The following is a 461,373-nucleotide window of genomic DNA, read 5'->3' as shown; positions in this document are numbered from 1 at the left end:
CGGGCACCCGGTCGGGCATCCTCGCGGCGAACTCGGCGACGCCGTCGAGAAAACTCGCCTGGTTGTAGCCGGAATTGAACAGCAGCTGATCTGCAGCCAGTGCGCCGTATAGCTGCACAACAGCCGGTTCGATGGTCCTGAACTGACGGTCGCTGACCGGGTAGGCAAACTGGTTTTCGTGGAAGTAGTAGGCCGCAGGTACACCGACCAGCTGCGGCTGCAGTCCCCTGAGCGTTGCAAGGTCGACCATGGACGAGGCCAGCACCAGGTCCGGCGGCTCGGCGGGAATGGCGTCAAGCCAGCTCAGCGGATTGCCGCGAATGCGCCACGCGAAGTGCCTGCCCGGCAGTTCGCGCACCGTCCACTCGACATTCTCGATATGGCCCAACAACCAGTCCGTCCAGGCAGCGTGACTGTCGGAGCGGTAGGCGGAGAGGAGAAGAATGCGGGTCATGCGCTCGTGGGGTGCCGTCTTGCGGCTACTACGTATTTTGATCGCAGCGGGCCAGTCGCAGATTGGAGATGCAAGCCGGGCCAGCCGCAGCATAGCGCGTCAGCTCGTGGCATGCCCGTTCACTTTCATTCCGGACACAGGAGAGAACCGATGAGCCATAGCGTACACGACAAGTCCACGGCGCCATCCGAGGCCCGTCCGCTGCTTGAAAAGGCCGAAGCCGCATACGGCTTTGTGCCCAACCTGCTCGGCGTCATGGCCGAGTCGCCGGCCTTGCTGGAGGCCTACATGACGATCGGCCAGATCTTCGAGAAAACCGATTTCAGCGCGACCGAAAAGCAGGTGGTGCTGCTGGCGGTCAGCGCCTACAACGAGTGTGGCTACTGTACCCGGGCGCATACCACCATTGCCTCGATGCAGGGCGTGCCGGACGATGTGGCCAAAGCCGCGGCCGAAGGCCGCAGGATCGACGATCCCAAACTCGAGGCGCTGCGTACCTTCACGACGACAGTTGTGGCCAGCCGCGGCAACCCGGACGCGGACGATCTCTCTGCCTTTCTGGATGCCGGCTACCAGCGCCGTCATGTGTTCGATGTTTTGACGGGTGTGGGCATGAAGACCCTTTCGAACTACACCAACCACGTTGCCCGGACACCGCTTGACGAGCAGTTTGGCGGATGATCGCGATCAGTCCTCGAAGGTGATCCGGTCGTCCGCCCGGGCGACCAGATCCGCATATTTCTTCTCAATGACGTCGCGCTTGAGCTTGAGCGTGGGCGTGAGCAGGCCGTTGTCGACCTCCCAGGTCTCGCTGACGACGATCAGCCTGGCCAGGCGCTCATGCGGCTCGAGTTCGCGATTGAGTTGCTCCAGGTCGGACTCGAGCTGCCGGGCCAGATGAGCCCGGCCATCGGGTGCATGCCCGGCCAGCTGGACCAGTGCGACAGGCTGCGTCATGCCGCTGCCGAGCACGCAGGCCATCTCGATCCAGGCGTTGCGTGCCAGCAGGCTTTCGATCGGCACCGGGGCGACATACTTGCCCTTGGCGGTCTTGAACAACTCCTTGACGCGGCCGGTAATGGTCACCCAGCCGTTCTGGATAAAGGCGCGGTCACCGGTTCGAAAGAAGCCGTCTTCGGTCATGCTCTCGGCGGTCAGCCCGTCTGCCAAGTAGTAGCCTTCCATCAGACAGGGGCAGCGAATCAGCAACTCCTGCTCGTCGCTGAGCTTGAGTTCCGCCCCGGGCAGGGCGCGGCTGATGGTGCCGAACCGGGGTTCGATGTCGATCCCGATCTGGGTGCCATAGGCGAAGGTCTCGGTCATGCCCCAGCCTTCACGAATGGTTACACCCGCCCGATCCCACCATTCCAGCAGGGAGACGGCCATTGGGGCGCTGCCGCTGGCAAACCAGCGTACCCGGTCCAGGCCCAGCCCCTGTTTGATCCTGCGCTGAATCAGTCCGGCCACGAGGGGAATCTTCAGCAGCCGGTCGAGTTTCCCGGGCGGCAGTTTTTCGAGCACGCCCAGCTGGAAGCGCTTCCACAGCCGCGGCACCGAGCCGAACAGGGTCGGCCGGACATAACGCAGATCCTCGGCAAAGGTATCGATCGACTCGGCAAAGTACAGTGAGGTTTCGGCGTAAAAGCTTACTGCTTCGACGTAAGCGCGCTCGGTGCAGTGCGACAGCGGCAGGTAAGAAAAGACCTTGTCGCCTGCTTCCACGCCGAGCGCCGACTGGATCGACTGCCCGACAAAGGCGAAATTCGAAAAGCTGTGCATTGCGCCCTTGGGTGTGCCGGTGCTGCCGGAGGTGTAGAGCAGGGTGGCCAGGTCGTCTTCGCGCCGCTGGCGGGTCTGGAACTCACCGGCAGGCGGCTGGGCCAGTTCGTCCCAGTCGTGATCACCGCGAGCCTCAGGATAGGGCATCGCGATCATGGTCACGTGCCCGGGAACGCCCGCGAGTCGCTGTTCCGCCTCGTCAATCTTGCCAACGAAGCAGGCCCGACATTGGCTGTGTTCGAGGATCTGGCGGATGGTGTCGGCCCTGGCGGTCGGATAGACCGGCACGCTGACCAGGCCAGCGAGAATGATGGCCATATCGGCCAGCACCCAGTGGGCGCAGTTACGCGAGATCAGTCCGACGCGATCGCCGGGGTCGAGGCCCATTCGCTCAAGGGCGGCGGCCATTCGACGGGCCTCGTCGAAGGCTTCTGACCAGCTCCAGGTGTGCCATTGCCGGTCAATCGGCTGTGACAGGTAGAGCTGGCCGGGCGTAGTCCTGGCCCGGTGCGCCAATTGGTCCTGAATGCCGCGCATGCGAGCGTCCTCCCCTCGCGTAAGGTTTTCCTGGGGAGTATAGCAACGCGAATGGTGAAAGCCGCCATCGACCTTTTCGAAGCGTAAAATGGGGGCATGAGCGATCTGTTCGCATCCGGGACAACCGATCAGGTGCCTGCCGGGCCACTGGCCGATCGGCTGCGTCCGACGTCGTTCGACGATGTGGTCGGCCAGGATCACCTGCTTGGCGAGAACGGACCGCTGCGGCGCATGATCGAATCCGGGCGGGTTGCTTCCCTCGTGTTCTGGGGTCCGCCAGGCACCGGGAAGACCACGCTGGCTCGCCTGCTGGCACAGGTCGGCGACCTCGCCTTCGTTCAGATCTCCGCCATCTTTTCCGGCGTCGGTGATCTCAAGAAGATCTTCGAAGCCGCCCGGATACGCCGTCACAACGGCCAGGGGACGCTGCTGTTCGTCGACGAGATTCACCGCTTCAACCGCGCGCAGCAGGACAGCTTTTTGCCTTGCGTCGAGAACGGCACGATCACGCTCGTGGGCGCCAGCACGGAAAACCCCTCTTTCGAGCTCAACGGAGCGCTGCTGTCACGTATGCAGGTGCTGGTGCTGCACCGGCTCGATGCGGGCGCGCTCGGACGGCTGCTCGAGCGGGCCGAAAACCATGTCGGGCGTTCGATACCGGTCGATCCGGAAGCCCGGGAGATGCTGCTGGCCATGGCCGACGGCGATGGCCGCTACCTGCTCAACATGGTCGAGTCGGTCTACGAACTGGCCGGGGAAAACCGGTGCCTGGATCGTGAACGTGTGGCCGGGCTCGTGCAGCGACGGGCGCCGGCCTACGACAAGGACCGCGAGGAACACTACAACCTGATTTCGGCGCTGCACAAGTCACTCAGAGGTTCGGATGTCGATGCCGCCTTGTACTGGCTGGCCCGTATGCTGATCGGGGGCGAGGACCCGCTCTATGTCGCTCGGCGCCTGATCCGTTTCGCTTCCGAGGATGTCGGTCTGGCCGATCCCCAGGCTCTGACACAGACGCTGGCCGCCCGCGAGGCCTATGAGGTGCTCGGTTCGCCCGAAGGCGAGCTTGCCATCGTCCAGGCCGTCGTGTACCTGGCGACCGCACCGAAGTCGAATGCTCTTTACAAGGCTGCGGGTACCGCCTGGCGGTCGGCAAAACAGACCGGCTCGCTGATGCCGCCGGCGCATCTGCTCAACGCCCCCACCGGACTGATGAAGTCACTCGGCTACGGCAGGGACTACGTCTACGATCACGATACCGAGCACGGGTTTTCCGGCCAAGGCCATTTTCCCGATGCCATGGGTCGACAGAAGTTCTACAAGCCGGCCGAGCGCGGTTTCGAGCGCGAAATTGCGCGCCGGCTCGCGTACTGGGAGCGTCTCAGGGCAGCCGGTCAACCGCATGAGCCTGAGTGATCGGGCGCTTTTACAGCCCAAAGTTTTGAGGTATATTACAAACATATTGGTGTAACAGCGTGACCGGCAACAAATTTTTAATGAGTACAGGCATGAGACGCGATAAAGACGACGATATCTACGATTTCATGAGCAGCGACACGCTCAAGCGGGCCGAGGAGCTGTGCGCATCGATGTCAAGCAACCTCGGGCTCGAGCGGCGCGGGCAGCTGGTTCACTGTCAGGGGGCAGTGTCGGACATGGCGCAGTCAGGCGATCGTTTTATCGAGGTCACGGTGGCCGATCCGGATCAGGGCGATACGCTGACGCTCATCTCGTCAAAGCCGCTGCCGGCATCCAACAACGCGCTGCTGGTCTATCGGCCCGCGCCGGGTAGCGACCGCAAGTATCTGGGCGCGCACCCTGAAAGCTGGCTCGGTAAACGCCAGGAAGACAAAGACAATCCACACTACATTACCCGCTACACGATTCTGCGCGACATTCGAACCCAGCGCTGAAGCACCTCACTCGCCGGTAGCGACACGCCCGGACTCCACAGACAGCGCGACGAACCGTTTCAGGCGTCGTGCTTTGCGCGCAGAATTTTCATGGCCGGAGTCTGCAGAACAGAGCGGTTGCCCAGCCAGCCGCTGCCCACCACCAGCGCAAAGGCGGCCAGGGCGCCGGCGGCCAGCAGCTGCGGTGAGGGTCGGTAGCTGAAATCAAACATCTGGCTGGCCAGCAGCCAGCCGGTCAGCGTCGCACCGCCGGTGGCCAGAATGGCGGCGATGACCGCCATTGCGCTGTACTCGATCAATATGCCCCGGCGGATCATTGAATCATCGGCGCCCAGCGCGCGAATCAGCGCCGCTTCGCTGCGGCGCTCGTCACGAGTCGCTTCAAGGGCTGCCAGCAGCACCACCAGACCGGCCAGCAGGGTAAAGAAGAACACCACCTGAGCGGCCGACGAGACTCGAGCAATGATCTCGCCAATGCGGTCGAGCAGCGCGCCGATATCGATGATGGAGACGTTCGGCCAGCGCTGTTGCAGCGCGCGCAGCTCGCCGCCGTCACCCGCGCTCCGGAAGCTGGCAATGAGCTGATGCGGCAGCGAGTCGGCGGCCGACGGGCTGAGCAGGATGAAAAAGTTGACGTTGAACGACTCCCACTCGACTTCGCGCATGCTGGTAACCGTTCCGGCCAGGCGCTGACCGCCGGACTCGAAGACCATGGTGTCACCGACCCCGATCCCGGTGCGCTCCGACCATCTCAGCGCCAGCGAAATCTCACCTTCGGAGTCGGGCTCGAAGAACCCGCCTTGGACGATGCGATTGGCCGGGGGCAGCCTGTCGATCCAGGAAACATTGACCTGGCCGGCCCAGCGGTGATCGGGCGGCGGTTCGCCGTTGACTTCGACCAAATTGACTGTGGCCATCGGTCGGATCTGCAGGTTGTCCGCTCCGATCGAGCGGAGCGATTCCTCGACCGCCTCGCGCTGATCGGGCTGAATATTGACCACGAAGTGATCGGCCGTATCCGGCGGCAGGCTGGCGCGCCACTGATCGAGCAGTTCGGTGCGCACGATCATCAGCAACAGCAGCGCCATCAGACCCAGGCCCAGCGCCGTGACCTGGATGATGCCCTGGCCACGCCGGCGCTGCAGCCCGGCCAGGCCGAATCGCCAGTCAGCGCGTGCGTGGCGTGAGGCCAGCCGGGCCAGGCGCATGGCCAGCCATCCGGCCGCCGCAAGCAGCCCCGCCAGGCCGGCCGATCCCCCGAGCACGATCAGCGCCAGTCTGACTTCACCAAGCTGGATAACCGGAATGGACAGCGCACCGAGCACCGGCAGCAGCCACAACCATCCGGTCAGGCGCGGACGGCTGTCGAGCGAGCGGTTGAGTATGCGCATGGGGGCGACGGTACGCAGCTCAACCAGCGGCGGCAGCGCGAAGCCGGCGGTCAGCAGCAGCGTGAACGCAGCGCTGCCGAGAAGTGGCGACAGGCGTGCTGCGGGCAATGGACCGGCCGGCCCTTCGGACAGGATGATGGCGAGCGCCGTTTGCGCAAACCAGCCGAATAGTCCCCCCAGCGCGCTGGCAGCCAGCGCAAGCCAGAACAGCAGCAGGCCCATGGCGGCGAGAATCTGGCGGCTCTCGGCACCAAAGGCCTTGAGTAACGCAACCAGATCGCGCTGGGATCGGGCAAAGCGCAGGGCCGCCAGCAACACCGCCACGGCCGCCAGGATCACCGCCGTCAGTGCAGCGACGCTGAGAAAACGCCGGGCCTGGGCCAGCGCCCGGCCGGTTTCGGCCTCGGCCTCGGCGACCGTCTCGATTCCCTGGCGCCCGGTAAGTCGAGGCTCAATCCAGCGCCGGAATTCGGCAACCGCCGGCTCGCTGCCGGCGACCAGCAGGCGCCAGCGCACGCGTGAGCCGGGGCCGAGCAGTTCACTTTCCAGCAGGTCGTCCATGTGAATGATCAGGCGCGGGGCGAGCATGAAGCGGCTGCCGCCGCGGTCCGGTTCCCAGGTCAGAACGCGGTCGACCGTGACGGGACGGCGACCGATATCGACTTCCACGCCAGTGTCGGTCTCGAACAGGCGCAGGCCCCGTGCTGCCATCCAGCCCCGACCGGGTTCCGCCGCCCCGGCGCTTGTCGCCGTCTCGTCGCCGCCGAGCCGCTCGGCCAACTTGAGCTGGCCGCGCAGCGGATAGCCGTCGGTGACGGCCTTGAGGTCGATCAGATGGCTTTCCTCACCGATGAAAATCACGGTGGACAGCAGCGCGATCTCGGCGGTCTCCAGGCCCATCCCGGCGGCCTTGTCCCGATACTCGTCCGGGAGCCGCTCGCGGCCGGTGACCACCAGGTCGGCGGCCAGCACTTCGCCGGCCTGCCGCTCCAGCGCTCGCCCGACCCGGTCGGTAAACAGACTCACCGCTGCCAGTGCCGCCGTGGCCACCACCAGCCCGGCAAAAAGCATCACGAGGGCACTGGAGCGCGCCTGGCGGGTGAGGAGTTTTAGCGCGAGCGTGGTGGCGTTCATCGAATCAGGCTGGCTTGAAAAACAACGAAACCACGGAATACACGGGAATCACGGAATGAGTGGCGAGTCGTATTCAACTTCCGTGTGCTTCCCTGCTTTCCGTGGTTTCATCGGGGGTTTTACTGGGCCGCCTTCCGTTGATGTCCAGCAGGATTCCGTCCTCGATTTCTTCCACACGCCCGCATCGCCGCGCGAGCCGCATGTCGTGGGTGACCAGCACCAGTGCCGTGCCGTGGTGTTCGTTGAGGTCGAACAGCAGGTCGGCCACGGACTCGCCGGTGCGCTGGTCGAGGTTGCCGGTGGGTTCGTCGGCGAACAGGATGTCGGGCTCGCCGGCAAAGGCCCGCGCGATCGCCACGCGCTGCTGTTCGCCGCCGGAGAGCTGGCGCGGATAGTGAGCCAGGCGGTGGCTCAGACCCACCTGCTCAAGCGCGTGGCGGGCGCGTGCATCGACCCGGTTCCCGCCGCCGATCTCCAGCGCCAGCTGGACGTTTTCCAGCGCGGTCAGACTGGGCAGCAGGTGAAACGACTGGAAGACGAAACCCACATGCCGCCTTCGCAGCCTGGCGCGGGCGTTCTCGTCGAGGTGCGTCAACTCATGGTTGACCAGGCGCACTTCACCGCGGGTCGGCAGGTCCAGTCCGGCGAGCAGACCGAGCAGCGTGGTCTTGCCCGACCCGGAAGCGCCGATGATGGCCAGCGTTTCTCCGCCGTTGAGTTCAATGCTGATACCCTTGAGGATATCGAGTCGCCCGCCGGGTGCGTCGACGCTGAAACCGATCTGCCTGGCGGACAGAATCCTGAGTGCGGAGTCATTCATGTTCAATCGCTGCCTGCAAAAGGTGATTGCCGCGGTGCTGCTGTCGACGATGCTGTGGGGCAATCCGTCTGGCGCTGCTACCGTTGTCGTTATCGGCGACAGTCTCTCCGATGCCTACTCGATACCCCGTGAATCCGGATGGGTCGCCCTGCTTGCCGGGCGGGTCGACGGCAAACACGAGGTGATCAACGCAAGCATATCGGGCGAGACCACGGCTGGCGCGCTCACGCGCATGGATGCTGTGCTCGCAAGCTATGAGCCCGACCTGGCCCTGATTGTCCTGGGGGGCAACGATGGCCTGCGAGGCCTGTCGCCGCGGCAGACCGAATCCAATCTGGCGGCGCTGATCGAAAAAGGCAAGGCAGCCGGAGCGGAAGTCGCCCTGATGCAGATGCGCCTGCCGCCCAACCTGGGTCCGGTCTACATTGAACGCTTCGAGGCCGTTTACCCGCGGCTGGCAGAGCGTTTCGGGGTTGAGCTGCTGCCCTTCTTACTTGACGAGATCTTCGATCAGCCCGGCATGCTGATGGACGATGGCATCCACCCGACAGCCGAGGCCCAGCCGCTGATGCTCGAGGCGCTGTGGCCCGAGCTCGAACGTCTGCTCGATTCAGCGGCTGGCAATTGAGACGCCGGCCTTTGGGCTGACACCGCCAGTGCCTTGCCTGTATCCTTGCAGGTCTGGCCCGAATTCTCAGCGAACCCATGTCCGAACGCGAAATCATGGAATACGACGTGGTGATCGTCGGCGCCGGGCCGGCCGGTCTGGCCTGCGCGATTCGGCTCAAGCAGCTCTCCGACGATCTCAACGTCTGCGTGATCGAGAAGGCCGCCGAAATCGGCGGACACATCCTCTCCGGCGCGGTCATCGAGCCCGGGCCGCTGGATGCGCTGATCGAGGGCTGGCGCGACGATCCGCCGCCGATCTGCGTGGCGGCCGGCAAGGACCAGTTCCTGCACCTGGGCAAGACCGGCAGCCGCAAGCTGCCCACCCCGCCCCAGCAGAACAACCACGGCAACTTCATCGTCTCGCTCGGGGCGCTGTGCGCCTGGCTGGCGCCGAAGGCCGAGGCGCTGGGTGTGGACCTGTTCCCTGGTTTCGCCGCCGCCGACCTGAGCTACAACGACGCCGATGAAGTCCAGGGCGTGATCATCGGCGACATGGGCGTCGATATCGAGGGCAATCCCAAGGATACCTACGTCCAGGGCATCGAGATCCACGCGCCGGTGACCGTGCTGGGCGAGGGCTGCCGCGGCCACCTGTCCAAGCGCGCCGTCAGGAAGTACAAGCTGGATGCCGACTGCGACCCGCAGACCTACGGCACCGGCCTGAAGGAACTGTGGCGCCTGCCCGAGGGCCGCGTACAGCCGGGCCTGATCCGGCACACGGTCGGCTGGCCGCTGCCCAACGAGATCTACGGCGGCAGCTTCGTCTACCACCTCGACAAGGACCGCGTGGCGGTGGGCTTCGTCTGCGGCCTGGACTACCAGGACCCGCGCTTCATGCCCTTCGAGGCCTTCCAGCAGTTCAAGCACCACCCGATGATGCGCGAGCTGCTCGACGGCGGCGAGATCCTTTCGGCCGGCGCCCGCGCCCTGGTCGAGGGCGGCTACCAGTCGCTGCCGAAGGTCGAGATGCCCGGCGCGATGCTGATCGGCGACTCGGCCGGCCTGCTCAACGTGCCCAAGATCAAGGGCACCCACCAGGCGATGAAGTCGGGCATGCTGGCCGCCGAGCATCTTTCCGAAAAACTCAGCAGCGAAGGCTTCGACGCGCGCCTGCGCGCATCCGACATCGTGGCCGAGCTCAAGAAGGTCCGCAACATCCGCCCGGGTTTCAACAAGGGCCTGTGGCGCGGCATGTTCACCGCCGCGGTCGAGACCGTCACCGCCGGCAAGCTGCCGCGCACCCTGCCAAACCACGCCGACCACGAGCAGTACCGCAAGCTCGACGAGCCGGGCTTCGACTACGACTACGTCGAGCGCGACCTGCCGCCGCGCGATCGCCTGGCCTCGGTGTATTTCTCCCAGACCGAGCACGACGAAGACCAGCCGGTGCATCTCAAAATCACCGACCCGGACGTGTGTTTCACACGCTGCGAGCCCGAGTACGGCAACCCCTGCACCAAATTCTGCCCGGCCAACGTCTACGAAGTGGTCGAGGACGAAGGCGGCAAGCGCCTGCAGATCAACGCCGCCAACTGCGTCCACTGCAAGACCTGCGACATCGCCGATCCCTTCCAGGTCATCGAGTGGGTCACGCCCGAGGGCGGGGCGGGGCCGAATTACACCAATCTTTGATGGGGCTCTGAACATGAGTCTTCGCTTTGTGCCTCCATCCCCGGATTCCGGTTTCCGGTGTTTAAGCGTTCGCGCAAACGGGAATCCGAAGCCGGACCGTCTAACGCCGTTACGCCATCACGGCAGTCAAAGCGATCCCGAAGCCTTCCTGAACCCGGAACCCGGAACCCGGAACCCGTAACAATGCCTTCCAACTCCTTCGGCCGCGTCCTGACCCTGACGACCTTCGGCGAAAGCCACGGGCCGGCGATCGGGTGTGTCATCGACGGATTTCCGCCGGGCATGGCGATCACTCCGCAGGAGATTCGCGACGAGCTGATGCGCCGGGCGACCGGGCAGAGTCGGTGGACTTCGCAGCGCAAGGAGGCCGAGGACGTCCAGATTCTTTCCGGCACGTTCGAGGGCAAGACCACCGGCACGCCGATCGCGCTGCTGATCTACAACACCGATGCGAAGTCGAAGGATTACTCGAAGATCGCGAATCAGTTCCGGCCCGGGCACGCCGACTACACCTACCACCACAAGTACGGCATTCGCGATTATCGCGGCGGCGGGCGGTCCTCGGCGCGGGAGACGGCCATGCGGGTGGCGGCCGGTGCGCTGGCGAAGAAATGGCTGCGCGAGAAGCTCGGGGTCGAGATCACCGGCTGGCTCGGCCAGATCGGCGAGGAAGTCTGCGACGAGAACTTCGACCCCGAAGTGATCGAGACCAATCCGTTTTTCTGCCCCGACGCCTCGCGGATCGAGGCGCTCGAGGACTACATGAAAAAGCTGTGGAAGTCCGGCGATTCCGTTGGCGCACTGGTCAAGGCCCGCGCCACCGGGGTGCCGGTGGGCCTGGGCGCGCCGGTCTACGCCAAGCTCGACGGCGATCTGGCGGCGGCGATGATGAGCATCAACGCCACCAAGGGCGTGGAAATCGGCGCTGGATTCGCGTCGGTGGCCCAAAAAGGCACCGTGCATCGCGACGAGATCGCGCCGGAGGGATTCGAGTCCAACCACGCCGGCGGCGTACTGGGCGGCATTTCGACCGGCCAGCCGCTGGAGGTGGCGGTGGCGTTCAAGCCGACCTCCTCGCTGAGACTGCCCGGAAAAACCGTGGATATCCGGGGTGAGGCGGTTGAAATCGTCACCACCGGCCGCCACGACCCCTGTGTCGGGATTCGCGCCGTGCCCATTGTCGAGGCCATGCTGGCGTTGGTAATCATGGACCACTGGCTGCTGCATCGGGCGCAATGCGCGGAGGTGCCGCCCCAGACGCCGCGAATTCCCGGAACGCGCGCAACCTCGACCGATGACGGCGGGTAGCGCCTGAAGCCGGCGCTCCGGCCCTGGCCTGGTGCGATGGTTGAGTTGGCGGCTGGCGGGCTGAATGGCATTGAACGCATCGACAGACAGGAACAGCATGCACGAATCGAAGCAGGGTTATCGGGTCGCCGTCGTCGGGGTGACGGGTGCGGTCGGCGAGGTGATGCTCGACGTGCTGGCGACGCGGCGCTTTCCGGTGCGAGAGGTGGTCGCTCTGGCCAGTCCGGATTCGGCCGGCCGCCAGGTGCAGTTCGGTGATCGTTCAATCCGGGTCACTGACCTGGCCGGTTTCGATTTTTCGGGCTGGGACCTGGCGCTTTTTTCCGCCGGGGGCCGTGTGTCGGCTGAACACGCGCCGAGAGCGGCAGCGGCCGGCTGCACCGTCATCGACAATACCTCCCATTTCCGCATGGATCCGGCGGTGCCGCTGGTCGTACCCGAGGTCAACGGCCACGTGCTCGACGACTTTCGCGGTGGCATCATTGCCAACCCCAACTGCTCGACCATCCAGATGCTGCTGGCCGTCGCGCCCATTCACCGCGCGGTGGGCGTGGCGCGAATCAATGTCTCCACCTATCAGTCGGTTTCCGGCGCCGGGCGTGCCGCCATGGATGAGCTGGCGCGCCAGAGCGCCGATCGTTTCAATTTCCGTGAGCCCGAGCCGAAGGCGTTTGCCCAGCCGATTGCGTTCAATGTGATCCCGCTGATTGACCGGCTCGAGGACAACGGCTACTCGCGCGAGGAGATGAAGATGCACCGGGAAACCCGCCGCATCCTCGGCAGCGAGACGATCAGCGTCAATGCCACGGCGGTTCGCGTGCCGGTTTTCATCGGGCATGGTGAGGCGGTTCATCTCGAAACCGAAGCCCCCATCGACCTGTCGCAGGTCCGGCGCCTGCTGACTGCGGCGCCGGGCGTGGTGCTGCTCGAGGGCGAGCGCCAGGCCACCCCGCTGGTTGATGGCAGCGGCAGCGACGCGGTCATTGTGAGCCGATTGCGCGTCGATCACAGCCACCCCAGGGGGCTGGATTTCTGGGTCGTGGCCGACAACTTGCGCAAGGGCGCGGCCCTCAATGCGATCCAGATTGCCGAAAGACTGATTTCACGAAACTGAAATCGGTGCTTTATTGTTGTGTGAGGTCGTTGGTATACTCGGTTGATATACCGCCATTTTGTTTGCATAGAGGGTGCTGGCGCTCATGTCTACGAGCAATGTACGATGGGTTGTCCCGGTTCTGCTGGGAACGCTGATTCTGCTGTTTCCGGCAGGGACACTGCGTGCCCTGGGGCTCGGCGAGGCGCGGGTCGACTCCTGGCTTGGCCAGCGACTGGACGTATCGATCCGGCTGATCGAGGCGGAAGGCGAAGCCGGGGATTCGCTGACCGTCGGCGTGGCCTCGCTGGAGGATTTCGAGCGTCTGGGCGTACCCAGCGAGTCGCTGGCACTGGGGCTCGGGGTCAGCGTGGATCGAAATGTAGACCCGCCACGGGTCAGGATTCGCTCACAACAGGTCGTCAGCGACCCCATCGTGCAGGTCTTGATCGACGCGCGCTGGTCGAACGGGCGGGTACTGCGCGAGTACACGCTGTTTCTGGATCCGCCAACGATCGATTCACCGCCGCCGGTGCAGCGCCGCCCTGCGGTCGAGCCTGAAGCCGCCACGCCGCCCCCGCCACGCCCGGCCCGCACCGAGCCGGCTGACCGTCGTCCGGCCGCGACCCCGACCCCGGCCGAGCCGGCGTCAGCCCCGGCCCCCTCGGCCAGGCAGGGTGCCGGCAGCGTCACCGTGGCGCGCGGTGACACGCTGTGGAGAATCGCCAACGACTGGCGACCGGATCGCTCGCTGAGCATGGACCAGGTCATGCTGGCCATCTTCAACCGCAATCGCCAGGCGTTCATCGACGACAACATCAACCGCCTGCGCAGTGAAGTCCGGCTGGACATGCCCGATGTTGCGGATGTCCGCGCCATCAGCGACAGCCGCGCTGAGCAGACCATCCGGGAGCACATGCGCGCCTGGCAGCAGGGCACCGCCGAACCGGTGCCGGTGATCAGCGAGGCCGGTCTGCCGGAGGCGCCGGCCGATCAGGTCGCGGATCCGGCGCCCGCGGCTGTCGAACCCGAGTCGGTACCAGAGCCGGAGCCGGAGTCTGAAGTGGTCCACCGGCTGGATGTGGTGCCTCCGGAAGAGGATGATTTTGCCGATGGATCGGCGGTCTCGGACGGCGATATTGAACGCGTTGAGCAAGCCATCACGCAGATCGAGGACGAGCTGCTGCTCGAGGATCTCGGTGGCGAGGAGTTCGATCAGCGCATTGCCGAGATTCGTGACGCCCTGAGGGCCCGGGACATGGCCGGTCTGGCCGTTGCCGAGGAATCCCTGGCCGAGCTGGAGCAGCGTTTGCGCGAAGAGCGTGAGCGCCGGGAAGCCCAGGCGGCGCGCGAAGAGGTTGTGGAATCGACCGATTCGGTGTCCGATTATCTGCGCGAACTCGAACAGGAGCTGGCCGCCGAAGAAGCGGCGACGGACGTTGGTTCGGATTCGTCCGAAGCGCCGGTTTCCGACGCCGAGATGGCCGATAGCCAGACCGGCGGTGAACAATCCGCGGACGCTTCGGAGGGAAGCGATCAGACCAGCCCGACGCAGGCCACCGAGCCGATGCCGGTGACCCGCTCTCCGGGTGGCGGTTTCGGCTGGCTGTGGCCGGCAGTCGGTGTGCTTGTGGTGGTGGTTGCAATCGCGCTGCTCGTCCTGTGGCTGCGTCGTCGGGGCGGTGGTGCCGGCGATACGGCCGAAGATAACCGTCAGTGGCTCGAGGAAATCCGGGCCGAGGTAGCCAGCAACCCGTCCGATCTGACCGCTCATCTGATGCTGCTGCGCGCGCTGGCCGATCATGGTGACGAGGCCGCTTTTGCAGATGCCTTTGATCGAATGTACCAGCAGGTCGACGACGAGTCGGCCGGGGAATGGCAGGAGGCGCTCAGTCTGGCCGCGGCACACGCTCCGGATCATCCGCTGTTGACGCCGCGCGAGGAACGGCCGGTCGAGGCTGGCGATGAGCTTGAACGGCGTGCCGATGAGCTGATGGGCATGTTCGATGAAGAGGAGGCCGGTACCGCGACAGGAGCCGACGATTTCGAGCTGGACGAAGGCAGCGAGCCGGATGAGTCCGTGTTCGACGAGATCGAGGTCGACGAAGCGTCTGAGGATCAGGCGGTAACCTTGCCGGGCGAGGACGATGAGGCTGACGAGAACAAGTCGGCGCTTGGAGAGGATATGGACCTGGCCGTTCTTGCCGAACGTCTGGATGATCCGTCCCAGGAACCGGGTCAGGACACGTCCTTCGACGAGGCGGGTACCGAGGCCGATTTCGATGAGTTTGACGAGATCGAGGAGCTGCCCAGCACGCGATCCGACGATGACCAGGGTGGGCCGGACGAAGCGGTCAGCGAGGGCGTGGAGTCCACCGGGGAATCGGCGGGAATGGATCTGGATTTCGAGTTTTCTTCGCAGGTCGAGGCGGACGATAACAGCACTGACAAGACCGTCATCGACGAAACCGAAACCCCGTCCCCCGAGGTCTACGAGGATCTGGATCTGCCGGAAGAGGACGCCGGTGATGCGGACTCGGAAGTACCGCCCGGGCACGGCGAAGAGCCGGTGCCTGGGGCTGAGGCGGCCGGCGATGAGCCGCCAGACGACCAGCGCGAAGGCGCGACGCTCAGCGACGAGGACGCCGACGTGAAGCTGGATCTGGCGCGGGCGTATATTTCGGTTGACCTGGCCGATTCCGCGCGCACAGTGCTTGAAGAAGTGGCCAGCGGCGGCAGCTCTGAAAAACAGGCCCAGGCCCGCAAACTGCTCGACGAGCTCTGATCGCCTGGCGCTCACATGCGCCTGGCGGCAGGTGTCGAATACGACGGCAGCGGATTCTTCGGCTGGCAGCGGCAGCGCCAGACGCCGACCGTGCAGCAGTGCCTGGAAGAGGCGCTGGCGCGGGTTGCCGATCAGCCGGTAAGGGTCCATTGTGCCGGCCGAACCGATAGCGGGGTGCATGCCTGCTGCCAGGTCGTTCATTTCGATGTCGAGTGCGAGCGCAGCGAGCGTGCCTGGGTGCTCGGCACCAATACTCATTTGCCCGGTGGCATCAGCCTGCTGTGGGTGCGCGCGGTCGATGACCGGTTTCACGCGCGCTTTTCGGCCACGCGGCGACACTATCGATATCGCATTCTCAACCGCTGGGTGCGTCCGGCCATTGAGCTTGGCCGGGTCAGCTGGGTGCGCCGGCCGCTTGATGTCGGGCGCATGCAGCGCGCGGCCCGGCCACTGATCGGCGAGCATGACTTCTCCAGCTTTCGGGCAGTTGGTTGCCAGTCCCGCTCACCGGTGCGCACGGTCCACGCCATCGATGTGGCGCGTGAGGGCGCAGAGATCATGATTGAGGTGGAAGCCAATGCCTTCGTCTATCACATGGTGCGCAACATGGTCGGAACCCTGATTCCCGTCGGGACCGGCGAGCGCCCGGTCGACTGGCCGCGTCAGGTGCTTGAGGCGCGCGACCGGACCCGCGCCGGCGTCACCGCTGCGGCCGAAGGCCTGTATTTCGTGGCGCCAACCTATCCGGGCTACCCGGGACTGCCGCTATTTGAAACGGTCGGCTTTCCGGACGATGCCGGGGGTGAGACGCCGTGACCCGGGTCAAGATCTGCGGCATTACCCGCCTCGACGATGCGATGGCCGCGGCCGCTTTGGGCGCGGATGCGATCGGTCTGGTGTTTGTCGGAAGCAGCCCGCGCTGCGTTGACCCGGAAACGGCGCGGGCCATTTGCCGCGCGCTGCCGCCATTCGTCAGCCGCGTCGGTCTGTTCATGGATCCCCGGCCTGGCGATGTAACCGGGGTGCTTGATAAGGTGCCGCTGGACTGGCTGCAGTTTCACGGCAGCGAAAACCAGGCCTTCTGTCGCCAATTCGGGCGGCCCTGGATCAAGGCGCTGGCGATGGGCGATGAAGCGGTCGCTGTCGATGGGTTCGAGCAGGCCGACGCGCTGTTGCTGGATGCGCACCGGTCCGGCCAGCGTGGCGGTCGCGGTGACACCTTTGACTGGAACCGAGTCCCGGCGCTCAAGCAGCCCTGGATTCTTGCCGGTGGACTGCATCCCGGAAACGTGGCTGCGGCCTGTCGTCGGCTCTCACCGATGGCCGTCGATGTCTCCAGTGGCGTGGAGCGCAGTCCGGGCGTCAAGAGTGATAAGCTGATGCATGAGTTTATTGAGGCGGCAAGACATGGCTGAACCAGCACCCGACATGACGATCGAACAGCGACTGCCGGATGCCGGCGGCCACTTCGGTATGTTCGGTGGTCGCTTCGTTTCCGAGACGCTGATGCCGGCACTCGAGGAACTCGAGGTCGCCTGGCGCAGATATCTGGCGGATGATGAATTCGTGGCGCGGCTGGATGCGGACCTGGCGCATTTCGTTGGCCGGCCCTCACCGCTGTATTTTGCAGAGAATCTCACGCGCAAGCTTGGCGGCGCGAAGATCGTGCTCAAGCGCGAGGATCTCAATCACACGGGCGCGCACAAGATCAACAACACGGTTGGTCAGGCGCTGCTGGCCCGGGCGATGGGAAAACAGCGCGTGATTGCCGAAACCGGTGCCGGTCAGCACGGGGTTGCCACCGCGACCGTTGCGGCACGGTTGGGCATGCGCTGCATTGTGTACATGGGCTCGGAGGATATCCGGCGTCAGTCGGTCAATGTCTATCGCATGAAGTTGCTTGGCGCCGAAGTGGTCAGCGTCGAGGCCGGTTCGAAGACGCTCAAGGACGCGCTCAACGAGGCCATGCGCGACTGGGTGACCCACGTCGACGACACCTTCTACGTGCTGGGCACGGTGGCCGGCCCCCATCCCTATCCGGCCATGGTGCGCGACTTCAACGCCGTTGTTGGCCGCGAGGCGAGGCGGCAGATGCTCGAGTTGTACGGGTGCCTGCCCGATGCGCTGGTGGCCTGTGTTGGCGGTGGCTCCAATGCCATCGGTCTGTTTCACCCGTTTATCGCTGATGCCGGCGTGGCCATGGTCGGTGTCGAGGCGGCCGGTCACGGACTGTCCGGTCACGAGCATGCGGCCAGCCTGTGCGCCGGCCGTGTTGGCGTGCTGCACGGCAGCCGGACTTATCTACTCGATGACGATGCCGGCCAGATCCGCAACACCCATTCAATATCGGCCGGGCTGGACTATCCGGGTGTCGGCCCAGAACACGCCTGGCTGAAGGATTCGGGTCGGGCCAGCTACGTCGGAATTGACGATGAGGAAGCGCTGGCGGCCTTTCACGAGCTCACGCGCGGCGAAGGCATCATGCCGGCGCTTGAAAGTGCCCACGCCATCGCTCACGGCATGAAGATGGCCGCCGGCATGAAGCCTGATCAGATCGTGCTGGTCAACCTCTCAGGGCGGGGTGACAAGGATATCAATACCGTGGCTGAACTGGAAAGGATCTCGATTTGAACCGCATTGACCAGCGTTTTCGTCAACTGAAGGCGCAGGGGCGCTGTGCCCTGATTCCGTATGTGACCGCCGGGCATCCCCACCCGGATGCCACGGTTGCAGTCATGCAGGCGGCCGTCGAGGCCGGCGCGGACCTGCTGGAGCTCGGAATGCCGTTCTCTGATGTCATGGCCGACGGGCCGGTCATCCAGAATGCCTGTGCACGTGCACTTGAGCACGGTGTCGGTCTGGATGAGGTGCTTGCCATGGTCGCTGAATTCAGGCGCTGCGACAGCGCAACCCCGGTGGTCCTGATGGGCTATGCCAACCCGATTGAGCGGCGTGGCATCGAGCGGTTCTGTGTTGAAGCGAAATCGGCCGGGGTTGACGGGGTGCTGGTGGTCGACTGCCCGGCCGATGAAGCCGAGCAGTGGCGCAGCGAGCTCGTCGACAGCGGGCTGCACCAGATTTTCCTGGTTGCGCCCACGACGACGCCCGGGCGTCTGCAGCGCACGGCTGAACTGGCCGGCGGTTTCATCTACTGCGTTTCGATCAAGGGCGTGACGGGCGCGGCTTCGCTGGACATCGCGACACTGGCGCCGGCGGTGGCCGAGGTGAAGGCGGCATCGGAAGTCCCGGTGGCGGTCGGTTTCGGTATTCGCACACCCCAACAGGCGGCCGCGGTGGCCGGCCATGCCGATGGCGTGGTCATCGGTTCGGCCCTGGTGGCACAGCTTGACCGGGCCGATACGCCAGCAGCGGCCGTGGCCATTGCGCGGGACTATCTTGCCTCGGTCCGCCGTGCCATGGACAATACCGCCTCTGCCCGCCTGAATTCCGACACCGTGCGCGCCTGACCATGAGCTGGTTTCAGAAACTGATGCCGTCGCGCATCCGCACCGAAGGCGGCAAGAGCCGCAAGGTGCCTGACGGTCTGTGGACCAAGTGCAAGTCCTGTGATGCGGTGCTCTACCGCCCCGAACTCGAGCGCAATCTGCACGTATGTCCGAAGTGCGACTTCCATATGGCGCTGACCGGACGGGCTCGCCTCGCTGCGTTTCTGGACGAGGGCAAACACGAGGAAATCGGGGCCGAGCTGATGCCGGTCGACGTGCTGAAGTTCCGCGATACCAAGAAATACCGTGACCGCATCAACGCCAGCCAGAAGGCAACCGGCGAAAATGACGCACTGGTTGCCTTGCGCGGACAGCTGCTGGGACTGGATCTGGTCGCCTGCGCCTTCGATTTCCGGTTCATGGGCGGTTCGATGGGTTCGGTGGTCGGCGAACGCTTTGCCCGGGCCGCCGGTCAGTGCCTGGAACATCGTCTGCCGCTGGTGTGCTTTTCGGCATCCGGCGGTGCACGCATGCAGGAAGGGCTGTTTTCCCTGATGCAGATGGCCAAGACCTCGGCCGCGCTGGCGCTGCTGGCCGAGTCCGGACTGCCCTATGTTTCGATTCTGACCCACCCCACGACCGGCGGCGTGTCGGCCAGTCTCGGCATGCTGGGTGACATCAACCTGGCCGAACCCAACGCGCTGATCGGGTTTGCCGGCCCGCGCGTGATCGAGCAGACCGTGCGCGAGAAACTGCCCGAAGGGTTTCAGCGTTCGGAGTTTCTGCTCGACAAGGGCGCGATCGACCAGATCGTTGACCGGCGCGAGCTGCGCCAGCGTGTCCATGTGCTGCTGACCCTGTTGTCGGGCAACGACCGGCAGGCGGTGCGTGAAGGCGAGTTGGTTGACCCGCAGGACGATGCGGGTGTGAGTGACCGGTCGGACTGATTCTTCCCGCTGCCCGTCCTTGAACCCCACCACCCTGAGTGCCTGGCTCGACGCGCTGGAGCGACGAAGCCCGCAGTCGCGCATCGTGCCGGGTCTGGAGCGTGTCGCTACGGTTGCCGAACGCCTGGCCATCGGGCCCGGTCGGCGGCCAGTCATCACCATTGGCGGAACCAACGGCAAGGGTTCGGTCGTGGCCATGTGCGAGTCGATGCTGGTGGCGGCCGGTCATCGTCCGCTGGCCTATACCTCGCCACACGTTCACGCCTTCGCCGAGCGCATGCGTATCGGCGGGGTCATGGCGTCGGAATCGGCCATTGTGGAATCCCTGGAGGCGGTGGAGGCGGCTCGCGCCGGCGTCGATCTGACCTATTTCGAGCACATCACGCTCGCCGCGATGGTGTTGGGCATGGACAGCGATGTCGATGCCTGGCTGCTTGAGGTCGGACTCGGCGGGCGTCTGGATGCGGTCAACGTCGTTGATGCTGATATCGCGATCATCACCAGTATTGGCCTGGATCACGCTGACTGGCTCGGGTCCACGCGCTCGGCGATCGGCCGCGAGAAGGCCGGTATCGCCCGCGCCGGACGCCCGGTCATTGTGGGTGAGCCGCGGCCGCCGTCGGGGCTGCTTGAAGCCCTGCATGAGCGCGGGGCGCGTATTTTCCGTCCCGGACGCCATTGGGCAGCGCGGCGCCGCGGCAGCTGCAGTCTGCGGCCCGCGGCGCTCCCGGGCGACTGGCAGTTGCGCAATGCCGCCTGTGCAGCGGCCGCACTGGCGCTGCTCGAGGAGCGACTGCCGGTTGATGCTTCAGCAATGGCCAGGGGATTGCGGGGCGTCTGCTTGCCTGGCCGGTTCGAGCGGTTTGACTGCGGCACCGAGGTCATCGTCGATGTTGCCCACAATCCGCACGCGGCCCGTGGTCTGGCGCGGATGCTGGAGCCGAGCGAGGGCCGCAGCGTCGCGGTGTTCAGTGCCCTGGCCGACAAGGATGTGACCGGAATTGCGCGACCGCTCCAGCACTGCTTTGATGCCTGGTTCGTGGCCAGCAGCGCCGGTGATCGCGGACAGTCGGGCCAAGTGCTGGCGAGCCGTGTCCGGCGGGCGTCTGTCACTGGCCGCGTGGAAACGGTAGAATCGGTAGCCGCGGCTCTTCAGCGCGCGCTCGCCGAATGCGGACAGGGCGACCGTATCGTCGTGTTCGGGTCATTTCGCACCGTGGCTGAAGCGTGGCCCCTGATCAAACAGCATTTGTGACCATCATGGACAATGTTTTGAAGCAGCGGTTGGTCGGCGCGACCATCCTGATTGCACTGGCGGTGATCTTTCTGCCCATGCTGTTTGAGGATGACGGGATCGATCCCGGGCCGCGACAGCTGGCGGTCGATCTGCCCCAGCGCGCGGAGGGCGAACGTCGCGAAATGCGCCGTCTCGCGCTCGACCCGGAACGGGCACGCGTGCCCGACTCGTCGCCTGAACAGACGGGGTCGGCGGATCCTGCGCCGGTCGTTGTCGATCCGCCCGAAATCCCGTCCGTGCGTACCGAGGAGCAGCCGGAGGCCAACTCTCCGGACATGGTCGCGGAATCGGCGCCGCCGGCCGGGCCGGGTCCGGCCAGCGAGGGGTCGCGCGATAAACCGGAAGTGTCCGACAGCAGCGCTGATCGGCAGATCCGGACAGAGGTGTCCCAATCCGATGCGATCGGCGGGTGGATGGTTCAAGTGGCTGTTTTTGGCAGCGCCGAAACGGCCTCAATCGTGCGATCTAGGCTGGAGGACCTCGGTCATTCGGTGGTCACTGACACGCTCGTGCGCGACCAGTCCGAGCTTTATCGTTTACGCACCGGTCCCTACCAGAGCGAGAGCCTGGCCGGCCGTGCACGAGACCAGATCGCCGCAACCGTGGCCGGGGTGGAGCCGGTGGTGCGGGAGTTCGATACAGTCACCGCCGAGGCAACAAGCGACCCCGCCGACCCGCCGCGTGCGGCCACAGGAGCGGGGTTTGCTGTCCAGGTCGGCTCTTTTGCCAGCCGCAACAACGCCGATCGCCTGGTGGCGCAGCTGCGCGAGCAGAATCATGACGCTTTCATGCACGGCGAGGACAGCGGTGGACGAATGATCTGGCGGGTCCGCGTTGGCAATTTCAACAATCGGGAACGGGCCGACGCGCTGCTTGAGGAACTGCGCAGCGAGGCCGGGCTGGAAGGGATCGTGGTATCCCATCCATGAATGGCGCCGATTATGCGATTCTGGCCATCTGTCTGGTATCGATGATCGTCAGCCTGTTTCGCGGATTCGTGCGCGAGGTTTTTTCGCTGCTGGTCTGGGTTGCGGCCGGCTATGCCGCGCTGCAGGCCGCCGGCCCGCTGTCACTGCGGCTGGAGCATGTCATCGAGGTGCCCTCGGTGCGCGTGATCGTGGCGTTTGCCGGCGTTTTCGTGGTTGTGCTGGCGGTTGGTGGGTTGTGCAATTATCTGCTCGGCAAGCTGGTTGTCGGCACCGGCCTGAGCGGGACGGATCGGATGTTCGGCGCACTGTTCGGCGCGCTTCGCGGCGTGGCGATTGTCCTGGTGGGTGTCGTGATCGCCGGGTTCACGCCATTTGTGGAAGATCCGTGGTGGCAGCAGTCAATGCTGCTGCCTGAATTCGAGCGTCTGGGCCGCTGGCTGGTGGAGCGCTTCCCCGAGTCGATCCAGAACTATCTGCCAGAAGAAGTGGTTGCGGAGGCGGAGGCCTGAGATGTGCGGAATCGTCGGAATTGTTGGTCGCACGCCGGTCGCCGCTCGTCTCTACGATGCCATGACCGTGCTGCAGCATCGCGGTCAGGATGCGGCCGGCATGACCACCCTGGATCAGGGCCGAATGCGCTCGGCGCGCGGCATGGGACTGGTGCGCGACGTGTTTTCCGAAAGCGCGGTGGCCGGGCTGACCGGTGAGGTTGGAATCGGCCATGTTCGCTATCCAACTGCCGGCTGCGATCGGCCGGACGAGGCCCAGCCGATGTACGTCAACTCGCCGTGCGGAATCGCGCTCGGGCACAACGGCAATCTGATCAATAGCGAACGGCTCAGCCATGAACTGTTCGAAGAGGATCGGCGCCATATCAACACGGAGTCGGACTCGGAGGTGCTGCTTAACTGTCTGGCGCATGAACTCAGTCAGCGTACCCGTGACGGCATCCGGCCCGAAGATGTGTTTGCCGCGGTTGACGGCGCCTATCGCCGCTGTCGCGGCGGTTACGCAGCGGTGGCCCTGATCGCCGGCGTTGGCCTGCTCGGTTTTCGTGATCCGCACGGTATTCGCCCGGCGGTCCTGGGGCAGCGCGAATCCGGGGACGGACCGGAGTACATCATCGCCTCGGAGTCGGTCGTGCTCGATATTCTCGGCTTCGAGCTGGTCAGCGACCTGGCTCCCGGCGAGGCCGTTCTGGTTTCACTTGACGGCACTGTGCACCGACACCACAGTAGCCATGCCGAGTCGCATACGCCGTGCATCTTCGAGTACGTGTATTTTGCCCGGCCTGATTCGATGATGGACGACATTTCGGTCTACAAGGCGCGCCTGCGCATGGGAGAGGCACTGGCCGAGAGAATCCTTCAGGACTGGCCTGATCACGATATCGATGTCGTCATCCCCGTTCCCGACACCAGCCGCACGGCCTGCCTGCCGCTGGCGCATCAGCTCGACGTCAAGTATCGCGAGGGACTGATCAAGAACCGCTATATCGGCCGGACCTTTATCATGCCGGGCCAGGAGGAGCGGGTTCGTTCCGTGCGTCGCAAGCTCAACACCATTGCGCTCGAGTTCAAGGGCAAGAACGTGCTGCTGGTCGATGACTCAATCGTTCGCGGCACAACCTCAAAGCAGATCATCCAGATGGCGCGGGAGGCCGGCGCGCGGCGGGTCTACCTGGCATCAGCTTCGCCGCCCGTGCGGTATCCCAACGTGTACGGCATTGATATGCCGGCTGCCAGTGAGCTGGTGGCCGCCGGCCGCAGCGAGGAGGAGGTTCGGCAGGCCATTGGCGCTGATCGCCTGATCTACCAGGATCTCGACGCGCTGGAGCGGGCCTGCCGCGGCAAGAACGACCGCATTGACGGGTTTGACAGCTCCTGCTTCAGCGGTCGGTACGTGACCGGCCTGGAGCCGGGCTACCTGGAGGCGCTCGAGGCTCGCCGTTCCGATGCCATGCGCATGCAGCGGCGCGCCGGCTGACCGTTAGTAAGCCTGATCCCGTTCGCGGTTCATGCCGTCTTGAGAACGGTGGTGGCATGATGGGCCAATGGCAGGAACTGCAATCGTCTGGTTTCGAAACGATCTCCGGCTGGCAGACAACCCCGCTCTGCACCACGCTCGGTCTGCGCATGACCGCGTGGTGCCGGTCTTCATTGAAGATTCGGCGGCCGAACCCGAATGGGCGCGTGGCGCCGCCAGTCGCTGGTGGCTCCATCATTCACTGACCGCACTCGACCAGCGCCTGCGCCAGCGTGGCGTCCGGCTGGTGGTCGCTCGCGGTGACGCCGAAGCCGAGCTGATACGCATCAGGAACGCCAGTGGCGCCTGTGCCGTGTACTGGAATCGTCGCTATGAGGCGCCCGGTGTGGCCCGTGATCGCCAGCTCAAGAAGCGTCTTCAAGAGCGCGGCCTGACGGTGCACAGCCATGCTGCCTCGCTGTTGTTCGAGCCCTGGTGCTTGCGCAAGGACGACGACACGCCTTATCGGGTCTTCACACCCTACTGGCGACGGATGCAGCGCGAGTGGCGCCTGCCGGATCCGCACCCCGAGCCGCGCCGTCTGAACGGTCCGAGCCGCTGGCCGGCCAGTCTGGACATCGATGCGCTGGGTCTGCTGCCGGCGATCGACTGGACCGACGGCCTGCGGCAGGCCTGGAATCCGGGGGAGCCCGGTGCCAGGCGCAGCCTGGAGCGGTTTCTGGGACTGGCCGTGGCGGACTATCACCACTGCCGCGACCGTCCGGATCGGGCCGGCACTTCTCGCTTGTCTCCGCATCTTCGTTTCGGGGAGATTTCTTCTGCGCAGGTCGCTCGCGCACTGCAGCCGTCCGGCGAACTGCCCGACGGCAAGGGCCGGCTCGTTTTCCTGAGCGAAATCGCCTGGCGGGAGTTCTCCTACCATCTGCTCTGGCATTTTCCCGACATGCCCGAGCGGGCGCTGGACCATCGCTTCAGGTCCTTTCCCTGGCGCAGGGCAGACGATTACCGGGGAGATTTGGAAGCCTGGCAGGCCGGTATGACCGGTGTGCCGATGGTCGATGCCGGCATGCGCGAGCTGTGGGCGACAGGCTGGATGCACAATCGGTTACGCATGATCGTGGCCTCATTCCTGACCAAGAACCTGCTCATACCCTGGCAGGAAGGGGCGCGCTGGTTCTGGGACACCCTGGTGGATGCCGATCTGGCCAACAACAGCCAGGGCTGGCAGTGGACGGCGGGTTGCGGTGTTGACGCAGCGCCCTACTTTCGGGTGTTCAACCCGGTCCTTCAGGGGCAGCGCTTTGATCCCGACGGTGACTACGTCAGGTGCTGGTGCCCGGAGCTGAAGGAGCGGGGCAGCGAGCGAATTCACCGGCCACTGAGCGCTCGGGAGTCCAGCCAACTGGGCTACCCGACCGCCTGCGTCGATCTGGCTGCAAGCCGCAAGCGCGCGCTGGCGGCCTGGCAGGGGATTTGCTGACGCCTGCGCCAGCGTGCGACTGGTTCAGGGACGATGGTAGTACCAGTGCCAGGGTTCCCAGTTGATGCCGTGGCGATTGTTGCGCGGGTAGGATTCGCTGAATCCGAAGTAGCGGGCGTTGGACAGCAGCCACTGGTAGGCTTTGGTCTGGGCGAACTCCGGCTGCAGGGGTTTGCAGCTGTGCGTGGTCAGATCGACCGCCCGGCCGCTGTGGTGTTCGCTGAATCCCGGCGCGGCCGACGACTGCAGCACCTGGCTGATTCGCTGCCCGGCTTCCAGCTTGCGGCGCACCAGGTTGGCCTGGTAGACGACCGGCCGGAACCCCGAAACCAGCTTGAGCTGGATGCCGGCGCCATCGGCTGCGGCGGTCATTTTTTGAAAGGCTTCGGCGGCCGGAGGGGAGAGTTTCTGCTGGCGGCCAAAAATATCGATCCCGGCCGCAACCAGCTCGTTGGCCTCCGGGACGATAGCCATGCGGTGGCGGACCCCGTAGTCCTCCGGGACACCCAGCTCGTCGCAGGTTTTGAGTATTCCGACGATTGATGGATCGGCGCCGCGAAGAAGATCCTTATCGGTTTCGATGGATTCATCATCGTCAGTCGCAGGCCGACAGCTGTATCCGAGAGAGCGCATAAAGCCCGAAACCCTGCGGCGCGCACGTCCACCGAGTGTGCGGATACCGAAGCCAAGCGCGCGTGTCTCCAGCTCGGCAAACAGACGTCGAGGTGTATCTGGTGTTGCGGTCTCGGGATCGAGAAAGCAGGCCAGGATCCGGCCGCGGTCGACGTCGAGTGCGGCCAGCCCGGCCAGGCGTGTCTGATGCGTTGCAATGACCAGCGCCTGGTCCGGAATCAGCCGGGCCAGATGAGACTCGACCGTTCCGTCGCGACGCAGGCTTGACATCATATCGGGCAACCGGGACTTGATCAGTTCGGCCAGTGTTGACAGTTCCGTGGCACGTGCTGGACGCACTTGGATCGCGTCTTTCATGGCGGCCTCGGCAGTTTGAGTCATCAAGCCCTCCTGTTTGCTTGGTTCCTGCCCCCTGAGAGATGATCGGTTGACGGATTCCAATCGGCTCCATGCTATATTTTGGCACATGATGCGCGGGGTGATGTCCATGGTCCTGGTTCGCGTGTCGGCCGGGATGGGCCTGCTTGCCGTTATCGTCGCCTTGATGATCTGGCCGGCACGCGGGTTGCTCACGGCAATCTGGCCCGCGCCGCTTGCCGAAACACTGATTCTAGCCAGCGATACTGGCGTGCAGCGTTTTTTTCATCCGGCTGGCAGTGAACCGCCGACGACCGGTACCCTGGTTGCCCGCAGCCATCCGCTGAGCCTGGTCTGGCTGAAGCCGCAATCCGGCTCGCCCGTGGCTGGTTACCTGCTTGGCGTCCGCTTTGCAGCGCCGGACGGACCGCTGCTGTCGGTGCCGCCCTGGCTGGACCAGCCGGTGGTATCGCAACCGTTCCCCGAGTCGCTGATCCTGGTGCTGCAGACCGCCGCAGGGCACACCGTCGAGGTCGCCGGCGACGAGCTGCAGCGGCTGGTTCAACCCAACCGACTGAGCCTGGTTGAACGAATTCGGCTGTGCGCCCGGCGTTTCGCGGAGCGCTGGCGCTGGCCGGCTACGGGTCGGGCAGGACAGGCGGGGTAAAGGCAAGGACATCGCTGATCTCGTCGATTGCCAGTGCCAGCATTGCCAGGCGGTCGAACCCCAGGGCAATCCCTGCGCATTCGGGCAGGCCGCTATCCAGCGCGGCCAGCAGCGCTTCATCGATCGGCATCGGTCGGCGCCCGATCTGGTGACGGCGGTGGTTGTCCGACTCGAAGCGCGCTCGCTGCTGCCCGGCATCGACCAGTTCTCGATAGCCGTTGCCCAGCTCAAGTGAACCCGCAAAGATCTCGAACCGCTCAGCCAGGCAAGGCTTGTCTGGCCTCAGGCGCGCCAGCGCGGCCTGCGAAGCCGGGTAATCGTAGACAACGGTAAGCTGTCGCGGCGGCAGTTGCGGCTGGGCCCGGGTGGCAAACAGGAAGTCGAGCAGCGTGTCGCGGTCACTGTTGTCCGGCGCGTCGCCGCCGGCTGCACGGGCCAGGTCGCGGTCATCGGCACGTAGCGGGTCAACGCCGATGGCCTGGCCCAGGCACTGACGCCAGGTTACGTAGTCGACCGCCCACTCCGGGCCGGTTTCGCCAAGACAGGCGACGACGAGATCGACCGCTTCTGCGGCCAGTTCTCGCCAGGTCCAGCCGATTCGATACCATTCCAGAAGGGTGAACTCGGGTCGGTGGTGGCGCCCCGATTCGCCGGCGCGGAATACGGGTCCGATCTCGTAGAGATCGCCGCAACCCGCCGCCAGCAGCCGCTTGTGGTAGTACTCCGGCGAGGTCCTAAGCCAGCCGCGCTGCCCGGACAGCGACATGCTTTCGATATGGACATCGCTGACTCCGGCGGCAGTGAGCACCGGCGTGGTGACTTCAACGACATCGCGCTTGGCGAAAAACCGGCGAATCTGCGCCAGCAGCTCGGCACGCCGGCGCAGCGTGGGCACTGCGGCGGTCGGACGCCACTGGCTCACAGCAGGTGTTTGACCGGCGCCAGCTCGCCGAGAGTCAGATGGATATCAATGTGCCGAAGCTGGCGCTGCTGAAAACCCAGGCTCCGGCGCGTCAGCGGATGCACCTGCAGCCAGCCGCGCGGCAGGTCGAGGCGAAGCCGGTTGTCGTCGCCGAACAGGGCAAAATCAGGCATGTCGCTGTCGCGCCGGCTGCGTGCAAAGGCCACCGCCAGGCGCATGATGGCGACCAGCCGGCACAGCGGATGCTGCAGCCTGCCGGGCAGCTGCCGAATCACGCTCGGTTCGATCCGGCCACGCTGCAGGCAGACCAGGGCGGCCATGAACTGCTGCTCCTGGCGAGTGAAGCCGGCCATGTCGGCGTGTTCGATCACATAGGCGCCGTGACGGGCATGTCGATCGTGGGCAATGCTCAGGCCAAGCTCGTGCAGCTGGCAGGCCCATTCGAGCATTTCGGTGTGGGCGAGGCTCAAACGCCAGGCTTCGGCCACTTGCTCGGCCGCCGTCAGCGTCCAGTCACGCACCCGTGCCGCCTGGTGGGCGTCGCACTGATAACGCTCGGCCATTGCAGTCACGGTGCGGGCGCGTGGGTCGCGATGCGTCAGGCGGCCGATCAGGTCGTGCAGCAGCCCTTCGCGCAGCGCAAAGGGCGACACCTGGATCCGCTCGATGTCCAGGGTGTCCATCACGGCCTCCAGAACAGCAAGGCCACCGACGATGACCGGCCGGCGGCGGTTCGACAGGCCCGGCAGCTCGATTCGGTCGATATGTCCGGCACGCAGGATGCGTTGCCTGAGGTCGTCCAGATCGCTGCGCTCGATGCAGGCATCGTCCACGCCGCGACGACCCGCGGCCATCGTCTCGATGGCCCGAAGCGTCCCCGACGAGCCAACGGCCTGCTGCCACCCGAGCCGGCGGCAGTCGGCTCGGATATCGAGCAGCGCCTCGCCGACGGCTTCGACTGCGCGCTGCCATCGTTTGGCGGTGATGCGGCCGTCCGGAAAACCGCGGCGCGTGACCGAAACACAGCCGGTCGGAATGCTCTCGGCCAGGTCAGGCTGCTCACCTTCGCCAATCACAAGCTCGGTGGAGCCGCCGCCAATGTCGACGATCAGGCGTCGTCCGCCGGCCGGTGCTGTGCCCTGGCTGACGCCCAGATAGACCAGCCGCGCCTCCTCCCGACCACCGATGATATCGATCGGGCAGCTGAGTGCGGTTTCAGCCACGACCAGAAACGAGGCCGGATTGGCGAGCTGGCGAAACGCCTGGGTGCCCACTGTCCTGATCTGGTGCTGGGGAATGCCGGCGATTCGCTGACCGAAGCGGGCCAGGCTGGCCAGGGCGCGCTGGCGGGTTTCGCTGTCGAGTCGCCCGTCATCATCGAGACCGCCGACCAGGCGCACCATGTCCTTGATTCGGTCGATCACGCGTAGCTCGTCGTGTTCGCGTCGGGCGACGAGCATGTGAAAACTGTTGCTGCCGAGGTCGATGGCGGCGTAGAGCTGTCGTTCAGGCATGCGGACGGGCGTGCATGAGAATATCCTGTGGATTGTGCAGCGGCTTGCCCGCGGCCGAATCAATCAGGTGCCAAGTGCCGTTGCCGTCCAGCTCCCAGGCCTGAACATCATCGCGGAAGGCCAGATCAATGCTGTCGTGGCGAACTCGTTCGGCGGAGGCCGGATCGACAATCGGAAAACAGGTCTCGACGCGCTGGAACAGGTTGCGTTCCATCCAGTCGGCGCTGGCGGCCCAGGTTTCGGGCTGACCGTCGTTTTCGAAGTGGTACACGCGGCTGTGTTCCAGGAAACGACCCAGGATCGATCGCACCTGAATGGTCTCCGACAGTCCCGGTACCCGGGGTCTCAGGCAGCAGATACCGCGCACCACCAGCCGGATGCGGACGCCGGCGCGTGAGGCACGGTAGAGGGCGTGAATGATCGTCGGCTCGGTCAGTGCATTCATCTTGGCGCAGATCGCGGCAGGCCGGTCGGCCCGGGCGTTGTCGGTTTCCCGCGCGATGCGCTCGAGCAGGAACTCGTGCAGACCGAAAGGCGACTGAATCAGGCGTTCGAGTCGTTGCACGCGCCCTGGGCCGGAGAGCTGCTGGAATACCCGGTGAACGTCGCGGGCAAGCTCGCGATCCGTGCTCATCAGACTCCAGTCGGTGTAGGCCCGAGCCGTGCCCTGGTGGTAATTGCCCGTTCCCAGGTGCACGTAGCGTTTGAGCTGCCCGCGCTCGCGCCTGACGATCAGCATCATCTTGGCATGTGCCTTGTGCCCCACCACGCCGTAGACGACCTGGACCCCGGCTTCCTGGAGCCGTGTGGCCAGGTTGATGTTGGCCTCTTCATCGAAACGTGCGCGCAGCTCGACGACCACCGTCACGTCCTTGCCCGAGCGCGCTGCCTCGATGAGCAGCGCGACCAGCGGCGAATCGGCGCCAGTGCGATAGAGAGTCTGTTTGATTGCAAGCACCTGCGGGTCCCAGGCGGCTTCGCGCAACAGATCGAGCACTGGCTGGAAGCTGTCGTAGGGATGATGCAGGACATGGTCCTGCCGCGCGATGGCGCCGAACAGTTTCCCACTGCTGCCGAGCGCTTCCGGTGTGTGCGGCTGGAACGGCGGATACTTCAGGTCAGGCCGATCAGCCAGGTCGCAGACCGCGCTCATCCGGTTGAGGTTAACCGGACCGTCACATCGGTAGATGTCGTCGTCGTCCAGGCCGAACTTCGTCGCCAGGTAACGCACTACGTTCTCCGGGCACTGATCGGCAACCTCCAGCCGCACGGCCTCGGCAAATCCGCGTTCCATCAGTTCGCCCTCCAGCGCTCGAGCCAGATCCTCGACTTCTTCTTCGTCGACAAACAGCTCGCTATTGCGGGTCACCCGGAACTGGTAGCAGCCGCGGACGTCCATGCCAGGAAACAGCTCACTGATGAACGCGTGCATGATCGACGACAGAAAGACGAAGTCATCCGGCCCGCGTGAGTAGCTCTTGGGTATGCGGATGATGCGCGGCAGGGATCGTGGCGCCCGCACCAGTGCCATGCCGCTGTCGCGTCCGAAGGCATCCCGGCCTTCCAGGGCGACGGCGAAGTTGAGGCTCTTGTTGAGTATTCGCGGGAACGGGTGCGCCGGATCGAGTCCCAGCGGACTGAGCACCGGCATGATCTGTCGCTGGAAGTGACGGTGTAGCCAGCGCCGCTGGCGCTGACTCCACTCGCTGCGCCTGACGATGTGAATGCCCTGCCGCTGCAGGTCCGGCATGAGTTCCTGATTGAGGACGCGGTATTGTGTCTGGACCATCTCGAGCACGGTCTCGCGGATGGCCGCCAGGGTTGCGCCGGGAGTCAGCCCGTCGGGGCCCGGCTGGTTCGCGCCATGCTGCATGCGCTGGCGGATCGCGGCTACACGTACTTCGAAGAACTCGTCCAGATTGGTGCAGGAAATGCACAGGAAACGCAGGCGCTCGAGCAGCGGCAGGGTGTCGTCCCGCGCCATTTCAAGCACCCGCCGGGTAAACGTAAGCAGACTGATTTCGCGGTTGATCAAGACGGCCGGATCGTCAACCGAATCGTCTGTCCAGCGCTCAAGCGGACTGACGCGTTGCGAGATCCGAATGGGACTGCCGTTCGTTTTCATCGATGGCGCAGCGAAATGGCGGTGATCGGGCGACGCGCGCTCAACACGTCGGTAACCGTCTACCATAGCCTGATCCGGGTGACAGTTTGTTGACAACCGGCCCTCCCTGTGCCTGGCCTTCAGCGGCCCGCTTGCTCGGCCAGTCGCAGCCGCTCCGCGCGGAGCTGCTCCATTCGGGCGTTGACGCGTGCGCGCTGGTAGTAGTCGAGGTCGTCTCGCTTGCTGACCCGTTCAAGCTGGATGATGGCTTCTTTGACGGCGCCACGCATTGCGTAGCTTTCGGCCAGGGCCTCGGCTGCCCGCACGCTCTGTCCTGCTCGATCGGCGGCACGCGCGTACAGCTCAGTCATTTCGACATCGTTTTCGTGGTGGCGCAGGTACTGACGCAGGATGCCGCCTGCGCGCGCCGCCCTGGCCGGATCCGGATCGTGCATCAGCGCCTGTGCAAACTGACGGGCGACCAGGCCATTGCCAGGATACTGCCAGTAAAGCGACTCGAGAATGTCCAGGGTTTCGCTTTGGCGGCCTACAGCGAGCAGCCACTTGGCCTCGAGCAGTTGGTAGAGTCGTTCGTCTGGCGCGGACGCCAGCAGTGCATCGAGCTCCTTGCGGGCCTGGTCAAGCCGGCCTTCACGCAGCAGACTGAAGGCCAGACCATAGCGCATCGAGTTTTCCGGCCGGCTGCCTTCGGCAATTCGTGCGCGAAACCAGTCTTCGGCCTGTCCGGGCTTGCTGCTGACCAGTGCCCGCAGCCGCGCCTGGACGGTGTGGAACATGCCACCGTCGAGTGGTTCGCGCACCGGCAGCTGCTCGGCGCGTGTGCGTGCCTCGGCAATCCGGTTCACGGTCAGGGGGTGGGTGCGGAGATACTCCGGCGGCCCTTCGCCCATCGGGCGGGAGATCACGCTGAGTCGCTCGAAAAAGCGCGTCATGCCCTGAGGGTCATAGCCGGCGCCGGCCATCAGCGCAATGCCGATTCGGTCGGCCTCGGCCTCGTTTTGGCGCGTGTGATTGATCTGGAATTGCTGGGCCAGGCTCAGGCCACTCATCATGATCGCCTGGCTGGCCTCGCCACCGGCACCGGCCGCGCCGGCCGCCAGCGCCAGGCCGATCGTGGCCAGAAGGGTCGGCAGCGAAACCTGCTGGCTGTTTTCGAGGCCGCGTGCCAGGTGGTCCTGGGTGACGTGCGCAATCTCGTGCGCGATGACGCCGGCAATTTCGCTGTGGTCTTCGGCGGCCAGAATCAGGCCGGTATGCAGGCCGATGACCGAGGCCGGTGCGGCGAAGGCGTTGATGTTGGGGTCGTCGATGACAAAGAAGTGAAAGGTGTTGCCCGGCCGGCTGGAATACGACACCAGACGATAGCCCATGTCCCTGAAGTATTCGCTGACCAGCGGATCTTCGATGAGCAGATGGTTGGCGCGCAGGAATCGCTCGAAGTCGGATGGGAAGGTGCGCTGTTCCTCGGGCGACAGAACCTGCGTCGAGGTGCGTCCGATGTCGGGCAACTGAACGCCACTTTGTGCCCGGACCTGCAGCGCGAGCAGCATCGCTACAATGATGAGCAGGTAAAGCGTATGCCGTGCAGACTGGATCATGTTGAAATCAGACCGGGCCGGAGTCGTGGGGTTCCGATCGACTGCCTTTTCACAGACGCACATTATGGCAGCTGTCAGGGCGGCGAGGGGGGCATTGGCCGATGAGCAGCGCTGAAACCCGGCGGACCGACCGTTGCGCTGAGCACATCGTGCTTGTTCGGGCGCCAGCCGGTCATGACCGGGCCATTGATGCGCTGCGACTGGCTCAGGCCTGGTTGGAGGGTGGCCGCTGCGTTCTGGCGTTTTTTCATGGTGACGGCGTCGACCATGCGGCCATGGACATCCGGTGCCAATGGCAGGCGCTGGCGGCCGCCCATCATTCACTTGATTTGGCGATCTGTTCCGCGGCCTGGCAGCGTCGCCTGATCGATAAGCAGCCGCCGGCGCCGTTCGAGCTGTCGTCGCTGGTTCAGTTCTGGTACCGTGCCAGCCTGGGGCGCGCGCTCTGCTGCATCGGAGGGCCATGATGGGCGATTGCTGGGTCGTGATCGTGCAGTTGCCGCCAAGTGAGCCGGCCAGCACGGAAATGCTGGAGCTGGTGCTGGCCGGTGCCAGTCTGGATCTGGACCTGACCGTGGTGTTTCGGGGTGCAGGTGTGGCGCATGTGGCGGAAGATCCGTTTCGACCCTGGCGACAGCTGATTGACCACAGCCTTGCAACCGTGTTGGTCGAATCCGGTGCTGCCCGACTGCCGGAAGGAGCGCTGTCGTGCAGCGCTGCCGAGATCGACGCGCTAGTCCGTGGGGCGCGGGCCGTGCTAGTGCTGTGAGTCTGTCGTTGCCGGCAATCATCTATCTCGACGGCAAGGCGATCGCGCTCGACGGCGCGGGCTTCCTGCGTGATCCGGAGCAGTGGCGCCCGGAGTTGGCCGAGGCCCTGGCCGAGCGCGACGGCATCCGCCTCGGCTCCGACCACTGGTGGCTGATCGAGTTCGTGCGTGACTATCACGCGCAGTACGGCACGCCGCCGCTGATGCGCGTGGTCGTGACCGAATTGCGGCGCCAGCTCGACCCGTCGGCCGGTAGCCGTGAGCTCTACCGCCTGTTTCCCGATGGGCCGGTGCGCATGGCCTGCAAGTATGGCGGTCTGCCCAAGCCGGAATGGTGCATTTGATCGGGTATCATGGCGCTTCATTGATTGCACAGTGAGCAGCCCGTGAGCCACAAGCCGGTTTTGATGTATGCCACGTCGATTTGTCCGTATTGCGCGGCCGCGCGCAAACTGCTGCGTGACCGGGGCGTGACATGGCAGGAGATTGCTGTTGGCGGGGATCGTCAAAAACGCCAGGAAATGATGACTCGGAGTGGTCGTCGCACGGTGCCGCAGATCTTCATCGGCGATCAGCACGTGGGCGGATTCGATGATCTCAGCGCACTCGACCAGGAAGGTGCCCTTGAGCGGCTGCTGCAGTCGTGATCGGGTAGTGGGCTGCGCCGCAATCGCAGCAGCAGTATAATGGCCGGCTTTTCGTCTGCCTTTATTACCGACTGGACTCAAGGAGATTGGGCGTGACTCAGCAAATCACCGTCATTCGCGGCGACGGCATCGGCCCCGAGATCATGGACGCAACGCTCAAGGTGCTCGATGCAGTTGATGCAGGTCTGGACTATGATTTCCAGCTGGCCGGCATGGCGGCCCGTGAGGCCAGCGGGGAACTGCTTCCGCAGGCGACCCTGGATTCGATCGAGCGCAATGGAGTCGCCCTCAAGGCGCCGTTGACCACGCCGGTGGGCGGCGGGTTCAAGTCACTCAACGTCACCTTGCGCAAGCACTTCGATCTGTACGCCAACGTTCGGCCGGCAATCAGCTTCAAGGGGTCAAATTCCCGCTACGAAAACATAGACCTGATTACGGTGCGTGAAAACACCGAAGGCGCGTATCTCGGCGAGGGCGCCTACACGGCACCGGACGGCAGCCGGGCAGAGTCCAAGATGGTGGTCACGCGCAAGGGCTGCGAGCGCGTGGTGCGTTTTGCCTTCGAGCTGGCCCGTCGCGCCGGGCGCAAGAAGGTGACGGTGGTCCACAAGGCCAATATTCTCAAGGACGTGACCGGCATGTTCTTGCGCGTTGCGCACGAAGTGGCTGCAGAATACGAAGACATCGAAGCCAATGACCTGATCGTCGACAATGCCTGCATGCAGCTGGTCATCAGGCCAGAGCAGTTCGACGTGATCGTGACCACCAATCTGTTTGGCGACATCATTTCCGATTTGTGCGCCGGGCTGGTTGGCGGCCTTGGCCTGGCGCCTGGCGCCAACATCGGTGACCGGGCGGCGATGTTCGAGGCGGTGCATGGTTCTGCACCCGATATTGCGGGGCAGGGGATTGCCAACCCGTGCGCGCTGATTCTGGCATCGGCACAGATGCTGGAACATCTCGGCGCGCAGCAGCGTGCAACCCGCGTGCGGCAGGCGGTTGCCGCCGTCATTGAGGCCGGGGACCACACCACGCCGGACCTGGGCGGCAGCGGCACGACCGACGGCTTTGCCCGGGCGATCTGTGACCGGCTGGAAGCATCGTCGACCAGCGGCTGAGCGGGGCCGGCAGCGGCACGAGACAGGCAGGCGTCGCGCGGGCGGAGTCGCCGGCGCGGGATCGACGCAGGCGATGGGGCTGCCGGGCGGTGCGTCGACCCGGTATTGGCCTGGGAGACTTCACAAATGTTGCATGCGCACAACAAAGGCGTCGGGCCAGTGAATCCTGCGGCAACAGGGTGTTACGCGAGCTGCTGAAGTTTTTTGCCCAAAACGTTGTATTTTTGCCAAGAGTGTGGGTACACTATCGACCAGTAAACCAGTTAGCGGTAAGGTAGGCGTGCTCAAGCGAATTGCTTCCATCGCCATGGTGACAGCGGTTATTGGGCTGACGATGCCGGCGGCATCGCTTGCCCGCGTAACCGGCAGCCTGCATTCCGGGCCCTATGCCGGCATGGCGTGGTATCTGGTCGGATTCGAGCTGGGGCCGTGGGAACAGTACCTGGTCCATGAGCTGACTCCCGACCTGGAACGCCTGGCTTCGCGGGAGCTGCCGCGGGTGACCTGGCTTCATCTCGACGAAATGGCTATCGTGCCGGAGTTTGCGCATGCGCTTATGAGCGAGCGCCGCGGCCTGGCCTTTTCGCTCTACCGTTCGCAATCGGTCTTGTTGCTCAAGGACGATCTGGCCAGTCGGCTCAGCGCCGGTCATCGATTCGAGCAGTCCATCGTCATGCCGGGTGTGCGCCACCAGGTTTCCGACTCGGGCGCTCTGACGGTGACCGCGGTGCTCGCCAGCCAGCGTTTTGGAGCGTCGGGCATGAACCTCCAGTTCAGTGATGAGCCGGTCAGCGGCGGTGGCGAACGCCCCCTCGCGCTGGAGCCGCTGCACCAGGAGGTGTCGCATGGCGCCGGGCTGCGCTTTGCGCTGAGCAGCGAGCTGAGCGAGCGTCTGCGCCTTGAGGCCGCATTCCAGTCGCGTATCGACATGGATGAATTCGCGTCGGTGCGCGGTGTGCATGGTGTCCAGGCGGAGCTCGACATACCGCCGCGAATTCATCTCGGCTTCCAGCTGGATGCAACCGATCGATCACGCCTGAACTTCGGCGTATCACAGGTGTTCTACAGCGAGATTGGCGCTTTCCCAAGCCGGGCCCTGCCGGCCCGTTTCACGGCCCTGCTGGGTGACCGCAACAGTCCCGAGTTTGCCTGGTCCGACCTGGTCGTCTACAACCTGGGCTGGCACTGGCAGCACGATAATGATGTCGAGGTATTCGTCGACTATCAGAGCCGCAGCCAACCGCGACCGACAGCCCCGGCCCTGGCTGCAGCACTCGATTCTGAACTTGCCCAGAACGCGATCCTGGCTGGTTTCTCCAAGGGAATAGGACGCAGCAGGCTGCACCTCAATGCGGCCTACGCCCCGCCGGAGTTTGCCTTCGGCGGCAATATCCTGGGCATCGTAACCGACAAGCTCGACCAGGAGCTGGAGGTTCAGGCGATGCTGACGTTCGATTTCTGATTCGGTCTGTCCACTTTACCCCGCTGATACAACACTCCTCGGAACGGACGGTGCCCGGTGGCCTTCGCGGGGAAGGCCCACCGGGCGGGGCGCAGCCGATATAATTGGCCGATGATCGAACGCTTCAACCGCTGGTTCCAGCGGCACTTCTCGGATCCCCAGGTCGTGATCCTGGCAGCCTTCTTGTTGCTCGGCGTGGTCGTCGTGGTGCTGTTCGGGCGCATGCTGACGCCGGTGCTGGCCAGCCTGGTGATCGCCTATCTGCTTGAAGGCGGGGTCCAGCGGCTGGAGCGCTTCGGCCTGCCGCGGCTGATCAGCGTAATCGGCGTTTTCACGACCTTCATTGCCGCCCTGTTCTACCTGATCTTCGGGCTCGTACCCATGCTGACGCGCCAGATTGCCGCGATCGTGCGCGAGCTGCCCGGATACGTTGCCACGGCGCAGGACTGGCTGGCCACCCTGCCTGAGCGCTATCCGCAGATCGTTGCACCGGCCGGGGAAGTTTCACCGGTGCCGGATCCTGCAGCGCAGGACGGTAGCGCGCTGGTTGCCGAACAGGCCGAGCGTGAACTGGCCTTGATCTCGCAGGAGCAGCTCTCGCGCATGCTCGACAATCTGGGCAGTGAGGTCGTCAACTACGGAGCGACTCTGGTGTCGTTCTCCGGCGTGATGAGTGCGGTCAACCTGCTGATATTCCTGGTGCTGATGCCGGTGCTGGTGTTTTTCTTCCTCAACGACAAGCATACATTGCTGGCCTGGATCCGTCAGTACCTGCCCAGGGATCGCGCCCTGGTGGCCAGCGTCTGGCAGGAGGTGGACGCGCAGATCGGCAACTATGTCCGTGGCAAGGTGCTCGAGATCCTGATCGTCTGGATCGTGACCTACGTCGTCTTCGCCCTGCTTGACATGCCGTTTGTCATGCTGCTGTCGATGATGGTCGGTTTTTCCGTGATCATTCCGTATATCGGCGCTGCGGTTGTGACCCTGCCGGTCGCCGTCGTGGCCCTGATTGCTTTTGGCGTCAGCGCGAACTTCTGGTACGTGCTGATTGCCTATGTCATCATTCAGGCGCTCGACGGGAACGTGCTGGTGCCGGTGCTGTTTTCTGAAGTCGTCAGCCTGCACCCTGTGGCCATTATCATTGCGGTGCTTTTCTTCGGCGGCATCTGGGGCTTCTGGGGAATCTTCTTTGCCATCCCGCTGGCAACCCTTGTCAACGCGGTCCTGCGCGCGTGGCCGCGGCCGCTGGCCGACAGTCAGCCCGATGCTGCGGTCGACCGTGCCGAATCCTGACTCCGGAACCGCGAACCCGGTCGAGTCCTGGCGCCCTTTCAGCAGCGCGAGTTTCAGCTGCGAGTCGCGGTACCTGGACCCGGAGCGCGGGGAAGTCAGGCTCGCCTATCGGCTCGACGGCATGGCCCTGGTCGAAGTGTTCCGTCTGCCGTGGTCTGGCCGGGTTTCCCCGGCCCGGGCCCAGGCTGTCGAGGCGGCGCTGGATCTACTGCACTGGACCGCCGCAATCAGCTACTGGAAGGCCGGCTGCCCGGCGCACTTCCACTTTGGACAGCGCAGCCCTGATCGCTGGCAGGCCGACTGGCTGCGTCGGCTCTATCTTGAAGGGCTGGGCGAGTTCGCCTGGCGCAATGGACTGGATCTGGAAGCGCGGGTCTCGATTGTTGGCGCCGGGCCGGCTGCCCCCTCTGCCCCGCGGCTCGGTTTGAGCCAGCAGCGTGCGCTGGTGCCGCTGGGCGGCGGCAAGGACTCGCTGGTCGCGCTGGAGCGAGCCCGACGGTTGGACGGCATGGAGGTCGAGACGGTGCAGGTTGGCCAGGCTGCATTGATTTGCCAGGTCGCGACGGCGACCGGCTGTCGCCACTGGATTGTCGAACGAAAGCTCGACCGGCGACTGAATCTGCTCAACCGTGCCGGTGCTTGGAATGGTCATGTGCCGGTGACGGCGATCAACGCCGCGGCCCTGGTGGTTGCCGCCCTGGTCGGTGATTTCGCCTACGTTGTTTTTGCCAACGAGCGCTCGGCTGACGAAGCAACGCTGATTGATCCGGCCGGCCACCCGGTCAATCACCAGTTTTCCAAGTCCTTTGCCTTCGAGTGCATGCTCGATGACTGGGTCCGGCGCTATATCGCGACCGACCTGCGGGTCTTTTCGCTGCTGCGCCGGGACCGTGAACTCGGCGTGTGCCGGGCCTTTGCCGCTCTGGATCGCTATCACGGGGTGTTTTCTTCGTGCAACCGAAATTTCCACCTTGACGGCGCAGCCACGCCGCGCTGGTGCGGGCAATGTCCAAAGTGTCATTTCGTCGCTCTGGCGATGGCGCCTTTCCTTGCGCCTGAAGCGCTGGCGCAGATGTTCGGCTGTAATCTGCTCGATGCGCCGGACCAGGTCAGCGGCTTTCGCGCCCTGCTTGCGCTTGACGGGGTCAAGCCATTCGAATGTGTCGGCGAGGCGCAGGAAGCCCGTGCGGCCCTGATGCGACTGTCTCGGGACCCACGCTGGTCGCAAATGACGGTGGTCCGGGCCCTAGCGCCGCTGGTGGACGATGACGCCACGCCCCCGCTCGAGGTCCTGTGCCAGCCCGGCGGGCCCGACCGGATTCCCGAGGCCTTCCGTGCCAGCGCTGCCGACACTTGAGTCCATCGCGGGATGTCGAATCGGCATCCTCGGCTTCGGGCGAGAGGGCCGTAGCGCCCTGAAGGCGCTGCGCGCGTGCAATCGCGAGCTCGATGTCACCATTCTCACCGAGAGCGGACCGGTTGAGGTTGATGATGCAGCGCTGCGGGTTGGCCCGTTCGACGAACGCCTGGCCGAGTTTCCCGTGCTGCTGCGTTCGCCGGGTATTCCGGTCAGTCACCCCGCACTCGAGCGCGCCCGCAGCGCGGGCAGCCTCATCGTCAACCCGGCCACGCTTTGGCTGTCAGAGCGCGGCGCTCACCTGCCGGTTATCGGTGTCACCGGCTCGAAAGGCAAGAGCACGACCGCATCGCTGCTGGCCCACCTGCTGCGCGCACGGGGCCAGCGCGTGATACTGGCCGGCAATATCGGTGTGCCGCTGCTCGATCACCTCAGCACACCGGCCGACATCGCCGTCGTTGAGCTGTCGAGCTATCAGCTGGCCGACCTGGCCGGTCGGCTGGATATTGGCATCGTAACTCGGCTGTTTCCGGAGCATATCGACTGGCACGGCAGTCAGGCGGCCTACTTTGCCAGCAAACTGCGGATCGTCGAGCTGCTGGAGGGTCGGCCACTGATCGTCAACGCCAGCGACGATTGTCTGATGCGGGAAACGGCGGGGGTGGCGGGGCGGCTTGCCGGAAACCGGCCTCCGGCGCCGTACCGTCGGGGCGATGTGCTGATAGTCGGCCAGGAGTGTACCGTTGCGCCCGGGTCACTGGCGCTGAGGGGTCGGCACAATCTCGACAACTCGGCACTGGCCTTGCAGGCTGCGATGCTGCTCGGTCATCCGGCAGAGGCCCTGGTCGATGCACTGCGTGATTTCTGCCCGCTCCCGCATCGGCTCGAGCGAATCGCTGATCAATGTGGAGTTTCCTGGGTCAATGACTCGATTGCGACTAGTCCATATGCCACCCTGGCGGCACTGGAGGCCATCGCAGATGGTCCGGTCGTGCTGATCGTCGGCGGCAAGGACCGGCCGGCTGACTGGTCACCGGTCATGGACTGGATCCGGCATCACGGTCTGTCCGGGTTGATCGGTATCCCGGACAACGGCCCGGCAGTCGTTGAGTGCTGCCGACAGCAGGCCGGGGATCGCTGTGCCCGGCTGGCCCGCGCAGACAGTCTGGAGTCGGCCGTTCGGCTGGCGGCTGAATGGAGCCGTCCGGGTGATACCGTGGTGCTGTCGCCCGGTGCGCCGAGTTTTCCCCGCTTTCGAGACTTCGAGCATCGCGGCGAGGTGTTTCGTCTGGCGGTCGCTGGCTTGCGCTAGCCCGCATTATTTTCATGAATCGCCGCGATGATTGCGCAGGGGATTGTTCGCACAGCGGATTTTCCGACCGAGCGGAATACCAGGCTGTATTTCCGAGGGAGGAACATCCGCTGTGCGAACAAGGCGCAAGCAAGGGCGCGAGTGAATTCATGAATAATGCGGGCTAGGCCCGGCGGACTTGCCGGACCTGCGCTCAGAGGGTGCGATCGACCGCGTATCGGGCAAGGAATTGCAGCGCGCCGCGCTCTTGCGAATGGGGCAGGAACGTGAGTGCGTCCATGGCCTGGCCGGCCAGCGCGCGGGCCTGAAGCAGGGCCTGTTCGAGGGCCCCGGTCTGATGCAAAATGCGCCGTGCCTCGTCGATGCGGTCGCTGCCGCCGTTTTCGATCATGCCCCGGATCGTGTTCCGGTCCCGTTCGCTGGCGCCTGACAGCGCCAGAATCAGCGGCAGGGTGACCTTGCCTTCGGCCAGGTCGTCACCGATGTCCTTGCCGATATCCCGGCTGCTGGCGCGATAGTCAAGAACATCGTCAGTAATCTGAAACGCCTGTCCCAGACGCAGTCCGTAGTCGGCCAGGCGATCACAGTCGAGGCGCGTCATGCCAGCCAGTATGCCGCCCAGACGTGCGCTGGCGGCAAACAGGCAGGCGGTCTTGTCGGAGATGACCTGGTAGTAGTCGTCGACCGTGAGGTCGGCATTACCCATCTGCATCAGCTGCAGCACTTCACCCTCGGCAATGGTATTGGTCGTATCGGCCAGGATGTTCATGATCGTCATCTGGCCGAGTTCGACCATCAGCTGGAAACTGCGCGAGTAGAGAAAGTCGCCAACCAGGACCGAGGCCGCGTTGCCCCAGACCCGGTGCGCGGTCACGCGGCCACGGCGATGGGCCGACTCATCGACGACATCGTCATGCAACAGTGTTGAGGTATGAATGAACTCGATGATGGCCGCCAGCTTGATGTGATCGCGACCCCGGTAGCCGGCGGCGCGGGCGCTGAGCAGGTGGACCAGCGGCCGCAGGCGTTTGCCGCCGCCGCTGATGATGTGCTGGCTGATCTGGTTGACCAGCACCACATCGGACCGGAGCCGTTCGACGATCAGCCGATCGACGGCCTTGCGGTCTTCGCGGGCGGTCTCGAGGACGTCTTCCAGGGTCAGGGAGGCGCGGCGGGTCGAAGCATCATTCATGGCCGACAATTATACGGGTCGATTTCTCTCAAGGTAACGGGCACATCCGGAAGGGTCCCGCTGCCGCGCTGTGCTAGACTTTGCGCGTCTTTCAACTCAACCCGAGGAGGGGCCGGCAGTCATGGCCCGTGGAATCAACAAGGCGATTCTGATCGGCAATCTGGGTGCCGATCCTGAAACCCGGCATACGGCCGGGGGCAATGCGGTGACCAATATTCGCATTGCGACGTCGGAGACCTGGCGTGACCGCCAGAGTGGTGAGCAGCAGGAGCGGACTGAATGGCATCGCGTGGTCCTGTTCGGCAAACTGGGCGAGATTGCCGGCGAGTATCTGCGCAAGGGTTCCAAGGTATATATCGAGGGGCGTATTCAGACCCGCAAGTGGCAGGGCCAGGATGGCCAGGATCGCTGGACCACGGAAATCGTGGCCAACGACATGCAGATGCTCGACAGCCGTGGAGGTGCCGAACCCTTCGATCGCGGCGAGCCGTCGCCGAGAGATGACGCTCCGCCCAGCGACAGTGGCGGCGGCCTCGAAGATGATATCCCGTTCTGAGATCCGGGCCGACTGCAACCACCCAACACGCGCGAACAGACCGGACTGCCTGCCGGGGAAGCGATTGCGGTGAACCGACGCTACTGGTCTGCAATGGTCTGGCAAGCTTCGGTTCACGCGTTTTTTTGCGCTCCACGCAGTCATGCGGTTGGTGATTGACGGGCAATGGACTCCACATGAAGACGATTCTTGTCACCGGCGGCGCCGGCTTCATCGGTTCCAATTTCGTGCGGCAGGTGTTGTGCGAGTCTGACGCGCGCGTGGTCAATCTGGACCTGCTGACCTATGCCGGCAACCGCGAGTCGCTTGAGGGTCTGCAGGCTGACCGGCACCTGTTTGTCGAAGGCGATATCTGTGACGGAATGCTGGTCAGGCGCCTGCTCGCGGAGCATCGGCCCGTGGCGATCGTGCACTTTGCGGCCGAAAGTCATGTTGACCGTTCGATCGATGAACCGGGGGCGTTTATCCGCACCAACGTGAATGGCACTCAAGCCCTGCTCGATGCCGCGCTCGAGTTCTGGCAGGGGGGAGTGGATCAGTTCCGGTTTGTGCACGTGTCCACCGACGAGGTCTACGGGACGCTTTCGCCCGACGAGCCGGCCTTTACAGAAACGCACCGCTATGCGCCCAACTCGCCGTATGCGGCCTCCAAAGCGGGAGCAGACCATCTCGCCCGGGTCTGGCATCGCACCTACGGTCTGCCGGTCATCATCACCAACTGCTCGAACAATTACGGACCGTACCAGTTTCCCGAAAAACTCATTCCGCTGATGCTGATCAATGCGCTTGAAGGCGAAGGTCTGCCGGTATACGGAGATGGCCAGCAGCGCCGCGACTGGCTGTATGTCGGTGACCATTGCCGTGCCATTCGCCGGGTGCTCGAAGCCGGTGAGCCGGGCCGGGTCTACAACATCGGCGGCAACGCGGAGATGGCCAACCTCGACGTGGTCCATCTCCTGTGCGACCTGCTTGATGAGCGGGTTCCGGTCGAGCGACCGCGGCGCGAACTGGTCGAGTACGTTACCGACCGGCCAGGTCACGACCGGCGTTACGCCATCGACGCGACCAGAATCCGTGACGAACTTGGCTGGGCCCCGTCGGTGAGCTTCGCCGAGGGCCTGGCCAGGACCGTCGACTGGTACCTGGACAACCGCGACTGGTGGCAGCGCATCAGAGACGGCCGTTACCGCTCCGAGCGGCTGGGCACCTCGCGAATCGCTGGGGAACAGAGGATTACCCGAATCCTGAAACATGAAACCTGAAACCTGAAACCTGAAACCTGAAACCTTCATGCAACGAAAAGGCATCATCCTGGCCGGTGGCTCCGGCACTCGCCTGTATCCGCTGACCCAGGTGATTTCAAAACAGCTGTTGCCGGTCTACGACAAGCCGATGATCTACTATCCCCTGTCGACTCTGATGCAGGCCGGCATCCGCGAAATACTGGTGATCACCACACCGCACGAGCAGGGGCTGTTCAAGGGCCTGCTCGGAGACGGCAGTCAGTGGGGTATCGATCTTTCCTATGCCGTTCAGGACGAGCCGCGGGGCCTGGCCGATGCCTTCATCATCGGGCGGGCATTCATCAACGGTCGGCCGTCCTGCCTGATCCTGGGTGACAATATCTTCCATGGGGGCGGGATGCGTGCACTGCTTGAGCGGGCCAACGGTCGCGAGCACGGCGCCACGGTATTCGGCTACTGGGTCAGCGACCCCGAACGCTACGGTGTCGTGGAGATGGATGCCGGCGGGCGAGTCCTGTCCCTGGAGGAAAAGCCCGCCCAGCCGAAATCCAATTATGCGGTTACCGGCCTGTATTTCTACGACCCGGATGCCTGCGGTTTTGCTGCTGAACTGGAGCCGTCGGCGCGCGGGGAGCTGGAGATCACCGATCTCAACCGCTGCTACCTGCAGGCCGGCAATCTGACCGTCGAACGGATGGGTCGCGGTTACGCCTGGCTTGATACGGGCACGCATGCCTCGTTACAGCAGGCCGCCAGCTATATCGAGACTCTGGAGTCGCGCCAGGGTCTGCGCGTGGCCTGTCCCGAAGAGATCGCGTTCCGCCAGGGCTGGATCAGCACCGAAGAGCTGTTGAAGCTGGCCGAGCCGCTGGTCAAGAGCGGATACGGCGACTACCTGCGCATGGTCGCGCGAACGGCCGGGCAGGCATGAAGATCGAGGAGACCGCGCTGCCGGGCGTCAAAATCATCGAACCCCGGGTATTCGGCGATGCGCGCGGCTGGTTCCTCGAGACCTGGCGCCAGGAGCGCTACCGGGAACTCGGCATTGGTCCGGATTTTGTCCAGGCCAACTGTTCCAGTTCGGTGCGCGGCGTACTGCGCGGGATCCATTTCCAGTGGCCCGAGCCCCAGGGCAAGCTGGTGTGGGTCAGTGCCGGGCGGGTTTTCGACGTGGCTGTCGATATTCGCCCCGACTCCGCCACTTTCCGGCACTGGTACGCCACCGAGCTGGATGCCGAGCATCATCGCCAGCTGTGGATTCCGGAAGGCTTTGGTCACGGCTTTCAGGTGCTGTCTGATTCGGCCACGTTCAACTACCTGTGTACGCGTCCCTACCGGGCCGAGCATGACACATCGATTGCCTGGGACGATCCCGATATCGGAATCGATTGGCCGCTGGAGCCGGCCGGCCTGTCCAACAAGGATTGCAGCGCGCCGCGCCTGAGCGAGCTTGCGCGCCAACAGCTGCCGTCATGAGCACCCTGCTGCTTGGCGCCAGCGGCCAGCTGGGCCGCCATCTCCAGCACGTGCTGCCGGGGTTGGTCACCTGCGCCCGCCACGACGCCGACCATATCGCCGACCTGACCGATATGGGCGCCCTGCGTGCGGTGCTGGCGTCGGTGCGCCCGCAAGTCATTGTCAATGCCGCCGCATGGACGGCGGTCGACGATGCCGAGGATCATCCGGCCGAGGCGTTTCATCTCAATCATGATGTGCCGGCGGCCCTGGCCGAGTGGGTGCGCGAGCGTGACGCGCTGCTTGTGCATTATTCTACTGACTACGTGTTCAGCGGCCAGCCGGGTCGGGCCTGGCGCGAGGATGATGCGGTCGCGCCTGAATCGGTATATGGCCGCACCAAGCTGGCCGGTGAGCAGGTTGTTGTTTCCAGCGGCTGTCGCGCGCTGGTTCTTCGAACGGCCTGGCTGTATTCCGCCCTGCCGGGCAACTTCCTGAGTGCGATACTGGCGCGCGCCGCGCGCGGCGAATCGCTCCGGGTCGTGGCCGACCAGACCGGCTCGCCCACCTGGGCGGGGACCCTGGCGGAGGCAACCGCACAGCTGCTCAGCCGGGCCGACACGGTGGATCGTCCGATTCTGCTGCATGTCGCCGGGCAGGGTGCCTTGACCTGGCACGCGCTGGCCGAAGAGGCCGTGCAGATGGCGGCCGTGCGTGGCATTATCCCGCAAGCGGTTGAGGTGACACCGATTAGCAGCGATCAATGGCCGCAAAAGGCGCGTCGTCCAAGCTGGTCGGTGCTTGACTGTGACCGCTTCGAACAGCTCAGTGGCTGGCATTTGCCCGATTGTCGAGTCGCGCTGTCCGAGTGTCTGGATCAATGGAGCGCTGCGCAATGCTGATACCCGTGATTCTGTCCGGCGGCGCCGGAACCCGGCTGTGGCCGGTTTCGCGCAAGGCCCACCCGAAGCCGTTCATGCGTCTGGCAGATGGCCAGACCCTGGCTGCCAGCACGATTCGACGCGCGCTGACGGTGGCCGATCAGCCGCTGACGCTGACCGTTACCGGACGCGACTACTACTTCCTGACCCGCGATGAGTACCTGGCAGTCAATGATCAGGCCGATTACCGCTTTTTGCTGGAACCGGAAGGGCGCAATACCGCGCCGGCCATCGCTGCGGCCGCGCTGTGGGCTGAACAGAACCACGGGCCCGATACGCGCCTGCTGGTCATGCCTGCCGACCATCTGATCCGTCAGCCTGACGCGTTCATCGAGGCCGTACGGCATGCTGATGCTTTGGCTTCCGAGGGATGGCTGACCTGCCTGGGCGTCACCCCGACCCATGCCGAGACCGGCTACGGGTACATTCGATCCGGTGCAGCCATCGGTGAGCATGGCCGGGAGATCCGCGCGTTTGTCGAAAAGCCGGACCAGGACACCGCCCGGCGCTACTTCAGTTCGGGCGAGTATCTGTGGAACGCGGGCATGTTCTGTTTTCGGGCCGATGCCGTGCTGGCCGCACTCGATAGCCATGCAGGCGATATCGTCGAGCAGGTGAGGGCAGCCTGGGCGCATACCCATACAGCCGAGTCACCGATCGAGCTTGACGGCGAACGGTTCGCCGACGTGCGAGCGGACTCGATCGACTTTGCGGTCATGGAAAAGGCGAAGCGGCGGGCGGTCGTGCCCGTCGATTGTGGCTGGAGCGATATCGGCTCATGGCAGGCGATCAGCGAACTCTACGAGACCGATGCGTTGGGTAATCGGGTTCAGGGTGAGGCCGTGCTGGTCGATGCGCGCAACACCTTTGTGCAGGGTGATCAGCGGCTGGTGGCGGCGGTGGGTGTCGAGAATCTGGTCATCGTGGACACGGGTGATGCGGTACTGGTGGCCAGTCGCGATCGCGCCCAGGAAGTCAAGGCGGTTGTCGACGAACTGACCCGCAAGCAGCATGACCTGGCGGTGTTTCACCGTACGGTTCATCGTCCGTGGGGCAGCTATACGGTGTTCGAGGATGCCCGTGACTGCAAGGTCAAGCGCCTGGTTGTCCGACCGGGAGGCATCCTGTCGCTGCAGCGCCACCAGCATCGCAGCGAACACTGGACCGTTGTTTCCGGCACCGCCAAGGTGCGCGTTGGCGATGAGGAGCAGCTGCTGGGTCCGAACGAGACGGTTCAGATTCCGGCCGGCTCGCTGCATCGGCTGGAAAACCCGGGCGCTGAGGATGTCCATATTATTGAAGTGCAGACCGGGAGTTATTTTGGTGAAGATGATATTGAGCGCCTGGAAGATGTCTACGGGCGAGTCTGATCGGCAGACCGATTGCGCCCGATCACGGGGGCTGGTCGTGGCTGGACTGGTCGTGGGACTGGTCCTGGCCGGCTGCACCGCATCCAACAAGGCGGTGATTTCCGGCCCGGACGGTACCGGTGACGACAGGTGGTCAAGCAGCGATCAGTGGCGCGCCGGGGTCATGGCCTGGCGCGAGCGCCGACTCGGCAGACTGACCGAACCCTACGGCTGGCTGAGCCTGGTTGGGCTCGATTTCGTTGACGACGGCCAGTGGCGGGTGGGGCATTCGGATCAGGTCGATATCGCCATGCCGGCCGGGCCGGCGCTGTGGGGCGTGCTCACGGTTGACGGTCTTCAGGCCCGATTCAAGCCGGCCGACGACTCGGTCAGCGTGGATGGCCTGGCCGGGCACAGCGCCGATCTTCTGCCGCCCGACCGGGATGAACCGGTCTGGGTGCAGGCCGAGGATGTGCGTTTTCAGGTCATCGAGCGCAACGGCCGGTTGGCGGTTCGAACGCGCTGGCCGCGGGCCGCAACGCGTACCGGGTTCACTGGCCTGGACTACTTCGAATTCGATCCTGACTGGCGTATCGATGCGCAGTTCGAGGCGCATCCAGCGGGCACCACCATGCCGGTTGGCAGCGTGCTTGGCGACCTGACCGACGAGCCCAATCCGGGGGCGGCGGTGTTCACGGTCGACGGTCGAGAGTTTCGTCTGGAAGCCGTTGCCGATAGCGATGACGAGCAGCTGTTTTTCATTTTCGCCGATCGGACAAGCGGTCGCGAAACGTACGGAGCCGGCCGGTTTCTGTATGCTGACCGGCCGGATGCCGATGGCCGACTGGTGCTCGACTTCAATCGCGCCTACAATCCGCCATGCGTTTTTACCGAGTACTCCACCTGCCCGCTGCCGCCGCCGGAAAACCGCCTCGATGTGCGTGTGACGGCCGGGGAGAAGGATTACGCCGGCCAGTCGGGTGATTCGAAATAGAGTTCACCTGCCCTTGAATTCCGGCGCGCGCTTTTCGAGGAAAGCAAGAGTTCCTTCCTTCATGTCCTCGGTGGCACAGCACAGGCCAAAGCGCGCGGCCTCCAGCGCCAGGCCCGAAAGCAGATTGGTGTCAGCGCCCTGATTGATGACCTGAATGATGCCACGCACTGCTTCGGGTGCGGCATCGGCCAGTCGATCGGCCAGCTCCCGGACCGCCGCCTCAAGCTGCCCGGGTTCAACCACCCGATTGACGATGCCGAGCTGTTCGGCGCGCTCGGCGCTGACCGGCTCGCCGGTCAGCGTCATTTCCAGTGCCCGGGCGGTTCCGACCAGGCGCAGCAGTCGCTGGGTGCCGCCAAAGCCCGGCATGATTCCCAGCTTGATCTCCGGCAGGCCAAGGCGCGCGTTGCTTGACGCGATGCGCAGATGACAGCCCAGCGCCAGTTCCAGGCCGCCGCCGAGGGCGAATCCGTTGACCGCGGCAATGACGGGCTTGTCGAAGCTCTGGATCATGGTCATGAGGTGCTGCCCCAGCACCGCAAACCGGCGTGCGTCAACCGGGCTCTGCTGGCGGATCTCACCAATATCGGCGCCGGCCACGAAGGCCTTGTCGCCGGCGCCGGTCAGTACGATGACGCGCACGGTGTCTTCGGCGTGTGCTGCAATCAGGGCCTGCTCGAGCTCCGCAATCGTCTGTCGGTTCAGGGCATTGAGCTTGTCTGGACGGTTGATCGTGATTGTTCGGACGGCCTTGCGGTCGTCGATCAGGAGGTTTTCGTGGGCCATGAGTATCGGGCTCCCGGTTCAATTTGGTTCAAGCCCGCTAGTGTACCCCGCCATTGACGGTGCGAACGATCATCCATCCGGCGACGACCAGCGTCGCCACAGCCGCCAGAAGGAGCATCAGTGCAGGCGCCATTGGGGCCATCTCGGCCAGCATGGCGTTGGCGTGCACCAGGGTGCGGGTCAGCGAATCGAGGCGGGCAAGCAAGTCGCGCAGGGCGCTGCTGAATCCGGCCAGTGCGGCCGGAATCATGAGCACCAGGGCCAGCAGGGTCAGGAGGCTATGCATGTCGTCCCTGTCTCGATGCACCGACGGCGTAATCAGTCTCTGAGTTCTCGGTCGATGCGGTACTCGCTGGAGGTCAGCCAGGCCTCCATGCGCTGCAACCGCCGGTCAAGCTCCCTGAAGCGCTGATGCAGTCGATTGACGCCGTCTCTGGGGCCGCGACGAACCTGCTGCCAGAACGCCTCATCGCAGGGGTCGCGATAGAGATTGATCGGACGTTTCGGAACCAGGACCCACAGCACGACATAGCCGATGACGATTACCGCGGTAAACGGAATGGCCAGCAGGACCGTGATGATGCGCAGCGCCGTCAGGTTGAAACCGGTCCAGTCGGAGATCCCGGCACATACCCCGGCCAGGATGCTGCGGTCCTTGTTGCGGTAAAGACGGTTGCGGTCAGGTTGCTCGTCGTATCGACGGTTCATGTTCGGTTTCTCCAGTTGGGGCTGTCATCGTCAAGGATGCGCTCGAGCGTGTTCATGCGCTCTTCCATCCTGCGGGCACTCTCATGCAGATCTTCCAGCAGTGCCTCATCCTTGCTGTTGAGGCGCCGGCTGGCCGAGTTGCGCGTGGCGTAGTGCAGGATCAGCCAGATCGGCGCCACGATCACCATGAAGATGATCAGCGGCACAAAGAGCAGTTCCAGCATTCCGATCATCTCCGCTTACTCCCGGTTGCGGCGTGATTTGAGCTCAGTCAGGGCCTCCTCGACCCGCTCGTCGCGCTCGAGCTGTTCGAATTCCGAGCTGAGCGTCTGGCCCTTGCGCCCCATATCGAGCGCCTCGGACTCCGATTCGATGCGCTCGATGCGTTCCTCGGCCGCGTCGAAGCGATGCAGCATCTCGTCGATCTTGTCGTTGTAGACGTGCTTTCGGGTCTGGAGGTGGTGATTGGCCGAGCGGTGCCGCATGACCAGGGCCCGCTGCCGGCTGCGCGCGTCGGTCAGCTTGGCCTGCAGCTTGCCGATATCTTCGTCGTACTTGGCCAGCTGCTCCTCGTAGTGCTGCAGCTCTTCGTTGAGGTAGGCAATGCGGTCGCTGAGCGCCGTTTTTTCGGCCAGCGCGGCGCGGGCCAGGTCCTCGCGATCCTTTTCCAGCGCCAGCTCCGCCTTGCGCTCCCACTCGATCTGCTGCTGCTCGAGGCGTTTGAGCAGTCTCGTGCGCTCCTTTTTCTCGGCGATGCACTTGGCGGTGGCCGAGCGAATCTCGACCAGGGTGTCTTCCATTTCCTGGATCATCAGACGAATCATCTTTTCCGGGTCTTCCGCCTTTTCCAGCGCAGCGTTGAGATTGGCGTTGATGATGTCGCCCATGCGGGAAAAAATGCCCATGGTTTTACTCCTGTTGTGGATCTGTGGGTTTGCTGGCTATGAGGCAATTGCTGTGCCAATTCCCGCCTTCACCAATAATCAATGAGTTAGCTCAGCAGCCGTTTGGCCTAAAGGTTAGCGTTACCTCTTCATAGGTAATTTTTACCGTTTGATTGAAAAGCGAGCCGTCCTGGCTGAGCGCTGACTTGACCGCCGGATGCGCATACCGGAAACTTTCGCCGGCAAAGGCGGGTCTACTCGGCGGGTGCGGCCCGAATGTCGGTCGCGTCAGGTACAATACAGGACTGGATTGCCATCACAGATTCCTTTCCCAACGGAGGCAGCATGCAAAAGTCATTCGTGGCTGCGGTTTTTGCCGTGGCACTTGTCGCGCCGGCAGCGGCGCAGGACCTTGAAAGCGAAGCCGGCAAGCTCGGTTACTCAATCGGCTATGAGTTCGGCGCGGAACTCAAGAGCTACGATATCGATATTGACATCGAGGCCGTTTTCCAGGCTGCCCGTGATGCCTATAACGAGCAGGAGCCGCGGGTCGAGATCGAGGAAATGCGTGAGCGTATGCTGGCGCTGCAGGAAAAGATTCGCGAAGAGCGGATGGAAGCATTTCGCGCGCTGGCCGAGGAAAACCAGCAGAAGGCCGAGACCTTCCTGGCCGAGAACCGCGACAAGACCGGCATCCAGACGCTGCCCAGCGGCGTGCAGTACCGGGTCATCGAGGAAGGAGAGGGTGAGCGTCCCGGTATCGAAGACACCGTGACCGTGCATTACCGCGGCTCAAAGATCAGCGGGCGAGAGTTCGACAGTTCGTTCCGACGCGGCATACCTGCGGTTTTCCAGGTCAATTCGGTGATCGAGGGCTGGCAGGAGATTCTGCCTTTGATGCGTGAAGGCGCCATGTGGCAGGTTTTTCTGCCGCCGGAGCTGGCTTTCGGGGTGCGCGGCGATCCGCCGATGATCGGGCCGAATGAGGCACTGCAGTTCGATATCAAGCTGGTCCAGATCGGCGCTCCGGAAGACTACGAGGAAAACGCTCAGGCCCCCGGTCAGTAAGTGTCGGGTGCGGCCGTCTCCCGCGCCGTCGCCCAGGCCGACTCCGCATCGGCCCTGCGGGATGCAGGCCGGTTGCGATGCTTTCCAGGGCGTCTGGTGTGATTCCCGATGTCTGGCTGCCAGACGGCTGGCTGGCGCGACTCCATCCGCTTGATGCCGTGCCCGATGAACTGCCTGTGCGTGGCTACCGGCCACGCGCTGGCGTCTGGAATACGCGCCCGGCAGCGGTCCTGATTCCACTGCTGCTCGAGCCCAGCGCGCGGGTGGTGCTTACCGTGCGCAGTCAGCGTCTGGCGCATCATGCCGGTCAGGTGGCGTTGCCCGGGGGCGGCCGTCAGCATGGCGAGGCATTCCCGCTGGCCACCGCCTTGCGCGAGGCGCACGAGGAAATCGGCGTCGATCCGGCTGTGGTTCGGCCTTGCGGACTGCTCGATTGCTTCGACACCATTACCGGCTACCGGATTGTGCCGGTGGTTGCGACGATCGAAGGCCGGCAGTCGCTGCGGCCCTGTCCCGACGAAGTGGCGCGAATCTTCACGCTGCCCTGGGCGACGGTACGGAACCCGGCAAGCTATCGGCACCACCGGGTCTGCCGGGCGGGCCACAGCTATGACATGGTGTCCATGAGCCATAGCCGCTGGCCAATCTGGGGTGCCACGGCCGCCATCCTCGAGCAGTTTGCTCTGTCCGGCGGCTGATCGCGTCGGGTGCCGGTCTCGTAGGACCCTGATTACCCGACCTGAGCTGAACAGCGGCACCAGCGAGCACTGGTCCCCGGCTCGTGCCATCACATGCGCACGGTCTTCCGGCTTCAGGGCCTTGGCCAACTTGACCGGCAGGACGCGGCCTCGCGGGCCATCAGTCCGATATTGGCGCAGTCCGGCAGCAGCAGTTCCCCGACCGGTTGTGGGCGCAGACGGCGAAAAAGCCGGAACGGGGATGTGACGAAAACAGCGGCTGGACGCCGTCGCCGACGACACCATTCAACCGGGTCAGTCAAAGCCTCGCGGTCGCACTTCGCTCATGAATTCGTAGGTGCGGCCGGTTTCATCGGTCAGCTCGATCGGCAGTAGATCGCCGGCTGTTACCGGCGCGCCGGGGCCGATCAGCATCAGATGATGTCCGCCCTGCTGCAGTGTCTTGTGGCCATTGGCCGGGATCGTCAGGGTCTCAAGGCGGCGCATGCGCATGACGCCGTCTGTCATGGTCATGGTGTGTATCTCGACCCGCTCGAACCGGGGGCTTCTGGCGGCTGTCAGGACAATATCCCGGTCGGTGGGATTACGGATTTCGACGTAGCCGGCCATCATTCGGCCCGGTGGCGCCTCCGGTGACCAGGCATCGATGAACTCAAGTGGCGGTGCCGAGAAGATCGGCCCGGCGGCCGTGATCAACAGCAGAAGGGCGGCAAGACGCATCATGTCGGTGATGACTCCTTAGAATGGGCTGTCGACCGGATTATCGCAGATGCCGGCATTCGACAATCAGGCATAATGGCCGCTGGTCAATCTTTGCGGGGAATGACGCGACATGCTTCAGACCCAACATCATGAACAGGCAGTCATCGAACTGCAGCTTGACCGACCGCCGGTCAATGCCCTCAACCCGGAACTGGTTGCGCGACTGAGAGAGGCCATGGTCGAGGCCATTGACGACGGTGCGCAGGCGCTCGTACTGTCCGGGCAGCCGGGTCTGTTTTCGGCTGGCCTGGATGTGCCCCATTTGCTCGGGCTCGATCGTGGCGGTATGCGTGAATTCTGGCAGGAGTTCTTTGCCCTGCTCGAGCAGGCTGCCCGTTCGCCGGTCCCGGTTGCCGCGGCGCTGACCGGTCACAGTCCGGCAGGTGGTACGGTCATTGCCCTGTTTGCCGACTACCGGGTCCAGGCCGAAGGCGATTTCAGGCTTGGCCTTAACGAAGTACAGGTCGGACTGATCGTTCCGCCGATCATTCATCAGGCGCTGGTGCGGCTGATCGGGCCCTATCCGGCCGAGCGTCACCTGGTTGCCGGTGAAATGATTCCCGCATCCGATGCCCATGCGCTGGGCCTGGTCGACGAACTGGCCGCACCCGAGCAGACGGTTGCCCGGGCTGTCGGCTGGTGTCAGGAGCTGCTGGCCTTGCCGCGGCACTCCATGCTGGGCACGCGCCAGCTTTGCCGAGCACCGCTTGGCGCGCTGTTTGACAGTCGGGAGGCCCTGGACGTGGATGGTTTTGTCGACGCCTGGTTTGCCGATCAGACCCAGGTCACCCTGCGCCAGCTCGTCGAACGCCTGCAGCAGAAGAAATAATTTGCCAGCAGCCTGCGCAGCGCCTATGCTGGAGTCGCTGCGTTCGTCCATTCTCCAAGCAGGAGGTGTTTCATGGGCCAGGCACAAACCGACAACCGGCGACGCTACCTGCGTTACCCGCCGGATGAAACCGAAATCGTTCTGCTGCAGTTTTCCAACACCCTACCGAGCGAGGACGTGTTCGAGCCGGAAACGGCCGGCTTGGTGTGTGAGGAATCCCGCGGCGGCTTGCGCGTGGTTGCTCTCAAGCGCGGCCCGATCCGTAACGTTGAGGCGGGCAGCCGGTGCGTTGTTCAGGTTGCCAATCTGGGTTTGCAGGCGGCCGAGATTCGGTGGCTGGAGCCGGTTGACGACGACGTCATGAAGATCGGGCTGGAGTTCGGTTAGGAACCTCTGACAGAGCTTCCCTAACCGGCCAGGTCGCGCATGACGCCGGGCAGCGGGACGGGCTCGCCGTTGCGTTTGTCGATCCAGACCAGCGTGCATATCGCGTCGGCATAAATCGTTTTCTGACCATTCTCGTCGGGCTCTGCGGCACGCACCTCCTGGCTGAGCTTGATGCTCGATCGCCCCGGGGATTGCGGCAGCAGGGTGACGCACAGCTGCTCCGGCCAGTGCAGCGGTTGACGGTAGTTGATGTTGATGTTGGCCACGACCGGACCGGCTTCCTCGCCCTGCCAGTAGCTGGGCACCGAACTCATCCACTGGGCACGAACCTCTTCAAGATAGCGCAGGAACACGGCGTTGCTGACATGATCGAACGCATCCATGTCTCCCCATCGCACGGGCATGATCACGGTAAACTCAGACATCACTAGCCTCCTTGGTCAGGCGGTTTTCTTTCGTTTGGGCCGGGTTTCCAGTATGGACTTGAGATATTGGCCCGTCCACGATTCCGGTGCGGCAGCCACCGTTTCCGGGCTGCCGCTGGCGATGACCCGACCGCCGCCTTCGCCACCCTCGGGCCCCAGGTCGACAATCCAGTCGGCCGTCTTGATCACATCGAGGTTGTGCTCGATGACCACCACCGTGTTACCGGCATCGCGCAGGCGATGGAGCACTTCAAGCAGCTGCTTGATATCGTGGAAGTGCAGACCTGTCGTCGGTTCATCGAGGATGTAGAGTGTCTGACCGGTGTCACGCTTGGACAGCTCGCGTGCCAGCTTGATGCGCTGTGCCTCGCCGCCGGACAGAGTGGTTGCGCTCTGGCCAAGCTGCACGTAGCTCAGGCCGACATCCATCAGGGTCTGAAGCTTGCGGGCGACACCCGGGACCGGCTCGAAGAATTCCAGCGCATCTTCCACCGTCATCTCCAGCACCTCGTGGATGTTCTTGCCCTTGTAGGTGACCGTCAGGGTCTCCCGGTTGTAGCGGCGGCCCTGGCAGACATCGCAGGGGACGAAAATATCGGGCAGGAAGTGCATCTCGACGCGGATCAGTCCGTCGCCCTGACAGGCCTCGCAGCGCCCGCCCTTGACGTTGAACGAGAAACGTCCCGGTTTATAGCCGCGTGCCCGCGCCTCCTGAGTGCCGGCAAACAGTTCCCGAATCGGCGTGAACAGTCCAGTATAGGTGGCCGGGTTGGAGCGCGGCGTGCGCCCGATCGGGCTCTGATCGATATCGACGACCTTGTCGAACAACTCCAGCCCGTCGAAGCCTGAAAACGGGGCCGGGGCATCCGAGGCCCGGTTGAGCTCCCGGGCCAGCAGGCGGTACAGGGTATCGTTGATCAGAGTCGATTTGCCGGAACCGGACACGCCGGTCACGCACACAAACAGACCGGCCGGCAGTTCGAGATCCACGTTCTGCAGATTGTTGCCGTGCGCACCCAGCAAGCGGAACATGCGGTCGGGGTCGGGCTTGTGGCGACGATCGGGAACGGAGATTTCGCGTCGACCGGCCAGATAGTCACCGGTCAGCGATTCGGCACAGTCGAGCAGCCCTTTGCAGTTGCCGCTGTAGACGATCTGACCGCCGTGCACACCGGGGCCGGGACCGATATCGACCACGTGGTCGGCCGAGCGAATGGCTTCTTCGTCGTGCTCGACCACAATCACCGTATTGCCCAGATCGCGCAGGCGGATCAGGGTGCGCAGCAGGCGCTCGTTGTCGCGCTGATGCAGGCCGATCGACGGCTCGTCGAGCACGTACATCACGCCGACCAGGCCGGCGCCGATCTGGCTGGCCAGGCGAATCCGCTGGGCCTCTCCACCCGAGAGGGTGTCGGCCTGGCGGTCCAGCGTCAGGTAGTTGAGTCCAACATTGACCAGAAAATGGAGCCGTTCGCGCACTTCCCTGAGAATTCTCCCGGCGATCTCGCCGCGCCAGCCGGTGAGCTCAACACCGTCGAAAAACGCCAGGCAGCGCTCCACCGACCAGCTGGAGATCTCCGGCAGTGATCGGCCGGCGATGAACACATGCCGGGCCGCCCGTCCCAGCCGCTGGCCGCCGCACTCGGGACATTTCTGTGTGGAGATATAGCGCGCCAGTTCTTCACGGACAATGCGCGAGTCGGTTTCGCGATAGCGCTTTTCAAGGTTCGGGATGATGCCGACGAACGGGTGCTTGCGCGTCTGTGTGCCGCGGTCGGTCAGGTAGCGAAACGCGATTTTCTCCTCGCCGCTGCCGTAGAGGATGACCTGTTGCAGGGTATCCGGCAGCTCGTTGAACGGCGTCTCGATGTCAAACTGGTAGTGTCTGGCCAGCGACTGAATCAGCTGGAAGTAGTAGGCATTGCGTCGATCCCAGCCGCGAATCGCGCCGCCGGCCAGCGACAGTTCACGATTGGCAACCACCCGGTCGGGATCGAAGTACTGCTTGACGCCGAGACCGTCGCAGGTCTTGCACGCCCCGTTGGGGTTGTTGAACGAGAACATCCTTGGCTCGAGCTCGGGCAGACTGTACTCGCACACCGGGCAGGCGTAACGAGCCGAAAACAGCATTTCCCCAGTGTCGTCTTCGCCCTCCATCGGCGCCACGATGGCCAGTCCGTCGGCCAGCGCCAGCGCGGTTTCGAAACTCTCCGCGAGACGCTGGACCAGGTCATCGCGCACCCTGAACCGGTCGACGACCGCCTCGATGGTATGCTTGTGCCGGAGCCCCAGGGTTGGCAGTTCGTCATCAAGATCAATGACCTGGCCGTCAATCCGGGCGCGCACGAACCCCTGGGCGCGCAGCTGCTGCAGGGTGTGCACATGTTCGCCCTTGCGGTTGCGGACTACCGGAGCGAGCAACATCAATCGCGTACCGGCGGGCTGATTGAGTACGGTATCGACCATCTGCGAGACCGTCTGGGCATCCAGTTCCTCGTCGTGATCCGGGCAGCGCGGAGTGCCGACACGTGCGTACATCAGGCGCAGGTAGTCGTGAATCTCGGTGACCGTGCCGACGGTCGAGCGCGGATTGTGGCTGGCGGCCTTCTGCTCGATGGAAATGGCCGGCGACAGGCCCTCGATGTGATCGACGTCCGGTTTCTGCATCATCGACAGGAACTGCCTGGCATAGGACGACAGGGACTCGACGTAGCGGCGCTGGCCTTCCGCATAGATCGTGTCGAAGGCCAGCGATGATTTGCCCGAACCCGAAAGCCCGGTAAACACGATCAACCGGTCGCGCGGAAGCTCAAGATCGATATTGGCCAGATTGTGGGTGCGCGCGCCGCGGATGGAAATGGTCTTCATGCCGTCGCCGGGTAGTCGGGTCAAGCCTGCTAATATATCGCGCCGGTCGTGATCGAGGCAAAACTCCGTGCAATTTTGGCGCCTGCGTCGTCTGTTCGGTGCCTTGTCTGCATCTCGGGTTGTCGGCCGCACATCGACCGGGCCCAATTCCGTCCGGCTCACCTGGTGTGCGCTCACCCCGATGCCGCCGAATTCCGGGAGATCTTCCGGGATCCGTGCGCGCAGGCCCGGCTCGGGCCAATGGAGCACCCGACAGTGCCCCCGCCGGTCGTGATTCCTGGAGGGGCGGAGCCGGCCTGCGGCTTCCGTCTGAGAAGGCCGCCGTGAGGCGAGTCGCAGGGGACACTGATCTGGTTGACTTGGGCGGCTGCAGTCAGTAAAATTCCCGCTCTTTACTGGCGAGTTCTCCCGGAGTAGCATCATGTACGCGGTTTTTTCTACCGGCGGCAAGCAGTACAAGGCGTCTGAGGGCGATGTGCTGCGGGTCGAGAAGCTCGATGCCGAGCAGGGGGCGACGGTTGAGATCGACCGGGTGCTCATGGTTGGCGAGGGTGACGATGTGCGCATCGGCACGCCGACCGTCGACGGCGGCAAGGTGACTGCTGAGGTGGTCGGGCACGGCCGCGGCAAGAAAATCCGCATCATCAAGTTCCGTCGCCGCAAGCATCACATGAAGCAAATGGGACATCGGCAGTACTACACCGAAATCAGGATCACGGGCATCGAAGGCTGAATCATGGCTCACAAGAAAGCAGGCGGCTCCACTCGCAACGGCCGCGATTCCAATCCGAAGTACCTGGGCGTCAAGCGTTACGGCGGTGAGAACGTCCTGGCCGGAAACATTCTCGTGCGCCAGCGCGGTACACGCTTTCATGCCGGCGCCAATGTCGGAGTCGGGCGCGACCACACGCTGTTTGCACTGTCCGACGGCAGGGTCAAGTTCGAGCGCCGCGGCAAGCCCGTGCGCAAGTTTGTGTCGGTCGAGCCGACCGAATAACAATCGCATCCTGCCCCAAGCCGGATGCTGCACATCAGCCCCGCCCCGTGCGGGGTTTTTTTTGCCGATGTCGTGGGGATTCCGGATCGCGAACGTAGTACCCTGTCGAATCGGTAATGCCACTGGCCCGAAGTTTTCTCGTACAAGGTGGATACGATCATGACAACCTCTCCGACTCGAAACCTCGCCCTGTTTTGTGATTTCGAGAATATCGCCCTCGGCGTGCGAGATGCCAGGTATGACGCCTTTGACATCCAGAAGGTGCTGGAGCGGCTGCTGCTCAAAGGCAATATCGTGGTCAAGAAAGCCTACTGTGACTGGGGCCGTTACCGGGAGTTCAAGACCGCCATGCACGAGGCGGCGTTCGAGATGATCGATATCCCGCACGTGCGGCAATCCGGCAAGAATTCTGCCGATATTCGCATGGTCGTCGATGCACTCGACCTGTGCTATACCAAGGCGCATGTCGATACCTTTGTGGTGATCAGCGGCGATTCGGATTTCTCGCCGCTGGTCTCGAAGCTGCGCGAGAACAACAAGATGGTGATCGGTGTTGGAGTCAAGAGCTCCACATCGGATCTGTTGATGGCCAACTGTGATGAGTTCATCTTCTACGACGACCTGGTCCGAAGCAAGCCGAAGCAGACAGGAAAGAAAAAGACGTCCCGGAAAAAGAAAAAGACCACCGGCAAGCCGGTCGACAGCAAGAAGCAGGAGGCCTTCGAGCTCGTGCTTGAGACTGCCGAGGCGCTGTTCGCTGATCGTGACGCCGAGGAAAAGGTGTGGGGCTCAATGGTCAAGCAGGCCTTGAAGCGGCGCAAGCCGGGATTCAGCGAGTCCTACCACGGTTTTCGCAATTTCTCGGAACTGCTGCTGGAAGCCGAGAAGCAGGGCCTGCTCGATCTCAAGCCGGACGAAAAGTCCGGTGGCTACATCATCCAGGCGATCAAGGCCGAGGATTGACAGGCGGTTCTCGTCTGCTATGGGCGCCGTAGGTCGGGGCCGCGTCCCCGACGGACGACGGTGAAGGTCTGTGCACACATGAGCTGCATGTGAACAGGTTCTCTACGTCGTCCGTCGGGGATGCGACCCCGACCTACAACGTGTACAGTCCGTCGGGGATGCGACCCCGACCTACAACGTGTAAAGTCCGTCGGGGATGCGACCCCGACCCGTGCGGATTTCGGTCCGATCTCGGGTGGATGGGGCGTCGCCACACTCTCAATCCGTTGCGCCCGAACCCTCGTTGATGTGGTGCACGGTGCGCTGGGGGAACGGGATGGAGCAGCCGGCCGCTTCCAGTTCGGTCTTGATCCGCTCGAGCAGCTCGCCCCGCACGCCCCAGTAGTCCTCGGACCTGACCCAGGGACGCACGGCGAAATTGACGCTCGAGTCGGCCAGGTCCATGACCAGGATGGCCGGTTCTGGGTCAGCCAGTACTTTCTCGTGACCGGTGATCACTTTCCAGATGGTGTCGCGGGCGAGTTTGAGATCGTCGCCGTAGTCGACGCCGATGAGCAGGTCGACGCGCCGCGTGTCGTAGGCGGAATAGTTGGTGATCGGGCTGGAAGTGATCTGGCTGTTGGGGACAATGACGCTGCGATTGTCGGGCGTAATGAGCTCGGAGTTGAACAGCCCAACGCGCTCGACCGTTCCGGATACCCCGCCGGCTTCCACGAAGTGACCCTTGGTAAAGGGCCGAAAACCGACCAGCATCACGCCCGCCGCAAAGTTCGACAGACTGCTCTGCAGGGCCAGGCCGACAGCCAGCGCGGCACCACCGAGAACGGCGATCAGTGGCGTGATGGCGATGCCGAGGTAGCTGATGGCGGCAAGCACGACGCACAACAGCAGAAAGGTGTAGACAATAGTGCCGACGAAAGACACCAGCATGGCGTCCATCTCGCGCTTCGTCAGCTGCTTGCCGATGATCGAAACGATGAGTTTTGATACCCAGCGCCCGATGATAAAAATCAGGACTGCGCCGATGACCTTCCATGCGATGGCCAGAATCTGCGCCGTTTCGAGGCTGGCGAACCACTGCTGCAAGCTTTCCATGCGGGTCTCCCTTCCTGTCGTTCGGGTTATTAGGGGATCATGATGCGCCGCACAGGCTGCGTCAAGGTTGGTCGATGGCTGCGTAGGTCGGGGCCGCGTCCCCGACCTACGCGGGCCTCGATCGCCGTCGTCCGTCGGGGATGCGACCCCGACCTACGCGGGCCTCGATCGCCGTCGTCCGTCGGGGATGCGACCCCGACCTACGCGGGCCTCGATCGCCGTCGTCCGTCGGGGATGCGACCCCGACCTACGCAGGCCTCGATCGCCGTCGTCCGTCGGGGATGCGACCCCGACCTACGCGGGCCTCGATCGCCGTCGTCCGTCGGGGATGCGACCCCGACCTACGCAGGCCTCGATCGCCGTCGTCCGTCGGGGATGCGACCCCGGCGTGCTCGGGCCTCGACCGCCGGGTTACTTGGGCTCCAGCCGCACGGCGCCGTCGAGCCGCAGGGTGGTGCCGTTGAAGTAGGCGTTTTCGACGATGTGTGCCGCCAGGCGCGCGAATTCCTCCGGCTTGCCCAGGCGTTTGGGAAAAGGAATGGCATCGGCCAGCGCCTGGCGCACGTGTTCCGGCATGACGTCGGCCATCGGCGTGTGAAAGACACCTGGCGCGATGGTCATGACGCGAATGCCAAAGCGAGTCAGCTCGCGGGCGATCGGCAGGGTCATGGCCACAATGCCGCCCTTGGAGGCCGAGTAGGCAGCCTGGCCGATCTGGCCCTCATAGGCGGCCACGGACGCGGTGTTGATAATCACGCCGCGTTCACCGTCGTCGTTGGGTTCATTGTGCTGCATCAGATTGGCTGCAGCCTTGGCTACATTGAAACTGCCGATCAGATTGACCCTGACGGCTCCCGAGAACGTCTCCAGCGGCATTGGTGCCTCGCGACCGAGAACGCGACCGGCGCCCAGAATGCCGGCGCAGTTGACCGCGACGTTGATTTCGCCCAGCCAGTCCTCTGCCTCGGACAGCACCTGCTCGACCTGTGATTCGCTGGTGACGTCGGTCCTGAAGAACTTCGCATTGCCTTCGCCGAGGCCGGATACGGCCTCACCGGCCTTGTCATCGTTGACGTCGAGCAGGGCGACCTTGCCGCCAAGCGAAACGAAGTGCTCGGCGACGGCAAGACCCAGCCCCGATACACCACCGGTAATGACGGCCTTGATGTTGTTGGTGTTCATGTCAGTTCTCCTTCGTTTGGATTCAGAAACACGTGATCGCCGTGCGGGGGGAGCGGTTCTTGCGTCGCCCGTCGCGGACGCGGCCGCGACCTACGCGGGCAATCAGAGAACGAGTGGCACCGTAGGTCGGGGTCGCATCCCCGACGGACGACATTTCGGACGCCTCCGCTCGGTCAACTCCGTTTCAGGATCGCCTGGCCCGTGCGAGACCTTGGCCGGTCGAGTTCGCCGGCGATCCAGTCGCCTACGCGGGCGAGTTGCATGAGGTCAATGCCGGTTTCCATTCCCAGACCCTGGAGCATGTAGACGACGTCTTCGGTGGCGACGTTGCCGGTCGCGCCGCGGGCATACGGGCAGCCGCCCAGGCCGGCGACGGAGGAGTCGACCACGCGCACGCCCGCCTCCAGGCAGGTGTGGATATTGGCCAGGGCCTGGCCGTAGGTGTCGTGGAAGTGCACGGCCAGCTGGCCCATCGGCACGGATTGCGCCACCGTCTCGAGCATGGCTCGCGCCTTGGCCGGCGTGCCTACGCCGATGGTATCGCCGAGCGAGATTTCGGCGCAGCCGGCTTCGAACAGCGCCTCGGCCACGCGCACCACGTCGGAGACCGGGACCTTGCCCTGGTAGGGGCACCCGAGCACGGTCGAGACATAGCCGCGCACCCGCACGCCGTCTTCTCTGGCCCGGGCCAGTACCGGGTCAAAGCGCTGCAGCGATTCGGCGATGGAGCAGTTGATGTTCTTCCGGTTGAAGGCCTCGGAGGCGGCCGTGAACACGGCGATTTCTTCAGCGCCCACCTTGCGGGCACGCTCGTAGCCCTTCTCGTTGGGTACCAGCACCGGATAGCGGACACCGTCCTTTCGCTCGATCCGCCCGAACACTACCTCAGCATCGGCCAGCTGCGGAATCACCGGTGCTGCCACGAAGCTGGTTGCCTCGACGACCGGCAAGCCGGTATCGGCCAGTCGCTCGATCAGCTCGATCTTGACCTGGGTCGGAATCGTGTAGGGCTCGTTCTGCAGTCCGTCGCGCGGCCCGACCTCGACGATGGTGACGCTCTCGGACATCGGTTCAGACGAGCTCGACCGCGATCGCCGTGGCCTCGCCGCCGCCAATGCACAGGCTGGCAACGCCACGTCGACCGCCGCGATGCTTCAGCGCGTGGATCAGCGTGACCAGGATGCGTGCGCCGCTGGCGCCAATCGGATGACCCAGCGCGCAGGCGCCGCCGTTGACGTTGACCTTCTCGTGCGGCAGGTTCAGCTCCTTCATCGCCGCCATGGTGACGGCCGCGAATGCTTCATTGATCTCGAACAGGTCGACATCGGCAGCCTGCCAGCCGGCCTTGTCGAGCACGCTGGAAATGGCGCCGACCGGGGCGGTCGTAAACCATTCGGGTTCCTGCGAGTGGGTGGCGTGAGCCACGATCCGCGCCAGAGGCACTCTGCCGCGGGACTCGGCTTCGCCTGAACGCATCAGCATCAGCGCGGCGGCGCCGTCGGAAATCTTTGACGAGCTGGCGGCAGTGATCGTGCCATCGCGGTCGAAGGCCGGGCGCAGCTGCGGCAGCTTGTCGGTATTGCAGCGCGGGGGTTCTTCATCGCTGCTGATTTCACGCTCGACCTTGCGCGTCGCCACCGTCACGGGAGTGATTTCGCCGGCAAAGGCGCCACCGTCCATCGCGGCCATCGCGCGCTCGATCGAGACGCGGGCGAATGCATCCTGCTCGTCCCGGGTAAAGCCGTAGCGCGCCACGCATTTCTCGCCGAACTGGCCCATCATCTGGCCGTCGTAGGGATTCTGCAGGCCGTCGAAGAACATATGATCGAGGAATTTGGCGTGGCCCATGCGCAACCCGCGTTCGGACATGTAGGGCGCGTTGGTCATCGACTCCATGCCGCCGGCAATGACAATGTTCGCCGAGCCGGCCAGCAGGGCATCGTGTCCCTGCATGACGGCCTTCATGCCCGAGCCGCAGACCTTGTTGATGGTGGTGCAGCCGGTTGACACGGGCAGGCCTGCGCCCAGCGCGGCCTGGCGGGCCGGGGCTTGGCCAACGCCGGCCGGGAGCACGCAGCCCATCAGGACTTCTGAAACGTCTTCAGCTTCAACCCCCGCGTCCGTCACGGCGGCCCGTATGGCGGCCGCGCCGAGCTGAGGTGACTTGACCGGGGCGAACTGACCCTGAAAGGAGCCGATGGCGGTCCGTCGGGCGGCAATGATGACAATGGAATCGGTCATGGATCAAATCCGTGGGTTGGGAAATCGAGCCAGCTATTATCGCAGGTTGGGCCGGCCGGTTGCGAGGACAAGCCGGAGCCGGCAGTCATCGAGGCAAACGCGCTGACGGCAAGATTCACCGCCCGAGCGGTCTGGTCTTGCCGGGTGTCAGCGGCTAGGATTGGTTCGAATGCTCAAGGGGCAACGCGCTGTACGAGGGAGAACCGGCCCCGTGAACAAGATTTGGATTGCTGCGCTGTCTGGCGTGCTGGCCCTGTCGCTGTGGCGCGCCGGCGTGGCGCAAGTGCCGCCGGTCGAGCCCGGGTTTCCGACCGACCATGCCTGTACGCCGGGCCAGCTTCTGTACCGGCAGGTCGGGCTGGGGCGGGTGGCCAACATCGTCTACCACAATGGCGTCATCCTGAGCAGCAATGTCGGCGGCGGATCGCCGCGCTGGTGGCGCTTCACCGACGTGGACGACCCGACCTCGCTGGCCGTCTACGACGAGTCCAGCGCCAGCGTGCCGACCGACCACGGAACCCACGCCCACACCAAGCTGGGGGACTATGTCTGCGGAGCCTGGGGTTGCCGGGTGCGTCGCGATGGCCCCGGGAACCTGGCCAACGAGCTGATGTCGCCATCGGCACCGGGCGAAATCACGGCTGGTTTCACGCCTCAGAACCAGCCTGGCCCGGCGGGCGGGGAACTGCACCGGCTCTATTATCCATGGGCCATGCCGTTCAACTGGATCCAGTACGGCGAGAACCCCGGGCAGGGCCGCCTCTGGCGTGGTGACGAGCTGCTGGCCGAGTGGGAGCCGCTGGCCGATCACGGCGTGGCCGGCAACGCCATCCTGATCGGCAACTATCTGTTCATGGTCTCCGATGCCTCGATGCTGGGGGTGGTCGCCTACGACATCGGCCCGGTATTCGACTCGCCGCCGGGACCGCCGCAGTTTCTCGACAAACTCTCGGGCACTTTTGGTGCCTACATCGGCACGGTCTGGGAAAACTACCTGCTGCTCGCCGGCGGCAACCCGCGCAATCTGTTCTACGTGGTCGACTACGCCGATCCGACCAACCTGGAGCTGGTGGCCACCATGAACCTCGACGGCAACCCGGCGCTCGATGCCGGCACCAACGTGCCCTACGTGCAGGTTCAGGACGAGTTCGCATTCACGCGCCGGCACAAGATCAACATGGAGACGCTGACTCCGGTGCTCGAGCTCGACGAGGTCGGCGACAATCGCCCTCCGGGCAGCGTGAGCGGCCCGCTCGACGTCAGTCAGTACGCCAAGCCCCTGGGCAATCTGCTGGTCACGGGGGCCTACAGCTTCGCCGGGCGGGACGGGGTCGGCGTGTGGTGTCACCAGGCGGCTCCGGACACGCGCGGGCCCTATGTCGGTTATCACGTTCCGCGCCCGGGGCAGACCCATTATCCCCTGGGCGCGCCGGTCAGCCTGGTGATCGCCGAGACGCTCGAGTCGTTCACCATCATCAACGGCGAGACAATCATCCTGCGGCCGGTCGGCGGTGCGCAGGTGGATGCCTGGGTGTCGTTTTCGCACGACAGCATTCTGACCCTGACGCCGTATGCCTACCTGGAGCCCGATACCACCTACGAGGTCGTGCTGACCGAAGACGGCATCAAGGACGCGGCCGGCAACGGCATGTCGGCCTATTCGTTTACCTTTTCGACCGGCAGCAGCGTCGGCGGCGGCAACCAGGCCCCCGCGATCGACAGCTTGAACGTCTCGCCGTCGCCGATCGAGCCGGGTCAGAGCGTCACCATCGATGCGGTCGCCAGCGATGCCGATAGTGATCCGCTGGAATACCGCTTCGGCTTCGGAGACGGCACGCCGACGACCGCCTGGTCTTCTTCGACCAGCGTCGCCCATACGTATCAGGAAGCCGGCCATTTCGAGGCCAAGGTGCAGGTGCGCGATCTGCGCCCCGACGGCTCGGTTTCAGTGGTGACCGAGACGCGCACGGTCACCGTGGCGCCGCTGCCCGCCGGACCGCTGCCGACGCATTCATCGACCCTGGCCGTGGACGAGAGCCGACGGGTGGTCTGGGTCGCCAACCCCGATCACGCGACGGTGGCCCGGATGGACGCCGACAGCGGTGAGCGCCTGGCCGAAATCAACCTGGCCGACGGTGCCGAGCCCGCCGAGGTGGTGCCCTGGAACGTGGCGGTCGCCGCCGATGGCGAGGTCTGGGTCACGCTTCGCGATGCCGATGCGATCGTCGTTCTCGATGCCAATGGCAGCGTGCTCGAGCGCATCGAGCTCGATTACGGCAGCGCCCCCCACGGTGTCGCCCTCTCACCCGATGACAGCAGCGTGTTCGTGGCCACGCATGCCGGCGGAACGTCCGATCCGGGCAACGGCCAACTGTTGCGTTACGAGCGGGCCAGCCGCAACCTGACCGGCCAGCTCGAGCTCGGCCCCACGGCCGGGGCGCTCGCGGTCAGCGGCGACGGATCGCGGGTCTACGTGGCCCGCTTCCTGTCCGGAACTCATTACGGCGAGATCTGGCAGGTGGATGCCGCCGCCATGAGCCTGGAACGGACGCTGCCCCTGTGGCGCGATCGCGGCCGCGGCGGTCTGAGCGGGGGCGGGTCGCTCGGCCCCGGGGTGCCGAACTACATCGCCGGGCTGACGATCGATCCGCACGGGGACTGGCTTTGGTACACGGGCATCAAGACCGATACCAACCGCGGCGAGTTTTTCGATCAGGACACCGGCCTGAATCTGCCGCTGGCGCACGATTCGACCGTGCGTCCGATGCTGGGGCGCGTCGAGCTGGCCCCGGATTCGGGACCACCGGCGGAGCCGGGCGTGTCGGGTTTCTCCAACGGCCGCATCGACGCCGACAACGCCGATTCTCCCTCGGCACTGGTGTTCAGCCCGCGCGGCGACTATGTCTTTGGCGCCATGCAGGGCAATGACTTCGTGATGATTTTCGACGACCTCGCCATCCAGGCCGGCGGCGGCCGGTCGTCCCGGGCGCGCCTGGGCAGCGGTTCGGCGCCGCGAGGCCTGGCCTTCGATTCCGTGGCCGAAACGCTTTGGGTGCAGAACTTCCTCAGTCGCGATGTCTCGCGCATCGACGTGAGCGCCTTCCTGGCCGACGGCAGTCGTCAGTTCCCGTCGGATCGCCACGCCACGGCAGCCAGCGAAACGCTGCCAGCCGATGTGCGCGCCGGCAAGGCGGTCTTCTTCTTCGCCGGCAATCATCCCGAGGGCGACAACGAGATGAGCTTCGAGGGCTATATGTCCTGCGCCAGCTGCCACATCGACGGTCGCCACGACGGTCGGGTGTGGGACTTCACCCAGCGCGGGGAGGGACTTCGCAACACCACCGACCTGCGCGGGCGCGCGGGCACCGGGCAGGGCAACGTGCACTGGACCGGCAATTTCGACGAAATCCAGGATTTCGTTCTGGATATCGTCAACGAGTTCGACGGCAATGGCTTCCTGCCCGACGGCCAGTCGCCCCATCCCTCGCTGGGCACCCCCAACGGCGGGCGCAGCGCGGCGCTCGACGAGCTGGCCGCCTACGTGACTTCGCTGCGCTACCAGTCGCTGCCGCGCAGCCCTTATCGTCAGGCCAACGGTCAACTGACGGCGCAGGCACAGGCCGGGCGGGATGTATTCGATTCGCTTGCATGCAGCAGCTGCCATGATCCCGTCGCCGGCTTCACCGACAGCTCCCTGGGCGCGGTCACGCTGCATGACGTTGGCACTTTGAGGACCTCGTCGGGTATGCGCCTGGGTCAGCCGCTGACCGGCATCGACACGCCGACCCTGCTGGGGGTGTGGAACGGGGCGCCGTATTTTCATGACGGCTCGGCGCCGACGCTTGAGGACGTTTTCATGATTGCCGGCGGCACCACCTACCAGGCCGAGGACGCCTCGCTTGCCGCAGGCGCGAGCATTCCCGACTGGATCGACATCAACTGGGACAGCTCCTCGCACGGCGCGCTGGTGGCGTTTGGCAGCGACGGAGCGAGCGCGACCTTCAACTCGGTCGATGGCGGCAGCGGGGGAATCGGCGCAATCGAGCTGCGTCACCTGCCAGGCAGCGGCGGCACCTGGCGGCTGCGAGTCAACGGATCAACGGTCGCGGAGCAGTCGTTTGTGCAGCAGGCCACGCACTTTGAGTGGCAGCCGCTCAGGTTCGAGGATGTGCCCCTCGATCCCGGGGCGTCCAACACGGTGGTGGTCGAGCGAGTGAGCGCCTCAAGCTGGCAATCGCTGGCTCTCGACGAGATCGTTGTCTCGACCCCTGACGATCTTGTATTGGCTCAGCCCCATCGGGCCGTGCAGTCGCTCGATGCCGGCGACCGCGCCGACCTGCTGGCCTGGTTGCGCCAGCTCGACGGGCGCAACGAGCAGGGTGAAATCGTCGATCCCGACCTGATTTTTCGGGATGCGTTTCGCTAGAAGCCCGGGAGAGCCCCGGGGTGGGGCGTGGCGGGTTGGGGGCTGGGTTTCAGGTTACAGGTTTCAGGAAAACAATGCCAAGACGGGTTCGGTGTTCGGTGTTCCGGCGGCGCGTCGGATGGTTGCGGGGCGGCTTCGCCGCGATAACGGACCATGAACCACGGACCACGGACCACGGACCACGGACCACGGACCACGGACCACGGCATGCGCCCGGGTCCCTTACATCCACATCTGGTAGATGGTCGCGCTGGTAACGACCATCAGCACCAGGTTCAGCGGTGCGCCGACCTTGGCGAAATCCGTGAACCGGTACAGGCCGGTGCCGTAGATCATGGTGTTGGTCTGGTAGCCGACCGGTGACAGGAAGCTGGTCGAGGCGGCGAACATCACGGTCAGAACGACCGGAAAGACCGGCAGGCCAAGCTGCTCGGCGATGCTGATGCCGACCGGCACCAGGATCACCACCGAGGCGTTGTTGCTCACCATCTCGGTCAGCACTGTGGTGAGCAGGTACAGCGCCATGAGCACCAGCAGGGGGTGCCAGTCGCTGGCGCCACCGGCGATGCCCGTGGCCAGCCACTCGGCCGCGCCCGACTTGGTCATGGCGATACCCAGCGGAATCACGCCGGCGAGCAGGAAGATGACGTTCCATGAAACGCCGGAATAGAGATCCTCGCGCGCCAGGCAGCCGCAGAAGAACATGGCGACCACGCCGATCAGCGCGGTCAGGACGATCGGCAGCGGCGTAAGTGCCGCGGCCAGAACGACACCGGCGACGACCAGTCCGGCCGACCACATGCGCCGGACGTCGAATTCGTCCTCGAAGCTGTCGAGCACGACCACGTCGGGATGGCGGCGCAGGCGGTCCAGTGCGGTGGATGAAAGCTGGACCAGCACGATCTCGCCGACCATCAGCGGCTCGTCGGCCAGGCGCCGGGACTGGACCGTCTCGACTTCCGGGCCGACCAGGCGGGCCTGGTAGCGGCGCCAGAAATCGACTTGCGCTGCCGGCGTGTCCTTGAACACGCGATCATTGCGCAGCAGTAGTCGCGCCAGATGGCCGTCGGCGCGCACGCGTCGCGACTGCCCGAACTCTGATAGCACTTCGACCTCCCCGGACTTGATCAGATCGGCCACCTGGCGGCGGTTCCCGCGCAGCTGCAGGATATCGCCGACCTTCAGGCGCGTGGTCGCGGCCCGCTTGATATGTGATTGGTCGCCGCGCACCAGGCGGACGGCTTCGGTGCCGGTCTGCTCGTCGAAGTCCGCCTCGCTGATGCTCTTGCCGAGCAGCGAGCTGCCGGACTGGATCTGTACTTCGAAGACGAACTTTTCTTCTTCACTGTCGTGGACCTGGACGAGATCCCGGGCTGGCATGAGCCAGCGGCCGACGAGCAGGAAATAGATCAGCCCGGTGGCGAGCACGACCAGGCCCAGATGGGTGAACTCGAACAGGCCGATCTCGCGGCCGAAGGCTTCCGAGTCGGCCAGCAGCGAGGAGGCGAGCAGGTTGGTCGAGGTCCCGATCAGCGTCAGCGTGCCGCCCATCATGGCCAGGAAACTCAGCGGCAGCAGCAGGCGGGCGGCTTGCGAGTTCGAGCGCTTGGCCATGTCGAGCACCAGCGGGATGGCCACCGCGACCGCCGCGGTGTTGTTGATCAGGCCCGAGACCGGGCCGACGAGCAGAGCGATGATGGTGATCTGGCGCCATTCGGGGCCATTCATCCACGGTGCCAACAGCATGCCCAGGCGGTGGATCAGCCCCGAGCGCTGCACGCCGGCCGACAGGATGAACATCGCCAGCACCGTGACGGTGGCCGGGGAGGACAGGCCGGACAGGCCCTCGCGCACGGTCGGAAACGCCGACTGCAGGTCAATACCGCGATCGAGCAGCCATTCGGAGTGAAACAGCAGCGGAATCGCGGTGACGGATACCAGGATCAGGAAGGCGGTGACGTCGAGCGGAAACTTCTCGCTGGCGAACAGATACAGCGCGATGCCGATGATGATGAAGACCAGCGCGATTTCGACGGTCATGATTCAGGTCCGCAAGCGTGACTGAGATGACAGGTTAACCGAGGATCCAGGGTGGAGGGGTCACAGTCGCCACCGGAAAAGAGTTGTGTCCGCGCAGGTCGGGGCCGTGTCCCCGACGGACGAATGAGATGACAGGTTAACCGAGGATCCAGGGTGGAGGGGTCACAGTCGCCACCGGAAAAGAGTTGTGTCCGCGCAGGTCGGGGCCGCGTCCCCGACGGACGAATGAGATGACAGGTTAACCGAGGATCCAGGGTGGAGGGGTCACAGTCGCCACCGGAAAAGAGTTGTGTCCGCGCAGGTCGGGGCCGCGTCCCCGACGGACGAATGAGATGACAGGTTAACCGAGGATCCAGGGTGGAGGGGTCACAGTCGCCACCGGAAAAGAGTTGTGTCCGCGTAGGTCGGGGCCGCGTCCCCGACGGACGACGTAGAGGATCTGATCACATATAGTCGTCCGTCGGGGATGCGACCCCGACCTACGGTGCCGTCGATCAGGTGCGTCCTGCCGCCAATTCTCTTCCAATGAGCATGCGCCGGATTTCGTTGGTGCCGGCGCCGATGTCGTAGAGTTTGGCGTCCCGGAGCAAACGGCCGGTTGGGTACTCGTTGATGTAGCCGTTGCCGCCCAGGGCCTGAATGGCCTCGAGCGCGACTTTCACGGCGCTGGTCGAGGCATGCAGGAGGCAGGCAGCGGCGTCGATGCGCGATTTGTCGCCGTGATCATAGTCGGAGGCCACCTGGTAGGCAAAGCCCCGTGAAGACTGCAGCGCGGTGTACATGTCCCCGATCTTGGCCTGCATCAGCCCGAAGTCCGACAGGGTGCGGCCGAACTGCTTGCGCTCGCGGATGTAGGGCAGCACGTTGTCCATGGCCGCCTGCATGATGCCGATGGGGCCGCCGGAGAGCACCAGGCGCTCGGAGTTCAGGCCCGACATCAGGATCTTCACGCCTTCGTTGACCTCTCCGAGCACGTTTTCGTCGGGGATCTCGCAGTTGTCGAAGACCAGCTCGCAGGTGTTGGAGCCGCGCATACCGAACTTGTCGAGCTTCTGGGCCTTGGTGAAACCGCCGAAATCCTTCTCGACCAGGAAGGCGGTCATGCACTTGCTGCCGGCGTCCCGGCCGGCGGTGCGCATGTAGACCAGCGCTACGTCGCATTCCGGTCCATTGGTGATCCACATCTTCGAGCCATTGGCGACCCAGACATCGCCCTGCTTTTCCGCCCGACAGCTCATTGAGCCGACGACGTCGGAGCCGGCGCCCGGCTCGGACATGGCCAGTGCTCCGACCCACTCTCCGGCAACGAGCCTTGGTACGTATTTCTGGCGCTGGGTCTCGCTGCCGTTGCGGCAGAGGTTGTCGAGGCACAGGTTGGAATGTGCACCGTAGGACAGACCGATCGAGCCGGAAGCGCGCGAGATCTCCTCCATCGCCACCAGGTGGGCCAGGTAGCCCATGTCCGAACCGCCGTATTGCTCGGGAACGGTGATGCCCAGCAGGCCCATCTGTCCCAGCGCCGTCCAGAGTTCCTGTGGAAACTCGTTGGACCGGTCAATTTCCTCCGCGCGCGGAGCGATCGCTTCCTCGGCGAAGCGGCGAACGCTGTCTCTGAGCAGCTCGATGTCTTGGGAAAGTTTCATATCAGGGTTTCCGGTTTACGGTTTACGGGGAGGCTTCGGTGGTTTTGGAAGCAGCTCGAAAGCCTTGGGACGCCGGCGGGGCATGCTGCCGCGACTGCGCTGATCGACGCCCGCCCGGAAACCGGAACCCGTAAACCGTCAACCGTTTTCGTCAGTGGTTTCCGCGCTCGCGGCCCGGGAAACGGTGAGCGCGTCCCATGAAGGGCAGCTTGAGCTTGCCGACCATGGCGATGCGTTCCTCGGCCATGCGATCGGCCGCCTTCCAGGTCGGAATACCGTCGCGCTCGGCGATCTGGAAGATCTTCGAGACATTGTAGTAGATCGCGCGGGTCATGCGCTTGGCGCGCTCGCGATTATAGCCCTCGAACTCGATCGACACGTTCATCAGGCCGCCAGCGTTGACGGCGTAGTCCGGTGCATAAATGATGCCGCGGCGTTCAAGCTCATCGCCGCATTCCTCGGTGGCGAGCTGATTGTTGGCGGCGCCGCAGACGATCTTGAACTTGAAGCGCGGAATCGTCTGCTCATTGACGGTTGCGCCCAGGGCGGTCGGGGAATAGACGTCTGCGTCGACGTCGTAGATTTCATCGGTGCCGACGGCCTCGCAGCCCAGATCAACGGCTGCCTGCACGGCGTCTTCATTGATGTCGGTCACAAAGACCCTGGAACCTTCGTTTCTAAGCAGTTTGACCAGTTCCATGCCGACATGGCCAACGCCCTGCACAGCGTAGCTGTAGCTGCCGATCTCCTCGTCGCCGAACTTGCGCTGAAGGCTGGCGCGAATGCCCTGCAGGGTGCCGAAGGCAGTGAATGGCGAAGGGTCGCCGGAACCGCCGTGAACCTGGTGGACACCAACGACATTGTCGGTTTCCTGGAAGACGTATTCCATGTCGTTGACGTCGATGCCGACGTCCTCGGCAGTGATGTAGCGGCCGTGCAGCGAGTCGATGAATCGGCCTACCGCCCGAAACAGCGCCTCGGACTTGTCCTTGCGCGGGTCGCCGATGATGACCGATTTGCCGCCGCCGAGGTTGAGGCCGGCGACGGACGCCTTGTAGGTCATGCCGCGCGACAGACGCAGCACATCGTCGAGCGCTTCCTGCTCGGTTGCGTAAGGCCACATGCGCATGCCACCCAGTGCCGGGCCGAGCGTGGTGTTGTGAATGGCGATGATGGCCTTGAGGCCGGCGTCCTTGTTGTGGCAGAAAATGACCTGCTCGTGCTCGGTCGTGTGGATGGTTTCAAACAAATTCATTGACAGTCCTCCAGGGCCCGCGCCGGTGCGGTCGCAGGCATGTGCGCCGATCCCCCGAAGAATCGGCGGGGTTTGACTTGTTGGTTGACACGCCCGGCAGTCGTCGTGGATCCGGGCCGCGGTCGCTCCCGCCAGCCAACTCCGGAAGGCTGGCGAGGCAGCCGCCTATTTTAGCCTGAACGGGAAGGGCGTGCCAGCTGATGTCAGGGCGCGGGCCGAGCGGGATGTCAGCCGGCTGGTTGCGCGACCGCGTACTGCGGGTTCTGGCTGGCGGCGCGGGCGGCCCAGTCGATGGCAAACCCGGTTCTGCCGAGTGCCGCGGCCAGCTCGGCGGCGGCATGCATCAGGGCCGCGTCGTCTGGCGTGTCCGTGGTCATGGTTGACGAGATCTCGTTCCAGATGCTTTCAAGCTGATCGCCGGTGCCGGTGGACTCGGTCATGACCAGGGCCAGCCTGGCTCGCGCGGCGAGGCATTCAAGCCGCATCCAGTCGATGTTGTCTCCGACCCGGCTGAGTCTTTCGGCCTCGGCCAGCATGGTCAGTCGCTGGCCGGGTGGCCGTCGAGCTGCCCGGGCGGTCAACACTTCTGCAATCAGGCAGCCGAATTCGCGCTGTTCGGCGTCGGGTCGCTCGAGCCGACGGTAGATCGACAGTGCCTCGTCGGCAGCGGCCTCCAGACCGTCGGATTGGGCGGGGGTGTTGAACGAGTAGCGGTGGCGAAGTACGCCGGCCAGGTTGATCTGTCCGCTCTCGTGGTCGGGTTCCAGTGCGAGCAGGCGCCGCAAGGCATTCTCGGCCCGGTTGAGGGCGGGGTTCGGGTTTTCTCCGGCTCGCTGCTGGAACTCGGCCAGCCCCCACCACAGCAGTGCCAGTGTGTTGTATGGCGTGGCGTAGTCGGGATAGCGCTCGATCAGCGACTCCAGGCCCGCGTCCAGCCGGTGGTGATCTGCCATTTCATGGCGCCCGCGTTTCTGCCGATCGTAGAGCAGGAATGTTTCCATGGCCATTGCGTTGTGGACCAGGCGGCGGTCATCCGGCCGGAGTTCGGCGGCACGTTGCATCCAGCGGATGGCTTCTTCGTTCGCCGCCTCGCCGCCGTCGAAGTCGCCGTTGGCGTGGCGCGATGTGGCGGTGTGGCTCCAGGCCAGCGCCAGGTTGTTGATGATGTTCACGCTGCCGGGAAAGCGCTCGTGCGCCTGCCGCAGAATTTTGCGCGCTCGCTGGAGGTAGCCGGATTCCGGCTGTCCATTGCTCATGGCCCAGCGGCCCTTGAGCTGTAGCGCGGTGCCCAGGGACAGGCGGGCCGCGTGGTTGTCGGGCGCTTGCTCGAGTGCTCGTCCCGCCAGGTCGATGGCCTCGTCGAGTAGATCCACGTAGCCCTTGCGCGCTCTGAGGTTGCGCTTGGCTGTCTGCCAGAGCCAGTAAGCCCTGGCGGCCAGCAGATCGGGGTCGTCGCGGCGGATTTCGAGCCCGATGCGACAGTGCTCGATACGATCGATGCCGCTCTCAGCCTCCGGGTCATATGCCGTGTTGAGCGGGTTGGCCTCGACGGCGGCCAGTTGGCAGCGTGCCAGGTGAACGCCGGCGCTGGAACGTGCGGTTTCGCCAAGCGAAGCCAGCGCCTGGTCGATGCGGTCGATGCGCGCAGTGGCCCGATCCTGATCGCGCATCAGATCCAGGGCCGCCTCGGCGGTCTGATGCTGGGCCAGGATCAGCAGCGTGTCCCAGTCATCGGGGGTAACCGGCTCGATTGCCGCCATCCACGTCAGGGTTTCATCAGTGTCTTCGCCCAGGCTGGCGGAGACCAGGCGCTCGGTTTCCGCAGGCAGATGACCCCGGTAGGGTGCCAGCTGCTTCAGCAGCTCGGCTTTCGCCTGCTCGTGCAGCTCGGGCAGCAGCTCCGGGTCAACCGACAGGCTGCGCTGGATTCGCTGCTCGCTGTGCTGTCGAAGCAGTGCACGGGCTGCCCGGCTGGCCACGGTACTATCACGCAGGCCCGCCTGCCAGGCGCCCCGGGCCAGTTCCAGGGCGGCCGCGTGGTTACCGAGTGCGTAGTGCAGATCGGCCATCGCTGCATGAACCTCGGCGCTTGCTTGTCGTCCGATCCGGCGCGTTTCCTCGTCCAGGTGTTGCAGCGTTTCCAGTGCCGCTTCGCGAGCCCCGGACTGGTCGTGTGGCGGACGCATCTGGTCGATGTGCCAGTCGCCTCTGACGCGCTCGGCGCTGGCGATCAGGGTGCGGGCGGTGGCAAGTTCGGTGGCGCTGCGTTGCCAGTTCCAGACCACGGCGGCCGTACTGATCGCGACCAGCAGTGCGACCGCCATGCCGGCTGTTGCCAGCATCGGGTTGCGCCTGGTCCATCGCCTGAGGCCGTAGAGCCGCCCGACGCGCCGGGCACGCAGGGCCTGGCCGTTGCGGAACGCACGCACATCGGCCAGCAGCTCGCCGGCATCGGCATAACGGTCGCTCGGGCGATACTCCAGGCAGCGCGCGACGATGCGCACCAGGCCCTCGGGCAGCTGGCGTCTCAGGCCCGAGATCGGGACGATGTCGCCGGATGCGGCCTGCAGCATCATGGCCATCGGCGTGTCGCCTTCGAACGGCAGTTTGCCGGTCAGCAGGCGATAGAGAATGACCCCCAGGGCGAAGACGTCGGCGCGAGCGTCGACGTGCTTTTCTCCGCGCGCCTGTTCCGGCGCCATGTAGCCGGGCGTGCCGACGGCGTGGCCTGTCACCGTCAGGGTGGCGTCTTCGGCCTGCCGGGCCAACCCGAAGTCCATCACCCAGGCATGCAGGCCGTGGTCGGTGCGCTCGACCAGGATGTTGGCCGGCTTGAGATCGCGGTGGGTCACCCCGACCCGGTGCGCCAGCGCCACGGCGTCGAGCACCTGCTCGAACAGGTCCAGGCGGGTGTCCTGGTCGGCGGGTTCGAGGGCCCGGTCGATGGGCTGGCCCTCGACCAGGTCCATGGCGATGTAGTGCCGGCCCAGATGCACGCCGGTCTGGTGCACGCGCAGAATGTGCGGATGCTCGAGGCCCTTCTGGGTTTCGGCCTCGCGAACCAGCCGGGCGATGGCGCCGGGCTCCTCGGCCCTGAGGTACTTGACTGCAATGTCGCAGCCCAGCGTCGGGCACCAGGCACGAACCACCTCGGCCGAGCCGCCGCTGGCCAGCGGGATGCCGGTTTCCCAGTCGAGCAGGTCTGATCGACTGTCAGTCGACATCGATATCCAGTTCCCGGATGCGCCGATACAGGGTCGAGCGGCCGACGTCGAGCTGCTTTGCCGCCCGGCTGATATTGCCGCCCTGACTGTCGATCGCCTGCCGGATGGCCAGGCGCTCCGCGCGTTCCAGCGCGGTCTTGAGGGTCGCCTCCGAGTCGAATCCGGTCTGTGCTTGCGCCAATCGGATGCGATCCTGAAGATGGTCCGAGCGCAGCGCCTCGCCGTCCTCGATGAACAGGGCACAGCGCTTCATTTCGCGTTCGAGTTCGCGCACGTTGCCGGGCCAGGGATAGGCCTGCAGGCGTTCCAGCGCAGCCCTGGAGATGCCGCCGAAGCCGATACCCCGCGACTGGCAGGCGCGCTTGAGGAAATGGGCGGCGAGATTGGCGATGTCCATGCGGCGTTCGGCCAGCGTGGGCAGCCGGAGCTGCCAGTCGGCGACGCGGTGATAGAGGTCGAGCCGGAAGCGGCCCTGTTCGACCAGCTCGTTCATGTCGTGGTTGGTCGCCGAAACGACCCGCACGTCGGCCGGACGAGGCTGACTGCCGCCGATGCGATAGACCACGCGCTCCTGCAATACCCGCAGGATGCGTGCTTGCGTGGCCGGCGCCATGTCGCCGATCTCGTCGAGAAACAGCACCCCGCCGTGCGCCTGCTCGAACTTGCCGGGGCGCTCGTCCACCCCGGTGGCCACGCCTTTCTCGATGCCGAACAGTTCGGCGTCGAGCAGGTCGGCGGGCAGGCTGGCGCAGTTGAGCGTGACCAGCGGTCGCTCCGACCCGCCGGCAGCATGCAGATAACGGGCGAACAGTTCCTTGCCGGTGCCCGAGGCGCCTTCGATGAGCACGTTGATGTCGCCGTCGGCCACGCGAGCGGCCTGCTCGTAGAGTGATTTCAGCCCGGCGTGACCGGTCGGCGGCGCCGGCGGGGAAGGGGGCGAGGGCCTGTTGCCCGCACCCGGTCTGCCGAGCGCACGGCGCCCACTCTGGGCGGTCAGCTGCACCAGGTTCAGTGCGAAGTCGGCCACCGCGTCGAAGGCGGATTGTGCCACCTTGCCCGTACTGGCCAGCTCGAGACACCAGGGGCCATCGCAGTGCCGCTGGCGGGCCTGCGGGTCGGCAGCGGCCAGTCCGGACTCGGCGATGATCGAGTCCTCGCGCGACAGGCGCCAGCGTCCGGTGATCACTTTCGGCAGACAGTCGACGATACAGGCAGCATGCGTATCGACCGGCAGGGCGCGCAGCCTGGCGATCAGCTCGGGCAGCTGGGCAATGAAGAACTGTGCCAGCCGGTCGCTGGCCAGCGTCGGAGGAACCTCGTCCAGGCGACGAACGGGCCCGGCGGCGGGGGCATCCGGCTGACCGGCGGCCACCTCGAATTCGGCGGCGTCTTCGAGCCGGAGTTCGGCACGAACGTTGCCGAACTGCAGCCGGTCACCGGGTTCGAATGATGCGGACTTCTCGATTCGGCAGTCGTTGATCCGGGTGCCGTTGGTGGAGTCGAGGTCCTCCAGAAGCCAACCCTGATTCTCGCGTTTGATTCGGGCATGTCGGCGAGACACCGAGATTTCCTCGATGACGATATCGCAGTCGCTCCCGGTGCCGATCGTGCACTCGTCTCCCTCGATGACGAAGCGGCGGGTTCCCGGCTCGAGCGTCATGCACAAGACCGCTTGCTGCATGAAGTGATTTTTCAGATTGTCCCGGTCGAAAGCATACTCCAGGCCCGCGGCTTTCGCACCCTCGCTGTCCTGCCTTCGGGAATCCTGTCTCTGCAATGGCACAGCCAGTTTCTCAGGCTGGTCTGCCAGGCCCCGAATTTACGCAATCTCCCCGCTTGGCACGGAACGTGCTTCCCAGGGCGGCCTGAGTATCCACGACGGGGAGTCCATCGATGAACAGAAACGCTGTCCGCAAGACCAGCCTGCCGGCGATCGTGCTTTTCGCTTGCCTTGCCTCACCGGTTCGGGCCGGAGAAGTCCAGTCCTTTTCCATCGACTGGTACAGCATCGATGCCGGCGGCGTCATGCATTCGTCCGGCGGTAGCTTCGAGCTGTCCGGCACGATCGGCCAGGCCGATGCCAGCCCTGCCCGCGAGATGAGCGGCGGGCAGTGGAAGCTCACCGGCGGCTTCTGGGCGTTCAGCCTCGAAGACCTGGCCGACCGCCTGTTCGGCGATCGCTTTGAACAGCAACAGGGGGGCTGACATGCCACGTGCCATCACGTCCATCATTCTCGCCGTGTTCGTGCTCCATCCGGGCGTATCCACCTTGGCCAGCACCGCCCTCACCTATCAGGGCCGGCTCGATGCCGGCGGGCAGGCCTTCGACGGCAGCGTGGACATGGTCTTCGAGCTGTTCGATGCCGAAGCCGGCGGCACGGCGGTCGGCGCGCCGATCACCATCAATGGTGTTTCCGTGCAGCAGGGCCTGTTCCAGGTCGAGCTGGATTTCGGCGAGCAGCCCTATGCGGACGGCCTGTGGTTGCAGGTGAGCGTGGACGGGCAGGTTTTGACACCGCGACAGCGGCTCGCCGCCGCACCGCTGTCCGTCCAGTCCCTGACCGATGCCACCGTGGCGGGCGCGGGCCTGGTGCTTGCCGGCACGACGCTTTCCATCGACAGTCCGTTTCGCCTGCCGCAGGGCTGCGCCGACGGCGAGATCGCCAAGCGTGCCGGGAGCGGCGAATGGGTGTGCGGCGCCCTCGAGGTGTCTGCCTATACGGGAACGCCGCCGATCGATGTGACCGAAAGCGTGATCTCCCTGATGCCTCGCGGCGTCGATGCATCCTTCATCGCCCGCGGCGCCATCCACGACTACGAGGTCGCCAACGACGCACAGATCAACCCGGCCAAGATCGACGGCACGGCAGCCACTCTCTCCGGGGACCAGGTCTTCGACGGCGGGACGCTGACCATCGATGCCGCCAACGATCGAGTCGGTGTCGGCACATCCCTGCCCGAGGCCGCGCTGGACGTGCGCGGCAACATCGCACTGGCCGGCGAAATCCGCCTGCGTTCGGCTCGCACGTACTGGGTGAATGTCGCGGGCTCGGCCTTCTTTCAGACCGATACCGTGACCGATGACGACCATCTGGGCACGAGCGAAGCCGGGGGCTATCTGTACATGGGCGGCAATCTGAGCAATCCAGGTGATACGGCCTATGGCGCCGACGCCGTCGCTTCGATCAACCTGCCCGCAGGGGCGACCGTTACGCGCATGAGCTGCGAGTACTACGACAGCACGACCGTCGAAGATCTCTCAGGCATCGCCTATTTGATGCGTCGCGCAGCCCAGAGCACATCAGGACAGGTCATGGCCTCAGTGAGCCTGTCGACATCCGGTCTTTCCGGCGGCATGTACAGCAATTTCGACGACACGATCGCTGCGCCGGCCACCATCGAGCCATCGGATCATCTGTGGTTGCGCGTTCGCATCGATACGGGCGGCTACTCGGGAGGAACCCTGCTGCGTTTCTACGGCTGCAGCGTGGAATACACGGTGGACCGCCTACCTTGAAATTGCGTCTGCAGCTCGTCCCGTTGCACGACGCATCAATGGAAGTTCTAAACACTGAGAGATCGATCATGCAATACGCGAAACGATGCCTTTTTCGTTGTGCCATTGCCCTGGCGTTGCTTGGAGGCGCGTCGCCCTTGGTGGCCACTGCCACTGCGCAACCGATTCACTCCAACCTGATTCTTAACGGCGATTTCGAGGCATCCTCCAGCTGGACATTGCTCGATGTGCCTCTCTGGGGGAGTTCTTCATTCGACTCTTCCTGCAACACGCCCAACCCCACAGGTTGCTTGAAGGCATTCGTCACGCCGATAGCATCGGGAGATCGCCAGGTTTCCAGTGCATGGCAGTGTGTGGATGTGGAGGCAAACCGGGCATATGCGATGGCGCTCGACATCCATGGCAATCTAGGCAACCCCGCTAACTCGTCGGCTCGCATGCTGCTGCTGGATGTAACCGGCAAATCCTGCCCAGAAGGTGATGCGCCGCCGACAATCGGTGACTCGTTCGCCAGTGCGTTGTTGTTCGAGCCTTTTGGCTGGGGCGCCGCTTACGGCACTGCGATAGTTCCCTCGGACGTAACCAGGATTGCAGTCGCCTTGCATTCAAAAACAGGGTCATCCAGTCAAGACGCAAACTTCTTCTTTGATAACGCCGTACTGGGTAAGCTCCGCCCCGATGTGAGTGTCCAGATGAGCGTCAGTGCGACTGAACTCGATCCACTGCAGCAGTTCACTATCGACGTGGGCTACGACTCTCAGTACAACGGGACACCGCTGGATCTTCGTATCTTTCATGGAGGCCGGATTTCCCTCGTTGACTACGAGTGCGACGCGGGGGCAATCGTCGACGCCTCACAGGGTGGTGAGCACTTCTTCAGGTGGTTCAACATTCCGGAGGATCCGCAGCCGCACGCGCGCAACTGCACCATCACCGCACGCACCGATTCCGGTTTTGCTGGCGTGATCAGTCTGCATGCTGTTGGAGATTGTGCCGATTGTGATACTGACCTCAACCCCGGCAACAACGAGGTATCCATTCCCGTGGAGATCCTGGAAGCGCCGGATATGTCGGTTTCGGTGGCTGCATCCGAGTTGCCGGAAAGTGGTGAAGAATTCAACGTGTTCCTCGATGTCGAGAATCTTGGAACCAGTAGCGAGCCACTTCTCACCATGGTATCGGTAGAGATCAGCGAACCAATGTTGCTTCATTCAGTAACGGGTGGCCATTGTTCGTTGACGGAAACGATGCCTGGCCTGGTTGAGGGGGTAGTGTGGGTGAGTCATACCACTCCGAGTGAGTGCCAGATCGCTTTCGGCATTCCGCAGGACCAAGTGGGAACTGCCATTGATGTCGCGGCCTTCAGCGTGACCGCCCGAGACTACAATTCCAGCAACGATACCGCAGTAGCAAGTGCCAGGGTCGTCAATCTTACGGTCAACCGAAGCATCGATGGCTGGGATGGATTGCCCGGCGACGGCAGGTGTGAAAGCTCCTCCGGCAGCGATGACTGCTCCCTTCGCGCCGCGGTGATGGAAGCGAACGCCCTGGCTGCGGCGACCGGTCGGACGTTCACTGTCAAGGTCCCGTATTCGCCGATCTCCTACACGCTTACCCGGACGAGCGGCGACGACGCTGAGCTTTACGGAAGCATCAAGATCAGCCGCGGCATGAACCTGGTCGGTCTTCCCGGTGATAACGGGGAGCTGCCTGTGGTGCTTGCATCATTTGCCAGTGCCGATGCCGACCGTTTGATGCGCATTGGCAATCCCGCGAGCTTCGTTCGCATAGAGAACATGCATTTGCTTGGCCAGAACCTGGTGCCGACCGATACCGACGGCCTCGGCACCGACGGCGGTTTGCTCCTGCATCAATCCGGTGTGCTGCACCTCGAGAATGTGGCGCTGAGCAACGGCGCGACCGACGGACGGGGCGGCGCCATTTACAGCGCCAGCGACGATACCAACGGCGACCTGGTGCTCGAGGGTGTGCGGGTTCACGACAACACGGCCGGGCAGGGCGGGGCCGTCGCCTTCGTGCCCGAAAGTGGGCTGACGACGCTGAAGCTGGAAGGAAGCGAAGTGTTCGGCAATCAGGCGCAGACCGGGGGCGGCATCTTCGCGGCCGGTGTTCATGCCACTGCATTGCCCGCGCTGAGCATCCGACAGTCCAGCCTGTATGACAATCATGCCCTGGGCGGGGGCGGTGCGGCCTGGCTCAACAACGTGTTGCTGGCCAGTATCGGCAACAGCACGATTTCCGGTAACGTGGCCGAAATCTCGGGCGGCGGCATCGGCCTGGTGCAGCAGACGGCGCTGGCGATCAACAACAGCACCATTGCATTCAACCAGGCCCGCCCGGGTGATTCGAACGACGGTCTGGGCGGTGGGCTCTACCTCGACAGCAATGCATCGGCAACCCTGTATAACAGCATCGTCAGCTCCAATACGGCGCAGGAATCCTGCAGCCAGCCGCAGCCGCCCCTACCCGCGATTTGTGTACCCAAGTCGGCCAATTGTCATGGGTCTGTGGATTCGGCGGGTTACAACGCGATGGCGGGTGATTCCGAGTGTGGCTTTGCCCCGGAGGCCAGCGACGACAATACGAATGTCCAGCTGGCCACTCTCACCGACAATGGAGGGCCGACGCCGACCCATGCGCCGGCTTCGTTCAACTGGATCGTGGACGCCGGTGACCCGGCCTGTCTGGATCGGCCGGGTGGTGAGCCCTTGCTGATCGATCAGCGGGGTGCTGTCAGGCCGGCTGATGGCGATGAGGATACAAGCGCGCAATGCGATCGCGGTGCCTACGAGCTGTCGGACAATGCTCGCATTACCGTGTCCGTTGACGATGCCGCACTCGGTCGGGTTCAGTCCAGTCCCGGCGGCATCTGGTGCGGTGCGGGCACCAACGACACTTGTTCTGCCTTGTTCACTCTGGACGCGGAGGTCGTGCTTACCGCTACGGTCGCATCCGGGTCGGGTGGCGAGTTCATCGGCTGGGAGGGTGCCTGTGCCGGCCAGGGGGCAGTCTGCACCCTGAACGCGGCGGGCGATGTCGACGCGACGGCGCTTTTCGTGCTGGCCGACCAACCCGATTTCCTGCTTGGCTGTGGCGGCGGGAACGACGTCGAGGTTCCGGAAGGCGGCACGGCCCAGGTCAATTGCAGCGTTGAGTCGGTCAATGGCTACAGCCAACCCGTGTCCCTGCTGTGCTTCGAGAGCGCGGCATCGATCGAATGCCAGCTTTCAGCGGCGAGCGTAACCCCGCCGGCCGGCGGCGTTCAGGGCTTTACGGTCAGTATCGATGCCGGCCAGACTCCACCAGGAGACTACCTGCTGTTGATCGAGGGCAACGACGGGGAGCGGGTCCGGCAGGCCGGGCTCGGGATGACTGTCGTTCAACCCGCTTCCGACGGCCTGTTCTCGGATCGGTTCGAGCAATAGTTGCGCGCAATCGCCTGTTGGCGGCGCATTGCCTTCAGGCCGAAACTCCGGCTGCCGGGGACGTTTCCGGCAGCCTGTTTCAGTAGATTGTCAGTCGAGGTTCACTTCGACGCTGAAGGCGCCGCGCAAGTTGCCCACCTCGTAGCCGCGGGCCTGATCTGCGGGGTAAGCCGCGTCGATGGCCTCGGCGACTTCGGGGGCAATGTCGGTGCCGTGGCAGGCAGTGCACAGGCCCTGCGTCGGGATGGCCTTCATCCAGTGACCGTAGCGGCGCTCGCCGTCGTCGCGGATGACGAAGGTCTCGATCTCGCCGGGGGATTCCCCTTCGGCCAGGCGGCGTTCGAAGTCCTTGAGGGTGCGAGCTTCCCATGCATCGGGCGCGTTATCGGGGTTGCGTACCTTCAGCGAGGTGCGGCCAACGTCCATGCGTGGTCCAGAAACACTCCTGGCGATTTCAGGCGCCTGGATCTTGCAGACCTCGATGCCGGTGACGGGGCCGCCTTCCCGGATGGCAGCACGCAGCGCCTGTTGGAGTTGGCTGCCCAAGGCACCGGCGCCAGTGCGGGCTTCGCCAACCCACTCCGGAGCCGGTTCTGCCACGGCAATGCTGCCGCTCAGCAGGACAGTTGTCAGTAGTCGTCCCGCTGCGGTGCGCATCACTTGAAGGCCTGGCCTGGTTGCTTGCCCAGCGACTTCAGAAGTTTCGCCATCGGGCAGAACCCGGTGAAGGCTGCCTGGAACATGTTGAGTCCGATAAAGGCGGTCAGGATCAGCCAGTACGAGCTGTGCAGCTGCGAGAGCGTGAGGCTGAGCAGGATCATGAATCCGGCGAAGGCAAACATGATGCGATCGATGTTCATGGCAGGAGTCCTTGTCTTCTGGTGGATAGGTAAAATATAAGAGACCGCTAATATAAAGTCAAGTCGGTCCGGGTCGGGATGTATGGTGGCAGTAGCGCTGGTGAAGCGGGGCGATCAGATCAAGGACCACCGGTTCGATGGCTGTCAATCCACAGCACGCGACGGAATGATTCCTGCATGAATAGGGCATGAGGTCCGTACCGGCAGGTTCAGCACCTGGGCGAAAATGACCACGTGACTCTGGCGTAGCCGGATGCGCCGGGATCGAGCGAAAGAGTCGTGACGCGGATTGTCGGGTATCCACCTGACAATTTGCGTCACATTGTGCGCGCTGGTGTCACTTGCTGCAGCGCGCCGGGCCGGGACAGGAGACCATTTCATTGGCGAATTGGCGAAAGTGAACATGGCGATCGAGCAGCAATCAGCGGCCGAATCGATCTGGTCCCGGGAGATGATCGTCCATCCGGCCGACCTCGAAATCGGCAATTTCGTCGTTCGCCTGGATATTCCCTGGATCGAGACACCATTCCCCTTGCAGGGCGTGAGAATCGACAGCGAGGAGACTCGAGACTGGTTCGAGGATCACTGCGAGTGGGTGGTGATCGACAGCGAGCAGGATGACGAGCGGTTGCGACAGCAGCGAGCGCCTTCGCCTGAAGGCGCACCGTCCGGTGGCCGTGCGCGACAGCCCGGAGCCCCCAGTCTTCCAATCAACGCGCTGAAAGGACAGCGGCTCGATCAGGACAGCATTGGTACGGCTCTGAAGGCCTACGGGCTGCTCGACCGGCAGGCGCGCAAGCTGTTCAGGCAGATCCGGGAGCATGGAGGCCTGGAAATCAAGACGGCCGAGCGGGTGGTCAACGAGTTGTCGGGATATCTCCACCAGAACCTGGCGGCCATGGTTTGGCTGACCCGGATCAAGGATAGAGACGACTACACCGCCCAGCACTCCGTGAACTGCGCCATCCTGGCGCTGGGGCTGGCGCATGCGCTGGAGTGGTCACCGGACCGCATCGAGCAGGCCGGTATGGCCGCGCTGCTGCATGATGTCGGCAATGTCGAAGTCGATCCGGCAATACTGGCAAAGCCGGACCTGCTGACGGCGGACGAGTACCGGAATATCAAGGCCCACACGCGCCGCGGCTACAGTCTGCTGCGAGAACATCATGACATGGACCCGGTCGTCGCGCTGGCCGCGCTTGAACACCATGAGCGCAGCGACGGACGCGGTTATCCGGACGGCAAGAGGCAGGAGGAAATCGACGAGGTCTCGCGGCTGGTCACCATTGTCGACGTTTATGACGCGGTGACCTCTGAGCGCCCGTATCGACCGGCACGTTCGCACCATGACGCCCTGGGCGTGCTATGGCGCGGACGGGTCGAGAAGTTCGACCAGCGCATGGTCGAAACCTTTATCCAGTTCATGGGCTGGGTTGCGCCCGGTACCCTTGTGCGGTTGTCGGACGGCGAACTGGCCGTGGTCGAGGAAACCAACATCGTGCACGGTTTTTATCCTGTTGTCCGCAAGCTCTATCCAGGCCCGGCCGGATATCGCACCGGCGAGCGGATTGATATGGCGGCGCTGCGCGATGCATCAGGCAATCCCGTTTTGCACGTCGAGTCGGTGCTGCCCGACGGTTATGACGGTGTTAACGTCAAGACGCTGCTGGTCGCGGCGCTGGATTGATCGCCGTGACTGGACCTGAGCCAGCCTGAGGTACTACTATGCTTCGAGCAGCATAAAGGGTGCCGGGGGCTTTTTGATGGAACATGGCTACTCGCGATGGAGTTTCGAGAGCCGAATTGATCCGAGCGACCTGCAGGTCGGGCATTTCGTGATTCGCCTCGATGTGCCGTGGAGCGAAACCCGCTTTCCGCTCCAGGGCGTTCTGATCGACAATCTGGAAAAGCGCCAGTGGATGATCGACAACTGCGCCTGGGTCGTCATTTCGCATGTGCGCAGCCCGAACAAATTCATTCCCGAAAAGCGCCTTCCACCCATCAATGATGGTGCCCGCCGCCGTTCCGACATCCTGCCTTCATTCAAGCCCCTGTCCCAGGGCGAAATCAATCGCGAAACGCTGTCGGTCAGTATCGGAGTGTACGACACGCTGGACCAGCACGTGCACCGCCTGGCCGAGCAGTTCCGGCAACAGGGTGCGCTGGACCTGGATTCGGCCAGCCGTGTCGTCGGTGAGCTCGCCGAGGTGCTGGAGAGCCATATGGCCGCGCTGGTCTGGCTGACCCGGATCAAGCGGCGCGACGATTACACCGCGCAGCACTGCGTCAATGTCTCCATACTCAGCATCGGTCTGGCTCACGCGCTGGACTGGGATCGCCGCAAGGTCGAACAGGCCGGACTGGCCGGTCTGCTGCACGATCTCGGCAAGATGCAGGTCAGTCAGGAGGTGCTCAACAAGCCGGGACAACTGACCGAGCAGGAATTCGAGCACATCAAGCTGCATGCCGAATTCGGTTTCCGGATGCTGCGCGAAGAAGGCGGGTTGCCGGATGAGGTCAGCGAAGCCGTGCTCTGCCACCATGAACGACCGGACGGCAAGGGTTATCCCAAGGGCCTGGATCGCCGCCAGATCCCGCCTCTGGCGCGTGTGGTATCAATTGTCGATGCCTACGATGCGATCACATCGCATCGCGTCTACGATCCGGCGCGCTCGCACCACGAGGCGCTGGGCATCCTGTGGAAGGAGCGTGACCGCCAGTTCGATGGCCCGTTCGTCGAGGCTTTTACACAGTTTCTTGGCTGGGTCACGCCGGGCACTCTGGTGCAGCTTACCTCCGGTGATCTGGCGGTCGTCCTGCAGGCGCGGGAGGGCCGCGGACTGCTTCCCCTCGTCCGCCTGATCGAGTTTGATGGCAAGGACTATCGGCTGGGCGCGGAGATGGATCTGGCGCGCCTGCGCCCGGAGGTCGGCGACGCGCCGATTCGCGTCGCCGAGGTGCTGCCTGACGGCTCGCAAGGCGTGGATATCCGCTCCCTGTCGCTGGATTTCGGCCTCCCGGGATGTGCTTGATCGGCTTCCGACCTTTGCCAAACAGGGCAGAATGCGAAATAATGCGGGTTCTACTGCACCTGTTCGTCTGAGAGGGACTGATGAGCCAGCTGGATCGATTCCGCCGACTGCTCGGAATGAGACAGCCAAGCGATCGCCGTCGGCGCCGGCGCATGCACGCCCGGGAGGGGCTCAAGGTGATGATCGTCGATGACTCAAGGACAGTTGTGGCCGCGCTCAGTCATATGCTGGTACAAAACGGCTATGAGGCCATCGGCGCGGAGAGCGCTGAAAAGGCGCTCGAGATGATCGGCGAGCGTCGTCCCGACCTGATTTTCCTGGATATCGTTCTGCCCGGCATGAGCGGTTTCACCGCATTGCGCAAGTTCCGGCGCAACCCGGTCACGGAAAAAGTGCCGGTCATCATGATCAGCGGCAACCCGCAGGCGGTCGAGGAGTTTTACCTGAAGCGTATTGGCGCCGATGACTTCATGAAAAAGCCGTTCGGGCGTGCCGAGGTATTCTCCCGCATCGCGCGCCTGGTGCGTGAGGGGGAACTGCCCTCGCGTGCGTCGCTGGCCAGGGATTCCGAGCGGGATGAGGAGGTCGAGGACGACAACGACGACATCCGGGTGCTTCCCGATTCCACCACCAACTGACTCCCGCCGCTTAGGTCATACGCGCGGACAGGCAGACTGGGCGTGAGCAAAAATCGCGGCCTCGATGATGTGGGTCAACCCGCCCGGTGTCATCTTGCTGTAATATTTCTTTCACGCTGACTTCCAATGGAAAAAATGTCATGTGCACGCGGGATACCGTGAGCGGCCGCAGGTCGTCATTGTCTGCATGTGCCGGATGCAGTGGGATCGCCGGCCAGCGTTGCAAGATCTGCAACGGGGTGGGGTCGTGATGCCGAAGTGTTTCGGAAACCGCTGGTGCGGGTCGCTGGTGCTGGCGGCACTGTTGCTGCCGGGACTGGCGCCGGCCCAGGGCAGTGGTGGTGACTGGCGCTACGGGGCCGATCTGAGAGCCGGCTTTTTTGCCAGCGAACGGGATCGCCGCGATGGTGGTGAGCAGTCCGATGAGAGCCTGCGCGCCCGGCTGCGATTTTACCTTCAGCGTGAGCTGTCGCCGAGCTGGCTGTTTCGAACGCGTCTGGCCGGCAGCTTCAGCAGCGAAGACAATGACTTCGCCCTGCGCCTGGATCGCTACCGCGCCACGCCCACCGGGACGCGTGCCGGTGAGGTTCACTTCGACGAGTTCTACGCGCGCTGGCAGGATGCAAACAATCGCCACCAGCTGCGGATCGGTCGTTTTCAGACCGCCTTCAACCTGCCGGTCGTGCCGGGCAAGAGCCTGGATCGAAACGATGCCTCGAACGTCGGGATCGGCTGGACCGACGGCCTGTACTGGCAGTCGCAGCTGGAATCGGGTTGGGAGTGGCATGCCATTGCCCAGGCCAATCATCCGCTGGGCGCGAGCAATACCGCCCGCCGGCCGCTGGATTTCAGTGACGATGGCAGCCGGCTTGGCGCCTATCTGGCGCTGCGGTCGACCGAACCCTTCGGTCCGCTGTCACTGCGCATGCTGTCTTTGAACTGGGTCCCGGATTCGCTGGCGGTAAACGGCCTATCGGATCCGCGCCGGGAGGACTACCTGACAGTAACGGCAAAGGCCGCGGCCGGCTGGCCCATGAGCGAAGACGGTCGTCGATTCGTGCTGGCCGGCGAGTACGGACGCGCGCTTGAAACCCCGCAGCGCCCGGCACTTGGTCTGGTCGGCTCGGGCAGGACTGCAGGCGATGCCTACCAGATCAGCGCCAACATCTTCGATCTGGCACCGGGTCACCATGTGGGCCTGGTCGTGGGTCGAGCGCATGCCGGCTGGCTGACGTCCAACGATTACCGCAACAACGACGATCTCTACGAGATCCGCTATCAGCGGCGTTTCACGCCCGATCTGTCGATCGAAGTCCGGTTCCGGATCCGCCAGGAAATCGAGCGTCGGATCGGTGCCGAGCGCCTCCAGCACGACCGCGATCTTTATGCAAGGGTAACCTGGCGCATCCGGTAGACTGGCAGCCATGGTTGCTGTCACGCTGATTGTCTATCTGGTGGCGCTGCTGGCCATCGGCCTATGGGCTCAGCGCCGGACCGGGGATACGGCCGATTTCCATCTGGCCGGTCGCCGCATGGGGCCGGTCATCGCCGCACTGAGTGCATCGGCCAGCTCGTCGTCGGCCTGGACGCTGCTTGGTGTCAGCGGTGCCGCCTATGCCTGGGGGCTGCAGGCCGTCTGGCTGGTGCCCGCCATCGTGTCCGGGTTCTTCATCAACTGGGTCTTCATTGCGCCGAAGCTGCAGCCGGCGAGCCGCCAGACCGGGTCTCTGACCCTGGTCGAGTTTCTGGCCCACGGCAGCGATGCCGCCTACCAGCGCCGGCTGCGCACCCTGGGCGCGCTGATCATCCTGTTCTGCTTCACGTTCTACGTAGCCTCGCAGTTCCAGGCGGCCGGCGCCGCCATTGGCACCGCGCTGCCGGTTGAACCAAGCCAGGCCATGCTGGCCGGTGCGGCGATTGTAATCGCCTATGTGTTTCTGGGTGGGTTCTGGGCCGCGAGCGTGACCGACGCACTTCAGGGCCTCATGATGCTGTTTGTGGCCCTGGTGCTGCCGGTCGTGGCGCTGACGGCCGCCGGGGGACCGGCGGGCGTCGCCGCTGGTCTGCGCGCGCTCGACGATCCGTCGCTGATGATGTGGGTCGATCAGCCCGGCTGGCTGCTGGGGCTGATCTTCGTGGCCGGGCTGTTCGGCATCGGGCTGGGCTACCCCGGGCAGCCGCACGTGGTCAACCGCTTCATGGCGCTGTCGTCGCCAGCTCAAATCCGGCTGGCACGCAATCTCGCCCTGGTATGGGCCACCATCATTTATATCGGAATGGTGGTGCTGGGCTGGTCTGGGCGCGTCCTGCTGCCGGAACTGGCCGATGCCGAGTCGGTTCTCCTGGAGCTGGCCGTTTGGCTGATGCCACCGCTGCTCGGCGGCCTGGTCACCGGCGGGGTGCTGGCCGCCATCATGTCGACCTCGGACAGTCAGCTCCTGGTGGCCGGATCGGCGGTCAGCCACGATCTGCGCCGCGGCCGCATGTCGCTGCTGGCAGACCGGATCGTGATCGTAGTGCTGGGCCTGGCGGCGGTGGCGCTGGCGCTGTGGTTTCCGGCCACGATCTTCGATCGGGTGCTGTTTGCCTGGCAGGCATTGGGCAACGCCTTCGGGCCGCTGCTGATCGTGCTGCTGTTCGCCGGAAACGTGCGTCCAGGTTTTCGTCTGGCAGCCATGGCTGCCGGCTTCTTTCTGACCGTGCTGATCAGTTTCTTTCCGCAGGCGCCGGGCAACGCGGTCGAGCGCCTGCTGCCGTTCGCGACTGCCCTGCAGATTGCCTGGATCGGCCGCGGCCAATCGCGCTGACCCCTCAGCGATGCCTTGTCGGGGGGCGGCGTGGGCAAGCGGATAACCCGGCTCGTTTACGGCCGGCAGAACTGCTCATAGAGCACGGCCATCACCGCGCGGACTTGCTGACTGGCCAGCGAGTAGTAGATCGTCTGCTGTTCGCGCCGGGTCCGGACCAGCCCGGCATTGCGCAAAACGGCCAGATGCTGGGACAGGGCCGACTGGCTCAGCGGCAGATGATCGTTGAGTTCGCCGACCGACATCTCCTCCTCGAGCAGGTGGCACAGGACCATTAAACGATGCGGATTGGCCATCAGCTTGAGAAACCCTGCCGCGTTTTCGGCCTGAGTGGCCATTTCCTCGGGAGACGGGCGCGGCAAGCGACTCTTGGCGGAAGCAACCTGATTCATGGGGGCGTATTATTGCCGATCTTTTCCGTCCCGCGCAAAGTTATCGTTACGCGCATCCGGGTGACAGCGTGCCCGGGCGCCTTCAGTCGCCGGTTTTGCTGCCTTCGGTCATGGGCGCTAAAATGAGACGTTTACCTGTTACCCGTTCCTGACCATGAACCAGATCGCCGAACGCTTTTCACGCTCGCCGGGCACCGACGGTGATGTGCCCCTGCGCTGTGTTACCGCCGCCAGCCTGTTTGACGGCCATGATGCGGCAATCAATCTGATGCGGCGACTGATCCAGGCCGAGGGCTGCGAGGTCATTCATCTCGGCCATAACCGGTCGGTCGCCGAAATCGTGCGTGCGGCCGTCTGCGAGGACGCCGACGCGATTGCCGTGAGCTCCTACCAGGGCGGACACATGGAGTACTTCCGTTATATGGTCGACATGCTCAGGGAGCAGGGTGCGGATCACATCCAGGTCTTTGGTGGCGGTGGCGGAACCATCACCCCTGATGAGATTCGTCAGCTGCAGGATTATGGCGTCAACCGGATCTACCATCCGGATGATGGCATGAGGATGGGGTTGAAGGAGATGATTGGGGATCTGGTGGCCAGAACGCGGCAGGCGCGGGAGACGCGGACAGTTTCCGATTTCCGCTTGCCGCTTTCCGGAGATGTCGACTCCAGCCTGATTGCAGCAGGGCTTTCTGTCATTGAAAACGGCGGTCTGTCCGAGCATGAGCTGGCTCAGTTGCGCAAGGCGGCTGAATCGTCGACGGGTGCCCCGGTCATTGGCCTGACCGGGACCGGCGGGGCAGGCAAATCGTCGGTGACCGATGAACTCGTCAACCGTTTCCTGCAGTACTTTCCGGAAATGCGCATCGCCGTGCTCGCGGTCGACCCGACACGGCGGCGCACCGGCGGCGCGCTGCTCGGCGATCGCATCCGCATGAACTCGCTGCGCTCCGAGCGGGTGTTCATGCGCTCGATGGCGACCCGACGGCAACACCTGGCGACCTCGGAGGTCGTGGGCGACTCGCTGGCCTTGCTCAGGACGTCCGGGTTCGACCTGGTGATCCTGGAAACCGCTGGTATCGGTCAATCTGACTCCGAGGTCGTCGACCTGGTCGATTTCCCGATGTATGTCATGACCTCTGACTTCGGCGCGGCCAGCCAGCTCGAGAAGATCGACATGCTCGACTTCGCCGAACTGGTGGTGCTCAACAAATTCGACCGCCAGGGCTCGCAGGACGCGCTCCGGGACGTGCGCAAGCAGTGGAAGCGCAACCGCCTGGCCTTCGACCTGGCCGACGAGGGCGTGCCGGTCTACCCGACCATCGCCAGCCAGTTCAACGATCCCGGGGTCACCTGGATGTTCGTCAACCTGTGCCGGTTGTTGAGGAGTCAGGAGTCAGGGGTCAGGGGTCAGGGCGGCGTTGCGTGGGGGACTGATCGCTGCGACTTCGATCCGGAGGTTGAGCTGGGTGAGAAGGAGCCGAGGCCTTCCGTCCTGATTCCGGGCAAGCGGGTTCGCTACCTGGCCGAGATTGCCGAGCAGGGCAGGACGCTCAACGAGCGGATTCTCGAATGGGCCGAGGAGGCCCGCCGCGCCCAGCATTACTGCGAGGTGCTGCGCGAACTCGAAGTCGATGAGCTTCCGGCCCCCCTGGAGCTACCGAACGCCGACCGGAAACCGGACACCGGAAACCGGAAACCCGAGGGCGAAGATGGTCGTCTCGCCGACCATCTTCTCCAGCGCTATACCGAAGCTGTCAAGGCTCTGCCCGAACAAGCCCGAGAGCTGCTGCGCGAGTGGCCGGAAACGAAGGCCGCCGTCGAGGCCGAGGAGTTCAGCTACGAGGTGCGCGGCAAGACGATTTCCGGCTCCAACTACCGCGAGTCGCTGTCGAAGCTGCAGATTCCCAAGATCGCGCCGCCGCAAACGCGCGACTGGGGCGATCAGCTGGTGTTCCTGATGAAGGAAAACCTGCCTGGCCACTATCCCTATACTGGTGGCGTCTATCCTTATCGGCGCGCCAACGAGGATCCGATCCGGATGTTCGCCGGCGAGGGCACGCCAGAGCGAACCAACCGGCGCTTCCACTATGTTTCCGAAGGACAGCCGGCCAAGCGCCTGTCGACCGCTTTCGATTCGGTCACGCTCTACGGCGAGGATCCGGCCGAGCGGCCCGACATCTACGGCAAGGTGGGCAACTCGGGCGTGTCGATCGCCACGCTCGACGACATGAAGAAGCTTTATTCGGGCTTCGACCTGTCCGACCCGACGACTTCGGTGTCGATGACCATCAATGGCCCGGCGCCGATGCTCATGGCGATGTTCATGAATACCGCCGTCGATCAGCAGGTCGAGAAGCATCTCAAAGAGAACGGGCAATGGGACGCGGCGAAGAAAAAGCGCGCCGAGCTGCTCGGCGACGACGCGCCCGACTACACCGGCGAGCTGCCCGAAAGCAACGACGGGCTGGGCCTGGGAACGCTGGGCATCACGGGCGATCATCTCGTCGATGCCGAGACCTACGAGAAAATCAAGGCCGACACGCTCAAGGTCGTGCGCGGCACGGTGCAGGCCGATATCCTGAAAGAAGACCAGGCTCAAAACACCTGCATTTTCTCGACCGAGTTCGCCTTGCACATGATGGGCGATATCCAGCAGTATTTTATCGACAAGGGAGTGCGGAACTTCTATTCCGTGTCGATCTCCGGCTACCACATTGCCGAAGCGGGCGCCAACCCGATCAGCCAGCTGGCCTTCACGCTTTCCAACGGTTTCACCATCGTCGAGTACTACTTGGCGCGCGGAATGGATATCAACGACTTCGCGCCCAACCTGAGCTTCTTTTTCTCCAACGGCATGGACCCGGAATACTCGGTCATCGGACGGGTGGCGCGCCGCATCTGGGCGCGGGCCATGCGCGAGCGCTACGGCGCCAACAAGCGCTCGCAGATGCTCAAATACCACATCCAGACCTCGGGCCGCTCGCTGCACGCGCAGGAAATCCAGTTCAACGACATCCGCACGACGCTGCAGGCACTCTACGCCATTTTCGACAACTGCAACAGCCTGCACACCAACGCCTACGACGAGGCGATCACCACGCCAACCCAGGAGTCGGTGCGCCGCGCCGTGGCCATCCAGATGATCATCAACAAGGAACTGGGGCTTAACTTCAACGAGAACCCGTTCCAGGGCAGCTACATCATCGATCGGCTCACCGACCTGGTCGAAGATGCCGTGTATGCCGAGTTCGATCGCATCTCCGAGCGCGGCGGCGTGCTCGGCGCCATGGACACCATGTACCAGCGCGGCAAGATCCAGGAAGAATCGCTCTACTACGAGCACAAGAAGCACAGCGGTGAGTTGCCGCTGATCGGCGTCAACACCTTCCGGCCACCGGAGGGTGCAGAGCAGGAAGGCGGAGAGATCGAGCTGGCCCGATCCAGCGAGGAGGAGAAACAGCAGCAGGTGGCGAACGTGCGTGCTTTCCAGCAGCGCAATGCAGCATCCTCACCCGCAGCACTCAAGGCCCTGCAGGACGTCGCCCGCAAACGTGGCAACACGTTCGAGGCGCTGATGGAAGCGGTCAAGTGTTGTTCGCTCGGTCAGATCAGCCACGCGCTCTATGAGGTCGGAGGCGAGTACCGGCGCAACATGTGACCGCTGAATGAATATTCACCCAAGGCCCGCCCTCGTCGTGCTGCTTCTGGGCATGGCGCTGATGTTGCCGTTTCTGGCGCCCATTGGCATGTTCCTCGATGGCATTGTCTATGCCGCACTGAGCATGAACCTGGCCAACGGCATTGGCGACTTCTGGCACCTGCGAATCAACGACAGCTATTTTGGGCGTTTTGTCGAGCACCCGCCGCTTGGTATCATGATCCAGTCGTTGTGGTTTCTCGGCCTCGGAGATCACTATCTGGTCGAGAAGCTGTATGGCCTGGTGGCGCTGCTTATCGCATTTGTCCTGATCCATCGCCTGTGGATGACGTCGCTTGGTGCCCGGCAAACACAGCCAGATGTAAGCGCTTACTGGTGGTTGCCGATTGCCCTGTTGCTGGTTGTTCCCAAATGGTCCTGGGCGTATCGCAACAATCTGCTGGAAATCACCCTGATACCGTTTTGCCTGATCACTGTGCTGCTTCATGCGAGCGGGATGCAGGGGGGTGGCGTCGGCCGCAGAGTGCTGGTTGGAGTTATTGCGGCCGTGACCACGGTGTCGGCTTTTCTGGTCAAGGGGCCGGTTGCCCTGTTCGTTTTGACGGCGCCGCTTTTTGTTGCGCTCATCCGGCCACCACCAACGGCCAGGGCGCTCGCCGGGTATCTCTCTGTCTATCTCGTGGCCGTAGCCCTGGGTGGGGCCGCGCTGTGGCTGCATCCGCCGACCGCAGAAATGCTGGACGCCTATTTCCATCGTCATGTTTATTCGAGCGTGGACTATTCACAGGGATTCTGCAGTGATGGCAAGTGCCTGTATATTCTGGGCGAGCTGTTCACCATGCTCAGCGTGCCGCTGGTGGCTGGAATGGTGTTGTTGCTGTTCTTGCGATGCAGGCCCAGTCGCGGCTGGTGGCGTCCGGTGCTGCCGGCAGCGACAGGCCATATGCTTATAGGCATCTCCGCGAGTTTTCCCATTGTGCTCTCCACCAAGCAGTCGTCGCACTATCTGCTGCCCTCGCTGCCGTTCTATATGCTGGGCCTCGGGCTGCTGCTGGCTGCTGCGCTGAGCGCCAGTGACCGGGTGGACCGGGTGCTGAAACGGCGTCCGTCGCCATCTTTTCTGCTCGGCGTTGCGATCCTGGCGGTGGCCGTTGTTGTCTGGTCCTGGAGCCGGGTCGGCACAGTACGCAAATCCGGGGAGCATCACCACGACCTCGATCGGATTGCCGAGGTCACGGGCCAGGGCCGGGCAATCGGGATTCACCCGCGCTTGTACACCGACTGGTACCTGCACAACATCGCCTGGCGCCATTATCGGATCGAGCTGGACCCGGAGCCTGAAGGGCAATGCTGGCTGCTGCTGGATCCGCCTGTGGACCAGGCAATCCGAGATGACTGGACACGGGTTCCCCTCGACACCAGGCGCTGGCAGCTATACCGGCGGTGCTGATGCTGTTTCTTGTCGCATGGTCGGTCAGTTGCCGGCGAGTGCTGCAGATTCGGGGCGGACATACTCGCTGAATACCGATCGGATCGCCTGATCGGCAACGGGTTGGCCGGGCTTGTGGTTCTCGGCCAGTTCGAACAGACCCTCGATGATGGGCATGCCGTCGATGCCGGTGGCCAGATGGACGCCGCCGGCCTCGAAGTGCTCGCGCCAGACTGCGCGCACCCGGGCCCAATAGTCGGCGGTTCGATCCCAGTACTCGTAGGCTGGAGTGAAGTCGACCTCATTCTGGTGCCGGTAGTCGTTGAAGCCGAACTCGCGCACGATGACTGCACGGGTCTTGCCGTTTTCGCGCACCACCTTGCTGTTGTCCTGCTCGTGGGTCCAGCCGTAGGGCGTTATCGTGTGGCGATTTTCAACGTTGAGCGCGTTGTAGTCGTTGCGCGTGGTGTATTCACGACGCGGTAGCGGCCGCCAGCTCCGGTCCGAGGTCCAGGTGGCGTGGCCGTAGCGGTGATTCCACGGGCCGGTGCCGCAGTAGCGCGGCGTGTCGGCGACACCGTAGACGCACTGTGTCCATGCGCGCCGGGTCAGTTCGTCATCGAGTTCGACCCGTACCCAGGTCTGATCATCCGTGAATTCGAGGCGATGGTCAGCCTGCCAGGTCCAGTCCTGACGCCAGTGCTTGATGACCGAGCCGTCGCCCACGACCAGCAGGTGCTGGAGCACGATATGGTTGCCGCTGTCCTCGATGACAATCACGACCTCGTCGGCACCGCTGCGCTTGGGTTCGCTGCGGCGGTAGTCGGGCACCAGCGCCACGGTTTCATCGAAACTGAAGTCGACTGAGAATTCTCCGGCCATGGCCAGAATGGCCTGGCGATCGGCCGAGGGCGGCAAACGATGGTCTGTGGCGGCCCACTGGTTGCCGCTCGCGGTGTCGTCGGCCAGGTTGTCTGCGCCGGGCGTCACTGACATGGTGGCGCAGCCGGCGGTGAGCAGCAGCGACACGCCGAGCATCAGTGCAGCGGGTCTGGAAACGGGATTCATCGGCGGTTTCCTCCTTACAATGGCGGGTTTACTTGGTCAGGATGAGTTTGCCGGCGCGGGTGCGCCGCAGCTGGTAGCGTTTGCCCTCGTGTTCGATGATGGCGGCACCTCTCTTGCCGAGCAGTTGACAACTGTCGAACACCGGCACGGCGGCGTCCGGACCGACCGGGTCGCTTGCCGCTGCTGACGGCGAGAACCTGGTGGGGCGGGAGTCATGGCTTCGGCTCGGCATCTGCCCGGCCTCAGTTGAGCCACTGGAAATCGCGGGCCAGGCTCAGTCGCACGCTGCGCCCGGGCTGATTGATGCCGTTGGGGTGAATCCGGTAGTCCTTGTCGAACAGGTTGTCGAACGACAGTCGGAATTCGAATCCTTCCAGCGCGCCGGTTCGGGGAAAGTAGTTGATGAAGGCGTCGACCTTGCCGTACCCGGCGGTCTCGATCGCGCCCTCGGGCACGTTCCGGCGCGATCCGGCGGCGGTGAATTCGGCGCCAACGACCAGCTGGCGGTCGAGCAGACGAAGACCGCCGGTCAGGCTGAAGCGATCGGGCTGAATGCCTGCAAGGTTCTGGCCGGTGTCAGTGCGCTCGCCGTCAAGGGTGGTCAGGCTCGCTTTCAGGTAGGCGCGCGGCGCGTTCAGTCGGGCGCTGGCCTCAATGCCCCTGATCCTGGCGTCCACGTTGCGATTGGTCGTGATGCCGGGAAAGACCAGGGTCTGGGTGATCGGGTCGAAAGTCGGTTCACCGGAGATGAAAACCACGATCTGGTCGACGAAGTCGTCGACGTCGCTTTCGAACCAGGTGACGTCGAATTCCAGGTCAAGACCCGTGCCGCCGAGATCCCGGCTCTGCCAGCGCAGCCCCGCCTGCACCTGGCTGGCGTCTTCCGCGCGCAGGTTCGGTGTCGGCACGAACTCATTGATGACGACCTGCCCGGGCTGTAGGGGCACGATGAAGTGCACGCCGTCGGCAAACAATTCAGTCAGACTGGGGGCCCGGAAGGCCTCGGCGAACTCGGCCCACAGGTAGACCGAAGGGTGGGGCGCCCAGCCGAGCGCCACGCGCGCCGAGGTTTCACTGTCATCGCGGTTCGGGAATCCGTTGGCGGTGTAGTCGAAGCCGTCGTAGCGCAGGCCGGGGATCAGTGAAATCTGGCCGGGTAGGGGAATTTCGGCCTGGACAAAGGTGGCTTCGTAGTCGACTTCTGCGTCGGGAAACTGGGTACGGTCGGCGCCGTTGCGCAGGCCGCCTTGGTCGTCGGAGAAGAACTCGACGCCATAGGTCAGCCGGATCGGTTGACCGGCGATTGCTCCGAAGCGGGAGGTGTTGGCGATCTCCAAGCCCGTGGTCTCGAATTCGGTGAGATCGAGACGGTCATCGTCGAGCCGGCGCTCGCGGGTGTCGACCTCGTTCCTGTAGGCGCTGGCCTCCAGGTCGAGCCAGTCGCCTCCGGAGGGGTCGAAGCGATAGCGCGCGCGCAGGCCGCCGCGCTCGGTGTTGCGTTCGACCAGGTTGGTTGCCGTGGCGGGGCTGTTGGCGTTGGTGGGGTTGAGTCCTTCGTTTTCAAATCGGTCGAAGGCCAGCTCAATGCGATGATCGGCGCCGGGCTCGAAACCCAGCTTGATCAGTCCGTTGGTGATTTCGTCCCGGCTGGCGAGGATGTCGTTGCCATTGCCGTCCTCGAGGTCCTCGCCGGCATCGCGATAGACGAAGCTGCCGAGCCAGTCGAAGCGGCCAGACTGGCCATAGCCTGTCGCGAAACCGGAGCGCTCGTCAGCGTTTTGCTGGTAGGCGCCGCGCAGCCGCACGCCGATACCGTCCCTGCCGTTGGTGAGATCGCGGCCGTTGACCGTCTCCAGCGCGAACACGCCGCCCAGCGCGCCGCTGCCGTAGACGGCTGAACTGGCGCCGCGCAGGATCTCGACCGATCGCAACAGGTCCGGGTCGAGCAAAAACCGGCCACCGTGAGCCTTGTTGAAGTTCTGGCGGCTGCCGTCGAGACGGATCACGACCTGCTCATCGGAGAATCCGCGAATTGCCGGTTCCTCTGCAATGCGGCGAGGGCCGCCCTGAACGGTCACCCCGGCAGCGGACTCGAAGACATCCTGGAATGCGTAAGGCAGAATGACCTGAATCTCCTCACGTCGCAGCACGCTAACCGCTGCCGGTGTGGAAAAACGCGGTCGGTCGGTGCGCGTTGCCGAAACAACCAGGACGTCGAGGTCCAGGCTCTCGGCCAGTGTGGCAGCGGTTGGGCCATCGCCCATCTCGTCGGCAGAGGGGTTCTGGGCGGGCAGCGGCAGGCTCAGTGCGGCCAGCAGCGAAACGAGGGGCAGTTTGTGGTTCACGAATGGACTCCAGGCCTGGACCTAATCAGAGACATTGCTCTACCTGGCTTGCGGTCGTTCCGCTGGCTGGGTGTTGACGGGAATTGATTCAGCTCAATGAATCATAACGGAAATGCGTCTGATTCGCAATCACGTTGATTGGATCGCGATGACCCAGACGAATGCGGCTTGAATAAAGCGGGGATTTCTGGTCAACTCCCCGGGTTGCATCAGAACCATACCTACAAGAGGAGACAACATGTCCCATACAAACGAGGGAAGCTCGGTGGTTCCGGGCCAGAAGCAGTTCTTCGGTCATCCGGCCGGTCTTGGAACGCTGTTCTTCACCGAACTGTGGGAGCGCTTCAGCTACTACGGCATGCGCGCGCTGCTGGTGCTGTTCATGACCGCTGCGGTGGTCGAGGGCGGACTGGGCTTCGATGATCCGACCGCCACGGCCATCTACGGCCTGTACACGGCCGGCGTCTACCTGGCCGCGCTGCCAGGCGGCTGGCTGGCAGACCGCATCTTTGGCCAGCAGAATGCCATCTGGTACGGCGGCATCATCATCGCCGCCGGTCATATCGTTCTTTCTCTACCCGGTTTCGGCCTGGTGCCCGAACTCTACGGTTTCTACTTCGGGCTGATCCTGATCGTGGTCGGCACTGGCCTGCTCAAGCCCAACATCTCCAGCTGCGTCGGCGAACTTTATCCCGATGGCGGCTCGCGCCGCGATGCCGGCTACGTGATCTACTACATGGGCATCAATATCGGGGCCGCGCTGGGGCCGTTCATCTGCGGTCTGCTGCGCGTGAATATGGGCTGGCACTGGGGCTTTGCCGCAGCCGCGATCGGTATGATCGCCGGGCTGATCGTGTATCGCGCGACTCAGCGCCATCTGGGTGAATTCGGCAAGCAGCCGCATCCCACGCCGTCGGAAAAGCAGGGCCAGACGCGCTTCATGGCCTGGGCCATCTATGCAGCCACTGCCGGCATTTTTCTGCTTGCGTTTCTCGGCCTCGGTGGCGTGGTCGTGTTCGATGCGCAGGTCCTGGCGGAAGCCAGCGTGTATGTGATCGTGATCGTGGCGGTGCTGTTCTTTGCCCGGGTGCTGCTCGACTCCCGGCTGACCAGCCTGGAGCGCCGGCGCACCGTGGTGCTGGTGGCACTGTTCATCGGCGCTGCGCTGTTCTGGTCGGGCTTCGAGCAGGCCGGATCGTCGCTCAACCTGTTTGCCGAGCGCTACACGGCACGCGAGATGCTGGGCATCGTGATTCCGGCCGAGGTCTTTCAGTCGCTCAATCCGGTCTACATATTGATCTTTGCGCCATTCTTCTCGGCCTTGTGGATCAACCTGGGGCGACGCAACCTCGATCCGTCGATTCCGATGAAGTTCGCGCTGGGCTTCCTGCAGCTCGGCATCGGGTTCGGCTTCATGTGGATCGCCGCCTCGCTGATTCAGGATGGCGGACAGGTACTGCCGACCTGGCTGCTGCTGACTTACCTGTTTCACACCACCGGTGAACTCTGCCTGAGTCCGATCGGCCTGTCGGCGACCTCCAAGCTGGCGCCGAGAAGCTACTATAGCCAGATGATGGGTATGTGGTTCTTTGGCGCCGCCCTGGGGAACCTGCTGGCCGGCCTGCTGGCCGGTGAGTTCAGCGGGGATCGCGTCTCCGAATTCCCCGAGGTCTATCGCCAGATCGTCATCTTCTGCGGCGTGGTGACCGTCGGATTCCTGATTGCCACGCCGTTTCTCAAGAAGATGGCGGCGCTTGATGAGGACCGGCCAAAGGACTACACGCGCGAGGACGAGCCCGGTGCGTTCGATGCCGATGTGCCGGCCGGCAAGGATCGCGACTGACCATCGCCCAGGGCGCCGCTGCAGCTCGACCCCTGACCGGCGGTACAGCCGTAGCAGTGGTCGGCCACGCCGATAGCACGGGGCAGCTTGCGTCCGTCCAGCAGGTCATCCAGATGGGTGGCCTGCTGCCTGCCCTGCAGCGGCAGGCCGAGCATCTGGTTGAAGTCGCAGTCGTAGACAAAACCCTGATGGTCTACGCTGAGCAGGCTGCGGCACATTACGGCCTGCAGGTTGTCGCGTCGATAGGCATTTTTGAGCAGCATCATGTAGTCGTCGAATTCGCCCCTGGCCAGCAGGATGGCGCCGAATCGCTTGATCGGCATGTTGGTCAAGGTAAACAGCTGGTTGAACTCGATGCCGAATTCGCTTCTCAAAAGCGTTTTGTAGTCCCGCTCCAGCGCGTCCTGTGGCGGCGGCAGTGCAGGGCCCAGGGGGTTGTAGACCAGGTTCAGCACGCGCCGTGATCCTGGCCGGCCGTAGCCGAGCACATTGAGCCGTTTGAGCGCGCTGATCGACGATTCGAACACGCCACGGCCGCGCTGGGCATCGACGTTTTCCTTCGAATAGCAGGGCAGGGAGGCGATGACCTCGACTTCGTGTCCGGCCAGGAAATCGCCGACCCATTCGTAGCCGGGCTCGTTCATGATCGTCGGGTTGAGCCGATCCATGACGTGCAGGCCTTCTGCCCGGGCACCGTCAACCAGCCAGCGAAAGTGCGGGTTCATTTCCGGCGAACCGCCGGTCAGATCGAGAGTCCTTGCGCCGAAACGATCGGCTACTGCCAGCGCCGAGACCATCGTGTCCCGGTCCATGAGTTCCTTTCGATTGGGTCCGGCATTGACGTGGCAGTGAAGGCAGGCGAGATTGCACAGGTAGCCCAGGTTCATCTGCAGCGTATCCAGTCGCTCTCGGGCGATGGCCGGGAAGCCGGTCTTTTGCAGCAGCGGCCAGGCGTCACGCATCGTCTTTCCCCGTGTTTGTTTCCGAGTGTCTGTCCGTGTCGGTTCGGGAACGGAATGGATTGATCAGCAGTTGCAGCAGGGATTGTTCCCGCCTGGAGCGGAAGCGATCGAGGCCGATCGGCATGCTGCGCTCGTCTTGCCGTGGCGCGGGAGTGTAGCTGCCGAAGATGCGGTCCCAGACCGACAGGTGGAAGCCGTAATTGCTGTCGGTTTCCGGCCGCCAGGTCGAGTGATGAACGCGATGCATCGATGGCGTGACGATCAACCAGCGCAGGCGCCGGTCCAGCGCCGGGGGAAAACGGAAGTCGGCGTGGGTGAACAGCGAGCCGGCCGACAGCAGGATCTCGAAGATCAGCACGGCCAACGGATGCGGCGCCAGCAGCCAGACCAGCCCGAGCTTGATGCCCATCGACAGCGTCGTCTCGAAGGGATGGAAGCGCACGCCGGTGGTCACGTCGAAGGCGGTGTCGGCGTGATGCACGCGGTGCATGCGCCAGAAAAAGGGAATGATATGGAAGAGTCGGTGCTGCCAGTAGATGGCGACGTCGAAGATCAGCACCGCCACCAGGATCTCCAGCCAGGCCGGCCAGGCCAGAGCGCCGAACAGGCCACAGCCGTGCACCTGCATTGCAAGGACCACGGTCAGCACGGGAAAGGCCAGGCGCAGCACCAGGGTGTCGATCACGACCAGCAAGGCATTGGTCAGTTGCCGCATTGACCAGCGGCCGTCGCCGCGTGCTGGCCACAGGCGCTGGATGATCAGCAGCAGGGCGAGGGTGGCGAGGAAGATGGTAACGCGGATGAGGGGTTCGTGTTGCACGGCAGGACTCAGGGGTCAGTGCGGCTGCGCCACGCGTGGATCGGAGTCTGCGTAGGCCGGGGTCGCATCCCCGACGGACGACGTAGTGGATCTGTGCACGTGTAGCGACGTGTGTTCAAGGTTGAAATGTCGTCCGTCGGGGATGCGACCCCGACCTACGCGTGCTTCGATTCTACGAGCATATCCAGTAGTTGGTTCTGTCGGGGCAGGCGTTGGGGGAGCTGTGCCAGTTCCGCAGCCACCCGTGCTGTGTCGTCTTGCGTGTCGAGATCGGTGAGTATCGGAAGCTCCAGGCATTCGATGTCGGCTCCAATGGACTGCCGGAATTGCCATAGGGTATCAGGGTGGCTGTAAGAGACTCGTGTCCAGCAGGACAGGTCCGGAACATGGTTGGCGCCGAAGGTCCAGAAACCACCGTCGCTTGCCGGGCCAAGGACGCTCGCGGGGTGATTCCTCTGCAGCCATGCAGCCGCACGACGCAGCACTTCGGGTTGGAGCTGCGGGGCGTCGGCGCCGAGCAGCAGGCCGGCGCCATGGTGCTCCACAAGCGTGGACAGCACGCGGTGCATGCGTTCGCCCAGACCGCCAGCTCCCTGGTCGATATGGGCGAAGTCCGGCCAATGTTCGGCAGCCTGATCCGCTGGCTCCGCGATCGCCCAGTAGACATGCTTGCCTGCATCGCAAGCGACCTCCGCGACCGCGGCGGCGCACTGCCGGTAGAGCGCCTCGGCGCGCTCTGTGCCAAGAGTCGCTGCCAGACGGGTCTTGACCGGCGACAGGCCCGGCGTCTTGACGAAGATCGCGATGGCCGTCACGGCGCCCCCGGCGGTTGTGAGCGGCGCGCGGCCCGAATCAGGCGCCAGGCAGCCAGCTGGTGGCTGAGGGTGGTGCGCAGCCAACCCTGTTGGCGGTAACGGCGCGCGCTGGTGGCAAGAGTCGTAGCGATGGCGCGTATCGGCAGCCCGGCCCGACGCGCGCGAACCACCAGGTCCAGGTCTTCACCACGTGCCAGGTCCTCGCGAAACCCGCCCAGCCGCTCGAACCAGCTGCGGGGCAGGCACAGGCCCTGATCGCCGTAAGGCAGGCCCAGCAGGCAGGAACGGAGATTGGCGCCCCATGCATTGAGTCGGACCAGGCCGGGGCCATCGGGCAGAAAGCGCAGCCGGCAATAGCCCAGCGCATCCTGGCTTTGCCCGATAAACCGCTCCACCACCGTCAAAGCGTCCGGCTCCGGCTGACTGTCGGCGTGGACCAACCATAGCCAGTGGCCGCATGCGGCCCGTCCGCCCCGGTTGAGCTGCCGGCCGCGACCGGCCGGGCCGGAAATCCGCAGTGCCCGAGCGGGCAGCTTTGATGAGCAGGTTACTGTCGTCGAGACGATGACCTGGTGATGTGCGCAGGCTTTGTCCAGCAGGTTCAGTAGCTCGCGGCCAAGGGTATCGTCGCCGCCCAGCGGCACGATGATGCTCAGCGCCATCACAACCGGCTGATCAGCGATGGAATTGCCCCTCGCGTTCAGGCTGGTAAATGATCTGATCGATGTTGACGTTCATGCTGCCGCCGCCGTGGCGTGGCCAGTCGATACTGCTGCCTTCGCGCATACCCAGCAGTGCGCTGCCGACCGGCGCCATCACCGAGATCTGTTGATCGGTGTCGTTCAGGGCAGCCGGGTAGACGAGGGTGCGGACATATTCCTGTCCATCAACCGAGAAGCGGACGCTCGAGTTCATGCTGACCACATCCGCCGGTATCGCGGCCGGTTCGACCAGCTGGGCGCGCACCAATTCGGCCTCCAGTTCGGCCATCCCGGCAAAACTGTTGGCCGGCTGATCCTCAAACAGCTTCTCCAGGCGGTGGAGATCCATTGTGGAGATAATGATTGGTGGTCGGGCGCTCATGTCTGTACCTGCAGGTCATTGATGTATGAACAAAAGGCCGGCACCGTCAACGCAGACGGCCACCAGCCCAACCATCAGTGTACCTGCAAACAACCGCGGAGCAAGCGGCAAGATCAACTGCCGCGTCGCCAGCGAAAAAAGCGCTCCGCCCAGCGCAGCGCGGTCTCTGGCTGGTGCGCCTTCTTCCATTCGCCCGCGGCAAACTTGTTGGCCTCGCTGAAGGTCGGATAGACGTGGATCGTGCCCAGCAGTTTGTTCAGCCCCAGGCCATGCTTCATGGCCAGCACGAATTCGGGCAGCATCTCCCCGGCATGCGCACCGATGATGGTGGCGCCAAGAATGCGGTCCTTGCCGGGTGCCGTCAGCACCTTGATACAGCCGTAGTCGGCGCTGTCGGCGATGGCCCGGTCGAGATCGTCGAGGCCGTAGGTGGTCAGCTCGTAGTCGATTCCCCGCTCGCGCGCCTCGTCCTCGCTCAGGCCCACGCGGGCCACTTCCGGGTCGGTGAAAGTCACCCAGGGAATGACCCGGTCATCGGTGCGGAAGGACCACAGCGGGCTGATCAGCGCGTTGACCGCTGCCGACCAGGCTTGGTGAGCGGCGACATGCGTGAACTGATAGGGGCCGGCAGCGTCGCCGCAGACGTAGACATTGGGGAAGTTGGTGCGCTGGAAACCATCGGTCTCGATGGTGCCGCGCTCATCGAGCCGCACACCCAGCGTTTCCAGGCCGTAGCCACGAACGCGGGCGCGCCGCCCCAGCGCGACCAGCAGACGGTCGAAGTCGAAGGCGACCTCCCGACCCGCGTGTTCGCAAAACAGGCGCTGACCTCCTTGTGTCGTTTCGACCCGCAGCGCCTTGTGGCCGACAGCCACCCGCACACCGTCCCGCTCAAGATGCTCGGCGAGCAGCTCCCCGGCCTCGGCATCTTCGCGCGGCAGCAGGCGGTCGGCCATCTCGACGACAGTGGTTTCTGACCCCAGTCGGGCGAACGCCTGGGTCAGCTCGGAGCCGATTGGTCCGCCGCCGAGGACGACCAGGCGTTCGGGCAGCACATCCAGATCCCACAGCGTGTCGCTGGTCAGGTAATCGACCTGTTCAAGCCCCTCGATGGGCGGCACCAGCGGCTCGGCTCCAGCGGCTAGCACGATGGCGCGGGCGCTCAAGCGCCGGCCGCCGGCCTCGACCTCCCACGGCGAGACCAGCTTTGCCTCGGCCTGGATCACGTCCACGCCCATCGCCTCGTAGCGCTCGCGCGAGTCGTGTGGCTCGATGCGGCGAATGATTTCGTGAACGCGCTCCATGACCTCGCGAAAGTCGATCCGGGCGCTTGCCTCGGCCACGCCATAGCGCTTGCTGTCGCGCACCTCGGCCAGGGTTCGCGCGGTGCGAATCAGGGCCTTCGACGGCACGCAGCCGGTGTTGAGACAGTCACCCCCCATTTGATTCTTTTCGATCAGGGCGACCCTGGCCCGCACCGTGGCGCCGATATAGGCCGATACCAGCCCGGCCGAGCCGGCACCGATCACGATCAGGTTGTAGTCAAAGCGTTTCGGTCGATTGTGCCCGGCGTAGACCTTGCGTCGCTGAAGGAAGCGCAACAGCCAGCGCAGGATCAGCGGCAGCAGTCCGAGCAGGGCAAATGCACCGATCAGCTCGAGCGAAAGAATATCGCCCATGCGGTCGATTTGCGCCAGCTGGGTCCCGGCGTTGACGTAAACCAGGGTGGCCGGCAGCATACCCAGCTGGCTGACCCAAAAAAACGTCCAGGTTCGAATCGGCGTCAGCGCCATGATCAGGTTGATCACCCAGAAGGGAAACACCGGCACGAGCCTGAGCGCCAGCAGGTAAAACGGGCCGTCCTTTTCCACGCCCCGATTGATCCTGGCCAGGCGTTTGCTGAAACGCTTCTGGATCCAGTCCCGAAACAGGAAGCGTGCGGCCAGAAAGACCAGAGTGGCGCCAATGGTGCTGGCAAACGACACGGCGACAGTCCCGACAAGCAGACCGAACAGGGCGCCACCGGCGAGCGTCAGTACGGCGGCGCCGGGAACCGAGAGTGCAGCCATCACGATATAGACGGCCATATAGACCGCAACGACCAACATCAGGTTCTGTTCGGTAAAGGCAAGCAGCGCGTCGCGCTGCTCGCGCAGCGCTTCCAGGCTCAGGTACTGCGTCAGATCGAATACGAAAAAGGCCGCGATCGCGACGGCAAACACAGCAATGATGGCCAGTCGAAGCAGGACGGCAGGTGACATGAAAGTATCTCGCGATAGGCTGACTGGCCTGCAGCTTAGCCTGCTTTTTCAGCCGGCGCGATACGTGAATGTTCGTAGTGCGCGCCCGCGTGCGATATGCCGCTGTCAGCGCTGGCCCGGCCTGAGCCCGAGCGCAACCCGGGCAATGCCGGCCAGATCATCCACCGACCTTACCCGTTCAAATCCGCTTCGGTGCAGCAGCTCGATGACGAAGGCGGCCTGGTCATGGCCGTGTTCGACCAGCAGCCAGCCGCCGGGCAGCAGATGCTCATGCGCGCCGTCTGCCAGGCGCCGGAGAATCGCTGTGCCGCGATCCGGACAGCTCAGCGCCAGGCGGGGTTCGCTGGGCAGATCGCCCTGTTCGAGATGGGGATCGCCATCGGCCACGTAGGGTGGATTGGAAACGACCAGGTCAAACTGTTGACTGCGCAGCGGCTGGTACAGGTCGCCTTCGAGCAGGCGAACCGACTCAAGGCGCAGTGCCTGGCGATTGCGTTCGGCCACCGCCAGCGCTTCCAGACAGATGTCTGTCGCCGTAACCTGCCAGTTCGGGCGCTCGGCGGCGAGCGTCAGCGCGATGCAGCCCGAGCCGGTGCCGATATCGACAACTCGTGCGTTATCGGGCAGGGGGAGATCAAGGATCAGTTCAATCAGTAACTCGGTTTCGGGCCGCGGTATCAGGACAGCGTCGTCGACCTGAAACTGGCGACCGTAAAACTCGCGCTGCCCGAGTAGATAGGCAATCGGGCGGCCGGCTGACCGCTTGTCGACCAGTTCAGCGAAGCGCCGGGCCTGATCGGCACTGAGCGCAGCATCGCCGTGGGCATAGAGCCAGGCCCGGCTGCGGCCGAGCACGAAAGCCAGCAAGAGTTCCGCCTCCAGGCGGCTCTTGAGGTCACATGCCGCTTCATCCAGGGCACGGTGCGCCACCCAGGCACGCGCGTTGGCAAAAAAGGGCTTGTTGGCATCAGGACCGGAAAAGCGGTTCGGCATGCACTGGCGCGCAGGTCAGAGTCGGGAAATGGTGGCCAGGGACGGAATCGAACCGCCGACACGGGGATTTTCAGTCCCCTGCTCTACCAACTGAGCTACCTGGCCTTGAAATCCGGCAGATCGCAGTCATTTCCGGGCCTGCCCGGAAAGCCGGTCATTAAACCGTTTTTGGTCGCGAAAGTCAACCAGCCGCACGGTTCTTGGGAGCCTCTGAACAACTCTGCGCAGAGTTGTTCAGAGGCTCCCTTGACAAGCTGGTTCGACTTACTCGAATTGCCTTAGGGAAGGGGTTGCGTGTTCAACTATTTGATAAATAAGAGAAAGATAATGGCTGTAGACAGACGTTTCTGGCCCTGTGCGCTCTTGTTGATGGTTGTTCTCGGCCTTTCATGGCAACGAGTGGCGGCTGCCAGTCAGGTACTGGCCACCTGTGATGACTGTCCACCATCTCAGCACAACAGCTGTGCCACTCAGATGGGGCATCAGTTCTGGCTGGCGCACGGCTCCCATGTGTGGATCGTCGATTTCGTTCAGCAGTACGCGACGAAATTCAAGCTCGAAGTCTACCCGCCCGACACCATCATCTACGGTGCGCAAGAAGCTCCTGTGGGGCGGTGCAGACTGCTGTCCGACTATTGACCCGATTGCTGCGGGCAGGCCTCCGCCACTCTGGCGGGGGCCTTGGTTGTTCCTGATGGCGCAAGAACTTCAGGCAGACTGAGCGCCCGGTTTCCTGATTTGCATCCGCATCAAGACCCATACTGCCCGTGGGTCGGCGGGTGCGCGGGCATTTCTCTCGCGCCGGCTTCGCGGGCCTGGCGCTCCGCCCCCGGCAAGCCGGTGTGAACCGCGCACGATGCGGAACCATTTGGAGCCGATCCTGCCAAACAAAAACAAGGAGGTAAACGAATGAAAGCACTGTCTGTTTTTGTTGTTTTGATGCTCGTTATTGGCTGCGCGGCGTCCGGCGATCGGCTTTCCACCGATGCGGTCAGCGCGGTCTACCAGCGCCATGCCGGCGCCCATGAGCAACCGGTGCGTTATTCCAGCATTCGCAGCTGGCACAGCGCCGGCTATCACGGTGTTGTCCTGGAGCTGGACGGGCGCCGTCACTACCTGCTCGAAGTCACCGGCCCGTGCAGCTTCGAACTTCCCTCTGCGATGACGCTGCGACTGGAAACGGCGCAGCCGCGACGGCTGTCGCGCTTTGACAGCGTTGCGGTCGACAGCCGGGTGTGTCAGGTGCAGGCCGTTCGCCGCGTGGATATGGAAGCCGTCGAGGAAGAGCTGGCTGCAAGGCGCGAGCAAGTCGTCGAGCCGCGCGAGGATGTCGTGGTCGAATCGGCCGATCAGGACGAAGATTCTTCGGGCGGAGTGTAGCCCTCGGCGCGGTCGACTTCACCGCCGAACAGAAACGCCTCGGCCTGCTGCTCCAGATAGCGGCGATGTTCCGGGTCGAGGGGACTGAGCCGCTTTTCATTGATCAGCATGGTCTGGTGTGCCAGCCAGCGCTGCCAGGCGGGTTTCGAGATGTGCTCATAGATGCGTTGGCCGAGCGGGCCAGGCAGGGGCGGGCGTGGCAGGCCCTCGGCTTCGCGGTCAAGATAGCTGCAATGGACGGTACGCGACATCGGCAAACCCGATCAGGTGGTCACAGTCTGCAAGTCTAATCGACCCGGGAGCGCTGCTGGCGTTGTTTAGCGGCGATTGCACAGCCCCTCCCCGGAGGGTTCGATCTCAGAGAGACTCCAGAATCGAGCGCACCGGACGAGGCAGACCCAGATCCAGGGCCTGCATTGGGCTGAACCACGCCCGTTGGGGCCGGTCCGCGATTGTCTTCGGGAGGGTGGTTTTCCGGTGCAGATGAATCGTCAGCTCGAAATGGGTGAACTGATGGCGAATGATCTCGGCTTGCGTGGCGGGTGGCTGCTGCGCCAGCGGTTGATCGGGCAGACACCATAGCCCGCCCCACACGCCGCTCGGTGGCCGCCGCTCAAGCAGTACCCGACCGCGCCGATCCCGCACCAGGAACATCAGCGTGTGTTTGACCGGCCGTTGGCGCGTGGGACGCGGTGCGGGTAGTGCCCGGACGCGATCCTGGGCCAGCGCAACACAGTCCCCGGCGACGGGGCAGTGCGCGCAACTGGCGCCGCGCGGCGTACACACGGTCGCTCCAAGATCCATGATGGCCTGGGTGTATGCGCCGGCCTGCCCCTTGGGTGTTCGTCTGTCGGCCTCCCGCCAGAGGCGCTTCAGCACCGCCGAGCGACCCGGCCAGCCCTCGATGCCGGCGTGGCGCGCGAGCACGCGCTTGACGTTGCCGTCGAGGATTGGGGCGCGGCGGCCGAAAGCCTGGGCGATGATGGCATTGGCCGTTGACGGGCCGATGCCCGGCAGAGCCCGAAGCCGGTCCGCGTCTTCCGGCAGCGCGCCATCGTGAGTTTCCATGCACCGTCTGGCCGCAGCGTGCAGGTTGCGTGCCCGGGCGTAGTAACCCAGACCTGACCATTGGGCGAGGACGTCATCGATATCCGCGCCGGCCAGCGATTCAAGGTCTGGAAAGACGGCCATGAACCGCTCGAAGTACGGTATGGCCGTGGCGACCTGGGTCTGTTGCAGCATGATCTCCGCGACCCAGACCCGGTAGGGCGACTGGTCTTGCTGCCACGGCAGGCCGCGGCGACCATGGGTGTGCCACCAGTCGAGCAGGCGTTTGGCAAACGGCGCATTCGGCTCGGCGGCTGACATGATCCTCAGGGGCTGCGGCCTCCGGCCCGATTCACCTATTCGACCGGCAGGATGGCGTGCACGAAGGTGCCGGCGTCGAAGGGCCTGAGATCAGCCACGGATTCGCCAACGCCGATAAAGCGGATCGGGATGTTCAGCTCCTGGGCAATGGCGAACAGCACGCCGCCTCGTGCCGTGCCGTCAAGCTTGGTGACGGTGATGCCGGTGAGATTGGCTGCTTCGTTGAACTGGCGCGCCTGGGCCAGTGCATTCTGCCCGGTGCCAGCGTCAACGACCAGCATGGTTTCATGCGGTGCCTCGGGGTCGATCTTCTTCATCACGCGAACGATCTTCGACAGCTCGGCCATCAGATTGGCCTGAGTGTGCAGGCGCCCGGCGGTGTCGGCGATCAGTACATCGATGCCCCGGGCCTTTGCCGAATGCAGGGCGTCATAGATGACGGCGGCCGTATCAGCGCCCGAGGCTTGTGCTGCCACCGGGACGCCGTTGCGTTCGCCCCAGACCTGAAGCTGCTTGACCGCTGCGGCGCGGAAGGTGTCCCCTGCTGCGAGCATCACCGACTTGCCTTCATCCAGGTATCGCCGCGCCAGCTTCCCGATGGTGGTGGTCTTGCCCACCCCGTTGACGCCGACCATCAGAATGACAAATGGTTGTTTGTCCGGATCAACGGCAAGGAACTGCTCGCAGGGCTCGATCAGGTCGTAGAGCTCGGCCTGTACCGCCGGCAGAATCTGTGACGGTCCACTGATGATGCCCTGGTCGATGGCCTGGCGCAGGCGCTCGATGATGCGGGTGGTCGCAGCTACCCCGGTATCGGAGGTCAGCAGGGTGGTCTCGATCTCTTCGATCAGTGCCTCGTCGATTCTCTCGGCAGAGCCGATCAGTCCGAACAGCCCGCCCAGGCTCGATCGCGTGCGCGCAAGGCGCTGTTCGAGTGGGTCGACCCCCGATGATTCAGCCGGACGAACCTGGGTGCTCTCAACGCCCTGACCGGTTTTCTTGCGTTTGAAGATGGAAAACATGTGAAGTGGCGTTCGGGGTTGGGTCCAGGAATTACCAAATGGCTGCCGGCAGCCTGTCGAGTCGGTATGCTATCACCGTCATGAGCGGAAAGATCCGGATAATTGGCGGGCAGTGGCGGGGGCGAAGGCTAACGGTTCCGGATCGGGCCGGGTTGCGTCCCAGCGGGGACCGGGTGCGTGAAACCCTGTTCAACTGGCTACAGCCGGTCATCCGTGGCTCGCGCTGCCTTGATTTGTTTGCGGGAACTGGCGCGCTGGGGCTGGAAGCGCTGTCTCGCGGCGCCGCCGAAGCGGTCTTTGTCGAGCGTGACCGCGAGCTGGCCGCATCGCTCGAAACGCGACTTGCTCAATGGCCCGGGGGCGAGCGAGGCGAAGTGGCACAGGCCGACGCGCTGCGCTGGCTGGGCATTGATCACCGCAGCTTTGACCTCGTATTTGTCGATCCCCCGTTCGATCGATCGCTCCAGTTGCGCGTGCTGGATCTGCTCTCGGCAGGGCCTCGGCTCTCGCCCGGCGCACGTGTTTATCTCGAACTGCCCTCACGCGATGTCGAGCCGGACCCTGGCACCCCATTCGTAGTTCTGCGCAACAAGTGTTTGGGCGGGGTACGCTTGATGCTGCTCGGGTACGGTGAAGCAGCGGCGTTATAATACGCCTCCGTTCAGCTCGAGCAGCCTGTGATGCCCAAGCCTGACTATGGTCTTGCCGTCTATCCCGGCACGTTTGATCCCATGACCAACGGCCACACCGATCTGATCGCGCGCGCCGCGCGGCTGTACCGGAAAATCATTGTGGCCATCGCCGAAAGCCCGCACAAGCAGCCGGCTTTCAGTCTCGATATGCGCATTGAACTGGCCTGGAAGGTCCTCGGGGAAGAGGGCCTGAACAATGTCGAGGTCGTCGGCTTCGATAATCTTCTGGCGCATTTCGTGTGCGAGCGCAATGCCGGCGTCTTGTTGCGCGGTCTGCGAGCGGTCTCGGACTTCGAGTACGAATTCCAGCTTGCGTCGATGAATCGGCATCTGATCCGCGAGGTCGAGACGGTCTTTCTGACGCCGGCCGAGCAGTTCAGCTTCATTTCCTCGACGCTGGTCAAGGAGGTTGCGCGTCTGCAGGGTGATGTTGGCCAGTTCGTGCACCCGCGCGTTGCCCGGGCACTGCGCGACCGCTACACCCAAATGAGCTGAGGATCACGCCCTCCGGTCCGGCCATGATTCTGTCTGGAGAATTGCTGATGCGTCATCTCGGGTTCACGCTGTTTGCCGTGTGGTCACTGACGGCCGCGCTGGCCTTTGCCGGGGATCGGCCCGGCCGCGCCGCCATTGCCACGGCCCACGAACTGGCAACCGGGGTCGGCGCGGATATCCTCGAGAAGGGCGGCAATGCGTTCGATGCAGCAGTTGCGGTGTCGGCAGCGCTGGCCGTGGTCGAACCCGAATCCTCCGGGATTGGCGGCGGCGGCTTCTGGCTGCTCTATCGCGCCGCAGACGAACACGCGGTGATGGTCGACGGTCGCGAAACCGCGCCCGGCCAGGCGCATGCAGACATGTACCTCGATGACGCTGGCGCGGTCGACCGCGACCTGGCAATCAATGGGCCGCTGGCGGCAGGTATTCCCGGGGCACCCGCTGCCTGGGAGCACATCGCCGCAAACTGGGGCAGTCTGCCGCTCGACGAACTGCTGGCTCCGGCCATCCGACTGGCCGAAGACGGGTTTCCGGTCGACGCCAAGTATCAGACGCTGATCAATTTTCGTGCTCCGGTTCTGCAGCGCTGGCCGGAAACGGCCGCCATCTTCATGCCGTCGGGCAAGGTGCCGGCGCTCGGCGATATCATTCGCCAGCCCGACCTGGCCCGGACCCTGCGCAGCATTGCCGAGCATGGCGCTGAGGTTTTCTACCGCGGCAAGCTCACCGACCAAATGATCAGGGGGGTTCGCGCAGCCGGCGGGATCTGGACCCGCGAGGACTTTGACGCTTATCGCGTTGTCGAGCGCGCCCCGATTCGGGCCCGGTACCGTGGCTATGAGCTACTGACCGCCTCGCCGCCGTCCTCTGGTGGCATCGCCATCGCGCAGATGCTCAATATCATCGCGGCATTCGATGTTGCAGCAATGGACGATGTGACCCGAGTTCACCTGCTGGCCGAAGCCATGCGACGCGCCTACCGTGACCGCGCCCTGTACCTGGGCGACCCCGACTTTTTTGATGTGCCGGTCGACATGCTGCTCAGCCCGCACTACGCCGCTGGACTGCGCGCCTCGCTGCGCCTGGACAGGGCCACTCCGTCGTCGCTGCTGGCCGCGGATCCGACCCGCATGAATACCGAAAGCAACAACACGACGCACTTCTCGCTGATGGACGCCGAGGGCAACCTGGTATCGGCGACTCTGACGGTCAACCTGCCGTTCGGGGCCGCCTTCGTGGCGCCCGGGACTGGCGTGTTGCTCAACAATGAAATGGACGATTTTGCCGCCGCGCCGGGTGAGCCGAATGCTTATGGTTTGATCGGCTTTGCCGCCAACAGGATCGAGCCGGGCAAGCGCATGCTTTCGTCGATGAGCCCAACCATCGTTCGCGGCGGGGACCGGGTGGCGGTTCTGGGCACTCCGGGTGGATCCCGCATCATCACCATGGTGCTGCTTGGCATTCTCGATTTTGTTTCCGGCAACGGTCCGGACAGCTGGGTTTCGCTGCCGCGTTTTCACCATCAGTACCTGCCCGACGAGATTTCGGTCGAGCAGGGGGCGCTTGCACCCGAACAGATCGCCGCACTCGAGGCGCTCGGCCATAAGGTGACCAGGCGCGCGCGGCCCTGGGGCAACATGCACGCAGTCATGTGGGACCGCGCCAGCAACCGCGTCGAAGCGGCCCACGATCCGCGCTGGAGTTCAGGCGGCGCCCGGGTCATCGATATCGATTAGGGAAGTTCTGAACAACCCTGCGCTGAGCGCCCGCGCAGGGTTGTTCAGGGGCTCCCTAACTCAATAGGAACTACCGGAAACGGTGCAGCGAATCGTATCACCTTGTACCTCACATTCCATGGTGTCCCCCCCATCACCACCGCCTGCACCAGTAACCGGAATACCGTACCGACGAGCCAGATTTATCAAATCCTGAACCGTAACTGGACTCCCGTTATAGGAAAAGTCGCTGAATTGCCCTTCCGATAGTGGCACAGATGGCAATCCTGGCCCTTGCGCGGTTGCCTGAAGAACATCCAGGTCCATCAACATTGGACCGCCGTCAAGTCCTTCTGCCACACCATTAAGCTTTACGTGGATAATTGTGCCATCCTCAAACGTAATAGTTATTACGGCACCATTGAGCAGTTGGCTTTTAGCTAGTATCTTGTCTACGAAGCGCTTTCCTAAGTCAGACAAAGCAAATACTTGTTCTGCCCATGCAGCGTTATAGTAGTTATTCAGAGCATTTGAGAGCGCATTGCGATTCAAGCCGGCAGCCGAATCTCTAGGCCCGATCAGATCTATGGCGGAATTAATGGCTCTTCCCGGTTTTGTGTGGGTTGACCGGTTCGGATAGGCTACCGGCTGGCCCCGATTCGAGTCCAGTTTCATGCACGACCGCGAGCTTTACCGCCAGATTCTCGGCGTTCAGGCGCCCTGGGAGGTGTCCGAGGTGGAAGTCGACCTGCCCGGCACCGGCGTGACGGTCCATATTCGGCACTCCGGCTCGGATCTGGCGTGCCCGCAGTGCGGTGCGGCCTGTTCGGGCTACGACACCCGCGAGCGCAAGTGGCGGCATCTCGACACCTGCCAGTACAAGACCTGGCTGGTCGCGCAGGTGCCGAGGCTTCGGTGTCCCGAGCACGGCGTTCATCAGCTGCCGGTGCCGTGGGCGGAGAACAACTCTCGACTGACGGCGCTTTTCGAGGCGCTGGTGATCGATTGGCTCAAGATCGGCACGATCTCGGAGGTTGCCGAGCGACTCGGTTTGAGCTGGTCGGCGGTCAGCGGCGTGCAGGAGCGCGCGGTGGCGCGGGGTCTGGCGCGGCGGACGCAGGACTTTCCGGACGCGATCGGCATCGACGAGACGGCGTTTCAGCGCCGGCACCAGTATGTGACGGTGATCAGCAGCGGCGATCGGGTGCTGCACATCGCCGACGACCGCAAGCGTGCGAGCCTGGACGCCTGGTACGCGGCGCAGCCGGCCGAGGCGCTGGCAGGCTTGCGAACGGTAGCGATGGACATGTGGCGCCCTTTCATCGATTCGACGCTGGCCCATGTTCCGGGGGCGGTGCACAAGATCGCCTTCGACAAGTTCCACGTCGCCATGCATCTCGGCGATGCCGTCGACAAGGTTCGCCGGGCCGAGCACAAGGCCTTGCTGGCCGAAGGCGAGTCGGTCCTGATCAAAAGCCGCTATCTCTGGCTGCAGCATCCCGACAACATGACCGACAACAACTGGGGCCGTCTCCAGGCGCTCAAATCCGCCAACCTCAAAACCGCCCGGGCCTGGGCAATCAAGACCCACGCGATGTGCCTGTGGGACTACCAGGTCAGAGGCTGGGCGCGTCGGGCCTGGATGGACTGGTACAACTGGGCGATCCGCTCGCGCCTGGAGCCGGTCAAGAAGGTCGCGCGAACGATCAAGGCTCATCTCGAAGGCGTCCTGACGGCCGTGGTCACAGGCGCGACCAATGCCCGCGCCGAAGGCTTCAACACCATGATCCAGAAGATCAAGCGCGACGCCCGAGGGTTCAGAAACAAGGAGCGCTTCAAGGCTGCGATCTACTTCCACCTCGGTGGCCTCGATCTCTACCCGGAGGCGGTGCGAAAATGAATGCTACCCACACGATTCAGTGAAGAGCCGAATTAATATTGGATCCTGGATCGATATCCCCCATATCGACGCTGCCGAGCATATTTTGCGCGAAAGACTTTGCGGCAAGAAGTCCCTCAAGAAGCGCTGCCTCGACGTTCGGATCTCCAGGTGCGGCAACGGCGTCAGCGTGATAGTAGCCATAAGCTGCTCCACGGATCTGCCCAGCCTTCTTCGGCGTTGACAGCGGGTCTATTCCTCCCGGCTCGTACCATCTGTAGACGTCAAAAAAGCGAATGTCCTCCGTATCGGGATTAAGAACATAGACCTTGTCTACTCCTTCCATCGCAGGTGAATAGTTAAATGAACTTTGTTCAGCAGCACTCTCGTAGGATTGGTCCGAATAGCAGTAGCCGCACATAGTCAAGCGCGCTTGGTCACCCGCGTGTAATGGACCTGCAACGAGCATGGCTGCACACAAAGCTCTTAGCGCAGCTACTCCCAAATGCGACAGGCGGACAGGTGCTCGTCTCACTTTCTCCATACTATTTCTCCTGCTGCGTTTGTATCCAATGCGAGGCGTGCGAACGCTAACTGCACTCGCCCCCTTACTAAGGAGCCTCTGAACAACTCTGCGCGGGCGCGACGGGTCTTTGCGGGATGACCCGGTGTGGCTTCGGCGAGCGTGGTTTGGTCATTCCAAATGAGTGAGCCGAAACGCAGCGGGTTGCCCGCAAAGACCCGTCGCGCAGGGTTTCGTCGCAAATGCCGCATCTCGCGCGTTGCGCCCCTCGGCCGTAGCTACGGCTACTGTCACTCGAGTCGCACCACACGATCTGCGGCATTTGCGACAGAAACGCGCTCCGCGCAGAGTTGTTCGGAGGCTCCCTAATCAATTCGATTGTCAATGCACGGCACGCCTGAGGTTGCTCCCCTGCCTATCTTGAGGAGCGACGTAAGCTTAGCCATGCGGACCTCGAACAGTCAACCGATGAGGTGCAACTGGTCCGGTCGATCGCCAGCCCGTCTTTGAGTTCCTTGATCCGGTTTCCCACATCGCCCCGGGCACAGTAGATTTGCTCGTAGATCCGTCGGGCAGCGCCGTTGATGTTGGTCACCAGGAAGCGCGGGTTGTCTTTGGGCTTGCGCCCCGCATGCAGCGTGATGTCGGCTTTGAAGATGACCCGCCGTGTATGCTTCCAGCTGTGTGCCGATACGCGCACTCGCTGAGCGTTGCCTGCGGCAACTCACCGGCGGCCACCGCCTCGCGCAACGGGCCGGGCAACGGCTCTGCCTGCGTCTGCAGCACCGGATTTTTGGCCATGCAGACTACGTACTCGAGATAGTGCGCCTCGAAGTATTCATCTAGTTGGGGCCCGTACAGGGTCAGCCGCCGGCGCCGGACTCGATCACGTCGAGCAGATAAGCGGGGTCCGGGCTGCGGCCGCGAAAGGCCTGCCAGGACTCGGCCGGGGGACGGGCATTGCCGCGGGCGAGTATCTCCTGGCGCAAACGTTCGGCCAGATTGCGGTCAATCAGGGAACCGGACTTGAAGGCGGCAAAGGCGTCGTGCGCCAGCATGCGTGCCACCAGCGTTTGAAAGTCGCCGCTGCGCTGGCGTTCTGCGAACAGATCGGCGACACCGCCGGCATAGTGTCGGTGCGAGAGCACTTCGGGTAGGCCCAGCCGCTCACGCACGGCGGCTTCGGCTGCGGCAAGATCAGGGACGGAGCCGCTGTCGGTGTCGTGGAGCATCAGATCGAGCTCGATGGCCGCAAGAAATTCCAGCATTTCAATGCCGCTGGTGAGGCGCTCACTGGCTCGCAACGCCTCGACGACGTCGTCACCGATGACCGAGCCGGTCTCGTGGTGGTAGGCATAGCCACGCAGGATCTCCGGTGCCAGTGCCCACTGCTCGAAAAGCAGGGCCGGGAACTCAACGAAGTCTGCCGGTACGCTGGTGCCCGCCAGCGAAGCGTGACGAACGTCGGAAAGCAGCACATGCAGGGCGTGGCCCATCTCGTGGAACAGCATCCGGGCTTCGTCGGGCGTGAGCAGTGACGGCAGACCCGGCGGGGCGGGCGTGAAGTTGCCGACGATTGCCGCGACCGGGCCGACACGCTCGTTGTCGTCGTAGTGCTGCGGGCGGTAGGTCGAAGTCCAGGCGCCGGCCTGCTTGCCGGGGCGATGCAGAGCATCGACATAAAGGACGCCAAGATGATTGCCGCGCTCGTCTTCAACCTCGAAGGCTTCCGTATCGAGGTGCCAGACCGGGAGATTGCTGCGCGGGTGAAAGCTCAGCCCCCACAGGCGATTGGCCACTGAGAAAGCGCCTTCACGAACATTGTCGTAGACAAACCAGGATCGGAGGTCTGCCTCCCGGAACGACAGCTCACGCTCGCGCAGTCGTTCCGCGTAGTACCAGCGGTCCCAGGGCTCAAGCGGCGCCTCGATGCCGTCAGCGCGGGCCAGTTGGCGCAGCTCGAGAAGCTCATCCCGCGCACGTTTGCGGGCGGCTTCGGCCAGGCGATCGAGCAGTGACCGCAGCATTCGGCGGTCGCTGGTCATGCTGCCGTCGAGTTCATAATCGATGTGGCTGGAATAGCCGAGCAGCTCGGCCCGACGAGCGCGCTTTTCTGCGATGCGCCGGCTCAGCTCGGCCAGCCTGCTGTTCTGACTTTCGGCGTTAAAACGCTCCAGCCAGGCCTGGTATATCTGCCGACGATCGCTGCGCTCTGGATAATGGCGCAGGAAGGGATACAGGCTATGGGCATGCAGGGTGAACACCCAGCCCTTGGTGTGTCCGCGGTCGCGGGCGCTGCGCTGGGCCAGCTGCACCAGCGCGTTCGGCAGAGTTTCCAGCAGTTCGGGATTCTCGACTATGAACTCATGATCGTGTGTTGCCTGGCGGCGTTGGCGCTCGAACCGTTCGATCAGCTCGGCCAGTTCTTCTTCGATGCGGCGCAGTCTTGCCTGATCTTCGGTCGGCAACCGGGCGCCGGAGCGCAGGAACTGGCGGTGAGTCCGCTCGGTCAGGCGTCGCTGTTCGGGAGTCAGGTCCCGCGACTGTAACTGATCATGGACCGTGGCCACGCGGTCAAACAGCGGTTTGTGCTGCAACACGGCGTTGCGAAAGGCAGCCAATCGTGCCGCTACCGGCTCGGCCATGCTGTGCAGTTGCGGGTCGGGGCTGACCGCAGCCAGCCCGTAGAAAGTTCGGGCGATGCGGTTGACATCGTCGCTGGCGCGTTCGAGTGCCGCGATCGTGTTATCGAAGGTTGCCTTCGAAGGAGCGGACGCGATGGACTTGCTGGCTTCGGTTGCTGCGCTGATGGCCTCGTCGAGCGCAGGCAGGAAATGTTCAGGATGAATCTCGTGGAAAGGCGGCGTTTCGAAAGGGGTCAGATAGCGGCTGTCCAGCGGGTTTTGCGGAGTCGCTACGGTATCGTTCGGTTTCCGCACCGGGCCCGGCGTCTCGCTCGGCGGCGACTGCTCGCAGGCGGTGAGGATGAGGCTGGCGGTGACCACCAGCCGGATGAAACTGCAGTTGACCGGCATCGGGTTTGGTGAGCTGTGTCGGGCTTGGCCCCGATGGTACTACAGGGTCATGGTCAGGGCCCCGAGCCCTCCTTCAGGAAGGCCTCATAGTCGGGCAAGCCCTGCTCACCGTCGCTGATCTGATGGCTGCGACGCTGCAGGTAGCTGTCGCGGACGAACAGGTAAGGATCCAGTGCCTGTTCGATCTCGCGATCAAGCGGCAGCAGCGTGGCGCGCACATGCAGGATATTCGTGGCTGTAACAATGTCGCCGGTGGTATCGCCAAACAGCTCCCGACGAATCACCAGCCGCTCCAGGTCGGCCGCGCTGCCGAACCCGTCACGTACGGTCGACGGGCCGAGGAAGGGCAGGACCAGGTAGCGGCTGTCGCTCCAGCCCCAGACGGCAAAGGTCTGGCCGAAGTCTTCTTCAAAATGCTCCAGGCCGGCGCGTCCGGTCAGGTCGATCAGGCCGCCGAGACCGAACACCGTGTTGACGAACAAGCGGTGGAACTGGCGGCCGGCATCGCCGGCGCGGCCCTGCAGCAGCAAATTGATGATTGTCGTCGGTGAACGCAGGTTGGTGAAGAAGTTGCCGAGGCCCGTTTCGACCGGATCAGGGGTAATCGTTGTGTAGGCGCGCGATAGTGGCCGCAGGATCAACCGATCGGCGCCGCTGTTGAACTGGTAGACCGATCGATTGAGCGGCTCCCAGGGGTCGGCCTCGTGGCGTGCCTCCGGCGGCGTCGAGGTCGTGGCGCAGCTCGACAGGACGAGCGCGGCGGCAACAATCAAAATGGGCCTTGCAATCATGTGCGTTGGTTTCCTTCAGTGTTTGCTTCAGGCTGTTGATCGTACCAGCCGAGCAGGGGCGCGACGCCGGTCAGTCGGGCGATGACGCTTAGATTGGCTGGCGGGTTCTCGAACTGCAGCGGCTGGCCGCGTCGGGTGGCGACCGACTGCCATTCCAGCAGCAATGCCAGTGCCGCCGAGTCGGCCGATTCGACCTCGGACAGATCCACTGTATTCGGCAGACTGCCGGTGTGAAAGCGAGTCCGATGCTGGCGGTGCAGTGCACCGATCCCCCTCATCGTCAGGTCGCCGGACAATCTCATTGACGGGTTGTCAGTCATCGGTTTCCAGCGCCAGTTCACCGCTTTGCAGCCGGTCCAGCAGTCGATCAAACCCATGACGGGAGAGCTCCGGGTCGATCTGGCTGCGAAATGTTGATACATACGAGATGCCCTCGACGATGACATCGAAGACGAGCCATTGGTCATCATTGTTTCGAAAAACGTAGTCGATCGGCGCGCGGCTGCTGCCGTTGAGTCGGACGCGCGTTCGAACACGTGTCATGCGCTCAGTGTTGTCGCCGGTCAGCGGCAGGATCTCGATTCGGTCGCGCAGCCGATAATCGAGCAGAGCAGTGGCGTAGCGCTGCAGCAGCTGGTCGGCCAGTGCCTTGGCAAAGGCTTCGATCTGCTCAGTTTCCAGGCCGCGTCCGTGGCGCCCAAGCACCAGTCGGGCCGAGTAGACGGTATCGATACGCGGCAGCAGGATTGCCCTGAGTTCGGAGCGCAGCGCATCGGGATGTTCGCGATAGTAGTCGCGCCGGCCGTCGAGCAACTCGATAATATCAGCAGTGGTCTGCTCGATGATGGCTACCGGATCGTCATCGGCCAGCGCTGCCAGCGGCACGCACAGCAGACCAATCAGGAACGCGGTCCGCATCAGCTTTCTCCCTCCGAATTCAGTAGATAGCGCCCGATGAGCTGCTCGAGAATCATGGCGGAGTTGGTCAGCAGCAGGCGATCGCCGTCAGCCAGCGTTTCCGGGGAGCCACCCGGCTCCAGCCCAACGTACTGGTCGCCGAGAATGCCGCTGGTCAGAATGGATGCCGATGTATCCTCGGGCAGGTGATCGAAACGGGTACTGATGCGCAGGGTGACCCGGGCCTCGAAGGTCTCGGAGTCGAGTTCAATCGCGTCAACCATGCCAATAGTGACGCCGCTCATGCTGACCGGGGCTCTGGGCTTGAGTCCGCCCACGTTGGTGAAGTGTGCCGTCAGCGTGTAGCTGTCGCCGGTGGCGACGCCGCGATCAGTGGCGTGCAGTGCGAGAAAGACGAGCGCGGCGATGGCCAGCAGCAGGAATACGCCGGCGGTCAGTTCGATCTGGTGCGATGATTTCATGGCTTGCTGTGTCCTGGTTGGTTGCACCCGGTTAAAGCATCAGGGCCGAAAGCACGAAGTCGAGTACCAGCACGCCGATTGCTGTGGCGATGACTGTCTGCGTGGTGGCCAGCGCGACGCCTTCGCTTGTGGGTCGGGCGGACCAGCCGAACCATACGGCGATCCAGGCGCCCAGCAACCCGAAGGCCACTGCCTTGGCCATGCCACCACCAAAGTCCCGAATCAGCTCAACCGAGGACTGCATGTTGGCCCAGAATGTCACGGCATCCTCGCCCATCAGGAACACTGCGAAGAAGATGCCGCCGGCAATCGCGGTCACGTTGAAAACCAGTACCAGCGCCGGCAGCGCGACGATTCCGGCCAGCAACCGCGGCTGTATGATCCGCTCCATGGGGTCGATGGCCATCAGCTCGAGCGCGTCGAGCTGATCGGTCGCGCGCATCAGTCCGATTTCGGCGGTGATCGAGGTGCCGGCGCGCCCGGCGAACAGCAGGGCGGTCAGCACCGGCCCCAGCTCCCGAAACAGCGACAGCGATAACACCGTGCTGATGGCGTCGGTTGCGCCAAAGCGGCTGAGCGTATCGTAGGTCTGCAGCGTCAACACCAGGCCAACGAAAAAGCCGGCGATGACGATAATAACCAGCGAACGCACACCGGCAAAATAGATCTGCCTGAGCGTTTCGGTCCACTGTGTCCGGCCCCAGCGCATGCGCGTGAGCAGCGTCAACAGAAACAGTCCGGCGCGGCCGAGCTCGCGCAACGGCTGCAGGGCGCCGAGACGGGTAGCCGGTGCAGTCACATCTGGCCTCCGGAATGGAGCAGCTCGTCGGCCAGCGCGGCGGCCGGAAAGTGAAACGGCACCGGACCGTCGGGCAGACCGTCCATAAACTGGCGCACCAGGGCATCGTCACTGGCGGCAAGCTCGTCCGGGCTGCCGGCAGCGATCAGTCGCCGGTCGGCGACTATGCAGGCGAAGTCGGCCATCCGGGCGACCTCCCGCACGTCATGCGTGATGACCACGCTGGTGGTCTCGAGCGCGCGATTGATATCGCGGATCAGGCGCAGCGAAACGCCCAGCGAAATTGGATCAAGCCCGGCGAACGGCTCGTCGTAGAGCATGATGTCCGGGTCGAGCGCCATCGCGCGGGCCGTTGCCACGCGTCGATTCATGCCGCCGGACAACTCACGCGGATACATCCCGGCCGCACCACGCAGCCCGACCATCTCGAGCTTCATCAACACGATACGGCGAACTAGGGTCTCGGGCAGGTCTGTATGCTCGCGCAGCGGCAACGCGACGTTGTCGAAGCAGGTCAGGTCGGTGAATAACGCGCCGTTTTGCAGCAGCACACCCATGTTTCGCCGCAGCCGGGCCAGCGCGCTTCCAGACAGCTCATCGACGCGAACCGACCCGATCCAGACCTGGCCGGTATCGGGTTTGAGCTGGCCGGTAATCAGCCGCAGAATCGTGGTCTTGCCGGCACCGCTGGGTCCCATGACTGCGGTCAGTCGACCCGGAGGCAGCTGCAGATCAAGTGCCTCGAGCACCGTTCGGCCGCCGAGGCGGACCGTCACGTCCTGCAATACAATGGCACTGTTTGACAACGCGGACATAGACGATGGGGTTATTGGTGTTTGGGTAGTCAGACTGCCTGGATCGCCAAGAGTTTAGGTCGCCCTGCCGCCTATCTTGTAGAGCAATACGTAAAACGACCCATTCGATTGCCAAGTGTCGCTCAGTCGCGCAGAACATAGCGTGAACGCGCCTTGTCCGCCCGGCATCGGGGTACCTGCGGTGCCTGAGACGCGGCTCCTGCGCCGCGTGGACAGCAAATGCCCTGACACGGCTGTTCTGCAGGCCAAGATGTCAGGGGCTGCCGGTCGCACAGGAACCGGCCATCATGCTCGCTGCTAGTGTACCCCGTCACTCATCTTGTAACTTATAGAGCACCGTACAAGCCCGAGCGCAAGGCGGCGCTCGCCGGGAAGGGTGGTGCCCTTTGCAAGAGCGTCAACGCCGCGATCGGGCTTGTACGGCGCTCCCGGTCGGGCGAGCGCCTCAGGGGCCATCTGCGGCGTTGCGATTGCTTGACGTAGCCCCACTACGCCGGCGCAATCGCGCCTTGCATCTGGCCCCTGAGGCACTCGCTATAAGTCACAAGATGAGTGACGGGGTACACTAGAGGATGTAGCGACTCAGATCTTCGTTTCCTGCCAGATCCTCAAGATAGCGGTCGACGTAGGCAGCGTCGACCGTGACTTTCTGACCGGAACGATCGGGTGCTGCGTAGGAAATGTCTTCGAGCAGGCGCTCCATGACCGTGTGCAGCCGTCGGGCACCGATGTTTTCGGTCGATTCGTTGACCGCGAAACTGATTTCGGCCAGGCGCTTGATGGCTTCTGGCGCAAATTCGAGCTCAACGCCCTCGGTGGCCAGCAGCGCGCTGTACTGCTCGGTCAGTGACGCGTCAGGCTCGGTCAGGATGCGCTCGAAATCGTCGGCCGAAAGTGCCCGCAGCTCGACCCGGATCGGCAGCCGGCCCTGCAGTTCGGGCACCAGGTCGGACGGCTTGCTGACGTGGAAGGCGCCGGAGGCAATAAACAGCACATGATCGGTATTGACCGGTCCGTAGCGGGTGTTGACCGTGCAGCCCTCGACCAGCGGCAGCAGATCGCGCTGCACACCCTCCCGGGATACCTCGCCGGCCGATCCGCCCTCGGCGCGGCGCGCGACCTTGTCGATTTCGTCGATGAACACGATGCCGTTTTCCTCGGCCACCCTGGCAGCGCGCTGCTTGACCTCCTCGTCATTGATCATGTGCGAGGCCTCTTCCTCGATCAGCAGCGGAATGGCATCCTTGACCTTCATGCGACGCTTCTGCTTGCGCTGCCCGGACAGGTTGGAAAACATCTGCTGCAGCTGACTGGTCATTTCCTCCATGCCCGGTGGTGCCATGATTTCAACGCCGATGTTCATGTCCACATCGACCTCGATTTCGCGCTCATTGAGCTGGCCGTCCAGCAGCTTCCGCATCATCTTGCGCCGCGTTTCCGTATCGCGCTCGGCTGCTTCGGCCGGAGCATTGGCAAACCCCGAGCGCTGCTGGCCCGGAAGCATGATATCGAGAACGCGTTCTATGGCCGCGTCTTCGGCCTGCGAGCGAACCCGGGCCATGGCCTCGTCGCGTGCCATCTTGTAGGCCACCTCGACCAGATCCCGAATGATCGATTCGACATCCTTGCCGACATATCCGACCTCGGTAAACTTGGTGGCCTCGACCTTGACGAACGGTGCCTTGGCCAGCGTTGCCAGGCGCCGCGCAATTTCGGTCTTGCCGACGCCGGTCGGGCCGATCATGAGGATGTTTTTCGGCGTGATCTCGGCGCGAAGGCCCTCCTCGACCTGCATGCGGCGCCAGCGGTTGCGCAGGGCAATGGCAACGGCGCGCTTGGCGGCTGACTGCCCGATGATATGGCGATCCAGTTCCTGGACGATCTCGCGCGGGGTCATTTGCGACATGATTCAGCTCGTTTCCAGTGTTTCGATGGTGAGATTCTGGTTGGTGTAGATACAGATTTCGCCGGCGATGGTCAGCGCCTCCCGACAGATTCGCTCGGCATCGAGCTCGGTATGCCGCAGCAGCGCACGCGCTGCCGACTGGGCGAAAGGACCGCCGGAACCGATCGCGATCAGTCCTTCCTCGGGCTCGATGACGTCACCGTTACCGGAGATGATCAGCGAGGCGTCCCGGTCGGCGACCGCCAGCAGCGCTTCGAGCCGCCTGAGCAGGCGATCCGTACGCCAGTCCTTGGCCAGTTCAACGGCCGCCCGGGTCAGGTGTCCGGAGTGCATTTCGAGCTTGCCTTCGAAGCGCTCGAACAAGGTGAAGGCGTCGGCGGTGGCGCCGGCGAATCCGGCCAGCACCTGGCCCTTGTAAAGGCGTCGGACCTTGCGGGCGTTGGATTTCATGATCGTGTTGCCCAGCGACACCTGGCCGTCGCCGGCGATCACGACCTGGTCGCCACGTCGAACCGAAATAATGGTCGTGCCGCGATACTGTTCCATGCGTGGACTCGCTGCCGTAGGGTGAGGGAAGAACATGGGGTCACCGCTCGGTGAGGACAATCCGGCAGGACGGTGCACTGGTTCTGGATTCCGGGTTCCCGGCGGGCTTCGATTCCCGATTACCCGGAGGCCGGGAATCGTCGGCCGCTACCCCATCACCCCTTCTTCTTCGCCCGCGGGTGGGTCTGGTCGTAGACTTTGGCCAGGTGCTGGTAGTCCAGGTGAGTGTAGATCTGCGTCGTGGTGAGGTTGGCGTGACCCAGCAGTTCCTGCACCGCGCGCAGGTCGCCGGAAGATTCGAGAATATGAGAGGCGAAGGAATGCCGCAGCTGGTGCGGATGCACATGCCGGTCCAGCCCCTGCCGCTTTGCCCAGTAGGCGACGCGTTTCTGAATTGCTCGCACGCCCAGCGGACGACCTTTCAGGCTGGTAAAGATCCGTTCCTGGTTGGCACCGGCGATCGTTCCGTGGACGGATCGCCAGCGCTTCAGCGCACTGACGCAGTGGCGGCCCATCGGTACCAGCCGTTCCCGGCGCCCCTTGCCGACGACCCGCACCAGCGCTTCGCGCATATCGACGCGGTCCCAGGTGAGTGCCGCCAGCTCGCTGACGCGCAGGCCCGACGCGTAGAACAGCTCGAGCATGGCACGATCACGGGTTGCCAGCTCGTCCTTGTCCGGGATATTGATCAGTGCCAGAACCTGTTCGATATCGAGGACCTCGGGCAGGCGCCGGCGCATTTTCGGGGCGCGTACTCCGCGTGCCGGGTCCTGGCTGATCGCCTGTTCGCGCCGCAGATAGCGAAAGAATCGCCGCAGGGCAGACAGCCGTCGCTGCACCGAGCGTGGGTTGAGCCCGCGGCGATGCTCACTGGCGGCGAACGCCCGAATGTCCGACTGGGTGAGCGCGTCCGTCGCCGCGATGTCATGCTGGTCGCACCACATTTGTAGTCGTTGCAGGTCGCGCCGATAGGCATCCACCGTGGCCGGGCTGAGTCCTGCCTCTTCGGTGGCGTGGTCGATGAATGCGGAAACGGCCTCCGCCAGGCGCATGCTCAGGCTCGCTTGCGCTGACCCGCCGGGCCCTGCTCGAGCCGATGACGGATGGTCGTGCCGAGCAGCTCCAGGAACAGAGTCCCCATGCCGGGATGAAAGCGGCCGTCGGACGGGGCGCCAATGGCCAGCAGGCCGGTGGCGCTGATCGGCACCAGGGCAGCCGAACCGATGGACTCATGGCGATTCGGGAAGAGAGCCGACAGCTTGGCGCGGGTCAGGCGGCCGAACTCGATGCGGCCAGATTCAATCACCTTTTCGAACCACTCTGGCGGCGCATCCTCATGCACCGTCACCGCATCAACGGTTTCCAGGGCAGGGTGCGGACGCAGCAGGTGCAAACGCACGCTCAGCGCTTCGAAGTCGCTGGCCAGGCGCTCGATCAAGCGCTCGATGAATTCGCGGGTGCTGCGGGTTGTCATGATCTCGAGCGTGAGCTGATGCAGGCGCTGCATCAAACGCTCGTTTTCACCGGCGATCCCGGCCAGGGTTTCGAGCTGCGCGCGCAGCTTTCGATTCTCCTTGCGCAGCCTTTCGACCTGGATTTCGATCAGCGATTGGGCGCTGATGCCATGCGGGATCTCGAGCGTGTCCAGAAGGTCCGGATGGCGCTGCAACAGGTCGCTGTGCGACCGCAGCCAGGTAACGACCAGGTCCTCGTTCACGGTGGGGTTATCGGCCATTCGATCTCTCCTTCAAACACCCATCGGGCCGGGCCGGTCAACGCGACCGGGTGCCCCTTGCCGGCCCAATGTACCACAAGCGCCCCCCCTCGCTGCCTTATCGTGACAGGGCTGTTGACCTGACCCAGGCTGATCAGCACCACCGCTGCGGCGCAAGCGCCGCTGCCGCAAGCCGGTGTCGGGCCGGCGCCGCGTTCATCCACCTGCAGGTCGACCCGATCGCTCCCCGTCGGGCGGGCCAGTCCGATGTTGGCGTCGAAATCCGGTCCGAGGTGTGTTCTGACGATCCCGGCAATCCGGCGCAGCCGGTTTTCGCTGACCGGATGCGAGGTCAAAGCCACAACATGTGGATTGCCAAGCTCTACCGGATAGGCAGCAAGGGTTTCCTGGTCGAGAGTCAGCTGTAGCGGCCAGTCGGTCACTGCGCCGGGTAAAGCGCCGAAACCCGGTATGCCGATGGTGGCGGTGATCCGGTCGGGGTCCCTGCAGCTCAGTTCGACCCCGCCGGCAGGCGTGTTCACTCGGGCGTGATCGACCTTCTCGCCGCGCTGTGAGAGCCACAGTGCCAGTGCGCGCATGCCATTGCCGCATTGTTCGGCAACGCTGCCGTCACTGTTGTAGATCGCAACCCGGCACGATTCGCCGGGATCGCTGGCGGGGTGAACGACCAGCAGCTGGTCGAACCCGACACCGCGTCTCCGGTCGCCGAGCCAGCGCACGCGTTCGGCGTTGAGCTTGGGATCGGCCCTTCGCGCGTCGATCAGCATGAAGTCGTTACCCAGCGCTTCAAGCTTGGTAAAGGCCAGCCGCGGGGGTGTTTTCATTCCTGCCCGGCCAGGTATCCGGAGACCATCCAGTGGCGTTCAGTCGGCCGGGACAGCTGCAGGTCCGCAAGGCCGGCGCGATCGAGCTGTGCGTGTATCTCTTCAGCGGTCCAGGCCGCGCACAGGCTGTTGTAGAAGTCTTCCCTGAGTATCCGCGGCTCGTCGCCTGAACTGGCTTCGACCATTGCGCGCGCGGCAGCGGGTGATGCGGGCCGGTGCAGATCCATGACCTGAACGTAGGCACGGGCGGTGGCCAGGTCACAAAGGGCATGCCACAGGACCATCGGGTCGGGCAGGTGGTGCAGCAGGCTGTTTGAGACGACCGCATCAAATGGGTGGTTCTGACCGTGATCCGGCAGGCGAGCCTGTATCAGCTCGATGCGATCGGCCAATCCGGCCTGTTCTGCGGCCTGACTGGCCAGTGCAATCATGTTCGGGCCGGCATCGAGACCGACGATTTGCCAGCCCGGCAGCGCGCGGGCCAGGCGCAGACAGATGTCGCCGGGACCGCAGCCCAGGTCGATCAGGCGGCCGCTGCCGCTGCCGAGATGCGATAATGCCGTTTCGACAAACAACGCGTTCGGGATGCTGAAGTCAGCTCCGGCGTACGCGGCCGCCTGAGCCGGGTCATCCATCAGTTCAGGTTCGGGAATTCTCTGCATCGTCGTCGTTTTCGACAGGTGGCTCATCCCGCGTCGCCGGGTCGTCGGGCAGGTACAGTTCGCCCTTGAGACCGCACGCGGCAAGCGACAGGCAGGCCGAGACCAGTGCACAACGAACGATAGTAGGTAAACTTGCAGCCATGAATGATTCCAGCTCGGAAATGCCTGATCGAATCGTGCACGAAACTGGTCCGGATCCGCGTCACGCCGTAGTCTGGCTGCACGGCCTGGGCGCAGACGGACACGATTTCGAGCCGATTGTACCCCACCTCGGTAGTGCCGCCCGGCGGCCGGTCCGCTTTGTCTTTCCACACGCTCCGGTTCGTCCAGTCACCATCAATGGCGGCATGCCGATGCGGGCGTGGTACGACATTGCCGGCATGGATATCGGTCAGAAGCAGGATCTCGAAGGGATTGTCGCTTCGGTGCGGCTGACTGCCCGGCTGCTTGACGAACAGATCGCTCTCGGCGTGCCGGCTGAACAGCTCGTTCTGGCCGGATTCTCGCAGGGTGGCGCCATTGCCCTGCGCTGCGGCCTGGCCTGGTCGCAGGCGCTGGCTGGCGTGGTGGGATTATCGACCTACCTGCCCGAGGCCGACACCCTGTCGCGGTGGGCTCATCAGGCTTCCGCGTCGGTCCCGGTCTTCATGGCACACGGCAGCCAGGATCCGGTTGTGCCGGTGGCGCTGGGCGAGGCCGGCGCCCGGCAGCTCGAAGCGGCCGGCTATCTTGTGCAGTGGCAGACCTGGCCAATGGCGCACGCCGTCTGCGCCGAGGAGATTGCCGCTCTGGATCACTGGCTGGAGGAGCGTTGGGCGTGAGCGGCCGGCTGCGTGTAGTGATCATTGACGACGAACTGCCCGCTCTGGGACGGCTGGCGCGGCTGGTCGAGGCCGACGCGCAGGCGGAACTGTGTGGACAGTGCAGCGATCCGGCCGACGCCGTTGATCTTTGCCGGCGGGTCGAGCCGGACGTAGTGCTGCTCGACGTCGAGATGCCGTCGGTCGATGGTATTGGCGTCGCGCGACGGCTGCGTCGCCTGAACCACGCGCCGGCAATCATCTTCGTTACGGCTTTCGAGCGCTATGCCGTCGAGGCCTTCGAGGTGGCGGCCGTCGATTACCTGGTCAAGCCGGTACGCCCGGAGCGGCTGAACAAAGCGCTGGCGCGTGCCGCCAGTCAGCCTGGCGGTCGCGAACCCTGTCTGAAGACACGCCTGGGCGATCGTGTCCTGACCATACCGGTTGGCGATATCCGCGCACTGATCGCCGAGGACAAATACACAGTTGTGCATTTCGATCAGGGTCAGGCGCTGGTCGAGGATTCGCTGGTCCTGCTTGAGCAGCGTTTCCCGCAGCATTTTTTACGCACACACCGCAAGGCACTGGTCGCGCGCCGCTACCTGCGCGGCCTGTTTCGCGACCAGGATGGTCAGGAGCGGGCAGTGCTCGACGGCAGCGACTGTCATCCGCCGATCAGCCGGCGCAGCCTGGCCGCGGTGCGGCGCTGTCTGGAGGGTGAGGCGTGAACAGGCTGCGTATCGCCACTCGCAAGTCTCGCCTGGCAATGTGGCAGAGTCAGCATGTTGCCGAGCTGTTGCGTCGCCATCACCCGGAGCTGGCAGTCGAGCTCGTTCCGCTGAGCACCCGCGGTGACGAGGTGCTTGATCGCTCGCTCGCCGAGATCGGAGGCAAGGGCCTGTTTCTCAAGGAGCTCGAGCACGCCATGCTCGCGGGGCAGGCCGACGCTGCAGTTCATTCGCTCAAGGACGTGCCGGCTGAATGTCCGTCCGGGTTCGAGCTGGCCGTCTTTCTCGAGCGCGCTGACTGGCACGACTGGTGGGTGAATGCCAGCGGTCTGTCGCCGGGGGAAATGCCGGCCGGGGCGAGCGTTGGCACCTCCAGCCTCCGACGCCAGAGCCAGCTGCTGGCCCTCTACCCGGAGCTCAAGCCGGTTGCCGTTCGCGGTAATGTGCACACTCGCCTGGCGCTGCTCGAGCGCGGCGACGTCGATGCCCTGATTCTGGCTGCCGCCGGCCTGGATCGGCTCGGCATCCGTCCGCCCGGCACGCTGCCGCTGTCGCCACCGGCGTTTCTGCCGGCACCCGGCCAGGGCGTGATTACGGTTCAGATCCCGGCGGACAGCGATGAACTGAAGGCGGTTCTGGAGCCGCTGGGCTGTGCGCAGACGACGCTGGCTGTGCGTGCCGAGCGGGCCGTCGTTGCCGCCCTGGGCGGCGATTGCCGCATGCCGCTGGCCGCGTTGGCCGAGGTCACGGGCGATCGTCTCAGTTTGCGCGCGCGGCTGGCGAGCCCGGACGGGCGGCAGGTGGTTGACGCGAGCGGGGAAGGGGCGACAGCTGATCCCGAGCGGCTTGGCAGGCAGGTGGCTGAGCGCATGCTAGACGGCGGTGGAATGTGCATTCTGTCACAGATTTAAAATATTTCTCCGAACTCGCGGGCCGACTTTGTGGACATTTGATTCGGGTTGTGTCAAAGTACCCGTCAAGACTCGCGCTAGGGGAAGAAACCGATCAGCTTTCCGGGCGTCATCCACGGTTCAATTTGTTGAGGTGCGTCCCCCTACTGCCAACGCCAACACGCAAGCCCCCAGCACTTTGGCAAGTTGTGCCCGGCGCCCGGATTTTTCACCAGAAGGCCTGCCCGATCGGCGGGCTTTCTTTTTTTGGGCGTCCTGACCCCTGATGAACGCGCACTCACTGGTTCTGGTCACCCGCACCGCACCAGCCGGCATTGCGCTGGCCGCACGGGTTGCCGAAGCGGGCTTTGAAAGTGTGCATTGCGCCCCGTTTCGTCTGGAAGGGCCGGCCAACCCTGCGGCGAAGGCGAACGAGCTGAGAGTCTGCCTGCCGGCTGACCGGGTCATCCTGACCAGTCAGGAGGCGGTGCGGCGTGCGGTCGAGCTCGTCGGCGTCGAACCCTTCAACCGGTCACTGGTCATCGTGCCGGGCCGGGGAACCGCCGAGGTGGCGCAGCAGGCCGGTCTCAAAAACGTGATTTACCCGGATCGTCACGGCACCAGTGAAGCCATGCTCGGTATGGAGGAGCTGCGCGAGGTAGACGGGCTGGACGTCGTGATCCTGGCCGCTGCCGGTGGTCGGGGCCTGATCGGCCAGGTGGTCGAGCGACGGGGTGGAACGGTCGAACGGGTGCATGTCTATCGGCGCGTACCGTGCGCCCTGCCTGATGATCTGGAGACGCGAATCGGGCGGGCGTGTGCGCTGGTCACCCTGGCTGCCAGCCGCGAGGCGGTCGACGGGCTGTGCAGGTCACTGTCGCCACCGGCACGGGGCCGAGTGCTGGGCGGCACGGTAATTGCGCCGTCCGAGCGGGTGCTTGCCCATGCGCGCGGGCTTGGTTTTGCCCACTGCCTGACGGCTGCCGGAGCCAGTGATGAGTCGATGCTGCGGGCACTGGCGCGCCACGCGTGACGATCCGGCAGGTGATCAGGTGCCCTGGCTACATGTTAGCTGCGTTTTGCGTTAATCTCACTCCAGGCTTTCAACGGCGGCCGGACCGGTTTTACCGATGAGCGACAACAACGGGCAGACTGCTGCTGAACAATCCGAATCAGCCGCCGCGGATCCGCATGCCGTCAACGAGCCGGAGGCGAACGGCCCGGAGCAGCGGCCGGCTGCGGCTAATCGGCGAACGGTCAGTGCCGGCATCGCCCGGCTGGCGCTGGTCCTGGCGCTGGCCGCGGCGGTCATGTCCGGCTGGCACTGGTATGCCGGCCAGCAAGACAGTGCGCCACCCGTTGGCGAAACCGATGAGTTTCGATCCCTGCAGACCGAGCTGAACGGAATCATCGAGCGTGTCGAACGGCTCGGCGTGCAGATCAATGATCTATCACGCCAGTCCGCGAGCCTGGCCGCTGCAGCCGACGATACCGAGATTACCCTAGCCGGGATGCGTGACCGGCTGGCTGCGCTGGAGGAGTCTGAAAGCCGGCGCAGTGATCGTATAGCGCAGCTGGAACGCCGTGTCGAGGAAGCTGTGGAACGGCTGGACGAGGCAGCGGGCGATCGACGTCAGGCCGACCGCGAGGTTGCGCGCCGAATCGAGCTGCATGAGGTCTCCGGGCTGCTGCGCCTGGGCCAGGCCCGGGCTGAGCTGGCCGGCGACTTTGCCTCGGCCCGTCGCGCCTATGCGCGGGCTGCGGATCAACTTCGGCAGATTGAAGATCCAAGACTGGAACGGGCGCGCGGCCTGCTGGCGCGTGAGGCCGAAGCCCTTGCGGTCATCCGCGAGCCTGGCTGGGCCGAGCTCGCTGCACGCCTGTCCCAGTTGGCAGCCGAGTCTGATCGCTGGGATGCGGCCGGGGCAACCAGGACTGATCCGGCCGCTGAGCCGGCCGAAAGCGGGAGCGACGGATGGCTGGCACGTGCCGGTCACTCTCTGGGCAAGTTGGTGCGAGTCGAGCGGCGTGATGGCCTGCCCCCGAGCAAAGAGATTCTTGACGGTCTGCGCGAGCGCGTGCGGCTGCGCCTTCTGGCGGCGGAGTTGGCCATTTCCCGGCGCAGCATGTCCGAGTTTAGGCACCATGCCGCTCGGGCCATAGCCGTTATGGAGGCGTCATTCGATACCGATTCCGAGTCCGTCCGACGCGTGATCGAGGTGCTCGGTGAAGTGGCGGACCTGCAGCCGCCAGAGCCACCTGAGCTTGGGCAAGCACTGGCTGAAATCAATCGCTACCTGGCCTCGTCGTGAAGCGTCTGCTGCTGATCGTGCTGGTCATTGCCGGCCTTCTTGCGGCCGGATTTCTGGCGCCGGCCCTGGTGCGCGATCCCGGCCTGGTCCTGATTGAATTCGGATCATGGCGCGTTGAAATGTCGCTGCTGGTCCTGGTGCTGGGCGTGCTCGTGGCGTGGCTGTTGATGTCCCTGTTCACCGCGTTGCTGAGGTTGCCGGGCAGAACGCTGCGACGAGCGCGCGACCGGCGCAGCCGGCGACAGCTCGAAAACGGTTTTCTTGCTCTGGCCGAAGGCGACTGGCGCGGGGCCGAACGTGCCCTGAGGAAGTCACTGCAGCACCAGGATTCGCCGGCTGGCTATCTGGCGGCAGCGCGGGCGGCCCAGGGGCAGGGCGACAGTGATCGCCGGGATCGCTGGCTGGCGTTAGCCGGTGGTCGTTTCGGGCGCCGATCGTTTATTGCCGGCCTGGCCCGGGCCCGATTGCTGATTGGCGAAGGGCGAACCACTGAAGCGGTGCCGGTCCTCGAAGAGCTGCACCTGAAAAAGCCGCGGCACAATGGCGTGCTGCGCCTGCTGTTGGAAGCCTATCAGGATGCCGCTCGCTGGCGCGACCTTCGCTTGCTGACCCCGGCACTGCGACGCGCCGGTGTGGTCGACCGACAGCGCGCCGACGATCTGGCGGTGCTGGCGGCGGAGCGAGAGCTCGATGCCTGTGTTGATGTCGCTGAACTCGAGACTGTCTGGAAGGAACTGGGCCGACGCCTGCACCGGCGGCGCGAGCTGGTCGCCGCCTTCGCTCGCCGCAGCGCGGAACTGGGCCGACCGGAATTGGCCGCAAAACCGCTCCGGCTGGAGTTGTCCGAATCGCTCGATGACGAGCTGCTGGGTTTGTACGCCAAGGCGGATGAAAGCGAACGGTCGGCGCGCATTGCCGAGTGCGAGCAATGGCTGGAAAAGACGCCCGACCACGCCGGCTTGCAGCAGACGCTCGGGATGTTGTACCTGGCCGAGCGGCGTTACGACGAGGCCCGCGGCTGTCTGGAGCAGGCAGTCAGGCAGCGGCCGAGCAGCGAGGCTTACGAGGCCCTTGGGCGAGTGCTGGACCGGGCCGGAAAGCTCGAAGCGGCGGCTCAATGCTACCGTAATGCGCTGCGGCTCAGGAGCGGGCGTGGCGTCGAGCCGCTGCCGCCGCCGGAATGAGCCAGTGCATGCTGAACAGGCCTTCGGGATCCTTCCAGACCTGGCCGGATTCCAGTCCCGCGCGCGCTGCCAGTCGCTGAAAGGACTCGACGGAGTACTTGTGGCTGCTTTCGGTATGAATGCTGTCGCCGGGCGCGAACCTGAATTCCCGTTCGTCGATGGCGATGCAGGTAGCACGCCGGGCGACAAGATGCATTTCGATCCGTTCGAGCGGCTCGTTGAAGCGGGCCTCATGCGCAAACGCGTCGACATCCAGGTCTGCGTCAAGGTCGCGGCGCAGGCGGTGCAGCAGGTTGAGGTTGAATGCCGCGGTCACGCCTTGCCTGTCGTCGTAGGCAGCGCGCAAGCGCTGCGGTGACTTGATCAGGTCGACCCCGATCAGGATCGCGCCACGTTCGCCAGCGATGCGGGCCATACGGGTCAGAAATGCGACCGCTTCGTCGTGCTCGAAATTGCTGATCGTCGAACCTGGGTAGTACACAACCCGTTTGCGTGGCGGGGGATCGAGGCGAACGGCATCCTCGGGAATCGGGCGGGTATAGTCGGCCTGAACCGGGTGAATCGGGATATCGGGAAATCCGGCCTCCAGTTCCCGCGACGAGGCGGCCAGAGCGGCGGCCGAGATTTCGATTGGCGTATAGGCGCGCACTGTCTCGAGGCTGGCCAGCAGCTTGCGCGTCTTTAGGCCGGCGCCCGAACCGAATTCGATGATATGCGCGCACGGGCCGATCAACTGCGCCATGGCCGGAAGATGCCGTTCATGCAGCGCCAGGTCGGCGCGCGTGACGTAGTAATCGTCGGTACGGCAGATGACCTCGAACAGCTCCGAGCCGCGCGCGTCGTAGAGATACTTGCAGGGGATGGTCCTGGGCGTCGCCGACAGCCCCTCAATGACGTCGGCACGAAAGGCCTCATGCTGTTTCGATGGGGTCATGCCGGGCACTCAGTCGATGTCGTATTTCTTGAGCTTGTAGCGCAGCGACCGAAACGAGATTCCGAGCTGGCGCGCGGCTTCGGTCTTGTTGTACTTGGCCTCGATCAATGCCTTTTCCAGAATGCGCTTTTCGATGTCTTCCATGTAGTCATCCAGGCTGCGATCCTGGGGCGGGGAGACGTCGATGCGGTTGTCGGCCAGCGCCGACTGCTCGAGGTTGAGGTCTTCGACGCTGATTTCGTCACCTTCGCACAAGGTCACCGCACGCTGGAGAATGTTGACCAGTTCGCGCACGTTGCCCGAGAAATGGTGATTCTGCAGTACATCCATGGCCGCCGTACTGAGCTTGCGGGCTGGCTCGCCCCATTGTTCACCGATCACGCCAAGAAAGTGTTCGGCAAGCAGTCGGATGTCGCCGCGCCGCTCGCGCAGCGCCGGCATCGGCAGTTCGATGACATTGAGCCGATAGTACAGGTCGTTGCGGAAATCGCCCGTCTCAACCAGCGGCTTGAGTGTCTTGTGCGTGGCCGAGAGAATGCGCACGTCGATCCGGGTCTCGGCACGCCCGCCAATTGGACGAACCGTTTTTTCCTGGATGACCCGCAACAGCTTGACCTGCATGTTGAGTGGCAAGTCGGCGACTTCGTCGAGAAACAGCGTGCCGCCATTGGCTGCCTGAAACAGGCCCTCCTTGTCGGCATCGGCGCCGGTGAAACTGCCTTTGACATGCCCGAAGAACTCGCTTTCCATCAGCTCGGAAGGAATCGCGCCGCAGTTCACGGCCACGAACGGTTCCTCGGCGCGCGGACCCAGGTCGTGAATCAGACGGGCTGCAAGCTCCTTGCCGGTGCCCGATTCGCCGCTGATCAGCACCGGCGCCTGGCTGCGTGACAGCTTGGATATGGTCTGGCGAACACGATCCATGGTGGTCGAGCGTCCGACCAGACGCTGCAGCAGCAGCGTGTTGCCCGCGCTGACAGGCTGGTCCGGGCGCGCTTGGGGCGCCGGCTCTGCCTGCCGCTTTGCTTTGGTCTCCTCAGGCTCGGCTTCGGTTTCGGCTTCGGCGTCCGACTTCTCGGCATCGTCCTGGCGCAGCTTCAGCGCCGTGCGCACCATGTTACGCAGCACTTCGAGGTCGACCGGCTTGGATACGAAATCGAATGCGCCGTATTTGAGCGCCGTGACTGCGTCTTCGACCTTGCCGTAGGCGGTGATCATGGCCACCGGCAGGTAGGGAAAATCGCGGCTGATCTCCTTGATCAGGGTCAGGCCGTTGCCGTCAGGCAAGCGCATGTCGGTCAGGCAGAATGCGTAGCTGACGCCACTGGACAGCAGCCGCCTCGCGGCGGCGAGATCCTCGGCGGTATCAACGTCCAGCCCCATGCGGCTGAGCGTCATATCGAGCAGTTCACGCAGATCAGGCTCGTCGTCGACTACCAGTGCGCGCATTTCAGCCATTCTTTCCTCTCTGATCCGGTTCAGGACTCGGTCTCGGCGCTGGTCTCGGACGACTTGCCGGACCGGGCTGCCTGGTCGTCCGAGTCTGGGCGCCGCAGCAGGATGCGAAAGCAGGCGCCGGCTTTGGGGATCTGAACATACTCAAGCGGTGCCTGGTTTGCGTCGCACAACTGGCGGGCCAGGTAGAGTCCGAGCCCCGAAGCCCTGCTTGTGGGTGGTGAAGAACGGTTCGAATACCTGCGTGCGCTTTTCCAAGGGTATTCCGGGCCCATTATCGATGATATCGAGCGCGATTTCACGGTGTCCGCGAATCGGACTGACCCGCAGGGTGATAACAACGGGCCCGCCGTCAGTGGAGGCGTGCTTGAGCGCGTTTTCCATCAGGTTCCATACCGCCTGGGTGAGCTGACCGGAATCGATCAGAACCATGATCCCGGCCGAGGGTATTTCGAGCCGCACGCGATCGGCGTCGAGCTTATGATACCGCCTGAAGTCGGCAGCGAGCTTGCGGATCCAGCTGATCAGATTGACCGACTCGATGCGCGCCCGCTCGCGTCGCGACAGCTTGAGGACGTTCTCGACGATATCGTTCATTCGTGCGGTGTGATTGAGCATCATCTTGACCAGCTTGCGGTCAGCGTTGCTCAGCTCGTCCGATTCCTGAAGCAGCTGGGCTGCATGGCTCAATGCGCCGAGCGGGTTTCGGATTTCGTGGGCGATGCTGGCCGAGAGTCGCGCGAGCGATGCCTGCGCAAGATCGCGAGCGCGCCGGTTGACCACAGAGGTGTCCTCCAGAAAGATCAGCGTGGTCTTGCTGTCGTTGTCGCCTGGCATGGCCATCATGCGTGGGACCACCGCTGACTGAGTAGCCTGCAGCAGCAGCCCCTCTTCGGCGGCCTTGCCGGTTTTTCGCCAGATCCTGAGGCGCTCTGCCAAAGTCGGCGATATGACTCGCAGATTGCGCTCTCGCACCGGCGGATTGCCCAGCAGATACCAGGCTGTTTCATTGATCAGGCGGATACGATAGTCGGCATCGACGACGAGCACTCCCGAGCGCAGGCGGTGAATGATCAGTTCGTTGATATGACCGAGGTTGGCGAGGTCCAGACCCCGGCGCTCGGCCAGCAGCTTGTATTCCCGGCCCCATTTGCCAATCAGCGAGGCACCGACAGCAACCGCGAAGGCCGCGACGCCATACAGTGCAGCCTGAAAAAGCACAGGGGTTTCCGGTGAGCCGCGACTGGTCAGCCAGGCGTCGGCCAGCAGCCCGATGCTTGCAAGGGAGGCGAACAGCAGCGTGGTGCGCAGATCCAGGATCAGTCCCGCGATGCAAACGGTAAACAGCAGCAGTACCACGACAGCACTGGCAAAGGCACCAAAGGCATGCAGCAACAGACCGACCAAAATCAGGTCGGTGGCCAGGGAGAACGAAGCCAGCTCGGCGACCGCGATCATCCGGCGCAGGTGCAGCACAAAAAAGGCAACAGTCGCCCCGGCATAGGTCAGGGAGGCGGTCTGTGACAGGAAGGCCCTGTAGGCCGGAGTGATCTGATCGGGCAATGCGCTGAACACGGTATACAGCGCAATGGCGGCGATGAGCACGCGGAAACCGTTGAGGTAGTAAAGTGCCCGGTGTACGATCTCCTCGTCGGCGACCAGTGTACCAAATACCTTCAAATCGCCCTCCAGTGTGCCCGGGTGTTCGGTGCCTGCCTGAATAATGCCTGCAAATAGCCGCGCGGCGCAAATGACTCACCGTGCGGGGACTCGGCTGCTTGAGACACCCGCGCCACTCGACCCCACACGCCCGGCTCAGCATGCATCGGAAGTATAGGCGATTCCGAAACAAGGCCCTTTCTGGTCTTGTTCGGGCACCGAACCGTCGAGCGTGGCATTCCTGGCGTGCAGCGCCGGGTACTGCAACAATGCACGGGTTTGTCCTGCTGGCGGTGATAGAATCCCCCGTCTGGCACGATGCCATTCGAAAACCAACCAAACGGATTGTTGACGCATGAACTTTCATGAGTATCAGGCCAAGAGCCTGTTCGAGGAGTACGGTATACCGGTGCCGCGGGGATTCCTTGCGACGAGCGCCGACGAGGCGGTGGCAGCAGCCGAGCGACTGGGCGGCTCGCAGTGGGTTGTCAAGGCCCAGGTGCATGCAGGGGGACGTGGCAAGGCCGGGGGAGTCAAGCTGGTATCCGGTCTGGATGAAGTGCATAGCGCTGCCGACAGAATGCTGGGCATGCGTATCGAGACTTACCAGACCGGCGGCCGCGCGTTGCCGGTCAACTCGGTGCTGGTGGCCGAAGCCACCGAGATCAAGCAGGAGCTCTATCTCGGCGCGCTTGTCGATCGAGCGCAGAAGGCCGTCGTATTCATGGGGTCGGCTGCCGGCGGCGTCGACATTGAGCAGGTCGCTGCCGACAGTCCTGAGAAAATCGTGACTGCCGCGGTTGATACCGCCGCCGGTTACATGCCCTACCAGGCCAGGCAGATCGGTTTCCGCATGGGGCTCAATGCCAAGCAGGTGCGCCAGCTGGTCAAGATCATGGATGGGCTGTACCGTCTGTTCATTGAAAAGGATATCAGCCTGATCGAGGTCAACCCGCTGATCATTGACGGCCGGGGCGACCTGAGCGCTCTGGACGTCAAGCTCAATGCAGACGACAACGCGCTGTTTCGGCATCCGGAGCTGGCCGAAATGCGCGACGAGTCGCAGGAGGATCCGACCGAGCTCGAGGCCAGCAAACACGAGCTCAATTACGTCACGCTCGACGGCAATATCGCCTGCATGGTCAACGGGGCCGGCCTGGCAATGGCCACCATGGACGTCATCAAGCTTGCCGGCGGCGAGCCGGCCAACTTCCTGGACGTCGGCGGCGGCACCAATGCCGAGCGCGTCAAGGAAGCCTTCAAGCTGATTCTGTCCGGCGACAACGTCAAGGCCATCCTGGTCAATATCTTCGGCGGCATCGTGCGTTGCGACGCCATCGCCGAGGGCATCATCAGCGCGGTCAAGGATGTTCACCTGGACGTGCCGCTGGTTGTCCGCCTTGAGGGCACTAACGTGGAAAAAGGCAAAGAAATGCTCGCCACCAGCGGCTTCGACATCATCCCCGCCGACGATCTCAATGACGGTGCGCGCAAGGCCGTGGAAGCGGCCGGCGCCTGAAGGAATCAGCAATGAGTGTATTGATCGACAGCAAGACCAAGGTCATCTGCCAGGGTTTCACCGGAAGCCAGGGTACCTTCCATTCGGAGCAGGCCATTGCCTACGGCACTCGCATGGTCGGCGGCGTAACACCGGGCAAGGGTGGCCAGGAGCACCTCGGCCTGCCGGTGTTCGACACCGTCGACGAGGCGGTCGAGGAGACCGGCGCCGACGCCTCGATGATTTTCGTGCCGCCGCCGTTCGCCGCCGACGCCATCCTCGAGGCCGCCGATGCCGGCGTGCGCGTGATCGTTTGCATCACCGAAGGCATTCCGGTGCTCGACATGATGCGCGTGAAGGCCGCGCTCAACGGTTACGACGACGTCACCCTGATCGGCCCCAACTGCCCAGGCATCATCACGCCCGACGAGTGCAAGATCGGCATCATGCCGGGTCAGATCCACAAGAAGGGCAAGATCGGCGTGGTCTCGCGCTCGGGCACGCTGACCTACGAGGCGGTCTACCAGACCACCCAGGTGGGCCTGGGCCAGTCGACCTGCATCGGCATCGGCGGCGACCCGATCCAGGGCATGAACTTCGTCGACTGCCTGTCGCTGTTCGAGGAAGACCCGGAAACCGAGGGCATCATCATGGTCGGCGAGATCGGCGGATCGGCCGAGGAAGACGCGGCCGAGTTCATCGCCGATTACGTCAGCAAGCCGGTGGCCGCCTACATCGCCGGCGTGACCGCGCCGCCCGGCAAGCGCATGGGCCATGCCGGCGCCATCATCGCCGGTGGCAAGGGCACGGCCGAAGCCAAGTACGAAGCCCTGGAAGAGGCCGGGGTGACGACGGTGCGCTCGCCGACCGAGCTTGGCGACGCGATTGCAGGTCGCCTGAAGTAAAAGGTGGACGGTTTCCGGTTTACGGTTTACGGGTTCAGAATTCGGGCGTTCGTGCCTGTCAGCACCCGAAAACCGGAAACCGTAAACCGGAAACCGTAATGCTCCGAATTGCACTCGCCCAGGACGACTTCCGGGTCGGCCATATCACCGGTAACCGGGACCGGATTCTCGCGCGCGTTGCTCGCGCTCGCGACGAACTCAGGGCTGATCTGGTGGTGTTTCCCGAGCTGGCGCTGACCGGCTACCCGCCCGAAGACCTGGTGCTGCGCCCCGGTTTCATGAAGGCCAGCGACGCCGCTCTGGCCGAGATCGCCGCAGCGGTCCGTGGCATTGATGTGATCGTCGGCCACCCCCGTGCTGATGCCGAAAAACGCTTCAACTCGGTCTCATGGTTGCGTGACGGCAGGATCCTGGACAGCTATGACAAGTGGGATCTGCCCAACTATGCGGTATTTGACGAGCGACGTTATTTCGTTCCGGGTGACAGTCCCCTCGTAATCGAGGTCGGCGGCGTCAAGGCCGGCGTGATCATCTGCGAGGACACCTGGACGCCGGAGGCCGCGGCGGCGGCGTGCGAGGCTGGCGCGCAGATCATCATATCGGCCAATGCCTCGCCGTTCTATGATGGCAAGCACCGGGATCGCGCCCGCATTCTGGCCCAACGCCACGACGAGACGGGACTGCCGCTGATTTATCTCAACTGCGTTGGCGGGCAGGATGACCTGGTCTTTGACGGGCATTCCCTGGCCGTTGACGGCCACGGCAAGCTCTCCGAACCGGCGCCCTTGTGCGACGAGGCGCTGCTCTGCCTGGATTTCAACGCCGCTACCGGGCGCCTGGACTACCGTCACTGGCCGACAGGTGAAACCGCGCGTCTGCCGGTGATCTGGGAAGTGCTCAAGCGCGGTCTTCGCGATTACGCCCTCAAGAACGGCTTCGAATCGGTGGTGCTGGGCCTGTCTGGCGGGGTCGATTCGGCTTTGACCGCGGCACTGGCCGCTGATGCCCTGGGCCCTGGACAGGTGCTGGCCGTGATGATGCCCTCCAGACATACCTCCGAGCTGTCACTAATTCTGGCCAGCGAGCAGATCGAGCTTATGGGTCTGCGCTTTGAGAATATTTCCATCGAGCCGATCTACCAGGCCCAGCTCAAGCAGCTGGCCGAAGTGTTCGCCGACACCCGGGAGAACTTTACCGAGGAAAATCTCCAGGCTCGCGCCCGCGGCAATATCATCATGGCGCTGTCGAACAAGTTCGGGCACCTGCCGCTTGCGACCGGTAACAAGAGTGAACTGGCGACGGGCTATTCCACCATCTACGGAGACATGTGCGGCGGCTACAGCCCGCTCAAGGATGTCCTCAAGACCGTGGTCTACGAACTGGCCGGGTGGCGCAACACCGTCTCCGAGGCCATACCGCGGGGCGTGATCGATCGCCCGCCCTCGGCCGAACTGGCGCCGGGCCAGACCGACCAGGACAAGCTGCCGCCCTATGACGTGCTCGACGACATCATTACGCGCTACGTCGAGCAGGACCAGTCGATCGCCGAGATCGCCGCGGCCGACGCCGACGAGGCGGTGGTGCGGCGGGTCGCCGGGATGGTGCTAGCGGCCGAGTTCAAGCGCCGCCAGGGCGCCCCTGGGCCGCGCATCACACGCAAGGCTTTCGGACGCGACCGGCGTTACCCCATTACCTCGGGCTGGCGCGACAGCGGTTGATGCAGCCGGCCCTTCCACCGCAGAGCCCTGTCGGGCTTGCCGGCTACAGGCATCAGCCAGATCTGCTCCACCCCTGACGCTGGTTGCCATAAGCAGCGCCGGGGCCACAGATGTCGGATCCCGGGTGCTGGCTATAGCGAATGAGCCGGCAGTTTCTGGTGGTTTCGCGATCGCGGGCCATGTGCTGTGACGCTGTAAAAGTTGAGGTCAATCAAGTATTCTGTGAATTCGGCCACAGCCTGGTTCGGGCTGTTTCGCTGATCTGCGGACAGCGCGAAAGGGAAACACAATCTGATGGCGAATTCTCGGTACCTCTCGGGGAATACCGGCGCAGCGCGTAACGCGTCCATGTGGGGCCGCGCAATCCGCAGATCGGCGGGATGCTCAGCGGTTTCTCCGAGTGTTTCGTGGTGAGTTTCTGGGAGGAGCTCAAGCGCCGCAACGTGCTGCGCGCCGGCCTGGCCTGGCTGGCGCTGTCGTGGCTGCTGATCGCGATCGCCGATCTTCTGTTCCCCTACCTCGGCTTTCCCGACGAAGCGATTCGCGCGCTGATTGTCGGGCTGTTGATCGCGCTTGTGCCGGTGCTGGCGCTGGCCTGGATGCTGGAATTGACGCCGCGGGGGCTGCGCTTCGATCAGGGCCCGGATGGCGACAATCCGGAGAACAAGCGCACGGGTCGTCGTCTTGACCAGTTGACCCTGGCGCTGATTCTGCTGGCGCTGGGCATGTCGGCCATACGCGAGTTCGTGCTGCCCGAAGGCGTCCAGCCGGAGCTGCCCGTGGAAGTGCCCTCGACGGCCGAGCCGAACGCATCGCCCGCGCCTGCTCCACTGCCGCCAGCCCCGCCTGGGCCGGTCGATCCGCACTCGGTCGCCGTGCTGCCGTTTGCCAACATGAGCCCGGAAGCCGAAAACGCGTTCCTGGCCGAGGGCATGGCCGAGGAAATCCTCAATGTCCTGTCTCGCGTTGAGGGGCTGAAGGTGGCCTCTCGAACCTCGTCGTTTTCGTTCAGGGACGAAGCTGTCGGTGTGCGCGAGATTGGCCGTCGCCTGGGCATTGCCCACGTCGTCGACGGCTCGGTGCGCCGCCAGGGTGACCAGGTGCGAATTACCGGCCAGCTGGTCGAGGCGGCCAGCGATCGCCAGCTCTGGTCGGGCAGCTTCGACCGCGAGCTGACCGACATCTTCGAGCTGCAGGAGCAGATCGCCCAGGCGATCGCCGACGCCCTCGCCGATACCCTGGGCATCCGCACGGTGCGCGTTCGCCGGGCCACCGACAACCTGCAGGCCTACGAGTTCTATCTGAGGGGGCGGCAGCTGTTCGCCCAGCGCGGCGCCAGCCTGATGCCGGCGCGCGAGCTGCTGCGCCGCGCCGTCGAGCTCGACCCGGGGTTTGCCGAAGCCTGGGCGGTGCTGGCGGGCACTGAATACGTCCTGCCGTCATATTCGGCCGAGGTTGCAACGGAGGCCGCCAGCGCCCGCGCCCTGGAAGCTGCGGACCAGGCTTTGAGCCGGATAGCCGATGAGCCCAACGCGCTGGCGGTCAGCGCCCGGCTGGCCGCCGACGCGGGGCGGCGCATCGATGCGCTGGGTTTTGCCGAGCGCTCGCTGCAGGAGGATCCAAACAACGCCAACACCTGGATGTGGAAAGGCCTGACTCTGCTCGAGGCCGGGCATGTCGAGGCGGCCCGCGACTGTTTCGAGCGCGCCCGCGAGCTCGATCCGCTCAGCGGCATTCACTACGGCTGGCTGGGCGCCATCGACGTCATCGCCGGTCGGTTCGAGGCGGCTGACCAACGCCTTCGGCGGGCCCGTCAGCTGGGCTGGCGCGGCCCGGCCAGCGCGTGGCTGCTCAAACTGGCGCTCAATGAGAACGGCTTCGGGGAAGTGGCGAAAAGCGCCTTCGACGATTGGGTACACGACGACGAGCGCATCGACGAGCAAGCGCGCGCGATTTACCGCGAAATAGCCCCGACGATGGCCAACCCGGAAACGCGATCAGCCTTGCGCGGCCGACTCGATGCGGCAATGGCCGATATGCCGGACAAGGACTGGACCAACCTGCTGCTGTTTCTGGGGCTGCACGATGCGGCAATCGAGGAGGCGCTCCGGCCCAGGCCGCCGTCGGGGCAGATCGTGCTGATGATGATCTGGTCGCCGTTCGACGAATCCTTCCGCGAACACCCGGACTTCATGCGCCTGGCCAAAGCAAAAGGCCTGGTCGAGTTCTGGCGTCAGCGAGGCTGGCCCGATTATTGTCGGCCGTCCGGAGAGCCGCTGCGACAACTGGAGTGCACCCGATGAGCCTATGGGCCGAGCTTAAACGCCGTAACGTGTTTCGTGTTGCCGCGGCCTATGTCGTGATCGGCTGGCTGATGCTGCAAGTGGCCGACATCGTGCTCGGTTTTACCGGCGCCCCGGACTGGGTCGGCAAGGCGCTGATCGCGTTCCTGGTCATGGGCTTTATTCCGGTGCTGGCTATGGCCTGGGTATTTGAAGTCGGCCCACAGGGCATTCGCGTCGATGACGGCAGCACGCAGCGCAACGTGGGCCCTCAGGCTCGTCGACTGGACGTGATTACCCTGTGCGCAGTGGTGCTGCTGGTGGTGCTGATGATCGTCCAGCACCTCGGCCCGGCGCTGCTGGCGCCCGAATCGGACGCCGGTTCACGGGCTCAGTCAAATCCTGAACCACGTTCGGCGCAGCCATCGCCGCGGCCAGCCGAGCAAAGTCCGGCTGCCGAACTCGATCCCTGGATTCCGTCACCCGGCTCGATCGCCGCGCTGCCGTTCACTAACCGCAGCGCCATGAAGGAGAACAAGTTCTTTGTCGACGGCATCCATGATGAACTGCTGACCGAACTGGCCCGCAACCGGACACTGACCGTGATCTCGCGCACCTCGGTGATGGAATACGCCGAGACGACCAAGAATCTGCGCGAAATCGGCACCGAGCTGGGCGTGGCCAATATCCTCGAGGGCGCGGTGCAGCGCTCCGGCGAGCAGGTGCGCATCACCGTGCAGCTGATCGATGCCTCTACTGATGCCCACATCTGGGCCGAGACCTACGACCGGCAGCTGACGCCTGAAAACCTGTTCGCGGTCCAGACCGACATCGCCGCCGACATCGCGCTGGCGCTGGGAAAACAGATCGCCCCTGGAGCCGAACTCGCCGCCCGCCGGGCCCCGACCGAAAATGCCGAAGCCTACGATTTGTTCCTGCGGGCACGCGGCCAGTTCGTCGATACCAGCGAGCCGGGCATCAACGCCCGCATCGAGCTGTACCGCCGGGCCGTCGACCTCGACCCCGGTTTTGCCGCGGCGATGGGCGAGCTGGGCCGCGAATACACCAACCTGTATTGGTACATCTCGCGCCGCGACAGCCACCGGAAACAGGGCGGCGAGTGGATCGACAAGGCACTCGCGCTTGCGCCCGACGACCCGCGCCTGCGCCTGGCAAAAGCCGAGCACTTCTATCGCGCCGACCTCGATTACGAGGCCGCGCTGGCCGAGCTCGACCGGGCCGTCGGCGGATTGCCCGGCAGCGCCGAGATCCCGATGCTGCGTGCCTGGATCAAGCGCCGCCAGGGGCTGCCGTTCGAGTCCCTGGAATTGCTGCAGGACGCCGCACTGCTGGATCCGCGCTCGGTCGAAGTGCTCAACGCGCTGATCGAGACGCACTGGCTGACCGGCGACCTCGAGCAGGCCCGGCGCTGGCAGCGTCGACTGACCGCCCTGCCGGAGGGCACGGATGCGCTCTGGCGCATCGGCTACACCTGGGCTCGCTTCCGCTATTGGGGCGAGCAGCCGCAAGAGTTGCTCACGATGGAACCTGAAGCGCTTGCCGCTCCGAACAACAGCCTTGTCGGTAGCGATCCGTTTCGCTGGTTTCTGTTCCGCCGCGAATTCGAAAAGTCCGACCGTTATCTGGATGCGCTACAGGGAAGACCGATTTACGATCAATTCGAATGGCAGCCGGTCGAACTCTTTCGTGCCCGCCTGGCCCACGCGCAAGCCAACGCCGATCAGGTCCGGTTGATGTCCGAAGCTGCGCTTGCACGAATCGCGGACCAACTCGAAGTCCAGCCGGACGATTACCGTCTCTACATGGCCCGGGCCCGGGCATTGGCGCTGCTCGGCCGTGCCGACGACGCGCGGCAAGCGATGGACACCGCGTTGGCCCAACCCGTGCCGCAGCGCGATGCGCTGATCGAAGGCGAACTGCGCGCCAAGCAGTTTTTCATCCTCGCCCTGATCGCCGACAGCGAGGAAGTGGCCGAAGCCGTGGAGACCTACCTGCAGCGCGATATGCGCTACTGGGGCTTTGATGGCCTGATCCTCGACCCCGCCTTCGACCGCCACCGCGACCACCCGGCGTTCCGGGCGCTCCAGGCAAGATACTCGCGCAAGGGGCAGGGAGCATCAGTCGATGGCTGACTTGCTCGGCGAACTCAAGCGCCGCAACGTCTTCCGCGTTGGGGGGCTGTACGTGGTCGGAGCCTGGCTGATCGTGCAGGTGGCCGAGACCGTGTTGCCCGCCTTCGATGTGCCGGGCTGGGTGCTCAGGGCGATCATTGTCCTGCTGGCCATCGGGTTTGTTCCGGCGCTGGTTTTTGCCTGGCTGTTCGAGCTGACGCCAGACGGCCTCAAGCGCGATACCGAGGTCAGCCCCGAGCAGTCCATGGCCCCGGTTAGCGGTCGGCGCATGGACCGGCTGATGCTGGTCGGTGTCCTGGCATTGCTTGGACTGCTGCTGGTCGAGTGGTTCTGGCCCTCCGAGGGTGCCGCGCCTGCACTGGCGCCGGCCGTGGCGACCAGCGATGCCTCGATTGCCGTGCTGCCATTTGTCAACATGAGCCCCGATGCCGACAACGTGTTTTTTGCCGATGGCATTGCCGAAGAGCTACTCAATGTTCTGGTCGGGATCGAAGGCTTGAAGGTGGCTTCACGGACCTCGGCGTTTTCGTTCAGGGATTCGGCCACGCCGATCCCCGAGATTGCTCGTCTGCTCGATGTCCGCCACGTGCTGGAAGGCTCGGTGCGCAAGCAGGGCCAGCGGGTGCGGATCACCGCCCAGCTGATCCACGCCGACAGTGACACCCACCTGTGGTCGCAGACCTTCGAGCGTGATCTGACCGACATTTTCCGCGTCCAGGAAGAGATCGCGCGCGCCATCACCACCGCGCTGGAGGACGTGCTGGGCGTGCGCCGGGTTTCGGTAACCCAGCCGACCGCCGATCTGGTGGCCTACGAGCGGTTCCTGCGCGGGCGCTCGGGTTTCTACCAGCGCGTTGGCCTGGACGCCGCGATCGATGATCTGGAGTTCGCGGTCGAGCGCGATCCCGGTTTTGCCGAAGCCTGGGCCTTTCTCGCTGCCGCCAGCCACGTGGCCAGTGCCGGCTGGCCGACCGAGCGTGATCGCGATGTGCTGCGCGCCCAGGCGCCGCTGGCCGCCGACCGCGCGCTGGCCCTGAATCCGGGTCTGGTGGTGGCCCTGGCGGTCAAGGGGGACTGGCTGTTCCGCGAGGGGGATCCGGTCCAGATGGCCGAAGGCCTGCGCCTGCTGGAACAGGCTGCCGACCGGGCCGCCGCGGACACCTCGGCGCGCCTGTGGCTCGGCCTGTCCTGGCTCGACCTTGGTTTCGCACAGCGTGCGCTGCCGCACCTGGTCCAGGCGCAGGCCCGGGATCCTCTGGTGCCGATCAACAACGGCTATCTCGGGCTGGCCCATGCGACGCTGGGGCGCGTGGAAGAGGGCAGGCGACTGGTCCTGCGCGCGGTCGAAGCCAGCGCCCAGGCGTTCTGGGCCTGCGTCATCGCCCTGGAACTGGCCAACGGCGGTGACCCGGCCGCGGCGGCCGATCTTCTCGGCGCCGCGCGGCCGCTGGTCGCAGCGGACGATCGCGAGTTCCTCGACCGGTTGATCGCGGCGCTCGATGACGCCTCTAAGCAGACCGTGTTTCTGGCCGCCAACGCACCCGGCGCGCGCCAGGGCCGGGCGCTGCCGATGCTGGCCGCGCTGATGTTCAGGGATTCCGGGACGGTTTTCGGCCTGGCCGGGCCGCAGGCCTCCTACCAGTTCATGACCAGCAGCAGCTGGCTGCCCTCGCTGCGCTGGGTGCGCGAAGATCCGCGGTTCCTTGCCTTGATGCGCGAGCGTGGCATCGTGGGCTTCTGGGACATGCACGGCTTTCCGCCGGGCTGCCGGCCGGTCGATGACCCGGCCGGCCGCCGGCTCGATTGCAGCGGGCAGGTGCGATGAAGCTGTTGGAAGAACTGAGCCGGCGCAATGTCATTCGCATGGCCGGTCTGTACCTGGTCGTTGCCTGGTTGATCATCCAGATGGCCGAGACTTTGCTGCCGATCTTTGGCGTGCCGGACCGGGTCGTGATCGGGGTTGGTGTGCTGTTGGCCGGCGGATTCATTCCGGCGCTGGTCTTTTCCTGGCTCTACGAGCTCACGCCCGAGGGCGTCAAGCGCGAGAGCGAGATCGCGCCCGAGCACTCGATTGCCTCGACGACCGGGCGGCGCATGGACCGGCTCATTCTGATCGCGACCCTGGCGCTGGTTGCGCTGCTGCTGACAGAGCGGTTCCGGCTCGTCGACGAGGCCGGATCCACGCGCCTGCCGGCGGCAGCCTCGGGCGAGGCCTCGATTGCCGTACTGCCGTTTGTCAACATGAGCCCCGATGCCGACAACGAGTACTTTGCTGACGGCATTTCCGAAGAGCTGCTCAATGTTCTGGCCGGGATCGAGGGCCTCAAGGTCGCTTCGCGAACCTCGGCGTTTTCGTTCAAGGACAGGGACACCCCGATGGCCGAAATCGCCCGCCTGCTCGGCGTTGGTCACGTGCTGGCCGGCTCGGTCAGAAAACAGGGCCAGCGGGTGCGCATCGCCGCCCAGCTGGTCCATGCCGACAGTGATAGGCAACTGTGGGCACAGACCTACGAGCGCGATCTGGTCGATATCTTCGGCGTGCAGCAGGAAATCGCCCAGGCGATCGCGACCGGGCTGGAGGGGCTGCTCGGCAAGCGTCAGGTCGAGGTGACGGTACCGACCGCCAATCTCGAGGCCTACGAGCGTTTCCTGAGCGGTCGTGCGCGCTTTCATCGCCGCGCCGAGCTGGCCGAGGCACTTGCCGATCTGAGCTTCGCGGTGGAGCTGGATCCCGAGTTCGTCGAGGCCTGGATCTACCTGGCCGCGACGCATTCGGTCTCGCCGTACTACATCCGCACGCTGCGGCCGATTGCCACCAACGCGGCCGCTGCGGCCGCCCTGCAGCAGGCTTTCCGGCTGGCTCCCGACCATCCTCTGGGGCTGGCCGTCGAGGGGCAGCTGCTGACCGAGTCTCGCGATCTGATTGGTGCTCTGGATCGCTTGCGCGAGGCGGCTGAACGCAGCAGGCTGGATCCCACGCCGGTGATGTGGCTGGGCTACCTGCTGCTGCGCAGCGGTTACATCGATGAGGCCATTGGCGTGCTCGAACAGGCCAAGCGCATGGACCCGCTGGCCGGAATCAACCATGGGCAACTGGCCATTGCCTATCTGTCGGCGGGCGATCGGGCACGCGCCGAGGCGGAAGCCGCACTGTCGCTGGAGCGCGGATGGGCGCCGGCCCAATACATCATCGCCATGGATTTGCTGGGCAGCGGTGAGCGCGAACGGGGCATTCAGGCCCTGACCCGGTTCCTGCGGCCGCGGTGGCCAGCAGGCCTGGATTCTGAACAGTGGTTGCCGTTCAAGGCGGCGCTGGAAGAGCCGGGCCGGGTTGATGCCTTCTGGCAGACCACCCCGAAACCCTACATGCTCGAAGAGGCCATCGGCCTGGGGCGCCTGGATCTGCTTGTTGACCATCTGGACCAATCGGATTATTCGGATCTGAACAACCAGGACTTCTGGTTCTGGCTGCGCTCGGCCTGGTTGCCGTCAACGGCCGCGCTGCGCGAGGACCCGCGCTTTTTTGCCGCAGCGCTCGATCTCGGTCTGGTGTCGCTGTGGGAAGCGCGCGGCTACCCGCCCGGCTGCCGGCCCGTCGACGGCCCCGAAGGCCGCCGCCTGGATTGTTCGGAGTTTCCGCAATGAACCTGTTCACCGAACTCAAGCGAAGAAACGTCTTCCGCGTCGCGGTGTTCTATATCCTCGCGGCCTGGGTCGTCGTCCAGGTGGCCGAAACGCTGTTGCCGGTGTTCGACGTGCCGGATACCGCGATCCGAATCATCGTGCTGATCCTGGCGCTGGGTTTTCCATTAGCCATCGTGTTTTCGTGGGTGTTCGAGCTGACGCCCGAGGGACTCAAGCGCGACAAGGACGCGCGGGTGGGTCCCGAGATCAAGCAGCAGACCGCGCGCAAGCTCAACTGGGCGACTCTGATCGCCGCGGTGCTGGCGATCGGGTTGCTGACCACGGACCGGCTGATGCCGGAGCGGGTCCTCGAGGCAACAGCGAGCGGCTCGACAACGCACGAGTCGGCAAGTACGGCAGGCGCAAATCCGGCCACCGAATCCTACGCCACGTCGATCGCCGTCCTGCCGTTCGTCAACATGAGCGGCGATGCGCAGAACGCGTATTTCGCCGACGGCATTTCCGAGGAACTGCTCAACGTGCTGGTCCGCGTGGACAAGCTCGGCGTGGCGTCACGGACCTCGTCGTTCGCCTACAAGGGGCGCGGGATGCCGGCCACCGAGATCGCGAGCGAACTGCGAGTCAACCACATCCTCGAAGGCAGCGTGCGCAAGGCCGGCAATCGCGTGCGTATCACCGCGCAGTTGATCGATGCCCTCAACGACCGCCACCTGTGGTCGGAGACCTACGACCGCGAACTGACCGATATCTTCGCGATCCAGGACGAGATTGCCAATGCGATCGTCGACGCGCTGCGCGGCACGCTCGGTAGCGACGAGGAACTCAACGCCGTCGAGGTCCTCGCCGATACCGACGACATCGGCGCCTACGAGCTCTACCTGCAGGCACGCGAGATGTTCCGCGATCGCACCGATCTGCCGGAGGCTTTTCGTCTGTTCGAGCGTGCGGTCGAGCTCGATCCCGAGTTTGCGCGGGCCTGGGAGGGCATGGCGGCCGTGGGCGCGGTCATCGAGGACTGGGGTTTCGTCGATCGGCCTTACAGCGAGATGGCGGCGACCGCCGCCGATCGTGCGCTAGCGCTGGATCCGACGCTGTCGATGCCCTGGTCGGTCCAATCGATACTGGAGAACCAGAACCGGCCGATCGACTTTACCGAGGCGCTGCGGCTGGCCGACCGCGGGATCGAGGCCGACCCGAACAATGCCACGGCCCGGCTGTGGCGCAGCATTCACTGGATGAACCTGGGTTTCTTCGACCGTGCCCTGGCCGACCAGGACCGCTGCCTGGACATAGACCCCGTCTACGAGAACTGCCGGCGCTTCAAGGCGCTGAGCCTGCAATTCATGGGCAAACCCGACGATGCGCTGGCCGTGTTCCTCACCGGCGTCGAGAACGGCTTCGTCCGAAACCGCGGGCTCAGCTTCATTCGCCCTCTGCTCGATCGAGGGCAGCCAGCGATGGCCGTGATGTTGATGATGATCGACCAGAAGTCCCCGAAATGGCAGCAGGCCATGTTCGAGTTCCATCGGACCGGCCGCGCTCCGGCCAATGTTCGCGAGGTCGTCGAAGGATCGGGCGACCTGAGCAAGTACCACGCCATGAATTACCTGACGCTCGGGGCCTACGACCTGGCCGCCGATGTCCCGGAAATGAGTGAATCGACCCTGGTGTACTGGGATCCGTCGCTGCCCGGACTTCGAAATTCAGACGCGTTCAAGCGCATCCTGGATCGCTTCGGCGTTCCGGCGCACTGGCGCGTAAACGGCTTCCCGCCGCAGTGCCGGCCGCTCGGCGTGGATGACTTCGAATGCGACTGACGCCATGAACCTGTTCGCGGCACTCAAGCACGCGCCACGGCATTCGCATGGCGCTTCTTTCGCTCCGCGAAAACCGCACCATGCTCATTGCCTGCACGCGCCACGGCATTCACATGGCGCTTCTTTCGCTCCGCGAAAACCGCACCATGCTCATTGCCTGCACGCGCCACGGCATTCGCATGGCGCTTCTTTCGCTCCGCGAAAACCGCACCATGCTCATTGCCTGCACGCGCCACGGCATTCGCATGGCGCTTCTTTCGCTCCGCGAAAACCGCACCATGCTCATTGCCTGCACGCGCCACGGCATTCGCATGGCGCTTCTTTCGCTCCGCGAAAACCGCACCATGCTCATTGCCTGCACGCGCGACGGCATTCGCATGGCGCTTCTTTCGCTCCGCGAAAACCGCACCATGCTCATTGCCTGCGCTGCACGGTGTTTCGGGGCGGGGCGGCAAACAACGCGTCGGCAGAGCGCCCCTTGACCTTATCCGCTCTGCGCCGCCCGCAGCGGATCGACCACCTGCAGAAATCCGAAGCGGTGGAAATCGCTGTCGCGGGTCACGATGCGGGCGATGCCGTGCTCGCGCATCAGGACGGCAATATGCAGGTCATGCATGAAGTTGCCACGCGCTTCCGGCAACTCGTCCAGGCATTGCCCGAGCACGGCCGCGTGCCGCCGCGTCGCGGTGAGCATGCTCAGTCCGGGGCAGGCCAGCAGGGTTCGGATGAAGCCCCAGGCCGCCTGACTGGTCCAGGGATTGCGATAAACCCGCCGGTGGGTGGCCACACGCAGGAATTCGTAGCAGATGCCCCAGGTCAGAAACCACGGCGCTGCCTGTCCGCGCGCCTGTTCGATCAGTTCCCGGCACGGCCCATGAAATTCACTGTCGGCATCGACCGCATACAGCAACACATTGGTGTCGATGACGAACATACGAGCGGCTCAGCTGCCCTTGTTCATCCGTTCATCCAGCGCATCGCGGTCGGCTACGTCGACAAACGCGCCGCCGCTGTGCCACTGCGGCAGCGGCTCTCGTACCTGATCGATATCTTGCTCGGGCTCGTCAAGCACCCGTCTCAAGCCGGCCTCGACCAGCTCCGACATGGTGCGACCCTGGCGCGCAGCTTCCTCGCGCAGGCGTTGCATGACGCTGTCGTCGATATTCAGGGTAGTCTTCATATGGAAAAGCATATCACTGATATGGCGATATTCCAAGGGGCGCCGAGATGAGTCTCTGGGCCGAACTTAAACGCCGGAATGTGTTCCGGGTTGCGCTGTTCTACATCGTCTCGGCGTGGGTCGTCGTCCAGGTGGCCGAAACGCTGCTGCCGGTATTCGACGTGCCGGATACCGCGATCCGCATCATCGTGCTGATCCTGGCGCTGGGTTTTCCATTGGCCATCGTGTTTTCGTGGGTCTTCGAACTGACGCCCGAAGGCATCAAGCGCGACAAGGACGCGCGCGTCGATCCGGAAACCAAACAACAAACCGCCCAGAAACTCAACTGGGCGACGCTGGTCGCCGCCCTGCTGGCAATCGGTCTGCTGGTGGTCGACCGGATGATGCCTGAACCGGTTGCTCGTCCCGTCGTCCAATCCTCGGTCCCGGAAGGGGGCGCACCGACCGCCTCCGATATGCCGCAGTCCGACGAACCGGACCAGGCCTCGATCGCGGTCCTGCCGTTCGCTGATCTGTCGCCCGAGGGCAATCAGCAGTACTTCTCCGACGGCATCGCCGAGGAAATTCTCAACGTGCTGTCGAGGATCGAGTCGCTCAACGTCACCTCGCGCACCTCGGCCTTCGCGTTCAAGAGCCAGAGCGAGCTGAGCATCCGCGATATTGCCGAGGAACTGCAGGTCCGTCACGTGCTCGAGGGATCGGTGCGCAAGGCCGCCGACACCATCCGGATCACCGCCCAGCTGATCGACGCGCGGACTGATCAGCACCTGTGGTCGGAAACCTACGATCGCCGGCTGAGCGCCGAGAACGTATTCGCCATCCAGGACGAGATCGCCCAGGCCATCACGGATGCACTGGCCGAGCGCCTGGACGTCGCGATCGAGGGCGGCGGGGCATCGGGAGGCACCGATGACATCGATGCCTACGAAGCGTTCCTGGCCGGGCGCGAACTGTTCATCAATCGCAACTACGAGAACCTGCCGCGTGCAATCGAACTGCTCGAGCGTGCCGTCGAAGCCGACCCCGGCTTCGCCCGAGCGCACGGCTGGCTGGCCATGGCCTACGTCGTCTCGCCGTCCTGGGGGTTTCTCGATCGCGACTACAAGGATCTTGGGCGTCGATCAGCCGAACGCGCGCTGGAGCTCGACTCGGACAACGTCGCCGCGCTGACTGCCTCGGCGTTTTTCGTGCGCGAGCATCCGGTCGAAGACTACGCGCGGGCGATTGAGCTCTACGAACACGCCATCGCAATCGACCCACAATTTACGACAGCGCACGTCTGGCTCGCCCAGACCTGGCGCAACCTTGGTTTCTTCGACAAGGCCGACCGGGCCGTGGAACGCTGCCTGGAGGTCGATCCCGAATACCCGATCTGTATCTACACTTACGCCGAGATCGCGTCATTGCAAGGGCGCTACGGCGTCTCCATCGAACGTCTCAAGAAGATCTTCGAAACCAGCCACCAGGAAGCCTACCCCCAGTTCCTCGGCGCCGTGGCTGCCGAGGGCGACGAGATGCTGTTGCTGCTGATGCTGCGCGAACTGGCCGACATGGTCGGCCCCGGGTCGCGCTGGATGGTGGCCGACCTGAAGCGGGCGCTCGGCGACGAAGATTATGACCGGACGGAAGCGCTGGATCGACTCGAAGCCCGAATCCGCTCCGAACTCGCGCCCGGCGAGACACCGCCCGACCCCTATATCGCGACCGCCTACACCCTGGCCTTCGGTGCGTTCGACCGCGTGCCGGCGGAAGAAGAAAGCGAGGCGACCGGCTGGTGGTGGTTCCGGGGCTATCCGGGAATGAAAGACTCGCCACACCGCAAGCGCGCGATGATCGCTCGCGGCTTGCCCGACTACTGGCACGAACACGGCTTCCCGGATGTCTGCCGCCCGATCGTCACCGCAAGCGGCGCGGACGACTTCGAATGCGAGTGACGCCATGAACCTGCTGAACGAACTCAAGCGCCGCAACGTCTTCCGGGTGGCCATTGCCTATGGCGTAATCGCCTGGTTCATCATCCAGGCCGCCGACATCATGCTGGACAACTTCGGCGCGCCGGCGTGGGTGTTCAAGACCGTCACCGGGCTGTTGGTGCTGGGCTTTCCGCTGGCGCTGTTTCTGTCCTGGGCCTATGAGCTCACGCCCGATGGCGTGAAGAAAGCGGAGGATCTGGTAACGGAAGATGCGGCTGAGGCGGCTGCACCCCGCCGCCGTAACGGCTCGTTCGCATTGATCCTGCTGCTTACTGCCGCCGCCGCAGCGGGTCTGACCTGGCTGGCGCAAAGCAATCCGGAGCCCTCCGCACAACAGGCCAGCGTTTCTGTCGATGTGCAGGCACAGGCGGAATCACTGACCAACACCGGAGTCCTGTTTGCCAGCATCCAGGCGCCGGCGGGCACGCGCATCGATTTTCTGGGCGATCTGGCCGGCCCGCCGGTGGTCTCACCGGATGGCCGCATGATCGCGTTTGTCGCCTCCGGCGCGGATCAGGTGCGCCGCCTGTGGGTGCGCGCGCTGGACCAGCCCGATCCGCGCGAGCTGGCCGGAACCGATGGCGCGATGTTCCCCTTCTGGAATCCGGATAGTCGAGAGCTGGCCTTCTTCGATGGCCGACAGCTGCGTCGCTACGACCTCGCCAGCGACACCATCATCAACGTGGCCGCAGTCGGCGCCGCGCGCGGTGGTGCCTGGACCGAAGACGGCCGCATCGTCTACACCCATGACTTTCGCAGCGGCCTGTCGATCATTGGCGCCAATGGCGGCGAACCCGCGCCGCTTACAACGCTCGATGAGAGCCCGCATACCAGCCACCGCTGGCCGTTTGTGATCGCCGGAACCAATCAGTATCTGTTCACCGCCGTGACCGCTGTGCTCGACGATATGGACAACAACGGCATCTATCTGGGTACGCTGGATTCCGATGCGCCACCCAGACGCCTGATGGCATCCAACTACAGCGCGGCCTGGATCGACGGCTGGCTGCTGCATGTGAGCGACGGCGTGCTGCTCGCCACCCCGATGGATCTGGAGTCGGCCACGGGCAGCGGTCGCCCCGTTGCCATCGCCGGCGGCATCGCAGCCGATCTGTCCATATGGCACGGGCAGTTTTCGGCCAGCGCCTCTGGCGTTCTGGCGCTGTACCGCCCGTCCGGTTCGGAGACAGCCGGCGTTCAGCTTGGCTATGGACAGGCCTGGCAAGGAGGTCGCGTGTCCCTGTTTGCCTACAACGGCCGGCGCGTGACCGGCTACACCGCCGGCGCGCAGGTCCTCAGTACATCGTTGAGCCGGGATGGCCGCATTCTGGCGATGGCGATGGTCTCGCCCAACGAATCGAGCGATCTTTGGACCCGGCCGACCGGATGGCAGCAGGATCTGGAAGAGACGGTGTCGGGGTTTTCCCTGCCCCCGCAGCGCCTGACTTTTCTACCGGGCAGCGAAGAGCGACCCGTCTGGTCGCCGGACGGGACTGAACTGGTGTTCCGATGGGATGGGGACGCCGGAAATCCACGCGGCCTCTATCGCATGCGCATCGGTGGCGGCGCGCACACGCTGGTCCGTGACAACCAGGGCGCCGACGATCACCCCACGGACTGGACGGCGGATGGACGTTTCCTGATTATCAGCACCGACTCCATACTGGCCTCAGACCGCAACGACATCATGGCCGTGCCGCTGGACGGCGGGACGGAGATTCCGCTGATCACCGAGCCCGGCCCGCAATTCAATGGCAGGGTCTCGCCGGATGGGCGTTGGTTGGCTTATCAGGACACGAGCGGCACTTCGAGGATTTATGTCGTCCCGTTCGTGCCGGCCTGGCCGGAAGGCCAGCGCCAGCGCAAATGGCTGGTGGCTGATAACAAAAGCTATGTGCCGCGGTGGAGCCTCGAGGGCGATGAGCTGTTCTTTGTCACCGAGACCGGTACGCTGATGGCAGTGGACATCGAGGCGACGGCGGACGAGTTTTCTTTTTCAGCGCCACGGGTATTGTTCCAGACACCGTGGCAGCGGGGCGGCACGTACGACCCGACGCCGAATGCGGCAGAAAACCCGAACTCGTTTGTCTTCATCGACAGCGACCCGGGTCCTGAAGCGCCGATCTCGCTGATTGTGAACTGGCAATCGCTGCTCAAGGAGGCGGAATGATTCTGCGTATCGCAAGCGCATTGCGGCGCCGGGTGGTGGTGCTGTTCGAAGACGTCTACCCGACGCTCGAGTTGTACAACCAGTTCGAACGATCCACGGTCCTCGACCTGATGCGACCGGTGTACTTGACTCGGCGGCAAGGCCGAGGCTGTTCCCGGCGGAGCTGAAGCATGAATATTGTTGCCGAACTCAAGCACGCGCGACGGCATTCGCATGGTGCTTCTTTCGCTTCGCGAAAACCGCACCACGCTCATTGCCTGCACGCGCGACGGCATTCGCATGGTGCTTCTTTCGCTTCGCGAAAACCGCACCATGCTCATTGCCTGCACGCGCGACGGCATTCGCATGGTGCTTCTTTCGCTTCGCGAAAACCGCACCATGCTCATTGCCTGCGCTGCAGGGCGTTTCGGGTGCTGGTCAAGGAGAGCATTCGATGAATCTATGGGATGAACTGCAACGCCGCAATGTGTTCCGGATCGCCCTGTTCTACATCGTCTCGGCCTGGGTGGTCGTTCAGGTGGCCGAGACCGTGCTGCCGATGTTCGACGTGGCCGACAGTGCATTGCGCGCCATTGTGATCATCCTCGCGCTGGGCTTTCCGCTGGCAATGGTCTTTGCCTGGGTTTTCGAGCTGACTCCTGAGGGCCTGAAGCGCGACAAGGATGTCGAGGTCGATCACGAGACCAAGCAGCATACGGCGCACAAGCTGAACTGGGCGACGCTGATCGCTGCCGTGCTGGCGATCGGACTGCTGGTCGCCGACCGGTTGATGCCGGAACCCTCTGTAGCAACGGCCGAACCGGCGCTGGCCAACCTGGATTCTCCGGCTGACCGGGTGTCTGCCGAGGCCGACGACGCCGTAGATCCCGCCTCGATCGCCGTGCTGCCGTTCGAGGACCTGTCGCCGAACGCCGACCAGGGCTACTTCTCCGACGGTATCGCCGAGGAGATCCTGAACGTGCTGGTGCGCATCGACGGGCTTGAAGTCGCGAGCCGGACTTCGGCGTTCCGCTTCCGCGACCGCGACGACATCGGCATTCCCGGCATCGCGCGCGAGCTCGAGGTCCGCCACGTGCTGGAGGGCAGCGTGCGCAAGGCAGGCGACGCGATCCGCGTCACCGCCCAGCTGATCGACGGCGATAGCGACAAGCACCTGTGGTCGGACACCTACGACCGGTCGCTGACCGCCGAGAACGTGTTCGCCATCCAGGACGAGATCGCGACCGCGATCGTCGAAGCCCTGCGCGGATCGATTGCGCTGCCGGGCGCCGAAGCGCTCGAGGTCGGCGCGCGTACCGACAGCCTCGACGCCTACGAACTTTACCTGGAGGCGCGTGCGCTCTACAACGCGCGGAACCGGATGGACCGCGCCGATGAACTGCTGGCCCGCGCCGTGGAACTCGATCCCGATTTCGCCGCGGCCTGGGCGATCCGGGCCGCGATCCACGTGCTGGACGACGAGTACGGCGACCTGGGCCTCTCCCGGGACCTGTCCGTTGCACGCTTCGAAGAGTACGCGGCAGCCGCGTTGGCCAACGATCCGGACAACGCGCTGGCGATCGCGGTGCTGGCGTTAGGCCGCCTGACCGAAGCGCGTTTCGGCAGGGCCAGGCACGGCATCTCGCAGATCATCGACGACCTGGAGCGGGCGATCGCCCTCGACCCGAAGAATGCCTCGGCGCGCAACTGGCTGGGTGTCAGCTATGGCGAAACCGGCGAACTGGAAGCCGCGCTGGCGCAGTTCCAGGCATGCAACGAAGACGATCCGTACTACGCGCCCTGCGCCGAGAACGTTTACGACACGCTGACCAGCCTGGGACGCATGGACGAGGCGTTGGCGGCCTATCTGCGGGCGCTGGATGCCGGGGCGACCACCGATGAGTGGCTCAGTCTCCCGCTGCTGGCCCGTTTCGACCTGAAAGCACACTTCATGTTCGTGACCAACCAGTCCCTGTACCTGCCGGGCTGGCGCCGGCACGCCGAACTCTGGGCGGCCTGGAAAAGCCTGGAGGGCGACCACGAGGCGCTCGCGCGCGAGATCCGGGCCTACGCCGACGAGCACCTGGACCTGGCAGACAACAGCAGCCACGTGGTCAACCTGCTTGTACCGCTGGGCGGTTCGTTCGACCTGACCCCGTTCAGCATCCTGATCTGGGGCGAGGCCTACGGCAAGTACCGGCAGTCGTCGGAATTCAGAAAGCGCGTCCAAGACCTCGACATCCATGCCTACTGGCGCGAGAACGGCTTTCCACCACAGTGCCAAGCAGTCGGAGAGGATGACTTCGAATGCGAGTGACGCCGTGAGCCTGTTTTCCGAACTCAAACGCCGGAAGGCGTGTTGATCCGCGCGGCGGAGACGAACGCCCAACGAGAGCTCAAATCAAATTGTAGTATTATATCTACAAATCCCCGCGGAGGACCGAATATGAGCATCAAGAACGTTTCCAGTCGCGAATTCAATCAAGCCGTCAGCAGGGTCAAGAAGTCGGCCGGTGATGGGCCGGTATTTATTACCGAGCGCGGCCGGCCATCGCACGTGTTAATGACCATCGAGCACTACCGGCGACTGTCCGGTGCCCCGGCATCGCTCGCCGATGCGCTGGCCATGACGCCCGAGGCGGCCGAAGTCGCATTGGACATCCCGCGGCTCGATGAGCCGGCGCGACCGGCCGAGCTGTGAAAACGTCATGGCCCTTCTGCTCGATACCAACGTGATCTCCGAACTACGCAAGGTCGCGGCCGGCAAGGCCGATGAGCGGTTCGCCGCCTGGTCGCGCCGGACCGAGATCACCGACTGCTGGCTGTCGGTGATCAACATCCAGGAACTGGAGATCGGCGTCTGCCTGGCCGAACGGCGGGATGACAACAGCGGCGCTGTATTGCGCGAATGGCTGGAGCAGCAGGTTCTTGTCACCTTTCGGGACCGGATCCTGGCGGTGGATCTGGCCGTGGTGCGCCTGAGCGCGCGCTATCACGTGCCCGATCCGGCGCCGGTGCGCGACGCCCTGATCGCGGCGACGGCCATCGTTCACGGACTTGCTGTTGCCACGCGCAACGTCGGTGACTTCCAGCGTAGCGGGGTCGAATTGATCAATCCCTGGGAGCCGCATTGATGAACCTGTTCACCGAACTCAAACGCCGCAATGTGTTCCGGGTCGCGCTGTTCTATATCGTCGCGGCCTGGGTCGTGATCCAGGTGGCCGAGACGCTGCTGCCGGTGTTCGACGTGCCGGACACCGCGATCCGCATCATCGTGCTGATTCTGGCGCTGGGCTTTCCATTGGCCCTGGTGTTTTCGTGGGTGTTCGAAATGACGCCCGAGGGCATCCGGCGCGAAAAGGATGCCGAGGTCGATCCCGAAACCAAACAACAAACCGCCCAGAAACTCAACTGGGCGACGCTGATTGCTGCTGTGCTGGCGATCGGGCTGCTGGTGGCCGACCGGTTGCTTCCCGGGCCGACGGCGCCGGCGACGCCGTCGCCCGCGTTGGCGAACGATGCTGTCACCGACGCTGCATCGACGGCTACCAGGCCCGATCCGGTCTCGATCGCGGTGCTGCCGTTCATCGACCTTTCGCGCGAAGGCGATCAGGCCTACTTCTCCGAAGGCATTGCCGAGGAAATCCTCAACGTACTGGCCGGGATCGACGGCCTGCGCGTGGCGTCGCGGACCTCATCATTCCTTTTCAAGAACGAGAACAAGTCGATCCCGGTCATTGCCGAAACGCTGGGCGTGGCCTATGTGCTTGAAGGCTCGGTGCGCAAGGCCGGCGATCGGGTGCGGGTCATGGCCCAGTTGATAGGCGCCGGCAGCGACGCGCACCTGTAGTCGGATACCTGGGACCGCGAGCTTTCGGCCGAGAACCTGTTCGCCATCCAGGACGAAATCGCCAATGCGATTGTTGCCGCGCTCGGCGAGACGATGGGGCTGGCGCGCGGCACCGCGGTTCAGGTGACGGCCACTACCGCAAATCTGGACGCCTACGATCTGTACCTGCAGGCGCGTCAGTCGCGTTCCGTGCTGTCGCCGGAAAGCGCAAGCTTGCGTGTCGAATTGCTGCAACAGGCCGTCGAACTCGATCCGGAATACGCCGACGCGTGGGGCGAGCTCGCATTTTCACTCGCCGTCTTGCCCAGTTGGGACCACTCGCTGGCACTGCCCCCTTATCAGCACCGCGCCCTGGCAGCAGCCGAACGGGCTCTGGCGCTGGATCCAGACAATACCGAAGCCTGGTCCGCGACGCTGACGGCCTACGGCTATCTCAACCGGTGGGAGGATTTTTCCGAAGCGCTCGAGTCGATCAAGAAGCGGATACCCGACTTCGACGCAACGCCGCAAACCTGGCTGGCGCAGGGTTATCTGGAAAAGGCCCGGATCGCGGCTCTAAGGAAACAAGACGAGGATCCGGAGCAGCGGCAATTCTGGGTGCTGATCGAGGGGTTGGCGCTGGAGGCCATGGGCGAGGCTGAACGGGCGTTGGACAAGCTGGAGTCGGCCGTTTTGTATGGCTACCAGGGCAGTGCCGAGGGCAACATGGCCGATATCTACCGGCGGCTCGGTGAGACGCCGGCGGCCAACGCGCTGTTGTCACGGGATCTGGCCAGTCGTGATCCCGACCTGATTCCTCTGCTGCCCTACCTGCACGATCTGCTGGAAGGCGATCTGTCACCCGGATCGCCCGACGCCCGCCGATTCATCGCCGTGGCCCGCGAACTCGGCTTCGATGCCGACGCGCTGGCGCAGCCGAGTTCGACCTACGGGCTGCGCGTCCCGCGTGAGATTGCGGTCGCGCTGGGCCATGCCGATGCGGTCGCGCGCACCTACTTTGCCGACCCGGAATCGAATGAACCCGGCGGAAATTCTCCGCGCTTCTGGATGTGGACGCCGAAGCTCAAGCACTTCCGCCAGTCCGAGGCCTTCCGACAGCGCATTCGCGACAGCGGCATGCTGGATTATTGGCGCGAGCACGGCTGGCCGGACCTTTGCCGACCGATTGTCGCCACAAGCGTCAGCGATGAGCGGGAAGACGACTTCGAATGCGATTGATTGCGCGCCCAGGTCCGATTCGAAGCCGGGACAGAACTACGTGCTACACTGATGCTGTGCTCAACAGGCACTTCGGAGGATACTGACATGGCCAATCTCACCCTCAGTCTCGATGATGAACTGCTGCAAAAGGCGCGCGAGGCGGCGGTGCGCGAGCACACCTCGGTTAATGCGCTGGTGCGTGAGTATTTGACCCAATACGTGAATGCCCGCGAGCGCCGCTTGCGCGCGCTGGATGCGCTGGACGCGGTGGCCGAGCGGACCGATTCGGCCAGCGACCAGCGCTGGTCGCGCGAGTCCTTGCACGAACGCCAGACCGGCTGACGAGTGGGTCGCGAGTGCGGGTCTTCATCGACACCAATCTTTGGGTCTACCGGCTGGATCGTCGCGAGCCCGAAAGAATGGCGTTCATCCGCGGCTGGTTGCGAGAGCTGGCGTGCGAGCACCAGATCATCATCAGCACCCAGGTGTTGATCGAACTGCGCTCGGTGTTGACGCGCAAGCTCAAGCCCGCGCTGTCGTGGCACGACGCCGGCGCCGCGCTCGAAGCGCTGGCCGAATTCGAGGTCGTGCCCGCCAATGCCAGCCTGATCCTCGACGCGCACGAGCTCTCTCGCACCTGGAAGCTTTCGTGGTTCGATGCGCTGATCGTCGAGGCGGCGATTCGCTCCGGTTGCCAGCGGCTGTATTCCGAAGACCTCGATCATCGACAGGTGATTGAAAGATTGAAGGTGGAAAACCCTTTCGTCTCCGCGGAGTAGTGGGCACGGCACGCTGATCGACGACTACACCGAGCGCGCGCCTGAAACCCCGGACTCGGCCGACCCGCCGAGCAGTTGAGCGCCGGACTGCGCCGCTACGAGTATCGCTCTCACATCATTCTCTATCAGGCCGTTGACTCCGAGGTCCTGATCGTGCGCGTCCTTCACTATCGCATGGATGTCAGACGGCACCTCTAATGCGCGCGCCTTACGGCACTGGATTTGGTGCCGGTGAGCAACTACGATCGAATTCATGATCGATTTCATTTTCGAGCATTATGTCGGTGTGGCGCAGGTCACGATTGCCAGCGTGCTGCCGCTGATGCTCGTAGCGATCCTGGTCACAAGAAAGACCGGCAGGCTTCAGGCGGCCGGGCTGGCGTTGGTCGCCTATCTCGCGATTGTCGCATTGGGGATGTCGGGCAACATCAAGCACCTGAACCTTGTCGGCGTTGTCCACGCGCTGATCGCCTTCGCGATTGCGGCGCTGGTGGCAAGGCATCTGGACGTCCGTGCAGCCTGGCTGCTTGCGGTCCCCTGTGTCTTCATCGTGGTCGTCGTGCTCTTCAACATGGCAAACGAGGACTTGGGGCTTGAATTGATGGGGCGCTGGAACAGTTCCGGGTAGCAGGGCAGCCCGGGCCGCCGAGTTGGACGACGCTATGTGCGGCTTCGAGCCGCTGCGTCGGAGATTGTTCCTGCCATCGAAAATGTGATATATATCAAGTTTTAGGGGTTTTCGACGCCGTATGCGGACCCTGAGGTGGCGACGCGGCCCATGAAACGACTCTTTCAGCCCGGGCTTGCCCGCGTAGCGCGCGCTGCGGCACTGCGATGAACTACGTGATGAAATCACAGGCCAGGGTCGTCGCAAGCACCACGCTGCATGTGACCCTGTTCGGTGGTTTTCGGCTGCATGCCCCGGACGGCGCCGAGATCATGGTCAAGGGCAAGCGCTGTCAGGCACTGCTGGCTGTGCTTTGCCTGCGGCCTGGCCGGCCCATGGACCGGGACCGCGTCAGCGCGCTGTTGTGGCCGGGTAAATTCCGCGCGCATGCCCGAGCCAGCCTGCGTCAGACCCTGCTGGAGCTCAAAAAGCAGCTCAGCCCGTTTGGCGACGATGTGCTCGACAGCGAACGCAATCGAGTGGCTATCCAGGACCAGTACGTGCAGTCGGACTTGAGCGGACTGGAAGACGCGCTGGCCCGGGGGCAAGCCGAGCAGGTCGTCGGTCAGGTCATTGCCATTGGCCGAAAGCCATTGCTCAACGGCATCGAGCTGGGCGAGCCGTTCGCTCGCTGGCTGGCCGATCAGCGAGCGCAGGTCGAGCAGCGCCTGCAGCGGGCGGTCGAGCAGGCGCTGGCGCAGTGGCCGGGGCAGGGCCGGGTTGCCGAATCCGCCCGTTTGCGCGATGCCTGGCGATTGCGCGACGCCGGTCTGGCGCTCAGTGATGGCGATCCGCGTATCCGGATGGCCGTGCTGCCGTTCCAGTGGCCGGAGGCCGACGAAAGGGTCGGACCCATCGCGCTGGGCTTGTTCAACGAACTGGTCACCGCCCTGGGACAGGTGCCGCAGCTGCTGGTCGCCGGGCGTGCTTCTTGCCTGATGGCGACTCGCATGGATCAGCCGCTGCCCGAGATTGCGGGCGCTTTGCGCGTGGCCTATCTGCTCGAGGGCTCGGTTCATCGGCAGGACGAGCGGCTGCGGGTGCACATCAACCTGATTGATGGACAGACCGGCTTCGAATCCTGGGCCAAGGTCTATCATGGCAATGCCCGGGATGCGTTCGCCTTGCAGGCCGAAATTGCCCGCGAGGTCACGGGCGAGCTGGGTCGGGTGTTGAAGATCGACGTTCAAGTGCCCGGGCGGCGCCAAACCACTCCCAGCGACGAGGCCTACACGCTTTACCTACAGGGCAGGGCCCTGACTGCACGCGCAATCGGCGATGGCGTGCTGGCCAAGGCCGTGGAACTGCTTGAGGCGTCGCTGGCGATTGATCCGGAGTTCGCCGCCTGCTGGACGGCGCTGGCCGAGGCGCAGGTCTACACCGCCGTCTACACCCCCTGCCTGGATCGGCTCGAAAAGTCGGCGCGTATGGCCGAGTGTGCGCTGAAGGCGATCGAGCTGGATCCCGGCCAGGGTCACGCGCGCGCCATGCTGGGAATCCATCGCTGGACCCAGAACGATCCGGTCGGCGCGCTGGACCTGGCTTTTGAGGCCTACCGGCTCGAGCCCGACAACCCGGATGTCGCGCTGCGCCTGGGCTCGTTCCTGCTCTACATCGGCCAAACGCGCGAGGCGCTGCCCTACATCGAGGCCGCCATCGACCAGGATCCGGTCAACGGCCGCAACTTCGCGATGCTTTGTGTCGCCCGGCTCAACCTCGGCAACATCGATGAAGCGGTCGCTGCCGGCCAGCGAATGGTCGATCTTGGCCTGCCCTCGATGTGGCTGGCGGTGGCCACGGCGGCATCGGGAGATCGCAAGCTCGCCGTGGAGCAGTACTGGCAGACGCGATTTTTGATGAACAGCGTGATCTTTCCGCCGGCCGGCACCAGGCCGCTCTCGGGTCCGGCCCTGGATACCTTCTGGCGGATCGCCGCCCGGGGGGTTTGCAGCGGGCGCGCGGTTCATCGGAAGCTGTATTGCGCCATGCTCGACTATCTCCACGCCACCCTGCCGGATGCCAGCGACACCAGCATCGTCGCCCCGGCCATCTGGATGGGCTACAGCAAGATGGTCTTCAAGACGCTCGGTGCGCAGATTACCCCGGCCAACATGTATTGCCTGATGTCGCTGTGGGCCGATATCGAGCCCATCCGCCAGGTCCGCCTGCATCCCGAATTTCTCGCATTCGCCGAACGCATCGGCCTGGTTGCGGCCTGGAACAAGTACGGCTGGCCGGATCTGCTGCCGGCGCCGAATCTCACGGAAAATTCCTGCTTGGTCAACGCCGATTGACGCAGAAATGACGCAACTCTGACGCTGGCGGCATTGATGCGGCGCCGAGAGCGGCGCAGGCTATTTGTGATGAACATCACATTCAGCAGGGCATCATGACTGACCTGGCGCCGACCGGTCGCAACGAACGCCACGATGTGCTGGACGCACTCAGAGGCTTTGCCCTGTTCGGCATCTTTCTGGCCAATATACGCTTCTTCAGCGGCTGGGAGTTTCTCGGGCCGGAGCAGCGAAACGTCCTGGCCGGCAGCGCATTTGATCTGATCGATTTCCTGCACCTGGCCGTCATCGACGGCAAGTTCTATACCCTGTTTTCTTTCCTGTTCGGGCTGGGTTTTGCCCTTCAGCTGGCACGGCTCGAAGGTCGTGGCGCGGCCGCCACGCGGATCTATCTACGCCGTACCAGTATCCTGCTGGGCATTGGCCTGCTCCATCTGTTCGTGTTCTGGGTGGGCGACATCCTGGCGCCCTACGCGCTGCTCGGTTTCGTGCTGCTGGCCGTCCGGCACTGGACCGACCGGACCCTGCTGATCGTCGCGGGCCTTGCGCTGCTGGTGCCCATCGCCGGTTACGCGCTGTTCTGGGCTTTTGGCGTGGATCAGAGCCTGGGCCTGTACAACCTGGCCTATGCCATGATGCCGCCGGGGGCCGAAGATCCGATGGTCGATCTTCGCCTGAGCGACTGGAGCGAGCGGCTGCAGTCTTCCTTCGCTCTCGGCGTGCTGCGCTTCGGTTACCTGTTCGACACCTGGCGCTGGCCGAAGCTGTTCGCGATCATGCTGCTCGGCCTGTGGGCCGGGCGCAGGCTGGTGCGCGGTGAACTGCTCGGCAACACCCGGCTGCTGGTCGGCGTCCTGATGATCGGTGGGTTGTCAGGTCTCGTGGCCGGCCCGATCCTGGCCGCACTCGACGGTATCGGCTTTGACCGGCCGCATTCCCTGAACGGCCTGTATGCCGTCATCGCCTACACCTTCGCCGTGATTCCGCTCGGCCTGGCCTATGCCGCCGGGTTCGTGCTGCTGTGGCGCCGCGCTTCGGGCAGCCTGCGGCTGCTGGCCGCGCCCGGGCGCATGGCGCTGACCAACTACCTGGGCCAGACCCTGATCGGGCTGACGGTCTTCTACGGGATTGGTTTCGACCAGGCTGGCCAGTGGCCGATTCAGGCGTTGATTGCATTTGCCTGCGCGGTGTATCTCACCCAGGCCGTGCTCTCCAACCTCTGGCTCAAAGCATTCCAGTACGGCCCGTTGGAGTGGCTGTGGCGAGCACTGACCTACGGCTCGGCGCCAAAGCTGAGGCGGGCGATGGCGACATGAAAAATGCGCTTTTAAAGGCGGACATGATTTCGTGCAGAAAGGAGGTCCATCTCCAGAAAGCCGGAAACCGCGAAAACGCGGAATCAAACCACAACACTGTCAAAACTCAAAGAGGAAATGCTATGCAACGCTTAAATCTTGTGCGCACATGCGCAATTGCTTTCTCCATGTTGCTGGGTGTAGTGATCGCTGCCCCGGCTGCGGCCCAATTGGAAGCCTGGGAAGACTATGAGATATCCGACGCGTACTGGACCATAACAACGGTCAAGCTCGATCCAGGCACTCAGGGTATTTATCTGGAGGGGTTGAAGTCGACCTGGGCCTCAGCAAACGAAGTCGCCAAATCGCTCGGCCATGTCGAGGACTACGCGATCTACGCCAACCAGGTACCAGCGCGAGGTGCCTTCGATCTGATGCTGGTCATCAAGTTCCCGAGCACCGAAATGATGGCGCCGAGCCGCGAACGGTACAACGCGTTCATGGAAGCCTGGGGACAGGAAAACATGGATGCCAGCAACGAGAAAGTGCTCGAGCTGTATAACGAGATCCGGGAAATCCAGGGCGAATACATGCTTCGCGAAATCACGTTGAAGTAATCGACACGTCCGCTGCGCTGCAAGGGAAATGTTTCCTTGCAGCGCAGCAACCCGCTCCCGATCAATCGACGACCCGCCGAGGGCCTCATGGCCACATCTCCCCCACGGTGTACCAGGCAGCCCGTTGATGCGTGCTGATCGCTCGCCGCCACCACCAGGCGTGGACTCGGTCGCCAGCGATTTCACGGCGATGTGGCTGGCGGGCGAATTCTGCGCCGCCGGCGAAAAGTACTGGGCCGATGACGTCGTGAGCATCGAGCCGCACGCACTGCCGGACGGTGGCGACCAGATCTGCCGGGGTATCGAGGCGGTGCGGGCCAGGAACCGCTGCTGGCTGGCCACCCACGGCGTCGAGGATCTGAGCATTGATGGTCCTTTCGTGACCGGAAATCACTTCGCGCTGTTTGCCGACATGCTGATCGCCCACGCCGGCCGGCGCACGCCGCACAGCCGGATTGCCGTGTTTGCCGTGCGCGATGGCCGGATCGTCGAGGAGCGCTTTTTTTACGACTGAGAAAGCCCACCAGGGGCTGCCTTGTTACCAAGTCGCACCGAGGAAGATCGTATGCCTGCCACCCCCAAAGCCCTGGCCCACGTGGTCTACCGCACCCGCCGTTTTGCCGAAATGCTGCGCTGGTATGGAATCGTGTTTGGCGCCCGGGTCCAGCATCAGAATCCGGCGATGAGTTTTCTGACCTTCGACGACGAGCACCACCGATTCGCCTTTCTCGACCTGTCGGTTATCGATCCGTCCGGCACGGAACCGGAGAAAAAAGACTGGACCGGCGTCGATCACCTGGCCTGGACCTACGCGTCGCTGAATGATCTTTTCGAGATCTACGGCCACTGCAAGGCCAACGGAATCGAGCCGTACTGGTGCGTCCACCATGGCCTGACCATCTCGATGTACTACGCCGATCCCGACGGCAACCAGATGGAGTTCCAGGTCGATGCCTTCGATACGGCCGAGGAATGCAACGCCTATATTTCCGGCCCGTCTTTCGAGGCCAACCCGGTCGGTGTCGAGTTCGATCCCGAAGCATGGTTGGCCGCCGTGCAGGACGGTGCTGCGCTGGAGGATTTCCGGGTTCGCACTGTGCATAAGCCGGTCTCGCCCATCCGTGGGGCAGTCAGCGCGTTGCTCTGAAGCGATCGCAGCCTTGGCAAAACAGGAGAACAATGCATGAGTGATTCAAGCAGCAGCGACGAGACCGCACAGATCGAAGTCCTGATGCAGACCTACATCGAGGGCGGCCGATCGGGCAACAACGAGATCCTGCGCCCGATCTTCCATGAACTGGCCACGATCTGCGGCTACGTCGGCCCCGACCTGTTCGCCGGACCGATCGAGATGTTCTATGACTGGCATGCCGATAACGGCCCGGCCGCCGATCTGGTGGCCGGAGACATGCGGATCGACGTCGAAGGCAGCGCCGCCAGCGTTCGAATCGAGCTCGAAAACTGGACCGGCCACCGCTTCACCGACTTCTTCACGCTGGTCAGAATTGACGGGCAGTGGCAGATCATGAGCAAGGTGTTCTATCTGCATGCGGAATAGGCGATCAGGGAACGGTCGTCAGGAGGGTGCAACGGCGCTACGGCGGTTTCCCGATGCAGCCCGAAAACCTTCAACGCGAGGAATCCAGCAATGAGATTGAGAAACAAAGTAGCGATCATTACCGGCGCGACCGGGGGCATTGGTGAGGCCATCGCAAGGCGATTTCTGGACGAGGGTGCCAGTTTGATGCTGGTCGGGCGTTCCGAAGACAAGCTCGCCGCGCTGGTCGAACGACTGGACGGCGGTGATTCGGTGGCACACGCCGTGGCCGAGGCTGGGGATGATCCGGCCAATGCCGCGGCGATTGCTCGATGCGTCGATCGTTTCGGCGGGCTGGACATCATGCTGGCCAATGCCGGATCCGAAGGCACCGTGCGGCCCCTGAACGAGCAATCCTTCGATGATTTCGAATCCCTGCTGCGCACCAATGTGCTCGGTGTCTGGCTGAGCATGAAGTACAGCGTCGAGCCGATGAAACGACGCGGCAGCGGTTCCATCATCGCGCTGGGGTCCATTGCCAGCGTCATCGGCTTCCCGGGCCTGCTGCCCTACATCGCCAGCAAGCACGCGGTGCTGGGCATGGTCAGGACCGCCGCGCTGGAGCTGGGTGAGGTCAACATCCGAGTCAATGCCATCGGTCCCGGCCCGGTCCAGAACCGCATGATCGATTCGATTTTCGAGCAGGCCGCGGTCGATGGCGAGATCGATGCCGCGACGATGGCCGACGGCATGCGAGACGCGATCGCGATGAAGCGCTTCGGGCGCAATGAAGAAGTCGCCAACCTGGCCCTGTTTCTGGCCAGCGACGAGTCGAGCTACTGCAGCGGCGGCATCCACATGATCGACGGCGGGTTTACTGCGGCCTGACCGATGCTCGTTCGAAGCATGGCATCGCAACTCACAGTCCGGCCGGGGCGCGAGATCGACATTGATTCCCAGTTGGAGAAGCGTCGTTGAGTTCGGAATCCGGGCCTCCTGATTCATTCACCGGGAAAGACTCGCCACCGGGTGCTGCGCTGGCATCGACGCCGGGCTCGATCGCTCAGCCGCACTCGGCACGTGCGGAGCGTCTGAACCGCTGGCTGACACTGGGCGCCAATGTTGGCGTCATCGTGGGCCTGCTCATCCTGATCGTCGAGGTCCGGCAGAACGCGGACCTGACCCGCGCCCAGATGGAATCGGGAAGGAACGATCTGCTGGCCCAGATCGAGCTGAGCCTTGCCACACCGGACATCGGTGCAGCCTGGGTCAAGTCGATTCGCGCACCGGAGAGCCTGACCGACGTCGAAGTCCGGACGGTCGAATCGCATCTGGTGGCCGTGATGCTGCAGCTCGACCATATGTTCAACATGGAGAAAATCGGTCTGGTCTCGCGCGAGGAGGCTCGACGGCATGTCCAGAACGTCGTGCCCTACTATTTCGGCAGCCGCCACGGCAAGAACTGGTGGCGCTGGCAGGAAGGCGGCTGGGACGGCACGCCGATGATGGAGGTCGCCGGCCCGATCGTGGACGCGGTCGATGAGAATTTCATGCTCCGCTACCTGGATGGATCGCGACTTGGCAGGCCGCCCGACGAACGATCGTACGCCCCGGAACCTGACGACATCGAACGCGAAGCGCAGCACTTCATGGAACGCTACGCTGCCGACCTGCGCCGCCACGATCGAGCTGCAGTAGCCCAGCGCTACGACCGTGATGGCGCGACAGTGATCTTCAACGGTGAGCGAAATGCAAGCACCTTCGATGAAATCGTGGCGCGCTACCGCGATCAATGGATCGGGCCGGTCAGCTTCGAATGGCAGGATCTGGCCTTCCAGGTCCTTGGGCCGGACACGGTCATCGTGACCTGCGAGTTCGACTGGGGCGCACAAGACGGTATCGAGAGATATTCCTACTCCGGCATCCTGCAGCGCCAGGAAGGCGAGCTCAGGATCCGGTTGGAAGTCGAATCCCTTCTGGGTGACTCGAAGGACGCGCCACCATGATCCTGCGCAGCTTCACGAAGCACGTCCGCGACCAGAACTGGTTCGCCGTCGGTGTCGACTTCCTGATCGTCATCCTGGCGTGTTCATCGGCATCCAGGTGGCCAACTGGAATGATTCGCGGATCGATAAAGGCAGGGCGGTGGCCTATCTGGAGCAGGTCGCCGAGCACGATCAGCTGATGGTCGAACGTCAGCGCCGGACTGAGGCTGGTGAATCGCGCCAGTCGGTGGTTGCGATTCGCTTGATCCCGGCGCTGTGATAGTTGGCGGCAAGCAGCGTATCGAGCACTCGCTTGCGGCCCAGCCGATGGCGCTGCATCCAGTCGGTAAACAGTGGAAACGAATGCTGAAAAGCTGGTATCCAGCCCGATCACGAATCGTTTTCCGGCAATTCATCGAGCAGATCATCACCGGCGGTCAGCGGGCGAAGCACCCGGCCGTTGCCCCGCCCGGCGTTCAAGGGTTCCACCGCGCGGATTCCCGGTACAATCGGCTCATGTCCCGGATTGTCGATCGTCAGCGGCAGGATCATCGCCACCGCGAACTGGTGACCAAGGTCAGCGGACTGGTTGTGGCCGCCTTCGACGACTACAACGCCAGTTTTTCCGACATCACCCGCCGTGGCAAGCGGCGCTTCGAGCGCGGCGATAGAGCCGGCATGCGTGCGGATGTGGTTGCCCGCCTGGAGCTCTACGACCAGGCCGTCAATGAGACCATATCGCGGCTCGAAGCGGTGCTGGCCAATCGCCTGTTTTCGCGCAGCATCTGGCGCGACATGCGACAGCACTACGCTGAGCTGATTCGTCGAAAACTCGACGCCGAGCTCTACAAGACCTTCTTCAACACGATCACGCGGCGGCTATTCAAGACGCGCGGCGTTGACCCGGCTATCGAGTTTGTCGCCTTCGATCTGCAGCCGTCCGACCGCATTCAGCAACCGGTGGCCAAGCACACCTGGATCGTCGGCGACAGCCTGGCCGGCACCTTTGGCCGGGTGCTCGACGAGTATCGCTTCTCGCTGCCCTGGGCCCACGTGGGGCGTGACTGCGTGCGACTGGCAAAGCGCCTGTGCGAGCAGTTCGTCGACGATGAGCCGCTGTCGATCGAGCTGCTTGAGACCGTGTTCTACCGCGAGGGTCGCGCCTACCTGGTCGGCCGGGTACTCGGCCGCACCCGCCATCTGCCCTGCGTGATTGCGCTGTGTCGTCGCGACAGCGCCATCGTGGTCGACGCCTTGTTGACCCGCCGACTTCAGCTAAGCATCCTGTTCGGCTACACCTACAGCTATTTCCTGGCCGATTTACCAACGGTTGCCGACGCGGTGGTGTTCCTGCGTACCCTGCTGCCGGACAAGCCGGTCGACGAGCTCTACTCGGTACTGGGCCGGGCCAAGCAAGGCAAGACCGAGCGCTACCGCGCCTTCTCCCGTCATCTGAGCGATCATCCCGATGAGCGCATGGTCGAGGCCGAAGGGCAGCGGGGCATGGTCATGGTGGTGTTTACCCTGCCGTCCTACCCGCTGGTCTTCAAGCTGCTTCGTGACCAGTTCGCCCCGGCCAAGACGATCAAGCGCCATGAAGTGATTGACCGCTATCAGCTGGTCTATCGACACGACCGGGTCGGGCGCCTGCTTGATGTGCAGGAGTTCAAGGATCTGCGCTTTCCCCGCGAACGCTTTTCCCCCGAACTGCTCGAGGAACTGTTTGGCGAATGTGCCCGCATCGTCCACGCCGACGGTGATGATGTCGTCATTCGCCATTGCTACGTCGAACGGCGCGTTCGCCCGCTCGATCTTTATCTCGTCGAAGCAGACGGCCGCGCTGCTGCCCGGGCCCTGGTGGACATGGGGCAGGCGCTCAAGGATCTGGCCCGTTCGAATATCTTCGCCGGTGATCTGTTGCCGAAGAACTTCGGCGTGACCCGCTCGGGTCGGGTGGTGTTCTACGACTACGACGAGCTTTCACTGCTGACCGAGTGCCGCTTTCGGCGGTTGCCCGAGGCGCGTGACGACATTGAGCTCTACAGCCCCGAGCCCTGGTTTCATGTCGACGACAGCGACATCTTTCCGGAGGAATTCCGCCGCTTTATCGGCTTGCGCGAGGACCACCTGGCCGTTGTAGAGCGCAGCCACGGCGAATTGTTCGACGCCGCCTGGTGGCAATCGGTTCGCGACCGCCTGGCGACCGGGGAATCGCTTGACGTCGCCCCGTATGACGATCAGGCCCGGTTGAGTCGCTGAACCTAAGGAGTCTTCGAAGAGAAGCCTTTGTTATTCAGTGGAGCCCGTCGGCCTGAGGTGTCGGTCAAGAAACCGCGTGATCATCCGGTAGACATGCAGGCGCGGCCCCTCGCCGGCGATGGCGTGTTTCTCGCCCGGGTAAGCCATCAGCTCGAAGGGAAACGCGCGTGACTGCAGGTCGTGCATCAGTCTGGTCGAGTGGGTGAACAGCACGTTGTCGTCGGCCATGCCGTGAATGAGCAGCAGGGGATCGGTCATGGCGTCGGCATAAGTCAGCACATTGCCTTTCTCATAGGCCTCCGGGTGGTCCTGCGGCCGGCCCAGATAGCGTTCGGTGTAGTGGGTGTCGTAGAGTGACCAGTCGGAGACCGGCGCGACCGAAACGCCGGCCGCGAATTCCCCCGGATACTGCGAGAGCGCCATCAGGCTCATATAGCCGCCATAGCTCCAGCCGAAGATGCCGATACGCTCGCCGTCGACGAACTCGAGCGAGCGCAGCCAGTCCACGCCCACCATCTGGTCGGGCATTTCGACCTGGCCGAGTTTGAGGTAGGCCGCATCCTGAAACGCCTTGCCCTGACGTTCGACGCCGCGATTGTCGAGTGAAAACACCAGGTAGCCTTGGCGCGCCATGTACTGGTCGATGAGCATCCGTCGCGACCAGCTGTCGGTGACCAGGCGATGAGTGGGACCACCGTAGACGTGCACGAAGACCGGATATTTCTGCCCGGGATCGAAATCGGCCGGCCGAATGAGCCGGTAGTGAAGGGCGTGTCCGGCCGGTGCGGTGAGGGTGCCGAACTCGGTCGGTCGGTGTCCGTCCAGATAGGGGCCGTAGGGGTGATTCTGGTCAAGGCGATTTTCCAGCAGCCAGGCCAGGCGCTCTCCGTCGATATTGTGGAGGGACAGCTGCGGCGGCTGTCGACTGCTCGAGAAAGTGTCGACGTAGACGCGCCCGCCACGATCCATGCTGACCTCATGCCAGCCGGAGCGGCGCGAAATGCGGTTGACCACTTCGGGCGAGCGGGTGACCAGGGACTGCCGGTACAGGTGTTTTTCGGTGGCCGACACCTCCGATCCGGTGAAGTAGACCATGCCCAGTTCCTCGTCGACGCCGGCCAGCGCGTCGACCTGCCAGTCCCCGGCGGTCAGCGGCCGGATCAACTCGCCTTCGAAATCATACAGGTAGAGGTGCCGGAAGCCGCTGCGCTCCGACGACCAGATAAACGCCGGCATGCCGCTGAGGAAATGCAGGTCGTCGTGCAGGTTGACCCAGGTCTGGCTGGTTTCGGTCAGCAGGCTGCGCGTCTCGCCACTATCGATATTGGCGATGACCAGCTCGAGGGTTTTCTGGTCCCGGCTCTGGCGCTGGAAGCTGAGCTGCTCGGCATTGGGCAGCCACTTCACCCGCGGGATGTAGATGTCGCGCGCATCGTCCAGATCCACCCAGGTCATGTCTCCCGACTCGATCTCGACGACACCGAGGCGGTAGGTCACGTTGTCGGTCCCGGCATAGGGATAGCGCTGCTCGGCCATTTCGATCGTGTCGGCCTGCACCTCGTAGCGGCGCGTGACTTCGACCGGGGACTCGTCGATCTGGAGAAAGGCGATATGCCTGCCGCTCGGGGACCACCAGAAGCCGGTGTCGCGACCCATTTCTTCCTGGGCGATGAACTCGGCCACGCCGTTGGCAATGGTGGCGGTCGCGCTGTCGGTCAGTGCCCGGGTCCGTCCGGACTCGACTTCGACCACCCACAGATTGCGCTCGCGCACGAAAGCCACGTGCTCACCGTCCGGTGCGATTTGTGGATCGGTGTCGAAGGTCTCGGCGTCGGTCAGCCGGCGAACCGTCTTGCTGTCGTCGGCCATGTCGAGCAGGTACACGTTGCCTTTGACCGGAAACAGCAGGAAGCGGCCGTCGTCCGAGAAGCGGTAGTCGACGATGCCGCGAAGGGCGGCGATTCGCGCGCGTTCGCGCCGGGCCTGTTCTTCGGCAGACAGCTCGATGCTCTCGTCGTGGACTGCGTCAGCGCTGACCAGCAGGCGGGTCTGGTCATCATCGACATGGTATTCCCACAGGTCGAGCAGATTACGGTCGTCCTCGCGGCCTCTGAGGAAAGTGACCCGGTCACCGTCTGGCGAAAGTTCGGCCCGGCGCAGGGTCGGTCCGGCCAGATCGGGTGAGGCAAAGATCCGTTCGAGGGTCAACGACGTTTCCCCGGCGCCGGCCGGGCCGCCCATCAACGCGGCGACCAGCAGCACCAGGAGCATTTGAATTCGGCGAGGCATGAGCGGCTTCATTCGGACATGGGTCAGCCGCCTATTCTCACGCGCGGTCGGCGCAATGGCAACAGCCGGCGTGTTTCGACACCGCCATCGGCAAGCGACATACCAAACCCAGAGAGGCTTTACGGCGCGTATCCAAGCTGCCGGGCATGCCGGTCCAGGGTATCGAGATACGGTGCCAGATAGGCGCGGTAGCGTTGCCACCGTCCGGACGATCGGCGATAGATTGCCTCGGCGACCTGGTGGTAGCTATTGGTTCGAATGCGTCCGCGCCGACGCGTGCGCTGCCCGGTGTCGGTCATGTCGGCGCGCCAGTCGACATCGAGGAATCTGCAAACTGCCTGGAGCTCGCCGTGCGGGTCCGCCACCAGATCCTCGTAGCGAAATGCGTGCAGGCGATCGCCAGCCGCCTCGGCCAGCCGCGGCCAGAGCCGCATCGTCGCATCGTAGAAGCGCACCGTGTTCTCCAGCGTGTCGCAATGGACAAACGCCTCGGTTGGCTCATAGAGCTGCATGTAGTTGCTCAGCACGACGTCGCAGGGGTGGCGATGAATGCACAGAAACCGCGCTGCCGGAAACAGGCGCCGGATTGCGGCGATATCGAGCAGCCGCAGGTGCAGCTTGTCGACGATGATCCGCGGCCGTTGATCGCGCAGGTAGCGTTGCGTCACGTCTCGATAAAGCGATCTTAAAGCCTTGCTCTGGCGGTGATCGAGTTGATCGACGGCAGCCGGGTAGCCTTGTGGCGTGTTCGCCAGCCGCTCGGCCAGCCGCTCGAAGGTCGGCTTTTCCTCGATGCTGGCGATTGCCGGATGGGCGTCGAGCAGTGTATCGAGCAAGGTCGTCCCGGAGCGGGGAAAGCCGACCAGGAAACACAGATCCGGGCCGGCATCAGCGGCGTTGATATCAACCGGTCGGGGCGGAGATTCGAGCCAGCGCGCCATCGCATCGATCCGGGCAAACCAGGCGTCGCGGTCAATCGCCCTGGTGCGCGGATCCTGTGCCTTGATCCGGTTGGCGACATCGAGTGCCTGCATGACCTGATCTGGCTGGTCGAGGCGGTCCATGCTCAGGGCAACCTCGTGGAAATACTGCTGGGCCAGCCGCGGCGGCAGACTGTCAGGTTGGATTTTCCGGAGCAGGCGTACGGCCTCCTCGACGTTGCCCTGGCGGCGATGAATCCGCGCCGATTCCAGGTTCAGGCGCGGGTGCCGGGGATGGTGGCGCAGGCCACGGACGACGGCCTGTCGGGCCGCGTTCAGGTCGCTTGAGAGCTCATGGACGGCAGCCAGTTCGGCAAGCAGCTCCGGATCTTCCGGCAATGTCTGCAGCGCCTGCTCAAGATGCCGGCAGGCTGCGCCGGCGTCACCAGTCTCGTTGTCGATGGCGGCCATGAATCGATGCGCGTCCGGATGGTCGGGCGCGAGCTCCAGCGCCCGTTCGAGCCGCCTGCGCGCTGCCGTCAGCGCGCCCTTGAGATGCAGCGCCAGGCCGGCGTGAATCAGAGCCTCGACGTGGTCCGGGTTCTTGGCGAGCAGCGATTCCAGATCATCCAGCGCCCCGACTACATCGTCAAGGTTCAGGCGCGTCAGGGCCAGATCCAGGCGCAGCTGCTCGGCGCCGGGAAACAGCGTCAGCGCGCGCTCGTAGGCCTGGCAGGCACCTTCGAGATCGCCCCCGGCACGCCGGGCGTGCGCCAGGGCCTGCCAGCCCGGGGCATGTTCCGGGACATTGGCAACCAGGCGCTCCAGCAAGGCCAGCGCCTGGCGGTCTTCGCCAAGGTTGTGACGCGCGCGGGCAAGATGAAGGATGGCGTCAGGGCGGTCCGGCGCCAGATCAAGCGCCACCTGGCAATGAGTGGCGGCGGCCGCATATCGTCCGGCCAGATGGTTGGCGAGGCCAAGATCGACCGGATCGTTCGAATCATGGATCAGGTCGCTTGCCTCGTCGATCCGACCCTCTACGAGCAGATAGTCGCGCAGCATCGAGCGTTTCTGTGGGCTGTCGATGTGCTGTCTGAGCAGCGCCTTTGCTGCATCCGTTCGGCCGGCAGCAAAGAGCTGGCGGGCGCGCTGCGGGACCGGGCCGGATTTGCCGTCGCTTACGTGTCGATCATCGCGCATGGGCAGTATTGTAATCGCCGTGACCGGCCACGCTGACTCAGGTCGTGATCAGGTGTAAACTAGCAGTCACAAATAAGCGCCGCGTTCGGGCCCATCAAACCCGCTGAACGAAACCGCAAGCTGTACCATCATGTCTGCAATCCAAGCCAAGCCCAATTCTGGGGGTCCGGCGGCCGGAGACTTTCCGCCGCCTGAAGAACTGGTCTACGACGACGGTGTGCGGGCGCGCACCGGCAGCCTGTATGAGCGGGTGCGTGACGTCGTCCCTGCGGCGGAGTGGCCGCTGCACGCGCCGCTAGTCGATGCCATCAACCGCCTCAAGGTCGAGCGCAACGCGATCGTTCTGGCGCACAATTACATGACGCCGGAGATATTCAACTGCGTTGGTGATGCCACCGGCGACTCGCTGCGCCTGGCGCAGCTGGCGGCAGCGGCGGACCAGGACGTTATTGTCCAGGCCGGCGTCCACTTCATGGCAGAGACGGCCAGCATTCTGGCGCCGGGCAAGACAGTGCTGATCCCGGATCTCGAAGCTGGCTGCTCGCTGGCTGCGTCCATCGATGGAAACGATGTGCGCCGCATCCGGAACGCCTACCCGGGCTACCCGATCGTCACCTACGTCAACACATCGGCCGAAGTCAAGGCCGAGGCCGATATCTGCTGTACATCCTCCAACGCGGTCGAAGTCGTCGAGGCGATCGCACGACAGTGGAACACCGATACGGTCATCATGATTCCCGACGAGTATCTGGCACGCAATGTTGCCAGCCAGACCGGTGTGCGAATCCTGACCTGGCAAGGGTCCTGCGAAGTGCACGAGAAGTTTACCCGCGCGGATATCGAGCAACTACGCCTTGAGCACCCGGACGCCATGATCATCACGCATCCCGAGTGCACGCCCGAGGTGCTGCGTGCGGCCGATTTCGCCGGCTCGACCGGCGCTATGGCCAGTTTCGTGGCCGAACACCAACCGGCCAAGGCGATCCTGATCACGGAGTGTTCGATGAGCGACAACGTGGCGGTGGCCAATCCGGCCACGCGCTTCGTTCGCCCGTGCAACCTGTGTCCTTACATGAAACGAATCACCCTGACGGGCATCTACCGCGCTTTGCGCGAAATGCGGCACATCGTCGAGGTGGATGTCGATACGGCGCGCCGGGCGCGCAGCAGCCTGGCGGCCATGCTGGCGCTGCCGAAACCAGGACGGCCGCCGGCGTTCGACTCGACACGTCCGGCCCGGGATGCCGCTTACGTCGCGCTGCCCGGCGCGTGAAATCTGCACCGATTATCATCGTTGGATCCGGCATTGCCGGATTGTGGGCGGCCCTGCATCTGGCGCCCCGGCCGGTGGTTGTGCTGACCAGCGAATGTCTGGGTGCCCAGAGCGCCAGTGGCTGGGCCCAGGGCGGGATTGCTGCGCCGCTGGCGGCCGATGACAATCCCGCCGAGCATGCCCGTGACGCAATAAGGGCCGGTGACGGTCTGGCCGAGCCTGAAATGCTTGCCTGGCTGACCGGCTCAGCGGTTGCCGAAGTCGAGGCCCTGGCGGACCTGGGTGTGCCGTTTTCACGCAATGGCGACGGCAGCTGGCTGCTGTCCAGGGAGGCGGCACACGGTCGTGCCCGCGTGGCCCAGGTCAACGGCGACCAGGCGGGTGCGGCGATCGTTCAGGTGCTCGGCGCTGCCGTCCGGCAGGCCGGGCATATCGAGCTGCGCGAGCACTGGACCGTTCAGGCGCTGCTGGCCGATGACCAGGGCCGCTGTCGGGGCGTGGCTGCAAGCGATCGCTGCGGGGTGACCCACCGGCTTGCCGGCTGCAGTGTCGTGCTGGCCACTGGAGGACTGGGGGGGCTGTATGCCATAACCACCAATCCGCCCGGCAACCAGGGCAGGGCGCTGGCATGGGCGGCGCGGCTTGGCGCGGTGATTCGCGATGCAGAGTTCGTTCAGTTTCATCCGACCGCCATGGATTTTGGAGTCAGTCCGGCACCGCTGGCCAGCGAGGCGCTGCGCGGCGCCGGCGCGGTGCTGATCGATGCGCAAGGCAGGCGATTCATGGCTGATCGGCATCCGGAAGGCGATCTGGCGCCACGCGCAGTCGTGGCCCGGGAGGTCTATCGTCAGCACAGAGCAGGCGGCGCCTGGCTGGATGGCCGCGATAACCCCGGCGTGCACTTCCCGCAGCGTTTTCCCGCAGCGTTCGAAGCCTGCCTGCGCCACGGCCTCGATCCGCGCTGTCAGCCTATCCCGGTTGCGCCGGCCGCCCACTACCACATGGGTGGCATTGCCGCCGGGCTGGATGGCCGAACGGGTGTCGAGGGGCTGCTGGCGGTCGGCGAAGTGGCCTGTACCGGAGCGCACGGCGCCAACCGTCTGGCCTCCAACTCTTTACTCGAGGCACTGGTCATGGCGCGTCGGACCGCCTATGAGCTGCGCGATGCTGAACCGGCCGAACGCGCCGGTCCGTTGCCCGCCTTGCGGTCGCATGGTGAACTGTCGCCGTCCAGTCTGGCAAGCCTTCGCGACAACATGTCGCGGCATGCCGGCATCGAACGCGATGCCCGTGGGCTGGCCAGCCTGCTCGAGGCGATCGGCCGGCTTGAGCAGGCGTGCGGTCCGGCTGATTCGCTGATTACTGCCCGGCTGGTCGCCGACGCCGCCCTGGCGCGTGAGGAGAGCCGCGGGGCGCATTTCCGAACCGATTTTCCGCAGCCGGCAGCAGCCACGCGATCGAGCTTCGTTACCGTGTCTCCTGACCGCTTCGGCAATGGCGGGATCGGCTGCGCTGCGGGACTGACGTCATGATGGCCCAACTGCCGCGTCAGGTGCTGGTCGAGACGGTGGCGCGTGCGCTGGCCGAGGACCTCGGGGCGCGCGGTGACGTGACATCAATAGCCACGGTGCCTGCCGACTACCGTGGACGGTTTGCGCTGATGGCCCGTGAGAGTGGCGTTTTGGCCGGATGCGCCGTGGCCGAAGAAGCGTTCGCCCAGCTTGATCGGGCCGTAAAGATCGACTGGCAGCTCGAAGACGGACAGCCCTTGCGGCCCGGCGGCGTGATCGCGGTGATTCAGGGCCTGGCGCGCGCGATTCTTTCGGGAGAGCGCACCGCACTCAACTTTCTCGGCCGCCTGTCGGGTATTGCCACGCTGACCCGGCGCTATGTCGACGCGCTGGCCGGTGCGACTGCGGTGATCGCCCACACGCGCAAGACCACGCCGGGACTGCGTGCGCTGGAGCTTCATGCAGTCGTCGCCGGGGGCGGCGCCCGGCATCGTTTCGGGCTCGATGACGCGGTGCTGATCAAGGACAATCATGTCGCCATGGCCGGTGGCGTCGGCGAGGCCGTGCGGCGCGCCCGGGCGTTTGCCGGCCATATGGCGCGCATCGCCGCCGAGATCGACTCGCTCGATCAGCTCGACGAAGCGCTGGAATCCGGTGCCGAGTCGATCCTGCTCGACAACTTCAGCCTGGCCGATCTGCGCGAAGCCGTCCGGCGCTCGCGCGGGCGGGGCGTGATCCTGGAGGCATCCGGCAACGTCGCTCTTGACACGGTCGGCGATATCGCCGCAACCGGTGTCGATGTCATCTCCGTTGGCGCCCTGACCCACTCCGCGCCCTGCCTGGACCTGGGCCTGGACGTGCACGACTGATCGTCGGCGGCGTGCTATCGTCGTGGTTTGTCATTGACCAAACAGGATCGGCATGAGCGAGCGCGAATTCGATATCGTCCTGATGGGCGCAACCGGCTTTACCGGGCGCCTGGTGGCCGAACACCTGCTGGCGCGCCACGGCGTTGGCGGGGATCTCAGGTGGGCGCTGGCGGGCCGCAGTCCCGACAAGCTCGAGCAGGTGCGCGACAGCCTGGGTAGCCAGGCTGCGGCGGTCCCGCTCATTGTTGCCGACAGCTTTGACCGTGCCTCGCTGGACGCGCTGGCCGGCCGGACCCGGGTCGTCTGCACCACCGTCGGCCCTTACGCGCTTTACGGATCGGAGCTGGTCGCGGCCTGCGTCGAGGCGGGCACCGACTACTGTGATCTGTCCGGCGAGGTGCCCTGGATGCAGCAGATGATCGGCAGGCACGAAGCCGCGGCCCGCGACAGCGGAGCCCGAATCGTGCACTGCTGCGGTTTCGACTCGATCCCGTCGGACCTGGGTGTGTGGTTCTTGCAGGAGCGCGCCCGTGAGCGCTATGGCCAGCCGGCCGGCCGCGTGCGGATGCGCGTCAAGGCCGCCCGTGGCGGGCTGAGCGGCGGCACCTTCGCCAGCATGCTCAATATTGTCGAGCAGGCGCGCCGCGACCCGGAGACCGCCCGGTCCCTCAAGAACCCGTTTGCCCTGTGCCCGGAGCGCGATGAACCGGCGCCGCGCCAGCCGCTGGTCAACGGGCCGGCCTATGACGAAATCGTCGGCAGCTGGATGGCACCGTTCATCATGGCAGCGATCAACACGCGCGTCGTGCATCGCGCCAATGCCTTGCAGAACTACGCCTACGGACGTGACTTTCGCTATGACGAAGCGGTTCTTACAGGCCGGGGTTTCGGAGGCCGCATGAAGGCCTACAGCGTTTCAGCCGGCATGGCCGCCTTCGCGCTTGGTGCCGGGCTGGCGCCGACTCGCGCGCTGCTCCGCAGGCTGGTCTTGCCCAGCCCCGGCGAAGGACCGTCAGCCGAAAAGCGCGAGGCCGGGTTTTTCAACATTGTCATTCACGGTGAGCTCGGCGAAGGCCAGCAGCTGCAGGTGCGGGTCCGGGGTGATCGCGACCCCGGCTACGGCTCGACCTCGCGCATGATCGGCGAGGCCGCCACCGCGCTGGCCCGGGATCTGCCGCGCGAGCGCTGTGCCGGTGGGTTCTGGACGCCATCGACTGCGCTTGGCGAGATCCTGCGCGAGCGTCTGGCCCGGCATGCCGGCGTGACGGTGGAAGTGGTTACCTGATAGCCCGGGATCCCTGCGGGATACCCGGCCGAGCGGCTCGGGGGGTGAAGCACCCGCGAGCCAGGGGCCCGCGGGCTTGCTGCATGCCTGTGACGACTCAGAAGTCGACGTTGACCCGGGCGTAGTAGAACTGGCCCGGAATCCGGTGTTGCGTTGCGTCGAAGCTGTTGGAGAACGCCGCGGTGGACACCGGTGGGTCACGATCGAACAGGTTGTCGATACCCAGCGTCACGCGCGTGTCACCGACGCCGAAACCGTCGAAGTGGTACGACAGCTGGACATCGTTGTAGACCACTGAACCGAGCGTGTTGGTCGGGTTGACCGGGTCTGGATTGGAGCACATCCCCAGTTCCGAGAAACTCGGCGTCAGCCCGTCACTGCAGTTTTCGGTGTAGCTGTGAACATAGTGGACGTTCCAGACGCCTTCCCAGTCACCCATGGTCCAGATCACGTCGAGCGTGCTGCGCCACTTAGGGAAGCTGCGATCAGGCTGACCGGGCAGCAGGGTACCGAGCAGATCCCGAACTTCCTCAGGCGCGTCGGGATCGCTGAAGTCGGGCACGAATTCGCGGAATTTCTCGGTATAGGTGCCGCGCCACAGCGCACGGAAGGAGCCGATTGGGGTATCCCGGAAGGTGTAGTCGACCGAAAAATCAAGCCCGGCGGTTTCGGTGCTGCCGATGTTGACCTGCGTGTCGAGCAGCCGCGACACCTCGCCGGAGGCCGAACGCTCGATCAGATTGCACAAACGCAGCGAAAAAGCGCAGGCGTCGAGAATGCTCTGCGCCCCGATCGAGGTGATCGAATTGTCCAGTTCGATATCGTAATAGTCGATCGCAACGCTGAGCCCGGAGATGGCGTCGGGGCTCCATACCCCGCCGATAGTGAACGACTCGGAGGTTTCGGGTTCGAGTTCCGGGTTGCCGCCGGTGGTGATGCGGATCTGTGTGTTGATCTGCTCGTAGCTGCCGTCGGCAGGCACGCCCTGGGCGATGCAGTTATCGATGACATCCTGGGAAACGCCACTGGTCAGGAAGTTCGAGCACGGGTCGGTCAGTATCGGGTCAAGCACGCCGAGACCGCCAAACAGCTCCTGCACGCCGGGCGCTCGGAATCCTTCCGCGAAGCTGGTGCGCAACAGCAGATCCCCGGTCGGCCGCCAGCGCAGCCCCAGCCGGCCGGTTGTTTCCGAGCCGAACTGCTCGAAGTCCGAACCGCGGATGGATGCGCTCAGTTCGAGAATATCCGCCCCGGGCCGGTCGGCCAGCAGGGGCACATTGAGCTCCGCGTACCAGGCCTCCAGGTTGAGGCGGCCCGAGGTCGGTGACCGCTGGCCGCCGCTGACGCTCGCCGCGCCCGATCCGGCCTGGGCCAGCGGGTCGGGCGTGTCGGCGGCGAATTCCCGTCGCTTCTCGAAACCGGCGGCGAACGCGAGGGGTCCGGCCGGCAGGTCAACAATCTCGCCGCTGATATTGGCCAGCCAGTTGACCATCTTTTGCTCGTTTTGCTCAAGCGCGGTGTAGGTCACGTAGTCGACCATCTCCGGGGTGATCGAGCCGCCGCTGCCAGGGACGTTGCCCGTGCCCTGCTGGCCGCCGAAGATATTGAACGGTACGCACTCGCCGGTGCATTGATCGATGGGTCCGAGGGCCCGGGCCAGACGGTCGTGGTTGAGCAGGTTTTCGATCGTCGCGTTGCGTTCCGATTTCGAGAAGGTATAGGAAACATCCCAGTCAAAACGACGATCGGCGAACCGGAAGTCACCCTGCAGACCGCCGGTCCAGCGCCAGGTATCCACCTCACCGTTGTAGTTGCGCGTCCCAGCTTCAATGAAGCGGCGGCCGATCAGGATCAGGTTGGTGTTCGGATCCAGATCAAAACCGAACGGATTGTAGGGGTTGGTGGCCGATACGCCGACGTTGAGCGGCAGAATGCCGGCCGAGCCCAGGAAGATCGGTACCGGTGCCTGCAGCTGGATCGATTCTCGTCGATTGTAGAGGGCTTCGGTGAACAGCCGCAGACTGGGTGAGAAATCATGGGTTGCCTGGACGTAGGCCGAGGTCTGGGTCAGTGGAATCTGCAGGTAGTTGTCGGGCGCGAAGTTGTAGCGGTCGGCGGTTCCGTCGAACGGGCGGAAGTCGTCCAGTGAGGGCATGCCGGAGCCGGTGTCCCGGGTCAGGTCGAATACCTCACCGGTGTTCGGGTCGATGAAAATGAAACGACCCTCGGGTGTGGCGGATGAGCCGCGACTGATCGCTCCGCCAAACTCGTCGGCGCCGAATTTGGGTACACGCGAAATGGCACGGTCTGCGGCCATGATTTCTTTCTGCTTGGTATAGCTGATGTTGAACAGCAGGTTGCTCTGGCCATTGCCGCGGCCCATGGTAAAGCTGTAGGCCTCTTCCTCGCCGTCGCTTTCGCTGGTCTGCCCATACTAGGCGCTGGCTGACGTGCCGGTAAAGTCGGTGCGCGTGATGATATTGATTACGCCGGCGATGGCGTCCGATCCGTAGACTGACGAGGCGCCGCCGGTCAGTACTTCGATACGCTCGACCGCTGCTGCCGGAATGGTGCTCAGGTCGGCGCTGTTGGCCACGCCGGCCTGGGTCGTGGCCTTGACCCACCTGCGGCCGTTGACGAGCACCAGCGTGCGTTCGGGCTCGAGGTTGCGCAACGAGACGCGTACGGAGCCATCACCGCCCTGGTCGGGCGCGTTGAACGCGGTGTTGATGGCAGATCCCGACGAGGTCAGTTCCTGGAGCAGGTCACCGACGCGGATGTGGCCGGATCGCTCGATTTCTTCGCGGTCGATGACCTGTACGGGCGCCGGGCCCTCGAAGTCGGTGCGCTTGATGCGTGTGCCGGTGACCTCGACGCGGTCGAGTTCAGCGGATTGGTTGTCGGTCTGTGCCTGGGCTCGGTCGGCATGCAGTGCCGGCAGTACGGCCAAGCACGCAGCCGCGAGCAGGCTGTTGCTGAGGTTGCGGTAGTTCACTGTGTCCCTCCAGTGGTCAGTGGCTATTGTTGACAATACCCCCCGCTTGCCTGCAAACGTCTCGACCATGCAGTCGAGGCACAGGCAGGTCACAAAAGTGTCACACTTTTTACGACAGAAGTAAAACCCGATCATGCCTCGATGCGGCTGTCCGCCCGAGCGATGATCGAGGCCGGCAGCAGCCGTTCGCCCGGTGAAGCAAGCCGGCCATGGAACGGGCTGTGTTCAGCGCAACTGTTCGATCAGACCGATGGTGGCCTGCCGGGTATCGTCGATCGTGCCCATCAGTTCATCTTCCGCGCGCTGGGCCGCCTGTCCGCCGCTGTCGAGATCGCCCGCGTGCTGCTCCCACGTTGCGTGCAGGCTTTGACCACGGGCCGGCAGGGGCTCGGGCAACACGGAAGTGAGATCGCGAATGCTGGCCACCTTGCCCCAGCCCGTCACCCAGGTCTCGGCGTCACGTATAGGCTGGTATGGATGCTCCTCACGACCATGAAAATAGCGCCGGTACAGCACGATCTGCTGCAGTTCATTGAGCTCGACGGTGGTCTGGAATGCTGCCTGGCGCCAGTTGCGGTGCAGCTCCGAGGTTTCGTTTCTCCAGGTGTTGTAGCCGAGCGAAATGACCGCTACGGCAAGGCTGATGATGGCCACGCTGTGGCGCTTGAGCTGCGTCCTGAGCGTACCACTTTCGGCGTATCGGCGATCCTGTCGCTGTTGGCGTCGGATCCGTTGGGGTGTCAGTGGCTTATGCTTCATGTGTCCTGGCTGAGCAGAAAGTGGAGCAGGTTGTCCTGGAAAAACAGGTTGGTGGTGAGCTGACTGTGTGATTCACACAAAAAAAGCGGATATTTCATCGGGAAAAAGCTCCATGGGTGGCGAGGGACGAATGGATCGAGCGATTCGCGCGCCAGCAGCGAAGCCTTGGTGACGACGCCGTCACCCGGTTCCAGAATCAGACGGTCGTAGTCCACGCCCGGGCGTGGCGAGCGGATGTCGTCGGGATCGAGATGCAGCTCATAGCGCTCATCGTGTTCCTCGACGACCATGCGCGCTGGCGTCAAATCGCAGTCCCCGCCGAAAACCACCAGTTGCCAGGGGCTGCGTTCAAGATTGACTGTCAGTGACCAGATAAAACGCCGTCCTCGCTCGATATGCTTGTGAAAATACTTTTCCATGAGGGCCAGGCGCTCTCGGCCCTGCTCGGGATCGTCGAAGCGCTTCATGATTCGCTTTCTTACCTGCGGGTCGTAGATCGACCACTGGAAACGCTTCCAGGTGCTCAGATCGAACGGGTCGGCGTCGATGGGCTTCCCGTCGATATCGAGCAACCAGTCGTTGATCGGATGGGTGAACAGCTGATAGAAGCTTGGAAAGGTGATCAGCACTTCCGGCGGAATTCGCCGCAGCCCGATTCGGCGCCCCACGATAAACGCCTTGACCGACTCGACCGAGCCCAGGTTGGGCGTGCCAAGCAGCACGATGCGACGGACCGTGTTCTCGCCGTGGTAGTTGACCGGGAAGTTGTTGTCATTGGTCACGTCGACCGTGCCGTAACGCAGAAAGTAGCGCGCGATCATTCCGCCCATCGAATGCGCCACGATGTCCACCTTCAGATCGCGGTCGCCGTGATCGGCGCGAATCTGCTCGATCAGGTCATCGAGCCTGCCGACCGTATGGACGTTGTCCAGGCGCCAGTCATAGGTGAACACGTAGTAGTATCGACCGCCCGGCTCGACCGGCTGGCCCGGGACGGCAGGCTCGAAACCGCCGGCGGTTTCCAGTGTGTCGATGATCGAGCTGTAGAAATCGCGGCCGGCGAACTTGCCGGTGATGGCGCCGGGCCGGACATCTCCGGGATCAGGATCGAGGGTTTCCGGGTTGATTCTCAGCGCTGCGTGCTCGTAGCGCGACAACATCGCATCAAGTACTGATCCGACCCAGATCTCTCCTTCCGATTCCGAAACCAGGCGGGTGCCCATCAGTCCGGGGATCAGCACAACCGGTGGCTGGGTGACGTCGCTGCGCGCGGTTTCGTAGAGCCGCTGGAGATCCGGTCGGCTTGGCGCCAGGCTGCAACTGGCCACCAGCGCTACCGTCACCAGGAAAAAGGCATGCCGCTGGAAGCGACGTAACCGGCATGTAGTGATCCATCGACTCATTGGCAAGTCCTGCTTGTGCGCTGCCCGGCGCTCAGCTTCTTTTGGTAGGCCATGCGAGCGCTGCCGTTGCCCCCGCTGCGGGTCGCGTCTTGCACCGTTGTCTCAGACACGCGCTGACGGTCACACACTGAGCCCAGGGTAGGCTAGCATGTGGGCCGAAGTGATCCCATACGGGGTATTCCGTAATGTGCCGAATGACGCTCTACATGGGTGAACGGCTTTCGATTGCTGACCTGGTGACGCGACCGGAGAATTCTCTGATCAACCAGAGCGTGCGCGCTCGCGAACGGCCCGAACCGCTCAATGGGGACGGGTTCGGGGTGGCCTGGTACGTTGACGGCCACCGACGCCCCGCGCGGTTTCGATCGCTGACGCCGGCCTGGAGTAATGCCAACCTTGATGAACTGGCGCGGGTGACCAGCAGCCAGTGCATCCTGGCGCATGTTCGTGCCGCGACCGGGGGCAGCTTCGAGGTCTCGGAGGCCAACTGTCACCCGTTTCGCTGTGGTCGTTTTGCATTCATGCACAATGGCCGTATCGAGAACTTCAGGCGCATTCGGCGTCCGCTGATGGCGCGTCTGAGTGACGCGGGTTTCGAGAGCATCCGTGGCAATACCGATACTGAACACGTCTTCGCCCTGATCAGCGAGCATCTGCGCGGTCATGAAAACGATAGCAGCTGCGAACTCTTGCGTCAGGCTATCTGCTGCGGCATCAGAGAGATTCGTGAACTCGTCGACAGTCATGCGCCTGGTTCACATTGCTATCTCAACTTCATTCTGAGCGATGGACAGCATGCCGCCGCTTGTCGCTACAGCTCCGATCCTGACTATATCGACAGCCTCTACATCAACAGCGGCGGCGGCTTTCGCTGCGATGGTGAAGCGTGCTGGATGGAACAAGGCGGGAATACCCGCGCCGTAATGATCAGTTCGGAGCCGCTCAACCCGGGCCCGCACTGGCGGGCCATCGATCACAATCACCTCGCGCTGGTCGATGACAACCTTGGTGTGCGCCTGGAGCCTGTATCCGCAGGAGCCGTGGTCTGATGGATTACCAGCTGTCGCCCCAGCGATCCGCGCGCGCTTGCTGCCAGAGCGGGCCCAGGCCCGATGCGGCGCCACATTGGGGGTCGAGCAGCTGCCCAGGCTCGAGAAAGTCGTACAGGTCGGCGTAGCGCACGGCGTTGAGATCACCGGAGCGTCGGTAGATGTGCTGCGGACCGAGATCATCCGGATGGGCCAGTCCCATGGCTGACAGCAGCTTCAGCATGGCCTTGATGGTCTGGGCGTGAAAGCGCTCCACCCTCGGTGCCTTGTCGGCGACAACCAGACCCTTGACCAGCGCCGGATTCTGGGTCGTGATCCCGGTCGGGCAGGTGTTGTTGTTGCAGCGCAGTGACTGAATGCAGCCGAGCGCGAACATCATCGCGCGGGCGCTGTTGCAGCCGTCGGCGCCCAATGCCAGTGCGCGGATCATGTGGAATGCGCTCAGGATCTTGCCGCTGACGATGACCTTGATGCCCGGCCTCAGGCCGGTACCGACAAGCACGTTGCTGACCAGCACCAGCGCATCACGCTTGGGCATCCCCATGGAATTGGACAGCTCGAGCGGCGCGGCACCGGTGCCGCCCTCGCCACCGTCCACCGTGATGAAGTCCGGCGTGATGTTCGTCTCGGTCATGGCCTTGCACATGGCCATCCAGTCCGATACCCGCCCCATACAGAACTTGATGCCCACCGGTTTGCCGCCGGACAGTTCGCGCAAGGTGGCGATGAATTCCATGAGTTCGGCCGGCGTGGCGAAGGCACTGTGAGATGACGGTGAAATGGCGTCCTGACCGGGCTTCAACCCGCGCGCCCGCGCCACTTCGGCGCTGACTTTCTTGCCGGGCAGAATGCCGCCGCTGCCGGGTTTGGCGCCCTGGGAGAGCTTGATTTCTATCATTCTGACCGAGGTTTGACTGGCGCTTTCTGCGAAGCGATCGGCATCGAACCGGCCATCTTCACGACGACAGCCGAAGTAGCCGGATCCAATCTGCCAGATCAGGTCGCCGCCCGGGTCGAGGTGATATCGTGAGACGCCGCCTTCGCCGGTGTTGTGCGCAAAACCGCCTTGTCGGGCAGCGGTGTTGAGCGCCAGAATGGCGTGCGACGACAGGGATCCGAAGCTCATCGCCGAGATATTGAGCAGGGACGAGGAGTAGGGCTGCTGGCACTGCGCCTCGCCGATCATCAGGCGGGGCGGCTCTGGCAGTTCGCCGGCCGCTGCCATGGCGTGTGCAGCCCATTCATAGCCTGGCTTGTAGACGTCTCGCTGGGTGCCGAAGGGGCGTGTTTCAAGATCGCCCTTGGCGCGCTGATAGACCAGCGTGCGATACTCCCGTTCGACCGGGTAGGCGTCGAGGTTGCTCTCGATGAGGTATTGCTGGATCTCAGGCCGTATGCCCTCGATCATGTATCGAAAGTGGCCGATGACCGGAAAATTCCTCAGCACCGTGTGCCGGGTCTGAAAGGCATCGTGAAGACCGAGCGCGATCAGCGGACCAAACAGCGCCATGCACCACCCGGCCGGCGGCCACAGCCAGGCCGCAACCGCAACGATAGCGATGATGCACATGCTGAGCGTGAAGAACCACTGTCTAACCATACGCCTCAATACCCCGTTGACATGTGTGCTGATAGCGTGTCACTGATGGTGATTCTGAACGCGGTTTCGAGCAGAAAACGTGACTGAGCGGGTCCAGCATAGCGCAAGCCGGCGCTACCGATCGCCGTTCGTTGCTGCGCTGGCGTGGGCGGTCTGCGCGCTGCTCGCAACGGCTGCGGTGGGGAAGGTGATCGCCTCGGCCGCTGGCGAACGGACCGTCATCCGGCTTGAACTGGATCCCTCGCTTGCAGGCTTGGCGGCTATCCACTGGAGGCAGTGGATTGAAACCACGGCCGATTCGGTTGCCGCGATTGTCGGCGGGTTTCCGCAGCGTCACATTGTCGTCCAGCTTGAAGCCGACCGGAGTCGCCAGCCGATTGCCTACGGACGCGTACAACGCGGCAACCCGCCCCGGATCAGGCTGCAGGTCCACCCTGACGCATCCATGGCCGAGCTGCTCGATGACTGGCGCGGTTACCACGAGTTCGCGCATCTTCTGATTCCGTTTCCCGGCAACGATGACATCTGGTTTTCCGAGGGACTGGCCAGCTACTACCAGTACCTGCTGCAGTCTCGCGCCGGCGTGATCCCGCCCGACGAGGCCTGGCGGCGCCTGGCGGCCGGATTTCGCCGCGGCCTGAGTGACTTTAACGGGCACGGCCAGACGCTGCGGGCGCTCAGCCCGAACATGTGGCGCGAGCGTGCCTTTCGACGCGTCTACTGGACCGGCGCAGCCTACTTCCTGCGCGTGGATCTGCGGCTGCGCGAACAGTCTGGTGGCAAACACTCGCTTGACCAGGTGCTGGCGGACTTTCATGCCTGCTGCTACAGCCGGCATCATCGCTGGAACGCCGAACGCCTGATCGCGCGATTCGGTGAACTCAGTATTCCATCGGTCTGGCGCGAGGAGTACGAAAGCATGATTGATGAACCCGCAAAGCCGCGGGTGACCGCAGCGTTCGAGCGTCTGGGAATCGTCATGCATGCTGATGACATCGAGCTTGGTGATGCGCATTCCGAGCGCCAGCTGCGCCAGGCGCTGGCCGAAGGCACGCCCGGGCCGAGTCAAAAACGCCAGTCCGAGCGCAGGTAAACAAAGCGACCATTGACGCCCACCGGATTGATCGGATCATAGGCGAAGTTGCCGAAAAAATCGTTGGCCGTGCCGGAGGCATCGGGGTACTCGTCGGTGATGTTCGATGAGCCAACCGTCAGATCCCAGCGGTTGCTGATGGCAAAGCCGGCCTCCAGGTCGAGTGCGTACTGCCCGGAGAATCGTTGACGCGCGAAGGCGAATTCACGCACGACCGATGAATAGACCCGTAGCCGGGCGCTGGCGCGCCAGCGCCGGCCTTGCCAGCGGGCGCTGGAAACCCATTCATGCTCGGGCGAGGCCGATTCGACCGTGTTGATCTGTTCGACGCCGATCAGCTCGACGTCTGGGGACAGTTCAGCGATACGCCCCGGAACCATGGCGATGTCCCGGATGCGTGACTCGGTCCAGCTCCAGGCGCTGTCGAACCGCCACAGGCCATGCCCGGTCGGCAGGCTGTAGCTGGCGGTTGTTTCGACGCCGCGCGTGCGTGTATCGATTGCGTTGGTAAACGCCGCGATCGCCTGAACGCCTGCGCCGCCAGGCTGGGCCTGCACGAAATCGATCACGGCAGGGTCCTGAACGAACTCAGACAGCGTGATGCGATCATCGACGCGAATCTCGAATGCGTCAATGCTCAGACGCAGTCCGCCCGAGCCGTTCCATACCACCCCGGCGCTGTAGTTGACCGCCGTTTCTTCTTCCAGGTCTGGTAGTCCAAGCGCCCGGCCGAGGGCACTGCCGGCGCGTACCAGGCGCGAGGAGATGCGCGCGCCTTCGGTCGAGAAAGTGTTGTCGCGACGCGACCAGGCCATCTGGGCCAGGGTCGGGGCACGGAAGCTGGTCGAGAGCGAGGCGCGCAGCGCCAGCGTTTCAGTGCTCTGGAAACGACCGGCCAGCTTGCCGGTGATGGTGCTGCCGAAGTCGTCGTAATGTTCGAATCGTGCCGCCGCGCTGCCGCTGAACCGCGCGCTGAGCTGACTGCTGGCTTCGACGAATGCGCCGAGGACATGACGCTGTTCCTTGGCGGCGTCGTCCGGTGTCAGGCCCTTGGCACCCTGTGCGCCGATATCCGGAAAGCCGACCAGCGCAGCCAGCTCTGGCGGAAAGGTGAAGTCACCGGCGCTGAATGATCCTGGGTCGCCTGGATCGCTTTCGAAGCGCTCGAAGCGGTAGTCGATGCCTGCGGCCAGGTCGATGCCGCGTCCGCCCAGGGCATCGTCGAACCGGCGCCGGGCTTCGCTTCCGAGCCCGCCGGTAGTGAACCGAAAGGTGCCTGAATGAAACTGTGTCGGACTGTCCGGGCCGAGCGACGGGTTGAGTGAGTTTCTGACGCCGAACTCGAAGCGGTTGTGCCGGATGGTCAGGGAGTGGTCCAGCAACCATTCGCCGAAGCTGTGGCGTGCGCCGAACGCGCTGCCGAAGTCGATGTTGTCGCCGAGGGTGATCGGCCGGAAGCCGCCCGGAAAGATCGCCGGCACGTTCTGGTTACTGTCAGGATAGCGATAGACTGCGGCGCCTTCGGTCTCCCGGTAGCTGGCGGTGGCGTTGCCGTAGATCAGCGCTGCGCCGAGCGGCCGTTCGGCATTGAGCCACAGGTTGACCCCATCGGAATCGGGATCACCGACGCGGTGGGTGATTTCGCCGGCGAAGGCCAGGTTGGCCCGGGTCTGCGGAATGAACGGTGAGACGCGGTCGAAGCCGGCGCGATTGGTCGCGCTGCGGCCGGTCGCCTCCAGGCCATAGTTGAAAAAACCGCCTTCAGCGAGCGTCACGCCATGGTCGATCCAAACACTGGCTGACTGGCCATCCGTGACCGTGCGATCAATCGGAGCGACGTCAGTGTTGTGTAGCCCGTAGCTAACGCCGGCGCGCACGCCCCCGGCATGATCCTCGAGCACGATGTTGATCACGCCGGCAATCGCGTCTGATCCGTACTGGGCACTGGCACCGTCGCGCAGGATCTCGACGCGCTTGACCGCGCTCAAGGGGATGGTGTTGAAGTCGAAAGCATTCGTGCCACGACCGATCTTGGTGTTGTCGTTGACCACCGCCGAGGCATGACGGCGCTTGCCGTTGACCAGTACCAGCACCTGGTCCGGGCTCATGCCCCTGAGCTGAGCGGAGCGAACGTGATCCGAAGTCACTGAGTTGGACTGGCGCGGGAAGCTGAACGAGGGCGCCAGCAGCGCCAGCGCTTCGCCGAGCTCGTTGCCGACCGCTCCGGCAGATCGCAATTGTTCTCCGCTGAAGATATCGACCGGAACGGCCGAGTCGAGGGCCGAGTCGCTGCCGGTGCGTGAACCGATGACCTGAATCTGATCCAGGGTCAGAAGATTCCCGGCGTTGGCTATCGCTGGCATGGCCCCCAGCGCCAGCGCGGCGAAGCCTGTCAGTCCGCAACGGGTCATCGCGATGAGGGTCGGTGTCATGGGTCGGGCTGCTCAAGGTTGCGGGCTTCAATCCAGGCCCGGATGTTGTCGGGGCCATTCAGATCCCAGTCGTAATCGATAAAGCGGGTTTGGGTTGCCTGCTTGATGCGCTGCCGCGTCGACTTGTTGACGTGCTCTCCGATGAATTCACGCACCGAGCCGGACTGCTCGGCGAAGTCGGACTGATACCAGTCAAACAGGCTGGACAGCCACAGCGTGTCTTCTTCAATGTGCAGGTGCAGTGGCGTGTTCAGCGCCAGCCGGGTATTTTCGTCGAGCATCCCGTCGACGGTTTCTGCGTTATAGGCCTTTTCGCGCAGGGGCGGACAGCCTACCGAGGCGCAGTTGACGGCGAAGTGCACGCGCGCATCCTTCCATCCGCGAGCGGCAAATTCCTCACCCAGCAAAACGTCGATTTCGATTTCGCTCAGCGCATAGTGCCGCCCGCCGATATCGAACAGGTTGCGGTCGAAAACGCGATAGGGATTGAACAGTGAGCCATAGTCGCGCACGGAGTCGACCAGTTTGCCGTCCCCGGGGTGTTCAAGAATATGGGCGATCATGAAGAAGTTGTAGGCATTGATCCAGAATGCCAGCGCCTGCTGCCGTGACTCGATGCGCTCGGGATCGAATTCGGCCAGGCGCACGCGCTGCTGATCGATCAGCCGCATCGTCTCGATGTCAGCCTGTGCGGCGCGGTAATCGAATGAGGAAACCAGTCCGCCACCGGTCAGGGGATACTCCTGGACATGCATGTCCAGCACGCGGGCGAAGGGCGCGAACAGCGCCGTGTCCTGGTCTTCGGCAAATGCACACCCGGTATCGGACAGCAGCCCGGTAGCCAGGAGCACGGTGAAAATCCGGATCAATGACGTTGCGGCCGTGAATCCCATGCCGCTAGAAGGTAGCAGCGACCGGCCCATGGCGCCATACGCACTACTCCCTATTGCGGCCTGAACTCCAGACGCGACTGCGCGCGGGCTTCGACAGTGGCCCGCCCCCACGGCACCGTCCAGGGTCTTCCCGAGCGCCAGTCATTGAGGAAATCGTCGAAGTGGGGACTGAACGGGTTGCCGGATTGCCCCAGCGTCAGGTTGAGGCTGAAACGGTCGACGTCGGCCCAGTCCATGACGTAGCGCATCGAGGCGCCGGCGCGCATCGCCAGACGGCCGGAATCGGGATCGAAACTGACGTAGGCGACATTGGGGCTGCCGGCGTCGCCGCCGACAGGCAGCGGGCCGCGGGTCAGCCCGAGCCATCGGTCGATCAGCGGGTTGCGCGCAAGCGGATGACGAATGGTCAGCTGCTGGATGCGGCCGAGCGGATGGATTCCAACCTTCAGCGCATCTTCCAAGGCGGTCAGTGCAGCCTGGTCGCGGTCGAGGCCGGCCAGCGGCATCCGCCCGGAATCATCGTGCAGCCATTGGTCGAGCAAGGGCCTGAGCCGTGTCCATTCAATCTCGCTGTGATCGTTAAACAGCGCCCGCGGCAGGTAGTGCCACCACAGCGCAAACAGGCCGCCCATATCGCTGTCGGCGGCCATTTCACCGTTCCAGGCACGCAGCTCGCCGGCAATGGCGGTCCGCCCGGAGCCGGCCGCCACCTTGGCCAGCCAGTCCTTCCAGCTCAAAGCGCGATCGGACAGTTCATTGAGCTGGAGTGCGGTCATGTCGTCGCGATCGAAGCGCTGGTCTTGCGTCAGCATGGCGCTGATGCGGCGCATGCGCAGGTGCTTGTAATAGCCGGGTATCGGGTAGGGCCAGTTCTCGCCGGCAGCATGGTTGTTGGCGTTGGCCAGCCAGCCCTCGGACGGGTTGAGGGCAAACGGTCGCTCGTCAGGGGGGTAGAAGCCGTCCCAGTCGGTTTCCGGATCACTGGCGTCGAGTACGGTAAAGAACCGGCGGTGGCGGCGGACGGGAACGGGCGTCGACTGAACATAGCCGATATTGCCCTGACGATCGGAGTAACTCCAGTTGACCGACAGCGCGCCCATGGCCGTTGCGGCCTGGCGGAAACTGGCGAAGTCGGTTGCCCGGTTCAGCGACAGTCCGCTGTGAATCAGTTCACCGACGGGCAGCTCGAAACCCGCCCAGCGCAGCACCAGGGCGGCCTGATCGTTCAGTTCGATCACCGGGCCAAGCGGAGTGTGGTAAAGCGTCTTTTCGACCGGCTCATCACGCCCGCGCACCAGGAAGCGCTCCCGGCGTTCCAGCAGCGTCTGCGGCCCGTGCGGTCCCTGCAGCTGCATCGACTGTTCGCTGTCGCGTGGTTGTCGATAGAGCTCGAAGACATCGACGGGCGCGACCGTAAAGGCCCAGGCACTGTGTCCGTTGTGGCCCATGGCGACAAAGGGCAGTCCGGGGACAGTCACGCCGATGACGTCAAGTGACTCGTCGGCATGCAGGCCGGCCGCATACCAGAGCCCGGGTGCGATGTCGATGTCGAGATGTGGGTCCGAAGCGTGCAGCGCGGCCCCGCTGGCCGAGCGCTCCGGCGCAACGACCCAGGTGTTCGATGCGCGGGTCATGGCGCTTTCCGGCAGCGTCGGCACGGTCCAGTCGGGTAGTTCGGCCAGCCACTGGCCAGCCGATTCACCGAAGGTTTCGGTCACCGCCCGCCACGATTCGGACAGTCGCTGAACCAGCGTTGTCGGATAGAAGGTCTGGTAGTAGGCGATGGCCAGCACGTCGGCGCGCGTCCAGGGCTGAGGATGGGCGCCCAGCAGCACCATGCCCGGGGGGAGTGGACGGTCGCGCTGCAGGCTTGAATTGATGCCGCCGACGTAGGCATCGATCAGACGTGCGGTTTCCGGCTCGAGTGCGGGGGGGGCCTCGATGACCCGCCGATAGAACCCGAACGCCCGGTGGCGAACGTCAAGCGGCAACGCCGCCTCGCCGACCAGCTCGGCCAGTTCGCCTCGCGTCATGCGCCGGATCAGCTCCATTTGCAGCAGTCGCTCGCCCGCATGCAGCCAGCCCAGGGCGCGCAGGGCATCCGCGTCGGTCTCGGCGTAAATGCGCGGTATGCCGCGCTGGTCAAACAATACCTCGACCTTCCCCGAAAGCCCGGACAGACCGACTTGCCCCTGGTAGGGCATGACCGACTGGCTCAGCCAGGCCCGCCCACCGAACCAGGCAGTGGCTGCAAATGCAGCAAGCACGATGAGGCTGATCGCCAGGCTGCGGCGCAGCAGCCCGGAGCCCGTGGGGGTTCCTGTCGGCATCAGTGATGGTTACCGATGAGCCGGGGCGCTGGATGGTCGCTGTCGCTTGTCGTGCTGATTGCGGCTGCCTGAACCCGATTGCGACCGCGCTCCTTGGCCCGGTAGACCGCCTGGTCGGCGCGGCGGATCAGGGCCTCCAGATCGACCTCGAGCATTTCGCTGCCGGTCACCCCGAGGCTGGCGGTGACGTGCAGTCCGGCCGGTTGCAGCTGTTCGAGACGTTCGCGCAGCAATTCGGCACGTTCGGTGGCAACGGACATCGGGCAGTGGGGCAGGATCAGCAGCAGTTCTTCGCCGCCGAAACGCACCGCCAGGTCCTCGTCACGACAGCACTCCGAAATCAGTTCGCCGACTTCGGTCAGTACCTGGTCACCGACCAGGTGGCCGTGGTTGTCGTTGATCTGCTTGAAGTGGTCGATATCGATCAGGATTACGCTGAGCGGCTGATTCTCAGAGGTCTGTCGTGAGAGCTGCTGACCGAACTCGTTGAGCGAATTGCGGTTGTAGAGGCCGGTCAGCGGGTCGGTCATGGCCATTTCATACAGCTGGTGGCGCTGCTTTTGCACCTGGTCGAACAGCTGCTTGTTGACAACCAGGTTACTGATACGCGCGCGCGCCTCTTCCATGATGACCGGTTTGCTGATGAAATCGTTGATGCCGAGCCGAAACAGCCCGACGCGCCGGATCTGGTCCTCCAGGCCCGACATGGCCAGGATCGGCAGCCGGGTCTTGTCGGGCTGGCGTTCGCGCAGCCGACTGACCAGCGATACGCCGCTGATCTCCCCCTCGACCAGGATATCGCTGATGACCAGGTCATGGCGGGACTCGCTGAAGTTCTTCAGTGCATCGGCCGCGCTGCGGTAATGGTCGACCTCCAGGTTCATATGCCGCATCAGATGAATCATGATCCGGCTGACGGTGGGACTGTCTTCGATATAGAGCACCCGCCCGGACAGCTTTTCGTCGCTGTGCCGACCGGTGATGCGTCGGGCGCGCTGGAACAGCTGTTCCACCTCGGCGCGTGGATGAATGTCGGTGATCCCGGCTTCCAGCGCCTTGCGGCGAACCCGATTGTCCTGGACCGAGCTGAGCAGAATGATCGGCACGGCAAAACCGTTGGCCATCGCACGTGCCCGGCGGCAAAAACTGATGCCGTCCGTGTCAGGTAGCGACAGGGATACGCAGATCATGTCGACGCTGTGGCGTTCGAGCAGCGTCAGGCCGGACTTGCCGTCGCGGGCCATCAGCGGATCGTGGCCGGCCTTGAGGACCAGCCGCTGCCACAGGGCATGAAATACCTTCGATGGGTCGACGACGAGAATCTTCACCGCAACGCGTCCTGTGAACCGGTTTGGCCCCCTGGGCAGGCATGAAAACCGAATTGATCCAGCAAGATAGCATAAGCTGTGTGTTCCGGGCAGGCAGCATGACTTAATGCGTCATGCAATCCCGCGCGAAATGTGAAGTCATTCACAGTAGTGGCCCATGGTTTGCCCGTTTCATCGTGTTTCGCGATATTCTTTGCCGCCTGTTTAACGAGAACATGCATTCAACATGCCAAAAGCCAGCGAAATCAAGCGAGGTCAGGTGGTCGAGCACGATGGCAGCACATACAGCGTCCGCCAGATCGATCGATCTGCGCCGACTGCGCGTGGTGGCGGCACCCTGTTTCGGTTCAAGCTCGAGGGGATACCGGGCGGTGAGCGTCGGGAACTGACGCTGAAGGGCGATGACATGCTGCGCGAAGCGGATCTGGTGCGCCGGCAGAGCACGTTTTCCTATCGCGACGGCGACCAGTTCGTTTTCATGGATACCGAGGACTACACGCAGTACACCCTGTCGGCCAGTGACATTGGCGAGGCGAGCCGCTATATCAGCGATGGCCTGGAGGGGATCTACCTGCTGATCATCGCCGATCGCCCGATCGCCATCCAGCTGCCGCAGTCGGTCGAGTTGCGTGTGAGCGAAACGGCACCGGTGCTCAAGGGCGCGACGGCGGCCAAGTCCGCCAAGCCAGCGGTGCTGGAGACCGGTCTGGAAGTGCTGGTGCCCGACTACATCACCAGCGGCGAGACGATCCGCGTCAATACTGAAAGCGGTGAGTTCATGGGGCGAGCCTGAATGACCACCAGAGAGCAAGGCCCGGATGCGCTGCGTGCGCTGCGTGCGCAGCTCGACGAAGTCGATACGCGGCTGGTCGAGCTGGCCGCAAGGCGTCAGCAGCTGGTCTCCGAGATCGGTCGCTGCAAGCAGGTCGATGGTCGCCAGCTCAGAGATTTTCGGCGCGAGCGCGAGGTGATCGACAGGATTCGGGTCCATGCCGGGCGGGTAGCACTGGATCCGGTCGTGGCCGAAGATCTGTTCAAGCGCCTGATCGAAGCTTCGCTGACGCGTCAGGAGCAGGAGCGCATTCGTCTGGCCGGTCGCGGTGAGGGCCGCCATGCCCTGGTCATCGGCGGCGGCGGACGAATGGGTCGCTGGCTGGCCGGCTTCCTCGACACCCAGGGCTACCATGCAATGGTCGCTGATCCCGCCATTGACGATAACGGTCGTGATATGTTCCGGGACTGGCGCTCGGCCCCGCTCGATGCGGGAGTCATCGCGATTGCTGCGCCGCCGGCGCAGACGGCCCGGGTGATCGACGAGCTGGCAAAACGGCGGGTACCCGGCCTGGTGTTCGATATCGCATCACTCAAGACACCGCTGATCGACTCGCTGCAGCAGGCGGCGGCGGCCGGCTTGCGGGTGTGTTCGCTGCACCCGATGTTCGGGCCCGATACCCGGCTGCTGTCCGACCAGCACGTGCTGGTCATGGATGTGGGCTGTGGCGAGGCCGTAGACGAGGCCACAGCCCTGTTTGCCGACACCATGGCACAGGTGGTGCGGATCGATCTCGATGAACACGACCGTCTGATGGCGCCGGTGCTTGGCCTGTCGCATGCGCTGAACATTGCCTTCTTTACCGCTCTGGCCAACAGTGGTATCGATTCCGGTGATCTGGCCGCCGTTTCCAGTACGACCTTTCGCCGCCAGCTCGAGGTCGCTCTGGACGTGGCCGGAGAGAGCCCGGCGCTCTACTACGAGATTCAGCGTCTCAATCGCCATGGCGCGGCCATTCGTGCCGCGCTGGGTGAGGCGATCCAGGCGCTGAGTGATTGCGTCGATCGGGACGATGCCGATGGTTTCGCCGGGCTGATGCGCGCCGGCAGGCGCTATCTGGACCGACTTGGCGCTACCCGAAGTGCTCGTCCAGATAGCGCATGATTTCCCTTTCTACAGCTGGCTGGAGGTAGATCAGCAGCAGCGCGAGCTGGGCGCGAACGTGGATTTGGCGCTCATCGACGTCGATTTCGCCGTGCACCCCAAGGCGTTCGAACACGATGGTGTCGCCGTCCCAGCCATAGTCGATGCTGAATTTCTCGGCCAGGTCGCGGGCCAGGTCGTCGGCGATCTGCTGGGCCTCATCGAGCGCCAGCGAATGACCCTTGCGTATATCGATACTCATCGGGTTCAGTCGCGCCCGGGACCGCAGCGCGCGGCAAGCAAAGGTTCGATTTCCCCGGCTGGCAGCGGCCGGCTGTAGCGGAATCCCTGCAGCAGGTTGCAGCCGGTATCGGTCAGAAAGCGTTCCTGTTCGGCGGTCTCGACCCCTTCGGCAACGGATTGCAGCCGCAGACTGTGGGCCAGCTCGATCATGCCGGTGATGATGGCTTCGCCATCGGCGCTCTGGCCGATATCCCGGATGAACGAGCGATCGATCTTGAGCTGGTCGATCGGGAACTGGCGCAGGTAGGCGAGCGAGGAGTAGCCGGTGCCGAAGTCATCGATCGCCACGCTCACCCCCAGTTTGCGAAGGTCAGCGAGAATGCGGCTGGCTTTCTCAGGTCGCTCCATCACCGCCGATTCGGTGAGCTCGAGCTGCAGCAGTCTGCCGGGCAACCCGCTTGCAGTGAGCGCGCTGCGAATGTCGTCGACCAGTGCCGCATCGCGGAACTGACGGGCCGACAGGTTGACCGAAACGGCCAGCTCGTAGCCGCTGTCCTGCCAGATGCGGGCCTGCCTGCAGGCGGTGTTCAGCACCCAGCGTCCGATCGGTACGATCAGCCCGGTTTGTTCTGCCAGTGGTATGAACTCGTCGGGCGGAACTGGCTGCCCGTCCGGACCGCGCCAGCGCAGAAGCGATTCGAGCGAAATGATGGCGTGGCTTTGCGCGTCGAGCAGCGGCTGATAGTGAAGCGTCATCTCCTCGTTTGACAGCGCCTGGCGCAGCCGGGACTCCAGGTCGATAAGCCGCTGGGCCGTGGCGTTCATGCCTTCGGTATAAAACCGGAACGTGCCGGGGCCGCTGCTCTTGGCGCCTGCCAAGGCGATATCGGCGCAGCGCAGCAGTTTGTCGTAGTCCTCGCCGTTGCCGGGAAACACGCTGATGCCGATGCTCGCCGTCAGGGTCACCGAGCGATCGGGCAGCTCGAAAGGCGTCCGAAATGCCGCAAGCACGCGCTCGGCCAGGCCCGGCAGGTCGCCGGAGGAGGCCATGTCAGAATACAGGATGACAAACTCGTCGGCGGTCATCCGGGCGAGCGTATCGCGAGGCCGAACACAGGTCTTCAGCCGTGCGGCGATCTCGCGCAGCAGGACATCCCCGATGGCGCGACCGAGGCTGTCGTTGATGCGTTTGAAGTGGTCGACGTCAATGAACATCAGCGCCATGACGCGGTCGAGATGACGGGCATAGGCTATGGCCTGTTCGACGCGATCGGAGAGCAGGTTGCGGCTGGCAAGACCGGTCAGCGTGTCCTGGCTGTACTGTCGCTCCAGCTGTTCCTCGTAATGCTTGCGCTCGGTTATGTCGTTGATGATCCCAACGAAGTGGGACACTTCATCGTCGTCTCCGAGTACCGGGGAAATCGTCAGCTCGTTCCAGAACAGGGCGCCGTCCTTGCGATAGTTGCGCAGCACAACCTGCGCCTCGCGACGCTGATCGAGCGCTTCTCGTATTACTTTGAGCTCACGCTGCTGGCGATCATCGGCAGACAGGAATCGGGGATCCTGACCAAGCGATTCCCTGCGAGAGTATCCCGTGATCCGGGCAAAGGCCGGATTGACGTAGATGATCGGGTTGTCGTGCCCGCTGGCCTCGGTGATCATGATGCCGTTGGCGGTGGCTTCCATGGCGCGACGGCTAAGCCGGTTGGCCTGCTCGGCCGCCCGCAGCCTGACTTCGGCCCGGGTGCGCTGCTCGTCCTTGCCGATTAGTTCGAGCGCAAACGACACATCGCTGGCCATCTCTTCGATCAGATCAATCAGGGACTGGTCAAAAAAACCGGTTTGCCCGGAAAACAGACTGATGCCGCCGACAAGACGGTCGTTGACGCGAATAGTGACGGTGGCGTTCGAGCGCAGGCCGGCCTTGCAATAGAACCCCTGCATCCCGGCCAGCCGGGGCTCGCGGGTCAGATCGTTGCTGATGAAGGTTCGCTCTTCCCCCAGCGCGATCTCCATCGGCGTCTGGCGTGGCTCGTGAATGCTCAGTCGTTCGAACTTCTCGAACCAGCCATCCTGTCCGCCGGCATGGGCCACTTGCTTGATCTTGCCGCTGTCATGGTCGAGCAGCCCGACCCAGGCCACGGTCAGGCCGCCGCGCTCGACGGCGATGCGACAGATGCGCTCGAGCAGCTGCTGGCGATCACGGATTTGGACGATGACCTTATTGACGGCACTGAGGGCACCGTAGAGCCGATTGACATGCTCGATCTGGGCGCGGGCTGCTTCCAGCTCCCGGACATGGTTGGCCAGTTGCTCGTTGCGCTGTTCGAGTTTGTGGACCAGGCGCTGGCTGTAGCGCCTGTCTACATCCTCGTCATCGTCGACCGGCCTGCGCTGGCCTGCCGACGGGCTGGCGGCGGTCTGTTTGAGAACCTCGTCAACATGAGCGATGAAGGCGTCCGGTTCGGTCGGCTTGACCAGGAATGCGTCCCCGCCAAGATCATGAACGAGTCGCTCGTCATCCGGATCGGTATAGGTGGCAGTGTAGACGATGAAGGGAATGCCGCTCAGTCGCGGGTCGGCCTTCCATTCCCGCAGCAGGGTGAAGCCGTCCATGACCGGCATGAGCAGATCACTGATGACCAGGTCGAAGGCGTTTTGCCGCGCCAGCTCCAGCGCTTCGGCGCCGTGGTTGGCTTCCTGCACCTCGAAGTCGTGCGCCTTGAGCAGCGAGCACAGCAGGTAGCGGTTCTCGTTCCGGTCATCGACGATCAATACGCGCTTCACGTCGGCGCCTCTAGATGGCTCTCGACCGCGTCAACAAAGGTGTCAGGGTCGATCGGCTTTTCGATATAGCCGCTGCAGCCTGCGCGCAGGCAGCGTTCCCGGTCACCCGGCATCGCATAGGAGGTCACCGCTATGATCGGTGTATTCGCCAAAACAGGTTTCTGCCGCAGTTCCTGCGCCACGGTGTAACCATCCATGCCGGGAAGCTGAATGTCAAGCAGCACCAGCGCCGGTCGCAGTTCCTGCGCCCGCGCGATGCCGCTAGCACCGTCGGCGGCATGTTCGACCGTCCAGCCGCGCGCCTGCAGCAGATAGGTCACCAGATAGCGATTCTGTTCGTTGTCCTCGATCAGCAGCAGGGTTCGATTCATGATGCCGCCACCGTATCGCTGCGTTCGAGCGGCAGGATCACGGTAAACAGGCTGCCCTGGCCCCGGCATGTCTCCACTTCGATCCGCCCGCCCATGAGATCGACCAGCCGCTTGCAGATGGCCAGTCCGAGCCCGGTGCCCTCATGTTCGCGCGCCAGCGTCGAATCGACCTGCCAGAATGGTTTGAACAGGTTGGCGATATCCTTGCTGTCAATGCCGATGCCGGTATCGCGCACGCAGATTCGCACGGCGTGACCTGCCTGACCATCAATGGATGTGGCCGAAATCGCGACCCGTCCGTGCCGGGTGAACTTGACCGCGTTGCCCGTCAGATTGAGCAGAATCTGCTCGATGCGCCGTCGATCGCCGATGCGCGTGCCAAGCCGATCGTCGATTTCCTGCTCGAGCGTCAGCCTCTTGCCCTCGGCCAGTGGGCGAACCACCTCGAGCGTGCGCCTGATGCAGTCGGCCAGATCGAGTGGAGCAGGCTGCAGGCCGAGCTCGCCGGCCTCGATGCGCGAGATGTCCAGGACATCGTTGATCAGGGCCAGCAGATGACGCGAGCTGTCGCGCACCATGTCGAGCTGGCGTCGCTGTTCTTCATTGAGCGGCCCGGCCAGCTCCTGCAGCAAAATTCCGGTAAAGCCGATGATCGAGTTGAGCGGTGTTCTGAGCTCGTGACTCATGGTTGCCAGAAAGGTCGACTTGACCCGGTCGGCCGCCTCGGCCCGCTGAAGCGCCCGCGCCAGCTGCTTCTCGAAACGCTTCTGCGAGGAGATGTCGACCAGCACGCCGATCAGGGCCAGCGGCGAGCCGTCGTCATGATTGACCCGGGTTGCCGAGTAGAGCAGGTCATGGCAGCTGCCGTCGGCAAAGGTAATGCTGACCTCGCGACTGGTTGTGCCGCCTTCATCCAGAATGCGCTGCTGCTCGGCCTGGTAGCGCTTGCGTTGCGCCGGCGGCAGAAACTCCACGTCGAGCACGGTTTTGCCCAGAATCTCCTCGCAGCGGACGGCAAAGGCGCGTTCATAGGCATGATTGCAGCCGATGAACCGCAGTCGGGTGTCCTTGTAGAAGATGATCGCGGGGATCTGGTCGATCATCGCCTGCAGCAACCTGGATGTCTCGGCCAGCTCCCGGGTGCGTTCGTCGACCCGCTGCTTCAGCTCTCGGTTGTGCGCTTCGGCCTGCTGCCGGATCGTGGCCGTGCGCGATTTCACTTCCCGCCGCAGCACAAGGGCAATGGCGCCGACGCCGATCAGCAGACTCAGCACGGCCAGCGCGGCGTAGGGAATCCAGTCCGGCAGCCTTGCCGGCGGCAGGTCATGTGACCATTTTTCGAGGGACTGGAAGTAGACCGAATCGGGGGTCTGCTTGAATTCTCGCAAATGCTTGTCGATGCGCTTGAGCAGATCCTCGGAGCCGTTGGCGGGTGCGGCGAAGTACAGACTTGAGGGGGCGAAAATGATGGCGGTGTCTTCCAGACCCGCCGCAGCTGCATGGCGTTCGCCGAACAGGCGGTTGGTCACGACCGCGTCGGCGTCGCCCTTGACCACCGACTCGAAGGCCGAGTGGTAGTCCGGCCTGGCAATCACGTCGACGCTCAGACCGAAGCCCTCGACCATGCCCTCGAGCTGATCCTGCTGGATCGATCCTTCAAGCACGGCTACCCGCCGGCGGTCGAGGTCGACCAGCGAGCGGATCGTGCTGTCGGGGCGGGTGTAGATCTGATGCCAGCTGGACAGCACCGGCTCGCCATGAAAATCGAAACGCCGATCGCGATCGGCGGTCAGTGCGACATCCGGCATCAGATCGATGGTGCCGTTCTCGAGGCCTTCCAGACCCTGACGCCAGGTACCCGGCAGGTATTCCAGCTGCCAGCCTTCGGCTCGGGCAATGGCCTCGATCAGGTCCACGAAGACGCCGCGCGGCTGACCGTCATCATCGAGTCCGACCTTCGGCAGATTCTGATACAGCGCCACGCGCACTGTGCGCTGTGGTTCGCCGGCGGCTTTGGGGTCTGAGCCGATCGGCGACATGCCCAGCACAATGAACACCACCGCCACCCTGACATACTGCCGGATCCATCGGCCACGGCAATGCCGGAGCCTGTCCGGCGCTGTCTGGGCAATAAACCGGGGCAGCCTGTCGATGTTCATCTTCTCCGTTGCGCCCGGCCGGTGAATCTCAGTCAAGCATAAGCAATTTCTGGCTACCGCGCCACCAACCGGTGACGGTGCTGACCGGTTCGAAGCGATCGAAGAACAGCGGGTCAAGTGATGGTTGGGCGCGCACGCACTCATAGGTCTCGGCAATGCGCGGGCCGGTGTCGATGACCTCGAAGTCACTGACCGTGACCGGGTCGCCGGGCGATTGGTCGAAGACGCGTGAATGGATGTCGAGACTGCTCCAGTCGGTGCTGGTGTAGCGGTCGCTTTCTGCGGTCAGCGCGACATTGCCGCCGTCGGACAACACCATGCCGTAGCGCTGCATGGTGCGCAGGATGACGCGTGCTGCGGGGTTATAGCCGGCCATCGGGAAATCGCTGCGAAGCCGAAGGCGGGCGCCGTAGGGCACTGAGCCGACCGGGCCGGACGGGCCGCCGGCGTGCGATGCCGGCCGCACATACAGCCGTCCCGCCACACCTCCGAGCGAAGCATCGCTGGCCATGCGCGCATTGGGCAGAATGAACCGGATGGCATGGCCCAGGTCACCGTCCGGCTGGGCGACGGCTGCGGCGACCTCGTCGGCGTTGAACAGCAGCGGAGCGATCGGAAACCCGGCCGCATCGGCGCTGGTGCAGTGTTCGCCCCGACCTTCGGGTGGATACAGGCCATCACGCCGCCACAGCGCCAGGCACTGACCCTCGACGCCGCTGGCGGTGACGTTGGCACGATAGACCTCGAACAGTTCGACGCCACGTACGACAAGCAGGTGACAGTCGCCGCTGTTATTGTCACAGCTGTAGCCGGTTTCGCCCTCGATGGCGCCGCCGGGCGGCAGCGGCACGGCGGTTCCCAGCGGCTCACAGTCCGGCAGGTAGTAGCTGTCGCCGGGGATCTGGATCAGCTGGCTGGTCGGGGTGCTGTCGTCGGCGTACAGAATATGCATGGAAAAGTCGATCTGCATGCGACCGAAGCCAAAGCCACCCTCATCGGCCAGGGTCTGGATCATTGTGGCCGAGTCCGGATGGGTCGGTGCCAGGTCGATGCGCTGATGCCAGACCGACAGCGGGTGCATCGTCGGTGGGGGCGCCGCTGTTGACGGGTTTGGGCCAATTAGTGCGGCCAGTGCTGTTAACAAAAGAACGGTCGGTGAACGCATACTCGATTCTCCTTATCGCTTGCGGCCCGGTTCCGGCTCGCGCGTCACCACAGCAGCGCTCTCAGAGCACATTGCGCGGCGGCAGCAGAACGGATGCCAGGATCATTCCGGTGGTCAGGGCCACCGCAATGATGCCGGCGAGGATGGCCGTCTCCATGCCCGCGACCACATCGTCGGTCAGCAAGGTTGCAAGGCTGCGCAGGCCGATGCTGCCCGGCACCAGCAGAATCAGGCCGGGGATGTGAAGTATGGAGCTCGGACGGCGGGTGAGCAGGACGAACAGGTTGCCGGCCAGACCGACCGACAAGCCGCCGATGAATGCTCCGATGACCGGCGCCGCGAGTGCGGCCCCCAGGCCGGCGCCGACCCAGGCCAGCAGGGTGACCAGCAGAATCCAGAACCAGTCGCGCCGGTCGGCCTGAATGAGCAGCATTAGACCAACCGCTGCGGAAACAACGCCGGCGGGTGCCAGCCACGGCGGCGCCGGCGAGGCACTGACCAGGCCGACTGGTCCGACCAGCGCCTGCCCGGCCATGCCACCGAGCACCAGCCCGAAGGTCAGGAGCGCAAACACGGTGATGGCAAAGGCCATGCGGGAAGCGCCCGATACCAGGTGCCCGGTTGACAGCTCGCGGGCCGCGGTAGTCAGATCCATGCCCGGCAGCAGGGCAATCATGGCGGCAACAATGGCCGGCATCAGGGCCGTGTCCGGGTCGAGCCCGCACCACAGCGTGCCCAGAAAAGTGACCAGTGCCGCTGCCATCGGCGTGATCAGGCGCGAGCGGTCAACGTGCTGCCGCAGCCACAGCACGGTCAGGCCGCACACCAGGCCGAGCGGCGCGGCCACCGCGGCTTCCCGCCACCCACCGCCGAGCAGGGGCGCAACACCGGCAGCGATCAGCACGTAGGCGGTCAGCTGCAGCCACCAGCCATAAAGCGGTGGCGCCCGGTCGATCTCGCGAACTCGCTTATCGGCGGTTTCCGGATCAATGCTGCCGCCAGCCAGGTCCTCCATCACAGCGGTCAGGTCAGCCAGCTTGGCGAGATTGGCCGAGCCCGGATCCGAACGCGCCAAAAAGGTCTGCTGACGGTCGTCGTCGCCGAGCGAAACGATCAGCGAGGTCGGCGTTGAGAAGAACTCGGCCCGCAGGCCCAGGCGCTCGGCCATGATCTGCATGGCGGCCTCGAGTCGATGGGCCGGTGAGCCGACATGCAGCAGGGCACGTCCCAGATTGAGCACCAGCCGGCCGTAGCGGCTGGCATCGTAGGGTTGGGGCGTCAGAGAGGCGCGCCCGGTCGATTCCGTGGGTTCGTTCACCCGGGCGTCTCCATGTGGCTGAAGGACCGCAAAACCATGACTGCAAGCGTACACCAGTCGGAGGCAATGCCATAATCGGCGGGGAGATCAGACCAGGACAAGCCCATGTCGCTTCGACTCTACCAGGTTGATGCTTTTGCCGACCGGGTGTTTGGCGGTAATCCTGCCGCGGTCGTGCCACTTGATCACTGGCCTGCCGGCGCGCTGCTACAGGCCATTGCCGGGGAGAACAATCTGTCAGAAACAGCCTTCTTCGTCCCCCGCGAGAACCGGTTCGAGCTGCGCTGGTTCACGCCGGTTGCCGAGGTCGATCTGTGCGGACATGCCACGCTGGCCAGCGCGCACGTCCTGTTTGAACACCTTGGTTACGGGCACAGCGAGATCCTGTTTGATACCCGCAGCGGCGAGCTGCGCGTCGCGCGCTGCCGGAGCGGCTTGCGCATGAATTTCCCGGCAATCGAAAGCGTGCCGGTCGAGGCGCCGCCAGGGCTCATCGACGGGCTGCTCGGGTCGTCTCGGACCGAGCCGGTCGAACTGCTCGTGGCATCGGACTATCTGGTGGTTCTTGCCAGCGAGGGGGAGCTGCGGTCGCTGGCGCCGGACTTCGTCCGACTGGCCAAGCTCGATCGACGCGGAGTATTGGCCACCGCCCCGGGTGAGACGGTCGACTTTGTCAGCCGCTGCTTCTTTCCCGCACTGGGCGTCAATGAGGACCCGGTCACCGGTTCGGCCCACTGTGAGCTGGCCCCGTACTGGGCCAGACGGCTCGGGCGTCAAGCACTGTCTGCCAGCCAGCTTTCGCGCCGGGGTGGGTGCATCGAATGCCGGGTTGACGGCGATCGGGTCTGGTTGACCGGCCGTGCGGTGGATTACATGGTCGGCGAGATCAGCGTCGACGTTCGCTGACCCGCCGTCCCTCGATGATCGTCCCGATCACCTGGGTGGTGTACTCGAAGGGATCGCCGTCGAACAGGGCCACATCGCCGTGCTTGCCGACCTCCAGTGAGCCGACCCGATCATCGATGCCGAGAATGCGGGCCGGTGCCATGGTGACCATCTCCAGCGCCTGGTCGAATGTGGCGCCGTAGGGCAGGGTCATCGCCGCTTCGAACAGCACCACTCGTGTCTTGGGTACGTAGCTTTCGTAGCCGCTTTGCAGCGCCACCTCGATACCGGCATCGGCCAGCTTTGCGGCGGTCGTAAACGAGAAGTGCTGGCTGTCGCTGTTGCCACGCGAGCGCTGCATGGTCGGGTGAATGATGACCGGCACCCCGGCCCTCGCAATTTCATCGATCAGCAGATACGCGTCACTGGCTCCGGCCAGAATCAGCCGAAAGCCGAATTCATCGGCCAGCCTCAGCGCGGTCATGATGTCGCTGTGAAGATGGGCCTCGATGATCAACGGCAGATCCCCGTCGAGCACGGCAACCAGCGCCTCCATTGCCAGGTCGCGGCCGGGCGGCGTGTCGCCGTCGAGCTTCTCGCGGTAGTCTTCGGCCGCGTAGAGCTGTTCGCGCAGCAGGGCCACGACCTTGCTGCGATTGCCCGGGCTGGACCGGTCATGCGTGGTGGCGGCGTGACCCAACGTCGCCGAGAGGGCGACAGCCGGCTCGAACACGGCTTCGATCACGGTCTCGCCGGCAGTTTTGGCCAGCAGCGTCTGGCCGGATATGGCCTCTCCGGGGCCGTGGCCGGCATGGACAGTCGTGATACCGTGCTCGCGCAGCCAACCGACCAGGCGCTCGCGCGGGTTGTAGGCGTCAATGGCGCGCAGTTCTGGCTGGATGGCCGCCGAGCGCTCGAGCTGGTCCTGGTCGTGTGGCTGGTTCATGGCGCCCGACAGTCCGACGGTCGATCTTGCATCGATCAGTCCGGGCGTGGCGACCGCTGCCTCGACCAGCACTACATCAGCGGGAATGTCGATGTCACCGACCGGTCCGACCGCCTGGATGATGCCGTCGGAGATCAGCACGACGCCATCGGTGATGGATTGTCCCGGCGCGGTGTACAGGGTGGCGGCGCGCACGGCGATATCCTGCGCCGCTGCCGGCAGAGCGATCAGCGTTGCCACAAGGATGACGGCAAGCCGTGTTGCATTTGTTCTCTTGCAGGGCGGGCTGCAGTGTGTCATCGGTGGCCTCCGTCGTTGCCGTGGGCATGGATGTGTCCGGCGCCGTCGTCATCGGACAGTGCGTTGAAGCCGCCTTCGGCGACCAGGCGGTCCTCATCATCGTCCAGATTGAAACGGCGCTCGCCCTCGACCCAGGTCTCGAGCACGCGCGTGTAGACGCTGAACGGGTCGCCGGAGAGAATCACGAAATCCGCGTCCTTGCCCGGCGTGAGCGAGCCGATCCGGCCGCCCAGGTCCAGCATGTCGGCGCCGGCCTGGGTCACCGAGCGCAGGGCCGCCTCGCGCGACATGCCGGCGCGCACCGCCATGGCGGCCATGCGCAGGAAATAGCGAGAGTCGGTGATCCAGTCGTCGGTGTGCAGCGCCACCTGCGCACCGGCCCGTTCAAGCGCGGGCGCCGACCGCGCCTCCAGATTCAGGGCCTCCAGTTTGCCACCGGGGCTGTCGATGATGATCAGCGAGACCGGCACGTCTGCGGCCGCGATCTCTTCGGCGACTCGCCAGGCTTCCGAGGTGTGATGTAGCACCATGCGGAAGTCGAACTCATCGCGCAGACGGATGGCGGTCATCAGATCGTCGTGACGGTGGCTGTGAAAATGGACCATGCGCGTGCCGTCGAGGACTTCGGCCAGGGCCTCCATACCCAGGTCCCGTGCGGGCTGCTGGTCCGCGCCCGCATCCTTGCGCTTGTCGGCATACTCGCTGGCCTGGATGAAGGCGGCGCGCACCAGCGCGGCCGACTTCGCGCGCGTGCCGGGAAAAGGTGCGTCGCGCATCGAGTTGGTGCCATTGGCCATTTTCAGGCCACCCGCGATCGCGCCATCGTCGCGGCGATAGGCCAGTTCGGTGACGGTGTTCCCATCGCGCAGCTTCAGATACAGGGTCTGTCCGCTGATCAGATGGCCCGAGCCGGGCATGATGTTGACCGAGGTAATGCCGCCGGCCAGCGCGCGCTTGAGCCCCGAAGAGCGAATGTTGACCGAGTCCAGCGCCCGGGCTTCGGGCTGTATCGGCCCGGCACGGTCGGCGCCTGAGACCTCCCCGATATGACTGTGGGTGTCGACGATGCCGGGCATGATGACCGTACCAGCGCCCAGCTCGACGATTTGCGCATCATCGTCAATGGCCACCTCGTTTCGGCTGCCGACAGCGGCAATCCTGCCGTCGACAACGACAAGCGTACCGTTGTCGATCGGCGCACCATCGATCGGGATGACTCTCGCGCCGACGAAAGCGCGCGTTTGCGCCATCGCGGCAAGGGGGATTGCAACCAGCAGCAGGGTAGCGGCCAGCCAGTGTGAATAGTGTCTCAAGCGTTATCTCCTTCGAATCACGGACAAGTCTCACGACATGTCAGTGCGTGGCGTTCGACCCAATGTCCAGAACGACATGATGCCATTTACCGCGTCAATGGCGAAAGCCGCGTCCGTTGGGGACGCGGCCCCGACCTACGGCGAGAGGATCGGGGTTGCCTCGAATCGTAGTCCGGGCGGTGTACCGTCGTACGTTCCGATTCCGCGCGCTGTCCGTCGGGGACGCGGCCCCGACCTACTCGTCGATCCGGGGCGTCTTTCTAGCCCGCTTGATTTCCTTTTTACGCTGTTTTTTCTTCTTCCAGCGCTTCTTCGCCGCCCGGCTTGGTCGGGTCGGAATGCGTTTTTTCGGTTTATGGCGGGCCTGTTCGATCAGCTCGGCCAGCCGCTCGCGTGCTTCCTCGCGGTTGCGGTGCTGGCTGCGATGGTTCCTGGCCACGATCGTGATCACGCCGCCGCTGTCGGCTCTTCGGCCCGCCAGCTCGAGCAGGCGGACCTTGACGGGCTCGGACAGGAACTCTGAATCGACCACGTTGTAACGCAACTGCACGCCGGTTTCGGTGCGATTGACGTGCTGTCCGCCCGGTCCGCCGGTCAGGATGAACTTCTCTTCGATCTCGTTTTCGGGCGGCAGCTTGCGCGAGGTCATTGCGGCTCCTGTGGATATTCGATAGATTCATGCCTTCATTCATATGGAGTGACGGATGCCCGGCCGCTGGGTGTGATGCGGGCCGTGGATCGGTCGGATCGCTACATGGTGCCAGCCCGCAGCCGCTTTGTCTTCTTTCTGCTGACCGTGCTCGGGCTGGGTTTCGTCGCCATTAGCGTGGCCAGCTATTTCATGGCCGAGGATGCCCTGGACCAGCGCATCGCCGGCGAGATCCTGCCGCTGACCAGCGACAATGTCTACTCCGAAATCGAACGCGACCTGCTCCGCTCGATCCTCATTTCATCGCTGATGGCCACTGACACCTTCGTGCGCGACTGGGTTCGGGACGGGGAGGAGGATTCCGAACCGATGATCCGTTACCTGCGCGAGATCCAGCGCAAGTACCGAACGACGACCGCATTCTTCGTCTCCGAGGCGACGCGAAACTACTACCACCCGACCGGTGTAATCAAGCAGGTCCAACCCGGCAACGCGGCAGACAGCTGGTACTTTCGCGCCCGTGGACTCAGCGACAACTACGAGATCAACATCGACCAGGACACGGCCGACCGCACGCGACTGAGCATTTTCATCAACTATCGCGTGGTTGACCGCGAAGGAAATTTTCTCGGCGTGACCGGCATTGGACTGGCCGTCGAGCAGGTCGTCGGACTGATCGAATCCTATGAGCGTCGCTACGACCGGGAGATATACTTTGTCGATCGGGAGGGCGAAATCACGCTACACGATGACAAAGACGAATCGTTGCTGCCGCTGCGCCAACGCCCCGGGCTGGACAAGTTCGCGACGCGAATTCTGACCAACCCCAGTAGCTCGCTCAGCTATGTAGACGAGTTTGGTGAAACCATCTTTCTCAACAGCCGCCTGGTGCCGGAGTTCAACTGGTACCTGATTGTCGAACAAAGCAAGAGCGACGCCGAAGGCAACCTGCTCGGAACCCTGGGGATCAACATCGTGCTGGCGCTCGCCATGGGCGCGATTGTGCTGATGCTGGTCTACGTGACATTCAACCGCTACCAGAGCCGGCTCGAGCAGATGGCCACCACCGACAAACTTACGGGCGCGGCGAACCGGCACGTCTTCCAGGTCATCTTCAGTCAGGTGGTTCGCAATGCCCGCCGCCGCAATGAACCTGTTTCACTGCTGGCTCTGGATATCGATAACTTCAAGACAATCAACGACGGGCTTGGGCATCATGCCGGAGATGGCGTGCTAAGGCAGTTTGCCGAAGTTGTTGGCAGTGTGGTTCGCGAATCCGATACACTGTGCCGCTGGGGTGGAGATGAATTCCTGGTGCTGATGGCCGGCTGCAACGCCGCCCAGGCGCTGGACGTGGCGGAGAAGGTTCGTGCCACCGTCGCCGAACGGAGCTTCCATGTCAATGGCGAGGCGGTCGATCTGACCATCAGTATCGGCGTCACCGCGGTGGCCATGGAAGACGCGGTGGAATCGTCCCTGATCCGGGCGGACCGGGCGCTTTACCGGGCCAAGCGGGCGGGGAGAAATCGAATCGCCAGCCTGTGACTACAGGGCCTGTCAGTCTTCGGTTCCGGTTGTTCCCGCCCGTTTGCGTCCGGTGATCATCGCGCGGACGAGATTCTCGCGGTGCATGCGACCGGCGACCAGCACGCCGAGGACGTGGAAGATGACCAGGGCGAGCATCAGGTTGGCCAGCACCTCGTGCGTTTCTTCCCAGAAATCTTCCGAGACCGTCCACACGGCCTGCCCGGCGGCTTCGCCGCTTTCGGCGACCCAGCCGGCGAGCGGCCCGGCGTTTTCCTCGACGGCGTAGAGCACGATGCCGGTAAACGCCATGGCGACCATGCCTGCCAGCAGCAGCAGGATCATGACGGCGCCGGCCGGGTTGTGTCCCAGGTAGCGCCTGGCCCGGCCGCGCGCCATGTCGCCCAGGTATCGGGCGGTGGTGGCCGGTGAACGCACGAAATCGCCGAAGCGCGCGTGGCGCGTGCCGACGAATCCCCACAGTATCCGGAGCAGCACGACGGCAAGCAGGGTGTAGCCAACCCAGCTGTGCAGCGTCATCCATTCGTCTTCGATGATGTAGTTGGTGAAAAAGCCGAGGACCAGCAGCCAGTGGCCGATGCGCACCAGCGGATCCCAGACCTTGACTCGAGCTTCGGGTGCGAGCGTGTTCATGTCCGTCTGCCTCGTTCTTGCCTGGGGTCAGCTTGCGACCGATCGACCTGGAATAGAATCCGGCACATGACGTGTTTCGCTCGACGAGGCTCCAAATGACGACGACTCCTTCCCGAACCCAGGGCTCGGCCGTGATCCTGGTCGCGTTCGGCGTGATCGCGCTGCTGATCGGCTGGGACCTGCTCTCGGACTCCGCCGAAGGGGTCGAAATGTCGCACGTGCTGGTCGAACTGGCCCTGTTGCTGCTGGCCGCAAGCATGTTCGGCGTCGTCCTGGCGCAGATGCTGCGCGCGCGCCGGCGCGCGCAACGGCTCAACGTGCGTCTGGATTCCGCCGAAGCCGAGTCGCGGCGCTGGCAGGCGCGCTACCAGTCGACGCTGCGGGGGCTGGGTGAGGCCATCCAGGACCAGTTCGCGGCCTGGGCGCTGAGTCCGGCCGAAGCGGAAATCGGCCTGCTGCTGCTCAAGGGGCTGAGCCTCAAGGAGATCGCCGCGCTGCGCGATACCGCCGAACGCACGGTGCGCGAGCAGGCGCGCGCGATCTATCGCAAGGCCGGCCTGTCGGGCCGCTCGGAGCTGTCCGCCTTCTTCCTCGAAGACCTGCTGCTGCCCGATCCCGGCGCCATGCCGGGCGAGGACGAATGATCGCTGACGATCAGCGCCGTCACGAATTGGCGTACGTATTGACGCACGTACCATTTGGCGTACAATAAACATGACCAGATCTTCCGGAAGCGTTCACCATGTCGGGCATTACCGCAACCCAGGCAAGGAGCAATCTCTATCGCCTGATCGACGAGACGGCTGAATCGCATCAGCCAATCGTGATCACCGGCAAGCGCAACAAGGCGGTTCTCGTCGCCGAGGAAGACTGGGCGGCAATCCAGGAGACCCTGTTTCTGCTCTCCGTGCCCGGAATGCGCGAATCCATCCGGGAAGGCATGGCCACCCCCGTTGACGAGTGCGACGAGGACCTGGGCTGGTGAGCTGGAAGCTTGTCTACACCAGGCAGCCCCGGAAAGACACCAGAAAACTCGCAGCCAGCGGACTGAAGCCTAAAGCCCGGGAATTGCTGGCGCTGATCGCCGAAGATCCTATCCGGAAGCCGCCGCCTTTCGAGAAACTCGTGGGTGACCTGGCGGGCGCGTATTCGCGTCGCATCAATATTCAGCACCGCCTGGTCTACCAGGTGCTCGAAGATCAGAAAGTCGTCAAAGTACTTCGACTATGGACGCATTACGATTAGGTTGGCGCGCCTGAACATTTGGCCTGGTCCGCGAAATTCTGGTCGAGCCGGCATGCCGTTGAACTGCGGATTTCGTGCGTTACCGAATGACAAGCGCTGCCCCTGTCGCGATCAACATCACGTAAACCAGCTGCCGGAAGCGCCGTTCGTCCAGTCGGTGGTGCAGGAACTCCCCGAGCAGGTAGCCGGTGCCGAGCACGGGCAGGTAGGCCGCCACCTTCGGCAGTGCCGGAACGAGCGTGCCGTCGACCAGGAAGGCGACGGTCAGGCCGGCGTTGAGGCTGAACCACACGGTGACCAGCGTGGCGCGAAGGCCGCCCTTGTCGAGCCGGGTGCCGGCCAGGGCGTAGACCAGCAGCGGGCCGCCGGAGGCGAACAGGCCGTGCGTGATGCCGGCGGCGAAGGTCAGGGCGCGGCTCAGCCAGGCCGGGTGGCGGCGGCCGTCGCCCGGAGCGTGTTCAGATCTTCGCTCGTACGCAAAGCTTGGCCGACGAAGGCCGTGCCTGGTCGCAGCTATGAAGTCCGTGAACGTGATATGGCCGAGCAGGATGGCAGGGAACCGGTGTCCTACCAGTTTCTCTGGGACGAGCTGGGCATTTCGCGCGAAAATGAATAATCAAAAGCAATTGACGGAAGCCCGCTGAACGTGCAGCAAGATTCTATCGCGAGGTCATAGGAACGTTTCCGGATTAGGGCTGGCGGCTCCGGGGCCTGAGCCAGGTGCGCTCTGAATGCCTGCTGATTAAATCATGGGGTTTAGCCCTGGCTCACCAGTTCCTTCAGGCTCGGCGCTTTTCTGAAGACAATTTCCTCGAATTGCTTGAAGTGTTTCTTACCGCAATTGAGTTTCATGCGCTCCACCAAGCGGAGCAGCTCCCCGGCCGGGTCCTCACGCTCGCTGGCACTCTTGGTTTCTGCCACGAAGTAGAGGGTGCTGTCGCCCCGAAAGACCAGCGCCCAGTCCGGGTTGTATTCGCCGACGGGGGTGTCGATGACGAACCATCGCGGGAGCTTGAAATAGAACAACACATCGTCGTTGTTCTCACAGTCCTCGGCGAAACGACGTTCGGGGCTTGAATCACCGTCGATTACGATGTGCGAGAACAGTGTTTTCTCGGGCTTCGTCACTTCGTGGACGTTGTCGATGAAGGTTTCGATCTCGCCGTCTTCGAATCGGCGCATCTCCCAGACCTTGTCGCCGATCCTTTCGTACTCGACCCCTTGCACCAGCAACCTGCGCAATTCTGCATTGATCAAGGCCGCCGTCTGGTCGATGAAGGATTGCGGATTGTTCAGCGCTTCGCCCAGGCGCCCGCAGTCGAGCAGAATCCGGCCCACCGTGGAACGGGACAGACCGGTGCGACCCTGAATTTCGGCAAGCAGGTCCGGGATTCGGAAACGCGTGGCTACATACTCCGGTCGGACGCCGGTGACCCGGGAGTCGATCCCGGCGCGCGTGATGTCCAGGTCCGTTCGAGTCAGAACGACCTGGGGGCGGCCGATGGCGGGGAGGTCGTCCCGCACCCGGTCGGTGGCTCGCTGGATGAGCTCCTCAGTTCGATACTTCACTCGGTAGCGGGTCCGATCCCGAATGCGTTCCCACAGCGCCAGGAAATCCGGGTTGGCTTCGAATCCCTTGCGCAAGCGCACTTGCACCTTCTTGCGCTCGTTCTTGACCATGCCTTCCTTGAAGGCCACGCCGTCGGCCATCATTTCGGACTGAAGCTGCCGGGCGAAATCCTCATAGGTGTCATTGGCGATCACGGTCAGGCGGTTGAGATGTTGGTCCATGACCCGCTCGCCTTCCTGGTTGACGCAAAGCCGCAGCCCGCGGCCGATCTCCTGGCGCTTGCGCAGCTCCGAGCGGGTTTCGGCCAGCGTGCAGATCTGAAAGACGTTGGGATTGTCCCAACCCTCACGCAGGGCCGAGTGACTGAATATGAACCGGAGCGGCTCGTCGACATCCAGCAGACGCTCCTTGTCGCGCATGATCAACTCGAAGGCACCGCCCTCGGCGCCTGACTTGGTCTTGAACGTACTCTCGGAGTACGGAGACAGCGCCTGCTTGTCGCGGGCGAAGTAGCCGTTATGGACCTGCTGGGCCTCCAGGTCGTACAGACTCTGATATTCGGGCATGGCGGCGTAGCGACGAAAGATCTCCTCGAACCATTCGCCGAACGGTCCCAGCGAGGTCGAGCCATCCTCGTGATAAACGCGGTAGCTGGAAACGCGGTCGATAAAGAACACACTGAGCACCTTGATGCCCAGCGGCTCCAGGCGTCTGGCTTTCTCGAAGTGCCGGCGAACCGTCGCCTCGATCTGCATGCGCATGACCTGTTCGCCGGCGGCGCCGTGCGGGACGCCCACGCGCACGGTCACATCGTTGGCAAAACGCACGAAACCCGACTCGGCGTCGATCTCATTGACGATAAAGCCATTGCGATAGATTTCGCGCTGCTTGGACAGCCTGTAGAGATCACTGCCGTTCTTCAATGTGACGCGCTTTTTCCTCGGGCCCCTGGCCTGATTGACCCAGATGGTGGCCTTGGCTGAAATCGAGCGTGAGCTGGAGTTGAAGCTCTCCAGCTCCACGAATGCCTGGTTCTCTGTGCTCTCGTCGACCACCGAATCCACGCTGATCTGCTTGACCAGCCCCAGTTCGTAAGCCTGAACGGGGTCCAGGCTGTAGACCAGGTTGTAGGTGTCGCGGTGAGTCGCCGAATAGCGCAGGGCGCACATCGGATTCAGCCGGGCAATGGCGCGCTTGCGCTTGTCGGTTTCCAGGTTCTGGGGTTCGTCCAGCACCACGATCGGCCGGGTCTGCTGGATGAACTCGATCGGCCGAATCCCGGTTTCCCGAAGCTGGTTGATCACATTGCCCTTGTTGCGCGACCCCGGCGCCGAGTCGGCATCCTTGGCAAAGGCGTCGATATTGATCACCAGCACCTGCAGGGCATCGGAAAGCGCGAAGTTGCGCAGCTGGTGTACCCGCGCCGACTCGTAGGCGGTGAACTCCACGCGCTGGGCGTCGTAGAGTTGCCGAAAGTGCTGCTCGGTGATGCGCAGGGACTTCAGCACCCCCTCGCGAATGGCGACAGAGGGCACGACGATCACGAACTTGCAGAAGCCGAATTGCTTGTGCAGCTCGTGCAGGGTGCGCAGATAGACGTAGGTCTTGCCGGTGCCGGTCTCCATTTCCACGGTGAAATTCGGAAAATTGCCCAGCACCTGACCGTCGGAATCCGCAAGCACCTCCAGTCGCTCGGATGGCTCCAGTCCATGCATCTGCTGTACCGCGCGCAGATTGTCGAGCCACTGTTCCGGCGTCAGCACACAGCGATTGGCCAGGCCGACCTCCGTCAGCTGGAGACTGGTCAGCGCATCCTGCTCGAACTGCGAGACACCCGACTCCGGGCCCGGCTGCCCCCGGAAGAGTTCGGTCACGGCCGAGATCGCATCGTTCTGGTAGCCCTGATCTGGATCGAATCGAAGTCTCATGGCCATCAGATGCAGACAAAGCGGATGTCGGCATCCCGACACTGCAGGGAAAGATTGGACTTGAGCGGGTCCGAGTCCTCGAAGATCGAATCGAGGGCAACGATCTGTTCGGGCTTTCGCTCGATCAACGGTTCGATCATGCTTTCTGCAAAGCCTTCAAGGAGCAGCAGCAGGCGGCCTTCGTCTACTGAATGAACCGGGTGGCTATTCACTTCGATAGTTTCAACGCTCGCCGTCAGTTCATATCCCAGTTTCAGCAGTAACTCATACAGCACGGCTTCGGTATCGGCGCCGTCCTTTTCGGCACTCATGAACAGTTTGACCTGCTCGGCCAGATCATCGGCGGATTCGATTGCCTCACCGCGCCACTGCTTGAAGTTTGAAGGGGCCAGGGTATAGGCCTTGAAGCCCTCGTCCTCGGGAAAGGGCGAGGCCAGGTCGTCTGTCGCTTTAAGGTCCTCGATCACTGCACGAATGCGGGTGCGGGCCACCTGGGCGATATCGGAGAATTCCACGTTGTCGGTATCCAGCGGTTCCGGTAGCTGGACCAGGATGCAGCGACGGTTGCCGTTGTCTTCGGCGTTCTGGCGCAGCACCGCCTCCATTGTGGTGCCGGATCCTGCAAAGAAATCGAGTGCAATACCTTCCTCAGGCAAAGCTTGCTGAACTAGCGTTTTCAGCAATTCCACCGGCTTTGGAAAGTCGAAGATTTGTTGGCCGAGGAGCTCTCTTACTTCCGCGGTTCCATCAGACGTGTGAACATTCTGGATGATCGATGGGAATGAGATCCTGTCCTGTTGCATCTCTGATCTGAATTTTTTCTCTCGAGGTCTGCCAGACTCCGATTTCGGAAATAGAACGCGGCCTTCTTGAATCATAGTTTTCATGCGATTTTTTGAGTACCTCCAGCCTCGGTCTTCGGGAGCAGGAAACTCCCTTCCGGAATCGGGGTCAACGATGGAATAGTAGAGGTTGGGGCGCTGTTCGCGCGTGGCGAGACCGAGCATGCTTCGACTCATCCAGGGGCCACGGGGGTCTTCATCCGGGTTAGAAAACTTGCTTTCATCTCTATCTAATCCGTAGAACGAAAACTCTGACTGACGTGAATAGCACAGCAAGTACTCATGGTCAGTCGACACGTTAGTAACGGCGCGGGTGTCGGTAAATTTTCGGGCCTTCCATACGAGCTGAGCAACAAAGTTCTCTTCCCCAAAAATCTCATTCATCAAGCAACGCAGGTTATAAACCTCGTTGTCGTCGCATGAAACAAAGATCACACCTTGCTCATGCAAGAGATTCCGGGCGATGTAGAGCCGCGGCAGCATCATGCTCAGCCAGTTGGAGTGGTAGTGGCCGGATTCGCGGCTGTTCTTGCGGAAAAACCCCTCGCGCATCAACGCACCGTCGTCGTCGAGTTCGTTGACCCGTTTCAGATAGTCTTCCTTGCTTTCCTGGAATCGGTCTGGGTAAACGAAGTTGTCGTTGCCGGTGTTGTACGGGGGATCGATATAGATCAGCTTGACCTTGCCGAAGTAGGCCTTCTGCAGCACTTTCAGCGACTCGAGGTTCTCGCCCTCGATAAAGACATGGCTGGCCGTATCGAAATTGACCGACTGGTCCCGGCGGGGCCGGAGTGTGGCGGTCGTGGGTGTCTGCAGTACCTTGTAGGCCTCGGACTTGCCCACCCAGTCGAGCCGGTAGCGTTCGCCGCCGTCGATCACGAAATCTTCTCCCAGGGCGCGCTTGAGTGCCTCGATGTCGACCTTTCCCTCGCTGATCGCTTCCGGGAGAACCTGCTTCAGGGCTTCGCGCTTGAGATCGGCGGGGTTGGGGCTGGCGGCGATGTCAGCGTCTGTTTTCTCTTTTGCCATTGCCTTGTTCCGGTGGTTTCTCTGGATTCTGTTCGTCGGGGGCGCGGCCCCGACCTACGATTTGATCTGATGCCATTTGGCGCCGCGGCCGCGGCCGATGACTTCTAGCAGGCCTTCCTCGCGCATCTGACGCAGCACATGGCGAACCATGTCTCGGCTGACGTCGGCGCACTCGGCCTCGATTTCCGAAATGGCGAAGGGCTGAGTGCGGCGAAAGACAGCCAGGCGAACCTGCTCGGTTTTCGCCCCCGGCGCATACCGGACCTGGGTCACGCGTTCCTCGAATTCCCGGTAGGCACGCAGCAGCGTGCCCCAGAAGTACTCCAGCCACGGCATGACATCATGCCGGCCATCATGCCAGCCCTGTGAACTGGCCTCCAGGGTGTCGTAGTAGCCCTCTTTGGTCGCCTCCACGATCCGCTCCAGGCTGATGTAGCGGCCCACTTCATAACCGAAATGGTAGAGCAGCATTAGGGTAACCAAGCGGGCCACCCGGCCGTTGCCGTCGTTGAAGGGGTGAATGCAGAGAAAATCGAAGACCGCTAGGGGAATCAGCACCAGGGGGTCCTGGCGCGCCCCATCAACCGCCTTGGCGTAACGTTCGGCAAGTTGGTCCATCTGCATCGATACCAGGTGCGGGGGCGTTGGCTCGAATCGGACCCGCGTGGTGCCGTCTGGCCCGGTTTCGGTGATCTCGTTCTGGGTGTTCTTCCAGCGCCCGCCGCGCTGCGGCATGTAGCGATAGAGCAGGCCGTGGAGCTGCAGCACGACATTCGGTGTGAGCGCCATCTCCCGCCCGGATTCGTGAATAAGGGCCAGCGCATCGCGATAGCCCGTGATTTCCTGCTCCGAGCGGTTGCGCGGGTCCGTGCGCTTGAGCAACAGGGGCTCCAGGCGCGCCGGGGCCACCGTCACGCCCTCGAGCCGGTTGGACGACTCGGTCGATTCAATCACTGCCGCCTGGCGCAGCGTCTTCAGCGTCTCCGGTGCCTGATGGAAGAACAGGCTCTGTTTGCCGCGATACTCCCCCAGTGCCCGCAGGGTGGCGAGGTGATCCGCGTTGAAACTGAGCTCGTCGAGAAATTCGGGTTCGAGAGAATGCATCTGAATGTCGCCGGATAACGAGGCAATAGTACGAACTAAACTAGGTAATGTAAAGCGTATTACCTTATTAATTCGCGAGTGGTTCCACGTTCTTTCATGCTCTTTCTGACGCCACGGCGCCAGTCTGAACGGAGAAGCGCCGCCCTGTCCTGGTGGCGCTTCACCTCAGAATAAGCGCCATCCCGGTAACAATGAGCAGCACGTAGACCAGCTGCCGGAAGCGCCGTTCATCCAGGCGGTGGTGCAGGAACTCCCCGAGCAGGTAGCCGGTGCCGAGCACGGGCAGGTAGGCGGCCACTTTCGGCAGCGCCGGAACGAGCGTGCCGTCGACCAGGAAGGCGACGGTCAGGCCGGCGTTGAGGCTGAACCACACGGTGACCAGCGTGGCGCGAAGGCCGCCCTTGTCGAGCCGGGTGCCGGCCAGGGCGTAGACCAGCAGCGGGCCGCCGGAGGCGAACAGGCCGTGCGTGATGCCGGCGGCGAAGGTCAGCGCGCGGCTCAGCCAGGCCGGGTGGCGGCGGCTGGCGACGTGGCGGTACAGGCGCCACAGCTCGCGCAGCGCGAACCAGATGATCAGGGCGCCGAGCAGCGCCTTGAGCAGGCTCTCGCCCAGCCAGGGGCTCAGAAAGTAGCCGGCGAGCGTGCCGGCGGCCATCAGCGGCAGGACCAGTTTCAGCAGTAACGCCTTGTCGATGTGGCGGCGGTTCTTCCAGGCGATGGTGCCGGTCATGAAGATGTTGAGCGGCACCAGCACCGGCAGCATCGATGAGATTGGCAGCAGCAGCGCGCCCAGCGCCAGGGCGATGACGATCGAGCCGAAGCCGGTGATCGCCTCGATCGTCGACGAGATCAGGATGCACAGGCCCAGCCACAGCCAGGGCGTCATCAGCGCAGCTCCCCCTCGAACTTCCGCCGGATCAGCTTCAGGTACAGCCCGGGCGTGACTCGCCAAACCAGCGACCCGATCCAGGCGAGGCGGTTGGGGAACAGCCAGCGCTGCCGTTTGGCCGCGGCGCGGGCGACGCGTGCGGCCATCCATTCGGCGCTGCGCTGTCGACCGATGCGGCTCTGGGCGTGGCGGGCCGGCAGGCCGTCGTGGCCGAGGGCGTGGGCCTCGATGTCGGTTTCCAGGAACGTCGGGTAGACCATCAGCACGCCGACGCCGTCGTCGGCCAGCTCCAGGCGCAGTACCTCGAAGAACTGGGTCAGCGCCGATTTGGCGGCGCCGTAGGCGGCGCGGCCGGGCAGGGGCATCCAGCCGGCCATCGAGCCGATGTTGACGATCAGGCCCCTGGATTCGCGCAGCAGGTCGAGGCCGGCGAGGGCGAGTTCCACCGGCGCCTGCCAGTCGACGGCCATGACCCTGCTGAAGACTTCGGCGTCGGTGCGGTGCGCGGGCGATCGGTGGGTGATGCCGGCGTTGTTGACCAGGATGTCGAGTCGGCCGAAGCGCTTTCGGGTGGCCTCGAGCAGGCCCGCGATCGCCCCGCGGTCGGTGACGTCGAGGACGCGGGTCAGCAGGCGCTCCGGCGCGTCGAACTCGCGCGCGAGCGCTTCCAGCCGCGATTCGTCCAGATCGGCCAGGACGAGCGCGTGGCCGTCGTCGAACCAGCTCCGGGCGAGCGCCCGCCCGAGGCCGCCGGCGGCGCCGGTGATCAGCACCACCTTCATTCCTGCCGCCGGCCCATGGCGTGTTCGGCGAAGTAGTCGAAGGCTTCGGCCGAGGTCTTCTTCGGGGTGTAGCCGAATGCTTCCTTCAGGCGGCGGTTCGACAGCACCGGGCGGTAGCGCAGGAAGTCGATCTGCTCCGGACGGGTGGGCCTGCCCAGCCACCTGGCGACGCGCAGTCCCGCCCTGACCAGGGCGACGGGCAGGGTGAGCGTGGGTTTGCCCAGGCGGCGGGCGATGTCGCGCAGGGTCAGCGCGCCGTCGCCGGCCAGGTTGTAGATGCCCTCGGCGTCCTCGCGGATGCCTTTCTCGAGAATCGCCAGCACGTCCTCGTCCCAGATGAACACGAACGGCGAGTCGTGGCCTTTCAGCACCAGGATGCGGCGGGCCGTGAACAGGGCGGTGATCTGGTTGCGGGTGTGGGCGCCCAGCACCGTGCCGGGGCGCAGCACCAGCTGCCTGAGCCCGGGGTGCCTGTTGCGCCAGTCGGCCAGCATCTCCTCGACCTGGCGCTTGTGGTCGGCGTAGGCGAAGGCCTCGTTGCCGCGCAGTGGGTCGTCCTCGTCGATCCAGTCGGGGTTGTCGTCGTGGTAGCCGTAGGCCGCTCCCGAACTGGTCACGGTGAGGTGCTGCACGCCGGTCGCCACGCAGGCCTGCAGGACATTGCGCGTGCCGCCGACGTCGATGTCGAAATCGCGCTGCCGGTCCTTCGAGGCCTGCAGCACCGAGGCGAGGTGCACGACGTGCGTGATGCCGTGCTCGCGCATGAAACCTGTCAATTTTTCCGATCGGATATCAAGAAAATGCAGCGGGAACTTCAGGTCGTTTCGCTCGCGGATGTCAGTGCCGAACACGGCGAAATCCCGGGCCAGGCGGTTGCCGAGCTGGTGGCCGATGTAGCCGGCCGCACCGGTGATGAGGATGCGCTTTTTCATGCGGCGTCCTTTGCCGGCAAGCGCTGCCCGTCGAGCGGGATGCGCGCCCAGACCTGCGACAGGGTGATGCCGGCGACCAGGTGCCACACGCCCCAGAAGCCGGCGATGAGCAGCATGCCGCCGGCCTCCGGGAAGAAGGTGAACAGGATGACCAGACCCAGGCCGGAATTCTGGATGCCGATCTCCATGGTCACCGCGCGCCGGTCGGCGGCCGGCAGCCGGGCGAGCCGCGCCATGGCGAAGCCGAGCCCGAAGGCGATCAGGTTGTGGCCGATGACGAGCCAGACGAAGGACTGGAAGCGGGCCAGGAACAGGTCGAAGTTGCGCGCAAAGGCGATGGCCACGAAGGCGAGCAGGATCAGCAGCGAGACCGCCCGCACGACGCGCTCGCTGCGCGCGGCCATCAGCGGCCAGCGCTGGCCGGCGAGCATGCCCAGCAGCAGCGGCAGGCCGAGCACCAGCACGACCAGCAGCAGGATGCCGCCGGGCTCGATGCTGATGGTGGTGAGGTAGTCGCGCGTGTAGGGGTTGAGCCAGCCGTAGAAGGCGAAGTTGATCGGCGTGAGCACGATCGCGGCAACGCTGGAGACGGCCGTCATCGACACCGACACCGCGACCGAGCCGCGCGCCATGAAGGTCATGATGTTGGAGAAGTTGCCGCCGGGGCAGGCGGCGATCAGGATCATGCCCAGCGCCAGCTCCGGATCGACCTCGAGCAGCCAGGTGACCGCGCAGGTCGCCGCCGGCAGTAGCAGGAACTGCGCCACCAGCCCCGCCGCCGGCGCCACCGGCGACAGGATCACGCGGCGGAAATCGGCAGGCCGCAGGTTCAGCGACACGCCGAACATCATCGCCGCCAGGATGACGTTGAGCAGGACCAGACTGTCAGGGTCGAAACGCACGGAAGAAACTCACCTTCATCTATATTTGCCCAAATAAGCCTTCGCAGAACGTAGCGAGCGGGCGGCTGACGGTGGCCGCCGGAGCGCAGGAACCGCAGTGTATGTGCGAATACATGAGGATTTCGAGCACCGCCGGACGCCGTCAGTCGCCCGCGCAGTAGTTCTGCGGAGGCTTATCCTTTCGGTTCCTCGTGCATCTTCTTGAAGTGCATCAGCCCCGGCGCCCACATGTGCTTGACCGGGTCGACGTCGACGTGGATGACGGCGCAGCCGCCCGATGCCAGGGCGCGCTCCAGCGCCGGTTTGAGTTCGGCCGCATCCGAGACGCGTTCGCCGTGGGCGCCCATCGCCTCGGCCAGCTGGTCGAAGGCGATCTCGCCCAGGTCGGCCTTGATGGTCTCCTCCGGTTTGAGCGACTTGAACATGAGGGTTTTCAGCGGCTTGAGCGCGAATTGCTGATTCATTTTCACCATGCCCCACTGTTTGTCGCACAGCACCAGGTAGATCACTTTCAGCTTGTTGCGCACCGCCGTTTCGATTTCCTGCGGATGAAAACCGAAGGCGCCGTCGCCGATGATGCAGCACACCGGCCTGTCGGGCCGGGCGATGGCCGCGCCGATGGCCTGGGCCATGCCGGCGCCGAGCATGCCGAACTTGAAGGTCGACAGCACGCGGTTGGGTACGCGGGCGTGGTGATGGAACATCGCCCAGATGGCGGTGTTGCCGCCGTCGGCGACGATCGGTGAGTCGGGGTCGAAGACTGCGTTGCAGGTGGCGGCCACGTGCGCCGGGTGCATGGGGACACCGTCGTGTTCCAGCGCCTTGTTCCAGTCGGCGCGGTCCTTCTCGATCTGCTTGCCGTATTCGGAAACCCGCTTTCTGCGCGAATCGATACTGGCCGACTTGCGCTCGGCCAGGGCGCGGGCCAGGGCGTCGAGGAACCTGCCGATATCGGCCTGGATGGCCAGGTCGGCGGGCTTGTTGAGGCCGAGCATGCTGGCGTCGAGGTCGACCTGGATGGTGGTCTGTTCGGAGGCCTTGCGCCAGTAGGGCGGCTTGCCCCACCAGTCGGTCTCGCCCACGCGCGAGCCCAGGACCAGTACCGCGTCGGCGTCGTTGCGCACCTGGTGGTTGAGCTTGACGTGCGGCATCGGGATGGCCAGCGGCGAATCCTCGCCCAGCACTCCGCGTGCCGCCCAGCTGGTGGTGACCGGCGCATGCAGCTGCTCGGCCACGCGCTCGAGCGCGTCGAAGGCCTGGGCGTGGATCACGCCGCTGCCGGCGTGGATCATGGGCGCCTCGGCCCTGGACAGCAGCTCGGCGGCCTGCTCGACCTGCTCGGGGGTGGGCGAGAGCGGCTCGGTATTGCGGTATTGCTTCGGTTGCCACAGCGCCGGCAGGGACTTGAACTTGCCGTTCATGATCGTCTCGGGCACATCGACGTGGACCACGCCGGGCCGGCCGTCGAAGCACGCGCGGAAGGCCTTGCGCATCAATTCAGGCACGCGCTCCCAGGAAGAAACCGCTTCAGAGAACTTGCCGATCCGGCCGATCACGCCGGCCTGGTCGAAGCACTGGTAGGCGCCGCCGCGGTCGGGGTACATGATCTCGGGCCGGCGCGCGCTGGTGATCGCCAGCACCCGGTTGCCCTCGGCCTGCTCGACCACCAGCCCGGGCAGCAGGTTGGCCACGCCCGGGCCGTTGGAGGCCATGCAAACGCCAAGCCTTCCGGTCAGCCGCGCGTAGGCGCCGGCCATGTGCGCCGCGCAGGTCTCGTGTCGCGGCGTGACGATTTCGATGCCGAGCCGGTCGAGTGCCGAGTAGAAGCCGAAGTAGGTGCCGTCGATGATGCCGAAAACCTTCTCGACGCCCTCGGCCTGGAGCATGCGGGCGACCAGTTCGCCGCCGTGATGATCAGCCATGCCTGTCCTTTTCGTGGTCCTTTTCGTGGGCGGTTGGCGGTGCCCGGGTGGGCAGCGTCCGGTGATTCCAGTGTAGGTGATGTCAGGCTCGATGCGGGTTCGCCAGTTCACACCAGGGGTCTGGAATGATCATTGCGTCATTCGCCGTATTCACCGATGGCCATATCAGTGGTGAAATCATCAGTGCGGCATAAGGGGGCGACTCCCGTTTCGTTAATGATCTTAACGGATTCTATTGTCGAGCTTAACCGCGTATTTGCGGGTTACCTAATATTTTAGGACTTTTGAACAAAGGGTCAGATGGATATATCGATCATCATTCCTGCCAGGGACGAGGGCAGCAATCTTCCCGAATTGCTGGATGAGGTACAGGCGGCGATGGAGCCGCTTTGTGAGGCTTATGAGGTGTTGGTTGTCGATGACGGATCGGTGGACGACACCTGGCCCATGCTGGTCAAGCGCGCGGCGGAGAATGCGACGCTTCGACCGCTTCGACATATCTCCAGTGTCGGTCAGAGCACTTCGATCTGGCAGGCAGCCCGGTACGCGCGCGGGCGCTGGCTGGCCACGCTGGATGGAGACGGGCAGAACGACCCGGCTGATTTGCCGCGGCTGCTCGAACGGGCACACGAGAGAGAGCTCGAAATGGTGGTCGGGCATCGCACGGCCCGGCGCGATACTCGACTCAAGCGCCTGTCATCGCGGATTGCCAATGCGGTGCGCTCAACGCTGCTGCGCGATAGCACGCCCGACACGGGTTGCGGCATCAAGGTCATTGACCGAAGTGCCTTCCTGCACTTGCCTTATTTCGATCACATGCACCGGTACCTGCCGGCACTCATCCAGTTCCAGGGCGGTCGCTGCGAATCGGTGCCGGTCAATCACCGTCCCAGGGGTGCTGGGGAGTCGCACTACGGGCTGAACAATCGTCTCTGGGCCGGATTGCTGGACCTGATGGGCGTGATGTGGCTCAAGAAACGCTGCCGGCTGCCCGCCGAATGCGGGACACTGGTGGGCAAGGCAGATGAGGAGGAGCAGGCATGAATTCACCCTGGTTCTGGCTGGCCATCGGATTTCTCGGCCAGGCTCTTTTTTCGGCCCGCTTCCTGGTGCAGTGGGTTGTCAGCGAGCGTGCCCGTCGCAGCGTGGTGCCCCTGGCGTTCTGGCTGTTCAGCCTCGGCGGTGGTGTCACGCTGCTGATCTATGCCATCCACCGCCAGGATCCGGTCTTCATCGTCGGGCAGGCGAGCGGGCTGTTCATCTACAGTCGCAACCTGATGCTCATATACGGCGAGCGACGCCGGGAGGCGAACGTAGACGGCGTGATCGACTGATGCACGGTCCGGCTGGAGATATCCGCCGCCTCTCGGAAGGGCGGCTGGCCTGGCTGTTTCTCGCCGCGCTGGTGGTGCTGGGCACGGGAATCGGGCTGCGCGATCCCTGGCCGGCCGACGAGCCGCGTTTTGTGCTCAACGCGCTGGAAATGATCGAGACCGGCAACTGGCTGATCCCGCATCGCGGCGGAGAGCCTTACCCGGACAAACCGCCGGTTTTCATGTGGGCCACGGCCATTTCCATCATGGCGACCGGCTCGGTGCGCCTGGGTTTTCTGCTGCCATCCTTGCTTGCCGCCCTGGGTACGTTGTGGCTGGTCGTTGATCTGACCGGGCGCCTGCACGGTCGACGTATCGCCATGCTCGCCGGCCTGGCGCTTTTGTCGACCGTGCAGTTTGCCCTACAGGCCAAGATGGCGCAGATCGACATGCTGGTCACCTTCTGGATCACCCTGGGCGCCTACGGCATGTTTCGCCACGCTTTGCTGGGCCCGGCGCGATCATGGTGGTTTGTCGCTTGCGCGGCCATGGGGCTGGGCGTGATTACCAAGGGCGTCGGGTTTCTGCCCCTGCTGATGATCCCGGTGTGGCTGGTCATGGCGCGGCGCGGCGACGCCCATCCGCTGTCATCCGGCGAGCTGCTGGCCGGTTTGGGCGTTCTGCTGGCGGCCATTGCGCTGTGGGTGGTGCCGATGGTGATCCATACCACCGTCAGCGGCGACCCGGCCATGCTGGCTTACCGCGACGATATCCTGCTCCGCCAGACGGCTGAACGCTATGCGGAACCCTGGGGGCATATCCGGCCTTGGTACTACTTCATTTTCGCGGTGGCGCCCTGGGCCTGGCTGCCCCTGTGGCTGGCGCTGCCCTGGGCGCTGCCGAACTGGTGGCGGCGACTCCGGCGCGGGGACGCGCGTACCGTCCTGCCGTTGTCCGGTGTCTTGCTGGTGCTGATCTTTTTCAGTCTTTCTCCGGGCAAGCGCGGCGTTTACCTGTTGCCGACCGTGCCGCTGCTGGTGCTGGCACTCGCACCGCTCTTGCCCGGACTGCTGGCGAGACGCGGTCCCAACTGGCTGGCAACGGGCATTGTCGTGCTTCTCGGCGGCATGCTCGGCACGGCTGGCACCCTGGGCTGGCTCGGTTTCGAGCCGCTGTCGGAACTGGCCGACAAGCACGATGCAAGCCCGTGGTTCTGGTGGGCCCTGATGGGCGCTGCCATGGTCTTGCTGCTGGCCTGGTTCAGGCCCAAACGCGGCGTCATGGCGCTGGCGCTGTGGCTCGGTTTGTTGTGGTGCACCTTCGGGTGGCTGTCCTGGCCCGACATGAACGGCAGCCGCTCGCCGCGCGAGTTGATGCAGCGGGTTGCTGAAATCAGCGGCCCGGAGAAATGGCTGGCCGTTCATGATTTCGGTGAGGAATTCGTGCTCATGGCCCGCCAGCCGACTGTTCACTTCGGCTACTCGACGCCCGATGACCGGGAGGCGGCAAGGGCCTTCGACTGGCTGGCTGCCTCGCCAGGCGAGCGCTGGCTTCTGATCGCCCATGAACATGCTGGACTGGTTGACTGCGTGGACATGGACAGGACATACGACCTCGGCTTCCAGAACAGCCAGCACTGGTGGCTCGTTCCGGGCCATGCGGCCATGGGCTGTCGGGGCGACCCGCACGCCGCACCCGTTTACGTGGCTCCGACCTCGCTGCGCCCGTCGCCGTATCTCTGAGATATCGACGACCCGAGCCGGGCCGGTTCAGCCGGGCGAGGGCAGGCGCAGGTTGTAGTAGATGAACCCTACCGCGAGCGCGGCCAGGATCAAGAACCAGAGCACCATGAAGAGAGTCGCCGACCGACGGGCGCGTTTCTTTTCCCACCACTTGCGCGGCGTGATGCCGCGGCTCAGGAAAACCGCCATCGCAGCGAGGTTCAGCGCGGCGATGTTGGTGCTGTAGAGCAGGGCGGCCCCGGCCGCTCCCTTCCAGTGGCCGGCCCCGGCCAGCAGTGCGGCGACCAGCAGCGGCGGCAGTAGGGCCACGGCGACCATCACGCCGACCAGCGCCCCGGCGATGCCACTGGTGGTCGCCAATGCGCCGGCGCCACCGGCGGCCAGGGCAAGGACCAGGTCGAGCTCGCTGATGCGGGTGCGGCTTGCGATCTCGGGCAGGGTCGGGTCGGCGTCGAATACCCACCCGCAAGCCAGGCCGAGCGCCACGGCCACCACCACCCCGCTCATCCCGGTCTTGATCGCTCTGAAACCCAGGCGGGTGTCGGCCAGCGTGGCCGCCAGCGCCAGCGCCATGTTGGGGCCGAGCAGGGGAGCGATGACCATCGCGCCTACAATCACCGCGACGTTGCCCTGAACCAGCCCGACGGCGGCGACCACCGAGGAAAAGAAGACCATCCAGAGGTATTCGGCATTAAGGCGGGCGTTCTTTCCGACCTGCGCGTGAAGCTCGATGCGGCTGAGGCGATCGGCCTCTTCCTGGTTCTCTTCCTCGCCTTCGATGCTGGTTTCGGTTTCTTCATCCGGCTCGGGCGGTGCCGGCAGCGTGGCCTCGACCGCGTACAGCGTCATCCGGAAATCGTCGTAGCGCTCGGCCAGCGATTCGAAGTGGTTGACGAAGTTCTCGACCTGGCGCTTGCACACCAGAACGCGCAATATGCCGCGCTCGCCGGAGGGATCGGCGAAGGCGTCGATCTCGAGTGGTTCGAGTTCGGCCACGCGGTTTCTCAGCCCGTCTATTCGGTCAACCGCCAGGCTCATCTCGATCAGGCGCACGTCCATGTCGGCATTATCCCCATTCAGTTTCGGTCGTAAAGCATTGACGAACACATATCTTGCTATACGTTGGAGATCTATGTATAGTTCCGCTATGTATAAATCGCGGCCTGGGTGCCGTCCGCCATGGAAATCAACAAGGAGCTCATCGCCGCCTCATCCACCCCGCTGGTGCTGGCCATCCTGACCGAGGGCGAGAGCTACGGCTACGCCATCGGCAAGCGCGTGCGCGAGCTCTCCGGCGGGCGGCTGGAATGGACCGACGGCATGCTCTATCCCGTGCTGCACCGGCTCGAGAAGCACGGTTTCATCGAGGCGCACTGGGCGGTGGCCGACACCGGCCGCAGGCGCAAGTACTACCGAATCACCAGAAGCGGCCGCGAGCAGCTCGTCGAGCAGCGCCGGCAGTGGCAGGCGGTCGAGGACACCCTGCGCGACATCTGGCCCTTTACCGATCGGCTACAGGAAGCCTGAACCATGACCACGCCTGAATCGAGCCGGCGGCTCGAGAACCGGATCGACCAGTGGCGCGATTTTCTTCGCCGGCGCCGCGCCGTCCGTCCCGTCGACGTCGCCGAGCTCGAAGACCACCTGCGCGAGCAGATCGACGCCCTCATTGCCGCCGGACTGGATTGCGACGAGGCCTTCCTGGTCGCGGTCAAGCGCATGGGCGATCTCGACGGCCTGTCGCGGGAGTTTGCCCGCGAGCACTCCGAGCGGCTGTGGAAGCAGATGGTCATGCCCGGCGGCGCCGACGATCTGTCGGGCCGGAACCCGCGTGATGCCGTTGTTGCCTTCTCGCTGGCCGCGGCCGCGGCGGTGCTGTTCAAGCTGCCCGCGCTGTTTGGCGCCGACATGGTCGCGCACGCCGCCTTCTACATGCGCAACATCGGGTTCTTCGTGCTGCCGCTGCTGGCCGGCTACTTTGTCTGGAAGCGCGCGCTCGACCACCGCATGATCGCCCGACTGGCGGCCGCCTTCGGCATCGCGCTGCTGGCGGCCAATTTCTATCCGATGGAAGAACAGGACGTCACCCTGGTGCTGACCACGCTGCACCTGCCGGTGGTGCTGTGGCTGCTGGTCGGCATGGCCTACGCCGGCCAGCGCTGGTCGGGTATCGACGGACGCATGGATTTCATCCGGTTCACCGGCGAGCTGTTCATCTACTACGTGCTCATCGCTCTGGGCGGCGGCGTGCTGGTCGGCCTGACCGCGATGGTGTTTTCATCCATCGGCATCGACATCGAACCAGTGTTCGAGTCCTGGCTGCTGCCCTGCGGCGCGCTCGGCGGCGTGCTGGTCGCGGCCTGGCTGGTCGAGGCCAAGCAGAGCGTGGTCGAAAACATGGCGCCGGTGCTCACCCGCCTGTTCACGCCGCTGTTCGCGCTGCTGTTGGTGGTTTTCCTCTCCACCCTGCTGATCAGCGGACGCGGCGTCGATGTCGAGCGCGAGATCCTGATCGCTTTCGACCTGCTGCTGATCGTGGTCCTCGGCCTGCTGCTCTACGCGGTCTCGGCGCGGGATGCCGCAAAGCCGCCGGGGCTGTTCGACTATGCCCAGCTGGTGCTGGTGATCAGTGCCCTGCTGGCCGACGCCGTCGCCCTGTGGGCGATCGTTGACCGCATCGGCGAAATGGGTGTCACGCCCAATCGCGTGGCCGGGCTGGGCCTGAATCTCGTGCTGCTGGTCAACCTGGCCTGGTCGGCGGTGCTCTACCTGCGCTTCGTGCGCGGGCGGGGCCGCTTCGCCGCGCTGGAGCAGTGGCAGACCCGCTACCTGCCGGTCTACGCCGTTTGGGCGGCGATCGTGGTGGTGGTGTTCCCGCCGCTGTTCGGTTTCGGCTAGCTGACCGTCAGGGATGACACCCCGACGAGCGGTGCCGAGGCCACTCCCGCGTTCACTGTAGGTCGGGGTCGCGTCCCCGACGGACGAGGTGTGGAACCGGCACGCGTGGCGGAATATCCATCGAACGTTCGAAAAAACCGCACAACCGCGGATGCCGGGGCCGCGTCCCCGACGGTCGACGCGGCGGATCGTTGTTGGCGTGGTTGTGTGTGAACCTAGTTGAGATGTTGTCCGTCGGGGATGCGACCCCGACCTACTCGGATGGGGTAATGAGGGTCCGTCGGGGATGCGACCCCGACCTACTCGGATGGGGTAATGAGGGTCCGTCGGGGATGCGACCCCGACCTACTCGGATGGGGTAATGAGGGTCCGTCGGGGATGCGACCCCGACCTACTCGGATGGGGTAATGAGGGTCCGTCGGGGATGCGACCCCGACCTACTCGGGTGGGGCAATGAGGGTCCGTCGGGGATGCGACCCCGGCCTGCGCGGGTCGGGCGATGCGATGGGCTCACCAGCCGCGGCAGCGCGCCAGTCGCTCCACCGGCCAGCCTTGTGAATCCACCATCCAGAAATGCTCGAACTGCCCGCCAGTCGCGCAGGCGTGATTGGGCAGGATGCGGAACCGGCGACCGATCGGGAACTCGTCGAGATTCAGCGGCTCGCCGTCTCTGCGGGCGAGGATGCCGTGCTCCTGGTTGGTGGCTTGAACGATGACATCGGGTAACAGGGCGCGACCGGATTCGTCACAGACCAGGCCGTAGCCGTGGTCGAGGGCCTGGTCCGCCGTGCCGCGGTCGCGCGAGAGCGCCATCCAGCCGGCATCGACAATCACCTGGCCGTGTTTGCCGCGGTGGCCGATCACCTCGGTCAGCACGGACAGGGCAATGTCATCGATGTCGCACACGCCCAGGCCGGCCATGACCAGGTCCATGAAGGCGTAGACGCCGGCGCGCACTTCGGTAACGCCCGTGAGGTCTTCGGCGAACATTGCCGTCGGCGTCGAGCCCACGCTGACCACCGGTGCCTCGAATCCGGCCGCACGAAGCGCCTCGACCGCAGTGACCGCGGCATCGCGTTCCTGACCGGCCATTCGCACCAGGCAGTCTCGATCCCTGCAGCCGTAGGAGCCGCCCGCGTGAACCATCACACCAGCCGGTGTTGCGCCACCATCGTGGAGGATCATGGCGGCTTCGATCAGTTCAGGGTCATCCGATCGAAATCCGGCACGATGACCGTCGGCGTCGATCTCGAGCAGCACCTGAAAATCGGTTCCATTTTCCGCGGCCGCGGCCGCAACGGCCCGGGCTGCTTCGGGGTGGTCAAGGACCAGGATCAACTCCATGCCCTCGGCCAGGCGCTTGGCTGCCTCAGTGAGCTTGCCCGGCGCGATGCCGACGGCATAGAGGAGGTCATCGATGCCGGCAGCAAAAAAATAGTCCGCCTCGGCCAGCGTGGAAACCGCCGCACCGCCGGGATGCCCGGCGATCATGCGCCGGGCCAGCTCGATGTTCTTCACCGTCTTCAGGTGCGGGCGCAGCGCAACGCCCAGGCGCTCGAGGTGCCGGTTCAGGCGCTCGACGTTGCGCGTAAAGCGTTCTTCATCGACCAGCAGTGCAGGGGTACTCATGTGGGTTGGCGTCATGACAGATCTGCCCATTGATGAGAGTCTGAGTGGACATTATGGCAGCCAGAGCCTATTCCTGAATCTGAATGCAAAAGGCACACATTGTGCTGCAATTCAGGCTGTGAAACCGATCACATGGAACCCGGACAAGAACAAGCTCCTCCAATCCGAAAGAAGAATTTCTTTCGAGGAAGTGGTTTATCACATCGCCGTTGGAGGCATCCTGGATACCCTGGAACATTCGAATCAGGAGCGCTATCCCGGACAGCAGATTCATGTGATCGAGATTGAAGGCTATGTCTATCTCGTGCCTTTTGTTGAGACGGAGGACGAGGTTTTTCTCAAGACCATTATCCCGAGCCGAAAGGCGACTTAGTGTACTGTCTGGCACTAATTACTGGTATCAGAGTCCCGCAAATGGTTCACAACAAGGCGCGAGCCGCAGGGCAGAGCGGGGCTCTGTTTAAGGCTTGCAACGCCGTTGTGGACCATTTGCGGGGCTCCCTTCGGGCGAGCCGCCAAGCGGCCATCTGCGGCGTTGCGCGCTCTTGAAAGGGAACCACCCTTCCGGCGAGCGCGCGCCTGGCAGCTGACCGCTTGGCGACTCGCTGATATCAGCAATTAGTGCCAGACAGTACACTAGAACCTATCTGGGAGATCCAAAATGAGCAGACTGGATCAAGAAGAGCGTGAAATTTACGAAGCCTTCGAGAACGGAGAGCTCGAGCGCTCGACGAATGCCGAGGACAGCCAGCTTCGTCATCGACAGTATGCCGAAGCCATGTTCAAGAAGGATGCGCGGATCAATATCCGGCTCTCTTCCAGGGACTTGAGAGGCTTGCAGAAGAAGGCGCTGGCGGAGGGGATTCCTTACCAGACCCTGATTGCCAGCATCCTCCACAAATACGTGGAAGGTCGTCTGCGCGAGGACTCATAGTCGCAAACGTTTGAACTCATCAGGCTAACCGCTCAATGAAACGTCAGGATATCGATTTCCCGCCCGAACACCGCCCGCTGCGCGACGACGTCAGCCTGCTGGGGGGCATGATCGGGGAACTGCTGCGCGAGCAGTGCGGGGATGGCCTGTTCGAGCGTGTCGAGACGGCGCGCTCGGCCGCCATCGCCCGTCGCACGGGCGAGGACGACGGGTCGGCGCTGCTGGCGCAGTGCCGCATCGACGACGCCGGGCAAGCCGACGCCTTCGTGCGTGCCTTCGCCGCCTGGTTCCGCATGGTCAACCTGGCCGAACAGGTCCACCGCATCCGCCGCCGCCGCGAGTACATGGCCGCCGGCGAGGGCGCTCAGCCGGACTCGCTGGCCGACGTGTTCGAGCAGCTTTCCGACCAGGGACATGACTGGGAGACCGTCCGCTCCCGGCTGGGCGAGCTGCTGATCGAGCCGGTCTTTACCGCCCATCCCACCGAAGCCACGCGGCGCTCGATCCTGGAGAAGGAGCAGCGCATGGCCACCTACCTGGTCGAGCGGCTCGACCCTGGCCTGTCGGAAAACGCGGCCAATCGCCTGGTCGATCGGGTGCGCATGGAGCAGACTATCGCCTGGCAGACGGCAGAGCAGTCGCGCTCGCGACCGACCGTGGCCGACGAGGCCGAGCACGCGCACTACTACCTGGCCAACGTGCTCTACCGCGTCGCCCCGGTGCTGCACGAAAACCTGGCCGAGGCCGCCAGCCGCGCCTGGGGCATGGACCTGTGGCCCGGCGATCTGCCGTCGGTGCTGCGCTTCGGCTCCTGGGTCGGCGGCGACATGGACGGCAACCCCAACGTCACCGGCGAGACGGTGATGGAGACCCTGACCGAACAGCGCCGCCAGGTGGTCGGCAACTATCTCGGGGAGATCCGCCGCCTCAATCGCCTGCTCAGCCAGACCGACGGCCGTGCCGGTATCGACCAGGCGGTGCGCGAGCGCATCAGCGCCTACCGCAAGCTGATGCCGCAGGTGGCCGAATCGATCCCCGCCCGTCATGCCGATATGCCCTACCGCGTGCTGCTCTACCTGGTCGAGGCACGGCTGAAGGCCACGCTGGAAGATGGTGAGTCCGCTTACGGTCACGTCGACGAGTTCGCCGCCGACCTGGCCTGCATTGCTGACAGCCTGAAGGAAAACCGGGGCCAGCGCGCCGGTCTGTTCCCGATCGGGCGGCTGCAGCGCCGCGTCGACATCTTCGGCTTCCACCTGGCCGCGCTCGACCTGCGCATCGACTCCGGCGACCTGCACGAAGCCGTCGCCGAGCTGATTGACGACTCCGACTGGCCCGAGCGCGACCCGCAGGAAAGAACCCGCTACCTCACCGACGCCGTAGGTCGGGGCCGCGTCCCCGACGGACGAGCTTCCGGCGCCACCCGCCCGGTCTACAAACTCCTCGCCGCGGCGGCCCGCGCCCACCAAAAATTCGGCGCCCGCGCCATCACCACCCTGATCATTTCCATGAGCCGCAACGCCGACGACATTCTGGCCGCCTGGTTCATGGCGCGCGCCGCCGGCGTGGCGAAGGACCGCCTCGACATCGTGCCGCTGTTCGAAACCGTCGACGACCTGATCGCGGCCGAAGGCGTCATGAAAGCGTTGCTGGGCCTGGAGGTGTGGCGCGAGCTGCTGGCCGAGCGCGACAACCGCCAGACGATCATGCTCGGCTATTCCGACTCCAACAAGGACGGCGGCATGGTCGCCTCGCGCTGGTCGCTGCAGGACGCCCAGCGCAAGCTGCTGGCGCTGTTCGACGGGCACGGCGTGAAGGTCACTTTCTTCCACGGCCGCGGCGGCACGGTCGGCCGCGGCGGCGGCAAGACGCCGCGGGCGGTGCTGGCGGCGCCGGCCGGTTCCGTCGGCGGACGGCTTCGCGTGACCGAGCAGGGCGAAGTCATTCATCGCAAGTACGGGCTGCGCACCATCGCGGTGCGAAATCTCGAGCAGACCACCGGCGCGGTCATCAAGGCCGGTTTCGTCGAGGTCGACCCCGATACCGAGACGGGCCCTTGGCGGCAGGCTCTGGCGCGCCTGGCCGAGCTTTCGCGCAACGCCTACCGCGACCTGGTCTACGGCGACGAGAGCTTCAGCGACTACTTCCGCCTGGCCACGCCCATCGACGTGATCGAGCGCCTGCGCATCGGCTCGCGCCCGGCCTCGCGCGCGAAAAAGACCGGGATTTCGGGCCTGCGGGCCATTCCCTGGGTGTTCGCCTGGGGCCAGTCGCGCCAGGGCCTGCCGGGCTGGTACGGCCTGGGCAGCGGACTGGAGCGGCTAATCAGCGAGATCGGTGTCGACTCGGTCGAGGAGATGGCGCGCGAATGGCTGTTCTTTTCCAACCTGCTGGCCGACGCCGAGATGGGCCTGGCGAAGGCTGACATGGGTATCGGGCGCCATTACGCGCGCCTGGCCGGTGAGCTGGGCGAGCGCTATTTCCCGACCATCGAAGCCGAGTTCGAGCGAACCCGCGAGATGATCTGCCGCATTCGGGGACAGGACGGGCTGCTCGACGGCGACCCCACGCTCAAGCGCTCGATCCTGCTGAGAAACCCCTACGTCGACCCGATGAGCTTCACCCAGGTCGAGTTGCTCGAGCGCTGGCGCGCCGGCGGCTCGAAGGACGAGGCCCTGGAACGGGCCCTGATCGACAGCGTCCACGGCATTGCCCAGGGGCTGCAGAACACGGGCTGAGTCGCGACTGTTTCTGGATGACAGACGCTGGCCAGAATCGGTATAATCCCCGGCTTGCCGGCGCCGGTGTAGCTCAGATGGTAGAGCAACGCATTCGTAATGCGTGGGTCGGCGGTTCGACTCCGTCCACCGGCACCAATCCAACCGTCTGATCCTGACGCAATGTCTGAGGTGTTCCCGCGTACCAAGAGCACGAGAATTCCCATCCGTGCCCAAGACGTGAGCTGTCCGGTCTTGCCGGAGGCTTCATCACTTAAAAGGACGGAGCCTTCGGCGAAACTGTGGCGATTCAGAGTCTCCCCTAAACCCAAGGCAGATCAAACAGCAGGGCAATCAGCATACCGGTCCAGTAGCTCATCCAGCCTCGTCTTCCTTGCCCTGCTGGACCGTGACCGGGGTGCGCATGATGACCTCGCGATGCGGGAACGGGATGTTGATGCCGTTTTCCTTGAACGTGTCCCATAGCGCGAGGAGCACAGTGCCGCGGATGTTCGTCAGCCCGCCCTGCGGGTCGTCGATCCAGAAGCGCAGCAGGAAATTGATCGAACTGTCTCCGAACTCCGTCATCCAGCAGACCGGCCGTTGGTATTCGGAATCGACACGATCAATGGCAGCGGCACTTTCCGTCGCGAGCCTGATCACCTCGTGCGGGTCCGAGCTGTAGGAAACACCGAACGGCACGTCCAGTCGAACGTACTTGTTCGAGAACGACCAGTTCACGACTTCGGTGGTGATGAAATCTTCGTTCGGGATCAGGTACTCACGTCCGTCACGAGTGATCACCGAGACAAACCGCGCCCGCAGTTCCCGAACCCACCCGAACGTGTCACCGAGACTGATTGTGTCACCGGGCTTTATCGACTCGTCCAGCAAAATGATGATGCCGGAAATGAAATTCGACACGACCTTCTGCAATCCGAAACCGATGCCGACGCCGATCGCACCGGACAGCACGGTCAGTGCAGTCAGATTGAGATCGAGAATTTGCATTCCTGCGAGAACGGCGAAGACCAACAGCGAGATCCGCGTGATCTTGCCGAGCAGCACCCGAAGCGACGGAGTCAGATCCTCGACCTTCTGGATGCGAGTGTCGATCAAATTTCCCAGCTTCAGCGAGACCCAAAGCAGGATACCGACGCCAATCAGCGAGGTCAGGACCCGCCACAAGGAAATATCCACAACCGGGATCACCGCGCTTTCGAGGATTGCTCGAATATCGTCTGTAACGCCAAGCAGCGCCGCTGCCACATAGACCCAGACGACGAGAGCAAACAGTTTGGCGAAGCTCTTGCGCCGAATGATTCGCGAAACGGCCGAAATGATGAGCCAGGCAGCGGAAAGCAGCATGGCGCCGTAGATCAGACTGTTGCTCTCCGGCCAGCCGCCGATGCGGGTCGCAATGTGAGCGATGCCGAGGAAAACAGCGATGAACAGCCATTGCAGTCGGCGCATGAACGCCACGATTACGCGCAGCAGACCGGGCATTCCGTGGATACGCCGCACTGCGTCTTCGAGCTTCTTTTCGACCAGGCCGGAAAGAATCCAGGCAGGAATGATGGCGACGACGATGATCCCGAACTGGAAAAGTACCTCCGACGAGCTCAGATACGCGAGCGACATCTCGTAAAACCCTTTCGCGTGTCCAACCAGCCGATCAATGGTCTCTTCATTCATCGGTGAAAACTTCCTTTTACAGGGCAGTAGGTGAAACTTCGCTTTCGGTACGCTTGGCCAATGTTCTGTCAGCACTCTTATTGCAGAGTCGAATCAGCGGCATTAGCGGTACAAGCAGCCAAAGACAGACAAAACGCGCAACAATCAACAGCGGCAATAACACGATCAACCAGATCACGAACTGACCGATCCAGATCGGCCAGCCTAGCCAGTGCGATAGATTGGCGCCAAGCGCGCTCACCAGGCTGGGGTGGCGAACGACCACGTAGGCGGCACCCGCTACCGCCGCGATCCTGGCCGTCCGGGACAATGCGGCAAAACGCCCGCCAGTCGCCAAAACGCCCGGCGCTCGAACGCTGGCCGGCCGGACCGTACGGGCGGCTTTTCCGGCCCGCAGCACCTTCACGGCAGTAGCCATCACGAGCAGGTCCACACCGGCCCAGCCAAGATCGCCTGCACCGACATCGTCACCCCGCCGCCACTGGCTTTCCAGATTGCGCAGACCGCTGGTAAAGAAGTCGCCGACGCCCGCTACCACGCGCTCACCCTGCAACCACTTCACTTCACCTTGCTCACTGACCATAAACTGGTTGAGCAGCGCGTGACCACTATCGTCAAGCAAGGCAATGCCCATCAGCCCGCGGCGGTAAGGGGTGAGCTCCGAAGAAGTGACTTCCGCCTCCTCGCGCCACCAGCGGCCAAGCTGCGCATAGCGCTCGCCGATCCAGTGCTGCGCGCGCAGCGTGGCCACATCGTGGCTGTGAAAGTAGCTGACAGGCAGGACGGCGTCGGCACCGAAGCGAACCAGCACATTCTGGAACTGCGGTTCCAGGCCGAACTCCACCAATACCGCGCGAGCCACATCTCCGTGGCGCAGAATGGCCAGGGAGCCGCTCATCCACAGTGCCTGATCAGAGGCGTAGTTCAGCAAGAGCGCATTGATCTCCAACGACTCGTGCTGCAGCATTGATTCAAGCGAAGGCAGGGCCCGCTGCGCTTCCAGGCGCACCAGCCTGGTTTCAAACGGCTCATGCGAGGCCAACGCTGATGCCAGCCCTGCAATGACGATCGCGGTCAACACTGTGATCTGCCAGGGTCGCATCGCTACCCACTTCACTGAATCGGAAGCCTGATTATGCCAGCGTACCCTCCGCCATGCCGAGTTCGACCCGGTCCCCCAGGAAAAGCGCCAGGCCAGTATCCGCAGCCGCCTGGCGACCGCCTTCTTCGGCACGATCATCTTGCCCCCGCACCTGGGGCTCGGGCGTGTTGGCAACAAACAGATTTGCCCGGTTTCGTGGCACATGATCTGTCCGGTCTTGTGTATCCGGACAGGTGTTGGGCTTGAGGGGCTCATGCAGCTCCCGCGGTGATGCGATGCGTTTCAGCGCGATTCCATCAGAAAACCGTTTGGAGCTTGTGGGTGCGCCATGATTTACGGAACTTGCCTGTACACAGATGCACCGATGGCCACCGCGTTGAACGTCGAATCGTCCGCACGCGATGCTTGGCTCGATTTCCGGCTCCAGAGTGAGCACAAGCGCCTGATCGAGCAGGCGGCGGTGGTCAGCGGCCAGTCGTTGTCGGAGTTCGCGCTGTCTCATTTGGTTGGGGCGGCGCGCGAGGCGGTTGATCAGGCCACCACGACACGGCTCAACCGGCGCGATCGCGACGCTTTTCTGGCGCTGATTTCGGCGGATGCCGAACCCAACGAGGCGCTCACGGCCGCTGCCGACCAATTCCGCCGTCGAGGTGCCTGATCGCGCCTGGTCAATCGAGAAACCGAGCAAGGGGCATGGTCGCAAGTCCTTTGACTGCGGCGTCTCAGAGCTCGATGAGACTCTGCAGCGCTTCGCGCGCCAGAACGAGGCGGCGGGGATCAGTCAGCACTTCGTGGCCGTGGATGCGCCGGGCGCTCCAGTGATCCATGCCGTCGAAGTGGTCGCTATCAACGAATCGGCGCGTTCGTTCTATCGGAACTACGGTTTCCACCCATTAAGAGATGATCGGCATCACTTGTATCTTCCGATCGCCACGGTCAAGAAGCCTGGCCTTGTTTGGCCGGGAAGCAAGCCCGGTAATCCGTTGTTGTGCGAAACGCCTTACTGATACGGTAAGCCCCTTATTCGGCCTTATCGGGTACCTTCGCCCAACCGAGATCCTCGAGGATGGCGTAAAGGGCCGGTAGGGCGAGCAGGATCAGGACGGTGGATACCAGCAGCCCGAAGACCACTGAGATGACCAGCGGTATGACGGCCATGGCCTGGGTGCTGGTTTCGGTCAGCAGGGGCAGCAGGCCGGCGACCGTGGTGCTGGTGGTGATCAGGATGGCGCGGAAGCGGGCCCGGCTGGCGGCGCCGGCCGCTTCCCGGGCGCTCATGCCTTGCTCCCGGAAGCGCTTGATGAACTGCACGAGCAAAATGGCGTTGTTGACCACGATGCCGGCCAGGGAGGCGGCGCCGATCAGCGATGGCATCGACAGGTTGTAGCCCATCAACAAATGCCCCCAGACGGCGCCCATGAAGGCGACCGGGATCGACAGCATGACAATGGTCGGTTCCAGGTAGCTCCGGAACTGGAAAGACAGGATCAGGAAGATTCCGAGCAGACCGATCACCAGTCCCCTTGCGATGGACTGCCCGGTTTCCCGCGACCGGGCGGTCTGGCCTTCGGTCTGGATGTCGATGTCGGGCCACTGTTGCCGAAGCTCGGGGAATACCCGGTTGCCGAGGTCGGTCACGATGGCGTTGGCGTTGGCTTTGCGGCCGTTGACGTCGGCCGAGACCGTGACCGTGCGGCGACCGTCGATGCGGGTGACCTGGGACCACTGCCGGTCCTCGACGATCGAGGCGACTTCGCCCAGCGGGACCATCTGGCCCTTGTCCGTTGTGATGACGGTATCTTCCAGGAACTGGCGGGTGTTGCGCTCGGCGCTGGTCTGGCGCACCAGGATCTCGATGTGCTGGTCGCCGATTTGTACCGTGTCCACGATGTCGCCGAGCAGACCCGTGCGGATCTGGCCGGCGACTTCCGCGGCGTTCAGGCCCAGAGACAGGGCGCTGTCGTTGAGTGCGAGAATCCGCTGCGGTTTCCCGGGGCGAAGATCATCGAGTACGTTGAATGTGCCTTCATAGGCGGCGATCCTGTCACCGAGATGACGCGCGGCGGCTTTCAGTTCGTCGAGATCCGTGCCCTGCAGGCGGATTTCGATGGGCACGCCGGCCGGGCCGAAGCCCGGCTCCTGGATATTGAGCGCGATCAGGCCGGGGATTTCGCCGATTTCCTCGTGCCAGCGATCGGTCAGGGTGGCCAAATCCACGGTCCGGGTCTCGGCCGTGAGCAGGTCGGCCATCACCGTCGCGACGTGGGCGCCTTTTTCGCCGGCCCCGGCATGCTCGTTGAAGCGGGTCTGGATGTTTCTGACCAGGGCTTGCCCGTCAGGCTGTTGCGGGGCGAATTCCTCGTTGATCCGGTGCATGGCCGCCGTGATCTGCCCGGTAATGGCCTGCGTCTGATGCAGCGGCGTGCCCTGCGGCATCAGGAGTCGGGCTTCCAGGACGTCGCCGTCGATTTCCGGCATGGCCTCCATGCGCACATAACCGCCGACCATCAGTCCGACGGAACCGAGGATGATCAGCAGCATGGCCGCCAGCACCCCGTAGCGCAGGCGAATGGCCCGGTCGGCCACTTGCCCGGCTTTTTCCCGGAGCTTTTCGAACCCCCTGTCGAAGGCCGTGCGAAATCGCGAGGGCGCCTTTTTCCGCTTGTCGCCGAGACCGCCCTTGAGGTGGTGGGGCAGGATCCAGAAGGCTTCGATCAGCGAGGCGGCCAGCGCGGCAATCAAGACCACCGGCAACACTTCCAGAACCGAGCCGAGCTCTCCGGAAAGAAAGGCCAGGGGGATGAATACGGACGCCGTGGTCAGAAACGATGACATCACGCCCGGCAGAATCTGCAGGGTGCCTTGCGCTGCGGCTTCCAGCGGGCTGCAGCCGTCGGATGCCCGCTTGGCGATGTTGTCGGTGATCACCACGGAGTCGTCCATGACGATACCGATTGCCATGAGCAGGGCGACCAGGGTGATCATGTTCAGCGAAAGCCCGGTCAGGGCCATCATCACGAACGCGCCGGCGAAAGCCGATGGCAGGCCGAACAGGGCCCAGAAGGCGAGCCTCGGGCGGAAGAACAGGGCCATGACCAGCCCCACCAGAATCAGGCCGGTGACGCCGTTGCCCACCAGCATCTGCAAGCGATCCTCGACGATCGATGTCATGTCCTGGGTGATTTTCAGTTCCACGTTGCCGTGCTGGCGGGCCTTCTCGTCCTCGACGAAGGTTTCCAGTGCGTCCATGACCCGCAGTGCATCGTCGTGGCGGTTTTTGTGCACCTGCAGAACGATGGCGCGGTGGCCGTTGAAATCGAGGCGCTCCTCTTCGCGTTCATGGATCCGGGTCAGGATGGCCAGGTCGCCCAGCTTCAGTACGGTGCCGCCTGGACTGCCGAGCACCGGCAGGTCGGCCAGCGCCTGCAGCGATCGTCTTTCGTCCACGAAGCGCAGCTGGATGTCGCGACTGTCGGTCTCCAGCGTACCCAGGGGCATATCGATGTTCTGGCTGGCGATGGCGCGGGCAATCTGCTGCACGCCAAGGCCGTACTGACGCAGTCGATCGCGGGAGACCTCGATCTGCCACTGGCGCTGGGACAGGCCAACGGTGATGACATCGGCCACCCCGTCCAGGGCGAACAGGCGGTCTTCCAGCTGGTTGGTGTAGCTCTCCAGGTGGCCAAAGCTCATCGGGCCATACACGGCGATGGCGGCGACCAGGTCGGTGCGGTAGAGCTCCCGGATGATGGGGTCTTCGGCTTGCTCGGGCAGGTCGGTCAAGGCCTCGATTTCGGTGCGGATATCATCCAGGAACCGGCCCATATCGCCCTGGGGCGCCATGCTCGCGATGGTCTGCGCCTGGTTGTCCCGGGCGGTGCAGGAGACCTCTTCCATGTCATCCACGCGCTGCAGGGCTTCACCCAGGCGCTGGCAGATGGCTTCCTCCACGTCGGCGGCGGTGGCGCCGCGGTATTCCATGGTGACGCTGACTTCCGGCGGCAGGTAGTCCGGAAATGTCTCCCGGGTCAGGTTGGGCGCGGCAAACAGGCCCGTGGCCAGAATGAGGATCAGCAGCAGGTTGCCCGCGGTGGGATGCCCGGCAAACCAGCGGATCATTCGCTTTCTCCGGCGGCCAGCCTGCGCAGCGTGTTCATGGCCTGGCCGTCGTGTCGGGGCTTCAGGGGCGTGCCCTCGATGGCGGGTACCAGATCGTCCAGTATCAGACGGTCGCCGGCTTCCAGGCCCCGATCGATCACGGCAAGCTCTCCCTGCTGCCAGGCGACTGTCACCGGCTGGCGTTTGAGACGGTCATCGCCGTCGGCCAGGTAGACCGCTCCCTGATGAACGGTGCTGGCCGGTACCACGATGACAGGCTCGGGCGTGGGCGCGGCGATGGTGGCCTGAACGAACATATTGCGAACCAGGGGCGGCCGGGCCGGCGGGTTGGCCCGGCGGTAGGGCTCGTCGACGGTCACCACCGCCTGGACGGTGCGCGTGACCGGGTCGAGGCTGCTGGTGATCCGTGTCAGACGTCCCGGCCAGCGACTGTCGGGCGCGCTGGTCGACTGCACCCAGGCGCTCAGTGAATCCAGCGGCAGCTGTTCGTGCAGGTCGGTAAAGCCCCCCGCATCCGCGCCTTCGCCGGCCGAATCTGGAATGGCCGAGACCTGGGACAGCACCTTGCGAAGTGCGGACACTTCCAGCTGGATGGTGGCTTCCGCTGCGCTGATGTCGTCGGCCACGAACAGGGTCTGGCCGGGGCTGACCTGTTGCCCGGTTTCGACTTCGGATTGGTGAACCCGCAGATCCCAGGGCGCCTCGAAGCGGGTGTCCTCGAGGTCCTCCCGGGCGCCGGCCAGGGCTGATTCGCTTCGGGCAAGGCGGGCATTCAGTGCGTCGCGCCTGACGGGAATCAGGTTGAGTTGATTGTTCAGCGACTGCACGGCCTGCTGTTGCTGCAGCGTCGCTCTTTGCTGTTCATCGCGCCGGGTTTCGGACAGGGAGCCACGGTCGGCCAGGGTTTCCGCCCGCTCCAGTTCGCGCTGTGCCAGGGCAAGCCGACGTTCCTCCAGCGCCAGAAGCTCGCGCGTGTTTAGTTGTTCCTGATCGAGCTGTCGCAGCTCGGCCTCCAGGCCGGCGATATCGGCCTGCGCCGAGGCTTGAGCCAGTTCGTAGCGAGTCGGGTCGATCTGCAGCAGCCGGGTGCCTTCCTGGATCAGGTTGCCGCTTTCCAGATCCGAATGACGCCAGACGATCCGGCCGCCCACGTTGGCCACGGCTTTCCAGCTTCGGGCCGGTAACACCTGGCCAAAGCCCCTGGCTTCGGAGCGAACCGTGAGGGGAGCGACTTCGACAATTCGGACGGGGGTTGCCGTTGTTCGGTCGCTTGTACGCTCGGGCGGCTGCTTCAATGCCAGCATCAGCGCGACGAAAGCGATGCCGGCAATCAGCGACAGGATGAGGACGAGTCTATTCTTTCGCGTCATGGGGTGTCTCCTGGAAACCGGCGCTGAACAACCGGAAGATGCGAGGCGCGGTTTGCTCGAGGGCACGCATGTCGCCATCGACCATGCCCTGAACCACCAGCCCCTGGATGGCCCCGAGGTAGAGAATGGCGGCGGCTTGTGTATCGATGGTCGAGGCGATGGTGCCCTGTTCGATGCCCCGATGGAGCACGGCGACGACTTTCTGGCGGTAGGCGGCCAGCGCCTGGCGAATCATGCGTTTCGCCGGCCGGTTGCCAGGTTTCTGGAGCTCACCCAGGATCAGCCGCGGAATGCCCGGGTGACGGGCAATGAACCCGATGTGGGCCAGAAACATGGCTTCCAGGGCCTGATCGGCTTGCTCGTGCTGATCGGCAACCGTGAAGACTTGCCGGGTCAGCTGCTCGGATACCCAGCCGGCGACCGATTCCCACAGGCTGTTCTTGTTGGGGAAATGCTTGAACAGGGCGCCCTGGGACAGCCCGATTTCACGCGCGATCCGGGCAGTGGTCAGGGTCGAGGGGTCCTGCTGGCCGCACAGGTGCACCACCGCTTCAACGGTGGCGGATTGGCGTTGCTCGGTGCTTTGGTAAACGCGTTTGGCGGGAGCCTGGTGGTTCGACATGGCGATCTGAAAGAAAGTAAGCAATTACTTTATTATCAATCACCATGTTCTAATATACAAGCCCCGGCCTTGCCGGAGAGCTCGGGCAGCTTGACAAGTCGTCGGGGTCGGGAGGGTCGAGCCGTGGTTTCATCGGCACGATATGAACGACTGGGTTCAGCCGGACGAAAGCCACTTTCGCCAGCTCGGGAAAGGCTATCGCGCTCAGTCGAGCGGAATGTGATTGGCATCCCGTGCGATTTCCGCCGCGATGACTTCCAGGCCATGGGACAGCTTTTCCACCACGGCTTTCGGCATGGGGCTGTCCGCCGCCACCGGTTCACGGAACTCATGAAGCCGCTCGTGCACCGCTTCGTGGCGCCCCCGGCCCTTGGTGCGCAATCGGGCCTTCAGGCGGATATGGGCGTACACCGACCCGTCGGCGGCATCCACCTGCTCAAACGCGAGAAGATCGCCGTGGAGCAGCAATACCGGCGGCGCATCTCCGGCCGATTTCGGCGGCGGCATGAATTCGGCGGCCAGCTTTTCGGCCACCAGGTCCGAGGGACGGGCCACCCATTTCGTGTCCTGATAGAACTCGACTTCGGTCTCGCCGATGCGTATCAAGATGTCGCGGCGTACCAGTTTGTCGGTCACGCGTATGGTATCGACCGACACCTGCCGCTGCTCGAGAGCTGTGTATCCCGCGCCTTCGCCCGGTGGCGTTGACATATCAAGCGTGAAATACAGCGGCCTGGACAGCGTAGCGCAAGCCACGACGCCGAGCGAAAGGAGCAGCAACAAAGCAAGGGGCAGGAGGCGTTGGCCGCCGTTGGTCATCATGCGCAAAATCTATCTCCGATCGGGTTCACGGCCGAGGGTTCCGGTGTCGTCCGGGGCTCTGCCGGCCTCGCGCTGGCCCCGTAACAGGGCCTGGGGGTTGTCGGCAAGCACTTCGGCAAAGCGCACGAAGAATCGCGTGGCCTGGCGCAGATCGCCGAGCATGTCTTCGATCACCGGCGCATTGCGTTCTAACAGCGCGCGGCTTTCGTCCGTCATGCCTTCGCCGTGGTCGAGGATGGCCGCTACCTTGAGCCGGTACGCCTCGAGTTCCTTGGTGAGCGCTTCGATGTCCCCGGCGATGGCATGGGCCGACTCGACGGTAGCGCTGAGGCGGGGATCGTTCTCTGCGATCCACGCGTCGATCCGCCCGAAAGAGCCGGCCGCGTTGTCGGTCAGGTCTCTCGTGTTGTCGAGGATGGCGGCGATATCCTCGTCGAGCATCCGGCCCAGCTCCGCGTTGCGTTCCTTGATAATCCGGGCCGTTTCCTGAACGAGGCCCTGGCCGTCCTCCAAGGTGAGGTGGACGCTATCCATCAAGTCGGCGACGGTCGTGAATGACCGCCCTTCCGACCGGGCCGCGTCGACGCCGATAAGCCCGCGCAGATCGCCGGCGAGTTTGGATACCTCGCCGAAGAGTCCGCCGGGTTGCGCGGCGATGACCGGGATGCCCTGGTAGAGGCTGGCTTGCGCCGCGGGCTGTCCGTTTGCCATCAGTAGGGCAGCCTCGGGCGCGCCCACGCTGATCTCGATATGGGGTTCGCTCGTCAGGGTGGCCTGGCTGATGTAGGCCCGGCTGCCTGCATTGACGGGTACGTTGGCGTTTACTTCCAGCAAGACCACGATGCGCCGGGCTTTCGCGTCGAGACCCACATCGAGCACCTTGCCCGCCTTCGCGCCGCCGTAGCGCACGTCGGCGTTCCTGTTCAGCCCGCTGGCTTCCTCCAGCTTCACCACGTAGCGGTGCGTTTCGGTCCGGCCGAAAAACAGGCTCCAGACCGACTGCAGGATGTCGGGCCGGTTGAGCGCGGCCAACGCCATGATCAAGCCGGCTGCCACTGCGCCGAGAACCATGAAACCCGCCTTCACTTCAGTGCGGGTGAAATCGTGTTTCTTGGCTACCACGATATCTTCCTTAGCCGGAGACAGCGGCGGTTTCTGATTCTTCGCCGTCCGGCCTGCGGTCGCGAAACTGGATCACGTCGGGGTTGTCCGACGCATAAAAGCCGTCGAGTGAACCCAGGTACGCGATGCGGCCGCCCTCGGGCGTGGTCTTCAGCATGCAGATCCGGTCGGCGATCAACTTCACGCTCTCCATTTCATGGGTGACGACGATACTGGTCAGATTAAACGTATGCTGCATCTTGCGAATGAGCCTGTCCAGTTCGGCCGCTGCGATGGGGTCGAGACCGGCCGACGGTTCGTCGTAGAAAATGATGTCGGGATCCATGGCCATGGCCCGGGCCAGCCCCGCCCGCTTTTTCTGGCCGCCGCTCAATTCCGATGGGAGATGGTCGCCGCGTTCGTCCAGGCCCACGAGATTGAGCTTGATCCCGGCCATGATGTCGATGATCGAGTCGTCGAGCTTGGTGTGCTCCCGCAGCGGCAGGGCCACGTTGTCCGCCACGGTGAGCGAGCCGAGCAGGGCCGAGCCCTGGAAGCACATCCCCATCTTCCGCCGTACCTCGACCCGTTTGTCGTCGCCCATGGCGGTGAAGTCGAGGCCATTGTGCAGGATCTGGCCCGATGCCGGGCGCATGAGGCCCACGAGATTGCGCAGCAAGGTGCTTTTGCCGCAGCCGCTGCCGCCGAGGATGACGAAGTTCTCGCCTCGCCGCACGTCGAAGGAGATGTCCTTCAAGACCACGGTGTCGCCGTATTTGACCACGAGATCGCGCACTTCAAGGATGTGGTCGGGCGCTCGGGTTTCGGTGCTCGTGCTCATGGCTCGAAGAAGAACAGAAAGGTGAAGACCAGATCGATCAGGATGATCAGGAAGATCGAGCTCACCACCGACGAGGTGGTCATCTTGCCGACGCCCGCCGCGCCGCCGGAGACCTGGAAGCCCCGGACCACGCCGACCCAGCAGATGGTCACGGCGAAGAAGACGCTCTTGGTCAGGCCGGTGAGAAAATCGGCCGTGCCGATGGAGAGGAAACTCTGATCGATGTAGCCTGAACCGCTCAGACCGAGATAGCCGACGGCAAGAAGATAGCCACCGGCAATCATGACGACCATGGACATCACCGTCAGGCAGGGCAGTGCCAGCAGCATGCCCAGGAACTTGGGGACCACCAGGAACTTGACGGGATTGATGCCCATCACCTTGAGTGCATCGATCTCTTCCGACACCTTCATGGTGCCGATTTCCGCCGTAATGGCCGAGCCACTGCGGCCGGTGACGATGATGGCCGTCATCAGTGGCGCTAATTCGCGTACACCCGCCACGCCCACCAGGCTGGCGATGTAGCTCAAAGCGCCGAAGCGGGCCAGCTGGGTCGCCGATTGCATGGCCATGATGGCGCCGATGAGGAAACTGATGAGTGCGACGATCGGTAGTGAATCGGCGCCGAAACGGACGAAGTGCTCGGCGGTGTTGCGAGCCGGCAGCCCTTTGCCACGAAGGGGCGCCCCGAAGCTCCAGTACAGGGTGGCCAGGATCAGCACGCACACCTGTGAGGCCGCATACAGCCAGTTGAGGCTGACCCGGCCGGTGTAGCCGGCGATGTAGGTGAGCGTGCTCATTGCCGGTATGAATTCATCCCGTTTCGATGATGTCGAATACGCTGTCGAGGCGAGACAGGGTAAGCACCTTCATCACCGATTCGGAGGGTGCGTACAGAACGAAGGCTACATCGCACGCCCGGGCATTGCGCATCCCCTCGACCAGCGTGGCAACCCCCGAACTGTCCATGTACGCGACGCCGCTGAGGTCGATATGAACCCGATCCTTCGCCCGGTCAAGAAGGGTTTGCACCGCTATGCGCAATTCCGGCGACGAGTACAGATCCACTTCACCTGATACGCGCAGCACCTGTATGCCTTCTTCCTCGTGCCGGTTCAGCTTAAGCGCCATTACTGCCGTCCTTGTGCTTGCGGTGGTTTGGATGGGTCGGACGTGTCCCGGGGCCGCCGAAACCGCATGGTCACGCGATTGCCCCGGCCTTCGCCCGGTTCGAAATCGGCCTCGTCACAGACATCGTAAATCAGCTGCACGCCCAGTCCGCCGGGCTGCACGTCGTCCCTGCTCGGCGAGGCCGGCTGCTTCGGGGTGATGCGCTCGGGCGGCGCGGCCTTGCCCTGGTCGATGATCTCGCATTGTATCCATTCGTCGTTGCTGCTCAGAATGATCACGATGGTTTCGTTCGTGCGGCCCTCGTAGGAATGGCGCATGGCATTGGTGACCGATTCGTCAACGGCCAGCACGATTTCGTCGACCCGGCTGCGCTCCACGTCCATCCGGTCGAAGTAGGCCCGCACCATGTCCCGGCACACACAGAGCAGCCTGGGGTCGCTGCGTATGTCCAGCCGCAAGTCTTCCTTCATGATCCCGAATACCGCAATCCGATCAGCGTGCAATCGTCGTGAGGGGGCTGGTCGCCACAGTAGGTTTCCACATCCGTCATGATGTGCTCGATGATGCCGCGGACCGTGCCGTGGCACTCCCGTATCGACTGACCCAGGCCCTTGAGTCCGTATGCTTTCATGGTTTCGCCCGGGGCCAGGACACCTGAGTGGGACAAGCCGGACCGCGCTTCCACAATCCCGTCAGTGTAGAGCATGGCTACAGTACCCGGAACCATATGGGTTTCCTGCTCGTCCCAGCTGATGTTTTCCATGATGCCCAGTGGCGGCCCCGATGCAAGGGCAAATTCGTCGATGCGGTCATCGGTGATCAACAGGGGTGGATGGTGGCCGGCATTGCCGATACACAGCCGGCCACTGTGCAAATCGAGCAAACAATAGCAAAACGTACAGAAGATGCCACGCTGGCTGGATCGGACCAGGCTTTCGTTGAGTGTGGTCAGCACACGGGATGGCGACTGCTCGATTCGCGCGCATGCCCGAAACTCGGCCAGCAGTTTGGCCATGGTCAATGCGGCGGGCATGCCTTTGCCGCTTACATCGCCGATGACAATGCCCATTTTTCCGCCGCCGGGCAGGAAGACATCATAGAAATCACCGCCGACGGTCCTGGCCGGTCGTGTCTCGCCGTAGACTTCGAAGGCCGTCTCCTTCTCGGGCCAGTCGCGAAACAGAAAGCCTTCCTGAATGGTCCAGGCGATCTTGAGCTCCTGTTCCACCCGCTCGTTCTCGACGATCTGCTGGTGAAGCAGCGCATTCTCGATAGCGAGGCCGGCGCTGTTGCCTATGGCCGAACTCAGCAGCCAGTCGTCTTCCGACCATTCGTGCCAGGTGTTGCTGGTATCAAGATACAGAATGCCGAAGACTCTCTGTCGTCCCTGAAGAGGTACGCAGATAATCGAGCTGACGCGCTGCATCAGGATGCTCTTGGCCGTTTCCAGCTCCAGGTCGTTGGCGTCTTCGTGGAAAAACACGCTTTCGCCCTGGGTGAGCACCCGGTTCACGACGGTGTGGCTGATGCCGAGGGCGTCCGGTTCGACTTCCTTCAGTGCGCCGTCTTCAAAAACATGGCAGAACTCGTGGCCGGGGCAGGGCCGGAGTGGCGCGTCGGGGCCGTCGGTAAACACAATGGCGCAACGCTCGGCGCGCAGGGCGCGCGCGGTTTCCTCGAGCACCTTGTCCACCAGCCGGGTTGGTTCGTACTCGTTGGAGAGGGAATGAATCACGCCGTAGACCGACTGAAGGATAGCCTCGGCCTTGCTTGGTTCGGCCCGACGGTTCTCGAAGGCGCCGTCGGAGGTGACAATGGTGTGCCTGAACAGGGTGCCCTCGTCGCGCCCTTCTCCCGCTTCGGCCGCCTGTTCCACTTCGAAGCGAAACACTGACGCGCCGATCTGAAGGCAATCGCCCTGCTTCAGGCGGCCTTCACGCATTCTGGCGCCATTGAGCAAGGTGCCATTCGTGCTGCCCAAATCACGCCAGAAGTACTCGCCATCGCCCCGCAGCTCGATCTGTGCATGCCGGCGCGATGCCTGTGAATCATCCACCAAACAGCCACAATCCGAAGAACGGCCGAGCACAAGCTGGCCCCCCCACCGGCACGCGACGTGGTCCACCCGGGTGCTGTTCGTCGATCAGATAAGCACGTTGCAATACCATTGCCCCGAGCCAAGCGTCACCGCATTGTACCCCCGAGAGTTGTGCATATCCTGGCCGGTTTGCAGCCCGGGCTGCAACGGGTTCGCGAAGTGTTGAAGAACGGGATGCGGGCCTTCAGCCGGCCCCGCGGGATTTGCCGGGACGGTCGTGACTGGCCTGCGCTGACTCTTCATGCGTGCCGTCGCTGAAAAGATTCGGACTCTGATACAGGCGTCGCAGCGTCGAGACCATCGATTCAAAGGATCGATCCAGCCTGGCGCAGGTCTGTTCGGTTGGTGCAACGTAAACGGATTTGCCGACCGCTTTGCGTTTCAGATAGCCCGCCGTAACCGATTCACTGACCTTTCTGTGCACGGTCGCAATCGGCAAATCAAGCGCGGCGGCCAAAGCGGACAGGTCATAGAGTCGGCCTTGCAGGTGGCTCTGTACAACGGTGCGAATGATCAGGCAGTCAACGGGCTTGCCCCACATCCCGGTTTCCATCGCATAGAAGCGATTGAGGCATTCGATGATCTGATCCTGGACCTCGGAACGGATGGCCGCGCGCATTGCTTCCGACAGTGCGCTGTCGGCTTCTGGTTTTCTTGATGATGAATCTTGCGTCAATTCGAGCAGACTGCTGTCGTTTCCATTCTGGAAAGGTTGCCGGAAAAATCCCGGAAAACCACATGGCTAAACCGGGTTGTGACTGATATTGTAAAACAATCAAAGCCCCATTAATGAGAGGAATGGCCATGGCGAAGCACATACTGGTCGTCGGCGGAGGAATCGGCGGCACCATGACCGCCAATAGCCTCGTTGCCAAGCTCTATCCGGAAGTCGCTTCCGGAAAGGTCAAGGTTTCCCTGCTTTCGGACAGCCCCTGGCATTACTACAAGCCGGCTTTCATGTACGTGGCTTTCGACATGTTCTTCGAAGGCGAGCTGCGCCGAAAACAGCACACCCTGCTGCGCCCGGAAATCGAATTCCGGGTCGACAAAGTGACCGAGTTCGATTTTTCCGGCTCGACGGTCAGAACCGCGAGCGGTCAGACCATCGGCTATGACTATATCGTCGTCTCGACCGGCTGCGTTCCGGCACCGGAGCGGATTGAAGGCCTGAAAGAGGCCGGCGACTATTTCTACCAGCATGATCCCGCCCGGCAGCTGGCCGACAAGCTGCGCCACTTTGAGAAAGGGCGCGTATTCATTACGGTGAATTTTCCCAAAACGCCGAACGTGCCGCATCAGTGCGGCATCGCGCCGGTGGAGACAACCCTGATGCTCGATGAGTATCTGCGGCGCAAGGGCGTGCGCGAGCAGGTCGAAATCGTCTATACCTATCCGACCGTCTCCCAGCTCCTGCGCAACTGTCTGTTCCTGCAGCAGGAAGTATGTGATGTCATGCCGCCCATTCTGGAAAGCAAGGACATCAAGTACAAGCGCGGCTTCACGCTTGCGGCGGTTGACCCTGAAAAGAAGATCGCGATTTCCGAAGAAGGGGAAGAAGAGCCCTTCGACATTCTGATGTCGACGCCGCCGATCCGGGCCGTGGATGCCGTGCTTCAATGCGGCGTCTCGCAAGCTCCGAACAACGAGGGCTGGCTGCCAACCGATCGCGCCACCCTGCAGCTGGAAGGCTTCCCGAACGCCTATGTCATGGGTGATACCGTCGACCTGCCGATCAGCAAGGCGGGCGGCTCCTGTCATAACCAGGCCCCCGTCATCGCCAACAACATCGCCGGGGATTTGCGCATTGGCCGCACGGTGGCGGCCTATGACGGCAAGGTTCAGGCCGTCGCGCAGATGGGGCTCGAGGTCGGAATGCCGCTGTGGTACGACTACGACGAAGACGTGCATCCGACACCGCCGACCAAGGTCGGTGGTTTGCTTCGCAAGGCGTTCAATCGCGGCATCTATTGGTCCGTGGCTCGCGGCATCGTCTGAGCCAGGGAATCTCTTCGATACAGGAATACGCGTTATGGCGAATCTTGACACTGAAACGGAAAGCGGCGAAGAGCAGTCTCTTCTGGAGCGCCTGGGCAAGGAAAGTGCCTTCTCCGATGCTGCGACTGAAGAAGGCCTGATCGAGCTGGCGGACAAGATTGCGCCGCTGATCCAGGGCAGGCGCTTTCATAATGTGATCGATCTCCTGTCGCTGGCATCGGACGGTGTGGACATGGCCGATGAAGCCATGATCGAGAAGATGATGGCCGGCTACGAAGACCTGGTTGCAAACGCCTGGATGCTGAGCAACGCGACACGATACGCGCGCAATGAAGCCGCCCGCAAGCCGGTTCCTTCACTGATCGGCCTGATTCGCGCAGCCAGAGACGAAGACGTGCGCCGTGGCCTGCACTTTGCGCTGCAGTTCCTTTCCGTTCTGGGGCGACAGGCCGCGCCTGCCGAGGATTAGTATGGCGCGGGGCAGAGATGCCACGCTCGAAGCGCTCTATCAGAGACGGGTCCGCGGATGGGCAGCGCGTGTGCGCAGCGACAAACGGCTGACCGACCCCGACAGCACGGTGACCTGCCGAGGGGCGATTTGCGGCAGTGTTCTGACGCTTGACGTGAACTGGGCCGGTGGCGTGGTTGCCGAGCTGGGCTGGCGGACCCGCGCCTGCACGCTGACCATGGCGTCGACGGCCATTCTTGTGGCTGCCGCCATCGGTCAGACGCCGGTGCAGATTGCAAGAGCCGGGGCGGTTCTCAAGCAGCTGCTTTCAGGGACAGAACCGAACTTTCCGGAAGGCTGGGAGAAGCTGGAGATGCTGTCTCCGGCCCGCAATTTTCCGGCGCGCCATGATTCGGTTCTGCTTCCGTTCATGGCCATGGAACAGGCGGCCGCTGACAGCCAAAGGTCGAATTGCGAGCCGAACAGGTCGGTGGGAGACTGACGGCCAGTCAGTCCAATCCCACAGGCCGAATCCATGTATGAATCCATCTACCCGCAGCACTTCGAATACGCGCGCCGTGATCCCGACGGCTACTGGCTGGAACAGGCCCGGCGCATCCGGTGGTTCCGGCCGCCGACCCGTGGCCATGAACCGAACGAGGCCGGCGGAATGCAATGGTTCGCCGACGGTGAGCTCAACACCGCCTGGCTGGCCCTGGACGCCCAGGTGGCGGCCGGGCGGGGTGACCAGACGGCCCTGATTCACGACTCGCCGGTGACCGGCAGCTGTCGATCCCTGAGCTATTCCCAACTCACCGATCGGGTCGCGCGCATGGCCGGGGCACTTAGCGAGCTGGGCGTGGCCAGGGGCGACCGGGTGGTGATCTACATGCCAATGATTCCCGAGGCGGTCGTCGGCATGCTGGCTTGTGCGCGCCTGGGCGCCATCCACTCCGTTGTGTTCGGTGGCTTTGCGCCCCACGAGCTGGCCGTGCGCATCGACGACGCCCGTCCGCGCGTGGTGCTGTCGGCCTCCTGCGGAATTGAAGTCGATCGGGTGATCGAATACAAGCCGCTGCTCGACCAGGCCCTGAAGCGTTCCACCCACCAGCCGGAGGCAGTGGTCATTGTCCAGCGCCCGCAGGCCAAGGCGCAGATGCAGCCCGGGCGAGACCATGACTGGCAGACGCTCGAGCAGGCCGCCTCCATGGCCAAGGCCGTGGCCGTGCGCGGGTGCGATCCGCTCTACATCCTGTATACCTCCGGCACAACCGGCAAGCCCAAGGGGGTCGTGCGCGATCACGGTGGGCACGCGGTGGCAATGCACTACAGCATGGAGGTGGTCTACGGCATGCGACCGGGCGAGGTCTTCTGGGCAGCCTCCGATGTCGGCTGGGTGGTCGGGCACTCCTACATCGTTTATGCGCCGCTGCTCTATGGCTGCACTTCGATCCTGTTCGAGGGCAAGCCGGTTCGCACGCCGGATGCCGGCGCGTTCTGGCGAGTGATGGCCGAGCATCGGGTAACCGCGATGTTTACCGCGCCGACGGCATTTCGGGCGATCAAGAAGGAAGACCCCGAAGGGCGACTGATGGCCGGTCACGATCTCGGCGCGCTCAAGCGCCTGTTTCTCGCCGGAGAGCGGCTGGATCCGCCCACCTACGATTGGCTGCGCGAGCGCTGCGGTTTGCCGGTCTTCGATCACTGGTGGCAAACGGAAACCGGCTGGGCGGTCGCATGCAATCCAGTCGGGCTGACGGAGTTTCCGGTGCGCCCCGGATCGGCCGGGCGGCCGACGCCCGGCTTCGGCATAGAGATCGTCGATCGCAACGGCGGCCCCTGCCCGGTCGGCCAGCAGGGGTCGATCTGCATTCGCCAGCCGCTTCCGCCCGGCTGTCTGCTTGGAATCTGGCGCGATCCGGACCGCTTCCGTCAGGCCTATCTCGCAACCTATCCCGGCTACTACCTGACCGGCGACGGGGGCTACCTGGATGCCGAAGGCAACGTCTTCGTCATGGGCCGTACCGACGATGTCATCAACGTTGCCGGTCATCGCCTGTCGACTGGCGAGATGGAGGAAATCGTGGCCGCACACCCGGCCGTGGCCGAATGCGCCGTATTCGGCGTCGACGACGAACTCAAGGGAGAGGTTCCGCTCGGTCTGGTCGTGCTCAAGGACGGCTGCCGCCAGTCCGATGCCGAGGTATGCAGCGAGCTGATCGCCCGGGTTCGGGCAGAACTCGGCGCGGTGGCCTGCTTCAGGCGCGCGGTCGTGGTAAAGCGCCTGCCCAAGACGCGCTCGGGAAAGATCCTGCGACGCAGCTTGCGAGAGCTGGCCAACGGCGATTCACCTGCAGTTCCCTCGACGATCGACGATCCGGCCATCCTGGACGAGATTCGCTTGAGCTTACGCGATGAGGCCTGAATGAAGAGACGGCGGCTCCGCCTGGAGCCGCCGCAGCCGGGATGGCCCACTGCGCCTTGATTCGCACCAGCACAGCGGCTCTGAGCGTTACCTAATTAGCCGCATGGCCCACTCGCCCGCATTATTCATGAACTCACTCGCGCCCTTGCTTGCGCCTTGTCCGCACAGCGGATTTTCCTCCCTCGGAAATACAGCCTGGTATTCCGCTCGGTCGGAAAATCCGCTGTGCGAACAATCCCCTGCGCAATCATCGCGGCGATTCATGAATAATGCGGACTAGAAGCTGTACTTGCTGGTGAACTGGACCCGATCGAGGCGACCGCTTGCCCCGGACTCGATCTCGCGCTCGGCCATCAGGTACTCGATGCCGAAGCTGAGCGAGTCGACGGGCGTGTAGAACAGGTTGATCTGTCCGCTCCAGTTGCTGCTGTTGACGCCCGTGCCGGTGTACTCCACGGGGTTGTCGACATCCAGGTAGCCGAAGGCGGCGGTTGAACGCAATGTGTCGCTCCACCAGTGCCGGTAGGCCAGAAAACCGCCGGTGGTTCCGATCGCTTCGAGGTCGCCGCTGCCGGTCAGCACGGCGGCGTTGACGAAGTTCAGACCGATATGTCGGCCCATTCCGTCGCCGTGATGGACCATCCAGCGGAAATCGTCACGACCGAGCGCGAACTTTCCGGACAGGCTCAGGCCCCAGCTGCTTGTCGTGTCGTCGATCCCGGCGGCCCTGTTTTCATAGGACAGTTGCCGGAACATGCCGCCGAGCTGGACGTGACCCCAGTCGCCCTTCCAGGTGTAGCGCGCGGCCAGTTCCGGCAACAGGTGATCGTCGGTGACGATCCGTCCGGCGCCGCCGAACGGTGTGATGGTCGTTTCCGGGTTTTCCAGCGCGATCGCGAAGTTGTTTTTGGTGTAACGAATCTGGGTCTGCCTCCCGAAACTCGTCGCGCCGGCGGGACCAATGAAGTCAACGCTTTCGGGCAGGGTGGCCACATCCATGAAGGTATTCCAGGTCTGGCCGATCAACCAGTCATTCCAGGTCACGAAGGCGTGACGCATGCGCGGTGAATAGGAATTGCTGACGCGTTCGTTGCCGCCGGGCGTGGCCAGGAAATCGAATTCGATGAAGGCCCCCAGTTTGTTGGCGTCGACCTGGTGTCGAACGCCGAAATTAAAGCGACTCTGGCGGGCATGGAAGTCAGTCACGGCGCCCTCGCCCTGGCCGCCGACCGGAATCGTGCTGGGCACCAGGAAATCACGCCCGATGCTTCCACCGGCCACTTCCCCGTCGGAGAAGTCGGAGACGATCGCGTCTGCCTTCAGATACCCACCGTAATAGAACTGCGGGCCGGACGATTTCTCTTCGGCTGCAGCCAGCACGGGCTCCGCGCGGCTCCGGATGCTTTCGACCATCTCGCGCGTGGTCCTCGACTCCTCGGCCACCCGCTCCAGCCGCTCGCCGGCTGCCCGTCGCTCGGGTTGCTCGTCGATCAGTGTGCGCACCATGGCTTCCAGCTCGGCCACCCGTTGCTCCAGTTCCGCGACGCGGTCGGCGTCGTCAGCCAGTGCCGGGTTCACCAGGGCGATAGAAATGGACACCGCCAGCAATCTGCGGCGCCAGCGCGGCGGGTTCTTCGCTTCTGCGGTAGCGAGCTGCAGTCGACAGGACATAGGGCACTCCCTCTTTACATCGATGGATGGGTTCAACAGCGTATATCCTTGGATGCGCGCGACGGTCGGGCAATTAGCCTTTGGTCGATCTAGACCAAAGTCGTATGCGCCTGGCGGGCCCCTGCCTTTACATCTCCGCGGCCTTCATGGACACTGAAGAGCGACCGTTTCTTGAGTATTGGCGAAGAGGACGTACGACATGTCAGAACAACATCCGCAAGCGCAGATTCATACGGTTCCCGAACGGATCGAGCAATCCGCCCACATCGATCGCGCGCGCTTCGAGCAGCTCATGCGCGAGGCGAGCGAGAACGAAAACGCGTTCTGGAGCCGGATCGGCCGGCGGCTCGACTGGATCAAGCCGTTTTCTCGCGTCAAGGATGTCAGCTTCGACCTGGATGACCTGCACATCCGCTGGTACGACGATGGCGTTCTCAATGTCTGCGCCAACTGCGTTGATCGCCACCTCGACCAACGCGGTGACCAGGTGGCGATTCTGTGGGAAGGCGACGAGCCGGATCGCGACGCCCGCATCACCTATCGCGAGCTGCACGATCGTGTCTGCCGCTTCGCCAATGTGCTCAAGCGACTGGGCGTCGGCAAAGGCGATCGCGTCACCCTTTACATGCCGATGATTCCCGAGGCGGCCGTTGCCATGCTGGCCTGCGCGCGCATCGGCGCGGTTCATTCGGTCGTCTTCGGCGGCTTCTCGCCGGACGCGCTGGCCGGTCGAATCGTTGACTGCGACTCGAAATGCGTCATAACCGCCGATACTGGTGTACGCGGCGGCCGCAAGACGCCGCTCAAGGCCAACGTCGATCGTGCGCTGGAAAACGCGCAAGCCGGACAGCGCGTCGATACGGTGCTGGTGATCAGAAACACCGGTGACGACATTGCCTGGAACGAGAGTCGTGATTGCTGGCTGCACGACGAACTCGACCAGGTCGATGCCCACTGCGATCCGGAGCCCATGAACGCCGAAGATCCGCTGTTCATCCTCTACACCTCAGGTTCAACGGGTCAGCCCAAGGGTGTGATGCATACCTCCGGTGGTTACCTGGCCTGGTGCGCCTGGACCCATGAGATCGCCTTTGACTACCACGATGGCGACATCTATTGGTGCACCGCCGATGTTGGCTGGGTGACCGGCCACAGCTACATCGTCTACGGCCCACTGGCTAACGGCGCGACCACCCTGATGTTCGAAGGCGTGCCCAACTACCCGGACAACAGCCGCTTCTGGCGGGTCGTAGACAAGCACCAGGTCAACATCTTCTATACCGCACCGACGGCGATTCGCGCGCTAATGCGTGCCGGTGACGGGCCGGTCAGGAAGACCAGCCGCACGTCGCTGCGCATCCTGGGAACGGTCGGAGAACCGATCAACCCGGAAGCCTGGGAATGGTATTACCGGGTCGTCGGCGAAAGCCGCTGTCCGGTTGTCGATACCTGGTGGCAGACCGAGACCGGCGGCATCCTGATCTGTCCGCTGCCTGGCGCGACGGATCTCAAGCCGGGTTCGGCCACCCGGCCTCTGCCCGGCATCAAGCCGGCGCTGGTCGATAGCGACGGCACGGAACTGAAAGGCGCCGTATCCGGTAACCTGGTGCTGACCGACAGCTGGCCGGGGCAGATGCGCACCGTTTACGGCGACCACAAACGCTTTGGCGAGACCTATTTTTCGACCTATCCGGGCCGTTACTTCACCGGCGACGGGGCACGGCGCGACGAAGACGGCTATTGGTGGATCACCGGACGCGTCGATGATGTAATCAACGTCTCAGGGCATCGCCTGGGCACGGCGGAGGTCGAATCAGCGCTGGTGGCGCATTCGGCCGTGGCGGAGGCCGCCGTGGTCGGCTTTCCCCACGACATCAAGGGTCAGGGCGTATATGCCTACGTGACCTTGATGGAAGGGCACGAAGGCGACGAGGCGCTGGTGAAGGAACTGGTGCACTGGGTGCGTGAGGAAATCGGTCCGATTGCCACGATCGATCACCTGCAGTGGGCGCCGGGCCTGCCCAAAACGCGTTCGGGCAAGATCATGCGCCGCATCCTGAGGAAGATTGCCGCCAACGAGCATGACCAGCTTGGCGACACCTCGACCCTGGCCGATCCGGATGTCGTCGAGCATTTGGTCGAGAATCGGCGCAAGGCGTAGCCGACCGCGCATGAAGGTCGAGCGCATGGTGGTGGTTGACGACCATCCCTTGTTTCGGGAGGCGCTGGTCGGAACGCTGTGCCGTCTTCATCCTGACTGCCGTGTTTACGAAGCAGCCAGTTTCGAGCAGCTCCAGGCCCTGCTCGAGCACGACACCGCGCTCGACCTGCTCCTGCTTGATTTGCATCTGCCGGGACGCCACGGCCTGTCGGCCCTGGCCTGGCTGCGGGGTCGATACCCGGAAATCCCCGTGCTGCTGATCTCTGCCCACGATGATGCCCGCATCATCCAGCGCGCCCTGGCTGACGGTGCGGCGGGATTCCTGTCGAAGTCAGCGGACTCCGAGACCATTGCTGAGGCCATCGCTTGCGTGCTCGAGGGTGACACCTGGGTGCCGGCCGGGCTTTCGCCGCAGGAGTCCACCGGTGACGAGACCGAACTGGTTCGCCGGATCGGCGAGCTCACGCCGCAGCAGTATCGTATTCTGCTGATGCTCGGCGAGGGCCTGCTCAACAAGCAGATCGCCTGGGAGCTCAACATCACGGAAGCGACGGTCAAGGCGCACATGACGGCCATCATGCGCAAGCTGGAAGTGTCCAACCGCACCCAGGCGGTCACCCTGCTCAATCGCCTGCAGGTTCATCCGCGCGAACTCGACGACCCGGACTCGAAACGCTAGCGCACCCCGACCTCGTCGAGCAGGCGGCGCATGACCGCGCGCAGTGCAGCCGGCTTGACCGGCTTGAGCAGGCGGCGAATCCCGAGCGCGGCAACACGCTGCTGCAGCGCATCGCCGCGATCGGCCGTGACCACCAGCACCGGCACCGTACGACCCGCAATTCCTCGCAGGGCCAGCGCGGCGTCCAGGCCGTTGTCCTGTCCGTCCAGATGGTAATCGACGATGAGCAGGGCCGGCTCATGGGCCATCTGTCCGGCCGCTGCTGAGCGGTCCGTGGCGGTCAGTACTTCGCAACCCCATCGCTCCAGCATGGCGCGCATGCCGTCGAGCACGTCCGGCTCGTCATCCAGGCAAAGCACTCGCCGGCCCGCGAATTCACCGGGCCTCTCGGTCACTGCAGCCGGCGCCGTCCCGTGCGCCCAGGCGCCGGCCTCAGCGGTGGGGACGCGAACGGAAAAAATGCTGCCGGCGCCGACCCTTGAACGCAGGTCCAGCGGCGACTCCAGCATCAGGCTGATGCGCTGGCAAATGGCCAGGCCCAGACCCAGACCCTGATCGCTGAAGTGCGGCTCGTCGGTGCCGGCCAGGCGCTCAAACTCGTCGAACACTCGCTCGCGATCGGCTTCGGCGATGCCGGGACCCGAGTCCCACACTTCGATAACCAGATGTTGACCGCGCCGTCGACAACCAACCAGCACACCGCCTTCTCGAGTGTAGCGCAAGGCGTTTCCGACCAGATTGGCGAGGATGCGCTGCAGCAGCTTTTGGTCGCTATGCACCCAGGCCCGACACGGGCGAAGCCGCAGCTTCAGTTCCCTGCGGCTGGCCAGAGCCGCGAACTGTCGCTCGAGCTTGTCGAGCAGCACCTGCACGGGAAACTCCGACCAGCGCGGCTGCAGTGCGCCCTGGTCGAGACGGCTGATGTCGAGCAGGGCCGAGAGTAGGTCCTCGGCCACGCTCAGGCTGTGGTCGACCCGGCGGCTGAGATTGGCCTCCTCGGGCGGCAGGCGATCGGCCGACTCTCTGAGCGAAGATGAAAACAGGCGCGCCGCATTGAGCGGCTGCAGCAGATCGTGACTGGCCGCGGCGAGGAATCGGGACTTGCTTTCGTTGGCGGCTTCGGCCTCGCGCTTGGCGACCGCCAACGCTTCTATTGCCTGATTGAGCTCGCGGGTTCGCTCTGCAACTTGTTGTTCCATCGTCGCGGAGGCTTGCTTGAGCTCCCGCTCGGTGCGTTTGAATCCGGTGATGTCGGTGTAGGTGGTCACATAGCCACCGCGCGGCATCGGGTTACCGCGAATCTCGATGACTCTGTCATTGCTGTGCTGGCGCTCGTAGACATAGGGCGTCCGGCGCCTCATGTGGTGCATGCGCCGGTTGACGCCGTCCTCGATCTCCAGCGGCGTTCCCCCATGCCAGCGCTGAAGGTTGAAGCGAATCAACTCCTCGACCGGGCGACCGATGTAGACCATTCCCGGCGGATAGTCGAACAGCTCGATATAGGCACGGTTCCAGCTGACCAGGCGAAGATCCGCGTCGACCACGCTTACGCCCTGGCTGATGTGATCGAGCGTGGCGTCGAGCAGGTCGCGATTGAACTGAATGGCGCTGGAGGTCTGTTCGAGCAGGGCCAGCGCGTCGTCGGTCTGCATACCGCTGCGACGCAGACCGGCCGCCAGCACGGTTCGGGCCGAGGCCGAGCCGATACAGCCTGACAACAGTCGCTCGGTAAAACCGATCAACTCGGGGCCGGCCGGCGCTTCATCGTCCGGCAGCTCCGCCGGCAGAGCGCTGGCAAACGCCGTGTCGACGCGGTCACGACCGATGAAGCCGGCGGTCAGTTCGCGCAGCTCGCCGATGGTCACCGGCCGGGACGAGCCGCGGCTGCCCAGCAGGCGCGGCAGCACCGGCCGACGACGCCGGATCCACACCGACACCAGCACCAGGGCCAGCACATTCAGCGCCAGGCCCAGCATCGTGGCCCGGTACAGACCGATTGCAAGCCAGGCCGGCCAGCCCTCGAGAATGGAGGGCAAAAAGATCATCATGAGCCAGACGGTCAGCCCCAGCAGCAAACCGCTCAGCGCTCCCTCGCGGCTGGCCAGCCGCCAGTACACGCCGGCCACCAGCGCAGGCGCGAAATGGATGACCGCGGCAAAGGACATCAACCCGATCGCAGCCAGCCGATCGGTGCTTTGCAGCACCAGGTAATACAGCCAGGCCAGGGTGGCCAGACCGATGATGGTCAGCCGACGGGAATTGAGAACGACCTGGCTGAAATCCCTGTCCTGGCTTGATTTCAGTTTCAGAAGCAAGGGAACCAGCAGGTCGTTGCTGACCATCGTGGCCAGCGCCACGGTGGCCACGATCACCATGCCCGTTGCCGCGGAAAAGCCGCCCAGAAAGCTTAGCATGGTCAGCCAGGCCTGCCCGTCGCCCATCGGGAGGGTCAGCACGAAGGTATCCGCGTTGTATGCCCCGCCGCCGAACCGCTCCAGGCCCGCCAGCGCGATCGGAATGACCAGCAGCGTGAAAAGCAAGAGGTAGAGGGGGAAAAGCCAGCGGGCGGTGCGCAGGTCGGCTTCATCCTCGTTCTCGACGAAGGTGACCTGGAACTGGCGCGGCAGGCACAGGATGGCCGCGGCCGCCAGCAGGGTCTGAACCCAAAACCCCTCGGGCAGCGCGGAGGGAAGGAACAGCTCCTGATACGCCGGCGTGGCGCCGATGCGCTCGACCAGGCCGAACGGCCCATCGAGAATCGTGAACAGGGCCCAGAGTCCAACCGCGGCAAAGGCCACCAGCTTGACCAGCGACTCGAAGGCGATCGCCAGCACCATGCCCCGGTGATGCTCGCTGGCTTCCAGGCGACGCGCCCCGAACAGGATCGAGAAAACGCCCAGGCCAAGGGCCAGCAGCAGCGCCAGGGTCTGCTCCGACAGTCCGCTGTGACCCTCGTCGCTGATGGCGACCAGACCCATCGTGACCGCCTTGAGCTGAAGCGCAATGTAGGGGATGGCGCCCAGTACTGCGGCCAGGGTGACGGTCACCGCCAGCGGGCGCGAATGGCCATAGCGGTGAGCGATGAAGTCTGCGATCGAGGTCAGCCGCTGGGTGCGGCTCTGGTGCAGTATCCGCCGCATCAGGTCGTGCCCGAAGATGAGCACGATCACCGGCCCGATATAGATCGTTGCAAACAGCCAGCCGTTCTCGACTGCACTGCCGACGGCCCCGAAAAAGGTCCAGGACGTGCAATAGACAGCCAGTGACAGGGAATAGATGACCGCCCGCGTGCGCGGGCCCAGCGGAACGGCTGCCGCCCGGTCGCCCCACCAGGCAATGGCGAACAGAAGGCCGACATAGGCCAGGGAGAGGGCGGCGATCAGGGGCGGTGAGAACATCGGGCGAAGCCTGGGGTCCCGACGACATCATAGCAATTTCAGCTCGGCTGGCCTGAGGAACTCCTGAACACGTCTGCGGGAGATTCCCAGAGTCTGCTCGACTAAAGTCGAAAGGCAATGGCGGCCGCGCGTTGCTACATTCCACGGCAGGTTCAATCCAACCACGAGGGAATACCCGCCATGTCCGATCAAGCAACGCGCGATCGCTACTGGAAGGCCAACCTGCGACTCATGGCGATCTGCCTGGTCATCTGGTTCGTCGTCTCCTACGGCTTCGGCATCCTGCTCGTCGACTTTCTCGACCGCTTCCAGTTGTTCGGCTACCCGCTCGGATTCTGGTTTGCCCAGCAGGGGTCGATCTATACCTTTCTCGGTCTGATCTTTTTCTATGCCTGGCGCATGAACAAGCTGGACCGTGAACACGACTTCCACGAGGAATAAGGAGCCGACATGGACCTTCAAACCATCACCTATCTTGTCGTCGGCGCTACGTTCGCGCTCTACATCGGTATCGCCGTTTGGTCGCGTGCACACTCGACCGGCGACTTCTACGTCGCCGGCAAGGGTGTCCATCCGGTTGCCAACGGTATGGCCACTGCCGCCGACTGGATGTCGGCCGCCTCGTTCATCTCGATGGCCGGACTGATTGCCTTTCTCGGCTACGACGGTTCGGTCTACCTGATGGGATGGACCGGCGGCTACGTGCTGCTCGCCTTGCTGCTCGCGCCCTATCTGCGCAAGTATGGCAAGTTCACCGTGCCCGAATTCATCGGTGATCGCTACTACTCGAAATCTGCCCGGGTTGTGGCCGTGATCTGCCTGATCTTCATCTCGTTTACCTATGTGGCCGGGCAGATGCGCGGCGTGGGCATCGTCTTCTCGCGCTTTCTCGAGGTCGACATCGTCACCGGCCTGCTGGTCGGCATGGGCATCGTGTTTATCTACGCCGTGCTCGGCGGCATGAAGGGCATCACCTACACTCAGGTGGCGCAGTACTGCGTGCTGATCTTCGCCTACACGGTGCCGGCGGTATTCATCTCCATCCAGCTGACCGGCAATCCCTTGCCCCAGCTTGGTCTGGGATCGAGCGTCAATGGAGGCGAATCGATCTGGCTACTCGAGCGGCTCGACACCATCGTCCAGGATCTGGGGTTCAGTGCCTATACCGACGGCTCCAAGGCGACGATCGATGTCTTTTGCATCACCCTGGCGCTGATGGTCGGCACCGCCGGCCTGCCGCACGTGATCGTGCGCTTCTTCACCGTGCCGAAGGTGACCGATGCACGCCGTTCGGCCGGCTGGGCCCTGCTGTTCATCGCTATTCTCTACACCACCGCCCCCGCCGTGGGCGCCATGGCCCGCCTGAACCTGATCGAGACGATCTGGCCTGGCGGTACCACCGAGGAAGCGCAGCCGCTGGCCTACGAGGAGCGACCCGACTGGTTCCACACCTGGGAAGAAACCGGGCTGCTCGGCTTCGAGGACAAGAATGGTGACGGCCGGATCCAGTACTACAACGACGCCAACGAGCAGTTCTCGCCCGTCGCCGAGATGCGCGGCTGGGACGGCAACGAACTGAGCGTCGATCGCGACATCATGGTGCTGGCCAACCCGGAAATCGCCAATCTTCCCAACTGGGTCATCGCCCTGGTCGCGGCCGGTGGTATCGCCGCCGCGCTGTCGACCGCGGCCGGGCTGCTGCTGGTCATATCCGCGGCTGTTTCGCACGACCTGGTCAAGGGCATCTTCGCGCCTGATATGAGCGAGCGCGGCGAGCTGCTGACCGGGCGTATCGCCGCGGCGGTCGCCATCGTTATCGCCGGCTACCTGGGCTACAACCCGCCCGGCTTCGTGGCCCAGGTGGTGGCATTCGCCTTCGGGCTGGCGGCCGCGTCGCTGTTCCCGGCCATCATCATGGGCATCTTCTCCACGCGCATCAATCGCGAGGGCGCCATCGCCGGCATGCTCACGGGTCTGTTCTTCACCTTCGGCTACATTCTCTACTTCAAGGGCATCTTCATCACGCCCCTGGCCGCGAATGTCCCGGAGAACTGGCTGTTCGGCATCTCGCCGGAAGGCATCGGCGTGGTCGGCATGTTGCTCAACATCATCGTCGCCACGGTCGTCAGCAGGCTCACCGCGCCGCCGCCGGCCGAAATCCGCGACCTGATCGAGGATATCCGCGTGCCGCGCGGTGCGGCGGCGGCACACGAGCACTGAGCTTCAAGGCTCCCTCGCTGGTCCTTCCCACCGGGGAGGACCCCTTCGGGCCGGCAGCCACGATGCCGGCCTTTTTTTCGCCACCACGATGCGGATAATAAACAGATGAGCACGCTGCCCGACGACATCACCGGGTTTCTCGCCAGGGTCATTCCCTTCGACGACCTGTCGCCGGCGCAGATCGGGCGCCTCGCTCGCGCCCTGCGTATCCGCTATGCGCGCCGCGGCGAAGAGATTGCCCGCTTCGATCCGCCTGGCCGATCCGGCCTGTTTGTCGTGCGTACCGGCGCCGTGGAGCTGGTCGACGACACCGGGGAGGCACTCGAGCACCGTGACGAAGGCGAGCTGTTCGGCCACCGGATCGCCTTCGAACCGCCGGTTGAGCGATACTCGGCCCGGGCGCTCGAGGACAGCCTCGTTTGGGAGTGGCAGCAGGCGCTCATCGACCGGCTGATTGACGCTGAACCGTCGGTGGCACGCTTTCTGGCCGAACGCCCCGCCGCGCGGCTGGCCGGCGGAAGTGGTTCCGACGCCCTGGACACGCTGTCAATGCTGTCGCTGCGCCCGGCCATCACTGCCGATCCCGCCGAGACCGTCGGCGAGTGTGCGCGGAGAATGGCCAGGCACCGGATCAGCTGCCTGCCCGTGCTCGACAACGGCCGCCTCACCGGCATCATCACTGACCGCGATCTGCGCAATCGCGTGCTGGCCAGAGAGATGGCCACCAATTCCCCGGTCCGCGACATCATGACGCCCGATCCCGCGACCGTGCCCGACAGCGTCCCGCCCGCGACAGCCGTCGTCGAGATGATGCGCCTGGGCATCCATCATCTTCCCGTCGTCAACGCGCAGGGAAGCCTGGTGGCCGTAGTCAGCGCGGGTGACCTGATCCAGGTCCAGGCGCCCGACCCGCTCAGGCTGGTGCGCGACATCGGCCGCGCCGACGAGCTTGACGCGATCGTGGGGCTTGCGCGCAAGGGTCCAGCCATGCTGGCGAGGCTGTCGGCTGGCGGTACCGGGGTCAGCGAGATCGGCCGCATGGCCGGCCGCATTACCGACGCCTGCACCGGGCGGCTGATCGAACTGGCCGCCGAGCGCCTGGGCGAGCCTCCCATGGCTTGGGCCTGGCTGGCCTTCGGCTCGCAGGCGCGGCTGGAGCAGGGTCTGACGGGCGACCAGGACAACGGCCTGCTTCTGGCCGACGAACCTGACGAGGCAGCGGATACGTACTTCCGGAAGCTGGCCGAGTTCGTTTGCGCCGGCCTCGACGCCTGCGGCTACGTGTATTGTCCCGGCGGCGTCATGGCGCAGGGCGAGTGGCGGATGTCCCGCAAGGCCTGGCGATCGCGCTTCGATGGCTGGATACGCGAGCCCGAGCCCAAGTCGGTGATGCACTGCAGCATCTTTTTCGACATGCGGCCGGTGCGCGGTGATATGCATCTGGCCCGTTCCCTGCACCGGGACGTGCTCGAACAGGCTGCTGAAAGCGACATTTTCCGCCGCTTCCTGGCGGCCGAATCCATGGCGCACCGGCCACCGCTGGGCCTGTTCAGGCAGTTCGTCCAGGAACGCGGCGGCGGGCGCAGCAAGGGACTCAACCTCAAAAAGCGCGGCGTCATTCCCATCGTCGATCTGGCGCGCGTCCACGCACTGGAGGGCGCTATCGAGGTCGTACACACAGAAGAACGCATTCGCCATGCTGGTCGGACGGATCTGCTCACTACCGGTGATGCGGACGACCTGATCCACGCCCTGCGCTTTATCGGCGGGGTTCGGCTCCGCCACCAGGTGTGCCAGCTCGAACGCGGCGAGCAGCCCGACAACCTGGTCGATCCCGACGAGCTTTCCAGCCTGCATCGCCGCTACCTCAGGTCAGCGTTCAGTATCGTCACGTCGGCCCAGCGGGCGATGGCCCAGCACTACATGCTGTGATCAGGCAACTGCGCCATCCGGTTCGCCACTGGCTCTGGCGGCGTCGGACGCGCGGTCGGCCCGGGCAGTGGCCGGATCCCTGTCAACGGGTCGTCGATGCGCCCCTGCTTGCCGTGGACCTCGAGATGACCGGGCTCGATGCCCGCAGCGACGAGATTGTCAGCCTTGGCTGGGTGGCGATCGACCAGGGCGCCATCGATCTGTCGTCGGCTCGCGAGATTCGGGTTTCCCGGAGCAGCGGTGTTTCGGTCGGACACTCCGCGACCATTCATGGTCTGCGCGACTGCGACCTGGGCGATCAGCCGGACCTTGATCACGGGCTACGGGCGCTGCTGGCCGCTGTCCGGGGACGAATTGCCGTCTTTCACCACGCTGCGCTCGACCTGGCCTTTCTTGATCGTGCCTGTCGGCGCCACGTCGATCAGGCCTGGCCGACCCCGTTCATCGATACCCTGCAGTGGTTTCGCAAGCGACTCCACCTGGCCCGTCCCGCCGATCACGCCGCGCGGGGCGAGGCCACTCTGGCCGCGGCAAGTCGTCACTTCGGGCTGGTACAGCGCAGCCGGCACGGTGCCCTTGAGGACGCCCTGTCGTGCGCCGAGCTGGTGCTGGCGCTCGGGCATCACAGCCGGGCAAGGCTGGTCGAGGTCGCCAGACTGCCGCCGAAATGAGCGACTCACCGCGGGGGCAAGTCCAGCCGCACCTTGCCGCGCACGGCGGGGCGGGAAGCGCTCGTCTCACTGGACACCACGGATGTTGCGCCGCGCCAGGGCCAGCAGCTCGGCCTTTCGCTGGGGGTCGATCGGGCAGATGTCCTCGATTCGGGGCGGCCCCGACATCGGATCGTGACCGGGCGCTGGCCTAATCCGGCCGTAGTCGATATCGGGGAAGGTCAGGTCGTGCACGTCGCGCAGCCAGAGCAAGTCGGCGGACGCTCTGTTGATTGCAGCCTGCCTGGCTTCCGGGTAGTAGTCGGGCAGCGTTGGGTAGGGAATCCCTCTGTCGGCTTCGCAGATCGCTCTGGCTGCCCGGTGCTTGTTTTGCGACAGATCGAGCTCACCGCAGTGGCTTGCCTGGAGCAGGGCCATGGCTTCGGTCGAAATTGTGGTGTTTCTTTCCCTCTCGACCCGGGTGAGACGAGCCGTGTCGAAATCCGGCAGGTATCTGGCGAAGAAGTCCTGCACCGTATCCCCGCCGGTCATGAGCGAGCGATCGTACAGGTTCAGTGACACTCGGGCGGGCGGCAGCTGCATCATGGGCTCGAGGACCGGGCGCAACCAGCAGCCTTGGCGCACTCTGACGGGGCGATAGAACTTGAGCCGCTGATTCAGTGCCGACAGGTAGAACGACGCCGGGCTGCGTAGATACGCGATGATCTCGAGGTCTGTCGCGATCGAGCGAAGCGTGGCCGAGAAGTGCGCTCGCTGCGCCGGGCGGATCGCGCGGAACAGATATTCGCTGCTGATCACGACCGTATCCGGGCGCCTGTCGTGGAGTTCCGAAACAAACCGATCCCAGGCCCGCGCGGTTCGGGTGGGATCGTTCTGGTCACGGGTCGTATCCCGCCCCGGATTGCTCGATCCGGCGGCGGGGGGTCCGAGAAAATGTGGAGCCAGATCCTTGTTGTTGCCTGGCTCGGAACCGTCAGTTTGCGGATGCAGGATCGACTGACCGAGCAGGCATTCGTGCGACCATTGAAGCGTTTCCTGCAGGCTGGTCGTGCCGGTTTTGGGGTGGCCAATGTGCAGTAGCAGACGGCGGGCAGGAGGCATGGCGGTGACTGCGTCGATTCGGGGCGGCGACCGGCTAAAGATACCACTGCGCCGTTGGGCAACTTCTCAATAATTCTGCATGAAGCGCCCGCGCCGGGTTATCGAGAGGTTTCTCTGGCAACTCGGCACGCCCGGGCGTGCCGGTGCTCCGGCTCGGCTGGTCTGGCCGTGTCCAGCCGACTCGGCGGCGGTTTGGTGCAAAATGCAGAAATCCGTCAGCTTTCCTTCATTATCAGTAAGACAGGGACAGGCCGGTTAAATAATAAGTGACGGATTCGTATAACAAGAACTGCTCAGGGAGGAAGAGATGCAAATCGGCAAGCGGAACGGTCTTAAGTACGTTAATCTTCGTAGTGTTCTGGCGGGGGCCTTCGCGATGGCCTGCCTGGTCCTTGCCTCAGGGGTGGTTGCCCAGGACGCAGAGGACGAGGAGCCGGGGTCGCAGGCCTCCGACGAGGAGGCCGGCGAGTTCCGGCTCGAGGCCATCGAGGTCACGGCCCAGCGACGCGAACAGGATGTCATCTCCGTTCCGGTCACCGTCGGCACCGTGAGTCCGGCGCTGATCGAGGAGAGTTCGTCGATCCTGCTCAGCGATATCGACAAGTTCATCCCCGGGTTCAACTTCAGCGACAGCTCCATGACCCAGGCCGGCATTTCGATGCGCGGCATTTCCAGCCCGAGCATTTCAGTTGGCGGCGACCCGTCCTCGGCCACGTTCTACGATGGCGTTTACATGCCGCGCGCCGCGCAAAACGTGCTGTTTTCGGATCTGGAGCGGGTCGAGGTGCTCAAGGGGCCGCAGGGCACGCTGTTCGGGCGAAATGCCGCGATGGGTGTGGTCAATATTGTTCCCAACCGTCCGCGCAGCTGGCGCGAAGGCTTCATCAAGGGCATGTGGGGTACCGATTATCTCGCGCGCTATGAGGGCATGGTCAACCTGCCGCTTGGCGACAGCGTGTTCGTGCGCGCCAACTTTCTCAGCAACGATCAGGACGGCATCGTCGAGAACGTGGCCCGACCGGAATGGAACAACGACAGCCGGATCTGGGATCTGGGTGAACGCGACCACAGCGCCGGTCGGCTGTCGATGCTGTGGCTGATCTCGCCGGCGACCGATCTGCAGATCTCCTACGATCTGGATGATCTCGAACAGGCGCCGCCGATGGCGGTCGGCGTCAGTGAGTTCGCCTATGAAGGTGGACGAGACCCCTTTGCCGATCGCGCCGAGAACGACGTTCGCCATGGTGTGGAATCACGCGACATGTACGGCTTTACGGCCAAGCTCAACCACGAATTCAGTTCCCGGTGGTCGGCCAAGTACCTGCTCGGCTATCGGGACTGGGAAACGATCAACCGGGAAGATGAAGACGGAACCGCCGAAATCACCCGCTATTTCGACACGTCGAACAATGAAGACTCCGACATTCTCTACACCGAGCTGCAGGTCAACTTCACCGGCGACCGCATCAACGCCGTGGCCGGGTTTTCCTACTCGGAAGAAGACGTGGCACAGCAGACCGAGCTCAATGTCACGGCCGACACCGTGGCGCGATTGACCACCCAGCAGCTCAATGCCATGACCCAGGGCGCGCTGGGGCTCGATCACATCTGGAATGCCGGTGAGTGGGCGGCTGCGCTGAACGCGCTGGGGTTTGCTGATCCCATCATGGCCGCCATCGGCATGCCAGGCATGCCCCTGACGGCCGATATCGTCAACGCCACCGGAGATCTGACCTATGACATCGTCGCCGCGCAGCTCGGCATTCCGGAGATCTTCGGACCCAGCTTCAGCGGGCAGTTCTGGCAGGAGAACATCTTCAACACCGGCGATTTCAGCAATTGGGGCATTTACGCCGACGTCGATTACGCCATCACCGACCGCTGGAGCCTGATTGCCGGCCTGCGCTATTCGCGCGACAGCAAGGACTTCACGTGGCTCATTCCCGAAACCACCTTTACTGAACTTCGCCCGGGAGTCGGCAACGTCCTGTTCCCAACGGTTGATCTGTCGGCCAGCGACGACTGGGACAAGATCACCGGTCGCCTGGTTACAAGCTTTCAGATCGATGACGACCAGATGGTGTTCGCCTCCTATTCGACCGGCTACAAGTCGGGTGGCTTCGACTCACTGGTACCGATCGATCAGTCCGCCGGTCAGCAGGCATTTGCCCCGGAAGACTCGACCAATTTCGAGATTGGCTACAAGGCCCGGCTCTGGGACCGCGTCGTCGCCAACATCAGCGCCTATCGAACGGAGCTCGACAACTTCCAGATCAGCGTCGAGTCGAGACCGCCGGGCAGCCCGCAGGCGGTCCCGACCATCATCAACGAAAACCGCGAAATCACCGGATTTGAAGTCGACTTTCGCTGGTATATCCGTGAGCGGCTGCTGTTGGGTGTCGTAACCGAGATTCGCGAAACCGACATTGATACACCCGCCTTCTACGACGCATTGGGCGAGCTGGTGCCGGCGAAATCGAAGTCATTCGACGCCGATACCAACTACACCCTGCTTCTCAACTGGTCACGCCCCGTGCAGAATGGCAATCTCAATGTTCACCTGGACTATGTGTTCGTGGAGAACACAAACGACCAGCAGCCCAACCTCGAAGACTTCAAGCTGGCGTTGCCCGACTACTTTACCGACCGGGAAGATCTGAACATGCGGGTTTCCTGGACGAATGAAAGCCAGACCTGGGAATTCGCGCTGTGGGCGAAGAACCTGTTCGACAATCGCTATGTCGAGTCGGTCGGCGGACGGACAGCAGCGATCCTTGGAACACCGTTTGGGCGTATCAACCGCGGACGTGAGGTGGGAGTCGATCTGAAATACAGCTTCTGAGAGGAAGGCATTGGGCGCGTCCGCCGGACGGTGGTATTCTGAAGCGCGTTCCAACGACCGTCCAGGCCTTGCTCATGAGATCGCCAATCAGCACACGCCCGGAGATTGTGCATCGACCTCCGGCGAGGTGCGCGCTGCGCCGCGTTGTTCAGGGATTTCCTGACGATCTCCCGGGGCAATGACGGCGCTATCGTCTTTTTTTGCGCACGCTGCGTTCGTGCAGATGGCGATGTGCAGCCTGCTGCTGGCGCCGGCCTGGCGCAGTAACCGCTCGGTTCGCCTGTTCAGCCTGTTGCTGCTGTGTGGCTGTGCCTATCTGACCGACGCGCTGTTTGGCCCGTTCACTCGCTTGTCTGGCCTGTGGTGGGTCAACCACATTGGCGGCAACGCGCTGGCCGGCGTGTTCTGGCTGGTCTCGCTGAGCGTGTTTGCTGATGACAGCGACCTGAGGCCCTGGCAGTACGGGGTTGCGTCGCTGACCCTGGTGATTCCACTGACGGTCTCGTTGCTTGCGGTGCTGACGGGAATCGATCTGCACGGCATCCCGCCGCTGCGAGATGTGGTGGTATACGGCGCCATGGCGCTGGAACTGGTGCTGATTGCGCATGCCATGTATGTTGTGGTTGCGCACTGGCACTCCGATCTGGTTCAGGAACGTCGCTATGCGCGCGGAGGCGTCATCGGCGTTACCGCGGCCTATCTGTTCAGCGTCATCGTCATCGAGCAGGTGCTTAATCTCGAGTCAATCTGGCTGGGCGCCATCAAGCACGCAGCGCTGTCTATCCTGATGCTGGGCGTCTACTGGTTTACGTTCTCGCTGCGCCAGGACGGACTGCTCGCCCAGCGCCTGCGCCCGACATCCGGCTTCGAGCGACCCCCGGCGCCATTGACGCCGGAGCTGCAGACCATACGCGATGCAATGCTTGTCGATCACCTCTACCGCGAGGAGGGCATGACCATCGCTCGGCTCGCGCGCCACCTGGGCATTCGTGAATACAAGCTGCGCCAGCTGATCAACGGGCAGCTCGGCTATCGCAACTTCAATGACTTTCTCAACCATTTTCGGGTCGAGGAAGTGGCCACCAGGCTGCGCGATCCCGAGCACCAGGGTGAGACCGTGCTGACCCTGGCGCTCGACAGCGGTTTTCGCAGCCTCAGTTCCTTCAACCGGGCATTCAAGATGGCGCACGGCATGACGCCGACCGAGTATCGCGGCGCAATGTCCGACTGATTGTAAAATCGATCAGTTCTTTTCAGAAATAAGGAAGCCGGGGGCGGAGAACGATCCTATGCTGATCCGAATTCATCCAGCAAAGCGAATGGATCGGAGTGGCCTTGATCGGTTTTCATCAGTTTCTGTGGCGGCTGCTGGCGCTGGCCAGCCTGCTCCTGTGCAGCGAGATTGCGCTGTCGGCGCCCGATGCGTGGGCGCAGTGCGCCACCTGCCACGGCAGTGACGCCGGGGGCAACCGGGCCCTGAAGGCCCCGGCCCTGGCCGGACAGAAAGTCTGGTACCTGGTCCGGCAGCTGGAGAATTTCGCCAGCGGCATCCGCGGCAGTCATCCCGATGACGCGCCTGGTATGCAGATGCGCGCCATGGCCACGACGCTCGGCGACGAGCAGCGTCGTGCGCTTGCCGACTACCTGAGCGAGCTGGAACCACCCTCGACCCAGGGCACCCGACGTGGCGACATGAAAAATGGTTATCGCTACTACCAGGCGCGTTGCGGCAGCTGCCACGGCAGCGAGGGGCAGGGCAACGAAGCGTTTCAGGCGCCTGCTCTTCAGGGTCTGTCGGCACAGTACCTGGACCGCCAGATGCGCAATTTCCGCAACGGACGCCGCGGCACCCATCCGGATGACAAGTACGGTCGGCAGATGTCGTTGATGGCCGATACGATCAGCGAAGACGAGTGGCGCGACATCCTTTATTTCCTGACCGAGCAGCGCTGATGCTGGCAAGCAGGCTCGTGCAGCGACTCCTTGGCCTGGCCGGTCTGCCGGTCGCGGTGGTTTTGGCGCTGGTCGCGGTCGATGGCCAGGGCGATGCCGCTGCGGAACGGACGTTCTCCCTGGCGAGTCATTGCCCGCCCAGTTTCGAGCTGCGCGGCAATGGCTGCTATCTGGTGACCCGCTACCAGTTCTACGACTCGGTCGAGGGACGCGGGGTCGGGGGCACGCAGACCAGTCTGCCGCCTCATCGGGATGGCTTTAGCCCGCAGCAAATCGATCTGGGTCGACTGCTGTTTTTCGATCCGCTGCTGTCGGCCGACAACAGCCTGTCCTGCGCCTCCTGCCATCAGCCGGATCTGGGTTTCAGCGACGGCAAAGCGCAGAGTGTCGGCATCGGGGGTCGGCAGCTACCGCGCTCGGCGCCGTCGCTGTGGAACGTTGCCTTCCTGGATCGCTTCTTCTGGGACGCGCGCGCCGATACGCTCGAACAGCAGGCCGAGGGTCCGCTGTTCGACCCCAAGGAGATGGGGACGACCCCGGCACAGCTGCTCGCCGACCTGGGCGCCAATGCGCATTATCCGGCGCTGTTCGGGCAGGCCTTCCCGGGTTCGGAGCGCATCGAGCTGGCCCAGGTCAAGACCGCGCTGGTGGCGTTCCAGTCCAGTCTGATCTCGCTCAACAGCCGCTATGATCGCTACGCCCACGGGCACCACGAATCGCTTGACGAAGAGGAAATTGCCGGGCTGAACGTGTTTCGCAGCTTTGTTGCCCGATGCGCGGAATGCCACCAGCCGCCGCTATTTACCAACAACCAGATTGCCGTCATTGGCGTACCCGAACCGCAGGGCGAACCACTCGACCCCGGCGCGCAGGCCACATTCGATGCAGAAAAGCTGCGCGGTGGTTTCAAGGTGCCGACGCTGCGCAATATCACCCGTTCAGCGCCGTACATGCATCGCGGCAACTTCGAAACGCTGCGCGAGGCGGTGTCCTTCTACAACGACGGGCGAGGTCACGCCGTACCGGAAGGCGAAAAGCTCTACCTGCACTGGCATATCTGGGAGCCGGACCTGACCGAACGCGAAATCGACCTGATCGTCGCGTTTCTGGACACCCTGACTGACGAAAGCCTGACGCCACCCATTCCCGAGGCGGTGCCGTCCGGTCTCAACCCCAAGGCCGGATTCGCCGGCAATGACCATCCCCGGAACCTGGAGGACAACTGAACATGAAGGCAGGCAAACTGATTGCATTGCTCCTGGTGGCGGCCGCATTTATCGCCGGATACTATCTCGGAAGACCGGGCGAAGAGAGCCTGGTCATTACCCGCACATCCACCGGCGCCAGCTATTCCGGCGGCTATGACCGGGAACGTGACGACGATCTCGCCGCGGCCGGCAGTGAGCACGGCGCGGCGACCGAAGGCATCACCCACGTGGTCAACGATGGCGAATCGATCATGGAAGCCGTCAAGCAGGCCAGCCCGGGTGACACCATTCAGGTGATGCCGGGCACCTATCACGAAACGGTCTACGTCGACAAGGACGGCATCTCCATCATCGGCGTCATTCGACAGGGCCAGCGCGCGACCATGGACGGGCGGGGCGAGCTCAATGACGCCATTCTGTATTCCGGCAACAACTTCGTGGTCGAGAACCTGCTCATCAAGCGCTACAAGGGCAACGCCATCATGGGGCAGGCCGGCAACAACTTCGAGATCCGCAACAACATCATCGATGATACCGGCGTCTACGGTGTTTTTCCCCAACTGGGCAAGAACGGCATTGTCGAGCACAACGTCATTTCGGGCATCGAGGATGCCGCGATCTATGTGGGCATGAGTGATAACGTGCATGTCGCGCACAATGAGGTGTTCGATTCGGTCGCGGGCATCGAAATCGAAAACAGCCGTCATGCCATCGTCGAGAACAACTATGTCTACAACAACACCGGGGGCGTTCTTGCCTTCATTACGCCTGGACTGCCGGTCAAGACGACCTACGATGTCATCATCCGCAACAACTTCATCGTCGACAACAATACGCCGAACTTTGGCGCGCCGGGATCGACCGTGGCTGGCATTCCAGCAGGCACGGGCATACTGGTCATGGCCGCCGACGAAGTGGTGATCGAAAGCAATATCATCAGGAACAACAAGACTGCCGGCATCATCATCACCGACCACGACAACGCGCCCAACGTCACGATCGACCCGGAATCCGATCCCAGCCCCGACCGGGTCATGATTCTCGATAACCTGATGGCCAACAACGGCTACGACACCATCACCGAAGTCAAGGCGCTGATGCTCACCGAGCTCAAGCGCGGAGCGCCCGATATCGTGCGTGTCGGCACCAGCCGCGACAGCTGCATCATCAATCGTCACCAGTACGTGACTGTCGGCGTCGACGACTGGGCCGAGTGCGAGATCACCAACACCCGGGACGTCGACACCTACCTGCTCGACGAGCCGGTGCCGCCGCGCCAGATCTCGCTGGAGGAAAGAGGCAAGATCGCCTATCTGAGCATCTGCACCGGCTGCCATACCTATACCGGCCGCATGATCGGCCCGCCCGTGCAGATCATCCAGGCGCTCTACATGGACGACCCGGAGGGCCTGGCCGAATACATCGCCAACCCGGTCAAGAAGCGCGACGACTACCCGGAAATGCCGCCGCAGGATTACCTGGATCCCGAAACGCGCCTGGAGGTGGCCAAATACATGCTGCAGGTGGGGAACTGAGTGATCGGGCCAGGCCGCTTCAGGTGAAGGCGGCCGGGGTGCGGATGCGGGGGCCGAAGTCCTCGATCCGGCCGGTTTCCAGGCGACGGACAGCCAGCCTGCGCCAGGAGGGGCTGAGCGGCGCCAGTGCCGTCAGCGCCTGCAGGTCGTCGCGGTTGAACGGGTCGCGATAGAACACGTCAAGAATGCGCGCCAGCGGCCAGTCCGGCTCGGGGCGCTCGAGCAGTTCGAGCGCCGCGCCCGGCTCGACCCGGCCTGCCTCGACGACGCGGTAGTACCAGCCGGTCATGCCGCGTTGCTGGACCAGCTCGGCCATGTCGGCGCGACCGAAGCGCAGGTTGAGCTTCCAGCAGGGTTGCCGGGCCTGGGAGACTTCGACGATGGCGCTGCCCAGCCGAAACCGGTCGCCGACGCAGACCTGTGATTCGTCGAACGCCTGCGTGCTCAGATTCTCGCCGAACCCGCCGACAGCCAGGTAGGCCGGGTCGCAGTCGGGCAGCAGCTCGTGCCAGCGTGGGTAATGCTCGGCGGGATAGTGGTGAACCGCCTTCTCCGGCCCGCCATGATGGCGGCGGTCGGCCTGCTCATCGCCGATGAAGCCGACCAGCGTCAGCTCCAGCTCGCCGGATACCGCATGCTTGGCGATGGCGCTTTGCGCGCCGGCCGGGCCGAGCGGCTGAACCCGGCCGATTCTGAGGCTGTCGACGGCAATTCGCAGGGTCATGGCGCCGTACCGAACCGCGCCCGGATCAGCCGCCCAGGCGAGTGGCCATCGAGCTGGACAATGAACAGCTGGCCATAGGTCTGCTCGCTGATCGGTCGGATCGAGTGTCCACTCAGCGCGGCGACGATCGCCGGCACGGTATTGCTGTGGCCGGCCACCAGCACCTGCTGGCCGGCATGCTGCCGGCCAATCCGGTGCGCCAGCGATTCCGCCTGGGTCGCGACATCGCCGCGCTGCCACTCGATCACCTCGACCGGCTTGCCGATCCGTCGGGCCAAGGGGGCAACGGTGTCTCGCGTGCGTCGGTACTGGGTGGAAATAATGGCGTCGATACCGGCATCGGCCAGCGCACCAGCCAGGGCCTCGGCCCGAGCGTGACCGGCGCTGCTCAACTCGGGATCGTCGGCCGGTTCAGCCGTTTTTTCAGCGTGTCGGACGACAAACACGGTTGTCGACTGCGCAGCCGCCCAGGGTGCGGCGATGCACAGCGTGAGGGCGATGAGAAGAGCACGAAAGCGCACGGGCGAGACCTCGGAGTCCTGACAATAATCGCTGCTTCCCACAAGCGTCAGTCCGGCCAGGTACTCTGCGATCCGGCAAGGCGTCAGCGGCGGGCATTCCATTCTACGCTCACCTGGGCCGGTCGCCATGAGTTTTTCGAAGCGAGTCGCCCATGCCCGGGTACAATGCCGCGATGGAATGGTTCGAAGCGGTGATATTGGCGCTGGTGCAGGGGGTCACGGAGTTTCTGCCGGTCTCCTCACAGGCTCACCTGGTCCTGTATTCACTGTTGACCGGGGGCGCCTACCAGGGCCTGGATTTCGACATCGTGCTGCATGCCGGCTCGCTGATCGCGGTGGTCGTCTACTTTCGCCGCGAGCTTTGCGCCATGGCCGGGCAGTGGCTCGGCAGTCTGACGGGCGGTCCGGGCGGGCGCGAAGCGGAGCTGGCCTGGTGGCTGATCATCGCCACGCTGCCGGCCGTCGTTTTCGGCCTGTTGCTCAAGGGTGTTGCGGAACAGGCCCTTCGCTCACCGCCGGTCATGGCCGCGGCGCTGATCGGTTTTGGCCTGCTGCTGGGCTGGGCCGACTGGGCCCGGCGCGGCGAACGGGACGAGTACACGCTGCGGTTGCCAGAGGTGCTGTTGATCGGATTGGCCCAGGTTCTGGCGCTGATCCCCGGCACGTCGCGCTCGGGTATTACCATGACCGCCGGGCTACTCGTGGGTCTGAGTCGTGAGGCGTCCGCGCGTTTTTCCTTTCTGCTGTCCGTGCCGATCATTGCCGCGGCCGGCCTGCTGGCGGCCTTTGACCTGTCGCGGGCCGACCATCAGGCCGGGCTGGGCGCGCTGTGCATCGGCCTGGCCGTGTCAATCATTTCGACCTATGCCTGTATCCATGCCTTCCTGGCGTTCATCCGCCGGATCGGCATGCAGCCGTTCGTGGCCTATCGCGTCATCCTCGGCATGCTGCTGCTGGCCTTCTGGCTTTGACCTGGCTCGCCACTGAACCCCAACGTTGCATAACTTTTCGGGCTGGAACCGCGACGCTACCCGGTATAGCAGCATTTCCGGGGTCTGTACTCGCGTTGCCAATCCTTACGTAGGGTTGAAGCTACGCTCCGGGCGGCGGTCGCCCATACCGTGCGCTGATGATGCGCTGAACCGCCGGACATCGAACCACAAAAGAAAAGCGCCCCGGAAGTCCGGGGCGCTGTCGTTGAGGTCAGGCTGTCGCGGTTGTGAACTACGGCGTATCCAGCCACAGATCGTAGCTGCCGCTGCCCGAGTAGGACAGGACACGCCAGTAGTAGTAGCCGGCATTGCCGCTGTAGCTGATCTGCTCTTCGCTGCTGGCACTTGCCGATTGTGCAACCCGCGTCCAGCGCCATCCGCTCCAGCGGTACAGCTCGAGATCGAAGTCGGCATTGCCCGGACCGACGAGCCAGCCGTTGTGGGTGCCGGAACCGGCGTAGTAGTAGGTGCCGTTGGGCTGCACGTCGGAGTCGCTGCTGCCGCTCAGTGAACCGCTGTACTGGTCGCAGCCGCTGCACGGCGCGCCGCCGCCACCGCCGTCGTCGGGCTCGTCGAAACTGGCAACCAGCGTGACGCCGGAATAGGAGCTCCAGCCGCGCAGCATGATGTGCCAGGTGCCGCCGGCCGGCGTGTCGAACGAGCAACTTTCGTTGTTGCCGTTGCGATACGGCCGGCAATCGTAGGTCGAGGTTGTCGGTTCGGCGCCGTAGCGGACGTACAGGTCGGCATCGCCCGAACCGCCGCTGATCGAGATCTCGAGGTTGCTGGCGCCTGAAGGCACTTCAATGAAGAAAGCGGTTTCCGAGCCCTGCGCGCCCGACAGGTTGCTTTCGGGCACTCCGTTGGACAGTTCGCCGCCGGAGCCGCCGTCGCCACCGTCGCCGCCATCGCCACCGTCGAACAGCGAATAGGCCAGCAGGTTGGGCGAGCCGCTGCCGACGCTGCTGATCTTGTTCTGGGAGGCACTCGAATAGATGGCGTTTTCGACTGTCGTCGGGCTGGCGCCGGGGTTTTCGGCCAGGTACAGGGCGGCAATGCCGGCAACGTGCGGGGAGGCCATGGACGTGCCGCTGATGGTGTTGGTCGCCGAGTTGCTGGTATACCAGGCCGAGGTAATCGAGGAGCCGGGGGCAAAGACATCAACGCAGGTGCCCCAGTTCGAGAAGCTCGAGCGTGAATCCGTGCTGGTCGTCGAGCCAACCGTTATGGCGGCCGAAGAGCGGGCCGGGGAGGAGTTGCAGGCATCCTGGTTATCGTTGCCGGCAGCCACGACCACGGTCACTCCGGCGCTGCGCATGTTCGCCACAGCGTTGTCGGTCGTAGTCGAGGCACCGCCGCCAAGGCTCATGTTGGCCACGGCCGGAAGGCTGCGATTGGCAGCAACCCAGTCCATGCCGGCGATCACGCCGGAGTTGGTGCCGGAACCGTTGCAGCCGAGCACGCGGACCGGATGAACGGTGGCCGACTTGGCCACGCCGTAGGTCGATCCGGCAACGGTGCCTGCGACATGCGTGCCGTGGCCGTTGCAGTCAGTCGTGCCACGACCGTCGTTGATCGCCGTGTAGCCATTGCCCATGCGACCGCTGAACTCGTTGTGCGAGCCAAGCACGCCGGTGTCGATGATATAGGTATGAACGTTGCTGGCCGTGGTGTTGTAGGTGTAGCTTCCGCTAAGCGGCAAATCGCGCTGGTCGACCCGATCCAGTCCCCAGGTGGCGTTGTTCTGGGTCGCGTTGATGCTGATGATGCCGTCTTCCTCGACGTAGGCGACGCGTTCATCGAGCAAAAGCTGCTCCAGCGCTTTGTCGTCAGCCTGGACGACGAAGCCGCGAACAACGTGCGAGAAGGATCCTCTCAGTTCGGCGCCGTGGGTGCGCGCCATGGAGCTGGCAACCGACGCGACGGTTGGCAGGCGCGATGCGGCCGATTCATTGACCAGTCTTGCGCTGCTGTCCTTGAGCACCACGATGTACTGCCCGTCGATGGGCTCGTTGGCGGTTCTCAGTTCGGATGCGTGGGTGGTGCTGAGGAAGGTGGCGGCCAGCAAAAATACACCGGCCAGTCGTACTATCAAGTGACTTCGAGACATCTGGATTTAACTCCCGTTCGATCAGTTTCAGTGGTCCCCTTGATCGTCAGCAGCCCCGTGTCCCTCCGTGGCCAGCACGGTGTATAACGCATTTGCGAGAGATAAATCCAGTGTCTGTCAGAAGAAATTTTCTAAATTGTGAAACATATCACACAGGTTTTTTCTGCCTGGCCGGCTTTCCAAGCAGGACGCCAGTGTAGAAAGCCAGGACGACCTGCGTGGCCGGCAGGTGCCAGCTGAAGTCTCCCAGAGCGACCGCGCACAGCGCGAACAGGCCGGCGTAAAGCGGTATGCGCTCGGTATCCAGGCGGAAGCGGCGCAGCAGCGCCGTGACCACGATGGCCAGCAGTATCAGGCCGGTCAGCCCCGTTTCGACCAGCCACTGAAGCAGGTCATTGTGGGCGTAGTCGTACCATCCGGCGATGTGCGGCGGCTGAAACGCCTTGAAGGTCGCCTCGAAACCGGCCAGGCCGACGCCGTGCAGCCACCAGGCCTGCGGAAACTCACTGAACATCAGCGACCACACCTCCAGGCGGCTCTCCTCGCCGGTCGTCGCCAGGAGGCGCTCGGCCAGCGGCGTGAGGCCGTACCAGACCGCGGCGACGAGCGCCGCCGCTGCCGCCAGGTAGGCCGGCCACACCGATGCGCCGTAGATCAGCCGTCGGTGACGGCCCCACAGGATCAGCGCCATCATGATGCCGAATACGCCGGCTGCTGCGCCCAGACGCGAGGCCGACCCGAGCATGGCCGCACCGACAATGGCGCCGCAGATGACGCTGGCGGTCACGCGCAGTTCGACCGGCAGGCGAGAAACACCCGGGATAGCGCGCATGTACCACAGGCCGACGGCCAGCGGCCAGCCCAGCGCCAGATAGGCGGCGAACAGATTGCGGTTGGAAAAGCTGCCGTGGACGAAGTCCGGCGTATTGCGCTGCCAGATTCCGAAGATGGTCTCGGCGCCGGCCGCATGGGACAGCAGCCCGTAGAGCGCCTGGAACAGCACCGCGGCGACCAGCGCCAGCCAGACCCACCTGCGCAGGCCCGTCGGCAGGGTGCGGCCGAGCCAGGCGATTGAGAACAGGGCGACAAAGGCCGCCCAGCCGCGCACGGTCGCGCCCGGATCGGGCGACCAGTGTACCGGCAGCCCGGGTGCCTGCTGCCAGAACGCTTCCGGGTAGGGGCCGAACGTGCGCGCCAGCCAGGTCGACGGCCAGACCTGGATCACGACCAGGGCGGTCAACGCCGCGGCAAACCCCAGCCAGCAGCCGGAAGGCCAGGGCAGGTCGCCCGGAACCAGCGACAGCGCGGCGGCAATCAGCCCGCCGGCCACCAGCACCAGCAGGCTGGCGGTCAGGGTATCCGGCGTGCGGTTGCCCATCATCAGCGGCAGCACGAGCACCAGCGCGCAGACCAGCAGTGCGCTCAGGCGCAGGCGGCCCGTTATCGGGCGCTGACTGCGCCGGTATCCGTCGCGCACCTGCATCATTGTTCAGCCCGTCCTCAATAGTCGATCGCGGCAATGCGAAGCTGGTTCCGATCATCGATCTCGATGGTGTAGCGGACTTCGCGTTCGGTTCGGATCGACGGCCGGCCGGGGTAGGCAATCAGCATCTCGAATCGACCGGCAGCGGTCCAGTGGTCCCCGCTCGGCTCAATGTTTTCGATCTGAAGCTCCATGCGCCGTTCGCTGGAGTGTCTGAACAGCCAGCCGTAGTTTTCGCGGAACCAGTCGTGACCACGATTGTTGTTTTCGCGCGGTGACTCACTGAAGTAGGACATGAACGACTCCAGCCAGCCGTTCTCGAAGCTGATTCGATAGCCCTGCAGCAGATCATCGACGGCGTCGCGCTGCTCGGCCAGCCGCTGCGACTCGGCGCCCACTTCGGCAGGGTCTGGTGCTGGGTTGCTGTCGCCAGACGGCGGCATCTCATCGGGCCCGGGTTCAGACTCAGGCATGGGTTCAGGCGCGGGCTCCAACTCGGGTTCCGGCTCAGGCTCAGGCTCAGGCTCAGGCTCCGGCTCCGGCTCCGGCTCCGGCTCCGGCTCAGGCTCAGGCTCAGGCTCACACTCAGGCTCCGGTTCAGGCTCCGGTTCAGGCTCCGGCTCAGGCTCCGGTTCAGGCTCCGGCTCGGCTCCGGCTCCGGCTCAGGCTCAGGCTCAGGCTCCGGCTCCGGCTCCGGCTCCGGCTCCGGCTCAGGCTCAGGCTCAGGCTCCGGCTCAGGTTCCGGCTCAGGTTCCGGCTCAGGTTCCGGCTCAGGTTCCGGCTCAGGTTCCGGCTCAGGTTCCGGCTCAGGTTCCGGCTCCGACATGGGTTCGGGTTCGGTTTTCGGCGCCGACCCCGGCTCGGTGTCCAGCATCGCGACCAGGCGGGTGGTTTCTCCGCCTGTCCACGGGGTTTCTGGCGGTGGCTCACGGTCCCAGATGGCCAGTTCTTCCGGCAGGCGGGCTGCCAAGGCGTCTGCGTCCCGGGCGGCGGTGTCGGTCGATCTGCCGGTGCCGGCCGGCGATGACGGCGGGTCGGCTTGCTCTTGCGGCGCATCGGCACGATCGGCCGGATGCGCGGCCTCGTCCACCCGGGCAATGCGCTCCGTCTGCGGGGCGACAGGCTGCTGCAGTCCCCGGTAGGGCTTGTAGGCAATGTAGGCGTAGAGCACGGGCACCAGCGCGAGAACGGCCAGTGCCACCAGCACTCGCCCCTGAAGGTTCTCGACATCGCGCAGCCACAGACGCAGGCGCATGAGCGGACCGGGTGTGTCGTCGGCCGGCGTCAGCCGGGCCGACTTGCGCGCCTGCGGCCAGCGTTTCGAAGCCGGGTCAGACGGCTGTGGCGCCTCGCTGGAGGCTCCGGCGGCCTGCGGCCGCTCGGTTTCTTCGTCATCGCCGCGGCGAAACCGGCTGTAGGCCCCGTGAATCGCCTGGGAACGCGGCGTCAGCCACTCGGCAAACTCCGGGTAGCGATCCGGGTGAAAGGCCGTCATCAGTCGCCGGTAGCGCGCACGGCGCTCGTCGCTGTCGATGCCGGCATCGACAAAGGCGCGGTGGATCAACAGCCGGGCGCCGGCGAATAGCTGCTCGTCGAGCTGGCGGTAAACCTGATGCATCAGGTCGGGTCGCTCGCGTGGCAGCCCGAGTCTGCGGATCAGCGCTGCAGCACCCAGCCGTTCGCTGCCCGAGATCCACGACAGCACGGCGTCGAGCTCAACCGCTGTATACAGGCGAAGCTTGCCGCGGATGATGCCCTCGCTGAGCTTGTCGATATCGATCGGGCGTTCACCCATGGCAGGGGTCAATCCGCACAGTCGCGCTGGAGGTCTTCCAAGGGTGCCGTGTCGGTGTTGTTTTCGCAAGCCTCGTGTTCGCTTTCCTCGCCCGAAATGCCGTCGGCCAGTGCCGGCTCGACGCCCAGGTCGGCCAGCATCAGCTTTCCGGCGATATAGCGGTCAAAGGCGTCGGTGCGCAGCCGGCGCAACCGAAACCGGAGGATCTCGTTGTCCATGGTGGTCTCGAACGGGATGGCAAAGGGCTGCCAGCCGAATTCCGCCGACGGCACCGCCAGCGTGGCGCTGAAAGAATGGTCCGGGGACTCGGCATACAGCTGCAGCTGCGGCAGCGCGCGCGTGGTCAGCCCGTTTGCTCGCCACCATCCGGTCAGGCGGTAACGGCCGGGCGCGGGGACCGGAAACCGCACGAAAGGCGTATTCATGTGGATGTTTTCCTCACCCTCGAATCGGACCATGAGGGCATTCCGGCCGGCTGGCGCCTGTGCGGGGTCGCTGGTCTGCTGCTTCGGCGCCACGGGCACGATGGCCAGGGAGACGCCATCGGGTACGCGCGTGTACCAGCCGAGTGCCGAGAGCGCCTCCAGCGGCAGGTCAAAACGGCCCGCCGGGATGTCGCCGGGCCGGTAGCTGGCGTCGACGGTCTGCCAGGCGGCCATGGCGCGGTCGGGACGATTGCTGTCGAGCGCGGTAGCGACGTAGTCGGCCAATGCCCGGTCGGCGGCCGGGCGAGGATGATCGAGCCGTTGCCAGGTTGCCTCGGCCAGCGGCAGGGAGCGACTGCGACGGGCGTAGCGCATGGCCTGCGCCAGAAACTCGTCGTCGGCCGGCACGACTTCATCGAGCAATCGGTCGGGATCGTCGACCCAGCGCTCGGCGATGAACAGGGCACGATCGGTCATGTGGGGCTGGTCGGCCAGCCAGAGTTTCAGGTGGATCAGGATCAGGTCCGGATCACCGGCATTCTGGGCGAGGTTGGCGGCCTGCCAGCGCAGCTGACGGCTGCCCGGCTGAACGGCAACCGCTGTTGCCAGCGTCCGCCGCAACGGTTCGCCATCGTTGCCGGTCAGCAGGGTCATCCGGGCCAGCAGCAGCCAGCGCCAGGGATCGAGCGGGTAGCGACCAAGCTGCCAGCGCAGGGCTTCCGCGGCGCTGTCTGCATCCAGGCGCCAGCGGGTTTCGAGCCAGCGCGCCGCCTCGCGCGCGGCCAGCCCGCCCCAGGGCTGGGTGGTCTGCAATCGCTCCAGCGACCGGATCGGCCGGTCCGGATCAACCGCGCGCAGGTTCAGGTACTCCGAAGCTGCCACAAGCAGGGCGGCGATGCCGACGGCGGAGAGAAAGATGGCACGGAGGTGGGGCATGGGGGAATGCGGGTTAGGGTTTACGCCACAACTCGTAATCCGTAAACCCTGAACCGTAAACCGTCAAGAAACCGACCCCCCCAACTTTCGGGTGTCGTCTTCATCCGCATCCTCGGGCGTCTCGTCTTCGGCCTCGTAGTTGTAGTAATACGACGAGTAGTAGGCGTATTCCGGACTGTCCAGATCGACGCCGTTGAGCACGACACCGAGCACCGGCGCCTGCACCTGGGCCAGGCGCTTCATGGCCACGCGGAAGTTTTCCTTGCCGGTCTGGCCGGCGCGGACAACCACGACCACACCATCGACCTGGCGGGCCAGGATCATCGAGTCGGCCAGGCCGAGTGTCGGCGGGGCATCCATCACGACGTAGTCGAAGGCGCGGCGGCAGCTGTCGATGACCTTGGTCAGGCGCTCGGAGCTGAGCAGCTCGGCCGGGCTCGGCGTGGAGTTGCCCGACGGCATGATGAACAGCCCCTTGACGTGGGTGCCGTGGATGGCCGAGTTGTCGGCGCCGCTGTTCTGCGACAGGGCAATCCGGTTGGTTAGCCCGGGCGAGCGGAAGCAGTTGAAGTCCCGGTGCACGCGCGGCTTGCGCAGATCAGCGTCGATCAACAGCACGCGTGAGCCGTTCTGCGCCAGCACGGTGGCCAGGTTGATCGCGGCCGTGGTCTTGCCCTCGCCCATGCCGGAGCTGGTCACCATGATGGTCTGCGGCAGTCCTTCGGGCGTCGAGAACATCAGGCTGGTGCGCAGCGAGCGGAACGCCTCGGAGACCTGCGAGTTCGGATGGACCGCGCTGTAGTGACTGACCGCCCGCTCGCGGTCGCGCGCCTTCTGGGCGCTGTCGGATTCCTTGATCCTGATCTTGACCAGCGGCACCATCCCCAGTACCGGCCGGTCGACCAGTCGTTCGATGTCCTCGACGCGCCGAATCGAGCTGTCGAGAAACTCGAGCAGCAGCGCCAGGCCAACCCCGCCAAACACGCCGAGCACCAGCGCCAGCGCGAGGTTGCGCGGAATGTTCGGCTTGAACGGCGCCACCGCGGCCACGGCAGGCTCGATGACTGAAATGCTGCTTTCCTGCACCCCGGCGGCAACGCCGATTTCCTTCATGCGCTGCAGCAGACCGTCGTAGAGCTCGCGGTTGGTCTGGAACTCGCGCCGCAGAATGTTGTACTGCACCGCCTGCTCATTGAGCGTCATCATGGAGGCTTCGCGCTGCCGCATGGCCTCCTCGAGCGCCTTGGACTGGGCCGTCAGGTTTTCAAACCGCCCGATGACATTGTCGGCAATGCGCTGCTTTTCGGCTTCAATCTCGGACTGCAGGCGGTCGATGCGGTTTTGGACTTCCTGGACGGCCGGATAGGATTCCTGGAATCGTTCGCTCAAACCGGCATATTCACTGCGGGCATCGACCAGTCGCTGGTTGAGATCGGCAATGGCGTCACTGTTGACCACCGGGTCGATGTGATCGACCTGGCCGGCCTCGATCATCTCGCGCCAGCTGGTCAGTTCCACCAGCTCGGAATCGATTTCGTTTCGGCGATCGCTGAACCGGCTGATGGCTGCCCGCGCCATCTCGAGGCGCTGGTCCAGATCCGCCACGTTGTTTTCGCGCGCAAAGTCCATCAGCGCCTGGTCGGAGCGCTCGAGCGCGATGCGCATGTCTTCGAGCTGGCCTTCGAGAAACTGTCGCGCCTCGCTGCCGGCCTCGTAACGACGCTCCATGCTCATCCGGATGTAGTGATCGACCAGTGCGTTGGTCAGGCGTTCGGCGACTGCCGGATCGAAGGCGGTAATGCTGACGTTGGCCAGACGGGAATCACGGACTGGCTGAATTTCGATGCGTGATCTCAGTGCGTTGGCTGCCGCTCTCACGGGATCTCGCTGGCCGGTTTCGGACGATTCGGTAGCCGATGATGACTCGCGGTCCGGAATCACGGCGCCGAGCACGGTACGCACCAGCGATCTGGCTTCGCCGAGCAGGCTGCGCTGGCGGATCTCGCCGCTCAGTTCGGGGTGATCGGCCAGCCCCTCCTCGCGCACGACCTCCTCGGCCAGCGCGCGGCTGCGCAGAATCTCATACTGCGAGTTGAGGAACATCTGCTCAGCGTTCCAGCCGCGCTGATCGGGGGTGAAATCCTGGTAGGAGAGAATCCGTGCGCTTTGCGCATTGAGCTCCAGCGTCGCAGTTGAGCGATACTCCGGCACCATGAGCAGCGAGGAGAGCAGGGCGGCGGTCACGACGATGGCCACGACGCCCGCGACGGTCCACTTGCGTTTGACCAGGATGCGCCAGTACTCGCGCAGGTCAATCGTGTCGTCGTCTTCAAACTGCCCGTGCACCGTCGGATCGTAGACGGCCATCTGCTGACTCTTGCCGTTGACCGGCTGCAGATGTGTGCCGGGTTCGTTGTTCCTGTTGTCGCTCATTGTTGTGCCAGCCTGCCTGTGCTTGCCCCGAAACCCTGAAACCGATTCCTAAAGCGGCCGAAACCCGAGCAGGGCAATCGGCTGGGCCACGCGCAGGAAGTTGTTCCAGCCAACACGCAGCGCGCTCGAATCGACAATGACGATATCTCCGTTGCGCAGCGGCAGGTCGTTGGCCGGATTGTCCCGGATTTGCTCGTAGTCGATATCCTGTGCCTCCCAGCCGCCGTCGTCCTGCCGGCGCAGCACCCGGATATCCGACCGGTCGGCCTCGAAGGCCAGCCCGCCGGCCTCGGCGATCGCCTTGAGCACGGTCGTATCGGCGCGCTGCGAGTAGGCCCCCGGCCGCTCGACCGCGCCTTCAACATAGACAAAGCCGCCGCGCGGTACGTTGATCATCGCGCCCTCGCCAAGCACCAGGTTGTACTGCTCGGCCTGCTGCATCAGGTCTTCGACATCGATGATCAGCGTGCGCGTGCCCAGCTGTCCGGTGTCCGGGTCGCGCACCCGATCGGTCAGGTAAACGCTGTTGCCGGCCTCGCGACTGATGCCACCGGCCATCGCCAGGGCTTCGATCAGCGTTGTCTGACGACTCACCGAGTAGACTTTCGGGTTGGCCACGGCGCCGATCACGGTGAACTGCTGGCTGCGGTATTCGGTAATCTCGGCCGAAACCTGGGGGTTTCGCAGGTATTCCTCGGCATAGGCCGCGGCAATCGTCTGCTCGACCTCGCTGAGCGTCAGGCCCGATACCGAAACCTCGCCGATCAGCGGCAACAGGATATTGCCGGCGCCGTTGACCCGGTATTCGCGCGAGAGCTCGTCAACGCCGAAGATGTCGACCCGGATGCGATCCTCGGCACCAACCCGGTAGACCCGGTCGCCGGCGCCCTGCACGGCCATCATCAACAGCTTGTCGTTGATGTCGCTGATGCGCTCCTGGGCAACCATCTGCTGCTGGAATTGCTGCAGCGACGCGTCCTGTGTATCACCCCCGCGCGAGGCACAGCCAATAACGAACAATATCGCGGCAATCGCCGCGACCGTCAAACAGACTCTAATCATGTTTCCCGTTCCGGTTTCAGGACGAATTGGGCACCCCCTTGCGCCCGCTCAGGCCGCGGCTTGTCCAGCGCCGGCCCGCGATTTCGAGCGGCCGCTGGTCAGGGGCTGACCGGTTCAGGATCATCGGGCTCATCATCGGTGATGATGGCCACCGCCGTGCCGGCCGCCGCCACGGCAATGGCAATGCCGATGCCCCGGTTGGCCGTTGTGCTGGCAATGGCGGCCGCTGCAGTATCCCGCTGCAGCCACCACACCATGCAAGGTACCGCACTGCGATCGTCATCGAGCTGTTCTTCGACTTCCGGCGGAATCGACAGCTCAACGCGGCGAACCTGCTGCGGCAGGAACTCGTACTGTTCACCGGGCGAGACCTGCTGCTCGACCGTGCGGGCGAGATTGCGCCCATCGACCCGGCCGGACTGAACCGTGACCCGGTTGCTCCGGGTGCCCAGGACCTCAAACAGACCGGTTGCGTTCAGGCCGAGGCAGGGCGCCAGGTCCGAGTCGGGTTCGGCCTCATAGGTGAACCCGTCGGTATTGACGACCAGTTCCCGGTCGCCGCCTTCGATCGCATAGACCAGACCACCGGCCTGCAGATCGACGGTCACCGTGCCGTTGTCAACCGACAAGGTGGCATCGGTGCCTTCCAGGAATCCGAAGCTGTTGCCGTCATTCAGATAGAGGATGGCGTGCCCGCGCGTGGTCTGGATGCGGTCACCCGAGAACCAGGAGTAACTGGTATCGCTGATGGTCATCGCTCGCTCCGATGCCCCTTCGGCGATGCGTGCCGAGCCGTCAACTTCCAGGTTGCCGACCGGCACCTGTCCGATTGCAAGCAGTGGTGTTGCAAGACCGGCCAGCGCCAGGACGCGTTGGAGCGAGATCGCGAAATTCATGTTTGCCACCCTTGGTCAAAAGCCAACTGAAATGTCCGGAACCGGTTTCGGCACCGAGACGTTATCAAGACTAAACCCTCCGCGCCCCCGTGTCAACGCAAAGTCCGCCGGTTGCAGGCAGGAATAGGCTTCATAATTAAGAGGTAACGGGCGCACCCGGTCGGCACAGTCCGGCCGCATACTTGTCGTGCCGGTCCGCCTGGCGTAAGGTTTGGGGCATGAGCTCGACGCTGCGCTTTCCGACCGGCATGGTCGATATTCACGGGCACCTGCTGCCGGGCATCGATGATGGCGCCCGCACGATGGACATGGCGCTGACCATGGCACGGCAGGCCGTCGATGACGGCATATCGCTGTCGCTGCTGACGCCGCATCACCTCAATGGCGTCTACCAGAACTGCGCCGAGGACATTCGGCGCGAGATTGCGGCATTCCGGCAGGCGCTCAGCGGGGCCGGGATCGAGCTCGAGGTGCTGCCGGGCTCGGAATGTCACCTGGTGCCTGAGCTGCCGCGGGAGCTTGCCGCCGGTACCGCCATGACCGTGGCCGATCGCGGCCGCGCGGTGATGGTCGAGTTGCCCGTTCACACGATTCCGATCGGGGCGACGGCCATCCTCGAGGACATCCTGTCGCTGAACCTGGTGCCGGTCATCGTTCATCCGGAACGCAACGGGGAACTGGCCCGCCATCCCGAACGGCTGGCCGAATGGATCGACATGGGCTGCCTCGCCCAGGTCACGTCGCGCTCGTGCATCGGCAAGTTCGGCGACCTGGCCCAGCAGGCCGCCCGGCAGATGGTCAGGCGCGGCCTGATCCACTTCGTGGCCTCGGATGCACATCGTGATCACCGCCGCATTCCGGAAATGTCGGTCGGGAGAGAAATGATCGAACGCTGGACGCGGCCGGAGGTCGCTCGACTGCTGGCCGAACAGAACCCGCGAGATCTGGTGCTGGGTCGCAGTATCGATACCTCCGAACTGCAGGAATCGGTCAAGTCACGCCGCTTCTGGGGGTTGTTCGGGGGGTAGCGGGGATTGCGACAAGTATCGGCCAGGCCGGTCAGGCGCTGAATTCCGAGATGTGGCTGTATTGATGCCAATCAAGATTCCAGCTGTGTTTCGCGGAACTGTTTAAAAAATACTCAACGTTTGCCTGTTTGACGTGCAGTCGCCTTGAATCGGTGACGGCATTATGGGTAAGCTTGGTCCCGCACCAGGGGTTCGCGGTCTGCAAACGGGCCGCCAGATTGAAATCCAGCTTTTCATCGGCTGTGGGGGTTCAGGGTTATTGGCGTTTTGAGTGTCTGGTTGTCGGGCATCGCCTCCGTGCATGCGTCGCCGGGTCACAGATTGCCGGTCAACGGCTGACAGCATCCTGGAAACAGGTCGAGTTCAAGAGAGCAAGGGAGACTTTGAATGGAAAAACGTGTTGAGCAACGGCGCAGCCTGAATCTGCTGCTGTGGGTACTGCTGCCGGGTGTGGTTCTGTTCGTGGTTGGCTCCATTGCGGTCGCCTCTTCCAGTAGCTGGCGCAGCGAGGTTCCGGCACCGATTGAGCCCAGTGGCTTTGATGAACCGGTAATTGTGGTCGATCCGGACTGGCGGTCGCTCTTTCCGTTTTCCGAACGTTTCGACCCGGTTGACTACAGCTCGGACACCTTGTTCATTGACCTGGCCGCCTACCGTTTCGAGACCGCAGACCTTGTGTCGGCTGGCCCGTCGGGGCAAGTGCTTTTTCGCAACCCGGATCTCTCTTCATTTCACCCTTCAGTGATCCACAAGCCCTTTCGACTGGAGGAGCGCGACTACTTTCTGGTCCAGGCCAGGTCGCCAGGCGATCAGGCCGAGTTGCGGCGATTGCTGCAAGAGCGTGGCGTGGAAGTCCTCAACTACGTGCCCCGATACGCCTACCTGGTCAAGCTGGACGAAAATGACTGGGAGTGGATCCATACGCTCTCCCAGGTGCACTGGGGCGGCTACTACCAGCCGGCCTGGCGTATTCCGCCGCTGCTGGACTACGTCATCGAGTCCGATGCAACGCACGAGCTCAACATTCGTCTGGTTCTTGATCGGCATTACTATCCCCGTGAGTCGTCGGTCGTCGATTTTTTGAGAGGGCTGGGGCTTTCCTCGACCGATATCGTGCTGGTCGACGGTCACTGGCGCGTCAAGACCCGGGGCGCGGCGGGAATTGTTCGCAAGGCGGTCATGCATCCGGGCGTCTTCTGGACCGAGCGCTGGACCAAGCCGCGCCTGCACAACGACATGGGGCTGACCTCGACTTCAGTGACCAATGGGCGCGGTTCACAGTCCGGTCCGGTGCTCGACGTGGAGGCGGTCTGGGCCAAGGGCATTCGCGGTGAAGGGCAGGTTGGCGCCGTTGCCGATACCGGCTTGTCGACCGGCAATTTCAGCACGCTGCACCGGGATTTCGGGGAAAGCGGTTCCGGCACCAACCCCATGCGCGTCATCCAGGCCTACGCCCTGGGCCGCACCAACGACTGGTCCGATCCCGAATCAAGCGGCGGCGGTCACGGCACCCACGTGGCCGGCTCAATGCTCGGCGGTGGTGTGGAATCCGGCTCCGATCCCGCCAACAATCAGTTTGCCGGCAGCTACGCCGGTGCCGCACCGAAGGCTGATCTGGTGTTTCAGTCGGTCATGGACAGTGGCGGCAACCTGGGTGGGCTCCCGAGTAACCTGGCCAATCTGTTTCAGCCGCCCTACAACGATGGTGCCCGTGTCCATTCCAACTCCTGGGGTTACGGCGGCAGCTACGGCCAGTATTTAAGCGAGTCGCAGGATATCGACCGCTTCATGTGGGACAACCCCGACATGCTGATCACCTTTTCGGCCGGCAATTCCGGCGTGGACGGGCAGCGTTATGGGACTTCATGCCAGAGCACCGGTGACCCGATCGACGGCATTATTGATCCCATGTCGATCACGCCCCCGGCCACCGGCAAGAGCCTGATCGCGGTCGGTGCTTCGGAAAACGCCCGGCCCGGCTTCATCTACGAATACCCGGCCGGTGACTGCAGCGTCAGCAACAGCACGGAACAACAGGCCTGGGGCTGGTTCAATGGCTGCGCCTATTCCGTCAATCCGATCAATTCCGACAAGATGGCCGACAACCCGAGCGGCATGGGCGCGTTTTCCAGCCGCGGCCCGACCACCGACGACCGCATCAAGCCGGACCTGGCGGCACCAGGCATCGGAATCATCTCCGTGCGCACCGATCAATCCCAGGCCGCCACCGGCGGCTGGGGCCTGTGCAACGTTGATCCCGGTCTGGAGAGCTTTTACGTCAGCATGGGCGGTACATCGATGGCCAATCCCATGCTGGCCGGAACGGCGCTGCTGGTGCGTCAGTACTACGAAGATGGCTGGCACCCCAACAACACCGACACCACGCATGGCAGCCCGGTCAGCGGCGATGGATTCAATCCCTCGGCGGCTCTGGTCAAGGCGACGCTGATCAACGGCGCCTTCGACATGAGCCCGGGGCAGTACGGCACCGGCAGCACGCAGGAATTCCCGCCGTCCTGGGATAGCCCCAACGACACGCCCAACAATGCCCAGGGCTACGGGCGGGTCGACCTCATGGGCAGCCTCTTTCCCGGTGAGGGATGGGGGCAGGATGCCGGTCGCGGCATGTTTGTGCGCGACGTCACTGCGGGCCTGCAAACGGGCAACCAGGATACCTACACCTTCGATGTGGCGAGCAACGCCGACCCGCTGCGCGTCACCCTCGCCTGGACCGACCCTTATGCTGCAACCGGCTCCGGCGTCAAGCTGATCAACGACCTGGACCTCGAAGTCGAGTCGCCCAGCAACACGATCTATTACCCCAATCGAAATGACTACAGCGGCGGCAGCGCCGATCGGCTCAATAACGTCGAACGGGTTCACGTCTCCAGCCCGGAAACCGGTCAGTGGACGGTCCGCGTGATCGGCTACAGCGTGCCGGGCAACGGTGGCGCCGGCACCAACACGCAGCCCTATGCGCTGGTTGCCGGCGCGGTTTTCGGGCTCCCATGCCAGAACCCCAACGCCCCCTCCGGTCTGGCCGCGACTGTCAGTGTGGACAACCAGATCGACCTGAGCTGGACCGGGGTCACGGCCGACAGCTACAACGTCTATCGCGCCGGCACATCGGGCGGGCCGTTCACGCAGATTGCCTCGGGTGTGACCACGACCAGCTATTCCGATACCGGACTGTCCGCCGGCGAGACGTTCTATTACGAAGTGACGGCGTTCAATGACCCCAGCTGTGAGTCCTCGCCGTCCAACGAGGATTCGGCCACGGTCACCGGCTTTGTCTGCGGCGACCTCAGCGCCCCGACCGGCCTGGGCGCTTCGGCGCCATCAGCGGGGCAGGTCGATCTGAGCTGGAATTCGGTCACCGATGCCGACAGCTACCGGGTTTATCGCTCGACCTCTTCGGGCGGCCCCTATACCCAGATTGCCTCGGGCGTCACGGCAACCGGCTATTCCGATACCGGCCTTGACGGCGGCGTGGAGTATCACTACGTGGTCTCCGCCTACCACAACGGCGCAGCCTGCGAGTCGCCCCAGTCCAGCGAGGTGTCCATCTACGCCACCGGCGACTGCAGCAACGCCCCGAACTTTTCCGGTGTCCAGTCAGTCGCGCCGACCGACGGCAGCTGTGCCCTGCGTGCGTCCTGGAACGCCGGCACTTCGAACTGTCCGGGTGGCGATCCGCTGGTCTACAACGTCTATCGCTCCACCAGCGCCGGCTTCACGCCCGATGTATCGAACTTGATTGCCTCGTGTGTAACCGCAGAATTCTTCGACGACACCACCGCCGCGACAGGCACGGAGTATCACTACATCGTGCAGGCCGAAGACGCCACCAATGGCGGAAGCGGGTTGTGTGCCAACGGCAATCAGGATACCAACCAGGTCTCGGCCAGCGACACATTGAGCGTTGGCGGAACGCTTTACGAAAACGACTTCGAGTCCGGCAGCGGGCTGGATGACTGGGTGCTCGGTACCTTTGTCAGTGGCGCACCCACTGAATCGTGGCGCGGCATCCAGAGCTGCACGGCCAGCAGCGGCAGCGGCATTTTCCGCTTTGGCGGCACCAGTTGCGCGACCAACTATGGATCGGACTACTTCACCTTTGCCGAGCCCGGCGGCGGCAGCGGTATCAACGTGCCTGCCGGCAGCAGCGCGGTCAAGCTCGCCTTCTCGCATCGGCATGAAATGGAGTCGGGTTTTGATGGCCTGACCCTGGCAGTGTCACTGGATGGCTCATCGTACAGTCTGGTCAGCGACACCAGTTTCCTTGCTGGTCCCGCCTACGATACGGGCCTGAGCAACTTATGTCCGCCAACTGGCGCAGGAGGTATCAGCGTCTGGACGGGTAGCCGCGGCAGTTTCGTCGATACGGAAGTTGATCTGGACGCCGTTTGTGACGGCATTACCGGCGGCACCGGCGGCTGCGCCGGTCAGACCCTCCATATTGCGTTTACGGCCATTACCGACTGTACCGTGACCGACGACGGCTGGTTCATCGACGATGTCGTTGTCAGCGCCGCAGCCAGTGGTTCTTGCGATATCGCCGGCACCACCCCCGAAAACATCGACTACCTGACCGTCGCCTCCGCCAACGGCAGCAACACGCTTGAGTGGATCAACCCCGGCTCCGGTTACAACAACGCCATAATCCGGATGCGCACCGACGCCTACCCGACGGGGCCGTCGGACGGCACCCTGGTGGCAACCGTCAACGGCACGGCCGGGGCGAAGGACAGCTACCAGCACACCGGCCTGACCAACGGCACCACCTACTACTACGGCGTGTTCGTCGACAACGGCAACGGCGAATATTCGGCTGGCCGCTTCAATTCAGGCCGCCCGATGGACACCGCCGGCCCGGTCAAGTGGGCCTACAGCACCGGCGCCACGGCCATGACGCCGCCGGGAATCGGGTCTGTTTATGCGACTTCCAACGACCGGATCCTGCACGGCATCGACAGCGGCGTCAGCGGCGGGACCTGGCCGTCGAACTGGACGCCGCATGCAATGAACCGTGGTGTTCAGTCACGCCCGCCGGTGGTGCCCAATGCCATCGGCGGGGCCAAGGTTGTTTTCATGGGCTCCCAGGACGGTCGGGTGTATGCCATCAATGCCGACAGCGGCGCTGCGGTCTGGCAGTCCGGCCAGCTCGGCAGCATGCTGCAGGGTTCGGTCGGGCTCATGTTCAGCGGTTTTGGCGGTTCTGTCGACCAGGTGTTTGTCGGGACCCGTAACAGCTCGGGCAACAACGCGTTCTACGGCCTGAACCTGGCCGATGGCACGCAGGCCTGGAGTTTCGACAACGGCGGTGGCAGCAGCGCCATTGGCATCATCAGCGGCGGTCCGGCCGTTGATTACGCCAACGACCGGGTCTATTTCGCCAGCCGCGCGCACGCCACCGGCAGTGATCACACGATGTGGGCACTGAACGTGGCGACCAGTTCGGCCAGCAAGGCCTGGTCTGTCGCCGTGGGCGATATTGACGGCTCGCCGGTGCTGCACAATGGCGTGGTCTATGCAGGCACCAATGACGGCCGCGTCATTGCGCTGAACGCCACCGACGGTAGTCTGCTGTGGCAAACGAGTCTCGATGACGGCGCCGTCAAGGGCTTTGTCTGGCGAGCCGGCAACGGCCACCTGATTCTCAGTACGACCAACACGGTCTGGGCCCTGGATGGCACCGGTGCTACACAATGGAGCACTGCCATTGACAGCCCGTCCATTCCGTTGCTGCTGGGCGACGACGTTCTGGTTGGCAGCGGCAATGGACGGCTCTACCAGCTGGACCGCACGAGCAGCGGCAGCGTCACAGGGTCGGTCATTCTCGGCGACGGCAGCGCCGCGGTCGGCGCGCCTTCATACCGGGTTGCCAGCGGGCATATCAAGGTCGGAACGGACGCCGGCGTGATTTACGCGGTCGATCACCCAATCACTGTCCAGGAGTGAACACGATGAACCGAAAGAGCCTTCTCCGCCCGGTCGCCGTATGGCATGGCACAGTGGTTGTTCTGGTCAGTTCGTTGGTGTTGAGCAGCCCGGCCATGGGGCAACGGGACCTGGGCATCACAAAGGATCCCGGGCCACCAGTCCGGGCGCCGGTCACGCTGCAGCGTGTCGATGACTTCGTGTCTGGTGAATCACTCAACGCCCGCTGCATCGAGCTTGCCGCTGTTGAACACAGCGCGTCCCGTCGCCCTGGCAGTGAACCGCGCTTCAGCGCTGCCGAAGTGATCGATGCCGGATTCAGGCTGCGCGTGACCCGGCAGGGGCTGTCCGATTCGGTGGCCACCTTCCGGTTCTACACCCCCAACGGTCATCTCTACGAGCAAATCGACGTGCCGTTTGCCAACAACCCGGGTGATCGCGCCGAACGACGGTTGCCCGGTTATCCGCACCCCGTGGCTGTCGCCCGGGCCGAAGAGCAGCGCATCAACGGCGACAGCTTCTTCGACGTGCCGGTTGCGCTGCCGGTAGGTGGTACGCTGATTTCGACCAACTCACTCTATGGCTTGTGGACGGTGGAGGCGTATCTGGGCGACGGAGACAATCCGTGTACCAAGGCGGTCGAGTTTTATATTCTGGAATGAGAGGTGTCAGGAAAAGACGGGCTTCACCCGCTTGAGGCCTTGACCTGGAAACCCGCAACACCGAACCGGACACCGATTGGCGAACCAAGGAAAGAGGCAGAGGATGATCATTAGAAACCCGCAACTGGCCTGGCGTGAAATCGGCGACGAGACCGTTGTCATCGATCTCGACGCCAACTGGATGTATGGCCTCAGCCCGTCTGCCGGATACCTGTTGCGGCAAATGGACGACTGTGCGCTTGATCCGCAGCACCTGCTCGGCACTCCCGGCGGCACACTGGATCACGAACGCCACAGCGCCTGGACCGTGTTTATCGACGAGCTCATCGAGTGTGGTTTGCTGGTTGCGGCAGACCTCGGGCAAGTCCGGCCACTGGACGCAGCACAGCGATCGGCCCTGCAGGAATGGATTGCAACAGCATCATCGCCACAACTGCTTTGGCGCGAGGAGATTCGCAACTTCGGCCAGTCCGGCGCTTTTTGCCCCGGGCAGAGCGCTGCCTGCGACGCAAACCCGGACCCATCCTGTTAGCCGGCCGAAGGTGATCTTGAGACCGGTTTCGAGCGGTGCAGGCAGTCAGTCCGCAAGCATGCTGAGCGTGGCCTTCGGTGCAGTGACGCTAAAGCTCGTCTCGGACGATGCGCACTGGCTGAAGCATGCCGGTATTCGATTCGGATCCGCCATTGGCCAGGGGATGAGTGCGTTCGAGCTGTGGCACCGGTCGAATGGCGGGCCACTGCCGTTTTCCGGCTCGCCGCGCAGCGCCTTTAACGAGCCGGTAGGGATCAGCCCGCGCGATGGCGGCTGTCGGGTCACCGGCGCAACCTTCTTCGGGGATATCGATTTTGGCGCGACCCGGGCCACCGTGTGTGGCCCCTCGGCGCTTTACCCGGCCGAACATGTGATCCGCCAGCTATTGCCAGTAATCTACCCGGATCGTGGCCTGATTTTTCACTCCGCTTTTGTGCTGCAGGCCGGGGCCGGATGGCTGGCCGTTGGCCAATCGGGCGCCGGGAAATCAACCCTGGCCGGTCTGGCCGGGGCCAGTGCCGTGGCCGATGAAAGCAATGCGGTCCGATATGTTGACGGGCAATGGATTGCCGAGTCGCTGCCGTTTGCCTGCCATCGGCCGGGCGCTGCGCCACTGGCCGGTATTCTGACGCTGGACCCGCGTCGTCGAGGCGTCCACGCAATGCACCGGCTCGGCCCTGCGCAGGCGGCCAGAGAGCTGTGCCGGCACATCTGGTGGCCGATGGCCTCGGCGGCCTGCCGGCGCGAGGCACTGGACCGGCTGACGGCCCTGGTTCGGGCGGTGCCGGTCTACGCGCTGAGCTTTCGACCGGATACGGCAGTGTTCAATCTGTTGACGGAAGCCGCATGAGCAGCCGACTCACAAGTCATGCCGGTCTGCTGAACTACGCCACCCGCCGGCAGATCCCGCTGGCGGTGTCGCTGGAGCTGACCCACCACTGCAACTACCGCTGCCAGCACTGCTATATCGCCGATTTCCATGCGCCCGACCTGCTCTCGACCGAACGCGTGCTCGAGCTGCTAAAGGAACTGGCCGACATGGGCACCCTGTGGCTGACCCTGACCGGCGGCGAAGTGTTTTTGCGCAAGGACTGGCTGACCATCGCCCGGCACGCCCGCGGGCTGGGCTTCAGCCTGAGACTCTTTTCCAACGGCTACCTGATCGACAACCCGCGCGCCGACCAGCTCGCCGAGCTGGGCTGCGCGGTCGAGATCACGCTCTACAGCCTTAACGCCGAAGTCTTCGACCGGATCACCTGCCGGCGCGGATCGTTCCGCCGCACCCTGGCCGGGATCGAGCGCCTGCTCGAGCGCGACGTCGAGCTGGAGCTGAAAACCCCGGTATTGACGCTCAACCGTCACTGCATTGACGACGTGGCCGACTACGCCCGGCGCATCGGCGCGACGTTCCGCGCCGACCCCAACATTCTTCCCCGGCGGGACGGGGATTCGGCGCCCTGTGCGCTGGCCGTGGACAAGCGTGATCTGCTGCCTGTCGTCAACGACAGCTATACCGGATGCTGGTCGCCGGACGAAGGCAGGGCCGGCGATGATTCGCTGCCGCTGTGTGGCGCCGCGACTCGAACCGCGAGCATCGACTCTGCCGGCAACGTCCATGCCTGCACCATCATGCCCGGCGCCGGCGGCAACCTGCGCGATCGGTCCTTTCGCGAAGTGTGGGAAAACTCGGCCTGGTTCGAAGAAATCCGCCGCATCCGGCGGGCCGACCTGGCGGTATGCGGCAGCTGCGAGAAAAGCAGCTACTGCGGCCGCTGCCACGCCCTGGCGCTGAAAGAAGACGGCAGTCTGTATGGCCCGTCCAGCAGGGCCTGTCACCATGCCGCGGTGATCGATTCCGGCCTCGAACAAGCGGATCGGTCCGCAACGATTCCGGTCCGGATCGTGGCCTGACATGGCCGGCCCACGACCGATCCGCATTGCCTTGCGGTTCCTGCACAGCCCGCTGGCCTGCTTGCAGGCGCTGCCTTATGTGTTGGCCGCGGCGCGGCGTGTGGCCCGGCTTGAAGGACCAATGGGCATGCGCCAGCGCGTCGGGCAGCTTCGCCGCGGCAAGCCACTGCCGGCAAGCATCGCCGATCCGCGCATGCTGGCTGGCATGGTCAATGCACTGCTGCCTGTCTTGCCCCCATACGGTACCGGCCGCTGCTATCGACGATCGCTGATCCTGCTCAACCTGTGGTCGCGCTGCGGGCTGGTCCCGGTCGTGCACCTCGGGGTTCGTCCGGCCCGCCACAAACCCGTCGAAGGCCATGTCTGGCTCACCGCTCCGGGTATCGAAACCGCCAGGGCGGACACCCGCATCACGGCGTTGACGAGAATCGATGTTGCATCAACCTGGCCAAAGTCTGCTCCGGATTCTCGACCAGATCAGTGCCGGTGGTGATTGTGCGGCATGGCGTGTTGCGCAGCAGTGCCTGCAGGGTGTCGAGCACGGCGCGGCGCTCGTGCGGAAAGGTCTGGCTGAAAAGCAGCGCAATGCTGGCCTCGATGATGGCGGCCAGTGCTGTCGACGGCGGTACCGGCGTGGCCGTGCTGCGCTCGGCTCTGCCGGCGCGCGGGCGCTCGAGCAGCCAGACCTGCTCAATCGGCGCGCCGGCCGGAAAGCGCACGTCGGTCCGGTCTTCCAGCCGGAATGCGGTCTTGGGGCGCTGGCCGGTGGAGAAGGGCAGGTCGGACAGGCGCTGAATGAGTTGGTCGGCGGCCCAGCCTCGGCGCAGCATGAAAAACTCACGCAGACGTTCGGCCGCGGGATGGCCGTGGCTGTCGAGCGTCAGCAGCACCCAGTCATCCGACACCAGGCGGTGGCCGGCAGCCACCGCGGCCAGACCCAGAACCGACTTGCCGGCGCCGCGCTGGCCGATGACCAGCACGCCCCGGCCATCAATGACCAGCACGGCGGCATGCACGGGCAGGGCGCCGCTGCGCGCCCACTGCTGGCCGGTCAGCAAGACGAAACTTCGCGGCATGAGCAGGCGCGGCTCAGGGCGCTGACCGGCGCCGACAGTCAGCTCGCCGGGCGCACCGCTGGTCAGGCGAACATCACCGTCATCCAAAGCCTGTTCGAAGATCGCCGCGTCGCTGAACCGCCGGGCTCCGGGGTTGTCGACGATCAGTGCCGGCTGGCCGCGGCGCTGCGTCCAGTCATAGCGCTGGCTGACCTGCCCCAGCGCGGCGGCCAGGTCGGCTGCCGGCATGGATATCGTCAGCGCATGGCCGGTTGTTTCGGCTGCCAGGCATGTGTTGCCGGGCGCATGATCCTCGATCAGTCGCATGGCGGGCGGTTCATTGATCGATCACGACCTGATCGGGCCAGTCGGACCAGCGCAGCGGCTGGAAACGGGCCACGGTTGCGGCGGTCTCGTCGACCGGCCGGCCTCCAATACTGACCCAGGCGTGGCCGGTAACGGCGCCGCTTTCATCGCGGCGCACACCCATTTCGAGCATCGCGTCCAGCCCGGCCGAGCGCATCCACCACCACAGACACAGCGAGCGCGCCAGGCAGCGCGCACCGGGCAGGCGGGCCCCGATTCGCTTGAGCCCCAGCGCCCGGCGCCGCCAGCAGGCCAGTTCATCATCCGACACTGCGGGTTTGCTGGCCGAACGACCGAGCCAGCGGCGGCTGCGCGTCGGGCCGACCGTACCCAGCAGCAGCCAGACCACCACCAGGCGCCACGCGGCCGGTAGCAGGTCGGCACGCTCATCGCCCGGCAACTGCCCCAAACGCCGCCACATGCCCACGGCGTCGGCTCAGTTCAAAGCTTCGACCAGGCGCTCGACAAACTGGCGCAGGTCGGCCAGCGCGCGCTCCTGGTCGACTTCGAAGCGGCTTGTCAGCACCTCGGTCAGGGCGGCTTCATCGGTCGTGCCAGCCTCGATGGCTTGCACCAGCGCCATGCCGGTGGCATTCATCGTCAGCAGCCGCTCACCGGCAGTGTCCAGCACCACGCCGCTGCCGTCGTCAAGTGGATTGGCGGTCAGCCGGCCATCGGCAAAGGCCCTGCGGATGCGATCAAAACTCAACTTGGTATCCTCGGAAGTTCAACAAGCCGGGCGGGCGTGGCCCACTAGGCTATCATGGCGACCACCCCATCACGATTGCATTATGCGCTCCGATCCCCGCCTGCAACCGCTGACCTTCAGTCTGTCGTTGCTGCAGCCGCATCGCCTGCGGCTGGCCGGCGCAAGCGCGCTGTTGTTGATCGAGGCCGGCGCCACGCTGACGCTGCCCCTGCTGGCCGGCCGGCTGGCCGATTCACTCATCGGCGACCAGCCCGGCTGGTCGCTTGGCGCGGTGACGGCGACCTTGATCGCGGTCATGCTGGTGCTGACCGCCGCACGCATCGTCGGCAGCCTGGCCATGACCCGCGTCGGCGATGACATTCTCTATACCCTTCGCTGTCGTGTCTTCAACCGGCTGCTCGAACTGCCGATGAGCGAGCACGAGCAGCGCGCCCGCGGCGACCAGCTTTCCCTGCTGACCACTGATGCCCAAGCGCTGTCGGCCTTCCTGTCCGGCGCGCTGCCGGGTCTGGTGCCGGCGGTACTGACCTGCGCAGGCGCCCTGGTGCTGATGGCCAGGCTGCAGCCGGTGCTGGCGCTGGCCATCGTTGCCGCGGTCCCCGTGGGGGTTGTGGCGCTGAGGTTCTGGATGCGCAGCATCCGCCAGCGCGCGCGCGAACTCTATGATGCCCACAGCCAGAGTGTATCGGTGGCCGAGCAGGCCATCGAGCTGCTTCCTGTCATCAAAGCCGAAGCGCGCGAGGCGACCCAGCAGCAGGCCTATGCCGGCAGTGCAGCCGAGGCGCTGGCCAAAGCGCGTCGTCTGCGCCTGGCGCTGTCGCCGCTGCGTCCGGCCATTCAGCTTGTCGCAATGGCCGGAATCATCGCCCTGATCGTGCTGGCCAGCCCGGCCCTGGCGCGCGGCGAGCTCAGCCCCGGTGAACTGGTCACGCTCATTCTCTACGGTGTGTTCATCGCCCGACCGCTGTCGGCCCTGGCCGACGCCTACGGACGCTGGAGTGCCGCCCAGGGCGCGCTGGGGCGGCTGCTTGAAGCTCTGGCCATCCCGGGCGAGCAAGCCGGGGGTTCCCGGCCAGCGCCGCAGCAGCTGCAAAGCGGCATTGTCTACCGCCAGGTCGACTTCGGGTACGCCCCTGACCGGCCGGTGCTCAATCGCTTCAACCTGCACATCCGTGCCGGCGAATGCGTGGCCCTGACCGGGCCGAATGGCTGCGGCAAGTCCACCCTGATCTGGCTGCTGCTGCGATTCTATCGACCGCAAAACGGCCGCATCACGCTCGATGGCGTCGACATCGGGGAAATCGACGCGCGGCAACTGCGCCGCAGCGTTGCCCTGGTGCCACAGCGTGTGTGGCTGTTTCAGGGCACGCTGGCCGACAACATTCGTCTGGGCTGGCCTGAAGCCGGGCAGGCGGAAATCGAACGCGCCGCCCGCCAGGCGGCAGCGAGCCAATTCATCGAGGGACTGCCCGACGGCTACGACACTATGCTCGGCCCGCGCGGTGCGCGGATCTCCGGAGGCCAGCAGCAGCGTCTGGCCCTGGCCCGCGCGCTGCTGCGGCCCGCCCCGATCCTGGTCCTGGACGAGGCCACCTCGATGTTCGATGAAGCCGGTGAAGCCGAGGTGGCCGACACCCTTGCAACGGTCAAGCGAAACCGCACCGTCATTCTTATCACCCACCGGCCGGGCCTGCTCAAGCTGGCCGACCGGGTGGTTGAGGTCCCCTAGCCCGCATTATTCAGTGCGCCCCGAGGGCGCGGTTTACCAGTGGAGGAAGGTTCCACCCAGATAGTTGTCGCTTGATCTGGTAGCTGACGAGCAGCTTCGCTGGGTAACTGGCGGGGTTGAAGCCTCGTGACAAAGGCCGCCTTGGGCGGTTGAGCGATCCAGCGGGCCGTAACGCGAGTGAAGTCTGAGCAGGCCTCGAAAGTGCTGATGCGGATGCCGACCCGCCTGAATAACGGGGAAGGCTGCATGAACGGGGAAGGAATCGACGAATGCACCCGTTTGATCCGCCGGGGTAGTGGGCACGGCACGCTGGAAGGGTAGACCGGGTAACGGGGGAGACCCGCATCCGGCGAGGGGTCGCGACCCTCGCCGCCGCGCCTGGCGCGGTGGCCGGATGCGGGAGTCGGACAGGGCCATAGTACTGTTGAAGCCGGGTAATGCCGGTGGAGGGAAGGGCCCTGACTTCTGGAGTGCTTTTGAAGCAAACGATGACGAGGTGATTGGCGATGAGCCTGACAACACCGGACAGGATCAGGAGCTTGCAGAGAAAGCTTTATCGCAAGGCGAAGGCGGAACCGGACTGCCGGTTTCACCAACTCTACGACAAGGTCTGGCGAGAAGACATTCTGTTCCATGCCTGGCGGCTGGCCCGTGCCAAAGCGGGAGCGCCGGGTGTGGACGGGGTGACTTTTGTCCAGATCGAAGCGGAAGGGCTGGCGGACTGGCTGGATCGGTTGCGTGAGGAGTTGCGTGAGAAGACGTATCGGCCCCAGCCGGTACGGCGTGTTCTGATTCCCAAGCCAGGCGGCGGTGAGCGCCCGCTCGGGATCCCGACGATTCGGGACCGGGTGGTGCAAACGGCGGTCAAGCTGGTGATCGAACCGATCTTCGAAGCGGATCTCGACGACAGTGCCTACGGTTACCGACCCCGACGCGGTGCGGGCGAGGCGATCCGGAGAGTGCACGAACTGCTCTGCCAGGGCTACACGGCGGTGGTGGACGCTGACTTGTCGAAGTACTTCGACACGATCCCGCACGAGGCGCTGATGCAATCGGTGGCCCGCCGGATCGTGGACCGGGCCCTTCTGCGGCTGATCAAGCAGTTTCTGAAGGTGCCGATCGAAGAAGACGACGGCAAGGGTGGCAAGCGCATGACCGGTGGGCGCAAGCAGACCCGGGGCACGCCACAAGGTGGCGTGATCAGCCCGCTGCTGGCCAACCTGTACATGAACCGGCTGCTCAAATACTGGCGTTCCACGGGCCGGGATCGCGCCTGGCAGGCGCAGATTGTCTCCTATGCGGACGACTTCGTGATCCTGTGTCGTCACACGGCAACACCGGCACTGAAGTGGACGCAGGCTGTGCTGACCCGGCTGGGTCTGATCCTCAATGAGGACAAGACCCGGTTGTGCGACGCGCGGCAAGAGACGTTCGACTTTCTGGGCTACTCGTTTGGTCCGCACTGTTACCGGAAGACGGGTCGTTGGTATCTGGGTGCAAGTCCGTCGCGCAAGAGCGTGCAGCGCATCAAGACACGCCTCCGCGGTCTTCTGGTGCCGGGTAATCTGGGTGCCTGGCCGACGGTACGAGACGAACTCAACCAGATTCTGGCGGGTTGGTCGTCGTATTACGGTTATGGCACGCGTTACCAGGCCTATCGGGCCGTGGATCACTTTGTGGCAGATCGCGTGCGTCATTTCCTCAAACGCCGGCATAAGATGCCCAATCGGGCGACCCGGCGCCTGCCGATCGATGTTGTTTTCGATCGTCTGGGCGTGGTGCGCCTGCGCGATGTGCATCTGAACACCTCGCCGTGTGCCTCGTGATGAATCCAGTCGGAAAGCCGGATGCGGGAAACCCGCACGTCCGGTTTGATGAGCGGGGAAGGGAAACGGAGCCCTCTGGGGCCACCGCGCCCCTCCTCGACTCTACTGAATCGCCGCGATGATTGCGCAGGGGATTGTTCGCGCAGCGGATTTTCCGACCGAGCGGAATACCAGGCTGTATTTCCGAGTGAGGAAAATCCGCTGTGCGGACAAGGCGCAAGCAAGGGCGCGAGTGAATTCATGAATAATGCGGGCTAGTAGAGGCCAAGGCCTTCGCGTTGCGTCTTGAATTCGATGAAGGCAGGCAGCAGACCGGCAAAGTGATCCCGCCGGGTGGCACCGAGAAGCGGGTGCGGGTTGAGGCCCTGAATCGACGCGAACTCGTCATAGCTTTTCTTCATGGCGCGGTCGAGTTTGATGCGGCCTTGAGACAGCCTTTCGATCAAGACTGCCTGCAAGCCGCGGCGACGATGGCCCAGGAAGGACGCCAGCGGCATGAGTGGAGCCAGTTTTCTCGCCAGGGCAAAATCCCGATATGGCGCCCGTGCTTCCATACCCGCTGATGCGTGAAGTTGCTCGGCGGCAAGATAAAACATGTATCTGTGCTGATTGGTAAACAGTTTGGCGGCCAGCTGCGCCCTGGGCTTTTCAGGAGAGATGATGCGCTGGACTGTGGAAATCAGGATGCGTGCCGCAAGCTTTGCGGAGTCTTGCAAAGACTGGTCGCGTGACAGCGACGCGATCAACCGAAGATGAGCCAGCGCGTGAGAAGAAAGCGCTAGATGTCGCACGTGCCAGTCGAACAACTCATCGCCGCCGTTGCCGTTGAAAAAGTACCTGGCGCCAAGCTGTGATGCGCGCAGCGCGGCCTGCAGGCCAACCTGCGATGCCGGAAATGGCACGTAGTCAGTGCGCGAGAACAGCTCGTCCTTCCACTGATCAAACTGCGGCGTTGCGAACGGCACAATTTCGATCTGGTCGCCGGGGTGCTTGCGGACAATGTCACTTTCGTCGCACGTCCTTCCCGGAAAACTGCAGGAAACCGCGCGTACGGCTGGTTGTACTCGGCGTGCCTGCAGCATCAGCAGATTGGAGTCCATGCCACCACTGAGGCTGACGAAACAGTCCGGTGTGTCGAAGGCGGCGCGCATTGAATCCTCAATAGCTGCATGGGTATAGGCGATCAGCGCTTCATCACTGGGCAAAGCCGCAGGCGGCTGATTGACCCGCGCGGCAAGTGCGGGAATCAGCTGGCGGCAGTCAGGTGGCCGCCACTGGGCCGGGTTCTCGATGCGAAAGGTCTGACCGGGCGGCGACTGGAGGATGCCGTGGTAGGGGGTTGCCGGGGCCGGCAGCTCAAAACAATCCTGCATGCGGCGCAGCGCAGCCAGATTGAGGGACAGCGGGCGACGCTGGCCGGCGCTGACCTGACGAATATCGCTTGCCAGATACAAAGACTTGCCCTCATCGCCCACACCGGCATGGAGTGGGTATGAGCCGGCCAGGTCCCTGATACAAACCAGGTGGGAGGTTTTGCGGTGGTAGGCGATTGCCGTGAACTGGCCGCCTATGGAGAGGGGGTCTACCCTGCCGCAGGACTCGAGCTGGTCGAGCAACAGTCTGGCGCCAGACAGACTTGCAGTGCTTTCGCCGTCGATGGCGTGCAACCAGCCCACGGCTGCCAGAATCCAGTGTTCCGTTTGCAGCAGGGCAGCCTCGCCCTGAATGCCAAGGGCAATGCGATCGTCGTCAAAACGATCCTGTAGAGCGCCCCGGTAGGGCGCCGCGTTTGCCATGGCATCCAGACAACCGGATGGGGGCATACAGGCAGTGCCCGTGTAGCAAGCGACGACACCTGCCATGGTGACTCCTGCATTCCGCCGGGCGGGTCAGGTACCCGCCGAGCGGCGGCGAGGGAAGCTCAGACGCTTACCAGGTCTCGACAATCAGGTTGGGCTGACAGACCAGCGCGCCACGCTGACCCGTGGCGAAGGCAATTGTCGAAGTCTCCAGCGGGAGGTCTGTAAACACGACTGACCACTTGAAGTTGGCCTTGATCGTGTAATCACCAGGCGTCAGCCCAGAGAGGTATCGTGATACCGAGGCCGTCGCGATCGCCGGCTGATTGACGCCACTGGGATTGGAGACGGTTGTAATCAGTGTGTCGTCGATTGGAGTGTGCAGAATCCACCTTGAAAACAATGTCTGTGTGGAGCTGCCGGACCCAGCCGGGCCTTCGAGCGTCAGGCGTGCACCGACCGCGCCCACGCCGGCAATCGATGATCCATTCTCACGCTGAATCCGTGGTTCGGCACTGAGCTGGACCAGAACTTCGCCACTGGATCCGACCGTAAAGGTGTCTTGAAGCACGGTCATGAAGGCATTGTCGGAGACCACGCCCAACAGCGACGTGCAGGAAACACCGGAGCTGTAGGAGGGCGAAATCGAGAGAAACGTCGAGTCCGGTGATCTGGGGCTGACCCCCAGGCTATCAATGCGGCCCGGTGCCGATTGGGCAACCGGTTCGCGGCCGCAGTTCGACATGTAGCACGGGTCGGAGTAAAACCGATCCATGTCCGGGAGTCGTTCGACCGGACCCTTGCTTATCATGTGTTCCGTGGAGTTTGCGCCATCGATCGCGTAGGCTGATTGCAGTGCCAGCCCGGCAATGATCAAGAACAGTACCCGGGTCGTCTTTTCCATTGTCTTACCCCACTTTTGTTAGGTGCCACAGTTGACCGCATTTCGAGGGCGGCCTCTGACTTATTCACGCAATTCAGCGAAATCAGTTGGGAAAAGGCGATCAGAGCGGCAGGAAATTATCGCCGTCGGATTGTTGCCCCGAAGCACCGTGCACAAGTTCATGCAGGCGAACGACGGAGACTATCTCCGGCGACTCATAGGTTTCACGACGTATACGATCGTGGTCCGTGCACACGTGGTTGCTGTCCATAAAATCCCTTCCCCTGGATTGCTGAAATGAAAATGAGGTGTAACGCAAAGCATAACTGATGCCAAAGCCTCACTTTCAATGTGGAGGCTAGACGATAACTATCGACTGTGTCAAGCTTTCGTGAGGATAGTGAGTGTGATTTCGGGTTTAGCCGATGCCAATGTGATCATTGGCCGCCACGCCTTCCAGTGTGCATCAGGGCGCCGACGGCCGCAGGGCGCGAATGATTGCGCCCTGCGCGACGCCGCCCAGATTGACCCCCACATCAAACCAGCTGGCAAAGCGCCCGTCGATCAGATACTGCAGTCCCTCGGTGGTCAGGGCCAGTGCGCCCAGTCCGGCGAACAGGTGCAGGGCGCGCAGATCGTGGCGCTGCCAGAACAAAACCACCGAAATCAGTGCGAACAGGAGCAGGTGCACCAGAAACGCCGCCCCCTCGCTGCTGCCAATCGTGTGTGCGCCCGGAACGAACCAGTCGATCAGGGATCGTGCCGCGTCGATGAGCGCCGGCGGCGAGACCATGGCAAGCAGCGTGACGGCAATCAGCAGCCGGAACGACCAGCGCCAGAACCGCCCGATCGGTCGACTGACCCACCAGGCAGCGGCGAGCACCAGCAGGCAGCCGGTCAGAATCAGGAGCCAGCCCGGCAAGCCCATTCAGCGCCAGACCTCCCAGATCAAACAGGGCGCGTTAGTGATCGAAAGCGGCGCCATGGAATCCTTCATCCGGGAATCGATACCGGCGCAACAGTCATTCACCCGCATGAGCCGCCGCGCCGATGCCAGCGCCAGGCCGTCTCGATGATCGATTCGATCCGGGTGTATTCTGGCTCCCAGCCCAGCAGCCTGCGTGCCCGCTCGGCGCTGGCCACCAGTATGGCCGGGTCGCCGGGGCGGCGCGCGGCCAGGGTGTAGGCGATGTCGCGTCCGGTAACCCGCCGGGCGGCCTCGATGACTTCCAGCACGCTGAAGCCGCGGCCGTTGCCCAGATTGAAGCAGTGTGCGCCCTCGTGGTTGTCCATCCAGTCCAGCGCCAGCAGATGGGCGCGCGCGAGATCGTCAACGTGGATGTAGTCGCGCAGACAGGTGCCGTCGGGGGTCGGATAGTCGTTGCCGAACACCTTCAGCTGTGGCCCGTGGCCCAGCGCGGCCTTCAATATGTTGGGAACCAGGTGGGTCTCGGGCTCGTGCGCCTCACCGATATCACCGGCCGGACTGGCGCCGGCGGCGTTGAAATAGCGCAGCGAGACCGAACGCAGTCCGCATGCAGTGGCGGCATCGGCCAGCATGCGCTCGACCATCCACTTGCTTGCCCCGTAGGGATTGATCGGACAGGCCGGATGGTCTTCGTCGATCTTCGCCTGCTCCGGCTCGCCGAAAATGGCCGCGGTGGAAGAAAAAACCAGCCGCGACACGCCGCCGCCACGCATCGCCTCGAGCACGTTGAGCGTACCGGTGACGTTGTTGCGATAGTAGGCCAGCGGATCGCGCACCGACTCGCCGACCAGCGAGCGTGCACAGAAGTGCATGACCGCATCGAACGGACAAGACGCCAGCACATCATCGAGGGCAGGGCGGTCGAGGATATCGACTTCGACCAGCTCGGCCTCACCCACCGCCCAGCGATGCCCGGTCGAGAGGTTGTCGCCCACCACCACCTGATGGCCGCTGCGAACCAGCAGGCGCACCATATGGCTGCCAATGTAGCCCGCCCCGCCGAGCACCAGTATTCGACTCAAAACCACACCTCAATCATCTTTGCATGCATCGCATCAACCCAGCTGTTTACGTCTGAAGGCAACCGTCAGACTTGGCGTATGGTCAGCCAGCGGTGGTGACCCGGGCCTCTCGAATGCTGCCGCAGGCACCATCCGAACCACCCGCGTCGCCATCCACCCCTTGGCCTTCGGGCTAGCCGGATGAAGGCAAGGCATTGTCAAGCAGCCTGGCGGTGCCGTAAAGACAAAACGACGCCGCAACTCTCGGTACGCTGGCAATCCCTGTTCCCATGACGATGCTTCGACGCACCAATGGTGGCATGAGTTTTGGATTCGGTTTGAGCGGCAAGTGCTCGGGCGCCATGAGCGCTATTATCCTTTTTCTTGTCCGGCCGACCCGCCTTTCCAGCTCGTTCATCCTGTTCAGCAACTGCTCGCACTCCTGATGCTGGCGATAATCCCGGGTCATGGTTAACCAGATTGCCTGGCGCAGCGACAGGTACAGCGCGGGCAGAAGACGGTGGAGCCTGGCTCGTTCCAGACAGCGTTGCCACTGCAGATTGTCAAGTTGACAGACATACCACAGCAAGTCCAGGTATTCGTAAACGGGCCTTACCATGCCGCTGCGAACGACATGCAGGCTGATCATCGAAATACAGTCATAAACATCAGGAATACGGAAGCCGTTTGCCATCTCGTTGGATTCAAGAATTGACTTCGACAGGGATGTGCAAACCGGCGGCTCGGTGACTCGAGTGTGAAGGTCAATGTTCTGGCGTTCAAAACCTGTCCCGAGAACCATTGCCCAACCCTTGCTGAGACGATGACCGAACCGGCCCGTACCGATGAGGCCTTTGTAACCCTGGTCTCGCATGAATCCGAGCGTCTTTTCGAGCTCCGGGGCGCGGACGATGATGTCCAGATCGGCCATTGGACGCATTCCGAGGAACTGGGGATAACGTGCGATCAGGGCGCCCCCCTTGAACATCACCGGCCTGATATCCAGCAAGCCGAGCCCGCTTATCAGCTTTTCCAGCCGTTCCCAGCGGTGCTGGCTGACCAGCAGGGATGCCATATACGGGCCTTTCAGTTTCAGATCGATATGGCGCTCATGCCTGACTAGTAGCCCGATGCAATACGCCGAGAGGTTCAGACGCCGGAGCAACTCCTGGTTTGGCGGTGGCAACAAGCCGTCAAGATCACCACCAACGAGCGCAAAAAAGACTCGTGCAATCAGGCTGCGCTCAGCTTCAAACATCGTCTTCAATGTGTTGGCGACAGGCTGTGCCGTCGCTGCAGCCGATCAGTCAAGGGGAGGCTTAAGTATCTCTGCAGGCCCCGATCCGGGGCAGGCGCGACCCGGGGAATCATGCTACCCGGAAAGCCGGCTAGCGCGACAGCGCCGGGCAACAGTTTCAATCGGCGCTGACTTCCAGCGCGTCCGGGTGGCCTGCTGCGTTTTGCGCGGCGATCGGTGGGTGCAGTGCTGTGGCATGCCCTTGAGCCTCCAGCAGGCGGTGAAACGGCTCGCTGCGCGGCAAGACAACCAGTTCCACAGCATGATCCTGGCACCACTCGTCGAGTCGCCGGCGCTTGAGTACCCCGGGTACGAATGTCGTCCAGATCTGGTCCAGCGCATGTCTGGCGTGAATCGTGCCGAGGTCACGCTCCGAGCCCAGCACGCGTCGACTGGCAATCTCGCGGCCGCGCATGTCCTGATCGTTGTCGTCGATAAAGCCGACCACCTCGGCCTCGGCAAAGCCGCTTTCGAGCAGGTCGGCCAGGGCTGCACCGCGCCTTCCGGCACCGTAGATGGCAATGCGCTGTGTGGGGCTTCTGGCGCTGGTCGAATGCTTCTTGCTGCGCCAGCGCTCGCGGTAGTAGACGCGGCCTGTGACCATCAGCAGGAAGCTGGCCGCGGTGGCGATGGGGAAGACCATCATCGAGGCGTTGCGGTTAATCAAGGCCAGCACCACCAGCGCCACCAGCACGAAGCCGGTCATCACCGTGCCGCCAATCCGGGCCGCGGCGGCCAGCGAGAAATGACGGACCGGCTGGCGGTAGCTGCCGAAGATGAACATCATGGGAATGACGACGACCGGCAGCAGCCACAGCCCGTGAATGAACACGTTCAGATGATTGCCAAACGGAATGCCGTCAAAGCGCAGCAGGTTGCCGATGGCCCAGCCAGCCACCAGCGCACCACTGTCGTAGCTCATGTGGATGCCGCGCTGGCGAATCAGGCGCTTCCAGTTGACTGCCTCGATCAGGCTGACCCAGACGCCGCGCACGATCCAGACGATGTCGGTCAGCAGGTTGGCGCGGGCGAAATAGTCCAGATCGTTGCGAGCCTTGGCCGGAAACAGCTCGCTGCGGTAGAACTCGTCGGGATTGCGGTCCGGGGGATACATTTCCGCTTCGTTGCGGTAGGCCACCTGGTTGGGCCCGAAGATGCCCGGCTTGTAGTCGTGCACGCGCTCGAACTCGCCGGTGAACAGATCGGCGAAGTCCAGGCTCTCCGGCCTGGGTCCGACAAAGGACATGTCGCCCTTGATGATGTTCCACAGCTGCGGCAGCTCGTCCAGTTTCGAGCGCTCGAGAAACCGGCCCAGACGCGTCATGCGCACGTCCCCGGCCACCGTCACGCCCGAACCCTCCGTGCCCCAGTCATCCGGGAACTTCCTGAACTTGTGGATCATGAACGTCTGGCCATGCTGGCCGAGGCGCTTCTGCGAAAAAATCACCCGGCCCGGCGAGTCGAGCCTGATCGCCACGGCAATCAGCGCCATCACCGGCGCGGCAGCCACCAGGCCGATGACGGCAAGCACGAGATCGAAGATCCGTTTCATGTCATTCCGGCTGACAAGTCTTGCGCGGAATCACGTTCCGCGCATCGGAAAGTCCTCGCCATCGGACATTTCCTGCGCGCAAGTGAAGTCTTCCGGACGGCCGATGTCCAGCCATTGTCCGTCGTGACGGTAAGCCCGGGCCCGCTGGCCGTTGTCGAGCATCTGGTACATCAGATCATCGAACCCGAAGGGCACGCCGGAAGGAATCAGCTCCAGTATGCCCGGTTCCATGCAGTATATGCCCATGTTGACGGTATAGGACAGGGTCGGCTTTTCGCGAAAATCAATGATGCGGTCGTCATCGGTTTCGATCACGCCCATGTCGACGTGCACTTGCTTCTGGGTGGTGCCAACGGTGAGCAGGTCGCCGTGCGACTTGTGGAAGTGAATGAACGAGCGCAGGTTCATGTCGGTGATCAGGTCGCCGTTGAGCACCAGGAAACTGTCGTCGAGATGATCGCGCACCAGATCCAGGGCACCCACGGTGCCCAGCGGCTGGCTTTCCTCGCTGTAGGTGATCTGCATATCCCAGTGCGAGCCATCGCCACACAAAGACTTGAGCAAATGTCCGAGATAGCCCGTGGTCACGATCACCTCGGCAATGCCGTTGCGCCGCAACCACTTCATCAACAGCTCGATCACCGGCAGCTCGCCGACCGGCATCATCGGCTTGGGAAGAATCAGCGTATACGGCCGCAGCCGAGTCCCCTTGCCCCCTGCTTGAATGACGGCTTTCACAATCCCTCCCATACCGAAGATAAATGCATCGCCAATGCCGGATCTATCTTAACGACATGGGAAAATGGGTGCAAGGTCAAAGACCGCGACCTACGCATCCGGCCCGCGGGTAGGTCGGAGCCGCGTCCCCGACAGACAAGATTCGGAACCGGCACGCACGACGGGATAACCCCGACCCGTCGCGGATGCGACCGCGACCTACGCATCCGGCCCGCGGGTAGGTCGGGGCCGCGTCCCCGACGGACAAGATTCGGAACCGGCACGCACGACGGGATAACCCCGACCCGTCGCGGATGCGACCGCGACCTACCGCTTTTCGTCTTCTGGCCACGACGGCAAATTCACCAACCGCTCTGCCACCCACTCCGAAGTCTCCAGGCCCGCCGCCTGACACCCCTCAAACGCCGGCAACCGATGCATCGGCACCCAAACCGGCCGCGTCATCACCCCGGCCTCGTTGGTCACTTCCAGCAAGGTATCCCGCTCCCCCCGATCCCGGGCAAAAAACGCATTCAACCAGTAATTCGACGCCGCCCCCTCGGGTTCCATGACGAATTCATAGTCGGTTTCGACAAACCAGGCCCGATACCGCTCGGCCAGCGCCCGCTTGGCCGCCACGAAGCCGGGCAGTGACGCCATCTGCGCGCAGCCCAGGGCGGCGTTGAGCGCCGGCATGCGGTAGTTGTAGCCCACCTCGTCGTGAAAATAGTCCCAGCGATGCGCCACCTTGGCCGTCGTGCTCAAATGTCGCGCCCGCTCGGCCAGCCCCTCGTCGCGCGTGAGAATCATCCCGCCGCCGCCGGTGGTGATGATCTTGTTGCCGTTAAAACTCAGCGCCGCCAGATCCCCCACCAGCCCGGTGTGCTTGCCCCGATAAAAGCTGCCGAGTGACTCGGCCGCATCCTCGATCAGTACCAGGCCAAAGCGCTTGCAGATCTCGGCGATGCGCTCGATGCGCACCGGATGCCCGAACGAATGCATCGGCACACAGGCCCGAATGATCCGCCCGGTCGAGCGATTGCGGCACAGGCCGTCATCCCCCAACTCAGCATTCGCCTCCAGCCAGCGCTCGAGACTGTCCGGCGACATGCCCAGGGTAGGGCGCTCGATATCCACCAGCACCGGGTGCGCATGGCAATACCGAATCGCATTGCAAGTGGCCACGAAGGTGACCGCCTGCGTAATCACCTCTTCATCGCGCTGTACCCCCGCCAACACCAGGCAAAGATGCAGCGCCGCCGTCCCGTTCATCACCGCAACTGCAAACGGCGCCCCCGTATACTCCGCCACAGCCGCCTCGAACTCCACCCCATACCGTCCCACTGAAGAAACAAACGAAGACTCCACAGCATCGGCAACAAGTTCCCGCTCCCGCCCCCCAAGCCGCGGAATATGCAAAGGAATGAATTCGTCAGTGCGATACTCCGCACGCACGAACTCAATCAGCGCCAGCCCAAACTCCTCAGTACTCACCTGATCTTTTCCTTTCGCCTTTGGCCTCGCGCATACCACGGCCATCTTTCGTGATGTTGACACAGAATGCGTAGGTCGCGGTCGCATCCGCGACGGACGACATCGCATCAACCACAACACCGATCTCATGCCTCGCCCGTCGGGGACGCGGCCCCGACCCACCCACGGCCACCATTCGTGATGTTGGCACCAAATGCGTAGGTCGCGGTCGCATCCGCGACGGACGACATCGCATCAACCACCACACCGATCTCATGCGTGCGCCGCGCTCAGGTTGGGGATTTGTCCCGCCACGCGTTCCGATTCCCCACCTCGTCCGTCGGGGACGCGGCCCCGACCTACACGCGGGCGCTGTTGGTGATGGTGCCGCCGAATGGGCGGGTTGGGGGTTGTCCCGCCACGCGTTCCGATTCCCCACCTCGCCCGTCGGGGACGCGGCCCCGACCCACCCACGGCCACCATTCGTGATGTTGGCACCAAATGCGTAGGTCGCGGTCGCATCCGCGACGGACGACATCGCATCAACCACCACACCGATCTCATGCGTGCGCCGCGCTCAGGTTGGGGATTTGGCCCGCCGCGCGATCCGATTCCCCACCTCGTCCGTCGGGGACGCGGCCCCGACCTACACGCGGGCACCGTTGGTGATGGTGCCGCCGAATGCGTAGGTCGCGGTCGCATCCGCGACGGACGACATCGCATCAACCACCACACCGATCTCATGCGTGCGCCGCGCTCAGGTTGGGGATTTGGCCCGCCGCGCGTTCCGATTCCCCACCTCGTCCGTCGGGGACGCGGCCCCGACCTACACGCGGGCGCTGTTGGTGATGGTGCCGCCGAATGCGCGGGTTGGGGGTTGTCCCGCCGCGCGTTCCGATTCCCCACCTCGCCCGTCGGGGACGCGGCCCCGACCTACACGCGGGCGCTGTTGGTGATGGTGCCGCCGAATGGGCGGGTTGGGGGTTGTCCCGCCACGCGTTCCGATTCCCCACCTCGCCCGTCGGGGACGCGGCCCCGACCTACACGCGGGCATCGCCCGTGATGGTGCCGCCGAATGGGCGGGTTGGGGGTTGTCCCGCCACGCGTTCCGATTCCCCACCTCGTCCGTCGGGGACGCGGCCCCGACCTACACGCGGGCATCGCCCGTGACGATGGCACCGGTGCCCACCCGTGGGCATCGGCCGTGACGGTGCCGCCGAATTCGCGGGTTGGGGGTTGTCCCGCCGCGCGTTCCGATTCCCCACCTCGTCCGTCGGGGACGCGGCCCCGACCTACACGCGGGCGCTGTTGGTGATGGTGCCGCCGAATGCGTAGGTCGCGGTCGCATCCGCGACGGACGACATCGCATCAACCACCACACCGATCTCATGCGTGCGCCGCGCTCAGGTTGGGGATTTGGCCCGCCGCGCGTTCCGATTCCCCACCTCGCCCTACACGCGGGCCGGGTTCGCAATGGCATCGCCCGTGACGATGGCACCGGTGCCCACCCGTGGGCATCGGCCGTGACGGTGCCGCCGAATTCGCGGGTTGGGGGTTGTCCCGCCGCGCGTTCCGATTCCCCACCTCGTCCGTCGGGGACGCGGCCCCGACCTACACGCGGGCGCTGTTGGTGATGGTGCCGCCGAATGCGCGGGTTGGGGGTTGTCCCGCCGCGCGTTCCGATTCCCCACCTCGCCCGTCGGGGACGCGGCCCCGACCTACACGCGGGCACCGTTGGTGACGGTGCCGCCGAATGCGCGGGTTGGGGGTTGTCCCGCCACGCGTTCCGATTCCCCACCTCGTCCGTCGGGGACGCGGCCCCGACCTACACGCGGGCACCGTTGGTGACGGTGCCGCCGAATGCGTAGGTCGCGGTCGCATCCGCGACGGACGACTTTTCCGGGTCGCCGATTCACAGCCGGAGCCATACGACAAACCCGGAACCCGGAACACCGGTTACTCTGAAACCTAAGACCTGTTTTCAACATCCTCCGCCAACCAGGCCTTGATCAAACTCTGATAAGGCATATCCCGCTTGTTGGCCTCGATCTTGATGCGCTCGAGCAACGACTCGGGCAGGCGAAGCGAAATCGTCTTCGTCGACGGCTTCAGGTTCGGCATGCGCACCGATCGCGCCCGGCTCCAGTCCACGTACTCACTGGAATCGTGCGATTCCCAGAAAGCCCGCTCCTCAGCTTCCGTCTTGAATTCCGGTGGGCGCTTGATGTGCTTTGGCATAGTGCTGTCTCTCCTTCCGATGCATTGGCCGCGCCGAAATCACGCGAATCAATGTGCCCGCTTCGCGAAGCGTGAACGTCACGTGCAAGAACCGCTGGTCCAGCGTTTGCCCCAGGGCATGCCAGCGCCGCTCTTCTTCGCTGTGCTGAGTGTCGGGTGCAATCAACAATGGCTGGCCGAAAAACACCTGTTCGGCCTGTGACTGGCTGACACCATGCTTGTCCACGCTCTTGCGGGCATTCCCGGCATCCCAGTCGAATCCCTTGACCCGAGTCCAGTCAATCATTTGTATATGACTGTAATATACAAAACGCGTTCAGTCCAGACCGCGGCGCAGCCCCCCCCCCGCGCCCGAACCCCGAACCCGTAACCCCTTATTTTGCCTGAAACCTTCATTTAAACACCCAAATAGCGATCCGGGTGCGTCTATTTACCCATCAAAATAAATGATAAACTCCCCCCATGACCCAACCCATCATCCAGATCCACTGCGACGGCCGCTGGATACCCGCTGCCCGCATCGAGCCGCTGGCTGACGAGCACGCTCGCGTGGAGTACCTGCCGGACTACGTATTCGGCGACCCCGACCCCTGGCCGGTTTCGCTGACGCTGCCGGTGAGGCTGATCACCGATCTCGGCAATGACCCCAGGCCCAGGATGCCGGCATTTCTCTACGATCTGGTGCCGCAGGGGCAGGGCAGGCGCCTTCTTGTGCAGCTGCTCGACCTTCGCGATCACGACGGCCTGGCCCTGCCGCTGCTGCTAAACGGTGCCTTCAACCCCATCGGCGCACTGCGCATCGATCAGGCCGTGGCTTTCCAGGCCGACCACGCCCGACGGAACCCGCCACCGGCCGGCGCCGATGCGGGCTTCAGCTTTCGCGAGCTTGCCGATCGTAAAGAAGCGGTGGTGGAGTATCTGGCCACGCATTCCATGCTGGCCTCGGGCACAACGGGCGTTCAGGGCATGGCGCCCAAATTCTTGTTGACCATGGACCCTGAAGGCCGTTTGCACCCCGACCTGGCCCTGCCGGATGAACGGGCGGGCTCTCACTGGCTGGTCAAAGGGCCGCGCGGTCGTCACCGTGACGACGAACTGATTCTTCGCAACGAAGCGGCTTACCTGCGCGTGGCGGCCGCCTGCGGACTCGATGTTTACGCCGCCGAGAGGATTGAACAGCACGGTCGCTGGTTGCTGCTGCCAAGATTTGACCGCCGGGTCACCCGCGAAGGCGTCCAGCGCCTGGCGCAGGAGAGCCTGGCCAGCCTGGCGGGCTTGCAAGGGTTTGGCGTGCCCGCCAACCTGAACCGCCTGCTCGAAGCACTGCGGCGTCATTCCGACGCCCCCGAAGCCGACACCCGCGAATTCATAAAGCGCGACGTTCTCAATCGCGCCCTGCGCAACACCGACAACCATGCCCGCAACCATGCCGTTCAGCGGCGAGCCGACGGCAGCATCCGGCTGACGCCCCTGTTTGACTTCGCGCCGATGTATCGTGACCCCGAACTCATCCCGCGAGCGCTTCACTGGGTCGATGCTGATGGCCGCAACCTGCGCGAGTGGCCGGAGATCGTTGCGCATCTGGAACTGGACGATGCAGAACGGCGGGATCTGGTGCAGTCACTAAAACAGTTTGCCGAACAAATCGGGCAACTGGCTGATCTGGCCGCCAATGCAGGCGTCGATGCCGAAATCATCAAAGCCTGCAAACCATCCATCGACGCCCAGGCCGAGTCCCTGGCGAGGTTGAACTGACATGCCGCGCAATCCAGCCAGACCCGATCCGCAACAAGCCCGCGAGCAACTCAACCAACTCCACCGCGATCTGGCCAGTGGCCGCATCGAAATCGGCGAAGCCGTCCGCCGAATGCGTCACATCAGCGGCCTCACCCAACCCGAATTCGCCCGCCACCGCGGCATCAGCGTACAGGCCCTGCGCCAAATCGAATCCGGCAAAGGCAACCCCACCGTCACCACACTGAACAACATCGCCGAAATCTTCGGCCTGAAAACCGGCTTCGTCCCCAAAAGCTGAACCCCGTAACCCGTAACCCGTAACCCGTCGCTTCTTCCTGAAACCCTTTTTAAAGAACCCTAACGCCATTTTCATGCATCGCTCGTCAAGGCACGTCATGTATCTCCAGGTCACCGTCACCACACACTTCCAGCACCTTGTTGACAAGGTCACCGCCACAGCGGTCGTCTGCCCATTCCAGCGCCTGGCAAAGGCGTTGCCATTGGTCTTCACGGCTGAGCCCAGCTTCGCGTAGCGCAATCACTCCGGGGTGGAGTTCGATATTACGCGCCAGGTTGAGGAAATCACCCATATTCAGTGTGACAACGACCTGGTCATATCGCCAGGCGTGCTGCCAGACGTGGATATCCGGTTGCCCCATAAGGCCTGCATCCCTGACTGCTTGTGAGGGAAATCCTGCCTGGTTGGCCCATTGCGCAAGAAGCGGGGACAGGTTTTCGTCAATCAGCAGCTTCACCGGCAGCACGTCTGATCTGCAAACGGCCAGGAGGACGCCCTGGGTCGTTGCCCATACGGGCTTTCAGCGCAGCATAGGAAAGTGCTGCACGATCCAGCGCCGGATAGTCTTCGCGAAGTTGCTCAACCGGCACCCCTTGCCGGATCTGCTCGACCACCTGCTGGACCGGCACTCGCGTACCCCGGAAAACCGGCTGGCCACCGCAGATCTCAGGATTGCGCTCGATGCGGGTCGAACCCAGCCTGTAGGCGCGTAGCTCCGAGCTTGATCGGTTGATGATTGGACCGAGATCGAAGACAACGGGAACGTTTCCGCTCCGCTTCAGTTGTTGTCCGTCGCGTCTCCAGCGACCCGAATGCGCCACATTGCGCCTGAAAACGGAATACAGCTCGCGCCGCTCGTCAGGGCCTACACTGATGCCTTCCTGCTCCAGTTCTTTTTTGAAACAGAAGTAAATCACATCCCGGAAGCTGAGCTGCAGACGGGCACGGCCCGCGGAAACAGCAGATCGCTTCAGTACCCGCTGAAACTCCTGCCGAATGGCCTTGGGAGTCTGTCCGGCAACCGTCGCCGCTACGCGTGTTTCAATTTCAGTACTCATGACAAAAAATATGACTCATAGTGAGTCGTATTTTACACGAACCAGAGTCCAGCCGTAAACAAACGGCTCCCGGAACCCGTAACCCGTAACCCGTCGCTTCTTCCTGATACCTTCTCTAAAGCGCCACTCTCCCGGCCAGCCTTCTAGCAAAACCCTCCGCCTGATCGGAGGTGAGGCGAAGCGACTCGATCTAGCGCGCGTAGGTCGCGGTCGCATCCGCGACGGACGACATCGCATCAACCACCACACCGATCTCAAGCCTCGCCCGTCGGGGACGCGGCCCCGACCTACATGCGGGGTGGGTTCGCAATGGCATCGTCCGTGACGATGGCACCGGTGCCCACCCGCGGGCATCGCCCGTGACGGTGGCACCGAATGCGTAGGTCGCGGTCGCATCCGCGACGGACGACATCGCATCAACCACCACACCGATCTCAAGCCTCGTCCGTCGGGGACGCGGCCCCGACCTACATGCGGGCATCGCCCGTGGCGGTGCCGCCAAATGCGCGGGTTGGGGGTTGTCCCGCCACGCGTTCCGATTCCCCACCTCGCCCGTCGGGGACGCGGCCCCGACCTACACGCGGGCATCGCCCGTGATGGTGCCGCCGAATGCGCGGGTTGGGGTTGTCCCGCCGCGCGTTCCGGTTCCCCACCTCGCCCGTCGGGGACGCGGCCCCGACCTACACGCGGGCCGGGTTCGCAATGGCATCGTCCGTGACGATGGCACCGGTGCCCACCCGCGGGCATCGCCCGTGACGGTGGCACCGAATGCGTAGACGACATCGCATCAACCACCACACCGATCTCAAGCCTCGCCCGTCGGGGACGCGGCCCCGACCTACACGCGGGGTGGGTTCGCAATGGCATCGTCCGTGACGATGGCACCGGTGCCCACCCGCGGGCATCGCCCGTGACGGTGCCGCCGAATGCGTAGGTCGCGGTCGCATCCGCGACGGACGACATCGCATCAACCACCACACCGATCTCAAGCCTCGCCCGTCGGGGACGCGGCCCCGACCTACATGCGGGGTGGGTTCGCAATGGCATCGTCCGTGACGATGGCACCGGTGCCCACCCGCGGGCATCGCCCGTGACGGTGGCACCGAATGCGTAGGTCGCGGTCGCATCCGCGACGGACGACATCGCATCAACCACCACACCGATCTCAAGCCTCGTCCGTCGGGGACGCGGCCCCGACCTACACGCGGGCATCGTCCGTGATGGTGCCGCCGAATGCGCGGGTTGGGGGTTGTCCCGCCACGCGTTCCGATTCCCCACCTCGCCCGTCGGGGACGCGGCCCCGACCTACATGCGGGCATCGGCCGTGATGGTGCCGCCAAATGCGCGGGTTGGGGGTTGTCCCGCCACGCGTTCCGGTTCCCCACCTCGCCCGTCGGGGGCGCGGCCCCGACCTACATGCGGGCCGGGTTCGCAATGGCATCGTCCGTGACGATGGCACCGGTGCCCACCCGCGGGCATCGACCGTGACGGTGGCACCGAATGCGTAGGTCGCGGTCGCATCCGCGACGGACGACATCGCATCAACCACCACACCGATCTCAAGCCTCGCCCGTCGGGGACGCGGCCCCGACTACACGCGGGCATCGGCCGTGACGGTGCCGCCGAATGCGCGGGTTGGGGGTTGTCCCGCCACGCGTTCCGATTCCCCACCTCGCCCGTCGGGGACGCGGCCCCGACCCACCCGCGGGCATCGCCCGTGACGGTGGCACCGAATGCGCGGGTTGGGGGTTGCCCCGCTGCGCGTTCCGGTTCCCCACCTCGCCCGTCGGGGACGCGGCCCCGACCTACACGCGGGCCGGGTTCGCAATGGCATCGCCCGTGACGGTGGCACCGAATGCGTAGGTCGCGGTCGCATCCGCGACGGACGACATCGCATCAACCACCACACCGATCTCAAGCCTCGCCCGTCGGGGACGCGGCCCCGACCTACATGCGGGGTGGGTTCGCAATGGCATCGTCCGTGACGATGGCACCGGTGCCCACTCGCGGGCATCGCCCGTGACGGTGGCACCGAATGCGTAGGTCGCGGTCGCATCCGCGACGGACGACATCGCATCAACCACCACACCGATCTCAAGCCTCGCCCGTCGGGGACGCGGCCCCGACCTACATGCGGGCATCGGCCGTGACGATGGCACCGGTGCCCACCCGCGGGCATCGACCGTGACGGTGGCACCGAATGCGTAGGTCGCGGTCGCATCCGCGACGGACAACTGCGCCCGGCACAGAGCCGGACAAAACGCTGGAAGGTATCGAGATCCATTACCTTGATCAACTGGCGCACGTCTCTTTCCACGTAGGCCGTCACATAAGCAGGGAACCAGTGACGCCGTACAAGCGGCCGGTCGAACAGGGCAGGGTAACCACCCGCATGAATCCGGGAGTAAAGCCCCGCCGGGGCCAATTCACCGGCATCCAGCTCCGACTGGCTCAAGGGCAACAATTCCAGAAATGCCGAGCGGCCGGCCAGCGATTGGGAAATGCCGGACATCAGTCCGAACTGTTGCGAACCCGCAACCCGATGTATTCCGTACCGCATTGCCTCCGCAAACCGTAAACCGTAAAGCGTAACCCGTCACGGCCCGGAACCCGGACCTGTCACGGCGTAGCCGCAGGCGAAGCCGGAACCCGCTTTTCCTTTCCCCTTTCTCCTGACCCCCTTCGCCTAGCTCCCTTCACCTTGCACTCTCCCACCCGCGCCCTTACACTAACCCCGTGCCCCACGAACTTCGTGTCATGAAGAACGTCACTATCACCCTTGATCCCGAAACCGCTCGCTGGGCCCGCATGGAAGCCGCGCGTCGCAACACCAGCGTGTCGCGCCTGGTTGGAGAAATGCTGGCCGAATACCGCCAGCGCGAATCCAGACTCGATGCCGCTGCCGACCGCTTCTTCAGCCGCCAACGCAGCCCCCTGACCAAACCCGGAAAAGCCTACCCCACGCGCGAGAGCCTGTATGACCGCGATCTGCTTCGTTGATACCAATATCCTGGTCTACGCCTGCGACCCCGGCCATTCTCAAAAACACAGCGTGGCGCGTGACTGGCTGCGACACCTGTGGAATACGCGATCCGGGCGAATTAGCACACAAGTGCTCAAGGAATACTATCAAGTTGTCACCCGCAAACTCGAACCCGGCCTCCCGCCGGAGAAAGCGCGTGCCGATATACGTGACCTCCATACATGGCAGCCCGTCGACATCGACCTGGAAGTGATGGAGCTCGCCTGGGCACTGGAAGACCAGACCAACTACTCCTGGTGGGATATCCTGATACTCGCCGCAGCCCAACGCGCCAAATGCCAGTACCTGCTATCCGAAGACCTTCAACCCGAACACACCATCAACAACCTGACCATCATCAACCCCTTCACCCACTCAATCAACGAACTCCCCTGATCCCCGCACCCAAAATTCCTCCCTCAGCCTTCCGCCTTTCACCGTTCAACGCTCGTCCGTTCCCCATTAACCCGTTTTCCCTTGGGACCTTTCCCCCTCAGACCTTGAGCCTTTGGCCTCCTTCCCCTTTCGCCTTTAGCCCCTTAACCTTTCACCTTTTTCCTTTTCCCTTTAGCCTTGTTCCTTTCGCCTTCAACCTACATTTTTGAATCCAGATACTTCCCCGTCTCCAGGTGCCGAAACTCCGGAATCATTTCACTAAAAAGCTCAACAATCTCCGCTTTCTCCCAAGCCCCACGCGCCCGCATCCCCTCGATACATTCCACAAAATGATTCAGCATGGCCTCGTCAAACTCGACCGGATTCCGAATCACCCCAATCGTCTCAAACCGCCCCCAGTCAATGTCTTCTTCCCCCGTATAAAATTCCTCGAAATCCTTCTCCCCCGTCGTATCGCTCTTGAAGAAATACACCGGCCACTTCCCGTCGGCAATCAACTCCTCGGCCCTGTCCCGCGCCTCGTCCTCGCTGTCGCACTCGTAGGGCTCGAACCCGCGCGCTTCCAGGTAGCGCACCGCAATATCCGAAAAGCGCGTCAGATGCAGCGCCTCGGAGAGCTTGGGGAAGAAGATGTCCCGATTCTCGCCCAGCAGGCACGACATCAGGCACAACTCACCCGACTCCTTAGGCGTGATGAAATAGCGCCGCACGTCGTTGGGCGCGGCAATCGGCTGGCGCTTGGCCAGGCGCTGGTTGAAGCCGTGCAGCAGCGACCCATCAGAAAACGCCACGTTGGCAAAGCGCGCCGTGGAGACGGGCAGGGTGCGGCTCTCCCGCATCAGGAACATCTCCATGATCCGCTTGCTCGCCCCCATCATGTTCACCGGGTTGGCCGCCTTGTCGGTCGAAACACAGAAATACTTGCTCGCCCCGCGCTCGCGCGCTTGCGCCAGCGTGGCCACCGTATTGAACACGTTCACCTCGATCATCCGCATCAGCGTGAACGGATCCTTCTCCGAGCGCACGTGCTTGAGTGCCGAAAGATTCAGCACATAGTCGTACCCGTCACCCGCGGCCATCAACGCCGCAAACTCACGCGCCCCACAGTCAATGGCAAAGGTCCGAAAATCCCCGTCGATATACCCCAGCGAAGACCGCAGATCCCGCACCAGCTCGACCATGTTGTTTTCGGATATGTCGACTACATGAAGCACTCTCGGGTTCCTCCGAAAGATCTCCTTGACCACCGCCTGCCCAATAGAGCCCGCACCCCCAATCACAAGAAATCGAGACTCAGCCACAAGCGCCGACAACTCCCCCTCCCGCGCCCGAACGTCAGACCCGAACAACTCCTCATCCCGATTAATCAAATCCAACATCTTTTTACCTTTCACCTTGATCCTTTAGCCTCACCCCCGCTACCATCTCGCCCAGGCACCAAGGGGACAAATCATGCACCTACTGAAATTCAAACCCATCTACCAAACCCGCGTCTGGGGCGGCCGGTCGTTCGAAACCGCGCTGGGCCGGCAATTGCCGGGCACGGAGCCCATCGGTGAATCCTGGGAGATCGTCGATCGCCCCGAAGCCCAGTCGGTGGACTCGGCCACCGGAAATACTCTGCGAGAGCTGATGGAGGACGAATCCGAAGCCATCATGGGCCCGGGTTACGACCGCAAGCAGCCCTTTCCCGTGCTGGTCAAATGGCTGGACTGCAGCCAACGACTGAGCCTCCAGGTCCACCCGCCAAAGGCGGTAGCAGAAAAACTGGGCGGTGAGCCTAAAACAGAGTGCTGGTATATCGCCAACTCAGAACCAGGTGCCGCGTTGATCGTAGGCCTGAAGCCCGACATCTCCAGGACGCAATTCGAACAGGCCATCGCCGAAGAGGCGCTCGAACCCCTGTTGCACCGATTCGATGTCTCCGACGGCCAAGCCATGCTGCTCGAATCTGGCCGCCTGCATGCCATCGATGCCGGCAACCTGATCCTTGAAATCCAGCAGAATTCCGACACCACATACCGGGTGTACGACTGGGGCAGGGTAGGCCTGGACGGCAAACCGAGAGACCTGCACGTGACCGAAAGCCTCCAATCCATCGACTTCAACGACATCGAACCCGACCCTCAGCCAACTTTCACCCAACGCGGCCAACGCACCATTGCGGACTGCAAAGAATTTCGCATCCGACAGATCAACCTGAAAGAAGGCGAAGAGCTGTCATTTGAAGCCAATGAGCAACCCCGGGTCTTGAGCCTAGTTACCGGCTGCCTATCCGAAGCGAGTCGCGAGCAGCAACTTAATGCAGCCGAAAACATCCTGGTCCCTTACAGCCATGCCACCAGACTAAAAGCAACCACATCAAGCACCGTGTTAGTAACGGATCAGTTCATTTGAAGGAAGAGCGGGCAGATAACTCAAAGCATAGATGGAGCATCGACCTCTCATTAACCCATTAACCCGTTCCCCCTTTCACGTCTTGCCTTTCGCCTACATCCTGGCTCTTTCCCGATTCGCCAAAAACCACTCATACGTCTCCCGTACACCTTCCCGCAACCCGATCGAGGCGCTCCAACCAAGCTCCTGCAAACGCGCAACGTCCAGAAGTTTGCGAGGCGTTCCGTCCGGCTTCGAAGAATCGGTAAGAATCTTCCCCTCGAATCCCACCACGTCGGCTACCAGCCGCGCCAGGTCGAGGATGGCAATATCTTCACCGACGCCAATATTGACGATCTGTTCCGATGAATAGCTGTTCATCAGAAACAGGCAGGCATCGGCCAGATCGTCGACATGCAAGAACTCCCGTAGAGGTGTCCCAGTGCCCCAAATAACAACTTCTTCCCGGGCCTCTTCCTTCGCTTCATGGAAACGCCGGATCAGAGCCGGCAAAACATGCGAGTTCTTCGGATGGAAGTTGTCGCCGGGGCCGTACAGGTTGGTGGGCATCAGGCTGATGGCGTCGAAGCCGTACTGGCGCCGGTAGGCCTGGCACAGTTTGATGCCGGCGATCTTGGCGATGGCGTACCACTCGTTTGTGGGCTCCAGCGGGCCGGTGAGCAGCTGGTCTTCGTTCATCGGCTGTCGGGCGTGCTTGGGGTAGATGCACGACGAGCCCAAAAAACAAAGCTTTTTGACCCCATGCTTCCAGGCCGAGTGGATGACGTTAGTCTCGATGACCAGGTTGTCGTAAATGAACTCGGCCGGGTAGGTGTCGTTGGCGTGGATGCCGCCGACCTTGGCGGCGGCCAGGAAGACGAATTCGGGCCGGTTTTCGGCAAACCAGTTGCCGACTGCAGCCTGATCCCCCAGATCCAGCTCCGACCGCGTCGGAGCCAGCACATTCTCGAACCCCTGAGCTTCCAGTGCCCGGCAGATGGCACTCCCCACCATCCCCCTGGCACCGGCGACAAAAACACGATCATCAGTCTGCATAAGGTTTAAACCATTCGTCATTGATTGTTCATCCTTTAACTTGCCCCCGCTCCCCCGTTAACCCATTACCCCGTTAACCCGTTCACCCATTTGCCCTTTCACCTTTCGCCTTTTTCCTTCAACCACATTCATTCCTTGAAACGGTAGGCGCGGTAGCCTTCTCTTTCGATCAGTGCGTCGCGCCGGGCGCGCTCAAGATCCTTTTCCACCATTTCCGAGACCAGTTCGTCGAATGTGGTCTTCGGCTGCCAGCCCAGCTTCTCACGCGCCTTGCTCGGGTCGCCGAGCAGGGTGTCGACCTCAGCGGGGCGGAAGTAGCGCGGGTCCACCGCGACGATGCGCGTGCCCGGTTCGGCGGCGCAGTCCTCGGGCGCGCTGGCGAGCACGCCGTGTTCTTCCGGGCCGCTGCCGCGCCAGTCGATCTGCATGTCCAGGCGGGCGGCGGCGGCGTTGACGAAATCGCGCACCGAATGCTGCTCACCCGTGGCGATGACGTAGTCCTCGGGCTGGTTCTGCTGCAGCATCAGCCACTGCGCTTCCACGTAGTCGCGGGCGTGGCCCCAGTCGCGCAGGGCGTTGAGGTTGCCCAGGTACAGGCGCTCGTCCAGGCCTAAGTAGATGCGCGCCAGGGCGCGGGTGATCTTGCGGGTGACGAAGGTCTCGCCGCGCCGGGGGGATTCGTGGTTGAACAGGATGCCGCTGCAGGCATACAGGCCGTAGGACTCGCGGTAGTTGACGGTAATCCAGTGCCCGTAGAGCTTGGCCGCGCCGTAGGGCGAGCGCGGGTAGAAGGGCGTGGTCTCGCGCTGGGGCGTTTCCTGCACCTTGCCGAACATCTCCGAGGTGGAGGCCTGGTAGAAGCGCACCTTGTCTTCCAGTCCCAGGATGCGAATGGCCTCGAGCAGCCGCAGCGTGCCCAAGGCATCGCTGTTGGCGGTGTATTCGGGGCTTTCGAAGGACACCGCCACGTGGCTCTGGGCGCCCAGGTTGTAAATTTCGTCGGGCTGGACTTCCTGCACGACGCGGATGAGGTTGGTTGAGTCGGTCAGGTCGCCGTAGTGCAGCACCAGCCTGGGATTGGGCTCGTGCGGGTCCTGGTAGAGGTGGTCGATGCGGTGGGTGTTGAAGGAAGATGCCCGGCGCTTGATCCCATGAACTTCGTAACCCTTGCCCAGCAAGAATTCCGTAAGATAGGCGCCGTCCTGGCCGGTAATTCCCGTTAATAGTGCTTTCTTGCTCATGTAGTCAGTGACTGTCCTTGTGTCAGCATGAGAGTGAGCAACTCAGGCCCGACCCGTGAGGCGGTAGTACCACAGGCCAAGAAGCTCGTGAAATGCCCGCGTGCTTCGCGACAGGCCGGACACCGCCGGCAGCCAGTCACGCAGGATGAAGGGCGGATCCTCGATGGCGCTGAAGTCGGTGGCGACTGGCGTCAGGCGCACATCCAATCGACCAAGCGTTGCTAAAGAGCGCTGCATGTGACTGGCGGAGGTCACGACCAACAAAGTGCGAATCTCTCGCGTCCGCATGATCTCACGCAGATTATCGAAGTGTTCAGCCGTGGTCAGCGAGGCCTTGTCCAGGATCAGCGCTTCTTCTGGGATGCCCATGTCTCCCAAAAACAGAGCCCCGGACTCAGCCTCGGTCATGCCTCCACTCAGATGAGGTTGTCGGCCGCCGCTGACGATCACGAGTGGCGCCCTATCGGCGTGGTATATCCGCGCCGCGTGCCAGTACCGATCCACAGTGCCGCCGGCGCTGGGGTAGGTCCATTGACCATTGCCGGAACTGAACGCACCGCCCAATACGACCACCGCGTCAGCACGCGGTAGCTCCTCAACAGCAACATAGGACCACTCTCGCTCCAGCTGCCAGACCAGCCAGTTTCCGACTGCGGGCATAGAAAACACCCACAGGAGCAAAATGCTTCCCGTTAGCAAGCCGATCCCAAGGCGCCGCCTGCCCCAGAGCAGGAGTGCGAGGGCAAACACAAGCAGCACCATCACGATACCCAGTGGATACACTAGCAACGAAAGCGTCTTCACGACCGCAAACAAAGAAGTGCCCTTTCCCCTTGTTCCTTGAGCCTAGTGCCTTTGCCGCCTATCGCACCATCCCCTTGGTCATAGGCCGCACCGAACCCCGCGCGCCAAGGAACTTCGCAAAATAGTCCAGCGCTTCCCCGACAAGCGGCAGCGGATCGCTCCAGACAAAATCATCGTGGCGGCAGCCGCGTACCGGTTTGAGCATGCCAAGGGCCTCGCGAAGTTTGCCGGCGCCAACGTGCTCCACGAAAGCGATTGCATCCCCCAGGAGCCAGCGGACCGGCACGCCGGCGCAAGTCTGTAGATTGGCATCGGGCTCCAGACCTGCGGATACTTGATACCACAACCAGGGCAGATCCATACCGGCCTCATACGGCACCGCCACCCCGCCGCTGAGCCGGCCGTTGATGTCAATTAGATGGGGAACACCATGATCATCGCAGATCCAGTCTGTATTGAACATGCCGTGCCAATTGAGCGCGCGTAGCGCGGTGGTGGCGTGCTCGACGACCGTCGGTTCATCAACGCTACGGCGAAACGTGGATGTCCCGAACTTGCCGGCCCCCTTGCAGCGCAGGATCTCGAATGGCGACATCCCGACGGGTTCGCCATTGCAGAAGACGCCGTCAAGCTTGAACTTTCGCCCTGCAAGCCGCTCCTGAATAATGGGCCAGCGATGCTGAGCCAGTTCGTAGGTATCCACCATAGCCAGGAGGCTGTCTTTCAGTTCAGTGGGAGAATCGACGATTTCCACGCCGCGCGCCCCGTTGCCCATTCGCACCTTGACGAGCACCGGGTAGTCGACCTGGGCGGCGATCGAGTCCAGCTCCGCCCTGTTGGAAACCTGCCAGGTACGTGGCACCGGACAGCCCGCCGCACCAACCCGAGCCAGGTAGTTGAGCTTGTCCTCGGCCACGGCCCAGTCGCTCATGGCAGGCATGGCGACTCGAGTTGCGCGGGGCAGGGCATCCCAGTGCCGAATCACCAATTCAACGTCCTCGAAGCACGGCAGCAGAACTTCCGCGCCGGTTCGTTCCATCGCTGCAGCCAGTGCTTCGATATAGGCCACAGGCTCAGAGTAAAAATCCGGCAGGCGGGTAAAACTGCGCGCAAACCGGGAAAATCGGCACATCGCCAGTCTTGAGCTGTCCGCCACATGCACCTCGACACCTCGGCGCGCCAGCGAGCGGACTACGGTGTATGCGGAGCGGCACCAGCCGTATGTGACCAATGCCGGTGGCAGCCCATTAGAAACAGGGGTAAAAAAAACGCTCAAGTTGACTACGGCTCTTTGGACCGAGGTGCTCGTTCGTCCGAGTCAAGCATGAATTTGAGGCCGCGATGAACCGGCAACTGCCACACCAGCTTGCACCAGTCATGATTGCCCTCGATCAGGCCCGGCCCTTCAGGCGTTACGACCACATCCCAGCCGATCGATCGATTCTCGGGATGCAGCAGACTGGCCTCCCGCACCATATCCAGCGTTTCCTTCCAGAAGGGCACTTGGAATCCCTCGATTGGCACCCCTGTGCGCGGATGGATCTTTTCCGGGGCGCGCGTGATGTCGGAATACACGCCGGGCCCGTTCACACGCCCGGTCTCGGCATCGATGGGCGCCGCCAGGTTGCCGGCTGCCAGGTTGTCTACGTGTGAATCGACTGAGATGCGCAACCGGCAACCCAGCAACCTGTATTCGCCCGATTCGGTGACCAGAGTGAAGATCCGAACCGTATTGACACCGGATGGAGAAAGCGCCTGAAGCGCGTCATGCTGTCGGGCGAAGGTCTCGACCATGTCGTAGTCGTTCTCGCGCATCCAGTTGGCCAGTGAATCAGCGTCCAGATCACTGGTGGGCACGATGTGTACGCTGACGCCGCAGTTGCCGGTCGATTCCTTGAAGACCAGTTTCTCATTTTCACCGAGCAGTTCTCGAGCGCGTTGGGGTTCTTGCTCAAGCGCTTTGCGATCGAGCAGCTTATGACGAAAGAACTGACCAAAGGCCTTGTAGAACCGACGCTTGTCATTGAGCACTTCGCGGTGTTCGGATGGATTCGCGCGCAGCTGGAACTCGTACATGGTCCCGGTGCCAGCCCACGTGGCCTTTTCCGCCGATGTCATCGAAACGAAGCCGAATTGGTACCACTCCAGCGGTGAGATGTTGTAGCGCAAGGAATCGATCACAAGCGCCGCAGCCTGCCGCCCCCGACCGATGCCGTGGTGCTCGCGAACATGGTCCATGAAGCGCAGCAACAGCGGCCAGTTCATCTTCCGGAAATAGTAGCCCAGGTAGAGAAGGCGCCGGATCGGCGTCATGCGGGCTGATCCAGATGTTCTACCAACTCATCCACGCTGACGAATTCGATATCAGGCCATCGCGCGGTGATCTTCTCGAGAAGCTTTCGCAAATCCTCAAGCCCACGCTTTCGATTCGCTTCGTCGAGGTGGCCGCAGAAATTGACCCGGTGCGAGCTGATGATGGCTGGCTTGTGCCAGCGAAAGGCCGCAGCAACCTGTTGCAGCGCGCGCTTAACCGGATCGAAGCCCATATCCTTGCCGGGTTCGAAGACGACATTGCGGACCACGGTGACATGATTTTGCTCACGCTGACGGCCACTATGGTTGACTTCGCGGCGAGATGTGCCGTCGCCCATTGCTCTGGTGCAGCGGAATGGTTTATCGATGGACACGACGCCACCGGATTCGGCTGTTTCATGCAGTGCGGGGTGCAGCTTCTGGGCCGGCGGTGTGAAGGTTTTCGAGCGAAATCCCCAGACTTCTTCGAATCGATCCAAACCGTCCGTCAGAATCTCGCGATGGCCGGGCAGGGCGGCACCGTCGTGAAGCCCGAAGGCATGCGTGAAACCCACGCCGGGCATCGCCGGATCACCAGCGATGCCGGTCAGACTGTCCTGCTCCACGTTGGCGAGCAGGTCCGGGGCGCCCGATCTCAGCTTGTGCTCGAACAGTTCCACGTTCAGGTGTTCCCGCCCGTGGAACTGCGGCTGCAGCAGCCCCCGCTCCATGCCTTCCTGCCACAGTGCCCAGGCGCCCTGGTAGGCCGCCGGCTGCTCAGCCTCCATGCGGGAGAAGGTTGCCGGAACCGTTTCACCGTGATAGTGCTGGCCGTCAGCACGAATTCGCGCAAAATCGGGGTTGGCCGACAGCGCGTAGGCCGTGAACTTTGCTGGACGATCCCGACTGTCACAAACTGAGTCCAGCACTTCGAACAGAGCTTCCAGGTCCTGCCGGGTCTCCAGGGCGTCATATCGGTCCATCTGATGGGACAAGTCCAGCCCGGCATCGATTAGCCTCTGACGGGCTTCCCTGGAGGCCACCCGCACGTTGGCGTAGTCATCCACAGCAAAGGCTATAAGCTTTCTGGGCGTGCGCCAGCCGCGAAGGTTCTTGAGATTGTCGGAGAGTATCCGATTCATGTGGCTTGTGCAGGTTCCTGGAAATAGGCTGTGGCAAAACGATCTGCATTGTCCCGCCGGAAATCCTCAGCGGCCAACATCGCCCGCTCACTCATGGTTTCGCGAAGGTCGGGTTGGGAAGCTATCTCGATAATAAAGTCAACGATCTCGTCGAGCTGCTCGTGGCTGAGACAGCGGGCATGGCCGTACTTCTCCGCGTAGCGCGCCAACTGGCTGTCTGGGGAAGAGACGTAAAGCGAAGGCACACCGAAACTCATCAGGTTGAATGCCTTACTCGGCACCGAGCCCTGGCTGACGCGGTCGTTGAGAATAACTACGCCAAGATCAGCAGCCGACAGCGAGTGCGGAAACATCTCGTCCGATTGAAACGGCAGCATCTGCACGTTTGAAAGCCCGCGTTCATCGACCAGCCGCCGAATGCACGGCTCCCGTGGGCCTCGGCCAATGATCTGGAAAAGGATATCGGGTCGATCGTGCAGCCGTTCGGCAATGTCGACCAACAGCTCGACATTGTGTGTGAGGCCTATGTTCCCCGAATACTGCACGATGAAGCGTTTCCCGAGGACCAGTTCCTTGAGGAATCGATTGCGATCCACTGGTATCCGTTCGTCACCCTGGAAGATGGACCAGATCGGCTGGATTACGAGTCGCTCGCGGTCAACATACTTTGATAGTGCATCCGCCATCACCTCGCTGATGGTGTATAGACGATAAGCCTTGCCAAACGAGCGACGGTTAAGCCGGGCCCAAATGCGGTAGATCGGATGCGACTCCCTCATGCCGGTAATGCGGAGAGTGTCTGGGTAAATGTCCCAGATCACCATGCTGAAACGGTGCGGTAGGACCAGGTTCAGTAAGTAGCCCATGGGCGGAACCGAGACAAAAAGCACCTCGTGGCGCCGGTAGCGAATCATCAGCAGCCACCACATACGCAGCAGTCCCAAAGCGTAGGACAGGGCTTTCTTTAGAGCCGGACGCTCATGCCAGCGGTTGATCGTGTGCACTCGGATGTCGTCGTCGAGCTCTTCGCCCTGCACGTGGACGCTGCCGGTGATCAGCGTGACTGATTCGAACTTCCGATTGAAGGCATTGGCGAAGCCGACCGTGAGGTAGTTGGCGGCCTGGTTGAGGATCACCAGGTTTCTTCCTCGCGCCGTGGTACTTGTAGTGTTCATGCGCCCAGGCTCTTCACATCGGCCTTTCCGCTGCGCTCGACTACCAGGTCTTCGCAGATTGACAAGATCTTATCGGCGCGTTGTGCCGGGGTGTCGAAGTCGGAAAGACGGCATCGCCCGCGTTCCCGAAGTTCGCCCTGCAGGACCGGATCCTGGATCAGTCGGGCAGCCTGCCTGGCCGCTGAGTTCGCATTACAGGGCTGGAAATACAGAGCGGCATCCTGGCAAATACTGCGGGCGAAGCCCAAGTCGGTCGTGATGATCGGCTTTTCCATCTTCATCGCCTCCGGATAGGAGGCCGAAAAGCACTCAGCCAAGGTAGGAAGGAACAATGCATCGCATTCCTCGTAGAGCGATGGGCACTCCGAAGGGGGTACCGGCCCGGTGAGTTTCACCTGTGCGGGGATTTCGGACCAGATCCGCTCTCGGTACTTGGCGTCGGTGAGGGTGAGCACGAATTCCGTTCTCGCGCGCAAATCTCCGGGCAAAGCGCGGATGACCTGCGGAATCAGTTCAAGATTCTTGTGCGGGTAGTAGCTGGTCAGAGTCAGGAAACGAAAAGTGCCGGATCTTCGCGCGGGCAGCCGCGGCGGGTATTCAGCCGGTTGCTCATACCAGCCATTGTGGGTATTGGTGACCGTGTACACCTTTTCAGTTCCCAGTAGCCGCCGAAGCCGCTGGTTCACATCATCAGTTTGAACGATCAGCGCATCGGCGTCGCGCCTGAAAAAGCGACAATGCAGCCATTTACGCGCCGCCAGCCGTGTCCGCCTGGCCATACCTAGCGTACGAACATAAGGAGATTCCGGGTAGATATACAAGGGCAAGTTGTAACCCATCAAATGCGGCGCACTGCTGCGCCAGTATGCCGGCCCCGAAGTGGTCACGACACAATCCGGTTCGATCTTCTGTTCAAGAGCTGCCATTTCACGCTGTACGCGCCCAAGATTACCCAGCCCCATTACCCCAAAGGCCATGTCATGAAAGACGAAATTCTCAGGGAAATCAGCCCGTTTCAGAATCGTACCCACGCCGGTCCCGAGAACTACATGGTACTCATTCTGATCGAATCGGCGGCACTCCTCGATCAAAGACGCTGCGACTTGAGTTGCACCGCCGAAGCGCACGACAGAGGTGTTGATCATCAGGCGCATAGGGTTTCAAGCGCAAGGCGCAAGAATGGAGACATGGACGCCGAGAAATGAATGGACAAGCTTCACGCCCCGTACATCCACCAGACGGAACCTGGATTGACGCAAGGTGGTCACGATTTTCTTTGCACCTTGCGCCTTGAGCCTTGTGCCTGCCGTGCAACTTCCTCGATCATCCCTTCCAATCTCGCCAACACGGCACCTGCCTCAAATCGCCTCATCGACTCCCGGGCGTTGTGCGAGAATAGTGCACGTAGCTCAGGCTCGTCCATCAAGCGCTGAAGAAAGCGGGTATACTCCACTTCGTTACCCGATTCGACCAGGAAACCGTTGACGCCATGTTCGATCAGCTCAGCTGGTCCGGTCGGGCAGTCGTAGCTGATGCATGCACATCCGGCAGCCATCGCCTCGGCTAGAGCGTTGGGAAACCCCTCAGTAAGTGAAGTAAAGGCAAATATCGAACTTTCCGCAAGCAGCGTCTCGACGTCATCGCGTTGCCCAATAAATCGAACGACTTGATCAAGATTTAGGCGTTTAGCACATTGTTCTAGTAGTTTTCTATCTGGCCCGTCGCCCACAAACTCCAGAATCCAGTTTGACTCGACCTTCACGTTAGCGAAAATTCGCATCAGCGCTTTTTGATTTTTTTTTCCACCAAGGCTGCCGACATTGATCACACGGATTTCGCGCTGGTTGGTTGGAGGCACCTTGTCCGGAAGCGATATCGGATTTGGGAATACCTCAAAGCGGCAAAATCGATATCTAGGCCGTAATAAATCTGCCGCACGCTTAGTCTGAACTACAACGAAACGGGCCATTGGATAGATCAAGGGGTTAATCAATCCACGTACGCCGCGTAGGCTACTTAGCGGACTTGCACGATTGAAAACAATGACAGGTATTCGGTTCAGCCGTGCAACGACAACAATCAGCGGTGCGATCGCTTCACCGAAGCACAGTATAACCGCTGGTTTAACAGCAGAGATCGCACGCCAAAGATAAATTAATACTTTAAAAGGCCATTTCCAGCCAACTTCTTTTAAGCCTGCAAATTTTGGCTGCACCAATGTAACGTTGGGGTTGAGCTTATAGAAAGTGGAGGCTCTACTAAGGAGGAGTATAGTGACTTCGCTGTCCTGGGTCAGATAGTTCGCGGCGCGAGCGACGACTCTCTCGGTTCCCCCAGGCCGCAATGATATACAAATAAAGCACACGTTCCTGCCGTTATTCTTGGAGCTTCTGCTAGTTCCCGACATTGAGGAGGTTTCCAAGCATATAGTCCGCGGAGTCTGGGTTCCACTTCATAAATCCACCGTACGGTCTAAACGTCATCTCGCCCACAAGGGGCCGACCTTTGCGAATATAAAAGTCGACTCGAACATAATAGAAATCAGCGCTTAATGTCTTTGCAATTGAGAGAATCTCACTTAGACACGACGGTTTCGGGACATGGGCTTTATACTCTGAGAAGTAATAAATATTAACTGGCTTCCAATGCACATCAAACCAGTTTTCCTTGGGTTTTGAGTCTCTATCAAATATAGTTTGGATAAAGAAAGGAGCTCCGTGAAAGCAGTGAACTTTGAAGTCATTGAGGCGACTGTTTCCAGAATCATCTTCGAGAAGCGGTTCTATAAACCATTTCGGCGAAATACTTTCATACTCCCATTCGCGGTTGGCCAAATAGAAGTTAGCCGAAAGCTTCTCCCTAAGCCACTTTTGTATTCCCCTGATATCTAAATTTTCGAAATTTAGGAAAACTCGAGTACTGCCACTGTCATGGTTTGTTTTTAGGACAAATGGCGCAGCCGGAGGAGTATTAATGGTGAATTGGTCTGCGGTGTTGCCCCAAGAAAGAACCGGTATCGTATATTGCGCACCAATTCTTTGCTTGACGAAGGCTTTCAATTGCAGCTTATCCGCGAGGATCGGTAGGGCCTCGTTGCGGTCATGAAGCTTTAACCATTGAAGCTTCTCAGTAAATTTTTTCGGGTTGTTTAAGTCTGGCCAATTTCCTACGCGCTGGCGGTACCGCAGGCGTAAATACAGGCGATCCGGTATATAGCTGAGACAGCGATGCAAGTTTGAGTTAATCTTTCCTCGGTAGGTCATCTTTTCAGAAATATAAGTGAGCTTACTCCAGTGATTCCAGCGTCCGCACCACCATCCAGACTTGTGCGTCAAAAGTGCCCTCATGCCAATTTACGTTTCGATCCCAATAGCCCGGACAACGCTCGTAGCCCTTCTGATCGAAGCCATAGCTGGCTTCCAGGATCAGCGGGCGATCAGCCTGATCGAAAACGAAATCGAGTGCGACGCAGTCGCCGCCCAGCTTATCTGCAGCGCGGAACGCGAGTTCGACGCACCGTTCATCGATCGCCTCGCGCGCGTGCAGGATACGTCCGCTTCCCGACGCCCTGAAATCGCCTGGGCGCACCATGCGCCGAATGCCGAACGCTCGCTCGCCGATTACGATCACGCGGGTGTCACTGTCGTTCTCCGGGATGTAGTCCTGGAAGTACACATAGCCCCGCTCCCGGCCCAGGATGCGAGCGTAGCGCGGGGGATAAGCCAGTCGAGCAAGCCCAGTTATCAGCGAGCGCGTCGGCAGTTTTCCGATTCGGACCTTGTCTGCTCGATCTTTCAGGCTGGCCCAGGGGTCGTAGAGCGGGAAGCCCCGGCCGAACGATTGGTTAACGAGCCTACGCGCTGCTCGTCGGTCGCGAACAAGCCTCACACCGGCCGAACCGGCGCCCCGCCGGAGCTTGAACACCTTGGGGAACTCGGTCTGCTCGATCCAATCCAGCGCCTGTTTTCGATCAACAAACACATGAGCGAAAACGGCGGGTATATCGAGTGCCTCGAACAGGTATTTCTGCGCCACCTTGTCGTCGAAGTGCCAGGCGGTACGGAAATCGGGGAACACCTTGATACCGGCATGCTCCAGAGCAGACAGGATCGGGCGGGCGATCAATACGTCCTTTGGGTGTGAGTGCCCGTGGTGCCACATCAAGGCCTGGCAGCCTTTGACCTGCTCGATGATGTCGCTGGCGTGACAGTTTACTAGGCGATAGGGGATGCCCTGTCGTTCGCAGTAGTCAATCCAGCGGGGGTGGAAGCCGGCGGGGCTATCGTGTATGGCCAGCATCGCGCTTCAGAAGCTCAAGAACGATCTCTCGATGCGACTCGCATCGCACGAGGTTCAGTAATAGAGTGCGGTGACGGCGACTGAGCAAGCTGGGCAACCAACCGCGTCGCTGGGCGGCCCCAATTATGCGTGGCATTCTCGGCTCGAGATAGGCTTGATACAACTGTCTTCGATCGCTAATCATTTCGTTGAATTTTTCGGCCAAAGCGTCCGGATTCCCTATGGTCTGATTGAGGGTATCGAGATACTGGTTGCGTCTTTCGCTTTCCTCTTCATCTACCACCCGAAACAGCTCACTTTCGGTACATTGATCAAAATGATGGAGCCGGAAGCATAAACCCTTTTTATCAAATACCAATTCTACAGCCATTCCTTTAGTCCATAGACCCTCTCGGCGCTGGGCACTGTCAAAAAGGAAGTTCCCAGCCGAGTAAAAAATCAGCTTGCCTTGATAGATTTCAAAGCCACTAGTACAGTGGGTGTGATGATTAACTACCGCATCTGCGCCAGAGTCTACATAAAATCTAAAGAGATCCTGCATGGCCGGGCTAGGCAAGTTGTAGCATTCATGGCCGCCGTGCGTGATAACCAGTACATAATCAGCCTGTTGACGCGAAGACTGGATCGCGGCGAAGTTTCGAATAGGGTCGATAGGGCAAGCTCCTGGTTCGTCCCCGTGCGTGGTGCTCCATTCGTTTTCGGCGAAATTCAAAATAGCAATGCGTTGACAACCGAGGTCAGCAAAGAAGGGTTTCACCGCTGTTTCATAGCCATCCCCAGCCCCAATTCCTGGAATACCGGCCTGATCCAATGTGGCAATGGTTTCCGCAAGTCCCTCCGGGCCGTAATCCATTATGTGATTATTGGCAAGGCACGCCAATCCGAATCCAGAATCAGCAATAAAGCTTGCGATCTCGGGACTGGCGTGCAAGGAAGGTCCGGTCTTGACTATCGGCTTGATCGGCTCACATAAAGGCGCTTCCAGGTTCAGGATTGCCAGATCTGCTCCTGTGATGGTCGACAAGAAACTACCGAAAACATTTTTGGGCGATTGATTGTGCAGATTAGCCAAGCGCCCCTGTGGACTAAAGTCGCCGACCACAAGCGCTTTCATCACGGCGCTGTGCTCGCCCTGACCATGTCTCCTAATTCGGTAGTGCGAATAAACTCAACGCCTGGCCACCGCTTCACTACCGACTGCAATAAGCCACTCAGTGCTTTCAGACCGCGATCACGATTTCTGGGATCTAGACCACCCATGAAGTTGACGCGATGCGTACTGATTACAGCTGGCTTGCGGAGGCCAAAAGCAAGCTTGACCTGAGATAGCGCTCGATCTTCCCAATCCACTGTGGGGTCGGAAGATGGCTCGAAGTCAACATTTCTGACGAGATAGATTTGGCCAAGATTATTCTCATAACCGAGGAAGCGGCGCCGAAGCTTACGCCCGCGCCCGTCCTCTAACGGGACCCATTGCGCCCTGCCGCTTTGAATAAATTGGACACCGCTTTCATGCAAAGCGACCTCAGTTAGGTAATTCCAAATATAGTTTGGAGCAATAAAGGACCGTGACGCATACCCAAACATCTCGGTAAATTCGGCCATTGCATCCGCTACCACCGAATCGGGCCTTGGCGGCTCGGCTTCGCCGGCCGAATCGAAAGCTGCCATAAAGCTATCACGAGCCTCCGGAATAATATGCGCGCTGACCGCAAACATTTCGTTATCGAATGCAGTTCGAGTTACCTTATCGGAGCCATCCTGCAGGGCACGCAGCCAGCGCCCAACGTTCAGGTGCTCACGCCCATGAGATTGCGGATGACAAACGCCAGACGAACATGCCTGATGCCAGATTTCCATGTTGCCATCGGCCCCGGGTACTCGCTTCAAAGTTTGCAGTGACGGTTCGCGCGAATATTCCCTGAAGTCCGATTCAAGAATCTTTTTGAAATCAGGATTAGCCGAAAGGCAATTCGCTGTTAGACACGCGGGGCGCCCATTACAGTCTACAACACTTTGTAATACCTCAAACAGGGCAGAGATATCTTCAGCCCTTTCAAAGTGATCGAACTTCATGTAATGACATCGTTCGATATCGGCGCCTGCCCTCTTAAGCTGCCTTAAGGCTGACCGGCTTTTTGTTCGTATCGAAAACCAGTCATCGCTTTGGATCACAACGATCTGGCGCTTCGTGCGCCAGCCGGGAAGAAGGGAAAGCGCGCGTTTGCCTAGTTCGGAACTTATGATTTTTCTAACCTTCAATTAATCTTCACTTTGTCATACGGAGCAGGCATGTGCCGGAGTTCTCGGCACTCGGATTCCATGACGTGCATTGCTTTCGGACGCAATCAGTTCCCGTCTTATATCGTTCCATCTGAGTTTTATGAGGCACATAGATACATGGGAGAGCAACCGCCATTTTCGTCCGTTGTTTTAATGCGAGCCCGTTACCGATTCTCTAAAGCGTCATTTTTCATTAAAACAACCATCCGTCGCGCCCTAAAGCCCACAAAGCGAAAACCAAGACGCAAAAGCGCATTCACAACCGGCAACAGCGTGGATTCTTGCTTTAGCCCTCGCTCTGGTCCGCAGTCCACTGCCACATAATGGGTACGTGCGAGTGTGGCGGAGCCTCCGGCGATAATTTCCGGCTCTGCGCCTTCAGCCTCAATTTTAACGAGTTTTATCGTGTCAATAGGCTGTTCCCACCCAGTATCAAGCCGAGACATCAATCCGTCAAGCGTAACCACGCGTATGGTTTCAGAGAAATCGTAGGTTACCGGCTCGATCAGCGTGGTGTCATTCGACGCGTGACTATGATAGAGCAACAATTCGGCATCCTCACACCATAGCGCTTCGTTTGAATAGATAGCGTCAAGACCCTTGAGATTAATCCTTAGTGCGGCTTCACACGCATTTTCTGGCTCAATCGCGACAACTCGAGCTCCCCGGTGTTCACAACAGTATCTGGTGAATTCCCCTATATTGGCGCCAATATCGATGACGATGTCGCCTTCTTTAATGGTGCATTGCGGCACAAGATACTCGACTGCCAGCGTATCCAGGCGGTTTTCAATTCCTCTGCGAAAGCGTCCGATCATTGCCCGATTAATGAAAGCAAAACACATGCCACCGGTATCCTGGATTTGGAAGCACTGGTCCCCGGATAGGTACTCGCAGCGAATAGGATATCGGAAAAGCCACCGATTCACGAAGTTGAAGCGCCTCGCATAACTTTGGCCAACCGCCGAACAAATCCATCGCCAGAGCATAGCAACACTATACCGCCTCACAAGAGTGAACTTCATATCCTAGAGCTCCTTTAATACTGCCGAGTCACCCACCTTCATTGTGCCGGCGGGCGTCTCCGGATATCGGCGAATCCGACATCACAGTTTCATAAGCGTTGAGAATTTGTTTCTTGATCCGACCTGCGTCGTGTCGCTCGAGCGCAACACGCCGCCCAGCGGCGGCCAATCCGATAGCGCGGCCAGGATCATTCAGCATCGAAAGGATAGACCCGGCCAGTGCCAGCGCGTCACCTGGAGGAACCAAGACACCCGTCTTATGGTTGTCGATATAAGTAGAAACGCCACCAACATCATTTGCGACGCACGGAACGCCAAGAATTTGCGCTTCGGCCAATGAATTTGGGCTATTTTCGGCGTAAGAGGGAAGAACAAAGACAGATGCGCCGCAGAGCGACTCTGCAAGGGCCTCCGGGCCCAGCTTCCCCTGAAAATCAAAGCAGTCTTCGGGGTAGTCCTTTCCCAGCAGTCTGCGCGCAGCTCTTACACTCATCGAGTTTTCCGTGAGCCCGGCGATTCGCCACTTGAAGTTCGGCCTAACCCTGAGAATTAATCGCGCTGCCGCCGCTACCAAGTCAAAACCTTTTCTTAGGGAATCACTGAGCGTCGAAATCGCAACATCAAATGATAAGGAATCTGGGTTCCAGCGTTGAGCGTAAAAGGGCCGGCGCAGGACTCGGTCGATGTGAAAATAATGCGCATTTGGTGCCAGCACCCCTGCGACCTCTCGATCAAAACGCGTCCTACCATCCACGAACCGGGCAAACTGAATAAAACGCCGCTCGCGCTTAGCCTGCTCCCTTGCAAGCCGCATTTCACCAATAAGACGCTTGGGTAATAGCGATGCCAAACGGCCGCCTCGATCATGCCAAAATGCTCGAAGAAACTTTCGGTCATAGCTGCTAATGGAAATCTCAGCAAAACTACTCATGACTCCCTGGAAAGAGACCATAATCGGCGCCTCTCGTCCGAGGTCAGGATCGAGAAGGCCAATATAGCCTTTCTCTGTACCATGAATATGCACCACATCCGGTTCTGAAATGTCTATAATATCCGTCAGCTGACTAATCTTGAATTCGTGTATAGATCGGAAATTTACCAGCGACCGAGCTAATAAGCGCGCCTTCCAAAAGCTCGGCCGGATCGCATAGGCAGTAATACCGCCCGTCTTATTTCGCGGATTAGCGTATGGATCGACAAAGGCGACGCTCAGGTCAACGTCCTCGCGAATCAATCCGGCAAGATTGCTAAGCCATCCGCCCCGACCACCAGCGATATGCGCTCCGATTTGAGATCCGGTAAATGGGGTATTGACAAACCAAAGTACTCTCACGGTGTGGCACCCGAATACTTGCGCAGGCCTACACGATAGCTTCCATAACCCACGCCACCAAGAGCCAATAGTAAGAAGCTAAAGTTGTTATTTAACACAAAGTGTCCGAAAACGCCGCCAACAAAAGCGACGGCGGTTACTGCAGCCAGCACCGGAAGTAAAATGTTCCGCTGATCACTCCGCACCAGAGCCACGCCTGAATAAGAAAGAAATAATAGATACATCCCGGTTGCAGCTGCGCCTGCCAACCAGCCGTAGCTACGGAGAAGCTCGAGACCAATATTGTGGGCGCCAAACCCCACTTGAAGACGAAGTCCCTCGTTTGTCACGTATACAATCGGGGAAGGCATCTCGGGAGGCAGGAGACCATTATGCTTTTGCACGGTTTTCCATGCGCCCTTCCACAACAAGCCACGATCGCCAAATAGCTTGAATTTCAAAGCAGGAAGCACATCATCGATTTCTTCAATGTCCTGGATTCCCTTTGACTGATCATAGGCCGCATACTCGGAACTGACAGGCGCGGCCATGTAGCCCGTGATGACTAAAGCGAAAATAACCAGGACCTTACCCACCGGCAGCCCCTTCACCACCCGCGTCCAGTGTATTCGTGCCAAAAGCAGCAAAATGGCCACGATTGTGCTGAAGAGTATAATAAATGTTACTTTCAAAACGCCGGATAATATCAACGTAACGATGATGACCGCTGCTAAAGAAAGCCAAACCGAAAAGTGCCAACGAGCGCCAGGAATTAGGCGGCTTGCACCCACAATAATCAATGCCGGAACTGCTAGAAAATAATAACGGACTGTCCCACCAGTAAATCCGGTCGTCTGCAATAGCGCGCACCCAAACAACACCCAGAGAACCCGCTTCACGATTTTTTCATCGACCTGATCGGCAATCAGACTACCGTAGAAGAATGCGAATAAACCGAGGTACAGACTCAGATACTGCCCAACCTCAATTATCGGCTCTCCGGATCGGATAGCAGCGAACACGACTAAGGGAAATGGCAGAATTGTCACGACCAATGCAGTCCCGAGCCGGAGCTTCAGCAACAGCTTCAGGTTAATCAAGGAGAGCACAGCACAGGCAGCTAGAATAGCCTGGGAGACAAGAGTGCCTGGCAGAAAGTGGACAAGCAAGGCCGGCAGGTAGGAAGCGCGTTTATCCAGGATCAAATAACTAACGTACGGAATCATCACGATCTTGAACTCTTGACCGAGATTGAAATACCCCGGCAACAGACACAGTGCGGCCAAGAGATGAAAGAGCCCCTTGTCGATTGTGATGCGTCTTAGCGAGCGATTTGGCAATGCGGTAAACGTCATAGGCTAAAGGCTATGCATAAATTCTGATAGCCGTTGCGCATGCCGGGCGTAGAAAAACCTTTCTTCGCAAACCGCAGAACCAGCTTGCCCGATTTCACGAGCCGCGGCGGGGTTTTCGAAACAGTGGACCAACGCCTCTGAAATTGCAGTAGAGTCGTTGGGCGCAACAGTGATAGCGTTAACTTTGTCGTCTAAGAAACGATTAGCCTCCGTTTTTTCTGCGGCAAGAATCACAGGCCTTCCTGATGCGAGGTATTTCGTTAGTTTGGTGGGAAAATTGTGATCGTTCTGAAGATTTTTCGGTTTGTTGACTATAAGCGCAAGTGCGCCCCGCAGATACTGGTCCAGTTCATCATCGGAGCAAAATCCGGTGACAGCCACATAATCCTCGACATTATTGCGTACCAAGAGTTCATTGATGCGGGCCCAAAGCTCTGGCTGCGTCATGTTATTGGTCAGAAGAAATTTCAATCGAACCGAATGCCGCTCAAATAACTCATGGTGTGCTCTTGTGAATGCCTTAAAAACGGCATAAATTCCATCTTTTTGCTCGGACAACGTTCCTGCATGAAAAATGTAGATATCGTTCTTATCGATATCAGGCCAAGGGACCTGCACGGGGCGGTCCTCAGCAAGAATTGGCACCTGAAGCGTAGCGGCTTTTGGGGCTCGTGTTGCAACTAAGTGTTCGAGCGCTTTCGAAATCACAATGAAATTAGGAGCGATCGGAAATATTGCCCTGAACACAAACTGTCGGAGAAGCGGCCGAACGAAGGGAAGGCGGGTTAATCTGCTACCCTCTGCGGAATAAGGATATTCATTAAGCTCAAGCACCACTTTTTTTCCGAATAATCTGAGGACCGTGATCATGGCGAAGCGCGTCCATGCAGTATTGAAGTATAGAATGAATACGTCGGATCTGCGCAGCGTCGCGACCGTGTACGTTAATAGTGCGATAGGGCTAAGGTAGGCCCACAGATAGCGTGAAAGACGCCCCGAATTAGATGGGCCGTTACGTAATAGTGTGAAATTCACATCTTCCTGAGCTCCGGAATATAGATACCTCTTTCCGGGAAGCTGTACCGCATTTCTGGTTGAAACAACCGATACTTGATGTCCTTCGAGGATTAGAGCCTTCGCATAGCATCGCATTCTCGAGGTTGCGGCATGGCCATCTGGATAGTCAGCGTTGGTAACAATTCTTATCCGCACCTTATTTCCTTTAGACTACGACAGGGATTCCCCGCTGCTATTACATTTGAAGGTATTGACTGCGTTACTACGCTGCCGGCACCAATTACGCTATTCGCGCCTATGGTTACGCCTTTCAGGACGATTACACTTAGACCAAGCCAAACATTGTCTTCAATGATCACAGGTGTATGCGCACCAGAGCGTTTATCGCTCTGGTGCCAATCGCCATCAGTTATCGTTGTATTTGCACCGCACCGGACATGATTGCCGACCGTAATCTCGGAGAAGCAACCAATGACTGTGCCGCTGAATCCGCAGTTTGCGCCTACCACAAGCCTAGCCCCCTTCTGTGCGGAGACGATGCAGGGGCGATTGATCCCGATCAGGTTGGCGCGGGAAGAAGACCTGAACGAGCATCCATCCCCAAATTGCATGGAGGCGTCATGAGCTTTCTGGAACGTTGTACGCCCGTAAAATTTACAGCCCTTGCCTAAATCTACTCCAGCTAGCCATGCGTTTAGTTGGCCGGCAAGTGTCGACACAACGGCTCCTGCTTCTTGGGAACGGCGCCGGAGGATGTTCCAGGCAGACACTCTGTTGAACCGATTGCTCATAGGGACTTTTCGATCGCATTGAGTTCTTCAGCGCTAAGCACTTGGGCCCAGCTTTCGTCGGATCGAACCAATTGCCGGCCACGATAACGCATAGGGTTGCCAGCGACCATGTGATAGGTGCTCGGATCGATCCAGAATGCTTCATTCGGTTGTTTCAGGTAGTCCTCTGCCGCGCCCAGAGCCTCGACCACTGCAGAAAGAAAATCAGCAGGTGCCCTCACAACTTCCTCGTAACTGTATTCAAGATAATTCAATCGTGGCAACTCGCGCTTGTATTTCGCTACGCGTTTCTTGAATAACGTGTTCTGCCGGATCGAGTCTTGCACCGAATATTCAACCCCTTTCTTTATCGACAGCTTCTTCTGGGACGCCGCGAGACCACGGAGATCACGATGGAGGAAGAGCAACCAGACGTTGTCTGGGTGGTGCTGCTGGAGCAGCAAGGCGATCAGTAGATTCTTTGACGAGTCTACGATGATCGGTTTATGTGCAACCCTCGCCATGGCCTCATACAACAACCAGTTATTTTCAATCTGCTGTTGGATTTTCGGTTGCAACCACTTGATCGCGGCAAGCGGCAGTCCTTTCTCCAGCCACTTTCGGAATAAAAATCCTAAAATTCGATCCAGGTAACTTCTTTTATGACCATCTCGCTCCTGATAGGAAAAAGAGCCAAAGTATGCAGTATCAAAGGACTGCGGGTCCGCAACGATGTCGCTTTCCGTTTTCTGCTTTATCTCGCGAAATACGTCGGTCCAGAACTCACATTCCCGCCAATCCCTTTCACATGTGCAGATTGTTTGCTCTGCAACGGACGCGGATTTCTTTGCCGTCCGCTCGACTTGCCAGGTCAGGTATCTCATCTCACCTGAAGAAAAAATAGCTGGATGCGTTCCGAGGATGCAATCGGTAAGCGTAGATCCCGAATGGCCTTGAGAAAGAATGTAAATTAACTTCATTACTTTCTGTTCAGACTTTGGCGGGCTCGGCGTTCTTGGCTGGAACATAAAATATGGAATGGAGGTGTCGCGGTTGTATTCATTAGCTGCTATTGCACAGGTCAAATTCTGGATAATCGCCCAGCACCTCCCCATAGGTGCCCGCCGCGACTAATCGCCCCTGCTCCATTCGGATGATCAGGTCGCACTCTCTCAATGTCTCGACCCTGTGGGCGATGATGAAAACGGTTAGCTCGGAATCGAGCAGCGCAATCGCGTCCATCACCGCCGTTTCAGTCTGCGTGTCCAGCGCGCTGCTGGCTTCGTCGAAGACCAGTACGTCGGCCTCCTTGTACAGCGCGCGTGCAATGCCGATCCGCTGGCGCTGGCCGCCGGAGAGTTGAATGCCGCGTTCGCCGACCCGGGTCTCGTAGCCCTGACGGTGCGTTTCAATGAAATCTGCAATCTGTGCCTGGCGGGCGGCACGGCGGACGCGATCGTGATCGATGGCATTCGGGGCGATGCCAAGCGCGATGTTTTCGGCGATGGTGGCGTCGGACAAGTAGATGTGCTGGGGTACGTGGCTGATGTGGGCTTGCCAGGCCGTTCGGTTTTTCTGATCTATGGCTTTTCCATCGATCTTGATTTTTCCGCTGGTGGGTTCGAGCAACCCCATCAGGATATCCATGAGGGTGGACTTGCCGCTGCCGGTTTTCCCGACGATGCCAACGCGACTGCCCTTGGGAATCGAAAGGTTGATGTCAGCAAGCACTTCCGGTTCGGTTGGCGTGTAGCGGAAATGGAGGCCTTCCAGCGTGATTTCTTGCTCGAGGGGGATGCTGGCGCTGGGAGTGCCTGCCGGAATGCGCGTGGGCAGGTTCAGGGCAGCGAGCACATCTTCGAAGACATTGAAGTTACCGGTGTACTGTGCCCAGGCCAGATAAATTTTCTGCACAAGCGGCAATAGTCGCTGTGCCCCCAGAGCAAGCGCGGCCAGGGTAGGCAGGGCGGCGATCAATCCACCTGATTGCAGGGAAAGTGCATAGGCGAGCCCGACGATCAGCGCAACGCCGATGGCTTCGACAACGAATCGGGGCGCCTGGCCCAGGAAGGCATTGGCGGCCTGGGCATGGCGGAACTGCTGGTCGAATCGGGCGAACTCGCCGGCATAGTGGGGCTGGTTGGCGTCCAGGATGACATCGCGAATACCGCCCAGGCCTTCCTGTACGGAGCGGATGCGCGTGCTCTGGGTTTGGGCGATGATCTTGCTGTTGCGCTTGAGCCTTGCGCGGAATAGGCGAATCACTCCGAAGTAGATTGCTGCAAACAGCACTCCCGCAACAAGCGCGGTGGAAGCATCCACGATCAGGAGTGCCGCCAGTATCGCAATACTGAGGATAACAGCGATGACGCCTTCCATCGCCGGCCGCAGGAACGCGCCCAGCAGGATTTGCACCTTGTTGACGTTGCCGATGACATCGCTGGTGTTCTGCGATATGTGATAGGAGTAGGGCTGGTGCAGAATTACTCTGTAGAGTTTGACGCCTATGTCGTGTCCAATTGCGAAAATCAACTTGTTGCTGGCGTAGATCAGCAGCAAGCGGATGCCGGTTGCCACCAAGACCACGCAGACGAAGGCAATGGCCATCGGCAGGACGATTGACTCCGCGTTCTTCCAGCCCAGGGCGGAGAAAATGCCCTGCAACAGCGGGTAGTCGGCCGCCATTTCGGGGCGCGCCATCAGGGAAATGAAGGGCACCACCGCACCGATCGTCACGATCTCGGCCAAGGAGCCGGCGAGCATGAGGAACAAGAGCAGGGCAAGTTGCTTGCGCCGGCGGGGTTCGAGGTGGCCGAGGAACTCGCGGAAGAGCTCGGGGGCGGTTTTTTCGGGGGTTGGGCTCAAGGGAAAAGGTCAGGGTTGGGTGGAAGGCTCAAGGAGCAAGGCTAAAGGCTCAAGAGTCAGGCGGTAGGCGGTTGACCGGAGTCTCTTGCCGGTCCTCGAACCATTGGAAATACGTTTCCGCGCCCTGGATTCCCTGTTCGACCAAGGCTTTCTTTTTATCGTCGCTCAGGTCGAAGTCGGTGGTGCCGACGTCGAGGGTGTTGATGTAGACGGTGCGCTGCCAGTCGTCGGAGTGCAGGTGTTGTTTCTCCTGCGCATTCTGGATGGCGGTCAGCAGGGCGCGGGCGTAGTGGTGGAAGCGCTTGATCGGTTTGCCCTTGATTGGCTCGTTGTAGCGGTACAGGGCGATCTGTTCCTGCGTGTCCAGGCGTAGCCCCAGGGTCTGGCAGTTGTAGACGTAGGGGCTGTGGCCGGGGTGGGTCAGCAGGAAGCGCGCGTTTTCTCGGTTGTAGTAGCCCGGATGGCGGCAGGCGCAGTGTTCTTCGGGCTCGATGTATTTCATGCGGTCGAAGAGTTTGACCGGGTAATTGAGCTGCACGCCGCCGTCGACGTAGACCTCGTCGCGCGGGCCGTGGCGCACCGCTTGGAAGAACAGCGGGATGGACATGCTGATTCTGAGCGCTTCGACCAGCGGCATGTCGGCGTGGCGTTCGTGCGAGAAGACTTCGGCGTAGCCGGTCGACAGGTTGGTGCCGACGACGTACAGGTCCGGCGCGCCATCTTTGGCCTGTAGGTCAGTGAAGGTGGCGTTTTTGTCGCCCAGTTTGTCCTCGATGAGTTTGCCGACCCAGTCGCGGAAGAAGTCGCCCTTGTGCCAGCCGAAGTGGTAGGCCAGGCGGCGTATGTCGCGGATGATGCCGAAGCTGTCGTCCATGAAATCGCGGAAGTCGGTGGATTGGAGGATTTCGCGTTGTTCATGGATGGTGAACCCTAGGGCGTAGATCAGGGCGTTGATGGCGCCGGCGCTGGTGCCGGCTACTCGGGTGATGTGGTCCAGGTGGCCCCGTTGGGCGAGGATTTGCATGGCGCCGATGGTGGCGATGCCTTTTATGCCGCCGCCCTCAAACACTAAGTTTCTGAATTGTGGCGTGTTCTGCACTGGGTGGAGCTTGGGTTAGAGGACCGAAGTCGGAGGTCGGAGGTCGGAGGTCTGAGGTCTGAGGTCTGAGGTCCGACTTCTGACTTCAGGTTTTGATCAAAAAGGGGCGTGGGTTCTTGATCATTTTTCCTAGCATGGCGCCTACTTTGCGGTACTGGCTGGTAAGGCGATTGTGAGTTTCACTATCGATGTAGCTGCAAGCACGCGCGTAGTCCAGAGAGCTGTCTGTTTCGCTTGCCTCGCCATCGCAATCGGTCAGCTTTGAAACGAAATGTGCTTCGTACCTTCGTTTTGCCCAGGCTTCTCTCAGATTCAGGCAGACGGATCTTGAAGATCGGCGGATCTGGCTGGTTAGCGCGTAGCGCTCTTCGGCCGGGAACGCCTTTGATAGTTCGAAAATCTCCATCGAGAGCTGGAATGCCAGTTTGTAGACTTGCAGCTCTTTCGCCGATCGAATGATCATGGTCTAGCGCGGACTTTCGGCTTCCGTTCTCCGACTTTCCTCAGGAATTTTAGTCGCTTTCTTGCCTGCCGAAGGTGTGGAGCGGCAAGTTGATTCTGGGGAGATTCATTCGGTTGCATTGGGATGTGATGAATTCTCTCCAGTATGGCCACACATGAAAACTGGCGTTCCGCGTGGCGAATGCTTTTATAGCTTCATTGCCTGGGTCTTCATCCGAAATATATTCGGCAATGTACGTGGCTTCGATCTGAGCGAGGGTGTCAGAATCGCCCGCCTGCTCTTGTTCACTCTCCTTGCCTGAGTTTGCTGCAGGTACAAATCGCACTCCGAGCTCGATGAAAACGCGCAGCATGAAGATGCGCCCATTCTCACCTGCTGCGTCGCCCCAGAGGCTTTTCGAGATGGCGTGCTTGAACAGAATCTCGAAGTCGTCAGGAAATGCAGGAGTGCCCTCCAGAGCCTCATCGATAAAGGCCGAGACCCTTGCCTGCGAGACCCCGTTGATGCGCAGGCACTCACAGGCTCTTGCGAGAGCTTCGTCGCTCATCCGGTTCTTTGCCAGTGGGGAGCGGTTTCGTTACCGTCCGAGTCGATGACTTTCAAGTTGGGGGCGGATGGACGCTTGGTGGTTTTCGGGCCGGTCTCTGCCCGCTTCCATAGATTTCTGGCAGAGTCTTGGCTTGCAAACGTAGTCCCGGCGTGAAATGCGAGCAGGGATACCAGGTACTGATTGAGGCTGATGCCCTCGGTGCCGGACTGTTCTGCAAGTCGGCGATGTAACGTTTTCGGAACGCGCAGGGTGATGCGCCCGCTGTAGTCGTCTTCTACGGCAGCGGGTTCAGGCATGCTCCGGCCTCGTTCGGTCATGATCTCGGCGGTGGTTTGAATGGTGTCCACGGCCAGTTCGTAGGCCTCTTCCCAGGTATCGCCAAAATCTAAAACGTCGGGCAGTTCCCGGACGCGGGCCTCGAACAGCTCCTGGCCGTCGACTTCGATCTGACGGATGGTGATGTTGTAGGAGTGTGCGTTCATCTGTCGCGATCCTCCATGATCTTATGCAGATCGTCTCTGTACTGTTTCACTAAGGTCAGCATTGACTTCACGTAATTGGGCTTGACTTCCGGGTCCTTGCCGTGGCCGCAGGTATAGCTGGTCGAGAAAAACTCCTCCAGCTCAGGGTGGGTGACCACTTTGTGCCCCTGCTTCTTTCCATCGCGAACCTCGAAGCCCAGTGACTCGAGAATCCGCTGCAGCTCGCTGCAGCGCATTGACGCGCCGGCTTGCTGCAGGGCCCGAACGGCCTCCGTGACTGTCATGGGTTCTGCATTATGACACTAAATATGGTGTCAATGTGTGAATTTCCAGGCCTTGGATAGATGTTGGCCGTACTTTCGTGCCGGCCCGACGCTTGTTGCGTCCGAACGGCGGGTTGCTGCCCATCAGGCAACCGGTTGGGTGGCCGGGATGCCCAGGGTGGTTGCGGCTGTGGCCAGGGTCTGGTCCAGGGTGATCATTCGGCTGCCGTGGTCGGCGCAGACGGCCAGGTGCAGTGCGTCGCCTGCGCGCAGTCCGGTGTGTTGTTGGTCGGCAAATCTGGCCGCGGCGCGAAAGTTGGCGCTGCTCACGGGCACGACGATCAAGCTGCGTTCCACCAGTTGCGCAAACAGGGCCAGGCACTCGGCCCGGTGTTGAGGCTGGAACTGGCCGGTTCTGAGTTTCAGAGCCATGGCGCTGGAGAATTCGGTGATGACCCAGTCGCTGATCAGCAGGTCGCTGGGCGGCTGCTCGGCCAGCCAGTTCTGGGCGGATTCGGTGTGTCGTTCATTGCCCAGGGCGGCCACGAGCACGCTTGTATCGATGTAGCAGGGGCCGGCGGTCAATATCGGGCGTCGTCGCGCAGGTCGCGAATCAGTTCGCCGGCTTCGCGCTCGGCCCGCGGCAGTCGGCGCGTGAGTGCTTGCAGGGCCCCGAGGTCAACGGGCTGGCGCGCCGGAGGGCTGGCGGTCAGCTGGGCCACGACTTTTCCGCGCCGCGAGATCGTGACCGTCTCACCGGCCCGAGCGCGTTCGATCAGCTCGCTCAGGCGGGCTTTTGCGTCCTTCAGGTTGGTGGTCGGCTCGGTCATGATTTGATAGTAGGTACTTTGGTGGTTACTTGCAAGCAAGAGTTACGGTTTACGGGTTTGTGGCTTCAGTCGTGATCTAGCCAGTCTTCGTGTTGATGGCGGATGCGCAGAATTAGGATGTCCTGTTTTCGCACCGTGTAAAGCACGATATGAGTCCCTGTCGGATGAATCCTTATGTCCTTGGTCAGTTCAGGTCTGACGGTAGCAGCCCGCGGATTGTCTGCCAGGAACCCAAAGGCCTGGAATAGCATTTGGTGGTAGCGGCTTGCCTGTTCGGGGCCGAAGGCGATGACTCCCTCGGTGTAGATCCGAATGAGATCCTCTTCTGCAGCGACGGTTAGTTTGAACGAACTCACGTGCCCCTGGCGAGTCGGGACCGGGCCTCTTGTTCGATCTGTTCCATTGTGCGCTGGCTTTCACCGCTGCTGACAGCTTCATCTACCAGGGCCTGCAGTCTGGCAATCTTTTGAGCGCGATCCTGGTCGCGACGGATCAGGTCGCGTACGTAGTCGCTGGCGTTGCTGTATCGACCGGATCGGGAGCGCTCCTCGACCCAGTTCTTCATTTCATCGGGCAGTGAAACGTTCATGGTTGCCATAAAATCACCTCCTGCCCAAATTTTGACAATATTTGGCAATCTTTGTCAAGTGGGCCGGGGCAGTGTCCCGGACGGACTCATGCGGCGCGGTTTGTGGGCTCTACGGACAGGCGCATGCCGACGGTCTTGAGGACTGCAAGGTCGCGGTCTGAACGAAGTTCTTCGACTTCGGCTTCGTGATGTGAAACTGTGGCTGCCTTCATTTCTGTCGCTCCTTCCAGTCAGTCAGACCGCCGACTTCAGGCCGTGGCGGCCTGGTTCTGGGCTAGCAACTCGGCTTGGCGGTGTTGTTGCCGGGTGTTCAGGTGCATGTTGTGGCGTGCGATTTCTTCGAGTGTTGGGTCTACCCGGTAGTTTCGCTGCTGGCGCAGCCATTCAAGGACAGGGGCCAAGTGCCATAGCGACGGGTTGCCACAGTGAATCGGTCGCGGAAAATCGAGCCGGTTGAGCATTTGCTTGCGCAATGCTTGACGGGAGATGCCGATGATTTTCGCGATTTCGGTCAATCCGGCGTAGTCAGGTGCAGCTTCGATCAGCTCGGCGCCGGGCAAGGCGGTTTGCACATTGGTGATTGCGGAGTCGATGGCCTGACGGGCGTTATCGGCCTCGCGGCTGAATTCGAGTGCAATGCGGCCCGGATGGCCTGTGCCTACCATGGCATCATCGCAGCCGGCCTCGGCAAGCGCCTCGACTATGCCATTCGCTGGCGGTGCATTTTCGGGGAGCTGAAAGATTAGCTGGAAATCGTGATTCATTTGTCGGTCTCCGGCGTGTTTCGACTGCATCGCTCGACGACTCGGATGATCTGCCGTGCATGGTTCTCCGGGTTTCGTGGCGTGGACCAGATGCTGGCGATGCAGAACTCCCCGCATCGACATTCCGGGTCGTTCCAGGGGCAGTACATCCTCGCCCAGCAGTGGCCGCCTGGCGTCATTTCGATTCGCCAACCCGCGGCTTCAGCGGCCTGAACCGCTGTCTCGATGGTCTTGTTTGGATGACGCTTTCTTGCCAATTCAGATTATGTGCCCGCTGAGCAAAGGTTGTCAAGTGACAGCCTTCTACCAGGTTTCTACGATCGGTTCTGCATTGAGCCGTGCCGCATGATCTCGTGGGAGCGGCTTCCAGGCCGCGGTCACAGTCGGGCGTCTGCCTCTCCTGGGGGCAGGGTGCTTTTGAGGTCGTAGAGGACGTGTTTGTCCTTGAGCCAGGGGCGGATGGTGCCGGCTTGGAATTCCTTGTGGGCGACGCAGAGGATGGCGGCGTCGTAGGTTTGTGCTTCGGGCTCGGTGGTGAGCTCGAGGCCGTACTCTTCGCGTGCTTCCTGCGGGTTGGCCCAGGGGTCGTGGACGTCGACGGCCAGGTTGTAGCCTTTCAGGGCTTCGATGACGTCGACGACACGGGTGTTGCGCAGGTCCGGGCAGTTTTCCTTGAAGGTCAGGCCCAGGACCAGCACGCGGGCGCCGGCGTGGTAGCAGCTCTTTTTGGCCATCAGCTTGATCAGTTCGCCGGCGGTGAAGTGGCCCATGCCGTCGTTGGTGCGGCGGCCGGCCAGGATCATCTGCGGGTGGAAGCCGATCTGCTGGGCCTTGTGCGTCAGGTAGTAGGGGTCGACGCCGATGCAGTGGCCGCCGACCAGGCCGGGTTTGAACGGCAGGAAGTTCCACTTGGTGGCGGCGGCTTCGAGCACCGAGGTGGTGTCCAGGCCCATCTTCTTGAACAGCATGGCCAGTTCGTTGACCAGAGCGATGTTGACATCGCGCTGGGTGTTTTCGATGACCTTGGCGGCTTCGGCGGTGCGGATGTTCTTCGCTTTGAAGGTGCCCGCCGTGACGATCGAGGCGTAGAGGGCGTCGACGAAGTCGGCGGCTTCGGGCGTGGAGCCGGAGGTTACCTTGACGATGGTGGTCACGCCGTGGGCTTTGTCGCCGGGGTTGATGCGTTCGGGGGAGTAGCCGGCGTAGAAACGATTTGCGGTTTCCGGGCTCGGCTCGCCGGCTTGTGCGTCGGGGATGTGACCCCGACCTGCGGGGTCTGAATCCGGGGCTGCTGTGTCGGGGATGCGACCCCGACCTACGGGGTCTGAATCCGGGGCTGCTGCGTCGGGGATGTGACCCCGACCTACGGGGTCTGTATCCGGGGCTGCTGTGTCGGGGATGCGACCCCGACCTACGGGGTCTGAATCCGGGGCTGCTGTGTCGGGGATGCGACCCCGACCTACGGGGTCTGAATCCGGGGCTGCTGTGTCGGGGATGCGACCCCGACCTACGGGGTCTGAATCCGGGGCTGCTGCGGATGCCGCATGCGGGGTTCTTGCGTTGAGGTTCGCGCCACCCGTGCGTAGGTCGGGGCCGCGTCCCCGACGGTCGACCTCGAATGCCGCCACCATCCCGGATTCGGCCTCGAGCACGGGAACGCAATCCTCCTCGGTGCAGCCGGGGTAGACGGTCGACTCGTAGATGACCACGTCACCGGATTTCAGGGCCTTGCCGACGGTCTTGCTCGCCGCCAGCAGCGGGCGCAGGTCGGGCCGGCGGTATTCATCGATGGGCGTGGGTACCGTGACGATGTAGACGCTGGCCGCCTCGAGGTCGGCCGGGTCGCTGGTCAGTGTCAGGTGATCGCTGACGGCCTGCAAATCCGCGGATCCGACCTCGCGCGTGACATCGCGGCCCCGGCGCAGCTCTTCGACGCGGGCCGGCTTGATGTCAAATCCGATAACCTGGTATTTGCGCGCAAATTCGACCGCCAGCGGCAATCCCACGTACCCAAGGCCGATGACGGCGATTTTCGCCGTGCCGGCAGTCAGGTCGGATTGGAGTGTGTCGAAATGGTTTGCCATAGATCAAAAGGGTAGGTCGGGGCCGCGTCCCCGATGGACTTCGAACCTGTCGCGGATGCGACCGCGACCTACGCCCACAATGCCGCGCCCGCCTGTAGGTCGGGGCCGCGTCCCCGACGGACTTACGCCAGGGTGATCGGGCCGGGGTAGGTGGCCAGGGTTTCGTCGGAGGTGATGAGTTCTATGCCTTCTGCGTTGGCTTGCGCGGCCAGGATGCGGTCGAACGGGTCGCGGTGATGATCAGGCAGTCTGCCGACGGCCAGGGTGTGGGCGCTGGTGATCGGCAGTTCCTGGTAGCCATTGTCGATCAGGCCCCGGCGGAGCATCGAGGGGTCAACCCGAAAGTCCTTGCGGCCCAGGCCAGCCTTGATCACGACCTCCCAGATCGACGCCGCGGAAAACAGCGGCCGGGTGTGCTCATCGTTCAAACGCTCTGTGACGGCGCCGGGCAGGCGTTTGTCGCCGGCGGCCGCCCACAGCAGCAGCTGGGTATCGAGCAGAACGTGATTCACTGCTCGAACATTGCGGTGATCTGCTCGCGCCCCATTTCATCGAAATCGTCGGGAACGGTGATGCGGCCCTTGAGAAAACCGATGCGCTGGCATTCCGCGCCCACGGGGGTGTCGAGTGCGGTGACCCGAACCATCGGCTTGCCGGCCTTGGCGATGACGAAGCTTTCTCCCCTGGCCGCCTTCTCGACCAGGCGGGAGAGGTGCGTTTTGGCTTCGTGAATGTTGATGGTTTCCATGTCGCGATCCCGGTCAATCCGGTTTAGTTTGATGAGTTTAGTTTAACCGTCTCGAAGGATCAACAGGTTGAGGTAGCCAATCCGTCGCGGATGCGACCGCGACCTACGCCCACAATGCCGTGCCCGCCTGTAGGTCGGGGCCGCGTCCCCGACGGACTTCGAACCTGTCGCGGATGCGACCGCGACCTACGCCCACAATGCCGCGCCCGCCTGTAGGTCGGGGCCGCGTCCCCGACGGACTTACTTCGAACCTGTCGCGGATGCGACCGCGACCTACGCCCACAATGCCGCGCCCGCCTGTAGGTCGGGGCCGCGTCCCCGACGGACTTACTTCGAACCTGTCGCGGATGCGACCGCGACCTATGCCCACAATGCCGTGCCCGCCTGTAGGTCGGGGCCGCGTCCCCGACGGACTACGAACCCGTCGCGGATGCGACCGCGACCTATGCCCACAATGCCGTGCCCGCCTGTAGGTCGGGGCCGCGTCCCCGACGGACTTCGAACCTGTCGCGGATGCGACCGCGACCTACGCCCACAATGCCGTGCCCGCCTGTAGGTCGGGGCCGCGTCCCCGACGGACGAGGCTAATCTTGATAATAATCCCGATACCAGCGGACGAACTCGGCCACACCCTGTTCGACGCTGATCTGCGGCGTGTAGCCGGTGGCCCGGGCCAGGTGGGTGACGTCGGATTCGGTGTCGGGGACGTCGCCCGGCTGCAGGGGCAGCATCTCCATTTCGGCCTTCTTGCCCAGTTCTTGCTCGAGCACCTCGATGTAGCGCATCAACTCGACGCTGTTTTCGTTGCCGATGTTGTAGATGCGGTAGGGGGCGACCCTGCTGGTTCCGGGACTTGGAACGACGGGTTCCGGGGTGCTTTCATCCGGTGCTGGTGGTTTGTCGAGGATTCGGACGATGCCTTCGACGATATCGTCGATGTAGGTGAAACTGCGGCGGTGGTGGCCGTGGTTGAAGACCTGGATCGGTTCGCCGGCCAGGATGGCCTTGGTGAACAGGAACAGCGCCATGTCGGGTCGGCCCCAGGGGCCGTAGACGGTAAAGAAACGCAGGCCGGTGCTGGGAATGTCGTAGAGATGGGCGTAGGCGTGCGCCATCATCTCGTTGGCCTTCTTGGTGGCCGCATAGAGGGTCAGCGGGTGTTCGGTCGGCTGGTTTTCGGCAAACGGCATGGCGGTGTTGGCGCCGTAGATGCTGCTGGTACTGGCAAACACCAGGTGCTCGACCGGATGGTGCCGGCAGCCTTCCAGGATATGCAGCGTGCCGGTGACGTTGCTGTGCGCGTAGACGTGCGGGTTCTCGGCGGCGTAGCGCACGCCGGCCTGGGCGGCGAGGTGGATCACGCGGCCGGGCCGATGTCGGTCAAAGACGCTTTCGACCAATGGGCGGTCGGCCAGATCGCCACTGATATGCCGGTAGTTCGGGTGGTCGGAAAACAGCGCCAGCCGGTCCTGCTTGAGCCTGGGGTCGTAGTAGGGATTGAGGTTGTCGAGCCCGACGACCGCGTGGCCGTCGGCCAGCAGTCTGCGGGCCACGTGCGAGCCGATGAAGCCGGCGCTGCCGGTGAGCAGCACGGGCCGGGAGTCGTTGTCGATGTCTGTGCTGGCGGGCATGGGTTGGAGCCGGTTCGATTCGTCAGCCAGTCAGCGGGGCCGGCCGATCGGGTGGTGCTCGATGCCGATGCGGGCCATCTGCTTCGGGTCGAACAGGTTGCGGCCGTCGAAGATGACCGGCTGCTTGAGTTCACTCTGGATGCGGCTGAAGTCCGGGCTTCTGAATTCGTTCCACTCGGTGACGATGACCAGAGCATCGGCCCCGGCCAGGGCCTGCATGGGGCTGTCGGCGTAGCCCAGCCCCGGGCGATTGCCGAAGAGCTGCTGTGCCTGGTCCATGGCGACCGGATCGTAGGCGCTGACTGCCGCGCCGTGGTCGAGCAGGCTGTTGATCAGCGGAATGCTGGCGGCTTCGCGCATGTCGTCGGTGTTGGGCTTGAAGGCCAGGCCCCAGAGCGCAAAGCGGTGGCCGCTGAGGTCATCGCCGAAGCGCCGGGCAATCTTGTTGAACAGCAGCTGCTTTTGCAGCGCGTTGACCGCTTCGACGGCCTCGAGAATCCGCAGGCCGCCCTTGTGGGTGTTGCGGGCGGTGTGGATCAGGGCTTTGACGTCTTTGGGGAAGCAGCTGCCGCCATAACCGGCGCCGGCGTAGAGAAAGTGGTAGCCGATGCGCGGGTCGGAGCCGATGCCGCGGCGCACGTTCTCGATGTCGGCGCCGAGTTCCTCGGCCAGGTTGGCCAGCTCGTTCATGAAGCTGATGCGCGTGGCCAGCATCGCGTTAGCGGCGTACTTGGTCAGCTCGGCCGAGCGGGTGTCCATGATCATGATCTTGTCGTGGTTGCGGCTCAGCGGCGCGTAGAGGGTGCGCATGGTCTCGATGGCCCCGGGGTCGTCGCTGCCGATGATGACGCGGTCGGGGCGCATGAAGTCCTCGACGGCGGCGCCCTCCTTGAGAAATTCCGGGTTGGAAACTACTGCAAAATCAATCGATTCGCCGCGCTTGTTGAGTGTTTGCTCGACAGTGCGTCGCACCCGGTCGGCAGTGCCGACCGGCACGGTCGACTTGTTGACGATAATCTTCGGCTCGCGCATGTGGCGGGCAATGTTGCGTGCCGCGGTGATGGCGTTTGCGAGGTCGGCCGAGCCGTCGCCCTGCGGCGGCGTGCCGACGGCGATAAACTGAACCTGGCCGTGGTCGGTGGCTTCGGCAACATCGGTGGTAAACGCCAGTCGGCCGGCCTGGCGGTTGTCCTGAACAAGCGGTTCCAGGCCGGGCTCGTGGATCGGGATGCCGCCGGCGTTGAGCGTGTCCACCTTGTCCGGGTCGATGTCCAGGCACAGCACGTTGTTGCCCATTTGCGCCAGGCAGGCGCCGGTGACCAGGCCGACATAGCCGGTGCCGATGATGGTGATATTCATTTCTGCGAGATGTCCGGGTCAGCGTCGGGTCAGGCGCGCCATTATGTTGCCGATTGGTTTCGTTTTCATGATGCGGCGAGCGCGCCGGGTCAGGTGCCGGGCGCTTCAGGCGCATCGGGGTCGTCGAGCTGGCGGCGCAGACGGGTGATTTCGGCGGTCAGTTCGCGGTGTTCCTGGATCTTGCGCTTCAGAAAGCGCCGGGTGATGCGTGTCTTTTCGCTGATGCCCTGGGGCGTGAGCTGGTAGAGGTAGCGGTGCTTGTGCCGGCTGCGGCGAAAGTTGTTGACCTTGACCCAGCCCTTCGCGACCAGCGCGTGCAGGCAGTAGTGGGTCTTGCCCAGGCTCAGGCCCAGCTCGCGCGCGAGCGCACGCTGGCTGATCTCCGGGTTGGATTCCAGCGCTTGCAGCAGGCGAAAACGGGTGTCGATATCGAGGGTGGTTTCAGGCACGCTACCGCCATTGGGTGCGGCCCCAATGGCCCAGGATCAGTTTTTTGGCGTTCAAGAATGAACAGCGTTCACGTCTTTCGCGGGCGGGGAAATGTCTGTTTCTCCGGGTGGGAAACTCTGAAAAGAAATGGGTCCCCCCCACGCGCCGTGATTCATTCTAGCGAACTCTCGAGGCGCTGTGAAGGGGCAGGCCGGCGGCAATTGGTGGTGACGGGCGACGGTTCAGGGGCTATCATGACCGGTTGTTTCATTGCGGTTACATCATTAAATGCCCGATTCGTTTCGCACTGTCATCGAGCCGTTTCGCATCAAGTCGGTCGAGCCGATTGCCATGACCACGCGTGCCGAGCGCGAGGCCTTTCTCGCCGCGGCGCACTACAATCCGTTCAAGCTGCATTCGGAACAGGTCATTATCGATCTGCTCACCGATTCCGGCACATCGGCGATGAGCGTCGAGCAGTGGGCCGGAATGATGCGCGGCGACGAGTCCTATGCCGGTTCGGTGAGCTGGCAGCGGCTCGAGGTGGTGATTCGCGAGTTGACCGGATACCCGCACATTCTGCCCACGCACCAGGGTCGGGCCGCCGAACGCATTCTCTACAGTCACCTGGGCGGCGCCGGCAAGGTGTTCCTGAGCAACACTCATTTCGATACCACCCGCGCCAATATCGAGTACAGCGGCGCGCAGGCGATCGACTGCGTCACGTCCGAGGCCGCTCGCGCCGACAGCCGGTTCGCGTTCAAGGGCAACGCTGATGTCGAGCGCATGGAGGCGCTGATCGGCGAGCATGGGGCCGGGGCGATCGGGGCGGTGATCCTGACCGTGACCAACAATTCCGGCGGCGGCCAGCCGGTGAGCATGGCCAATGCGCGTGCAGTACGCGATATGTGCCGGCGTCATGGCGTACTGTTCTTGCTTGACGCCTGTCGCATCGCCGAGAACGCCTGGTTTATCAAGCAGCACGAGGACGGCTATGCGCAAACCGCCTGCCACGACATTGCGCAGGAGATGTTTTCGCTGGCTGACGGCTGCGTGATGAGCGCCAAGAAAGATGCCCTGGTCAATATGGGCGGGTTTCTGGCGCTCAAGGATGGCGAGCTGGCCGAGCACTGCACCAGCGTGCTGATCATCACCGAAGGCTATACCACCTATGGCGGACTGTCGGGACGCGACATGGAAGCCATGGCCGTCGGTCTGGTCGAGATCTTCAATGAGGACTATCTGCGTTACCGCACGCGCTCGACCGCGTATCTCGGCGATCATCTGGACCGGATGGGTGTGCCGGTCATCAAGCCGATCGGCGGGCATGCCGTTTATGTCGACGCCGGCCGGCTCTATGAACACCTGCCGGTCGACCAGTATCCGGGTCAGTCGCTGGTCTGCGAGCTCTACAAGATCGGCGGTATTCGCTCGGTCGAGATCGGGTCGGTGATGTTCGGCAAGTACGACGATGACGGTCGGCTGGTGCCGGCCCCGCGCGAGCTGGTGCGCCTGGCCATCCCGCGGCGGGTCTATACCCAGAGCCATGTCGACTATGTGATCGAGGCGTTCGGCATGGTTTACGCCGAGCGCGAACGCGCCCCGGGCTATCGCATCATCCGTGAACCGCGGTTCCTGCGCCATTTCACGGCCGATTTTGAGCCGGCAGCCAGTCAGCCATGAGTGATGTTTATTTGGATAAGGACCGGATGAGTCGCCTCAGGAAGCTGGAGAAGGCACGCGGTGTGTTTTCTGCGCAGGTCAAGGCGTTTGAGCGCGATTTTGGCCAGAATGCCTATCTCAATCGGGCACCGCATCTGCCGCAGGCCTGTCTGGATGAGGCCAGGCTGATCACCAATCGGCTACAGATGATCAAGCGGCTGCCGTCGGGGCAGGCGGTGGCCGAAATCGGCGTTGATCGCGGCATTTTCTCGCGCAAGATTCTCGAGCACTGTAAGCCGCGGCGCCTGGTGCTGGTTGATATCGATTTGAATCGCCTGGATGCGGACAACGCGGAAGTGCTTGGCCGCGAGCCGGTCGTGGAAATGGTCGAGGGGGATTCGGCACAAGTCCTGGGCAGTTTCGACGACGAGTCGTTTGGCTGGATCTATATCGATGCCGATCATTCCTACGGTGCGGTGAGCCGTGATATCGAAGCAGCCGCGGGCAAGGTGGCTCGGGGCGGTTATCTTGTGTTCAACGACTACACGATCTGGTCACCGGCCAGTATGTCCAATTACGGAGTAGCTCGGGCCGTCAATGAGTTCTTGATTGCAAACCGTTCCTGGTCGGTGGCGTATTTTGCGTTACAGGGAGCGGGTTACCACGACATCGCTCTGAAGCGCACGCGATGATTGGGGTGGCGTGAGCCGACCCGTCGCGGATGCGACCGCGACCTACGCCCACAATGCCGCGCCCACGCGTAGGTCGGGGCCGCGTCCCCGACGGACGAGGTGGGGAACCGGCACGCGTGGCGGGACATCCATCGACCATCCGGGAAACCCGCGCGACCGCGAATGCCGGGGGGTCGGATATCCCGACCGTCGCGGATGCGACCGCGACCTACGAATTCGGCGCGACCACCACGGGCGAATCGACGACGAATCCGGCGTCCGCCCGGAGGAATGGTTCGAACGCGAACCCGGCGCGTAGGTCGGGGCCGCGTCCCCGACGGACGAGGTGGGGGATCGGCACGCGTGGCGGGACATCCATCGACCATCCGGGAAACCCGCGCGACCCTTGGTGCCGGGGGTTCGGATATCCCGACCGTCGCGGATGCGACCGCGACCTACGAATTCGGCGCGACCACCACGGGCGAATCGACGACGAATCCGGCGTCCGCCCGGAGGAATGGTTCGAACGCGAACCCGGCGCGTAGGTCGGGGCCGCTTCCCCGACGGACGAGGTGGGGAACCGGCACGTGTGGCGGGACAACCATCGACCATCCGGGAAACCCGCGCGACCGCGAATGCCGGGGGGGCTCGGATATCCCGACCGTCGCGGATGCGACCGCGACCTACGAATTCGGCGCGACCACCACGGGCGAATCGACGACGAATCCGGCGTCCGCCCGGAGGAATGGTTCGAACGCGAACCCGGCGCGTAGGTCGGGGCCGCGTCCCCGACGGACGAGGTGGGGGATCGGCACGCGTGGCGGGACATCCATCGACCATCCGGAAAACCCGCGCAACCCTTGGTGCCGGGGGTTCGGATATCCCGACCGTCGCGGATGCGACGGCGACCTACGAATTCGGCGCGACCACCACGGGCGAATCGACGACGAATTCGGCGTCCGCCCGTAGGAATGGTTCGAACGCGAACCCGGCGCGTAGGTCGGGGCCGCGTCCCCGACGGACGAGGTGGGGAACCGGCACGCGTGGCGGGACAACCATCGACCATCCGGGAAACCCGCGCGACCGCGAATGCCGGGGGGGCTCGGATATCCCGACCGTCGCGGATGCGACCGCGACCTACGAATTCGGCGCGACCACCACGGGCGAATCGACGACGAATCCGGCGTCCGCCCGGAGGAATGGTTCGAACGCGAACCCGGCGCGTAGGTCGGGGCCGCGTCCCCGACGGACGAGGTGGGGGATCGGCACGCGTGGCGGGACAACCATCGACCATCCGGAAAACCCGCGCAACCCTTGGTGCCGGGGGCTCGGATATCCCGACCGTCGCGGATGCGACGGCGACCTACGAATTCGGCGCGACCACCACGGGCGAATCGACGACGAATCCGGCGTCCGCCCGGAGGAATGGTTCGAACGCGAACCCGGCGCGTAGGTCGGGGCCGCGTCCCCGACGGACGAGGTGGGGGATCGGCACGCGTGGCGGGACATCCATCGACCATCCGGGAAACCCGCGCGACCCTTGGTGCCGGGGGTTCGGATATCCCGACCGTCGCGGATGCGACCGCGACCTACGAATTCGGCGCGACCACCACGGGCGAATCGACGACGAATCCGGCGTCCGCCCGGAGGAATGGTTCGAACGCGAACCCGGCGCGTAGGTCGGGGCCGCTTCCCCGACGGACGAGGTGGGGAACCGGCACGTGTGGCGGGATATCCATCGACCATCCGGGAAACCCGCGCGACCGCGAATGCCGGGGGGGCTCGGATATCCCGACCGTCGCGGATGCGACCGCGACCTACGAATTCGGCGCGACCACCACGGGCGAATCGACGACGAATCCGGCGTCCGCCCGGAGGAATGGTTCGAACGCGAACCCGGCGCGTAGGTCGGGGCCGCGTCCCCGACGGACGAGGTGGGGAACCGGCACGCGTGGCGGGATAACCATCGACCATCCGGGAAACCCGCGCGACCCTTGGTGCCGGGGGTTCGGATATCCCGACCGTCGCGGATGCGACCGCGACCTGCGGGTCCGGTCAGAAGCGGGCGCTGCCCGGCACTCTGGGGAATGGAATGACGTCGCGGATGTTGCCCAGACCGGTGATGTAGTTGAGCAGGCGCTCGAAGCCCAGGCCGAAGCCGGCGTGCGGCACCGTGCCGTAGCGCCTCAGGTCGAGATACCAGTTGTAGGTGTCGGCGTCGAGACCGTGATCGGACATGCGCTGGCTGAGTACATCAAGGCGCTCCTCGCGCTGGGCCCCGCCGATGATCTCGCCGATGCCCGGCGCGAGCACATCCATGGCCGCGACCGTCTTGCCGTCGTCATTGAGACGCATGTAGAAGGCCTTGATTTCATCGGGATAGTTCTTGACCACCACCGGCGCCTTGCAGTGGATTTCGGTCAGGTAGCGTTCGTGTTCGGTCTGCAGGTCGAGGCCCCATTCGGCCGGGTATTCGAACGGCCGGCCGGACGATTTGAGAATGTCGATGGCCTCGGCGTAGTCCATTTGAACGAACTGGGCGTCGACCAGCCGCTCGAGCCGGGTGACCGCCTCGGGCTCGATACGCTCGGCAAAGAAGGCCATGTCTTCGGCGCAACGTTCGAGCACGCTTGCGAAGACGAACTTGAGAAACCGTTCAGCCAGGTCGGCGAGGTCGTCGAGGTCGGCGAAGGCGACCTCGGGCTCGATCATCCAGAACTCGGCCAAATGGCGAGCGGTGTTGGAGTTCTCCGCGCGGAAGGTCGGGCCGAAGGTGTAGACCTTGCTCAGCGCCAGGCAGTAAGCCTCGACGTTGAGCTGACCCGATACCGTCAGGAATGCCTCGCGGCCGAAGAAATCCTGGCTGAAGTCGATTCGGCCGTCCTCGCCGTGCGGCAGGTTCATCAGATCCAGCGTCGAGACCCGAAACAGCTCGCCGGCGCCTTCGGCATCCGAGGTGGTGATGATCGGGGTGTTGACCCAGTAGTAGCCGTTTTGATCGAAGAACGCATGGATGGCGCGCGCGGTGGCATGGCGCACGCGGGTGACGGCACCGAAGGTATTGGTGCGCGGGCGCAGATGCGCCACGCTGCGCAGGAACTCGAAGCTGTGTTGCTTGGGCTGGACCGGATAGGTATCGGGATCGTCGACCCAGCCGATGACCTCGATGGTGACGGCCTGGATTTCGAGGCGCTGTCCGCGGCCCTTTGATTCGACGACCGCGCCGGTGCAGCAAAGGGCGCAGCCCGAAGTCAGCCTGCGGATTTCGCTGTCGTAGTTGGGCAGCTTGTCGTCGGCCACCAGCTGCAGGTTGGCCAGGCAGGAACCGTCGTTGAGGTGGATGAACGAAAAACCGGCCTTGGAGTCGCGGCGGGTGCGAACCCAGCCCCGGACCGTCACTTCGCTGTCGACGGCGCACTGGCCGTCAAGCACCTGTCGGATGCTTGGCGATTGCATGGTTGCGCTTGAACCCCGTGATTGAAACGCTGAAGGCAAACCTCAATAATACCGGAGATGGCCAAGTCAACCCAAGTCAATGCGATGAATAGTGAAGATGTCCGGCTGACGCCCGCGGCCGCCGAGCGGGTGCGCGAATTCCTGGCCCGGGACGGTGGCATCGGGCTGCGCGTCGAAGTCAAGCGAACCGGCTGTTCGGGCTGGGCCTACGATGTCGGCCTGGCGCGCGAGGTCGCCGATGACGACCACGTGTTCGAGCAGCAGGGTGTGCAGGTGGTGGTGTCGCCGCAGGCGATGAAGCTGGTTGGCGGAACGACCATCGATTTCGTTGACCAGGGCCTGGTGCGCGAATTCCGCTTTTCCAACCCCAACGTCACCGGCGAGTGCGGCTGCGGCGAGAGCTTTACCGTCAGCTCGTAGCGGACCGCCGGCCTTCGGGTCCGCCCAGGGTGGTCATCGCGGCAGTCGAATCCGTCCCAGCGCTGCAACCTTGAGCCCAGAGCGCATGCGCTGGTTCGGTCGGCGCTACAATCCCGGCTTCGCCATATCTTGTCATTCGCGTTTCCAGGGAGTATTGATGAATCGCACCGCAGAGCTTGCCCGCCTCGATCTCGACCATCTTTTCCATCCGGCGACCGACCTCAGGTCACACGGCCAGGCTGGGCCGGTCATCTGGTCGCGCGGCGAGGGCGTCTACATCTACGACAGTGACGGCAACCGCTATCTCGAAGGCATGGCCGGGCTGTGGTGCACGGCGCTGGGCTACGGCGAGCGCGAGCTGGTCGAGGCGGCGCGTGCGCAGATGGAGACGTTCTGCTACGGCCCGCTGTTTGCCGGCAAGTCCAATGAACCCAGCATCCGGCTGGCAGCGAAGCTGGCCGAGTGGGTGCCGATCGAGGGCGCGCGCTTTCTGTTTGGCTGTTCAGGCTCGGACGCCAACGACACCCAGGTCAAGCTGACCCGCTACTACTTCAACGCCATCGGTCAGCCGCAAAAGAAGAAGATCCTCTCGCGTTTCAACGCCTACCATGGGGTGACCCTGGCTGCCGCGGCGCTGACCGGTCTGCCGGCCTTTCACCGGCATTTTGATCTGCCCGGCGAGGATGTCATCCATCTGACTGCGCCGCACCATTACCGGCAGGCGGAGCCGGGCGAGAGCGAGCAGCAGTTCTCCGACCGCCTGGCCGATGAGCTGCGCGCGGTGATTGCACGTGAGGGGGCCGAGACCATCGCCGCCTTCATCGCCGAGCCGCTGATCGGCGCCGGCGGAGTGATTCCGCCGCCGGCCGGCTACTTCGAGAAGATCCAGCCGATCCTGGCCGAGCACGATATTCTGTTCATCGCCGATGAAGTCATTTGCGGCTTCGGGCGCACCGGTCAGCCCTTCGGCTGCCAGACCTGGGACATCCGGCCATCGACCATGACGTTGGCCAAGGCCCTGTCATCGGCATACCTGCCGATCTCGGCGGTCGCCGTTCCGCCGTTCATGTACGAGGCGATTGCCGAGGCCGCCGGTGGCGTGGGCGTGTTCGCTCACGGGCTGACCTATGCCGGCCATCCGGTTTCGGCAGCGGTTGCCGTGCGCAATCTGGAGTTGATGGAAGAACGCGGCATCATGGCGCATGCCGCCCGCATGGGCGAGTACCTGCAGGCACGGCTTGCGGCGCTGGCCGACCATCCGCTGGTCGGCGATCTGCGGGGCATTGGCCTGATTGCCGGGCTGGAGCTGGTGGCCGACAGGGACAGCGGCCGTGCGTTTGCGCCCGAGCAGAAGATGGCTTTCAGGGTCGCCGCGGCCTGCCTGGCCGAGGGTCTGGTGGTCCGCGCCCTGCCGGGCGACACGGTCGCGGTCTGCCCGCCGCTGATCATCGACGAGACGCAAATCGACGAGCTGGTCAGCAAGCTGAAGCGGGGCCTGGACGCCGCAATGGGGTAGGTCGGGGCCGCGTCCCCGACGGACGAGGTGGGGGATCGGCACGCGTGGCGGGGCACCCACCGACCATCCGGGCAACCCGCGCGACCGCGATTGGGGGGGTCGGATAGCTCGACCGTCGCGGATGCGACCGCGACCTACGCCCACAATGCCGCGCCCACGCGTAGGTCGGGGCCGCGCCCCCGACGGACTGAAGCGGGGCCTGGACGCCGCAATGGGGTAGGTCGGGGCCGCGCCCCCGACGGACGAGGTGGGGAACCGGCACGCGTGGCGGGGCACCCACCGACCATCCGGGCAACCCGCGCAACCCTTGGTGCCGGGGGTTCGGATATCCCGACCGTCGCGGATGCGACCGCGACCTACGCCCACAATGCCGCGCCCACGCGTAGGTCGGGGCCGCGTCCCCGACGGACGAGGTGGGGGATCGGCACGCGTGGCGGGACATCCATCGACCATCCGGGCAACCCGCGCGACCCTTGGTGCCGGGGGCTCGGATATCTCGACCGTCGCGGATGCGACCGCGACCTACGCCCACAATGCCGCGCCCACGCGTAGGTCGGGGCCGCGCCCCCGACGGACGAGGCTCGGGATCGGCACGCGTGGCGGGGCACCCACCGACCATCCGGGCAACCCGCGCGACCCTTGGTGCCGGGGGCTCGGATATCTCGTCCGTCGCGGATGCGACCGCGACCTACGCCCACAATGCCGCGCCCACGCGTAGGTCGGGGCCGCGTCCCCGACGGACGAGGTGCGAGATCGGCACGCGTGGCGGGGCACCCACCGACCATCCGGGCAACCCGCGCGACCCTTGGTGCCGGGGGCTCGGATATCTCGACCGTCGCGGATGCGACCGCGACCTACGCCCACAATGCCGCGCCCACGCGTAGGTCGGGGCCGCGTCCCCGACGGACGAGGTGGGGGACCGGTACGCGTGGCGGGACATCCATCGACCATCCGGGAAACCCCCGCGACCCTTGGTGCCGGGGGCTCGGATAGCTCGACCGTCGCGGATGCGACCGCGACCTACGCCCACAATGCCGCGCCCACGCGTAGGTCGGGGCCGCGTCCCCGACGGACGAGGCTCGGGACCGGCACGCGTGGCGGGGCACCCACCGACCATTCGGGAAACCCCCGCGACCCTTGGTGCCGGGGGCTCGGATATCTCGTCCGTCGCGGATGCGACCGCGACCTACGAATTCGGCCACCGCCACGGGGGAATCGACGACGAATCCGGCGCTCGCCCGGACGAATGGTTCGAACGCGAACCCGGCGCGTAGGACGAGGCTCGGGACCGGCACGCGTGGCGGGACATCCATCGACCATCCGGGCAACCCGCGCGACCCTTGGTGCCGGGGGTTCGGATATCCCGACCGTCGCGGATGCGACCGCGACCTACGAATTCGGCCACCGCCACGGGCGAATCGACGACGAATCCGGCGCCCGCCCGGACGAATGGTTCGAACGCGAACCCGGCGCGTAGGTCGGGGCCGCGTCCCCGACGGACGAGGTGGGGGACCGGTACGCGTGGCGGGGCACCCACCGACCATCCGGGCAACCCGCGCGACCGCGATTGGGGGGGCTCGGATATCTCGACCGTCGCGGATGCGACCGCGACCTACGCCCACAATGCCGCGCCCACGCGTAGGTCGGGGCCGCGTCCCCGACGGACGAGGTGGGGGATCGGCACGCGTGGCGGGGCACCCACCGACCATCCGGGAAACCCGCGCGACCCTTGGTGCCGGGGGCTCGGATATCTCGTCCGTCGCGGATGCGACCGCGACCTACGAATTCGGCCACCGCCACGGGCGAATCGACGACGAATCCGGCGCCCGCCCGGAGGAATGGTCCGAACGCGAACCCGGCGCGTAGGTCGGGGCCGCGTCCCCGACGGACGAGGCTCGGGACCGGCACGCGTGGCGGGGCACCCACCGACCATTCGGGAAACCCCCGCGACCCTTGGTGCCGGGGGCTCGGATATCTCGACCGTCGCGGATGCGACCGCGACCTACGAATTCGGCCACCGCCACGGGCGAATCGACGACGAATCCGGCGCCCGCCCGGAGGAATGGTCCGAACGCGAACCCCGCGCGTAGGTCGGGGCCGCGTCCCCGACGGACGAGGCTCGGGACCGGCACGCGTGGCGGGGCACCCACCGACCATTCGGGAAACCCGCGCGACCCTTGGTGCCGGGGGGCTCGGATATCTCGACCGTCGCGGATGCGACCGCGACCTACTCCGGGTTCATGCCGGAGATATGCGAAGGTTCGGAGGTTCCCCACGTCTTGTCGTAGTGCCCTCGCGCGAACCAGGCGTGGAAACTTGACCAACGGTACTGACAGGCCATGGCGGCATAGCCGTGTTTGACCGGGTTGTAATGGATGTAATCGATGTGACAGCGGAAGTCATGGTCGTGTCGCAGAATATGGTCGTAGTAGCGCCGCTGCCACAGGGAGTTCCAGCATTTTCCGGCCCGGCGACGCGTGAAACACGTTCCTCGCTTGAACGCTGAAACGATATCGGGAATCGTGGAATCGCCATTCGCGATCAGCATCCAGTGGAGGTGATCGTCCAGAATGACGTGACCGAGATGTTGAAAGGGGTAGCGGCGTTTCGCGTCGCGTAAGCTGTCGAGAACCAGCCGCTTGTCGTTGGCGTCACGCATCCACGGCCGTCGGTCGGCGGTTACAAGCGTAAGAAACACCCAGGAGTTGTCTTCGAAGTAACGTCGATAGCGCGGCATGCGGTCATGTTCGCGCAGCGTGCAGATTTGTTCATCAGTGGTTTGCCGCGGACGTTTGTAGGAAATCTACCCCATTTGGCCGGATGCACCCTCGTCCGTCGCGGATGCGACCGCGACCTACGAATTCGGCCACCGCCACGGGGGAATCGACGACGAATCCGGCGCCCGCCCGGAGGAATGGTCCGAACGCGAACCCGGCGCGTAGGTCGGGGCCGCGTCCCCGACGGACGAGGTGGGGGATCGGCACGCGTGGCGGGGCACCCACCGACCATCCGGGCAACCCGCGCGACCCTTGGTGACGGGGGCTCGGATAGCTCGTCCGTCGCGGATGCGACCGCGACCTACGAATTCGGCCACCGCCACGGGGGAATCGACGACGAATCCGGCGCCCGCCCGGAGGAATGGTCCGAACGCGAACCCGGCGCGTAGGTCGGGGCCGCGTCCCCGACGGACGAGGTGGGGGATCGGCACGCGTGGCGGGACATCCATCGACCATCCGGGCAACCCGCGCGACCCTTGGTGCCGGGGGCTCGGATATCCCGACCGTCGCGGATGCGACCGCGACCTACGAATTCGGCCACCGCCACGGGCGAATCGACGACGAATCCGGTGCCACCAGGATCGAGCGACCTACTCGTCTTTGGTCATCTGCGACTGCAGGTAGCGTTCTTTGCCGATGCGTTCGATCAGGCCGAACTGCGTTTCCAGCCAGTCGATGTGTTCTTCTTCGTCGTCTAGAATGGACTGGAACAGGCTGCGGCTGACGTAGTCGCCGGCTGATTCGGCGCCGGCGACGGCCTCGCGGTACATCGGCACGGCTTCCTGTTCCAGTTCCAGGTCACCCTGCAGGCATTCGATCGGGCTCTCGCCGATGTGCAGCCGCCCAAGATCCTGCAGGTTGGGCAGGCCTTCGAGAAACAGGATGCGCTGGATCAGTGCATCGGCGTGCTTCATTTCCTCGATGGATTCCTCGTATTCCTTGCTGGCGAGCCTCTGCAGCCCCCAGTCGCCAAACATTCGCGAGTGCAGAAAATACTGGTTGATCGCCGTCAATTCGGCTTTCAGGGCGAGATTGAGGTGCTCGATGATCTTGCGGTCGCCTTTCATACGCATGGCCTTTGATCGGATATCCGACCCATAGCATACGCAAGCCTGGTGAATCATGTCACGCTGGCGGCGTGATTGACGGTGCCTCAGGCGGGTTGGGGCAAGGCGTGGATCACCGGCAGATGGCGTGGAGGGGCAGCACTGGCGGCCGCCGAACGGGCGATGACGGCTTCGGCGTGGTCACGGCAGGCGCCGCAGGAACCTGAACAGCCGGTCAGCGCCTGGATTTCGTTGAGGGTCGTGTAACCGTCCGCGACCAGCCTCTGGATGGCGCGCTCGGTGACGGCATTGCAGACGCAAACGTACATGGGGCACATGATGACACGAATGCGAATGATTGTCAAACCCAATGCGGTTCGCAGCCGAAGTCGTTGCGCTCGGGCACCAACCCGGCACAGCCACTTGCATGGCGGCTGAATAGCCCGGATACTGGCGCGGGGCAAATGAGACGTCTCGATGATCCAGCGCTTTTACCTGGAGAGTTCGGGCAAGGATTCGCACCTGCCGCGCCACCTGAACCTGGACCGGTTTCCGGTGACGGTGGGTCGGCACCCGGACTGCACCATTCAGCTCGCCGTCGATCGTATCTCGCGCATGCACGCGCGCTTTCATTTTGACGGGACGCTGCTGACCGTCGAGGATCTCGGAAGCACCAACGGCACCTTCGTCAATCACCAGCCGATTGCCGGCGTGACCTCGCTGTCGGTCGGGGACGTCGTTCATCTGGCCGACCACGAATTCAGGCTGATGGTCGAACAGGTCGACGAGCAGAGCGGGCGCAGGGCAACCGGCGAGCAGACGATCGTCGGCATGACCCGGCTGCCGCAGGATTTTCCGCTGCACATGCCGGCGTTTTTCGAGCTGCTGGAAAACAAGTGGGTGACCGGCTACTGCCAGCCGATCGTGACCGCGCGAGGCGAGCCCTTTGCGCTCGAGCTGCTCGGGCGCAGCGCCCATCCCCAGCTCGACCAGGGCCCGGGCCAGCTGTTTGCCCTGGCCGCCACGCTCAATACCGAAGTGCGCCTGAGCCGCATGCTGCGACGCTGCTGCTTTGCCCAGGCCGATCAGGCCGGCCTTGACCAGCCGCTGTTTTTCAATAATCACCCGGTCGAGTGCGAGGACATGGTGGAGTTGATCGACGAGCTCAGTGAGCTGCGCAAGCGCCATCCGCGACTCAAACTGGTCTTCGAGGTGCACGAGGCCGCGGTGACGGACCTGGGGGCGATGGCCGAGGTCAAGCAGGAACTGGCGGACATGGACATTCGCCTGGCCTATGACGATTTCGGCGCCGGACAGGCCAGGCTGCTGGAGCTGGTCGAGGTGCCGCCGGACTTTCTGAAGTTCGATATGAGCCTGGTTCGCGACATGGTCAACCGCCAATCGCCGCGCTACCGCCTGCTCGCCGAGCTCAACCGGATGATTGCCGATATGGGCATCCACACGCTGATCGAGGGTGTCGAGGACGAGCAGACCGCCGAGATGTGCCGGGAGATGGGGATCGACTATATCCAGGGTTTTCTGTACGGACGCCCCCGTCCCATTCTCGAGTCAGCGCCTGCCACCGGCTACCACCACACCGACAACGACAGCGCACCGTAGCTTTGGCCCTCGAGCTGGCCGACGAATTCCCGCGTCCGCCAGACGTGGGTGTAGGCCAGCCTGAACATGCCGCGGGTCAGCACCGCGCCGGCGAACAGCTCACCGACATGACGCTTGCGGCTGACCCCGTCGACACCGCCGAACGTGTTGCCCTCGATGAACAGGTCGCGAAAGACGCGGCGGCCCTCGACGCCGGCATAGAGATACCAGGACGTGATGCCTGGTTCCGGCTCGAAGTAACCGGAGCCCGACACCGCCGGGGTAATGCGCGGCGGCCCGAAGTCGCTTTCCAGGCGGGTGCCGATTCGCGCGAAGCCGCCGGCGCTTAAGTGGGTGTAGGCGTTGCCGAGCTGGATGCCGCCGAAGGCCGAGCTGTCGAATGCAAGGCGGTCGCCCAGGGGCGTGCGCATCAGCCGGCGCAGCCGGTCGTATCCCAGTTCCAGCGTCGGCTCGTTGCGCAGCTGGCGCTCCCAGCCGACCGGCTTTTCGCCGTCGACCCAGCGGTGCACGTTCTTCTGGATGGTCTCGCCGAGGGCGGCCGGCCCGACCACGCCCAGGCCGACGTGCAGCCGGTCAGCACCGTTCTCGCGCGGCAGGCCGGTGGAGAAGCGCAGGTTCAGCCAGGCCGCATAGGGGCGATCGTCGGGCGGAAACTCGGGTGCGGTGATGTCGGCCGGCGTGTAGATGTTGTGGCTGATCGACAGCGACCAGGGAATATTCTCAATATCGCTGAATTCAGGAAAGCGCTGCGCAATCCGGTCAAGCAGCGCTGGCGGTGCCTTGATCGCGCCGATGCGCGACAGCCGCACGCCGCTGGTGTAGTAGCGGTCGGCGCCGGTAAAGATGTCGTTTTCGTATTCGACGATCCAGATCGAATGGTCCGGGGTGAGCGCTGAGGCATTGGCAGAACCGGAGTCATCGTCAGCCACTGCGGCAGTGCCGGCGAAGGCCAGCAGCAGTGCAAGGCCGGGCAGATTCAGCCGCTTCATGGTCCGTCGCCTGTGCCGGTCAGTCCAGTCGTTCACGGATGGTGACCTCTGTGGTGGCGGCCGGCCCCAGTTCAACCGACCGGGTCTGGCCCTGAATGTCGCCGACGGCCGGGCGTGCATCGCCGGACAGCGACAGCCGTGCGGTGACGTCGACCCGGGTTCCGTCGACGAGCCGGTCACCGGCGGTCATGGTATCGCTGGCACGAATGGCCACGCTGGCCGGCAACGCGTCGGGCGCCAGGCGCCTGACCGCCAGCGGCGGGGCCGCGGGCTGGCCGGCGGGCCGGATGAAGACATACAGCGCCGTCATGGAATCGACCTGTCCGGCCAGCTCATCGGCCAGCGATACGTTGACGGTCAGCAGCGCCTCGTCCGCCGATGCGTTGTCCGGCATCGGGTTGCCGCGGCCGGCCCGGGCGCGGGCCAGGTACTCGCCGACGCTGGCGCGGACTTCGGCCTGTTCCGGCAGCACCGACAGCAGCTGCTCGAGCCAGACGACGGCGCTGTCGTTGTCGTCGCGACCGAGCGCATCAATGCCGAGCAGCCACAGGCCCTTCTGGTTGGCGGGGTTGGTGGTCACGGCGTCGATGAGCAGCGATCGGGCCTCGTCGGGCAGGCGCGGCTGACCCGAGGCGTAAAGCAGGGTTTCGGACAGCTCGACCTGTAGAAAATCGTTGTGCTCTTCGAGGAACAGCGCGCGGCGGAAGGCATGCTCGGCCGAATCAAACTCCTCCAGCGACTTGTAGGCCAGGCCCAGTCGCGCCCAGTGCTCGGCGTTGTCGGGTTCGCGCAGGGCATCACCCGACAGGTCGACCAGGCTGGCGCGGATATCGCCGATCTGGCCGGTATCCGGGTCGATCGCCGCGGGCGTGCCGACCAGCCGGTAGAGCACGATAGTGGCCAGCGGTATCGCCAGCGCGATTGCCACGATCAGGGCGCCGCCGCCGCGCTGGCGCAGCAATGGGATCACGGCGAAGGCCGCAGCGGCCAGGCAGGCCGCCAGCAGCACCGCGACAAAAACCGGATCGCTCACAGCACCTGCCTCCTGCGCCGTATGATCATGGCCGCGGCGATCAGGCCGACGAGCAGGAGCACCAGCGGCCCGCCCCACAGCAGCAGCGTATGCCCGGCCACCGGCGGACGATAAAGAACGAAATCACCGTAGCGCTGGACCATGAAATCACGGATCTCCTGATCGCTGCGGTTGTCTTCGAGCAGGCGCAGGACTTCCTGGCGCAGGTCCTGCGCCAGCGGCGCGTCGGAGTCGGCCAGCGACTGGTTCTGGCACACCGTGCAGCGCAGCTCCTCGACCAGCGAACGGAAGCGGTCACGCTGGGTTTCGGTTTCGAACTCGTAGGGCTCGATCGCGGAGGCGAAGGCCCCGGCCGCAAGCGACAAAGCGAGAAGTGGCGCCAGCTTCAGCCGCAGCCAGCCCTGAATGCTGAACCCTGAACGCTGAACGCTTTTTTTCATGACTCCGCCTCCGCATCCAGCTGCATGGCCCGGCGCATCAGGTCGTCGAACACGGTCGCGTCGATCGGGCCGATGTGCTTGTGCCGGATGATGCCGCGGTGATCGATCAGGAAGGTTTCCGGGGCGCCATAGACGCCGAGGTCGATGGCCGCACGGCCCTCGTAGTCGACCAGATGCATGTCCCAGGCGTCGCCGTAGCGCTCGATCCACTCCAGCGCATCCCGGCGCTCGTCTTTCCAGTTGAATCCGACCAGCGCAATCGGCGCTTCGCGCCCGAGTCGCTCGACGAAGGGGTGCTCGACCCGGCAGGCCCAGCACCAGCTGCCCCAGACATTGAGGATCCAGGGTCGGCCGAGCAGATCGTCGCGGCTGTGGTGGCGTTCCGGGTCGTGCAGGTCGGGCAGGCGGAAGTCCGGTACCGGCTTGCCGACCAGCGGCGACTGCACCAGCTTGCGTTCCTCGCTGGTCTGCAGGCCGGCGATGAGCAGCCCGAGCAGCCCGAGAAAGACCAGCAGCGGCAGCAGCAGCCGGATCATGCCGGCACCTCGGCACGTTCGGCTGCGGCCGGGCGCTCGGCGCGGCGGCGCTGGCGGTAGCGACGATCGCTGGCCGAGACCAGGCCGCCCAGGCCGATCAGCACGGCACCGCCCCAGATCCAGCGCACGAAGGGTTTGACGTGCAGGCGCACGCTCCAGGCGCCGCCGTCACCGAGCGGCTCGCCCAGGGCAATGTAGAGATCGCGCAGCAGTCCGGGCCTGAGGGCAACCTGGGTCATGACCTGGCCGCCCCGGAAATAGCGGCGTTTCTGCGCCTGCATGCGCGCGATCTCGCGATCGCCGCGCCAGATCACGAAACGGCCTTCGTCGGCACGCCAGTTGGGGCCCTTGACGGGCGCGACCTCGAGCAGCTCGAAGCGGTATCCGGCGGCCGAAACGCTTTCACCCGGCGCGATGCGCACGTCGCGCTCGAAGGTGGTCGATTCGACCATCGCCACGCCGATCAAGAATACGCCCACTCCGGCATGCGCCAGCATCATGCCCCACTGGTGCCGGGCCAGGCCAAAGCGACCGGCCCGGGCCGTGCCCAGCGCCCAGGCCAGCGCGCCGCCGATCAGCCACAGCCCGCCGATCCAGCCGCTCACGGCGCGCAGGTTCCAGGCGCCCAGCCAGGCGCAGACCGCCAGGCCGGCCACGACCGCCAGCACCGCGGACAGCGCCAGCGGGCGGGCGGCACGGCTCAGCGTATCGCGTTTCCAGCGGGTGAACGGCCCGAGCGGCAGCAGCAGCACCACCGGGGTCATCAGCAGCACGAACATGGCACCGAAATAGGGCGGGCCGACCGAGATCTGGCCCCAGCCCATGAAATCGATGATCAGCGGGTACAGGGTGCCGAGCAGCACCATCGCCGCCGAGACCGTAAAAAAGACGTTGTTGAGCAGCAGCGCTGATTCGCGGCTGACCCAGTCGAAGCCCTCGCCGGTCATGATGCGCGGCGCGCGCAGGGCGTACAGCACCAGCGCGCCGCCGGTGACCAGCGCCATGAAAACCAGGATGAACAGGCCGCGCTCTGGATCGTTGGCGAAGGCGTGCACCGAGGTGAGCACGCCGGAGCGGACCAGGAAAGTGCCGAGCAGCGACATCGAAAAGGCGGTGATCGACAGCAGCACGGTCCAGGCCGGAAACGCGCCGCGTTTCTCGGTCACCGCCTGGGAGTGAATCAGGGCGGTGCCGATCAGCCAGGGAATGAACGAGGCGTTCTCGACCGGATCCCAGAACCACCATCCGCCCCAGCCCAGCTCGTAGTAGGCCCACCACGAGCCCAGCGCGATGCCGAAGGTCAGAAAAGCCCAGGCGGCCAGGGTCCAGGGGCGCGACCAGCGCACCCAGTCGCGTTCGACCTTGCCCCCGATCAGCCCGGCGATGGCAAAGGCGAAGGCCACGGCAAATCCGACATAGCCCATGTAGAGCAGCGGCGGGTGGAAGATCATGCCCGGGTCCTGGAGCAGCGGATTGAGGTCGCGGCCGTCGATCGGCCCGGGCAGGACGCGCTCGAAGGGATTGGAGGTGAGCAGGACGAAGAGCAGAAAGCCGACCGAGATCAGGCCCATCACGGCCAGGACCCGCGCGGTGAACTCGCGCGGCAGCGAGCGCGAGAACGCGGCGACGGCCAGCATCCAGCCACCGAACAGCAGCATCCACAGCAGCAGCGAGCCTTCATGACTGCCCCAGACCGCGGTCAGCCGGTAGTACCAGGGCAGCAGGAGGTTGGAGTGCATGGCCACGTAGGTCACGGTGAAGTCGTGGCGCAGAAAGGCGATGGCCAGGGCAAGGAAGGCGGCGGCCAGGAACACGAAGTGACCGATGGTCAGTGACGGTGCCAGGCGCATCAGGGCCTGGTGGCCGCGCAGGCTGCCGATCATCGGCAGCGTGGCCAGCAGCACCGCCAGGATCAGCGCCAGAATCAGCGCCAGCTGTCCAAATTCTCCGATCATGGCTTCGAGGCCTCCGGTGGGTGACCGGCCGCCTCGAGCGAACGCATCACCTCCGGCGGCATGTAGGTTTCGTCGTGGCGTGCCAGTACCTCGTGGGCCCGGAAATGACCGGACTCATCGAGATGGCCGTGGGCGATGACGCCCTGACCTTCCCGAAACAGGTCGGGCAGGATGCCGTTGAAGCTGACCGGCACGTCATGGACGCCGTCGGTGACGACGAAGCTCACCGCCAGGCTGTCCGGATCCCGCGACACCGAGCCGGCGGCGACCAGGCCGCCGAGGCGAATCTGGCGCTCGGGCGGCGCGATGCCGGCATGGACATCGGTCGGACTGACGAAAAAGCGCACGTTGTCGTTGAGGGCGTAGAAGGCCACCGCGGCGGCGGCCGAGACGCCGAGGACGATCAGCGAGACCAGGATCAGGCGTTTCTTACGCGTTGGTGTCATGGGCATAGCCGTCGGTGAGGGCCCGTTCTTCGTGCAGCTCGGCCAGCAGCCGGCGGTGACGCAGGCGTGGCTGGACAAACTGCCAGAGCATGGTTACGGCAAACACGCCGTAGCTGGTCCAGACGTAGAAGGCGTAATCGAGTTCGGGAATCATGGTCGTTCTCCGGTCAGGCTGCGCACCCAGGCCTTGCGGCGGTCCTGGTCGAGCAGGTCGTTGCGGGCCCGGTCGAGCAGCGCGGCGCCGAACATCAGCTTGACCGCCACCGTCATCCAGACCAGCGGCGGCAGCATGCTCGGGTGCATGCTGGACTCGCCGAGCAGGCGGATGGTCGAGCCCTGGTGCAAAGTCGTCCACCACTCTACCGAAAAGTGGATGAGGGGAATGTTGACCAGTCCGACCAGCACCAGGATGCTGGCCACGCGCGCGCCCTTGCGCCGATCGTCGAAGGCGGCATACAGCCCCATGATGCCGAGATAGATGAACAGCAGCACCAGCATCGAGGTCAGACGGGCGTCCCAGGCCCACCAGGTGCCCCACATGGGTTTGCCCCACAGCGAGCCGGTGGCCAGGCACACGGCGGTCAGGGCCGCACCGATCGGTGCCGCTGCCATGGCGAGGATTTCGGCCGCGCGAATGCGCCAGACCAGCGCGACAAAGGCCAGCACCGCCATGATGATGTAGCCGGCCATGGCCTGCCAGGCCGCGGGCACGTGAATGAACAGGATGCGGTAGCTGTCGCCCTGCTGGTAGTCCGGCGGTACCACGTAGAGGGCCTGGTAGACGCCAATGGCGGCGCACAGCGCGAAGCCGGCCCACAGCCACGGCGCCAGTCGTTGGCCGATACGATAGAAGGTGGGCGGCGAACCCATGCGGTGAAAGCCGACCTTGATGCGCTGATGGATCATTCGATATTGAGCCTCAATGCGGCGGTGGTCGCCAGCGGCGCCAGGGTGGCGGCAAGAATCAGCACGGCGCCGAGCAGTCCGAGGTGGGCGCGGGCCGATGCGCCCCCGGCCGCAGCCGCGACTGCACCCGTGGCAAAAATCAGCACTGGAACCACCATTGGAAACACCAGAATGGACAGCAGCACGCTGCCGCGGTTCGTCGCCAGGGTCAGGGCCGCGGCCAGGCCGCCGACCAGGCTGAGGATGGGCGTGCCGATGAGCAGGCTGGCGATCAGCACCGGCAGCGCCTGGTTTGGCAAATAGAGCATCTGCGCGGCCAGCGGCGCAAATACGATCACCGGCAGCCCGGTGATCAGCCAGTGGCTGAACAGGCGCGCCCCGACCAGCGCACCGGGCGGACAGTCGCCGGTCCACCACTGCTCGAGCGTGCCGTCCTCGAGGTCAGGGCGAAACAGATGTTCGAGCGCCAGCAGGCTGGCCAGCAGTGCCGCGACCCAGATCATGCCCGGCGCGATGCGCGCCAGCAGATTGGGACCGGGGCCGACGCCAAGCGGAATCAGGATGATGACGGCGAACAGGAAGATCAGCGGCATCAGCGACTCGCCGCCGTGGCGAATCGCCAGGCGCAGATCTCGCCGGATCAGGGCCAGGACGGGCGTGCGAATCATGTTGCCGGCGCTCCGGGCTCGAGTCTCAGTTCCGCCGACCCGGCGCTGACGCGCGGCTGGCGCTGGTGGGTGGACAGAACGGCTGCGCCGTCACGGCCGAGGTGTTCGCCGAGCAGCTGGTCGACCAGCGCGCAGCCGGCGTCGTCAAGGCTGGCGTAGGGCTCGTCGAGCAGCCAGATGGCGCGCGGCGCGACCAGCAGGCCGGCCAGCGCCAGGCGCCGCTTCTGGCCGGCCGACAGGCTCCGCGCCGGCCGCAGTCCGAGTCCGGCCAGACCGACGCGCGACAGGGCTCCGTCGTTGTCCAGGCCGCCCTGGCTGGCGAAGAAGCGGCGACGGAAATCGAGATTCTCGCGACAGCTCAGATCGCCCTTCAGGGCCGCCAGGTGACCGAGAAAGGCCACCGTGGCATGCCGGGTGACCCGGCCCGAAGCGGGGCGCAGAATGCCGGCAAGCAGGCGCAGCAAGGTGGTCTTGCCCGAGCCATTGGGTCCGCGCACGACCAGCATGCTGCCGCCGGCCAGCTCGATGTCGACCGGGGCGAAGACGTTGACGCCGGCCCGCTGAAACACGGCCTGGCGCGCGTCGATCAGCATGCGCATCAGTCGGCCGACTCGACGCAGGCGGGCAGGGCATCCGGCCAGCCGTCGCCGTACAGTCTCAGGCAGGCAGGCTGCCCAGCGCGGCCCGTGACCACGGCGGCCTGTTCAAAGCGTCGGGCCAGCGCGTCGACGGGTTCGATTCTGATCCGAGCCAGCAGCACGCCCGGTTCGTCCGGCCAGTCACCGGCCGGATCGCGGTTGCAGGCCCGGTGGCAGGGGCCGAGCGCCCGCGCCAGGTCGGTCAGCTGGCGATGGCGAACGGTGTTGTCGGCCGGCGGCAGGCGCCGCCCGGCGGGGTTGCAGGCGGTCACGATCGCCCAGGGTTGCCCGCCCAGGGCCCGGTCGAGCCAGCGGTGAGAGCGGCTGACGCGCACAATGCCTTCGCGCCCGTCGACGATGACGGCGTATTCGGCGAGCATGAACGCGTGCAGCAGGCGATGCTGCGGCGAATCGACGGCGGGCTGACTCATCGGGGCTGGCGTGTCGTGACCGGTGGTGTTGAAGACTGCGGTAGTATTCTAACCCGCTGCGTGCGGGGGGCATGACCTGAGTCAAATATCAGAGTGATTGAAACATGAAACAAAGCGGGATCGATGGCCGCGTCGTCGCGGGGTGCCGGAGATGAGCGGTTACGATGTGGATTTGTTCGTCATCGGCGCCGGCTCCGGCGGCGTGCGGGCCGCGCGCATTGCCGCCGGCCACGGCGCACGCGTCGCGATCTGCGAGGAGTCACGCGTCGGCGGGACCTGTGTCGTTCGCGGCTGCGTGCCGAAAAAGCTGCTGGTCTATGCCTCGCAGTTCTCTGAGTCCTTTGCCGACGCCGCCGGCTACGGCTGGACGCTCGATCCGCCGCGGTTTTCCTGGCCGGAACTGATCGCCGCCAAGGACCGCGAGATCGATCGTCTCAACGGCGTCTATCTTCGCCTGCTCGAGGGCGCCGGCGTGGCGCTGCACGAGGGTCGCGGGCGACTGGTCGATGCCCATACGGTTGAGGTGGGCCAGCACCGAATCAGTGCCGAGAGGATCCTGATTGCCACCGGCGGACGCCCCTGGGTGCCTGACATCCCGGGCCACGAGCTGGGCATCACCTCGGATGAGGCCTTCCATCTGGAACGCCTGCCCAAGCGGGTGCTGATTGCCGGAGCAGGCTATATCGCGGTGGAGTTTGCCGGCATCTTCAACGGCCTGGGCAGTCAGGTGACGCTGGCCTACCGGCGCGATCTGATCCTGCGCGGCTTCGACGACGACATCCGCCAGGCCGTCGAGGCCGGCATGCGTGGACGCGGCGTGGATATCCGGTATCACTGCGCGCCGGCCCGGCTCGAGCGCGACGGCAATGCCATTGCCGTGACCTTTTCCGACGACCGCCGGGCGCAGTTCGACTGCGTCATGTTCGCCACCGGTCGCCAGCCCTACACCTGGGATCTCGGCCTGGAGGAGGCCGGCGTGCACACCGGCCCGGGCAATCGGATCGAGGTCGACGACTACAGCCGCACCAGTGTGGACAGCATCTTCGCCGTTGGTGACGTGACCGACCGTATCAACCTCACGCCGGTGGCGCTGATGGAGGGCCATGCCTTTGCCGACACCCAGTTCGGCGGCATGGACCGGCCGCTCGATCACGCCAACGTCCCGGCGGCGGTGTTCAGCCAGCCGCCGGTCGGCAGCGTTGGCCTGACTGAGCAGCAGGCCCGCGAACAGCTTGAGGATGTTCACATTTTTCGGTCACGGTTTACGCCGATGAAATATACTTTGAGCGGGCGCCGGGAACAGGGCGTGCTCAAGCTGGTCGTCGACGGCGGCAGCGATCGGGTGGTCGGATGTCACCTCGTCGGCCCGGACGCCCCCGAGATCCTGCAGGGCTTTGCGGTGGCGGTGCGCGCCGGACTGCGCAAGTCGGATTTCGACCGCACGGTCGGCATTCACCCGACCAGCGCTGAAGAGCTGGTCACGATGCGCACGCCGGTCTCGGGCTGATCCGGCCTGTCGGCCGCGCTGCGGGCAAAGAATTCAATGAAATGCAAGGAAGTCAATGATGAACTGGAGTAGCGGACTGCTGAAATTCCTCGCCGTCACCATGATGGCCGGTCTGGTTGCGGTATCGATCGCCAACGCCCGGCAGCCGGAGACGGTGCCGGGGCAGTGGATCGTGGAGCTGGAAGCCGAACCGAGCCTGTCCTTTCGTGGTGAGGCGCTGCTGCGCGCGGCCGAGGGCGGACGCAAGCCGCTGGCCGCGACCGCGCCGGAGGTGACCGGCGCTGCCCGCTTCGACGCCAGCGCCCCGGCCGTGCAGCGCTACGTCGAGGTGCTTGACCGCGAGCGCAGCGACGTGCTGGCCGCCGCGGGTGGCGCGCTCGGGCGCGCCATCGAGCCGCATGCGGTCTATCGGCACGTGATGAACGGATTTGCCGCCTCCTTGAGCGAGTCGGAAGCCGCGCGCCTGGCCGGGCTGCCCGGCGTGAAGTCGGTGCGGCCCGATCCGGTCTACCGCCTGGAGCTCGACGAGGGGCCGGCGCTGATCGGCGTGCTGCCGCTGTGGAACGGCTCGGGCGCCGGCTGGACCTTCGGCGAGGGCGTGGTCATCGGCGTGATCGACAGCGGCGTCAACTGGACGCATCGCTACTTCTCCGACAGTCTGTCCTTTACCGGCGGCTACGACTTCACCAACCCGTTCGGAACACAGCTCGGCGAGTGCTCCAAGCCGCAGGTGCCGTGCAACGACAAGCTGATCGGGGTGTGGAATTTTGCCGATGAAGGAACCAACGGCAAGGACCCCGACGGCGAGGGCCACGGCAGTCACGTCGCCTCGATTGCCGCGGGCAACGCCTGGCAGTTTTCCCTGCAGAACATCCCGAACAAGGTGTTCAATACTGCCGGCGTCGCCCGGCGGGCAAACATCGTCTCCTACAAGGCCTGTTTCGACCAGCACCCGAGCAATCCCGATCTCAACGGCCGCTGCACGGGCAGCGCGCTCAATCAGGCGCTGGAGCAGGCGGTGACCGACGGGGTCGACATCATCAACTACTCGATCGGGGGCGGCGCGACCGATCCCTGGTCCAGCGGGCAGGTGTTCCGCAACGTGCGCAACGCCGGCATCTTTTTCGTGAGCTCGGCCGGCAATTCCGGTCCGGCATCGGGCACCATCACCAGCCCGGCCAACATGCCCTGGGCGATGGGAGTGGCCAGCTCGACCCACCGCCGGCGGATCGGTCAGAAGGCCCGCGTCGGCAGCGTGTTCAATATCCTGGTCGAGCCGGGAACCGGTCCGGCCAGCGACACCACGATCGAAGGCCCGGTAGTGGCCGCCGACGAGGCCGGTGACGATCTGCTGGGCTGCAGCGGCTTCGATACCGGCTCGATGAGCGGGTCGATTGCCTTCATTCAGCGCGGCGATTGCACCTTCGAGACCAAGGTCAACAACGCCGCAGCGGCCGGGGCCCTGGCGGTTCTGGTCTTCAACAACGTGTCCGGACCGCCGATTACTATGGGTGGCCTGGAGGGCACGACCATCCCGGCGGCAATGATGGATCTCAACCAGGGCCTGGAGGCGCTGGAGTCGATTCGCGGGCAGGCCAGCCCGATCGCCCGGCTCGAGGCCGGGCAGGCCGCGATTCTCAATCGCGACTGGGAGGATGTGGTGTCCTCGTTCAGCTCGCGCGGCCCCGGCGCCAATGCCCCCGGCGTGATGAAACCCAACGTGGCCGCGCCTGGTCAGTCGATCATCGGCGGTTTCGTGCCGGACCAGAATTCGATCGGCATTCTCAGCGGCACCTCGATGGCCAGCCCGCACGTGGCCGGCGCGGCAGCGCTGCTGAAGTCGCTCAATCCGGCCTGGACGCCGGCGATCCTGCAGTCGGCGCTGGAGACGACCGCCGAGTCCGGCCCGATGACCTTCAACGACGAGCCGGCCAATATGCTCGATCGCGGTGCCGGTCGCATCCGGGTTGATCGGGCCGCCGAGATCGGACTCTACCTGCCGATCACGGATGCCGACTTTGGCAGCGCCAACCCGGCCACCGGCGGCGACCCGACCGCGCTCAATCTGCCGGGCATGTTCAACGAGGTCTGTGCCGGCGGCTGCCAGTTCACGCGCACCGTCAAGGCGCTTGGCGCCGGTTCATGGACGGTCGAGGTGGAGGGTGACTTGCCGGTCGAGGTCTCACCGACCAGTTTTGACCTGTCGACCGGTCAGCAGCAGACCCTGACCGTCAACGTCGATGTGACCGGGCTGCCGCTCGGCGTGCTGCGCGAGGCCGAGGTGGTGCTGACGCCGACCGCCGGACCGTTCACCGTCCAGCGCCTGCCGGTCGGGGTGGTGACCAGCCTGGGCGAGCTGCCTGCCTCGATCGAAATGAACTCGGCGTCGAGTCGCGGCGGCGAAGCGCTCCAGTTCGAGGATATCGCGCCCATTTCCGAGTCGGTGTTTCTGACCAGCGCGCTGATCCGCCCGGCCATCGAGACGTTTCAGCTCGGTGCCGATGTTTCGCCGGACGACCCCTACAACGGCGGCAGCGGCGTGCGCACCTTCCTGGTCGAGACAACCGAAGACACCCTGCTGCTGCTGGCCGAAACGGTCCAGTCCAGCGCGCCGGACGTCGATCTCTATGTCGGCTATGACGCCAACCTCGATGGCCAGGCCGAGGAAGCCGAGGAGCTGTGCCGGTCGGTCAGCTCCAATGCGCTCGAACAGTGCCTGATCAAGCTGCCCGCCGCCGGCACCTGGTGGGTGGTGGTCCAGAACTGGCAGTCGAGCGGTGGCGGATCCAGCGACGAGGTGGTGTTGGAGCTGGCCGTGCCGGGGCTCGACGACGACCCGAGCCTGGTGGTCAGCGGCCCGGGCCGCCATCCCGGTGGCGACCTGACGCTGAACATGTACTGGGATCAGCCGGCCATGCGGGTCGGTGAGCGCTGGCTCGGCGCGCTGGCGTTCAGCAGCAGTCCGGACCTGCCCGGCGACGGCGACGTGCTGCCGGTATTCATTCGCCGCAACCAGAACCATCCGGTCGAGACCACCGTCCTGTTCCCGGGCGAGTCACGTGCCGTGGCGCTGGCGCCGAACACGACCCATGACCGACTGTTCTTTGATGTGCCGCCGGGCGTGGACTCGGTCAATGTCGAGATCATCGGCGATGCCGGCGTCAGCGCCGAGCTGCGGCGGATGGATTTCGAAGCGGTCGTGACGGCAGTGCCCGACACACCGCCCGCCGGCGGTACCCTGATCGACAGCGGCAGCGGCTCGCAGGGCGGATTTGCCCTGTCCGGCGCCGGCGCGCCCGGGCGCTGGTACGTGGTGCTGAGCAACGGTACCGGTACGGAGCGGCTGGTCGAAGTCAGCCCGCTGATCAGCGAGACGACGCCGGTGCGCCCGCAGCGGGGGCTGTGGAACCCGGCCGACCGTGTGATCTACCAGGGCTTCGAGTGGCAGGAGAGCGGGGGGCTGAACTTCCTGGTGTGGTACAGCTACGAGGAAGACGGTCTGCCCATGTTCTACAACGCGATCGCGCTACTGGCACCGGACTCCTCGGTGTGGACGGCTGACCTGCTGCGCACGACCAGCATCGGCACGCGCAACAATATCGATACGGTTGGCCGCATCGGCCTGACGCCGCGCAGCGCCACAGAGATGATGGTCAGCTGGCGCCTCAACGGCGCGCACGGAACGGAGCGGTTCGGCATCGGCGCGGCGACATCCTGCCCCGAGCTCGACGGTGCCCCGGTCAGCTACAACGGCCACTGGTTCGCGCCCGGCCTGGCCCAGGGCGGCACGACGGTCATCGTCAACGCCGACACCCAGGCGCAGGTGCGCTATTACTTCGACCAGTCGGGCACCGGACGCTGGGTGATCACCACGCCGCAGTCGGGTGGCAGCCCGCTGGATGACACCCTCAATGTGCTCGAGCTGCGCGGTTTCTGTCCGACCTGTAGCGAAACCGGGGTCACGATCGAGGAGGTCGGCAGCTACGTGCGCGTGTTCGCCGACGAAAGCCATGGCACCGAGATCATCGAATTCGACTCGCTGCCGCCGCTCAACGAGACCTTCTCGACCGAGGTCGATATCGAGAAGCTGTCGTCCCGGATGACTTGCCAGTGACTGCCCGGCCGCGATCGGCCCGCGCCGGGTCGATCGCGGCCGGCGACTGCCTTACAAGAGGCAAACAGCCGTGATCAGGGGACAGAAAGTCGTGGTCGTCATGCCCGCCTACAACGCGGTCAGGACCCTGCGTCAGACGGTCGAGGAGATCCCGGCTGACATGGTCGACGAGATCGTGCTGGTCGACGATGCCAGCGAGGATGAGACCAGTGAACTGGCCCGCTCGATGGGGCTGCGCCATGTGCATACCCATGCGCGCAATCGCGGCTATGGCGGCAATCAGAAGACCTGCTATCGCAAGGCGCTGGAGCTGGAGGCCGATATCGTCGTGATGCTGCATCCCGACTACCAGTACAGCCCGAAACTGATTCCGGCCATGGCCGAACTGGTTGCCAGCGGGCTGTTCCCGGTTGTGCTGGGCTCGCGCATTCTCGGCGGTGGCGCCATTCGCGGCGGCATGCCGGTCTACAAGTACGTGGCCAACCGCATTCTGACCCTGTTTCAGAACCTGTGCACCGGCGCCAAGCTGTCGGAATATCACACCGGCTATCGGGCCTACTCGGCCGCGGTGCTGCGCAGCCTGGACCTGGAGCGGAACTCCGACGACTTCATCTTTGACAACCAGGTGCTTGCCCAGGTGCTGATCAGAGGCTACCGCATTGGCGAAGTGACCTGTCCGGCGCACTATTTCGAGGCGGCCTCGTCGATCAACATCCGGCGCAGCCTGGTCTATGGCCTGGGCGTGGTCGGCGTGTCGCTGCAGTACCTCGGCGCCCGTCTGCGGCTGTTCCGCCCCCGCCTGCTCGTTCCGTGAACGGCACTGCCGTGCCGAACAGTGTCGGCCACCGGGCTCTGGCTGGCTGGCTGCTGGTCCTGGCCGCCGGCATCTGGCTGCGCTTCTGGCAGCTTGATCTGCAGCTGCTCATCGACGACGAATGGCACGCGCTGCACCGACTGATGAATGCCGGCTACGAGCGGATTTTTCTGTCGTTCGGACACGCCGACTACTGTATACCGCTGACCCTGCTGTTTCGCTTTCTGGCCGAGACCGTCGGTCTGACCGAATGGCGGCTGCGGGCGCTGCCGATGGCCGCGGGCCTGGCGACCCTGATGGTCGTGCCCGTGCTGTTGCGGCGCTGGCTCGATGCCGGTGAACGTCTGACCCTCGGGGCGCTGATCGCGCTGTCGCCGCTGCTGATTCACTTTGCCCGCTATGTGCGCCCCTATGCGCTGATCGTGCTGCTTGGCGTGATTGCCATGCTCGTGCTGTGGCGGTTGTGGCGGCATGGCGGCCGCGGCCGTGCGCTGGCGTTTTTCGGCTGTGCGGTGCTGGCGGCCTGGCTGCATCCGCTCACCGCGCTTTACACCGGCGCGGCGCTGAGCTGGTTCGGGATCGCTTCGCTGCACCACTGGTACCGGCACGGCAGCGCCCGGCAACTGGGCCGGGTGGTGCTGCTCGGCGGCGCCACGACCCTGGCCTGCTGTGTGCTGATCCTGCCGCCGCTGCTGACCGATCCGCACTCGATCCTGGTCAAGGCCGGCAAACACTCGATTACCTCCGGCACGCTGGCGCGATCCTGGGAAATGGTGCTGGGCACCGGCAGCCCCTGGGTCGCTGGTCTGCTGACCGTGCCGGTGCTGCTCGGCGCCTGGCTGTTGTGGCGGCGCGACCGGCTGTTCATGCTCTACTGGCTGTGGCTGACGCTGGCAGCGGCAGTGGCCATTGGGCTGATCGGCCCGGAATGGGTCCAGAACGCCCTGGTTCTTGTCCGCTATACGGCCATTTCGGTGCCGCTGGTTCTGGCCTGCCTGGCCGTCGGCCTGGTCGCGCTGCTGCGTGCCCTGCGTGCGCGCCTGCCGCTGCCCGGGATCGGCGCGCTTGGCGGTCTGGCCTGCCTGGCCGGTCTGTACCTGGCCGGCCCGCTGCCGGCGACCTACAGTGGTGTCAATTCGTTCACCAACTCGGTGCGCTATCAGGTGGACTACGACTTCGAGCGCAGCATATTCAGGTCGGTCATGGGCGATCTGGCGGTGCCTGAAGCCTACCGCCGGATGGCGGCCGAGCCCGGCGACTGGGAAATCGTCGAGGCAGCCTGGCATTTTGAAACCCACCACACGCCCATTTCGCAGTACCAGCGGTTCCACCAGATGCCGGTGCGGATCGGCATGATCAGCGGCCTGTGCACCGACTGGACCTACGGCGAGATCCATCCGGACTGGTCCGGGCGGATTCGGCTTGATCGATTCGTTTTCCTGTCCGAGCTGCTTGCATCACCGTCGCCGGTCGACCGCTTTGTCGTGTTCCATCGTCGCCTGGCCTTCGACTATTCGCGCGAGCTGCCGGATACCGGTCCCTGCGTGGCGGCGTTCCGGCGACACTTCGGTGCGCCTTGGCACGAAGACGCCGATCAGATCGTATTCAGGATTCCGGCCGCAGGCCGGGCAGGCGGCGCCTGAGCAGCCAGGTCAGGCCGACCAGGGAGGCCATCCCGAGCAGGGGCAGGGCAATGGTCGGTTCGAGCAGCAGCTCCGGCCCGAGAACGCCGCGGGCGTCGACCAGATCGTTGAGCCCGGCGCCGATTCCGGCATAGACAAACGAGGCCGGCACCAGGCCAATGGTCGAGGCAATCGCGTAGCGCCCGAAATCGATCTGGGTCAGGGCGGCGCCGGCATTGACGGTGAAGCAGGGCGCGGCCGGCACCACGCGCAGCAGGACGACATAGAACAAGACGTTTCGGTCGAGCAGCTCGTACAGGGCGCGCATGCGCGCGCTGCGAATAGTCTCGGCGTCGGGCTGCACGCCCAGGGCGCGTATGGCGCCAAAGGTCAGGATGGCCGCCAGGGTCATGCCGCTCAGCGCGGCCAGACCGCCAAGGCCGACGCCGAACAGGAACCCGGCGGTTACCGTCATCAGGGTGGCCAGCGGCAGCGTCAGGCTCAGCACGACGGCCATGGTCGCGACGTAGATGAACAGCGTGGCCCAGAAATGCTGCGCGAGCAGCTGTTGCAGGCTGGCGACCAGGGCGATGCCGGCAGTCTGTCCGACGTCGGTCACTACCGCCATCGCGGCCAGCGCCAGCGACAGGGCGATGGCCAGCAGGGCAATGGTCAGGCGTGGGTGAGTCATCAAGCGGGCATCAGACGTTCGACAAGTTCAACAAAACGGCCGATATCATCGGGCGTATTGTAGAGCGGAACGGGCGCGGCGCGCATGATATCGGGCTGGCGCCAGTCGCACACCACCCCGTGCGCCTCGAGTCGCTCGAACAGCCGCCGGCCCTGCTCGCGGCCGGCGCGGACCTTGAGCGACAGCTGGCAGCCGTGACGATGCGGCTCGCGCGGCGTGACGATCTCGATCCACTCGCCCAGGCGCTGTTCGATCAGCCCGGCCAGCTGCCCGGTCAGCACCAGGCTGGCGCGCCGCAGCGCCGGCATGCCGCCGGCCTCGGCAAACAGGGCCAGCGCCGGGCGCAGGGTCACCGCCGAGAGGATCGGCAGATTCGAAAGCTGCCATCCCGGGGCGCCGGGTATCGGGTCGAACTCAGGCCGCATGCGAAAGCGGGTCTTTTCATTGTGTCCCCACCAGCCGGTGATGCGCGGTCGGGCGAATTCGGCGTGGCGACGGTGGACAAAGATTCCGGCGATGGCGCCCGGGCCGGCGTTGACGTACTTGTAGTGACACCAGGCAGCGAAGTCCGGGCCGACATCGTGAAGGGCCAGCTCGACGTTGCCCACGGCGTGGGCCAGGTCGAAGCCGACCGCCGCGCCGGCCCGGCGCGCCGCGCGGGCGATGCGCGCCAGGTCGAAGACCTGCCCGGTGGCGTACTGCACGCCCGGCCAGAGCACCAGGGCGACCTGCTCGCCGTAGCGCTCCAGGTAGTCTTCGAGATCCTCCTCGTGATGGAGGCCGTCGCGGCGCGGGGCCAGTTCGACCAGATCGTGTTCAGGGTCGAGGCCGTGCAGGGACACCTGGGAGGCGGCGGCGTGGCGGTCGGACGGAAACGCGCCCTTTTCGATGACCAGCCGGCGACGCGCGCCCTGCGGGCGATAGAAGCTGAGCATGAGCTGGTGGAGATTGGCCGTCAGCGTGCCCATGATTGCCACCTCGTCGGTGTGCGCGCCGACCAGTTCGGCCAGCGATTCGGCCAGCATCCGCTCCTGGCCGGTCCAGGCCAGTGGCCCGTCGAAATGACCGGCAACGCCCTGGCGCGCCCAGCGTTCGAGCTCGGCGTTGACTGCGTCGACCGCTTCGACCGGCTGGGCGCCGAGCGAATTGCCCACCAGGTAAATGGATGGCTCACCGCCGGTCCCCCGCGGAATGCGGAAGCGATCGCGAAACTGCCCGGGTTCGAACGTGCCCTGAGTGTTCATGCGACAAGGGTAAGGGCAAACCGTGAAAATCGGAAACCCCCGCGGCAACAACGTACAATTGCGCCGTTTTCGCATCGATTCCCGTTCATGAAGGTCTCCGACTTCCAGTTCGATCTGCCCGAGCGCCTGATTGCCCAGTACCCGCTGCCCAAGCGATCGGCCAGTCGCCTGCTGCACCTGGAGCGCGCCAGCGGTCGCTGGCACGATCGGCAGTTTGCCGACCTGCCGGCGTTGCTCGGGCCCGACGATCTGCTGGTGTTCAACGATACGCGCGTCATCCCGGCCCGGCTGGCCGCGCGCAAGCCCAGCGGCGGACGGGTGGAGATTCTGCTCGAGCGGGTGGTCGGGGCGGGCGAGGCCCTGGCACAGCTGCGGGCCAACCGCAAGCCGGCGGTCGGTACCGTGCTGCGGGCCGAGGACAGCACCCCGATCGAGGTGCGCGGGCGCGTCGACGATTTCTGGCGTCTGGCAGTCGAGGTGCCGCCGGGCTGGGCGGGGCTGCTTGAACGGGCCGGCCACATGCCGCTGCCGCCTTATATCGATCGGGCTGACGAGGCGCTCGACAGCGAGCGCTACCAGACCGTTTACGCGCGGGTCCCCGGTGCGGTTGCTGCTCCGACGGCCGGTCTCCATTTTGACGAACCGCTGCTGAAGCGCCTGGCCGCGCGGGGCGTGGCCCGCGGCTGGTGTACGCTGCACGTCGGCGCCGGCACCTTTCAGCCGGTGCGCGTCGAGGATCCACGCGAGCACCGGATGCACGCCGAATGGCTGCAGGTCGACGATGCGCTGGTCGAACAGGTGGGTCGAGCCCGTGCCCGCGGTGGCCGCGTCATTGCGGTTGGCACGACCGCCGTCAGGGCGCTGGAAACAGCCGCCGCCGAGGGGGAGCTGCGGCCGTTTACCGGCGACAGTCGACTGTTCATCTACCCCGGCTACCGATTCAGCGTGGTCGATGCGATGGTCACCAATTTCCACCTGCCCGGATCGACCCTGCTGATGCTGGTCAGCGCATTTGCCGGACGGGAAGGGGTGCTGGCGGCCTATCGGCACGCGATCGATGCGGAGTACCGGTTTTTCAGCTACGGGGACGCGATGTTCATTGCTTGAATGAGGTCGTCGGTCGGGGCCGCGTCCCCGACGGGCGAGGATCGGAATTGGCCGGTGTGGTGGGCTATCCTTCGAACCGTCGCGGATGCGACCGCGACCTACGCCGCAATGCCGTCGGTCGGGGCCGCGTCCCCGACGGGCGAGGATCGGAATTGGCCGGTGTGGTGGGCTATCCTTCGAACCGTCGCGGATGCGACCGCGACCTAGGCTGCAATGTCGTCGGTCGGGGCCGCGTCCCGGATGGGCGAGGATCGGAATTGGCCGGTGTGGTGGGATACCCGTCGAACCGTCGCGGATGCGACCGCGACCTACGCCGCAATGCCGTCGGTCGGGGCCGCGTCCCCGACGGGCGAGGATCGGAATTGGCCGGTGTGGTGGGATACCCGTCGAACCGTCGCGGATGCGACCGAAAACCGGAGTAAAGCGTGAGATTCGAGTTGTCCAATACCGATGGTGCCGCGCGTCGCGGGCGATTGATCTTCGAGCGCGGCACCGTCGAAACGCCGGCGTTCATGCCGGTGGGTACCTATGGAACGGTCAAGGCCATGACGCCGGAGGAACTGCGCGAGATCGGCGCGGAAATCATTCTGGGCAACACCTTTCACCTGATGCTGCGGCCGGGCACCGAGGTGATCGCGGCGCACGGGGACCTGCACGATTTCATGCACTGGGCGGGGCCGATCCTGACTGATTCGGGCGGGTTCCAGGTGTTCAGCCTGGCCGAGCTGAACCAGCTTGATGAACGCGGCGTGACCTTTGCCTCGCCGGTCGACGGCGCGCGCGTGTTTCTCGGCCCGGAAGAGTCGATGGCCGTGCAGCGCGCGCTCGGCGCCGATATTGTCATGTGCTTCGACGAATGCACGCCGTATCCGGCCGGCGAACCGCAGGCGCGCGAGTCGATGGAGCGCTCGCTGCGCTGGGCCGCTCGTTCGCTGCGCGCCCACGCCGACAGTCCCGCGGCACTGTTTGGCATCGTGCAGGGCGGGATGTTTCCGGCCTTGCGTGCAGGCTCCGTCGACGGCCTGGTCGAACTGGGCTTTGACGGCTACGCGATCGGCGGGCTGAGCGTTGGCGAGTCGGAGGCCGAGCGCGAACGGATCCTCGAGGCCACCTGTCCGCTGCTGCCCGGCGATCGGCCGCGCTACCTGATGGGTGTCGGTCGCCCCGAAGACTTGCTGACTGCGGTCGAGCACGGCGTCGATATGTTCGACTGCGTACTGCCGACGCGCAACGCGCGCAACGGTCATCTGTTTACCAGCCGCGGTGTCGTCCGCATCCGCAATGCCCGCTATCGTCTGGACACCGCCCCGATCGACCCTGAATGCGAGTGCTATACCTGCCGTCACTACTCGCGCGCCTACCTCAGGCATCTCAATCGCTGCAACGAGATCCTCGGACACCGCCTGGCCACACTGCACAACCTGGCTTATTACCAGCGGCTGATGCGTCACCTGCGCGAGGCGATTGCCGCCGGACGGCTGGCCGGGACCGCTGCAAGGCTGCGGGCCGGTTGGTCGGCCGGTCCGGATCACCCCATTAGCCCGCCTCAATAAAAAATGTGACGCCGATCACAAAAAAAGATTGACCTAAATCAGGTTTTCTGTGATGATTCCGGCACCAGCTATTGCTGCCGGAGGGTCCGTTCGTGCGGGCCTTCCGGCACTTGATCGAGGGAGTCATGGATCAAATTGCCGAGACCGCCCGGGCCGGGGTCACAGGGGGAACGTGGCGGTCGCTGCGGACTTCCGTACTGCTGGCCCTGCTCACTGTGCTGCCGATCGCCCTGCCTGCCGTCGAGATCGATAAAACCGGTCCGACCGAGGTCGAGGCGGGCGCAGGCTTTGACTATACCCTGACCGTGACCAACAGCGGCGCAAGCGCGGTGGCCGATGTGTCGGTCAGCGACACGCTGCCCGGTCTGGTCAGCTATACCGGTTTTTCGGGCAGCGGCTGGAGCTGTTCAGCGGCCGGCAGCACACCGGAGGCCGTGACCTGTAATCTGGCCAACCCGCTCGACCCGGGCAGCAGCGCGGTGACCTTGTCGGTGCAGGCCGGTGCCCCGCCAGACAATGAAACCGTCTCCAACTCGGCCGATGTGCTGGTTGCAAGCGCGGTCGATGCCAGTGACACCCATGACACGCTGATCGATGCGCGTGCCGATCTGACCGTCACCAAGGTGATCGACGACGGATCCGGTGGGGCGACCAGCCTTGAAGTGCTCGGTGGTGAAGCGGTTACCTTTCTGATCGATGTGGACAACGCCGGCCCGAGTCCGGCCGGGAATCTGCGGGTGCGAGACACGCTGCCGGCCGGCTTTGCCGCCGACGCCAGCCCGCCGGGCGGGCCGGGCACGGGCTGGAGCTGCACCGTTGACGACAGCGGTCCCCAGGACATCGTGACCTGCGTGCAGAGCAACCCGGTCGCAGCCGGCGCCAGTGCGCCGCAGCTGTCGATCGTGGCCGAAACGCCGGAAACGGCCGGATCGTACGACAACCAGGCCAGCGCCGAGTCGACTGCCGACAGTGATCCCTTCCCGCACGCCAGCTCCACGGTGACGGTCGAGGTATTCCTGGAGGCGGACCTGGCGGTGAGCAAGTCGGCCAACCCCGACGAGGTCTTCGCCGGCTCGACGGTCGATTACAGCTACTCGATCACCAACGATGGCCCGCACACGGCGACGGCGCTGAGCCTGGTCGATCGTTTTGATTCGGCCAACGCAATCGCTGGGCTGACCCTGCCGCCGGGCAGCAACTGGACCTGTGCCCTGGCGGCATCGCCGCCGGTCGGCACGACCGAGATCGAGTGCGATCTGGACGGGTCGATCTCGCTCGCGCCCGGCGCCGGCCCGCTGGTGCTCACAATCACCGTCGAGCCCGCCAGCGTCGATGACCCGCTGACCCTGGCCAACCAGGCCGAAGTCAACAGCGCCGAGCGTCTGCCGGATCCGGCCGGCAATCTGAGCGAAACGGTAGAGGTCGACGTGCTGCCATCGGCGGATCTGTCCTTGTCGCGCAGCGTGCCGGCCACCGCAGTGGATGCCGAGGCCGATTTCAGCTGGACGCTGACGGTGAGCAATGCCGGACCCTCTCTGGCGCGCGATCTGGTGCTGGCGGAGCAGGCGCCGCCGGACGTGCTGATCACCGGCGCATCCGGAAGCGGCTGGAGCTGCCAGGTCAACCAGCTGCAAGGCATACTCGGCTGCACGCGCGCGTCCCTGGCCGACGGCGCGAGCAGCAACGTGACCGTCCAGGCGCGCGCGCCGCGCAACCCGCCGGTGGCCGGCGACGCGAGCAGTGATATCGATTTTGGCAGCGCGTCGATCGCGGCCACGACCCATGATCCGGACACCGGTAACAACGCGGCTGATCCGGCCAGCCTGACCGTCGCCGCGGTCTGGGCCCTGTCGATCGACAAGGACTCGCCGTCCGCACTGCTGACGCCGGAGCAGTCGTTTGTCTACGAGATTCTCGTCGACAACAGTGGTCCGAGCGATCTGGTCGGTGATCTGCGGCCGCTGCTGGACGATGCGTTTGATTCGCGTCTGCGCGGCACGCTGGGCGTGTGTCCGTCTCCGGCCGATGTGCCGTGCTGGAGCTGCAGCTGGCTGGTGCGCCCGGCGCTCGACGATGTACTGGATACCGACGCCGGCGCGGTCAAGGGCCTGGCCGGCGGCTGGTCGCTGGCGATCAGCCCGGACCGGGCCCAGGTGTATGTCGCCGGGCGGTTTGACGATGCCATCGGCATTCTGGATCGACGCGCTGATCGCGTCGCCGCCGGTTTCGGCCGGCTTGACTACAGCGGATCCAACGAGGATCTCGGCGCGCCGCGCGCGGTGGCGATTCATCCTTCGGGCCGCTGGCTGGCCGCGGTCAGTCACGGCTCGCCGGCCACGCTGATGCTGTTTTCGCGGGATGTCGGCAGCGGTGCGCTGGCTCTGGCGCAGACTGCTGCCACGAGCCTGAACCAGCCCGGCGAACTGATCTTTTCGCCGAACGGCGGGGCGCTGTACCTGGCCGAGTCGGGGGCGGATCGCCTGGTTCATTACACGTTTGATCCGCTCGCCGGTACGCTGGCGGCCGGGACGGCCGTTGAGCGCAGTAGCGCAGGCAGCAATCCGGTGCTGCTCGGCGGCGTCAGTGGTCTGGCCGCTGACCCCTCCGGCGCCTGGCTCTATGCGGCCGCGCCGGATGATGCCGCCCTGGTGGCCTTCGCGCTCGATCCGGTCGACGGCGCACCGACCCCGCTCGATCCGGCCTCGACCGTGCTGCTTGACGACAGCAGCAATCCGGTGCCCGTGCGTGCGGTCGCGGTCGCCGCGGATGCGCTGTATATCGGCGGTGGCGATGTCTTGCTCATCGCCGGGCGAAGCGGCGGACAGCCGGGCGCAACGACCGCGATCGCCGCCGGCGGCACGCCGGCGCGCCTGCTCGACGGCATTACCTCCGTGGCGGTCAGCCAGGATGAAGACAGCGTCTACGTGGCCGCGGAGAACGACCGGGCGCTGACGCTGCTGGCGCGCGACAGCGGCGGCGTGATGCGCTTCGAACGCTCGGTGGCGCTGCCCGACGGGCTGCGACCGAACGCGCTGGTGCTCGACGGCAACGACGAGCGTTTGTACGTGGCCGCGACCTCTTCTGCGGTCGATGGCGTGAGCGAGCCGGATCTCAGTGCGGTGCTGACCTGGACGGTGTCCGCGGACGGTGGCTGTGGCGCGCTGCGTGCCGGCGAACTCGACAGCGGCAATATCGATGCCCTGCCGGTCAGCCTGCCGGCCGGTCAGGGGGTGCTGGTGACGGTCTTTGCGGCCGTGGCCAGCGGTACCGAAAGCGGCACCATCGTTAACACCGCCGAGCTGACCGACGCCGGCAATCAGGTTCTCGCGAGCAGCAAGCCACTGGACGTGCGCAATGCGACCGAGGTGATTGTGACCAAGACGGCTCCGGGCCAGCGGCCCATCCCGGGCGAGACGTTCAGCTACACCATCGATGTGGTCAACAACGGGCCGGCGTCGGTCAGCGGCCTCGCCGTGACCGACGTGCCGCCGGTCTTCCCCGGCGCGGCCGCCGGCTTTGTCGACGACAGCGTCGAGTGGCAGTGCACGGCCAGCCAGGGCGGCTGCTGCAATCCGGCAGCCGGCAGCGAGCAGTGCGGTATTCTCCAAGCGGTCACGCTGCCGCCCGGCAGTCTCTCGGGCCACCTGATCGATCTGGATGCGGAGTCGTCCGTCACGCTGACCCTGAGCGGCCTGCTGCACCCGGCCTCGGACCCGGAAGGCACGCTGGAGAACACGGTCGAGCTGGAGATGCCCACCGGCATCGAGCCGTTCTCCGAGAATGACCTGACCGATACCCATACCATCGACATCACCGCCGAGGCGGACCTCTGGCTGACCAAGGAAAGCCTGGGTGCCGGTGAAGACGCTGACGGGCCGTTTGTCGAGTACCGGCTGACCGTGGGCAACACCGGGCCATCGGCCGCCCGGGGGCTGAGCGTCAGCGACCCGTTCGACGACGACAGTCTGGATGCCGCCGGGGCGGAATGGTCCTGTGATATCACCGACCCGGGCGCCGCCGCTCTGGTCGACAGCTGCTGCGCGTTCGCCGGTGGCGTCTGTCAGGCCACTGACCTGTCCGGCCAGACCGGCGCGATTGCGCAAACGCTCGCCCTGGCGCCGCAGGCCCGGGCGCGCTTTCTGGTCAAGGTGCCGGTGTCGGACCCGCAGGTCGACGAGGTCTTCAACGAGGCGCAGGTCGCGGCCCCGACGCCGGTCGATGATACCCAGCTGACCAACAACTCGGATTCCCGCACCACGCGCCTGCTGGCGACCGCCGACCTCGAGATCAGCAAGGAGATTCTGGCCGGATCAAGCGTGGTGCCGGGCGAACCCGTCAATTTCCTGATTACGGTCACCAACAACGGCCCCGACGGCGTGCCGGTCAACGTCGAGGACCTGTTCGGTCCGGAGCTGACCGAGGTGACCTGGATGTGCGACGCCACGACGCCCATTCCGGGCGATCTGCTCTACGACTCGCTGGTTGGCCTGGGTGATCAGCTGGCCAATCCGTCGGCCGTGATCAGCAGTGAGGATGGTCGCCATGTCTATGCCGCGGCCGCCGGCGGTGTGCTGGTCGAAGGCCAGGAGCCACTGCCGGCCACCGTGGTCGTGCTCGAGCGCAACATCGTGCCCGGTCCGCAGTTCGGTAGCCTAACGGTGCTCGAAATCGAGACCGATGGTCTCGACGACAGCGAGGACAGCGGTCTGCCGGTCGAACATCTGGCCGGGGCGCGGTCGCTCGCGCTCAGTCCCGACCAGCGCCATCTGTATGTGGCTGCAGGGGAAGCCAATGCGGTGGTCGTGTTCCGGCGCGAGCACATCCCGGGCAGCGCGGATTTCGGTCGACTGGCCTTTGTCGAGGCGCGCGTCCAGGGCAGCGATGAGCCGGCCGATGTAGCCGGTCCGGTCACTGGCCTGCGGGGCGCGGCGGACGTTCGCGTCAGCGCCGACGGTGAACATGTCTACGTGGCCGGCACTGAAGATCACGCGATCGTGACCTTCCGACGCGATCCGTCCACCGGCACGCTTGCTTTCCAGGGGGCCATCACGGCCGCGGATCTGGCGGCCGGCGCAGGCATCAACGGCCTGTGGGGTGCGCTTGCGGTTGATATCGCACCCAACGATATCGATCTTTACGTCAGCGGTCGCGGACTGGCCTCCGGCTTCGGCGGGCCCGACTGGACGACCGACAGCAGCGCCGCAACGGTCGGCAACAGTTCCTATTTTGTCAATAACACACCGGGAATTGCGCTGAAGTGGCTGGAACAGGAATCGTCCCTCTCGGCCGGCGGCATCGCTGACCTGGTGCTGGAGTTCGATCACCGCTTTGAGCTGGACTGGCCGAGCAGCTGCTTTGACGTCGGGGTCCTGCAGATCTCGACCGATGACGGTGCAAGCTGGGATGACGTCATTGTCGCCGGCGGCAGTTTTGACGCTGGCGGCTATAACGGCATCCAGAACGGTGCCGAGAACAACCCCTTGCTCAACAATCCGGGCTGGTGCGGGACTTCACCCGGCTATCCGGGCTTTGTCCCGGTCCGCGTGGACCTGTCCGGTGCGGTCGGCCCCGGTGACAGCTTCCGGCTGCGTTTCGGCCTGGGCGAAGGCGATATCGTCGGTCGCAGCGGCTGGTGGATCGACAACCTGCGTCTGTTCAGCGCTGCTGATCCCGGCAACCCGCTGCTGGTCGACACGGTCGATGCGGTCAGCGGGCCGGGTAACGTGGTCCATCTGCAGCGTGACAACGACTCTGCCGGCGCCGCATTCGGCCGCCTGACGCCTGTCGATGCGATGTCCGTCAGCGACGGGGTCGATGCCGGGCGCATGGACACCAACGGCCAGAACCTCTATGTCGGTGGCAGCAGCAGCGAGGTCATCACGGTGTTCGGGCGCAACAGCGACACCGGGCAGCTCTCGCCCGAACAGACCGTCTCCCTGTCGGCTTCCCCGGTCGATGGGATTGACACGGACGCCCTGGCCGGACTGGCAGCACTGGCCATCAGCGAGGACGGCGAGCACCTGGTTGCGTCCGGAGCGGCGGCCGATCGCCTGGTCGTGTTCCGGCGCCAGCCCTTTGTCGGCACGCTGGTGCCGATGCAGATGCTGCAGCCCGGGCTGCCGGCGGACCGGCCGGTCGAGGGCGGCATCGTCTCGGCGCGTGGCGTCGAGTTCAGTGCCGACGGTCAGCATGTGTTCACCGTGGCCGGAGCGGGGCAGGTGGGCGTGTTCGAACGACTGGCGCCGGATCCGACCTACGGTTTTCTGGAAGCCGTCTTCAACGGTGCCGACGACGGCTTCGGGCAGGACGCCAGTGGTTTGCTGGGCGCGCGCGCCGCGGCCCTGAGTGCCGACGGCAACTGGCTGTTCGTCGCCGGGTTTGGCCAGGTGGGTTCCGGCCAGCGCGGCTCCCTGGCGGTGCTGCAGCGCAATGCCGGCTCGACCGAACCGGGCCAGCACCTGCGTTTCAGCCAGTCGCTGCGGGACCTGCAGGGCGGGGTCATTGGCCTGGACGGGGCGCTTGACGTGATGACGGTCGGTTCGCGTGATATCTACGTGGCCGCCGAGCGTGATGGCGCGGTCACCCATTTCCGCCAGGATCCGGCGACCGGCGAAGTGACATTCCAGTCAAGCTACGCCAACGGCAGCGGCATTTCCGGCCTGGCCGGCGCTGCCGCGGTGACGGCATCGCCCGGCGGCGGCTTCGTGTTCGTGGCCGGGCGTTTCGATCATGCGGTGGCCGTGTTCGCCCGCGATCCAGGTGACGGCGCATTGACTTTCCTGGGCGAGGCGCGTGATGGCGTGGGCGGCGTGACCGGGATGCTGGGCGCAAATGCCCTGGCCATGTCGACCGACGGGGACCACCTCTACGTGGCGGCCCGGCAGTCCGACAGCGTGGTCGTGTTTGACCACGATGCCGGCAGCCTGACCTACAAGCAGACCCTCTTCGACGGCAGCGAAGGTGCCGTGATCACCTCGCCGACCGGTATTGCCGTGTCACGCGAGGGTGCCGGCAGCGAGCATGTGCTGGTCACCTCGCTTGACGGCGACGCGGTCACGGTCCTGCGCCGGCTGACCGATCCGGCCCTGGGCGATCTGCGCGGACGGGTCCGGTTCCAGCAAAGTGTGGTTGACGGCGTGAATGGCGCTGACGCATTGCGCAGTCCGCGCGGCATCGTCGTCGATCCTGCCAACGACCGCGTTTATGTCGTCTCGGATGACGACAATGCGTTGGTCGTGCTCGATCGCAATACCAGCAGCGGCGGCAGCCAGTTCGGCATGCTGACGCCGCTGGAAATCCGGCGCCAGGGAACCGGCGGTATTGTCGGCCTCGAGCGGCCCTACGGGCTGGCGGTATCAACGGGGGCCCGCCGCAATATCTATACAGCGTCGCTCGGCTCGCAGAGCGTGGCGGCCTTCGTGCGCCGTGCCGGCTCCAGCTGTCCGGCGTCGGGTGCCGGTAATCTGAACGAGGAGGTGTTCGTGGCGGCCGACGGCACCGTGCGACTGACTGTCAGTGCCGTGGTCGATCCGGGTGCACTTGGTGTGCTCAACAACCAGGCCCGCCTGATCGTGGGTGACGACGTCAACAACACCGGCGACCAGGACAGCGATGAGTCCGATCCCAAGCCGCTCACGCCGGTCAGCGCACTTTCCCTGAGCAAGGATAATGGCCGCCTGAGCGTGGTGGCCGGCGAGCGCGACGATTACCGGATCGTGATCGAGAATGACGGACCCAGCCATGCACGATCGGTGCAGATCACCGACCTGCTGTCGGCCAACAGCCAGTTCGATGCCGACAGCGCCGAGTGGATCTGCCGCGCCGTCGGTGCCGGCTTGCTCAATCGGCAGGAATCCCTGCTGTCAGGCGAAGGCAGCAGTGCCGGTCTGGCTGGCGCAGCGGGGCTGGTCTGGTCGCCGGCACCGGCTCCGGAACTGTCACCGCGCGTTTATGCCGCCGGCCTGCTCGGGAACGCTGTATCGACGCTGGCGCTGGATCCGGTCACCGGGGCCATGACGATCAGTGATGTGCTGGCCGACGGCCAGACCGATGCGCTGGGCAGCGTGGTCAACGGGCTGCGCGGTGCCCGTGATGTCGTGGTGTCCGGCGACGGCGCCCATCTCTATGTCAGCAGCCAGATCGACAATCGCGTTCTGGTGTTCACGCCGGAACTGGGCGATCCGGATGCGCCCGAATTCGGGCGTCTGCGCCTGGTCCAGACGCTCGGGCCTGCCACGCTGGGTCTGGGTGCGCTCAACCAGCCGCAGGGCATGACGCTTAGCGCTGACGGAGCGAATCTGTATCTGGCGGCGGCCGGCAGCGGCACCCTGTATGTGTTCGGGCGTGACCTGGTCGACGGCCAGCTGGAGCTGATTGACTCGATCGACAGCGCGCTGCTGCCGGGACTGGGTGGCGTATCGGCCGTCGTCATGGGACCGGAAGACGGGCATGTCTACGCCGCTGGCACCAACTCCAACGCAGTAGTGGTTTTCGAGCGCCAGGGAGACGGCAGCCTGGTTCATCTGCAGACGCGCGCCGCGCCGGCTACACCCGGTCTGGCGGGCGTGTCTGCACTGGCAGCCTCGCCGGACGGCGCGCATTTTTATGCTGCCGGCGCCGATGATGATGCGATTGTCGTGTTCCGCCGCGACAATGATCCGGACAGCGGCCAGTTCGGCGAGCTGCTCAGCGGCACCGTTCAGCTGCTCGAGAGCATACCCGGCCTGTCCGATCCGCGCGCGCTGCTGGTCAGCACGGACGGCGGCACGGTCTACGCGGCGGCGTTTGCGAGTTCGAGTCTGCTGGCGTTCCAGCGCGATCGCGAGAGCGGGGAACTGACCCTGATAACCCGCTATATCGATGCCAGCGGGCAGTCCGGCCTGGCCGGAGCAGCCAGCCTGGTGGCCAGCAGCGACGGCGCCACGCTGTTCAGCGGCGCGCTGCTTGACGGCGCGGTGACCCGCTTCCGGCGCGCCGGCTTTTCGCGCTGTCTGGTGGATTCGGGCAGCGGCGACGTTGATGTCGAGGTCGATATTGCCGCCGGCGGCGCGGTGATCATCGATCTGTCGGTCGATGTCGCCTCGGACACCACCGGCCAGAGCTGTCCGGCCGACCTCGATCCGGAACGACGCTGCATTGTGAACACGGCGAGCGCCGAGTGGACTGAAACGACCGGGGTGAAATTGGCCGGTGATCAAGACGTCAATTTCCTCAGCGCCGCGGCCCGATTCGAGGTCGACAAGACCGACGGCCTGGCTGAATTCCGCGGTCTTGCCGGTGCCACGGCGCTGGCCGGAACCGAAACGCTGGGCGGACATCTCTATGTGGCCTCGCCTGGTGAGCCCGGCATCGGCGTCTATGCGCTCGATGCCAGCACCGGCCCGACCGGCTCGGCACCGCTGACTTTCATGCAGCTGATCCGTAACGGTGAGGCGGGTGTGTCCGGTCTGAGCGGCGTCAGCGATGTGCTGGTATCGCCCGATGGCCGGCACGTGTATGCCAGCAGCGAACTTGACAGCACGGTAGTCGCTTTCGAACGCAGTACCGACGGCAGCGGACAGCTGACCTGGCTGGCCACCTACAGCAACAATGCCGACGGTATCGTCGGCCTGGCCGGGGCGCGGTCCCTGGCCATGGACAGCGCCGGGGAGCACCTCTACGTCGGCGGCACCAACGCCAACGCGATTGTGATTTTCCGTCGGCAGAGTGAACCCGATGAGCCCGGTTTCGGGACGCTGGCCTATACCGATCTGGTGCAGAACGGCACCGACGGAGTGGTCGACTTGCAGCGTCCGTCGGATCTGATCGTGTCGCCGGATGACCGGCATGTCTACGTGGCTGCCCGCCAGTCTGACGCGGTTGTGGCATTCCGGCGAATCGCCGATGCCGAAGACGCAAACTTCGGCGACCTGGTCTGGCGGCAGTCGCGGCGTAATCTGACCGGTGACATCGTCGGCTTGCTCGGCGTTTCGCAGCTTCTGGTCTCGCCCGACGGGCAGCACCTGTATGCGGCCGGTACCGGCAACAGCGCCATCGTGCGCTTCTCGCGCAACAACGATGCTGCGGATGGCGACTTCGGCAAGCTGACCTTTGGCGAAGCGCTCATCGACGGGGTCGACGGCGTCAGCGGTCTGGCCGGCGTGCGCGCGCTTGCGCTGCTCGGCGGTGGCGCCGGATGGCTGGTCGCCACCGCCACTGACGACAGTGCCCTGAGCCTGCTGGAACGCGATTCGGCAACCGGGGCATTGACTCCCTTGACCACGGTTGGCGACGACGATGAGCCCGGTGGCAGCGGACCGGTCTTCGGCCTCGAGGGCGTGCGCGCCCTGTGGCCGGTGCCGGGCGGCAATCGGGTGCACGCGGCAGCCGGTGCCGCCAGCGCGGTCAGCGTATTCGATCGCAGTGCCGGTGAGCTGTTGTTTGCCGGCGCGCTGGAGCAGGGCGGCGGCGGCGCCGTGCCTGGCGATATCGTGGAGTACGTGATTACCGTGCGCAATGACGGCCCCAGCCGGGTGGTCGACGCACGCGTCAGCGATCTGTTCCCGCCCGAGTTCGAGTCGGTCAGCTGGGTCTGTCAGGTGTCCTCGCCCGACAGCAGCTGTCCGGTACCTGGGCCATCCGGCGCCTTCAGCGGCAACATCAACGCATTGCTAACGCTGGCTGCCGGCGATTCGGCGACGTTCGTGGCGACCGGTCAGCTTCGGCCGGACGCCAGCGGCTATGCCGTCAATGAAGTGGTGGTAACGCTGCCAGCCGGCGTCGTTGATCTCGGTGGCGGCGGCAATAGCGCGGTCGATGATGACACCATCATCAATGCCCGCGCCGACCTGCGGGTCGAGCTCAGCGGGATGCCTAATGAGATCGTGGCCGGCGCACCGTTGGCCTGGCAGCTGACGGTGCACAACGATGGACCAAGCGCTGTTCGACAGGCCGAAGTGGCCATGACCCTGCCCGAAGCTTTGCTGCTCGACGCGTGGGTGTGCCAGCCAGACGTCGAACCCGGCCTGCTTGAACTGGCCGGTGTAGCGCCCGGCGGACTGGACGACTACGGGGTCGCGGCGCTGAGCCGGGATGGCCGGCACCTGTACGCCGCCGGCCTGTTCGGCGGCAACGATGCGCTGTTCGTGTTCGTGCGCGATCCGCTGACCGGTGAACTCGCGCCAGACAGCCTGCTGGAGAACCTGTCGACCCAGACTGTCGATGATGAAACCGTGATGATCGACGGTCTGGCCGGTGCCCGCGCCGTGCAGGTCAGCCCGGACGATGCCCACGTTTACGTGGCCGGATTCGATGACGACGCGGTGGCGGTTTTCGAACGCGACCCGATCAGCGGCAAGCTGACTTTCGTGGAGGTGGTGCGCGATGGCGTGGGTGCCGTCGACGGACTGGCCGGCGCCAGCGCGCTGGTCATCAGCGCCGACGGCGAGGACCTGTATGTTGCCGGCCAGCTCGACAATGCCGTGGCCGTATTCGGCCGCGATCCGGCAACCGGGACACTCGAGTTCCGCCAGGTGCGCAAGAACCTGCAGGGCGGAATCAGCCAGCTCAATGCCCCGCGCGATCTGCTGCTGCTCGACGACGACGAACGGCTCTGGGTCGCTGCCACCGGCAGCGATGCCATCGTCCGTTTTGCTCGCGGAACAGACGGTCTGCTGACTCACCAGGGTGCGCTGGTCCAGGGCGGCAGCGCTGCCGACGGTTCGGTGCTCGATGGCCTGGCCGGCATTCGTTCGCTGGCCCTGACCGACGATGGCGCGCTGGTTACGCTGGCACGCGCGGGCAGTGATCATGCCCTGAGCCTGTTCGACCGGCCGCTGCCTGACGCGCTACAGGTCCGGCATCAGGTCAGTGATGGCGACCTGATCGGTATTCCGCCGGTAACAGTGGCCGGCCTCGGCCAGGCCGATCAGGTCGTGACGGATCCATCCGGACGCGTCTTGTACGTGGCCGGGCGTGATTCATCGAGCGGCTTGCGCACGATCAGCGCGTTTGTCGAGGACCCGGCGGCCGGCACGCTCCAGTTTCTGGGGGTATTTGACGGCGGCAGCGCCGACCCGGCGCTGGTCAGCCGTGTCGCGGTCAGCAGCGACGGCAGACAGCTCTACCTGTCCGGCGGCGACAGCCTGGATCGGTTCCGGGTGCAGGCCGGCTCGAGCTGCGCGCGCACGGGCTCGGGCCAGCTGATCGATCGAATCGATCTGGCCGCTGGCGGTCAGGTGGTCTACAACCTGAGTGGTCAGGTGCTGGCCGGTGCCCGCGGCTCGCTTTTGCTTGATGCGCAGGCTGTGCCATCGGCCGCGGGTGTCGATCTGCATCTGACCAACAACGTGGATGTGGCCGCTGCCGATATCGTCGCAGCTTCGGCGCTGCGGGTGAACAAGCAGCGCCAGACCGACCCGCTTGTAGCCGGCGAGCCGGTCGAATGGAGCGTGACGGTCAGCAACGACGGTCCCAGCCGGATTCTTGGCGTTTCGGTGACCGATCTGTTGCCGGCCTTGCCGGGCAATGTGCCTGATCCGGGCGCTGCCGGCGTCATTGCCGGCTCGGGGGCGTGGAGCTGCACGGGAACCACGCCGCTCGGTGTGGGCCAGACCCTTTCCCCGTCGGCACTGGCGGGCGTGCGGGCCATGGCGGTCTCTCCGGACGGACTTTGGGCGGTCGCCGCCGGCGCCGACAGTGCCACGCTGGTGCTGTACCAGCGCGATCCCGCTGGGGGCTGGCTGACCGAAGTCGACCGGATTTCCGATGGCGATGACGTGCTCGATGAAAACGACGAGTTGATCGGCACCGTTTCGGGTCTGGAGGGCGCGGCTGATGCCGTGTTCTCCGCTGATGGACGGGATGTCTATCTGGTTTCGGCCAGCGGCAACAGCATCACCCGGCTCGCCATTGACGCCGACAGCGCGACGCTGGTGTTCGGTGAGAGCCAGACCGAAGGCAGTGACGGCGTGATTGGCCTGCTGGAACCGGTCCGGGTCGTGCTCGGCCCCGCCGGCGACCGATTGATCGTGGCTGCGCGCGCATCGAGCGCCGTGACCGTGTTCGAGCGCGATGCCGATACCGGAGCCCTGACCTGGGCGCAGAGTCTGCGCAGCGGCATCGGCCTGCCGCTCAACGTGCTCGATGGAGTGCGCGAACTGGTGATTGCGCCAAACGGCAGACACGTCTATGCGGCTGCCGCCGGCCACGATGCGATTGTCACGTTTGCCGTGGATGACGACGGCGCGCTGGCCTATGTTGGCCGTATCGCCAATGGCGACACGCAGGGTCCATTGACCGTCGTCGGCCTCGGCCTGGTGCAGTCGCTGGCCATCAGTCCGCAGGGACGACACCTGTATGCGGCCAGCCTTTCCGAAGACGCCGTGACCGTATTTGCACGCGACCCCGACACCGGGTTGCTAAGCTGGAGCAGCCAGGTGCGGAACGGGTTTGACGGCGTCAGCGGCCTTGACGGGGCCAGCGCACTGCTGCTCGACAGCGGCGGCGAGTTGCTGCATGTCGGCGCGCGCAACAGCGGTGGTGTTGTCACCTTCGAGCGGACCTGGACCGATGGTTCACTGCGCCAGATCGATCGGCTGATTGATTCGATGCTGTCCGACGTGCGCCGGCTGGTCGCGACCGGCTCGGGCGCGCTGACCGCTTCGCCGGCGGGCGGTGGCACGCTGCTTGCGCTCGATCGTCAGAACGCCGCCTTCTGCGGTTCCGGCGCGGGTCCCGGGGATGATCTGTTCGACTGGATCGATCTGGCCCCCGGCGCAAGCGTGATCTACGGCGTTGAGGCCGTGGTGCATCCGGGCGCCCGGGGCACCCTGGTCAACACCGCCGAGGCGGTCCTGCCGCCGGGTGTGATTGCGCTCACGCCGGACGATCAGACGGACAGCGACAGCGGCCCGATCGAAGTCGTCACCGATCTTGAGATCAGCAAGACCATCAGCGGCGATACCAGCTCGCTGGTCAGCGGCGGTCCGGTGCGCTTCGTGCTGGATATCGGCAACGACGGCCCGAGTCACGCCTTTGGCGCACGCCTGATCGATCTGCTGCCGCCGACCGTTGGCGATGTCAGCTGGACCTGCGAAACGCTGCCTGCCGATTCGGTCGGCTCCGGCTGTCCATCGGCCGGGTCGGGCAGCATTGACGCTCTGGTGGATGTCGCCGTCGGCGAGCGTCTGCTGGTCATCGTTGATGCCACCATCGACGCACAGTTCGCCGGCGAGCTGACCAATACCGGCGAGATCCAGGCGCCGGTCGACGGCAGCGATCCCGACCTCGACAACAACAGTTCAACGGTTAACGGCACGGTCAGCGCGGTCGGTGATCTGTCGCTTGTCAAGACTGGCCCGGCCGAGGCGCTGCCCGGCGAGCTGGTCAGCTTTACCATCGAGGTCGCCAACACCGGACCCAGCGATGCAACTGCCGTCGATATCATCGACCTGCCGCCGGCCGGACTCGAACTGATCGACTGGACATGCAGCGGCAGCGGTTGTCCGGCGGCCGCGGGTACCGGCGCGCTTGACGTGGAGGCCAGCGTACCGGCAGCCGGCAGTCTGGTGTTTACCGTCAATGCCCGGATTGACCCGGCGCTGGCCGCACCGGCCACCCTGGTCAACCAGGCGTCGGCCACGCTGACCGACGGCGGCAGCGATCCGGTGCCGGCCAACAACAGTGATTCGGCCAGCGTCGAGATCGGCATGCCCGAGGCGTCGGTCGCGCTGACCAAGGACGTGGACCTGGCCAATGCATTGCCGGGCGACGGTCTGGTCTACGAGATCAGCGTCTCCAACACCGGCCCGTCCCAGGCCGACGCGGTGCGTATTGTCGATGCAATGCCCGCGGCGCTGACCGGCGTGACCTGGACCTGCCAGGGCTTCGACGGCGCCAGCTGTCCCGGCGCTGCCGGCAGTGGTGATATCGATGCCACGGTGGTCTTGCCGCCTGGCGGCACGCTGCAGTACGTCGTCAATGCCCAGATCCGGGCCGATGTGCCGGCCGGCCCCGACGAGCGCGTCATCAATCAGGCATTTGCCCTGATGACGGGCTCAGCTCTCGATCCGGATGACAGCGACAACACCGCGATTGCGGTCACGGTGCTCGACCTGGATGTGATCTTCCGTGATCGACTGGAATCGCTTGTTCCGCCCCCGGAGGCACAGCCATGATGGCGCACCGGGCAGTGCTGGTCTTCGTCTGTGTGCTGTGGCTTGGCGCCTGCGGTTCGCCCGACCCTGCGCCGGACGACCCCGTGCTGGCACGTGTTGGCGACGAAGTCGTCACGGTTTCGGAGTTCGAGGCCGAAATGGCGCGCCGCGGGCGCGTCCAGCCCGTCTACTTCCAGCGCGCGGGGAATCGCCGGGCGCTGCTCGAGGAGATGCTGCGCCATCGCATGCTGGTGGCCGAGGCGCGTCGGATGGGCATCGACCAGGAACCGGACTTTCGCGAGCTGGTCGAGCGCATGCTGATCCAGCGCCTGCGCGAACGCCGCCTCGACGAGGCGCTTTCGGCCGACGAGATCGGGGATGAAGACGTGGCCGCCTTCTACGAGCGCAATCGCGAGGAGTTTACGCGTCCGGCACGGCGCCAGGTGGCGCTGATACGCGTCGATATCCCGGCCGGTGCCGACCCGGAGGACCGTCAAGAGCGGCGTGATCGAATCGAAGCGGCGCGCGCCGCGGCCGAGGGGCTGGATGAAGACACCGCGCACTTCGGTGCCGTGGCGGTGGAATACTCCGACGATCGCTCGAGCCGCTACCAGGGGGGCGTGGTCGGCTGGCTGGTCGATCACCCGGAGCGTCACTACCAGTGGCCGCCGGAGGTCCTGGAGGCCGCCTTTGCGCTGGATGCACCCGGCCAGATCACGTCGGTGATCGAAACCGGGCAAGCCTTCTACCTGGTGCGTCTGGTGGCTTTCGAACCCGAGCGCCGGCAGCCGCTCGAACAGGTGGCCGACGGCATTCGCCATCGGCTGCGGCGCGAACGGGCGCGGGAACTGGAGTCCGAGGTCTTCAGGGCGATCGAGCAGGGCTACGAGACCCGGATTGATGAAGCCCTTCTCGGGCAGGTCGCGCCGCCTGAATCGCTCGCCGTCCCGCCCGAACGCCGCGCCGAAAGGCCGCCGGCGCTACCCGATGACACCGGTGAAACAACCGCTGCCGAGCCCGAACAGGAGCAGGATTGATATGCGTATTGCCTTCCTAACGCTGGTGCTGCTGGCCGCAAGCCTCCCGGCGACTGCCGGCACTTACACCCAGCAAATCGAGCTGTCGCCGGGCTGGAATGCCATCTGGGTCGAAGTCGAACCGGTTGTCGACGACATCGAACAGGTGTTTGCCGGCGTGCCTGTGGCCAGCGTCTGGCGCTGGATCCCGGATGACCGTACGGTGGCCTTCATTCAGGATCCGGATGAGGAACTGCTGACCATCGACGGCTGGTTCGGCTACTTTCCGGCGGAACGTCCGGAGAGCATCCTGACCAACCTGTATACGATCAACGCCAATCAGGCCTATCTGGTCAGGCTGCAGGGCAGCAGCCCGGTCACCGTGGAAATCACCGGAACCCCGTCGCTGCGACCGATGACCTGGCGCCCGGACGGGTTCCAGTTCACGGGCTTTCCGGTCGAGCCCGGAAACGGGCCGACCTTTGCTGCCTGGTTTGCCGGTTCCGAGGCGCATGAAGGGCAGACCATCTACCGTCTCGAGGACGGTCAGTGGATGCCGATCGAGCAACCCCAAATCGAGCGCATCAACAGCGGCGAAGCCTACTGGGTTCGCACGCGCGGGCGCTCCGATTTCCAGGGACCGATGGCGGTTGAAATGGATTTCGGCGATCGCCTCGATTTCGGCGCCAGCGTGGCGCGAGACGAACTGGTCGTGCGCAACAACAGCGGATTCAGCAACCAGATCAGTATTCGCCAGCTCGATGCCGAGGTGCCGGTGCCGCTGGCACTGGCCCAGACCGACGAGGAAAACGGCGGTACCGTCTGGCCTGTTATTCCGGGAGAAACCAGTTTCAGCCTGCCGGTTGACGAGGCCCGCATTCTGCGCTTCGGGATTCGCCGGGCCAGCCTGTTTGCCACCAACGCGGTCCAGGTCATCGAGATCACAAACGGGCTGGGGAGCCGGCGCCTGATCGAGGTATCTGCGACGACCTTCGGCAGCCAGGTGGCCGGGGCCGCGCTGCAGGCGCGTGGCGGCAAGACCGGCGAGATTGATCTGCAGTCGACCGATCCGCGCTTTGCCGGATTGTGGCTGGGTGTGGCGACCATTGATCGGGTCAGCACGGCGCAGACCGGTGGCGTTGTGCCGCTGCCGACCGACAGCGAGTTTCCGCTGCGCTTGATCGTCCACGTGGACGCTGCCGGCAACGTTCGAATGCTCAAGGAAGTCATTCAGATGTGGCAGGAAGGCGTCACAGAGCCCGATCCGGATAACCCGGAGTTCGAGGTGGTGGTCGAACCGGGCCGCTACGTGCTGATCACCGATGACACCCTGTTGCCCCAGTTTACCGGCGCCGTTCTGCGCGACGGCGAGCCGGCCGGCGTTCGCTTGAGCACCGCAGCCTATGATTTCGAGGGCAATGAGCTCGACCTGGAAGGCGTTTTCGGTCCCGGCGGTTTGCTGACCGGCACGATCGCGATCGATCCGGAGCATCCGACCAACCCGTTCCTGCACCGCTTCCATCCCGATCACGACAACCTCGACCCGCAGTTTCTCAACTTCCGGGAGGAGGCCTACCCGGTCACCCGGGAGATGGAGTTTCTGTTTGCCGAAGACGATCCGGAAAACTTCGATCGCCCCGGCTGGGGCGACAGTGAGGTCGCCGGAACGTTCAACGAGGCCATTTCGGGCCTGCATCGCTCGACGATTTTCGTCAGCGGAAGCTTCCGCTTTCGTCGGGTCCTCAACATAGACCAGCTCAACCAGTGATGCCATGACCATGTCTGCACTATGCCAACGCTTCATTCGCCTCGGGCTCATTATCGCAGCCGCCTGCTGGTTGACGGTACCGGCCTGGGCGGTCTGGCCGACCGGGGCCGGCGGCAGCGGGGACGATATGGGCCAGGCAACGGCGGTCGGCCCGAACGGGGATGTGTTCGTGGTCGGGTCGTTCACCGGTCAGGCCCTGTTCGGCGGTGCAACTGTCATCAGCGCTCGCGGTACGCGCGATATTTTCGTCGCCCGCTACAACGCGGCCGGCACCCTGCAGTGGGTCCGCCGGGCCGGCGGCAGTCTGGCCGATGAGGGCCGCGGCGTTGCCGTGGACAGCGCCGGCAACGTCTACATCACCGGGGCCTTTGTCAACAACGCGGATTTCGGTCCGTTCGATGTCGCCTCGGCCAGCCTCGACGGCGACGTGTTCATTGCCAAACTCAGCGAGAACGGCGACTGGCTGTGGGTGGAAGCCGCACACGGCCCGCGCGCCGACCGGGCCGTGGATATCGGGATCATTCCGGGTGACTCGAGCGCGATTCCGCCGACGCCGGCGACGATTGTCATTGGCGGCGAATACCGCTGTCAGACCCGTTTCTTCTCCGAGGCGAACGGTCCCAATCCGGAGGTCAACATCCTGCTTGGCCAGCCAGGCAGCTGCCCGGATTTCAGCTATGTCGAACAGCACTTTGTCGCGGCCCTGGATTCCGACGGGCGCTGGCTGTGGGCGTTTGACCAGGGTGTTAACGCTTCGGTCAAGTCGGCGGTCCAGTCGCTGCACGTTGGTGCCGGTGGCCGGGTCATGCTGCTCGGTCGTCATAACGGCCCGCTGACCCTGGGGTCGACCTCACTACCGTCGACCGGTGGCGGCGGCAGCGATTTCGTTCCCGGGGGCAACTGGGCCCTGTCCGCGGACAATCCCGCCTCCGGTGCCAACGTGTTCAAGATCCCCAACACCACCGGCGCGAAGTCCAGCGCGCTGACGCTGGCGCGTGATTTTGATCTGGGCGATGTGGCCAATCCGCGTCTGCGATTCCTCCATCGCCACAATCTCGACAACGAGTCCAGCTGCTGGGACGTTGGCATTCTCGAGTACTCGCTTGACAGCGGTACGTCCTGGACCCGGGTGCCGGCGGCCTGGTTCGAGGAAGGCGGTTATGACGGCAGCGGCAACGGCGGTGAATCGAACCCGATCAGTGGCCCGGGCTGGTGCCAGGCCAGTCCGGCCTGGCCGGCCTACAACCAGGTCACCGTCGGACTGGGGGCGCTGGTCACGGAAAGCAGCGTGCGTTTTCGCTGGCGCCTGGGTGAAGGCAGCGGTGTCGTGCGTGACGGCTGGTGGGTCGATGATGTCAGCCTGCTTGACGGCGCCCGTCCGCTGTTTGCTGATGATCTCGAGCCGCCCGATCGCCAGTTCCTGGCCCGGGTTTCCGGCCCGACCGATTCCACGCAGTCATGGTCCTGGGTGCGATCGGTTCCCGCCGGCATGGCGCTGGCCGATGTTCATGTCGGCGGCGACGGCGAACTGTACGCTGCCGGTGAGGCCACCGCCGCGTTCACCTTGCCCGAGAACAACGGCAGCAATCAGACCGCCGACGCGGGCGCGCTGGTGACCAGCCTGCAAGGCAATGACGGGCTGTGGCAGTGGGCTCGATCGGTAGCCGGTGGCGCGGCCATGGCGCTGGTCGAGGTTGACGGAACGATTTATTTCTCCGGCCATTTCAGCGATACGGTCACATTCCTTCCCGGGCCCAACGGCACCCTGCAGTCGGCCGGTCAGCGCGACCTGTTCGTCGCCTCTGCCGCCAGCGACAGCGGCATCATCGGCTGGGCAACGGGGGGCGACCGCTACAATGCTTCAGGCGGCGTGCCCGGACAGGCCGGCGGTGAGGGGGATGCCGAGATGGCCGACCTGGCCACCGACGGCCTGGCCAACCTGTATGTCACCGGATCGTTCGCCGACTCGCTGGTGTTCGGCAAGGAAGCCGAGCTGACCGCAGCCGCCGGCCGCAACGCATTCGTGGCCAATCTCGACCTGCAGGGAATCTGGTTCGAGGTACAGACCTGGCTGGTCGGGGAAGCCGTTCCGCCGCCGGCCAACGCCGAGGTCGGCAGTCAGGCCGCGGCACCGGAGATCTTCGTCGACGGTGAACTGGTCAACGACGCCATCGGCAACCTGTTTTTCTGGGCCAAGCCTGCCGGCGCCGACGAGGCCGTGCTGACGGCGCTCGATGCCATCGACGGAGTCGAGATTCACTGGCGCGTCAAGGGTGAGCCGCTCAGTTCGAGCAACCGCATCGTGCTGGTCGGGCGCACGGCCTGGCCGAGCCAGGCCTGCAGTGCCGCCAACGACAGCGAGTGTTATCAGGTCCACATTTCCGGGGCGCCGGTCGAACTGGACGAGCCGGGCAGCGGCTTTCGCTTTGTCGATCTGTTCGAGCCGCTGGCGCAGTCCAGCGGCGCAGTTGTCAACGCCGGCGTGATGACGGCCGAGCAGCCCGGGTTTACCGTCCTGCTCTACGCGGAAGGCAGCAGCGCCGATCCGTTCCAGTTTCCGGTGGCCGCCGAAGTGGTGCGCACGTTCCGGCCCAACCTGTCGCCCAATTACGCGCAGAACGTGCGCTGGGACATCGGTGAACCGATTGTCGAGCCGTTCCACAACCAGGTAGGACGCACCGGCTACGTGCTCAACGAGAGTGCGTTTTACGACGGAACGGGCTCGGATGCCGCCTACGATCGGCAGGGGCGCACCGGGCACATCATTCCGGTCAACAAGGTGCGCCCGAATCGTCTGCAGGACGCCGACAAAGACATGACGATCGCCTGGTACCGGCGCAACGCCAAGGGCATCTACTGGCCGCAGCGCGCCATTCACTATGCGCCGGACTGGCCGCTTGATCCGGACCGGATCATCATCGCCAGCCAGCTCGGTGGCGAGGTGCTCGGACAACAACCGCTCGGGCCGCAGCAGTTTCCCGACCTGCGCATCTACCAGCAGCCGGTGCCGTCGCTGCCGGGCTACAACCCCAATGCCGCGCACGCCTTCTTCGCGCCTTCCAATGCCGGCACCGGCATCCTGGCGCTGTTCGCGCTGCGCGCTGATTTTGGCATCAACCTGCCGGGCGACTTCACGGCCGCGACCGACCCTTATGTGTTGATCAAGTACTGGAGCGAGGCGCTCGACCGCTGGGCGTACCGCGTGTTCTACGTGACCGCCACCGGGGCAGGATTCGATGACTTCCAGTTCGGTGGCGAGGCCGGAACGGCCGTAACGGCGCCTTATCCGCTGTCGCTGCTGCCGCGCTGCGACGAGACCCTGGCCGTCGGGCAGGCGGCCAACGACCCGCAGCCGCCGCCGCCCTTCTTCAAGGACTACAAGAATGGCTTGTGGAGCAAGTCGGCCGGTGACGGCTCGATCCTGTTCTGGTATCCGCTGCAGCCGGGATTTGCCTACGACATTTCCAACGACGATTTTCCGGATGCCGGTGATGGCCAGTGCGTGCCGTGGATGGCGCGATTGCCGGTTGACCAGGGTGGCACCGAGTCCCCCAACGACCCGCTGCCGGTCAACTATACCTTTACCTGGCCGTCCGAGCCGCCGCAGCTCATCCCGGGCGAAACGCTGCTCAAGCAGAAGCGCGGGCTGCCCAATATCTTCCAGCAGGATGCCGTCGAGGTGGTCTTCGACGAGTTTCGCGAGGCGATGGAAGCCGGCGGCGGCGCCGAGCCCGAAGACAGCCTGGTTCAGCTCATTGATCCACTGACTCCGCGTTTTGTCTATCTCGAGAATCTCAGCGGTCTGGCCTCTGACCTCGATCCGGAGAGCGGCTGGCGGGTGATCACCGGCAGCGCTGATGGCCTGCTCAAACTCCCGGTATCGATCCGCGAACGGCTGCGCTACGACCCGCTCAACAAGCGCCTGATCTTCAGCGGCGTGTTCGATGACACCATTGCCGGCGAGCCGCTGCTGTTGCTCAACGTCATGAGTTTCCGCGAAGCCGAACAGCTCAAGATTCTTGACGGCAGCGCGCACGATGCGGCGGAGGACACCAGCGCCACCTGCAGTGATCCGGCCGAGCCCTGTGAGTGGGCCGAAGCGGTCGAGACGCTGCTGCGCCTGACCCGGAATCCCAACGGCATCGAGCAGGTCTGTGTCGACAGCGACATCAACGAAGACAGCGGTGAACGCGAGTGCGTGCTGCCGCGGCCGGTTGACCGCGGTGAGCTGCTGGTCGCCTTTACCGATCCGGCCGGAGACGGGCTGCTTCAGCCGTTCCAGGCGGTCGGTGTTCAGCCTGCGCTGACTGCCGGGGCGACGCAGAGCGTCGGCTGGGTCACGCTGGCCTTCAACAATGATCCGACGCTCGACCCGGCGCCGGTCAGCGTACAGATCATCCGCGTTGACTGTCTGGTCGAGCCGCTGCCGCCCGAGCCACCGGACATCTTCAGCAGTTACCAGGGCCAGCTCAACGTCATTCTGCCCGACAACATCTTCGACGAGCAGCTGACCCTGCGCCATTCCGGGGATTTCGGCGGCAATCCCGACGCGCTCGAGTTCGAGTGGTACTTCCAGCCGGACCAGGACGGCACCCCGCCGTTCCCGCTGCCGGAACCGGAAACCGGCCAGCTCAACGGCTGGCAGCGCTTCCCGGTCGACGATCCCCAGGGGGCCATCGAGATCACGGTCGAAGGCGCCAATATCCAGACGCTGTCCGACAACTGGTACCTTGCGCGCTATCGCGGACTGCCGGTGTGCAACAACCAGAACGAGTGGAGCCTGTGGGCGGGTGGACCGGGCGCCACACCGCTCGACCAGCGGGCCCAGCTGGGTCTGGGCTGGGTCAAGCGTGTGATCGACCGGCTCAATCCGTTCGAGGCACGGGTGCAGGACTTCCATTCCTCGCCCACCAACACCTACGCCAGCATGCTGACCCAGCTCGGCGAGCGCTACGAAGGCGATATTCCGCTGACCTCGAATCCGGAGGTGCTCAACAGCATCGGCCTGATCGAAGCCTATACCACCGTCATGCGGCGTGCCATGGACCTGTCGATCAATGCCGTGCCGCCGGTCGATTTCGGCCCGGTCAACAAGGCCATTCTCAACGTGGCCACCCGTATCGTCGACTTCTACGCGCTGCTCGGCAACGAATCCTATGCCGACGCCCAGGATCCGACGGTGGGCCTGCTGACCAGCGGCGAGTTTGCCAGCCTGGCGCCGACCATCCATCCGTTTCAGAATCAGCTTGCCTCGGTGCTCGAAGAAGAACTGGTGCTGCTGCGCGGCCGCGATGCATCGCAGGCGACGACTTCGGCATCGCCGGTTTACAACCGGTTGTTCTGGAACTTCACCACCGGCGACGGCGAGGTTGCCTATGCGCTCAATTACGATATTGGCGACAAGAACAACGATGGCGTGATCGACGAGTTCGATGCCCGCATCCAGTTCCCTCAGGGTCACGGTGATGCCTGGGGACACTACCTGACCGCGGTCAAGACACATTACGATCTGCTGCGCCACCCCTTCTTTACCTGGGAGCCGACGCAGGAGGCCGTGCCGGTCGCCGGCGTACCGGTGCAGGTCGATTTCTTCGACGAACGCAAGTTCGCCACGGTGGCGGCGGCCAAGGCCCGGACGGGCTCGGAGATCGTCAACCTGACCTATCGGCAGTTCTACGTCGAGGATCCGCAGGCGCAGTGGCAGGGCTACAAGGACGACAATGCCGAGCGCGCATGGGGACTGTCCGAATGGGCCCGCCGGGCCGGGCAGGGTGCCTATTTCGACTGGGTCGTCGGCAACGCCATTCTGCCCGACGAGGATCCCGATCCCGGCAACCTCGGCATTCAGCAGGTCGATCGCAGCACGGTGCGCGAACTCGGCGAAATCGTGGCCAGCTTCGATGCCATCCAGCAGCAGCTCGACCAGGCCGATCGCGGGCTCAATCCCCTGGGCCTGGCCAAGGGTGTGGTGCCGTTCGATATCGATCCGGCCCAGGTCGACCGCTGGGGAACGACTCACTTCGAGCAGGTCTACGATCGCGCGGTGGCCGCGCTGGACAATGCGGTCAAGGTCTGGGATTTCGCCAACCAGCTCAACCGCATGTTGCGCTTCAACCAGGACAGCGTCGACGATCTGGCGGCCAACGCCAGGGCCAGCGAGCGCAACTACAAGAATCGTCTGATCGAGATCTTCGGCTATCCCTATCCCGATGATGTCGGACCGGGCGGCCTGTATCCGACCGGCTATGACGGGCCGGACGTGTATCACTATTTGTATATCGACGTGCTCGAACTGGCGGGTCAGGACGGCGGCCTGCTTGAAGGGTTCGATGTCGAGGGTGACGTGAAAATCGAGCGTTTCGATGCCCAGTACGGCCCGCTGCCGGGGGTCAACTTCTTCGATTTCGACGAAGAAGCCAAATTCTGGGAGGCCGATTGCGATGCCGCGCCCCTGAGCGACGGCTGTGCGCTTGGACCGACGCCGCAGGCCACGCTCGACGTGGAGTACGTCACCTATGACTCGCCGGCGTTCGGGTTTACCTTTGGCAAGCCGCCCGAATGGACCGGACAGCGCCGCGCAACCGGTTCGCTGCAGAACATCCTCCACGACATGTTCATGGCCCGACTCGACCTGGTCAGGGCAACGCGCCAGTACGAGAATCTGCGCAAGGACATCACGGACCTGATCACGACCATTCGGGCCACCTTCGCGGTACGCGACGAACAGCTCAAGATTGCCAACAACGAGCGGCGCACGCTCAACCAGATCAATATTTCCGTGCAGACGCTCAACCAGAGCGCCAAGGCCGTCAAGGCGGCCGGCGATCTGGCCGGCGGGCTGATGGAAGCATCGGCCGAGTGCGTGCCCAGCAACGCCGTGGTCGGTCTGGCATCCGGTGGTGACCTGTTCTCGGTGGCGCGCTGTGGGATCAAAACCGTGGGCATCAGCGTCAATTCCGTGACCAACGTCATCGGCGAGGGGCTGGAGCTGGCGGCCAACGGCGTCGCGGCAGCGGCCCAGGACGTTTCGCAGCTGGCCGCACTCGAAACCCAGGTGCTCGATTCGCGCCTGGAGCTGTTCAACATGAAGGGCCAGTTCGACGAACTGCTGCGTCGCGAGCCGTTGCTGCGCATGGAGATGTATTCCCGCGCCGAGGCCATTCAGCAGCTCTATCGCAAGTATCTTGAGCAGCTTGCCGCGGGTCAGCGCCTGATGGCCGAACTGGTGCAGTTCCGCAAGACCGGGGCCGCAGCGGTCCAGGAGCATCGCTACCAGGACATGGCCTTCCGGATCTTCCGCAACGATGCGCTGCAGAAGTATCGCGGCGCATTCGATCTGGCCGCCCGCTACGTGTACCTGGCGGCCACGGCCTACGACTACGACACCAACCTGCTGGGCAGCGACACCAAGGCCGGGCGGCGTTTCCTGACCGACATCGTCCGCGAGCGCTCGATCGGTCAGATTCTCGGTGGTGAACCGGTGCCGGGCTCGCGCGGGCTGGCCGATCCGATGGGCCGCATGGCGCTCAATTTCGAGGTGCTCAAGGGTCAGATGGGCTTCAACAACCCGCAGGTCGAGACCAATCGGTTTTCGCTCAGGCGGGAGCTGTTCAGGATCGAGGACGGGCCGGAGGGCGACGAGGTCTGGCGCCAGGTGCTCGAGAACGCCCGGGTCGACAACCTGTGGGCGCTGCCGGAGTTCCGGCGCTTCGCACGGCCGCCTCAGCCGGAGTCGGCCGGACCACTGCCGGCCCTGGTGTTCCGTTTTCCGACCACGGTCAGCTTCGGCCTGAACTTCTTCCACTGGCCGCTGGGGCCGGGCGACAGCACCTACGACCCGACGCGGTTCTCGACCCGTGTGCGTTCGGTCGGCACCTGGTTCCGTGATTACGCGGAGCTGCCGCTGACCGAGACGCCGCGCATGTACCTGTTCCCGACCGGCGCCGATGTCCTGCGTGCCCCGACATTCGACGATTTCAGCACGCGCGACTGGCAGGTCATCGACCAGGTGCTGCCGGTGCCGTTCCCGATCGGCTCGCAGGAGCTGCAGAACGCCAACTGGCTGCCGCTGGCCGATACCCTGTCCGACGCATTCAACGAGGTCCGGCGCTACTCGCAGTTCCGCGCGCATCATTTCAGCGAGCCGTTCGATCCGGAGCAAATCGCCTCCGACAGTCGTCTGATCGGTCGCTCGGTCTGGAACCGGGAGTGGATGCTCATCATCCCGGGCGGCAGTCTGCTGGCCGATGCCAACGAGGGGCTCGAGACCTTCATCAATGGGCAGCTGCTGCCCGATTCCGACGAGCGCGACGGCCAGGGCGTCAGCGACATCCGCATTTTCTTCACGACCTATTCGTATTCGGGGAACTGACCATGACTGGGAACACACGCCGCCGAACGGGCCGGCTCTGCTTTGCACCGGCGCTTCTTGTGCTCTCCGCCTTGACGGCACTGCCGCTCCAGGCGTCGATATCCGAGCCGGACCACCTGCTCTACGGTCAGGTCAGCTGGTTCGGTGAACCGGTCGATGGTGGTGAGTTGACACTGCAGGTCGAGGCCTGGGACGGGCCGGTCGCCCGCTACGAGCTGTTTTCCGACCCGGCGCTGGGCAGCCAGTACGCGCTGCGGGTGCCCATGAACTCCACTGGAGAGCGGATTCCCGGCACCGCCCGTCAGGGCGATGAGGCCGTCGTGTTTCTGGACGGCGAACCGATCGCGCTGTTCGAGATCGGTGAACGGGGCATGGCCCGTCGTTTCGATCTGGACCCGGCGAATCTGGAAGGTGTCGTGGCCCTGAGCATCGATGATATCGAGGTGGCCGAGGGCGACGCCGGTGAACAGACTCCGGCCGTGTTCACAGTCACCCTCAGCGAACCGCTGGAGGACCCGGTGAGTTTCTCCTGGGCGACACAGGATGGCGAAGGCGTCGATGCCGCCGTTGGTGGCGCCGAATGCAGCCCCGGCGTTGACTACATCCAGGATTTCGGCAGCGGCAACATGGGTCCCGGCAACGTCGCGACCTCGATCGAGGTGACCGTCTGCGGCAACGACGATCAGGATGGCAACCGGCATTTCTTCGTCGCCCTGAGCGACGCATCGGAAGGCGTCGGTTTGCTCAAGCCGCTCGGCGAGGCGGTCATCGTCGACAACAACACGCTGCCGCAGCTGTTTATCGAGGACATCACCGTGGTCGAACCGCCGGTCGGCGAGACGCGCCAGGCGGTGTTCCACGTCAGCCTGAGCGAGACCTGGCCGGAACCGGTCTCGGTGAACTGGTCAACCGCCAACGGGTCGGCCATGGCGGGAACCGATTATGTGGCCGCCAGCGGCACGCTGAACATGGCCGCGGGTCAGCAGGACGCCCAGATTCCGGTGACCGTACTGGCCAACCCGGCAGATAATGATGACCGCGACTTCTTCGTCGACCTGGCCGATCCGGTGCAGGCCACCCTGGGCCGGGCGCAGGGCCGCGCGCTGATCGTCGATTCGATACAGACCCTGGTACACGTCGAAACCCAGCAGAACGGGGTGACCGTTACCGGGATGAGCGATCCGGCCGATATTGCCGTGGCCAGTCCCGACGGCGACCACGTCTACGTTGCCTCGCGCACTGCCGATGAGCTGGTCGTGTTCGAACGTGACGCGCAGACCGGACGGCTGACCGCGCTGGAATCGATTGCGGTGTCCGGGTTCCTCGGCGACCGTGACGACCAGCGCGCGATCGACGGAATCAACGGCTTTGCCGACCTCGCCGTCGCCGGCGACGGCGGGCATGTCTATGCCGTTTCACAGACCGATGATGCCATTGTGCTGTTCGCGCGTAACACCGACGACAGCTCGCCGGATTACGGCCGGCTGAGCGTCGCCCAGGTGCTGTTCGAAGGCGACCAGCCCAGTCCGTCCCAGGCGCCACCGGTGGCCGGCCTGCTCGGACCGCGCGGCCTTGCCGTCGCGCCTGATGGCGACAACGTCTACGTGGCCGGCAGCGGTGCACCGGGGCATGTGGTGGTGTTCTCCCGGAATTCAGCCGACGGCACGCTGCTGTTCCGCCAGCATCTCGAGCGCGGCCAGGATGATCCGCTGGGCAACGCGGTGCTGGGCATTGGCAACGCCTCGGCGATCGTCGTCAGCCCTGACAACAGCCGGATCTATGTGACCGGCCAGAGCGACGACGCCGTGGCCGTCTTCAACCGCAACCTGTCCGATAACGGACGGTTGAGCTTCCGGGTCCGCTACGTCCACGGGCTCGGGGGCGTCAGCGGACTGCAGGCGCCTTCGGACGTCGTGTTGTCAGCCGGCGGCGCCCACCTCTATGCCACCGGCCGTGACAGCAACAGCATAGCGGTGTTCAGGCGCCAGACCAGCGGCGATCTCGAATGGCAGCAGGCAATCGTTGCCGGCACTGACGGCGTCGGCGGCCTCGAGGCGCCGCTGAGCCTGGCGATCAGTGCTGACGGTGAGCTGGTCTACGTCGGCAGCGCCTCGGACGGCACCGAGCCGGAGCCGGGCACCCTGACGGTGCTCAGCCGCAACAGTGACGCCGGCGACGTTGGCTACGGAGAACTCATGTTTGTCGAACTCAAGCGCAACAACACCGGCACCGTGACCGGCCTGTGGGGGGCGACCGGTGTAGCGATCAGCCCGGATGATGCCCATATCTACGTGGCCGCGCGCTTTGACCAGGCCGTGGTGGTATTTGCCCGGGATCTGCTGGCGCCGGTGAATCCGGTGCTTGACAGCCCGAGCCATGTCATCGAGATCTGGAACAACAACCCGCAGATCGAGATCAACTGGAGCGGTGCCGAGGATCTCGACCCCTCCGGCACCAGCTCAGGATCAGGACTGATGGGGTATTCGGTGGCGTTCACGCGTGACGAACTGACCGATCCTGATGACGCCATCGATGTGCCGCACGCGACCGATCCGCACGGGCTGCTGTCCGAGCCGCTCGAAGACGCCATCGATCACTGGTTCCACTTGCGGGCCTGCGACAATGCCGGCAACTGTGCCGACACCGCCCGCCTGGGGCCGTTCTGGATCGACGCCACGGCGCCTGCCGGCCCGAGCAATCTCGATAGCCCGACCCACGATCCCGGCGGACCGGCCATCCCCGACAACGTCATCGAAGTGACCTGGGATCCTGCCGCCGACTCCGGACCAGCGCCGAGTGGCCTGGCCGGCTACAGCTACGTCTTCAACCAGAGCCAGACCGCCGAGCCCAATACGCTGATCGATCTGGGGCCGGCGGCCGTCGGGGTCAGCAGTGAAGTGCTTGACGACGGGCTGTGGTACTTCCACATCCGGCCCATCGATACGGCCGGCAACGCCGGCCAGACCCGGACCATCGGTCCATTCGGCGTCGGTGACGATGTCACCCCGCCGGAGGTCTTCGAGATTCTGGCTGTTGCAGCGCCCGAGGCCGGCAGTCTGATGCCGGGTGCGGTCATCGACAATGCGGTGACCCAATTGCTGGTGCGCTTCGACAAGCCGATGGACAGTGGCGCTGCCGCTGACCTGGCCAGCTTCCGATTGCTCGAGGGTGTCGTCGATCCGGCCGGCGTTGCCTGTGGTGACCCGGATGCGGGTCTGCTCGGCAGTGCCGGCTACATCGGGCCCGATCGCCTGAGCCATCTGCGCGTTGACGCGCCGACCGGGCTGGCCGCAGGTGACTACACGCTGATCGTCTGCGACAGTCTGGAGGACTTCAATGGCAACGGGCTCGACGGCAACGGCGACGGCAGTGCCGGCGGTCATTTCGGGCTGAGCTTTACGGTCGCCTGGAATAATCTGCTGCCCAATCCCAACTTCGACGATCCGCTGGGCCCGGACAACTGGGGCGTCAACGCGGTCCAGATCGGCCATCAGCCGAACGTGGACCTGGGCGGCGTGGCCACGTCCGGCTCGGCCCTGATCGACGTAGACCAGGGCGACCCGTCGCAGTATGCGCTCACGCGCTGCATCAACCTCGATTCAGGCCTGCAGCCGGGCTTTGCCCTGCAGGCGCGGGTGCGGGCAACCGACGCCTTCAGCGACCCCAACCCGTTCGAGGCGACGGCTTCGATGACCTTCCATACCGGCAGCGGCTGCGGCGACACGCTTCAGGGATTCGTTTCCAACCCCGTAATCGATGACAGCGGCGGCGCCTGGGTGCCGTTGAGCACGTCCATTTCCCCGGGGGCCGTGGCCGGCGCCGGGTCGGTTCTGGTGTCGCTGAATCTGTCGTTCCCGGCCGGAACGGCCTTCCCGCTGCTGGTCGAGTTCGACAATGCCGTGTTCTTCGCGTTTGGCGAAGGGGAGCTGCCGACGGCACCGCCGCGCGTGACGCGCGTGCTGAGCACGACGCTGCCGGAATACGGCGATCTCGGCCAGTCGTTGCCGACCGAAGCGGCCATCACCCAGCTGGTGCCGGAGTTCTCGCGCGGTGTGGTGACGGTCCCCGGCGGTAATGATCCAACCGCTGCCAATAACGTTGACAACTACCGCCTGTTCGATCTGTCGCTGGGCGGCGATCCGGACTGCAGCACCGCCGGCGGACTCGGGCTCGATCCGCTGGTGTCCTACCAGGCTGCCCGCAAACGCTCGGTGCTGCGCCTGTCCGGAGATCGCGCGCTGCCGGCCGGACCATACCGGCTGGTCGTGTGCGGCAGCATCCGCGACTTCGACAACAATGAGCTGGCCGGGGGTGAAGACGATACGCAGGGCGTTGACCATGTGCTGGACTTCGAGGTTGCAGCGACCAACGTGCTGCGCAACCCCAACCTCGACAGCACTGCCGGCCAGTGGTCCCTCGGCTTTGATCCTGTCGCCGGCGAGTTGCGCTGGTCGGCGGCTGATGCCGACGGTCAGCTCAGCTCCGGCGCCCTGCGCATCCAGCACCAGAGCGGGCCGGATGATCAGTATCAGGCCAGCCAGTGCGTCAACCTGGGCGATGAGTCGGGCCTGGTCTCGCTCGGCGCCCGTGTCCTGACCAGTCAGGCCTTCGGAACTGCGCCGACGGTTGCGGCCGCCGCGACGTTCTTCGACGGCAGCGATTGTGCCGGCGGCGAGCTCGATGAACTGCAGCTCGAACAGGCCATGGGACACAGCGCCGGGCAGTGGCAGCTGTTGTTCGGCCGCATGCGCGAAGCGCCGGCTGCGGCTGCTTCGGTTCGTGTGACCTACCAGGTCAGCGCAACCGAAGACGCGCCGTTCGACGTCTGGATCGACAGCCTGACGCTGCGCTTCGGCGCCGCCGACGTGATCTTCCGCAATCGTCTGACGCCCGAGATCTTCTGACAGTTCGCACGGGGCGGAGCCTGAGCGCTTCGCCCCGTGCATTCCCGCCCTCACGGTATGGCCGCAGCCGGCAAGCTGTGCAATAATTGCGCGTTTGTATTGACCGTCAACCGGCCCCAGATCAACGGGACCGTTAACCGTTCGAGGATGATTGAATGATGGATTTCCTGATTGCCAGCGCAATGGCGCAGGACGCCGCGCCGGAAGCGCCCGGTTTGCTGGGCGGACTGCTGCCGCTGATTTTCATCGCCGTGATTTTCTGGTTTCTCCTGATTCGCCCGCAGATGAAGCGCAACAAGCAGCACCGCCAGCTGGTTGCCGGTCTTGCGGTTGACGACGAGGTGGTCACCGCCGGCGGTTTGCTGGGCAAGGTTACCGAGGTCGGCGATACTTTTATCTCGCTGCAGCTGGCCGACGGGGTTGCCGTCAAGCTGCAGAAGCACTCGGTTGCCCAGGTGGTTCCCAAGGGCACCTTCGATTCGGCTCACTGATCAACGTCTCCAACGGAAACCGTTTCCCATGAATCGATTCCCTGCCTGGAAGTATGCCCTGCTGGTCATCGCGATCGGACTGGGTACGCTCTATGCCTTGCCCAACCTGTTCGGTGAAAACCCCGCCGTCCAGGTCTCATCGAGCCGCGGATTCGATCTGCAGCCGGAACTGACCACTCAGGTCGAGAGCGTGCTCGAGGCCGAATCCGTCGAACACGGTCCGTTCGAGTTTTCGCCGCAGCGCCTGCTGGTGCGTTTTTCCAATACCGACCGGCAGCTGCGGGCCGCCGACGCATTGCGCGAATCGCTGGGTGATGACTACGTGGTCGCGCTCAACCTGGCGCCGGCAACGCCGTCCTGGCTGCGCATGATCGGCGGCGAGCCGATGGTGCTTGGCCTGGATCTCCAGGGCGGCGTTCACTTCCTGATGCAGGTCGATATGGATGCCGCACGCAGCCAGCAGCTCGAGAGCTATGTCAGCGATATTCGCAATATCCTCCGAAACGCCGGCATTCGCTACCGCTCCGTCCGCGCCGATCGCAACGCGGTGATCGCCGAATTGCGCAGCGAAAACGATCGCGAGCAGGCCCGTGAGCTGGTCGTCCAGGAGCTTGGCCAGGAGCTCGAGGTTGAAATCGTCGATGGTTCGCAGACATCGAATCTGCGGCTCACGATACAGGAGTCCTATCTCCAGGAGCTGCAGCGCAATGCCCTGCAGCAGAACATCACGACCCTGCGCAACCGGGTCAACGAACTCGGCGTGGCCGAGCCGGTGATACAGCAGCAGGGGGCCGATCGCATCGTCGTCCAGCTGCCGGGCGTGCAGGACACCGCCGAAGCCAAGCGCGTCATTGGTGCGACTGCCACGGTCGAATACCGGGCGGTCGACGAGCAGAACGACCCCTACGAGGCGGAACGAACCGGTCGCGTTCCGCCCGGCTCGAAGCTTTACTATGACCGCAATGACCAGCCGATCCTGCTGTCGCGCGAGGTCATCGCCTCGGGCGACAACCTGATCGGCGCCGCGGCCGGGTTCGACCAGCAGTCAGGACAGCCCAATGTCGTGGTGACGCTTGATGGCGTCGGTGCACGACGGATGCTGGATCACACGTCCGAGAACGTCGGCAACCGCATGGCGGTGGTGTTTATCGAGTATCGGCCGGAAACCCGAATGGTCGATGGCGAGGAAGTGCACTCGACCCGCCGGGTCGAGGAAGTGATCTCCGCGGCGGTCACGCGCGAACCGTTCGGCAAGCGTTTCCAGACCACTGGCCTGGGTTCGGCCACCGAAGCGGCCCAGCTGGCCATGCTGCTGCGCGCCGGGGCGCTGGCCGCGCCGATGCAGATCATTGAGGAACGCACCGTTGGGCCAAGCCTCGGCCAGGACAACATCGATCAGGGCTTTCGCTCGGTCATCATCGGCTTCGTGCTGGTGCTGGTGCTCATGGCCGTCTACTACAAGGTCTTCGGCCTGATCGCCAACCTGGCGCTGACCGCCAACCTGGTGCTGATCGTCGCCCTGCTGTCGATGCTCGGCGCGACGCTGACCCTGCCGGGCATTGCCGGCATCGTGCTGACGGTCGGCATGGCCGTCGACGCCAACGTGCTCATCTACGAGCGCATCCGCGAAGAGCTGCGCAACGGCAACACGCCGCAGGCCTCGATCCGGGCCGGCTACGAAAAGGCCTTTTCGACCATCGCCGATGCCAACGTCACCACGCTGATCGCGGCGATCGTGCTATTCATGTTCGGCACCGGCCCGATCAAGGGCTTCGCCGTGACGCTCAGCCTGGGTATCGTCACCTCCATGTTCACGGCCATTGTCGGTACGCGCGGCGTGGTCAGTCTGATCTACGGCGGACGCAAGCGCGTCAAGTCGCTGGCCATCTGAGGAGCCCGGATTCATGGACATCATCAAGAGCGACACCAAGATCAATTTCCTGAAGTACAGCAATGTGGCGCTGATACTGTCAGGCCTTGTGCTGATTGTCAGCATCGTTTCGCTGTCGACCCGCGGACTCAATTTCGGGCTGGATTTCACCGGCGGCACCCTGATCGAACTGCATTACCCCGAGGCGCCCGAACTCTCGGATGTGCGCCAGGTTCTGGAGCAGCAGGGTTTCTCGGAGTTCGTGGTCCAGACCTTCGGGACGGCCAGCGATATCGTGGTGCGCATACCGGTCGGTGACGACGGCGAATCCAGCGCCGATATCAGTACCCGCGTGCTGGAGGCGCTGTCGGATGCGGTGCCTGACATCGAGATGCGGCGCGTCGAGTTCGTCGGGCCGCAGATCGGCCAGGAGCTGGCCGAGCAGGGCGGGTTGGCGCTGCTCTATGTGCTCATCGGCGTGCTGATCTACATCTCCTTCCGCTTCCAGTGGCGATTCGCCGTCGGCGCGGTCGGCGCGCTGATCCACGATGTGCTGCTGGTCGTCGGCGTGCTGTCGATCTTCCAGGTCAGCTTTGACCTGACCGTGGTGGCGGCCATCCTGGCCGTCATTGGCTACTCGCTCAACGACACCATCGTCCTCTACGACCGCCTGCGCGAGAATTTCCAGGTCAAGCGCAAGGGTGATCCGCATGAGCTGACCAACCTGTCGATCAACCAGATGCTCGGCCGCACCCTGATGACCTCGCTGACCACGCTGCTGGTGCTGATCGCGCTGTTCTACTTCGGCGGCGAGATCATTCATGCCTTCGCCTACACGCTGATCGTCGGCGTGGTCATCGGCACCTATTCGTCGATCTATATTGCCGGTAACCTGGCAATCAAGCTCGGCGTGTCCAAGCAGGACCTGATGCCGGTCCAGAAAGAAGGGGCCGACCAGCCCGACACCGAGATTCTGCCCGAGCGCTTCCGCAACCGGAACGCATGAGCATGCTGGCGGCCCGGATCGGTCTGCTGCTGCTGGTTGCCGGCGCCAGCACGCCGGCCGCCGGCGAGTCCTGGCTGGTTGACCTGCAGCTGTGGCTGAACGGTGAAGCCCGGGATACAGCACCGCTGATCATCGAGGTTGGCCAACCGGCCTCGGTCAGCTGGATCGATGAGCAGGACCAGAGCGGCTGGCGACTGGATCTGGCGATCGAGCAGCCATTGTCGGACGAGGGCGCGCCTGCGGGCGCAATCTGGCTGCACGTGGGAATCTTCGAGCGCGACGACGGCGAATGGACGCTGCTGACTGATTCGATGCTGGGCGTGCCGGAAGGGCAGGAGGGCGTGCTGTCGGTTGTCGACCAGGACGTCGAGCACGCCACCCCGGACAACAGCCAGATCTACCTGAAGACGCGCATCTCGCGCCTGCAGCCCTCGGCAGTCGACGACTGATCCCGTATCCCCATTTTCCCGAATCCTCGCAGCGCTGACCCGAGCGCCGTGAATCCGTCCAGTTGTTCGGAGCAGGGTCGTCTCGATCGCGTTACAATAAGCACGATTCCTCGGGGCGGCATTGATTGCCTGAGACACCCGGGATGGCGGCTGAGGCCTCCATCAGGGTGAACCCGTTGAACCTGATCCGGTTAATGCCGGCGTAGGGACAGGAACGGAAAGCATTCATGGCCTTACTGCCGGGTGCTTTCGAAAAATCCCCCGTGCATGCCGGGTCTCCCAAAGGCTTTATTACGGAGACCTAATGATGAAACATCTGACGTTCTGTCTTGGCCTGGTCTGGGCCGTTTTTCCTCCACTGGTGTTGGCCGAAGCCGGCTCTGATGCCGACGACGATATTCTGGAGCTGGGTGATCCGATTGTCGTCACGGCGGATTTTCGGCGAACCGGCCTGTTCGATCTGGCCGGCAGCGCGACCGTGATCGATGCCGAAACCATCGATCAGCGCGAGGCCGGTCATCTTGACCAGATCCTGAATCTGGCCCCCAACGTCAATTTTTCCAGCGGCGCCTCGCGCGGTCGATTCTTCCAGATTCGCGGCATCGGCGAACGCAGCCAGTTCGTCGAGCCGATGAACCCCTCCGTCGGCCTGCTGGTCGACGGCATCGATATGTCCGGCATCGGCGGCGCCGCCACCACGCTCGATATCGAGCAGATCGAGATCCTGCGTGGCCCGCAGGGCACCCTGCTGGGGGCCAATGCCCTGGCCGGGATGATCAACATGGTTTCGGGCAGCCCGACTGAAACGCTTGCGGCGGGATTTGATGTTCGCGTCGGCGAGCGCGGCATGCGGGTTTTTGAGGGCGTGCTCTCCGGCCCGCTGAGCGATACGCTGGGCTACCGGTTGGCCTATTCGAACAATCAGAGCGACGGTGACCAGCGCAATGCGTTTCTGGATATCAGCGACAACGCCCGGATTGACGAGCAGACCCTGCGCACCAAGCTGCGCTGGCAACCGCATGATGCGCTGCAGCTGGATCTGACCGCGCTGTATCTGGACGTCGACAACGGCTATGACGGGTTTTCGCTCGACAACACCCGCACCACGCTTTCGGATCAGCCGGGACATGACCGTCAGGAAACTCTGGCCGGATCGGCCCGGTTGCGCTGGCGGGTCCGGCCGGAATTCAGCCTCGAAGCCCTGCTCAGCCATACCGATGCCGATCTCGAGTACGGTTACGATGAAGACTGGAGTTTCGCCGGCTTGTGCGATGTGTTCGAGTGCCTGGCGCCTGGCTATTCGTCCTTCGACAACTATCTGCGCGACAGCCGTAACACGACGCTGGACCTGCGCGCGCTGTCGAACAGCCGGCGCGATGAGCCGGGCTGGGTCATCGGCGCCTATTACCGCGACCAGTCACAGTCACTGCGCCGGGTCTATACTTTTCTCGAACAGGATTTCATGAGTGATTTCGAGACTGAAAACCGGGCAGTTTACGGCCAGCTCGACGTTCCGCTGGCCCGGGACCTGGTGCTCAAGGCCGGATTGCGCTACGAGCAGCGCGACGCCGACTATCTTGACAGCGACGGTGCACGCTTCCGGCCCGAGGAAGGGCTGTGGGGTGGCCGTCTGGCGCTGCAGTACAGGACCTCAGGCGGTCATCTGCTCTATGCCCTGGCCTCCCGCGGTTACAAGGCCGGCGGCGTCAACAGCGACTCGACCATTCCGGACGCGCAGCGCGAATTCGACACCGAGACCCTGTGGAACTACGAGCTCGGCATGAAGGGGCGCTTCTGGGGCGGGCGGGTCGATCTGCGTGCGGCGCTGTTTTTCCAGGACCGCGAGGATGTGCAGACCCAGCAGTCGCTGGTTGTGCCGATCGAGGGTGGGATCTGCCCGTGTCGTTTCATCGAGTTCAAGACCAACGCCACGGCGGGCCGGAGTTACGGGCTCGAGGTCGAATCGAACTGGTGGATCAGCCGCTCGCTTCAGGTCTTCGGCAGCCTCGGCCTGCTCGACTCGCGCTTTGATGGTTTTCTCAACTTCTCGCACGTCGACGCCGATCCCGAGACCGGTCAGCCGTTTGATATGGACGGCCGTGATCTGCCACATGCGCCGAACTACATGTTCGCGGCGGGTGCGGTCTTCCAGATGACCGACCGCTGGTATCTGCGTACCGAAATCGAAGGCAAGGACGCGTTCTTCTTCTCCAGCCGTCATCAGACGCGTTCGGATGCCTATGAGCTGCTGCATGCCCGACTGGGTTATCGAACCGGTCGCTGGGAGGTGGCCGTCTGGGCCCGCAACATCACCGACGAGACGATCAAGGAGCGGGGCTTCGGCAGTTTCGGAAACGATCCGCGCAAAGGGTATGCCGTCGAGCCTTATTTTCAGTTCGGCGAACCGCGCACGGTTGGCGTGACCGCCCGTTATGACTTCTGAATCCGCCGGCCTGGCGACCGGCGAGCCGCCACAGGTGCTTGAACCGTTCATCCAGGGCCTTGCGGCGATGTCGGTCTGGGAGCTGACCGCCGTCGTGCTGGCCGTGACCTACCTGTTGCTGGCGGTGCGCCAGAACCGCCTGTGCTGGGTTGCCGCGCTGGTCAGCACGGCGATTTATACAGCGCTGTTCTGGCAGGTGCAGCTGCTGATGCAGTCGATGCTCAACGGCTATTACATGGCCATGGCGGTATACGGCTGGTGGCACTGGCGTCACGGCGGTGACGCCGACAAGCCGCTGCCGGTGATCCGCTGGCCCTGGTCCCGTCATCTGGTGGTGCTGGCCCTTATCGCCGGATCGGCCCTGATCTCGGGCACCCTGCTTGGCCGGCATACCTCGGCGGCATGGCCGTATCTGGATTCCCTGGTGACCTGGGGTGCGGTGGTCACCACCTTCATGGTGGCCCGCAAGGTGCTCGAGAACTGGGCCTACTGGATGGTGATCAACAGCCTTGCCATCGTGCTGTTCGTCGACCGGGGCATGGTCCTGACCGCCGGGTTGCACCTGACCTACCTGGTCATTTCCGTGTTTGGCTGGATCAGCTGGGTCCGGGACTACCGCGGGCGCCAATCCAGCCCGCAGCTGCGATGACCGGGCGCGCCCTTGACAGGCTGCTGGCCGATGCGCTGGCCAGCTGGAGAAGATGGGGCTTGCCGCTGACCGGGCCGCCCCGCCTCAAGGCGGCGATCCCTGACGGGCGGACCAACCGCAACCTGCGCCTTGACGCGCCTGGCCTGGACGCTGATCTGCTGCTGCGGCTCAACCACCCGGCGCCGCGCCGCCTTGGGATTGACCGGGCGCGCGAGCGCGAGATTCTGGCCCTCACCGCACGGGCAGGCATTAGCCGGCCGGCCTGCTACTGGGACCCCGATGATCGCTTCGTGATCTTTCCGTACATCGAGGGCCGCTGCTGGCAGACATCCGACTACGACCGGCCGCAACAGCGCAGGCGACTCTGGCCGCTGATCGAACGGCTCGGCGAGGTGTCGCTGGATTGGCCCAGGCGCCGCTACCTCGACTACCTGCGCCACTACTGGAGCGAGCTCGAACGGCACGACGCCACGGACCCCCCCCTGCGTGCCCGCTGGCACGCCTTCGAGCCCGAGCTGGCCGCGTTCGACCGGTCGGTCTGGCCGGTCCGGCTGGTCCACCATGACCTCGTGCCGGCCAACGTAATCGACAGCGGCGGCCGCCTGTATCTCATCGACTGGGAATACGCGGCGCCGGGCCACCCCGACATCGATGTCTGGGCGGTCGACCCGGGCGCGATCCGCGAGCCCTTCATCGCCGAGATGATGGGCTGGATCGTGGCGCTGTGGGAACGACTGATCCGGATCTGAAAACAGGGCTTGCGGACAAGACGGATCCGGGACTCAGGGCCAGATCCAGCAGCCGCGCTTGAGGGTTGCCCGGCAGGGGTTCGGGCGAAAGTGATAGAGCCAGTGGCTGATATCCGGGGCGTCGATGACGGCCAGATCGGCCTGGTAGCCAGGGAGCAGGCTGCCGTGGCTGCCTTGCAGCCCGAGGGCGCGGGCGGCATGGGCGGTCACGCCACGCAGCACCTCGGCCGGGCTCATGCGCTGGTGAATGGCGGCCAGGGTCATGGCCAGGTGCAGATGATAGCTCGGCGCCGAGCCGGGATTGAAATCGGTGGCCACGGCCACCCGAACCCCGGCCCCGATCCACTCACGCGCAGACAGGAACGGCTCGCGCAGATAGAGAGAGGCAATCGGCAGGCTGACCGCCACCGTGCCGGCCCGGGCCATCGCGGCGATGTCTGCAGGGCTGGCGTATTCAAGATGTTCGGCCGAGAAAGCGCCGAGTTCGGCAGCCAGCCCGGCGCCGCCGCCGGCCGAAAGCTGGTCCGCGTGAATTTTCAGGCCCAGGCCATGCGCCCTGGCCGTTTCCAGAATGCGCCGGCCTTCCTCGAGCGTAAAGGCGTTGTCCTCGATGAAGACGTCGCAGAAGCGTGCGAGCCTGCGCTCGGCCACTTCGGGAATGAGCTCGTTACAGAGCAGGGCGAGATAGTCGGCCCGGCGGTCGCGATATTCGGCGGGTACGAGATGGGCGCCCAGAAAGGTGGGTATGATTTCCAGCGGCTGAGACTGGCCAAGCTGGCGATAGACCTCGAGCTGCTTGAGTTCGTCGGCCCGGTTCAGGCCGTAGCCGGACTTCGCCTCGACCGTCGTCACGCCCAGTCGCGCCATGTCGGCCAGGACCGTCGATGCCTTCTGGGCCAGCGCCGCTTCGGTGGCCGATCGCGTGGCCTGAACGGTTGAATGAATGCCGCCACCGCCGGCCTGGATGTCCTGGTAGCTGGCCCCCTCGAGCCGGGCGGCAAACTCGTCGCCGCGCCAGCCACCGAAACACAGATGCGTATGGCAGTCGATCAGTCCCGGCACCACGCAGCAGCCCCCGGCATCCGCCTCGGAGGCAGCGGAGAATCCGTCCGGCAGCTCCGATTCCGGCCCGGCATAACAAATCCTGCCGTCGTCCCAGACCACGGCCGCATTGGCCACCGCATCCACTTCGGACAGCCCGCCGTCGGCCGGCACCCGGTAGAGCTGCGAGATGTTGGTCAGCTTGTGCATGTGTGTCAGGCTGCAGCGTCGACGGCCTTGACCAGCTCGCCGGAGCGCAGCAACCGGGTACAGGTATCGATATCGGCTCCGACCTCGTAGTCTTCCTCGGCGTGGTTGACCTGCTCGCGCACGAAGCGGTGTGCCGCCAGCACGCCCCGGCCGGGGCGCAGCGGCGCCCGGAAATCCAGCGCCTGGGCGGCGGTGAGCATTTCAACGGCCAGTACGCGTTCGACGTTGTGAAGCACGTCAAGCAGCTTGATCGCGCTGATCGAGCCCATGGAAACATGGTCTTCCTGGCCCAGCGACGTGGGAATCGAGTCGACGCTGGCCGGGTGACAGAGCACCTTGTTTTCGCTGACCAGGGCGGCGGCGGTGTACTGCGGAATCATGAAGCCGGAGTTGATGCCGGTGTCTTTCATCAACAGCTTGGGCAGGCCGTCGTGGCCTTCCAGCAGCAGATAGGTGCGGCGCTCCGATATGCTGGCAATTTCGGCCAGCGCCATGGCGGCGAAATCCAGCGACAGCGCCAGCGGCTGGCCGTGAAAATTGCCGCCGGAGATGATGTCGCCGTCGTCGAAGACCAGCGGGTTGTCAGTGACCGAGTTGAGCTCCCGCTCGACGACCGCAACACAGTGGGCGAGGGCATCGCGGCTGGCGCCGTGAACCTGCGGGATGCAGCGCAGGCAGTAGGGATCCTGTACCTTGCCGCAGTCGCGGTGCGATTCGAGGATTTCCGACTCCGCCAGCAGCCCGCGAATCCGGGCGGCCACCTGCTCCTGTCCCGGATGCGGACGCACGGCGTGAACCCGGGCATCGAACGGCCGGGCCGAGCCCTGCAGCGCCTCGAGACTCATTGCTCCGAGAATGTCGGCGGCCGACAGCAGATGCGTGGCCCGGTGCAGCACGAAGGCGCCGTAGGCCAGCATCAGCTGCGTGCCGTTGATCAGCGCCAGTCCATCCTTGGCGGCGGGTTCAACCGGCGCGAGACCGTGGCGCTGGAGGGTGACGGCGGAGGGTTCCGGGCCGGACAGATCGGGCTTCCAGCACTGACCGTGACCGATCAGCGGCAGACTCATATGCGCCAACGGCGCCAGGTCGCCGGATGCCCCGACGCTGCCGCGCGAAGGAATCCAGGGCAGAATATCGGCCGTGCTGAACCTGAGAAGCTGCTTGAAAATTGTAAGTGAAACCCCTGAATTACCTAGACCAAGTGCGTGGATCTTGAGCTGAAGCATCAGTCGGGTGATTTCGACCGGAACCGGTACCCCGGTACCGCAGGCGTGGCTGAGTAACAGGTTGCGCTGCAGCTGGCCAAGCTGGTCGTCGCCAATGCGCCGGCTGGCCAGCGCTCCGAAGCCGGTGTTGACCCCGTAGATCGCCTCACCTCCCGACAGGGCCTTTTCGACGATGGCACGGGATCGCTCGACTGCGCTGGCATCCGCCGCAAGGCAGCGCATACGCTCGCGGAGGTCGTCGAACAGCCTGGCAATGCTGACAGATGGATTCATGGCACCGGGATCGAGGCGTGGTTGCGGCCGGGAATACGTGCCATGTTAGCAACTGCGACACGCGTTAGGGAATATCCGGTCGGGCCGGGGCGAATGCTCCTGAGCGCTTCGGATACTTCAACTGTCAGGATTGGCGGGACTGGTACACTAACGAAGAAGTCTCATCCCGTGCCGATTTCATGCTGCACCGAATCATCGCCAGCCTGAGCTATCGCTGGAACCGCTTGGTCAAGCGCATCCGGCCCGATATCTCGGCATCGCTCAACCCGCGGCACGACCTGCGCGGACGTTTTTGCCCCAACCCCTTCAAACAGCTTGATGTCTACGAAGACGGCAAGGCTTACCTGTGCTGCTCGAACTGGCTGCCCACGTCCATCGGCAATCTCAACGAAAGCGACATCGACGCGGTCTGGAATTCGGCCGAGGCGCAGCGCATTCGCGCCAGCATTCTCGACGGCAGCTTCCGCTATTGTGATCACAAGGTCTGTCCGTACATTCAGAACGACTCGCTGCCGACGCTCCGGCAGGCGGCGGCCGATGACCCGTTCGGTCCAGTCATCGCCGCTGGGCAGACGCGGCTGGAGCAGCTGCCGACCTTCATCAACCTGTGCAATGACGCCTCCTGCAACCTGTGGTGTCCGAGCTGCCGAACCCAGCGCATCAACTATACCGACGGGCCGGAACTCGACCAGCGACGTCATCTGCAGGATCGCGTCGTGCAGGCGCTGTTTGCCGAGCCGACCGATCGGCACTTCCGCGTCAACGTCACCGGCTCGGGTGACCCCTTTGCCTCCACCGTGTTCCGGGAGTTTTTATACGGGCTCGAGGGTGATGATTTTCCAAACCTGAAAATCAGCCTGCAGACCAATGGCGTGCTGCTGACGCCGCGCACCTGGCAGCGGCTGGCGGGTATTCGGGGCAACATCAGCGATATCCTGGTCTCGTTCGATGCCGCCACGCCTGAGACCTACGCCATTACCCGCCGCGGCGGACACTGGCCGACGCTGCTGGCCAACGTCAGGCGCCTCGGGGCACTGCGCGCCAGCGGCGAGCTGCGCTTTCTGCGCCTGGACTTCGTCGTCCAGCAGGCCAATTACCGCGAAATGCCGGAATTTGCCGATCTGGCCCGCGAGCTGGGTGCGGATCAGGCGGGTTTTTCGATGCTGCTCAACTGGGGCACCTGGACCCCGGCCGAGTTTCGGGTGCGCTGCATCTGGCGCCCCGACCATCCGGAATTCAGCCAGTTCATGCACGTTCTGAGCGACCCCCGTCTGGGGCAACCGCACGTCGATCTGGGCAATCTGACCGAATACCGCGCTCGCGCGCTCAGGCAAGCCAGCGAAGCGGCCTGAACTGGCCCAGGCAAGACATCGCGCCTGGGCGGCTACTCATTAGCCAGCATCGGTATATCGACACCACGTTGTCGCGCGGTTTCGATGGCCTCGTCGTAACCGGCGTCGGCGTGGCGCATGACGCCCAGGCCCGGATCGGCGGTCAGGACGCGTTCGAGACGCTCGTAGCCCGATGGCGTGCCGTCGGCCAGTGAGACCATGCCGGCGTGCAGCGAATAGCCGATGCCGACCCCGCCGCCATGATGAAACGAAACCCAGCTGGCGCCGCAGGCGGTGTTGGCCAGGGCGTTGAGAATGGGCCAGTCGGCGATCGCGTCCGAGCCGTCTTTCATCGCCTCGGTCTCGCGGTTGGGTGAAGCCACCGAGCCGCAGTCGAGGTGGTCGCGGCCGATCACGATCGGCGCCTCGACCCGGCCTGTCTCGACCAGCCAGTTGAACCGCTCGCCGGCTTGCGCGCGCTCGCCGTATTCCAGCCAGCAGATGCGCGCCGGCAGGCCCTGGAAGTGGATCTTCTCCTGCGCCTTTCGGATCCAGCGCGCCAGGTGTTCCTTTTCCGGGAACAGCTCGAGGATGGCCTGGTCGGTGGCCGCGATATCAGCCGGGTTGCCCGACAGCGCGGCCCAGCGGAAGGGCCCGGCACCGCGGCAGAACAGCGGCCGGATGAAGGCCGGCACGAAGCCGGGAAAGTCGAAGGCATTGCGCATGCCGCGCAGGTCGGCGACCTGGCCCCGGAGGTTGTTGCCGTAGTCGAAGGTGATTGCGCCTCGCGCCTGCATCTCGAGCATGGTCCGGACGTGGATCTCCATCGAGTCGAGCACGCGCTCGTCGTAGCCTTTCGGATCCTTTCCGCGCAGCGCCTCGGCCTGGTCAAGCGACAGGCCGGCCGGGATGTAGCCGGTTCGCAGGTCATGCGCCGAGGTCTGGTCGGTGAGCGCGTCGGGCACGATGCCGCGCTCGAGCATCTCCGGCAGCACTTCGGCGATATTGCCAAGCAGACCCACCGAGACCGGTCCGGTCGCCCCCGAGACGATGTCGATCGCCTCGTCCAGGCTGGACGCCTTGCGGTCGCAGTAACCGGTCTCTACGCGGCGGTCAATGCGCGTCTCGTCGACCTCCACGGCGATGCAGTGGCCCTCGTTCATGGTCACCGCCAGCGGCTGGGCGCCGCCCATGCCGCCCAGTCCCGCGGTGACGGTCAGCCGGTCCTTCATCGAGCCGCCGAAGTGCTGGCGGGCCAGCTCGGCGAAGGTCTCGTAGGTGCCCTGGACGATGCCCTGCGAGCCGATGTAGATCCATGAGCCGGCCGTCATCTGGCCGTACATGGTCAGGCCGCGGTCCTCGAGGTCGCGGAAGGTATCCCAGTTGGCCCAGCGCCCGACCAGGTTGGAGTTGGCGATCAGCACGCGCGGCGCCTGGTCGTGGGTGCGGATCACGCCGACCGGCTTGCCCGACTGCACCAGCAGGGTCTCGTCGTCCTTGAGCCGCTTCAGGGTGGCCACGATGGCGTGGTAGCAGTCCCAGCTGCGCGCCGCCCGGCCCGTGCCGCCGTAGACAATCAGCCTGTCGGGATGCTCGGCGACCGCCGGGTCGAGGTTGTTCATGAGCATGCGCAGGGCGGCTTCCTGGTGCCAGCCGTGGCAGCGCAGCTTCGGTCCGTGGGGCGCGCGCACGACCGGCGCCTGCCGGTCGAAATGGGCTTGCTGGGTCATGGTCTTCCCTGGCGTTTCAGAGTCGGGAAGTATAGCAACCGGTCCGGTCAGTCGGGCTTGAGGTAGCGCCAGAGGGCGTCCAGCACGAGGTAGGGCAGCAATCCGATCACGACGACCATGGCGGCATCGAGCCAACCCGGAATCCCGGGCAGTAATCGCGCCAGCACGTTGGCGGTGACATGGAAGCCGACACCAAGATACTGCCAGGCGGTGGTGACTGCGCTGCCGCTGACCAGATTCGTGTGCATGGCAGCAAAGATCAGCCCGGCCAGGATCGCAACGCACAGGAAGGGGTGGTCGACAAGCCAGCGGCGCAGGCTGCGCGGACGCTTTTGAGGTGATCGCAGCATGTCGGCAATCCTCGTCAGAAAGCAGCCTTTATCGTACTGCATTCGGCTGAACCCGGTACGGTGTGCGCGGTCTACAATGTGGGTTTGACGCAGGGTTCGATCACTGATGAAGAGGATTGTGCTGGCTGCTGCCGCGGCCCTGGTGTTGCTGTTGCTGGTGTTTTGGCTTTGGCCATCATGGGGCGATGAAGAGGTCGGAGCACAGTTCGACGAGGTGGCGATCGACCGCGGCGACATCACGCGCATCGTGTCGGCCGTGGGCTCGGTCAGGGCGGTCAATACCGTCGAGGTTGGTTCGCAGCTGTCGGGGCAGATCGAAGCACTGCACGCCGATTTCAACACCCGGGTCCGGGCCGGTGACCTGCTGGCCGAGCTTGACCCACAGACCTTCGAACGCCGAGTTCAGGAAGCCGAGGCCAACCTGGCCGTGGCGAGGGCCGGCGTGGAGGTTCAGAAAGCCACCATTCGCAAGGCCGAGGCCAATCTGGCCAATACCCGGCGCGAGTTGGAGCGGCAGGCGCGCCTGGTCGAGCGCGGCAGCGTGTCGGAGTCCGACCTGGACCTGGCGGAAACCACGTATCTGCTGGCCGAAGCCGATCTCGAGATTGCCCGCTCGCAGCTGTTGACCGCCGAGGCCACGGTGCTGCAGCGCGAGGCTTCGCTGGAAGCGGCCCGGATCGATCTGGAGCGGACCGAGATTCGCTCGCCGATCGACGGTGTGGTGATCGAGCGTGCAGTCGACGTCGGCCAGACGGTGGCCGCCGGCCTGCAGACGCCGCTGTTGTTCAATATCGCCCGCGACCTCGGCGAGATCCGCATCGAGGCCAGCGTCGACGAGGCCGATATCGGCAGCGTCCGCGAGGGTGCCGCCGTGCGTTTCACGGTCGATGCCTTCCCGGATCGGGGTTTTACCGGTGACGTCTCGCAGGTACGCCTCGCCCCCGAAGAGGAGCAGAACGTCGTGACCTACACCGTGGTCATCAACGCCGAGAATCCCGAACAGCGCCTGTTGCCCGGCATGACGGCAAGTATCGACATCGAGACCGGCAAGCGAGAAGATGTCCTGCGGGTCGACAACGCGGCGATTCGCTTCCGCCCGCCCGACGAGGCCGTGGCTGATGCCGCCGAGGCGCCGTCTCCCGGTGGTGGCGGTCCCGGCGAGCAGATGGCCGACGGGCTGCGGGAAATGGGTGTCGATGATGCCACCATCGAGCGGGTCCAGGCCGATTTTCAGGAAGCCTTTGGTCGCATGCGCGGGCTGTTCATGTCCGGTGCCGACCGCGAAGTCATCCGCGAGCGTATGGAGGCAATCACGCGAGAGGTGCTCGGCCAGCATCTCGATGCCGCCCAGCTCGAGGCATGGACCGAGCGCATGCGGCAGTTCGAGAACACGCGCGCCGCCCAGCTGTATACCGTCACCGGTGACGGTCGCGTTCGCGCGCATCCCGTGCGCCTGGGCATCAGCGACGACAAGTTCACCGAAGTCGTGGTTGCGGGTGAACTGAAGGTCGGCGATCAGGTGGTCAGCCGGATGCGGCGGACCGGGCCTGACGCGTGATGGATGGCGTCGAAACAGGGCCGCTGGTCCGTGCCCGCAACCTGGGCAAGGACTATGTCATGGGCAGCAGCGTCATCGAGGCGCTCAAGGCAGTCGACGTTGACATCGAGGCCGGGGAATTCGTCGCCATCATGGGGCCGTCAGGCTCCGGCAAGTCCACTTTCATGAACCTGGTCGGCGCGCTCGACACCCCGACCTGCGGGCAGCTGCAGATTGCGGGCCGCGACATCGGCACGCTCGACAATGACGAGCTGGCCGCGCTGCGCAACCGGACCCTGGGCTTCGTGTTTCAGCAGTTCATGCTGCTGCCGCGAACCAACGCCATCGACAACGTCAAGCTGCCGCTGGTCTACACGCGACTGGGCCGCGAGGAGAAAGACCGCCGGGCGCGCGCGGCGCTGGAGCGCGTCGGCCTGGCCGAACGCATGGACCACACGCCTTCGCAGCTGTCCGGCGGACAGCAGCAGCGCGTGGCCATCGCCCGGGCGCTGGTCAACCGGCCCAGCATGATACTGGCCGATGAGCCCACCGGCGCCCTGGACAGCAGGACGGCGGCAGACATCATGGCGCTGCTGACCGAACTGAATGCCGAAGGCGTCACCGTGGTGCTGGTGACGCATGAGGAAGAAATCGCTGCACACGCCCGCCGGATCGTCCGCTTTCGCGACGGACGCATCATGGCCGACAGCGCGCAGCCCGTTGCCGGGGCCGTGAACTGATGGATGCGCGGGTCGAGCCGATGCAGGAGTCCGCGCTCGCCGGGTCAGCCGACAGCGGCGGGGTTCATCTGCTCTCCAGCCTGGGCGTGGCGCTCAAGGCGATCCGAACCAACTCGGTGCGCAGCTTCCTGACCATGCTTGGCATCATCATCGGCATCGGTGCGGCCATTGTCGCCGTATCGATCTCGCAGGGGGCCGGCGATCAGCTTCGGCAGCAGATCGAGGCGTTCGGAACGCATGTGCTCTACATACAGCCCGGCGTCAGCATGCGGGGTGGTCGCAGCCAGGGCGCCGCCACTGCGCGGCTGCTGACCGAGCGCGACCTGGAGGCGCTGCGCGAGCGCAGCGACCTCATCGAGGCCGTGTCCGGCCGGATTCAGGGCGGCGCGACCCTGGTGGTCCAGGGCAAGAACTGGACGACCCAGGTCGTGGGGGTTGGCGCGGATTTTGCCCTGGTGCAGAACCGGCGGATCGTGGAGGGACGCAATATCTCCGAGGCCGACGTTCGAAGCGGCGAGCGAGTCGCGATTCTGGGTCAGACGGTCGTCGACGAGCTGTTTGGCGGCGGCGATCCCATCGGCGCACGGTTGCGCATCAATCGCACGCCGATCACGATCATCGGCGTGCTCGAGGAAGAGGGAACCTCAAGTTGGGGACAGGATCAGGACGATGTCGTCTGGATGCCGCTGTCGACCGTCCGGACCCGTCTGGCGGGGACGTCCGGGCCTGATCCTGACGGTGTCGGTGTGCTGGTGGTCAAGGTGTGGGACGATCTTGATGTGCTCGATGCGCAGGCGGAAATCGAGCATCTGCTGCGCGTCCGGCGCAACATCCAGCCGGGGGCAGAAGATGATTTCCGGGTGTTCAATTTCGCTGAATTCATCCGTGCCCGCAACGAGACCGAGTCGCTGCTTGGCTTCCTGCTGGCCGCGTTTTCGCTGACTTCTCTGATCGTCGGCGGCATCGGCATCATGAACATCATGCTGGTATCGGTCACCGAACGAACCCGAGAAATCGGTCTGCGTCGTGCCGTCGGCGCGCGTCGCCGGGACGTGCTCAGCCAGTTTTTGGTCGAAGCCGTGGTGCTGGGCGCCCTGGGTGGCGTGATCGGCACCATTCTGGGGGTTGGGGGAACCTACCTGGCCGCGAATCTTGGCGAGTTTCCCGTGCTGATCAGCCCCTGGACGCTGGCCGGAGCCGTGGTTATCGCCATGTTCATCGCTGTGTTCTTTGGTTTTTACCCCGCCCGCAAGGCCGCCCGCCTCGATCCGATCGAGGCGCTGCGCTTCGAATAGCATCAGGACCACCGGGACGGCGCCCGGCTCAGGCCAGCTCGCGATCAGCGCCCGGAGTTAGGGCGGTCATGCCTGGCTTCCAACTCCTGGTGATGGGGCTCGCCCCTGCGAAATTCCAGAATGGTCAGAATCAGACCAACGGCCAATAACGCAAAGACGACGATGGCAACAATCAGAAAGATGCTGTCGTTCATTTGCGCTCCTTCCTGGCCGCCAGGCTGGCCAGCTTGAAGTAAATGCCGAATGCCAGAATGGACGGAACCCAGATCGCCGAAAACAGACCGTGGTCGTGATAGCCGTTGAACCACAGCACGCCCGAGACGACGAACGATACGGCGACGGCAAGCAGAATGAAGACATCGGAAAGCTTGAACATGATGATGTGTTCCTCCTTGTTTAAGTGTGTCCCTCAGAATTCGTGGAAACCGACCGCCGCCGTTAGCAGGCCGCCGATCGTGATTGCGGCGGGCACTCGAATACCGGGCATGCCGAACACGTCAAGCAGCGAGGGAATGCCCGGCACCAGACCAACGACAGCCCAGGCCAGAAAAAATGCGGCGATGCCGGCTCCGGCAAAGCCGAACATGCGGCGGAGGGGAAGGGGTCTGTGAACAGCCATGGTGGGGTACCGGAGCTCTTGTCGGCGAGATTGCGCGATGAGCGTACCAAACCGGCATGTGCGATGCCGTGAAGGTCATCCATTGCGACGTGAACAGATCGCCAGGCGGCGGGCTCTTCCTCACAGGCGGCTGCCTGCCGGCGTTCCTGCTGTTTGCCTTGTCCACCGTGGTGCTGGCGGCAGGCGTCTATCGATCGCTGGTCGAGCCCGGGTGTTCGCCGGACTATGCCGCCGGCTGGGGCATTGCCGGTGACGGTCGGCTGACCCACGCAGGCTCCAACACGATGTGGTTTGCCCGGGCCCACCTCTGGCCGGACGAGGGATTCGGGCTGGTGATCGTCTCCAATGACGGCCGCCTGGAACGCCAGCATCAGGCGTTTCAGTGGCCCAGGGACCGCCTGCGCGGACTGCGCTAGCGCTCCCGCTTGATCGCCAGCAGGGCGGCATCGGCACGCTCGAAAGCCGCCTCCAGCGTTTCACCCGGCTGAATTTCAACGACGCTGAAGGTCGCCGCCAGCCGCCTGGACGAGCCCGGAACTTCAGCCCGGGCCATCTGGCGGGACAGGGTCTCGGACTTTTTCCTGGCGCAGTCGGCTGAGCAGTCGGTCAGCAGCATCATGAACTCATCGCCACCAAACCGTCCCAGCAGGTCGTTGGCGCGCAGCGCTTGGCGAATGGTTTCGGCCACGCTGATGAGCACCTGGTCACCGGCACTGTGCCCCAGTTCATCGTTGACTGTCTTGAAGTGATCGAGATCGAGCAGACACAGCGATGCCGCCTGGCCGCGGCGACGCGCGCGCGCCAGCTCGATCCGGCCCTGCTCGAAAAACGAGCGGCGGCTGCTTACGCCGGTAAGCGTGTCGGTATCAGCCAACTGCCGGAGTTTGCGGTTGTGGTCGGTCAGCACCGGCACGGTGAGACCAAAATAGGTACTGGCCGCGATCACGGTGATCGCGAACTGGTAGACCATGGCCTGCTCGATCAGGCCGAACACGGCGACCCAGATGGCAGTCAGGCTGCAGAACACGGCCAGACTCACAGCGACCCGAAGGGCGCTTTCGGTGTAGGTGATCCACATCTGCGGGATGATCAGGAAAAACACCGCAAAGGCGAGCAGTTCGGTGGGTCCGAATCTTGCTGTTGCGGTCATCACCAGGCTCAGCAGCCCGGCCAGTACCGCCAGCTTGCCGAACCAATGCAGGCGTCTGGCGACAGTGCCATTGAGCTGAAGCGAGTGCAGCCACGCCGGCATGGTCGTATCGTTGCGGATCAGCAGCCCGGCAAAAAGCGGCGCCAGCACGATGGCCCCGGCCATGTCGCCAATCCACCAGGGTAGCCAAAGGTTGGTGTCCGCGGTCATGTCGATCATGCCGGCATAGTCGAGCGTGCGCACGCCGAGCAGGGCGGCAAGCAGCGCCGAGCCGGCGGCCAGAACCAGAAAGGCAATGATGATGGCCGGGAGGCCGTCGCTGGAAGAACGCTCAATCACACGACGCAGAATGACCGCGCCGGTGAGGTAGGCTGCGCAGTGGACCAGCCCGAACAGCACGCCGCCCCGCAGCTGCTCGGTGAGGGGCAAGCCGGTGGCATACATGGCGTCGGCCCAGACCGTGGCCACGATCGAGCAAATCAGGATAACCGGCAGGGCGCGCAGCCGTAGCACCAGAAAGGCAGCGAAGGACAGCCCGGCCGGCGGAAACCAGATGCTGGCATGCGGTGCATACTCCATCAGCGCCGAAATCCGCCACAAGGCCAGCCAGGCGATGCCAAGCAGCAGCAGATGGACCAGCCAATGCCATGGCCACTTGCTCTGGCCACGCTGGTCCTGCGCTTGACTCAACCCTTCCCGGTCCATCGGATCACTTGCCGTTCCGGAGTTACTGAACACCACCGATCATATCCAGACGGCCCACAAACAGGGTGTTCAGGTAGGCAGCGGTGCGCACTCCCGCCTGGGCCAGGCGCTGCTCGACCGTGGCTTTCCATTCGAAACCATAGGACCAGTACAGCTCCCGCCGATCAGGCTCGGGATAGATGCGATCGCGCAGGGCAGCGCTCTCGGCGATCCACACCATTGGGTCAGCGTCGTTCCACTGCGCAAAGCGCTCGGGCGTGATGTCGGCCAGCAGCCACCTGGCCAGCTCGGTGTAGGACAGCTGCCAGCGGTCGATCATCTGGCTGTCCCAGACCCGGTGAAGATTGCTGGTCTGTCCGAAATAGACGACCGCAAAGTCATTGCCGCCGCGATCGCTGCCGTTGCCCACGTGGAGTGGCTGGTGCAGGTCAGCAATGATGTGAATGATGAAGCGCAGGGCAAGCGCGCGCTCATCGTGATCCGCCTCAGGATCGACGACCGTCTCGGAAAAGCGCGTCAGCGCGCTGTGGGCATCGCCCTCGGGCGGTGCGCCGACATCCGCGTAGCGCCTGCCCTCGGGAACGGTCACGAAGTGCCAGGGGTTGGCTGCTTCCTGCCAGAATTCGCTTTGATCGGCGCGCATGAAGTCCGGCCAGGTCGATGCCCGGGCCAGATCCTCGCGGCCGAGGATATCGTTGGCCGCGTGCCGGGCCTCAGGTGAAAGAAAGTGCTCGGCCACTTCGGCAGCGGCCCGGTGGCCGGTCTGACCCCAGCCCAGAGCGCTTGTCGAACTGATCAGGCAGATAACAAGGATTGCAGGACGCATGGCAGCCATCGGTTGAAACCGCCGCGCAGTATACCGACGGCGCGCCGCTTGCGCATGATGCGCGGACGATGATTCTGCCGGCCGGAATGAATCGCCCGGGGGCGCGAACCCCCGGGCGAGTCGTGCTTATCGACGCAGCAGCACAATGCCTGTAATCATCAGAACCAGGGTCAAGAGGATTGCCCAGGTCAGGCCGCCGACGGGAACCGGGAAGAACTCCGGAAACGGTTCTCCGCCGCCGCCGCCCGGCACGCTGCTGCCGAGAGTGATATTGTCAAAGCCGATCTGGTCGGCCGTACCGGCAAAGTCCACCGACAGGGCGGTGCCCGAAAAACTGGCGCCGAATTCCTGCCAGTTGTCGAACGTGTACGGCGTGGTGCCGGTCGGCGGCGTGATGGGCAGACTCAGCTCGGCCAGAAGGGTTCCGGTGCCGTCCAGTCCGTCATAGACGCGAACCGTGCCGGGCTGGCTGGCGGCGCTGTAGAAGAACGAAAAGCCGTCGGTAAAGCCGGCAGGCACGTTCATGATGGTTTCCGTGCCGGTCAGGAAAAACAGGATGGTGTCACCCGACGGGTTGTTGGTAAAGTTGCCGGTGCCATCCGGCGATTCCGCGGAAATAATCGCCAGGCCGTTCGATGAGAACGTGATCCCCAGGTCAGGTCCCGGTCCGGAACCGTTACCACCGAGCCCGCCGTCGTAAAACGCTTCCACGGGCTCCAGGTCGATAAGTCCCTCGAAGGTCAGAACGGGGTTCGTGCCGCCGCCACGGGGTTCTCCGTCGGGCGTGGGTGTGGCGCTGGGGTTGGGCTCCAGGCAGCACAAACCGCTGGTTTGGGCCTGGGCAGGCAGTACAAACATCGCGCAGAGCAGGCCCACGGCCGCCAGTGACACGCTGATTCGCTTTTTCATCCGATTTGCTCCCTTTGATCCGGTTGGTTTGTTGAGTGGCCCCTCAGCATGATCATTACAGGCTCAGCGCTCAGGCGGCGCTTGTTGATGAACGGGCGTCCGGCGTGGAACGATGACCTGCCAACCCAACCCACAATGACACGTTTCGGGTACGCGCATTATATCGCAACCTGGCCCGCATCGCTTGACGGTCATCAAGGTTAGCGAAGGCCTGCATCAGGGGCCGAACGGCCCACCTTATTTTCAACAAACCAGAGCTGCCGCGAATTTCCGACTGGTTTGGCGGCGTGCTGTTGCCGGTGCTGTCGGGGGCGGGCTGCCGGGTGTTTCGGCTGAAAGTGCGCCAGGCCAAGCCTGGAGGAGGGGAATATCTGATGTAGTAACAAGGTGAGGATTGAAACCTCCTGTTGTAGCACCTATCGGGTGCAAGTCCCGATCCGGCAAGGACGAGCCATCCACCGGAACCGAGTGTTGCGAGGCTTGGGGGTGACCCCGGTCTCGAAGCGTACACAGGGAGTCGGCAGGCTGCGTGATTGAGCCCCGAAATGAAACTGATTGTGGAGCCGATGTCGTTTTCAGAGCAGAAGGCCACATCGTTCGTCGCGCCTTGGCCAGTGGCGGACGGTCAACCGGGGTCGAAGAGCGAACAGCGGCAAACGATGGGTACGGTGCGGTGAAGGATGGGTGACGTAGATTTCGTCGTGCAGGCGGCTCTGGATCTCGTCGGGGGAGGCGGATTCGAGAAACAGCTCGATGGCTTCTCGCAGGTTGTTCCGGGCTTCGGATACGGACTCGCCCTGGCTGGCGATGTCGAGTTCCGGGCACAGGGCGACGTAGGTGTCGTCCTCGCGTTCGATGATGGCCGTGAAGCGCTGGGTCATGGGTATTCTCCGCTCGTGATGCCGTAATTATGAACCAAATAGCCGTACCTCGACATTTTCAGCGGGCTCAGGTTTCTCGCACACGGCAGCGTCGGCGTCGACGACATCACTGATGATCAGCGCCATGACTGGCTTCCAGATTGCGATCCTTGGCTAGCTGGCGGGAGGGCCGAGCAGTTCCGCGGCGCGCGATATGAACACCCACCCATACTCAGTCCCCACTGCTCGGTCGCCGCTGTTGGGCACTTAAATATGCCCTTGACGCCATATGCATCCAGATGCATACTTATGTCATGCAGCGGGAAGTCAGGCTTGCCGATGAGTTCGATCCTGAATTCGACGAGCTGCCCGAGATCGTCCAGGACGAGCTTCTGGCGAGGGCGAAGTTGCTCGAGGCGTTCGGGCCGGAACTGGGGCGTCCCCACGCGGACACCCTGAATGCATCCAGGCATCCGAACATGAAGGAGTTGCGATTCAATGCTGATGACGGCGTATGGAGAGTCGCCTTTGCTTTCGACCCGGACAGGGCGGCCATTCTGCTCGTGGCCGCGGACAAGGCCGGGGTGAAGGAGCGAAGGTTCTACCGCCGGCTGATCAAGCTCGCGGTGAGCGATTCGACAAACATTTGCAAAGAGAGAAGTGATCATGGCAAGAACACTGACCGACAAGCTGAATTCGCTGCCCGCTGATCGACGCGAGCGCATCGAAGCGCGGGCGGCTGAATTGATCGACCAGGAGTTGACCCTGCGTGAGCTGCGCAAGGCGCTCGACATGACCCAGACGGCACTGGCCGAGCAGCTCAAGGTGGGTCAGGAAACGGTTTCGCGTCTTGAACGCCGAACCGACATGCTGCTCAGTACCCTGGACGATTACGTGCAGGCGCTGGGCGGTCGCCTGGAGCTTAACGTGGAGTTTCCCGGCCACAGGAAGATCCGGCTCAAGTCGCTGCATGAGCCGAAGTCGCATAGCGAGGAAGCGGCCTGAACTGCCGGTGATGACTACACGTTTCCGCTGAAACGTCGATGGAGAATGGCAGGCCAGGGCATGCCGGTCGCGGATCCCATCGGGGGCGCCAAGAGTCAGTAGTGGGTTTGCATTTGCTGCTGGCGCAGGTGTAAAAAGGGGTGAGTTGGTGCAAGTGCTTGCCCGCGGGGCCGGGCGTAAAGGGAGGGCAGTATGGCGAAATCCTCGATTCTTGAGCGGATTGATTCAGGCGAGAAGGAGCGCCTTGCTCCTGCATGAGCGGAAGACCCCAAATTCAACACTGGGTGCCGCGATTCTATCTCAAGCACTTTGCTACAGAGGAAACAAGGAGGACTCCAAACCCGAAAGTCTGGGTGATCAATAAAAGCAAGAGTCCTTCAGAGCCCGAACTGATGACGACCAGAAGGATTTGCGGTCAGCGATTCTTGTATACGCCCGAGGGGACTGATGGCAGCCGAGACTGGAGTCTTGAAGAGCACCTCTCGGAGCTTGAGAGCCAGGCAGCAGAGTACTGGGAAGCGCTTTCTAGAGCGCAACTCGATCTATCAGAGCCAACGACTCGAAGTCGAGTAGCCGAATTTCTAGCTGCACTTCACCTACGCAACAAATTCGTGTTTGATCTATACAAGGGAGTAATGGAAACTAAAATCGCGCTATTTGGTGAGACCGAACTTACTCAACGTGTAGCGCGTGAGAAAAACAATGACGATCGACCGGACCCGACTCATGCTGGACGATTCTTTGCACAGAGCACGAAGAACAACATCCCGAGCGTCAAGGAGTCATTTATGTCCTTTCGCTGGACGCTCCTGAAGTGCGAACAGAATGTTCTGATTACCTCTGACGTACCCGTATCATTTATCGATTCGTTGCCACAACGATCCGGACCAGGAGCGAAAGATCCGAAAGCAATTTTTCCAGTCTCGCCCAGCACAATGCTCTATATGGAGCACTGCGATGGGCAGCCCGATACCGTCCAAAAGGAGATTGACGGAGCACTGTTCTGGAAGATCAACCGTGTTATTGCGCATCAAGCTGAAATGTTCGTGGTTCTTGGCATGCAACCCACGCCAGATATGAGCCAGTTAGAGCTCTAGAAGGATTACCCCGTGACCAAGCGACAATCCGAATTTACACGGTGGATGGGCCCAATTCTGGATGCGCTCCGAGAGTTGGGCGGCTCAGGGAAGCCACGGGAAGTCTCCGAATGGATTTCTGAGAAACACCAGATCCAGGGCACACCGTTGGAAGAGACGCTGAAGTCCGGGCAGTCCCGATTTTACAACCAAGTCCACTGGGCACGTCAGTATCTGGTCTGGGAGGGGCTGCTGGATGCCTCCAAGCGGGGTGTCTGGACATTGACGGACCGGGGCTTCGAGACCCGTCTGTCTGAAGGAGAATCGCGTGATCTGTTCCTGAAATGGGTAAAGATTCATGCCGATGCCCGCAAGGATTCTGAATCCGTTTCAGAATCGTCGGATGCAGATGTAGAAATTCCCGATGAGGATCACCGCCAGCTGCTGCTTGAACTGCTCAAGAAGGTAACACCAGAGGGATTCGAGCAGATTTGCGCGAGACTGCTGCGGGAGTCTGGGTTCGAGAAGGTTACCGTTACCGGCGGCCCGAAGGACGAGGGAATCGACGGTATCGGAATCCTCCAGGTCAATCCCTTCGTCAGCTTCAAAGTGCTCTTTCAGTGCAAGCGCTATCAAGGCTCGGTTTCGCGCGCACAAGTTGGCGATTTTCGAAATGCCATGATCGGGCGAGCGGACAAGGGCATCATCATGACTACGGGCACATTTACGGCGGATGCCCGAAAAGAGGCGGATCGCGATGGGGCGCCGCCGGTCGAGCTGGTGGATAGTGAAAAACTTGTCGAGATGTTCGAGGCTGCTGGCCTGGGCGTGAGGCCAAAGACGGTTTACGAAGTGGATCAGGCGTTTTTCGGGCGATTCCTGCCTTCGGACTAGCTGCGTTTCAGTTTCTGGGGAGAGTTTGAGACCGGAAACGATCACGGACTTCAGTAGGCGACGCTGACACGAGGAACAGTTCAAGCGCTTCGCTCAAATTCCTGCGGGCGTGCACAGCAGTTTTTCCCTGGCTAGCGATGTCGAGTTCCGGGCATAGGGCAACGTAGGTGTCGTCTTCGCGTTCGATCGTGACTGTGAAACGCTGATTCATATCTCAGAAAGCCTTTATGCGTACATGAGGCGGCGGCCCTTTGGTTCGGGGATCGGGTCGCCGAACTCGCGGGCGGTATCCAGCCAGAGCTCGATAGCCTGCTGGGCGTTTTTCAGCGCCTCCCCCTGAGATTCACCGTGGGCCTGGCAGCCCGGGAGCTCTGGCACTTCCGCGATGAAGGCGTTGTCTTCTTCGCTCCAGAAGATAATGATTTCGTATCGGTGCATTTCGCTACTCCGAGAGTTTGTATCTGGTGATAATTTCTCTGACCTGCTTTACCTGGTAGGGTTTCGCTTTGCCGCCCGTGCTCTGCAAATTCGGTCGTTCATGGACGCCTGATTTGCGGAAAATATGATGGGAGCCTCGCACTCGTTGCTCGAAACCCAATCTTTCCAGCAATCGGCATAGCTCGTCAAACTCAATATTGGCATCCGAGCGGCCGGAGAGAATAGAGCTCAGCAGTTTCTGATACTTACCCATCTTCCGTTATACCTCCCGAAGTCGGCATGTTCCCTGCTCGTCGGTACGGATCATCCCCAGTTCCGTCAGGGCGTCCAGGACTTGGACAACCGATTTTTCAGGCTTCCGTTTGAATCGCGTGGCCAGGGTAGGGGCGTCCATGGGGCCGGTGGCGAGTTGGTCGCGGACAGCTCGGATTTGGGCTTGCAAGGTCTTCGGCCACGGCAGCTTCTTGGAAGGTCCCGGATCGGGTCCGGGACGACGGGTGTCGGGGGCTTCTGATTCTTCCGTTGCCAGCTCGCCTTGTTGGGCGATTTCTTCCGGGGCCTGGTAGTCGGGGCGTAGCCAGCGGATTTTGCCTTTGGCTTCTTCGGCGGCGCGTTGGTGGTTTAGGTCGACGAGGCGTTGGAGGAGTTCTTCTTCGGCTTCCAGTTGGTCTTCGGGCTTTTCGGGCCAGGGGGTGGTGGCGCCGGGGCGGCCGACGAGTTTTTCGGCCAGGTCGTCCCAGCCGTAAGCCGGGAAGACGGCGCGGTCGAGGTCGTCGTGGAGTTCGCGCAGGACGGAGACCAGACCCTGTTCGTGGATTTCCTTTTCCTTGTCGGTCAGGGGCTCTTCGCGGCGGAGTTTTTCCAGGACGTTGTACATGCCGGTCATGGTCAGGCCGGTGTGTTGGTCCTGTTGGCGCTTTCTGTGTGTGTCAATTTGTTCGGCCAGTTTGCAGATCGTCCTTCGAGTAGCGTCGTCGGGTGCAGGAAAGGGGAAGGTTTCAAAGCAGCGGCTAACCACATAGGTAGGTCGATCCTCAAGGGCGCTGCCTGAAGCAATGGACCAAACAAAGTGGGCTCGAGAGCATAGCGTTCCTAGAATGAAGGGGTCGGTTAGTGATATGCAAATGAGCTTGCTGTCCGGAAGGATGTCCGTCTGCAATAAAAGAAAGAGTCTGTGTTTAGCCGTCTTAACTGTAGCGATATAGCGATCAAGCCCGACAAGGGATGCACGCATGTCTTGCCTTGGCTTTCCAAAAAGCCACCATTTTCTGGCGTAACCAGCGCCATCCTTCGTGTGAGCTTTAGCATCTCTTTCTGGTTTAACCCGATCCGCCACCCACTGATAAATGGCTGGGTATTGCGTTCGGACTTGATTCTCAGATAATCCGAATAAGTCAATAATCTTCACATTGCGAGGTTTTCCAACAATGTCCCGGCCATTGCAGTAATTCCGTATGACAGAAGAATTGGCGTTGGGGCTGAAGCATTGGAGCTTTTTGGCTTCATCTTGTGTGAGTACAAAGCCCATGCCATGAGGCTTGATGCCTTCAAAACAAAGACGCTTGTTAGACGTCAAAGCAGTAGACCCAACAACGTCAGCACCTACGGAAAGGTCGGCGAAAATGAGCCCCGATCTAGTTGAGAATGTTACTTCTCGAGCATCTTCTTGTGTGGGGCCTTCTTTTGTTATCGTCTTCAATTGCCCCAAGCGTTCGTCAACCGTGCCAACTGTCATTGCGATGCGAACCGCTGCGCCGTCTGCACCGTCTACCCATGGATGATCGGGAACAACAAACGCCAGCGTTAGCGGCTTTTTCTCGTTCAAGTGTCGTTCGAGAACGCGGCGGTTGAAAGTTTGGCGCAGGCTGTTTGTGGTGATAAGGCCGAACTGGTGGATGTGGCCGTTGCGGACCAAGTCCGCGGCCTTGTTCCACCAGTACATGACGAAATCGCTAGACTCGGGGACTTCTTTCCAGGTCTTTCTCAGAGCGTCAACGTAGCCGTCGCCGAGGGCACGGCGCATGCTGGCCGCCCCAATGAATGGCGGATTCCCCACCACATAATCCGCCTCCGGCCACTCCGCCTTCCTCGGATTGACGTAAACCTCCTCCGGCACCTGCGCTGACTCGTCGGGGATGTCTTCGCCGGTGGTGGGGCTCTTTTTGTAGGTCTTGCCGTCCCAGCGCATGACGGGGCGGCCGTGTTCGTCCATTTTGTATTCCCAGCGGTCGTAGGCCAGGACGGCGTCGCGGCATTCGATGTTTTCGAAGGCTCTTAAGACCGGCTGGGGCGGGTTGATGTGGCCGTGGGTTCGGAAGTGCCATTGCAGGTAGCCGATCCACAGGACCATTTCGGCGATGGCGGCGGCTCTGGGGTTGATCTCGATCCCCAGGAACTGGTGCGGGTCGACGGTGTTGCCCTGCATTTCGAGCAGGTTCTGGCCTTCGCCCAGGTCGGCAAGGGTGCCCAGAATTTCGCCTTCCAGGCGCTTCATGTGTTCGAGCGTGACGTAGAGGAAGTTGCCGCTGCCGCAGGCCGGGTCGAGGATTCTGATTTCGCACAGCTTGCGGTGGAAGTCGCGGATTTCGTTGACGGCCTTGTCGTGCTTGCCTTGTGCTTCCAGGGCTGCGGCGGCGGCCTGGACGTTTTTCCATTCGTCTCTGAGTGGGTCGATGACGGTGGGC

386 protein-coding genes, 2 tRNA genes, 5 pseudogenes and 1 riboswitch (2 of these 394 only partly in view) are annotated in these 461,373 nt (G+C 63.7%); of the genes and pseudogenes, 185 read left to right on the top strand and 208 right to left on the bottom strand.

Going from position 1 to position 461,373, the window contains the following annotated elements; genetic code table 11:
- Window positions 1-454, bottom strand: the start of a protein-coding gene (locus HND55_11370; protein QKK03196.1) for a DUF3524 domain-containing protein. The gene continues 608 nt to the left of window position 1, outside the view; only the first 454 of its 1,062 coding nucleotides appear in the window; it begins with the start codon at window positions 452-454; the stop codon falls past the left edge of the window.
- Between the two features lie 150 nt (window positions 455-604).
- Between HND55_11370 and HND55_11365 the strand changes: the two genes are divergently transcribed.
- A complete protein-coding gene (locus tag HND55_11365; GenBank protein QKK03195.1) occupies window positions 605-1,135 on the top strand; it encodes a carboxymuconolactone decarboxylase family protein in 531 nt (176 codons plus the stop codon).
- A gap of 6 nt (window positions 1,136-1,141) precedes the next feature.
- Here the strand turns inward: HND55_11365 and HND55_11360 are convergent, their stop codons facing one another.
- Window positions 1,142-2,770 (bottom strand): AMP-binding protein, encoded by a 1,629-nt coding sequence (locus HND55_11360; protein ID QKK03194.1) that lies wholly within the window; start codon window positions 2,768-2,770, stop codon window positions 1,142-1,144.
- A gap of 96 nt (window positions 2,771-2,866) precedes the next feature.
- On the opposite strand from HND55_11360, the gene HND55_11355 reads away from it, so the two are divergent.
- Entirely contained in the window at window positions 2,867-4,186 is a 1,320-nt protein-coding gene (locus tag HND55_11355) for a replication-associated recombination protein A (protein ID QKK03193.1), read from the top strand.
- Window positions 4,187-4,278: 92 nt separating this feature from the next.
- Complete coding sequence (locus HND55_11350) at window positions 4,279-4,683, top strand: hypothetical protein (GenBank protein QKK03192.1); 405 nt, start codon at window positions 4,279-4,281, stop codon at window positions 4,681-4,683.
- A 59-nt stretch (window positions 4,684-4,742) separates the two neighbouring features.
- Here the strand turns inward: HND55_11350 and HND55_11345 are convergent, their stop codons facing one another.
- Window positions 4,743-7,208, bottom strand: coding sequence for an FtsX-like permease family protein (locus tag HND55_11345; GenBank protein ID QKK03191.1), 2,466 nt, complete (start codon window positions 7,206-7,208; stop codon window positions 4,743-4,745).
- Between the two features lie 73 nt (window positions 7,209-7,281).
- A complete protein-coding gene (locus tag HND55_11340) occupies window positions 7,282-8,028 on the bottom strand; it encodes an ATP-binding cassette domain-containing protein (GenBank protein ID QKK03190.1) in 747 nt (248 codons plus the stop codon).
- 49 nt (window positions 8,029-8,077) lie between these two features.
- Between HND55_11340 and HND55_11335 the strand changes: the two genes are divergently transcribed.
- The 15 genes from HND55_11335 (at window position 8,078) to HND55_11265 (ending at window position 25,600) form a co-directional block, all read left to right on the top strand.
- Complete coding sequence (locus tag HND55_11335) at window positions 8,078-8,656, top strand: arylesterase (protein QKK04091.1); 579 nt, start codon at window positions 8,078-8,080, stop codon at window positions 8,654-8,656.
- A 77-nt stretch (window positions 8,657-8,733) separates the two neighbouring features.
- Window positions 8,734-10,329 carry an electron transfer flavoprotein-ubiquinone oxidoreductase gene (locus HND55_11330; GenBank protein QKK03189.1) on the top strand — a complete coding sequence of 532 codons (1,596 nt, stop codon included), beginning with the start codon at window positions 8,734-8,736 and terminating at the stop codon, window positions 10,327-10,329.
- Between the two features lie 183 nt (window positions 10,330-10,512).
- A complete protein-coding gene (gene aroC / locus HND55_11325) occupies window positions 10,513-11,637 on the top strand; it encodes a chorismate synthase (protein ID QKK03188.1) in 1,125 nt (374 codons plus the stop codon).
- A gap of 97 nt (window positions 11,638-11,734) precedes the next feature.
- On the top strand, window positions 11,735-12,751 hold the full coding sequence (locus tag HND55_11320; GenBank protein QKK03187.1) for an aspartate-semialdehyde dehydrogenase: 1,017 nt from the start codon (window positions 11,735-11,737) through the stop codon (window positions 12,749-12,751).
- Between the two features lie 85 nt (window positions 12,752-12,836).
- On the top strand, window positions 12,837-15,515 hold the full coding sequence (locus tag HND55_11315; GenBank protein QKK03186.1) for a hypothetical protein: 2,679 nt from the start codon (window positions 12,837-12,839) through the stop codon (window positions 15,513-15,515).
- Window positions 15,516-15,530: 15 nt separating this feature from the next.
- The gene (gene truA, locus HND55_11310) at window positions 15,531-16,331 is read left to right on the top strand and encodes a tRNA pseudouridine(38-40) synthase TruA (GenBank protein ID QKK03185.1); all 801 of its coding nucleotides are present in this window, start codon (window positions 15,531-15,533) and stop codon (window positions 16,329-16,331) included.
- The gene (locus HND55_11305) at window positions 16,328-16,930 is read left to right on the top strand and encodes a phosphoribosylanthranilate isomerase (GenBank protein ID QKK03184.1); all 603 of its coding nucleotides are present in this window, start codon (window positions 16,328-16,330) and stop codon (window positions 16,928-16,930) included. Before truA ends, HND55_11305 begins: the two co-directional genes overlap by 4 nt.
- A 13-nt stretch (window positions 16,931-16,943) precedes the next feature.
- The gene (gene trpB, locus HND55_11300; GenBank protein QKK04090.1) at window positions 16,944-18,146 is read left to right on the top strand and encodes a tryptophan synthase subunit beta; all 1,203 of its coding nucleotides are present in this window, start codon (window positions 16,944-16,946) and stop codon (window positions 18,144-18,146) included.
- Complete coding sequence (locus HND55_11295; GenBank protein QKK03183.1) at window positions 18,143-18,982, top strand: tryptophan synthase subunit alpha; 840 nt, start codon at window positions 18,143-18,145, stop codon at window positions 18,980-18,982. The genes trpB and HND55_11295 overlap by 4 nt, the downstream gene beginning before the upstream one ends.
- Window positions 18,983-18,984: 2 nt before the next feature.
- Window positions 18,985-19,908 carry an acetyl-CoA carboxylase carboxyltransferase subunit beta gene (locus tag HND55_11290; protein ID QKK03182.1) on the top strand — a complete coding sequence of 308 codons (924 nt, stop codon included), beginning with the start codon at window positions 18,985-18,987 and terminating at the stop codon, window positions 19,906-19,908.
- Between the two features lie 34 nt (window positions 19,909-19,942).
- Window positions 19,943-21,163, top strand: a complete 1,221-nt coding sequence (locus HND55_11285) for a bifunctional folylpolyglutamate synthase/dihydrofolate synthase (protein ID QKK04089.1) — start codon at window positions 19,943-19,945, stop codon at window positions 21,161-21,163.
- Window positions 21,164-21,168: 5 nt separating this feature from the next.
- A complete protein-coding gene (locus HND55_11280; GenBank protein QKK03181.1) occupies window positions 21,169-22,134 on the top strand; it encodes a hypothetical protein in 966 nt (321 codons plus the stop codon).
- The gene (locus tag HND55_11275; protein ID QKK03180.1) at window positions 22,131-22,643 is read left to right on the top strand and encodes a CvpA family protein; all 513 of its coding nucleotides are present in this window, start codon (window positions 22,131-22,133) and stop codon (window positions 22,641-22,643) included. Before HND55_11280 ends, HND55_11275 begins: the two co-directional genes overlap by 4 nt.
- A gap of 1 nt (window position 22,644) precedes the next feature.
- Complete coding sequence (gene purF, locus HND55_11270) at window positions 22,645-24,120, top strand: amidophosphoribosyltransferase (protein ID QKK03179.1); 1,476 nt, start codon at window positions 22,645-22,647, stop codon at window positions 24,118-24,120.
- 67 nt (window positions 24,121-24,187) lie between these two features.
- Window positions 24,188-25,600 (top strand): deoxyribodipyrimidine photo-lyase, encoded by a 1,413-nt coding sequence (locus tag HND55_11265; GenBank protein ID QKK03178.1) that lies wholly within the window; start codon window positions 24,188-24,190, stop codon window positions 25,598-25,600.
- A gap of 24 nt (window positions 25,601-25,624) precedes the next feature.
- Here the strand turns inward: HND55_11265 and HND55_11260 are convergent, their stop codons facing one another.
- Window positions 25,625-26,614, bottom strand: a complete 990-nt coding sequence (locus HND55_11260; GenBank protein ID QKK03177.1) for a M15 family metallopeptidase — start codon at window positions 26,612-26,614, stop codon at window positions 25,625-25,627.
- Between the two features lie 100 nt (window positions 26,615-26,714).
- Between HND55_11260 and HND55_11255 the strand changes: the two genes are divergently transcribed.
- Window positions 26,715-27,257: a hypothetical protein gene (locus HND55_11255; protein ID QKK03176.1), complete on the top strand. Its 543-nt coding sequence runs from the start codon at window positions 26,715-26,717 to the stop codon at window positions 27,255-27,257.
- Here the strand turns inward: HND55_11255 and genX are convergent.
- The 4 genes from genX to HND55_11235 form a co-directional block, all read right to left on the bottom strand.
- Window positions 27,229-28,179 (bottom strand): EF-P lysine aminoacylase GenX, encoded by a 951-nt coding sequence (gene genX, locus HND55_11250; GenBank protein ID QKK03175.1) that lies wholly within the window; start codon window positions 28,177-28,179, stop codon window positions 27,229-27,231. The genes HND55_11255 and genX overlap by 29 nt on opposite strands.
- Window positions 28,176-29,693, bottom strand: coding sequence for a Ppx/GppA family phosphatase (locus HND55_11245; protein ID QKK03174.1), 1,518 nt, complete (start codon window positions 29,691-29,693; stop codon window positions 28,176-28,178). Before HND55_11245 ends, genX begins: the two co-directional genes overlap by 4 nt.
- On the bottom strand, window positions 29,686-31,818 hold the full coding sequence (ppk1, locus tag HND55_11240; protein ID QKK03173.1) for a polyphosphate kinase 1: 2,133 nt from the start codon (window positions 31,816-31,818) through the stop codon (window positions 29,686-29,688). Before ppk1 ends, HND55_11245 begins: the two co-directional genes overlap by 8 nt.
- Window positions 31,819-31,937: 119 nt before the next feature.
- The gene (locus HND55_11235; GenBank protein ID QKK03172.1) at window positions 31,938-33,416 is read right to left on the bottom strand and encodes a M48 family metallopeptidase; all 1,479 of its coding nucleotides are present in this window, start codon (window positions 33,414-33,416) and stop codon (window positions 31,938-31,940) included.
- A gap of 101 nt (window positions 33,417-33,517) precedes the next feature.
- On the opposite strand from HND55_11235, the gene HND55_11230 reads away from it, so the two are divergent.
- The 9 genes from HND55_11230 to murD all read left to right on the top strand — a co-directional run bounded on the left by HND55_11230 (window position 33,518) and on the right by murD (window position 41,374).
- Window positions 33,518-33,883, top strand: a complete 366-nt coding sequence (locus HND55_11230) for a hypothetical protein (GenBank protein ID QKK03171.1) — start codon at window positions 33,518-33,520, stop codon at window positions 33,881-33,883.
- The gene (locus HND55_11225) at window positions 33,880-34,185 is read left to right on the top strand and encodes a hypothetical protein (protein QKK03170.1); all 306 of its coding nucleotides are present in this window, start codon (window positions 33,880-33,882) and stop codon (window positions 34,183-34,185) included. The genes HND55_11230 and HND55_11225 overlap by 4 nt, the downstream gene beginning before the upstream one ends.
- Complete coding sequence (locus HND55_11220) at window positions 34,182-34,529, top strand: TusE/DsrC/DsvC family sulfur relay protein (protein ID QKK03169.1); 348 nt, start codon at window positions 34,182-34,184, stop codon at window positions 34,527-34,529. The genes HND55_11225 and HND55_11220 overlap by 4 nt, the downstream gene beginning before the upstream one ends.
- 63 nt (window positions 34,530-34,592) lie before the next feature.
- Complete coding sequence (grxC, locus tag HND55_11215; GenBank protein QKK04088.1) at window positions 34,593-34,832, top strand: glutaredoxin 3; 240 nt, start codon at window positions 34,593-34,595, stop codon at window positions 34,830-34,832.
- 92 nt (window positions 34,833-34,924) lie between these two features.
- Window positions 34,925-35,950: an isocitrate dehydrogenase gene (locus tag HND55_11210; protein ID QKK03168.1), complete on the top strand. Its 1,026-nt coding sequence runs from the start codon at window positions 34,925-34,927 to the stop codon at window positions 35,948-35,950.
- 280 nt (window positions 35,951-36,230) lie between these two features.
- Window positions 36,231-37,412, top strand: coding sequence for a hypothetical protein (locus HND55_11205; GenBank protein ID QKK03167.1), 1,182 nt, complete (start codon window positions 36,231-36,233; stop codon window positions 37,410-37,412).
- Window positions 37,413-37,523: 111 nt separating this feature from the next.
- Complete coding sequence (locus tag HND55_11200; GenBank protein QKK03166.1) at window positions 37,524-38,705, top strand: AI-2E family transporter; 1,182 nt, start codon at window positions 37,524-37,526, stop codon at window positions 38,703-38,705.
- Window positions 38,692-40,062, top strand: a complete 1,371-nt coding sequence (locus tag HND55_11195) for an endonuclease domain-containing protein (GenBank protein QKK03165.1) — start codon at window positions 38,692-38,694, stop codon at window positions 40,060-40,062. The genes HND55_11200 and HND55_11195 overlap by 14 nt, the downstream gene beginning before the upstream one ends.
- Window positions 40,040-41,374, top strand: a complete 1,335-nt coding sequence (murD, locus tag HND55_11190; protein ID QKK03164.1) for a UDP-N-acetylmuramoyl-L-alanine--D-glutamate ligase — start codon at window positions 40,040-40,042, stop codon at window positions 41,372-41,374. The genes HND55_11195 and murD overlap by 23 nt, the downstream gene beginning before the upstream one ends.
- Before the next feature lie 193 nt (window positions 41,375-41,567).
- Here murD and HND55_11185 read toward each other — a convergent pair whose 3' ends face one another.
- Window positions 41,568-42,566, bottom strand: coding sequence for an octaprenyl-diphosphate synthase (locus HND55_11185; GenBank protein ID QKK03163.1), 999 nt, complete (start codon window positions 42,564-42,566; stop codon window positions 41,568-41,570).
- Window positions 42,567-42,687: 121 nt separating this feature from the next.
- Here HND55_11185 and ssb point away from each other — a divergent pair, with 121 nt between their 5' ends.
- From ssb to HND55_11150, 7 genes are all read left to right on the top strand, one after another.
- Entirely contained in the window at window positions 42,688-43,122 is a 435-nt protein-coding gene (ssb, locus tag HND55_11180; protein ID QKK03162.1) for a single-stranded DNA-binding protein, read from the top strand.
- 176 nt (window positions 43,123-43,298) lie between these two features.
- Window positions 43,299-44,384, top strand: coding sequence for a dTDP-glucose 4,6-dehydratase (gene rfbB / locus HND55_11175; protein QKK03161.1), 1,086 nt, complete (start codon window positions 43,299-43,301; stop codon window positions 44,382-44,384).
- A 28-nt stretch (window positions 44,385-44,412) separates the two neighbouring features.
- A complete protein-coding gene (gene rfbA / locus HND55_11170; GenBank protein ID QKK03160.1) occupies window positions 44,413-45,297 on the top strand; it encodes a glucose-1-phosphate thymidylyltransferase RfbA in 885 nt (294 codons plus the stop codon).
- Window positions 45,294-45,842 (top strand): dTDP-4-dehydrorhamnose 3,5-epimerase, encoded by a 549-nt coding sequence (gene rfbC / locus HND55_11165; protein QKK03159.1) that lies wholly within the window; start codon window positions 45,294-45,296, stop codon window positions 45,840-45,842. Before rfbA ends, rfbC begins: the two co-directional genes overlap by 4 nt.
- Window positions 45,839-46,723 carry a dTDP-4-dehydrorhamnose reductase gene (rfbD, locus tag HND55_11160; GenBank protein ID QKK03158.1) on the top strand — a complete coding sequence of 295 codons (885 nt, stop codon included), beginning with the start codon at window positions 45,839-45,841 and terminating at the stop codon, window positions 46,721-46,723. The genes rfbC and rfbD overlap by 4 nt, the downstream gene beginning before the upstream one ends.
- Window positions 46,717-48,132: a mannose-1-phosphate guanylyltransferase/mannose-6-phosphate isomerase gene (locus tag HND55_11155; protein QKK03157.1), complete on the top strand. Its 1,416-nt coding sequence runs from the start codon at window positions 46,717-46,719 to the stop codon at window positions 48,130-48,132. Before rfbD ends, HND55_11155 begins: the two co-directional genes overlap by 7 nt.
- Window positions 48,086-49,105: a DUF1684 domain-containing protein gene (locus HND55_11150; GenBank protein ID QKK03156.1), complete on the top strand. Its 1,020-nt coding sequence runs from the start codon at window positions 48,086-48,088 to the stop codon at window positions 49,103-49,105. Before HND55_11155 ends, HND55_11150 begins: the two co-directional genes overlap by 47 nt.
- Before the next feature lie 3 nt (window positions 49,106-49,108).
- Here the strand turns inward: HND55_11150 and HND55_11145 are convergent, their stop codons facing one another.
- The 5 genes from HND55_11145 to pspA are packed head-to-tail and all read right to left on the bottom strand — an operon-like array spanning window position 49,109 to window position 51,504.
- Window positions 49,109-49,891 carry an enoyl-CoA hydratase gene (locus tag HND55_11145; GenBank protein ID QKK03155.1) on the bottom strand — a complete coding sequence of 261 codons (783 nt, stop codon included), beginning with the start codon at window positions 49,889-49,891 and terminating at the stop codon, window positions 49,109-49,111.
- Window positions 49,892-49,928: 37 nt separating this feature from the next.
- The gene (locus HND55_11140; protein ID QKK03154.1) at window positions 49,929-50,177 is read right to left on the bottom strand and encodes a hypothetical protein; all 249 of its coding nucleotides are present in this window, start codon (window positions 50,175-50,177) and stop codon (window positions 49,929-49,931) included.
- 32 nt (window positions 50,178-50,209) lie between these two features.
- Window positions 50,210-50,599 carry an envelope stress response membrane protein PspC gene (pspC, locus tag HND55_11135; protein ID QKK03153.1) on the bottom strand — a complete coding sequence of 130 codons (390 nt, stop codon included), beginning with the start codon at window positions 50,597-50,599 and terminating at the stop codon, window positions 50,210-50,212.
- Window positions 50,596-50,823 (bottom strand): envelope stress response membrane protein PspB, encoded by a 228-nt coding sequence (pspB, locus tag HND55_11130; GenBank protein ID QKK03152.1) that lies wholly within the window; start codon window positions 50,821-50,823, stop codon window positions 50,596-50,598. The genes pspC and pspB overlap by 4 nt, the downstream gene beginning before the upstream one ends.
- A 15-nt stretch (window positions 50,824-50,838) precedes the next feature.
- Complete coding sequence (pspA, locus tag HND55_11125) at window positions 50,839-51,504, bottom strand: phage shock protein PspA (protein QKK03151.1); 666 nt, start codon at window positions 51,502-51,504, stop codon at window positions 50,839-50,841.
- Window positions 51,505-51,828: 324 nt separating this feature from the next.
- Here pspA and HND55_11120 point away from each other — a divergent pair, with 324 nt between their 5' ends.
- Together HND55_11120 and HND55_11115 are read left to right on the top strand one after the other, a co-directional pair.
- Window positions 51,829-52,551, top strand: a complete 723-nt coding sequence (locus HND55_11120) for an FKBP-type peptidyl-prolyl cis-trans isomerase (GenBank protein QKK03150.1) — start codon at window positions 51,829-51,831, stop codon at window positions 52,549-52,551.
- Window positions 52,552-52,628: 77 nt separating this feature from the next.
- Window positions 52,629-53,249 (top strand): CoA pyrophosphatase, encoded by a 621-nt coding sequence (locus HND55_11115; protein ID QKK03149.1) that lies wholly within the window; start codon window positions 52,629-52,631, stop codon window positions 53,247-53,249.
- Between the two features lie 294 nt (window positions 53,250-53,543).
- Here the strand turns inward: HND55_11115 and HND55_11110 are convergent, their stop codons facing one another.
- A complete protein-coding gene (locus tag HND55_11110) occupies window positions 53,544-53,972 on the bottom strand; it encodes a copper chaperone PCu(A)C (protein ID QKK03148.1) in 429 nt (142 codons plus the stop codon).
- Window positions 53,973-54,081: 109 nt separating this feature from the next.
- Here HND55_11110 and HND55_11105 point away from each other — a divergent pair, with 109 nt between their 5' ends.
- Complete coding sequence (locus HND55_11105) at window positions 54,082-54,840, top strand: enoyl-CoA hydratase/isomerase family protein (protein ID QKK03147.1); 759 nt, start codon at window positions 54,082-54,084, stop codon at window positions 54,838-54,840.
- 72 nt (window positions 54,841-54,912) lie between these two features.
- Window positions 54,913-55,227: a hypothetical protein gene (locus HND55_11100; GenBank protein QKK03146.1), complete on the top strand. Its 315-nt coding sequence runs from the start codon at window positions 54,913-54,915 to the stop codon at window positions 55,225-55,227.
- A gap of 20 nt (window positions 55,228-55,247) precedes the next feature.
- On the opposite strand, the gene HND55_11095 is transcribed toward HND55_11100, so the two are convergent.
- Together HND55_11095 and uvrA are read right to left on the bottom strand one after the other, a co-directional pair.
- Window positions 55,248-55,652, bottom strand: a complete 405-nt coding sequence (locus HND55_11095) for an acyl-CoA thioesterase (protein QKK03145.1) — start codon at window positions 55,650-55,652, stop codon at window positions 55,248-55,250.
- A 15-nt stretch (window positions 55,653-55,667) separates the two neighbouring features.
- Window positions 55,668-58,520: an excinuclease ABC subunit UvrA gene (uvrA, locus tag HND55_11090; GenBank protein ID QKK03144.1), complete on the bottom strand. Its 2,853-nt coding sequence runs from the start codon at window positions 58,518-58,520 to the stop codon at window positions 55,668-55,670.
- 421 nt (window positions 58,521-58,941) lie between these two features.
- Here uvrA and rplU point away from each other — a divergent pair, with 421 nt between their 5' ends.
- The 3 genes from rplU (at window position 58,942) to HND55_11075 (ending at window position 60,480) form a co-directional block, all read left to right on the top strand.
- On the top strand, window positions 58,942-59,253 hold the full coding sequence (gene rplU, locus HND55_11085; protein QKK03143.1) for a 50S ribosomal protein L21: 312 nt from the start codon (window positions 58,942-58,944) through the stop codon (window positions 59,251-59,253).
- Between the two features lie 3 nt (window positions 59,254-59,256).
- Window positions 59,257-59,517: a 50S ribosomal protein L27 gene (rpmA, locus tag HND55_11080; GenBank protein ID QKK03142.1), complete on the top strand. Its 261-nt coding sequence runs from the start codon at window positions 59,257-59,259 to the stop codon at window positions 59,515-59,517.
- A 159-nt stretch (window positions 59,518-59,676) separates the two neighbouring features.
- The gene (locus HND55_11075) at window positions 59,677-60,480 is read left to right on the top strand and encodes an NYN domain-containing protein (GenBank protein QKK03141.1); all 804 of its coding nucleotides are present in this window, start codon (window positions 59,677-59,679) and stop codon (window positions 60,478-60,480) included.
- 258 nt (window positions 60,481-60,738) lie between these two features.
- Here the strand turns inward: HND55_11075 and HND55_11070 are convergent, their stop codons facing one another.
- The 4 genes from HND55_11070 to HND55_11055 form a co-directional block, all read right to left on the bottom strand.
- Window positions 60,739-61,575, bottom strand: a complete 837-nt coding sequence (locus HND55_11070; GenBank protein ID QKK03140.1) for a mechanosensitive ion channel — start codon at window positions 61,573-61,575, stop codon at window positions 60,739-60,741.
- A gap of 411 nt (window positions 61,576-61,986) precedes the next feature.
- Window positions 61,987-62,757, bottom strand: coding sequence for an SDR family NAD(P)-dependent oxidoreductase (locus tag HND55_11065; protein QKK03139.1), 771 nt, complete (start codon window positions 62,755-62,757; stop codon window positions 61,987-61,989).
- A gap of 173 nt (window positions 62,758-62,930) precedes the next feature.
- Window positions 62,931-63,824 (bottom strand): hydroxymethylglutaryl-CoA lyase, encoded by an 894-nt coding sequence (locus HND55_11060; GenBank protein ID QKK03138.1) that lies wholly within the window; start codon window positions 63,822-63,824, stop codon window positions 62,931-62,933.
- A gap of 4 nt (window positions 63,825-63,828) precedes the next feature.
- Entirely contained in the window at window positions 63,829-64,998 is a 1,170-nt protein-coding gene (locus HND55_11055; protein QKK03137.1) for an acetyl-CoA C-acyltransferase, read from the bottom strand.
- Between the two features lie 211 nt (window positions 64,999-65,209).
- On the opposite strand from HND55_11055, the gene HND55_11050 reads away from it, so the two are divergent.
- Window positions 65,210-69,424: a PKD domain-containing protein gene (locus tag HND55_11050; GenBank protein QKK03136.1), complete on the top strand. Its 4,215-nt coding sequence runs from the start codon at window positions 65,210-65,212 to the stop codon at window positions 69,422-69,424.
- Between the two features lie 222 nt (window positions 69,425-69,646).
- On the opposite strand, the gene HND55_11045 is transcribed toward HND55_11050, so the two are convergent.
- From HND55_11045 to HND55_11025, 5 genes are all read right to left on the bottom strand, one after another.
- On the bottom strand, window positions 69,647-71,464 hold the full coding sequence (locus tag HND55_11045; GenBank protein QKK03135.1) for an SLC13 family permease: 1,818 nt from the start codon (window positions 71,462-71,464) through the stop codon (window positions 69,647-69,649).
- 494 nt (window positions 71,465-71,958) lie between these two features.
- On the bottom strand, window positions 71,959-73,107 hold the full coding sequence (locus tag HND55_11040; GenBank protein QKK03134.1) for an isovaleryl-CoA dehydrogenase: 1,149 nt from the start codon (window positions 73,105-73,107) through the stop codon (window positions 71,959-71,961).
- Between the two features lie 151 nt (window positions 73,108-73,258).
- A complete protein-coding gene (locus HND55_11035) occupies window positions 73,259-74,362 on the bottom strand; it encodes a Glu/Leu/Phe/Val dehydrogenase (protein ID QKK03133.1) in 1,104 nt (367 codons plus the stop codon).
- Window positions 74,363-74,589: 227 nt separating this feature from the next.
- On the bottom strand, window positions 74,590-77,586 hold the full coding sequence (locus HND55_11030; protein ID QKK03132.1) for a protein kinase: 2,997 nt from the start codon (window positions 77,584-77,586) through the stop codon (window positions 74,590-74,592).
- Entirely contained in the window at window positions 77,576-79,267 is a 1,692-nt protein-coding gene (locus HND55_11025) for a sigma 54-interacting transcriptional regulator (GenBank protein QKK03131.1), read from the bottom strand. The genes HND55_11030 and HND55_11025 overlap by 11 nt, the downstream gene beginning before the upstream one ends.
- Before the next feature lie 212 nt (window positions 79,268-79,479).
- Between HND55_11025 and HND55_11020 the strand changes: the two genes are divergently transcribed.
- The 3 genes from HND55_11020 to HND55_11010 are packed head-to-tail and all read left to right on the top strand — an operon-like array spanning window position 79,480 to window position 84,549.
- The gene (locus tag HND55_11020) at window positions 79,480-79,791 is read left to right on the top strand and encodes a hypothetical protein (GenBank protein QKK03130.1); all 312 of its coding nucleotides are present in this window, start codon (window positions 79,480-79,482) and stop codon (window positions 79,789-79,791) included.
- Between the two features lies 1 nt (window position 79,792).
- On the top strand, window positions 79,793-81,103 hold the full coding sequence (locus HND55_11015) for a hypothetical protein (protein QKK03129.1): 1,311 nt from the start codon (window positions 79,793-79,795) through the stop codon (window positions 81,101-81,103).
- The gene (locus tag HND55_11010; protein QKK03128.1) at window positions 81,100-84,549 is read left to right on the top strand and encodes a hypothetical protein; all 3,450 of its coding nucleotides are present in this window, start codon (window positions 81,100-81,102) and stop codon (window positions 84,547-84,549) included. The genes HND55_11015 and HND55_11010 overlap by 4 nt, the downstream gene beginning before the upstream one ends.
- 90 nt (window positions 84,550-84,639) lie before the next feature.
- Here HND55_11010 and HND55_11005 read toward each other — a convergent pair whose 3' ends face one another.
- Both HND55_11005 and HND55_11000 read right to left on the bottom strand, forming a co-directional pair.
- Window positions 84,640-85,209, bottom strand: coding sequence for a DUF3365 domain-containing protein (locus HND55_11005; protein QKK03127.1), 570 nt, complete (start codon window positions 85,207-85,209; stop codon window positions 84,640-84,642).
- On the bottom strand, window positions 85,206-85,409 hold the full coding sequence (locus HND55_11000; protein ID QKK03126.1) for a DUF2892 domain-containing protein: 204 nt from the start codon (window positions 85,407-85,409) through the stop codon (window positions 85,206-85,208). Before HND55_11000 ends, HND55_11005 begins: the two co-directional genes overlap by 4 nt.
- A gap of 397 nt (window positions 85,410-85,806) precedes the next feature.
- Here HND55_11000 and HND55_10995 point away from each other — a divergent pair, with 397 nt between their 5' ends.
- From HND55_10995 to HND55_10975, 5 genes are all read left to right on the top strand, one after another.
- On the top strand, window positions 85,807-87,096 hold the full coding sequence (locus tag HND55_10995) for an HD-GYP domain-containing protein (GenBank protein ID QKK03125.1): 1,290 nt from the start codon (window positions 85,807-85,809) through the stop codon (window positions 87,094-87,096).
- A 76-nt stretch (window positions 87,097-87,172) separates the two neighbouring features.
- On the top strand, window positions 87,173-88,441 hold the full coding sequence (locus HND55_10990) for an HD-GYP domain-containing protein (GenBank protein ID QKK03124.1): 1,269 nt from the start codon (window positions 87,173-87,175) through the stop codon (window positions 88,439-88,441).
- Between the two features lie 80 nt (window positions 88,442-88,521).
- The gene (locus tag HND55_10985; GenBank protein ID QKK03123.1) at window positions 88,522-89,079 is read left to right on the top strand and encodes a response regulator; all 558 of its coding nucleotides are present in this window, start codon (window positions 88,522-88,524) and stop codon (window positions 89,077-89,079) included.
- A 247-nt stretch (window positions 89,080-89,326) separates the two neighbouring features.
- Window positions 89,327-90,493 (top strand): hypothetical protein, encoded by a 1,167-nt coding sequence (locus HND55_10980; protein QKK03122.1) that lies wholly within the window; start codon window positions 89,327-89,329, stop codon window positions 90,491-90,493.
- A gap of 10 nt (window positions 90,494-90,503) precedes the next feature.
- A complete protein-coding gene (locus tag HND55_10975) occupies window positions 90,504-91,886 on the top strand; it encodes a sodium/proline symporter (GenBank protein ID QKK03121.1) in 1,383 nt (460 codons plus the stop codon).
- A 56-nt stretch (window positions 91,887-91,942) separates the two neighbouring features.
- Here the strand turns inward: HND55_10975 and HND55_10970 are convergent, their stop codons facing one another.
- Window positions 91,943-92,278 carry a winged helix-turn-helix transcriptional regulator gene (locus HND55_10970; protein ID QKK03120.1) on the bottom strand — a complete coding sequence of 112 codons (336 nt, stop codon included), beginning with the start codon at window positions 92,276-92,278 and terminating at the stop codon, window positions 91,943-91,945.
- Window positions 92,279-92,432: 154 nt separating this feature from the next.
- On the opposite strand from HND55_10970, the gene HND55_10965 reads away from it, so the two are divergent.
- Together HND55_10965 and HND55_10960 are read left to right on the top strand one after the other, a co-directional pair.
- Window positions 92,433-95,939 (top strand): methylmalonyl-CoA mutase family protein, encoded by a 3,507-nt coding sequence (locus HND55_10965; GenBank protein ID QKK03119.1) that lies wholly within the window; start codon window positions 92,433-92,435, stop codon window positions 95,937-95,939.
- A 7-nt stretch (window positions 95,940-95,946) separates the two neighbouring features.
- Entirely contained in the window at window positions 95,947-97,389 is a 1,443-nt protein-coding gene (locus HND55_10960; protein QKK03118.1) for a hypothetical protein, read from the top strand.
- Between the two features lie 24 nt (window positions 97,390-97,413).
- Here the strand turns inward: HND55_10960 and HND55_10955 are convergent, their stop codons facing one another.
- The 3 genes from HND55_10955 to HND55_10945 all read right to left on the bottom strand — a co-directional run bounded on the left by HND55_10955 (window position 97,414) and on the right by HND55_10945 (window position 100,781).
- On the bottom strand, window positions 97,414-98,286 hold the full coding sequence (locus HND55_10955; protein QKK04087.1) for a hypothetical protein: 873 nt from the start codon (window positions 98,284-98,286) through the stop codon (window positions 97,414-97,416).
- A 178-nt stretch (window positions 98,287-98,464) separates the two neighbouring features.
- Window positions 98,465-98,668 carry a hemin uptake protein HemP gene (locus tag HND55_10950; protein ID QKK03117.1) on the bottom strand — a complete coding sequence of 68 codons (204 nt, stop codon included), beginning with the start codon at window positions 98,666-98,668 and terminating at the stop codon, window positions 98,465-98,467.
- A 10-nt stretch (window positions 98,669-98,678) separates the two neighbouring features.
- Window positions 98,679-100,781 (bottom strand): TonB-dependent receptor, encoded by a 2,103-nt coding sequence (locus HND55_10945; GenBank protein QKK03116.1) that lies wholly within the window; start codon window positions 100,779-100,781, stop codon window positions 98,679-98,681.
- A 238-nt stretch (window positions 100,782-101,019) separates the two neighbouring features.
- On the opposite strand from HND55_10945, the gene HND55_10940 reads away from it, so the two are divergent.
- Complete coding sequence (locus tag HND55_10940) at window positions 101,020-102,624, top strand: peptide MFS transporter (GenBank protein ID QKK03115.1); 1,605 nt, start codon at window positions 101,020-101,022, stop codon at window positions 102,622-102,624.
- Here the strand turns inward: HND55_10940 and HND55_10935 are convergent.
- The 8 genes from HND55_10935 to HND55_10900 all read right to left on the bottom strand — a co-directional run bounded on the left by HND55_10935 (window position 102,558) and on the right by HND55_10900 (window position 109,663).
- Complete coding sequence (locus HND55_10935; GenBank protein QKK03114.1) at window positions 102,558-103,586, bottom strand: radical SAM/Cys-rich domain protein; 1,029 nt, start codon at window positions 103,584-103,586, stop codon at window positions 102,558-102,560. The two genes, HND55_10940 and HND55_10935, sit on opposite strands and share 67 nt — an antisense overlap.
- Window positions 103,579-104,418, bottom strand: a complete 840-nt coding sequence (locus HND55_10930) for a sterol desaturase family protein (GenBank protein QKK04086.1) — start codon at window positions 104,416-104,418, stop codon at window positions 103,579-103,581. Before HND55_10930 ends, HND55_10935 begins: the two co-directional genes overlap by 8 nt.
- 143 nt (window positions 104,419-104,561) lie before the next feature.
- Entirely contained in the window at window positions 104,562-105,221 is a 660-nt protein-coding gene (locus HND55_10925; protein QKK03113.1) for a DUF2064 domain-containing protein, read from the bottom strand.
- Window positions 105,218-105,883: a glycosyltransferase gene (locus HND55_10920; protein ID QKK03112.1), complete on the bottom strand. Its 666-nt coding sequence runs from the start codon at window positions 105,881-105,883 to the stop codon at window positions 105,218-105,220. Before HND55_10920 ends, HND55_10925 begins: the two co-directional genes overlap by 4 nt.
- 13 nt (window positions 105,884-105,896) lie before the next feature.
- Complete coding sequence (gene rnk, locus HND55_10915; GenBank protein ID QKK03111.1) at window positions 105,897-106,304, bottom strand: nucleoside diphosphate kinase regulator; 408 nt, start codon at window positions 106,302-106,304, stop codon at window positions 105,897-105,899.
- A 113-nt stretch (window positions 106,305-106,417) separates the two neighbouring features.
- A complete protein-coding gene (locus HND55_10910) occupies window positions 106,418-108,565 on the bottom strand; it encodes an FAD-dependent oxidoreductase (protein QKK03110.1) in 2,148 nt (715 codons plus the stop codon).
- Between the two features lie 105 nt (window positions 108,566-108,670).
- Window positions 108,671-109,558: a peptide chain release factor N(5)-glutamine methyltransferase gene (gene prmC / locus HND55_10905; GenBank protein QKK03109.1), complete on the bottom strand. Its 888-nt coding sequence runs from the start codon at window positions 109,556-109,558 to the stop codon at window positions 108,671-108,673.
- 29 nt (window positions 109,559-109,587) lie between these two features.
- Window positions 109,588-109,663: transfer RNA gene (locus HND55_10900), tRNA-Phe, on the bottom strand.
- 189 nt (window positions 109,664-109,852) lie between these two features.
- On the opposite strand from HND55_10900, the gene HND55_10895 reads away from it, so the two are divergent.
- Together HND55_10895 and HND55_10890 are read left to right on the top strand one after the other, a co-directional pair.
- A complete protein-coding gene (locus tag HND55_10895; GenBank protein ID QKK03108.1) occupies window positions 109,853-110,197 on the top strand; it encodes a hypothetical protein in 345 nt (114 codons plus the stop codon).
- A 270-nt stretch (window positions 110,198-110,467) separates the two neighbouring features.
- Window positions 110,468-110,938, top strand: a complete 471-nt coding sequence (locus HND55_10890; protein QKK03107.1) for a hypothetical protein — start codon at window positions 110,468-110,470, stop codon at window positions 110,936-110,938.
- Here HND55_10890 and HND55_10885 read toward each other — a convergent pair.
- The 3 genes from HND55_10885 to ftsY all read right to left on the bottom strand — a co-directional run bounded on the left by HND55_10885 (window position 110,908) and on the right by ftsY (window position 113,328).
- Window positions 110,908-111,189, bottom strand: coding sequence for an oxidative damage protection protein (locus HND55_10885; protein ID QKK03106.1), 282 nt, complete (start codon window positions 111,187-111,189; stop codon window positions 110,908-110,910). The two genes, HND55_10890 and HND55_10885, sit on opposite strands and share 31 nt — an antisense overlap.
- A 106-nt stretch (window positions 111,190-111,295) precedes the next feature.
- Complete coding sequence (gene mutY / locus HND55_10880) at window positions 111,296-112,306, bottom strand: A/G-specific adenine glycosylase (GenBank protein ID QKK03105.1); 1,011 nt, start codon at window positions 112,304-112,306, stop codon at window positions 111,296-111,298.
- A gap of 35 nt (window positions 112,307-112,341) precedes the next feature.
- Window positions 112,342-113,328 carry a signal recognition particle-docking protein FtsY gene (gene ftsY / locus HND55_10875; GenBank protein ID QKK03104.1) on the bottom strand — a complete coding sequence of 329 codons (987 nt, stop codon included), beginning with the start codon at window positions 113,326-113,328 and terminating at the stop codon, window positions 112,342-112,344.
- A gap of 80 nt (window positions 113,329-113,408) precedes the next feature.
- Here ftsY and rsmD point away from each other — a divergent pair, with 80 nt between their 5' ends.
- The 3 genes from rsmD to ggt are packed head-to-tail and all read left to right on the top strand — an operon-like array spanning window position 113,409 to window position 116,251.
- Complete coding sequence (rsmD, locus tag HND55_10870) at window positions 113,409-113,978, top strand: 16S rRNA (guanine(966)-N(2))-methyltransferase RsmD (GenBank protein ID QKK03103.1); 570 nt, start codon at window positions 113,409-113,411, stop codon at window positions 113,976-113,978.
- A 30-nt stretch (window positions 113,979-114,008) separates the two neighbouring features.
- Complete coding sequence (coaD, locus tag HND55_10865; GenBank protein QKK03102.1) at window positions 114,009-114,515, top strand: pantetheine-phosphate adenylyltransferase; 507 nt, start codon at window positions 114,009-114,011, stop codon at window positions 114,513-114,515.
- A gap of 47 nt (window positions 114,516-114,562) precedes the next feature.
- Window positions 114,563-116,251, top strand: a complete 1,689-nt coding sequence (gene ggt, locus HND55_10860; protein ID QKK03101.1) for a gamma-glutamyltransferase — start codon at window positions 114,563-114,565, stop codon at window positions 116,249-116,251.
- A 60-nt stretch (window positions 116,252-116,311) separates the two neighbouring features.
- Here ggt and HND55_10855 read toward each other — a convergent pair whose 3' ends face one another.
- Window positions 116,312-116,905 (bottom strand): hypothetical protein, encoded by a 594-nt coding sequence (locus HND55_10855; GenBank protein QKK03100.1) that lies wholly within the window; start codon window positions 116,903-116,905, stop codon window positions 116,312-116,314.
- On the opposite strand from HND55_10855, the gene HND55_10850 reads away from it, so the two are divergent.
- A complete protein-coding gene (locus HND55_10850) occupies window positions 116,904-118,130 on the top strand; it encodes an ISL3 family transposase (protein ID QKK03099.1) in 1,227 nt (408 codons plus the stop codon). The two genes, HND55_10855 and HND55_10850, sit on opposite strands and share 2 nt — an antisense overlap.
- Before the next feature lie 16 nt (window positions 118,131-118,146).
- Here HND55_10850 and HND55_10845 read toward each other — a convergent pair whose 3' ends face one another.
- The 15 genes from HND55_10845 to HND55_10775 form a co-directional block, all read right to left on the bottom strand.
- Window positions 118,147-118,653, bottom strand: a complete 507-nt coding sequence (locus HND55_10845; GenBank protein QKK03098.1) for a hypothetical protein — start codon at window positions 118,651-118,653, stop codon at window positions 118,147-118,149.
- Window positions 118,654-119,047: 394 nt separating this feature from the next.
- On the bottom strand, window positions 119,048-119,332 hold the full coding sequence (locus HND55_10840) for a hypothetical protein (GenBank protein QKK03097.1): 285 nt from the start codon (window positions 119,330-119,332) through the stop codon (window positions 119,048-119,050).
- Window positions 119,333-119,495: 163 nt separating this feature from the next.
- Window positions 119,496-121,667: a M3 family metallopeptidase gene (locus HND55_10835; GenBank protein QKK03096.1), complete on the bottom strand. Its 2,172-nt coding sequence runs from the start codon at window positions 121,665-121,667 to the stop codon at window positions 119,496-119,498.
- A 53-nt stretch (window positions 121,668-121,720) separates the two neighbouring features.
- On the bottom strand, window positions 121,721-122,458 hold the full coding sequence (locus HND55_10830) for a VacJ family lipoprotein (protein ID QKK03095.1): 738 nt from the start codon (window positions 122,456-122,458) through the stop codon (window positions 121,721-121,723).
- On the bottom strand, window positions 122,455-122,736 hold the full coding sequence (locus HND55_10825) for an STAS domain-containing protein (GenBank protein ID QKK03094.1): 282 nt from the start codon (window positions 122,734-122,736) through the stop codon (window positions 122,455-122,457). The genes HND55_10830 and HND55_10825 overlap by 4 nt, the downstream gene beginning before the upstream one ends.
- 34 nt (window positions 122,737-122,770) lie before the next feature.
- Window positions 122,771-123,376, bottom strand: a complete 606-nt coding sequence (locus HND55_10820) for an ABC transporter substrate-binding protein (GenBank protein ID QKK03093.1) — start codon at window positions 123,374-123,376, stop codon at window positions 122,771-122,773.
- A complete protein-coding gene (gene mlaD / locus HND55_10815; GenBank protein ID QKK03092.1) occupies window positions 123,376-123,837 on the bottom strand; it encodes an outer membrane lipid asymmetry maintenance protein MlaD in 462 nt (153 codons plus the stop codon). The genes HND55_10820 and mlaD overlap by 1 nt, the downstream gene beginning before the upstream one ends.
- 31 nt (window positions 123,838-123,868) lie before the next feature.
- On the bottom strand, window positions 123,869-124,636 hold the full coding sequence (locus HND55_10810) for an ABC transporter permease (GenBank protein QKK03091.1): 768 nt from the start codon (window positions 124,634-124,636) through the stop codon (window positions 123,869-123,871).
- Entirely contained in the window at window positions 124,633-125,451 is an 819-nt protein-coding gene (locus HND55_10805; GenBank protein QKK03090.1) for an ATP-binding cassette domain-containing protein, read from the bottom strand. The genes HND55_10810 and HND55_10805 overlap by 4 nt, the downstream gene beginning before the upstream one ends.
- A gap of 565 nt (window positions 125,452-126,016) precedes the next feature.
- A complete protein-coding gene (hslU, locus tag HND55_10800) occupies window positions 126,017-127,357 on the bottom strand; it encodes an ATP-dependent protease ATPase subunit HslU (GenBank protein QKK03089.1) in 1,341 nt (446 codons plus the stop codon).
- 3 nt (window positions 127,358-127,360) lie between these two features.
- Window positions 127,361-127,903 carry an ATP-dependent protease subunit HslV gene (hslV, locus tag HND55_10795; GenBank protein ID QKK03088.1) on the bottom strand — a complete coding sequence of 181 codons (543 nt, stop codon included), beginning with the start codon at window positions 127,901-127,903 and terminating at the stop codon, window positions 127,361-127,363.
- A gap of 155 nt (window positions 127,904-128,058) precedes the next feature.
- The gene (xerC, locus tag HND55_10790) at window positions 128,059-128,955 is read right to left on the bottom strand and encodes a tyrosine recombinase XerC (protein ID QKK03087.1); all 897 of its coding nucleotides are present in this window, start codon (window positions 128,953-128,955) and stop codon (window positions 128,059-128,061) included.
- A 2-nt stretch (window positions 128,956-128,957) separates the two neighbouring features.
- Window positions 128,958-129,638 carry a DUF484 family protein gene (locus HND55_10785; GenBank protein ID QKK03086.1) on the bottom strand — a complete coding sequence of 227 codons (681 nt, stop codon included), beginning with the start codon at window positions 129,636-129,638 and terminating at the stop codon, window positions 128,958-128,960.
- Window positions 129,617-130,462: a diaminopimelate epimerase gene (gene dapF, locus HND55_10780; protein ID QKK03085.1), complete on the bottom strand. Its 846-nt coding sequence runs from the start codon at window positions 130,460-130,462 to the stop codon at window positions 129,617-129,619. The genes HND55_10785 and dapF overlap by 22 nt, the downstream gene beginning before the upstream one ends.
- Window positions 130,459-131,124 carry a class I SAM-dependent methyltransferase gene (locus tag HND55_10775; GenBank protein QKK03084.1) on the bottom strand — a complete coding sequence of 222 codons (666 nt, stop codon included), beginning with the start codon at window positions 131,122-131,124 and terminating at the stop codon, window positions 130,459-130,461. The genes dapF and HND55_10775 overlap by 4 nt, the downstream gene beginning before the upstream one ends.
- Window positions 131,125-131,285: 161 nt before the next feature.
- On the opposite strand from HND55_10775, the gene HND55_10770 reads away from it, so the two are divergent.
- The 6 genes from HND55_10770 (at window position 131,286) to HND55_10745 (ending at window position 137,038) form a co-directional block, all read left to right on the top strand.
- Window positions 131,286-131,945, top strand: a complete 660-nt coding sequence (locus HND55_10770; GenBank protein QKK04085.1) for a carboxylesterase — start codon at window positions 131,286-131,288, stop codon at window positions 131,943-131,945.
- The gene (locus HND55_10765) at window positions 131,942-132,652 is read left to right on the top strand and encodes a response regulator transcription factor (protein QKK03083.1); all 711 of its coding nucleotides are present in this window, start codon (window positions 131,942-131,944) and stop codon (window positions 132,650-132,652) included. Before HND55_10770 ends, HND55_10765 begins: the two co-directional genes overlap by 4 nt.
- Window positions 132,649-133,563 carry a hydroxymethylbilane synthase gene (gene hemC / locus HND55_10760; GenBank protein QKK03082.1) on the top strand — a complete coding sequence of 305 codons (915 nt, stop codon included), beginning with the start codon at window positions 132,649-132,651 and terminating at the stop codon, window positions 133,561-133,563. The genes HND55_10765 and hemC overlap by 4 nt, the downstream gene beginning before the upstream one ends.
- A 265-nt stretch (window positions 133,564-133,828) precedes the next feature.
- Window positions 133,829-134,575 (top strand): uroporphyrinogen-III synthase, encoded by a 747-nt coding sequence (locus HND55_10755; GenBank protein ID QKK03081.1) that lies wholly within the window; start codon window positions 133,829-133,831, stop codon window positions 134,573-134,575.
- Between the two features lie 97 nt (window positions 134,576-134,672).
- Window positions 134,673-135,854 carry a hypothetical protein gene (locus tag HND55_10750; protein ID QKK03080.1) on the top strand — a complete coding sequence of 394 codons (1,182 nt, stop codon included), beginning with the start codon at window positions 134,673-134,675 and terminating at the stop codon, window positions 135,852-135,854.
- On the top strand, window positions 135,851-137,038 hold the full coding sequence (locus HND55_10745) for a tetratricopeptide repeat protein (protein QKK03079.1): 1,188 nt from the start codon (window positions 135,851-135,853) through the stop codon (window positions 137,036-137,038). Before HND55_10750 ends, HND55_10745 begins: the two co-directional genes overlap by 4 nt.
- Here HND55_10745 and egtD read toward each other — a convergent pair.
- From egtD to HND55_10730, 3 genes are all read right to left on the bottom strand, one after another.
- Window positions 136,995-137,972 (bottom strand): L-histidine N(alpha)-methyltransferase, encoded by a 978-nt coding sequence (egtD, locus tag HND55_10740; protein ID QKK03078.1) that lies wholly within the window; start codon window positions 137,970-137,972, stop codon window positions 136,995-136,997. The genes HND55_10745 and egtD overlap by 44 nt on opposite strands.
- A 9-nt stretch (window positions 137,973-137,981) precedes the next feature.
- On the bottom strand, window positions 137,982-139,430 hold the full coding sequence (locus HND55_10735) for a sigma-54-dependent Fis family transcriptional regulator (protein QKK03077.1): 1,449 nt from the start codon (window positions 139,428-139,430) through the stop codon (window positions 137,982-137,984).
- 141 nt (window positions 139,431-139,571) lie between these two features.
- Window positions 139,572-141,107, bottom strand: a complete 1,536-nt coding sequence (locus HND55_10730; protein QKK03076.1) for a hypothetical protein — start codon at window positions 141,105-141,107, stop codon at window positions 139,572-139,574.
- Between the two features lie 334 nt (window positions 141,108-141,441).
- Here HND55_10730 and sucC point away from each other — a divergent pair, with 334 nt between their 5' ends.
- From sucC to HND55_10685, 9 genes are all read left to right on the top strand, one after another.
- Window positions 141,442-142,605, top strand: coding sequence for an ADP-forming succinate--CoA ligase subunit beta (gene sucC, locus HND55_10725; protein ID QKK03075.1), 1,164 nt, complete (start codon window positions 141,442-141,444; stop codon window positions 142,603-142,605).
- A gap of 11 nt (window positions 142,606-142,616) precedes the next feature.
- Window positions 142,617-143,489 carry a succinate--CoA ligase subunit alpha gene (gene sucD / locus HND55_10720; protein QKK03074.1) on the top strand — a complete coding sequence of 291 codons (873 nt, stop codon included), beginning with the start codon at window positions 142,617-142,619 and terminating at the stop codon, window positions 143,487-143,489.
- A 98-nt stretch (window positions 143,490-143,587) separates the two neighbouring features.
- On the top strand, window positions 143,588-145,207 hold the full coding sequence (locus HND55_10715) for an NAD+ synthase (protein QKK03073.1): 1,620 nt from the start codon (window positions 143,588-143,590) through the stop codon (window positions 145,205-145,207).
- A gap of 410 nt (window positions 145,208-145,617) precedes the next feature.
- The gene (locus HND55_10710) at window positions 145,618-147,510 is read left to right on the top strand and encodes a tetratricopeptide repeat protein (GenBank protein QKK03072.1); all 1,893 of its coding nucleotides are present in this window, start codon (window positions 145,618-145,620) and stop codon (window positions 147,508-147,510) included.
- On the top strand, window positions 147,507-149,642 hold the full coding sequence (locus HND55_10705) for a hypothetical protein (protein ID QKK03071.1): 2,136 nt from the start codon (window positions 147,507-147,509) through the stop codon (window positions 149,640-149,642). Before HND55_10710 ends, HND55_10705 begins: the two co-directional genes overlap by 4 nt.
- Window positions 149,635-151,467 carry a hypothetical protein gene (locus tag HND55_10700; GenBank protein ID QKK03070.1) on the top strand — a complete coding sequence of 611 codons (1,833 nt, stop codon included), beginning with the start codon at window positions 149,635-149,637 and terminating at the stop codon, window positions 151,465-151,467. Before HND55_10705 ends, HND55_10700 begins: the two co-directional genes overlap by 8 nt.
- Window positions 151,464-153,287 carry a hypothetical protein gene (locus tag HND55_10695; GenBank protein ID QKK03069.1) on the top strand — a complete coding sequence of 608 codons (1,824 nt, stop codon included), beginning with the start codon at window positions 151,464-151,466 and terminating at the stop codon, window positions 153,285-153,287. The genes HND55_10700 and HND55_10695 overlap by 4 nt, the downstream gene beginning before the upstream one ends.
- A complete protein-coding gene (locus HND55_10690; GenBank protein QKK03068.1) occupies window positions 153,284-155,104 on the top strand; it encodes a hypothetical protein in 1,821 nt (606 codons plus the stop codon). The genes HND55_10695 and HND55_10690 overlap by 4 nt, the downstream gene beginning before the upstream one ends.
- Window positions 155,105-155,151: 47 nt before the next feature.
- On the top strand, window positions 155,152-155,586 hold the full coding sequence (locus HND55_10685) for a hypothetical protein (GenBank protein ID QKK03067.1): 435 nt from the start codon (window positions 155,152-155,154) through the stop codon (window positions 155,584-155,586).
- Between the two features lie 2 nt (window positions 155,587-155,588).
- Here HND55_10685 and HND55_10680 read toward each other — a convergent pair whose 3' ends face one another.
- Entirely contained in the window at window positions 155,589-156,038 is a 450-nt protein-coding gene (locus tag HND55_10680) for a PIN domain-containing protein (GenBank protein QKK03066.1), read from the bottom strand.
- Between the two features lie 9 nt (window positions 156,039-156,047).
- Window positions 156,048-156,284, bottom strand: coding sequence for a ribbon-helix-helix protein, CopG family (locus HND55_10675; GenBank protein QKK03065.1), 237 nt, complete (start codon window positions 156,282-156,284; stop codon window positions 156,048-156,050).
- A gap of 47 nt (window positions 156,285-156,331) precedes the next feature.
- On the opposite strand from HND55_10675, the gene HND55_10670 reads away from it, so the two are divergent.
- The 22 genes from HND55_10670 to aceK all read left to right on the top strand — a co-directional run bounded on the left by HND55_10670 (window position 156,332) and on the right by aceK (window position 176,889).
- Entirely contained in the window at window positions 156,332-158,218 is a 1,887-nt protein-coding gene (locus HND55_10670) for a tetratricopeptide repeat protein (GenBank protein ID QKK03064.1), read from the top strand.
- Window positions 158,219-158,222: 4 nt separating this feature from the next.
- The gene (locus HND55_10665) at window positions 158,223-160,427 is read left to right on the top strand and encodes a hypothetical protein (GenBank protein QKK03063.1); all 2,205 of its coding nucleotides are present in this window, start codon (window positions 158,223-158,225) and stop codon (window positions 160,425-160,427) included.
- Window positions 160,428-160,607: 180 nt separating this feature from the next.
- On the top strand, window positions 160,608-160,877 hold the full coding sequence (locus HND55_10660) for a hypothetical protein (protein ID QKK03062.1): 270 nt from the start codon (window positions 160,608-160,610) through the stop codon (window positions 160,875-160,877).
- Window positions 160,861-162,723, top strand: a complete 1,863-nt coding sequence (locus tag HND55_10655; protein QKK03061.1) for a hypothetical protein — start codon at window positions 160,861-160,863, stop codon at window positions 162,721-162,723. Before HND55_10660 ends, HND55_10655 begins: the two co-directional genes overlap by 17 nt.
- Before the next feature lie 129 nt (window positions 162,724-162,852).
- On the top strand, window positions 162,853-163,107 hold the full coding sequence (locus HND55_10650; GenBank protein ID QKK03060.1) for a type II toxin-antitoxin system Phd/YefM family antitoxin: 255 nt from the start codon (window positions 162,853-162,855) through the stop codon (window positions 163,105-163,107).
- A gap of 7 nt (window positions 163,108-163,114) precedes the next feature.
- On the top strand, window positions 163,115-163,540 hold the full coding sequence (locus tag HND55_10645; protein ID QKK03059.1) for a type II toxin-antitoxin system VapC family toxin: 426 nt from the start codon (window positions 163,115-163,117) through the stop codon (window positions 163,538-163,540).
- Window positions 163,540-164,256 carry a hypothetical protein gene (locus HND55_10640; GenBank protein ID QKK03058.1) on the top strand — a complete coding sequence of 239 codons (717 nt, stop codon included), beginning with the start codon at window positions 163,540-163,542 and terminating at the stop codon, window positions 164,254-164,256. Before HND55_10645 ends, HND55_10640 begins: the two co-directional genes overlap by 1 nt.
- Window positions 164,257-164,349: 93 nt before the next feature.
- Entirely contained in the window at window positions 164,350-165,474 is a 1,125-nt protein-coding gene (locus HND55_10635) for a hypothetical protein (GenBank protein ID QKK03057.1), read from the top strand.
- Window positions 165,475-165,561: 87 nt separating this feature from the next.
- Window positions 165,562-165,798 carry a ribbon-helix-helix protein, CopG family gene (locus HND55_10630; protein QKK03056.1) on the top strand — a complete coding sequence of 79 codons (237 nt, stop codon included), beginning with the start codon at window positions 165,562-165,564 and terminating at the stop codon, window positions 165,796-165,798.
- Window positions 165,799-165,812: 14 nt separating this feature from the next.
- Window positions 165,813-166,235 carry a PIN domain-containing protein gene (locus tag HND55_10625; GenBank protein QKK03055.1) on the top strand — a complete coding sequence of 141 codons (423 nt, stop codon included), beginning with the start codon at window positions 165,813-165,815 and terminating at the stop codon, window positions 166,233-166,235.
- 75 nt (window positions 166,236-166,310) lie between these two features.
- Window positions 166,311-166,433 carry a type II toxin-antitoxin system RelE/ParE family toxin gene (locus tag HND55_10620; GenBank protein ID QKK03054.1) on the top strand — a complete coding sequence of 41 codons (123 nt, stop codon included), beginning with the start codon at window positions 166,311-166,313 and terminating at the stop codon, window positions 166,431-166,433.
- A gap of 55 nt (window positions 166,434-166,488) precedes the next feature.
- Window positions 166,489-166,863 carry a hypothetical protein gene (locus tag HND55_10615; GenBank protein ID QKK03053.1) on the top strand — a complete coding sequence of 125 codons (375 nt, stop codon included), beginning with the start codon at window positions 166,489-166,491 and terminating at the stop codon, window positions 166,861-166,863.
- A 218-nt stretch (window positions 166,864-167,081) separates the two neighbouring features.
- A complete protein-coding gene (locus HND55_10610; protein QKK03052.1) occupies window positions 167,082-169,196 on the top strand; it encodes a hypothetical protein in 2,115 nt (704 codons plus the stop codon).
- Window positions 169,197-169,291: 95 nt separating this feature from the next.
- Window positions 169,292-170,512 carry a DUF418 domain-containing protein gene (locus HND55_10605; protein QKK03051.1) on the top strand — a complete coding sequence of 407 codons (1,221 nt, stop codon included), beginning with the start codon at window positions 169,292-169,294 and terminating at the stop codon, window positions 170,510-170,512.
- Window positions 170,509-171,108 (top strand): hypothetical protein, encoded by a 600-nt coding sequence (locus HND55_10600; protein QKK03050.1) that lies wholly within the window; start codon window positions 170,509-170,511, stop codon window positions 171,106-171,108. Before HND55_10605 ends, HND55_10600 begins: the two co-directional genes overlap by 4 nt.
- A gap of 127 nt (window positions 171,109-171,235) precedes the next feature.
- The gene (locus HND55_10595) at window positions 171,236-171,622 is read left to right on the top strand and encodes a SnoaL-like domain-containing protein (GenBank protein ID QKK03049.1); all 387 of its coding nucleotides are present in this window, start codon (window positions 171,236-171,238) and stop codon (window positions 171,620-171,622) included.
- A gap of 51 nt (window positions 171,623-171,673) precedes the next feature.
- The gene (locus tag HND55_10590; protein ID QKK03048.1) at window positions 171,674-172,255 is read left to right on the top strand and encodes a biphenyl 2,3-dioxygenase; all 582 of its coding nucleotides are present in this window, start codon (window positions 171,674-171,676) and stop codon (window positions 172,253-172,255) included.
- 36 nt (window positions 172,256-172,291) lie between these two features.
- Window positions 172,292-172,666 carry a nuclear transport factor 2 family protein gene (locus HND55_10585; GenBank protein ID QKK03047.1) on the top strand — a complete coding sequence of 125 codons (375 nt, stop codon included), beginning with the start codon at window positions 172,292-172,294 and terminating at the stop codon, window positions 172,664-172,666.
- 90 nt (window positions 172,667-172,756) lie between these two features.
- Window positions 172,757-173,533 carry an SDR family oxidoreductase gene (locus HND55_10580; protein QKK03046.1) on the top strand — a complete coding sequence of 259 codons (777 nt, stop codon included), beginning with the start codon at window positions 172,757-172,759 and terminating at the stop codon, window positions 173,531-173,533.
- 86 nt (window positions 173,534-173,619) lie between these two features.
- A complete protein-coding gene (locus HND55_10575) occupies window positions 173,620-174,651 on the top strand; it encodes a nuclear transport factor 2 family protein (protein ID QKK03045.1) in 1,032 nt (343 codons plus the stop codon).
- Between the two features lie 79 nt (window positions 174,652-174,730).
- Window positions 174,731-174,910 (top strand): hypothetical protein, encoded by a 180-nt coding sequence (locus tag HND55_10570; GenBank protein ID QKK03044.1) that lies wholly within the window; start codon window positions 174,731-174,733, stop codon window positions 174,908-174,910.
- A gap of 236 nt (window positions 174,911-175,146) precedes the next feature.
- A complete protein-coding gene (aceK, locus tag HND55_10565; protein QKK03043.1) occupies window positions 175,147-176,889 on the top strand; it encodes a bifunctional isocitrate dehydrogenase kinase/phosphatase in 1,743 nt (580 codons plus the stop codon).
- A gap of 30 nt (window positions 176,890-176,919) precedes the next feature.
- Here the strand turns inward: aceK and HND55_10560 are convergent, their stop codons facing one another.
- Window positions 176,920-179,178, bottom strand: coding sequence for a S9 family peptidase (locus tag HND55_10560; protein QKK03042.1), 2,259 nt, complete (start codon window positions 179,176-179,178; stop codon window positions 176,920-176,922).
- Between the two features lie 119 nt (window positions 179,179-179,297).
- Window positions 179,298-181,298, bottom strand: coding sequence for a tetratricopeptide repeat protein (locus tag HND55_10555; GenBank protein QKK03041.1), 2,001 nt, complete (start codon window positions 181,296-181,298; stop codon window positions 179,298-179,300).
- A 130-nt stretch (window positions 181,299-181,428) separates the two neighbouring features.
- On the opposite strand from HND55_10555, the gene nadA reads away from it, so the two are divergent.
- Genes nadA through HND55_10535 form a run of 4 tightly spaced genes read left to right on the top strand, consistent with a single transcriptional unit; the run spans window position 181,429 to window position 186,236 of the window.
- Window positions 181,429-182,571: a quinolinate synthase NadA gene (nadA, locus tag HND55_10550; protein ID QKK03040.1), complete on the top strand. Its 1,143-nt coding sequence runs from the start codon at window positions 181,429-181,431 to the stop codon at window positions 182,569-182,571.
- A complete protein-coding gene (locus HND55_10545; protein ID QKK03039.1) occupies window positions 182,568-184,103 on the top strand; it encodes an L-aspartate oxidase in 1,536 nt (511 codons plus the stop codon). Before nadA ends, HND55_10545 begins: the two co-directional genes overlap by 4 nt.
- Window positions 184,100-184,951: a carboxylating nicotinate-nucleotide diphosphorylase gene (gene nadC / locus HND55_10540; GenBank protein ID QKK03038.1), complete on the top strand. Its 852-nt coding sequence runs from the start codon at window positions 184,100-184,102 to the stop codon at window positions 184,949-184,951. Before HND55_10545 ends, nadC begins: the two co-directional genes overlap by 4 nt.
- A gap of 52 nt (window positions 184,952-185,003) precedes the next feature.
- Window positions 185,004-186,236, top strand: a complete 1,233-nt coding sequence (locus HND55_10535; GenBank protein ID QKK03037.1) for a saccharopine dehydrogenase — start codon at window positions 185,004-185,006, stop codon at window positions 186,234-186,236.
- Window positions 186,237-186,333: 97 nt separating this feature from the next.
- Here HND55_10535 and HND55_10530 read toward each other — a convergent pair whose 3' ends face one another.
- The 4 genes from HND55_10530 to HND55_10515 form a co-directional block, all read right to left on the bottom strand.
- Entirely contained in the window at window positions 186,334-188,619 is a 2,286-nt protein-coding gene (locus tag HND55_10530; GenBank protein ID QKK03036.1) for a TonB-dependent receptor, read from the bottom strand.
- 51 nt (window positions 188,620-188,670) lie between these two features.
- The gene (locus tag HND55_10525; protein QKK03035.1) at window positions 188,671-189,231 is read right to left on the bottom strand and encodes a TonB-dependent receptor plug domain-containing protein; all 561 of its coding nucleotides are present in this window, start codon (window positions 189,229-189,231) and stop codon (window positions 188,671-188,673) included.
- Between the two features lie 225 nt (window positions 189,232-189,456).
- A complete protein-coding gene (locus tag HND55_10520) occupies window positions 189,457-189,879 on the bottom strand; it encodes a hypothetical protein (protein QKK04084.1) in 423 nt (140 codons plus the stop codon).
- A gap of 107 nt (window positions 189,880-189,986) precedes the next feature.
- A complete protein-coding gene (locus HND55_10515; protein ID QKK03034.1) occupies window positions 189,987-191,393 on the bottom strand; it encodes an alpha/beta fold hydrolase in 1,407 nt (468 codons plus the stop codon).
- Between the two features lie 185 nt (window positions 191,394-191,578).
- Between HND55_10515 and HND55_10510 the strand changes: the two genes are divergently transcribed.
- A complete protein-coding gene (locus HND55_10510) occupies window positions 191,579-192,442 on the top strand; it encodes a class II glutamine amidotransferase (protein ID QKK03033.1) in 864 nt (287 codons plus the stop codon).
- A gap of 4 nt (window positions 192,443-192,446) precedes the next feature.
- On the opposite strand, the gene HND55_10505 is transcribed toward HND55_10510, so the two are convergent.
- Window positions 192,447-194,042 (bottom strand): FMN-binding glutamate synthase family protein, encoded by a 1,596-nt coding sequence (locus tag HND55_10505; GenBank protein QKK03032.1) that lies wholly within the window; start codon window positions 194,040-194,042, stop codon window positions 192,447-192,449.
- A gap of 79 nt (window positions 194,043-194,121) precedes the next feature.
- On the opposite strand from HND55_10505, the gene HND55_10500 reads away from it, so the two are divergent.
- Entirely contained in the window at window positions 194,122-195,135 is a 1,014-nt protein-coding gene (locus HND55_10500; GenBank protein QKK03031.1) for a hypothetical protein, read from the top strand.
- Here the strand turns inward: HND55_10500 and HND55_10495 are convergent.
- The 4 genes from HND55_10495 to HND55_10480 form a co-directional block, all read right to left on the bottom strand.
- Window positions 195,108-197,567, bottom strand: coding sequence for a TonB-dependent receptor (locus tag HND55_10495; protein ID QKK03030.1), 2,460 nt, complete (start codon window positions 197,565-197,567; stop codon window positions 195,108-195,110). The genes HND55_10500 and HND55_10495 overlap by 28 nt on opposite strands.
- Window positions 197,564-198,418 carry a DUF547 domain-containing protein gene (locus tag HND55_10490; protein QKK03029.1) on the bottom strand — a complete coding sequence of 285 codons (855 nt, stop codon included), beginning with the start codon at window positions 198,416-198,418 and terminating at the stop codon, window positions 197,564-197,566. The genes HND55_10495 and HND55_10490 overlap by 4 nt, the downstream gene beginning before the upstream one ends.
- A 92-nt stretch (window positions 198,419-198,510) precedes the next feature.
- A complete protein-coding gene (locus HND55_10485) occupies window positions 198,511-200,790 on the bottom strand; it encodes a penicillin acylase family protein (protein ID QKK03028.1) in 2,280 nt (759 codons plus the stop codon).
- The gene (locus tag HND55_10480; GenBank protein ID QKK03027.1) at window positions 200,790-202,118 is read right to left on the bottom strand and encodes a diguanylate cyclase; all 1,329 of its coding nucleotides are present in this window, start codon (window positions 202,116-202,118) and stop codon (window positions 200,790-200,792) included. The genes HND55_10485 and HND55_10480 overlap by 1 nt, the downstream gene beginning before the upstream one ends.
- A gap of 226 nt (window positions 202,119-202,344) precedes the next feature.
- On the opposite strand from HND55_10480, the gene yeiP reads away from it, so the two are divergent.
- Both yeiP and HND55_10470 read left to right on the top strand, forming a co-directional pair.
- Complete coding sequence (yeiP, locus tag HND55_10475; GenBank protein QKK03026.1) at window positions 202,345-202,911, top strand: elongation factor P-like protein YeiP; 567 nt, start codon at window positions 202,345-202,347, stop codon at window positions 202,909-202,911.
- Window positions 202,912-204,054 (top strand): prephenate dehydrogenase/arogenate dehydrogenase family protein, encoded by a 1,143-nt coding sequence (locus tag HND55_10470; GenBank protein QKK03025.1) that lies wholly within the window; start codon window positions 202,912-202,914, stop codon window positions 204,052-204,054.
- Here HND55_10470 and HND55_10465 read toward each other — a convergent pair.
- The 6 genes from HND55_10465 to HND55_10440 form a co-directional block, all read right to left on the bottom strand.
- On the bottom strand, window positions 204,023-204,295 hold the full coding sequence (locus HND55_10465; GenBank protein QKK03024.1) for a polyhydroxyalkanoic acid synthase: 273 nt from the start codon (window positions 204,293-204,295) through the stop codon (window positions 204,023-204,025). The genes HND55_10470 and HND55_10465 overlap by 32 nt on opposite strands.
- 5 nt (window positions 204,296-204,300) lie before the next feature.
- Window positions 204,301-207,063, bottom strand: a complete 2,763-nt coding sequence (locus HND55_10460) for an EAL domain-containing protein (protein QKK03023.1) — start codon at window positions 207,061-207,063, stop codon at window positions 204,301-204,303.
- Window positions 207,060-207,434 carry a response regulator gene (locus HND55_10455; GenBank protein ID QKK03022.1) on the bottom strand — a complete coding sequence of 125 codons (375 nt, stop codon included), beginning with the start codon at window positions 207,432-207,434 and terminating at the stop codon, window positions 207,060-207,062. The genes HND55_10460 and HND55_10455 overlap by 4 nt, the downstream gene beginning before the upstream one ends.
- Window positions 207,431-209,629, bottom strand: a complete 2,199-nt coding sequence (locus tag HND55_10450) for a transporter substrate-binding domain-containing protein (protein QKK03021.1) — start codon at window positions 209,627-209,629, stop codon at window positions 207,431-207,433. The genes HND55_10455 and HND55_10450 overlap by 4 nt, the downstream gene beginning before the upstream one ends.
- Window positions 209,622-210,674 (bottom strand): hypothetical protein, encoded by a 1,053-nt coding sequence (locus HND55_10445; GenBank protein ID QKK03020.1) that lies wholly within the window; start codon window positions 210,672-210,674, stop codon window positions 209,622-209,624. The genes HND55_10450 and HND55_10445 overlap by 8 nt, the downstream gene beginning before the upstream one ends.
- A 145-nt stretch (window positions 210,675-210,819) precedes the next feature.
- Window positions 210,820-212,076: a threonine/serine exporter family protein gene (locus tag HND55_10440; protein QKK03019.1), complete on the bottom strand. Its 1,257-nt coding sequence runs from the start codon at window positions 212,074-212,076 to the stop codon at window positions 210,820-210,822.
- 105 nt (window positions 212,077-212,181) lie between these two features.
- Between HND55_10440 and HND55_10435 the strand changes: the two genes are divergently transcribed.
- Entirely contained in the window at window positions 212,182-212,982 is an 801-nt protein-coding gene (locus HND55_10435) for a PhzF family phenazine biosynthesis protein (protein QKK03018.1), read from the top strand.
- Here HND55_10435 and HND55_10430 read toward each other — a convergent pair.
- From HND55_10430 to arfB, 3 genes are all read right to left on the bottom strand, one after another.
- Window positions 212,963-214,207 (bottom strand): amidohydrolase family protein, encoded by a 1,245-nt coding sequence (locus HND55_10430; GenBank protein QKK03017.1) that lies wholly within the window; start codon window positions 214,205-214,207, stop codon window positions 212,963-212,965. The genes HND55_10435 and HND55_10430 overlap by 20 nt on opposite strands.
- Entirely contained in the window at window positions 214,204-215,457 is a 1,254-nt protein-coding gene (locus HND55_10425; protein QKK04083.1) for an amidohydrolase family protein, read from the bottom strand. The genes HND55_10430 and HND55_10425 overlap by 4 nt, the downstream gene beginning before the upstream one ends.
- Window positions 215,458-215,755: 298 nt before the next feature.
- Window positions 215,756-216,169, bottom strand: a complete 414-nt coding sequence (arfB, locus tag HND55_10420; protein QKK03016.1) for an aminoacyl-tRNA hydrolase — start codon at window positions 216,167-216,169, stop codon at window positions 215,756-215,758.
- A 105-nt stretch (window positions 216,170-216,274) separates the two neighbouring features.
- On the opposite strand from arfB, the gene HND55_10415 reads away from it, so the two are divergent.
- Window positions 216,275-217,714 (top strand): diguanylate cyclase, encoded by a 1,440-nt coding sequence (locus HND55_10415; protein QKK03015.1) that lies wholly within the window; start codon window positions 216,275-216,277, stop codon window positions 217,712-217,714.
- A 12-nt stretch (window positions 217,715-217,726) separates the two neighbouring features.
- On the opposite strand, the gene HND55_10410 is transcribed toward HND55_10415, so the two are convergent.
- Entirely contained in the window at window positions 217,727-218,347 is a 621-nt protein-coding gene (locus tag HND55_10410; protein ID QKK03014.1) for a DUF4405 domain-containing protein, read from the bottom strand.
- 95 nt (window positions 218,348-218,442) lie between these two features.
- On the opposite strand from HND55_10410, the gene HND55_10405 reads away from it, so the two are divergent.
- The 3 genes from HND55_10405 (at window position 218,443) to HND55_10395 (ending at window position 219,592) form a co-directional block, all read left to right on the top strand.
- Complete coding sequence (locus HND55_10405; GenBank protein ID QKK03013.1) at window positions 218,443-218,991, top strand: helix-turn-helix transcriptional regulator; 549 nt, start codon at window positions 218,443-218,445, stop codon at window positions 218,989-218,991.
- A 98-nt stretch (window positions 218,992-219,089) separates the two neighbouring features.
- A complete protein-coding gene (locus tag HND55_10400) occupies window positions 219,090-219,332 on the top strand; it encodes a type II toxin-antitoxin system Phd/YefM family antitoxin (protein QKK03012.1) in 243 nt (80 codons plus the stop codon).
- Entirely contained in the window at window positions 219,329-219,592 is a 264-nt protein-coding gene (locus HND55_10395) for a Txe/YoeB family addiction module toxin (protein ID QKK03011.1), read from the top strand. Before HND55_10400 ends, HND55_10395 begins: the two co-directional genes overlap by 4 nt.
- 79 nt (window positions 219,593-219,671) lie before the next feature.
- On the opposite strand, the gene HND55_10390 is transcribed toward HND55_10395, so the two are convergent.
- From HND55_10390 to HND55_10350, 9 genes are all read right to left on the bottom strand, one after another.
- A complete protein-coding gene (locus tag HND55_10390; GenBank protein QKK04082.1) occupies window positions 219,672-220,202 on the bottom strand; it encodes a sulfite exporter TauE/SafE family protein in 531 nt (176 codons plus the stop codon).
- A gap of 146 nt (window positions 220,203-220,348) precedes the next feature.
- Complete coding sequence (locus HND55_10385) at window positions 220,349-223,090, bottom strand: DEAD/DEAH box helicase family protein (protein QKK03010.1); 2,742 nt, start codon at window positions 223,088-223,090, stop codon at window positions 220,349-220,351.
- A gap of 5 nt (window positions 223,091-223,095) precedes the next feature.
- On the bottom strand, window positions 223,096-224,961 hold the full coding sequence (locus HND55_10380) for a site-specific DNA-methyltransferase (GenBank protein ID QKK03009.1): 1,866 nt from the start codon (window positions 224,959-224,961) through the stop codon (window positions 223,096-223,098).
- 54 nt (window positions 224,962-225,015) lie between these two features.
- The gene (locus tag HND55_10375; protein QKK03008.1) at window positions 225,016-226,065 is read right to left on the bottom strand and encodes a Fic family protein; all 1,050 of its coding nucleotides are present in this window, start codon (window positions 226,063-226,065) and stop codon (window positions 225,016-225,018) included.
- A 160-nt stretch (window positions 226,066-226,225) separates the two neighbouring features.
- The gene (locus HND55_10370) at window positions 226,226-226,951 is read right to left on the bottom strand and encodes a sulfite exporter TauE/SafE family protein (protein ID QKK03007.1); all 726 of its coding nucleotides are present in this window, start codon (window positions 226,949-226,951) and stop codon (window positions 226,226-226,228) included.
- The gene (locus HND55_10365; GenBank protein ID QKK03006.1) at window positions 226,951-227,736 is read right to left on the bottom strand and encodes an SDR family oxidoreductase; all 786 of its coding nucleotides are present in this window, start codon (window positions 227,734-227,736) and stop codon (window positions 226,951-226,953) included. The genes HND55_10370 and HND55_10365 overlap by 1 nt, the downstream gene beginning before the upstream one ends.
- Window positions 227,733-228,668 carry an SDR family oxidoreductase gene (locus tag HND55_10360; GenBank protein QKK03005.1) on the bottom strand — a complete coding sequence of 312 codons (936 nt, stop codon included), beginning with the start codon at window positions 228,666-228,668 and terminating at the stop codon, window positions 227,733-227,735. The genes HND55_10365 and HND55_10360 overlap by 4 nt, the downstream gene beginning before the upstream one ends.
- Entirely contained in the window at window positions 228,665-229,519 is an 855-nt protein-coding gene (locus HND55_10355) for a bile acid:sodium symporter family protein (GenBank protein ID QKK04081.1), read from the bottom strand. The genes HND55_10360 and HND55_10355 overlap by 4 nt, the downstream gene beginning before the upstream one ends.
- Before the next feature lie 224 nt (window positions 229,520-229,743).
- Entirely contained in the window at window positions 229,744-231,492 is a 1,749-nt protein-coding gene (locus HND55_10350; GenBank protein ID QKK03004.1) for a thiamine pyrophosphate-binding protein, read from the bottom strand.
- Between the two features lie 300 nt (window positions 231,493-231,792).
- On the opposite strand from HND55_10350, the gene HND55_10345 reads away from it, so the two are divergent.
- The 3 genes from HND55_10345 to HND55_10335 are packed head-to-tail and all read left to right on the top strand — an operon-like array spanning window position 231,793 to window position 234,547.
- On the top strand, window positions 231,793-232,536 hold the full coding sequence (locus HND55_10345; GenBank protein ID QKK03003.1) for a glycosyltransferase family 2 protein: 744 nt from the start codon (window positions 231,793-231,795) through the stop codon (window positions 232,534-232,536).
- On the top strand, window positions 232,533-232,826 hold the full coding sequence (locus tag HND55_10340; GenBank protein QKK03002.1) for a hypothetical protein: 294 nt from the start codon (window positions 232,533-232,535) through the stop codon (window positions 232,824-232,826). The genes HND55_10345 and HND55_10340 overlap by 4 nt, the downstream gene beginning before the upstream one ends.
- Window positions 232,826-234,547 (top strand): glycosyltransferase family 39 protein, encoded by a 1,722-nt coding sequence (locus HND55_10335; GenBank protein QKK03001.1) that lies wholly within the window; start codon window positions 232,826-232,828, stop codon window positions 234,545-234,547. Before HND55_10340 ends, HND55_10335 begins: the two co-directional genes overlap by 1 nt.
- Before the next feature lie 27 nt (window positions 234,548-234,574).
- Here the strand turns inward: HND55_10335 and HND55_10330 are convergent, their stop codons facing one another.
- Complete coding sequence (locus HND55_10330) at window positions 234,575-235,606, bottom strand: TIGR00341 family protein (GenBank protein QKK03000.1); 1,032 nt, start codon at window positions 235,604-235,606, stop codon at window positions 234,575-234,577.
- A 120-nt stretch (window positions 235,607-235,726) separates the two neighbouring features.
- On the opposite strand from HND55_10330, the gene HND55_10325 reads away from it, so the two are divergent.
- Window positions 235,727-236,074, top strand: coding sequence for a PadR family transcriptional regulator (locus HND55_10325; GenBank protein QKK02999.1), 348 nt, complete (start codon window positions 235,727-235,729; stop codon window positions 236,072-236,074).
- Window positions 236,075-236,077: 3 nt separating this feature from the next.
- Complete coding sequence (locus HND55_10320; GenBank protein QKK02998.1) at window positions 236,078-237,445, top strand: hypothetical protein; 1,368 nt, start codon at window positions 236,078-236,080, stop codon at window positions 237,443-237,445.
- Between the two features lie 510 nt (window positions 237,446-237,955).
- Here HND55_10320 and HND55_10315 read toward each other — a convergent pair.
- On the bottom strand, window positions 237,956-239,104 hold the full coding sequence (locus HND55_10315) for a DSD1 family PLP-dependent enzyme (GenBank protein QKK02997.1): 1,149 nt from the start codon (window positions 239,102-239,104) through the stop codon (window positions 237,956-237,958).
- A gap of 88 nt (window positions 239,105-239,192) precedes the next feature.
- Here HND55_10315 and HND55_10310 point away from each other — a divergent pair, with 88 nt between their 5' ends.
- The 4 genes from HND55_10310 to HND55_10295 all read left to right on the top strand — a co-directional run bounded on the left by HND55_10310 (window position 239,193) and on the right by HND55_10295 (window position 242,884).
- Complete coding sequence (locus HND55_10310; GenBank protein ID QKK04080.1) at window positions 239,193-239,447, top strand: BrnT family toxin; 255 nt, start codon at window positions 239,193-239,195, stop codon at window positions 239,445-239,447.
- 288 nt (window positions 239,448-239,735) lie between these two features.
- On the top strand, window positions 239,736-240,008 hold the full coding sequence (locus HND55_10305) for an antitoxin (GenBank protein QKK02996.1): 273 nt from the start codon (window positions 239,736-239,738) through the stop codon (window positions 240,006-240,008).
- 35 nt (window positions 240,009-240,043) lie between these two features.
- The gene (gene ppc, locus HND55_10300; GenBank protein ID QKK02995.1) at window positions 240,044-242,746 is read left to right on the top strand and encodes a phosphoenolpyruvate carboxylase; all 2,703 of its coding nucleotides are present in this window, start codon (window positions 240,044-240,046) and stop codon (window positions 242,744-242,746) included.
- Between the two features lie 62 nt (window positions 242,747-242,808).
- A tRNA-Thr gene (locus tag HND55_10295) sits at window positions 242,809-242,884 on the top strand.
- A gap of 216 nt (window positions 242,885-243,100) precedes the next feature.
- Here the strand turns inward: HND55_10295 and HND55_10290 are convergent.
- Together HND55_10290 and HND55_10285 are read right to left on the bottom strand one after the other, a co-directional pair.
- Window positions 243,101-244,416 (bottom strand): annotated as a pseudogene (locus tag HND55_10290) (mechanosensitive ion channel).
- A 20-nt stretch (window positions 244,417-244,436) separates the two neighbouring features.
- On the bottom strand, window positions 244,437-245,522 hold the full coding sequence (locus HND55_10285) for a hypothetical protein (protein ID QKK04079.1): 1,086 nt from the start codon (window positions 245,520-245,522) through the stop codon (window positions 244,437-244,439).
- A 364-nt stretch (window positions 245,523-245,886) separates the two neighbouring features.
- Here HND55_10285 and HND55_10280 point away from each other — a divergent pair, with 364 nt between their 5' ends.
- Entirely contained in the window at window positions 245,887-246,180 is a 294-nt protein-coding gene (locus HND55_10280; protein ID QKK02994.1) for a DUF1778 domain-containing protein, read from the top strand.
- Complete coding sequence (locus HND55_10275) at window positions 246,173-246,529, top strand: hypothetical protein (GenBank protein QKK02993.1); 357 nt, start codon at window positions 246,173-246,175, stop codon at window positions 246,527-246,529. The genes HND55_10280 and HND55_10275 overlap by 8 nt, the downstream gene beginning before the upstream one ends.
- A gap of 13 nt (window positions 246,530-246,542) precedes the next feature.
- Here HND55_10275 and HND55_10270 read toward each other — a convergent pair whose 3' ends face one another.
- From HND55_10270 to HND55_10220, 11 genes and pseudogenes are all read right to left on the bottom strand, one after another.
- Window positions 246,543-249,641 carry an efflux RND transporter permease subunit gene (locus HND55_10270; GenBank protein ID QKK02992.1) on the bottom strand — a complete coding sequence of 1,033 codons (3,099 nt, stop codon included), beginning with the start codon at window positions 249,639-249,641 and terminating at the stop codon, window positions 246,543-246,545.
- Window positions 249,638-251,011, bottom strand: coding sequence for an efflux transporter periplasmic adaptor subunit (locus tag HND55_10265; protein ID QKK02991.1), 1,374 nt, complete (start codon window positions 251,009-251,011; stop codon window positions 249,638-249,640). The genes HND55_10270 and HND55_10265 overlap by 4 nt, the downstream gene beginning before the upstream one ends.
- The gene (locus HND55_10260) at window positions 250,995-251,633 is read right to left on the bottom strand and encodes a TetR/AcrR family transcriptional regulator (protein ID QKK02990.1); all 639 of its coding nucleotides are present in this window, start codon (window positions 251,631-251,633) and stop codon (window positions 250,995-250,997) included. Before HND55_10260 ends, HND55_10265 begins: the two co-directional genes overlap by 17 nt.
- 204 nt (window positions 251,634-251,837) lie before the next feature.
- Entirely contained in the window at window positions 251,838-252,455 is a 618-nt protein-coding gene (locus HND55_10255) for a hypothetical protein (GenBank protein QKK02989.1), read from the bottom strand.
- Window positions 252,456-252,464: 9 nt separating this feature from the next.
- Window positions 252,465-253,577, bottom strand: coding sequence for an MCE family protein (locus HND55_10250; protein QKK02988.1), 1,113 nt, complete (start codon window positions 253,575-253,577; stop codon window positions 252,465-252,467).
- Window positions 253,578-253,587: 10 nt separating this feature from the next.
- Entirely contained in the window at window positions 253,588-254,397 is an 810-nt protein-coding gene (locus HND55_10245) for an ATP-binding cassette domain-containing protein (GenBank protein QKK02987.1), read from the bottom strand.
- Complete coding sequence (locus tag HND55_10240; GenBank protein QKK02986.1) at window positions 254,394-255,197, bottom strand: ABC transporter permease; 804 nt, start codon at window positions 255,195-255,197, stop codon at window positions 254,394-254,396. Before HND55_10240 ends, HND55_10245 begins: the two co-directional genes overlap by 4 nt.
- Window positions 255,198-255,210: 13 nt before the next feature.
- The gene (locus HND55_10235; protein QKK02985.1) at window positions 255,211-255,528 is read right to left on the bottom strand and encodes an STAS domain-containing protein; all 318 of its coding nucleotides are present in this window, start codon (window positions 255,526-255,528) and stop codon (window positions 255,211-255,213) included.
- Window positions 255,528-255,998 carry an ATP-binding protein gene (locus HND55_10230; GenBank protein QKK02984.1) on the bottom strand — a complete coding sequence of 157 codons (471 nt, stop codon included), beginning with the start codon at window positions 255,996-255,998 and terminating at the stop codon, window positions 255,528-255,530. Before HND55_10230 ends, HND55_10235 begins: the two co-directional genes overlap by 1 nt.
- Window positions 255,995-257,587: a SpoIIE family protein phosphatase gene (locus tag HND55_10225; GenBank protein QKK02983.1), complete on the bottom strand. Its 1,593-nt coding sequence runs from the start codon at window positions 257,585-257,587 to the stop codon at window positions 255,995-255,997. The genes HND55_10230 and HND55_10225 overlap by 4 nt, the downstream gene beginning before the upstream one ends.
- Before the next feature lie 310 nt (window positions 257,588-257,897).
- A pseudogene (locus tag HND55_10220) lies at window positions 257,898-258,245 on the bottom strand (ArsR family transcriptional regulator).
- A gap of 185 nt (window positions 258,246-258,430) precedes the next feature.
- Here HND55_10220 and HND55_10215 point away from each other — a divergent pair.
- Genes HND55_10215 through HND55_10200 form a run of 4 tightly spaced genes read left to right on the top strand, consistent with a single transcriptional unit; the run spans window position 258,431 to window position 262,494 of the window.
- Entirely contained in the window at window positions 258,431-259,621 is a 1,191-nt protein-coding gene (locus HND55_10215) for an NAD(P)/FAD-dependent oxidoreductase (GenBank protein ID QKK02982.1), read from the top strand.
- Between the two features lie 34 nt (window positions 259,622-259,655).
- Entirely contained in the window at window positions 259,656-260,090 is a 435-nt protein-coding gene (locus HND55_10210) for a DUF1641 domain-containing protein (protein ID QKK02981.1), read from the top strand.
- Between the two features lies 1 nt (window position 260,091).
- Window positions 260,092-260,571, top strand: coding sequence for an iron-sulfur cluster assembly scaffold protein (locus tag HND55_10205; GenBank protein ID QKK02980.1), 480 nt, complete (start codon window positions 260,092-260,094; stop codon window positions 260,569-260,571).
- A gap of 33 nt (window positions 260,572-260,604) precedes the next feature.
- Window positions 260,605-262,494: a propionyl-CoA synthetase gene (locus HND55_10200; GenBank protein ID QKK02979.1), complete on the top strand. Its 1,890-nt coding sequence runs from the start codon at window positions 260,605-260,607 to the stop codon at window positions 262,492-262,494.
- Window positions 262,495-262,770: 276 nt separating this feature from the next.
- Here HND55_10200 and HND55_10195 read toward each other — a convergent pair whose 3' ends face one another.
- A complete protein-coding gene (locus HND55_10195; protein ID QKK04078.1) occupies window positions 262,771-263,802 on the bottom strand; it encodes a porin in 1,032 nt (343 codons plus the stop codon).
- Between the two features lie 562 nt (window positions 263,803-264,364).
- On the opposite strand from HND55_10195, the gene acs reads away from it, so the two are divergent.
- Complete coding sequence (gene acs / locus HND55_10190) at window positions 264,365-266,326, top strand: acetate--CoA ligase (protein ID QKK02978.1); 1,962 nt, start codon at window positions 264,365-264,367, stop codon at window positions 266,324-266,326.
- 25 nt (window positions 266,327-266,351) lie between these two features.
- Window positions 266,352-267,005 (top strand): response regulator transcription factor, encoded by a 654-nt coding sequence (locus HND55_10185; protein QKK04077.1) that lies wholly within the window; start codon window positions 266,352-266,354, stop codon window positions 267,003-267,005.
- On the opposite strand, the gene HND55_10180 is transcribed toward HND55_10185, so the two are convergent.
- The gene (locus HND55_10180; GenBank protein QKK02977.1) at window positions 267,002-270,403 is read right to left on the bottom strand and encodes a PAS domain-containing hybrid sensor histidine kinase/response regulator; all 3,402 of its coding nucleotides are present in this window, start codon (window positions 270,401-270,403) and stop codon (window positions 267,002-267,004) included. The two genes, HND55_10185 and HND55_10180, sit on opposite strands and share 4 nt — an antisense overlap.
- Window positions 270,404-270,583: 180 nt before the next feature.
- On the opposite strand from HND55_10180, the gene HND55_10175 reads away from it, so the two are divergent.
- The 4 genes from HND55_10175 to HND55_10160 all read left to right on the top strand — a co-directional run bounded on the left by HND55_10175 (window position 270,584) and on the right by HND55_10160 (window position 275,226).
- Window positions 270,584-270,844: a DUF4212 domain-containing protein gene (locus tag HND55_10175; protein QKK02976.1), complete on the top strand. Its 261-nt coding sequence runs from the start codon at window positions 270,584-270,586 to the stop codon at window positions 270,842-270,844.
- Window positions 270,845-270,853: 9 nt separating this feature from the next.
- Window positions 270,854-272,623, top strand: coding sequence for a cation acetate symporter (locus HND55_10170; GenBank protein QKK02975.1), 1,770 nt, complete (start codon window positions 270,854-270,856; stop codon window positions 272,621-272,623).
- Between the two features lie 105 nt (window positions 272,624-272,728).
- Window positions 272,729-274,555: a CBS domain-containing protein gene (locus HND55_10165; protein QKK02974.1), complete on the top strand. Its 1,827-nt coding sequence runs from the start codon at window positions 272,729-272,731 to the stop codon at window positions 274,553-274,555.
- Window positions 274,552-275,226: a 3'-5' exonuclease gene (locus tag HND55_10160; GenBank protein QKK02973.1), complete on the top strand. Its 675-nt coding sequence runs from the start codon at window positions 274,552-274,554 to the stop codon at window positions 275,224-275,226. Before HND55_10165 ends, HND55_10160 begins: the two co-directional genes overlap by 4 nt.
- Window positions 275,227-275,292: 66 nt before the next feature.
- Here HND55_10160 and HND55_10155 read toward each other — a convergent pair whose 3' ends face one another.
- The gene (locus HND55_10155) at window positions 275,293-276,327 is read right to left on the bottom strand and encodes a hypothetical protein (protein ID QKK02972.1); all 1,035 of its coding nucleotides are present in this window, start codon (window positions 276,325-276,327) and stop codon (window positions 275,293-275,295) included.
- A gap of 376 nt (window positions 276,328-276,703) precedes the next feature.
- Between HND55_10155 and HND55_10150 the strand changes: the two genes are divergently transcribed.
- The 5 genes from HND55_10150 to HND55_10130 all read left to right on the top strand — a co-directional run bounded on the left by HND55_10150 (window position 276,704) and on the right by HND55_10130 (window position 283,865).
- The gene (locus tag HND55_10150; protein ID QKK02971.1) at window positions 276,704-279,169 is read left to right on the top strand and encodes a TonB-dependent receptor; all 2,466 of its coding nucleotides are present in this window, start codon (window positions 276,704-276,706) and stop codon (window positions 279,167-279,169) included.
- A 229-nt stretch (window positions 279,170-279,398) separates the two neighbouring features.
- Entirely contained in the window at window positions 279,399-280,400 is a 1,002-nt protein-coding gene (locus HND55_10145) for a helix-turn-helix transcriptional regulator (GenBank protein ID QKK02970.1), read from the top strand.
- A 104-nt stretch (window positions 280,401-280,504) separates the two neighbouring features.
- The gene (locus HND55_10140; protein ID QKK02969.1) at window positions 280,505-281,122 is read left to right on the top strand and encodes a c-type cytochrome; all 618 of its coding nucleotides are present in this window, start codon (window positions 280,505-280,507) and stop codon (window positions 281,120-281,122) included.
- Entirely contained in the window at window positions 281,122-282,348 is a 1,227-nt protein-coding gene (locus HND55_10135; protein ID QKK02968.1) for a c-type cytochrome, read from the top strand. Before HND55_10140 ends, HND55_10135 begins: the two co-directional genes overlap by 1 nt.
- Window positions 282,349-282,350: 2 nt before the next feature.
- Entirely contained in the window at window positions 282,351-283,865 is a 1,515-nt protein-coding gene (locus HND55_10130) for a cytochrome-c peroxidase (GenBank protein ID QKK02967.1), read from the top strand.
- Between the two features lie 19 nt (window positions 283,866-283,884).
- On the opposite strand, the gene HND55_10125 is transcribed toward HND55_10130, so the two are convergent.
- Together HND55_10125 and HND55_10120 are read right to left on the bottom strand one after the other, a co-directional pair.
- A complete protein-coding gene (locus tag HND55_10125) occupies window positions 283,885-284,583 on the bottom strand; it encodes an MOSC domain-containing protein (GenBank protein ID QKK04076.1) in 699 nt (232 codons plus the stop codon).
- A gap of 2 nt (window positions 284,584-284,585) precedes the next feature.
- A complete protein-coding gene (locus tag HND55_10120; GenBank protein QKK02966.1) occupies window positions 284,586-285,212 on the bottom strand; it encodes a histidine phosphatase family protein in 627 nt (208 codons plus the stop codon).
- A 71-nt stretch (window positions 285,213-285,283) separates the two neighbouring features.
- Between HND55_10120 and HND55_10115 the strand changes: the two genes are divergently transcribed.
- Complete coding sequence (locus HND55_10115; protein ID QKK04075.1) at window positions 285,284-286,081, top strand: undecaprenyl-diphosphate phosphatase; 798 nt, start codon at window positions 285,284-285,286, stop codon at window positions 286,079-286,081.
- 253 nt (window positions 286,082-286,334) lie between these two features.
- Here HND55_10115 and HND55_10110 read toward each other — a convergent pair whose 3' ends face one another.
- The 7 genes and pseudogenes from HND55_10110 to HND55_10080 form a co-directional block, all read right to left on the bottom strand.
- The gene (locus tag HND55_10110) at window positions 286,335-288,212 is read right to left on the bottom strand and encodes a S8 family peptidase (protein QKK02965.1); all 1,878 of its coding nucleotides are present in this window, start codon (window positions 288,210-288,212) and stop codon (window positions 286,335-286,337) included.
- Between the two features lie 148 nt (window positions 288,213-288,360).
- Window positions 288,361-289,593, bottom strand: coding sequence for an O-antigen ligase family protein (locus HND55_10105; GenBank protein ID QKK04074.1), 1,233 nt, complete (start codon window positions 289,591-289,593; stop codon window positions 288,361-288,363).
- A 557-nt stretch (window positions 289,594-290,150) separates the two neighbouring features.
- Window positions 290,151-290,665, bottom strand: a pseudogene (locus tag HND55_10100) (hypothetical protein).
- An 833-nt stretch (window positions 290,666-291,498) separates the two neighbouring features.
- Complete coding sequence (locus HND55_10095; GenBank protein QKK02964.1) at window positions 291,499-292,851, bottom strand: hypothetical protein; 1,353 nt, start codon at window positions 292,849-292,851, stop codon at window positions 291,499-291,501.
- 63 nt (window positions 292,852-292,914) lie between these two features.
- The gene (locus HND55_10090; GenBank protein ID QKK02963.1) at window positions 292,915-295,284 is read right to left on the bottom strand and encodes a polysaccharide biosynthesis tyrosine autokinase; all 2,370 of its coding nucleotides are present in this window, start codon (window positions 295,282-295,284) and stop codon (window positions 292,915-292,917) included.
- A 48-nt stretch (window positions 295,285-295,332) separates the two neighbouring features.
- On the bottom strand, window positions 295,333-296,346 hold the full coding sequence (locus HND55_10085) for an iron dicitrate ABC transporter ATP-binding protein (GenBank protein QKK02962.1): 1,014 nt from the start codon (window positions 296,344-296,346) through the stop codon (window positions 295,333-295,335).
- 98 nt (window positions 296,347-296,444) lie between these two features.
- Window positions 296,445-297,242, bottom strand: a complete 798-nt coding sequence (locus HND55_10080; protein ID QKK02961.1) for a hypothetical protein — start codon at window positions 297,240-297,242, stop codon at window positions 296,445-296,447.
- A 218-nt stretch (window positions 297,243-297,460) separates the two neighbouring features.
- Between HND55_10080 and HND55_10075 the strand changes: the two genes are divergently transcribed.
- From HND55_10075 to HND55_10045, 7 genes are all read left to right on the top strand, one after another.
- Window positions 297,461-298,270, top strand: a complete 810-nt coding sequence (locus tag HND55_10075; protein ID QKK02960.1) for a protein-tyrosine phosphatase — start codon at window positions 297,461-297,463, stop codon at window positions 298,268-298,270.
- 387 nt (window positions 298,271-298,657) lie between these two features.
- On the top strand, window positions 298,658-304,231 hold the full coding sequence (locus HND55_10070) for a S8 family serine peptidase (protein ID QKK02959.1): 5,574 nt from the start codon (window positions 298,658-298,660) through the stop codon (window positions 304,229-304,231).
- Window positions 304,232-304,236: 5 nt separating this feature from the next.
- Window positions 304,237-304,872, top strand: coding sequence for a hypothetical protein (locus tag HND55_10065; protein QKK02958.1), 636 nt, complete (start codon window positions 304,237-304,239; stop codon window positions 304,870-304,872).
- 103 nt (window positions 304,873-304,975) lie between these two features.
- The gene (locus tag HND55_10060; protein QKK02957.1) at window positions 304,976-305,404 is read left to right on the top strand and encodes a hypothetical protein; all 429 of its coding nucleotides are present in this window, start codon (window positions 304,976-304,978) and stop codon (window positions 305,402-305,404) included.
- Between the two features lie 16 nt (window positions 305,405-305,420).
- The gene (locus HND55_10055) at window positions 305,421-306,254 is read left to right on the top strand and encodes a hypothetical protein (protein QKK02956.1); all 834 of its coding nucleotides are present in this window, start codon (window positions 305,421-305,423) and stop codon (window positions 306,252-306,254) included.
- Window positions 306,251-307,315 carry a radical SAM protein gene (locus HND55_10050; GenBank protein ID QKK02955.1) on the top strand — a complete coding sequence of 355 codons (1,065 nt, stop codon included), beginning with the start codon at window positions 306,251-306,253 and terminating at the stop codon, window positions 307,313-307,315. The genes HND55_10055 and HND55_10050 overlap by 4 nt, the downstream gene beginning before the upstream one ends.
- A gap of 1 nt (window position 307,316) precedes the next feature.
- Entirely contained in the window at window positions 307,317-307,808 is a 492-nt protein-coding gene (locus tag HND55_10045) for a lasso peptide biosynthesis B2 protein (GenBank protein ID QKK02954.1), read from the top strand.
- Here the strand turns inward: HND55_10045 and HND55_10040 are convergent.
- Genes HND55_10040 through HND55_10030 form a run of 3 tightly spaced genes read right to left on the bottom strand, consistent with a single transcriptional unit; the run spans window position 307,726 to window position 309,445 of the window.
- The gene (locus HND55_10040; GenBank protein ID QKK02953.1) at window positions 307,726-308,697 is read right to left on the bottom strand and encodes a hypothetical protein; all 972 of its coding nucleotides are present in this window, start codon (window positions 308,695-308,697) and stop codon (window positions 307,726-307,728) included. The two genes, HND55_10045 and HND55_10040, sit on opposite strands and share 83 nt — an antisense overlap.
- A gap of 10 nt (window positions 308,698-308,707) precedes the next feature.
- Complete coding sequence (locus HND55_10035) at window positions 308,708-309,157, bottom strand: lasso peptide biosynthesis B2 protein (GenBank protein QKK02952.1); 450 nt, start codon at window positions 309,155-309,157, stop codon at window positions 308,708-308,710.
- 15 nt (window positions 309,158-309,172) lie between these two features.
- Window positions 309,173-309,445, bottom strand: a complete 273-nt coding sequence (locus tag HND55_10030) for a PqqD family protein (protein ID QKK02951.1) — start codon at window positions 309,443-309,445, stop codon at window positions 309,173-309,175.
- A gap of 82 nt (window positions 309,446-309,527) precedes the next feature.
- On the opposite strand from HND55_10030, the gene HND55_10025 reads away from it, so the two are divergent.
- Window positions 309,528-311,174 (top strand): ABC transporter ATP-binding protein, encoded by a 1,647-nt coding sequence (locus tag HND55_10025; GenBank protein QKK02950.1) that lies wholly within the window; start codon window positions 309,528-309,530, stop codon window positions 311,172-311,174.
- A 500-nt stretch (window positions 311,175-311,674) separates the two neighbouring features.
- The gene (gene ltrA / locus HND55_10020) at window positions 311,675-313,000 is read left to right on the top strand and encodes a group II intron reverse transcriptase/maturase (protein ID QKK02949.1); all 1,326 of its coding nucleotides are present in this window, start codon (window positions 311,675-311,677) and stop codon (window positions 312,998-313,000) included.
- A gap of 254 nt (window positions 313,001-313,254) precedes the next feature.
- On the opposite strand, the gene HND55_10015 is transcribed toward ltrA, so the two are convergent.
- The 10 genes from HND55_10015 to HND55_09970 all read right to left on the bottom strand — a co-directional run bounded on the left by HND55_10015 (window position 313,255) and on the right by HND55_09970 (window position 325,234).
- The gene (locus HND55_10015) at window positions 313,255-314,676 is read right to left on the bottom strand and encodes a hypothetical protein (GenBank protein ID QKK02948.1); all 1,422 of its coding nucleotides are present in this window, start codon (window positions 314,674-314,676) and stop codon (window positions 313,255-313,257) included.
- A gap of 253 nt (window positions 314,677-314,929) precedes the next feature.
- A complete protein-coding gene (locus HND55_10010) occupies window positions 314,930-315,703 on the bottom strand; it encodes a hypothetical protein (protein ID QKK02947.1) in 774 nt (257 codons plus the stop codon).
- 445 nt (window positions 315,704-316,148) lie between these two features.
- A complete protein-coding gene (locus tag HND55_10005) occupies window positions 316,149-316,604 on the bottom strand; it encodes a hypothetical protein (protein QKK02946.1) in 456 nt (151 codons plus the stop codon).
- A 104-nt stretch (window positions 316,605-316,708) separates the two neighbouring features.
- Window positions 316,709-317,698: a UDP-glucose 4-epimerase GalE gene (galE, locus tag HND55_10000; protein QKK02945.1), complete on the bottom strand. Its 990-nt coding sequence runs from the start codon at window positions 317,696-317,698 to the stop codon at window positions 316,709-316,711.
- A 166-nt stretch (window positions 317,699-317,864) separates the two neighbouring features.
- A complete protein-coding gene (locus HND55_09995; GenBank protein QKK02944.1) occupies window positions 317,865-318,929 on the bottom strand; it encodes a hypothetical protein in 1,065 nt (354 codons plus the stop codon).
- Window positions 318,930-319,086: 157 nt separating this feature from the next.
- A complete protein-coding gene (locus HND55_09990) occupies window positions 319,087-320,520 on the bottom strand; it encodes a hypothetical protein (GenBank protein ID QKK02943.1) in 1,434 nt (477 codons plus the stop codon).
- 30 nt (window positions 320,521-320,550) lie between these two features.
- On the bottom strand, window positions 320,551-321,258 hold the full coding sequence (locus tag HND55_09985; protein QKK02942.1) for an NTP transferase domain-containing protein: 708 nt from the start codon (window positions 321,256-321,258) through the stop codon (window positions 320,551-320,553).
- Window positions 321,259-321,564: 306 nt separating this feature from the next.
- Window positions 321,565-322,776 carry a LegC family aminotransferase gene (locus HND55_09980; protein ID QKK02941.1) on the bottom strand — a complete coding sequence of 404 codons (1,212 nt, stop codon included), beginning with the start codon at window positions 322,774-322,776 and terminating at the stop codon, window positions 321,565-321,567.
- 1,902 nt (window positions 322,777-324,678) lie between these two features.
- Entirely contained in the window at window positions 324,679-324,948 is a 270-nt protein-coding gene (locus tag HND55_09975; protein QKK02940.1) for a hypothetical protein, read from the bottom strand.
- On the bottom strand, window positions 324,902-325,234 hold the full coding sequence (locus tag HND55_09970) for a BrnT family toxin (GenBank protein ID QKK02939.1): 333 nt from the start codon (window positions 325,232-325,234) through the stop codon (window positions 324,902-324,904). The genes HND55_09975 and HND55_09970 overlap by 47 nt, the downstream gene beginning before the upstream one ends.
- A 176-nt stretch (window positions 325,235-325,410) precedes the next feature.
- On the opposite strand from HND55_09970, the gene HND55_09965 reads away from it, so the two are divergent.
- Both HND55_09965 and HND55_09960 read left to right on the top strand, forming a co-directional pair.
- Window positions 325,411-326,703, top strand: a complete 1,293-nt coding sequence (locus HND55_09965) for a type II toxin-antitoxin system HipA family toxin (protein ID QKK02938.1) — start codon at window positions 325,411-325,413, stop codon at window positions 326,701-326,703.
- 1 nt (window position 326,704) lies between these two features.
- Window positions 326,705-326,983 carry a helix-turn-helix transcriptional regulator gene (locus HND55_09960; GenBank protein QKK02937.1) on the top strand — a complete coding sequence of 93 codons (279 nt, stop codon included), beginning with the start codon at window positions 326,705-326,707 and terminating at the stop codon, window positions 326,981-326,983.
- Between the two features lie 85 nt (window positions 326,984-327,068).
- Here the strand turns inward: HND55_09960 and HND55_09955 are convergent, their stop codons facing one another.
- The 3 genes and pseudogenes from HND55_09955 to HND55_09945 form a co-directional block, all read right to left on the bottom strand.
- On the bottom strand, window positions 327,069-327,446 hold the full coding sequence (locus HND55_09955) for a DUF5615 family PIN-like protein (protein QKK04073.1): 378 nt from the start codon (window positions 327,444-327,446) through the stop codon (window positions 327,069-327,071).
- Window positions 327,424-328,041 carry a DUF433 domain-containing protein gene (locus tag HND55_09950; protein QKK02936.1) on the bottom strand — a complete coding sequence of 206 codons (618 nt, stop codon included), beginning with the start codon at window positions 328,039-328,041 and terminating at the stop codon, window positions 327,424-327,426. The genes HND55_09955 and HND55_09950 overlap by 23 nt, the downstream gene beginning before the upstream one ends.
- 2,233 nt (window positions 328,042-330,274) lie before the next feature.
- Window positions 330,275-330,580, bottom strand: a pseudogene (locus tag HND55_09945) (ATP-binding protein).
- A gap of 218 nt (window positions 330,581-330,798) precedes the next feature.
- On the opposite strand from HND55_09945, the gene HND55_09940 reads away from it, so the two are divergent.
- Window positions 330,799-331,041 (top strand): hypothetical protein, encoded by a 243-nt coding sequence (locus HND55_09940; protein ID QKK02935.1) that lies wholly within the window; start codon window positions 330,799-330,801, stop codon window positions 331,039-331,041.
- Entirely contained in the window at window positions 331,019-331,459 is a 441-nt protein-coding gene (locus HND55_09935) for a PIN domain-containing protein (protein QKK02934.1), read from the top strand. The genes HND55_09940 and HND55_09935 overlap by 23 nt, the downstream gene beginning before the upstream one ends.
- Before the next feature lie 197 nt (window positions 331,460-331,656).
- On the opposite strand, the gene HND55_09930 is transcribed toward HND55_09935, so the two are convergent.
- Entirely contained in the window at window positions 331,657-332,838 is a 1,182-nt protein-coding gene (locus HND55_09930; GenBank protein QKK04072.1) for a UDP-N-acetylglucosamine 4,6-dehydratase, read from the bottom strand.
- A 70-nt stretch (window positions 332,839-332,908) separates the two neighbouring features.
- Here HND55_09930 and HND55_09925 point away from each other — a divergent pair, with 70 nt between their 5' ends.
- A complete protein-coding gene (locus HND55_09925; protein ID QKK04071.1) occupies window positions 332,909-333,856 on the top strand; it encodes a class I mannose-6-phosphate isomerase in 948 nt (315 codons plus the stop codon).
- Between the two features lie 93 nt (window positions 333,857-333,949).
- Here HND55_09925 and HND55_09920 read toward each other — a convergent pair whose 3' ends face one another.
- The 37 genes from HND55_09920 to HND55_09740 all read right to left on the bottom strand — a co-directional run bounded on the left by HND55_09920 (window position 333,950) and on the right by HND55_09740 (window position 367,761).
- Window positions 333,950-334,891, bottom strand: a complete 942-nt coding sequence (locus HND55_09920) for a GDP-L-fucose synthase (protein ID QKK02933.1) — start codon at window positions 334,889-334,891, stop codon at window positions 333,950-333,952.
- A 128-nt stretch (window positions 334,892-335,019) separates the two neighbouring features.
- Window positions 335,020-336,132, bottom strand: coding sequence for a GDP-mannose 4,6-dehydratase (gene gmd / locus HND55_09915; protein ID QKK02932.1), 1,113 nt, complete (start codon window positions 336,130-336,132; stop codon window positions 335,020-335,022).
- Between the two features lie 42 nt (window positions 336,133-336,174).
- Window positions 336,175-336,936: a YdcF family protein gene (locus HND55_09910; protein ID QKK02931.1), complete on the bottom strand. Its 762-nt coding sequence runs from the start codon at window positions 336,934-336,936 to the stop codon at window positions 336,175-336,177.
- A gap of 58 nt (window positions 336,937-336,994) precedes the next feature.
- A complete protein-coding gene (locus tag HND55_09905) occupies window positions 336,995-338,212 on the bottom strand; it encodes an ATP-grasp domain-containing protein (protein ID QKK02930.1) in 1,218 nt (405 codons plus the stop codon).
- A 5-nt stretch (window positions 338,213-338,217) separates the two neighbouring features.
- On the bottom strand, window positions 338,218-339,249 hold the full coding sequence (locus tag HND55_09900; GenBank protein QKK02929.1) for a hexapeptide transferase: 1,032 nt from the start codon (window positions 339,247-339,249) through the stop codon (window positions 338,218-338,220).
- Window positions 339,246-340,016, bottom strand: a complete 771-nt coding sequence (locus tag HND55_09895; GenBank protein ID QKK02928.1) for a hypothetical protein — start codon at window positions 340,014-340,016, stop codon at window positions 339,246-339,248. Before HND55_09895 ends, HND55_09900 begins: the two co-directional genes overlap by 4 nt.
- Window positions 340,017-340,366: 350 nt before the next feature.
- Window positions 340,367-341,506 carry a glycosyltransferase family 4 protein gene (locus HND55_09890; GenBank protein ID QKK02927.1) on the bottom strand — a complete coding sequence of 380 codons (1,140 nt, stop codon included), beginning with the start codon at window positions 341,504-341,506 and terminating at the stop codon, window positions 340,367-340,369.
- A 35-nt stretch (window positions 341,507-341,541) separates the two neighbouring features.
- Window positions 341,542-342,699: a glycosyltransferase family 4 protein gene (locus tag HND55_09885; protein QKK02926.1), complete on the bottom strand. Its 1,158-nt coding sequence runs from the start codon at window positions 342,697-342,699 to the stop codon at window positions 341,542-341,544.
- Between the two features lie 110 nt (window positions 342,700-342,809).
- Window positions 342,810-343,952 carry a glycosyltransferase gene (locus HND55_09880; GenBank protein QKK02925.1) on the bottom strand — a complete coding sequence of 381 codons (1,143 nt, stop codon included), beginning with the start codon at window positions 343,950-343,952 and terminating at the stop codon, window positions 342,810-342,812.
- The gene (locus HND55_09875; GenBank protein ID QKK02924.1) at window positions 343,939-344,892 is read right to left on the bottom strand and encodes a hypothetical protein; all 954 of its coding nucleotides are present in this window, start codon (window positions 344,890-344,892) and stop codon (window positions 343,939-343,941) included. The genes HND55_09880 and HND55_09875 overlap by 14 nt, the downstream gene beginning before the upstream one ends.
- Entirely contained in the window at window positions 344,831-345,844 is a 1,014-nt protein-coding gene (locus HND55_09870) for a hypothetical protein (GenBank protein QKK02923.1), read from the bottom strand. Before HND55_09870 ends, HND55_09875 begins: the two co-directional genes overlap by 62 nt.
- Entirely contained in the window at window positions 345,825-346,961 is a 1,137-nt protein-coding gene (locus HND55_09865) for a CapA family protein (GenBank protein ID QKK02922.1), read from the bottom strand. The genes HND55_09870 and HND55_09865 overlap by 20 nt, the downstream gene beginning before the upstream one ends.
- Window positions 346,958-347,920, bottom strand: a complete 963-nt coding sequence (locus HND55_09860) for a hypothetical protein (protein QKK02921.1) — start codon at window positions 347,918-347,920, stop codon at window positions 346,958-346,960. The genes HND55_09865 and HND55_09860 overlap by 4 nt, the downstream gene beginning before the upstream one ends.
- Window positions 347,921-348,291: 371 nt before the next feature.
- Window positions 348,292-348,972: an FkbM family methyltransferase gene (locus HND55_09855; GenBank protein QKK02920.1), complete on the bottom strand. Its 681-nt coding sequence runs from the start codon at window positions 348,970-348,972 to the stop codon at window positions 348,292-348,294.
- A gap of 208 nt (window positions 348,973-349,180) precedes the next feature.
- Window positions 349,181-350,485 carry a glycosyltransferase family 4 protein gene (locus HND55_09850; GenBank protein ID QKK02919.1) on the bottom strand — a complete coding sequence of 435 codons (1,305 nt, stop codon included), beginning with the start codon at window positions 350,483-350,485 and terminating at the stop codon, window positions 349,181-349,183.
- Window positions 350,482-351,819, bottom strand: a complete 1,338-nt coding sequence (locus tag HND55_09845; GenBank protein QKK02918.1) for a hypothetical protein — start codon at window positions 351,817-351,819, stop codon at window positions 350,482-350,484. Before HND55_09845 ends, HND55_09850 begins: the two co-directional genes overlap by 4 nt.
- 3 nt (window positions 351,820-351,822) lie before the next feature.
- On the bottom strand, window positions 351,823-352,689 hold the full coding sequence (locus HND55_09840) for a glycosyltransferase (protein ID QKK02917.1): 867 nt from the start codon (window positions 352,687-352,689) through the stop codon (window positions 351,823-351,825).
- 332 nt (window positions 352,690-353,021) lie between these two features.
- A complete protein-coding gene (locus HND55_09835; protein ID QKK02916.1) occupies window positions 353,022-353,627 on the bottom strand; it encodes an acyltransferase in 606 nt (201 codons plus the stop codon).
- Entirely contained in the window at window positions 353,624-354,586 is a 963-nt protein-coding gene (locus HND55_09830) for a hypothetical protein (protein QKK02915.1), read from the bottom strand. The genes HND55_09835 and HND55_09830 overlap by 4 nt, the downstream gene beginning before the upstream one ends.
- A gap of 82 nt (window positions 354,587-354,668) precedes the next feature.
- Window positions 354,669-356,369, bottom strand: coding sequence for an ABC transporter ATP-binding protein (locus HND55_09825; GenBank protein ID QKK04070.1), 1,701 nt, complete (start codon window positions 356,367-356,369; stop codon window positions 354,669-354,671).
- Window positions 356,370-356,520: 151 nt separating this feature from the next.
- On the bottom strand, window positions 356,521-357,570 hold the full coding sequence (locus HND55_09820) for a patatin-like phospholipase family protein (GenBank protein ID QKK02914.1): 1,050 nt from the start codon (window positions 357,568-357,570) through the stop codon (window positions 356,521-356,523).
- Window positions 357,571-357,655: 85 nt separating this feature from the next.
- The gene (locus tag HND55_09815; GenBank protein ID QKK02913.1) at window positions 357,656-358,033 is read right to left on the bottom strand and encodes a four helix bundle protein; all 378 of its coding nucleotides are present in this window, start codon (window positions 358,031-358,033) and stop codon (window positions 357,656-357,658) included.
- A 49-nt stretch (window positions 358,034-358,082) separates the two neighbouring features.
- Window positions 358,083-358,580 (bottom strand): hypothetical protein, encoded by a 498-nt coding sequence (locus HND55_09810; GenBank protein ID QKK02912.1) that lies wholly within the window; start codon window positions 358,578-358,580, stop codon window positions 358,083-358,085.
- A complete protein-coding gene (locus tag HND55_09805) occupies window positions 358,577-359,065 on the bottom strand; it encodes a toxin-antitoxin system HicB family antitoxin (GenBank protein ID QKK02911.1) in 489 nt (162 codons plus the stop codon). Before HND55_09805 ends, HND55_09810 begins: the two co-directional genes overlap by 4 nt.
- Window positions 359,062-359,349: a type II toxin-antitoxin system HicA family toxin gene (locus tag HND55_09800; protein QKK02910.1), complete on the bottom strand. Its 288-nt coding sequence runs from the start codon at window positions 359,347-359,349 to the stop codon at window positions 359,062-359,064. The genes HND55_09805 and HND55_09800 overlap by 4 nt, the downstream gene beginning before the upstream one ends.
- Window positions 359,350-359,472: 123 nt before the next feature.
- Window positions 359,473-359,913 carry a type II toxin-antitoxin system VapC family toxin gene (locus HND55_09795; GenBank protein ID QKK02909.1) on the bottom strand — a complete coding sequence of 147 codons (441 nt, stop codon included), beginning with the start codon at window positions 359,911-359,913 and terminating at the stop codon, window positions 359,473-359,475.
- Complete coding sequence (locus HND55_09790; GenBank protein QKK02908.1) at window positions 359,910-360,158, bottom strand: type II toxin-antitoxin system prevent-host-death family antitoxin; 249 nt, start codon at window positions 360,156-360,158, stop codon at window positions 359,910-359,912. Before HND55_09790 ends, HND55_09795 begins: the two co-directional genes overlap by 4 nt.
- Window positions 360,159-360,223: 65 nt before the next feature.
- Window positions 360,224-360,514: a type II toxin-antitoxin system RelE/ParE family toxin gene (locus HND55_09785; GenBank protein ID QKK02907.1), complete on the bottom strand. Its 291-nt coding sequence runs from the start codon at window positions 360,512-360,514 to the stop codon at window positions 360,224-360,226.
- Window positions 360,511-360,756 carry a type II toxin-antitoxin system ParD family antitoxin gene (locus tag HND55_09780; protein ID QKK02906.1) on the bottom strand — a complete coding sequence of 82 codons (246 nt, stop codon included), beginning with the start codon at window positions 360,754-360,756 and terminating at the stop codon, window positions 360,511-360,513. The genes HND55_09785 and HND55_09780 overlap by 4 nt, the downstream gene beginning before the upstream one ends.
- A gap of 239 nt (window positions 360,757-360,995) precedes the next feature.
- Window positions 360,996-361,511: a DNA-binding protein gene (locus HND55_09775; GenBank protein ID QKK02905.1), complete on the bottom strand. Its 516-nt coding sequence runs from the start codon at window positions 361,509-361,511 to the stop codon at window positions 360,996-360,998.
- Complete coding sequence (locus HND55_09770; protein ID QKK02904.1) at window positions 361,508-361,768, bottom strand: hypothetical protein; 261 nt, start codon at window positions 361,766-361,768, stop codon at window positions 361,508-361,510. Before HND55_09770 ends, HND55_09775 begins: the two co-directional genes overlap by 4 nt.
- A gap of 120 nt (window positions 361,769-361,888) precedes the next feature.
- A complete protein-coding gene (locus tag HND55_09765; GenBank protein ID QKK04069.1) occupies window positions 361,889-363,142 on the bottom strand; it encodes a nucleotide sugar dehydrogenase in 1,254 nt (417 codons plus the stop codon).
- A gap of 575 nt (window positions 363,143-363,717) precedes the next feature.
- Entirely contained in the window at window positions 363,718-364,095 is a 378-nt protein-coding gene (locus tag HND55_09760) for a type II toxin-antitoxin system VapC family toxin (GenBank protein ID QKK04068.1), read from the bottom strand.
- A gap of 8 nt (window positions 364,096-364,103) precedes the next feature.
- Complete coding sequence (locus tag HND55_09755) at window positions 364,104-364,343, bottom strand: type II toxin-antitoxin system Phd/YefM family antitoxin (GenBank protein QKK02903.1); 240 nt, start codon at window positions 364,341-364,343, stop codon at window positions 364,104-364,106.
- Between the two features lie 584 nt (window positions 364,344-364,927).
- On the bottom strand, window positions 364,928-365,974 hold the full coding sequence (locus tag HND55_09750) for an NAD-dependent epimerase (protein QKK02902.1): 1,047 nt from the start codon (window positions 365,972-365,974) through the stop codon (window positions 364,928-364,930).
- 30 nt (window positions 365,975-366,004) lie between these two features.
- Complete coding sequence (locus HND55_09745; GenBank protein ID QKK02901.1) at window positions 366,005-367,333, bottom strand: UDP-glucose/GDP-mannose dehydrogenase family protein; 1,329 nt, start codon at window positions 367,331-367,333, stop codon at window positions 366,005-366,007.
- Window positions 367,334-367,422: 89 nt separating this feature from the next.
- Window positions 367,423-367,761, bottom strand: coding sequence for a MarR family EPS-associated transcriptional regulator (locus HND55_09740; GenBank protein QKK04067.1), 339 nt, complete (start codon window positions 367,759-367,761; stop codon window positions 367,423-367,425).
- A gap of 289 nt (window positions 367,762-368,050) precedes the next feature.
- On the opposite strand from HND55_09740, the gene HND55_09735 reads away from it, so the two are divergent.
- Both HND55_09735 and HND55_09730 read left to right on the top strand, forming a co-directional pair.
- Window positions 368,051-369,445 carry a tryptophanase gene (locus HND55_09735; protein QKK02900.1) on the top strand — a complete coding sequence of 465 codons (1,395 nt, stop codon included), beginning with the start codon at window positions 368,051-368,053 and terminating at the stop codon, window positions 369,443-369,445.
- Window positions 369,446-369,471: 26 nt separating this feature from the next.
- Window positions 369,472-370,116, top strand: a complete 645-nt coding sequence (locus HND55_09730; GenBank protein QKK02899.1) for a class I SAM-dependent methyltransferase — start codon at window positions 369,472-369,474, stop codon at window positions 370,114-370,116.
- A gap of 2,034 nt (window positions 370,117-372,150) precedes the next feature.
- On the opposite strand, the gene asnS is transcribed toward HND55_09730, so the two are convergent.
- Window positions 372,151-373,551 (bottom strand): asparagine--tRNA ligase, encoded by a 1,401-nt coding sequence (asnS, locus tag HND55_09725; GenBank protein ID QKK02898.1) that lies wholly within the window; start codon window positions 373,549-373,551, stop codon window positions 372,151-372,153.
- 84 nt (window positions 373,552-373,635) lie between these two features.
- Between asnS and HND55_09720 the strand changes: the two genes are divergently transcribed.
- The 4 genes from HND55_09720 (at window position 373,636) to HND55_09705 (ending at window position 377,353) form a co-directional block, all read left to right on the top strand.
- Window positions 373,636-373,971, top strand: a complete 336-nt coding sequence (locus tag HND55_09720) for an iron-sulfur cluster assembly accessory protein (protein QKK04066.1) — start codon at window positions 373,636-373,638, stop codon at window positions 373,969-373,971.
- Window positions 373,972-374,128: 157 nt separating this feature from the next.
- Window positions 374,129-375,487: an aminotransferase class III-fold pyridoxal phosphate-dependent enzyme gene (locus HND55_09715; protein ID QKK02897.1), complete on the top strand. Its 1,359-nt coding sequence runs from the start codon at window positions 374,129-374,131 to the stop codon at window positions 375,485-375,487.
- 1,297 nt (window positions 375,488-376,784) lie between these two features.
- Window positions 376,785-376,964 carry a hypothetical protein gene (locus tag HND55_09710; GenBank protein QKK02896.1) on the top strand — a complete coding sequence of 60 codons (180 nt, stop codon included), beginning with the start codon at window positions 376,785-376,787 and terminating at the stop codon, window positions 376,962-376,964.
- A gap of 209 nt (window positions 376,965-377,173) precedes the next feature.
- Window positions 377,174-377,353: a hypothetical protein gene (locus tag HND55_09705; GenBank protein ID QKK02895.1), complete on the top strand. Its 180-nt coding sequence runs from the start codon at window positions 377,174-377,176 to the stop codon at window positions 377,351-377,353.
- A gap of 361 nt (window positions 377,354-377,714) precedes the next feature.
- Here HND55_09705 and HND55_09700 read toward each other — a convergent pair whose 3' ends face one another.
- The 3 genes from HND55_09700 to HND55_09690 all read right to left on the bottom strand — a co-directional run bounded on the left by HND55_09700 (window position 377,715) and on the right by HND55_09690 (window position 379,639).
- Window positions 377,715-378,224, bottom strand: a complete 510-nt coding sequence (locus HND55_09700; protein QKK02894.1) for a transposase — start codon at window positions 378,222-378,224, stop codon at window positions 377,715-377,717.
- A 630-nt stretch (window positions 378,225-378,854) separates the two neighbouring features.
- The gene (bfr, locus tag HND55_09695; protein ID QKK04065.1) at window positions 378,855-379,331 is read right to left on the bottom strand and encodes a bacterioferritin; all 477 of its coding nucleotides are present in this window, start codon (window positions 379,329-379,331) and stop codon (window positions 378,855-378,857) included.
- 86 nt (window positions 379,332-379,417) lie between these two features.
- Window positions 379,418-379,639, bottom strand: coding sequence for a (2Fe-2S)-binding protein (locus HND55_09690; protein QKK02893.1), 222 nt, complete (start codon window positions 379,637-379,639; stop codon window positions 379,418-379,420).
- A 148-nt stretch (window positions 379,640-379,787) separates the two neighbouring features.
- On the opposite strand from HND55_09690, the gene HND55_09685 reads away from it, so the two are divergent.
- Window positions 379,788-380,930, top strand: a complete 1,143-nt coding sequence (locus tag HND55_09685) for an EAL domain-containing protein (protein QKK02892.1) — start codon at window positions 379,788-379,790, stop codon at window positions 380,928-380,930.
- Here the strand turns inward: HND55_09685 and HND55_09680 are convergent.
- Genes HND55_09680 through HND55_09630 form a run of 11 tightly spaced genes read right to left on the bottom strand, consistent with a single transcriptional unit; the run spans window position 380,897 to window position 388,972 of the window.
- A complete protein-coding gene (locus tag HND55_09680; GenBank protein QKK02891.1) occupies window positions 380,897-381,919 on the bottom strand; it encodes a lipid A deacylase LpxR family protein in 1,023 nt (340 codons plus the stop codon). The genes HND55_09685 and HND55_09680 overlap by 34 nt on opposite strands.
- A gap of 19 nt (window positions 381,920-381,938) precedes the next feature.
- Entirely contained in the window at window positions 381,939-382,952 is a 1,014-nt protein-coding gene (locus HND55_09675) for a hypothetical protein (protein ID QKK02890.1), read from the bottom strand.
- The gene (locus HND55_09670) at window positions 382,949-383,392 is read right to left on the bottom strand and encodes a cytochrome c-type biogenesis protein CcmH (protein QKK02889.1); all 444 of its coding nucleotides are present in this window, start codon (window positions 383,390-383,392) and stop codon (window positions 382,949-382,951) included. The genes HND55_09675 and HND55_09670 overlap by 4 nt, the downstream gene beginning before the upstream one ends.
- Window positions 383,389-383,928 carry a DsbE family thiol:disulfide interchange protein gene (locus tag HND55_09665; GenBank protein QKK02888.1) on the bottom strand — a complete coding sequence of 180 codons (540 nt, stop codon included), beginning with the start codon at window positions 383,926-383,928 and terminating at the stop codon, window positions 383,389-383,391. Before HND55_09665 ends, HND55_09670 begins: the two co-directional genes overlap by 4 nt.
- Window positions 383,925-385,883: a heme lyase CcmF/NrfE family subunit gene (locus HND55_09660; GenBank protein QKK02887.1), complete on the bottom strand. Its 1,959-nt coding sequence runs from the start codon at window positions 385,881-385,883 to the stop codon at window positions 383,925-383,927. Before HND55_09660 ends, HND55_09665 begins: the two co-directional genes overlap by 4 nt.
- Window positions 385,880-386,329 (bottom strand): cytochrome c maturation protein CcmE, encoded by a 450-nt coding sequence (ccmE, locus tag HND55_09655; GenBank protein ID QKK02886.1) that lies wholly within the window; start codon window positions 386,327-386,329, stop codon window positions 385,880-385,882. Before ccmE ends, HND55_09660 begins: the two co-directional genes overlap by 4 nt.
- Window positions 386,313-386,483, bottom strand: a complete 171-nt coding sequence (gene ccmD / locus HND55_09650) for a heme exporter protein CcmD (protein QKK02885.1) — start codon at window positions 386,481-386,483, stop codon at window positions 386,313-386,315. Before ccmD ends, ccmE begins: the two co-directional genes overlap by 17 nt.
- Window positions 386,480-387,235 carry a heme ABC transporter permease gene (locus HND55_09645; GenBank protein QKK02884.1) on the bottom strand — a complete coding sequence of 252 codons (756 nt, stop codon included), beginning with the start codon at window positions 387,233-387,235 and terminating at the stop codon, window positions 386,480-386,482. Before HND55_09645 ends, ccmD begins: the two co-directional genes overlap by 4 nt.
- On the bottom strand, window positions 387,232-387,903 hold the full coding sequence (ccmB, locus tag HND55_09640; protein QKK02883.1) for a heme exporter protein CcmB: 672 nt from the start codon (window positions 387,901-387,903) through the stop codon (window positions 387,232-387,234). Before ccmB ends, HND55_09645 begins: the two co-directional genes overlap by 4 nt.
- The gene (gene ccmA / locus HND55_09635; GenBank protein QKK02882.1) at window positions 387,900-388,502 is read right to left on the bottom strand and encodes a heme ABC exporter ATP-binding protein CcmA; all 603 of its coding nucleotides are present in this window, start codon (window positions 388,500-388,502) and stop codon (window positions 387,900-387,902) included. Before ccmA ends, ccmB begins: the two co-directional genes overlap by 4 nt.
- The gene (locus HND55_09630; protein ID QKK02881.1) at window positions 388,502-388,972 is read right to left on the bottom strand and encodes a DUF3293 domain-containing protein; all 471 of its coding nucleotides are present in this window, start codon (window positions 388,970-388,972) and stop codon (window positions 388,502-388,504) included. The genes ccmA and HND55_09630 overlap by 1 nt, the downstream gene beginning before the upstream one ends.
- Window positions 388,973-389,123: 151 nt before the next feature.
- On the opposite strand from HND55_09630, the gene gor reads away from it, so the two are divergent.
- From gor to HND55_09610, 4 genes are all read left to right on the top strand, one after another.
- The gene (gene gor, locus HND55_09625; GenBank protein QKK02880.1) at window positions 389,124-390,479 is read left to right on the top strand and encodes a glutathione-disulfide reductase; all 1,356 of its coding nucleotides are present in this window, start codon (window positions 389,124-389,126) and stop codon (window positions 390,477-390,479) included.
- 55 nt (window positions 390,480-390,534) lie between these two features.
- Window positions 390,535-394,593: a S8 family serine peptidase gene (locus HND55_09620; GenBank protein ID QKK02879.1), complete on the top strand. Its 4,059-nt coding sequence runs from the start codon at window positions 390,535-390,537 to the stop codon at window positions 394,591-394,593.
- A gap of 70 nt (window positions 394,594-394,663) precedes the next feature.
- On the top strand, window positions 394,664-395,407 hold the full coding sequence (locus HND55_09615; GenBank protein QKK02878.1) for a glycosyltransferase family 2 protein: 744 nt from the start codon (window positions 394,664-394,666) through the stop codon (window positions 395,405-395,407).
- 11 nt (window positions 395,408-395,418) lie between these two features.
- On the top strand, window positions 395,419-397,050 hold the full coding sequence (locus HND55_09610; protein ID QKK02877.1) for a hypothetical protein: 1,632 nt from the start codon (window positions 395,419-395,421) through the stop codon (window positions 397,048-397,050).
- Here HND55_09610 and HND55_09605 read toward each other — a convergent pair.
- Entirely contained in the window at window positions 397,013-397,720 is a 708-nt protein-coding gene (locus HND55_09605) for a VTT domain-containing protein (GenBank protein ID QKK02876.1), read from the bottom strand. The two genes, HND55_09610 and HND55_09605, sit on opposite strands and share 38 nt — an antisense overlap.
- Window positions 397,720-398,964 carry a kynureninase gene (gene kynU / locus HND55_09600; GenBank protein QKK02875.1) on the bottom strand — a complete coding sequence of 415 codons (1,245 nt, stop codon included), beginning with the start codon at window positions 398,962-398,964 and terminating at the stop codon, window positions 397,720-397,722. The genes HND55_09605 and kynU overlap by 1 nt, the downstream gene beginning before the upstream one ends.
- 87 nt (window positions 398,965-399,051) lie before the next feature.
- On the opposite strand from kynU, the gene queA reads away from it, so the two are divergent.
- The 14 genes from queA (at window position 399,052) to HND55_09530 (ending at window position 440,474) form a co-directional block, all read left to right on the top strand.
- Complete coding sequence (gene queA / locus HND55_09595) at window positions 399,052-400,071, top strand: tRNA preQ1(34) S-adenosylmethionine ribosyltransferase-isomerase QueA (GenBank protein QKK02874.1); 1,020 nt, start codon at window positions 399,052-399,054, stop codon at window positions 400,069-400,071.
- 425 nt (window positions 400,072-400,496) lie between these two features.
- The gene (gene tgt, locus HND55_09590) at window positions 400,497-401,624 is read left to right on the top strand and encodes a tRNA guanosine(34) transglycosylase Tgt (GenBank protein ID QKK02873.1); all 1,128 of its coding nucleotides are present in this window, start codon (window positions 400,497-400,499) and stop codon (window positions 401,622-401,624) included.
- 125 nt (window positions 401,625-401,749) lie between these two features.
- Window positions 401,750-416,779: a beta-propeller fold lactonase family protein gene (locus tag HND55_09585; GenBank protein ID QKK02872.1), complete on the top strand. Its 15,030-nt coding sequence runs from the start codon at window positions 401,750-401,752 to the stop codon at window positions 416,777-416,779.
- Window positions 416,776-417,795, top strand: coding sequence for a hypothetical protein (locus HND55_09580; GenBank protein QKK02871.1), 1,020 nt, complete (start codon window positions 416,776-416,778; stop codon window positions 417,793-417,795). Before HND55_09585 ends, HND55_09580 begins: the two co-directional genes overlap by 4 nt.
- 1 nt (window position 417,796) lies before the next feature.
- On the top strand, window positions 417,797-419,542 hold the full coding sequence (locus tag HND55_09575; GenBank protein ID QKK02870.1) for a hypothetical protein: 1,746 nt from the start codon (window positions 417,797-417,799) through the stop codon (window positions 419,540-419,542).
- A gap of 4 nt (window positions 419,543-419,546) precedes the next feature.
- Window positions 419,547-427,913 carry a hypothetical protein gene (locus HND55_09570; protein QKK02869.1) on the top strand — a complete coding sequence of 2,789 codons (8,367 nt, stop codon included), beginning with the start codon at window positions 419,547-419,549 and terminating at the stop codon, window positions 427,911-427,913.
- Window positions 427,914-427,915: 2 nt separating this feature from the next.
- The gene (locus HND55_09565) at window positions 427,916-432,817 is read left to right on the top strand and encodes a beta-propeller fold lactonase family protein (GenBank protein ID QKK02868.1); all 4,902 of its coding nucleotides are present in this window, start codon (window positions 427,916-427,918) and stop codon (window positions 432,815-432,817) included.
- A 155-nt stretch (window positions 432,818-432,972) separates the two neighbouring features.
- Complete coding sequence (gene yajC / locus HND55_09560) at window positions 432,973-433,308, top strand: preprotein translocase subunit YajC (protein QKK02867.1); 336 nt, start codon at window positions 432,973-432,975, stop codon at window positions 433,306-433,308.
- Window positions 433,309-433,336: 28 nt separating this feature from the next.
- Window positions 433,337-435,199 (top strand): protein translocase subunit SecD, encoded by a 1,863-nt coding sequence (gene secD, locus HND55_09555; protein ID QKK02866.1) that lies wholly within the window; start codon window positions 433,337-433,339, stop codon window positions 435,197-435,199.
- A 13-nt stretch (window positions 435,200-435,212) separates the two neighbouring features.
- Window positions 435,213-436,184, top strand: coding sequence for a protein translocase subunit SecF (secF, locus tag HND55_09550; protein QKK02865.1), 972 nt, complete (start codon window positions 435,213-435,215; stop codon window positions 436,182-436,184).
- Window positions 436,181-436,633, top strand: a complete 453-nt coding sequence (locus HND55_09545) for a hypothetical protein (GenBank protein ID QKK02864.1) — start codon at window positions 436,181-436,183, stop codon at window positions 436,631-436,633. Before secF ends, HND55_09545 begins: the two co-directional genes overlap by 4 nt.
- A 101-nt stretch (window positions 436,634-436,734) precedes the next feature.
- Window positions 436,735-436,860, top strand: a riboswitch (TPP riboswitch).
- Between the two features lie 80 nt (window positions 436,861-436,940).
- The gene (locus HND55_09540; GenBank protein QKK04064.1) at window positions 436,941-439,076 is read left to right on the top strand and encodes a TonB-dependent receptor; all 2,136 of its coding nucleotides are present in this window, start codon (window positions 436,941-436,943) and stop codon (window positions 439,074-439,076) included.
- A 34-nt stretch (window positions 439,077-439,110) separates the two neighbouring features.
- The gene (locus HND55_09535) at window positions 439,111-439,725 is read left to right on the top strand and encodes a nicotinamide mononucleotide transporter (GenBank protein ID QKK04063.1); all 615 of its coding nucleotides are present in this window, start codon (window positions 439,111-439,113) and stop codon (window positions 439,723-439,725) included.
- Window positions 439,722-440,474, top strand: a complete 753-nt coding sequence (locus HND55_09530; protein ID QKK02863.1) for a phosphotransferase — start codon at window positions 439,722-439,724, stop codon at window positions 440,472-440,474. Before HND55_09535 ends, HND55_09530 begins: the two co-directional genes overlap by 4 nt.
- A gap of 33 nt (window positions 440,475-440,507) precedes the next feature.
- On the opposite strand, the gene HND55_09525 is transcribed toward HND55_09530, so the two are convergent.
- Together HND55_09525 and hutH are read right to left on the bottom strand one after the other, a co-directional pair.
- Complete coding sequence (locus tag HND55_09525) at window positions 440,508-441,725, bottom strand: imidazolonepropionase (protein QKK02862.1); 1,218 nt, start codon at window positions 441,723-441,725, stop codon at window positions 440,508-440,510.
- A gap of 5 nt (window positions 441,726-441,730) precedes the next feature.
- Complete coding sequence (gene hutH / locus HND55_09520) at window positions 441,731-443,224, bottom strand: histidine ammonia-lyase (protein ID QKK02861.1); 1,494 nt, start codon at window positions 443,222-443,224, stop codon at window positions 441,731-441,733.
- Window positions 443,225-443,403: 179 nt separating this feature from the next.
- Between hutH and HND55_09515 the strand changes: the two genes are divergently transcribed.
- Complete coding sequence (locus HND55_09515) at window positions 443,404-444,576, top strand: radical SAM protein (GenBank protein QKK02860.1); 1,173 nt, start codon at window positions 443,404-443,406, stop codon at window positions 444,574-444,576.
- 32 nt (window positions 444,577-444,608) lie between these two features.
- On the opposite strand, the gene hutU is transcribed toward HND55_09515, so the two are convergent.
- Both hutU and HND55_09505 read right to left on the bottom strand, forming a co-directional pair.
- Window positions 444,609-446,285, bottom strand: coding sequence for a urocanate hydratase (hutU, locus tag HND55_09510; protein QKK02859.1), 1,677 nt, complete (start codon window positions 446,283-446,285; stop codon window positions 444,609-444,611).
- 47 nt (window positions 446,286-446,332) lie between these two features.
- Complete coding sequence (locus tag HND55_09505) at window positions 446,333-446,635, bottom strand: hypothetical protein (GenBank protein QKK02858.1); 303 nt, start codon at window positions 446,633-446,635, stop codon at window positions 446,333-446,335.
- 106 nt (window positions 446,636-446,741) lie between these two features.
- Here HND55_09505 and HND55_09500 point away from each other — a divergent pair, with 106 nt between their 5' ends.
- The 3 genes from HND55_09500 to HND55_09490 are packed head-to-tail and all read left to right on the top strand — an operon-like array spanning window position 446,742 to window position 450,207.
- Window positions 446,742-448,193 carry an efflux RND transporter periplasmic adaptor subunit gene (locus HND55_09500; protein QKK02857.1) on the top strand — a complete coding sequence of 484 codons (1,452 nt, stop codon included), beginning with the start codon at window positions 446,742-446,744 and terminating at the stop codon, window positions 448,191-448,193.
- Between the two features lie 23 nt (window positions 448,194-448,216).
- Window positions 448,217-448,912 carry an ABC transporter ATP-binding protein gene (locus tag HND55_09495; GenBank protein ID QKK04062.1) on the top strand — a complete coding sequence of 232 codons (696 nt, stop codon included), beginning with the start codon at window positions 448,217-448,219 and terminating at the stop codon, window positions 448,910-448,912.
- Between the two features lie 20 nt (window positions 448,913-448,932).
- The gene (locus HND55_09490) at window positions 448,933-450,207 is read left to right on the top strand and encodes an FtsX-like permease family protein (protein ID QKK04061.1); all 1,275 of its coding nucleotides are present in this window, start codon (window positions 448,933-448,935) and stop codon (window positions 450,205-450,207) included.
- A 44-nt stretch (window positions 450,208-450,251) separates the two neighbouring features.
- Here HND55_09490 and HND55_09485 read toward each other — a convergent pair whose 3' ends face one another.
- From HND55_09485 to HND55_09475, 3 genes are read right to left on the bottom strand one after another with little or no spacing between them, the layout of a single operon-like run.
- Window positions 450,252-450,401: a hypothetical protein gene (locus HND55_09485; GenBank protein ID QKK02856.1), complete on the bottom strand. Its 150-nt coding sequence runs from the start codon at window positions 450,399-450,401 to the stop codon at window positions 450,252-450,254.
- Complete coding sequence (locus HND55_09480; protein ID QKK02855.1) at window positions 450,398-450,583, bottom strand: hypothetical protein; 186 nt, start codon at window positions 450,581-450,583, stop codon at window positions 450,398-450,400. The genes HND55_09485 and HND55_09480 overlap by 4 nt, the downstream gene beginning before the upstream one ends.
- 33 nt (window positions 450,584-450,616) lie before the next feature.
- Window positions 450,617-450,826 carry a hypothetical protein gene (locus tag HND55_09475; GenBank protein ID QKK02854.1) on the bottom strand — a complete coding sequence of 70 codons (210 nt, stop codon included), beginning with the start codon at window positions 450,824-450,826 and terminating at the stop codon, window positions 450,617-450,619.
- Between the two features lie 89 nt (window positions 450,827-450,915).
- Here HND55_09475 and HND55_09470 point away from each other — a divergent pair, with 89 nt between their 5' ends.
- The gene (locus HND55_09470) at window positions 450,916-451,242 is read left to right on the top strand and encodes a hypothetical protein (protein QKK02853.1); all 327 of its coding nucleotides are present in this window, start codon (window positions 450,916-450,918) and stop codon (window positions 451,240-451,242) included.
- Here the strand turns inward: HND55_09470 and HND55_09465 are convergent.
- The 4 genes and pseudogenes from HND55_09465 to HND55_09450 form a co-directional block, all read right to left on the bottom strand.
- Window positions 451,239-452,681 (bottom strand): sensor domain-containing diguanylate cyclase, encoded by a 1,443-nt coding sequence (locus tag HND55_09465; protein ID QKK04060.1) that lies wholly within the window; start codon window positions 452,679-452,681, stop codon window positions 451,239-451,241. The two genes, HND55_09470 and HND55_09465, sit on opposite strands and share 4 nt — an antisense overlap.
- A gap of 22 nt (window positions 452,682-452,703) precedes the next feature.
- A complete protein-coding gene (locus HND55_09460; protein ID QKK02852.1) occupies window positions 452,704-453,507 on the bottom strand; it encodes a S1/P1 nuclease in 804 nt (267 codons plus the stop codon).
- A 126-nt stretch (window positions 453,508-453,633) separates the two neighbouring features.
- Window positions 453,634-454,416, bottom strand: a complete 783-nt coding sequence (locus tag HND55_09455) for a PEP-CTERM sorting domain-containing protein (GenBank protein ID QKK02851.1) — start codon at window positions 454,414-454,416, stop codon at window positions 453,634-453,636.
- Between the two features lie 680 nt (window positions 454,417-455,096).
- Window positions 455,097-455,297, bottom strand: a pseudogene (locus tag HND55_09450) (type II toxin-antitoxin system HicB family antitoxin).
- A 293-nt stretch (window positions 455,298-455,590) separates the two neighbouring features.
- Here HND55_09450 and HND55_09445 point away from each other — a divergent pair.
- From HND55_09445 to HND55_09430, 4 genes are all read left to right on the top strand, one after another.
- On the top strand, window positions 455,591-455,986 hold the full coding sequence (locus HND55_09445) for an addiction module toxin RelE (protein QKK02850.1): 396 nt from the start codon (window positions 455,591-455,593) through the stop codon (window positions 455,984-455,986).
- Window positions 455,943-456,281 (top strand): helix-turn-helix transcriptional regulator, encoded by a 339-nt coding sequence (locus HND55_09440; protein ID QKK02849.1) that lies wholly within the window; start codon window positions 455,943-455,945, stop codon window positions 456,279-456,281. Before HND55_09445 ends, HND55_09440 begins: the two co-directional genes overlap by 44 nt.
- Before the next feature lie 254 nt (window positions 456,282-456,535).
- Complete coding sequence (locus HND55_09435; GenBank protein QKK02848.1) at window positions 456,536-457,378, top strand: DUF4238 domain-containing protein; 843 nt, start codon at window positions 456,536-456,538, stop codon at window positions 457,376-457,378.
- Between the two features lie 45 nt (window positions 457,379-457,423).
- Window positions 457,424-458,251: a restriction endonuclease gene (locus tag HND55_09430; protein ID QKK04059.1), complete on the top strand. Its 828-nt coding sequence runs from the start codon at window positions 457,424-457,426 to the stop codon at window positions 458,249-458,251.
- Window positions 458,252-458,258: 7 nt separating this feature from the next.
- Here the strand turns inward: HND55_09430 and HND55_09425 are convergent, their stop codons facing one another.
- The 4 genes in view from HND55_09425 to HND55_09410 are tightly spaced (at most 14 nt apart) and all read right to left on the bottom strand, a layout consistent with a single transcriptional unit that may run on beyond the window.
- Entirely contained in the window at window positions 458,259-458,462 is a 204-nt protein-coding gene (locus tag HND55_09425; protein ID QKK02847.1) for a type II toxin-antitoxin system HicB family antitoxin, read from the bottom strand.
- A gap of 14 nt (window positions 458,463-458,476) precedes the next feature.
- Window positions 458,477-458,689, bottom strand: a complete 213-nt coding sequence (locus HND55_09420; protein ID QKK02846.1) for a type II toxin-antitoxin system HicB family antitoxin — start codon at window positions 458,687-458,689, stop codon at window positions 458,477-458,479.
- 4 nt (window positions 458,690-458,693) lie between these two features.
- Window positions 458,694-458,942, bottom strand: coding sequence for a type II toxin-antitoxin system HicA family toxin (locus HND55_09415; protein QKK02845.1), 249 nt, complete (start codon window positions 458,940-458,942; stop codon window positions 458,694-458,696).
- A 6-nt stretch (window positions 458,943-458,948) separates the two neighbouring features.
- Window positions 458,949-461,373 carry the 3' portion of a class I SAM-dependent DNA methyltransferase gene (locus HND55_09410; GenBank protein QKK02844.1) on the bottom strand. It continues 1,064 nt past the right edge of the window, so 2,425 of the gene's 3,489 nt are visible here — the last part of the coding sequence; the start codon falls outside the window, past its right edge; its stop codon occupies window positions 458,949-458,951.

The organism is Pseudomonadota bacterium, from assembly GCA_013285445.1.
Taxonomy (GTDB): Bacteria; Pseudomonadota; Gammaproteobacteria; order Xanthomonadales; family Wenzhouxiangellaceae; genus Wenzhouxiangella.
Note: the sequence above shows the minus strand (reverse complement) of the source record. Positions and strands in the feature narration are given on the sequence as shown.

Bases quoted from the DNA above. Each gene is read 5' to 3' on its own strand.
- HND55_10205 (QKK02980.1), top strand. From the start codon at position 260,092: ATGGCGCGGGGCAGAGATGCCACGCTCGAAGCGCTCTATCAGAGACGG.
- rfbD (QKK03158.1), top strand. From the start codon at position 45,839: ATGAGCACCCTGCTGCTTGGCGCCAGCGGCCAGCTGGGCCGCCATCTC.
- HND55_09840 (QKK02917.1), bottom strand. From the start codon at position 352,689: ATGATCACGGTCCTCAGATTATTCGGAAAAAAAGTGGTGCTTGAGCTT.
- HND55_11265 (QKK03178.1), top strand. From the start codon at position 24,188: ATGGCAGGAACTGCAATCGTCTGGTTTCGAAACGATCTCCGGCTGGCA.
- HND55_09885 (QKK02926.1), bottom strand. From the start codon at position 342,699: ATGCGCCTGATGATCAACACCTCTGTCGTGCGCTTCGGCGGTGCAACT.
- HND55_10515 (QKK03034.1), bottom strand. From the start codon at position 191,393: ATGAGTCGATGGATCACTACATGCCGGTTACGTCGCTTCCAGCGGCAT.
- sucD (QKK03074.1), top strand. From the start codon at position 142,617: ATGAGTGTATTGATCGACAGCAAGACCAAGGTCATCTGCCAGGGTTTC.
- HND55_09445 (QKK02850.1), top strand. From the start codon at position 455,591: ATGCAGCGGGAAGTCAGGCTTGCCGATGAGTTCGATCCTGAATTCGAC.
- HND55_10035 (QKK02952.1), bottom strand. From the start codon at position 309,157: ATGTGGCGGCGTTTGGGGCAGTTGCCGGGCGATGAGCGTGCCGACCTG.
- HND55_09455 (QKK02851.1), bottom strand. From the start codon at position 454,416: ATGAAAAAGCGAATCAGCGTGTCACTGGCGGCCGTGGGCCTGCTCTGC.
- HND55_09735 (QKK02900.1), top strand. From the start codon at position 368,051: ATGCCCGATTCGTTTCGCACTGTCATCGAGCCGTTTCGCATCAAGTCG.
- HND55_09435 (QKK02848.1), top strand. From the start codon at position 456,536: ATGAGCGGAAGACCCCAAATTCAACACTGGGTGCCGCGATTCTATCTC.
- HND55_10485 (QKK03028.1), bottom strand. From the start codon at position 200,790: ATGCCGACAGGAACCCCCACGGGCTCCGGGCTGCTGCGCCGCAGCCTG.
- ccmD (QKK02885.1), bottom strand. From the start codon at position 386,483: ATGATTCCCGAACTCGATTACGCCTTCTACGTCTGGACCAGCTACGGC.
- HND55_10705 (QKK03071.1), top strand. From the start codon at position 147,507: ATGAGCCTATGGGCCGAGCTTAAACGCCGTAACGTGTTTCGTGTTGCC.
- HND55_10685 (QKK03067.1), top strand. From the start codon at position 155,152: ATGGCGCTTCTTTCGCTCCGCGAAAACCGCACCATGCTCATTGCCTGC.
- HND55_10090 (QKK02963.1), bottom strand. From the start codon at position 295,284: ATGAGCGACAACAGGAACAACGAACCCGGCACACATCTGCAGCCGGTC.
- HND55_11280 (QKK03181.1), top strand. From the start codon at position 21,169: ATGGACAATGTTTTGAAGCAGCGGTTGGTCGGCGCGACCATCCTGATT.
- HND55_09460 (QKK02852.1), bottom strand. From the start codon at position 453,507: ATGCGTCCTGCAATCCTTGTTATCTGCCTGATCAGTTCGACAAGCGCT.
- HND55_10990 (QKK03124.1), top strand. From the start codon at position 87,173: ATGGAACATGGCTACTCGCGATGGAGTTTCGAGAGCCGAATTGATCCG.
- HND55_09970 (QKK02939.1), bottom strand. From the start codon at position 325,234: ATGATTGACTGGACTCGGGTCAAGGGATTCGACTGGGATGCCGGGAAT.
- HND55_11065 (QKK03139.1), bottom strand. From the start codon at position 62,757: ATGAACACCAACAACATCAAGGCCGTCATTACCGGTGGTGTATCGGGG.
- HND55_10120 (QKK02966.1), bottom strand. From the start codon at position 285,212: ATGGAATGCCCGCCGCTGACGCCTTGCCGGATCGCAGAGTACCTGGCC.
- HND55_11035 (QKK03133.1), bottom strand. From the start codon at position 74,362: ATGAATTTGTTTGAAACCATCCACACGACCGAGCACGAGCAGGTCATT.
- HND55_09480 (QKK02855.1), bottom strand. From the start codon at position 450,583: ATGTTCAAGCTTTCCGATGTCTTCATTCTGCTTGCCGTCGCCGTATCG.
- dapF (QKK03085.1), bottom strand. From the start codon at position 130,462: ATGAAAACACCCCCGCGGCTGGCCTTTACCAAGCTTGAAGCGCTGGGT.
- HND55_10370 (QKK03007.1), bottom strand. From the start codon at position 226,951: ATGACGCCCTGGCTGTGGCTGGGCCTGTGCATCCTGATCTCGTCGACG.
- HND55_09580 (QKK02871.1), top strand. From the start codon at position 416,776: ATGATGGCGCACCGGGCAGTGCTGGTCTTCGTCTGTGTGCTGTGGCTT.
- HND55_11340 (QKK03190.1), bottom strand. From the start codon at position 8,028: ATGAATGACTCCGCACTCAGGATTCTGTCCGCCAGGCAGATCGGTTTC.
- HND55_09605 (QKK02876.1), bottom strand. From the start codon at position 397,720: ATGACTCACCCACGCCTGACCATTGCCCTGCTGGCCATCGCCCTGTCG.
- HND55_09570 (QKK02869.1), top strand. From the start codon at position 419,547: ATGACCATGTCTGCACTATGCCAACGCTTCATTCGCCTCGGGCTCATT.
- HND55_09515 (QKK02860.1), top strand. From the start codon at position 443,404: ATGCTGCACCGAATCATCGCCAGCCTGAGCTATCGCTGGAACCGCTTG.
- HND55_09900 (QKK02929.1), bottom strand. From the start codon at position 339,249: ATGACGCCGATCCGGCGCCTTCTCTACCTGGGCTACTATTTCCGGAAG.
- HND55_10235 (QKK02985.1), bottom strand. From the start codon at position 255,528: ATGGCGCTTAAGCTGAACCGGCACGAGGAAGAAGGCATACAGGTGCTG.
- ccmE (QKK02886.1), bottom strand. From the start codon at position 386,329: ATGACACCAACGCGTAAGAAACGCCTGATCCTGGTCTCGCTGATCGTC.
- HND55_09805 (QKK02911.1), bottom strand. From the start codon at position 359,065: ATGAACGCACACTCCTACAACATCACCATCCGTCAGATCGAAGTCGAC.
- HND55_10335 (QKK03001.1), top strand. From the start codon at position 232,826: ATGCACGGTCCGGCTGGAGATATCCGCCGCCTCTCGGAAGGGCGGCTG.
- HND55_11275 (QKK03180.1), top strand. From the start codon at position 22,131: ATGAATGGCGCCGATTATGCGATTCTGGCCATCTGTCTGGTATCGATG.
- HND55_10680 (QKK03066.1), bottom strand. From the start codon at position 156,038: ATGTTCGTCATCGACACCAATGTGTTGCTGTATGCGGTCGATGCCGAC.
- HND55_10185 (QKK04077.1), top strand. From the start codon at position 266,352: ATGGTGGTGGTTGACGACCATCCCTTGTTTCGGGAGGCGCTGGTCGGA.
- HND55_11290 (QKK03182.1), top strand. From the start codon at position 18,985: ATGAGCTGGTTTCAGAAACTGATGCCGTCGCGCATCCGCACCGAAGGC.
- HND55_10965 (QKK03119.1), top strand. From the start codon at position 92,433: ATGAACCAGATCGCCGAACGCTTTTCACGCTCGCCGGGCACCGACGGT.
- HND55_10630 (QKK03056.1), top strand. From the start codon at position 165,562: ATGGCCAATCTCACCCTCAGTCTCGATGATGAACTGCTGCAAAAGGCG.
- HND55_09940 (QKK02935.1), top strand. From the start codon at position 330,799: ATGAAGAACGTCACTATCACCCTTGATCCCGAAACCGCTCGCTGGGCC.
- HND55_10505 (QKK03032.1), bottom strand. From the start codon at position 194,042: ATGGTTAGACAGTGGTTCTTCACGCTCAGCATGTGCATCATCGCTATC.
- HND55_11040 (QKK03134.1), bottom strand. From the start codon at position 73,107: ATGAAACTTTCCCAAGACATCGAGCTGCTCAGAGACAGCGTTCGCCGC.
- HND55_10255 (QKK02989.1), bottom strand. From the start codon at position 252,455: ATGATGACCAACGGCGGCCAACGCCTCCTGCCCCTTGCTTTGTTGCTG.
- HND55_11185 (QKK03163.1), bottom strand. From the start codon at position 42,566: ATGAATGATGCTTCGACCCGCCGCGCCTCCCTGACCCTGGAAGACGTC.
- HND55_10175 (QKK02976.1), top strand. From the start codon at position 270,584: ATGTCCGATCAAGCAACGCGCGATCGCTACTGGAAGGCCAACCTGCGA.
- HND55_10670 (QKK03064.1), top strand. From the start codon at position 156,332: ATGAGTCTCTGGGCCGAACTTAAACGCCGGAATGTGTTCCGGGTTGCG.
- rpmA (QKK03142.1), top strand. From the start codon at position 59,257: ATGGCTCACAAGAAAGCAGGCGGCTCCACTCGCAACGGCCGCGATTCC.
- HND55_09780 (QKK02906.1), bottom strand. From the start codon at position 360,756: ATGGCAACCATGAACGTTTCACTGCCCGATGAAATGAAGAACTGGGTC.
- grxC (QKK04088.1), top strand. From the start codon at position 34,593: ATGTATGCCACGTCGATTTGTCCGTATTGCGCGGCCGCGCGCAAACTG.
- HND55_10365 (QKK03006.1), bottom strand. From the start codon at position 227,736: ATGAAGGTGGTGCTGATCACCGGCGCCGCCGGCGGCCTCGGGCGGGCG.
- xerC (QKK03087.1), bottom strand. From the start codon at position 128,955: ATGCGCCTGGCGGAGGCCGTTTCCGCATTCATCGACCACGCCACCGAA.
- HND55_10410 (QKK03014.1), bottom strand. From the start codon at position 218,347: ATGAACACGCTCGCACCCGAAGCTCGAGTCAAGGTCTGGGATCCGCTG.
- HND55_10165 (QKK02974.1), top strand. From the start codon at position 272,729: ATGAGCACGCTGCCCGACGACATCACCGGGTTTCTCGCCAGGGTCATT.
- HND55_10820 (QKK03093.1), bottom strand. From the start codon at position 123,376: ATGCGGACCGCGTTCCTGATTGGTCTGCTGTGCGTGCCGCTGGCAGCG.
- HND55_10715 (QKK03073.1), top strand. From the start codon at position 143,588: ATGCTCCGAATTGCACTCGCCCAGGACGACTTCCGGGTCGGCCATATC.
- HND55_11345 (QKK03191.1), bottom strand. From the start codon at position 7,208: ATGAACGCCACCACGCTCGCGCTAAAACTCCTCACCCGCCAGGCGCGC.
- HND55_09565 (QKK02868.1), top strand. From the start codon at position 427,916: ATGACTGGGAACACACGCCGCCGAACGGGCCGGCTCTGCTTTGCACCG.
- HND55_11155 (QKK03157.1), top strand. From the start codon at position 46,717: ATGCTGATACCCGTGATTCTGTCCGGCGGCGCCGGAACCCGGCTGTGG.
- nadA (QKK03040.1), top strand. From the start codon at position 181,429: ATGTCTGCAATCCAAGCCAAGCCCAATTCTGGGGGTCCGGCGGCCGGA.
- HND55_10785 (QKK03086.1), bottom strand. From the start codon at position 129,638: ATGGCCGATAACCCCACCGTGAACGAGGACCTGGTCGTTACCTGGCTG.
- HND55_11095 (QKK03145.1), bottom strand. From the start codon at position 55,652: ATGTCTGAGTTTACCGTGATCATGCCCGTGCGATGGGGAGACATGGAT.
- HND55_10985 (QKK03123.1), top strand. From the start codon at position 88,522: ATGAGCCAGCTGGATCGATTCCGCCGACTGCTCGGAATGAGACAGCCA.
- HND55_10265 (QKK02991.1), bottom strand. From the start codon at position 251,011: ATGACGCGAAAGAATAGACTCGTCCTCATCCTGTCGCTGATTGCCGGC.
- gor (QKK02880.1), top strand. From the start codon at position 389,124: ATGAGCGGTTACGATGTGGATTTGTTCGTCATCGGCGCCGGCTCCGGC.
- HND55_10890 (QKK03107.1), top strand. From the start codon at position 110,468: ATGAAAGCACTGTCTGTTTTTGTTGTTTTGATGCTCGTTATTGGCTGC.
- HND55_10245 (QKK02987.1), bottom strand. From the start codon at position 254,397: ATGAGCACGAGCACCGAAACCCGAGCGCCCGACCACATCCTTGAAGTG.
- HND55_09730 (QKK02899.1), top strand. From the start codon at position 369,472: ATGAGTCGCCTCAGGAAGCTGGAGAAGGCACGCGGTGTGTTTTCTGCG.
- HND55_09680 (QKK02891.1), bottom strand. From the start codon at position 381,919: ATGAAGCGGCTGAATCTGCCCGGCCTTGCACTGCTGCTGGCCTTCGCC.
- HND55_11075 (QKK03141.1), top strand. From the start codon at position 59,677: ATGACAACCTCTCCGACTCGAAACCTCGCCCTGTTTTGTGATTTCGAG.
- HND55_10105 (QKK04074.1), bottom strand. From the start codon at position 289,593: ATGATGGGCAACCGCACGCCGGATACCCTGACCGCCAGCCTGCTGGTG.
- HND55_11365 (QKK03195.1), top strand. From the start codon at position 605: ATGAGCCATAGCGTACACGACAAGTCCACGGCGCCATCCGAGGCCCGT.
- hslU (QKK03089.1), bottom strand. From the start codon at position 127,357: ATGTCGCAAATGACCCCGCGCGAGATCGTCCAGGAACTGGATCGCCAT.
- HND55_10805 (QKK03090.1), bottom strand. From the start codon at position 125,451: ATGTCCGCGTTGTCAAACAGTGCCATTGTATTGCAGGACGTGACGGTC.
- HND55_09415 (QKK02845.1), bottom strand. From the start codon at position 458,942: ATGGGTAAGTATCAGAAACTGCTGAGCTCTATTCTCTCCGGCCGCTCG.
- HND55_10425 (QKK04083.1), bottom strand. From the start codon at position 215,457: ATGGCGCAAACGCGCGCTTTCGTCGGCGCGAGAGTCATCCCGATCGAT.
- HND55_09490 (QKK04061.1), top strand. From the start codon at position 448,933: ATGCAGGAGTCCGCGCTCGCCGGGTCAGCCGACAGCGGCGGGGTTCAT.
- HND55_10095 (QKK02964.1), bottom strand. From the start codon at position 292,851: ATGCCCCACCTCCGTGCCATCTTTCTCTCCGCCGTCGGCATCGCCGCC.
- HND55_10230 (QKK02984.1), bottom strand. From the start codon at position 255,998: ATGAAGGAAGACTTGCGGCTGGACATACGCAGCGACCCCAGGCTGCTC.
- HND55_10970 (QKK03120.1), bottom strand. From the start codon at position 92,278: ATGAATCAGGTTGCTTCCGCCAAGAGTCGCTTGCCGCGCCCGTCTCCC.
- ccmB (QKK02883.1), bottom strand. From the start codon at position 387,903: ATGATTCGCACGCCCGTCCTGGCCCTGATCCGGCGAGATCTGCGCCTG.
- ccmA (QKK02882.1), bottom strand. From the start codon at position 388,502: ATGCGCATGCTGATCGACGCGCGCCAGGCCGTGTTTCAGCGGGCCGGC.
- HND55_11100 (QKK03146.1), top strand. From the start codon at position 54,913: ATGGGCCAGGCACAAACCGACAACCGGCGACGCTACCTGCGTTACCCG.
- HND55_10305 (QKK02996.1), top strand. From the start codon at position 239,736: ATGAGCAGACTGGATCAAGAAGAGCGTGAAATTTACGAAGCCTTCGAG.
- HND55_10770 (QKK04085.1), top strand. From the start codon at position 131,286: ATGCCTGATCGAATCGTGCACGAAACTGGTCCGGATCCGCGTCACGCC.
- HND55_09645 (QKK02884.1), bottom strand. From the start codon at position 387,235: ATGATCCATCAGCGCATCAAGGTCGGCTTTCACCGCATGGGTTCGCCG.
- ftsY (QKK03104.1), bottom strand. From the start codon at position 113,328: ATGTTTTCCATCTTCAAACGCAAGAAAACCGGTCAGGGCGTTGAGAGC.
- HND55_10270 (QKK02992.1), bottom strand. From the start codon at position 249,641: ATGATCCGCTGGTTTGCCGGGCATCCCACCGCGGGCAACCTGCTGCTG.
- HND55_11025 (QKK03131.1), bottom strand. From the start codon at position 79,267: ATGCAGCAAGCGGTCTTGTGCATGACGCTCGAGCCGGGAACCCGCCGC.
- HND55_09765 (QKK04069.1), bottom strand. From the start codon at position 363,142: ATGGTGGCGGCATTCGAGGTCGACCGTCGGGGACGCGGCCCCGACCTA.
- HND55_11200 (QKK03166.1), top strand. From the start codon at position 37,524: ATGATCGAACGCTTCAACCGCTGGTTCCAGCGGCACTTCTCGGATCCC.
- HND55_11355 (QKK03193.1), top strand. From the start codon at position 2,867: ATGAGCGATCTGTTCGCATCCGGGACAACCGATCAGGTGCCTGCCGGG.
- HND55_11315 (QKK03186.1), top strand. From the start codon at position 12,837: ATGTCTACGAGCAATGTACGATGGGTTGTCCCGGTTCTGCTGGGAACG.
- HND55_11015 (QKK03129.1), top strand. From the start codon at position 79,793: ATGCCACGTGCCATCACGTCCATCATTCTCGCCGTGTTCGTGCTCCAT.
- HND55_11330 (QKK03189.1), top strand. From the start codon at position 8,734: ATGTCCGAACGCGAAATCATGGAATACGACGTGGTGATCGTCGGCGCC.
- HND55_10180 (QKK02977.1), bottom strand. From the start codon at position 270,403: ATGTTCTCACCGCCCCTGATCGCCGCCCTCTCCCTGGCCTATGTCGGC.
- hutH (QKK02861.1), bottom strand. From the start codon at position 443,224: ATGAATCCATCTGTCAGCATTGCCAGGCTGTTCGACGACCTCCGCGAG.
- HND55_09930 (QKK04072.1), bottom strand. From the start codon at position 332,838: ATGTTGGATTTGATTAATCGGGATGAGGAGTTGTTCGGGTCTGACGTT.
- HND55_10920 (QKK03112.1), bottom strand. From the start codon at position 105,883: ATGGCGCTGAGCATCATCGTGCCGCTGGGCGGCGACGATACCCTTGGC.
- HND55_09800 (QKK02910.1), bottom strand. From the start codon at position 359,349: ATGACAGTCACGGAGGCCGTTCGGGCCCTGCAGCAAGCCGGCGCGTCA.
- HND55_09990 (QKK02943.1), bottom strand. From the start codon at position 320,520: ATGAAACGGATCTTCGATCTCGTGCTTGCCGTCATCGGCCTGGTGGCT.
- HND55_10675 (QKK03065.1), bottom strand. From the start codon at position 156,284: ATGAAGACTACCCTGAATATCGACGACAGCGTCATGCAACGCCTGCGC.
- HND55_10080 (QKK02961.1), bottom strand. From the start codon at position 297,242: ATGAATTTCGCGATCTCGCTCCAACGCGTCCTGGCGCTGGCCGGTCTT.
- HND55_10655 (QKK03061.1), top strand. From the start codon at position 160,861: ATGAATCTATGGGATGAACTGCAACGCCGCAATGTGTTCCGGATCGCC.
- rfbA (QKK03160.1), top strand. From the start codon at position 44,413: ATGCAACGAAAAGGCATCATCCTGGCCGGTGGCTCCGGCACTCGCCTG.
- arfB (QKK03016.1), bottom strand. From the start codon at position 216,169: ATGACCTCGCGCAAGCTGCCGCCCGAAAACGAGATCGAAGAGAAGTTC.
- nadC (QKK03038.1), top strand. From the start codon at position 184,100: ATGATGGCCCAACTGCCGCGTCAGGTGCTGGTCGAGACGGTGGCGCGT.
- HND55_10465 (QKK03024.1), bottom strand. From the start codon at position 204,295: ATGAGTATCGATATACGCAAGGGTCATTCGCTGGCGCTCGATGAGGCC.
- HND55_10285 (QKK04079.1), bottom strand. From the start codon at position 245,522: ATGCGACCCTGGCAGATCACAGTGTTGACCGCGATCGTCATTGCAGGG.
- HND55_10645 (QKK03059.1), top strand. From the start codon at position 163,115: ATGGCCCTTCTGCTCGATACCAACGTGATCTCCGAACTACGCAAGGTC.
- HND55_09500 (QKK02857.1), top strand. From the start codon at position 446,742: ATGAAGAGGATTGTGCTGGCTGCTGCCGCGGCCCTGGTGTTGCTGTTG.
- HND55_11230 (QKK03171.1), top strand. From the start codon at position 33,518: ATGAGCAGCGCTGAAACCCGGCGGACCGACCGTTGCGCTGAGCACATC.
- HND55_10155 (QKK02972.1), bottom strand. From the start codon at position 276,327: ATGCCTCCTGCCCGCCGTCTGCTACTGCACATTGGCCACCCCAAAACC.
- mlaD (QKK03092.1), bottom strand. From the start codon at position 123,837: ATGAAATCATCGCACCAGATCGAACTGACCGCCGGCGTATTCCTGCTG.
- HND55_11045 (QKK03135.1), bottom strand. From the start codon at position 71,464: ATGACCGTCGAAATCGCGCTGGTCTTCATCATCATCGGCATCGCGCTG.
- HND55_10135 (QKK02968.1), top strand. From the start codon at position 281,122: ATGCTGGCAAGCAGGCTCGTGCAGCGACTCCTTGGCCTGGCCGGTCTG.
- HND55_09475 (QKK02854.1), bottom strand. From the start codon at position 450,826: ATGGCTGTTCACAGACCCCTTCCCCTCCGCCGCATGTTCGGCTTTGCC.
- HND55_10340 (QKK03002.1), top strand. From the start codon at position 232,533: ATGAATTCACCCTGGTTCTGGCTGGCCATCGGATTTCTCGGCCAGGCT.
- HND55_10325 (QKK02999.1), top strand. From the start codon at position 235,727: ATGGAAATCAACAAGGAGCTCATCGCCGCCTCATCCACCCCGCTGGTG.
- pspA (QKK03151.1), bottom strand. From the start codon at position 51,504: ATGGGCATTTTTTCCCGCATGGGCGACATCATCAACGCCAATCTCAAC.
- HND55_10360 (QKK03005.1), bottom strand. From the start codon at position 228,668: ATGAAAAAGCGCATCCTCATCACCGGTGCGGCCGGCTACATCGGCCAC.
- HND55_10455 (QKK03022.1), bottom strand. From the start codon at position 207,434: ATGAATCGAACCCTGCTGCTGATCGAGGACAACGAACAGAATCGCTAT.
- HND55_10050 (QKK02955.1), top strand. From the start codon at position 306,251: ATGAGCAGCCGACTCACAAGTCATGCCGGTCTGCTGAACTACGCCACC.
- HND55_11060 (QKK03138.1), bottom strand. From the start codon at position 63,824: ATGTCCGAGAGCGTCACCATCGTCGAGGTCGGGCCGCGCGACGGACTG.
- HND55_10010 (QKK02947.1), bottom strand. From the start codon at position 315,703: ATGGAAAAGACGACCCGGGTACTGTTCTTGATCATTGCCGGGCTGGCA.
- HND55_09750 (QKK02902.1), bottom strand. From the start codon at position 365,974: ATGCCCGCCAGCACAGACATCGACAACGACTCCCGGCCCGTGCTGCTC.
- HND55_10975 (QKK03121.1), top strand. From the start codon at position 90,504: ATGGTTGCTGTCACGCTGATTGTCTATCTGGTGGCGCTGCTGGCCATC.
- asnS (QKK02898.1), bottom strand. From the start codon at position 373,551: ATGCAATCGCCAAGCATCCGACAGGTGCTTGACGGCCAGTGCGCCGTC.
- kynU (QKK02875.1), bottom strand. From the start codon at position 398,964: ATGAACACTCAGGGCACGTTCGAACCCGGGCAGTTTCGCGATCGCTTC.
- HND55_09465 (QKK04060.1), bottom strand. From the start codon at position 452,681: ATGGACCGGGAAGGGTTGAGTCAAGCGCAGGACCAGCGTGGCCAGAGC.
- HND55_10025 (QKK02950.1), top strand. From the start codon at position 309,528: ATGCGCTCCGATCCCCGCCTGCAACCGCTGACCTTCAGTCTGTCGTTG.
- HND55_10415 (QKK03015.1), top strand. From the start codon at position 216,275: ATGGTGCCAGCCCGCAGCCGCTTTGTCTTCTTTCTGCTGACCGTGCTC.
- HND55_10200 (QKK02979.1), top strand. From the start codon at position 260,605: ATGTATGAATCCATCTACCCGCAGCACTTCGAATACGCGCGCCGTGAT.
- HND55_10315 (QKK02997.1), bottom strand. From the start codon at position 239,104: ATGGGCAGATCTGTCATGACGCCAACCCACATGAGTACCCCTGCACTG.
- HND55_10065 (QKK02958.1), top strand. From the start codon at position 304,237: ATGAACCGAAAGAGCCTTCTCCGCCCGGTCGCCGTATGGCATGGCACA.
- HND55_09835 (QKK02916.1), bottom strand. From the start codon at position 353,627: ATGAGCAATCGGTTCAACAGAGTGTCTGCCTGGAACATCCTCCGGCGC.
- HND55_10145 (QKK02970.1), top strand. From the start codon at position 279,399: ATGTGCAGCCTGCTGCTGGCGCCGGCCTGGCGCAGTAACCGCTCGGTT.
- uvrA (QKK03144.1), bottom strand. From the start codon at position 58,520: ATGAAGACCATTTCCATCCGCGGCGCGCGCACCCACAATCTGGCCAAT.
- HND55_09995 (QKK02944.1), bottom strand. From the start codon at position 318,929: ATGTTTGAAGCTGAGCGCAGCCTGATTGCACGAGTCTTTTTTGCGCTC.
- HND55_11120 (QKK03150.1), top strand. From the start codon at position 51,829: ATGCAAAAGTCATTCGTGGCTGCGGTTTTTGCCGTGGCACTTGTCGCG.
- ppc (QKK02995.1), top strand. From the start codon at position 240,044: ATGAAACGTCAGGATATCGATTTCCCGCCCGAACACCGCCCGCTGCGC.
- coaD (QKK03102.1), top strand. From the start codon at position 114,009: ATGCCCAAGCCTGACTATGGTCTTGCCGTCTATCCCGGCACGTTTGAT.
- HND55_10640 (QKK03058.1), top strand. From the start codon at position 163,540: ATGAACCTGTTCACCGAACTCAAACGCCGCAATGTGTTCCGGGTCGCG.
- HND55_10330 (QKK03000.1), bottom strand. From the start codon at position 235,606: ATGGACGTGCGCCTGATCGAGATGAGCCTGGCGGTTGACCGAATAGAC.
- HND55_10430 (QKK03017.1), bottom strand. From the start codon at position 214,207: ATGACACACTGCAGCCCGCCCTGCAAGAGAACAAATGCAACACGGCTT.
- HND55_10935 (QKK03114.1), bottom strand. From the start codon at position 103,586: ATGCGTGACGCCTGGCCGCTGCTGCAAAAGACCGGCTTCCCGGCCATC.
- HND55_10855 (QKK03100.1), bottom strand. From the start codon at position 116,905: ATGAAACTGGACTCGAATCGGGGCCAGCCGGTAGCCTATCCGAACCGG.
- HND55_11020 (QKK03130.1), top strand. From the start codon at position 79,480: ATGAACAGAAACGCTGTCCGCAAGACCAGCCTGCCGGCGATCGTGCTT.
- HND55_11260 (QKK03177.1), bottom strand. From the start codon at position 26,614: ATGACTCAAACTGCCGAGGCCGCCATGAAAGACGCGATCCAAGTGCGT.
- ggt (QKK03101.1), top strand. From the start codon at position 114,563: ATGCGTCATCTCGGGTTCACGCTGTTTGCCGTGTGGTCACTGACGGCC.
- HND55_09965 (QKK02938.1), top strand. From the start codon at position 325,411: ATGACCCAACCCATCATCCAGATCCACTGCGACGGCCGCTGGATACCC.
- HND55_10085 (QKK02962.1), bottom strand. From the start codon at position 296,346: ATGATTAGAGTCTGTTTGACGGTCGCGGCGATTGCCGCGATATTGTTC.
- HND55_11350 (QKK03192.1), top strand. From the start codon at position 4,279: ATGAGACGCGATAAAGACGACGATATCTACGATTTCATGAGCAGCGAC.
- rfbB (QKK03161.1), top strand. From the start codon at position 43,299: ATGAAGACGATTCTTGTCACCGGCGGCGCCGGCTTCATCGGTTCCAAT.
- HND55_09665 (QKK02888.1), bottom strand. From the start codon at position 383,928: ATGATCCGGCTGCTGCTGCCGCTGCTGGTCTTTCTCGGGCTGCTCGGG.
- HND55_10130 (QKK02967.1), top strand. From the start codon at position 282,351: ATGAAGGCAGGCAAACTGATTGCATTGCTCCTGGTGGCGGCCGCATTT.
- HND55_10700 (QKK03070.1), top strand. From the start codon at position 149,635: ATGGCTGACTTGCTCGGCGAACTCAAGCGCCGCAACGTCTTCCGCGTT.
- HND55_10280 (QKK02994.1), top strand. From the start codon at position 245,887: ATGGCCACCGCGTTGAACGTCGAATCGTCCGCACGCGATGCTTGGCTC.
- HND55_11225 (QKK03170.1), top strand. From the start codon at position 33,880: ATGATGGGCGATTGCTGGGTCGTGATCGTGCAGTTGCCGCCAAGTGAG.
- HND55_09530 (QKK02863.1), top strand. From the start codon at position 439,722: ATGACCGGGCGCGCCCTTGACAGGCTGCTGGCCGATGCGCTGGCCAGC.
- HND55_09980 (QKK02941.1), bottom strand. From the start codon at position 322,776: ATGGCCGTGGTATGCGCGAGGCCAAAGGCGAAAGGAAAAGATCAGGTG.
- HND55_09620 (QKK02879.1), top strand. From the start codon at position 390,535: ATGATGAACTGGAGTAGCGGACTGCTGAAATTCCTCGCCGTCACCATG.
- purF (QKK03179.1), top strand. From the start codon at position 22,645: ATGTGCGGAATCGTCGGAATTGTTGGTCGCACGCCGGTCGCCGCTCGT.
- HND55_10240 (QKK02986.1), bottom strand. From the start codon at position 255,197: ATGAGCACGCTCACCTACATCGCCGGCTACACCGGCCGGGTCAGCCTC.
- secD (QKK02866.1), top strand. From the start codon at position 433,337: ATGAATCGATTCCCTGCCTGGAAGTATGCCCTGCTGGTCATCGCGATC.
- hslV (QKK03088.1), bottom strand. From the start codon at position 127,903: ATGGAACAGTATCGCGGCACGACCATTATTTCGGTTCGACGTGGCGAC.
- HND55_11115 (QKK03149.1), top strand. From the start codon at position 52,629: ATGCTTTCCAGGGCGTCTGGTGTGATTCCCGATGTCTGGCTGCCAGAC.
- HND55_10825 (QKK03094.1), bottom strand. From the start codon at position 122,736: ATGAGGGGGATCGGTGCACTGCACCGCCAGCATCGGACTCGCTTTCAC.
- HND55_10590 (QKK03048.1), top strand. From the start codon at position 171,674: ATGCCTGCCACCCCCAAAGCCCTGGCCCACGTGGTCTACCGCACCCGC.
- rsmD (QKK03103.1), top strand. From the start codon at position 113,409: ATGAGCGGAAAGATCCGGATAATTGGCGGGCAGTGGCGGGGGCGAAGG.
- HND55_10750 (QKK03080.1), top strand. From the start codon at position 134,673: ATGAGCGACAACAACGGGCAGACTGCTGCTGAACAATCCGAATCAGCC.
- HND55_10385 (QKK03010.1), bottom strand. From the start codon at position 223,090: ATGAGACTTCGATTCGATCCAGATCAGGGCTACCAGAACGATGCGATC.
- HND55_10695 (QKK03069.1), top strand. From the start codon at position 151,464: ATGAAGCTGTTGGAAGAACTGAGCCGGCGCAATGTCATTCGCATGGCC.
- HND55_10600 (QKK03050.1), top strand. From the start codon at position 170,509: ATGAAAAATGCGCTTTTAAAGGCGGACATGATTTCGTGCAGAAAGGAG.
- HND55_09830 (QKK02915.1), bottom strand. From the start codon at position 354,586: ATGAAGTTAATTTACATTCTTTCTCAAGGCCATTCGGGATCTACGCTT.
- HND55_10405 (QKK03013.1), top strand. From the start codon at position 218,443: ATGACGACGACTCCTTCCCGAACCCAGGGCTCGGCCGTGATCCTGGTC.
- HND55_09630 (QKK02881.1), bottom strand. From the start codon at position 388,972: ATGAGTCAGCCCGCCGTCGATTCGCCGCAGCATCGCCTGCTGCACGCG.
- HND55_11255 (QKK03176.1), top strand. From the start codon at position 26,715: ATGTCCATGGTCCTGGTTCGCGTGTCGGCCGGGATGGGCCTGCTTGCC.
- aceK (QKK03043.1), top strand. From the start codon at position 175,147: ATGTCCCGGATTGTCGATCGTCAGCGGCAGGATCATCGCCACCGCGAA.
- ssb (QKK03162.1), top strand. From the start codon at position 42,688: ATGGCCCGTGGAATCAACAAGGCGATTCTGATCGGCAATCTGGGTGCC.
- HND55_11335 (QKK04091.1), top strand. From the start codon at position 8,078: ATGCTGTGGGGCAATCCGTCTGGCGCTGCTACCGTTGTCGTTATCGGC.
- HND55_10950 (QKK03117.1), bottom strand. From the start codon at position 98,668: ATGCCGAGCCGAAGCCATGACTCCCGCCCCACCAGGTTCTCGCCGTCA.
- HND55_10495 (QKK03030.1), bottom strand. From the start codon at position 197,567: ATGACACCGACCCTCATCGCGATGACCCGTTGCGGACTGACAGGCTTC.
- HND55_09975 (QKK02940.1), bottom strand. From the start codon at position 324,948: ATGCCAAAGCACATCAAGCGCCCACCGGAATTCAAGACGGAAGCTGAG.
- HND55_10530 (QKK03036.1), bottom strand. From the start codon at position 188,619: ATGGGCCGCGGCAATGGCCAGAGCAACCTGCTGTTCAACATCAGCTAT.
- secF (QKK02865.1), top strand. From the start codon at position 435,213: ATGGACATCATCAAGAGCGACACCAAGATCAATTTCCTGAAGTACAGC.
- HND55_10835 (QKK03096.1), bottom strand. From the start codon at position 121,667: ATGCCGGTCAACTGCAGTTTCATCCGGCTGGTGGTCACCGCCAGCCTC.
- HND55_09950 (QKK02936.1), bottom strand. From the start codon at position 328,041: ATGAGTACTGAAATTGAAACACGCGTAGCGGCGACGGTTGCCGGACAG.
- HND55_09935 (QKK02934.1), top strand. From the start codon at position 331,019: ATGACCGCGATCTGCTTCGTTGATACCAATATCCTGGTCTACGCCTGC.
- HND55_09875 (QKK02924.1), bottom strand. From the start codon at position 344,892: ATGAGGGCACTTTTGACGCACAAGTCTGGATGGTGGTGCGGACGCTGG.
- HND55_11320 (QKK03187.1), top strand. From the start codon at position 11,735: ATGCACGAATCGAAGCAGGGTTATCGGGTCGCCGTCGTCGGGGTGACG.
- HND55_10320 (QKK02998.1), top strand. From the start codon at position 236,078: ATGACCACGCCTGAATCGAGCCGGCGGCTCGAGAACCGGATCGACCAG.
- HND55_09755 (QKK02903.1), bottom strand. From the start codon at position 364,343: ATGGAAACCATCAACATTCACGAAGCCAAAACGCACCTCTCCCGCCTG.
- HND55_09425 (QKK02847.1), bottom strand. From the start codon at position 458,462: ATGAATCAGCGTTTCACAGTCACGATCGAACGCGAAGACGACACCTAC.
- HND55_10435 (QKK03018.1), top strand. From the start codon at position 212,182: ATGTCGCTTCGACTCTACCAGGTTGATGCTTTTGCCGACCGGGTGTTT.
- HND55_09920 (QKK02933.1), bottom strand. From the start codon at position 334,891: ATGCAGACTGATGATCGTGTTTTTGTCGCCGGTGCCAGGGGGATGGTG.
- HND55_10580 (QKK03046.1), top strand. From the start codon at position 172,757: ATGAGATTGAGAAACAAAGTAGCGATCATTACCGGCGCGACCGGGGGC.
- bfr (QKK04065.1), bottom strand. From the start codon at position 379,331: ATGAAAGGCGACCGCAAGATCATCGAGCACCTCAATCTCGCCCTGAAA.
- egtD (QKK03078.1), bottom strand. From the start codon at position 137,972: ATGACCCCATCGAAACAGCATGAGGCCTTTCGTGCCGACGTCATTGAG.
- HND55_10850 (QKK03099.1), top strand. From the start codon at position 116,904: ATGCACGACCGCGAGCTTTACCGCCAGATTCTCGGCGTTCAGGCGCCC.
- HND55_10445 (QKK03020.1), bottom strand. From the start codon at position 210,674: ATGCACCCGCTGTCGGTCTGGCATCAGCGCATCGACCTGGCACCGACC.
- HND55_09505 (QKK02858.1), bottom strand. From the start codon at position 446,635: ATGCTGCGATCACCTCAAAAGCGTCCGCGCAGCCTGCGCCGCTGGCTT.
- HND55_09690 (QKK02893.1), bottom strand. From the start codon at position 379,639: ATGTACGTTTGCGTCTGCAATGCCGTCACCGAGCGCGCCATCCAGAGG.
- HND55_09525 (QKK02862.1), bottom strand. From the start codon at position 441,725: ATGCACAAGCTGACCAACATCTCGCAGCTCTACCGGGTGCCGGCCGAC.
- pspC (QKK03153.1), bottom strand. From the start codon at position 50,599: ATGAACCGTCGATACGACGAGCAACCTGACCGCAACCGTCTTTACCGC.
- HND55_10215 (QKK02982.1), top strand. From the start codon at position 258,431: ATGGCGAAGCACATACTGGTCGTCGGCGGAGGAATCGGCGGCACCATG.
- HND55_10345 (QKK03003.1), top strand. From the start codon at position 231,793: ATGGATATATCGATCATCATTCCTGCCAGGGACGAGGGCAGCAATCTT.
- truA (QKK03185.1), top strand. From the start codon at position 15,531: ATGCGCCTGGCGGCAGGTGTCGAATACGACGGCAGCGGATTCTTCGGC.
- HND55_10650 (QKK03060.1), top strand. From the start codon at position 162,853: ATGAGCATCAAGAACGTTTCCAGTCGCGAATTCAATCAAGCCGTCAGC.
- rfbC (QKK03159.1), top strand. From the start codon at position 45,294: ATGAAGATCGAGGAGACCGCGCTGCCGGGCGTCAAAATCATCGAACCC.
- HND55_10535 (QKK03037.1), top strand. From the start codon at position 185,004: ATGAGCGAGCGCGAATTCGATATCGTCCTGATGGGCGCAACCGGCTTT.
- acs (QKK02978.1), top strand. From the start codon at position 264,365: ATGTCAGAACAACATCCGCAAGCGCAGATTCATACGGTTCCCGAACGG.
- mutY (QKK03105.1), bottom strand. From the start codon at position 112,306: ATGTCAGCCGCCGAGCCGAATGCGCCGTTTGCCAAACGCCTGCTCGAC.
- HND55_10150 (QKK02971.1), top strand. From the start codon at position 276,704: ATGGCCTGCCTGGTCCTTGCCTCAGGGGTGGTTGCCCAGGACGCAGAG.
- HND55_10560 (QKK03042.1), bottom strand. From the start codon at position 179,178: ATGCCTCGCCGAATTCAAATGCTCCTGGTGCTGCTGGTCGCCGCGTTG.
- HND55_09485 (QKK02856.1), bottom strand. From the start codon at position 450,401: ATGAACGACAGCATCTTTCTGATTGTTGCCATCGTCGTCTTTGCGTTA.
- HND55_10070 (QKK02959.1), top strand. From the start codon at position 298,658: ATGGAAAAACGTGTTGAGCAACGGCGCAGCCTGAATCTGCTGCTGTGG.
- HND55_10400 (QKK03012.1), top strand. From the start codon at position 219,090: ATGTCGGGCATTACCGCAACCCAGGCAAGGAGCAATCTCTATCGCCTG.
- HND55_10380 (QKK03009.1), bottom strand. From the start codon at position 224,961: ATGGCAAAAGAGAAAACAGACGCTGACATCGCCGCCAGCCCCAACCCC.
- HND55_11055 (QKK03137.1), bottom strand. From the start codon at position 64,998: ATGACCGATTCCATTGTCATCATTGCCGCCCGACGGACCGCCATCGGC.
- HND55_09585 (QKK02872.1), top strand. From the start codon at position 401,750: ATGGATCAAATTGCCGAGACCGCCCGGGCCGGGGTCACAGGGGGAACG.
- HND55_11000 (QKK03126.1), bottom strand. From the start codon at position 85,409: ATGAACATCGATCGCATCATGTTTGCCTTCGCCGGATTCATGATCCTG.
- HND55_11030 (QKK03132.1), bottom strand. From the start codon at position 77,586: ATGTCGACTGACAGTCGATCAGACCTGCTCGACTGGGAAACCGGCATC.
- HND55_10555 (QKK03041.1), bottom strand. From the start codon at position 181,298: ATGCGCGATGATCGACACGTAAGCGACGGCAAATCCGGCCCGGTCCCG.
- HND55_11245 (QKK03174.1), bottom strand. From the start codon at position 29,693: ATGCCTGAACGACAGCTCTACGCCGCCATCGACCTCGGCAGCAACAGT.
- HND55_10885 (QKK03106.1), bottom strand. From the start codon at position 111,189: ATGTCGCGTACCGTCCATTGCAGCTATCTTGACCGCGAAGCCGAGGGC.
- HND55_10170 (QKK02975.1), top strand. From the start codon at position 270,854: ATGGACCTTCAAACCATCACCTATCTTGTCGTCGGCGCTACGTTCGCG.
- ppk1 (QKK03173.1), bottom strand. From the start codon at position 31,818: ATGAAAACGAACGGCAGTCCCATTCGGATCTCGCAACGCGTCAGTCCG.
- HND55_11110 (QKK03148.1), bottom strand. From the start codon at position 53,972: ATGATGCGTCTTGCCGCCCTTCTGCTGTTGATCACGGCCGCCGGGCCG.
- HND55_10615 (QKK03053.1), top strand. From the start codon at position 166,489: ATGATCGATTTCATTTTCGAGCATTATGTCGGTGTGGCGCAGGTCACG.
- HND55_10585 (QKK03047.1), top strand. From the start codon at position 172,292: ATGAGTGATTCAAGCAGCAGCGACGAGACCGCACAGATCGAAGTCCTG.
- HND55_10355 (QKK04081.1), bottom strand. From the start codon at position 229,519: ATGATGTTCGGCGTGTCGCTGAACCTGCGGCCTGCCGATTTCCGCCGC.
- HND55_10940 (QKK03115.1), top strand. From the start codon at position 101,020: ATGTCCCATACAAACGAGGGAAGCTCGGTGGTTCCGGGCCAGAAGCAG.
- HND55_10210 (QKK02981.1), top strand. From the start codon at position 259,656: ATGGCGAATCTTGACACTGAAACGGAAAGCGGCGAAGAGCAGTCTCTT.
- HND55_10375 (QKK03008.1), bottom strand. From the start codon at position 226,065: ATGCATTCTCTCGAACCCGAATTTCTCGACGAGCTCAGTTTCAACGCG.
- pspB (QKK03152.1), bottom strand. From the start codon at position 50,823: ATGCTGGAACTGCTCTTTGTGCCGCTGATCATCTTCATGGTGATCGTG.
- HND55_09855 (QKK02920.1), bottom strand. From the start codon at position 348,972: ATGTGTTTTGCTTTCATTAATCGGGCAATGATCGGACGCTTTCGCAGA.
- yeiP (QKK03026.1), top strand. From the start codon at position 202,345: ATGCCAAAAGCCAGCGAAATCAAGCGAGGTCAGGTGGTCGAGCACGAT.
- HND55_09845 (QKK02918.1), bottom strand. From the start codon at position 351,819: ATGACGTTTACCGCATTGCCAAATCGCTCGCTAAGACGCATCACAATC.
- trpB (QKK04090.1), top strand. From the start codon at position 16,944: ATGACGATCGAACAGCGACTGCCGGATGCCGGCGGCCACTTCGGTATG.
- HND55_09860 (QKK02921.1), bottom strand. From the start codon at position 347,920: ATGAAGTTCGATCACTTTGAAAGGGCTGAAGATATCTCTGCCCTGTTT.
- HND55_09660 (QKK02887.1), bottom strand. From the start codon at position 385,883: ATGATCGGAGAATTTGGACAGCTGGCGCTGATTCTGGCGCTGATCCTG.
- HND55_11105 (QKK03147.1), top strand. From the start codon at position 54,082: ATGCTTCAGACCCAACATCATGAACAGGCAGTCATCGAACTGCAGCTT.
- HND55_10665 (QKK03063.1), top strand. From the start codon at position 158,223: ATGAACCTGCTGAACGAACTCAAGCGCCGCAACGTCTTCCGGGTGGCC.
- HND55_10595 (QKK03049.1), top strand. From the start codon at position 171,236: ATGCGTGCTGATCGCTCGCCGCCACCACCAGGCGTGGACTCGGTCGCC.
- HND55_10045 (QKK02954.1), top strand. From the start codon at position 307,317: ATGGCCGGCCCACGACCGATCCGCATTGCCTTGCGGTTCCTGCACAGC.
- HND55_10075 (QKK02960.1), top strand. From the start codon at position 297,461: ATGAGCTCGACGCTGCGCTTTCCGACCGGCATGGTCGATATTCACGGG.
- gmd (QKK02932.1), bottom strand. From the start codon at position 336,132: ATGAGCAAGAAAGCACTATTAACGGGAATTACCGGCCAGGACGGCGCC.
- HND55_10115 (QKK04075.1), top strand. From the start codon at position 285,284: ATGGAATGGTTCGAAGCGGTGATATTGGCGCTGGTGCAGGGGGTCACG.
- HND55_09775 (QKK02905.1), bottom strand. From the start codon at position 361,511: ATGAATCACGATTTCCAGCTAATCTTTCAGCTCCCCGAAAATGCACCG.
- HND55_09815 (QKK02913.1), bottom strand. From the start codon at position 358,033: ATGATCATTCGATCGGCGAAAGAGCTGCAAGTCTACAAACTGGCATTC.
- HND55_10960 (QKK03118.1), top strand. From the start codon at position 95,947: ATGAATATTCACCCAAGGCCCGCCCTCGTCGTGCTGCTTCTGGGCATG.
- HND55_09440 (QKK02849.1), top strand. From the start codon at position 455,943: ATGGCAAGAACACTGACCGACAAGCTGAATTCGCTGCCCGCTGATCGA.
- HND55_09895 (QKK02928.1), bottom strand. From the start codon at position 340,016: ATGGAGGCTGAGCAGCCGGCGGCCTACCAGGGCGCCTGGGCACTGTGG.
- HND55_10350 (QKK03004.1), bottom strand. From the start codon at position 231,492: ATGGCTGATCATCACGGCGGCGAACTGGTCGCCCGCATGCTCCAGGCC.
- HND55_10110 (QKK02965.1), bottom strand. From the start codon at position 288,212: ATGTCTCGAAGTCACTTGATAGTACGACTGGCCGGTGTATTTTTGCTG.
- HND55_11070 (QKK03140.1), bottom strand. From the start codon at position 61,575: ATGGAAAGCTTGCAGCAGTGGTTCGCCAGCCTCGAAACGGCGCAGATT.
- HND55_09430 (QKK04059.1), top strand. From the start codon at position 457,424: ATGGGCCCAATTCTGGATGCGCTCCGAGAGTTGGGCGGCTCAGGGAAG.
- HND55_10040 (QKK02953.1), bottom strand. From the start codon at position 308,697: ATGCGACTGATCGAGGATCATGCGCCCGGCAACACATGCCTGGCAGCC.
- HND55_10610 (QKK03052.1), top strand. From the start codon at position 167,082: ATGAAATCACAGGCCAGGGTCGTCGCAAGCACCACGCTGCATGTGACC.
- HND55_10910 (QKK03110.1), bottom strand. From the start codon at position 108,565: ATGTCACCTGCCGTCCTGCTTCGACTGGCCATCATTGCTGTGTTTGCC.
- HND55_09575 (QKK02870.1), top strand. From the start codon at position 417,797: ATGCGTATTGCCTTCCTAACGCTGGTGCTGCTGGCCGCAAGCCTCCCG.
- HND55_09825 (QKK04070.1), bottom strand. From the start codon at position 356,369: ATGCTCGCCGGCTCCTTGGCCGAGATCGTGACGATCGGTGCGGTGGTG.
- HND55_11145 (QKK03155.1), bottom strand. From the start codon at position 49,891: ATGGCCCACGAAAACCTCCTGATCGACGACCGCAAGGCCGTCCGAACA.
- HND55_10830 (QKK03095.1), bottom strand. From the start codon at position 122,458: ATGATTGCAAGGCCCATTTTGATTGTTGCCGCCGCGCTCGTCCTGTCG.
- HND55_11235 (QKK03172.1), bottom strand. From the start codon at position 33,416: ATGATCCAGTCTGCACGGCATACGCTTTACCTGCTCATCATTGTAGCG.
- HND55_10755 (QKK03081.1), top strand. From the start codon at position 133,829: ATGAACGCGCACTCACTGGTTCTGGTCACCCGCACCGCACCAGCCGGC.
- aroC (QKK03188.1), top strand. From the start codon at position 10,513: ATGCCTTCCAACTCCTTCGGCCGCGTCCTGACCCTGACGACCTTCGGC.
- HND55_10845 (QKK03098.1), bottom strand. From the start codon at position 118,653: ATGGAGAAAGTGAGACGAGCACCTGTCCGCCTGTCGCATTTGGGAGTA.
- prmC (QKK03109.1), bottom strand. From the start codon at position 109,558: ATGCCGAACCGCTTTTCCGGTCCTGATGCCAACAAGCCCTTTTTTGCC.
- HND55_09715 (QKK02897.1), top strand. From the start codon at position 374,129: ATGAATCGCACCGCAGAGCTTGCCCGCCTCGATCTCGACCATCTTTTC.
- HND55_09745 (QKK02901.1), bottom strand. From the start codon at position 367,333: ATGAATATCACCATCATCGGCACCGGCTATGTCGGCCTGGTCACCGGC.
- HND55_09545 (QKK02864.1), top strand. From the start codon at position 436,181: ATGAGCATGCTGGCGGCCCGGATCGGTCTGCTGCTGCTGGTTGCCGGC.
- HND55_09685 (QKK02892.1), top strand. From the start codon at position 379,788: ATGATCCAGCGCTTTTACCTGGAGAGTTCGGGCAAGGATTCGCACCTG.
- HND55_09790 (QKK02908.1), bottom strand. From the start codon at position 360,158: ATGACCGAGCCGACCACCAACCTGAAGGACGCAAAAGCCCGCCTGAGC.
- HND55_09420 (QKK02846.1), bottom strand. From the start codon at position 458,689: ATGCACCGATACGAAATCATTATCTTCTGGAGCGAAGAAGACAACGCC.
- HND55_10775 (QKK03084.1), bottom strand. From the start codon at position 131,124: ATGCAGAGAATTCCCGAACCTGAACTGATGGATGACCCGGCTCAGGCG.
- rplU (QKK03143.1), top strand. From the start codon at position 58,942: ATGTACGCGGTTTTTTCTACCGGCGGCAAGCAGTACAAGGCGTCTGAG.
- HND55_10605 (QKK03051.1), top strand. From the start codon at position 169,292: ATGACTGACCTGGCGCCGACCGGTCGCAACGAACGCCACGATGTGCTG.
- HND55_09960 (QKK02937.1), top strand. From the start codon at position 326,705: ATGCCGCGCAATCCAGCCAGACCCGATCCGCAACAAGCCCGCGAGCAA.
- HND55_09870 (QKK02923.1), bottom strand. From the start codon at position 345,844: ATGCTGGCCATACACGATAGCCCCGCCGGCTTCCACCCCCGCTGGATT.
- HND55_09670 (QKK02889.1), bottom strand. From the start codon at position 383,392: ATGAAAAAAAGCGTTCAGCGTTCAGGGTTCAGCATTCAGGGCTGGCTG.
- HND55_10060 (QKK02957.1), top strand. From the start codon at position 304,976: ATGATCATTAGAAACCCGCAACTGGCCTGGCGTGAAATCGGCGACGAG.
- HND55_10635 (QKK03057.1), top strand. From the start codon at position 164,350: ATGGGGCTGGCGCGCGGCACCGCGGTTCAGGTGACGGCCACTACCGCA.
- HND55_09810 (QKK02912.1), bottom strand. From the start codon at position 358,580: ATGAGCGACGAAGCTCTCGCAAGAGCCTGTGAGTGCCTGCGCATCAAC.
- HND55_10260 (QKK02990.1), bottom strand. From the start codon at position 251,633: ATGTCGAACCACCAGGCTCCCGCCAAACGCGTTTACCAAAGCACCGAG.
- yajC (QKK02867.1), top strand. From the start codon at position 432,973: ATGATGGATTTCCTGATTGCCAGCGCAATGGCGCAGGACGCCGCGCCG.
- HND55_10735 (QKK03077.1), bottom strand. From the start codon at position 139,430: ATGGCTGAAATGCGCGCACTGGTAGTCGACGACGAGCCTGATCTGCGT.
- sucC (QKK03075.1), top strand. From the start codon at position 141,442: ATGAACTTTCATGAGTATCAGGCCAAGAGCCTGTTCGAGGAGTACGGT.
- rnk (QKK03111.1), bottom strand. From the start codon at position 106,304: ATGAGCGCCCGACCACCAATCATTATCTCCACAATGGATCTCCACCGC.
- hutU (QKK02859.1), bottom strand. From the start codon at position 446,285: ATGACCCAGCAAGCCCATTTCGACCGGCAGGCGCCGGTCGTGCGCGCG.
- queA (QKK02874.1), top strand. From the start codon at position 399,052: ATGAAGGTCTCCGACTTCCAGTTCGATCTGCCCGAGCGCCTGATTGCC.
- HND55_09880 (QKK02925.1), bottom strand. From the start codon at position 343,952: ATGTCGGGAACTAGCAGAAGCTCCAAGAATAACGGCAGGAACGTGTGC.
- HND55_11140 (QKK03154.1), bottom strand. From the start codon at position 50,177: ATGCATAGCCTCCTGACCCTGCTGGCCCTGGTGCTCATGATTCCGGCC.
- HND55_11360 (QKK03194.1), bottom strand. From the start codon at position 2,770: ATGCGCGGCATTCAGGACCAATTGGCGCACCGGGCCAGGACTACGCCC.
- HND55_09720 (QKK04066.1), top strand. From the start codon at position 373,636: ATGAATAGTGAAGATGTCCGGCTGACGCCCGCGGCCGCCGAGCGGGTG.
- HND55_10510 (QKK03033.1), top strand. From the start codon at position 191,579: ATGTGCCGAATGACGCTCTACATGGGTGAACGGCTTTCGATTGCTGAC.
- HND55_09540 (QKK04064.1), top strand. From the start codon at position 436,941: ATGAAACATCTGACGTTCTGTCTTGGCCTGGTCTGGGCCGTTTTTCCT.
- HND55_10690 (QKK03068.1), top strand. From the start codon at position 153,284: ATGAACCTGTTCACCGAACTCAAGCGAAGAAACGTCTTCCGCGTCGCG.
- HND55_09700 (QKK02894.1), bottom strand. From the start codon at position 378,224: ATGCCGCGCTATCGACGTTACTTCGAAGACAACTCCTGGGTGTTTCTT.
- HND55_10470 (QKK03025.1), top strand. From the start codon at position 202,912: ATGACCACCAGAGAGCAAGGCCCGGATGCGCTGCGTGCGCTGCGTGCG.